At 73.6% G+C, this 461373-nt stretch carries 401 protein-coding genes, 3 tRNA genes, 6 pseudogenes and 2 riboswitches (2 of these 412 cut by a window edge); of the genes and pseudogenes, 143 read left to right on the plus strand and 267 right to left on the minus strand.

All coding sequences use genetic code 11. The features are described 5' to 3' along the window. On the minus strand, window positions 1-14 hold the 5' end (the start) of the coding sequence (locus ACFFHU_RS05970; protein WP_377336534.1) for a serine hydrolase domain-containing protein. Its footprint begins 1135 nt before the window's first position; 14 of the gene's 1149 nt are visible here — the first part of the coding sequence; its start codon is at window positions 12-14; its stop codon lies beyond the left edge, outside the window. 105 nt (window positions 15-119) lie between these two features. On the opposite strand from ACFFHU_RS05970, the gene ACFFHU_RS05975 reads away from it, so the two are divergent. Beyond that, window positions 120-872 carry an alpha/beta fold hydrolase gene (locus ACFFHU_RS05975; RefSeq protein WP_377336536.1) on the plus strand — a complete coding sequence of 251 codons (753 nt, stop codon included), beginning with the start codon at window positions 120-122 and terminating at the stop codon, window positions 870-872. A gap of 96 nt (window positions 873-968) precedes the next feature. On the opposite strand, the gene ACFFHU_RS05980 is transcribed toward ACFFHU_RS05975, so the two are convergent. Next, window positions 969-1208 carry a DUF5522 domain-containing protein gene (locus tag ACFFHU_RS05980; RefSeq protein WP_377336538.1) on the minus strand — a complete coding sequence of 80 codons (240 nt, stop codon included), beginning with the start codon at window positions 1206-1208 and terminating at the stop codon, window positions 969-971. A 103-nt stretch (window positions 1209-1311) separates the two neighbouring features. Here ACFFHU_RS05980 and ACFFHU_RS05985 point away from each other — a divergent pair, with 103 nt between their 5' ends. Then, complete coding sequence (locus ACFFHU_RS05985; RefSeq protein ID WP_377336540.1) at window positions 1312-2310, plus strand: class I SAM-dependent methyltransferase; 999 nt, start codon at window positions 1312-1314, stop codon at window positions 2308-2310. Window positions 2311-2439: 129 nt separating this feature from the next. Here ACFFHU_RS05985 and ACFFHU_RS05990 read toward each other — a convergent pair whose 3' ends face one another. From ACFFHU_RS05990 to ACFFHU_RS06015, 6 genes are all read right to left on the minus strand, one after another. Then, on the minus strand, window positions 2440-3375 hold the full coding sequence (locus tag ACFFHU_RS05990) for a DUF2332 domain-containing protein (protein ID WP_377336542.1): 936 nt from the start codon (window positions 3373-3375) through the stop codon (window positions 2440-2442). 44 nt (window positions 3376-3419) lie between these two features. Further along, window positions 3420-3845, minus strand: coding sequence for a hypothetical protein (locus ACFFHU_RS05995; protein WP_377336544.1), 426 nt, complete (start codon window positions 3843-3845; stop codon window positions 3420-3422). After that, complete coding sequence (locus tag ACFFHU_RS06000) at window positions 3842-4258, minus strand: hypothetical protein (RefSeq protein WP_377336546.1); 417 nt, start codon at window positions 4256-4258, stop codon at window positions 3842-3844. Before ACFFHU_RS06000 ends, ACFFHU_RS05995 begins: the two co-directional genes overlap by 4 nt. Window positions 4259-4422: 164 nt before the next feature. Next, the gene (locus ACFFHU_RS06005; protein ID WP_377336548.1) at window positions 4423-7347 is read right to left on the minus strand and encodes a vitamin B12-dependent ribonucleotide reductase; all 2925 of its coding nucleotides are present in this window, start codon (window positions 7345-7347) and stop codon (window positions 4423-4425) included. A gap of 55 nt (window positions 7348-7402) precedes the next feature. Then, entirely contained in the window at window positions 7403-7936 is a 534-nt protein-coding gene (nrdR, locus tag ACFFHU_RS06010) for a transcriptional regulator NrdR (RefSeq protein ID WP_377337254.1), read from the minus strand. A 282-nt stretch (window positions 7937-8218) separates the two neighbouring features. Next, window positions 8219-8581: a LysM peptidoglycan-binding domain-containing protein gene (locus ACFFHU_RS06015; RefSeq protein ID WP_377336550.1), complete on the minus strand. Its 363-nt coding sequence runs from the start codon at window positions 8579-8581 to the stop codon at window positions 8219-8221. A gap of 261 nt (window positions 8582-8842) precedes the next feature. Here ACFFHU_RS06015 and lexA point away from each other — a divergent pair, with 261 nt between their 5' ends. Then, window positions 8843-9634, plus strand: coding sequence for a transcriptional repressor LexA (gene lexA / locus ACFFHU_RS06020; protein WP_377336552.1), 792 nt, complete (start codon window positions 8843-8845; stop codon window positions 9632-9634). A gap of 182 nt (window positions 9635-9816) precedes the next feature. Here the strand turns inward: lexA and ACFFHU_RS06025 are convergent, their stop codons facing one another. Continuing rightward, window positions 9817-10860: a hypothetical protein gene (locus ACFFHU_RS06025; RefSeq protein ID WP_377336554.1), complete on the minus strand. Its 1044-nt coding sequence runs from the start codon at window positions 10858-10860 to the stop codon at window positions 9817-9819. A 50-nt stretch (window positions 10861-10910) separates the two neighbouring features. After that, window positions 10911-12368, minus strand: a complete 1458-nt coding sequence (gene hflX, locus ACFFHU_RS06030) for a GTPase HflX (protein ID WP_377336556.1) — start codon at window positions 12366-12368, stop codon at window positions 10911-10913. 174 nt (window positions 12369-12542) lie between these two features. On the opposite strand from hflX, the gene ACFFHU_RS06035 reads away from it, so the two are divergent. Further along, window positions 12543-14024 (plus strand): NAD-dependent malic enzyme, encoded by a 1482-nt coding sequence (locus tag ACFFHU_RS06035; RefSeq protein ID WP_377336557.1) that lies wholly within the window; start codon window positions 12543-12545, stop codon window positions 14022-14024. Window positions 14025-14172: 148 nt separating this feature from the next. On the opposite strand, the gene dapF is transcribed toward ACFFHU_RS06035, so the two are convergent. Beyond that, the gene (dapF, locus tag ACFFHU_RS06040) at window positions 14173-15075 is read right to left on the minus strand and encodes a diaminopimelate epimerase (RefSeq protein WP_377336558.1); all 903 of its coding nucleotides are present in this window, start codon (window positions 15073-15075) and stop codon (window positions 14173-14175) included. 105 nt (window positions 15076-15180) lie between these two features. Continuing rightward, a complete protein-coding gene (gene miaA / locus ACFFHU_RS06045) occupies window positions 15181-16083 on the minus strand; it encodes a tRNA (adenosine(37)-N6)-dimethylallyltransferase MiaA (RefSeq protein ID WP_377336559.1) in 903 nt (300 codons plus the stop codon). 234 nt (window positions 16084-16317) lie between these two features. Here miaA and ACFFHU_RS06050 point away from each other — a divergent pair, with 234 nt between their 5' ends. Next, window positions 16318-17526: a DUF349 domain-containing protein gene (locus ACFFHU_RS06050; RefSeq protein ID WP_377336560.1), complete on the plus strand. Its 1209-nt coding sequence runs from the start codon at window positions 16318-16320 to the stop codon at window positions 17524-17526. 157 nt (window positions 17527-17683) lie between these two features. Here the strand turns inward: ACFFHU_RS06050 and ACFFHU_RS06055 are convergent, their stop codons facing one another. After that, window positions 17684-18652: a threonine ammonia-lyase gene (locus ACFFHU_RS06055; protein ID WP_377336561.1), complete on the minus strand. Its 969-nt coding sequence runs from the start codon at window positions 18650-18652 to the stop codon at window positions 17684-17686. Window positions 18653-18736: 84 nt separating this feature from the next. Between ACFFHU_RS06055 and ACFFHU_RS06060 the strand changes: the two genes are divergently transcribed. From ACFFHU_RS06060 to ACFFHU_RS06070, 3 genes are all read left to right on the plus strand, one after another. Further along, window positions 18737-19735 (plus strand): LysR family transcriptional regulator, encoded by a 999-nt coding sequence (locus tag ACFFHU_RS06060; protein ID WP_377336562.1) that lies wholly within the window; start codon window positions 18737-18739, stop codon window positions 19733-19735. A gap of 73 nt (window positions 19736-19808) precedes the next feature. Next, on the plus strand, window positions 19809-21506 hold the full coding sequence (locus tag ACFFHU_RS06065; protein ID WP_377336563.1) for a cellulase family glycosylhydrolase: 1698 nt from the start codon (window positions 19809-19811) through the stop codon (window positions 21504-21506). 323 nt (window positions 21507-21829) lie between these two features. Continuing rightward, on the plus strand, window positions 21830-23239 hold the full coding sequence (locus ACFFHU_RS06070) for a pectate lyase family protein (protein ID WP_377336564.1): 1410 nt from the start codon (window positions 21830-21832) through the stop codon (window positions 23237-23239). Window positions 23240-23294: 55 nt separating this feature from the next. On the opposite strand, the gene miaB is transcribed toward ACFFHU_RS06070, so the two are convergent. After that, window positions 23295-24800 (minus strand): tRNA (N6-isopentenyl adenosine(37)-C2)-methylthiotransferase MiaB, encoded by a 1506-nt coding sequence (gene miaB / locus ACFFHU_RS06075; RefSeq protein ID WP_377336566.1) that lies wholly within the window; start codon window positions 24798-24800, stop codon window positions 23295-23297. 170 nt (window positions 24801-24970) lie between these two features. On the opposite strand from miaB, the gene ACFFHU_RS06080 reads away from it, so the two are divergent. After that, entirely contained in the window at window positions 24971-25219 is a 249-nt protein-coding gene (locus ACFFHU_RS06080) for a DUF2277 family protein (RefSeq protein WP_377336567.1), read from the plus strand. Window positions 25220-25465: 246 nt separating this feature from the next. On the opposite strand, the gene ACFFHU_RS06085 is transcribed toward ACFFHU_RS06080, so the two are convergent. Beyond that, on the minus strand, window positions 25466-25948 hold the full coding sequence (locus tag ACFFHU_RS06085; protein ID WP_377336569.1) for a hypothetical protein: 483 nt from the start codon (window positions 25946-25948) through the stop codon (window positions 25466-25468). A 194-nt stretch (window positions 25949-26142) separates the two neighbouring features. Continuing rightward, entirely contained in the window at window positions 26143-27141 is a 999-nt protein-coding gene (gene selD / locus ACFFHU_RS06090) for a selenide, water dikinase SelD (protein ID WP_377336570.1), read from the minus strand. A gap of 187 nt (window positions 27142-27328) precedes the next feature. On the opposite strand from selD, the gene ACFFHU_RS06095 reads away from it, so the two are divergent. The 4 genes from ACFFHU_RS06095 (at window position 27329) to ACFFHU_RS06110 (ending at window position 30666) form a co-directional block, all read left to right on the plus strand. Then, window positions 27329-28075 (plus strand): amino acid ABC transporter ATP-binding protein, encoded by a 747-nt coding sequence (locus ACFFHU_RS06095; protein ID WP_377336573.1) that lies wholly within the window; start codon window positions 27329-27331, stop codon window positions 28073-28075. 66 nt (window positions 28076-28141) lie between these two features. Continuing rightward, window positions 28142-29074 (plus strand): glutamate ABC transporter substrate-binding protein, encoded by a 933-nt coding sequence (locus ACFFHU_RS06100; protein WP_377336575.1) that lies wholly within the window; start codon window positions 28142-28144, stop codon window positions 29072-29074. A gap of 66 nt (window positions 29075-29140) precedes the next feature. Then, window positions 29141-29797: an amino acid ABC transporter permease gene (locus tag ACFFHU_RS06105; RefSeq protein WP_377336577.1), complete on the plus strand. Its 657-nt coding sequence runs from the start codon at window positions 29141-29143 to the stop codon at window positions 29795-29797. Further along, window positions 29794-30666: an amino acid ABC transporter permease gene (locus tag ACFFHU_RS06110; RefSeq protein WP_377336579.1), complete on the plus strand. Its 873-nt coding sequence runs from the start codon at window positions 29794-29796 to the stop codon at window positions 30664-30666. Before ACFFHU_RS06105 ends, ACFFHU_RS06110 begins: the two co-directional genes overlap by 4 nt. An 88-nt stretch (window positions 30667-30754) precedes the next feature. Here ACFFHU_RS06110 and rny read toward each other — a convergent pair whose 3' ends face one another. From rny to ACFFHU_RS06155, 9 genes are all read right to left on the minus strand, one after another. Beyond that, on the minus strand, window positions 30755-32530 hold the full coding sequence (rny, locus tag ACFFHU_RS06115) for a ribonuclease Y (protein WP_377336581.1): 1776 nt from the start codon (window positions 32528-32530) through the stop codon (window positions 30755-30757). 551 nt (window positions 32531-33081) lie between these two features. Continuing rightward, window positions 33082-33858: a 3-keto-5-aminohexanoate cleavage protein gene (locus tag ACFFHU_RS06120; protein WP_377336583.1), complete on the minus strand. Its 777-nt coding sequence runs from the start codon at window positions 33856-33858 to the stop codon at window positions 33082-33084. Then, on the minus strand, window positions 33859-34590 hold the full coding sequence (locus ACFFHU_RS06125; protein WP_377336585.1) for a regulatory protein RecX: 732 nt from the start codon (window positions 34588-34590) through the stop codon (window positions 33859-33861). A 29-nt stretch (window positions 34591-34619) separates the two neighbouring features. Next, entirely contained in the window at window positions 34620-35666 is a 1047-nt protein-coding gene (recA, locus tag ACFFHU_RS06130; RefSeq protein WP_377336586.1) for a recombinase RecA, read from the minus strand. 184 nt (window positions 35667-35850) lie between these two features. After that, a complete protein-coding gene (locus ACFFHU_RS06135) occupies window positions 35851-36051 on the minus strand; it encodes a DUF3046 domain-containing protein (RefSeq protein WP_377336588.1) in 201 nt (66 codons plus the stop codon). A 98-nt stretch (window positions 36052-36149) separates the two neighbouring features. Further along, window positions 36150-37574, minus strand: a complete 1425-nt coding sequence (locus ACFFHU_RS06140) for an MFS transporter (RefSeq protein ID WP_377336590.1) — start codon at window positions 37572-37574, stop codon at window positions 36150-36152. A 53-nt stretch (window positions 37575-37627) separates the two neighbouring features. Next, window positions 37628-38770 (minus strand): acyl-CoA dehydrogenase family protein, encoded by a 1143-nt coding sequence (locus ACFFHU_RS06145; protein WP_377336591.1) that lies wholly within the window; start codon window positions 38768-38770, stop codon window positions 37628-37630. A 143-nt stretch (window positions 38771-38913) separates the two neighbouring features. Beyond that, complete coding sequence (locus ACFFHU_RS06150; RefSeq protein ID WP_377336592.1) at window positions 38914-39618, minus strand: UdgX family uracil-DNA binding protein; 705 nt, start codon at window positions 39616-39618, stop codon at window positions 38914-38916. Between the two features lie 86 nt (window positions 39619-39704). After that, entirely contained in the window at window positions 39705-41045 is a 1341-nt protein-coding gene (locus ACFFHU_RS06155; RefSeq protein WP_377336594.1) for an aminotransferase class I/II-fold pyridoxal phosphate-dependent enzyme, read from the minus strand. A gap of 39 nt (window positions 41046-41084) precedes the next feature. Here ACFFHU_RS06155 and ACFFHU_RS06160 point away from each other — a divergent pair, with 39 nt between their 5' ends. After that, window positions 41085-42323 (plus strand): bifunctional pyridoxamine 5'-phosphate oxidase family protein/GNAT family N-acetyltransferase, encoded by a 1239-nt coding sequence (locus ACFFHU_RS06160; RefSeq protein WP_377336595.1) that lies wholly within the window; start codon window positions 41085-41087, stop codon window positions 42321-42323. A gap of 135 nt (window positions 42324-42458) precedes the next feature. Beyond that, window positions 42459-42710 carry a ubiquitin family protein gene (locus ACFFHU_RS06165; RefSeq protein ID WP_377336597.1) on the plus strand — a complete coding sequence of 84 codons (252 nt, stop codon included), beginning with the start codon at window positions 42459-42461 and terminating at the stop codon, window positions 42708-42710. A gap of 79 nt (window positions 42711-42789) precedes the next feature. Here the strand turns inward: ACFFHU_RS06165 and ACFFHU_RS06170 are convergent, their stop codons facing one another. Genes ACFFHU_RS06170 through ACFFHU_RS06180 form a run of 3 tightly spaced genes read right to left on the minus strand, consistent with a single transcriptional unit; the run spans window position 42790 to window position 46111 of the window. Further along, window positions 42790-43680 (minus strand): sporulation protein, encoded by an 891-nt coding sequence (locus ACFFHU_RS06170; RefSeq protein ID WP_377336599.1) that lies wholly within the window; start codon window positions 43678-43680, stop codon window positions 42790-42792. 11 nt (window positions 43681-43691) lie between these two features. Further along, the gene (locus ACFFHU_RS06175) at window positions 43692-44756 is read right to left on the minus strand and encodes a hemolysin family protein (protein ID WP_377336601.1); all 1065 of its coding nucleotides are present in this window, start codon (window positions 44754-44756) and stop codon (window positions 43692-43694) included. Then, the gene (locus tag ACFFHU_RS06180; protein ID WP_377336604.1) at window positions 44753-46111 is read right to left on the minus strand and encodes a hemolysin family protein; all 1359 of its coding nucleotides are present in this window, start codon (window positions 46109-46111) and stop codon (window positions 44753-44755) included. The genes ACFFHU_RS06175 and ACFFHU_RS06180 overlap by 4 nt, the downstream gene beginning before the upstream one ends. A gap of 287 nt (window positions 46112-46398) precedes the next feature. Here ACFFHU_RS06180 and ACFFHU_RS06185 point away from each other — a divergent pair, with 287 nt between their 5' ends. Further along, entirely contained in the window at window positions 46399-46839 is a 441-nt protein-coding gene (locus tag ACFFHU_RS06185; protein WP_377336606.1) for a hypothetical protein, read from the plus strand. Window positions 46840-46877: 38 nt separating this feature from the next. Here ACFFHU_RS06185 and mnhG read toward each other — a convergent pair whose 3' ends face one another. From mnhG to ACFFHU_RS06225, 8 genes are all read right to left on the minus strand, one after another. After that, the gene (gene mnhG, locus ACFFHU_RS06190) at window positions 46878-47231 is read right to left on the minus strand and encodes a monovalent cation/H(+) antiporter subunit G (RefSeq protein ID WP_377336607.1); all 354 of its coding nucleotides are present in this window, start codon (window positions 47229-47231) and stop codon (window positions 46878-46880) included. Further along, the gene (locus tag ACFFHU_RS06195) at window positions 47228-47488 is read right to left on the minus strand and encodes an MrpF/PhaF family protein (protein WP_377336609.1); all 261 of its coding nucleotides are present in this window, start codon (window positions 47486-47488) and stop codon (window positions 47228-47230) included. The genes mnhG and ACFFHU_RS06195 overlap by 4 nt, the downstream gene beginning before the upstream one ends. After that, window positions 47485-48066: a Na+/H+ antiporter subunit E gene (locus ACFFHU_RS06200; protein ID WP_377336611.1), complete on the minus strand. Its 582-nt coding sequence runs from the start codon at window positions 48064-48066 to the stop codon at window positions 47485-47487. The genes ACFFHU_RS06195 and ACFFHU_RS06200 overlap by 4 nt, the downstream gene beginning before the upstream one ends. Beyond that, the gene (locus ACFFHU_RS06205; RefSeq protein WP_377336613.1) at window positions 48063-49697 is read right to left on the minus strand and encodes a Na+/H+ antiporter subunit D; all 1635 of its coding nucleotides are present in this window, start codon (window positions 49695-49697) and stop codon (window positions 48063-48065) included. Before ACFFHU_RS06205 ends, ACFFHU_RS06200 begins: the two co-directional genes overlap by 4 nt. Further along, on the minus strand, window positions 49694-50185 hold the full coding sequence (locus ACFFHU_RS06210; protein WP_377336615.1) for a Na(+)/H(+) antiporter subunit C: 492 nt from the start codon (window positions 50183-50185) through the stop codon (window positions 49694-49696). The genes ACFFHU_RS06205 and ACFFHU_RS06210 overlap by 4 nt, the downstream gene beginning before the upstream one ends. Next, window positions 50182-53013: a Na+/H+ antiporter subunit A gene (locus ACFFHU_RS06215; RefSeq protein ID WP_377336617.1), complete on the minus strand. Its 2832-nt coding sequence runs from the start codon at window positions 53011-53013 to the stop codon at window positions 50182-50184. The genes ACFFHU_RS06210 and ACFFHU_RS06215 overlap by 4 nt, the downstream gene beginning before the upstream one ends. A gap of 449 nt (window positions 53014-53462) precedes the next feature. Beyond that, a complete protein-coding gene (locus ACFFHU_RS06220; RefSeq protein ID WP_377336619.1) occupies window positions 53463-53897 on the minus strand; it encodes a hypothetical protein in 435 nt (144 codons plus the stop codon). Between the two features lie 149 nt (window positions 53898-54046). Then, on the minus strand, window positions 54047-54349 hold the full coding sequence (locus ACFFHU_RS06225) for a hypothetical protein (RefSeq protein ID WP_377337255.1): 303 nt from the start codon (window positions 54347-54349) through the stop codon (window positions 54047-54049). A gap of 235 nt (window positions 54350-54584) precedes the next feature. Here ACFFHU_RS06225 and ACFFHU_RS06230 point away from each other — a divergent pair, with 235 nt between their 5' ends. Next, window positions 54585-59165 (plus strand): ATP-dependent helicase, encoded by a 4581-nt coding sequence (locus tag ACFFHU_RS06230; RefSeq protein ID WP_377336621.1) that lies wholly within the window; start codon window positions 54585-54587, stop codon window positions 59163-59165. Window positions 59166-59356: 191 nt separating this feature from the next. Here the strand turns inward: ACFFHU_RS06230 and ACFFHU_RS06235 are convergent, their stop codons facing one another. The 3 genes from ACFFHU_RS06235 to ACFFHU_RS06245 all read right to left on the minus strand — a co-directional run bounded on the left by ACFFHU_RS06235 (window position 59357) and on the right by ACFFHU_RS06245 (window position 62238). Beyond that, window positions 59357-60112 (minus strand): SDR family NAD(P)-dependent oxidoreductase, encoded by a 756-nt coding sequence (locus ACFFHU_RS06235; RefSeq protein WP_377336623.1) that lies wholly within the window; start codon window positions 60110-60112, stop codon window positions 59357-59359. A 176-nt stretch (window positions 60113-60288) separates the two neighbouring features. Beyond that, window positions 60289-61113 (minus strand): SAM-dependent methyltransferase, encoded by an 825-nt coding sequence (locus ACFFHU_RS06240; RefSeq protein ID WP_377336625.1) that lies wholly within the window; start codon window positions 61111-61113, stop codon window positions 60289-60291. Window positions 61114-61302: 189 nt separating this feature from the next. Next, complete coding sequence (locus ACFFHU_RS06245; protein WP_377336627.1) at window positions 61303-62238, minus strand: LLM class F420-dependent oxidoreductase; 936 nt, start codon at window positions 62236-62238, stop codon at window positions 61303-61305. 108 nt (window positions 62239-62346) lie between these two features. Between ACFFHU_RS06245 and ACFFHU_RS06250 the strand changes: the two genes are divergently transcribed. From ACFFHU_RS06250 to ACFFHU_RS06260, 3 genes are all read left to right on the plus strand, one after another. Next, entirely contained in the window at window positions 62347-63213 is an 867-nt protein-coding gene (locus ACFFHU_RS06250; protein ID WP_377336629.1) for an SAM hydrolase/SAM-dependent halogenase family protein, read from the plus strand. 29 nt (window positions 63214-63242) lie between these two features. After that, on the plus strand, window positions 63243-63488 hold the full coding sequence (locus ACFFHU_RS06255; RefSeq protein WP_377336631.1) for a CPCC family cysteine-rich protein: 246 nt from the start codon (window positions 63243-63245) through the stop codon (window positions 63486-63488). Between the two features lie 69 nt (window positions 63489-63557). Beyond that, window positions 63558-64424 carry a DNA-formamidopyrimidine glycosylase family protein gene (locus ACFFHU_RS06260; protein ID WP_377336634.1) on the plus strand — a complete coding sequence of 289 codons (867 nt, stop codon included), beginning with the start codon at window positions 63558-63560 and terminating at the stop codon, window positions 64422-64424. A gap of 502 nt (window positions 64425-64926) precedes the next feature. Here the strand turns inward: ACFFHU_RS06260 and pspM are convergent. From pspM to ACFFHU_RS06295, 7 genes are all read right to left on the minus strand, one after another. Next, window positions 64927-65697 carry a phage shock envelope stress response protein PspM gene (gene pspM, locus ACFFHU_RS06265; RefSeq protein ID WP_377336636.1) on the minus strand — a complete coding sequence of 257 codons (771 nt, stop codon included), beginning with the start codon at window positions 65695-65697 and terminating at the stop codon, window positions 64927-64929. A gap of 22 nt (window positions 65698-65719) precedes the next feature. Continuing rightward, window positions 65720-66586 (minus strand): PspA/IM30 family protein, encoded by an 867-nt coding sequence (locus ACFFHU_RS06270; protein ID WP_377336637.1) that lies wholly within the window; start codon window positions 66584-66586, stop codon window positions 65720-65722. A gap of 237 nt (window positions 66587-66823) precedes the next feature. Further along, the gene (locus ACFFHU_RS06275) at window positions 66824-67363 is read right to left on the minus strand and encodes a helix-turn-helix domain-containing protein (protein ID WP_377336638.1); all 540 of its coding nucleotides are present in this window, start codon (window positions 67361-67363) and stop codon (window positions 66824-66826) included. A 220-nt stretch (window positions 67364-67583) separates the two neighbouring features. Further along, complete coding sequence (locus ACFFHU_RS06280; RefSeq protein ID WP_377336639.1) at window positions 67584-68102, minus strand: CinA family protein; 519 nt, start codon at window positions 68100-68102, stop codon at window positions 67584-67586. A gap of 51 nt (window positions 68103-68153) precedes the next feature. Beyond that, on the minus strand, window positions 68154-68813 hold the full coding sequence (pgsA, locus tag ACFFHU_RS06285) for a CDP-diacylglycerol--glycerol-3-phosphate 3-phosphatidyltransferase (protein ID WP_377336641.1): 660 nt from the start codon (window positions 68811-68813) through the stop codon (window positions 68154-68156). Between the two features lie 23 nt (window positions 68814-68836). Then, window positions 68837-70330 (minus strand): 30S ribosomal protein S12 methylthiotransferase RimO, encoded by a 1494-nt coding sequence (gene rimO, locus ACFFHU_RS06290; protein WP_377336642.1) that lies wholly within the window; start codon window positions 70328-70330, stop codon window positions 68837-68839. A 142-nt stretch (window positions 70331-70472) separates the two neighbouring features. Continuing rightward, window positions 70473-71396, minus strand: coding sequence for an ornithine cyclodeaminase family protein (locus ACFFHU_RS06295; protein WP_377336644.1), 924 nt, complete (start codon window positions 71394-71396; stop codon window positions 70473-70475). Window positions 71397-71481: 85 nt separating this feature from the next. Continuing rightward, window positions 71482-71550, plus strand: a riboswitch (guanidine-III (ykkC-III) riboswitch). A 36-nt stretch (window positions 71551-71586) separates the two neighbouring features. Here ACFFHU_RS06295 and ACFFHU_RS06300 point away from each other — a divergent pair. Continuing rightward, a complete protein-coding gene (locus ACFFHU_RS06300; protein ID WP_377337256.1) occupies window positions 71587-71901 on the plus strand; it encodes a DMT family transporter in 315 nt (104 codons plus the stop codon). 10 nt (window positions 71902-71911) lie between these two features. Here ACFFHU_RS06300 and ACFFHU_RS06305 read toward each other — a convergent pair whose 3' ends face one another. Continuing rightward, window positions 71912-74395: an FtsK/SpoIIIE family DNA translocase gene (locus ACFFHU_RS06305; protein ID WP_377336646.1), complete on the minus strand. Its 2484-nt coding sequence runs from the start codon at window positions 74393-74395 to the stop codon at window positions 71912-71914. Between the two features lie 272 nt (window positions 74396-74667). Between ACFFHU_RS06305 and ACFFHU_RS06310 the strand changes: the two genes are divergently transcribed. Next, a complete protein-coding gene (locus ACFFHU_RS06310; RefSeq protein ID WP_377336648.1) occupies window positions 74668-75774 on the plus strand; it encodes a hypothetical protein in 1107 nt (368 codons plus the stop codon). Between the two features lie 194 nt (window positions 75775-75968). On the opposite strand, the gene ACFFHU_RS06315 is transcribed toward ACFFHU_RS06310, so the two are convergent. The 3 genes from ACFFHU_RS06315 to dapA form a co-directional block, all read right to left on the minus strand. Further along, window positions 75969-77258 carry a S1 family peptidase gene (locus tag ACFFHU_RS06315; RefSeq protein ID WP_377336650.1) on the minus strand — a complete coding sequence of 430 codons (1290 nt, stop codon included), beginning with the start codon at window positions 77256-77258 and terminating at the stop codon, window positions 75969-75971. 200 nt (window positions 77259-77458) lie between these two features. Continuing rightward, window positions 77459-79141 carry a ribonuclease J gene (locus tag ACFFHU_RS06320; protein ID WP_377336652.1) on the minus strand — a complete coding sequence of 561 codons (1683 nt, stop codon included), beginning with the start codon at window positions 79139-79141 and terminating at the stop codon, window positions 77459-77461. 31 nt (window positions 79142-79172) lie between these two features. Then, window positions 79173-80099: a 4-hydroxy-tetrahydrodipicolinate synthase gene (dapA, locus tag ACFFHU_RS06325; RefSeq protein ID WP_377336654.1), complete on the minus strand. Its 927-nt coding sequence runs from the start codon at window positions 80097-80099 to the stop codon at window positions 79173-79175. A gap of 138 nt (window positions 80100-80237) precedes the next feature. Between dapA and ACFFHU_RS06330 the strand changes: the two genes are divergently transcribed. Together ACFFHU_RS06330 and ACFFHU_RS06335 are read left to right on the plus strand one after the other, a co-directional pair. Then, window positions 80238-80765: a hypothetical protein gene (locus tag ACFFHU_RS06330; RefSeq protein ID WP_377336656.1), complete on the plus strand. Its 528-nt coding sequence runs from the start codon at window positions 80238-80240 to the stop codon at window positions 80763-80765. Between the two features lie 133 nt (window positions 80766-80898). Further along, window positions 80899-81699, plus strand: a complete 801-nt coding sequence (locus ACFFHU_RS06335) for a DUF4097 family beta strand repeat-containing protein (RefSeq protein WP_377336658.1) — start codon at window positions 80899-80901, stop codon at window positions 81697-81699. Between the two features lie 371 nt (window positions 81700-82070). On the opposite strand, the gene ACFFHU_RS06340 is transcribed toward ACFFHU_RS06335, so the two are convergent. After that, window positions 82071-82700, minus strand: a complete 630-nt coding sequence (locus ACFFHU_RS06340) for a DUF2752 domain-containing protein (RefSeq protein WP_377337257.1) — start codon at window positions 82698-82700, stop codon at window positions 82071-82073. A 64-nt stretch (window positions 82701-82764) separates the two neighbouring features. Beyond that, window positions 82765-83994, minus strand: a complete 1230-nt coding sequence (locus tag ACFFHU_RS06345) for a winged helix-turn-helix domain-containing protein (protein ID WP_377336660.1) — start codon at window positions 83992-83994, stop codon at window positions 82765-82767. 106 nt (window positions 83995-84100) lie between these two features. Here ACFFHU_RS06345 and ACFFHU_RS06350 point away from each other — a divergent pair, with 106 nt between their 5' ends. Further along, on the plus strand, window positions 84101-84655 hold the full coding sequence (locus ACFFHU_RS06350) for a GNAT family N-acetyltransferase (protein WP_377336662.1): 555 nt from the start codon (window positions 84101-84103) through the stop codon (window positions 84653-84655). On the opposite strand, the gene ACFFHU_RS06355 is transcribed toward ACFFHU_RS06350, so the two are convergent. Continuing rightward, on the minus strand, window positions 84582-85844 hold the full coding sequence (locus tag ACFFHU_RS06355) for a glycosyltransferase 87 family protein (protein WP_377336664.1): 1263 nt from the start codon (window positions 85842-85844) through the stop codon (window positions 84582-84584). The two genes, ACFFHU_RS06350 and ACFFHU_RS06355, sit on opposite strands and share 74 nt — an antisense overlap. A 35-nt stretch (window positions 85845-85879) precedes the next feature. Between ACFFHU_RS06355 and ACFFHU_RS06360 the strand changes: the two genes are divergently transcribed. Both ACFFHU_RS06360 and ACFFHU_RS06365 read left to right on the plus strand, forming a co-directional pair. Next, the gene (locus ACFFHU_RS06360) at window positions 85880-86470 is read left to right on the plus strand and encodes a GNAT family N-acetyltransferase (RefSeq protein WP_377336667.1); all 591 of its coding nucleotides are present in this window, start codon (window positions 85880-85882) and stop codon (window positions 86468-86470) included. 120 nt (window positions 86471-86590) lie between these two features. Beyond that, on the plus strand, window positions 86591-87607 hold the full coding sequence (locus ACFFHU_RS06365) for a sigma-70 family RNA polymerase sigma factor (RefSeq protein ID WP_377336669.1): 1017 nt from the start codon (window positions 86591-86593) through the stop codon (window positions 87605-87607). Window positions 87608-87801: 194 nt separating this feature from the next. Here ACFFHU_RS06365 and ACFFHU_RS06370 read toward each other — a convergent pair whose 3' ends face one another. The 4 genes from ACFFHU_RS06370 to ACFFHU_RS06385 form a co-directional block, all read right to left on the minus strand. Then, complete coding sequence (locus tag ACFFHU_RS06370; protein ID WP_377336671.1) at window positions 87802-88707, minus strand: carbohydrate ABC transporter permease; 906 nt, start codon at window positions 88705-88707, stop codon at window positions 87802-87804. Window position 88708: 1 nt separating this feature from the next. After that, entirely contained in the window at window positions 88709-89860 is a 1152-nt protein-coding gene (locus ACFFHU_RS06375; RefSeq protein ID WP_377336673.1) for a carbohydrate ABC transporter permease, read from the minus strand. Window positions 89861-89944: 84 nt separating this feature from the next. Next, window positions 89945-91198 (minus strand): sugar ABC transporter substrate-binding protein, encoded by a 1254-nt coding sequence (locus tag ACFFHU_RS06380; protein WP_377336675.1) that lies wholly within the window; start codon window positions 91196-91198, stop codon window positions 89945-89947. Between the two features lie 43 nt (window positions 91199-91241). Continuing rightward, window positions 91242-92270 (minus strand): LacI family DNA-binding transcriptional regulator, encoded by a 1029-nt coding sequence (locus tag ACFFHU_RS06385; RefSeq protein WP_377336677.1) that lies wholly within the window; start codon window positions 92268-92270, stop codon window positions 91242-91244. 143 nt (window positions 92271-92413) lie between these two features. Here ACFFHU_RS06385 and ACFFHU_RS06390 point away from each other — a divergent pair, with 143 nt between their 5' ends. Further along, window positions 92414-94762 (plus strand): amylo-alpha-1,6-glucosidase, encoded by a 2349-nt coding sequence (locus tag ACFFHU_RS06390; RefSeq protein ID WP_377336679.1) that lies wholly within the window; start codon window positions 92414-92416, stop codon window positions 94760-94762. 122 nt (window positions 94763-94884) lie between these two features. Here ACFFHU_RS06390 and dapB read toward each other — a convergent pair whose 3' ends face one another. From dapB to rimP, 17 genes and pseudogenes are all read right to left on the minus strand, one after another. Beyond that, window positions 94885-95649, minus strand: a complete 765-nt coding sequence (gene dapB, locus ACFFHU_RS06395) for a 4-hydroxy-tetrahydrodipicolinate reductase (RefSeq protein WP_377336681.1) — start codon at window positions 95647-95649, stop codon at window positions 94885-94887. Between the two features lie 55 nt (window positions 95650-95704). Beyond that, a complete protein-coding gene (locus tag ACFFHU_RS06400; RefSeq protein WP_377336683.1) occupies window positions 95705-97087 on the minus strand; it encodes a M16 family metallopeptidase in 1383 nt (460 codons plus the stop codon). Window positions 97088-97095: 8 nt separating this feature from the next. After that, window positions 97096-99480 (minus strand): polyribonucleotide nucleotidyltransferase, encoded by a 2385-nt coding sequence (locus tag ACFFHU_RS06405; RefSeq protein WP_377336685.1) that lies wholly within the window; start codon window positions 99478-99480, stop codon window positions 97096-97098. 228 nt (window positions 99481-99708) lie between these two features. Further along, the gene (gene rpsO, locus ACFFHU_RS06410; protein ID WP_377336687.1) at window positions 99709-99978 is read right to left on the minus strand and encodes a 30S ribosomal protein S15; all 270 of its coding nucleotides are present in this window, start codon (window positions 99976-99978) and stop codon (window positions 99709-99711) included. 135 nt (window positions 99979-100113) lie between these two features. After that, window positions 100114-101061, minus strand: coding sequence for a bifunctional riboflavin kinase/FAD synthetase (locus ACFFHU_RS06415; protein WP_377336689.1), 948 nt, complete (start codon window positions 101059-101061; stop codon window positions 100114-100116). 28 nt (window positions 101062-101089) lie between these two features. After that, window positions 101090-102223 (minus strand): tRNA pseudouridine(55) synthase TruB, encoded by a 1134-nt coding sequence (truB, locus tag ACFFHU_RS06420; RefSeq protein ID WP_377336691.1) that lies wholly within the window; start codon window positions 102221-102223, stop codon window positions 101090-101092. A 142-nt stretch (window positions 102224-102365) separates the two neighbouring features. Then, entirely contained in the window at window positions 102366-103694 is a 1329-nt protein-coding gene (locus ACFFHU_RS06425) for an MATE family efflux transporter (protein ID WP_377336693.1), read from the minus strand. A gap of 718 nt (window positions 103695-104412) precedes the next feature. Further along, a complete protein-coding gene (locus ACFFHU_RS06430; RefSeq protein ID WP_377336695.1) occupies window positions 104413-104628 on the minus strand; it encodes a DUF6186 family protein in 216 nt (71 codons plus the stop codon). Then, the gene (locus ACFFHU_RS06435) at window positions 104625-105029 is read right to left on the minus strand and encodes a hypothetical protein (RefSeq protein WP_377336696.1); all 405 of its coding nucleotides are present in this window, start codon (window positions 105027-105029) and stop codon (window positions 104625-104627) included. The genes ACFFHU_RS06430 and ACFFHU_RS06435 overlap by 4 nt, the downstream gene beginning before the upstream one ends. A 53-nt stretch (window positions 105030-105082) precedes the next feature. Next, complete coding sequence (locus ACFFHU_RS06440) at window positions 105083-106069, minus strand: DHH family phosphoesterase (RefSeq protein ID WP_377337258.1); 987 nt, start codon at window positions 106067-106069, stop codon at window positions 105083-105085. A 329-nt stretch (window positions 106070-106398) separates the two neighbouring features. Beyond that, window positions 106399-106836 (minus strand): annotated as a pseudogene (gene rbfA / locus ACFFHU_RS06445) (30S ribosome-binding factor RbfA); the annotation flags it as partial. Between the two features lie 146 nt (window positions 106837-106982). Continuing rightward, a complete protein-coding gene (locus ACFFHU_RS06450) occupies window positions 106983-107276 on the minus strand; it encodes a DUF503 domain-containing protein (protein WP_377336698.1) in 294 nt (97 codons plus the stop codon). 72 nt (window positions 107277-107348) lie between these two features. Further along, window positions 107349-108467 carry a TRM11 family SAM-dependent methyltransferase gene (locus ACFFHU_RS06455; RefSeq protein WP_377336700.1) on the minus strand — a complete coding sequence of 373 codons (1119 nt, stop codon included), beginning with the start codon at window positions 108465-108467 and terminating at the stop codon, window positions 107349-107351. A gap of 224 nt (window positions 108468-108691) precedes the next feature. Further along, on the minus strand, window positions 108692-111691 hold the full coding sequence (gene infB / locus ACFFHU_RS06460) for a translation initiation factor IF-2 (RefSeq protein ID WP_377336701.1): 3000 nt from the start codon (window positions 111689-111691) through the stop codon (window positions 108692-108694). A gap of 93 nt (window positions 111692-111784) precedes the next feature. Then, window positions 111785-112117, minus strand: a complete 333-nt coding sequence (locus tag ACFFHU_RS06465; RefSeq protein WP_377336703.1) for a YlxR family protein — start codon at window positions 112115-112117, stop codon at window positions 111785-111787. Between the two features lie 15 nt (window positions 112118-112132). Continuing rightward, window positions 112133-113188: a transcription termination factor NusA gene (gene nusA / locus ACFFHU_RS06470; protein ID WP_377336705.1), complete on the minus strand. Its 1056-nt coding sequence runs from the start codon at window positions 113186-113188 to the stop codon at window positions 112133-112135. Further along, a complete protein-coding gene (gene rimP / locus ACFFHU_RS06475; protein WP_377336707.1) occupies window positions 113185-113937 on the minus strand; it encodes a ribosome maturation factor RimP in 753 nt (250 codons plus the stop codon). The genes nusA and rimP overlap by 4 nt, the downstream gene beginning before the upstream one ends. Window positions 113938-114171: 234 nt before the next feature. Between rimP and ACFFHU_RS06480 the strand changes: the two genes are divergently transcribed. The 4 genes from ACFFHU_RS06480 to ACFFHU_RS06495 all read left to right on the plus strand — a co-directional run bounded on the left by ACFFHU_RS06480 (window position 114172) and on the right by ACFFHU_RS06495 (window position 117456). After that, complete coding sequence (locus ACFFHU_RS06480; RefSeq protein WP_377336709.1) at window positions 114172-114606, plus strand: hypothetical protein; 435 nt, start codon at window positions 114172-114174, stop codon at window positions 114604-114606. A 22-nt stretch (window positions 114607-114628) separates the two neighbouring features. Then, entirely contained in the window at window positions 114629-115051 is a 423-nt protein-coding gene (locus ACFFHU_RS06485) for a ferritin-like domain-containing protein (protein ID WP_377336711.1), read from the plus strand. Between the two features lie 243 nt (window positions 115052-115294). Then, the gene (locus ACFFHU_RS06490; protein ID WP_377336713.1) at window positions 115295-115759 is read left to right on the plus strand and encodes a nitroreductase/quinone reductase family protein; all 465 of its coding nucleotides are present in this window, start codon (window positions 115295-115297) and stop codon (window positions 115757-115759) included. 161 nt (window positions 115760-115920) lie between these two features. Then, window positions 115921-117456, plus strand: a complete 1536-nt coding sequence (locus ACFFHU_RS06495) for an ArnT family glycosyltransferase (RefSeq protein ID WP_377336714.1) — start codon at window positions 115921-115923, stop codon at window positions 117454-117456. Between the two features lie 38 nt (window positions 117457-117494). Here ACFFHU_RS06495 and ACFFHU_RS06500 read toward each other — a convergent pair whose 3' ends face one another. Further along, window positions 117495-118211 carry a VIT1/CCC1 transporter family protein gene (locus ACFFHU_RS06500; RefSeq protein ID WP_377336716.1) on the minus strand — a complete coding sequence of 239 codons (717 nt, stop codon included), beginning with the start codon at window positions 118209-118211 and terminating at the stop codon, window positions 117495-117497. After that, a complete protein-coding gene (gene map, locus ACFFHU_RS06505) occupies window positions 118208-119065 on the minus strand; it encodes a type I methionyl aminopeptidase (protein ID WP_377336717.1) in 858 nt (285 codons plus the stop codon). The genes ACFFHU_RS06500 and map overlap by 4 nt, the downstream gene beginning before the upstream one ends. A 220-nt stretch (window positions 119066-119285) precedes the next feature. Here map and ACFFHU_RS06510 point away from each other — a divergent pair, with 220 nt between their 5' ends. Further along, on the plus strand, window positions 119286-119600 hold the full coding sequence (locus tag ACFFHU_RS06510) for an STAS domain-containing protein (protein WP_377336719.1): 315 nt from the start codon (window positions 119286-119288) through the stop codon (window positions 119598-119600). A 45-nt stretch (window positions 119601-119645) separates the two neighbouring features. Here the strand turns inward: ACFFHU_RS06510 and ACFFHU_RS06515 are convergent, their stop codons facing one another. The 12 genes from ACFFHU_RS06515 to pcaF all read right to left on the minus strand — a co-directional run bounded on the left by ACFFHU_RS06515 (window position 119646) and on the right by pcaF (window position 136279). After that, window positions 119646-123521 carry a SpoIIE family protein phosphatase gene (locus tag ACFFHU_RS06515; RefSeq protein ID WP_377336721.1) on the minus strand — a complete coding sequence of 1292 codons (3876 nt, stop codon included), beginning with the start codon at window positions 123519-123521 and terminating at the stop codon, window positions 119646-119648. An 87-nt stretch (window positions 123522-123608) separates the two neighbouring features. Further along, a complete protein-coding gene (locus ACFFHU_RS06520) occupies window positions 123609-124379 on the minus strand; it encodes a gamma-glutamyl-gamma-aminobutyrate hydrolase family protein (RefSeq protein WP_377336723.1) in 771 nt (256 codons plus the stop codon). Further along, window positions 124376-125179 carry a 3-oxoacyl-ACP reductase gene (locus tag ACFFHU_RS06525; protein ID WP_377336725.1) on the minus strand — a complete coding sequence of 268 codons (804 nt, stop codon included), beginning with the start codon at window positions 125177-125179 and terminating at the stop codon, window positions 124376-124378. Before ACFFHU_RS06525 ends, ACFFHU_RS06520 begins: the two co-directional genes overlap by 4 nt. Continuing rightward, the gene (locus ACFFHU_RS06530; RefSeq protein WP_446686782.1) at window positions 125145-126491 is read right to left on the minus strand and encodes an aldehyde dehydrogenase family protein; all 1347 of its coding nucleotides are present in this window, start codon (window positions 126489-126491) and stop codon (window positions 125145-125147) included. Before ACFFHU_RS06530 ends, ACFFHU_RS06525 begins: the two co-directional genes overlap by 35 nt. Window positions 126492-126599: 108 nt before the next feature. Next, window positions 126600-127976, minus strand: coding sequence for a glutamine synthetase family protein (locus ACFFHU_RS06535; protein WP_377336728.1), 1377 nt, complete (start codon window positions 127974-127976; stop codon window positions 126600-126602). A gap of 102 nt (window positions 127977-128078) precedes the next feature. Beyond that, window positions 128079-129638: an amino acid permease gene (locus ACFFHU_RS06540; protein WP_377336729.1), complete on the minus strand. Its 1560-nt coding sequence runs from the start codon at window positions 129636-129638 to the stop codon at window positions 128079-128081. A gap of 172 nt (window positions 129639-129810) precedes the next feature. After that, entirely contained in the window at window positions 129811-130569 is a 759-nt protein-coding gene (locus ACFFHU_RS06545) for an alpha/beta fold hydrolase (protein ID WP_377336731.1), read from the minus strand. Between the two features lie 42 nt (window positions 130570-130611). Beyond that, window positions 130612-131361: an MBL fold metallo-hydrolase gene (locus ACFFHU_RS06550; RefSeq protein ID WP_377336733.1), complete on the minus strand. Its 750-nt coding sequence runs from the start codon at window positions 131359-131361 to the stop codon at window positions 130612-130614. 4 nt (window positions 131362-131365) lie between these two features. Continuing rightward, window positions 131366-131860, minus strand: a complete 495-nt coding sequence (locus tag ACFFHU_RS06555; RefSeq protein WP_377337259.1) for a DUF456 domain-containing protein — start codon at window positions 131858-131860, stop codon at window positions 131366-131368. A gap of 10 nt (window positions 131861-131870) precedes the next feature. Next, window positions 131871-134042 carry a putative bifunctional diguanylate cyclase/phosphodiesterase gene (locus ACFFHU_RS06560; RefSeq protein ID WP_377336735.1) on the minus strand — a complete coding sequence of 724 codons (2172 nt, stop codon included), beginning with the start codon at window positions 134040-134042 and terminating at the stop codon, window positions 131871-131873. 3 nt (window positions 134043-134045) lie between these two features. After that, window positions 134046-134861, minus strand: coding sequence for an SAM-dependent methyltransferase (locus ACFFHU_RS06565; RefSeq protein WP_377336737.1), 816 nt, complete (start codon window positions 134859-134861; stop codon window positions 134046-134048). Window positions 134862-135073: 212 nt separating this feature from the next. Continuing rightward, window positions 135074-136279: a 3-oxoadipyl-CoA thiolase gene (gene pcaF, locus ACFFHU_RS06570; RefSeq protein WP_377336739.1), complete on the minus strand. Its 1206-nt coding sequence runs from the start codon at window positions 136277-136279 to the stop codon at window positions 135074-135076. Window positions 136280-136456: 177 nt separating this feature from the next. Here pcaF and ACFFHU_RS06575 point away from each other — a divergent pair, with 177 nt between their 5' ends. From ACFFHU_RS06575 to ACFFHU_RS06585, 3 genes are all read left to right on the plus strand, one after another. After that, window positions 136457-137158, plus strand: a complete 702-nt coding sequence (locus ACFFHU_RS06575) for a DUF998 domain-containing protein (RefSeq protein ID WP_377336741.1) — start codon at window positions 136457-136459, stop codon at window positions 137156-137158. 254 nt (window positions 137159-137412) lie between these two features. Next, window positions 137413-138723 (plus strand): dicarboxylate/amino acid:cation symporter, encoded by a 1311-nt coding sequence (locus ACFFHU_RS06580; protein ID WP_377337260.1) that lies wholly within the window; start codon window positions 137413-137415, stop codon window positions 138721-138723. A gap of 106 nt (window positions 138724-138829) precedes the next feature. After that, the gene (locus ACFFHU_RS06585; RefSeq protein ID WP_377336743.1) at window positions 138830-139897 is read left to right on the plus strand and encodes an NADH:flavin oxidoreductase/NADH oxidase; all 1068 of its coding nucleotides are present in this window, start codon (window positions 138830-138832) and stop codon (window positions 139895-139897) included. A gap of 169 nt (window positions 139898-140066) precedes the next feature. Here the strand turns inward: ACFFHU_RS06585 and ACFFHU_RS06590 are convergent, their stop codons facing one another. The 6 genes from ACFFHU_RS06590 to ACFFHU_RS06615 form a co-directional block, all read right to left on the minus strand. Further along, window positions 140067-141278: an alpha/beta hydrolase-fold protein gene (locus ACFFHU_RS06590; RefSeq protein WP_377336745.1), complete on the minus strand. Its 1212-nt coding sequence runs from the start codon at window positions 141276-141278 to the stop codon at window positions 140067-140069. Window positions 141279-141397: 119 nt separating this feature from the next. After that, complete coding sequence (locus tag ACFFHU_RS06595) at window positions 141398-145021, minus strand: ATP-binding cassette domain-containing protein (RefSeq protein WP_377336747.1); 3624 nt, start codon at window positions 145019-145021, stop codon at window positions 141398-141400. Window positions 145022-145181: 160 nt separating this feature from the next. After that, a complete protein-coding gene (locus tag ACFFHU_RS06600; protein WP_377336749.1) occupies window positions 145182-145775 on the minus strand; it encodes a TetR/AcrR family transcriptional regulator in 594 nt (197 codons plus the stop codon). 31 nt (window positions 145776-145806) lie between these two features. Then, complete coding sequence (locus tag ACFFHU_RS06605; RefSeq protein WP_377336751.1) at window positions 145807-147957, minus strand: YhgE/Pip family protein; 2151 nt, start codon at window positions 147955-147957, stop codon at window positions 145807-145809. After that, window positions 147954-148727, minus strand: a complete 774-nt coding sequence (locus ACFFHU_RS06610; RefSeq protein WP_377336753.1) for an ATP-binding cassette domain-containing protein — start codon at window positions 148725-148727, stop codon at window positions 147954-147956. Before ACFFHU_RS06610 ends, ACFFHU_RS06605 begins: the two co-directional genes overlap by 4 nt. 268 nt (window positions 148728-148995) lie before the next feature. After that, complete coding sequence (locus tag ACFFHU_RS06615; protein WP_377336755.1) at window positions 148996-149835, minus strand: GNAT family N-acetyltransferase; 840 nt, start codon at window positions 149833-149835, stop codon at window positions 148996-148998. A gap of 632 nt (window positions 149836-150467) precedes the next feature. Here ACFFHU_RS06615 and ACFFHU_RS06620 point away from each other — a divergent pair. Then, window positions 150468-150977, plus strand: a complete 510-nt coding sequence (locus ACFFHU_RS06620; RefSeq protein ID WP_377337261.1) for a PadR family transcriptional regulator — start codon at window positions 150468-150470, stop codon at window positions 150975-150977. A gap of 73 nt (window positions 150978-151050) precedes the next feature. Here ACFFHU_RS06620 and ispG read toward each other — a convergent pair whose 3' ends face one another. From ispG to ACFFHU_RS06645, 5 genes are all read right to left on the minus strand, one after another. Then, window positions 151051-152223 carry a flavodoxin-dependent (E)-4-hydroxy-3-methylbut-2-enyl-diphosphate synthase gene (gene ispG / locus ACFFHU_RS06625; RefSeq protein WP_377336757.1) on the minus strand — a complete coding sequence of 391 codons (1173 nt, stop codon included), beginning with the start codon at window positions 152221-152223 and terminating at the stop codon, window positions 151051-151053. An 8-nt stretch (window positions 152224-152231) separates the two neighbouring features. Beyond that, window positions 152232-153482: a M50 family metallopeptidase gene (locus ACFFHU_RS06630; RefSeq protein ID WP_377336758.1), complete on the minus strand. Its 1251-nt coding sequence runs from the start codon at window positions 153480-153482 to the stop codon at window positions 152232-152234. Next, the gene (gene dxr, locus ACFFHU_RS06635; protein ID WP_377336760.1) at window positions 153482-154693 is read right to left on the minus strand and encodes a 1-deoxy-D-xylulose-5-phosphate reductoisomerase; all 1212 of its coding nucleotides are present in this window, start codon (window positions 154691-154693) and stop codon (window positions 153482-153484) included. The genes ACFFHU_RS06630 and dxr overlap by 1 nt, the downstream gene beginning before the upstream one ends. A gap of 42 nt (window positions 154694-154735) precedes the next feature. After that, a complete protein-coding gene (locus tag ACFFHU_RS06640) occupies window positions 154736-155428 on the minus strand; it encodes a Uma2 family endonuclease (protein ID WP_377336762.1) in 693 nt (230 codons plus the stop codon). Between the two features lie 146 nt (window positions 155429-155574). Next, window positions 155575-156111, minus strand: coding sequence for a GNAT family N-acetyltransferase (locus ACFFHU_RS06645; protein ID WP_377336764.1), 537 nt, complete (start codon window positions 156109-156111; stop codon window positions 155575-155577). 70 nt (window positions 156112-156181) lie between these two features. Between ACFFHU_RS06645 and ACFFHU_RS06650 the strand changes: the two genes are divergently transcribed. Then, window positions 156182-157096: a YhjD/YihY/BrkB family envelope integrity protein gene (locus ACFFHU_RS06650; RefSeq protein ID WP_377336766.1), complete on the plus strand. Its 915-nt coding sequence runs from the start codon at window positions 156182-156184 to the stop codon at window positions 157094-157096. A gap of 76 nt (window positions 157097-157172) precedes the next feature. Next, window positions 157173-158774 carry a phytoene desaturase family protein gene (locus ACFFHU_RS06655; protein WP_377336768.1) on the plus strand — a complete coding sequence of 534 codons (1602 nt, stop codon included), beginning with the start codon at window positions 157173-157175 and terminating at the stop codon, window positions 158772-158774. A 128-nt stretch (window positions 158775-158902) separates the two neighbouring features. Here the strand turns inward: ACFFHU_RS06655 and ACFFHU_RS06660 are convergent, their stop codons facing one another. Beyond that, entirely contained in the window at window positions 158903-160480 is a 1578-nt protein-coding gene (locus ACFFHU_RS06660) for a Rieske 2Fe-2S domain-containing protein (protein WP_377336770.1), read from the minus strand. A 239-nt stretch (window positions 160481-160719) separates the two neighbouring features. Between ACFFHU_RS06660 and ACFFHU_RS06665 the strand changes: the two genes are divergently transcribed. Then, window positions 160720-160947 carry a DUF2631 domain-containing protein gene (locus tag ACFFHU_RS06665; RefSeq protein ID WP_377336772.1) on the plus strand — a complete coding sequence of 76 codons (228 nt, stop codon included), beginning with the start codon at window positions 160720-160722 and terminating at the stop codon, window positions 160945-160947. A 133-nt stretch (window positions 160948-161080) separates the two neighbouring features. Here the strand turns inward: ACFFHU_RS06665 and ACFFHU_RS06670 are convergent, their stop codons facing one another. The 8 genes from ACFFHU_RS06670 to ACFFHU_RS06705 all read right to left on the minus strand — a co-directional run bounded on the left by ACFFHU_RS06670 (window position 161081) and on the right by ACFFHU_RS06705 (window position 169816). Further along, entirely contained in the window at window positions 161081-162286 is a 1206-nt protein-coding gene (locus ACFFHU_RS06670) for a DivIVA domain-containing protein (protein WP_377336774.1), read from the minus strand. Between the two features lie 55 nt (window positions 162287-162341). Next, window positions 162342-163466 carry a dual-specificity RNA methyltransferase RlmN gene (gene rlmN / locus ACFFHU_RS06675; protein WP_377336776.1) on the minus strand — a complete coding sequence of 375 codons (1125 nt, stop codon included), beginning with the start codon at window positions 163464-163466 and terminating at the stop codon, window positions 162342-162344. Between the two features lie 102 nt (window positions 163467-163568). Beyond that, on the minus strand, window positions 163569-164882 hold the full coding sequence (locus ACFFHU_RS06680) for a phosphatidate cytidylyltransferase (RefSeq protein ID WP_377336778.1): 1314 nt from the start codon (window positions 164880-164882) through the stop codon (window positions 163569-163571). Next, window positions 164882-165439 carry a ribosome recycling factor gene (gene frr, locus ACFFHU_RS06685; protein ID WP_377337262.1) on the minus strand — a complete coding sequence of 186 codons (558 nt, stop codon included), beginning with the start codon at window positions 165437-165439 and terminating at the stop codon, window positions 164882-164884. Before frr ends, ACFFHU_RS06680 begins: the two co-directional genes overlap by 1 nt. 85 nt (window positions 165440-165524) lie before the next feature. Beyond that, entirely contained in the window at window positions 165525-166262 is a 738-nt protein-coding gene (pyrH, locus tag ACFFHU_RS06690; protein ID WP_377337263.1) for a UMP kinase, read from the minus strand. 196 nt (window positions 166263-166458) lie between these two features. Next, window positions 166459-167286 (minus strand): translation elongation factor Ts, encoded by an 828-nt coding sequence (gene tsf / locus ACFFHU_RS06695; RefSeq protein WP_377336780.1) that lies wholly within the window; start codon window positions 167284-167286, stop codon window positions 166459-166461. 104 nt (window positions 167287-167390) lie between these two features. Continuing rightward, window positions 167391-168335: a 30S ribosomal protein S2 gene (gene rpsB / locus ACFFHU_RS06700; protein WP_377336782.1), complete on the minus strand. Its 945-nt coding sequence runs from the start codon at window positions 168333-168335 to the stop codon at window positions 167391-167393. 359 nt (window positions 168336-168694) lie between these two features. Continuing rightward, the gene (locus ACFFHU_RS06705; RefSeq protein ID WP_377336784.1) at window positions 168695-169816 is read right to left on the minus strand and encodes a collagen-like domain-containing protein; all 1122 of its coding nucleotides are present in this window, start codon (window positions 169814-169816) and stop codon (window positions 168695-168697) included. A gap of 174 nt (window positions 169817-169990) precedes the next feature. On the opposite strand from ACFFHU_RS06705, the gene ACFFHU_RS06710 reads away from it, so the two are divergent. From ACFFHU_RS06710 to ACFFHU_RS06730, 5 genes are all read left to right on the plus strand, one after another. Further along, window positions 169991-170350 carry a YraN family protein gene (locus tag ACFFHU_RS06710; protein WP_377336786.1) on the plus strand — a complete coding sequence of 120 codons (360 nt, stop codon included), beginning with the start codon at window positions 169991-169993 and terminating at the stop codon, window positions 170348-170350. Window positions 170351-170444: 94 nt separating this feature from the next. Then, entirely contained in the window at window positions 170445-171965 is a 1521-nt protein-coding gene (locus ACFFHU_RS06715) for a YifB family Mg chelatase-like AAA ATPase (protein WP_377336788.1), read from the plus strand. Further along, a complete protein-coding gene (locus ACFFHU_RS06720; protein WP_377336790.1) occupies window positions 171962-173260 on the plus strand; it encodes a DNA-processing protein DprA in 1299 nt (432 codons plus the stop codon). The genes ACFFHU_RS06715 and ACFFHU_RS06720 overlap by 4 nt, the downstream gene beginning before the upstream one ends. Continuing rightward, entirely contained in the window at window positions 173253-174140 is an 888-nt protein-coding gene (locus ACFFHU_RS06725; protein ID WP_377337264.1) for a tyrosine recombinase XerC, read from the plus strand. The genes ACFFHU_RS06720 and ACFFHU_RS06725 overlap by 8 nt, the downstream gene beginning before the upstream one ends. Before the next feature lie 145 nt (window positions 174141-174285). Then, a complete protein-coding gene (locus ACFFHU_RS06730) occupies window positions 174286-175443 on the plus strand; it encodes an aminotransferase class V-fold PLP-dependent enzyme (RefSeq protein ID WP_377337266.1) in 1158 nt (385 codons plus the stop codon). A gap of 37 nt (window positions 175444-175480) precedes the next feature. On the opposite strand, the gene ACFFHU_RS06735 is transcribed toward ACFFHU_RS06730, so the two are convergent. Beyond that, window positions 175481-176119, minus strand: coding sequence for a murein hydrolase activator EnvC family protein (locus ACFFHU_RS06735; RefSeq protein ID WP_377336792.1), 639 nt, complete (start codon window positions 176117-176119; stop codon window positions 175481-175483). Window positions 176120-176323: 204 nt separating this feature from the next. Here ACFFHU_RS06735 and ACFFHU_RS06740 point away from each other — a divergent pair, with 204 nt between their 5' ends. Beyond that, window positions 176324-176776 carry a molybdopterin-binding protein gene (locus tag ACFFHU_RS06740; protein ID WP_377336794.1) on the plus strand — a complete coding sequence of 151 codons (453 nt, stop codon included), beginning with the start codon at window positions 176324-176326 and terminating at the stop codon, window positions 176774-176776. Window positions 176777-176935: 159 nt separating this feature from the next. Here the strand turns inward: ACFFHU_RS06740 and ACFFHU_RS06745 are convergent, their stop codons facing one another. The 12 genes from ACFFHU_RS06745 to proS form a co-directional block, all read right to left on the minus strand. Continuing rightward, window positions 176936-177259, minus strand: coding sequence for a DUF2469 domain-containing protein (locus ACFFHU_RS06745; protein WP_377336796.1), 324 nt, complete (start codon window positions 177257-177259; stop codon window positions 176936-176938). Next, on the minus strand, window positions 177256-178068 hold the full coding sequence (locus ACFFHU_RS06750; protein WP_377336798.1) for a ribonuclease HII: 813 nt from the start codon (window positions 178066-178068) through the stop codon (window positions 177256-177258). Before ACFFHU_RS06750 ends, ACFFHU_RS06745 begins: the two co-directional genes overlap by 4 nt. Beyond that, window positions 178062-178685: an NUDIX hydrolase gene (locus tag ACFFHU_RS06755; RefSeq protein WP_377336800.1), complete on the minus strand. Its 624-nt coding sequence runs from the start codon at window positions 178683-178685 to the stop codon at window positions 178062-178064. Before ACFFHU_RS06755 ends, ACFFHU_RS06750 begins: the two co-directional genes overlap by 7 nt. A gap of 41 nt (window positions 178686-178726) precedes the next feature. Then, window positions 178727-179377 (minus strand): signal peptidase I, encoded by a 651-nt coding sequence (gene lepB, locus ACFFHU_RS06760; RefSeq protein WP_377336802.1) that lies wholly within the window; start codon window positions 179375-179377, stop codon window positions 178727-178729. Then, a complete protein-coding gene (lepB, locus tag ACFFHU_RS06765) occupies window positions 179374-180327 on the minus strand; it encodes a signal peptidase I (protein WP_377336804.1) in 954 nt (317 codons plus the stop codon). Before lepB (ACFFHU_RS06765) ends, lepB (ACFFHU_RS06760) begins: the two co-directional genes overlap by 4 nt. 251 nt (window positions 180328-180578) lie before the next feature. Continuing rightward, a complete protein-coding gene (rplS, locus tag ACFFHU_RS06770; protein WP_377336806.1) occupies window positions 180579-180935 on the minus strand; it encodes a 50S ribosomal protein L19 in 357 nt (118 codons plus the stop codon). A gap of 120 nt (window positions 180936-181055) precedes the next feature. After that, window positions 181056-181829 carry a tRNA (guanosine(37)-N1)-methyltransferase TrmD gene (trmD, locus tag ACFFHU_RS06775; protein WP_377336808.1) on the minus strand — a complete coding sequence of 258 codons (774 nt, stop codon included), beginning with the start codon at window positions 181827-181829 and terminating at the stop codon, window positions 181056-181058. Window positions 181830-181843: 14 nt separating this feature from the next. Further along, complete coding sequence (gene rimM, locus ACFFHU_RS06780; RefSeq protein ID WP_377337267.1) at window positions 181844-182416, minus strand: ribosome maturation factor RimM; 573 nt, start codon at window positions 182414-182416, stop codon at window positions 181844-181846. A gap of 2 nt (window positions 182417-182418) precedes the next feature. Continuing rightward, window positions 182419-182679 (minus strand): RNA-binding protein, encoded by a 261-nt coding sequence (locus tag ACFFHU_RS06785; RefSeq protein WP_377336810.1) that lies wholly within the window; start codon window positions 182677-182679, stop codon window positions 182419-182421. Next, window positions 182654-183196: a 30S ribosomal protein S16 gene (rpsP, locus tag ACFFHU_RS06790; RefSeq protein WP_377336812.1), complete on the minus strand. Its 543-nt coding sequence runs from the start codon at window positions 183194-183196 to the stop codon at window positions 182654-182656. Before rpsP ends, ACFFHU_RS06785 begins: the two co-directional genes overlap by 26 nt. Window positions 183197-183537: 341 nt before the next feature. Then, on the minus strand, window positions 183538-184185 hold the full coding sequence (locus ACFFHU_RS06795) for a ribonuclease FAU-1 family protein (RefSeq protein WP_377336814.1): 648 nt from the start codon (window positions 184183-184185) through the stop codon (window positions 183538-183540). Window positions 184186-184266: 81 nt separating this feature from the next. Further along, complete coding sequence (proS, locus tag ACFFHU_RS06800) at window positions 184267-185673, minus strand: proline--tRNA ligase (RefSeq protein ID WP_377336816.1); 1407 nt, start codon at window positions 185671-185673, stop codon at window positions 184267-184269. Between the two features lie 116 nt (window positions 185674-185789). On the opposite strand from proS, the gene ACFFHU_RS06805 reads away from it, so the two are divergent. After that, window positions 185790-186383, plus strand: coding sequence for a TetR family transcriptional regulator (locus ACFFHU_RS06805; RefSeq protein WP_377336818.1), 594 nt, complete (start codon window positions 185790-185792; stop codon window positions 186381-186383). A gap of 349 nt (window positions 186384-186732) precedes the next feature. Here the strand turns inward: ACFFHU_RS06805 and ACFFHU_RS06810 are convergent, their stop codons facing one another. The 12 genes from ACFFHU_RS06810 to ftsY form a co-directional block, all read right to left on the minus strand. Then, window positions 186733-187812, minus strand: coding sequence for an amidohydrolase family protein (locus ACFFHU_RS06810; RefSeq protein ID WP_377336820.1), 1080 nt, complete (start codon window positions 187810-187812; stop codon window positions 186733-186735). A gap of 18 nt (window positions 187813-187830) precedes the next feature. After that, the gene (locus ACFFHU_RS06815) at window positions 187831-188418 is read right to left on the minus strand and encodes a Uma2 family endonuclease (protein WP_377336822.1); all 588 of its coding nucleotides are present in this window, start codon (window positions 188416-188418) and stop codon (window positions 187831-187833) included. A gap of 73 nt (window positions 188419-188491) precedes the next feature. After that, complete coding sequence (ffh, locus tag ACFFHU_RS06820; protein WP_377336824.1) at window positions 188492-190051, minus strand: signal recognition particle protein; 1560 nt, start codon at window positions 190049-190051, stop codon at window positions 188492-188494. A gap of 189 nt (window positions 190052-190240) precedes the next feature. After that, entirely contained in the window at window positions 190241-190897 is a 657-nt protein-coding gene (locus ACFFHU_RS06825) for a response regulator transcription factor (RefSeq protein ID WP_377336826.1), read from the minus strand. Continuing rightward, a complete protein-coding gene (locus ACFFHU_RS06830) occupies window positions 190894-192390 on the minus strand; it encodes a sensor histidine kinase (protein WP_377336827.1) in 1497 nt (498 codons plus the stop codon). Before ACFFHU_RS06830 ends, ACFFHU_RS06825 begins: the two co-directional genes overlap by 4 nt. A gap of 4 nt (window positions 192391-192394) precedes the next feature. Then, complete coding sequence (locus ACFFHU_RS06835; RefSeq protein WP_377336828.1) at window positions 192395-192532, minus strand: hypothetical protein; 138 nt, start codon at window positions 192530-192532, stop codon at window positions 192395-192397. A gap of 154 nt (window positions 192533-192686) precedes the next feature. After that, window positions 192687-195146 (minus strand): [protein-PII] uridylyltransferase, encoded by a 2460-nt coding sequence (locus tag ACFFHU_RS06840; RefSeq protein ID WP_377336829.1) that lies wholly within the window; start codon window positions 195144-195146, stop codon window positions 192687-192689. A gap of 38 nt (window positions 195147-195184) precedes the next feature. Continuing rightward, window positions 195185-195523 carry a P-II family nitrogen regulator gene (locus tag ACFFHU_RS06845; protein ID WP_377336830.1) on the minus strand — a complete coding sequence of 113 codons (339 nt, stop codon included), beginning with the start codon at window positions 195521-195523 and terminating at the stop codon, window positions 195185-195187. 27 nt (window positions 195524-195550) lie between these two features. Then, entirely contained in the window at window positions 195551-197038 is a 1488-nt protein-coding gene (locus ACFFHU_RS06850; protein ID WP_377336831.1) for an ammonium transporter, read from the minus strand. 209 nt (window positions 197039-197247) lie between these two features. Further along, window positions 197248-198510 carry an MFS transporter gene (locus ACFFHU_RS06855; RefSeq protein WP_377336832.1) on the minus strand — a complete coding sequence of 421 codons (1263 nt, stop codon included), beginning with the start codon at window positions 198508-198510 and terminating at the stop codon, window positions 197248-197250. Window positions 198511-198560: 50 nt separating this feature from the next. Next, window positions 198561-199349 (minus strand): phosphotransferase, encoded by a 789-nt coding sequence (locus ACFFHU_RS06860; protein ID WP_377336833.1) that lies wholly within the window; start codon window positions 199347-199349, stop codon window positions 198561-198563. 77 nt (window positions 199350-199426) lie between these two features. Further along, window positions 199427-200647 carry a signal recognition particle-docking protein FtsY gene (ftsY, locus tag ACFFHU_RS06865; protein ID WP_377336834.1) on the minus strand — a complete coding sequence of 407 codons (1221 nt, stop codon included), beginning with the start codon at window positions 200645-200647 and terminating at the stop codon, window positions 199427-199429. Between the two features lie 238 nt (window positions 200648-200885). Here ftsY and ACFFHU_RS06870 point away from each other — a divergent pair, with 238 nt between their 5' ends. The 4 genes from ACFFHU_RS06870 to ACFFHU_RS06885 all read left to right on the plus strand — a co-directional run bounded on the left by ACFFHU_RS06870 (window position 200886) and on the right by ACFFHU_RS06885 (window position 204374). Further along, the gene (locus tag ACFFHU_RS06870) at window positions 200886-202688 is read left to right on the plus strand and encodes an alkaline phosphatase D family protein (protein WP_377336835.1); all 1803 of its coding nucleotides are present in this window, start codon (window positions 200886-200888) and stop codon (window positions 202686-202688) included. A gap of 8 nt (window positions 202689-202696) precedes the next feature. Then, complete coding sequence (locus ACFFHU_RS06875) at window positions 202697-203185, plus strand: MarR family winged helix-turn-helix transcriptional regulator (RefSeq protein WP_377336836.1); 489 nt, start codon at window positions 202697-202699, stop codon at window positions 203183-203185. 114 nt (window positions 203186-203299) lie between these two features. Beyond that, a complete protein-coding gene (locus tag ACFFHU_RS06880; RefSeq protein ID WP_377336837.1) occupies window positions 203300-203794 on the plus strand; it encodes a universal stress protein in 495 nt (164 codons plus the stop codon). A 49-nt stretch (window positions 203795-203843) separates the two neighbouring features. Next, window positions 203844-204374, plus strand: a complete 531-nt coding sequence (locus ACFFHU_RS06885; protein WP_377336838.1) for a DinB family protein — start codon at window positions 203844-203846, stop codon at window positions 204372-204374. Between the two features lie 101 nt (window positions 204375-204475). On the opposite strand, the gene ACFFHU_RS06890 is transcribed toward ACFFHU_RS06885, so the two are convergent. The 3 genes from ACFFHU_RS06890 to ACFFHU_RS06900 form a co-directional block, all read right to left on the minus strand. Beyond that, a complete protein-coding gene (locus tag ACFFHU_RS06890; protein WP_377336839.1) occupies window positions 204476-205096 on the minus strand; it encodes an HAD family hydrolase in 621 nt (206 codons plus the stop codon). Window position 205097: 1 nt separating this feature from the next. Next, window positions 205098-208679 (minus strand): chromosome segregation protein SMC, encoded by a 3582-nt coding sequence (gene smc, locus ACFFHU_RS06895; RefSeq protein WP_377336840.1) that lies wholly within the window; start codon window positions 208677-208679, stop codon window positions 205098-205100. Between the two features lie 443 nt (window positions 208680-209122). After that, entirely contained in the window at window positions 209123-209317 is a 195-nt protein-coding gene (locus tag ACFFHU_RS06900) for a hypothetical protein (RefSeq protein WP_377336841.1), read from the minus strand. A 375-nt stretch (window positions 209318-209692) separates the two neighbouring features. Between ACFFHU_RS06900 and ACFFHU_RS06905 the strand changes: the two genes are divergently transcribed. Further along, the gene (locus ACFFHU_RS06905; RefSeq protein ID WP_377336842.1) at window positions 209693-210901 is read left to right on the plus strand and encodes a CAP domain-containing protein; all 1209 of its coding nucleotides are present in this window, start codon (window positions 209693-209695) and stop codon (window positions 210899-210901) included. Between the two features lie 312 nt (window positions 210902-211213). Then, window positions 211214-212377: an endo alpha-1,4 polygalactosaminidase gene (locus ACFFHU_RS06910; protein ID WP_377336843.1), complete on the plus strand. Its 1164-nt coding sequence runs from the start codon at window positions 211214-211216 to the stop codon at window positions 212375-212377. A gap of 404 nt (window positions 212378-212781) precedes the next feature. Here the strand turns inward: ACFFHU_RS06910 and ACFFHU_RS06915 are convergent, their stop codons facing one another. The 9 genes from ACFFHU_RS06915 to rsmD all read right to left on the minus strand — a co-directional run bounded on the left by ACFFHU_RS06915 (window position 212782) and on the right by rsmD (window position 220560). Next, the gene (locus tag ACFFHU_RS06915) at window positions 212782-215019 is read right to left on the minus strand and encodes an MMPL family transporter (RefSeq protein WP_377336844.1); all 2238 of its coding nucleotides are present in this window, start codon (window positions 215017-215019) and stop codon (window positions 212782-212784) included. Window positions 215020-215138: 119 nt separating this feature from the next. Next, the gene (mutM, locus tag ACFFHU_RS06920) at window positions 215139-215996 is read right to left on the minus strand and encodes a bifunctional DNA-formamidopyrimidine glycosylase/DNA-(apurinic or apyrimidinic site) lyase (RefSeq protein WP_377336845.1); all 858 of its coding nucleotides are present in this window, start codon (window positions 215994-215996) and stop codon (window positions 215139-215141) included. After that, window positions 215989-216903, minus strand: a complete 915-nt coding sequence (rnc, locus tag ACFFHU_RS06925) for a ribonuclease III (protein ID WP_377336846.1) — start codon at window positions 216901-216903, stop codon at window positions 215989-215991. Before rnc ends, mutM begins: the two co-directional genes overlap by 8 nt. Then, window positions 216900-217922, minus strand: a complete 1023-nt coding sequence (locus tag ACFFHU_RS06930; RefSeq protein WP_377337268.1) for a phosphate acyltransferase PlsX — start codon at window positions 217920-217922, stop codon at window positions 216900-216902. The genes rnc and ACFFHU_RS06930 overlap by 4 nt, the downstream gene beginning before the upstream one ends. A 59-nt stretch (window positions 217923-217981) precedes the next feature. After that, window positions 217982-218155, minus strand: coding sequence for a 50S ribosomal protein L32 (gene rpmF / locus ACFFHU_RS06935; protein ID WP_377336847.1), 174 nt, complete (start codon window positions 218153-218155; stop codon window positions 217982-217984). Window positions 218156-218159: 4 nt separating this feature from the next. Then, a complete protein-coding gene (locus ACFFHU_RS06940) occupies window positions 218160-218717 on the minus strand; it encodes a YceD family protein (RefSeq protein WP_377336848.1) in 558 nt (185 codons plus the stop codon). A gap of 80 nt (window positions 218718-218797) precedes the next feature. Next, window positions 218798-219295, minus strand: coding sequence for a hypothetical protein (locus tag ACFFHU_RS06945; protein ID WP_377337269.1), 498 nt, complete (start codon window positions 219293-219295; stop codon window positions 218798-218800). Window positions 219296-219517: 222 nt separating this feature from the next. Beyond that, window positions 219518-220000: a pantetheine-phosphate adenylyltransferase gene (gene coaD / locus ACFFHU_RS06950; protein ID WP_377336849.1), complete on the minus strand. Its 483-nt coding sequence runs from the start codon at window positions 219998-220000 to the stop codon at window positions 219518-219520. Beyond that, window positions 219997-220560 carry a 16S rRNA (guanine(966)-N(2))-methyltransferase RsmD gene (rsmD, locus tag ACFFHU_RS06955; RefSeq protein ID WP_377336850.1) on the minus strand — a complete coding sequence of 188 codons (564 nt, stop codon included), beginning with the start codon at window positions 220558-220560 and terminating at the stop codon, window positions 219997-219999. Before rsmD ends, coaD begins: the two co-directional genes overlap by 4 nt. A gap of 319 nt (window positions 220561-220879) precedes the next feature. Between rsmD and ACFFHU_RS06960 the strand changes: the two genes are divergently transcribed. Then, the gene (locus tag ACFFHU_RS06960) at window positions 220880-221968 is read left to right on the plus strand and encodes a cell wall anchor protein (RefSeq protein ID WP_377336851.1); all 1089 of its coding nucleotides are present in this window, start codon (window positions 220880-220882) and stop codon (window positions 221966-221968) included. A 496-nt stretch (window positions 221969-222464) separates the two neighbouring features. Then, window positions 222465-223661 carry a hypothetical protein gene (locus ACFFHU_RS06965; RefSeq protein ID WP_377336852.1) on the plus strand — a complete coding sequence of 399 codons (1197 nt, stop codon included), beginning with the start codon at window positions 222465-222467 and terminating at the stop codon, window positions 223659-223661. Between the two features lie 319 nt (window positions 223662-223980). Here the strand turns inward: ACFFHU_RS06965 and recG are convergent, their stop codons facing one another. Together recG and ACFFHU_RS06975 are read right to left on the minus strand one after the other, a co-directional pair. Further along, window positions 223981-226197 (minus strand): ATP-dependent DNA helicase RecG, encoded by a 2217-nt coding sequence (gene recG, locus ACFFHU_RS06970; protein ID WP_377336853.1) that lies wholly within the window; start codon window positions 226195-226197, stop codon window positions 223981-223983. Between the two features lie 70 nt (window positions 226198-226267). After that, on the minus strand, window positions 226268-228103 hold the full coding sequence (locus ACFFHU_RS06975) for a fatty acid kinase ATP-binding subunit FakA (RefSeq protein ID WP_377336854.1): 1836 nt from the start codon (window positions 228101-228103) through the stop codon (window positions 226268-226270). A 168-nt stretch (window positions 228104-228271) separates the two neighbouring features. Between ACFFHU_RS06975 and rpmB the strand changes: the two genes are divergently transcribed. Next, window positions 228272-228463, plus strand: a complete 192-nt coding sequence (gene rpmB / locus ACFFHU_RS06980) for a 50S ribosomal protein L28 (protein WP_013284551.1) — start codon at window positions 228272-228274, stop codon at window positions 228461-228463. 181 nt (window positions 228464-228644) lie between these two features. Here the strand turns inward: rpmB and ACFFHU_RS06985 are convergent, their stop codons facing one another. Next, entirely contained in the window at window positions 228645-229112 is a 468-nt protein-coding gene (locus ACFFHU_RS06985) for a GNAT family N-acetyltransferase (RefSeq protein WP_377336855.1), read from the minus strand. A 34-nt stretch (window positions 229113-229146) separates the two neighbouring features. Then, the gene (locus ACFFHU_RS06990; protein WP_377336856.1) at window positions 229147-230085 is read right to left on the minus strand and encodes a thiamine-phosphate kinase; all 939 of its coding nucleotides are present in this window, start codon (window positions 230083-230085) and stop codon (window positions 229147-229149) included. A 307-nt stretch (window positions 230086-230392) separates the two neighbouring features. Here ACFFHU_RS06990 and ACFFHU_RS06995 point away from each other — a divergent pair, with 307 nt between their 5' ends. Both ACFFHU_RS06995 and ACFFHU_RS07000 read left to right on the plus strand, forming a co-directional pair. Continuing rightward, on the plus strand, window positions 230393-230626 hold the full coding sequence (locus ACFFHU_RS06995; protein ID WP_377336857.1) for an Lrp/AsnC ligand binding domain-containing protein: 234 nt from the start codon (window positions 230393-230395) through the stop codon (window positions 230624-230626). Continuing rightward, window positions 230627-231226 carry a DUF3515 family protein gene (locus ACFFHU_RS07000; protein WP_377336858.1) on the plus strand — a complete coding sequence of 200 codons (600 nt, stop codon included), beginning with the start codon at window positions 230627-230629 and terminating at the stop codon, window positions 231224-231226. It begins immediately after the preceding gene. 78 nt (window positions 231227-231304) lie between these two features. Here ACFFHU_RS07000 and ACFFHU_RS07005 read toward each other — a convergent pair whose 3' ends face one another. Further along, window positions 231305-232405, minus strand: coding sequence for a D-alanine--D-alanine ligase family protein (locus tag ACFFHU_RS07005; protein ID WP_377336859.1), 1101 nt, complete (start codon window positions 232403-232405; stop codon window positions 231305-231307). Window positions 232406-232700: 295 nt separating this feature from the next. After that, window positions 232701-232931 carry a hypothetical protein gene (locus ACFFHU_RS07010; protein WP_377336860.1) on the minus strand — a complete coding sequence of 77 codons (231 nt, stop codon included), beginning with the start codon at window positions 232929-232931 and terminating at the stop codon, window positions 232701-232703. 294 nt (window positions 232932-233225) lie between these two features. Between ACFFHU_RS07010 and ACFFHU_RS07015 the strand changes: the two genes are divergently transcribed. Both ACFFHU_RS07015 and ACFFHU_RS07020 read left to right on the plus strand, forming a co-directional pair. Further along, on the plus strand, window positions 233226-234071 hold the full coding sequence (locus tag ACFFHU_RS07015) for a helix-turn-helix domain-containing protein (protein WP_377336861.1): 846 nt from the start codon (window positions 233226-233228) through the stop codon (window positions 234069-234071). A 1-nt stretch (window position 234072) separates the two neighbouring features. Next, on the plus strand, window positions 234073-234282 hold the full coding sequence (locus ACFFHU_RS07020) for a DUF397 domain-containing protein (protein ID WP_377336862.1): 210 nt from the start codon (window positions 234073-234075) through the stop codon (window positions 234280-234282). 148 nt (window positions 234283-234430) lie between these two features. Here ACFFHU_RS07020 and ACFFHU_RS07025 read toward each other — a convergent pair whose 3' ends face one another. The 5 genes from ACFFHU_RS07025 to ACFFHU_RS07045 all read right to left on the minus strand — a co-directional run bounded on the left by ACFFHU_RS07025 (window position 234431) and on the right by ACFFHU_RS07045 (window position 239404). Continuing rightward, on the minus strand, window positions 234431-235456 hold the full coding sequence (locus ACFFHU_RS07025) for an ROK family protein (protein WP_377336863.1): 1026 nt from the start codon (window positions 235454-235456) through the stop codon (window positions 234431-234433). 74 nt (window positions 235457-235530) lie between these two features. Beyond that, window positions 235531-236349, minus strand: coding sequence for a putative protein N(5)-glutamine methyltransferase (locus ACFFHU_RS07030; RefSeq protein ID WP_377336864.1), 819 nt, complete (start codon window positions 236347-236349; stop codon window positions 235531-235533). A gap of 6 nt (window positions 236350-236355) precedes the next feature. Then, window positions 236356-237642 (minus strand): cystathionine gamma-lyase, encoded by a 1287-nt coding sequence (locus ACFFHU_RS07035; protein WP_377336865.1) that lies wholly within the window; start codon window positions 237640-237642, stop codon window positions 236356-236358. Continuing rightward, window positions 237639-238637 carry an NAD(P)H-dependent glycerol-3-phosphate dehydrogenase gene (locus tag ACFFHU_RS07040; protein WP_377336866.1) on the minus strand — a complete coding sequence of 333 codons (999 nt, stop codon included), beginning with the start codon at window positions 238635-238637 and terminating at the stop codon, window positions 237639-237641. The genes ACFFHU_RS07035 and ACFFHU_RS07040 overlap by 4 nt, the downstream gene beginning before the upstream one ends. After that, window positions 238634-239404, minus strand: a complete 771-nt coding sequence (locus tag ACFFHU_RS07045; RefSeq protein WP_377336867.1) for a lysophospholipid acyltransferase family protein — start codon at window positions 239402-239404, stop codon at window positions 238634-238636. Before ACFFHU_RS07045 ends, ACFFHU_RS07040 begins: the two co-directional genes overlap by 4 nt. A 241-nt stretch (window positions 239405-239645) precedes the next feature. Between ACFFHU_RS07045 and cofC the strand changes: the two genes are divergently transcribed. The 5 genes and pseudogenes from cofC to ACFFHU_RS07070 form a co-directional block, all read left to right on the plus strand. Further along, window positions 239646-240290, plus strand: a complete 645-nt coding sequence (gene cofC, locus ACFFHU_RS07050) for a 2-phospho-L-lactate guanylyltransferase (protein ID WP_377336868.1) — start codon at window positions 239646-239648, stop codon at window positions 240288-240290. 129 nt (window positions 240291-240419) lie between these two features. Then, on the plus strand, window positions 240420-240617 hold the full coding sequence (locus tag ACFFHU_RS07055; protein ID WP_377336869.1) for a cold-shock protein: 198 nt from the start codon (window positions 240420-240422) through the stop codon (window positions 240615-240617). 219 nt (window positions 240618-240836) lie between these two features. Continuing rightward, window positions 240837-243056 carry an RNA degradosome polyphosphate kinase gene (locus tag ACFFHU_RS07060; RefSeq protein WP_377337270.1) on the plus strand — a complete coding sequence of 740 codons (2220 nt, stop codon included), beginning with the start codon at window positions 240837-240839 and terminating at the stop codon, window positions 243054-243056. Window positions 243057-243074: 18 nt separating this feature from the next. Then, entirely contained in the window at window positions 243075-244601 is a 1527-nt protein-coding gene (locus tag ACFFHU_RS07065) for a CYTH and CHAD domain-containing protein (protein WP_377336870.1), read from the plus strand. Next, window positions 244589-245374: pseudogene (locus ACFFHU_RS07070) on the plus strand (NUDIX domain-containing protein); the annotation flags it as partial. The gene ACFFHU_RS07065 and the pseudogene ACFFHU_RS07070, both read left to right, overlap by 13 nt. A 584-nt stretch (window positions 245375-245958) precedes the next feature. Here ACFFHU_RS07070 and ACFFHU_RS07075 read toward each other — a convergent pair. From ACFFHU_RS07075 to leuC, 3 genes are all read right to left on the minus strand, one after another. Further along, the gene (locus tag ACFFHU_RS07075; RefSeq protein ID WP_377337271.1) at window positions 245959-246519 is read right to left on the minus strand and encodes an HU family DNA-binding protein; all 561 of its coding nucleotides are present in this window, start codon (window positions 246517-246519) and stop codon (window positions 245959-245961) included. A 218-nt stretch (window positions 246520-246737) separates the two neighbouring features. Then, entirely contained in the window at window positions 246738-247325 is a 588-nt protein-coding gene (leuD, locus tag ACFFHU_RS07080; RefSeq protein ID WP_377336871.1) for a 3-isopropylmalate dehydratase small subunit, read from the minus strand. Between the two features lie 14 nt (window positions 247326-247339). Continuing rightward, window positions 247340-248794, minus strand: coding sequence for a 3-isopropylmalate dehydratase large subunit (gene leuC / locus ACFFHU_RS07085; RefSeq protein ID WP_377336872.1), 1455 nt, complete (start codon window positions 248792-248794; stop codon window positions 247340-247342). Between the two features lie 49 nt (window positions 248795-248843). Between leuC and ACFFHU_RS07090 the strand changes: the two genes are divergently transcribed. Then, entirely contained in the window at window positions 248844-249530 is a 687-nt protein-coding gene (locus ACFFHU_RS07090; protein ID WP_377336873.1) for an IclR family transcriptional regulator, read from the plus strand. A 280-nt stretch (window positions 249531-249810) separates the two neighbouring features. On the opposite strand, the gene ACFFHU_RS07095 is transcribed toward ACFFHU_RS07090, so the two are convergent. From ACFFHU_RS07095 to ACFFHU_RS07105, 3 genes are all read right to left on the minus strand, one after another. After that, window positions 249811-249883 (minus strand) — tRNA-Glu (locus ACFFHU_RS07095). An 81-nt stretch (window positions 249884-249964) separates the two neighbouring features. Next, window positions 249965-250039 (minus strand) — tRNA-Gln (locus tag ACFFHU_RS07100). 100 nt (window positions 250040-250139) lie between these two features. Beyond that, entirely contained in the window at window positions 250140-250943 is an 804-nt protein-coding gene (locus ACFFHU_RS07105; protein ID WP_377336874.1) for a fumarylacetoacetate hydrolase family protein, read from the minus strand. 381 nt (window positions 250944-251324) lie between these two features. Between ACFFHU_RS07105 and ACFFHU_RS07110 the strand changes: the two genes are divergently transcribed. The 4 genes from ACFFHU_RS07110 (at window position 251325) to ACFFHU_RS07125 (ending at window position 256297) form a co-directional block, all read left to right on the plus strand. Next, window positions 251325-252497, plus strand: a complete 1173-nt coding sequence (locus ACFFHU_RS07110) for a hypothetical protein (protein ID WP_377336875.1) — start codon at window positions 251325-251327, stop codon at window positions 252495-252497. Window positions 252498-252781: 284 nt separating this feature from the next. Further along, window positions 252782-253648, plus strand: a complete 867-nt coding sequence (locus tag ACFFHU_RS07115; protein ID WP_377337272.1) for a 3-methyladenine DNA glycosylase — start codon at window positions 252782-252784, stop codon at window positions 253646-253648. Window positions 253649-253856: 208 nt separating this feature from the next. Next, on the plus strand, window positions 253857-254231 hold the full coding sequence (locus tag ACFFHU_RS07120; protein WP_377336877.1) for an SCP2 sterol-binding domain-containing protein: 375 nt from the start codon (window positions 253857-253859) through the stop codon (window positions 254229-254231). Further along, window positions 254228-256297, plus strand: a complete 2070-nt coding sequence (locus ACFFHU_RS07125) for an amylo-alpha-1,6-glucosidase (protein WP_377336878.1) — start codon at window positions 254228-254230, stop codon at window positions 256295-256297. Before ACFFHU_RS07120 ends, ACFFHU_RS07125 begins: the two co-directional genes overlap by 4 nt. Window positions 256298-256418: 121 nt before the next feature. Here ACFFHU_RS07125 and malQ read toward each other — a convergent pair whose 3' ends face one another. Then, entirely contained in the window at window positions 256419-258365 is a 1947-nt protein-coding gene (malQ, locus tag ACFFHU_RS07130; protein ID WP_377336879.1) for a 4-alpha-glucanotransferase, read from the minus strand. Window positions 258366-258472: 107 nt separating this feature from the next. Further along, window positions 258473-261157: a helix-turn-helix transcriptional regulator gene (locus ACFFHU_RS07135; protein ID WP_377336881.1), complete on the minus strand. Its 2685-nt coding sequence runs from the start codon at window positions 261155-261157 to the stop codon at window positions 258473-258475. A gap of 79 nt (window positions 261158-261236) precedes the next feature. Between ACFFHU_RS07135 and ACFFHU_RS07140 the strand changes: the two genes are divergently transcribed. The 4 genes from ACFFHU_RS07140 to ACFFHU_RS07155 all read left to right on the plus strand — a co-directional run bounded on the left by ACFFHU_RS07140 (window position 261237) and on the right by ACFFHU_RS07155 (window position 264278). Continuing rightward, window positions 261237-261584, plus strand: coding sequence for a nuclear transport factor 2 family protein (locus tag ACFFHU_RS07140; protein ID WP_377336882.1), 348 nt, complete (start codon window positions 261237-261239; stop codon window positions 261582-261584). A gap of 71 nt (window positions 261585-261655) precedes the next feature. Beyond that, on the plus strand, window positions 261656-263125 hold the full coding sequence (locus ACFFHU_RS07145; RefSeq protein ID WP_377336883.1) for an MFS transporter: 1470 nt from the start codon (window positions 261656-261658) through the stop codon (window positions 263123-263125). 78 nt (window positions 263126-263203) lie between these two features. Then, the gene (locus ACFFHU_RS07150; protein ID WP_377336884.1) at window positions 263204-263932 is read left to right on the plus strand and encodes a hypothetical protein; all 729 of its coding nucleotides are present in this window, start codon (window positions 263204-263206) and stop codon (window positions 263930-263932) included. Window positions 263933-263936: 4 nt separating this feature from the next. After that, window positions 263937-264278 (plus strand): transcriptional regulator, encoded by a 342-nt coding sequence (locus ACFFHU_RS07155; protein WP_377336885.1) that lies wholly within the window; start codon window positions 263937-263939, stop codon window positions 264276-264278. A 67-nt stretch (window positions 264279-264345) separates the two neighbouring features. Here ACFFHU_RS07155 and arfB read toward each other — a convergent pair whose 3' ends face one another. From arfB to ACFFHU_RS07185, 6 genes are all read right to left on the minus strand, one after another. Then, complete coding sequence (gene arfB, locus ACFFHU_RS07160; RefSeq protein ID WP_377336886.1) at window positions 264346-264771, minus strand: alternative ribosome rescue aminoacyl-tRNA hydrolase ArfB; 426 nt, start codon at window positions 264769-264771, stop codon at window positions 264346-264348. A gap of 84 nt (window positions 264772-264855) precedes the next feature. Beyond that, a complete protein-coding gene (locus tag ACFFHU_RS07165) occupies window positions 264856-265569 on the minus strand; it encodes a DUF1345 domain-containing protein (protein WP_377336887.1) in 714 nt (237 codons plus the stop codon). 120 nt (window positions 265570-265689) lie between these two features. Beyond that, window positions 265690-266556 (minus strand): S1C family serine protease, encoded by an 867-nt coding sequence (locus tag ACFFHU_RS07170; RefSeq protein WP_377336888.1) that lies wholly within the window; start codon window positions 266554-266556, stop codon window positions 265690-265692. Window positions 266557-266612: 56 nt separating this feature from the next. After that, a complete protein-coding gene (locus ACFFHU_RS07175) occupies window positions 266613-267572 on the minus strand; it encodes a VWA domain-containing protein (protein WP_377336889.1) in 960 nt (319 codons plus the stop codon). After that, window positions 267569-268732, minus strand: coding sequence for a DUF58 domain-containing protein (locus ACFFHU_RS07180; RefSeq protein WP_377336890.1), 1164 nt, complete (start codon window positions 268730-268732; stop codon window positions 267569-267571). The genes ACFFHU_RS07175 and ACFFHU_RS07180 overlap by 4 nt, the downstream gene beginning before the upstream one ends. Next, window positions 268729-269778 carry an AAA family ATPase gene (locus tag ACFFHU_RS07185; protein ID WP_377336891.1) on the minus strand — a complete coding sequence of 350 codons (1050 nt, stop codon included), beginning with the start codon at window positions 269776-269778 and terminating at the stop codon, window positions 268729-268731. Before ACFFHU_RS07185 ends, ACFFHU_RS07180 begins: the two co-directional genes overlap by 4 nt. 203 nt (window positions 269779-269981) lie before the next feature. On the opposite strand from ACFFHU_RS07185, the gene ACFFHU_RS07190 reads away from it, so the two are divergent. Further along, a complete protein-coding gene (locus ACFFHU_RS07190) occupies window positions 269982-270977 on the plus strand; it encodes an endonuclease/exonuclease/phosphatase family protein (protein WP_377336892.1) in 996 nt (331 codons plus the stop codon). Window positions 270978-271056: 79 nt separating this feature from the next. Here the strand turns inward: ACFFHU_RS07190 and ACFFHU_RS07195 are convergent, their stop codons facing one another. Next, complete coding sequence (locus ACFFHU_RS07195; RefSeq protein WP_377336893.1) at window positions 271057-271599, minus strand: hypothetical protein; 543 nt, start codon at window positions 271597-271599, stop codon at window positions 271057-271059. Window positions 271600-271952: 353 nt separating this feature from the next. Beyond that, window positions 271953-273542: a citramalate synthase gene (cimA, locus tag ACFFHU_RS07200; RefSeq protein WP_377336894.1), complete on the minus strand. Its 1590-nt coding sequence runs from the start codon at window positions 273540-273542 to the stop codon at window positions 271953-271955. Between the two features lie 291 nt (window positions 273543-273833). On the opposite strand from cimA, the gene ACFFHU_RS07205 reads away from it, so the two are divergent. The 3 genes and pseudogenes from ACFFHU_RS07205 (at window position 273834) to ACFFHU_RS07215 (ending at window position 275917) form a co-directional block, all read left to right on the plus strand. Further along, the gene (locus tag ACFFHU_RS07205) at window positions 273834-274289 is read left to right on the plus strand and encodes a PRC-barrel domain-containing protein (protein ID WP_377336895.1); all 456 of its coding nucleotides are present in this window, start codon (window positions 273834-273836) and stop codon (window positions 274287-274289) included. 129 nt (window positions 274290-274418) lie between these two features. Further along, window positions 274419-274877 (plus strand): annotated as a pseudogene (locus tag ACFFHU_RS07210) (PRC-barrel domain-containing protein); the annotation flags it as partial. A gap of 266 nt (window positions 274878-275143) precedes the next feature. After that, window positions 275144-275917, plus strand: a complete 774-nt coding sequence (locus tag ACFFHU_RS07215) for a tyrosine-protein phosphatase (RefSeq protein WP_377336896.1) — start codon at window positions 275144-275146, stop codon at window positions 275915-275917. A gap of 112 nt (window positions 275918-276029) precedes the next feature. Here ACFFHU_RS07215 and ACFFHU_RS07220 read toward each other — a convergent pair whose 3' ends face one another. Then, window positions 276030-277127 (minus strand): branched-chain amino acid aminotransferase, encoded by a 1098-nt coding sequence (locus ACFFHU_RS07220; protein WP_377336897.1) that lies wholly within the window; start codon window positions 277125-277127, stop codon window positions 276030-276032. A gap of 115 nt (window positions 277128-277242) precedes the next feature. Then, entirely contained in the window at window positions 277243-278271 is a 1029-nt protein-coding gene (locus ACFFHU_RS07225; protein ID WP_377337273.1) for a 3-isopropylmalate dehydrogenase, read from the minus strand. A 185-nt stretch (window positions 278272-278456) separates the two neighbouring features. Between ACFFHU_RS07225 and ACFFHU_RS07230 the strand changes: the two genes are divergently transcribed. Next, window positions 278457-279305, plus strand: coding sequence for an FAD:protein FMN transferase (locus ACFFHU_RS07230; RefSeq protein WP_377336898.1), 849 nt, complete (start codon window positions 278457-278459; stop codon window positions 279303-279305). Window positions 279306-279568: 263 nt separating this feature from the next. Here ACFFHU_RS07230 and ACFFHU_RS07235 read toward each other — a convergent pair whose 3' ends face one another. Next, complete coding sequence (locus tag ACFFHU_RS07235) at window positions 279569-280810, minus strand: citrate synthase (RefSeq protein ID WP_377336900.1); 1242 nt, start codon at window positions 280808-280810, stop codon at window positions 279569-279571. 119 nt (window positions 280811-280929) lie between these two features. Here ACFFHU_RS07235 and ACFFHU_RS07240 point away from each other — a divergent pair, with 119 nt between their 5' ends. Further along, complete coding sequence (locus ACFFHU_RS07240) at window positions 280930-282108, plus strand: citrate synthase/methylcitrate synthase (RefSeq protein WP_377336901.1); 1179 nt, start codon at window positions 280930-280932, stop codon at window positions 282106-282108. 422 nt (window positions 282109-282530) lie between these two features. On the opposite strand, the gene serA is transcribed toward ACFFHU_RS07240, so the two are convergent. From serA to ACFFHU_RS07265, 5 genes are all read right to left on the minus strand, one after another. Beyond that, on the minus strand, window positions 282531-284129 hold the full coding sequence (gene serA / locus ACFFHU_RS07245) for a phosphoglycerate dehydrogenase (protein ID WP_377336902.1): 1599 nt from the start codon (window positions 284127-284129) through the stop codon (window positions 282531-282533). A gap of 407 nt (window positions 284130-284536) precedes the next feature. Continuing rightward, window positions 284537-285550 (minus strand): ketol-acid reductoisomerase, encoded by a 1014-nt coding sequence (gene ilvC / locus ACFFHU_RS07250; protein WP_377336903.1) that lies wholly within the window; start codon window positions 285548-285550, stop codon window positions 284537-284539. A gap of 39 nt (window positions 285551-285589) precedes the next feature. Then, on the minus strand, window positions 285590-286105 hold the full coding sequence (ilvN, locus tag ACFFHU_RS07255; protein ID WP_377336904.1) for an acetolactate synthase small subunit: 516 nt from the start codon (window positions 286103-286105) through the stop codon (window positions 285590-285592). 4 nt (window positions 286106-286109) lie between these two features. Next, on the minus strand, window positions 286110-287969 hold the full coding sequence (locus ACFFHU_RS07260) for an acetolactate synthase large subunit (protein ID WP_377336905.1): 1860 nt from the start codon (window positions 287967-287969) through the stop codon (window positions 286110-286112). Between the two features lie 137 nt (window positions 287970-288106). Further along, window positions 288107-290491 (minus strand): putative bifunctional diguanylate cyclase/phosphodiesterase, encoded by a 2385-nt coding sequence (locus ACFFHU_RS07265; protein ID WP_446686781.1) that lies wholly within the window; start codon window positions 290489-290491, stop codon window positions 288107-288109. 190 nt (window positions 290492-290681) lie between these two features. On the opposite strand from ACFFHU_RS07265, the gene ilvD reads away from it, so the two are divergent. Further along, entirely contained in the window at window positions 290682-292550 is a 1869-nt protein-coding gene (gene ilvD, locus ACFFHU_RS07270) for a dihydroxy-acid dehydratase (protein ID WP_377336906.1), read from the plus strand. A gap of 151 nt (window positions 292551-292701) precedes the next feature. Here ilvD and ACFFHU_RS07275 read toward each other — a convergent pair whose 3' ends face one another. Then, window positions 292702-293238 carry a GNAT family N-acetyltransferase gene (locus ACFFHU_RS07275; RefSeq protein ID WP_377336907.1) on the minus strand — a complete coding sequence of 179 codons (537 nt, stop codon included), beginning with the start codon at window positions 293236-293238 and terminating at the stop codon, window positions 292702-292704. A 66-nt stretch (window positions 293239-293304) separates the two neighbouring features. Then, window positions 293305-294222, minus strand: coding sequence for a LysR family transcriptional regulator (locus ACFFHU_RS07280; RefSeq protein WP_377336908.1), 918 nt, complete (start codon window positions 294220-294222; stop codon window positions 293305-293307). A 70-nt stretch (window positions 294223-294292) separates the two neighbouring features. On the opposite strand from ACFFHU_RS07280, the gene ACFFHU_RS07285 reads away from it, so the two are divergent. Beyond that, window positions 294293-295180: a dihydrodipicolinate synthase family protein gene (locus ACFFHU_RS07285; RefSeq protein WP_377336909.1), complete on the plus strand. Its 888-nt coding sequence runs from the start codon at window positions 294293-294295 to the stop codon at window positions 295178-295180. A gap of 45 nt (window positions 295181-295225) precedes the next feature. Here the strand turns inward: ACFFHU_RS07285 and ACFFHU_RS07290 are convergent, their stop codons facing one another. The 4 genes from ACFFHU_RS07290 to ACFFHU_RS07305 all read right to left on the minus strand — a co-directional run bounded on the left by ACFFHU_RS07290 (window position 295226) and on the right by ACFFHU_RS07305 (window position 301168). Next, a complete protein-coding gene (locus tag ACFFHU_RS07290; RefSeq protein WP_377336910.1) occupies window positions 295226-297793 on the minus strand; it encodes a glycoside hydrolase family 2 protein in 2568 nt (855 codons plus the stop codon). Continuing rightward, a complete protein-coding gene (locus tag ACFFHU_RS07295; protein ID WP_377337275.1) occupies window positions 297790-298635 on the minus strand; it encodes a carbohydrate ABC transporter permease in 846 nt (281 codons plus the stop codon). Before ACFFHU_RS07295 ends, ACFFHU_RS07290 begins: the two co-directional genes overlap by 4 nt. Before the next feature lie 74 nt (window positions 298636-298709). Further along, the gene (locus tag ACFFHU_RS07300) at window positions 298710-299738 is read right to left on the minus strand and encodes a carbohydrate ABC transporter permease (RefSeq protein WP_377336911.1); all 1029 of its coding nucleotides are present in this window, start codon (window positions 299736-299738) and stop codon (window positions 298710-298712) included. A gap of 152 nt (window positions 299739-299890) precedes the next feature. Continuing rightward, window positions 299891-301168, minus strand: a complete 1278-nt coding sequence (locus ACFFHU_RS07305; protein ID WP_377336912.1) for an ABC transporter substrate-binding protein — start codon at window positions 301166-301168, stop codon at window positions 299891-299893. Between the two features lie 370 nt (window positions 301169-301538). On the opposite strand from ACFFHU_RS07305, the gene ACFFHU_RS07310 reads away from it, so the two are divergent. From ACFFHU_RS07310 to ACFFHU_RS07320, 3 genes and pseudogenes are all read left to right on the plus strand, one after another. Then, entirely contained in the window at window positions 301539-302558 is a 1020-nt protein-coding gene (locus tag ACFFHU_RS07310; RefSeq protein ID WP_377336913.1) for a LacI family DNA-binding transcriptional regulator, read from the plus strand. A gap of 62 nt (window positions 302559-302620) precedes the next feature. Then, window positions 302621-302705: riboswitch (ZMP/ZTP riboswitch) on the plus strand. Window positions 302706-302835: 130 nt separating this feature from the next. Then, window positions 302836-304104 carry a serine hydroxymethyltransferase gene (gene glyA, locus ACFFHU_RS07315; RefSeq protein WP_377336915.1) on the plus strand — a complete coding sequence of 423 codons (1269 nt, stop codon included), beginning with the start codon at window positions 302836-302838 and terminating at the stop codon, window positions 304102-304104. A gap of 128 nt (window positions 304105-304232) precedes the next feature. Further along, window positions 304233-304604 (plus strand): annotated as a pseudogene (locus tag ACFFHU_RS07320) (PH domain-containing protein); the annotation flags it as partial. Between the two features lie 188 nt (window positions 304605-304792). Here the strand turns inward: ACFFHU_RS07320 and ACFFHU_RS07325 are convergent. Then, window positions 304793-305719 (minus strand): 2-hydroxyacid dehydrogenase, encoded by a 927-nt coding sequence (locus tag ACFFHU_RS07325; RefSeq protein ID WP_377336916.1) that lies wholly within the window; start codon window positions 305717-305719, stop codon window positions 304793-304795. 110 nt (window positions 305720-305829) lie between these two features. Further along, window positions 305830-306384, minus strand: coding sequence for an ATP-binding transcription factor AbmR (gene abmR / locus ACFFHU_RS07330; protein ID WP_377336917.1), 555 nt, complete (start codon window positions 306382-306384; stop codon window positions 305830-305832). 151 nt (window positions 306385-306535) lie between these two features. Here abmR and ACFFHU_RS07335 point away from each other — a divergent pair, with 151 nt between their 5' ends. Both ACFFHU_RS07335 and ACFFHU_RS07340 read left to right on the plus strand, forming a co-directional pair. Next, window positions 306536-307735, plus strand: a complete 1200-nt coding sequence (locus ACFFHU_RS07335) for a PQQ-dependent sugar dehydrogenase (RefSeq protein ID WP_377336918.1) — start codon at window positions 306536-306538, stop codon at window positions 307733-307735. Between the two features lie 183 nt (window positions 307736-307918). Continuing rightward, window positions 307919-309505: a metallophosphoesterase family protein gene (locus ACFFHU_RS07340; protein WP_377337276.1), complete on the plus strand. Its 1587-nt coding sequence runs from the start codon at window positions 307919-307921 to the stop codon at window positions 309503-309505. Window positions 309506-309608: 103 nt separating this feature from the next. On the opposite strand, the gene ACFFHU_RS07345 is transcribed toward ACFFHU_RS07340, so the two are convergent. The 12 genes from ACFFHU_RS07345 to ACFFHU_RS07400 form a co-directional block, all read right to left on the minus strand. Next, complete coding sequence (locus ACFFHU_RS07345; RefSeq protein WP_377336919.1) at window positions 309609-309896, minus strand: hypothetical protein; 288 nt, start codon at window positions 309894-309896, stop codon at window positions 309609-309611. A 189-nt stretch (window positions 309897-310085) separates the two neighbouring features. Then, on the minus strand, window positions 310086-311585 hold the full coding sequence (gene gatB, locus ACFFHU_RS07350) for an Asp-tRNA(Asn)/Glu-tRNA(Gln) amidotransferase subunit GatB (RefSeq protein WP_377336920.1): 1500 nt from the start codon (window positions 311583-311585) through the stop codon (window positions 310086-310088). 13 nt (window positions 311586-311598) lie between these two features. Beyond that, window positions 311599-313092, minus strand: coding sequence for an Asp-tRNA(Asn)/Glu-tRNA(Gln) amidotransferase subunit GatA (gene gatA / locus ACFFHU_RS07355; protein ID WP_377336921.1), 1494 nt, complete (start codon window positions 313090-313092; stop codon window positions 311599-311601). Then, window positions 313089-313394: an Asp-tRNA(Asn)/Glu-tRNA(Gln) amidotransferase subunit GatC gene (gene gatC, locus ACFFHU_RS07360; RefSeq protein ID WP_377336922.1), complete on the minus strand. Its 306-nt coding sequence runs from the start codon at window positions 313392-313394 to the stop codon at window positions 313089-313091. Before gatC ends, gatA begins: the two co-directional genes overlap by 4 nt. 211 nt (window positions 313395-313605) lie before the next feature. Further along, a complete protein-coding gene (locus ACFFHU_RS07365) occupies window positions 313606-315762 on the minus strand; it encodes a putative bifunctional diguanylate cyclase/phosphodiesterase (RefSeq protein ID WP_377336923.1) in 2157 nt (718 codons plus the stop codon). Between the two features lie 182 nt (window positions 315763-315944). After that, on the minus strand, window positions 315945-318074 hold the full coding sequence (gene ligA, locus ACFFHU_RS07370; RefSeq protein WP_377336924.1) for an NAD-dependent DNA ligase LigA: 2130 nt from the start codon (window positions 318072-318074) through the stop codon (window positions 315945-315947). A 257-nt stretch (window positions 318075-318331) separates the two neighbouring features. Beyond that, window positions 318332-318727, minus strand: a complete 396-nt coding sequence (locus tag ACFFHU_RS07375; protein WP_377336925.1) for a VOC family protein — start codon at window positions 318725-318727, stop codon at window positions 318332-318334. A gap of 35 nt (window positions 318728-318762) precedes the next feature. Further along, window positions 318763-319767 (minus strand): uroporphyrinogen decarboxylase/cobalamine-independent methonine synthase family protein, encoded by a 1005-nt coding sequence (locus ACFFHU_RS07380; protein WP_377336926.1) that lies wholly within the window; start codon window positions 319765-319767, stop codon window positions 318763-318765. A 15-nt stretch (window positions 319768-319782) separates the two neighbouring features. Continuing rightward, window positions 319783-320853 carry a tRNA 2-thiouridine(34) synthase MnmA gene (gene mnmA, locus ACFFHU_RS07385; RefSeq protein WP_377336927.1) on the minus strand — a complete coding sequence of 357 codons (1071 nt, stop codon included), beginning with the start codon at window positions 320851-320853 and terminating at the stop codon, window positions 319783-319785. A gap of 57 nt (window positions 320854-320910) precedes the next feature. After that, window positions 320911-322089: a cysteine desulfurase family protein gene (locus ACFFHU_RS07390; RefSeq protein WP_377336928.1), complete on the minus strand. Its 1179-nt coding sequence runs from the start codon at window positions 322087-322089 to the stop codon at window positions 320911-320913. Between the two features lie 167 nt (window positions 322090-322256). Next, window positions 322257-322925 (minus strand): class F sortase, encoded by a 669-nt coding sequence (locus ACFFHU_RS07395; protein WP_377336929.1) that lies wholly within the window; start codon window positions 322923-322925, stop codon window positions 322257-322259. Beyond that, the gene (locus ACFFHU_RS07400) at window positions 322922-323758 is read right to left on the minus strand and encodes a DUF4397 domain-containing protein (protein ID WP_377336930.1); all 837 of its coding nucleotides are present in this window, start codon (window positions 323756-323758) and stop codon (window positions 322922-322924) included. Before ACFFHU_RS07400 ends, ACFFHU_RS07395 begins: the two co-directional genes overlap by 4 nt. 223 nt (window positions 323759-323981) lie before the next feature. On the opposite strand from ACFFHU_RS07400, the gene ACFFHU_RS07405 reads away from it, so the two are divergent. Together ACFFHU_RS07405 and ACFFHU_RS07410 are read left to right on the plus strand one after the other, a co-directional pair. Then, complete coding sequence (locus ACFFHU_RS07405; protein WP_377336932.1) at window positions 323982-324587, plus strand: RNA polymerase sigma factor; 606 nt, start codon at window positions 323982-323984, stop codon at window positions 324585-324587. Further along, complete coding sequence (locus ACFFHU_RS07410; protein WP_377336933.1) at window positions 324541-325509, plus strand: anti-sigma factor domain-containing protein; 969 nt, start codon at window positions 324541-324543, stop codon at window positions 325507-325509. The genes ACFFHU_RS07405 and ACFFHU_RS07410 overlap by 47 nt, the downstream gene beginning before the upstream one ends. Window positions 325510-325736: 227 nt before the next feature. On the opposite strand, the gene ACFFHU_RS07415 is transcribed toward ACFFHU_RS07410, so the two are convergent. From ACFFHU_RS07415 to ACFFHU_RS07430, 4 genes are all read right to left on the minus strand, one after another. Further along, window positions 325737-326696: an electron transfer flavoprotein subunit alpha/FixB family protein gene (locus tag ACFFHU_RS07415; RefSeq protein WP_377336934.1), complete on the minus strand. Its 960-nt coding sequence runs from the start codon at window positions 326694-326696 to the stop codon at window positions 325737-325739. Between the two features lie 12 nt (window positions 326697-326708). Then, the gene (locus ACFFHU_RS07420) at window positions 326709-327488 is read right to left on the minus strand and encodes an electron transfer flavoprotein subunit beta/FixA family protein (protein ID WP_377336935.1); all 780 of its coding nucleotides are present in this window, start codon (window positions 327486-327488) and stop codon (window positions 326709-326711) included. A 340-nt stretch (window positions 327489-327828) separates the two neighbouring features. After that, complete coding sequence (locus tag ACFFHU_RS07425; protein ID WP_377336936.1) at window positions 327829-328209, minus strand: hypothetical protein; 381 nt, start codon at window positions 328207-328209, stop codon at window positions 327829-327831. A gap of 32 nt (window positions 328210-328241) precedes the next feature. After that, window positions 328242-329045 (minus strand): GNAT family N-acetyltransferase, encoded by an 804-nt coding sequence (locus tag ACFFHU_RS07430; protein WP_377336937.1) that lies wholly within the window; start codon window positions 329043-329045, stop codon window positions 328242-328244. Window positions 329046-329087: 42 nt separating this feature from the next. Between ACFFHU_RS07430 and ACFFHU_RS07435 the strand changes: the two genes are divergently transcribed. From ACFFHU_RS07435 to ACFFHU_RS07450, 4 genes are all read left to right on the plus strand, one after another. Continuing rightward, window positions 329088-329480 (plus strand): YidH family protein, encoded by a 393-nt coding sequence (locus tag ACFFHU_RS07435; protein WP_377336938.1) that lies wholly within the window; start codon window positions 329088-329090, stop codon window positions 329478-329480. Between the two features lie 66 nt (window positions 329481-329546). After that, window positions 329547-329975, plus strand: coding sequence for a DUF202 domain-containing protein (locus ACFFHU_RS07440; RefSeq protein ID WP_377336939.1), 429 nt, complete (start codon window positions 329547-329549; stop codon window positions 329973-329975). 4 nt (window positions 329976-329979) lie between these two features. Continuing rightward, window positions 329980-330573 (plus strand): PLD nuclease N-terminal domain-containing protein, encoded by a 594-nt coding sequence (locus tag ACFFHU_RS07445; protein ID WP_377336940.1) that lies wholly within the window; start codon window positions 329980-329982, stop codon window positions 330571-330573. Between the two features lie 117 nt (window positions 330574-330690). Then, complete coding sequence (locus ACFFHU_RS07450; RefSeq protein WP_377336941.1) at window positions 330691-334191, plus strand: AfsR/SARP family transcriptional regulator; 3501 nt, start codon at window positions 330691-330693, stop codon at window positions 334189-334191. Here ACFFHU_RS07450 and ACFFHU_RS07455 read toward each other — a convergent pair. Next, complete coding sequence (locus ACFFHU_RS07455) at window positions 334175-334984, minus strand: ABC transporter permease (protein WP_377336942.1); 810 nt, start codon at window positions 334982-334984, stop codon at window positions 334175-334177. The two genes, ACFFHU_RS07450 and ACFFHU_RS07455, sit on opposite strands and share 17 nt — an antisense overlap. Further along, complete coding sequence (locus ACFFHU_RS07460; RefSeq protein WP_377336943.1) at window positions 334981-336060, minus strand: ATP-binding cassette domain-containing protein; 1080 nt, start codon at window positions 336058-336060, stop codon at window positions 334981-334983. Before ACFFHU_RS07460 ends, ACFFHU_RS07455 begins: the two co-directional genes overlap by 4 nt. Window positions 336061-336273: 213 nt before the next feature. Here ACFFHU_RS07460 and ACFFHU_RS07465 point away from each other — a divergent pair, with 213 nt between their 5' ends. Both ACFFHU_RS07465 and ACFFHU_RS07470 read left to right on the plus strand, forming a co-directional pair. Next, on the plus strand, window positions 336274-338190 hold the full coding sequence (locus ACFFHU_RS07465; RefSeq protein WP_377336944.1) for a hypothetical protein: 1917 nt from the start codon (window positions 336274-336276) through the stop codon (window positions 338188-338190). A gap of 135 nt (window positions 338191-338325) precedes the next feature. Further along, the gene (locus tag ACFFHU_RS07470; RefSeq protein WP_377336945.1) at window positions 338326-340242 is read left to right on the plus strand and encodes a hypothetical protein; all 1917 of its coding nucleotides are present in this window, start codon (window positions 338326-338328) and stop codon (window positions 340240-340242) included. A gap of 105 nt (window positions 340243-340347) precedes the next feature. Here ACFFHU_RS07470 and ACFFHU_RS07475 read toward each other — a convergent pair whose 3' ends face one another. Together ACFFHU_RS07475 and ACFFHU_RS07480 are read right to left on the minus strand one after the other, a co-directional pair. Beyond that, complete coding sequence (locus tag ACFFHU_RS07475; protein WP_377336946.1) at window positions 340348-341970, minus strand: acetolactate synthase; 1623 nt, start codon at window positions 341968-341970, stop codon at window positions 340348-340350. Between the two features lie 153 nt (window positions 341971-342123). Continuing rightward, window positions 342124-342897, minus strand: a complete 774-nt coding sequence (locus ACFFHU_RS07480) for an enoyl-CoA hydratase-related protein (protein ID WP_377336947.1) — start codon at window positions 342895-342897, stop codon at window positions 342124-342126. Between the two features lie 95 nt (window positions 342898-342992). Between ACFFHU_RS07480 and ACFFHU_RS07485 the strand changes: the two genes are divergently transcribed. Further along, window positions 342993-343496: a DUF6232 family protein gene (locus tag ACFFHU_RS07485; RefSeq protein ID WP_377336948.1), complete on the plus strand. Its 504-nt coding sequence runs from the start codon at window positions 342993-342995 to the stop codon at window positions 343494-343496. 22 nt (window positions 343497-343518) lie between these two features. Then, window positions 343519-344001, plus strand: a complete 483-nt coding sequence (locus ACFFHU_RS07490) for a DUF6232 family protein (RefSeq protein WP_377336949.1) — start codon at window positions 343519-343521, stop codon at window positions 343999-344001. A gap of 14 nt (window positions 344002-344015) precedes the next feature. Here ACFFHU_RS07490 and ACFFHU_RS07495 read toward each other — a convergent pair whose 3' ends face one another. Further along, complete coding sequence (locus tag ACFFHU_RS07495; RefSeq protein WP_377336950.1) at window positions 344016-345230, minus strand: AI-2E family transporter; 1215 nt, start codon at window positions 345228-345230, stop codon at window positions 344016-344018. A 184-nt stretch (window positions 345231-345414) separates the two neighbouring features. Here ACFFHU_RS07495 and ACFFHU_RS07500 point away from each other — a divergent pair, with 184 nt between their 5' ends. After that, a complete protein-coding gene (locus ACFFHU_RS07500; RefSeq protein WP_377336951.1) occupies window positions 345415-346248 on the plus strand; it encodes a hypothetical protein in 834 nt (277 codons plus the stop codon). Here ACFFHU_RS07500 and ACFFHU_RS07505 read toward each other — a convergent pair. Next, on the minus strand, window positions 346224-347129 hold the full coding sequence (locus ACFFHU_RS07505; protein ID WP_377336952.1) for a ribokinase: 906 nt from the start codon (window positions 347127-347129) through the stop codon (window positions 346224-346226). The genes ACFFHU_RS07500 and ACFFHU_RS07505 overlap by 25 nt on opposite strands. A gap of 82 nt (window positions 347130-347211) precedes the next feature. Here ACFFHU_RS07505 and ACFFHU_RS07510 point away from each other — a divergent pair, with 82 nt between their 5' ends. Beyond that, the gene (locus ACFFHU_RS07510) at window positions 347212-348192 is read left to right on the plus strand and encodes an LLM class flavin-dependent oxidoreductase (protein ID WP_377336953.1); all 981 of its coding nucleotides are present in this window, start codon (window positions 347212-347214) and stop codon (window positions 348190-348192) included. A 52-nt stretch (window positions 348193-348244) separates the two neighbouring features. Here ACFFHU_RS07510 and ACFFHU_RS07515 read toward each other — a convergent pair whose 3' ends face one another. Beyond that, the gene (locus ACFFHU_RS07515) at window positions 348245-349084 is read right to left on the minus strand and encodes an ABC transporter ATP-binding protein (RefSeq protein WP_377336954.1); all 840 of its coding nucleotides are present in this window, start codon (window positions 349082-349084) and stop codon (window positions 348245-348247) included. 115 nt (window positions 349085-349199) lie between these two features. Between ACFFHU_RS07515 and ACFFHU_RS07520 the strand changes: the two genes are divergently transcribed. The 3 genes from ACFFHU_RS07520 to ACFFHU_RS07530 are packed head-to-tail and all read left to right on the plus strand — an operon-like array spanning window position 349200 to window position 351570. Further along, window positions 349200-350234 (plus strand): ABC transporter ATP-binding protein, encoded by a 1035-nt coding sequence (locus ACFFHU_RS07520; RefSeq protein ID WP_377336955.1) that lies wholly within the window; start codon window positions 349200-349202, stop codon window positions 350232-350234. Continuing rightward, on the plus strand, window positions 350231-351202 hold the full coding sequence (locus tag ACFFHU_RS07525) for an ABC transporter permease (protein ID WP_377336956.1): 972 nt from the start codon (window positions 350231-350233) through the stop codon (window positions 351200-351202). Before ACFFHU_RS07520 ends, ACFFHU_RS07525 begins: the two co-directional genes overlap by 4 nt. After that, window positions 351199-351570 carry a DUF952 domain-containing protein gene (locus tag ACFFHU_RS07530; protein ID WP_377336957.1) on the plus strand — a complete coding sequence of 124 codons (372 nt, stop codon included), beginning with the start codon at window positions 351199-351201 and terminating at the stop codon, window positions 351568-351570. The genes ACFFHU_RS07525 and ACFFHU_RS07530 overlap by 4 nt, the downstream gene beginning before the upstream one ends. Window positions 351571-351599: 29 nt before the next feature. Here ACFFHU_RS07530 and ACFFHU_RS07535 read toward each other — a convergent pair whose 3' ends face one another. Continuing rightward, entirely contained in the window at window positions 351600-352418 is an 819-nt protein-coding gene (locus ACFFHU_RS07535; protein ID WP_377336958.1) for a shikimate 5-dehydrogenase, read from the minus strand. Window positions 352419-352487: 69 nt separating this feature from the next. Next, the gene (locus ACFFHU_RS07540) at window positions 352488-353663 is read right to left on the minus strand and encodes an ROK family transcriptional regulator (RefSeq protein ID WP_377336959.1); all 1176 of its coding nucleotides are present in this window, start codon (window positions 353661-353663) and stop codon (window positions 352488-352490) included. A 176-nt stretch (window positions 353664-353839) separates the two neighbouring features. Between ACFFHU_RS07540 and ACFFHU_RS07545 the strand changes: the two genes are divergently transcribed. After that, window positions 353840-355333 carry a glycoside hydrolase family 3 N-terminal domain-containing protein gene (locus ACFFHU_RS07545; protein ID WP_377337277.1) on the plus strand — a complete coding sequence of 498 codons (1494 nt, stop codon included), beginning with the start codon at window positions 353840-353842 and terminating at the stop codon, window positions 355331-355333. A 455-nt stretch (window positions 355334-355788) separates the two neighbouring features. Here ACFFHU_RS07545 and ACFFHU_RS07550 read toward each other — a convergent pair whose 3' ends face one another. From ACFFHU_RS07550 to ACFFHU_RS07580, 7 genes are read right to left on the minus strand one after another with little or no spacing between them, the layout of a single operon-like run. Continuing rightward, window positions 355789-357294, minus strand: coding sequence for a cation:dicarboxylate symporter family transporter (locus tag ACFFHU_RS07550; protein ID WP_377336960.1), 1506 nt, complete (start codon window positions 357292-357294; stop codon window positions 355789-355791). Window positions 357295-357349: 55 nt separating this feature from the next. Then, window positions 357350-358000 (minus strand): DedA family protein, encoded by a 651-nt coding sequence (locus ACFFHU_RS07555; protein ID WP_377336961.1) that lies wholly within the window; start codon window positions 357998-358000, stop codon window positions 357350-357352. 41 nt (window positions 358001-358041) lie between these two features. Next, window positions 358042-358593, minus strand: a complete 552-nt coding sequence (locus ACFFHU_RS07560) for a hypothetical protein (RefSeq protein ID WP_377336962.1) — start codon at window positions 358591-358593, stop codon at window positions 358042-358044. Beyond that, window positions 358590-359819 (minus strand): molybdopterin-dependent oxidoreductase, encoded by a 1230-nt coding sequence (locus ACFFHU_RS07565; RefSeq protein ID WP_377336963.1) that lies wholly within the window; start codon window positions 359817-359819, stop codon window positions 358590-358592. Before ACFFHU_RS07565 ends, ACFFHU_RS07560 begins: the two co-directional genes overlap by 4 nt. Continuing rightward, entirely contained in the window at window positions 359816-360496 is a 681-nt protein-coding gene (locus ACFFHU_RS07570; RefSeq protein ID WP_377336964.1) for a class I SAM-dependent methyltransferase, read from the minus strand. The genes ACFFHU_RS07565 and ACFFHU_RS07570 overlap by 4 nt, the downstream gene beginning before the upstream one ends. Further along, window positions 360493-361173, minus strand: coding sequence for a TIGR04282 family arsenosugar biosynthesis glycosyltransferase (locus ACFFHU_RS07575; RefSeq protein WP_377336965.1), 681 nt, complete (start codon window positions 361171-361173; stop codon window positions 360493-360495). The genes ACFFHU_RS07570 and ACFFHU_RS07575 overlap by 4 nt, the downstream gene beginning before the upstream one ends. Continuing rightward, the gene (locus ACFFHU_RS07580; RefSeq protein ID WP_377336966.1) at window positions 361170-361826 is read right to left on the minus strand and encodes a glycosyltransferase family 2 protein; all 657 of its coding nucleotides are present in this window, start codon (window positions 361824-361826) and stop codon (window positions 361170-361172) included. The genes ACFFHU_RS07575 and ACFFHU_RS07580 overlap by 4 nt, the downstream gene beginning before the upstream one ends. 146 nt (window positions 361827-361972) lie before the next feature. Here ACFFHU_RS07580 and ACFFHU_RS07585 point away from each other — a divergent pair, with 146 nt between their 5' ends. Beyond that, a complete protein-coding gene (locus ACFFHU_RS07585) occupies window positions 361973-363340 on the plus strand; it encodes a hypothetical protein (protein ID WP_377336967.1) in 1368 nt (455 codons plus the stop codon). Here the strand turns inward: ACFFHU_RS07585 and ACFFHU_RS07590 are convergent. Continuing rightward, a complete protein-coding gene (locus ACFFHU_RS07590; protein WP_377336968.1) occupies window positions 363312-364394 on the minus strand; it encodes an NAD-dependent epimerase/dehydratase family protein in 1083 nt (360 codons plus the stop codon). The genes ACFFHU_RS07585 and ACFFHU_RS07590 overlap by 29 nt on opposite strands. A gap of 113 nt (window positions 364395-364507) precedes the next feature. On the opposite strand from ACFFHU_RS07590, the gene ACFFHU_RS07595 reads away from it, so the two are divergent. Both ACFFHU_RS07595 and ACFFHU_RS07600 read left to right on the plus strand, forming a co-directional pair. Beyond that, on the plus strand, window positions 364508-365326 hold the full coding sequence (locus ACFFHU_RS07595; RefSeq protein WP_377336970.1) for a response regulator transcription factor: 819 nt from the start codon (window positions 364508-364510) through the stop codon (window positions 365324-365326). Further along, window positions 365319-366446 (plus strand): sensor histidine kinase, encoded by a 1128-nt coding sequence (locus ACFFHU_RS07600; protein ID WP_377336972.1) that lies wholly within the window; start codon window positions 365319-365321, stop codon window positions 366444-366446. The genes ACFFHU_RS07595 and ACFFHU_RS07600 overlap by 8 nt, the downstream gene beginning before the upstream one ends. Before the next feature lie 21 nt (window positions 366447-366467). On the opposite strand, the gene ACFFHU_RS07605 is transcribed toward ACFFHU_RS07600, so the two are convergent. Together ACFFHU_RS07605 and ACFFHU_RS07610 are read right to left on the minus strand one after the other, a co-directional pair. Next, on the minus strand, window positions 366468-367778 hold the full coding sequence (locus tag ACFFHU_RS07605) for a sensor histidine kinase (protein WP_377336974.1): 1311 nt from the start codon (window positions 367776-367778) through the stop codon (window positions 366468-366470). Beyond that, window positions 367775-368476, minus strand: a complete 702-nt coding sequence (locus ACFFHU_RS07610; RefSeq protein ID WP_377336976.1) for a response regulator transcription factor — start codon at window positions 368474-368476, stop codon at window positions 367775-367777. Before ACFFHU_RS07610 ends, ACFFHU_RS07605 begins: the two co-directional genes overlap by 4 nt. A 104-nt stretch (window positions 368477-368580) precedes the next feature. Between ACFFHU_RS07610 and ACFFHU_RS07615 the strand changes: the two genes are divergently transcribed. Further along, entirely contained in the window at window positions 368581-369138 is a 558-nt protein-coding gene (locus ACFFHU_RS07615) for a hypothetical protein (RefSeq protein WP_377336977.1), read from the plus strand. Between the two features lie 16 nt (window positions 369139-369154). On the opposite strand, the gene ACFFHU_RS07620 is transcribed toward ACFFHU_RS07615, so the two are convergent. The 5 genes from ACFFHU_RS07620 to ACFFHU_RS07640 form a co-directional block, all read right to left on the minus strand. Next, the gene (locus tag ACFFHU_RS07620) at window positions 369155-369952 is read right to left on the minus strand and encodes an FAD:protein FMN transferase (protein WP_377337278.1); all 798 of its coding nucleotides are present in this window, start codon (window positions 369950-369952) and stop codon (window positions 369155-369157) included. A 39-nt stretch (window positions 369953-369991) separates the two neighbouring features. Further along, a complete protein-coding gene (locus ACFFHU_RS07625) occupies window positions 369992-370567 on the minus strand; it encodes an FMN-binding protein (RefSeq protein WP_377336978.1) in 576 nt (191 codons plus the stop codon). A 19-nt stretch (window positions 370568-370586) separates the two neighbouring features. Next, window positions 370587-372377 (minus strand): ferredoxin reductase family protein, encoded by a 1791-nt coding sequence (locus ACFFHU_RS07630; RefSeq protein ID WP_377336980.1) that lies wholly within the window; start codon window positions 372375-372377, stop codon window positions 370587-370589. Between the two features lie 264 nt (window positions 372378-372641). Beyond that, window positions 372642-373889 (minus strand): MFS transporter, encoded by a 1248-nt coding sequence (locus tag ACFFHU_RS07635; RefSeq protein WP_377336981.1) that lies wholly within the window; start codon window positions 373887-373889, stop codon window positions 372642-372644. Between the two features lie 137 nt (window positions 373890-374026). Further along, the gene (locus ACFFHU_RS07640) at window positions 374027-374920 is read right to left on the minus strand and encodes an alpha/beta fold hydrolase (protein WP_377336982.1); all 894 of its coding nucleotides are present in this window, start codon (window positions 374918-374920) and stop codon (window positions 374027-374029) included. A gap of 262 nt (window positions 374921-375182) precedes the next feature. Between ACFFHU_RS07640 and ACFFHU_RS07645 the strand changes: the two genes are divergently transcribed. Beyond that, window positions 375183-375746: a DUF3558 family protein gene (locus tag ACFFHU_RS07645; RefSeq protein ID WP_377336983.1), complete on the plus strand. Its 564-nt coding sequence runs from the start codon at window positions 375183-375185 to the stop codon at window positions 375744-375746. Between the two features lie 56 nt (window positions 375747-375802). Here ACFFHU_RS07645 and ACFFHU_RS07650 read toward each other — a convergent pair whose 3' ends face one another. Continuing rightward, the gene (locus tag ACFFHU_RS07650; protein WP_377336984.1) at window positions 375803-376783 is read right to left on the minus strand and encodes a helix-turn-helix domain-containing protein; all 981 of its coding nucleotides are present in this window, start codon (window positions 376781-376783) and stop codon (window positions 375803-375805) included. A gap of 67 nt (window positions 376784-376850) precedes the next feature. On the opposite strand from ACFFHU_RS07650, the gene ACFFHU_RS07655 reads away from it, so the two are divergent. Then, window positions 376851-377666 (plus strand): isocitrate lyase/PEP mutase family protein, encoded by an 816-nt coding sequence (locus ACFFHU_RS07655; protein ID WP_377336985.1) that lies wholly within the window; start codon window positions 376851-376853, stop codon window positions 377664-377666. Between the two features lie 70 nt (window positions 377667-377736). Here the strand turns inward: ACFFHU_RS07655 and ACFFHU_RS07660 are convergent, their stop codons facing one another. Further along, on the minus strand, window positions 377737-378855 hold the full coding sequence (locus ACFFHU_RS07660; protein WP_377336986.1) for a peptidoglycan recognition protein family protein: 1119 nt from the start codon (window positions 378853-378855) through the stop codon (window positions 377737-377739). Between the two features lie 187 nt (window positions 378856-379042). Between ACFFHU_RS07660 and ACFFHU_RS07665 the strand changes: the two genes are divergently transcribed. The 8 genes and pseudogenes from ACFFHU_RS07665 to ACFFHU_RS07700 all read left to right on the plus strand — a co-directional run bounded on the left by ACFFHU_RS07665 (window position 379043) and on the right by ACFFHU_RS07700 (window position 387396). Then, window positions 379043-379783 carry a TetR family transcriptional regulator gene (locus tag ACFFHU_RS07665; RefSeq protein ID WP_377336987.1) on the plus strand — a complete coding sequence of 247 codons (741 nt, stop codon included), beginning with the start codon at window positions 379043-379045 and terminating at the stop codon, window positions 379781-379783. Window positions 379784-379828: 45 nt separating this feature from the next. Next, entirely contained in the window at window positions 379829-380743 is a 915-nt protein-coding gene (locus tag ACFFHU_RS07670) for an ABC transporter ATP-binding protein (RefSeq protein ID WP_377336988.1), read from the plus strand. Next, on the plus strand, window positions 380740-382338 hold the full coding sequence (locus ACFFHU_RS07675; RefSeq protein ID WP_377336989.1) for an ABC transporter permease: 1599 nt from the start codon (window positions 380740-380742) through the stop codon (window positions 382336-382338). The genes ACFFHU_RS07670 and ACFFHU_RS07675 overlap by 4 nt, the downstream gene beginning before the upstream one ends. Window positions 382339-382406: 68 nt before the next feature. Continuing rightward, window positions 382407-383141 (plus strand): Clp protease N-terminal domain-containing protein, encoded by a 735-nt coding sequence (locus ACFFHU_RS07680; protein ID WP_377336990.1) that lies wholly within the window; start codon window positions 382407-382409, stop codon window positions 383139-383141. 298 nt (window positions 383142-383439) lie between these two features. Next, a pseudogene (locus ACFFHU_RS07685) lies at window positions 383440-384480 on the plus strand (DUF222 domain-containing protein); the annotation flags it as partial. Between the two features lie 324 nt (window positions 384481-384804). Beyond that, window positions 384805-385233 (plus strand): annotated as a pseudogene (locus ACFFHU_RS07690) (HNH endonuclease signature motif containing protein); the annotation flags it as partial. Window positions 385234-385573: 340 nt separating this feature from the next. After that, complete coding sequence (locus tag ACFFHU_RS07695; protein WP_377336991.1) at window positions 385574-386608, plus strand: ATP-binding cassette domain-containing protein; 1035 nt, start codon at window positions 385574-385576, stop codon at window positions 386606-386608. Then, window positions 386605-387396 carry an ABC transporter permease gene (locus tag ACFFHU_RS07700; RefSeq protein WP_377336992.1) on the plus strand — a complete coding sequence of 264 codons (792 nt, stop codon included), beginning with the start codon at window positions 386605-386607 and terminating at the stop codon, window positions 387394-387396. Before ACFFHU_RS07695 ends, ACFFHU_RS07700 begins: the two co-directional genes overlap by 4 nt. Window positions 387397-387424: 28 nt before the next feature. Here the strand turns inward: ACFFHU_RS07700 and ACFFHU_RS07705 are convergent, their stop codons facing one another. After that, window positions 387425-390664 carry an ATP-binding protein gene (locus tag ACFFHU_RS07705; protein ID WP_377336993.1) on the minus strand — a complete coding sequence of 1080 codons (3240 nt, stop codon included), beginning with the start codon at window positions 390662-390664 and terminating at the stop codon, window positions 387425-387427. A 209-nt stretch (window positions 390665-390873) separates the two neighbouring features. Between ACFFHU_RS07705 and ACFFHU_RS07710 the strand changes: the two genes are divergently transcribed. Together ACFFHU_RS07710 and ACFFHU_RS07715 are read left to right on the plus strand one after the other, a co-directional pair. Beyond that, window positions 390874-392040: an FUSC family protein gene (locus ACFFHU_RS07710; RefSeq protein ID WP_377336994.1), complete on the plus strand. Its 1167-nt coding sequence runs from the start codon at window positions 390874-390876 to the stop codon at window positions 392038-392040. Between the two features lie 71 nt (window positions 392041-392111). After that, entirely contained in the window at window positions 392112-392828 is a 717-nt protein-coding gene (locus ACFFHU_RS07715; RefSeq protein ID WP_377336995.1) for a DUF1275 family protein, read from the plus strand. Here the strand turns inward: ACFFHU_RS07715 and ACFFHU_RS07720 are convergent. The 7 genes from ACFFHU_RS07720 to ACFFHU_RS07750 all read right to left on the minus strand — a co-directional run bounded on the left by ACFFHU_RS07720 (window position 392795) and on the right by ACFFHU_RS07750 (window position 403395). Further along, entirely contained in the window at window positions 392795-393352 is a 558-nt protein-coding gene (locus tag ACFFHU_RS07720) for a DUF1707 SHOCT-like domain-containing protein (RefSeq protein ID WP_377336996.1), read from the minus strand. The two genes, ACFFHU_RS07715 and ACFFHU_RS07720, sit on opposite strands and share 34 nt — an antisense overlap. Window positions 393353-393395: 43 nt before the next feature. Continuing rightward, complete coding sequence (yicI, locus tag ACFFHU_RS07725; RefSeq protein ID WP_377336997.1) at window positions 393396-395813, minus strand: alpha-xylosidase; 2418 nt, start codon at window positions 395811-395813, stop codon at window positions 393396-393398. Window positions 395814-395872: 59 nt separating this feature from the next. Next, a complete protein-coding gene (locus ACFFHU_RS07730; protein ID WP_377336998.1) occupies window positions 395873-396784 on the minus strand; it encodes a carbohydrate ABC transporter permease in 912 nt (303 codons plus the stop codon). Then, window positions 396781-397695, minus strand: a complete 915-nt coding sequence (locus tag ACFFHU_RS07735) for a carbohydrate ABC transporter permease (protein ID WP_377336999.1) — start codon at window positions 397693-397695, stop codon at window positions 396781-396783. The genes ACFFHU_RS07730 and ACFFHU_RS07735 overlap by 4 nt, the downstream gene beginning before the upstream one ends. A gap of 71 nt (window positions 397696-397766) precedes the next feature. Beyond that, window positions 397767-399083 carry an ABC transporter substrate-binding protein gene (locus ACFFHU_RS07740; protein WP_377337000.1) on the minus strand — a complete coding sequence of 439 codons (1317 nt, stop codon included), beginning with the start codon at window positions 399081-399083 and terminating at the stop codon, window positions 397767-397769. A 191-nt stretch (window positions 399084-399274) separates the two neighbouring features. After that, entirely contained in the window at window positions 399275-400279 is a 1005-nt protein-coding gene (locus ACFFHU_RS07745; protein WP_377337001.1) for a LacI family DNA-binding transcriptional regulator, read from the minus strand. Window positions 400280-400413: 134 nt separating this feature from the next. Continuing rightward, window positions 400414-403395 (minus strand): glycoside hydrolase family 3 protein, encoded by a 2982-nt coding sequence (locus ACFFHU_RS07750; protein ID WP_377337002.1) that lies wholly within the window; start codon window positions 403393-403395, stop codon window positions 400414-400416. 369 nt (window positions 403396-403764) lie between these two features. Between ACFFHU_RS07750 and ACFFHU_RS07755 the strand changes: the two genes are divergently transcribed. Beyond that, window positions 403765-404988: a polysaccharide deacetylase family protein gene (locus ACFFHU_RS07755; RefSeq protein ID WP_377337003.1), complete on the plus strand. Its 1224-nt coding sequence runs from the start codon at window positions 403765-403767 to the stop codon at window positions 404986-404988. Between the two features lie 20 nt (window positions 404989-405008). Here the strand turns inward: ACFFHU_RS07755 and ACFFHU_RS07760 are convergent, their stop codons facing one another. Then, the gene (locus ACFFHU_RS07760) at window positions 405009-406511 is read right to left on the minus strand and encodes an MFS transporter (protein WP_377337004.1); all 1503 of its coding nucleotides are present in this window, start codon (window positions 406509-406511) and stop codon (window positions 405009-405011) included. Between the two features lie 124 nt (window positions 406512-406635). On the opposite strand from ACFFHU_RS07760, the gene ACFFHU_RS07765 reads away from it, so the two are divergent. Further along, window positions 406636-407214 (plus strand): TetR/AcrR family transcriptional regulator, encoded by a 579-nt coding sequence (locus ACFFHU_RS07765; protein WP_377337279.1) that lies wholly within the window; start codon window positions 406636-406638, stop codon window positions 407212-407214. 189 nt (window positions 407215-407403) lie between these two features. Beyond that, window positions 407404-408888 carry a DEAD/DEAH box helicase gene (locus ACFFHU_RS07770; RefSeq protein ID WP_377337006.1) on the plus strand — a complete coding sequence of 495 codons (1485 nt, stop codon included), beginning with the start codon at window positions 407404-407406 and terminating at the stop codon, window positions 408886-408888. A 140-nt stretch (window positions 408889-409028) separates the two neighbouring features. On the opposite strand, the gene ACFFHU_RS07775 is transcribed toward ACFFHU_RS07770, so the two are convergent. The 5 genes from ACFFHU_RS07775 to ACFFHU_RS07795 all read right to left on the minus strand — a co-directional run bounded on the left by ACFFHU_RS07775 (window position 409029) and on the right by ACFFHU_RS07795 (window position 414488). Beyond that, a complete protein-coding gene (locus ACFFHU_RS07775; RefSeq protein ID WP_377337280.1) occupies window positions 409029-410312 on the minus strand; it encodes an RNA polymerase sigma factor in 1284 nt (427 codons plus the stop codon). Between the two features lie 85 nt (window positions 410313-410397). Next, complete coding sequence (locus tag ACFFHU_RS07780) at window positions 410398-410790, minus strand: YciI family protein (protein ID WP_377337007.1); 393 nt, start codon at window positions 410788-410790, stop codon at window positions 410398-410400. Between the two features lie 222 nt (window positions 410791-411012). Continuing rightward, window positions 411013-412425, minus strand: a complete 1413-nt coding sequence (locus ACFFHU_RS07785) for a hydrolase (protein ID WP_377337008.1) — start codon at window positions 412423-412425, stop codon at window positions 411013-411015. A 65-nt stretch (window positions 412426-412490) separates the two neighbouring features. Continuing rightward, the gene (locus ACFFHU_RS07790) at window positions 412491-412952 is read right to left on the minus strand and encodes a DUF4395 domain-containing protein (protein WP_377337281.1); all 462 of its coding nucleotides are present in this window, start codon (window positions 412950-412952) and stop codon (window positions 412491-412493) included. 27 nt (window positions 412953-412979) lie between these two features. Further along, window positions 412980-414488, minus strand: a complete 1509-nt coding sequence (locus tag ACFFHU_RS07795) for a carboxylesterase/lipase family protein (protein WP_377337009.1) — start codon at window positions 414486-414488, stop codon at window positions 412980-412982. Between the two features lie 215 nt (window positions 414489-414703). Here ACFFHU_RS07795 and ACFFHU_RS07800 point away from each other — a divergent pair, with 215 nt between their 5' ends. After that, window positions 414704-415393 carry a DUF899 domain-containing protein gene (locus ACFFHU_RS07800; RefSeq protein ID WP_377337010.1) on the plus strand — a complete coding sequence of 230 codons (690 nt, stop codon included), beginning with the start codon at window positions 414704-414706 and terminating at the stop codon, window positions 415391-415393. Window positions 415394-415558: 165 nt separating this feature from the next. After that, window positions 415559-415966, plus strand: a complete 408-nt coding sequence (locus ACFFHU_RS07805) for an SRPBCC family protein (protein WP_377337011.1) — start codon at window positions 415559-415561, stop codon at window positions 415964-415966. A 7-nt stretch (window positions 415967-415973) separates the two neighbouring features. Here ACFFHU_RS07805 and ACFFHU_RS07810 read toward each other — a convergent pair whose 3' ends face one another. Continuing rightward, on the minus strand, window positions 415974-416549 hold the full coding sequence (locus ACFFHU_RS07810) for a TetR/AcrR family transcriptional regulator (protein ID WP_377337012.1): 576 nt from the start codon (window positions 416547-416549) through the stop codon (window positions 415974-415976). Window positions 416550-416715: 166 nt separating this feature from the next. Here ACFFHU_RS07810 and ACFFHU_RS07815 point away from each other — a divergent pair, with 166 nt between their 5' ends. Further along, window positions 416716-417396, plus strand: coding sequence for an NADPH-dependent F420 reductase (locus ACFFHU_RS07815; RefSeq protein WP_377337013.1), 681 nt, complete (start codon window positions 416716-416718; stop codon window positions 417394-417396). 82 nt (window positions 417397-417478) lie between these two features. Here the strand turns inward: ACFFHU_RS07815 and ACFFHU_RS07820 are convergent, their stop codons facing one another. Further along, window positions 417479-419497 carry a glycoside hydrolase 5 family protein gene (locus ACFFHU_RS07820; protein WP_377337014.1) on the minus strand — a complete coding sequence of 673 codons (2019 nt, stop codon included), beginning with the start codon at window positions 419495-419497 and terminating at the stop codon, window positions 417479-417481. Between the two features lie 367 nt (window positions 419498-419864). Between ACFFHU_RS07820 and ACFFHU_RS07825 the strand changes: the two genes are divergently transcribed. The 6 genes from ACFFHU_RS07825 (at window position 419865) to ACFFHU_RS07850 (ending at window position 427746) form a co-directional block, all read left to right on the plus strand. Further along, on the plus strand, window positions 419865-420851 hold the full coding sequence (locus ACFFHU_RS07825) for a hydroxyacid dehydrogenase (protein ID WP_377337015.1): 987 nt from the start codon (window positions 419865-419867) through the stop codon (window positions 420849-420851). Window positions 420852-421606: 755 nt separating this feature from the next. Then, window positions 421607-422896: an extracellular solute-binding protein gene (locus ACFFHU_RS07830; RefSeq protein WP_377337016.1), complete on the plus strand. Its 1290-nt coding sequence runs from the start codon at window positions 421607-421609 to the stop codon at window positions 422894-422896. Window positions 422897-423070: 174 nt separating this feature from the next. Continuing rightward, on the plus strand, window positions 423071-423937 hold the full coding sequence (locus tag ACFFHU_RS07835) for a carbohydrate ABC transporter permease (protein WP_377337017.1): 867 nt from the start codon (window positions 423071-423073) through the stop codon (window positions 423935-423937). Beyond that, complete coding sequence (locus ACFFHU_RS07840) at window positions 423937-424866, plus strand: carbohydrate ABC transporter permease (RefSeq protein WP_377337018.1); 930 nt, start codon at window positions 423937-423939, stop codon at window positions 424864-424866. The genes ACFFHU_RS07835 and ACFFHU_RS07840 overlap by 1 nt, the downstream gene beginning before the upstream one ends. Beyond that, entirely contained in the window at window positions 424863-425702 is an 840-nt protein-coding gene (locus tag ACFFHU_RS07845; protein WP_377337019.1) for a sugar phosphate isomerase/epimerase family protein, read from the plus strand. Before ACFFHU_RS07840 ends, ACFFHU_RS07845 begins: the two co-directional genes overlap by 4 nt. 34 nt (window positions 425703-425736) lie before the next feature. After that, window positions 425737-427746: a DUF2264 domain-containing protein gene (locus ACFFHU_RS07850; RefSeq protein WP_377337020.1), complete on the plus strand. Its 2010-nt coding sequence runs from the start codon at window positions 425737-425739 to the stop codon at window positions 427744-427746. A 137-nt stretch (window positions 427747-427883) separates the two neighbouring features. Here ACFFHU_RS07850 and ACFFHU_RS07855 read toward each other — a convergent pair whose 3' ends face one another. Beyond that, a complete protein-coding gene (locus ACFFHU_RS07855) occupies window positions 427884-428816 on the minus strand; it encodes a LysR family transcriptional regulator (RefSeq protein ID WP_377337021.1) in 933 nt (310 codons plus the stop codon). 81 nt (window positions 428817-428897) lie between these two features. Here ACFFHU_RS07855 and ACFFHU_RS07860 point away from each other — a divergent pair, with 81 nt between their 5' ends. Further along, window positions 428898-429782 (plus strand): SDR family NAD(P)-dependent oxidoreductase, encoded by an 885-nt coding sequence (locus ACFFHU_RS07860; protein ID WP_377337022.1) that lies wholly within the window; start codon window positions 428898-428900, stop codon window positions 429780-429782. A 200-nt stretch (window positions 429783-429982) separates the two neighbouring features. Further along, the gene (locus ACFFHU_RS07865; RefSeq protein WP_377337023.1) at window positions 429983-431662 is read left to right on the plus strand and encodes a Na+/H+ antiporter; all 1680 of its coding nucleotides are present in this window, start codon (window positions 429983-429985) and stop codon (window positions 431660-431662) included. A 55-nt stretch (window positions 431663-431717) separates the two neighbouring features. Here the strand turns inward: ACFFHU_RS07865 and ACFFHU_RS07870 are convergent, their stop codons facing one another. Together ACFFHU_RS07870 and ACFFHU_RS07875 are read right to left on the minus strand one after the other, a co-directional pair. Beyond that, complete coding sequence (locus tag ACFFHU_RS07870; protein ID WP_377337024.1) at window positions 431718-432971, minus strand: MFS transporter; 1254 nt, start codon at window positions 432969-432971, stop codon at window positions 431718-431720. Window positions 432972-433116: 145 nt separating this feature from the next. After that, window positions 433117-434484, minus strand: coding sequence for a hypothetical protein (locus ACFFHU_RS07875; RefSeq protein WP_377337025.1), 1368 nt, complete (start codon window positions 434482-434484; stop codon window positions 433117-433119). A gap of 245 nt (window positions 434485-434729) precedes the next feature. On the opposite strand from ACFFHU_RS07875, the gene ACFFHU_RS07880 reads away from it, so the two are divergent. Beyond that, on the plus strand, window positions 434730-434873 hold the full coding sequence (locus ACFFHU_RS07880; protein WP_377337026.1) for a hypothetical protein: 144 nt from the start codon (window positions 434730-434732) through the stop codon (window positions 434871-434873). Here the strand turns inward: ACFFHU_RS07880 and ACFFHU_RS07885 are convergent. Beyond that, window positions 434870-435433, minus strand: coding sequence for an NUDIX hydrolase (locus ACFFHU_RS07885; RefSeq protein ID WP_377337027.1), 564 nt, complete (start codon window positions 435431-435433; stop codon window positions 434870-434872). The genes ACFFHU_RS07880 and ACFFHU_RS07885 overlap by 4 nt on opposite strands. Before the next feature lie 276 nt (window positions 435434-435709). Between ACFFHU_RS07885 and ACFFHU_RS07890 the strand changes: the two genes are divergently transcribed. Both ACFFHU_RS07890 and ACFFHU_RS07895 read left to right on the plus strand, forming a co-directional pair. Beyond that, window positions 435710-435895: a B-box zinc finger protein gene (locus tag ACFFHU_RS07890; protein ID WP_377337028.1), complete on the plus strand. Its 186-nt coding sequence runs from the start codon at window positions 435710-435712 to the stop codon at window positions 435893-435895. Then, window positions 435892-436134: a hypothetical protein gene (locus ACFFHU_RS07895; RefSeq protein WP_377337029.1), complete on the plus strand. Its 243-nt coding sequence runs from the start codon at window positions 435892-435894 to the stop codon at window positions 436132-436134. Before ACFFHU_RS07890 ends, ACFFHU_RS07895 begins: the two co-directional genes overlap by 4 nt. A gap of 515 nt (window positions 436135-436649) precedes the next feature. Here ACFFHU_RS07895 and ACFFHU_RS07900 read toward each other — a convergent pair. The 10 genes from ACFFHU_RS07900 to ACFFHU_RS07945 form a co-directional block, all read right to left on the minus strand. After that, window positions 436650-437939 carry a nucleotide-binding domain-containing protein gene (locus tag ACFFHU_RS07900; protein WP_377337030.1) on the minus strand — a complete coding sequence of 430 codons (1290 nt, stop codon included), beginning with the start codon at window positions 437937-437939 and terminating at the stop codon, window positions 436650-436652. Continuing rightward, a complete protein-coding gene (locus ACFFHU_RS07905; protein ID WP_377337282.1) occupies window positions 437936-438484 on the minus strand; it encodes an SLATT domain-containing protein in 549 nt (182 codons plus the stop codon). Before ACFFHU_RS07905 ends, ACFFHU_RS07900 begins: the two co-directional genes overlap by 4 nt. 219 nt (window positions 438485-438703) lie before the next feature. Continuing rightward, window positions 438704-439426 carry a M48 family metallopeptidase gene (locus ACFFHU_RS07910; RefSeq protein WP_377337031.1) on the minus strand — a complete coding sequence of 241 codons (723 nt, stop codon included), beginning with the start codon at window positions 439424-439426 and terminating at the stop codon, window positions 438704-438706. Beyond that, the gene (locus tag ACFFHU_RS07915; RefSeq protein ID WP_377337032.1) at window positions 439423-442683 is read right to left on the minus strand and encodes a type I restriction endonuclease subunit R; all 3261 of its coding nucleotides are present in this window, start codon (window positions 442681-442683) and stop codon (window positions 439423-439425) included. Before ACFFHU_RS07915 ends, ACFFHU_RS07910 begins: the two co-directional genes overlap by 4 nt. A gap of 19 nt (window positions 442684-442702) precedes the next feature. Further along, window positions 442703-443917 carry a restriction endonuclease subunit S gene (locus ACFFHU_RS07920; protein ID WP_377337033.1) on the minus strand — a complete coding sequence of 405 codons (1215 nt, stop codon included), beginning with the start codon at window positions 443915-443917 and terminating at the stop codon, window positions 442703-442705. After that, entirely contained in the window at window positions 443910-446291 is a 2382-nt protein-coding gene (locus tag ACFFHU_RS07925; protein WP_377337034.1) for a type I restriction-modification system subunit M, read from the minus strand. The genes ACFFHU_RS07920 and ACFFHU_RS07925 overlap by 8 nt, the downstream gene beginning before the upstream one ends. Before the next feature lie 270 nt (window positions 446292-446561). Beyond that, a complete protein-coding gene (locus tag ACFFHU_RS07930) occupies window positions 446562-448034 on the minus strand; it encodes a tyrosine-type recombinase/integrase (RefSeq protein ID WP_377337035.1) in 1473 nt (490 codons plus the stop codon). After that, window positions 448031-448441, minus strand: coding sequence for a hypothetical protein (locus ACFFHU_RS07935; RefSeq protein ID WP_377337036.1), 411 nt, complete (start codon window positions 448439-448441; stop codon window positions 448031-448033). The genes ACFFHU_RS07930 and ACFFHU_RS07935 overlap by 4 nt, the downstream gene beginning before the upstream one ends. Next, complete coding sequence (locus ACFFHU_RS07940; RefSeq protein WP_377337037.1) at window positions 448416-449201, minus strand: DUF2637 domain-containing protein; 786 nt, start codon at window positions 449199-449201, stop codon at window positions 448416-448418. Before ACFFHU_RS07940 ends, ACFFHU_RS07935 begins: the two co-directional genes overlap by 26 nt. 405 nt (window positions 449202-449606) lie before the next feature. Beyond that, on the minus strand, window positions 449607-450494 hold the full coding sequence (locus tag ACFFHU_RS07945; RefSeq protein ID WP_377337038.1) for a replication-relaxation family protein: 888 nt from the start codon (window positions 450492-450494) through the stop codon (window positions 449607-449609). Between the two features lie 1044 nt (window positions 450495-451538). On the opposite strand from ACFFHU_RS07945, the gene ACFFHU_RS07950 reads away from it, so the two are divergent. Further along, on the plus strand, window positions 451539-452036 hold the full coding sequence (locus tag ACFFHU_RS07950; RefSeq protein WP_377337039.1) for an NUDIX domain-containing protein: 498 nt from the start codon (window positions 451539-451541) through the stop codon (window positions 452034-452036). Window positions 452037-452132: 96 nt separating this feature from the next. On the opposite strand, the gene ACFFHU_RS07955 is transcribed toward ACFFHU_RS07950, so the two are convergent. The 5 genes from ACFFHU_RS07955 to amcA (ACFFHU_RS07975) form a co-directional block, all read right to left on the minus strand. Further along, window positions 452133-452819, minus strand: coding sequence for a pentapeptide repeat-containing protein (locus tag ACFFHU_RS07955; RefSeq protein ID WP_377337040.1), 687 nt, complete (start codon window positions 452817-452819; stop codon window positions 452133-452135). Between the two features lie 72 nt (window positions 452820-452891). Then, window positions 452892-453074, minus strand: coding sequence for a multiple cyclophane-containing RiPP AmcA (gene amcA / locus ACFFHU_RS07960; RefSeq protein WP_377337041.1), 183 nt, complete (start codon window positions 453072-453074; stop codon window positions 452892-452894). Between the two features lie 12 nt (window positions 453075-453086). After that, window positions 453087-454214 carry a cyclophane-forming radical SAM peptide maturase AmcB gene (gene amcB, locus ACFFHU_RS07965; RefSeq protein ID WP_377337042.1) on the minus strand — a complete coding sequence of 376 codons (1128 nt, stop codon included), beginning with the start codon at window positions 454212-454214 and terminating at the stop codon, window positions 453087-453089. Next, window positions 454211-454540 carry a hypothetical protein gene (locus ACFFHU_RS07970; protein WP_377337043.1) on the minus strand — a complete coding sequence of 110 codons (330 nt, stop codon included), beginning with the start codon at window positions 454538-454540 and terminating at the stop codon, window positions 454211-454213. The genes amcB and ACFFHU_RS07970 overlap by 4 nt, the downstream gene beginning before the upstream one ends. Beyond that, on the minus strand, window positions 454537-454701 hold the full coding sequence (gene amcA / locus ACFFHU_RS07975) for a multiple cyclophane-containing RiPP AmcA (protein WP_377337044.1): 165 nt from the start codon (window positions 454699-454701) through the stop codon (window positions 454537-454539). Before amcA (ACFFHU_RS07975) ends, ACFFHU_RS07970 begins: the two co-directional genes overlap by 4 nt. 419 nt (window positions 454702-455120) lie before the next feature. Between amcA (ACFFHU_RS07975) and ACFFHU_RS07980 the strand changes: the two genes are divergently transcribed. From ACFFHU_RS07980 to ACFFHU_RS08000, 5 genes are read left to right on the plus strand one after another with little or no spacing between them, the layout of a single operon-like run. After that, on the plus strand, window positions 455121-456470 hold the full coding sequence (locus ACFFHU_RS07980; RefSeq protein WP_377337045.1) for a hypothetical protein: 1350 nt from the start codon (window positions 455121-455123) through the stop codon (window positions 456468-456470). Further along, on the plus strand, window positions 456467-457039 hold the full coding sequence (locus ACFFHU_RS07985; RefSeq protein WP_377337046.1) for a flavoprotein: 573 nt from the start codon (window positions 456467-456469) through the stop codon (window positions 457037-457039). The genes ACFFHU_RS07980 and ACFFHU_RS07985 overlap by 4 nt, the downstream gene beginning before the upstream one ends. A gap of 56 nt (window positions 457040-457095) precedes the next feature. After that, window positions 457096-457596, plus strand: coding sequence for a P-loop NTPase family protein (locus ACFFHU_RS07990; RefSeq protein WP_377337047.1), 501 nt, complete (start codon window positions 457096-457098; stop codon window positions 457594-457596). Window positions 457597-457651: 55 nt separating this feature from the next. Continuing rightward, the gene (locus tag ACFFHU_RS07995) at window positions 457652-458683 is read left to right on the plus strand and encodes a hypothetical protein (RefSeq protein WP_377337048.1); all 1032 of its coding nucleotides are present in this window, start codon (window positions 457652-457654) and stop codon (window positions 458681-458683) included. A 49-nt stretch (window positions 458684-458732) separates the two neighbouring features. Further along, window positions 458733-459389 carry a hypothetical protein gene (locus ACFFHU_RS08000; RefSeq protein WP_377337049.1) on the plus strand — a complete coding sequence of 219 codons (657 nt, stop codon included), beginning with the start codon at window positions 458733-458735 and terminating at the stop codon, window positions 459387-459389. A 68-nt stretch (window positions 459390-459457) separates the two neighbouring features. On the opposite strand, the gene ACFFHU_RS08005 is transcribed toward ACFFHU_RS08000, so the two are convergent. Both ACFFHU_RS08005 and ACFFHU_RS08010 read right to left on the minus strand, forming a co-directional pair. After that, on the minus strand, window positions 459458-460267 hold the full coding sequence (locus ACFFHU_RS08005; protein WP_377337050.1) for a hypothetical protein: 810 nt from the start codon (window positions 460265-460267) through the stop codon (window positions 459458-459460). A 449-nt stretch (window positions 460268-460716) separates the two neighbouring features. After that, window positions 460717-460792 (minus strand) — tRNA-Lys (locus ACFFHU_RS08010). A gap of 229 nt (window positions 460793-461021) precedes the next feature. On the opposite strand from ACFFHU_RS08010, the gene ACFFHU_RS08015 reads away from it, so the two are divergent. Then, window positions 461022-461373 carry the beginning of a L,D-transpeptidase gene (locus tag ACFFHU_RS08015; protein WP_377337051.1) on the plus strand. Its footprint extends 902 nt past the window's final position, so the window shows 352 of its 1254 coding nt (coding positions 1-352); the start codon lies at window positions 461022-461024; its stop codon lies off the right edge, out of view.

Consider the following 461373-nt stretch of genomic DNA (forward strand, 5'->3'; position numbering starts at 1 on the left):
TGCAGATCCGTCACGTCGTTCCCCCTCCGGTCGTCACAGCTTCTCTGGTACTGACCGACGGTCGGGCCGGGAATCACCGGTCGGTCGGATTGTCGTACGGCCGGGGCACACTTCCGGGCATGGCGACCTTCGCGTTCATCCACGGCGCGGCCGATGTGGGCTGGTACTGGCACCTGGTCGAGGCCGAGCTGCGAGATCGGGGGCACCACACCGTGGCGCCCAACCTGCCCTGCGAGGACGATGCGGCGGGCCTGACCGAGTACGCCGACACCGTGCTCGGGGCCATCGGCGACCGTGCCGATCCGGTGGTGGTCGTGGGCCAGTCCTTCGGCGGCTTCACCGCCCCGCTGGTGGCCGAGCGCCGCCCGGTGGCCGGTCTGGTCCTGGTGGCCGCGATGATCCCCGCGCCGGGCGAGTCCCCGGTGAGCTGGTGGTCCAGCAGCGGCTACCCGTCCGCGTCCGGAGGCGACGGCGCGGATGGGGGCGGCGGCGCGGAGGGCGACGAGGGTGGCGGCGGCGCGGAGGGTGGCGGCGGCGCGCCCGACGGCGGCGACGGCGACGCCTACCAGGCGTTCTACCACGACGTGCCGCGGGAGCTGGCCGACGAGGCGATGCGCCGGAGCCGGGGCCAGTCCGAGGCCCGGATGGGCGAGCCCTGGCCGCTGTCCCGGTGGCCGGACGTGCCCACCCGGTTCGTGCTGGGCACCGAGGACCGCTCGTTCCCGCCCGCGTTCCTGCGCCGGCTGGCCGCCGAGCGGCTGGGCATCGTGCCGGACGAGCTCCGCGCCGGGCACTGCATGGCGCTCAGCCGCCCGCGGGAGCTGGCCGCGCTGCTCCACCGGTACGCCACGGAGTTCACCGCGGCGGGCTGACGACGGCGCGGTGGTGTCGGTGGGCGCGGTCCGGCTGGCCGGTTCCCTGGCGGCCGAGGTCCGCCGGGTCGACGTCTCAGCGGGCCGGCGAGGCGGTCAGGTGAGGTACGGGCAGTGCCGGCAGCCGCGGCCGCAGCAGGTTCCCCGGTCGGCCAGGAAGCCGGCCGTGAGCACGAACAGCCCGGTGGCCGGGTCGAGATAGCCGGCCTCCCCCGCCGCCAGCGCCGCGGCGTGCGCGGCGAGGATGCGCTCCCGGTCCGGGTGGTCGAGCGCCAGCCGCGACGGGTGCGGCTCCGTCAACGGTCGGTCGGCCAGCGGCCGGGCTTCGGGGCGCACCCGGCAAGTCTAGAAAATCGAAGATCGCCTGCGGCTGCGGCCGAAGCTCGGCGCTGCGGAAACTGGCTGGCGCCGCACCGGCCGGTCCGGTGATCCTGGCCGGATGGCCTATCACGGCATCGACGCGGACCCCGATCCGACGACCGTGCGCCGGCTGGTGTTCGTGCCCTTCCTGCCGGACGGCGCCTGCGCGGCCGTGCCCGACGGCGCGGGGCTCTGCTTGCCGGGCGGTGAGGTCCGGCCCGGTCAGCACTGGCTGCTCGACGCCGCGCTTCGGATCCCATTGCTGGTCGCCGGCTACAAGCCGCAGCGGGTCCACCCGTTCGCCGCCGACGGTGACCTGGTGTACGCCTGGCTGGACGGCGACCGCTACACCGGCCCGCGACCGCACAACCCCGTCCCCCTCATCACCGGCGACGCCGCCGGGATCGCCGAACGGCTGTCGTTGGCCGGCCGGCCGGACCAGGCGCTGGCGGTACGGGATGGGCACCGCTCCTTCGCCAGCCAGGACGAGGCCAGCTACTACGCCGACAACCGGCGGCTGCTGGAGCCGGCGTACCTGCGCGGCACCACCCCGCAGGCCGCCTCCGGCTTCGGCGGCGACGCCGCGCTGTGGCGGGCACGGCGCCGGATGCTCGTCGACGGGATCGACCGGGACGGCACCTTCCTGGACGTCGGCTGCGCCAACGGGCTGCTGGCCGAATCGGTCCGGACCTGGGCCGCCGAGCGCGGGCTGCGGATCGAGCCGTACGGGGTGGACCTGGCGCCCGGCCTCGTGGAGCTGGCCCGCAGCCGGCTGCCGCGGTGGGCGGACCGGTTCTGGGTGGGCAACGCCATCGACTGGCGACCGGCGGACGGGCGGCGGTTCACGTTCGTGCACCTGCTGCTCGACCTGGTGCCCGCGTACCGCGCCGCGGATCTGCTCCGGCACGCCCTCGCCGCGCTGGTCGAGCCCGGCGGGCGGCTGCTGACCAGCGCGTACCAGGGGCTCGGCGGGTCGCAGCCGGCCGCGGCCGAGCAGGTACGCCGGCTGGGATTCCCGGTGGTCGGGTCGAGCGCGGCCGTCGACGGCACCGCCTCGACCGCCTGGCTGGACGCCTAATCGGCCGCCAGCAGAGGTCAAGCCCAGCAGGCTAGGCCAAGCGGATCAGTCGCCTCCCGGTGGGCCGCTGGGCCCGGACAAGGGCCGCTGGGCCCGGACAAGGAGTGACGCCCGGTCCGCTGGAGATGCCTATCCGAACCAGGCGATTCCCTGACCGTGGCCGCGGGTCCAGGCGAGCGGCCGGCCGTCCAGGGCGAGCACGTTGTGCAGCCCCGGATCCGGCGGCGCCGGCAGGCCGTCGAAGCCGAGCACGTCCGGCGCCTCGACCGAGATCCACCGCGCGGGCAGCGCGCGTACCAGCTCGACGAAGGCCGCCCGGCGCGGCGCCGGCACCTGGTAGAGGACGCTGTGGTGGAACACCACCAGGGTGGCGTCGGCCGGCGCCCGCGCGGCCAGCGCGGGCAGGTCGTCCACCAGGTCGCCGCGGACCAGCAGCGGCGGGTCGGCCGACGCGACGGCCGCGGCGGCGTGCAGCCGGGCCCGCCGGTGCGCGTGCTCGGGCCAGACCAGCGCGTCCAGCCAGGCCACGTCGGCCGGGTCGGTCGCGTCGAGCGGGTTCAGGTCGAGGCCCGCCCGCCACACGACGTCGGGTACGCGGTCCGGCGGCGTGAGGTTGCTGGCCGCACACTCGAGGACCGGCTCACCGTCCCCGACGGCGTGCTCCCCGTACCGGTAGGCGTACCGGTCGGGATACAGGCACAGCCCGGCGGAGGCTCCCACCTCCAGCAGCGCGAGCGGCTGCGGCAGGCCGGCCAGGGCCGGCAGCAGCACCGCGCACCGCCCGGCCTCGTTGGTCTGGGTCGCCCGCGCACGCAGCTGCGCGGCGATCACCGGCCAGTTCGACACGGCAAAGTCGTGGAACGCCGCCGGGTCGTCCACCGGGCCACCAAGCAGCCGTACGACGCCGAACAGCAGGTTGGGCTGTCGCTTGGCGGCCGGCACCGTGTCCAGCAGGCCGAGCAGCTCGGCGTCCCGGGCCACGGCGGTCGCCAGCCGCTCGTACGTCGGCGACTGGCCCCGGGCCTCCCGCGCGGCGAACTCGGCGTACCACTCGGTGGTCGTCACGCACCGATGATCCCAGCGCGCCACGCCACGCGCCGTCCGGCCGCTCAGCTTTCCTCGGCCCAGTACCGGTTCATTCGCTCGACCGCCTGCTGCTTGGTCATGGCCGCGACCTCCGCGGGGTCGAGACGCACCCGATGGATGAGCAGATGGACAAGCTCGGCGGGAAGGGCCTCCGCCGGTACGACCGGCTCGCCCCGGTCCGGCCTGATCCCGTCCCGAGCGCAGCTCCAGAACTCGCGGTCGGTCACGTCGAGCTGGTCCCGGAGGATGTGGCTCCAGATGCTCGGCCCGTACGTCGTGCGGTCGACCGGGTGGGAGATCCTGGTTCGCAGAACCCGGCCGTCCTTGAGAACCAGCTCGTAGGTGACGTGGTGCGTCCCGGTGCGGCCCCGGCTGTCGCGTATCCGGGCCCAGCCCTCGACCTGGCAGAATCGATCATGAGCCTGCCGGGTCGGCTGCGGCCAGGTCACTGCCGGGCCCCCACCAGCCAGTCGCGCAACTGATCATCGTCGCTCAGGCTCACCAGCTGAACCAGTCCCCAGTTGTTGGCGTGGTTCGGCGCGTCGAGCAGGTGGTCCTGCCAGTCGTCGGCGTACTCGCGCAGGGCCGCGACCATCTCGTCCCTGGCCTCGTCGAAGCTCGCCCCGTCGGCGGCGAGAGGCAGGCCCGGAATGAAGATCGACCAGCCGCCGTTCTCGGCGACGACCTGGGCGTGTGACGGACACACGGCAGCGAGGAAGTGCCGCAGCCGCTCGCGATCGACAAAGGCGGTGGTCCGGCTGTCTCGGCGCACGGTCGCGACATGGCCCCGGTCCGCCGCATCCAGGAGGTCCTTCAGGTGCGCCCGCGCATCCGTATAGCTCTCATAATGGACACCCGACATGGCCTCTCCTCTCGCTCCCTCAGGCTTCCAGGCCGCCCCACGTACGTCAAGTACTTCACGTACTTACCGGCTATCCAGTGGCCCGGAACGAGCCGAGCGGGGCCGCCGACCTGGGTCGACGGCCCCGCTCGGCGGGTCACTTCGGAATTCCAGCGGTGCCTCGCTCAGCTGCAGCCGCTGGTGGAGCCGCAGCCCTCGCAGACGTAGCAGCTGCCGGCCGGGCGCATCTTCGTACCGCAGGTGAAGCAGAGCGGCGCGTCGGCGGCCTTGCCGAGCACGGCCTCCAGCAGCTCGGTGGAGGAACCGACGGCCGGCGCCGGCTTCGCGGCCGCCACCTCGGCGGACCCGGTGGCCGCCACGGCGTCCGACCCGGTCGCCACATCGTCGTCCGGCTTGGTCTCGACCGGCGCGGACTGGGCCATGGCGGCCAGGTCCACCCCGCTCTCGGCGTCGGCCTCGGCCCGCAGCTGGGCGGCGCGCTCCTTGGCGGTGAAGATGCCCAGTTCGGCGCGGGTCTCGTAGGGCAGGAAGTCCAGCGCCAGCCGGCGGAAGATGTAGTCCATCACCGAGGCCGCCATCCGCACGTCCGGGTCGTCGGTCATCCCGGCCGGCTCGAACCGCATGTTGGTGAACTTGCTGACGTACGTCTCCAGCGGCACCCCGTACTGCAGGCCGATCGAGATGGCCACCGAGAAGGCGTCCATCACGCCGGCGAGCGTGGAGCCCTGCTTGGACATCTTGAGGAAGACCTCGCCGAGGCCGTCGTCCGGGTACGACGAGGCGGTGAGGTAGCCCTCGGCGCCGCCCACCGAGAAGGAGACGGTCTCGGACGGCCGCTTCTTCGGCAGCCGCTTGCGGACCGGCCGGTACTCGACGACCTTCTCGACAACCTTCTCCGGCGCGGCCGGCGTCGAACCCGCGGCCGGCGCCGACTCGGACTTCGCCGCGGTCGCCTTGCCGGACTTGGCCACCGACAGCGGCTGGCCGACCTTGCAGTTGTCGCGGTAGATCGCCAGCGCCTTGAGGCCGAGCTTCCAGCCCTCGAAGTAGATCCGCTCGACGTCCGCGACGGTGGCGGCCTCGGGCATGTTGACGGTCTTGGAGATGGCGCCCGAAATGAAGGGCTGGACGGCCGCCATCATCCGCACGTGCCCCATCGGGGCGATGGACCGCTCACCCATGGCGCAGTCGAAGACCGGGTAGTGCTCCGGCTTGAGGCCGGGCGCGTCGATCACGTGGCCGTGTTCGGCGATGTGCTCGACGATGGCCTCGACCTGCTCCTCCGGGTAGCCGAGGCTGCGCAGCGCCCGCGGCACCGTCTGGTTGACGATCTGCATCGAGCCGCCGCCGACCAGCTTCTTGAACTTCACCAGCGCCAGGTCCGGCTCGACCCCGGTGGTGTCGCAGTCCATCATCAGCCCGATGGTGCCGGTCGGCGCGAGCACCGACGCCTGCGAGTTGCGCCAGCCGAACTTCTCGCCGGTCTTGTTGCCCGCCGCCCACTGCCGGCCGGCCTCCCGCACGATGGCCGTGGCCACCGGGCCCGCGGCGTCGATCTGGTCGTTGGCGGCCGCGTGCTTGCGCATGACCCGCTTGTGCGGCTCCGCGTTCCGGGCATATCCCTCGTACGCGCCGACCACGCCGGCCAGCTCGGCGGAACGGCGGTACGCCGTGCCGGTCATCAGCGAGGTGATGGCGGCGGACAGCGACCGGCCCTGCTCCGAGTCGTACGGCATGCCGGAGGCCATCAGCAGGGCGCCGAGGTTGGCGTACCCGATCCCGAGCTGGCGGTAGGCCCGGGTGGTCTCGCCGATCTTCTCGGTCGGGAAGTCGGCGAAGCAGATCGAGATGTCCATGGCCGTGATGACCAGCTCGACCGATCGGACGAACTTTTCCACCTCGAAGCCGCCGTCGGCGCGGAGGAACTTCATCAGGTTGAGCGAGGCGAGGTTGCACGAGGAGTTGTCCAGGTGCAGGTACTCCGAGCACGGGTTGGAGGCGGTGATCCGCCCGGTCTCCGGGCAGGTGTGCCAGTCGTTGATCGTGTCGTCGTACTGCAGGCCGGGGTCGGCGCACTCCCAGGCGGCCTGGGCGATGGTGCCGAACAGCTTCTTGGCGTCGATCGACTCGATCACCGCGCCGTCCAGCCGGCCGCGCAGGTCGAACGTCCCGCCGTTCTCGACCGCCCGCATGAACTCGTCGGAGACCCGGACGGAGTTGTTGGCGTTCTGGTACTGCACGCTGACGATGTCCGAACCGCCGAGGTCCATGTCAAAGCCGGCGTCCCGCAGCGCGCGCACCTTGTGCTCCTCGCGCGCCTTGGTGGTGACGAACTCCTCCACGTCCGGGTGGTCGACGTCCAGGATGACCATCTTGGCGGCCCGCCGGGTGGCGCCGCCGGACTTGATGGTGCCGGCTGACGCGTCGGCGCCGCGCATGAAGCTGACCGGGCCGGACGCGGTGCCGCCGGAGGAGAGCAGCTCCTTGGAGGAGCGGATCCGGGACAGGTTGACCCCGGAACCGGAGCCACCCTTGAAGATCAGACCCTCTTCCTTGTACCAGTCGAGGATCGAGTCCATCGAGTCGTCGACCGACAGGATGAAGCAGGCGCTCACCTGCTGCGGCGAGCTGGTGCCGACGTTGAACCAGACCGGCGAGTTGAAGCTGAACACCTGGTGCAGCAGCATCCAGGTCAGCTCGTGCTCGAAGATCTCGGCGTCTGCCGGGCTGGCGAAGTAGCCGTGCCGCTCCCCCGCCACCCGGTACGTCTTCACCACCCGGTCGATGAGCTGCTTGAGCGACCACTCCCGCTCCGGGGTGCCGACGGCGCCACGGAAGTACTTGGTGGTCACGATGTTGGCGGCGTTGACGCTCCAGGACTCCGGGAACTCCACCCCGCGCTGCTCGAAGTTGATCGAGCCGTCCCGCCAGTTCGTCATGACGACGTCCCGGCGCTCCCAGCTCACCTCGTCGTACGGGTGCACCCCCGCGGTGGTCCACACCCGGTCCACCGTCAGCCCCGTCGCCCGGTCGCTGGTCGCCTTCTCCCGCACCCGACCCTTGCCCGCTGTCACGCTCTCCCCCGGCATCTCTTCCGCCCCCTCATCACACGCCGCCGATGGCGGCGCGTCGGTTTCCCAAATATCAGCTGGTTGTGGCCGGCGACGTGTCGGCCGGCAGCCGCCCGTGATCGTCCGGATCACCCGACTGGTCGTCGGCGGCCAGCCGGGCCCGGGCCGCGGCCCGCAACGTCTCGATCTCGCGCTCGAAATCGGCCAACGAGTCGAACGACCGGTAGACGCTGGCGAACCGCAGATAGGCAACCTCGTCCAGGTCGCGCAGCGGGCCGAGAATCGCCAGACCCACCTCGTGGCTGGGCAGCTCGGCCGCGCCCTTGGCCCGGACCGTCTCCTCCACCCGCTGCGCCAGCAGGGCGATGGCGTCCTCGTCCACCGGACGGCCCTGGCAGGCCTTGCGCACCCCGCCGATGATCTTCGTCCGGCTGAACGGCTCCGTGACGCCGCTGCGCTTCACGACGGCCAGCACCGCCTCCTCGACGGTGGTGAACCGCTTGCCGCACTCCGGGCAGGAGCGCCGGCGGCGGATCAGTTGGCCGTCGTCGGCTTCCCGGGAGTCCACGACCCGGGAGTCGGCGTGCCGGCAGTATGGGCAGCGCATCACCGATCTCCCCTCTGCGCGATGTCGGATGTGTCCGCTTTTCAGGCGCACGACGAGCCCGCGTCGACCCGGGAACGGGCCGGCGCGGCTGGCCTGCATCTGAGAAGCGACTCGACGTCGAACCCAACCTATGGACGACTTACACCCTTGTCACTACTAGATGTTGGGGTCGACGTTATTCCGCAGCGGGGCCGCGGTCAAGTTCGTCGGCATGTTCCGGCGCGTCGTCACGCTGCCGCCTGCGACCGGCGGCGCAGCGTCACGGCAGGGCGTGCGGGGCGGTCATCGCCAGGCCGGCAGCACCAGCTGCTGGCCGGCATAGACGGTGTAGTCGTCCAGCCCGTTGAGCCGGCGTATCTCGGCCACCACGGCGATCGGATCGCGGCCGGGTAGTTGGCGCTCGGCGATGGCCCACAGGGTGTCGCCCTGGCGCACCACGGTGGTGGCCGGCGCGCCGGTGGCCGGGTCGGCGGCGCGGGAGGCCGGCGCGAGCAGCGCCACGAGACCGGCGAGCAGCAGCATGAGCGCGACGGCGAGCACCACCCGCCCCCGCCGGGTCAGCCGCAGCGGCGGCGGCTTCGGCCGACCCGACCCGCGCGTGAACCCCGGCCGGCCCGATGCCCCCGCCTCGACCATGGCGACCATGGCGACCCCCCAAGATCGAACAGTAGTTCGATAGTACGGACGTACGATGGTGTATCAGAACAGGCGTACGGATGTCGAGGGATCGGGGCGCGACACGCCGAGCCGAGGTCGTACAGATGTTTGAAACTGTCCGATCTTCCCGATACCGTCTTCACCAACCACCGGTGATCGCACCGGGTTGAACCCCGCACGAGGGTGAAACCAGGCGCATCCGGGCAGCTGGCAGCACCGCCGCAATACCGTCTACCAGGGAGGACGGACGTGTCGACCGACGAGGGCACCAACCGGCAGAAGCACCCGCAGAAGGGGGTCGCGAGCGCCGCCGGGTCCGCGACCCGTCGTCGAGCCGGCGCCCGCTCCCGGGGCGGTGACCCCGGCCTGCGGGCGGTCACGCCGGTGGTGAGCGCGTTCCCCGAGCCGAGCGCCGTCGACCTCACGGCCCGGCAGCGGCGGATTCTCGAGTTCATCCGCAACTGGGTCGAGCGCTACGGATACCCGCCCAGCGTTCGCGAGATCGGCGAGGCGGTGGGCCTGGTCTCCCCGTCGAGCGTGGCCTACCAGCTCAAGGAGCTGGAACGAAAGGGCTTCCTGCGCCGCGACCCCAACCGTCCGCGCGCGGTCGACGTGCGCCCGCCGAGCGACCTCATGGACGACGAGGCGGCCCGGGCCCAACGACCCAGGCCGGCGTACGTGCCCATGCTCGGCCGGATCGCCGCCGGTGGCCCGATCCTCGCCGAGCAGGCGGTCGAGGACATCTTCCCGCTGCCCCGTGAGCTGGTCGGCGAGGGCGAGGTCTTCATGCTCCAGGTCAAGGGCGACTCGATGATCGACGCGGCCATCTGCGACGGCGACTGGGTGGTGGTGCGCCAGCAGCCGACCGCCGACGCCGGGGAGATCGTGGCCGCCATGCTCGACGGCGAGGCCACGGTGAAGACCTACCGGCGACGCGACGGGCATGTCTGGCTGATGCCGCAGAACCCGGCCTTCGACCCGATCCCCGGCGACGACGCCACCATCATGGGTCGGGTGGTCGCCGTGCTGCGTCGGATCTGACCATCCCCGATCCCGGGCCGCCCACCTCAGCGGCGGCCCGGAGCAGCGGTAATCGGCCCTGACAGCGGTAATCGGCCCTGACCCAGGGCCAGGGTCCAGCCCGGGGCCAGCCGTCCCCGGGGATCAGCGTGCGGGGCTGGCCGCCCTGGACGACGCGCGGGTGTGGTGATCGAGGACCGGGATCAGCGGTAACCGGGCTCATCGCCGTAGCCGCCGGCCGGTGGCGGGCCATACCCGCCCGGTCGGTCGGGGCCACGCCCGCCACCCCGGGGCTCGTCGCGATTGCCCCGGCGCCGGCCGCGCGGCTCGTCGTCGTCCTGTCCCGGGCCGCCGTAGGTTCCCGGCCGTCCTCCGCCGGGACCGTCACCCCGGCCACCGCCGTAGACGTTGCCGTTCATGCCGCCGCCGCGGGGACCACCCTCGTAACCGGCCGGTCCGCCGCCCTGCCGACCACCGGCGGCACCGCCACCCTGCCGACCACCGGCGCCGTCCTGCCGGCCACCGGCCGGTCCGCCTCCGTAGACGTTGCCGTTCACGCCGCCGCGACCACCCGGCCGGGCACCGGAGCCCGGTGGGTACCCCGGGCCGCCGGCCGGCGGTGGCACGGGTCGGCCCGGCGGGGGTGACCCGGGTCGCCCCGCCGGCGGCCGTGGCCGACCGACCGGCGCGCCGCCCGGCGGCACCGGTCCCGGCGCCCCGCCGTAGACGGCGCCGCCGGGGCGACCGCCGCCATAGACTCCGCCCGATCGGGACCCGTGCGCCGGCTCGCCCGCGCCGTACCGGCCGCCCGGACCTCCGGGCCGGAAGCCGGGCTCCGGCGGCGACGCCGGCCGGCCGGCCCCCGCCGCCCAACCGCCGCTGGGACCCTCGGCCGCGCCCCAACCGCCGCTGGGGCCCTCCGCCGCGCCCCACCCGGCGCCCGGGCCCTCGGCCGCCGCGCGGTCGGCGCCGGAACCGAGGTCCGCCTCGTCCGACCGGCGCCGGCGGGACTGGATGATCCCGAACACGCCCGCGAGCACCAGGATCAGCCCGAGCCCGCCAACGGCGGCGATCAGGTACGTGATCTGGTCGAGACTGCTCAACGCGACGACCCGGGGCGCCGACGCCAGCGGGGCGCCGACGCCGCCCAGGGTCGCTCCCGGTCCCGCCTGCGCCGGCCCGGCGAACAGGACGGACCCGCCCAGAACACCCGTGGCAGCCGCGGTCGAGGAGAGGGCACGACGCATCGGACCAGTGTCGCATGCCGCGGCGGCCACCCGAGAGACCCGGGCGCTCCTCACTCGCCGTGCTCGGCCGGATCCGGCGCGCCGGGGACCCTCGTGTACGGCGCCAGCCGTGCGGCGAGGGATTCGGTCACCCGTACGTGCAGCTCGGTGCCCTCGCCGGTGTGCGCCGAGCTGAGCACCTCGCCGTCCCGGTGCACCAGGGCCACGAGGTCGCCCCGGGCGTACGGGAGGACGGCCCGGACCTCGACGGCGGGCCGGGGCAGCCGGGCCTCGATGGCGGCGCGGAGGTCGTCGGTCCCGCGCCCGACCCGCGCCGACACGAGGATGGCCTCCGGCCAGGCCCGCTTCAGCCGCAGCAGCGTCTCCTCGTCGGCCGCGTCGATCTTGTTGACGACCAGCAGCTCGGGCAGCCGGTCGGCGCCGACCTCGGCGAGCACCTCGCGGACGGCCCGCACCTGCTCCTCCGGGTCCGGATGCGCGCCGTCCACCACGTGTACGACCAGGTCGGCGTCGCCGACCTCCTCCAGCGTCGAGCGGAACGCCTCGATGAGCTGGTGCGGCAGGTGCCGGACGAATCCGACGGTGTCGGAGAGCGTGTAGACGCGGCCGTCGGCCGTCCGGGCGCGCCGGGTGGTCGGATCGAGCGTGGCGAACAGCGCGTCCTCGACCAGTACCCCCGCCCCGGTCAGCCGGTTGAGCAGGCTGGACTTGCCGGCGTTGGTGTAGCCGGCGATGGCCACGGCCGGCACCGCGTTCCGCGACCGGCGCGCCCGCTTGGTGTGCCGGACCAGCCGCATGCCCTTGATCTCCCGCCGCAGCCGGGCGATCCGGGTCCGGATCCGGCGTCGGTCGGTCTCGAGCTTGGTCTCACCGGGCCCGCGCAGGCCCACGCCGCCGCCGGCGCCGCCGCCGCGGCCGCTGCCGCCGGTCTGCCGGGACAGCGTCTCGCCCCAGCCGCGCAGCCGGGGCAGCAGGTATTCCAGCTGGGCCAACTCGACCTGGGCCTTGCCTTCCTTGCTCTTCGCGTGCTGAGCGAAGATGTCCAGGATCAGCGCCGTCCGGTCCACGACCTTGACCTTGGTCCGCTGCTCGAGGTTGCGCAGCTGCGAGGGAGACAGCTCGCCGTCGCAGATCACCGTGTCGGCGCCGGTGCTGGTCACCACCGAGCTGAGGTCGTCGACCTTGCCGCGGCCGATGTAGGTGGCCGGATCCGGCCGGTTTCGGCGCTGGATCAATCCCTCCAGGACCTGCGACCCCGCCGTCTCGGCGAGCGCGGCCAACTCGGTGAGGGAGTTCTCGGCATCGGTGACGGTGCCCTCGGCCCAGACGCCGACCAGGACGACCCGCTCCAGCCGGAGTTGCCGGTATTCGACCTCGGTGATATCTGTGAGCTCGGTGGACAGGCCCGCGACGCGACGCAACGCCTGACGGTCTTCCAGTTCCAACTCGCCGGTGGTGGCGTCGAGGTCTTCGTCCGCCGACCGGACGAAGCTCTCCTGTTCTCGCAAGCCGGGTCTCCTGTCGATAAGGGTTGTCCGGGTCAATCGTGACACGCGTACCCGTCACCCGCACCCGCTATACCCGCCGGCGCGTCACCCCAGCGGCGGCCCGGCCGGGCGGAGGCGGGAGAATGCCCCTCGCGGTCGCTGGCGACCGCCGCAGCCAGACAACGGAGGAACCTCGTGGCCATCAGCCGACTGCCGAGCGCCGGATTCTCGATCACCATCCGGGTCAGCGTGACCGCGGACGCCTCGGCCATCGGGCGACTGACCACCTCGGTGGGCTCCTCGGGGGCCATCGTGACGGCGCTGGACGTGGTGGACTCCGACCACACCTCGGTGACCGTCGACCTGACCTGTGACACGGCCGACTCCGGGCACGCCGACCAGGTGGTGGCCGCGCTGCGCGAGCTGGACGGCGTCAACGTACGGAAGGTGTCCGACCGGACGTTCCTGCTGCACCTGGGCGGCAAGATCGAGGTGACCCCCAAGGTGGCCCTGCGCAACCGGGACGAGCTGTCCCGGGCGTACACCCCGGGGGTGGCCCGGGTGTGCCTGGCGATCGCCGAGAATCCCGCCGATGCCCGGCGGCTCACCATCAAGCGCAACGCCGTGGCGGTGGTCACGGACGGCTCCGCCGTGCTGGGCCTGGGCAACATCGGCCCGGCCGCGGCGCTGCCGGTGATGGAGGGCAAGGCCGCGCTGTTCAAGCGGTTCGGTGGGGTGGACGCCTGGCCGGTGGTGCTGGACACGCAGGACACCGAGGAGATCATCTCCATCGTCCGGGCGATCGCTCCCGCGTACGGCGGGATCAACCTGGAGGACATCGCGGCGCCGCGCTGCTTCGAGATCGAGGCCCGGCTGCGCGACCTGCTGGACGTGCCGGTCTTCCACGACGACCAGCACGGCACGGCGATCGTGGTGCTGGCCGCCCTGACCAACGCGCTCCGGGTGGTGAACAAGCGGCTGGCCGACGTGCGGGTGGTGGTGTCCGGCGCCGGCGCCGCCGGCACGGCCATCATGAAGCTGCTGCTCCGCCAGGGTGTCGGCGACATCATCGCGTCCGACCGGTACGGCGCGCTGCACCGCGGCCAGGCCGACCTGAACCCGGCCTGGCAGTGGCTGGCCGACAACACCAACCGGGACAACTACTCCGGCGACCTGGCCGGAGCGCTCCGGGACGCCGACGTGTTCATCGGGGTGAGCGCGCCGAACCTGCTCACCGGGGACGACATCGCCACGATGGCCAAGGACGCCATCGTCTTCGCGCTCGCCAACCCCGACCCGGAGGTGGATCCGCGGGAGGCCCGCAAGCACGCGGCCGTGGTGGCGACCGGACGCTCGGATCAGCCGAACCAGATCAACAACGTGCTGGCCTTCCCGGGCGTGTTCCGCGGCATGCTCGACGCGCACGCCGAGGAGTTCACCGACGAGATGGCGCTGGCGGCGGCCCGGGCGATCGCCGACGTGGTGGGCGAGGAACGGGTCAACCCCACGGTGATCGTGCCCAGCGTCTTCGACTCGCGGGTGGCGCCCGCGGTGGCCGCGGCCGTCCGCACGGCCGCGCAGACGCCCGCGCCGCCGCCCGCGGCCGACCCCGGCCCGGCCGACCTGCCGCAGATCGCCGCCCAAACCAGCGCCAACAACCCCCCACTGCCGCACTGACCGGCCCACCCCGCCCCGCCTCCCCGTCGGTTCCCGGCAATCACGGAGTTGTGGTGGCGACGAAGCGGCCATCACCGGACGGAACCCCCACCCCGACTCCATGATCGACCCGGACGGGCGGGCGGACGGACGGACGGGCGGGGGCGGGTCAGCGCGGCAGGGCGGTGGGGTTCACCTCGCCGGCCGCGACCAGCACCGCGGGGCCGGCCAGCCAGCAGGCCGCCTCCTCGATGGTGACGGTCAGCCTGCCCCCGGGCACGTCCACGGTCACCGTGCCGGTCTCCCGGCCACGCTCGCGGAGCGCCACGGCGGCCACCGCGCACGCGCCGGTGCCGCAGGAGAGGGTCTCGGCGGAGCCGCGCTCGTACACCCGCATCCGCACGTGCGCGTCCGTGGCGGCGGCCCCGACCGGCCCCGCGGCCCCGACCGGTCCGGCGGCCGCGACGGGCTCGGGCGAACCGGACGGGGAGCCCACCGGCTCGACGAACTCGACGTTGACCCCGGCCGGGAAGCGGGCCGCCGCGAAACCCGGCGCGCGGGTCAGGTCCAGGTCGTCCAGCCGTACGTCCGGCGGCACCGGGCAGACCAGGTGCGGGTTGCCCACCTCGACGGCCGTGCCGGCGAAGTCACGGCCACCGACCCGGGCCACGGCGCCCTCGGACAACCGGGGCCGGCGCATCCGGACCGAGATCTCCCCCCGGTCGACCCGGGCCCGGACGAGCCCGGCCCGGGTCGCCACCGGCAGCTCCGGCCCGTCGGTGAGGCCGGTGGCCAGCAGGTACCGGACGAAGACCCGGGCGCCGTTGCCGCACATCTCGGCGACCGAGCCGTCCGCGTTCCAGTAGTCCATGAACCACTCGGCGTCCGGGGCGTACCGCGCCGCGTCCGGGTGCGCCGCCGAGCGGATCACCCGGAGCACCCCGTCGGCGCCCACGCCGAACCGGCGGTCGCAGAGCCCGGCCACCAACGCCGGGGTGAGGGTCAGCCCGCCGTCCGGATCGGGGATGATCACAAAGTCGTTGCCGGTCCCGTGGCCCTTGGTGAACTGCACGATCCCATTGTCCCTCGGCCGCCCGACGGGGCCCGGCCAAGCCCCCACCCAGGCCCGTCCACCACGGCCGGGCCGACCAAAAACGGGCCCGGGCGGGCGATCCGCTCAGGGCAGGGCCGCGAGGGCGGCGCGGACCAGATCCGGACGACCGGCGTCCAACCAGGTGATCCGGTCATCCCGGCGGAACCAGGACCGCTGCCGGCGGACGAACCGGCGGGTGGCCCGCACGGTCTCGGCCCGGGCCTCGTCCAGCGACACCGCGCCGTCCAGGGCCCGGAGCACCTGCTGATAGCCCAGCGCCCGGCCGGCCGTACGCCCCGACCGCAGGCCCTGGCCGGCCAGCCGGTCGACCTCGTCGACCAGGCCCAGCTCCCACATCCGGTCCACCCGCCGGGCGATCCGCTCGTCCAGCAGCGGTGTGTCGAGGTCCACTCCGAGCTGCACCGCCGGATAGTGCGGTCGCGGCTCGGGCAGGACGGACCGGAACGGCCCACCGGTCAACTCGATCACCTCGAGCGCGCGGACGATCCGCCGGCCGTTTCCGGGCAGGATCCCGGCGGCCGCGGACGGATCCGCCGCGCGGAGCCGGTCGTACAACGGCGCCGGGCCGACCACCGCGAGCTCGCGCTCGAGCCGGTCCCGGACCGCCGGATCGGTGCCGGGGAAGTCGAACTCGTCCAGCACGGCCCGGACGTACAGCCCGGACCCGCCGACCAGCAGCGGCGTCCGGCCGCGGGCCAGGACGTCGTCCACCGCCGCCCGGGCGAGCCGCTGGTACGCCGCCACGCTGGCCGGCTCGGTCACGTCCCAGATGTCCAGGACGTGATGCGGTACGCCCATCCGCTCGGCCGGGGTGAGCTTCGCCGTGCCGATGTCCATGCCCCGATAGAGCTGCATGGAGTCGGCGTTCACCACCTCCGCGCCGAGGACCTGGGCGAGCTCGATGCTCAGGCCCGACTTACCGGCGGCGGTGGGACCGACGATGGCGACGACCAGGGACACGTCCATACCGTATCGGTCGGGGCCGGCGGCCCCGGCCGACCCGGGGCGCCGGTCGACGCCGCACCGGTGGGACGTCCGGTGGCGGGGTAGGACACCATATGGTCACGGTCGGCGACAGGCGCTCGACGGGAGCGGGGGCACACCTGTGACAATGCCGGGTGGAAACTTCCGTGCAATAAGACTGCGCTGTGGCGGCGCCCCGCGGTTTCGCGGTGGCTCCGGGAGAACGAGGATGGGCACATGACTGACTGGACTGCCTTCGGACGGGTGGACGCGGACGGCACGGTCTATGTCAAGACGGCCGAGGGCGAACGACAGGTCGGTTCGTGGCAGGCCGGCTCCCCGGAGGAGGGACTCGCCCACTTCGCCCGCCGGTTCGCCGACCTGGTGACCGAGGTGGACCTGACCGAGGCCCGGCTCAACTCGGGCGCGGCCGATCCGGGCCACTCGCTCGCCACGTTCCGCCGGATCCGCGCCTCGCTGCCCGAGGCACACGTGGTGGGCGACATCGACGCGCTGGCTGAGCGGCTGGACAGGCTCGGCGCGCGGGCCGAGGAGAAGGCCGGGGAGGCCCGCGCCGCTCGCGACGCCGCCCGGGCGGAGGCCGTGGCCCGCAAGACCGCGCTGGTGGAGGAGGCCGAGAAGCTGGCCGCCGAGTCCACCGGGTGGAAGACGGCCGGGGATCGGTTCAAGGAGATCCTCGACGAGTGGAAGACCATCCGGGGCGTCGAGAAGAAGGTCGACGGCGAGCTGTGGAAGCGGTTCGCGGCGGCCCGGGACGGCTTCACCCGCCGCCGGGGCGCCCACTTCGCCGGCCTGGACGCGCAGCGCAAGCAGGCCCAGACCATCAAGGAGGACCTGGTCGGCCAGGCCGAGGCGCTGGCCTCCTCGACCGACTGGGGCCCGACCGCCGGCGCGCTGAAGGACCTGATGGCACAGTGGAAGGCCGCGCCGCGTGCCTCGAAGGAGGCCGAGCAGCGGCTCTGGGACAGGTTCCGGGCCGCCCAGGACGCCTTCTTCAGCAACCGCAGCGAGGTCTTCTCGGCCCGCGACACCGAGCAGCGGGACAACCTGGAGCGCAAGCAGGCGCTGCTCGGCGAGGCCGAGGCCCTCGATGTCGAGGCCGACCCGCGGGGCGCGCAGAACCGGCTGCGGGAGATCCAGGGTCAGTGGCACGACATCGGCCGGGTGCCGCGGGAGGCGGCCGCCGGCCTGGACCGCCGGCTGCGCGCGGTGGACGACAAGGTACGCCAGGCCATGGACTCGGCGTGGCGGCGCACCGAGCCGTCGGCCAACCCGTTGCTGGCGCAGATGCGCGACCAGGTGGCCGAGGCGGAGCAGCGGCTGGCCCGGGCCCAGACGGCCGGCGACACCAAGCGGATCCGCGAGGCCGAGCGCGCCCTCGAGTCGAAGCGCCAGTTCCTGAAGTTGGCCGAGCAGGCCAGCTGAGGGCCGCCGCCGGCGCGCCGACCGTTCGGTACGGCGCGCCGGCGACCCCCCGTTGCCGGCGTGGCCCGCGGCGCCGTACGGCAGCGGGTCACCCGGCCGACCGCGTCGAACGCCGAGCCCCGGGCCGGTTCCGCACGGACTCGCCGCCCGGCAAGCCTCAGGCCGGCGTGGCGGGCGCGCCGAGCGCGGCCAGCTCGGCCGGGTTGGCGTTTCCGCCGCTACAGACGATGGCGACGGTCTGGCCGGCCAGCTCGGCGCGCATCGCCAGCAGCGCCGCCAGCGCCGCCGCTCCGGCCCCCTCGGCCAGGGTGTGCGCGTGGCTGGCGAGCAGCCGCTGCGCCGCGCCGATGGCCTCGTCGGAGACGAGCCGGAAGTCGGCCAGCCCGGACCGCATGAGCCGCTGCGGCAACTCGAAGCCCCGCCCGGTGGCCAGACCCTCGGCGGAGGTCCGGTCGGGCCGTCGCAGGCACCGGCCGGCTCGCCACGAGTCGTGCGCGGCCGGCGACGCGCTCGACTGCACGGCGATCACCCGGCAGCCCGGGGCGAGCGCCCGGGCCACCACGACGGCGGCCGCCGCGCCGGTCCCGCTGCCCACCGGCACGATCATGGCGTCCAGGTCCGGCACGGCCTCGAGGATCTCCAGGTACGCGGTGCCCACCCCGGCGATCAGCTCCGGCGTCTCGCCGGGGCTGACCAGCCGCAGTTCCCGGCTCGCGGCGATCCGTTCGGCCTCCTGCTGCGCGCCCGCCAGGTCGGCGCCGTGCAGCAGCACCTCGGCGCCGAGCGCCCGCGCGGCGCGTACCTTCGCGGGGTTGGCGCCGGCGGGCATCACCAGCACGCACGGCGCGTCGAACGCCGCGCTCGCGTACGCCAGCGACTGGGCGTGGTTGCCGGTCGAGTAGGTGACCACGCCACGGGCGCGCTCGGCGTCGGTCATGCCGGCCAGCAGGTGCAGGCCGCCCCGGACCTTGAACGCGCCGACCGGCTGAACGTTCTCGTGCTTGACCTGCACGCTTGCCCCGGTCTCGGCATTGAGCGCCGGATAGCTCCACATGGGTGTCACCGGCAGCCGCGGTGCGAGAGAGCGGCGGGCCTGCATGACGTGATTGATGGTCACGGCTTCCATTCCGCCATGCTGTCCGGTGACCCATGCATCGGTCCAATACCAATATCCGTCGACAATGATAGACGCCATCGATACATTGACCGCATGCTCGATGTCGCCCGGCTGCGGGTGCTGGTCGCGGTGGCCCGGCTCGGCTCGGTCACCGCGGCGGCCCGGGAGCTGCGCTACGCCCAGCCCTCGGTCAGCCACCACCTGTCCCGGCTCGAGGCGGAGACCGGCGTGCCGCTGCTGCAGCGGGTCGGCCGGGGGGTCCGGCTGACGCCGGCCGGCGCGCTGCTCGCCGAGCGGGCCGCGGAGATCCTCGGCCGGCTCGACGCGGTGGAGACCGAGCTGGCCGCGCACGCCGGGCTGCGGGCCGGCCGGGTCCGGCTGGCGGCCTTCCCGTCTGCCCTGGGGACGTTCGTCCCGGACGCGGCCGCGGCGTTCGCGACCGCCCATCCGGACGTCGAGCTGGTGCTCGTCGAGGCCGAGCCGCCGGACGCGGTCCGCGCGTTGCGGGCCGGCGAGGTGGACGTGGCGCTCACCTTCGCCCATTCCGGCACGCCGGCCGAGCCCGACGGCCTGCGCCGGACGCGGCTCCTGGTGGAGCCGCTCTATCTGGTCACCCGGGCCGGCCCGGGCCGGCAGCCGCGGCTGGCCGACCATGCCGGCGACCGCTGGATCGCCGGCTGCGAACGGTGCCGCGAACACCTGGTACGCGCCTGCGCCGCCGCCGGGTTCGTCCCGCGGGTGGCCTTCACCACGGACGACTACGTGGCCGTACAGCGGTTGGTGGCCGCGGGGCTCGGGGTGACCACGCTGCCCGCGCTGGCCCTCGCGGCGCATCGCGATGCCGCGGTCCGCGCCACCCGGCTGCCGGCCGGTGACCGGGTGATCAGCGCGGCGGTCCACGGCTCGCCGCCGGACCCGCCCGCGACCGTGGCGCTGCTGGCCCACCTGGCCAGCGCGGCCGACCGGGTCCGGGAGCTCACCACACCCGTTGACGTGGGCATCGACGGCGATCAGAATGATGTGCGGAGCCAGGGCAGTGGGACAGGTACGCGGTCGGCGGGGATGATGCCACACGGCGCCCCCGCCCGTTGAGCCATCGCGCCCTGACGCGAGCGCCGAGCAGGACTGGTCCGGGCACTCCGACCAGCTCAAGGAGCAACGCGCAATGTCACGTACCCCCCGGTCGGCCCTGCTTGCCGGCCTGCTCTCCGCGGCGCTCGCCGCGGCCGGCGGCGTGGTCGCCGCCGTGCTGGCGCCGGTCGCCGGACCGGCCGTCGCCGCGACCGGCGGCACCGGCACCGGCTACCTGCACACCAACGGCAACAAGATCGTCGACAGCACCGGCGCGACCGTCCGGCTGACCGGGTTGAACTGGTTCGGCATGGAGACGGACAACAAGACCTTCCACGGCCTGTGGTCCAGCAACCCCTGGCGGGGCCAGCTCGACCAGATGGCGCAGCTTGGCTACAACACCATCCGGGTGCCGTTCTCCGACGACGCGCTCAAGCCCGGCGCGCAGGCCACCAGCATCAACGACTACGTGAACCCGGACCTCATCGGGCTCAGCCCGATGCAGATCCTCGACAAGATCGTGGGCTACGCCGGGCAGAAGGGGATGCGGATCATCCTGGACCGGCACCGGCCCACGGCGGCCGGCCAGACGGCCCTCTGGTACACCTCTGCCGTGCCGGAGAGCACCTGGATCGCCGACTGGAAGTCGCTCGCCCAGCACTTCGCCGGCAACACCACGGTGATCGGCGCCGACCTGCACAACGAGCCGCACGCGGAGGGCACCAACCCGGCCGCCACCGGCTCGTGCTGGGGCTGCGGGGACCAGGCCCGGGACTGGCGGCTTGCCGCCGAGCGGGCCGGGAACGCCATCCTGTCGGTGCAGCCGAACTGGCTGATCTTCGTCGAGGGCGTGAGCTGCCCGAGCGGCGGCCTCTCCAACGTCTGGGACAACGACCCCAGCAACGACGAGGACTGCGGCTGGTGGGGCGGCAACCTGTCCAAGGCCGGCCAGTACCCCGTCCGGCTCAACGTGGCCAACCGGCTGGTCTACTCGCCGCACGAGTACGCGATTTCGGTCTACCACCAGACCTGGTTCGACGACCCGTCGTTCCCGGCCAACCTGCCGGGCATCTGGGACAAGTACTGGGGCTACCTCTACAAGCAGAACATCGCGCCGATCATGATGGGTGAGTTCGGCAGCACGTTGCAGGACCCGAAGGACAAGGTGTGGCTGCAGAACCTGCTGGCCTACACCGGCACCGGCGTGAACGGCATGTCCTTCACCTACTGGTCGTGGAACCCCGACTCCGGTGACACCGGCGGCATCCTCAAGGACGACTGGATCACGGTCGACCAGAACAAGCAGTCCATCCTGCAGCCGTACCTGATCCCGCCGGTCGGCGGCGGACCGACCGGGGGTCCCACGGGCGGACCGACGGGCGGCCCCACCGGCGGACCGACCGGCGGACCGACCGGCGGCCCCACCGGCGGACCGACGGGCGGCCCCACCGGCGGACCGACGGGTGGACCGACCGGCGGACCGACCGGCGGCTGCACCGCGAGCTACAAGCAGGTCAACGCGTGGCAGGGCGGGTTCCAGGGCGAGTTGACCGTGCAGAACAGCGGCAGCTCCGCCGTCAACCCGTGGTCCGTCACCTGGACCTGGCCGTCCGGGGTGACCCTGCAAAGCGGCTGGAACGCCACCGTCACCCAGTCCGGCACGACGGTCACGGCGGCGGCGCCCAGCTATGCCCCGTCGCTCGCCGCGGGCGCCTCGGTGACCATCGGCTTCACCGCCAACGGCGCCGCCAGCGCCCCGGCGTCGGTGAAGCTCTCCGGCACCGCCTGCTGATCCGCCGAAGGAAGGGCCCCTTGTTATCGCCTTTTGCATAGCAGGGGGCCCTTCTTAACAGGTACGACGGCGCCGCGGGAGTGCGGGCCGCACGAGCCAGGCGGCGGCTCCACCCGTACGCTTGATTTACAGATCTCGATGGGCGTGCTTCCATCGAGACAGCCACGTGCTGGGCCGGACGCGGGAGCCACCGCACCTCAAGGATGTCCGACCGGCGGGCTCGAGCCGCCAGGACCGGCCGATCCACCGGCGTCGCAGGGCACGACGCAGCCACGGTGGGAGGCCGATCCGCGCCGGGCCGCCGCCCCGCGAAGGGAAGCACCATGCTCGTACGACGGCGTCATCCGGCGCTGCTCGCCAGCGCCACCGTCATCGCCACCACCGTCGCCCTCGCCACCGCCGGCGTGCTGATCGCGGACGCCGCGAACGCGGCCGCCGGCTGCCGGGTCGACTACTCCGTGGGCGGCCAGTGGCAGGGCGGGTTCACCGCCAACGTCACGGTCACCAATCTCGGTGACCCGGTCTCCGCCTGGACGCTGCGCTGGTCGTACGGGGCCGGGCAGCAGGTCAGCTCCGCCTGGAACGCGACCGTGACGCAGAGCGGCAGCCAGGTCACCGCCACCAATCTGGGCTACAACGGCGGCGTCGGCACCAACGGCACGGTGTCGTTCGGCTTCAACGGCAGTTGGACCGCCAGCAACCCGACCCCGACCAACTTCACGCTCAACGGCGTCGCCTGCACCGGGATCGTGCCCAGCACTCCGCCCACCAGCCCGACCACGCCGGGCAACCCCACCGACTATCCGCCGACCCCTTCGCCGACGCCCACCGGCCCGCCCACCGCGGGACCGCCCACCACCGGCCCCACGCCCGGGCCGCAGACGCTGGTCGGTTGGGCCGCCCAGAACGGCGGCACCGTCGGCGGCGGCAGCACCCCGGCCACCACGGTCAGCACCGCCTCGGCGCTGACCACCGCCGTGGGCGCCACGAGCTCGGCGGTGATCCGGGTCTCCGGCGCCATCTCCTGCTCGGGCATGCTGCGCGTCCGATCCAACAAGACCATCATCGGCAACCCTGGCGCGACCATCGTGGGCTGTGGCTTCACCATCAGCGGCGACCGCAACGTCATCATCCGGAACCTGACCTTCCGGGACTGGAGCGACGACGCGATCAACGTGCAGGAGTCGGCCACCAACATCTGGATCGACCACAACACCCTGAGCCACGGGTACGACGGCGCGGTGGACATCAAGCGCGGCTCGGACTTCGTCACGGTGTCCTGGAACCACTTCTTCAACCACGACAAGACCATGCTGCTCGGCCACAGCGACGACAACGGCGCCCAGGACATCGGGCACCTGCGCGTGACCTATCACCACAACTGGTTCGACGGCACGACGCAGCGGCACCCGCGGGTCCGCTTCGGAAACCCGGTGCACGTCTACAACAACTACTACTTCAACAACAGCGGCTACGGCGTCGCGTCGACGATGAGCGCCGGCGTGCTCGTGGAGGGCAACTACTTCGACCACGTGAACGACCCGTACCACCTGGGCGAGGCGGACTCCGGCCCGGGCAGCCTGGTGGCCCGGAACAACTACTTCGTCAGTTCGGGCAGCGGCCAGGCCGGCGGCAGCGTCGCCGGCATCCCGTACCTGTACCCGCTGGACAGCGCGAGCACGGTGAAGGCGGTCGTGACGGCCGGTGCCGGTGCCGGCCGGATCACGCTCTGACCGGTTAGGAAGGGCCCCTTGCTATACAAAAAGCGATAACAAGGGGCCCTTCCTTTCAACTGCCGCAGGCGGTGGTGGGCGCCGGCGCCGCGGGCGGGGCGCCGACGGCCGGCAGCCCGAGCAACACCCCGGGGGTACGCGGGGAGCGGCCGGCCTCGGCCGCGTCACCGGCCCGGGTCCGGCGGTGTGCCATGGGCGCGCCGTCCGCGTTCAGGTGATGCGGTGCCGCGTACGTGATCTCGGTGTGCACGACGTCGCCGGGCCGGATCTGCCCGGCCAGGTCGCCCGTGGCGAAGTGCACCAGGCGGCCGTCCCGGGCCCGCCCGGACATCCGCCCGGTCCGCTCGTCCTTGCGCCCCTCGCCGACCGCCACGAGCACCTCGACGGTCTGCCCCACCAGGTTCCGGTTTTCCGCCCAGGTGATCTCCTCGACGCAGGCCAGCAGCCGTTCGTACCGCTCCTGGACCACCTGCTTGGGCAGCTGGTCCGGCATCGTGGCGGCCGGCGTGCCGGGGCGCTTGGAGTACTGGAACGTGAACGCCGAGGAGAACCGCGCCTCCCGGACCACGTCGAGGGTCCGCAAGAAGTCCGCCTCGGTCTCGCCGGGGAACCCGACGATGATGTCGGTGGTGATGGCCGCGTCCGGCATGGCCGCGCGGACCTTCTCGATGATCCCGAGGTATTTCTCGGCCCGGTACGACCGGCGCATGGCCCGCAGCACGTCGTCGGAGCCGGACTGCAGGGGCATGTGCAGCGAGTGGCAGACGTTCGGCGTCTCGGCCATGGCCGCGATCACGTCGTCGGTGAAGTCCCGCGGGTGCGGGCTGGTGAACCGGACCCGCTCCAGCCCGTCGATGTCGCCGCAGGCCCGCAGCAGGTCGGCGAAGGCGGACCGGTCCCCGCTGCGCCTGCCGTTCGGCTCGCCAGCGTCGCCGAAGGCCACCCCGTACGAGTTGACGTTCTGGCCCAGCAGGGTGACCTCGAGCACGCCTTCGGCCACCAGCGCCCGGACCTCGGCAAGCACGTCCCCGGGGCGGCGGTCCTTCTCCCGCCCCCGCAGCGACGGCACGATGCAGAACGTGCAGGTGTTGTTGCAGCCCACCGAGATCGACACCCACCCGGCGTACGTCGACTCGCGCCGGGCCGGCAGCGTGGAGGGGAAGACGTCCAGCGACTCGAGGATCTCCACCTCGGCCTGGGAGTTGTGCCGGGCTCGCTCCAGCAGCACCGGCAGCGAGCCGATGTTGTGGGTGCCGAACACCACGTCCACCCAGGGCGCGCGCCGGACGATCTCGCCGCGGTCCTTCTGCGCCAGGCAGCCGCCGACGGCGATCTGCATGTCGGGCCGCTTCGCCTTGGTGGGGCGCAGGTGACCGAGGTTGCCGTACAGCCGGTTGTCGGCGTTCTCCCGCACCGCGCAGGTGTTGAAGACCACGATGTCCGAGTCGTCCGCGCTGGTGGCGCGGACGTACCCGGCGTCCTCCAGCAACCCGGAGATCCGCTCGGAGTCATGCACGTTCATCTGGCAGCCGTACGTGACGACGTTGTAGGTCCTTGCCACCGGTGCTCGCGCCCCTTCCGCTTCAACCCTGCCAGCTTACGGCGTGCTGCGCGAAGGGCCGCCGGCCCGGGCGCGCTTCGGCCGGCGCGACCGGCGACCGGCCGGCGGATCCGTTCTGTCACTCGCACGTGTCAGGATCTGCGGAGACGGACGCCGACCCGGGAGAGATCATGTGCCGGAGCATCAAGACCCTGCGTGAGCCGTACGCCGAGCGGGTGACGCCGACGGACATCGAGGCCGCGGCGCTGCAGTACGTGCGAAAGATCAGCGGATTCCGGCGCCCGGCGCCGCACAACGCGGCGGCCTTCGACGCCGCGGTGGCGGCGGTGACCGCCGCGACGGCCGAGCTGCTCGACCAGCTGGTGGTGCGCCGGACCGGCGCCGCGGCGGCGACCGCCCCGGCCGGACCGACGGACTGACCCGAGCCGCCCCGCCGGCCAACTGAGCCGAGCCCGCCCCGGTCGGGCCAACTGAGCCGAGCGGCCCCGGTCGGGCCAACTGAGCCGAACGGCCCCGCCAGCCAACTGGGCCGAGCCGGCCCGCCGGCCAAGCCGGCCGGGCGGCGGTGCCCCGCGGGCACTCAGGCGGGGACGAACGCCGGGCGGCGGCACCCCCGCGGGCGCTCAGGCGGCGAGGAACGCCGGGCCGCGGCGCCCCGCGGGCGCTCAGGCGGCGACGAGCGCCGGGAGGACGGAGTCCGGCGCCCAGCGCGACTGACCGCACTGCGACCAGCCCCGGCAGTCGGGCTCGGCCGTGCTGCACAGCCGCTCGTTGCGCAGCACCTCGCCGTCCTCGGTCTCCTCGACGTCGAGGTGCACCGGCCGCACGGTGCCGTCCGGGCTCACCAGCAGGTGGCGGGTTCCGTCGTACGTGTCGTCGGCCAACAGGCAACGCCGACCGAGCCGGCGGGACAGCGCCGCCACGGCGGTGTGCTCGGCCAGCCCGACCGGCGGGCCGTAACAGTCGATCGACAGGGCGAACTCGCCGGGCCGCCGCCACACGTCGGCCAGGACCGCGCCGACCGGGAGCCGACCGGGATCGTGGGCGCCGAGCGGCACCACCGGGCGGCCGAGCGACTCGGCCAGCGCCTGGTAGACCTCCACCCGGACGAGGTCGTCATCGACCTTCCAGTTCCAGAGTTCGGTCATGCCGTCCCCACCTCTCGTTGGTGCCTGCCGGACCGGCGAGGTCATGAAGCCCGTTCGCCGGTCCCGCCCCCCGCGAACCGGACGGTTCGCCTCCTGACACGATGGTGCGGTCGGACCGGCACGGCCGGGGGCGAAGTTACCGGTCTGTGACCAATTGGGCCTGAATTGTCCGTAGTTGGCGGTTGGGCCGTCACCTATCCGACCGTCACCAACGCCTCGCCGCGCGGGCGCAGCTCGCCGATCACCGTCCCCCCGGGCACCTCGCCCGCGACCAGCAGCCCGCCCGAGGTCTGCGCGTCCGCGAGTAGCAGCCGGTCCTCCTCGGGCGTCGCCCCGAACTCGGTCCATGGCGCGACCCAGGCAAGGTTGCGCCGGCTCCCCCCGCTGACGTATCCGCCCCGCACCGCCGACCGGGCACCGTCCAGATAGGGAACCCGAGCCGGATCCACGGCCGCGGTCAGCCCGCTCGCCCGGGCCAGCTTGGAGAGGTGGCCGAGCAGGCCGAAGCCGGTCACGTCGGTCCCGCACCGGACGCCGGCCGCCACGGCGGCCCGCGCGGCGTCCCGGTTGAGCGTGGTCATCGCCGCCACGGCCTCCGGAAACACCTCCCCGGTGGCCTTGTGCCGCGAGTTGAGCACGCCGACACCCAGCGGCTTGGTCAGCGACAGCGGCAGCCCCGGCCGGCCGGCGTCGAGGGTGATCATCTCCTCCGGCCGGACGATCCCGGTCACCGCGAGCCCGTACTTGGGCGCCTCGTCGTCCACGCTGTGCCCGCCGGCCAGGTGACAGCCGGCCTGCCGGGTCAGCTCGTACCCGCCCCGGAGCACCTCACCGGCGATCTCCAGCGGCAGCACCTCCCGCGGCCAGCAGAGCAGGTTCAGCGCCACCAGCGGCGTTCCGCCCATGGCGTAGACGTCGGAGAGGGCGTTGCAGGCGGCGATCCGACCCCAGTCGTACGGGTCGTCCACCACCGGGGTGAAGAAGTCCACTGTGGCCACCGCCGCCGTACGCTCGTCCAGCCGGACCACGGCCGCGTCGTCGCCGTTCTCCACCCCCACCAGCAGGTCGTCCCGCCCGCCGCCGGCCGGGATGCCCAGGCCGGCCACGACGGCCTCCAGCTCCCCCGGCGGGATCTTGCAGGCGCATCCGCCACCCCGGGCATACTGCGTCAATCGGACCGGTTCCATGGCCATTACCTCCGCACGGATCTGCCGCCGTACCCATCCTGCCCGGCGCCGACGCCGGAGTTTGCAGGTGGTTGGTGTTATTGCTCCGTGACCTCTTTCGGTTGCGCGCTGGTACACGGTCCCGCCTACAGTGACCGTTCATAGGTGAGGCAAACCTGAGCCAGCGCCGGGAACGGCGAGCAAAGGGGACGATGTGACGACGGGCGAGCCGCTCATCGTGCTCGAGGCGGTCAACAAGTGGTTCGGCCCGCTGCACGTGCTGCACGATGTGAACCTCTCGGTCGACCGGGGCGAGGTGGTCGTGGTCATCGGCCCGTCCGGGTCCGGCAAGTCGACCCTGTGCCGCGCCATCAACCGGCTGGAGCCGATCGACTCGGGCACCATCACCTTCGACGGCCAGCCGCTGCCGGCGGAGGGCCGCGCGCTGGCCCGGCTGCGCAGCGAGGTGGGCATGGTGTTCCAGTCGTTCAACCTCTTCGCGCACAAGACGATCCTGGAGAACGTCACGCTGGGCCCGCTGAAGGTACGCCGGGAGAAGCCGGCCGCCGTCCGGGAGCGGGCGCTCGCGCTGCTCGACCGGGTCGGCATCGCCAGCCAGGCGGACAAGTACCCGGCCCAGCTCTCCGGCGGCCAGCAACAGCGAGCTGCCATCGCCCGGGCGCTCGCCATGCAGCCCAAGGCCATGCTCTTCGACGAGCCCACCAGCGCGCTGGACCCGGAGATGGTCGGCGAGGTCCTCGACGTGATGACCTCGCTGGCCCGGGACGGGATGACGATGGTCGTGGTCACCCACGAGATGGGCTTCGCCCGGCACGCCGCCAACCGGGTGATCTTCATGTCGGACGGGCAGCTCGTCGAGGACGCGGCGCCCACCGAGTTCTTCGCCAACCCACGCAGCGAGCGGGCCAAGGACTTCCTTTCCAAGATCTTGACGCACTGACAGCCGGAGTGGACGGCTACCCCGACCATCGGGGTGGTTCCGTGCACGATGACGAAGGAGCACACAATGCGGATGACTCGTGTGGCGGCGGCGGCCCTGATGGCCACCCTCGCCGTTTCGGCGGCCGGCTGCGGCAAGTCGGGCGAACCGGCCCCGTCCGGAGGTAGCGGCTCGAACGCCGCGGCCGGGGACGCCTGTACGTCCTCGGGCGCCACCTTCACCCCGGCCGGCGACGCGAACGTCGCGGGCAGTCCGACCTTCTCCAAGATCAAGAGCGCCGGCAAGGTGACGGTCGGCGTCAAGTTCGACCAGCCCAACCTCGGCTACAAGGACGCCAGCGGCAAGCGGTGCGGCTTCGACATCGAAATCGCGCAGTACATCGCCAGCAAGCTCGGCGTCGACCCGGCAAAGATCGAGTACAAGGAGATCGCGTCGGCCAACCGGGAGACCGCCATCAAGGGCGGCGAGGTCGACTACTACGTCGGGACGTACTCGATCACCGACAAGCGCAAGAACGACATCTCGTTCGCCGGGCCGTACTTCATCGCCGGCCAGGACCTGCTGGTTCGCAAGGACGAGAGCTCGATCACCGGCAAGGACACCCTCAAGGGCAAGAAGGTCTGCTCGGCCACCGGCTCCACCCCGATCCAGCGGGTCCGGGACCAGCAGCTCACCGAGCCGGGCAACATCGTCGAGTTCAAGACCTACTCCGAGTGCGTGTCCCAGTTGCTGGACAAGAAGGTCGACGCGGTGACCACCGACGACGCCATCCTCAAGGGCTACGCCGCGCAGAACCCGGACGAGCTCAAGGTGGTCGGCCAGCCGTTCAGCACCGAGAAGTACGGGATCGGCCTGCCGAAGGACGACAAGGCGCTGCGGGACTACGTCAACAACCAGATCGAGGCGGCCGAGAAGGACGGCACCTGGCAGAAGATCTACGACGGCACGCTGGGCAAGTCCGGCTCGAAGGCCACCCCGCCGCCGCTCGAGCGGTACTGAGGCAGGACGGCGAGGGCCGGGCGGTGATCCCGCCCGGCCCCCCGGGACGTACGCAGGAAGGCAGGCATGGGCGACTTCTTTCGGGTGCTCACCGACAACGGTGACGTGTTTGGCCGCGGCTTCCGTACCACGGTCGAGCTGTTCCTGATCGCGGCGGTGAGCTGCCTGGTGCTCGGCACGCTGCTGGGCGCGATGCGGGTGTCCCCCGTGCCGGCGCTGCGCGCCTTCGGCGCCGCGTACGTCAACGTCGTCCGCAACACGCCGCTGACCCTGGTCTTCGCGTTCCTGGTCTTCGCCGCGCCGAAGCTGAACATCAACATCCCGTACTTCCGCACCGCGATGATCGCGCTGACCGTCTACACGGCCGCGTTCGTCTGCGAGGTGGTGCGGTCCGGGGTCAACACGGTCGCTCCGGGGCAGGCCGAGGCGGCCCGCGCGCTGGGCATGACGTTCACGCAGGTGCTCGGGCAGGTGGTGCTGCCCCAGGCGGTCCGCTCGATGGTGCCGCCGCTGATGAGCGTGCTGATCGCCATGCTGAAGAACACCACCATCGCGGCCGGCTTCTCGGTGGGGGAGGCCGGCGCCATCCCCGCGTACCTGTCCGAGCGGGGTGAGCCGCAGTTCTCGGTGCTGATCTGGATCACGCTCGGCTTCCTGATCCTGATCCTGCCGCTGGTCTATCTGCAGCGGTTCCTCGAGCGGAAGTGGGCCGTGGCGCGATGAACCAATCCTCGGTGCTGTTCGACCTGCCGGGCCCGCGCGCCCGGCGGCGCAACGCGGTGATCGGCGCGCTGACCGTGCTGGTGATCGTCGCCCTGATCGCGTTCGTGATCTACCGCTTCTACGCCACCGGCCAGTTCGAGCCGATTCGCTGGGAGCAGTTCCAGTACACGGCCGTGCAGCGGGAACTGCTGAACGGGCTGCTCGCAACGTTGAGGGCCGCCGGCCTCGGCGCGGTGTTGGCGCTGGCCTTCGGCGCCGTCTTCGCGGCCGCCCGGCTCAGCGACCGGGCGTACGTCCGCGCGCCGGCCACGTTCGTGGTCGAGCTGTTCCGGGCCATCCCGCTGCTGATCCTGATCTTCTTCTTCTACTACGGGCCGCTGCAGTTCGGCAGCCGGCTGCCCGCCCTGTGGGCGCTGGTGTTCGGGCTCACCCTCTACAACGGGTCGGTGCTGGCCGAGATCTTCCGGGCCGGCATCAACGCGATCCCGCGCGGCCAGTCCGAGGGCGCGTACGCGATCGGGCTGGGCAAGAGCCAGGTGCTGCGGCTGATCATGCTGCCGCAGGCGTTCCGGGCCATGCTGCCGGCCATCGTCAGCCAGCTCGTGGTGCTGCTCAAGGACACCGCCCTGGGCTTCGTCATCACCTATCCAGAGCTGCTGTACGCCGGTAGGGCCGTCGGGGGTCGGCTGCCGTTCCGGCTGCCCTATGTGCCGTCGTACCTGGTCGTCGCGGCCATCTACATCGCCATCTGCGGCGCGCTGTCCTTCTTCGCCTGGTGGCTTCAGCGCCGGCTCAACCGGCAGGGACGCAGCAGCGGCGTCGTGCTGCCGGCCCAGGACGCCACCGGGGAGGCCGCGCACGCGGTGTGACCCGCCCGCCGGCCTCCGCCGGCGATCGGCCGGACGCCGGCCTCCGCCGGAGGTCGGCCGGCGCGGCCGGCGCCGGTCCCGGCCGGCGTCAGCGGGCGATCTCGGTCACCCGGGACTCGCGCACGACCGTCACGCGGATCTGCCCCGGGTACGTCAGCTCCTCCTCGATCTGCTTGGCCACGTCCCGGGCCAGCACGGCCGCGGCGATGTCGTCCACGTCCTCCGGCTTCACCATCACCCGGATCTCCCGCCCGGCCTGCATGGCGAAGACCTTCTCCACCCCGGATTTGCCGCCGGCGATCTCCTCGATCCGCTCGAGCCGGTTGACGTACGCCTCGAGGCTCTCCCGCCGCGCCCCCGGCCGCCCTCCGGAGCAGGCGTCGGACGCCTGGGTGAGCACGGCCTCGATGGTCTGCGGCGGCACCTCGTTGTGATGCGCCTCGATCGCGTGCACCACGTCGTCGCTCTCGCCGTACTTGCGGGCCAGGTCGGCCCCGATGATCGCGTGGCTGCCCTCCACCTCGTGGGTGAGCGCCTTGCCGATGTCGTGCAGGAACGCCGCCCGCTTGATCGTGGGTACGTCCAGCCGGAGCTCGGCGGCCATCACACCGGCGATGTGCGCGGTCTCGACGAGGTGCTTGAGCACGTTCTGCCCGTACGAGGTCCGGTAGCGCAACCGGCCGAGCAGGTCGACCAGCTCGTCGTGGATCTCGGTGATCCCCACCTCGACCAGCGCGTCCTCGGCGGACCGCCGGCACAGTCCGGCGACCTCCTGGCGGGCGGTGTCATAGACCTCCTCGATCCGGTGCGGGTGGATCCGACCGTCCAGCACCAGCTTCTCCAGCGTGAGCCGGCCAACCTCCCGGCGTACCGGATCGAAGCAGGACAGCAGCACCGCCTCCGGGGTGTCATCGATGATCAGATTGACCCCGGTGACCGACTCGAACGCGCGGATGTTGCGGCCCTCGCGGCCGATGATCCGGCCCTTCATCTCGTCGCCGGGCAGGTGCAGCACGCTGACCACGCTTTCCGCGGTCTGCTCGCTGGCCACCCGCTGGATCGCGTCCACCACGATGTGCCGGGCCCGGTGCTCGGCGGTGGCCCGGGCGTCACTCTCGATGTCCCGGGCAAGGATCGCGGCCTCCCGCTTGGCCTGCCCCTCGATCGTCTCCACCAGCTCCTGCCGGGCCGCGTCGGCGGTCAACCCGGCGATCCGCTCCAACTCCCGCCGGTGCCGCTCCTCCCCCTCGGCGAGCGCCTCCTCCCGCTGCGCCAGCGCGGCCTCGCGGACGGCGAGGTCGGCGTTGGCCGCGGTGAGCCGGCGCTCCCGCTCGGCCAGCCGCTCCACCTCCTCGGTGTGCAGCCGCTCCCGTTCGTCCATCCGCTGCGCCCGGCGCTCGACCTCGGCCGCCTGCTCGCGGGTGGTGGAGGCCAGCATGGCCACCTCGCGCTCGCCGCTGCGCCGGGCGGCCGCCCGGACCTCCTCGGCGTCGCTCTCCGCCTGCCGGTGCGCGCGTTCCAGGACGTTGTCGGCCTCGGCCCGGGAGGCCTCGAGCACCCGGCGCGCCTCGGCGCGCGCGGCGCTCGCCTCCGCCTTGGCGGCGGCGGCCTCCGCACGGGCGGCGGCCGCCGCCGACTTGGCCACATCGATCGAGGAGGACGCCTCGTCGGCTGCCTCGCGCAGGGCCGCCAGCGACTGCTCCTGCCGGTCCCGCTCGGCCACGAACGCCGGGTCATCCGTCGCCGCGGCCGGCCGCACGGCGCCGAGCCGCCGGATCACCCGGGCACCGAGCACCAGGGCGACCACGACCACCGCAGCCAGCAGCACGATGGCGAGCAGCAGCACCAACTCCAGGCCGCTCATCGCGACGCTCCGCGGGGTCCCGCCCCGACCTGGCCGACCTGCCACCGGGTCATGCCGGCCTCCCCTCCACGACGCGGTACCGGAGGCGTGGGCGTCCGGGCCCGCTCTGCGCTTCGAGACGCCCGACCTGGGCGGGTGCTGCGGATAGGTGCCATCGGACGGCGCGGAGAGGCCGCGCCGCCGGTGGCCGACATCGCTGTCGACGCGCCCCCGGATCGGCCATCCGGGGGTTGGTGATCTGGCCACTGAGCTGGCCGAAACGTTGTCGTACTGTTATGCCATCTATGTTGCGCGCGTTGCCCACGCTGGTCGGACTGTTCTCACCTTTGTATGGCGAGGCTAGGTCGCAAGGGGCCGTTCGGTCAAGGAGTCATGATCGATCAGCCGGACGTCCCCCACCGATTGCCCCCGGCGCGCCAGGTCTTACCCGGGGACTCGCGGTGCACACTCTGAGTGATCCAAGCCAGGACGACCCTGATACCAGCGGCCGGAAGCCGGGGGCGGGGACCCGGCAGCCAGCAGCCGGTAGCCACGGGATGTGCGGCCAGGAGTCAACCGGCGCCGAGCGCCACGGCGGCCGCGACCAGCGCGGCGTTGTCGGGCGCCGGCGAGCCGTCCGGCAGCTCGGTGGTGTCCTCCAGGCCGATCCGGGTGTGCAGGCCGAGCCGTACGGCGAGCCGCAGGACCGGCCACGTTCCGGGACCCTCGGCGTGCAGCAGCACCGCGGGTGCGGCCGGATCCCGGCCGCCCGCTCCGACGCCCAGCGCCGACAACAGCTCCTCGGCCTGCCCCACGGCCGGATCGTCGGGCCGGCGCTCACCGCCGTCCAAGCCCGGCGCCGGCTGCGCCCCGGCGGACCCGTCGGGCAGGCATTCGAGCAGGATGCGGTCCACCGGCACCCGCCAGCGCCGGTACGCGATCACGGCGTCCGGCGTCCACAGGCCCGCCTCCACCCCGACCCCCAGCTCGTGCAGTGCCGCAGCCACCGCCTCGGCGCCCGGCTCGTGCGCGTTGACGGAGGCGAAATCGGGCGGCGTGGTCCAGCCGCGTACGGCGGCCACCCGGGCCGCCGGGTCGGGGGCGATCCAGGCGCCGGTGGTGACCCCCACCGGGGTGCCTGGACACGCCGCGCGGACCGCCGACACCGCCGCCGCCACGTAGGCAGCGTCCAGGGTCTCCGCCTCGTCGTGGCCGCGCGGGTGCAGGTGCACGGCGTCCGCTCCGGCCGCCACGCATCGGGCGGCGTCGGCCGCCAGCTCAGCCGCGGTCACCGGCACGGCGGGGTGGTCGCGCCGGCTACGGCCACCGTTGAGGCAGACCTTCAGCACCTAGCGGCCGTCCCGCTCGCCGTCGCCCAGCTCGGCGTCCGCCAAAGCATCCGGGTCGAGCTGGTCGGCGAACTCCGCCGCCTCGGCGCTCTGTGCGGCCAACGCCTCCTTCACGGCGCCGATCGCGACCCCGGGCGGGTATCCCTTGCGGGCCAGCATTCCCACCAGACGGCGGAATACCGCGTCCGGCTCGCCCCGGGTTGTGCGCAGCTTCCGATCCACCAGCGCCCGTGCCGTCTCGGCCTCGGTCGCCTCATCCAGCTCGCCGAGTGCCTCGGTGGCGACCTCCCGGTCCACCCCGCGCTGGCGCAGCTCGTTGGCGAGGGCTCGGCGCGCCAACCCCCGCCCGGTGTGCCGGCTGCTCACCCAGGCCCGCGCGAAGGCCGCGTCGTCGATCATCCCGACCTCGCCGTACCGGTCGAGGACCGTGGCAGCCACCTCCTCGGAGATCCCCCGCCGGGTCAGCGCGGTGGCCAGCTCGGCGCGGGTACGCGGCCGCACGGCGAGCTGACGCAGGCAGATCTCCCGGGCCAGCTCCGCCTCGTCGCGAGGCGGAGCTGCGGCCTCGGAACGGGGGCCCCCGGCCCCCGCCTCGTCGGCCGCCGCGCCCTCGGTCGACTGGCCGTGGCCGGCCGCCGGGCCGTCGGTCGGCTGACCGCGTCGGGCCCGCAGCGGTCGAGGCGGGGACGCGTCCCAGCCCCGACCGCTGCGGGCCCCCCGTCGTCCGGGCATGGCTCAGCGCGCTCTCGGGTCGGCGGTGCTCAGAAGTCCACCGGCGGAAGCTCGGGTCCACCGGCCGCGTCGCTGGCCCCGGTGCCGACGCCGAGCTTCTCGAGGATCTTCTTCTCGATCTCGGCCGCCACGTCCGGGTTTTCCTTGAGGAACTCCCGGGCCTTCTCCTTGCCCTGGCCGAGCTGGTCACCGTCGTAGGTGTACCAGGCGCCCGACTTGCGGATGATCGCCTGCTCCACGCCCACGTCGATCAGCGAGCCCTCGCGGGAGATGCCCTTGCCGTACATGATGTCGAACTCGGCCTGCTTGAACGGCGCGGCCACCTTGTTCTTCACCACCTTGACCCGGGTCCGGTTACCGACCACGTCGGTGCCGTCCTTCAAGCTCTCGATGCGTCGCACGTCGAGCCGGACCGAGGCGTAGAACTTCAACGCCCGGCCGCCGGTCGTCGTCTCGGGGCTGCCGAACATGACGCCGATCTTTTCCCGGAGCTGGTTGATGAAGATCGCGGTGGTGCCGGTGTTGTTGAGCACACCCGTGATCTTCCGGAGCGCCTGGCTCATCAGGCGCGCCTGGAGGCCGACATGGCTGTCGCCCATCTCGCCCTCGATCTCGGCGCGCGGCACCAGCGCCGCCACCGAGTCGATCACGACAATGTCGAGCGCACCGGACCGGACCAGCATGTCCGCGATCTCCAGCGCCTGCTCACCGGTGTCCGGCTGGGAGACCAGCAGGGCATCGGTGTCCACCCCGAGCGCCCGGGCGTACTCCGGGTCGAGCGCGTGCTCGGCGTCGATGAAGGCCGCGATGCCGCCGGCCCGCTGGGCGTTGGCCACGGCGTGCAACGCCACGGTCGTCTTACCGCTGGACTCCGGGCCGTAGATCTCGACCACGCGCCCCCGAGGCAGGCCGCCCACGCCGAGCGCCACGTCGAGCGCGATGGAGCCGGTCGTAATGACCGCGGTCTGCACGACCGGTCGCTCACCCAGCCGCATCACCGAGCCCTTGCCGAACTGCTTGTCGATCTGAGCGAGAGCCAGGTCGAGTGCCTTCTCCCGGTCAGGTCCTGCCGCCATGGTCGCCACCCCTGCCTTCGCCGGCGTCTTCGTTGCACCTTTAGTCACACGGACACGCTAGGCGCTGGGTACGACAGAAACGACTCCCCCCGGCCGTGTCCTGTGGACAGCGCCTCAGCTGTGGACAATAGCCGAACACCTGTACGAGATCGTGCCCGACACGCGATCCGGTCGAAAAAGCAGCTCACCGTAGCCGCGCGGGCACCCGATCGGGATAGGCCGCGCAGACCGCGCGCCACACCACGACGGTTTCCTCGCCGTCCGCGATGGCCTGCCCCACGGTCCGCCCGTTCAGCTGGGACAGCACCTGGTCGGTTGCGATGCTGGCGGCGTAGCCCGGACCGAACACCTGCTCCATCCGCGTCCAGAAGTCCGTCAGCCGCACGAAACCCCACGTCCCTTCGCTCCACGAACCGCCGGGCACGCCGCCCGAGCGCGGCCGCCGGCTCGGCGCCGGGCACCCGTTCCGGGCCGCCACGGCGGTCACCTCGCTCCGGCGGCTCCCGCCGGCACCGGCCGCAACGCTAGCGCCAGCAGCGGCACGACGGCGACCGCCGCCAGCGCGGTCAGTACGGGGTAACCGGCGAACTGCACCACAAACCCGCTGGCAGCGCCGGCGGACGCGCCGGCGAGGCCCATGATCAGATCGGACAGCCCCTGGGCCGCCGGCCGCAAGTCCACCGGCACCGACTCGGACAGCAGCGTCGACCCCGCGACCATGGTGCCGGACCACCCGAGGCCGAGCAGCGCGAGGCCGACCGCCAGGCGGGGCGTGTGGTGTCCGGCCGTGCCGGCCACGGCACAGGCGGCGAGCAGCACCATCACCGCACCGAGAATGACGGGTCGCCGGCCCGTGCGGTCGGTCAGCCAGCCGATCACCGGGGACAGCGCGTACATCCCGGCGATGTGCAGGCTGAGGACCAGCCCCACCAGTCGCAGCACGTCCGCCTCGGCGTGCGACTCGCCGATGCGTACCGGGGTCATCGTCATCACCGCGACCATCGCGACATGGCCAATGGCGACGGCCGTCACCCCGAGCCGAGCGTCGGGCCGGGACCGCACCGCCCGCAATCCGTCCAGCAGCCCCGCCCGGCGGGCCGGTCCGGGCCCGCCCGCCTCGGCGTCCGCGCCGACCGGCAGCTCGGCGTCCGCGCCGACCGGCAGCTCGGCGTCCGCGCCGACCGGCAGCTGGGCGTCCGCGCCGACCGGCGCCCCGGCCTGCGGGGTACGGGCCACCGCGGCGTCCGGCGCGCCGGTCGGCGCGGCGAACCGACGGGCCGTGAGCAGCGGGTCCGGTCGCAGCAGCACGAACAGCAGCACCGCCGCGAGCACGAAGGCCGCGGCGCTGAACCCGAACGGGCCGGCGTACTCCGGCAGTCCGGCCCGCCGGGTGGTGGCGTCGGCCGCGGCGGCGAAGTTGGGCGCGGCCACCGAGCCCACCGTGGTGGCCCAGACGATCAGGCCGAGTTGGCGGGCCCGGCGTGCCGGGTCGGCCAGGTCGACGGCGGTGTACCGGGCCTGGAGATTGGCCGTGGTGCTGCCGCCGAACAGCAGCATTCCGGCGAAGAGCAGCGGTACCCAGCCACGCACCGCCGCGAGCACCACGAACAGCCCGCCGACCGCGCCGGCCAGGTAGCCGAGCACCAGCCCCGGCCGCCGACCGTACGCCGTCATGACCCGGGTGACGGGCACCGCGAGCAGCGCGCCGCCCACCACGCTCGCCGCCTGGGTCAGCCCGGAGACCGCGGTGCCGGCGATGCTGCGGGCCAGCAGCGCGCCGACGGAGATCCCGATGGTCACGCCGATCCCGCTGATGATCTGGGTGACGAACAGCAGCCGGACGGTACGGCGTTGGATCGCTGGCGCGTCGACGCGGACGCCGGGCGGCGCAGTCAGCTCGGTGGCCAAGGAAGGGACCCTTCTCATCGGTTGTCCGGGCGGGGCCTGGCCAACCTCTCGCGTCACAGGCCCAGGCCGCGACCGATTATCTCCTTCATGATCTCGGTCGTCCCGCCGTAGATGGTTTGCACCCGGCTGTCCAGCCAGGCCTTCGCCACCGGATACTCCAGCATGAAGCCGTACCCGCCGTGCAGCTGGACGCACCGGTCGGCGACCTTGTTCTGCAGCTCGGTGGTCCACCACTTGGCCTTGGCCGCGTCGGTGACGGACAGCCGTCCCGCGGTGAACTCGGCCAGGCAGTGGTTCACGAACGTCCGCGCGATGGTGACCTCGGTGTCCAGCTCCGCCAGCAGGAACCGGTTGTGTTGGAAGGCGCCGATCGGGCGGCCGAACGCCTCCCGGGTGCGCGCGTACTCCAGGGTGGTGGCGAGCAGCCGCTCGGCGGCCGCCACCGCGGCGACGGCGATGCTCAGCCGTTCCCGGGGCAGGTTGCCCATCAGGTGGTAGAAGCCGTGGTTCTCGGTGCCGAGCAGGTTTTCCGCCGGCACCCGGCAGTCGGTGAAGAACAGCTCGGCGGTGTCGTTGGCCTTGAGGCCGACCTTGGCCAGCCGGCGGCCCCGGTCGAACCCGGGGGTGCCCCGCTCGACGGCGATCAGGCTGAGGCCGTGCGCGCCCTGCTCGGCGGCGGTCCTGGCCACCACGATCACGAGGTCGGCCAGCTCGCCGTTGGTGATGAAGGTCTTCTGCCCGTTCAGCAGGTAACCGTCGCCGTCGCGTACCGCGGTGGTGCGGACGCCGGCCAGGTCCGAACCGGCGCCCGGCTCGCTCATCGCGATCGCCGTGATCAGGTCGCCGGAGCAGAACCCGGGCAGCCACCGCTTGCGCTGATCGCCGGTCGTCAGCTCGGTGAGGTACGGCGCCACCACGTCGTTGTGCAGCCCGAAGCCCAGCCCGGAGCAGCCGGCCGCGACGATCTCCTCGACCAGCACGGCGTTGAACCGGAAGTCCCGTTGACCGCCGCCGCCGTACTCCTCAGGCACGTCCGGGCCGAGCAGCCCGGCCCGGCCCGCGGCCCGCCACACGTCGCGGTCGACGATGCCCTCGGCCTCCCACCGCTCGTGCCGCGGCGTCGCCTCGCGGGCCAGGAACTCCCGGCAGAGCGCCCGGAACTCGTCGTGCACCGGCTCGTAGAGATGCTGCTCCATGCGGCCAGTCTGGCACCCGGCGCTCGGGCTGTCCCACCGCGAGCGTTCGTGGCGGCACGGCCGGCGGTCAGCCGCCGGCTGGTCAGGACGCCGGCAGCGCCGCCGTGGTCAGCCGGCGGACTCGGGCCAGCGTGGACGGCGGGTCAGTGCCCGTTCAGTGCCCCGGCCGCCACCTTGAGGTCGGCCACCAGGCCCGCGTACGCCTCGTCCCGGTTGTCGGCGCGCAGCACCGCGGACGGGTGGATGGTGGCGAGCAGTTGGGCCGGCGGAGCGTCCGCACGGTCGCCGCGGGAGTCGACCGGCACCCGGCGGAAGTCGTCCGGGTTCTGCGCGGCGTCCGGCCAGGGCATCAGCGTGCCCCGGGACTGGGTCACCCGGAACGACGGGCCGAGCAGCGCCTTGCCGGCGGTGGCGCCGAGCACGATCACGACCTCGGGCTTCAGCTGCGCGAACTCCGCCACCAGCCAGGGCCGGCAGGCCACGATGTGGGTCCGGTCCGGGCTCTGGTGGATCCGCCGCTTGCCGCGCAGCTCGAACCGGAAGTGCTTCACGGCGTTCGTGATATAGACCGACCTCGGGTCGATCCCCGCGTCGTCCACGGCCTCCCGCAGCAGGTGGCCGGCCGGGCCCACGAACGGCAGGCCCTTCCGGTCCTCCATGTCGCCCGGCTGCTCGCCGACGAACACGGCCCGGGCCCCGGCGTCGCCGCGGCCGAACACGGTCTGGGTGGCCGGCTCGTACAGCTCGCACCCGCGGCATCCGCCGGCGGCGGCCTTGAGCGCCGCCAGGTCGTCGGCGTCGGGCGGGATGAACTGCTGCGCGCCGGGCGCGGTCCGGGTCTCGGCCATGCGCACAGTTCTACCCCGGCGGAGCCGCCGCACGCCTCCGGCCCGCCGGGGAGCGGCGGCCCGATCAGCCCGCGGAGCGCGACGGGTCAGACCGAGTAGCCGGCGTCGACCGCCGGCGCCACTGCCGCGGCCACGGCGTCGGCCAGCGCCGGCACGTCGGGCTCGTCCAGCGGGCTGATCGTGATCCGCACGGCCGGCGGGGCCGCGATCCGGTAGAGCGATCCGGGCGCCACGGCGTAGCCGGCGTCGCGCAGCACGGTGACCGCCCGGGTCTCGTCCGGCACCGGCACCCACACGTTGATCCCGGTGCGGCCGTGCGCCGGGACGCCGCGCGCGGCGAGCGCCGCCACCAGCGCCCCGCGCCGGCGGTCGTAGCTGGCCGCGGCCGAACCGATCAGCTCGCCGGTCGCCGGGTCGGACCAGAGCCGCAGCACCAGCCGTTGCAGCACCGTGGACACCCAGCCGGCGCCCAGCCGCAGCCGGCCGCCGAGCCGGGCCAGCGTGACCTCGTCGCCGGTCACCACCGCGAGCCGCAGGTCCGGACCGTACGGCTTGCTCATCGACCGCACGAAGGCCCAGCGGTCGGCGGCGCGGGCCAGGCTGTGCGGCGGGACCGTGGCCAGCTCGGCCGCGTGGTCGTCCTCGATCAGCAGCACGTCCGGGCGACCGGCCAGGGCCGTCCGGAGCCGCCGGGCGCGACCGGCCGAGACCGCCGCGCCGGTCGGATTGTGCGCCCGGCTGGTTATCACCACGGCCCGGACGCCCAGGTCGAGCGCCGCGCGGAGGCCGTCCTCGGTCGGCCCGTCGTCGTCCACCGGTACGCCGACCGGCCGCAGCCCGAGCGCGGCCACGAGATCGAGCAGGTTGGCCCAGCCGGGGTCCTCCACCGCCACCGCGTCGCCGGGTCGCAGCTGGACGGTGAGCAGCCGTTCGATGGCGTCGAGGGCGCCGCTGGTGAGCACGATCCCGCCCGCCGGGACCCCGTCGGCGGTCAGCCGCCGCCGGGCCGCGGCGGCCAGCTCGGGGAGGACGCCGGCCGCGCCGTAACCCACCGGCGCTCCGCCGGCCGCGGCCACCGCGGCCAGGTGCGGACCGGGGGCGGGCAGCAGCCGGGCGTCCGGATCGCCGACCGACAGGTCGCGCAACCCCGGGGGTACGGGAGCCCGCGCCACCGACCGCGCGCCGATCACGGCCGGGCGGGCGCGGACCCGGGTGCCGTTCCGGCCGGCGGTCTCGACCAGGCCACGCTCGCGCAGCCCCTGATAGGCCTTTGCCACCGTGGCCGGGCTGACCGACAACTCGCCGGCCAGGGAGCGGACCGCCGGGAGCACCGCCCCCGGCGGCAGCGCGCCGGTGCGGATGCCGGTTTCGACGCTCGCAGAAATCGCCCGCGCGCTGCCCCCAGCGATCTGATAACGTACTGCCACAGTTCCAGTATCGTACTAGAACAAAGCGGGGAGTGCCAGATGTACGCGACGACGAGCCGGACCACCGCCACCCGCGACCGCGGCCGGATGGACTACGGCCGGCCCACCGTGCACGCGGTGCTGGACGAGGCATACCACTGCACCCTCGGGTTCGTCGTGGACGGCGAGCCCCGGCTGCTGCCCACGCTGCACGTACGGATCGACGACACGCTCTACCTGCACGGCTCGACCGGGAGCCGGCCGCTGCTCGCCGCCCGCGGGCCGGACGGGCTGCCCGTCTGCGTGGCCGTCACCCACCTGGACGGCCTGGTCCTGGCCCGCTCCCAGTTCCATCACAGCGCCAACTACCGCTCGGTGGTGGCGCACGGCACCGCGCGGCTGGTCACCGACGAGGCCACCAAGCGGCAGGTGCTGGCCGCCCTGGTGGACAAGCTGGGCCGGGGCCGGTCCGCCGACACCCGGCCGCCGACCCGGCGGGAGCTGGCCGAGACGGCCGTGCTGGCGTTGCCGCTGCGCGAGGTGTCGGCCAAGGCCCGCTCGGGCGGCGTGCTGGAGGACGAGGCCGATCTCGACCTGCCGCACTGGGCCGGCGTGCTGCCGCTGCGCACGGTGGCCGGCCCACCGGAGCCGGACGCGGGGGTGACCGTGCCGCTGCCGAGCTACCTCCGGCCGTCCCGGTCGGTCTGGCTGACCGCCGAGCCGATGCAGGGGCAGCACGTCATCCTCGAACCGCTCGAACTCCGGCACGCCGAGGACCTGTTCCACGCGCTCGACGACCCGGACGTCTGGCGATACATCGGCAGCCCGCAGCCGCGGGACGTCGACGGCATGGCCGACTACATCCGGTCCGCCCTGGCCGCCGCCGAGCGTGGCGTCCGGGTGCCCTGGGCGCAGCGCTGCGCGGCCACCGGCGCGGTGGTGGGCACCACGTCCTACCACGAGCCGAGCGAGGCCGACCGGTCGCTGGAGATCGGCTACACCCAGCTTGGCCGTCGATGGTGGCGGACGGGCATCAACACGGAGGCCAAGCTGCTGCTGCTCACCCGCGCGTTCGAGGTGCTGGACGCGATCCGGGTGACCTGGCAGACCAATGTGCACAACGAGCGGTCCCGGCGGGCCATCGAGCGACTCGGCGCGACCCGCGAGGGCACCCTGCGGGCCAACCGGCGCCGGGCGGACGGCACCTGGCGGGACTCCGCGCTCTATTCCATGGTGGCCGACGACTGGCCGGAGGCCCGGGATCGGCTGCGCAGCAGGTTGTTGTCGCCCACGCGGTGAGCCGACCCGATCAGGGATCGGGAAACCGACTAAAACCGCAGGTCAAGCCGGCGCGCATCGAGCTGGTGTGCTCGATAGCCGTCGATCTACAATCACACCACTAAATTGACGGGCAAAGGGAGGCTGACCGTGGCCGTGACCGTCAGGATTCCGCACAACTTCGCCCACCTGGCTCAGGGTAAGGAGTCCATCGGAATCGAGGCGAACACCGTGGACGAGGTCCTGTCCAAGCTCACCACGCTCTTCCCGCCGCTTGCGCGGCTGGTCACCGCCTACCAGCACGGTGACTACACCCTCAGCCTCAACGGCGACACGGTGCACAGCAAGAGCGAAAGACTCTGGGATGGAGACCGGCTGGAATTCCAGAAGCACTACTGGGCCGGTTGAGTCGGCACGTCGGACCGACCCGCCGCAGCGCGCCCGCGATCCGCACCGGCGTCGTCCACCACCGCCGCGACGGCGCCGATCAGCCGGCCGTGGCGCCCGGGTCGCCGCCCTGTTCCTGCGGGTCTGGCCGGCGGCTCACCTGCGGCGACTCGGTCAGGTGTGGATGCGCCCGGAACTGGGACGCGGCCGCGGCGTGCCGATCGATCGCCCGGCGCAGCCAACCGTCCAGCACCTTCGACCAGTCCGTCCGGTCGGCGCCGACGTGGTTCACCCGGAACCGGCTGATGCTCGTATGGCCGCCGCCGGACAGCGCGAGCCGGCGGTCCAGCCAGAGGATCGCCTCCACCCCGTACGCGTCGGTCACGAGCGTCACCTCCAGCTCGTTCATCGGCCCCGCGTACATCGGCGCCGCCCAGTAGCCGATGACCTGATGGAATCCGAAGGCCTGGCGCACACCGGGCAAGCGACCCGCCCGCAGCGCCGCCTGGCGCAGCTCGAACCCGAGCTCGGCGAGCGTGTCGAGGATGCCGGCCTGGGCCGGCAGCGCGTGCACGAACAGCGGCCGCAGCTCGTCCGCGGCCACGGCCGGGCCCAGCGGCGCCCGGACCGGTTCCGAGCCCATCGGCACCTCGGTGCGCAGACCCATCCGCAGGCCCAGCGGCGCCTTGTCTGCCACCACGGTCAGCGGGGTCTCCCAGGGCACGGGCAGCGCGAACGGCACCACCCGGCGCTCCCCCGCCGCCAGCACGAACGGCCCGGCAACGGGGGCCCGGTGGAACTCCACGAGCGACTGTCCCCCGTCGGCGCCCTCGACCCGCACCACCAGGCCGAGGCGTACGCCGTCCACCCGGAGCGCCCCAAGGCTGGCGGTCAGCGTCACCCGCCCGGGCAGCCGGAGGCCGGGCCGGGTGCTCGGATTGGCCAGATCGGTCTGCACCGACAGGCCCGCATCCGCCGCCCAGCCCGGCATCGCCGAACCCCCTACCGCATCCGGCGCCCGCGTGGCACCGGATCCGTCTCGTCGTCGAACTCGCCGATGACCTCCTCCAGCAGGTCCTCCAGCGCCACGAAGCCGATCGGGCGGGCGGCGCCGCGACCGGCGGTGACCATGGCCAGCTGCGCCTGTCGGGCCCGCATGGCGGCCACCGCCTCGGTGACCGTCGCGGTGACCGGCAGGGCGAAGGGCGCGGCCATCAACCGGTCGGCCGTGGTGCGCCGGCCGGCCGTGGTGGCGCGGACCGCCTCCCGCACGTGCACCACCCCGGTCACCCGGCCCTGCCCGTCCATCACCGGCAGCCGGGACCGTCCGCTGTCCCGGGAAACCCGCTCGATCGCCTCGGCGGTGTCCCTCGGTCGGACCACCACCATCCGGTCGAGTGGTTCCATCACGTCGCGCAGGCAGGTCCCCTGCAGCTCCAGCATGCTGGTCAGCATGAGGTGCTGCTCGGCCTCGAGCAGGCCGTGTTCCCGGGACTGCTCGAGCAGCATCCGCAGCTCGCCCGGGCCGTGTACCTGGGCCAGCTGATCCTGGGGCCGCACTCGCAGCACCCGCAGCACGCTGTTGGACAGCCAGTTGAGGGCGGCCAACGCCGGCCGAGCCACCCGGGCGAACGCCCGGAACGGCAGCGCCAGCAGCAGCGCCGACCGTTCCGGATCGGTGATCGCCCACGACTTCGGGGCCATCTCGCCGACGACCAGATGTAGGAAGGTCACCACGGCCAGCGCCACCAGCAGCGCGATCAGGTGGCCGGTGCCGACCGGCAGACCCACCACGTGCAGCAGCGGGGCGAGCAGCCGCTCGATCGCCGGCTCGGCCAGGGCGCCGAGGCCCAGCGTGCACACCGTGATGCCCAGCTGCGCGCCGGCCAGCATCAGCGACAGTTCCCGGTTGCCGTGCAGCGCGGCCCGGGCCGCCCGGCTGCCGGTCGCGGCCGCCTGCTCCAGCCGGTACCGCTTGCTGGCCACCAGGGCGAACTCGGCCGCCACGAAGAAGCCGTTGAGCGCCAGCAACAGCACCGACAGCAACAGCGCCACCGGAATGCTCACGACGCCACCTCGCTGCGCTCGACGGCGCCCGGGCGCACGCGCAGGCGTACCGAATCGGCGACGTGCCGGTCGACGGCCAGCACCTCGACCTGGGCCCGGGGTGGCCGCTCGGGCTCGTCGGGCTCCGGTACGAGGTCGATCTCCAGCCGGTCGCCCACCTCGGGGATCCGGCCCAGCTCCCGCATCACGAGCCCGGACAGCGTGTCGTACTCGGGCGCCTCCGGCAGCTCGATTCCGGTGCTGTCGGCCACCTCGTCGATCCGCCACCTGGCCGGCACCACCCAGGAACCGTCGGGCTGCCGGACCGGCGACCGTTCCGGCGGATCGTCCTCGTCCCGGATCGGCCCGACCAGCTCCTCGGCGATGTCCTCCAGGGAGATCACCCCGGCGAAGCCGCCGTACTCGTCCACCACGCAGGCGAGCTGGCGGTGCCCGGCCCGCATCCGGTCCAGCACGGTGGGTAGCGGCAGGGTCTCGGGCACCAGCAGCGGCGGCACCGCCACCGCCGACACGGGGGTACGGTTCCGGTCCTGCGGCGGCACGCCGAGCACGTCGGCGATGCTCACCACGCCGATCAGATCGTCCAGGTCGCCCCCGTGCACCGGAAACCGGGAGTGCCCGGTGTCCAGCAGCTCGACCAGCCGGCTGACCGGTTCGTCGGCGCGGATGGCCTTGACGTCCACCCGCGGCACCATGGCCTCACCCGCGGTCAGCTCGCGAAAGTCGAGCCCCCGGTCCAGCAGGTCGGACATCTCGGCGTCCAGGTACCCCTCCTCGCGCGACGACGCGATGATCTGCTCGAGGTCCTCTGGGGTGGCCCCGGTGGGAAGCTCCTCCACGGGTTCGATGCCGACCCGACGCAGGAGCCGGGTTGCCGCCCCGTCGAAGAGTCGTACCAGCGGGCCGGCGGCGGTGAGGTAGAGGGTCGTCGACCGGCTCAGCGCCCGGGCCAACGCCTCGGGTCGGGCGATGGCCAGGTTCTTCGGGGCCAGCTCGCCGAGCACCATCTGGACGACGGTGGCGATCACCAGGGCGAGGACGACCGAGGCCGGCAGGCTCACCGTCTCGGGCAGACCGGCCGCCCCCAGCAGGTCGGCGAGGCCCGCGCCCAGGTACGGCTGGGCGGCGTAGCCGACGAGCAGGCCGGTCACCGTGATGCCGAGCTGCGCGCCGGAGAGCATGAAGGAGAGCCGGCCGGTCACGTCCAGCGCCCGCGCCGCGGCCACGTCGCCATCGTCGGCGAGCGTCCGCAGCCGGCCGCGGTCGGCGGCGACGTAGCCGAACTCCTGGGCGACGAAATAGCCCGTCGCCGCGGTCAACAACAGGATGAGCAGGAGGCCGAGCAGGATCAGCACGGGTACGTCAGGGCTCCCCGCGACCGGGCAGTGCTGGTGACGGTCGTGCCGGTCGCCCGTGGGGCGGAATGCCGGGTCCGACCCGGCCGGCTACAGCTGCCCTCCGGGGCAGGAGAGTCGATCATGGGGTCAAGTTTATCCAGCCTGGCTGCGAGTTCGCTGACGGTCAGCGCAAGGGACGGCTGCGACGGATGTGACAGGCCCGGCGGGCCGCCGTCCGTTTCGCCCACCGGTGCCCGGGTAACGGGCCGGTAGACGGACTCGACCTGAGGGGGTTTCCGGTGCGGATGGCAGGTGGAGACGGCCGGTCCGCGGTCCGCGGCGCGGCCCGGGGCGCGATCGGGGCGATGAGCATGTCCGGCCTGCGGCAGGCGACCACCGCCCTCGGCATGATCGGCCGGACGCCGCCGCAGTCGATACTGGAGCGTACGGCGCCCGGGTTGCTCCGGCGAGTGCCACCGGAGCGCCGCCCGGCCCTGCTGGAGGCCGTCCACTGCGCCGTGGGGGCGGCCGGCGGCCTGGCCTTCGGCGCCCTCCCCCGGCGGGTCCGCCGGATGCCGTGGGCCGGTCCGCTCTACGGCGTCCTCTTCTGGGCGGGGTTCCAGGCGCTGCTGGCGCCGGCGCTCGGCATCCACCGGGAGCACCACGGGACCGCGCCGCAACTCGCGGAACTGGCCGACCACATCCTCTACGGCACGGTGGTGGGCGTCGTCCCGGTGGAGGAGTGACCCGGGCGGCCGGCCCGCCGGCGCCGGCGGACCGGCCCCTAGCGTTCACGCGACCCGGCCGGCGGGGCGCCGAGTTCGTCGACCTCCAGCAGGTCCCGGCGCACCTTCCCGGTCCGGTACGCGGCCCGACCGATCATCTGGCCGGCCACCGGCGCCATGACCAGTTGGAACGCGGCCACCACCAGGAGCGTGCCCAGATCCGCCGGATCCCGCAGCCGCAGCCCGACGCCGGTCAGCACCAGCAGCACCCCGAGGGTCTGCGGCTTGGTCACCGCGTGGATCCGGGACAGCACGTCGGGGAAGCGCAGCAGGCCGATGGCGGCCAGCAGGCTGAACGACGCGCCGCCGACCAGGCACGCGGCCGAGAGCACGTCCAGTAGCGCGTGCGTCACGACTCCTCCCCGGCGGAGAACCGGACCACGGCCACCGAGCCGACGAACCCGAGCAGCGAGAGCACCATCAGGATCGGCAGCGTGGTGGCGTGCCGGGTGATCGCGGCCTCGGCGCCCACGGCCACCACGATCAACGACAGCAGCGCCTCGGCCGCCACGATCCGGTCGAGCATGGCCGGCCCGCGGGCCATCCGTACCAGCGTCACGAGCGCGGCCGCGGACAGCAGCAGCACCACCACGATTCCCACCACGGTCACGGCGTTCCTTCCCTTCCTGCGGCCCGTACGGCGGCCCGTTCCGCGCGCGAACCCAGCGCCCGGACCAGCCGGCCCTCCACCTCGGTGATGTGTCGGCGCTGCTTCGCCAGGTCCGCCGGCCCGCGTACGTCGAGGACGTGCACGAACAGCGTTCCGCTGCCGCGGTCGATGTCCACGATCAGCGAGCCGGGCACCAACGACAGCGCCTCGGCGGTCAGCGTGATGTTCAGGTCGGTCGGCACCCGCAGCCGCACCGCCAGGACGGCCGACCGGGGCGGACCACCCCGGCGGAGCGCGAGCAGGCTCAGCCGGAGGCTCGCGGTGACCAGGTCGGCGACGAACCACAGCGCAAAGGAGAGCACGGCCAGTGGCCGGACCCGGCCGCCGAACCGCAGCGGTGGCAGCGGATAGAGCACCAGCACGACCGCGCCGACCAGCGCCCCGCCGATGGTGTTGGCCCAGCTGAACTCGCCCCAGAACAGGCTCCAGATGACGACGAGCCCGACCAGGGCGATCAGCCGCTCCCGCCACCGACCGCGACGGCCGGTCGTGGCGCGCGCGGCAACGTCCGGGGTCACGGCGCACCTGCGGGCAGCACGGCCTCGACGTACGGTGTCCGCTGCCGCAACTCGGCGGCGGCGTCCCCGGCCACCCGGTAGAGCGGCCCGGCGATGACCGTGAAGGCCAGCCCCAGGGCGACCAGCGCGACCGTGGCGCCGAGCATGAGACCGGGCAGGCTCCGCCCCGCCGCATCGGCGCCGACCAACTCCGGCGCCGCGACGGTTGTGCCGCCGCCTCCCGGGCCGGCCGGCTCCGCGCCGCCGCCGGCCCCCGCCGGTACGGCCGGCTCCGCGCCGCCACCGACCCCCGCCGGCACGGCCGGCTCCGCGGTCGGTGCCGGACGCCAGAAGGCGAGGTTCCACACCCGGATCATCGCGTAGAGGGTGAGCAGGCTGGTGAGGCTGCCGGCCGCGACCAGGGCCCAGGGCAGCACGCCGCCCTCGGCCACGCCGGCCTGGAACAGTCCGAGCTTGCCCAGAAAACCGGAGAACGGGGGAACGCCGGCGAGGCTGAGGGCCGGCAGGCCAAGCAGCACGGCCAGTCCCGGCGCCGACCGGGCGAGCCCGCCGAGCCGTTCCAGGTCGGTGCTTCCGGCCCGCCGTTCCACCAGCCCGGCGGCCAGGAACAGGGTGGTCTGCACGGTGATGTGGTGCAGCACGTAGAAGATGGCTCCGGCCAGGCCCGCGGCCGAGGTGAGCGCCACACCGAACAGCAGGTATCCGATGTGGCTGACCAGCGTGAACGACAGCAGGCGCTTGATGTCGGTCTGCACCACCGCGCCCAGGATGCCGACCAGCATGGTCAGCAGCGCCACCATCAGCAGCAGGTCGGCTGCCCGACCGCCGGGAAAGAGCAGCGTCTCGGTCCGGATGATGGCGTACACGCCCACCTTGGTGAGCAGGCCGGCGAAGACCGCGGTGACCGGCGCGGGCGCGCTCGGGTAGCTGTCCGGCAACCAGGCCGACAGCGGGAACACGGCGGCCTTGATGCCGAACGCCAGCAGCAGCATGATCTGCAGCAACAGCCGGAGGTTGTCCGGCAGCGCGTCCAACCGGCCGGCCAGCTGGGCCAGGTTGAGGGTCCCGGTGGCCGAGTACACCAGGGCGATCGCGGACAGGAAGAGCATCGAGGACAGCAGGCTGACCACCACGTACGTGCTGCCGACCCGCAGCCGGGCCTCGGTGCCGCCCAGCATGATCAGCACGTAGCTCGCGGCCAGCAGCACCTCGAAGCCGACGAACAGGTTGAACAGGTCGCCGGCCAGGAAGGCGTTCGCCACCCCGGCCGTGAGCACCAGGTACGTCGGGTGATAGACCGCCACCGGCGCCTCGGCGTCCCCGTCGGCCAGGCCCTGGCCGACGGCGTAGCACAGCACCGCGAGGGTGACGGCCGCCGACACCACCAGCATGAGCGTGGCCAGCCGGTCGGCCACCAGCACGATGCCGACCGGCGCGGGCCAGGCGCCGATCTCGACCACCAGCGTGCCGTGCCGGGCCGTGGTCACCAGCAACGCCATGGCGACCGCCAGCGTGGCGGCCAGGACCAACACGCTGACCAGGCGCTGCAGCCGGGGCCGGCCGGCCAGCACCAGGGTGATTCCGGCGCCGAGCAGCGGCAGCATGACCGGGAGTACGACGAGCTGCCTCATCCGCCGGCACCCCGCTCCCGCGTACCGACGCTGCCGGACGTGCCGGACGACGGCCCGGCCGGCGCCGGCTCCACCTGTTCCGGGTCCGCGGCCGGGGCGTCCGGGCCGGTGTCGGGCGCCGGGGTCTCGTGCCCGCGGGCCAGCTCGACGATCCGCCGGTCCTCGGGATCGTCCTGCACCTCGTCGTCCCCGCGGACCTGCCAGTTCCGGTACGCCACGGCCAGCAGCAGGGCGGTCATCCCGAAGGTGATCACAATGGCGGTCAGCACCATGGCCTGCGGCAGCGGATCGCTCATCCGGTCCGGCTCGGTCACCCCGGCCACCGGTGCCCCACCGGGCCGCCCGCCCAGCAGGATCAGCAGGTTGATCCCGTTCCCGATGAGCACAACGCCGAGCACGATCCGGGTCAGGCTGCGTTCGAGCAGCAGCGTGACCCCCGTTCCGAACAGCACCCCGACGGCCAGTACGAGGACGAGCGCCGGCCTCATCGTTCTCCCTCCGTGCGGGTGGCCAGGGCCCGCTCAGGCCCGCCCCCGGTCTCGATCTGCCGGTCCACCTCGGCGCCGAGGCTGCGCAGGATGTCCAGCACCAGCCCCACCACGATGAGATAGACCCCGATGTCGAAGAACAGCGACGTCACCAGGTGCACGTCGCCGACCAGCGGCAGGTGCGCGTCGAACAAGGTGCTGCGCAGCGCCGCGCCCCCGGCGAACAGCGCCGCCAGGCCGGTGCCGACCGACACCACGAGACCGGCGCCGAGCAGCACGCCGGCATCCAGCGGGGCGGCCTCGTCGAGCTCGTGCCGCCCGCCCGCCAGGTAGCGCACCGCCAGCGCCAGGCCGGCCACCAGCCCGCCGGCGAACCCACCGCCCGGCGCGTTGTGCCCGCTGAACAGCAGGAAGAACGAGAAGAGCACGATCACGTGGAAGGTCAGCCGGGTGACGACCTCGAACACGATCGACCGGCGCCGGTTCACCAGCGTGCTGCCGCCGCGCAGCCAGACCGGTTCCCGGCGCCCGTGCGGTCGCGGCAGGTCGCGCCGGCCGGGCCGCCGCGTACGGGTCGGTCGTACGAAGATCAGGCTGGCCACCCCGGTGGCCACGACGACCAGCACGGAGATCTCGCCCATGGTGTCCCAGGCCCGGATGTCCACCAGGGTGACGTTGACGACGTTGCGGCCGTGCCCGGAATGCACGGCCAGCTCCGCGAAGTCCGCCGAGATCGACACGGCGCTCCGGCCCGCGGCCGCGGCCACGGCCAGGCCGGACATCACCAGCCCGACGCCCACCCCGATGCCCCGGCGCAGGCACCTGCTGCGGCGCAGCGGGCGGGCCGAGAAGGTGGCCGGCAGCCGGCGCAGCACCAGCACGAACACCACGATGGTGACGGTCTCCACCAGGAACTGGGTGAGCGCCAGGTCCGGAGCGCCGTACAGGATGAACAGCAGCGACGTGCCGTACCCGGTGACCCCGGTGAGGACCATGGCCGTGATCCGCCGGCGGGCCCGGACCGCGAGCAGCGCCGCGACCACCAGCACCGCCACGACCAGGGCCTGGGCCGGTCCGTCCCACGCGCGCACCGTGGCCGGCCATGGTCGGCCGACCAGCAGCACGGTCCCGGCGAGCACGACCAGCACCGTGAGGATGGTGCCGAGGTACTGCGGCAGCGAGCCGCGCTGGGTGGCCCCGGTGACCTCCAGGGCGAACCGGTCCAGCAGCTGCGTGGCCCGCGCGTACACCGTGCTGCCCGGCACCGGGGCGCGCAGCCGGTCCAGCACCGGGGCGAGCCGGGCCCGCAGCGCGAACAGCGCACCGCCGACGACCAGCGCCAGGACCGAGAGGCCGAGCGCCGGCGTCCAGCCCGGCCAGAGGGCCAGATGGTACGGCGTCCCGGGAAACCGGTCCGGGTACGCGGCCAACTGCCCGTCCAGCGGGCCGGCCAGCGCCCCGAGCAGCAGGCCTGCCCCGGCCAGCACGGCCGGCGGCGCCAGCAGCACCGGTCCGGGCCGGTGGACCGGGGTGGCCGGCCGACCGGGCCGGGTGCCGAAGGCACCCCAGACGAACCGGGCGCTGTAGGCCGCGGTGAGCGCGGCGCCGGCCAGCACCGCGACCAGCACCGCCGGTCGCGGCAGCAGCGCGTGCACCGCCGCCTCCTTGCCGACGAAGCCGAGCAGCGGCGGCACGCCGGCCATCGAGGCGGCCGCCAGCACGGCGCTCGTGGCCAGCAGCGGCATCCGCCGGCCGAGCCCGCTGAGCCGCTGGATGTCCCGGGTGCCGGTCGCGTGGTCGACCACCCCGGCCACCAGGAACAGCGCCGACTTGAACAGGGCGTGCGCCAGCACCATGACCAGCCCGGCCAGCGCCGCGGCCCGGCTGCCCGTGCCGAGCAGCACGACGAGCAACCCGAGCTGGCTGACCGTCCCGTACGCCAGCAGCAGCTTGAGATCGACCTGGCGCAGCGCCGCCCAGCCACCGGCCAGCATGGTGATCGCGCCGAGCCCGAACAGCACCGGATGCCACCCGGGCGCGCCGGCCAGCACGGGCGCGAGCAGCGCCACCAGGTAGACGCCGGCCTTCACCATGGCGGCGGCGTGCAGGTACGCCGACACCGGGGTGGGCGCGGCCATGGCGGACGGCAACCAGAAGCTGGTGGGGAAGATCGCCGACTTGGCGATGGCGCCGGCCAGGACCAGCAGAACGGCCGCGGTGCGCAGCCCGCCGCCCGGCAGGTCGGCCGGCACGATCTCCGACCACCGGTACGTCCCGGCGCTCTGGCCGAGCACGATGAAGCCGACCAGCATGGCGAGCCCGCCGAGGGTGGTCACCACCAGCGCCTGGGCGGCGGCCCGCCGGGTCGCCCGCTTCCCCGGGTTGTGCCCGATCAGCAGGTAGGACAGCACGCTGGTGAGCTCCCAGCACACGTAGAGCAGCAGCAGGCTGTCGGCCATCACCAGCGCCGTCATGGCACCCGCGAACCCCACGAAGGTGCCGGCGAACCGGCCGAGGTTCGCCTCGTCCGCCGGGAAGTACCGGGCGCAGTACACCAGGACCAGCGCGCCGACGCCGCCGATCACGAGCAGCATCAGCCAGGACAGGGTGCCGACCCGCAGGGCCACGTCCAGGCCGAGCCGCGGGATCCAGCCGTACGTCTCGATCAGCGCGCCGCCGTCGCGGACCGTGCCGGTCTGCGCGGCCGCCCACCCGAGCACCGCGGCCGGCGCCACCGCCAGCACGGCACACGCCGTGCGTCCCCACCGGCGGACCAGGACCGGTGCGGTCAGGGCGGCGGCGAGGTGCAGGATCAGCAGGACGAGCATGCGGGCTCCGTTCGGGCGCGCCCTCATCGGGGCGTCGGCTACGTGGAATCACACGGCAGTCCGCGCGGCGGCGGACGCCAATCGGGAAACCCGAACCTGTCGGCTCCCGTCGATCATGGACGTGGGGCCGGTCAGGCCCGATTGATGGCCCTGGCCAGCCGGCGCACCCGCGTGACCGACCGGATGATCGGCGACGGACCGGCCGCGGGAACGGCCGTGGCGACTGAATGCGCGGTTGACGGACCGGCTGCCCGGGTGAGCCGGGCCGGGGGTGCGTCAGACCGGCGCAGGCCCGGGTGCGTCAGACCGACGCAGACCCGAGTGCGTCAGAACGGCGCAGGCAAGGGGTGGGTCAGGCCGGCGCAGGTCGGCGGCGCGTGGGGCCCGGGCAGGCCGCCGCCTCGTTGGACCGGCGGCGCTTGGGGGCCGGGACGGGCCGGCGGCGGGGGTCAGGCGGGCGGGGCGCGGGGGCTGGCGCCGGAGACCGACCGGGAGGCCGGAATGTGCCCCGCGGACGCTGCGGAACGGGACACCAGGGAATCCGCCGCCACCGCCGGCGAGACCGGCGGTGGGACGACCGCCACATCGCCGGCCCCGGGGTGCGACGGGCCGCGGCCGGGCGCGCGCCAGCGGACCGGCACCGACCAGCCGGCGCCTTGGTCGAGTCGTTGACCCGGACCGGCGTACCGGTCCATGCGGGCCACGTGCGGCGTGGCGGCGATGGCGGGAGTGATGACGGCCACCGACGCGGGCGCCCCGGCGATGGGTCCCGGCGGCGTGGCCACCGACGCCGCGCCGTGTACGGCGGTGCCGGCGAGCACGAGCAGAACGAGCAGCCCGAACACGCGACGGAGGGCCTGCCTCAGCGGCGTGTCGGCGCGCATCGAGCCCCCTCCCGGCGTCGGAGCGGTAACTGTAACCGCCCACTGCGGTCGTTACCGAATCCTCGGGCGGATCTCCCAGCACGTGGGAGGCCCGCCCCGACCCTCGCCTTCCCGCCCCTCGGGTCGACCGGATAGGCGGACGGCCGGGGTCAGCCGGCGCGCCGGACCGGGGGATCCAGCAGGTCGGGCCGGCCCAGCAGCCGGGCGGTCTCCTCGACGAACACGGCCGCGGCCGTCAGCGAGCGGGCCGAAGCGAGCGGCCGGGATCGGGGGCCACGGACGAAGCGATGGACGGCGACCCGGACCCGGGCACGGTCCGCCGCGCTCGCCTCGGCGGTCAGCGTGACCAGCTGGCGCAGGCAGCCGGCCAACCGCTCGGCGAGAGCCAGATCGGACCCGGTCAGCACCGACCCGAGCTCGGCCACGTGATGATCCACCATCCGGATGAGCATGTCGGCGCCGAGCGGTGAGGTGCGCTCGACGACGGTCACCCGGCCTCCTCCGGTCCATACTCTGTGTTACCGAAGAACTTACGGTAAGTGCCGAGAATCCGGCAAGTAGTTAAGGGATAATTAATGCTTTTAGGTCGGTTTCTTTGGCTGAGGGTGAATCCAGGAATCCGGTCCGTAGGACTTCCCGCCGGACGGGCCGAGCAGGATGTCGTACGCACGGGGCAGGATTGAGGACGTGCAGGAGGCGTTGACGGGATTTGGGGTGGCGACCCGGGAGTGGTTCGCCGCCGCCTTCGCCGCGCCCACCGACGCTCAGGTCGGCGCCTGGCGGGCCATCGCGGCCGGCCGCAACGCGCTGGTGGTCGCGCCGACCGGCTCCGGCAAGACGCTCGCGGCGTTCCTCTGGTCGCTGGACCGGCTGGCCCGGGAGCCGGCCCCGGAGGATCGGCTGCGCCGCTGCCGGGTGCTCTACGTGAGTCCGCTCAAGGCCCTCGCGGTCGACGTCGAGCGCAACCTACGCGCGCCGTTGACCGGCATCCGGCAGGCCGCCACCCGGCTGAGCATGCCGCCGCCGGAGATCACCGTCGGGATGCGCACCGGCGACACCCCGGCGGACGAGCGCCGGGCCTTCGCCCGCACCCCGCCGGACATCCTGATCACCACTCCGGAGTCGCTGTTCCTCCTGCTCACCTCCGCCGCGCGCGAGTCGCTGCGCGGGGTCGAGACGGTGATCGTCGACGAGGTGCACGCGGTGGCCGCGACGAAGCGGGGCGCCCACCTCGCCCTCTCGCTGGAGCGGTTGGACGACCTCCTCCCGGCCCCGGCCCAGCGGATCGGGCTGTCCGCCACCGTTCGACCGGTGGCGGAGACGGCCCGTTTTCTCGGCGGTTCCCGGCCGGTCGACGTCGTCCAGCCGCCCACCGCCAAGACGATCGAGGTCAGCGTCCAGGTGCCGGTGGAGGACATGACCCGGCTCGACGAGGCGGCCGAGCCCGTCGACGACGAGCTGGGCGGGCCACGCCGGGCATCCATCTGGCCGGCCGTCGAGGAACGGGTCTATTCGCTGGTCCGGGCCCACCGGTCATCCATCGTCTTCGCCAACTCGCGGCGCGGCGCCGAACGGCTCTGCGCCCGGCTCAACGAGCTGGCGGCGGAGGCCGCCGAGGCCGAGCTGGCCGCCGCGGAGGGCCGGGATGGCGCACCGGCCGGTGCGCCGGCTCGGCCCGGCCGGCCCCCCGCGGAGATCATGGCGCAGTCCGGCGCGGCCGCCGGCGCGCCGCCGGTGATCGCCCGGGCGCACCACGGCAGCGTCTCCCGGGAGGAGCGCAAGCACATCGAGGAGGCGCTCAAGTCGGGCCAGCTTCCGGCCGTGGTCGCCACCTCGAGCCTCGAGCTCGGCATCGACATGGGCGCGGTCGACCTCGTGGTGCAGATCGAGGCGCCGCCCAGCGTCGCGGCCGGTCTGCAACGCGTCGGGCGGGCGGGCCACCAGGTCGGCGCCGTCTCCCGCGGCGTGGTGTTCCCGAAGCACCGTGGCGACCTGCTCTCCTGCGCCGTGGTGGCCGATCGGATGGCGGACGGCGCGATCGAGGAGCTGCACTACCCGCGCAACCCGCTCGACGTGCTGGCCCAGCAGATCGTCGCGATGGTCGCGCTCGACGCCTGGCGGGTCGGCGACCTGGCCACGCTGGTCCGCCGGGCCGCGCCCTTCGCCGAGCTGCCCGAGTCCGCGCTGGTGGCCGTGCTCGACATGCTCTCCGGGCGCTATCCGTCCACCGCCTTCGCCGAGCTCCGTCCGCGGCTGGTCTGGGACCGGGCCGCCGACGTGCTGTCCGGCCGCCCCGGCGCGCAGCGGCTCGCCGTGACCAGCGGCGGCACCATTCCGGACCGCGGCATGTTCGGGGTGTTCCTGGCCGGCGCCGAGCGCGCGGCCCGGGTCGGCGAGCTGGACGAGGAGATGGTCTACGAGTCGCGGGTCGGCGACGTCTTCATGCTGGGCTCCTCGTCGTGGCGGATCGAGGAGATCACCCCGGATCGGGTGCTCGTCTCCCCCGCCCCCGGTCAGGCGGCCCGGATGCCGTTCTGGAAGGGCGACGCCCTGGGCCGACCGGTCGAGCTCGGCCGCGCCATCGGCGCCCGGCTGCGCGGGCTGGCCCGCGCCGACGAGGACGCCGCCCGCGCCGACCTGGCCGAGCGCGGCCTGGACGAGTGGGCCGCCGGCAACCTGGTGAGCTACCTGCGCGAGCAGCGGGAGGCCACCCGGGCGCTGCCCGACGACCGCACCGTGCTGGTCGAACGGTTCCGGGACGAGCTCGGGGACTGGCGTCTGGCCGTGCACTGCCTGCTCGGCGCCCGGGTCAACGGGCCCTGGGCGCTGGCCATCGGGCGCCGGTTGGCCGAGCGGTACGGGGTGGACGCCCAGGTCATGCCGGCGGACGACGGCATCGTGGTGCGACTGCCCGACACCGCCGACGAGCCGCCGGGCGCCGACGTGGTGGCGTTCGACCCGGATGAGATCGTCCAGCTGGTCGAGGAGTCCGTGGGCACCTCGGCGATGTTCGCCAGCCGCTTCCGCGAGTGCGCGGCCCGGGCCCTGCTGCTGCCCCGCCGCGATCCGCGCCGCCGGCAACCGCTGTGGCAGCAGCGCCAGCGCGCCGCGCAGCTGCTCGACGTGGCCCGGGAGTTCGCCGACTTCCCGGTCACCCTGGAGGCGGCCCGGGAGTGCCTGCAGGACGTCTTCGACCTGCCCGGGCTGGCCGGCCTGATGCGCGAGCTGGCCGGCCGGAAGGTGCGGCTGGTCGAGGTGGAGACGTCCCGCCCGTCGCCGTTCGCCCGATCCCTGCTGTTCGGCTACGTGGGCGCCTTCCTGTACGAGGGCGACTCGCCGCTGGCCGAGCGCCGCGCCGCCGCGCTGGCCCTGGACTCGACGCTGCTGGGCGAGCTGCTCGGCCGGGTCGACCTGCGGGAGCTGCTCGATCCGGCCGTGGTGGCCGAGACCGAGCGCCGGCTCCGCTGGCTCACGCAGGAGCGGCGGGCCCGGGACGCCGAGGACGTGGTGGAGCTGTTGCGGCTGCTCGGCGACCTGACCGACGAGGAGCTGGCCGAGCGCGGCGCCCGCCCCGAGTGGCTGACCGAGCTGGAGTCCGCCCGCCGCGTCCTGCGGGTGCGGATCGCCGGCCAGGAACGGTGGATCGGGGTCGAGGACGCGGGCCGGGTCCGGGACGCGCTCGGGGTGGCCCTGCCGGTCGGGGTGGCCGAGGCGTACCTGGCACCGGTCGCCGATCCGCTCGGTGACCTGGTGGCCCGGTACGCGCGCGGCCACGGACCGTTCGCGGCGGCCACCTGCGCGGCCCGGTTCGGCCTCGGGGTGTTCGTGGTCGAGCAGGCGCTCCGCCGCCTCGCGGCGACCGGTCGGGTGGTCTCGGGCGAGTTCCGGCCGGACGGCGCGGGCGCCGAGTGGTGCGACGCGGAGGTGCTGCGGCTGCTGCGTCGCCGGTCGCTGGCGGCGCTGCGCCGGGAGATCGAGCCGGTCCCCCCGCGGGCGCTGGCCGCCTTTCTGCCCCGCTGGCAGCAGATCGGGTCGTCGGCTCGCGGCGTCGACGCGGTGGCCGCGGTCATCGAGCAGCTTCAGGGCGTGGCGGTGCCGGCCTCCGCGCTGGAACGCCTGGTCCTGCCGGCCCGGGTGGCGGACTATTCGCCGGCCTACCTGGACGAGCTGTGCGCGAGCGGCGAGGTGCGGTGGGCCGGCGCCGGCGCGATCAGCGGCGGGGACGGCTGGGTGACCCTCGCGTACGCGGACACCGCCCCGCTGCTGCTGCCGCCCCCGGACGACGCGCTCGCCGTCACCCCCCTGCACGAGGCGGTGCTCGCGGCCCTGGGCGACGGGCAGGCACTGTTCTTCCGGGCCCTGTCCGAGCGGTGCGCGTCAACCGACGACGCCGCGCTGGTGGCCGCGATCTGGGACCTGGTCTGGGCCGGTCGGCTGACCAACGACACCCTCGCGCCGCTGCGTACGGCACTGGGCGGTGGCGGCGCGCACCGGGCCCGGTCCGGCGGTCCCCGCACCCGCTACCGCCGGCCCGGTCGACCCACCCTGCCCGCCCGCAGCGGCCCGCCGACCGCGGCCGGCCGCTGGTCGCTGCTCCCGGAGCGCGACACCGATCCGACCCGCCGCGCCGCCGCCGTGGCGGACGCGCTGCTGGAACGGCACGGGGTGGTGACCCGCGGAGCGGTGGCCGCCGAGGGCGTGTCGGGCGGTTTCGCGGGCGTCTATCCGGTGCTGTCCGCGCTCGAGGAGCGGGGCGCCGCCCGCCGTGGCTACTTTGTGGACGGTCTGGGCGCCGCCCAGTTCGCCGTGCCGGGCGCGGTCGATCGGATCCGCGCCCTCGCCGAGCCGGCCACGCTGGACAGGTCCGGCTCGGCACCCGCGCTGGTGCTTGCCGCGACCGATCCGGCCAGCCCGTACGGCGCGGCGCTGCCCTGGCCCGACCGGGTGGTCGACTCCGGCGACGGCGAAACCGCGCCGGCCGGCGGGCACCGGGCCGGCCGGAAGGCCGGCGCCCTGGTGGTGCTCACCGGGGGCGCCCTCACGCTGTACGTCGAACGCGGCGGGCGCACCGTGCTCTCGTTCACCGACGACCCCGACGCGCTGGCGGCCGCGGCCAAGGCACTGGCCGACGCCGTGCACTCCGGGGCGCTCGGCGCCATCTCGGTGGAACGCGCCGACGGCGGCGCGGTCCGGTCGACGCCGCTGGCCGAGTCCCTCACCGCCGCCGGCTTCCGGGCCACCCCGCGGGGCCTACGGCTACGCGGATAGGCCGGCGAGCCACCCCGGCCGACCGCCGCCACGCGTCGTCCAGGCCAGACGCGCCGACCAGGCCAGACGCGCCGACCAGGCCAGACGCGCCACCCACGGCCGCACCACCCACGGACACGGCCTGGGTCCGCGGGCCGGTCACGGGCCGCCGATCACCGATCGCGGATTGCGGATTGCGGATTGCGGATCGGTCACACCATCACGCTGCCGCCGGCCACGTCCAGGACCGTGCCGGTCACCCAGGACGAGTCGTCGGAGGCGAGGTAGAGCGCCGCCCGGGCGACGTCCTCGGGCGTGCCGAGCCGGCGGATCGGCCGGGACTCGATCAGCGACCGCTGCTGCTCCGCCGAGATCAGCGCGCGGGTTCGCTCGGTGAGGATCGTCTCCGGCGCCACGCAGTTGGCCCGGATGCCGTACGGGCCCACCTGGGCCGCCAGGTCCTGGGTGAACAGCTGGAGCCCGGCCTTCGCGGCCGCGTACGCGATGGGGGCCAGCTCCGACCGCCGCCGGCCGGCGGACGACGAGATGGTGATGATGACTCCGGACCGCCGCGCCTTCATGCCCGGCAGGAACTCCCGGACGGTCAGGAACGGGCCGGTGAGGTTGCCCTCGAGGGCCGCCCGCCACTCCTGCGGGGTGATGTCCTCCACCGGCCTCGGCCGGTGCCCGCCGCCGGCGTTGACCACCAGGATCTCGACCGGTCCCAGCACCTCCTCCGCCTCGGCCCGCATGGCGGCCACCCGGGCCGGGTCGGTGACATCGCCCGTCACGGAGACCGCCCGGCCACCGGCCTCCCCGATCCGGTCCCGCACCGCGGCCGCGGCCGCCGCGTCCCGGCCGTGCACCACCACGCTCGCGCCGGCCGCGGCGAACGTTTCGGCGATCACCGCGCCGATTCCCCGGGAACTCCCGGTCACCAGCGCCACCCTGTCCCGCAGGCTCGACATGGTCCCTCCTCCCCGGCCACCGGTCGGTCCGCCGGCCGCGGATCGATCCTGTCGGCACAACGAGGGCGAGGCGTCCGTCCGGGGACGACGACACCGGTACGCGCCCGGGCGTAGACCGCGCGACGCCGGCCACACCGCCGGCCGGCCGAAATCGGCGCGCCCGGCCGTTGGCCGGGTCAGGGCAGCCGGGCGACCACGCCGAGCACCGACACGTCCACCGGGTCGGGGCGGTCGGCCCCGGCGACCGGGCGCCAGTCGCTCACCGGCACGACCCCCGGCTCGATCAGGTCGAGCCCGGCGAAGAGCGCGGCAAGTTCCGCCCGGCTGCGCGGGAACACGTCCGTCCGGCCCGAGGCCACCAGCATGTCGTACGTGGCGGCATCCTCGGGACGCATGAAGTCCTTGGTGGCATTGCTCGCGGCCGCATAGCTGCCCGGCGGCAGCGCCGAGACGAGCCGGCGCACGATCCGGGCGACCTCGTCGTTGTCCCGGATGAAGTGCAGCACCGCGATCAGCATGAGCGCGACCGGCCGGTCGAGATCGAGCACCCGGCGCAGGTCCGGATGGTGCAGGATCGCCTCCGGCTCCCGCAGGTCCGCCTCGAGATAGGCGGTGGCGCCCTCCGGGGTGCTCGTCATCAACGCCCGGGCGTGCACCCCCACCATCGGATCGTTGTCCACGTACACCACGCGGCTGTCCGGGGCGATGGCCTGGGCCACCTCGTGCGTGTTGTCGGCCGTCGGCAGGCCGGTGCCGATGTCGAGGAACTGCCGGATACCGGCCTGGCCGGTGAGGAACGCGGTGACCCGCTTGAGGAACCGGCGGTTCTCGATCGCCGCCGTCCGTACGCTCGGCCAGGCGGCCGCGATCTGGTCGCCGGAGGCGCGGTCGGCGGCGAAGTTGTCCTTGCCGCCGAGCCAGTAGTTGTACCGGCGGGCGGGGTGCGGCACGGAGGTGTCGATGGCGTGCTGCAGGTGCCGGGAGGTGGATGCTTCGCGCACGCCGGTCGCCCTCTCGTCGGTGGCCCGTTCCCACTCCTGGGCTCCCGAGGGCGTTCCACGGTGGTCCCGGAGGCGGGTTCAGTGTAGAGAGCGACCGGCGGCGCGACGACCCCGTGTGGCCGTGTCGCGACACCGGGTGTCGGCCGTGGTGATGCGGCGGGGTCGGCGGATCGCCCCACCCGACGCGGCTCAGAGCAGCGGCGCCACCTCGGCGGCGATCAGGTCCAGGTGGTCCAGGTCGGACAGGTCCAGCACCTGCAGGAAGAACCGGGACGCGCCGAGCTCGGCGTACGCGCGCAGCTGCTCCGAGACCTGCTCGGGCGTACCGACCACGCCCGCGCCGGACTCGCGCAGCTCGGCCGGGTCCCGACCGATCGCATCGGCCCGGCGGCGCACCTCGGCGTCGTCCCGGCCGCAGACCACGGTGAGCGCGGCGGACAGCGTCAGCGGCCGGTCATCGCCGCGGCCGGCATCGGCGCAGGCCTTCCGGACCGCGGCGTAGCTGCGCCGCACGTCCTCGACCGAGGCGAACGGCACGTTGAACTCGTCCGCGTACCGGGCGGCCAGCCGGGGCGTCCGGGTGGCGCCCTTGCCGCCGATGATCAGCGGCGGGTACGGCCGCTGGACCGGCTTCGGCAGGCCGGGCGAGTCGGCCACCTGGTAGTGCCGGCCGGTGTGCCGGAACGCGCCGCCGGGCTCGGTCCGCCACAGCCCGGTGATCACTTCGAGCTGCTCGGTGAGCCGGTCGAACCGCTCGCCGAGCGGCGGGAACGGGATGCCGTACGCCGAGTGCTCCTCGGCGTACCACCCGGTGCCCAGCCCGAGTTCCACCCGGCCGCCGCTCATGGCGTCCACCTGGGCCACCGAGATAGCCAGCGGGCCGGGCAGCCGGAAGGTGGCCGAGGTGACCAGCGTGCCGAGCCGGATCCGTTCGGTCTGCACCGCGAGCGCGGCCAGGGTCAGCCACGCGTCGGTGGGGCCGGGCAGGCCGTCGCCGCCCATCGTCAGGTAGTGGTCGGACCGGAAGAAGCCGTCGAAGCCGCAGTCCTGGGTGTGCCGGGCGACCCGGAGCAGGTCACCGTAGGAGGCGCCCTGCTGGGGTTCGGTGAAGACACAGAGTCGCATGCGGCCAACTCTGCCAGGCCGCCGCCCGTACCGCCCGGCGACGACGCCCGGGCGCGGCCCCGCGCGACCGGCCGCGCCCGGGCTGCCGGCCCGCGCTACCGTTCGGGCATGGCTGGCTACCCCTGGATCAGCTTCACGACCGACTACGGCCTCTCCGACGGTTTCGTCGCGGCCTGCCACGGGGCGATCGCCCGGCTGGCCCCCGCGGCCCGGGTGATCGACGTGACCCACCTGATCCATCCGGGAGACGTGCGGCACGGCGCCGCGGTGCTCTCCCAGACGGTCGCCCACCTGCCGCCCGCCGTACACCTCGCCGTGGTCGACCCCGGCGTGGGCACGGCCCGCCGGCCGGTCGCGGTGGAGACCGAGGGCGGCCTGCTGGTCGGTCCGGACAACGGCCTGCTGCCGTGGGCGGCCGACGTGCTCGGCGGGGTACGGACGGCGGTCGAGCTGACCAACCGGGACTGGTTCGCGCCCACCGTGTCCCGGACGTTCCACGGGCGGGACATCTTCGCGCCGGTGGCCGCCAGGTTGGCCGCGGGCGATCCGCCGGCCGGCGCCGGCCCGCAGATCGATCCGGACACCCTGGTTCGCCTGCCCGAGCCGCTGGTGACCGCCGGGGACGGCTGGGTGGAGGCCGAGGTGCTGACGGTCGACCGGTTCGGCAACGTCCAGCTCGCGGCCCCGGCCGGGGCGCTCACCGGGCTCGGCCCGCGGCTGCGGGTGGGTGACGTCCCGGCGGTGCTGGGCCACACCTTCGGGTCCGCTCCGGACGGTGGGCTGGTCGTCTACGCCGACTCGGCCGACATGGTCGCCGTGGCGGTCAACGGCGGGCGGGCCGCCGTGGTGCTGGCGGTCGCGCCCGGCGACGTCCTCCGGATCGCCACCACGCACACCGCCACCGCGCACGCCGCCACCGCGGACGCCGCGAGCGCGGCCGGCGACGACGACCCGTCCGGGGTAGCTCTCCCTTGATCCTGATCCGCTGTGACATGCTGGCCGACGTGGGTAAGCACTCCATCGACCTCGATGTCTGTCCCTGCTGCGGCTACCGCACCGGGGACCCCACCTGTCCGGTGTGCCGCTGGACGGACGACGGCCGGGCCGACGCGGACCCCGAGGTCGCGCGGGGCGGCCCCAACGGCCGGTTGAGCCTGGCCGACGCCCGGCTCAACTACCAGATCTTCGGCACGAGCCGGCCGGGCTGGCGCGGCGAGGGCCGGCCACCGGGCCGGGAGGACCTGCCATGACCGTCGGCGCGCGCCGCGGTGGTCGGACGACCATCGGGTACGGCGGGCGCGGCCAGGCGGGATGGGCCGTTGCCCGAGGGTGACACCGTCTGGAACACCGCCCGCGTCCTGCACCGGGCGCTGATCGGCGGGCGGCTGACGGCCAGCGACTTCCGGGTGCCGCAGCTGGCCACCACGGATCTCACCGGCGCGACCGTGCTGAGTTCCGGCAGCCGCGGCAAGCACCTGCTGCTGCGGGTGCGGACGCCCCGGGACGAGCGACTGACCCTGCACTCGCACCTGCGGATGGATGGGGCCTGGCGGGCGTACGCCCCGGGCGAGCGCTGGGCGGCCCGGCCCGCCCACCTCATCCGGGTGGTGCTGCGCACCGCCGAGGCCGTGGCCGTCGGCTACCACCTGCACGAGCTGGCCCTGGTGCCGACGCAGGACGAGGAGCGGTTGGTCGGGCACCTCGGCCCGGACCTGCTGGGTCCCGACTGGGACGCGGCCGAGGCGACCCGCCGGCTCGGCGCCGAACCGGACCGGGAGATCGCCGAGGCCCTGCTCGATCAGCGCAATCTGGCGGGCATCGGCAACCTGTACAAGTGCGAGCTGCTGTTCCTGCGCGGCGTCTGGCCGTGGACCCGGGTCGGCGACGTACCGGACCTGGCCGGGATGGTGGCCCTGGCCCAGCGGCTGCTGGCGGCCAACCGTGGGCGGTGGACCCAGAGCACCACCGGCTCGCTGCGGCGCGGCGAAACGAGCTATGTGTACGGCCGCCGCGCCCAGCCATGCCGCCGGTGCGGCGCCGCGATCGCCAAGCGGGAGCAGGGCGAGCGGGTCACCTACTGGTGCCCGCGCTGCCAGCCGGAGCCGGAAGGGTCCATACGGGACGAACTCGCCTCGGGCGGCGGGCCCACGCCGGGCCGGCCCACCGCGGACGGTGCGGCCGGCTAGGGTCGGCGCGTGCGACTCACCGTGATCGGTTGCGGCGGTTCGCTCCCGCCCCGGCCTCGGCCTGCTCCTGCTACCTGGTCGAGCACGAGGGGTACCACCTCCTGCTGGATCTCGGCGCCGGCGCGTCCGGTCCGCTCCAGCGGTTCGCCCGGCCGGTGACATCGACACCGTGCTGCTGTCCCATGCCCACACCGACCACCCGGCGGACGCCACCCAGCTGTGGCGGCTGCGAGTCGAGTCGGCCTCCCCGCCGCGCTCTGGACCCGCCGCCCGCCGTAAGCCCTCGGCCGCCCGCCGCCCGCCGCCCGCCGCCCGCCGCCGGCCGCCGGCCGGCGATCCCAGGTCGACCGATGCCATGATCAACACAATGTCGGTGATCCAGGGGCATCCCGGTCGCTTCGACCCACCAATGTCACCGATCTTGTGTTGATCATGAGCGGGCGCGGGGGTACCGATCCGTCGGGGCCGGCGAAGGTGCCGGTGGGAAGGGACGGGATCGGGCTCAGTGCGCGGCGCGGGTCCACTCGGCGGCGCCCCGAAACTCGGCGAGCCCGGTGGCCACGCCGTGCAGGAAGTCGCTGGCCTCGGTCAGCCGGGCCACCGAGGGATGATCGCCGACCGGGCTGGCGTCCTCGGCCACGTAACCGGCCGCGGCCGCGACCAGCCGCTCGTACGCCGTCACCCCGCCGTCGAGCTGCGCGAGCAGCCGGGCGTGCGCGGCCGCGAGGGAGGGCCGGGACTCGTCGGGGGCGATCCGGACGGCGCGCTCGATCTCGGCCACCCGGCGGGCCAGGTCCCGCAGCGAGCGTTCGGCGGCGGTCGCCTCCAGCAGCGCCTCGTCGCCGGCCCCGGTGAGCCGGCCGGCGAGCCCGGCCAACGCCTGCGCGGCCCGGTCCAGCCGGGCCCACGGGCCGGCCGCGGCCGACCCGCGCAGCGCCAGCCGGGACCGCTGCCGGCGTACCTCGCCGACGGCCATCCGGCCGGCCGGGAACCGTTCGACGGTGGCGATCAGCCGGGCCTGCGCCTGCTCGGCGGTCTCCGCGGGCGGCATCGGCTGCCGGGTGAGCGCCCGCAGGTCGGCCCAGCGCCAGGCGGCCAGCAACGCCGTGCCGCCGGCCGCGGCCGCCCAGGCCGCGTCCGGCAGGCCCACCCCGTGGTACGGGGTGAGCACCGCGGCCGCGCCGGTGAGGGTGCCGGCCAGCGTGCTCCAGCGCCGGGCACCCCGGCGCAGCCTGCGCACCTGGCGTAGGTATCGACTCCGCTGGTCGGCCACGTGTCCCCCCGTCGGTCCGTCCTCAGCCGGCGGCGCTGGTGTCACCACCAGCGGCCTTGTCCCTGGCCATGCTGGCCCTGATCTCGTCGAGCCGGGCCACCGAGGCGGCGTCGGCGCCGGACTCGGTCTGGCCGATCGCCGGCTTGCCCTGGCCGCCGGCGAGCTGGCCGCCGGTCATGCCGGCCCGGATCTGCTCCAGCCGCGACTCGCCGGCCAGGTCCAGGCTGGACTTCTGGATCTCCAGCATCCGGCCCTCGACCGAGTTGCCGGCCAGCTCGGCCCGGCCCATGGCGGTGGCGTACCGGGACTCGATCTTTTCCCGCACCTCGTCCAGCGAGGGGGTGTTGCCGGGCGCGGCGAGCGAGGACATCGACTCGAGCGAGCGGGCCACGCTCTCCTGCATCTTGGCCTGCTCGAGCTGGCTGAGCAGCTTGGTGCGCTCGGCGAGCTTCTGCTGGAGGATCATGGAGTTGTTCTCGACGGCCTTCCGCGCCTGGGCGGCCGCGTTCAACGCCTGGTCGTGCAGGGTCTTGAGATCCTCGGTCTGCTGCTCGGCCGAGACCAGCTGGGTGGCCAGCGTCTGCGCCGACTGCTCGTACTTCTGCGCCTCGGGTTCGTCGCCGCCGGACCGGGACCGGTCGGCGAGCACCAGCGCCTGCCGGGCCATCCCCTGGAGGCGCTCCACCTCGGCGATGTTCCGCGACAGCCGCATCTCCAGCTGCCGCTGGTTGCCGATCACCGCGGCGGCCTGCTGGACCAGCGCCTGGTGCTGCCGCTGGGCGTCCTCGATGGCCTGCTGGATCTGCACCTTCGGGTCGGCGTACTCATCGATCTTGGCGCCGAACAGCGCCATCATGTAGCGCCAGCCCTTGACGAACGGGTTCGCCATCTCCGCGGTATCCCCTCACACATCAATCGCTCGCCTCGACCACGCCGGCCGGGCCCGACCCTGGGCCGGCCGCCGCACGGCGTGGCCTCCATCGTCGCAGCCGCGCGCCACTCGCGGCAGAGGACCGGCGGTGCGAAGTTGAACCCGCCCGGTATCGGGAGATCAACCCTACGCTCCGCAGCGGTCCCCAGCCAGGCCGGAAGGGCATGCCGGCTGGGATGACGGCGCGGTCGGGCCTCAGCCCACGCAGACGACGTCGCGGTCGCCGCCGCGCTCCCGGCGGGGGGCCCGCAGGGTCGCCTTGAGCGGAAACTCCTGGCCGACCGACAGCGACACCCGGCCATCCGAGGTGACCGTACGCACGGGCGCCTCGGCGGACCGCTCGCGGCCCGGCAGGCGTTCGGCGGCGGCCCGGGCGACCTGCTCGGTGCGGCCAGCACCGGCCGGCGCGGGCGTCTTCTCCAGCGCGTCGACCTTCCGGTCCCGCGCCGGCAGGGCCGCGGGCTCGGGCTGGTGGGCCGGCAGCAGCACCCCGGGCACCTGCTCGGCCAGCGCCAGGGTGTCGCTCACCTCGCCCAGCACCTCGGAGAGGCGGGCGCCGAGGGCGTCACAGATCGCCGCGAGCAGCTCGCTGGACGCCTCCTTCTGGCCGCGCTCGATCTCGGACAGGTAGCCCAGGCTGACGTTGGCCGCGGTGGACACCTCGCGCAGGGTCCGGTGTTGTCCCTGTCGGCGCGCGCGTAGAGCGTCACCAATGACTCGGCGCAGCAGGATCATCGCACCTCCCCGTCCCGTGACACTCCGGTGGCTTCCACCGCTCGGCGGGCGGGCGGTGGACCCGCGCTCCGCGACCGGTGATCGGGAGCTTGCCCGCAACCGTACCCGGTGCGGGCCCGGACGACATCCCGCCCCGCCCGTGGGTACGTCGTCAGCGCCGTTCCGGTTCGACCCGCCCCAGCATGCGTTCCGGCGGGCGAGCGCGGCGCGGTCCGGGCGATCAGTGCCGCGACGGCTCCTCCGCGGCCGCGTGCAGTTCGGTGGTGAGCAGGTGCAGCGCCTCCACCATGGCGGCGTTGCGGATCGCGTGCCGGCCGCCCTCGAGGTCCAACCGCCGAATGGCCGTGCCGCGCGGACCGGCGCAGGCCACGTACACCTCGCCCACCGGGTGGCCGTCCTGCGGCTCCGGGCCGGCCACGCCCGTGGTGGCCAGCGCCCAGTCCGCCCGGCAGCGCCGCCGGCCGCCCTCGGCGAGCGCCACGGCCACGTCGGGATCCACCGGTCCGCGCGCGGCCAGCAGCTCGTCCGGTACGCCCGCCAGCCGCCCCTTGAGGTCGGTGGCGTAGACGATCAGCCCGCCCCGGTATACCGCGCTGACCCCGGCGATCTCCACGATCGTCGTGGCCAGCAGGCCGCCGGTCAGCGACTCGACGGTCGCGAGCGTCTGACCCCGCTCGGCGAGCAGGTGTACGGCGGCCGCGGCCGCGCTCCCTGATCCGTGGTCCGCGCCGGCGCTCATCACCCTCCCTGACTTCAGGCGGTGCCGGGGTCGAGGCGGTACCGGAGTGACTCAGGCCCGGCGAAGCCGGACGGCCCGGACAACGTAGTCCAATCCGGTCGCCACCGTTACGATAACCGCCAGGCCCATGATCCAGCCACCGATGCCGGCCGCCACGCCCGGCACCGGCCACAGGTACCAGACGATCGCGAGGATCTGCAGGGCCGTCTTGACCTTGCCACCCCGGCTCGCGGCGATCACGCCGTAGCGGATGACCCAGAACCGGATGAGGGTCACCCCCAGCTCCCGGGCCAGGATCACCACGGTGACCCACCAGGGCAGCCGGTCGTACCAGGAGAGCAGCACCAGGGCCGCGCCGGTCAGCGCCTTGTCGGCGATGGGGTCGGCGACCTTGCCGAACGAGGTGACCAGGCCGTACCTGCGGGCGATCCAGCCGTCCACCAGGTCGGTGGTGGAGGCCACCGCGAAGGTCACCGTGGCGGCGATCCGCCAGCCCGGATGCACCAGGGCCGAGGAGGCGACGAGCACCACGAACACGGGCACCAGCACGATGCGCAGCGCGGTGAGCGCGTTCGCCGCGTTCGCCACCGGCACCGGGGCCGGCAGGGGGTCGGCGACCGGCTCGGGATCGGCGACCGGCTCGACGTCGGCCGGTCCGGACGCCGGCGGCGCCGCGGCGGCCCAGTCCGTCCGCCCACTCCCCTCGGTCATCCCGATCCCCCCATCTCGGCGCCTCACCCGGCGGCGGACACCAGCTCGACGGGCTCGGCCACCAGGTCCACGCCCTCCGTGCCGGTGACCTTGGCCCGGACGAGGTCGCCGGGACGCAGCGCGGCCAGGTCGGCCGCGCCGTCCGGCGCCACCAGCGTGGTCGACCCGTCCACCTCGGGCGCCTGGTGCGCGGCCCGGCCCTCGACCACGCCGTCGGCCACCGTGTCCACCAGCACCTCGACCTCGGCGCCCAACCGCTCCTCGGCGCGCTGCGAGCACAGCTCGTCGGCCAGCCGGATCAGCCGGTCGTACCGCCGGCGCACCGTCGCGGCCGGCACCTTGCCGGGCAGGCCGGCCGCCTCGGTGCCGTCCTCGTCGCTGTAGTCGAACACGCCGATGGCGTCCAACCGGGCCTCGGTGAGGAACCGGACCAGCTCGTCGACGTCCCGCCGGGTCTCGCCGGGGAAGCCCACGATGAAGTTGCTGCGCGCGCCGGCCTCCGGGGCCAGCCGGCGGGCCGTCCCGAGCAGCTCCAGGAAGCGCTCGGTGGAGCCGAACCGGCGCATCCGGCGCAGCACCGGCTCGCTCGAATGCTGGAACGACAGGTCGAAGTAGGGCGCCACCCCCGGCGTGCCGGCGATGGCCTCCACCAGGCCGGGACGGGTCTCGGCCGGTTGCAGGTAGCTCACCCGGACCCGGGCGATGCCGCGCACCGCTGCCAGCTGCGGGAGCAGCTTCTCCAGCGCCCGCGGATCGCCGAGATCCTTCCCGTAGGAGGTGGAGTTCTCGCTGACCAGCACCAGCTCCCGGACGCCCGTGCCGGCCAGCCACTCGGCCTCGGCCAGCAGCTCGTCCGGGGTACGCGAGACGAAGGCGCCGCGGAAGGCGGGGATGGCGCAGAAGGAGCACCGCCGGTCGCAGCCGCTGGCGAGCTTGAGCGAGGCCACCGGGCCGGCGCCCAGCCGGCGGCGCAGCACCGACCGCAGGTGCGCCGGGGTGTGCTCGTCGGTCACCGGCTCGGCCACCGGGCCGCCGTGGCCGGGCAGCACCACCGCGTTACCGCGGCGCGCCACCGGGGTGATCGGCAGCAGCTCCCGCCGGTCCCGCGGCACATGCGAGTCGACCCGCTCGCCGGCCAGCACCGAGGATAGCCGGGCGGAGATCTCCGGATAGTCGTCGAAGCCGAGCACCGCCTGCGCCTCGGGCATGCTGTCGTGCAGCTCCCGCCCGTACCGCTCGGCCATGCAGCCGGCGGCCACCACCCGGGCGCCCGACTCGGCCGCCGCGAGCAGCGTCTGGATCGACTCCTGCTTGGCCTTTTCCACGAAACCGCAGGTGTTGACCAGCACCACGTCGGCGCCGTCACCGTCGGTGGTCACCTGCCAGCCATCGGCGTCCAGCCGCGCGGCCAGCTCCTCCGAGTCGACCTCGTTACGGGCGCAGCCCAGGGTGAGCAGGGCGACCCGGCGGCCGGCGGCGGGGGCACCGTCTGGGGAAGATGAGCTGGCGGACACCATCCGAGCCTACCGGGCCGGTCCGACGGGCCGCCCACCGTGCCGAGACCCGCGGGCCTCGTCACACCCGGCCCCCCGCCCCCCGCCCGGGGCCCGACCGTGCCCCGGGCCCTGACCGGGCCCCGGGCCCGACCGTGGCCGGGCGTCATCCCACCCGGGCGTTGGCCCGGGCCAGCCGGTCGAGCAGGAAGACCTCGGTGCCGGCCAGCCCGACCGAGCAGAACAGGCTCACCTCGTCGGCCCGGGTGCGGCCGGGCGCCGCGCCGGCCAGCACCGCGCCGAGCGGGACCAGCCGATCCAGGTACGGGGGCGCGGCCGCCAGCATCGGCGGGTCGTACCCGAGCACCTGCGCCGGCGAGTCGGTGGCCAGCACCTCCGCCCGGTCCAGCAGGTCGGCGCCGAACTCGGCCCGGCCGGCCTGCTTGAAGCCCACGGCGTTGACGTGGGCGCCGGGCGCCAGGTCGGTGGCCGCCAGCACCGGGGTGGCGCTGGTGGTGGCGAGCACCACGATGTCGGCGTCCCGGACCGCCGCCGCGGCGCCGTCGACGGCCCGGACCGGCACCCCGAGCTCGGCGCGGACCCGGGCGGCGAACCGGTCCCGGTGCGTCGCCGTACGGCTGAACACCCGCACCTGGCGCAGCGGCCGCACCGCCGCGGCGGCCCAGACCTGGGTCCACGCCTGTCCCCCGGCGCCGATCACGGCCAGGGTGTCCGCATCGGGCCGGGCCAACGCGTCCACGGCCACCCCGCCGATCGCCCCGGTACGCCGGGATCCGATCTCGGCGCCCACGGCGATCGCGCGGATCCGGCCCGTGTCGGACTCGTGCAGCACCACCAACTGCTCGCCGTCGGGCCGCCCGAACGTGTCGTAGCTGCGGTATCCGTACCATTCCGGGTCGAGCCGGCCGGCGGTGAAGACCAGCCGCCCCCCGTCGAGCGGCACGGCGGCCCGCGGCGGGGCCACCAGCCGGCCCTCGTACGCGGCAAGCAGCGCCGCCCGCATCGCGGCCACGGCCTCCGGGGCATCCAGCCCGGCCGCCACGTCGGCATCGGTGAACAGCATCGTCATCCCCGCATCCTGAAACCTCACCCCAACTTCAGGTCAACCCCGACCGTGGTCGGCCCGGACCGGGAGGCCGACTTCGGCTAGCGTGGGCGGCGGCGCACCCACTCCGCCCCGGACGAGGTGCGGGTCGTACCCGGTAATGCGAAGACGACCCGCGGACCGTGACCCGTCGTGGCTGGAAGGTGTGATCGTGATGGCCTGGCTCGTGTTGGTGCTGTCGGGGCTGCTGGAGACGACCTGGGCGATCGCCCTGGACCGCAGCCAGGGCTTCAGCCGGCCGATCCCCTCGGTGATCTTCGCGGTGACCGCGATCGGCAGCGTGGTCGGGTTGGGCTACGCGCTGCGGGAGATCCCGGTCGGCACCGGCTACGCGGTCTGGGTCGGCATCGGCGCCGTGGGCACCGCGGCGGTCGGGATGATCGCGCTCGGCGAGTCGACGAACCTGCCCCGGCTGCTCTGCCTGCTCCTGGTGATCGCCGGCGTGATCGGGCTCAAGATCTTTTCCTGACCGGCGGCGGTCAGGCCGCCCCGCGGACGCCGGACAGCGCGTCCTCCAGCTCGTCCGGCTTGACCAGCACGTCTCGGGCCTTCGACCCCTCGGACGGGCCCACGATGCCGCGGGTCTCCATCAGGTCCATCAGCCGGCCGGCCTTGGCGAACCCGACCCGGAGCTTGCGTTGCAGCATCGAGGTCGAGCCGAACTGCGAGGTGACCACCAGCTCGATCGCCTGGACCAGCAGCTCCAGGTCGTCGCCGATGTCCTCGTCGATCTTCTTCTTGCTCTCCTGGCCGACCGTCAGCACGTCCGGGCGGAACTCCGGCTCGCGCTGGTCCTTGCAGAACTTGACGATCCCCTCGATCTCCTTCTCCGACACCCAGGCGCCCTGGATGCGGGTGGGCTTCGAGGCGCCCATCGGCAGGAACAGGCCGTCGCCCCGGCCGATCAGCTTTTCCGCGCCGGGCTGGTCGAGGATGACCCGCGAGTCGGCCAGCGAGGACGTGGCGAACGCGAGCCGGGACGGCACGTTGGCCTTGATGAGGCCGGTGACCACGTCCACCGACGGCCGCTGGGTGGCCAGCACCAGGTGGATCCCCGCGGCCCGGGCCAGCTGGGTGATCCGGACGACCGAGTCCTCCACGTCCCGCGGCGCCACCATCATGAGGTCCGCGAGTTCGTCGACGATGACCAGCAGGTAGGGGTAGGGCCGGATCTCCCGCTCGCTGCCGGGCGGCGGCTTGATCTCGCCGGCCCGCACCCGCCGGTTGTAGTCGTCGATGTGCCGTACGCCGTTGGCGGCCAGGTCGTCGTACCGCATGTCCATCTCACGGACCACCCAGTCCAGCGACTCGGCCGCCTTCTTGGGGTTCGTGACGATGGGCGTGACCAGGTGCGGGATGCCCTCGTACATGGTCATCTCGACGCGCTTCGGGTCGATCAGCAGCAGCCGAACCTCGTCCGGGGTCGACCGGGCCAGGATGGACACCAGCAGCGAGTTGAGGCAGCTGGACTTGCCGGCGCCGGTGGCGCCGGCGATCAGGATGTGCGGCATCTTGGCCAGGTTGGCCACCACGAAGCCGCCCTCGATGTCCTTGCCGAGCGCCACCACCATCGGGTGGTGGTCGGCGGCCGCGGCCCGGGACCGCAGCACGTCCCCGAGCGCCACGTCCTCGCGGTCGGTGTTCGGGATCTCCACACCCACCGCGCTCTTGCCCGGGATCGGGCTGAGGATCCGGACGTCCGGCGACTTGACCGCGTACGCGATGTTGCGGGAGAGCTGGGTGATCCGCTCCACCTTCACGCCGTGGCCCAGCTCCACCTCGTACCGGGTGACGGTGGGCCCGCGGGTGAAGCCGGTCACCGCGGCGTCGATGTTGAACTGGTCGAACACGCCGGTGAGCGCCGCGATGACCTCGTCGTTGGCCCGGCTGCGGGTCTTTGGCGCGCCGCCCTTGCCGAGCATGTTGGCCGGCGGCAGCTTGTAGTCACCGGAGAGTGCCGTCAGGTCCAGCTGCTCGGCGCGGGTCGGCAGCGGCGAATGGTCGGGCGGCGCAGGCGCCCGGCGCGCCGGCACCCGCGGCCGGCGCGGCAACTCGACCGTCTCCTGCAGCGAGACGGGCTCCGCGTCCGCCACGTCCTCGTCGGACGGATCCTCCTCGTCGACCGACGGGCCGGGCCGGCGTACCGGCCGGCGCTTGCGGGGCGGCGCCTCGGCCGTCCCCGGCCCGACCTCGGCCTCCGGCGCGGCGCCGGTGACCGTCCCGGCGAGCAGGCCCAGCCGCTCGGGGATCTTGTTGATCGGTGTGGCCGTGACCACCAGCAGCCCGAACACCAGCAACAGCACCAGCAGCGGTACGGCGACCCAGGCGGTCACGCCGTGCTCCAGCAGATCGCCGACGCCGGCACCGAGCAGGCCGCCCGCGTAATCGCGCTGGGCGTTGTCGATCGGGTGCTGGGCGATGTGCAGCAGCGCGTCGGTGGCCACGATCAGCGCGGACCAGCCGACCATCCCGCGACCGCGGTGCTCCTCCTCGGGCGGCACCGGATGCCGCAGCAACCGGTAGGCCCCGACCCCCAGCAGCACCGGCAGCACCACGGAGACGGCCCCGATGAACAGCCGGATCGTGTCGGCCAGCCGCGCGCCCAGCGGACCGGCCGCGGAGAACCACACGGCCACCGCGGTCAGGATGGCGAGCCCGAGCAGCAGCAGACCGGCGCCGTCGCGGCGATGCTCCGGGTCCAGCTCGCGGGCGGTGGCGGCCCGCCGGCCGGCCGCGCGAACCCCCCAGCCCACGCCGTGCGCCAGGCCCATCCACACCGCTCCGATGGCGCGTCCCAGGTGGACCGCCGGGGAGGTGCGGGTGGTCCGGCTGGTCCGGCGCGCCGTGGACCGCCCGCGCGCCGGCTGCCGGCCGCGGGCGCTCGTGCCGCGGCCGCGCGAACTGGCACCACGCGTCGACGACGCGCCGCGTCTGCGACTCGTGGATGAGGTGCGGCCGGCCATAGAGTCACAGGGTAGTCGTGCGGTTGGCGCAATCCGCGGTTCTGCGGTCCGTGTCCGACCGCCGATGCATGCTGCATGGAAACGGCGCGAGCGTCGCCGCGCGGGCGACGCGAGCGACACTGCGGCGGCATGCGCGCCACCGCGGCGTGATGTGACCAACACCGCAACGGCACGGCGCGGCGTCGCCGGCACGGCGTCAGCGACGCGGCGGCGGCACGGCGCGGGACGCCGCGGCGGCACGATGGGACCAACGTCTCCAGAAGGGACGCCGCATGCGGGCATCCGGCACGGTCGCGGCGGCCCTGGCGCTGGCACGGGACCTGCCGGACGGCCCGCGCCGGCTGTTTGAGCTGGCCGCGGTGGCCGCCCTGGCCGATGCGGCGCGCGCCCCCGGGCTGGGCCTCGCCGCCCGGCTGGATCTGCTCGAGACGGCGCTCCGGTTGGGCGAGGGGCCACGTACGCCCGCATTGCTGCGCTGGTGCCTGACCACGGTGGAGCGCCGGCCCGGACTGCTGACCGGCGAGGACGACGAGCGGCTGCGCATCGCGCAGGAACAGGCGGTGGCGGCCACGCTCGACACGCCCCGACTCGACCTGGCCGACGCGGCCACTCTGGTGGACGACCTGTCCCGGTGGCTCCGGTCCCGGGGGCGGCCGCCCGGGCGGGCGTACCGGCTGCGGGCCAGGCTCGCCGACCACGTGGGGGACGCCGCGGCCGCGCGGAGCTGGCTGGCGCGGGCCCGCGCCGAGGGCGACGACGGCTGCCCGGCGTGCGTGGCGGTCACCGGGGCGGAGCTGTTGGGCGGCTGGGGCGACTGGTCGGGCGCGCTGCGCGGGCTCGCGCCCGCCCTCGTGGCGGGTTCCCCGTGCACCGCCGCGCCGGAGCGTGGGCTGGCCGCGGCGCTGCTGCCGTACCTGGGCGCCGGTCAGCCGGAGGCGGCGGCCCGGGCGCACGGGCGGGCCTGGCGACGGCATCGCCGGGAGCGTGCGGCGTCCCGGACGGTCGCCACCCACCTGCGGTTTCTGGCACTCACCGGCCGATACCGGCAGGGCTTCGCGGCGCTCGCGGCCCGGCTGCCCGGGCCGGACGAGCCGGGGTCGGAGCTGGCCGTCATGGAGCTGGCCGCGGCGGGCGCGCTGCTCTGCCGGCGGGCCGCCACCGACCCGCTGGCCGAGGTGTCCGTCCCGGAGCGGCTTGCCGAACCGGACCTCGCCGTGCTGGGCGGCCGGCTGCGGGACCGGGCGTACGGGCTGGCCGAGCGCTTCGACGCCCGGAACGGCACCCGGCACCAGTCGGACCGGATGGCCGACTGGCTGGCCGAGGCGCTCCCGGGCCGGCGTCTGGGACCGCCCGCCGCCGGACCGGCTGGGGCCGATTGACCGGATTGTGAAACTCCTGGTGTCGCCTCCGGCATGGCGGCAGGGCCACCGTCACCGATCCGCGCGCCAGCTGGCCTCGTCCATGCCGGGCCGTCGCCAGGGTCGGGAGGGTCCGTGCCGGCCGGTGGCTCATTGCCCGCACCGGCAGGGTGCGGCGCCGGATCCCGGTACGGGCTCCCGGGACGCCCGCCCGATCAGCGCCGCGGCACCTGGTGGCGGACCCGCGAGCTCGGCGCGGCCGGCGCGCCCGGTCCGTCGCCCGCCGCGTCGTCCGGGTTGGCCGAGCCGGCGCCGTTGGCGCTGGCGGCGGTCACCAGCGTGAGCCCGTTCGCCTGCAGGATCTCGGTGATCGGCTGGAAGAACGTCACACCGCCCCGGGTGCAGTCGCCGGATCCGCCCGAGGTGACCCCCTGGGCCTGGTCGCCGGAGATCCAGGAGCCGCCGGAGTCCCCCGCCTCGGCGCAGACGTTGGTCCGGGTGAGCCCGGTGACCGTGCCCTCCGGGTAGTTCACCGTGGCGTTCTTGGCCTGGATCACCCCGCAGCGCACCCCGGTGGTCGAGCCGGACCGGCAGATCGACGCGCCGACCGGCGCCTCGGTGGACCCGTTCACCGGCACCGTGCCGCCGTTGAAGTCGTTGACCACGCCCTGCGGCTGCCAGTCGCCGTTCACCCGGACCACCCCCCAGTCGTCGCCCGGGAACGAGCTGGCCGTGAAGACGCCCTGGCTGACCTGGTTGAAGCCGGTGGTGGTGCTGCCGCGCTGCCCGCAGTGGCCGGCCGTGACGAACCCGCCGGTCACGGCGAACCCGATGGAACACCGGGCCCGACCATCGATGAAGTACGGATCCCCGCCATGCACCGCGAACAGCGGACGGGGCGACTCGGCCGAGGTGACCATCCGGACGGCCGACGGGTCGACGCCGCTCCTGGTCACCAGCCGCTGGGCCGCGCGCTCGCCGCCGGGGCGGACCAGCATGGTGACCGTGTTGCCCGACACGTCGACGTACCAGCCGGTCGCGCCGCTGCCAGCCGCGGTGGGACTCGAGCCGGTGGAGTCGTCCAGCGCCCGGTCCAGGCGCTGCTTGGCCCGGTCCAGGTCGCCGGCGGTGCGGGCCACCACGACCGGATCGGCGCCGGCAGCGCGTACCCGGTCGACCTGCGCCGGATCGGTCACCGCCACGGTGAGCCGGGCGCCGTCCCGGCTCAGCCAGGCGCCGCCCCAGGCGCTCGCCCCGACCGCCGCCTTCAGGGCGCCGGTGGTGGCGGTCGCGACCCGTTCCCGCCGCAGCCGGGCACGGGCCTGGTCCGGCGAGATGGCCAGATCGTGGGAGAGCGCGGCCACGAGTTCGGGCGCCTCGCTCGCGGCCGGTGCGGCCGGACGGCCACCCGGGTGCTCGTCCGCGAGCGCCGGGAGCGTCACCACGCCCAGGGCCAGCAGCCCCGCCGCGGTCACTCCGGACAGGATCACCCGTCTGCGGTCCATCGTCGACTCCCTCCGGTCGCCAGGGGCGTGTCGGGCGGGAGTACGGCGCCCCGACGCCGCCCGGACGGGCCGGAACGGGGTGAGGAAAATCACTGCCGTCGGGTTGAACCACAGGCCATGGGCCGGCCGTACCAGACGCGGGCCGGCCCGGCCGGCGGTTCAGACCTCGACGCGACGAGCGGGGCGCGGTGACGGTCCGCTCAGACCTCGACGACGGTCGGGACGATCATCGGTCGGCGCCGGTACGCGTCGTTGACCCACCGGCCCACCGTGCGGCGCACGATCTGTTGCAGCTGGTGCGGGTCGGCGATGCCGTCGGCGGCGGCCCGGCCGAGCGCCTCGGTGATCAGCGGAATCACCGGGTTGAACGCGGCGGGATCGTCGGAGAAGCCCTTGGCGGAGATGGCCGGCCCGCCCACCACCTTGCCGGTGACGGAGTCGACCACCACGGTGGCGGAGATGAACCCGCCGTCACCGAGGATGCGACGCTCGGTGAGCAGCGACTCGCCCACGTCGCCGACGGCCAGGCCGTCCACGTAGACGTACCGGCTGCGCAGCCGGCCCACCACCGCGGCGCGGCCCTCGACGAGGTCGACCACGTCACCGTCCTCGCACAGCACCACCCGGTCCGCGGCGACGCCGGACTCCACGCCGAGCCGGGCGTGCGCGCGCAGGTGCCGCCACTCGCCGTGCACCGGCATGAGGTTGCTGGGCCGGGTCACGTTGAGCAGGTAGAGCAGCTCGCCGGCGGGGGCGTGGCCGGAGACGTGCACCTTGGCCACGTCCTTGTGGATCACGTTGGCGCCGGCCCGGGAGAGCTGGTTGATCACCCGGTACACCGCGGTCTCGTTGCCGGGCACCAGCGAGCTGGCCAGCACCACGGTGTCGCCCGGGGCGATCGTGATGTGCCGGTGGTCGCCGGTCGACATCCGACCCAGGGCGCTCATCGGCTCGCCCTGCGAACCGGTGGACATCAGCACGATCTGCTCGGGTGGCAGCTCGGTGGCCTCGTCCAGCGACACCACCAGGCCGGGCGGGATCCGCAGCAACCCGAGGTCGCGCGCGATGCCCATGTTGCGCACCATCGAACGGCCGATGAGGGCCACCTTCCGCCCGTGCTCGCCGGCCGAGTCCAGGACCTGCTGCACGCGGTGCACGTGCGAGGCGAACGAGGCCACGATGATCCGGCCGGTGGCCTTCGCGAAGATCGAGTCCAGCACCGGACCGATCTCCCGCTCCGGCGTGACGAAGCCGGGGATCTCGGCGTTTGTCGAGTCGGAGAGCAGCAGGTCGACGCCCTCGCCGCCGAGCCGGGCGAAGCCGGCCAGGTCGGTGATCCGGCCGTCCAGCGGCAGCTGGTCCATCTTGAAGTCGCCGGTGTGCAGCACCAGCCCGGCCGGCGTCCGGATGGCCACGGCCAGCGCGTCCGGGATCGAGTGGTTGACGGCGAAGAACTCCAGCTCGAACGGCCCGAGCCGCTCCCGGGCGCCCTCCCGGACGGTCAGCGTGTACGGCTCGATCCGCCGCTCGGCGAGCTTCGCCTCGACCAGCGCCAGGGTGAACTGCGAGCCCACCAGCGGGATGTCGGGCTTGTGCGCCAGCAGGTAGGGCACGGCGCCGATGTGGTCCTCGTGCCCGTGCGTGAGCACCACGGCCTGCACGTCCTGCAGCCGGTCGAGGATCGGCGAGAAGTCCGGCAGGATCAGATCCACCCCGGGCTGCTCGACGTCGGGGAAGAGCACGCCGCAGTCGACGATCAGCAGCTTGCCGCCGTACTCGAAGACGGTCATGTTTCGCCCGATGGCGCCGAGGCCGCCGAGCGGGGTGATCCGCAGGCCGCCCTCGGGCAGCGGCGGGGGAAATTCTGGTTCGATTCGCGTCATGCTTTTGCTCCGAGGGATGGGGTGGGCACGGTCATGCCGGCAACTCCAGGCCGGCGTCCGCGCAGTCCCGCCGGAGCTGCGCCACCTCGGCCTCGGTCGCGTCCACCAGCGGTGGGCGTACCGGGCCGGCGGGCAGGCCGGCGGCGGCCATGGCGGCCTTGACGAGAATGGTGCCCTGGGTCCGGAAGATCCCGGTGAACAGCGGCAGCAACCGGCGGTGCAGGGCCAGCGCGGCAGCCACGTCGCCCCGCTCGTACGCCTCGATCATCTGCTTGGCGAGCACGCCGGTGAGGTGCGTGGAGGTGCCGACCAGGCCGACCGCGCCGACGGACAGCAGCGGCAGGGTGAGCGCGTCGTCGCCGGAGTAGTACGCGAGGTCGGTGCGGCTGGTCACCCAGGAGGTGGCGGTCAGGTCGCCCTTGGCGTCCTTCACGGCCACCACCCGGTCGTGCTCGGCGGCCCGCACCAGCGTCTCCGTGGCGATCGGCGTGCCGGTCCGGCCCGGGATGTCGTAGAGCATCACCGGCAGGCCGGTCGCGTCGGCCACCGCGGTGAAGTGGCGCAGCAGGCCGGCCTGCGGCGGCTTGTTGTAGTACGGCGTCACGAGCAGCAGCCCGTGCGCGCCGGCCTTCTCGGCCGCGATGGCGAGCTCGATCGTGTGCCGGGTGTCGTTGGTGCCGATCCCCGCGACCACCCGGGCCCGGTCGCCGACCGCGGCCACCGCGGTCCGGACCAGGTGTTCCTTTTCGGCGTCGGTGGTGGTCGGCGACTCGCCCGTGGTGCCGTTGATCACCAGGGCGTCGTTGCCCTGCTCGTCGACCAGGTGCGTCGCAAGCCGGGCCGCACCGTCGAGGTCGAGTTCGCCCTCGCGGGTGAACGGGCTGACCATCGCGGTGAGCAGCCGGCCGAACGGGCGGGACGGGGTCCCGCCGGCCGGGTGAGGGTGGTGCTCGGTCATACCCACAACCTATCGGACCACCGGGCGGCGCCGATGAGGGAAGGTGCGGCTGCCGCACCTTCACCTGTCGTCAGGGTGACGTCATCCACCCCGAAAACTCCTCTTGCTATGACGTCATCATGATGCCATAGTGACGTCATGGAACTGGCACCGTACGTCGAAGCACTCCGGCAGGACCTGGCCGCCGTGGCCGCACCGGCCGGCGCCGACACCGCCCGCGCGGCCGAACTGCTCGCGGGCTCGCTCGACCCGTCCGTCCGGCTGTGCCTGCTCCAGGTGCTCACCGACGCGGCGGCCGAGCTCACCACGAAGCTGGACGGCGCGGCCGTCGAGATCCGGCTTCGCGACCGGATGGCCGACCTGGTGGTTGTCCCGGTCGAGCCGGCCGAACCGGTCGAGCCGGCGCAGCCGGGCCCGGCCGCGCCGGTCACCGAGCCCACCGGTGACGTCACCCGCATCACGCTGCGGCTGGCCGAGTCGCTCAAGGACGGCGTCGAACGCGCCGCCGCGGCCGAGGGCGTCTCGGTGAACGCCTGGCTGGTCCGGGCCGTCAGCACCGCGCTGACCGGACCGCCCATGCCGCCACCGCCGCCCCCGCCGCCCGGCTGGCCCGGCCCGCACCGCGGTCGGGGCTCGCGCCGGGTCACCGGCTTCGCCCAGGCCTGAACCGCCGGGCCGCCGGCCCGATCCGGCGCCCGTCACACCCCCACATCCCATTCCGATCCCGAACACAGACCCGGACCGGGCTCACCGCCCGGCGCCGCGGTCTCCCCTGCGCACCTACCAGTGAGGAGCAGTCATGACCGAGTTTCCGGTCACCGGTCCGATCACCCTGGTCATCGAGGTGGCCTCCGGCGACATCGAGGTCATCGCCGAGGAAGGGTCCACCGCCACCGTCGACATCCAGCCGAGCGACCGCCGGGATGCCTCCCGGGAACTGGCCGAGGCGACCACCACCGAGCTCAACGGCGACACCCTGCGGGTGATCGCGCCCCGGCGTTCCGGGGGGTTCCTCCGCCGCGACGGCTCGCTCCGGGTCCGCGCGATCGTCCCGGTCGACAGCACGGTACGGGTCGACTGCGCCTCCGCCGATGTGGCCCTGCGCGGCGCTCTCGGCGAGGTCCATCTGGACGGCGCCTCCTCGGACCTGCGCATCGAACAGCTGGCCGGGGGGCGGATCAAGACCGCCAGCGGCGACGTCGAGATCGGCCGGGCCACCGGGCAACTCAGCGTCGGCAGCGCCTCCGGCGACGTGGTCATCGAACACGCCGGCGGCGCCACCCGGATCAGCACGGCCAGCGGCGACATCAAGGTCCAGGAGGCCGGCGGTGACGTGCAGGTCAAGACCGCCTCCGGGGACACCCGGATCGACACGGCCCGGCACGGTTCGATCCGGATCGACGCCGCCTCGGGCGACGTCCGCGTCGGCGTGGTGGCCGGCACCGGCGTCTGGCTGGACCTGCACACCATGTCCGGGGACACCCGCAACGAGCTGGCGATGCACGACGGACCGGGCACACCGGCCAACGGCCATCAGCTCGGGCTGCAGGTGCGGACGATGAGCGGCGACATCGACATCCGACGGGTGGAGGTGCGGTGATGGGCGGCTCGAAGCGCTTCTTGACCAACCGGGGCGTGCGGTCGGCGGACGGGTGCCGGGCCGGCGGGCGGACCCGGGGGCGCAACTGCCGGTGCCTGCCGTCCCGCTGCTGCTGCTCGTTGCCACCCGAGCTGGCCTACCTGCCGATCCGACCCTTCCGCTGAGCCGCGACCCCACCGCGCGCCGCGCCGCCCGCCCCGGGCCGGTGCGGCGCGCGGGCATGTGCCGGGTCCGTGCGGTGGCCGTCAGCGCACCTGTGCACCCCGCCCCGGACCGAGCCGAATCGCACGCTGAGTGACGGCTGCGGTCGGCGGGACGTTGGGGGGCGAGGTCGGCCGGCCGACCGGTGCGATTCCCAGCTACCGCGCTGCCTAGACGTACAGCGCGGTGAACGGTGCCCACGGCAGGTTGCGGACCACCGAGAACACCGCCCAGACGATCAGCATCAGCCCGAGGGTGCGCGCCGAGATCCGCAGCTTGGGCAGCCGCCAACCGAAGCTGCGCTCCAGCGCCCAGGTCAGGTAGAGGTAGAGCAGGAACGGCAGCACGAACACCCAGAGCAGGTGGTGCCGGGCCGCCGCCGGCACGTCGCCGTGCAGCAGGTACCACATGGCGCGGGTGCCGCCGCAGCCCGGACAGTCCAGGCCGGTGGTCAGCTTGAGCAGGCAGGTCGGCGCCGCGTCCGGTGGGCTGCTGGTCGGATGGCTCAGCAGCGTGTACGCGGCGGCGGCCCCCATGCAGCCCAGGGCCGCGAGCGGCGCCACCCAGCCCGGGGCGCGCTCGTGCATCCGCAGCACCCAGCGGGTCAGCCGGTCCCGCTCGGCCACCGGCGGGACGGGCGGCCCGGTCCACGGCCCGCCGCCATCCCCGGGGCCGGCCGGCCATTCCGGGACACTCGCCGCGGCCACCGCACCGGACGGCCAGCCCGCGACACCCGCCTCGGCCACCGGGCCGGGGGTGCCGGCCTCCGGTCGGACCTGTGGTCCGCCGTCGTGCGCCATCGCCACCTCGCCTCGTCGATCGGCTGCTCTCACCGTACCCGGGCGATGCCCGGCGGCCGGGTCGTCAGCGTACTCCGGTCAACCCGGCCAGGGCGGCGGTCAGCGGGCCGGCCAGGTCACCGGCCGCCGGCGGCGCCACGGCGCCGAGCCCCAACCAGCCGGCCAGCCGGTGGAGCTCGGCGGCCAGCGCCAGGGCCGTCTCCCCATGGTCCGTCCCGGGCTCGGCCCACGCGGCCGGGACCAGCAGCACCCCGGCGCGGCGATCGGCCTTCAGGTCGACCCGCGCCACGAACCGGTCGCCGTGCAGGAACGGCAGGACGTAGTAGCCGTAGACCCGCTGCGGGGCCGGCACGTAGATCTCGATCCGGTAGGTGAACCCGAACAGCCGCTCGGCGCGGGCGCGTTCCCAAACCAGCGGATCGAACGGGCTGACCAGCGTGCTGGCCCGGATCCAGCGCGGCAGCCGGGCCTCGGCGTGCAGGTATGCCGGTTGCCGCCAGCCGCGTACCCGGACCGGCCGCAGCTCGCCGGCCTCCACCAGCTCGGCCACCGCGGTCCGGGCGCCGGCCACCGGCAGGCGGAAGTAGTCCCGCAGCTCGGGCTCCGCGGCCACCCCCAGGCAGCGCGCCGCGATGGCCACCAGGATCCGGTACGCCTCGGCGTCGCTGGGCGTCGGCGCGGCCAGCACGGCGGCCGGCAGGACCCGCTCGGGCAGGTCGTACCGGCGGGCGAACGAGCTGGTCCGGTCGGCCGCGGTGACCTCGCCGGCCCAGAACAGGTATTCGAGCGCCTGCTTGACCACCGACCAGTTCCAGCCCCAGTTGCCGGTCTCGCGGGGCGCGTCGTGCTCGATCTCGGCGGCCGTCAGCGGGCCCCGGGCCGCGACCTCGTCCCGGACCCAGCGAACCAGCCCGGGTTGCTCGTTGACGATCCGCCGCATCCCGCCCCAGGCGTGCTTCTCGGCGGCGGCCATCCGCCAGCGCAGCGCGGCGTGCAGCTCGACCGGCACCAGCGACGCCTCGTGGCCCCAGTATTCGAAAAGCTCGCGGGGGGCGCGGTAGGCCGCCCGATCCAGCAGGTCGGTGGGATAGGGACCGAGGCGACTGTAGAGCGGGAGGTAGTGGGCGCGCTGCAGGACGTTGACCGAGTCCATCTGGATCAGCCCGGTCCGGCCCAGCACCCGGCGCAGGTGGCGCCGGGTCGGCACGCCGGTCGGCGCGGGGTCGGCGAAGCCCTGGGCCGCCAGCGCCACGCGCCGGGCCTGAGCCACGGAGAGTTCCTCGGATGCCACCATCGCCCACGACGCTAGCGGAGCCGTCCGACACTCCGGCGCGCCGGCTGACCCGCCGCATCGGGGTGGGTGCTGGATCGGCCGCCCGGGGCGGGCTACAACTGAACCGGTGTACACCATCCGGCCGGAAACCCCCGACGACGCCGCGGCCATCGCCGCCGTACACGTCCGCGCCTGGCAGGGGGGTTACCGGGGCCTCATCCCCGACGAGACGCTCGGGCTGCTGAACCCCGCCGCCTGGGCTCAGCGGCGGCGGGACAACGGCACGGCCGACCCGGACCACCCGTTCCGGACCCTGCTGGCCTGCGACGCCGAGGGGACGGCCGGCTTCACCACCTTCGGCCCGTACCGGATCGACCAGGACTCCGACCGGCTCGACCACGCGTACGGTGAGGTGCTGGCGCTCTACGTGGACCCGGCGCGTTGGGGTCGGGGCGTCGGCGCGGCGCTGTTCGCGGCGGCTCGCGCGGGGCTGGCCGAGCGGGGCTGGACCGAACTGCGGCTGTGGGTGCTGGAGGACAACCACCGGGCCCGCGGCTTCTATGAGCGGGCCGGGCTGGTCGCCGACGGCGAGCGGTCGACGTACCAGATCAAACGGTCCGCGGGCCGTCCACCGCTGGGGTTGGTCGAGGTTCGCTACCGCGGCCGGCTGGATCAGGGCTGACCCGGCGCACCGGCAGGCCCACCAGCAGCGCGAGGCTGGCCCAGACGTACGCGTTGCTGCCGACGAAGCCGCCGATCCCGCCCGAGCCGTCCTCCCACAGCCAGACCAGGCGGCTGCAGAGCAGCACGTACAGCACGGCCGCGAAGCCGAGCAGGGCCCGCCGGCGCCGGCCGGTGGCCCGCACCCCGGCGTCGACCAGGAGGATCAGGGCGGGCAGCAGCCACACCAGGTGATGCACCCAGGTCACCGGGCTGACCAGGCAGCCGACCACGCCGGTCAGGGCGAACCCGGCGGCCTCGTTCCCGACCGCCACGGCGGCCCGGGCCCGCCAGGCCCAGACGGCCAGCGCCGCCAGCACCAGCACCAACCAGGCCAGCCGGCTCGGTTGCGCCGGATCGAGCCGGGCCACCAGGCCCTGCAGCGACTGGTTGGAGATGTAGCCCAGCGAACCGACCCGGTCGGTGTTCCATAGGGCCTCGGTCCAGAACACCCGGGAGGCGTCCGGCGCCACCGCCGCGGCCAGCACGGACGCGGCCGCGGCCGTCCCGGCCGCCACCAGCGCCGCCCGGATGCGCCGGGTGACCAGCAGATAGACGATGAACACGCCCGGCGTCAGCTTGATCGCGGTGGCCAGCCCCACGCCGATCCCGGCCCACCGGCGCCAGCGGGCCGGCACGCTCGTCCCGAACGGGGTACGCCCGGCCACCAGCCAGAGCAGGTCCGCCGCCACAAGGAACAGCAGCAGCATGTTGACCTGGCCGAACAGCACGGTCTCCCGCATCGGCTCGAAGGCGGCGGCCAGGCAGGCGGCCACGGCCAGGGTGAACCAGCCGGTCCAGCCGGCGTACCGGGCCAGCGGGCCGACCAGCCACCACAGCACGAGCCCGCTCGCGGCCGCGGTGGCCAGCACGCTCAGCACGATCACGACCGGCCACGGCAGGTACGCCATCGGCGCCATCGTGAACGCCGCGAAGGGCGGATAGGTGAAGCCGTACGTGCTGCTCGGCTTGAGGTAGTCGTAGATGTCGCCGCCGTCGCGTACCCAGTAGCGGATCGCCCCGGCGTAGACCTTGAGGTCGAAGAACCCGTGCCGCACCGCGGCGACCGCGATGAAGACCGCCACTGCGACGGCCAGGATGGCGACGGCGCCGGCCTGGTTCCGGGTACGCCCCAGGGCACCCTGCGCCACCACCCACCACCTCGCCTTGCGTACGCTTCCCAGTCATGGCTACGGGGTACGTCCGGCCGGCGCGACCGTCGGACGCCGATGAAATCGCACGCATCCAGCTCGCGACCTGGCGGGTCGCCTATCGCCGGCTGCTCCCGAAGCACGTGCTCGACGGGATGGACGAGGAGTTCCTGGCCCAGCGATGGCGCACCGCGGTGGCGACGCCGCCGTCGGACCGACACCGCGTGCTGGTCGCCGTCGAACAGGCCGAACAATCGTATCTGGTCGGATTTGTGGCGTCCGGGCCGGCCGATGAGCAGGCGCTGGCCCCCAACGAGCCGGCCGACGCGCTCGGGTCCGACGTGGCGGCCATCACCGACCTGCTGGTCGAGCCGCGCTGGGGCCGGCGCGGCCACGGCAGCCGGCTGCTCGCGGCGGCCGTCGACCTCTGGCGGGGCGACCGGCTGACCGCCGCGGTGGCCTGGGCCTTCGAGGGCGACGCGGCGACCCGCAAGTTCCTCGGCAGCGCCGGCTGGGAGCCGGACGGCGCGGGTCGGGCGCTGGACGTCGACGACATGCTGGTCGACCAACTCCGGTTGCACGTCGCGGTGCCGACCGAGCCGGCCCCGTCACCCGAGCCCGCCTAGGCTCGCGGCTCGCGGTCCGGGACCCCTCGGTTACCGGATGCGACGCGGCCGAAAGTGTCGGCCCCCCGGCGTAGCGTGCGGGCAGGACGACACCTTGAGGGGCGGAAGGACGGTGAGCCCGTGGCCACGCTCGCGACGGAGTCGGCGGCGGACCGGCTCGACCTGCGGTTGGACGGGCATCGGCGCGAGCTGACCGGCTACTGCTACCGGATGCTCGGCTCGCCGTTCGACGCCGAGGACGCGGTCCAGGAGACGATGGTCCGGGCCTGGCGCGGAATGGCCGGCTTCGACGGTCGGTCCAGCCTGCGGACCTGGCTCTACCGGATCGCCACCAACGTCTGCGTCGACCTGGCCCGGGGCCGGGCGCGCCGGGCCCTGCCCATGGACCTCGGCGGTCCCTGCGCGCCGGTCGAGTCGGCGGTGGGCGAGCCGACCCCCGCGGTGGAGTGGATCGAGCCGGCGCCGGATCCGGCCGTGCTGCCGGCCGAGGCCGACCCCGCCGAGCTGGCGGTGGCCCGCGAGTCGGTGCGACTGGCCTTCGTGGCGGCGTTGCAGCACCTGCCCGCGCGGCAGCGCGCCGTGCTGGTGCTCCGGGACGTGCTGCGGTTCAGCGCGGCCGAGGTGGCCGAGCAGCTGGACGCGAGCGTGACCTCGGTGAACAGCGCGTTGCAGCGGGCCCGCGCCACCATGGCCGCCCGGGCCGCCGAGGCCGGGCCGCCGGCCACGCTCGGCGCCGCCGAGGCCCAGCTGCTGGAGCGGTACGTCGAGGCCTTCGAACGGTACGACGTGGACACGCTGGTGGCGCTGCTGCACGCCGACGCCATCCAGAACATGCCGCCGTTCCGGCTGTGGCTGCGCGGCGCGGCGGACATCGGCCGGTTCCTCCGCGGTCCCGGCCGGGAGTGCCGTGGCTCCCGGCTGGTGCCGCTGGCCGCCAACGGTGTGCCCGCGTTCGCTCACTACCGCCGCGACCCGGCCGGTGGCTACCGGGCCTTCTCGATCGGCCTGGTGGAACCGGTCGACGGCCTGATCGCCCGGCTCAACCACTTCGTCCAACCCGCGCTGTTTCCGCTGTTCGGGCTCCCGGAGCGGCTGGAGCGCTGGCCGGAGACCGGCCGCCCGGCGCTGGCCGGCTGACGCCGCGAGCCGGAGCCGACCGACGCCGACCGGCTGACGCCGCGACCCGCCGACCGACGCCGAAGCCGGCCGACGCCACGACCCGCCGACCGACGCCGGGCCAAGCCGCAGCCGACCGACGCCGAAGCCGACCGGCTGTCGGCATGGCCGGCCGGAGCGCCCCGGGGCGCCGGCCGGCCGCGCCGCGGTCCGGATCAGCCCTTGTCGGCGCCCTCGTTGGCGCCACGGATGAAGTACCGCTGGAACACCACGAAGATGATCGCCACCGGGATGGTGGCCAGCATCGCCGCGCCCAGCTTGAGCGGATACTGCGTGCCGGAGCCGAGCGAGCCGCTGACCAGGTCGGCCAGCCCCCGCGGCAGGGTGAACAGGCTGGGATCCTGCACCGCCACGAGCGAGTGCGGCAGCTCGTTCCAGGAGCCCTGGAAGGACAGGATGGTCAGCGTGATCAGCGCCGGCCGGGCCATCGGCAGCACCACCGACCAGAAGGTCCGGAAGATGCCGGCGCCGTCGATCCGGGCCGCCTCCTCCACGCTCACCGGGATCGACTCGAAGAACTGCTTCATGATGAACACCCCGGCCGCGTCGGCCAGCAACGGCACGATGAGCGCGGTGTAGCTGTTGTAGATGCCGAGCTGGTTGAGCACCAGGAACTTCGGGATCAGCAGCACCACGCCCGGCACGGCCATCACGGCCAGCACCGCGCCGAACAGCGCGCCGCGACCGCGGAACCGCAGCCGGGCCAGGGCGTACCCGGCCATCGAGTCGAACAGGATCCGGCCGAGCGTGACCACCACGGTCACCAGCAACGAGTTGAACATCCAGGTCGGGAATTCCGTCCCGTTGAAGATCTTCATGAAGCTGGTCGTGTCGACCGGTTGCGGGATCGGCGACAGCGGGTTGGCCGTGGCGTCCGGCTCCGACTTGAAGGCGTTGCCGATCTGGATCACGAACGGGTAGAGGAACACCAACCCGAAGAAGATCAGGACGGCGTACCCGAGGAAGGTGTTCACCAGACCGCGAGGCTGGTTGCGCCGTCGCGGCGCAGCCCCCGACGGCGCGTCGGTCCGGGTCCGCGGCGGCTCGGTCACCAGGGCCATGTCAGGACCTCCCCACGGCCCGCCGGCGCCACCACGGTCGCCGGCCGGCGTCGTCCCGTTCCCGCAGCAGGTAGCGCTGCAGGAGCGTGAGCACGATGATGATCAGGAAGAGCACGAACGAGATGGCGGCGCCGGAGCCGTACTCGAAGTTCCGGAACGCGGTGCGGTAGGACAGGAACGCCGGGGTGAGGGTGGTCTTGGCCGGACTGCCCTGGCTCATCACGTAGATCTGGTCGAACACCTGCCAGGAGCCGATCAGCCCGAGCGTGAGCACCAGGAACATGGTCGGCTTGATCATCGGCAGCGTGACGTAGCGGAACCGCTGCCAGGTGGTCGCGCCGTCCAGCGTGGACGCCTCGTCCAGCGCCACCGGCACGTTCTGCAGGGCGGCCAGGAACATCAGCATGAAGGTCCCGGACGTGGTCCAGATGACCAGCGCGATGATCGCGCACATGGCCACGCTGGGCCCGGACAGCCAGTCCCACCAGCTCAGCCCGAACGGTCCGCCGTTGGCCAGCGCCGCCGGCGCGTCGTGCAGGCCAAAGACGCCGAGCACGATCTGCAGCACGCCGCGCGGGTCGGCGAACCACTGCGGCCCGCTGATCCCGATCGCCGAGAGCAGCTGGTTGACCGCCCCGGAGCTGCTGAACATGAACAGGAAGACCACGCTGATCGCGACCGAGCTGGTCACCGACGGGAAGTAGAAGGCGGTCCGGAAGAACCCCTTGCCCTTGAGCATCCGGTTGTTGACCACGAGCGCCAGGCCGAGCGCCAGGGCGGTCTGCACCGGCACCACGATGGCCACGTAGTAGATGTTGTTGCGGATGGCGGTCATGAAGTCCCGCCGGGCCAGGCTGTCCTCCAGGAACAGCTTGCTGTAGTTGTGGCCACCCACGAAGGGCACGCCGCTGGTGAACGGGCTGCCCTGCCCGTTCCAGCCGGTGAGGCTCACCCACAGCGCCATGAGGATCGGCAGCAGCAGGAACAACCCCAGGATCACGATCACCGGGGCCACGAACAGCCAGCCGGCGATCTGTTCATTGCTGCGGATCCCGCGGCCGCCACCGCCACCGCCACCGCGAACGCCGCGGCCGCCGGTACCGACGGCGGCAGCCGGCGGGCCGGGTGTGCCGCCCAACGCGTTGATTGCCACGCTCGCCCTCCTTGAAAGGAGGGGCCCCTTCTTATCGCCTTCCGTATAGGAAGGGGCCCCTGTTAACGCCCGAACCGCAGCGGCTCAGCCCTTGAGGGCGGCTTCGGTGTTCTTCTGCACCCGGGACAGCAGCGCCTTGGGGTCGGTGGAGGTGAGCTGCTGGATGCCCGTGTCGAAGTCGGCCAGCACGCTGTCCATCTTCGGCGCGTTCACCGGGCCCTGCGCGTAGTCGGCGCCCTCGACGAACGGCTTGTCGGTCGGGAAGGCCGACGTGTACTGGTCCTTGACCGACTGCCGGGACGGCATCACGCCGAACGCCTTGGCGAACGCCACCTGCTGGTCACCGGCGGTCATCGCCTCGACGAACTTGATCGCCTGGTCCTTGAACTTGCTCTTGGCGGCGATCCCCCAGCACTGCGTGAAGGAGAGCGTGGCCTGGCCCTTCGGGCCCGCCGGCAGCGGGTGCACGGTGTACTTGACGTTCGGGAAGTCGCTCTGCAGGGCGCCCTTGATCCAGTTGCCCTCGATGGTCATGGCGGCCTTGCCCTTGCCGAACGCCTCGCCGGCCCAGCCCGAGTCGAGCTGCTTCGGGTACTTGGCCACGCCGCTGGTGAGCAGCGACTTCACGTACTGGAGGGCCTGCAGGTTCTCCGGGCTGTCCGCGGTGGCGGACTTGCCGTCGGGGCTGACGATCCAGCCGCCGGCCTGCTTCATGAAGGCGCCGACCCGGTCGCGGGTGTCGCCGAGGGCGAGCGGGGTGATGCCCTTCGCCTTGATCTTCTGCCCGACGGAGGTGAGCTGGTCCCAGTTGGTCGGGATGTCCGCGTCGGTCAGCCCGGCCTTCTTCCACAGGTCGGTGTTGACCTCCAGCGCCAGCGTGGAGAAGTCCTTCGGCGCGCAGTACAGCTTGCCGTCGTACGTGAAGGTGGTGCGCAGGCTCTCGTAGAAGTCGCTCGAGTTGCTGATCTTGTCCCCGTACGGCTCCAGCGCGCCCACGCTGGCGTAGTCGGCGAAGCGGGCGGCGTCGACGTAGAACACGTCCGGCGGGGTGCCGCCGGCCAGCGCCTGGCCCAGCTGCTGGGTCAGGTCCTGGGCCGGGGTGACCGTGGCCTGGTTGCCCGACGAGCCGGCCCACTTGGCCGCCGCGTCCTTCACGGCCTTGGTCTCGGCGTCGCCGGACGAGCCGATCAGGATCTGCAGCGAGGCCGGCCCGCTGGACTGCTTGGCGCCGCCGCTCTTGTCGTCGTTGAAGCCATTGCCACAGGCCGCCGCGCCGAGCAGGGTTGCCGCGGTGAGGCCAGCCACGGCTACCCGGCCGAGGGTTCTTCTGGTTCGCATCCGGATTCTCCTGAGGGGTGATTGGGGGGAAATGGTGTAGCGGTCAGGCCGGCTGGCGGATCACCAGGCTCGGCCGGAGGAGGACCTGGCTCGGCGGCTGTCCGGCGGCCCGCGGGCCGCCGGACACGTCGCCGTCCAGTAGTGCGGTGAGCAGTTCGATGCAGCGGGCGGCGGCCTGGCCGAGCGGTTGACTCACGCTGGTCAGGCCGATGGCCTGGGCCACCGGGGTGTCGTCGAAGCCGGTGACGGCCAGGTCGCGGCCGTTCGGCGGGTACGTGCGGGCCGCCTGGAGGGCGCCGATCGCCAGGCTGTCGCTCGCGCACACGAGCGCGGTGGGCGGCTCGGCGAGGGCGAGGAGGTCCCGGGTCACCGCCGCGCCCTCGGTGATCCCGTCGACGGTGCGTCGGTCCAGCTCGTCGGCGTACGGCAGATCGGCCTCGCGCAGCGCCGCCAGCCAGCCGGACCGCCGGTCGTCGCCCACGCCGGAGCCGGCCGGCCAGCCCACGAAGGCGATCCGCCGGTGTCCCGCGCCGATCAGGTGCCGGGTCGCTTGGGCGGCGCCCGCGGCGCCGTCCACGTCGACCCACGGGTGCCGCTCCGGGCTGTCCCAGGGCCGACCGAAGGTCACGAAGGGCACGCCGCGCTCGGCCAGCCAGGCCGTCCGGACGTCACCGTGGTCGGTGCCGGTGAGCACGAACCCGTCCAGGTCGTACGCCCCGAGCAGGTCGTCGTAGGCGGCGATCTCGGCGGCCCGGTCGCCGGCGGTGTAGAGCAGGACCCGGTAGCCGGCGGCCTCGGCGGTCTCGGTGAGGCCGTGCAGGAAGCGGTCCAGCACCGAGCCGTTGATGCCGTCCCGGGTCGGCTCGATCCGCGCGGCCAGCAGCTTGGACCGGCCGGTCCGCATCTGCCGGGCCGCCTGGCTGACCCGGTAACCCAGGGTGGCGATGGCGTCCCGGACCCGTTCCCGGGTCTCCTCCCGGACCAGGTGCGGGCTGTTGAGGACGTTGGAGACGGTCTGCCGGCTGACCTGGGCATGCCGGGCCACTGTGGCGATGGTCACCTTCTCCGGCATTTCCACCTCCTGGCGGGCCTTGAACGATCCAACTGTGCTGCGGCATCATTGGATCGTTCAAGTTTCTGGGATGTTTCGCACTGTGCACTCAGTCACCCCCGTCTGTCAAGGCATCGATCCGCGGATGCCGTTCAGGAGCCACCGTGACCCCTCGCCTGCTCCAACCCCTGCTGCACGACCTGGTGAGCGTGGCCCACGCGCCCACCAGCGCGCTGAGCGACACCGCCGGTCAGATCCGCGCGGGTCGGGGCGTGCAGGGGGTGTTCCACGCGGACGCCCGGGTGCTGTCCCGGGCCGAGCTGCTGGTGGACGGGCGCGAGCCGGAGGTGCTCTGCGCGACCCCGGACGGCCCGCACGGCGCCCGGTACGTCAGCCTGGCCCGCTGGCTGGGCGATCCGGGCGCCGACCCGACCGTACGGATCGACCGGGTACGCCGGATCGGAGCGGGTGAGCTGACCGAGGAGATCCACATCGTCTCCACGGCCGCGAGCCCGGTGCGCGCCGAGGTGAGCCTCGCGGTCGCCGCCGACCTGGCACCGATCGAGGTGGTCAAGTCGGGCGGCTCGCCGGTTCAGCTGACCCCGGCGGCCGGCGCCGACCGGTTCACCTGGGCGGCCGACGGGACCACGGTCACGGTCACCGGCGCCGACGCGCGGGCGGAGGCCGCGGCGGAGGCCGGGCCGAACGGCACCGCCGCCCGGTCGCAGGCCGGGCCGGACGGCACCACCGTCCGGTCGCAGGCCGGGCCGAACGGCACCACCGTCCGGGCGGAGGCCGGGCCGGACGGCACCCCCGTCCGGGCGGAGGCCGGGCCGGACGGCACCACCGTCCGGGCGGAGGCCGGGTCGGACGGGGCCGGCGTGTCGGCGGAGGGCGCCGATCGGCTCTGCTGGTCGGTCGACCTGCCGCCGGGGGGCACCGCCGTGCTGCGCTGGCGGCTGCACGTCGATGACCCGCGGGCCGTCGTACAGGCCCCGGACGGCGAGCCGACCTGGTCCCGGCCCGCGGTCACCGCCGGTGACCACCGGCTGGTCCGGCTGCTCGACCGGTCCCTGGACGACCTGCGGGCGCTGCGGCTGGCCGAGCCGGCGGCGCCGGCGGACGTCTTCCTGGCGGCCGGGGTGCCGTGGTTTCTCACCCTGTTCGGCCGGGACAGCATGTGGGCCGCCCGGATGATGCTCCCGCTCGGCACCGAGCTGGCCGCCGGCACCCTGCGGGTGCTGGCCCGCCGGCAGGGCACCCGGCTGGACCCGCAGTCCGGCGAGGCGCCCGGAAAGATCATGCACGAGCTGCGCCGCCACGAGTTCACCGTCGTGGGCAACGGCCTCCAGCTGCCGGCCGCGTACTACGGGACGGTGGACGCCACCCTGCTCTGGGTGGTGCTGCTGCACGAGGCCTGGCGGTGGGGCATGCCCGCCGACGAGGTGGCGGCCCTGCTGCCCAACCTCGAGGCCGCGCTGGGCTGGCTGGCCGACTACGCCGACGCCGACGGGGACGGCTTCGTGGAGTACGTCGACACCAGCGGGCGCGGCCTGGCCAACCAGGGCTGGAAGGACTCCGGCGACGCCGTCCGGTTCGCCGACGGCAGCCTGGGCCGGCCGCCCATCGCGCTGACCGAGGTGCAGGGGTACGCCCACCAGGCGGCGCTGGCCGGCGCGGCGCTGCTCGACGCGTTCGACCGGCCTGGCGGCCAGCGCTGGCGGGACTACGCCGGCGAGCTGAACCGCCGGTTCCGGGAGCGGTTCTGGGTCGACGGCCCGCTCGGCGCCCATCCGGCGCTCGCGCTGGACGGGGACAAGCGCGCGGTCGACTCGCTCACCAGCAACATCGGCCACCTGCTCGGCACCGGCCTGCTGTCCGCGGCCGAGGAGGCCCAGGTGGCGGCCGTGCTGGCCAGCCCGGAGATGTCGGGCGGGTTCGGGCTGCGCACCATGTCCACCAAGGATGCCGGCTTCAGCCCGCTGTCGTACCACTGCGGGTCGATCTGGGCCCATGACACCGCGATCGTCCTCGCGGGCCTCGCCGCGGGTGGCTTCGCCGAGCCGGCCGGACGGCTCGCCGATGGGCTGCTCGGCGCGGCCGAGGCGTTCGACTACCGGCTGCCCGAGCTGTACGGCGGGGACGACCGGGCGCCGCTGGGCCGGCCGGTCCCGTACCCGGCCGCCTGCTCGCCGCAGGCGTGGTCGGCGGCCGCGGCCGTGGCCGTGCTGTGGGCGGCGCTGGGCTTGGACCCGGACGTGCCGGGCGGCGTCGTCCGGCTGCGCCCGATGGCCGGCCTGCCGCTGGGACCGGTGACCGCGCAGGGCCTGCGGATCGGCGGCGCGGAGGTGACGGTGTCCGTGGACGCCGGCGGCGTCTCGGTCACCGGGCTCCCGGCCGGGCTGCGGGTGTCCACCAGCCCGGTCACGCCGGCCGAGCCCCTCGCGCCACCGGCCGCGCCCACCGTGCCGGCGCAGCGCAGCGGCGAGCCGGAAACCCCCGTCCGGCACTGAGCGTCGGCCTGGCCGAGCGAACGGCGTTAAGAGGGCCCCCTGCCATACCGAAAGCGACAACGGGGGCCCGGCGGACCCGCCGGCGGCGCATGCCGCGCCGGAGCGCCCCCGGCGGGTCCGGCCTACATCTCGGCGAGCAGGGGGTCGAGGCCGACGGTGAGGCCGGGGCGGTTGCGCACCGCGCGCACGGCCAGCAGCACGCCGGGCATGAAAGAGGCCCGGTCGTACGAGTCATGCCGGATGGTGAGCGTCTCGCCGGTCGTACCGAACAGCACCTCCTGGTGCGCGACCAGGCCGGTGGCCCGGACGGCGTGCACGCGTACCCCGTCGATGTCGGCGCCGCGGGCGCCCGCCACCTCGTCCTTGGTGGCGTCCGGCATCGCACCGCGACCGGCGTCCGCGCGGGCCTGCGCGATCAGCCGGGCCGTGTGCGTGGCCGTGCCGCTCGGCGCGTCCAGCTTGCGCGGGTGGTGCTGCTCGATGATCTCGACCGACTCGAAGAACCGGGCCGCCCGCGCGGCGAACTGCATCATGAGCACCGCGCCGACGCCGAAGTTCGGCGCGATGACGACGCCGACATCGGGCTTGTGGGACAGCCAGGTGCGGACCCGGTCCAGCCGCTGCTCGGTGAACCCGCTGGTGCCGACCACCATGTTGATGCCCTGGTCGATGCACCAGTGCAGGTTGTCCAGCACCACATCCGGGGTGGTGAAGTCGACCACGACCTCGGCGCCGGCGTCCGAGGCGTTGAACAACCAGTCGCCCTGGTCGATCATCGCCACCAGCTCAAGGTCCTCGGCCGCGTCCACGGCCCGGCACACCTCGATGCCCATCCGCCCGCGCGCGCCCAGCACGCCGACCCGAATCGGTTCACGCTCGTCAGTCACGGGCCACAACCTATCCCAACCAACGTCCCAGGGCGCGCCGGCTACCGTCCTTGATCTAGCTCGACGAGGACGTCCCGGCCGGGAAGTCGGCCGCGGTGAACGGGCCCACGACGGCCAGCGACATGGGCTGGGCGAGCAGCTCGGCCGCGAGGGCGTTCACCTCGTCGACCGTCACGGCGTCGACCCGGGCCAGCAGGTCGTCCACGGCCAGCAGGTCGCCGTAGAGCAGCTCGCCCTTGGCCAGCCGGCTCATCCGGGAACCGGTGTCCTCCAGGCCGAGCACGTACGAGCCCTTGGTCATGCCCTTGCCCCGGGCCAGTTCGACCGCGGTGATGCCGTGCGCCGCCACCTCGGCCAGCTCGGCTCGGGCCAGGGTGAGCACCTCGTCGACCTTGCCCGGGGCGCACCCGGCGTAGACCGCGAAGAGGCCGGTGTCGGCGTACTGGCTGGCGTACGAGTAGACCGAGTACGCGAGGCCACGCCGCTCCCGGATCTCCTGGAACAGCCGGCTGGACATGCCGCCGCCCAGCACGTTGTTGAGCACCCCGAGCGCGAACCGGCGGTCATCCAGCCGGTCGATGGCGGGGCAGCCCAACACCAGGTGGGCCTGCTCGGTGTCCTTGTGCTCGACCACGGTGCCGCCGGTCCGGACCCGGACCAGCGGCCCGGTGGGCCGGATCGCGCTCGGCTGCGCCGGCCCGCTGTCCAGCGGGGTCCCGGCGATCGCCTGGCGGATCCGCTTCACCACGGCCGAGTGGTCGAGGTTGCCGGCCGCGGCGATCACGATCGCCGGCGGGACGTACCGGCGCCGGTAGAAGCTCTGGATCTGCCGCCGGCTCATCGGGGAGACGGTCTCCTCGGTGCCGGAGATCAACCGGCCCAGCGGGTGATCGCCGTAGAGGGCCTGGATGAACAGGTCGTGCACCTCGTCGCCCGGCTCGTCGTCGTGCATGGCGATCTCTTCGAGGATCACCCCGCGCTCGGTCTCCACGTCGGCCGGGTCAAGCACCGAGTCGGCCACCAGGTCGCACATGACGTCGACCGCCAGCGGCAGGTCGTCATCCAGGACCCGGGCGTAGTAGCAGGTGTATTCCTTCGTGGTGAACGCGTTGGTCTCGCCGCCGACCGCCTCGATCTCGGCGGAGATGTCCAGCGCCGTGCGCTTGTGGGTGCCCTTGAAGAGCAGGTGCTCCAGGAAGTGCGCGGCACCGGCCTGCGGACCGGTCTCGTCCCGGGAGCCGACTGCGACCCAGATGCCGAACGACACGCTGCGCATCGCCGGAATCGCCTCGGTGAGCACCCGGAGCCCGCTGGGCAGGACGGTCCGGCGGACCGTGCCACCCAGCGGATCGGAGGTCAGGGTACGGGTGACGGCCCGGGCCGGCGCCTGCGCGCCGGACCCGGAACCGTTCGAACCGTCCCGCGACGGAGGGGTCATCGGGCGGGTCAGCTGTGCCGGGTACGGCGACGTCGCTCGCCGCCACCCTCGCCGCCGCCCTCGCCGCCGCCGCCCTCGCCACGGTCACCGCGCGGACCACGGTCGCCGCGGTCCCGGTCGCCACGGTCACGCGGACCGCGGTCGCCGCGGTCCCGGCCGCCCGGCCGGTCACCGGCAGCGCCCTCCGCCGGCGCGCCGCCGGCCGGCGCCTCGGCGCCCTCCGGACGCACCTTGTCCAGGTAGATCTTGCCGCGGCCGTCGATGTCCGCGATCTGCACCTCGACCCGGTCGCCGACGTTGAGGAAGTCCTCGACCTTCTCCACCCGCTTGCCGTCGCCCACCTTGGAGATGTGCAGCAGGCCGTCCCGGCCCGGCAGCAGCGAGATGAACGCCCCGAAGGCGGCGGTCTTGACCACCGTGCCGAGGAACTTGTCGCCCACCTTCGGCAGCGTCGGGTTGGCGATCGCGTTGATCCGCTCGACCGCGGCCTGCGCCGACGGCCCGTTGGTGGCGCCGACGTAGATGGTGCCGTCGTCCTCGATCGAGATCTCGGCGCCGGTCTCGTCCTGGATGGCGTTGATGGTCTGACCCTTCGGCCCGATCACCATGCCGATCTTGTCGACCGGAATCTTCACCGTGGTGACCCGCGGCGCGTAGTCCGACATCTCGGCCGGCGACTCGATGGCTCGCTGCATCACGTCGAGGATGGTGTGCCGGGCCTCGTGCGCCTGCTGCAGCGCGGCGGCCAGCACGTCCGACGGAATGCCGTCGAGCTTGGTGTCCAGCTGGAGCGCGGTGACGAAGTCCCGCGTGCCGGCCACCTTGAAGTCCATGTCGCCGAACGCGTCCTCGGCGCCGAGGATGTCGGTGAGGGTGACGTACTGCGTCTTGCCCTCGACCTCGTCGGAGATCAGGCCCATGGCGATGCCGGCCACCGGCGCCTTCAGCGGCACACCGGCCGACAGCAGGCCCAGGGTGGAGGCGCAGACCGAGCCCATCGAGGTCGAGCCGTTCGAGCCCAGCGCCTCGGAGACCTGCCGAATCGCGTACGGGAACTCCTCCCGCGACGGCAGCACCGGGATGAGGGCCCGCTCGGCCAGCGCGCCGTGGCCGATCTCCCGCCGCTTCGGCGAACCGACCCGGCCGGTCTCACCGGTCGAGTACGGCGGGAAGTTGTAGTTGTGCATGTAGCGCTTGGACTTCTCCGGGGAGAGGGTGTCCAGCGCCTGCTCCATGCGCAGCATGTTCAGCGTGGTCACGCCCATGATCTGGGTCTCGCCGCGCTCGAACAGCGCCGAACCGTGCACCCGGGGCAGCACGCCGACCTCGGCCGACAGCGGGCGGATGTCGCGCGGTCCGCGGCCGTCGATCCGGACCTGCTCGCGCAGCACCCGGGCCCGGACCTCGGACTTGTTCAGCGCCCGGAAGGCGGCGCTGATCTCCTTCTCCCGGCCCTCGAACCGGGGCGCCAGCTCCTCGAGCAGCCGGGCCTTGATCCGGTCCAGCGCCTCCTCGCGGTCGGCCTTGCCGGCGATCTTGAGCGCCTCGGCCACCTCGGACCGGCCGCGCTCGGCGACCGCCTCGAAGACGTCGTCCTGGTAGTCCAGGAAGGTCGGGAACTCGGCCACCGGCTTGGCGGCGGCGTCGGCCAGCTCGCTCTGGGCCCGGCACAGCTCGCGGATGGCCGGCTTGGCGGCCTCCAGGCCGCTGGCCACGACCTCCTCGGTCGGCGCAGCGGCGCCGCCGGCGACCAGCTTCACGGTGTGCTCGGTGGCCTCGGCCTCGACCATCATGATCGCGACGTCGCCGTCCGGCAGCGCCCGGCCGGCCACCACCATGTCGAAGGTGGCCCGCCCGAGCTCCTCGTGGGTCGGGAAGGCGACCCACTGGCCGTCGATGTGGGCCATCCGGGTCGCGCCGATCGGGCCGGAGAACGGCAGGCCCGACAGCTTGGTCGACATCGAGGCGGCGTTGATGGCCACCACGTCGTACGGGTGCTGCGGGTCGAGCGCCAGCACGGTCTCGACGACCTGGACCTCGTTGCGCAGGCCCTTCACGAACGAGGGGCGCAGCGGGCGGTCGATCAACCGGCAGGTGAGGATGGCGTCCTCGCTCGGCCGGCCCTCGCGGCGGAAGAACGAGCCGGGGATCCGGCCGGCCGCGTACATCCGCTCCTCGACGTCGACGGTGAGCGGGAAGAAGTCGAACTGCTCCTTGGGCTGCTTGCCCGCGGTGGTCGCGGAGAGCACCACGGTCTCGCCGAGCTGGGCGACGACGGAGCCGGCGGCCTGGCGGGCCAGCCGTCCGGTGGAGAAGGTGATCTCACGGGTGCCGAACGACCCGTTGTCGATCACGGCCTTGCTGTGCTGGGTGCCGAGGCGGTTCTCGGTCATGGGTGTTTCGTACTCCTTCGGTCGTGGGCCTCACGACCTCGCCGGAGCTGCTCAGGCGGCCGGTCTTCGATCGAAGCGCCCGGGGTGGCCGGCGGTTGCCGGCGGCCCGGGGGCCACTACCGAGGACCGGTGCGCTGATCCGGCTCCCCTTGCGGGCGGTCGCGCTGGCCCGTTTTTTCGCCGGGACGGCGCGGGGGGAGCGGCGAGTCCGCCGTTCCCCCCGTCACGTCACCGCCGCAGGCCGAGCCGCTCGATGAGCGACCGGTAGCGGCTGATGTCTTCCTTCTGGAGGTAGTTGAGCAACCGGCGGCGCCGGCCGACCAGCAGCAGCAGACCACGACGGCTGTGGTGGTCGTGCTTGTGCACCTTGAGGTGCTCGGTGAGGTCGGCGATCCGCTTGGTGAGCACGGCCACCTGCACCTCGGGCGAACCGGTGTCACCCTCGGCCGTGGCGTACTCCTGCCGGATCTTGCTCTTGGACTCCTGGTCGAGCGCCATTTTCTCCCTGTTTCCGTGGGTTGATGGTAAACCTCGCACCCGCGGCGTCGTGCAGGCACGCGAGGCCATCCGTCGGTCACCCGACGTCCCTGCCAGGCTACCAGCTTCCGCGCCCGGCGCCCGGCAGGGGCCGCATCAACCCAGCAGGCGCCGGGTCTGCGCCACATCCTCGTCGATCTGCGCGATCAGCGGCTCGACCCCCTGGTAGGCGCGCTGCTCGCGGAGGTGCGCCACGAAATCCAGCGCCAGCTGCTCGCCGTAGAGATCGCCGGTGAAGTCCAGCACGTACGCTTCGACCCGCCGATCCTGGCCGGAAAAGGTGGGGTTTGTCCCGATCGAGACCGCGGCCGGGAGCCGGGTGCGCCCGTCCGACCCGGCCCGCGCCGGGTCCCGGACCAGCCAGGCCGCGTACACGCCGTCGGCCGGGATGGCCGCGTACCGATGGCAGAGCAGGTTGGCGGTCGGAAAGCCGAGCTGCCGGCCGCGCTGGTCGCCCCGGATCACCACGCCGGCCAGCCGGTGCGGCCGGCCGAGCGCCGCGGCCGCCGCCGACACGTCGCCGGCGTCGATGCACGACCGGATGTACGTGGAGGAGAAGACGGTGCCGTCGTCGGTGACCAGCGGGCCGCCCTCGACCGCGAATCCGAACGTCCGGCCGAGGCGCTCCAGCAGCGGCACGTCGCCGGCCGCCCGGTGCCCGAACCGGAAGTTCTCCCCCTCCACCACGACCGCCGTGTGCAGGTGCTCGACCAGGATGTCGTGCACGAACTCCTCGGCGGAGCGCCGGGAGAACTCCGGGGTGAACGGCACCACGCACAGCACGTCGACCCCGAGCTGCTCGATCAGCTCCGCCTTGCGAGCCGGCTCGGTGAGGATGGCCGGATGGGAGCCCGGCCGGACCACCTCGGACGGGTGCGGGTCGAAGGTGACCACCACCGACCGCACGCCCAGGTCGTGCGCCCGCTTGACGGCGTGCCCGATCGTGGCCTGATGCCCCTTGTGCACGCCGTCGAAGACGCCGATGGTGACCACCGACCGACCCCATCCGCGCGGCGCCGCCGCGTATCCCCGCCACCGTTCCATGGCCGTCCTCCCCGTAGCCGTCCGTTGGTCACGCGGGCGCCAGCACGATCTCCGGCCGCGCCCGACCGTCCCGTTCGCTGACGATAGCGATCAGCCGCCCGTCCCCGCCCAGCACGGCGTACGGGCCGGCGATCCCGACCGGGGTCAACGGACCGCCGTGCCCCAGCACCCGCTCCTCGGCCGGCTCGGCCTGCCGGACCGGCAGGAACCGCCGGGCCGCGTCGGCCGGCGCCAGCGCCGCCACCCCACCGGTCAGCTCGGCCCGCTCGGCCAGCGTCTCCAGGGTGGCCGCCTCGGCCAGGGTGAAGCCGCCGACCGCCGTGCGGCGCAGCGCCGTGAGGTGACCACCCACCCCGAGCGCCGCGCCCGCGTCCCGGGCGATGGCCCGGATGTACGTCCCGGACGAGCAGCGTACGTCGATGTCCACGTCCACCACCGCGCCCTCGCCCGCGGTCGCGACCCCGTCCCGGTCCCCCACCGCGGCGCCCCCGGTGACCGCGGCGTCCCCGGTGGCCGCGGTGGCGCCGGTGACCGCCGCGTCGCCGGTGGCCGCGGTGGCGCCGGTGGCCGCGGCGTCGCCGGTGGCCGCGGCGTCCCTGGTGGCCGCGGCGTCGCCGGTGGCCGTGGCGTCCCTGGTGGCTGCGGCGTCGCCGGTGGCCCCGGTGGCGCCGGTGGCCGCGGTGGCGGGCCGGCGGATCGCGAGCACCGCCAGCTCGGCGATGGTGATCCGCCGGGCGGGCAGCTCGACCGACTCGCCCTCGCGGACCCGCTTGTACGCCCGCTGGCCGTTGATCTTGATGGCGCTGACCGCGCTCGGCACCTGGTCGATCTCCCCGGCGAGGTCGGCGAACGCCGCGCGGATCGCCCCGTCGTCGAGCCGGCCCGCCGCCGCGCTGGCCGTCACCTCGCCCTCGGCGTCGTCCGTGACGGTCGACTGGCCCAGCCGGACCGTGGCGGTGTAGCTCTTGTCCGCCCCGAGGAGGTACGTGAGCAGCCGGGTGGCCCGGCCTATCCCGAGCACCAGCACCCCGGTGGCCATCGGGTCCAGCGTCCCGCCGTGGCCCACCCGCCGGGTACGCGCCAGCCGCCGAACCCGGGCCACCACGTCGTGCGATGTCATCCCGGCCGGCTTGTCCACCACGATCAGTCCGTCCACGCTCACGGTGACCAAGCCTGCCAGACCGGACCGGACCCCCCGCGTTCCCCCGCCACCCCTCGGCGATCTTGCACTTTTGGCCCCCTTTATGTGGCTTACCATGCGAAATGCCCGGGCCAATAGTGCAAGATCGCGGGTGGCTCCGGGGTCAGCGGACCGCGCCGGGGACCGCCCAGTGGCCGGAGCGCAGGCGCAGCAGCAGGGCGGCCAGGCGGATCATCACGAACAGCGTGAGGCCCGCCCAGATCCCGCCGAGGCCCAGATCCAGCGCGTACGCCGTCCAGATGGCCGGGAGAAAGCCGCCGAGGGCCGCCACGATGGTGAGGTTGCGCAGGTACCGCACGTCGCCGGCGCCGATCAGCACGCCATCCAGCGCGAAGACCACGCCGGCCAGCGGCTGCATGGCCACGAACCACGGCCAGGCCGCCAAGGTCTGCTCGCGCACCTGCGGGTCGTCGCTGAACCAGCCGGGAACGACGCCCGCGCCGGCGCCGATCAGCAGCGCGAAGACGATCCCGCACAGGCCGCCGGCCACCGCCACCCGGCGGGCCAGCCAGCGAGCCCCGGCCGCGTCGCCCGCGCCGAGCGCCGAACCGACCAGCGCCTGCGCCGCGATGGCCAGGGCGTCCAGCACCAGCGCGGTGAAGAACCAGAGCTGGACCGCGATCTGGTGCGCGCCCACCACCGCGGCGCCGAACCGGGCCGCCACGGTGGTGGCCGAAAGGAAGCTGGCCTGGAATGCCGCCCCGCGCACCAGCAGATCCCGGCTGAGCCCGAGCTGCCGCCGGATCACCTCGGCCCGGGGCCGCAGCGACACCCGCTCGGCCAGCAGGGCGCTGCCGAACAGCAGCCCCGACAGCGTCTGCGCGACCGCGTTGGCCACGGCGGAGCCGACCAGGCCCAGCCCGGCCGGATACACCAGCAGCGGGCAGAGCAGCGCCGAGAGGAGGTTCGGCGCCAGGACGAACCAGAGCGGCCGGCGAGTGTCCTGGACGCCGCGCAACCAGCCGTTGCCGGCCGCCGCGAGCATCAGGCCGGGCGCGCCGAGCGCGGCCACCCGGAGCCAGCCCGCGGTGGCCGCGGCCACCTCGCCGCCGCCGGCCAGGCCCCGGGCGAGGGGCCCGGCGGCGATCTCGAGCAGCCCGGTGACCAGCAGGCCGGCGGTCAGCGCCAGCCACGAGGACTGCACCCCCTCGGCCACCGCCGCCGATCGGTCGCCCGCGCCGTACCGCCGGGCCGCCCGCCCGGTCGTGCCGTACGCGACGACGGTGCCGAGCCAGGCGGCGATGGTGAGGACGCTGCCGCCGACGCCGAGCGCGGCTAGCGGCACCCGGCCGAGGTGCCCGACCACGGCCGTGTCGACGAGGACGTACAGCGGCTCGGCCGCCAGCACCACGAGGGCCGGCAGGGCGAGTTCGGCGATCCGGCGCGCGCCGGGGCGGCTCCGCGACGCGGCGTCGAGGCTGCCTTGGCTCACGGGGACCGATCGTGGCACGAAATCCGTAAGGAACACAAACCCTAGGGATGCTTACCGCACCGGCGGCTGCCGGTCCGCGCCGGGGCGTGTCCGCCGGGTCCGCCGGGGCGCGGCCGCTGGGGCGCGGCCGCCGGGTCCGCCAGGGCGTGTCTGCCGGGTCCGCCGGGGCGTGTCCGCCAGGGCCGCCGGGGCGTGTCCGCCAGGGCCGCCGGGGCGTGTCCGCCGGGTCCGCCGGGGCGCGGCCGCCGGGTCCACCGGCGCGACCGCCGGGGTCCGGCGCGAGCGTCATCGGGCGGGAATGGCGATCCGCCCGGGTCGCCATCGGCGGTCCGGGCGGATCACCCCCGACTCACTGCCGGGTGTCCATCGACGTCTGCAGCGCCTTCCGGGCCTGCTCGCGGGCGTCGTCGTTGGCGGTCTGCGGCTTGGGCTGACTGGCCATGTGGCTGCTCCTTCCAGGGCGCGTCGGGCCGGCACGGCCCGCCGCTGTGGTCTGCTGAACGCCCTCCGGCCGGGCCCGGGATCGCCGGGTGCGCAGACAGAGGCAGCGTGACCCAAGGTCGGTCTGACCCTGGAGGCAAGAAGGTGGCTCATCGGCCACCCCGCGGGACCCGGATCCGCCGGGCCACGCGTCGCGACATCACCCAAGCTATCGTTCAGGTCCACATGGTGCCCACGGTTCTCGGAATGTGGAACGAGGCCCGGCGCAGGCCGCCGATCACCGGGCGAAGAAGTGCCAGCCCACCCACCACCAGAAGCCAAACAGGCCGATCCGCCCCACCGGCACCGAGCCCACCTCGTAACCCATCACGTACGCGCAGGCCTCCCCGAGGGTGGGGATCCGGGAGCCCTCCCGGCGGGCGGCCCACTCCACCGCACCGAACAGCAGCAGCGCCACGGCGAAGCCGGCGACGGCCAGGCATCGGAGAATCATCGGCGGACCAGCCCCCAGAAGGCGCACAACCAGCCGAAATAGCCGGCCGACCGGGCCAGCTCGTGATCGAGAACCGGGTCGGCGAGCCGAGAGAAGGTCGGGAAGTCGTCACCCGCCCCGAGCACGAAGGTGGTGCCCTCGAATACGCCGAAGACCGCCACCGGCAGCAGCCACCAGTAGACGCCCGGACCCACCGGCCGGCCGGGCCGGCGCGGCGCCCGGTGCGACAGGCCGAACCAGATCAACGCTCCGCCGGTGCCGATCGTGTAGAGGTTGGCCTGCACCGAGAACGAGGGAAAGCTCCCACCGACCACGGACAGGACGGCCAGCACCGGCATCGAGACGGCGGGCCGGTCCCAGGCCCGCGGCGCCTCCGTGACCAACTCCGAGGGCTGCTCCATACCCTGATTGTCCCCGCCCGTCACGCTGCGCGGAAAGGGAGATACGCCCGGAGTTATCCCCGAGCTGCCCCGCCACCGGATCCACGCGGCAGTTCGGCGCGGACCGCCGCCAGCACCTCGTCCACCGAGCCGTACCCGGTGAAGCCGGCGGCGAGCCGGTGCCCGCCACCGCCCAGCGCCACCGCCACGGCGCTCACGTCGACCGCGCCCTTGCTGCGCAGTGAGACGGCCCACTCCTCCTCGGCCACCTGCTTGAGCAGGCAGGCCACGTCCGCCTCCGCGGTGCACCGGACCGGGTCGATCAGCGGCTCCAGCACGTACGGTCGCTGCCCGTGCCGCTCCAGGTCGGCGAGCGTGGCGTACGTCCAGGCCAGGCCGAGCCCGCCGGCGGCGGTCGGCTCCAGGCGGATCCGGGACAGCACGTCGGCGTGCAGCCGGATCGCCGCGTACGGGCGGGTGTCGAAGACCCGCCGGGAGATGTCGCCCGGGCGCAGGCCGGTGGCCAGCAGCCGGGCGGCCAGCTCGTGCACCAGCGGCGTCGTGACGTCGAACCGGAACGAGCCGGTGTCGGTGGTGAGCGCGATGTACAGGCACTCGGCGATCCGTGCGTCCAGCGGCACCTCGAGCAGGGCGAGCAGCCGCTCCGCCACCACGGAGGTGGCCGCGGCGGCCGGGTCCACCAGCCGGATGTCGCCGAACCCGGTGTTGGAGGCGTGGTGATCCAGCACCAGCGTCACCGGCCGCGTCACCCGATCCAGCAGGTCGCCCAGCCGGGACTCGCTGGCCGCGTCGAAGCAGACCACGAGGTCGGCCTCGGTCTCGACCCCGTCGGCCGGCACCAGCAGCTCCTCGCCGGGCATCCCGGCCAGCGGCAGCGGCACCTCGAAGCGGCCGGGGAAGGTCGCCGAGATCCGGCTGAGGCCGAGCTTGCGCAGCCCCAGCCCGAAGCCGAGCATGCTGCCGAGGGCGTCGCCGTCCGGATTGACGTGGCAGATCAGCAGCACCCGGGCGGTCGAGGGCAGGCCGCGTACCGCCGCCACGGCCGCAGCCCAGTCGGCCCGGTCGGGGGCGGTCGCCGTACCCGCCGGGAAGCGTTCCCCCGGTCCGGTCCCGCCGGCCCCGGGAAAAGCGGCCGCGGCACGGCCGGGGGCGTCGTCCCCCGGCGGCGACTCCGGCGCGCCGACCGGCGCCGCCGCACCGGTCACGGCCGGTCCCCGCCCCACCGGTCCGCCGTACCGTTCCCGGCCGACCGGTCGGACGGGACCTGTTGCGTCCCGCCGGCCTCGTACGCCTCATCGGCCGCGCGGACCTCATCGGCCTCGTCGTCCTGGATGCCGCCGTGCGCCTCCGCGGGCTGGCCGGCCTCGCCGTCCGACTCGTCGTCGTCATCCGCGTCCACCCGGTACGGCTGGGCGTCGCCGGCGTACCGGGCCCCGGCCGCCCGGCGCTGCACCTCGGCGTCGGCGTTCCGCGCCGCAGCCAGCAGGTCGTCGATGTGCTTGGCCTGGTCCTGCACGTTGTCGAGCACGAAGGCCAGCGTGGGCGAGTGTCGCAGCCCCAGCGCCTTGCCGACCGTGCTGCGCAGCATCCCCTTGGCGCTGTCCAGCGCGGCCGCCGTGGACGCCTGCGCCGCCGCGTCCCCGAGCACGGTATAGAACACCGTCGCCTCCCGCAGGTCCGCGGTGATCCGCGCGTCGGTGATAGTGATCATGCCGAGCCGCGGGTCCTTGATCTGGGTACGCACCACCGAAGCGACCAGCTCACGCACCCGCTCCGCGTGCCGGCGTACCCGGGCCGGATCCGTCATCTCGCACCTCCACGGCCTCCTGCGCGGACCGTCCCGCCGACGGCGGAACCGGCCCGACCAACGTCTGGAAACACTACCCGGGGCGCACCCCGGTCCGCGCGGCCCCGCCTCAGTCCTCCGACCCGTACCGGCGGCGCGGCCCCGCCTCAGTCCTCCGGCCCGTACAGGCGGCGGCGCACCGACAGCAGGTCGACCTCGGGCCGGCCGGCCATCAACCGCTCGCAGGAGTCGAGCACCTCCCGGACGTGGTCGGTCCCGGCCGCCACCACGGCCACCGCCAACTCGGCCCGGCCGTGCAGGTCCAGGGCCCCCACCTCGGCGGCCGACACCTCCAACCGGCGCAGCGCCGCCACGATGGGCCGGACGTAGGAGCGTTTCGCCTTCAGCGAGCGGGAGTCGGCGGGCAGCAGCAAATCGAACAGCGCGGTTCCGGTGTACACGGCGGACCAGCGTACGCGGGACGCGAAGGAAGGGCCCCTTGTTATCGCTTCCGGTATAGGAAGGGCCCCTTGTTAACGCCCCGGGTCGGGCGACGACGCCTGTTCGCGCCGCAGGTTGGGCGGCGACGCCGGTTGAGGCCCCGGGTCGGGCGCCGGCGCGACGGCCACCAGGACGTCCCGCTCGATGCCCTGGTCGACCCGGTGGGACAGCTCGGCGTAGCCCGGGCCGTCCAGCACCCGCAGGCCCGCGCCGGCGAGCACCTCGGCGGCCGCTGACCGCTGCGCCACGTGGGTGTTCCAGGACATCCCGAGCGCACCGCCGGGCCGCAGCAGCCGGGTCCACCCCGGTACGGCGGCGCGGAGCAGCTCGAGCGGGCTGCGGGACAGCCCCTGCGCGCCCCGACTGCCGTGCGCCACGCCGTACGGCGCGTCGGTGACGATCACGTCGGCGCAGGCCGGGCGGAGCAGCTCCGCGAGCCGGGTGGTGTCGGCGTTGAGCACGGTGACCTTCTGGGTGGCGCCGCTCCGGTACGCCTCGGGCGAGGGCGCCAGCACGGCCTCGAAGCGGCGCGCGACGAGCCTGCGTTCCCGGCGTACCGGGACCAGCTCCGCCCGGTGCTTGAGCCGCTTGCGCTTCAACCAGGTGCGCAGGAACGCCGCGTACGCGTCGACGTCCTTGTTGTCGATCTCCACCCCGAGCCCGTCGTGGCCGTACATCAACGCCTGGTTCAGCGTGGTGCCGCGGCCGCACAGCGGGTCGAGCACCACCAGCCCGCCGGCCAGCATGGCCGGGGCGGACGCCGAGGCCAGCAGGGTGATGTTCAACAGCAGCCGGGTGAACTGCTCGTTGGTCTTGCCCGCGTACTTCGGGATCGTGATCAGATCGGAGTCGTAGCGTCCGAGCGGCGCCAGCTCCACCGGCCGCAGCAGCTCGCCGCGGCGTTCGAACAACGCGTACGCGGCGGACAGGTTCGCCAGGTACGCGATGTCCTGCCCGCCCAGTCCCGGTTCCGGCGCCGCGAAGGTCAGGTAGGGCACCCCGCCGATTCGGCGCTCGCCGATGTCGGCCGGCTCGGTGCCGAGCACGCCGGAGCGGGCGAAGACGGCCAGCTCGGCGCGGGCCAGCCGGCCGGACGCGTCGGCGTACACCCGGTTGCTCGACGGGGCCAGCAGCAGCGCGTACTCGATCACCGGCCGATTCTCGCACCGGCCGGGCGGCCCACCGCCGGCCGGCCCACCGTCGGGCGGCCACCCGCCGGGCGGCCACCCGGCGCCCGACGCGGAATGGTTAAGAAGGGGCCCTTCCTATACAAAAAGCGATAACAAGGGGCCCTTCCTTCGGCTCCCGGCGGCGGGGACGCGGAACGGCCGGGACCCCGTGGGGATCCCGGCCGTTCACTTCACCGCACCGCGCGTCAGGCGCGCGGCTTCTCGCGCATCTCGAAGGTCTCGATCGTGTCGCCGACCTGGATGTTGTTGGTGCCGGACAGGGTCAGACCGCACTCGAAGCCCTCGCGGACCTCGGTCGCGTCGTCCTTGAACCGCTTGAGCGAGCTGATCGTGAGGTTGTCCGACACGACCGCCCCGTCCCGGATGAGCCGGGCCTTGGCGTTGCGGCGGATGAGGCCGCTGCGGACGATACAACCTGCGATGTTGCCGATCTTGGAGGACCGGAACACGTCCCGGATCTCCGCCGTGCCCAGCTCGACCTCTTCGTACTCGGGCTTGAGCAGGCCCTTGAGCGCCGCCCCGATCTCCTCGATGGCCTGGTAGATGACCGAGTAGTACCGGATCTCCACGCCCTCGCGGTCGGCGATCTCGCGGACCTTGTTGGCGGCCCGCACGTTGAAGCCGATGATCGTGACCGGCTCGGCCGAGGCGCTCGCGAGCATGACGTTGCTCTCGGTGATCGCACCGACGCCCCGGTCGAGGACCCGCAGCTGAACTTCCTCGGGGATGTCAAGCTTGAACAGCGCGTCCTCCAACGCCTCCACGGAACCGGAGACGTCGCCCTTGAGGATGAGGTTGAGCGAGGTCTTCTCGCCCTCCTTGAGCTGCTCCATGAGCGTCTCGAGGGTGGCCCGGCCGCGGGAGTTGGCGAAGCTCGCCGCCCGCCGCCGCGCCTGCCGCTGCTCGGCGATCTGCCGCACCGTGCGGTCGTCCTCGGCCGCCAGGAACGTGTCCCCGGCGCCCGGCACGGTGGTCAGACCCAGCACCATCACCGGACGGGCCGGACCGGCCTCGACCAGCTGCTGGCCGTTCTCGTCGAGCATCGCGCGGACGCGCCCGTGCGCCCCACCGGCGACGATCGAGTCGCCCGCCCGCAGGGTGCCCTTCTGGACCAGCACGGTCGCCACGGCGCCGCGGCCCTTGTCGAGGTGCGCCTCGATGGCCACGCCCTGCGCCGGCCCGTCGATCGGAGCGGTCAGCTCCAGCGACGCGTCGGCGGTCAGCAGGACGGCCTCGAGCAGCTCCTCGATGCCGATGCCCGGCTTGGCGGCCACGTTCACGAACATGGTGTCGCCGCCGTACTCCTCGGCCACCAGCCCGTACTCGGTCAGCTGCTGGCGGACCTTGTCCGGGTTGGCCTCCGGCTTGTCGACCTTGTTGACCGCCACCACGATCGGCACGTCGGCCGCCTTCGCGTGGTTGAGCGCCTCGATGGTCTGCGGCATGACGCCGTCGTCGGCCGCCACCACCAGGATGACGATGTCGGTCACCTGGGCGCCACGGGCACGCATGGCGGTGAACGCCTCGTGACCCGGGGTGTCGATGAAGGTGATCGCCCGCTCTTCGCCCTCGTGCGGCACCCGGACCTGGTAGGCCCCGATGTGCTGGGTGATGCCGCCGGCCTCGCCGGCCACCACGTCCGCACGCCGGATGGCGTCGAGCAGCTTGGTCTTACCGTGGTCGACGTGACCCATGACGGTCACCACCGGCGGCCGGCTGACCAGGCGCTCCGCGTCCACCGCGGCGTCGAGGTCGATGTTGAACTGCGCGAGCAGCTCGCGGTCCTCGTCCTCGGGGCTGACGATCTGCACGTCGAAGCCGAGGTGCTCACCGAGCAACAGCAGCGTCTCGTCGGAGCACGACTGCGTCGCGGTCACCATCTCGCCCAGGTTGAACATCTCCTGGACCAGCGAGCCCGGGTTGGCGTTGATCTTGTCGGCGAAGTCCGACAGCGAGGCGCCCCGGGACAACCGGACCACCTGACCGCTGCCCCGGGGAGCACCCGAGGACATGGTCGGCGCCGACAGGTTGTCGAACTCCTGTCTGCGCTGCTTCTTGGACTTGCGGCCACGGGTCGGCCGGCCACCCGGACGCCCGAAGGCGCCCGCGGCGCCACCGCCGCGACCGCGACCGCCGCCACCGGGACGACCGGCGCCACCGGCCGGGGCGCCGGGACGGAACCCGCCGCCAGCGCCGCCACCGCCACCGGGACCGCCGCGGTAACCACCGCCACCGCCGCCGCCACCGGGACCGCCGCGGTAACCACCGCCACCGCCGCCGCCACCGCCACCGGGACCACCGCGGAATCCACCGCCGCCGCCACCGGGCCGGCCGGCGCCACCGGGCCGACCGGCGCCACCGGGACCGCCGCCGGGGCGGCCGGGACGCTGGCTCGGCATGGAGGCCGGGCTGGGCCGCGGCGGCATGGAGGCCGGGCTGGGCCGCGGCGGCATGTTGGCCGGGTTCGGCCGGGGGCCGCCCGGCGCCGCCGGGCGCTGACCGCCCGAGCTGATGCCGAACGGGTTGTTGCCACCCCGCGCGGGCGGACGCCCACCGGGGCGACCCTGCCCCTGACCGCCAGCACCCGGACCGGGCCGGTTGGCCGGACCCGGCCGCGGAGCCACGGAACCGGGACCCGGCTTCGGACGCGGCGCGCCGCCGTCGGCCGGAGGCTCCCGGCGGACGGTCTCGCGCTGCTGTTGCTGCTGCTGGCGGGCCGCCTGAGCGGCCTTCTCCTGCTCGGCCTTCAACGCGGCGGCACGCGCCTCCGCGGCCGCCACCTCGATGTCATGGGCACTCGCCGGCTTGGCCACCGGAGCGGCCGGCTGCGGCGGGCCCGGAACGGGCGCCTTGGGGCCGGGACCGGGGCGGGTGGCCGCCGGACTCGGCGCGGTGGGCCGGCGCGGCGGGCCGGGCCGGGCCGCGGGCCGCGGCTCGGCGGGGCCGGGCCGGGGTGCGGCCGGAGCCGGCGCGGCCGCCGGCGCCGCCGGGGCGGCCGGGGCCGGTGCCGACGGGGCCCCGGAGGACGCTACGAAGGCGTTTCGCAGCCGTCGGGCGACGGGCGCCTCGACGGTGCTGGACGCTGATTTGACGAACTCGCCCATCTCCTTGAGCTTGGCGAGAACGGTCTTGCTCTCGACCCCGAGCTCTTTGGCGAGCTCGTGTACGCGGGCCTTGCCTGCCACTGCACTCCTCACTCCGAGGTCGTGCGGGCAGCACCCGCAGCGACCTCACTCGTGCACTTGAAGCCTGGTCATTTCAGGGACTTCATCGTGTGCTCATGTCGGTCTGCCTACCTTGCTTGCGACCCGCGCCCGGTCGGGGTGACCGGACGTCAGGGTTGACGCTTCGATGTGCCTCGCCAGCCCATCGGTGTCGGGAACTCCACCGATCCGCAACGCGCGCCCGAAGGCGCGGCGTCGCTGAGCGAGCGCGAGACAAGCCGGGTCTGGATGCAGATGCGCTCCCCGACCCGGCAGCCGGCGGTCCGGATCGGGTCGGAGGGCGTAACCGCCCTCGTCGCCAACCGCGGTGAACCGCAGCAACTCGTGGACGGACGCACGCTGACGGCAACCCACACAGGTGCGCACCGGCCGCGTACGTCGTACCACTGAGAAAGTTTACCCCTACCCGGCCGAGATCGCTCCGCCCGGTTCCGGTACGTGATCAGCATTGCTCCGTGCGCCGGCCGGTGCGGGCCCCGGAGCGGGGTCCGTATCCGGCCGGATATCGATCCGCCAACCGGTCAATCGGGCAGCAAGCCGGGCGTTCTGCCCCTCCCGCCCGATCGCCAGCGACAGCTGGAAGTCCGGCACGGTCACCCGGGCCGTCCGGGTGGCCGCGTCCACCACCTCGACCCGGAGCGCCTTGGCAGGCGACAGCGCGTTGCCCACGAAGGTGGCCGGATCCTCGGACCAGTCGATGATGTCGATCTTTTCACCGTGCAGCTCGCTCATCACCGCCCGGACCCGCTGGCCCATCGGCCCGATGCAGGCGCCCTTCGGGTTCACGCCCGGCACCGTGGAGCGGACCGCGATCTTCGTCCGGTGCCCGGCCTCGCGGGCGATCGCCGCGATCTCCACGGTGCCATCGGCGATCTCCGGCACCTCCAGGGCGAACAGCTTCTTCACCAGGTTGGGATGGGACCGGGAGAGCGTGATCTGTGGGCCGCGGAAGGTCTTCGCCACGTGCACGACCACGCAGCGCAACCGCTGCCCGTGCTCGTACCGCTCGCCGGGCACCTGCTCGGCCTGCGGCAGCACCGCCTCCAGTTTGCCCAGGTCGACGCTGACGATGCCCTTCTCGCTGCGCGCCTCGTGCGCCTGCACCACGCCGGTGACCAGATCGCCGTCCCGGCCCGCGTACTCGCCGAAGTGCACCTCGTCGGTGGCCTCGCGCAGGCGCTGCAGGATGACCTGCTTGGCCGTCATGGCCGCGATCCGGCCGAAGTCGTGCGGCGTGTCGTCCCACTCCCGGGTCACCGCGCCCTCGGTGTCGACCTCCTGTGCGTACACGGAGGCCGCGCCGGTCTTGCGGTCGATCTCCACCCGGGCGTGCGTCTCGGCGCCCTCGGTGTGCCGGTACGCGGTCAGCAACGCGGTCTCGATTGCCGCGAGGATGGTCTCGAACGGGATCTCCCGCTCGCGCTCCAGCGCGCGCAGCGCCGCGAGGTCGATGTTCACCTCTCCTCGTCCTCCACATCCTCATCGTCGGCCGGATCGTCAAAATCGTCGATGTCGGTGACGTCATCCGGACCGTCCGCGTCGTCGGCCTCGTCGATGGCCTCGTCCCCCGACTCCTCGTCGGGCTCGTCCAGCCGGGTGAACTCCACCTGCACCCGGCCGGGTCCGAGATCCGGATAGCTCCACCGTGCCGATTCCCCGGCGACCTCGAGGGTCACCCCGTCCTCGTCGGCGGTCAGCACCCGCCCCGCGACCTGGCGGTCCCCGGTCACCGGCTCCGCGCCACGCTGCGCGGGCAACCCGCCGGAGCCTCGTGCGGTGACCCGCACCAGGCGTCCGATGTTCCGGCGCCAGTGCCGGGGCAGCGTCAGCGGCCGGTCCACGCCCGGCGAGCTGACCTCCAGCTGATATTCCCCGGCCAGCAGGTCGCCGCCGGTCTCCTCGGCCTCGTCCAGCGCCCGGGACACCCGGCGGGACACCTCGGCCACCGCGTCCAGGCTCACCCCGCCGTCACCGTCGACGATCACCCGTACGACATGCCGGCGACCGGCGCGGGACACCGACAGATCCTCGAGGTCGTAGCCGGCGTCCGTGATCACCGGTTCGACCACCTCGCGCAGCCGCTGCCGCCGCGCCGACTGATCCACCCGGGGGCGGTCCGCCGGCCGGGGCCGCTCACCGCCCTGGGCGCGCGCCCCCGGTCGCGCGCCACCCGACGACCGGCTCGAGGCGCGGCCACGCTGCGTCATCTTCCGCACCCCTTCCGTGCTCGTGAAACCCTCGTCGGGCAGCCAGGCCAGTACGCCACCGGGCCTGGACGCGCCCGGCGGCTGCGCAGAGCGTAACGCGCTGGCCGGCGGACGGCCCCGTCGGCGCACCGACTGATCCCCCGCACGCCGCCGGCATGGTGTTGACTTGGCCGCGTGCGAACCGAGGTGTCAGCGCAGTCGGGGGGATGGTCGCGTCGCCGACTGTTGCGGGGGATGGCGGCGGCAACGGCCGCGGCGGGCACGATCCCGCTGACCGGCTGCGGGATCTTCAACAGCGATCCCGATCCCTCCCCGTCCCCCGATCCGCTCGTACCGCTGGTCGCCGAGGCGCTCGAGCTGGCGGCCCGGCACGACGCCGCGGCCACGGCGTTCCCCCAGCTCGCCGACCGGCTCGCCCCGCTGGCGGCCGCGCATCGCGCGCACGCCGCCGAGCTGGCCAAGGCCACCGGCACGTCGCTCCCGAGCGGTACGCCGTCGGCGCCCCCGCCCGGCGGTGACGCCGACGCCGAACTGGCGGCGCTGCGCGGGGCGGAACAGCACGCCCGGGACAACGCCACGGCCGCGTGCCTGGCCGCGCCGGCGCGGCACGCGGCGTTGGCCGGCTCGGTCGCGGCCGCCCGGGCCACCCACGCCGAGGTGCTGCAATGACCGAGCGCAGCGAGGAGCCGACATGAGCGCGGCCCTGGTCGCCGCGCTCGAGGCGGAGCACGCGGCCATCTACGCGTACGGGCCGATCGGGGTCCGGCTGGCCGGTGGGCAGGCGGCCGCGGCCCGGGCCGCCGAGGCGGCGCACCGGGACCGCCGCGACCGGCTGGTGCTGCTGCTCACCGCGCAGGGCACGCCGGCGCCCGATCGGGCCGCGGCGTACGCGCTGCCGTTCCCGGTGACGGACGCGGCGGCCGCGCTGAAGTTGGCCGTTCAGATCGAGGAGCGGACCGGTGCCGCCTGGCGGGTGGCGCTGCCGGGCCTGACCGGCGACCAGCGGCGGACCGCGCTGGCCGGACTCACCGACTGTGCCGTACGCGCCACCCGGTGGCGCCGGGCCGCGGGCGTCTCGCCGGCCACGGTGCCCTTCCCCGGTCGCCTGAGCTAGCAGCCGACGCGCCGGCCGCGAGCCGCGGCCCGTCCATACCCGGGGCTGTGCGCAACCTCCCGGCGGGGGCGAAACACACGAGAACCATGCCTGAAAGTCATCTTTATGACTGTCAGGCATGGCTTTTGCATGGCACTTGCCTTGGCGGAGGTGACTCCTCGTGACCTTCGACGCCCCTCTGGGCCCGGCGAACCTACGGCCGCGCCGGGGCGCGCCCGGCGGACTCGTCCCTACACTGGCGGCGTGTCGATGCTGCGCAGTCTCGCCCGCCGGTTGGGCCATGAGGCCTGGTTCGCGGCCGCCTTCCGCTGGCTGGTGCCGGCCGACCGCCTGGTCGGCCGGCTCACCGGGGGCCGGGTGGTGGCGCTCGGGCTGGTGCCGTCCCTGCTGCTGACCACCACCGGACGCCGTTCCGGGCAGCCCCGGGAAACGCCGCTGCTGGCGCTCCCCGATGGCGACGCGTTCGTGGTGGCCGGATCCAACTGGGGGCAGCAGCACCAGCCCGCCTGGGCGCTCAACCTGCTGGCCAACCCGGCCGGCACGGTGACCGTGGGCGGGCGGCGCATCCCGGTGCGCGGCCGCCGGGTGACCGGCGCCGAGCGGGACCGGTTGTGGGCCATGCTCGTGGCCGAGTGGCCGGCGTATCAGACGTACGCCCGGCGGGCCGCCGGCCGGGACATCGTGGTGTTCCGGCTCGAGCCGGCCTGAGCCACCGCGCGGACCGCGCCCCACCGCACGGACCGCGCCCCACCGCACGGACCGCGCCCCACCGCACGGACCGCGCCCCACCGCGCCGACCGCGCCCCACCGCGCGGACCGCGGCCGCCGCGGGACGGCGGCGGGTAGACCTGCGCCGATACCCTGAGCCGGTGACCGACATCCCGGCGGCCGTCCGGACCGAATCGGAACCGAGCGCCACGACGGCCGCGCCGCCCGTGGCCTGGCGGTGGCTGACCACTGTGGCCGGCGCCACGGCGCTGTTGCTGCTGGCCTTCGCCGGTCGGTACGGGTACCACCGCGACGAGCTGTACTACCGGGTCGCCGCCCGTCACCTCGCCTGGGGATACGACGATCAGCCGCCGCTGGTGCCGGCGCTGGCAGGGCTGGCCGACCGGCTCGCCGGCGGGTCGGTGGTGGCCCTCCGGCTGCCCACCGCGCTCGTCGTGGGCGTCACCGTGCTGCTCGTCGGCCTGCTCACCCGGGAGATCGGTGGGGACCGCCGGGCCCAGGTGCTGGCCGCGGCCGTCTGGGCCACGGCGCCCGCCGTGATCGTCTCGGGCCACCTGCTCAGCACCACGCCGTTCGACATCGCCTGCTGGACCGCGGTGGCCTGGCTGCTGGCCCGCTGGGTGCGTACCCGGGACGACGTCACGCTGCTGATCCTCGGGCCGGTGGTCGGCGTCGGCCTGCTGGCCAAGTCGCTTCCGGTGCTGTTCCTGGTGGCGCTCGGGCTGTCGATCGTGCTGGTCGGGCCGCGCTCGGTGCTGCGCCGGCCCGCCCTGTGGCTGGGCGCAGCGGTGGCGGCGGCACTGTGGGCGCCGAACCTGTGGTGGCAGGCCACGAACGGCTGGCCGCAGCTGGAGATGGCGTCGGTGATCCGGGCGGACGCGGACTTCGGCGGCCGGCTGGGCCTGCTGCCCAGCCAGCTGCTGATGCTGGGGCCGCCGGTCGCGGCGCTCTGGATCGCCGGCCTGTGGCGGCTGCTGCGCACCCCGGACGCCCGGCCGTACCGCTTCCTCGGCGTCGCGTACCTCGTGGTGCTGGCGCTGATCCTGATCACCGGCGGCCGGGAATACTACCCCGTCGGGGCGTACCCGGCGCTGGTCGGCGCGGGTTCGATGGCGGCCCTGGGGTGGATCGGGCGGGCCACCGGGCGGCGCCGCACGGCCTGGATCGGCGCGGCCGTCGCGGTCAACGGCATCTTCACCGCGGCGCTCGGGCTGCCGATCTACCCCGCCCGGATGCTGCCGGACACGCCCGAGGCGGCCATCAACTACGACGCCGGCGAGACCATCGGCTGGCAGCAGCTGACCCGCACGGTCGCCGGGGTGTACGACTCGATCCCGGCCGACCAGCGGGCCGGCGTGGTGATCATGACCGGCAACTACGGCGAGGCCGGCGCCATCGACCGGTACGGCCCGGCGTACGGGCTGCCCCGGCCGTACAGCGGGCACCTGGCCTTCTGGCGCTGGGGGCCGCCGCCGGACACCGCCACCGGCCCGGTGATCTTCCTCGGCGGTACGGCGGACCAGTTGGGCCCGTTCTTCGGTTCGGTCGGCCTGGCGGCCAGGATCGACAACGGCTACGGCGTGGACAACGACGAGCAGGGCACCCCGGTCTGGCTGTGCCGCGACCCGCGGGCAACCTGGTCGCAGGTCTGGCCGCGGCTGCGCCACCTCAGCTGACGGGCCGGGCGCGGGTCGGGTGGTCCGGAACGGCCGGCTCAGCCGAGCGCCCCGGACACCCCGATCAGCTTGCCCACCAGGTAGGTGACGCCGGTGGCGGCCGCACCCAGCAGCAGCTGGCGGCCGCCGCTGAGCCACCACCTGCGGTTGGTGAACCGGGCCACGATGGCGCCGGCCACGAACAGGCCCAGGCCGCCGACCGCGAGCGCCAGGCCGAGGCTGGTGAACCCCAGCACGTACGTGAGCAGCGGCACGAAGGCGCCGACGGAGAAGCAGAGCAGCGACGAGAAGGCCGCCGTCCACGGGCTGGGCTGGTCGTCCGGGTCCACCCCGAGCTCCTCCCGGACGTGGATCCGCAGCGCCTCCTCCGGGTTGGCCCGCAGCGCGTGCGCGACCTGATCGGCCAGCTCGCGGGGCAGGCCGCGGTTGGCCCAGGCGGTGGCCAGCTCCCGGGCCTCGGCCTCGGGGTGCCGTTCCAGCTCGCGGCGCTCCTTGGCCACCTCGTTGGCCACCTGCTCGTTGGCCGACTTGACGCTGGTGTATTCGCCCAGGCCCATCGAGATGGCCCCGGCCACCAGGCCGGCCGCGCCGGTCAGCACGACGCTGCGCGGCGCGACACCACCGCCGCCCACGCCCGCGATCAGGGCGATGTTGGTCACCAGGCCGTCCATCGCGCCGAAGACGGCGGGCCGCAGCCAGCCGCCCGAGACATCCGCGTGGTGCGCCTCACGGAGCGCCGCCGGGCTGTCGGTCACGGCAGGGTCAGGATCTCGGCGCCGTCGTCGGTGACGACGATGGTGTGCTCGAACTGGGCCGTCCACTTCCGGTCCTTGGTGACCACCGTCCAGCCGTCGTCCCAGACGTCGTACTCGTACGTGCCCAGGCAGATCATCGGCTCGATCGTGAACGTCATACCGGGCTCCATGATGTCGGTCGGCCGGGGGCTGTCGTAGTGCGGGATGTAGAGCCCGCTGTGGAACGTCTCGCCGATGCCGTGCCCGGTGAAGTCCCGCACGACGCCGTAGCCGAACCGGCGGGCGTACGACTCGATCACCCGGCCGATCACGTTGATCTGCCGGCCGGGCCGGACGGCGCGGACGCCCCGCATCATCGCCTCGTGGGTCCGCTCCACCAGCAGGCGGGCCTCCTCGGAGACCTCGCCCACGCAGAACGTGGCGTCGGTGTCGCCGTGCACGCCCCCGATGTACGCGGTGACGTCCACGTTGATGATGTCGCCGTCGGCCAGCACCGTGGAGTCGGGGATGCCGTGGCAGATCACCTCGTTGATGCTCGTGCAGCAGGACTTGGGGAAGCCCTTGTAGCCCAGCGTCGAGGGGTACGCCCCGTGGTCGACGAGGAACTCGTGCACCACCCGGTCGATCTCGTCCGTCGTCACCCCGGGCTTGCAGTGCTCCCCGGCCAGCTGGGTGGCCTGGGCGGCGAGCCGGCTGGCCAGCCGCATCTTCTCGATCGTCTCGGGCGTCTGTACGTGCGACCCTCGCCACGGCCGGGGCTGCTTCCTGCCCACGTACTCCGGGCGGGCGATGGTGGACGGCACGGCTCGCCACGGAGAGAGCGTGCCGGGGGTGAGCGGCGCACGGACGGTCATGCGTTCCAGCCTATCGCCGTGCTCGAGCCGGCCCGCGGGGTCCGGAGGCCGCCCGGCGGGGTCCGCAGTCCGGCTGGCGGGGTCCGCAGGGCGCCCCAGCGAGGTCCGGAGGCCGCCCGGCGAGGTCGGGAGGCCACCCGGCGGGGGTTCCGCGGGCCGATCCGGTCCACCGGCAGGTGGCGTTGTTGCTCCCGTCCCACCGCTGTGCCATCGTGTCAGCGTGGATCAAGCGGATCCGGACTCCTTCTTCGCCACCACCACCGAGGTGGAGGGCGATCATGTGCGTGTGCTCGTTTCCGGGGAGGTCGACATGGCCACCGCGGACGCGATGATCCAGGCCGCCACCAGGGAGGGCGCCCGGCGCATCACCCTGGACCTGCGCTCGGTCTCGTTCTTCGACTCGGCCGCCATCCATGCCGTGGTGCGGCTGGCCGAGGACTTTCCGGACACCCTGACGGTGTTCCCGTCCCGGCAGGTCCGGCGGGTGCTGGACATCTCCGGCCTCGGCGACCAGCCCTGGCTGCGTCCGGACTGACGGCCGGCGACCAGCCCTGGCTGCGTCCGGACTGACGGCCGGCGGTCAGGCCCGCTCGCCGAGCCGACGGCGCAGCGTGACAGTGGTTCCGGCCACACCGCGCTGCACGGTCAGGTCGGCGAGCGCCCCGATCAGCGCGAGCCCCCGGCCCCGGAACCCGGCGGCCCGCTCCGCGCGCCAGTGCCCGCTGTCCCGGATCGTCGCCACGAGCTCGCCGCCCCGCAGGGTGACCTCCACCCGGATGTACGGCTCCCGCGGCTCACGGGGGTGCTCGATGGCGTTCGCGGCCGCCTCCGAGATGGCCACGGACAGGTCGAACCGGTCCGCCTCGGCGAGCCGGTGCGCCACCAGGAAGTCCTCGAGCCGCCGACGCAGCACGGCGAGCTTCGTGGCGTCGGTGGGCAGCCGCAGCGTCAGGCGGTCCGGTTCGGCCGCCTCCAGCGCCAGCATCGCGACGTCGTCCCGGCGGGCGCGCCGGGCCACCGGCTCGGTCAGGGCCGTGATCAGGTCCTCCACGTGGTCCGCGTCGGTGGCGGCCTGCTTGTGCAGCCACTCCATCCCGCGGTCGATGCCCACCTGCCGGTCCTCGATCAGGCCGTCGGTGTAGAGCAGCAACCGGGCGCCGGGCGGCAGGACGGTTTCCCGGGTCGGATAGCTGGTGCCCCGCAGCGCTCCGACGGGCGGCCCCAGCGCGCGGTTGTACAGGCTGGTGACGGCCCCGTCCGGGGCGACCAGCAGCGGCGCCGGGTGGCCGGCGCTGGCGTACCGCAGCTGGCCGTCGCCGGGGTCGAAGAGCAGGCACGCCACGGTGGCGAAGGTCCGGCGGCCGGCGGAGTCGACCAACCGGTTCAGCCGGCTCAGCGCCAGCCCCGGGTCGAAGCCCTCGAGCAGGTACGCCCGCAGCGCATTCCGGAGTTCCCCCATGGCGGCCGCGGCCGGGACCCCCTTGCCCACCACGTCGCCGATCACCAGCGCGAGCAGGCCGCCAGGCACCGTCAGCACGTCGTACCAGTCGCCGCCGACCTCGACGTCGGTGCTGCCCGGGAGGTAACGGCCGGCCAGCACCGCGCCGGGGACCCGGGGCAGCGACTCGGGCAGCAGGCTGTGCTGGAGGGTGGTGGCGATCTGATGCTCGGTCTCGTACAGCCGGGCGTTCTCCAGCCGCACCCCGGTCAGCCGGGCGAGCTGCGCCAGGGCCGCGTCCGCGGCCTTCGGGTCGGCCTCGTCCCCCGGCCAGACCCGCAGCTCGCCGAGCTGCTCCCCGGTCGTGCCGACCAGCGGGACGGTGGTCGAGGGGTCGTCCGGCGACTCGCCGCCGCCGTCGGCCTCGAACCGGACGCCCGGCACGCTGGCCACCACCCGCCCGGCCCGGACCAGTCGCTGGGCGTGCCGGGCCGCGGCCCGCAGCACGTCGTTGGTGGTACGCGCGGTGTTGATGGCCACGGCCGCGTCGGCCAGCGCCCGCATCCGCTGGATGATCTGCCCGCGGAGCTGACCCAGCTCGACGTTGGACCGGACCCGGGCGATCAGCTCCTGGCCGGAGAAGGGCTTCACCAGGTAGTCGTCGGCCCCCGCGGTCAGGCCCCGCACCGCCTCGCCGTCCCCGGCCCGGGCCGAGAGCAGGACGATGGGCACGTGCCGGGTGCCCGGCTCCGCCCGCAGCCGCTGGACCAGCCCGACCCCGTCCAGCCGGGGCATCATCACGTCGGCCAGCACCAGGTCGAACGGCGTGCTGCGCGCCGCCTCGTAGGCCGCGCGCCCGTCCGGCGCGGTCACCACCTCCCAGTACGGCCCGAGCAGGCGGCTCAGGTGATCCCGCAGGTCGGCGTGGTCGTCCACCACCAGGATGCGGCCGCCCCCCGCGGCACGCCGGCCGTCCGGCAGCGGCTCCGGGCTCCGCTGATCGCCGCTCCCCGGCTCATCGACCTCCGGATCACCGATCTCGTCGTCCTCGACGGCCGCGTCGGCGCCCGGGTCGACCCGCTCGGCGGGCAGGTGGTCCCGACCCAGCGGGATCGTGACGGTGAACTCGCTGCCCCGGCCCGGCCGGCTGCGTACGCCGACCGAACCGCCGTGCAGCTCCACCAGCTCGCGCACCAGCGCCAGCCCGATCCCGGTGCCCTCGTGGGACCGTCCCCCGGTCTCGGTGGCCCGGTGGAACCGTTCGAAGATCCGGGTGAGCTCGCTCTCGGCGATCCCGATCCCGGTGTCTGCCACGGTGAGCCGCGCGGCGCCGCCGACGGCGTCGACCCGTACGGTGATCTCGCCCTCCAGCGTGAACTTCAGCGCGTTCGAGAGCAGGTTGAAGACGATCTTCTCCCACATGTCCCGGTCCACGTAGGCCGGCTCGGTCAGCGGCGCGCCGTCCACGACGAGCCGCAACCCGGCCCGCTCGGTGGCGGACCGGAACGTGCTGGCCAGTCGGGCCGTGTAGCCGGCCAGGTCGGTGCGGCGATACCGGGCGACCGTGCGCCCGCTCTCCAGCTGGGCGAAGTCCAGCACCGTGTTGACCAGCTTGAGCAGCCGGCGCGCGTTGCGGTGCATCGCCGTGAGGATCCGCTCGTACTCCGGCGGCAGCGCGGGGTCGCCGAGGGCGCTCTCCAGCGGGCCGAGGATCAGCGTGAGCGGGGTGCGGAACTCATGGCTCACGTTGGCGAAAAAGTTGGTCTTGGCCCGGTCGAGGTCCGCCAGCTCGGCGGCCCGGGCCCGCTCGTGCGCGTACGCCCGCTGACTGGTGAGCGCGGCCGAGAGCTGCCGCGCGGCGAGGCTCAGGAAGGTGCGGTAGTCGTCGTCGCATTTCAGCCGGGCGCTGGTGGCCAGCACCAGCGCCCCGGCCACCTCGGTCCCGGCCGTGATCGGTTCGATCCGCACCTGCGGCGCCGCCTCGGGCGGCGGCGCGGTGAGAAAGTCGGTGGCCGCGGCGGTCGCGGCCGGCCCACCGGCCAGGACGGCCGCCAGCGCGGGCGGCGGGGTGCCGAAGCCGCCCCGGACGGCGGCCGGGTCGACGCCGCTGCTGCCGGCCAGGGTGAGCCGCCCGGTCTCCTCGTCCCGCAGGTAGAGCAGGCTGACCGGCAGGTCCTCCGGGTTGTCGCCGAGCACCCGGGCCGCGGTACGGGCCAGCTCGGCGCCGCCGGTGATCCCGGCGAGCTGCCGACCGAGCTCGGCCAGCGCGCGCAGCCGGCGCTCGCCCAGCACCCGACCGGTGGTCTCGGTGACAATGCAGTAGACGCCGCCGACCGTGCCGTCCGGCAGCCGGATCGGGTCGTACGAGATGTCGAAGTAGACCCGCTCGACGAAGCCGCGCCGGACCAGCAGGAACGGGTGGTCGGTGCCGTGGAACGCCCGGCCGGTCCGGCGTACGCCCGCCAGCAGCGGGCCGAGCACCTCCCAGGTCTCGGCCCAGTGCTCCCGGGCCGGGCCGCCGAGCGCCGCCGGATGCTTGTCGCCGATGGTGGGCCGGTAGGCGTCGTTGTAGATGGCCCGGTAGTCGTCGCCCCAGAACAGCACGATCTGCGCGCTGGACGCGAGCAGCATGCCGACCGCCTCGCGGAGCCCGGCCGGCCACCCGGCGGGTGGGCCGAGCGGCGAGGCCGCCCAGTCGTGGTCGGCGAGCAGCCGGCCCAGCTCGCCCCCCTCGGCCAGCGCGGCCCGCAGACCGGCCGGCACCTCCGGCGGAGGCCGCTGACCGGCCCCGGGCGCCGCTGCCCGGTCGCCGGTTCCGGATGATGGCGACCGGTCTGGCGCGGCGACGGCCGGAGGGCCCTGCTCGGACGGCGACAGCGACTGCCTCGGCTCGGACGGCGGCGGCTGGGCGGGCAGGCTCGGGGGCTCGGCGGGCAGCACGGAGCCGGCCGGCACCGATGGTCCGGTGCCGGCCTCGGTAGCCGGCGAGTCTTCGCCGGCCCCGGAGACCGCGCTCATGCATCCTCCTGCCGCGGGCGGCGCCACCGGTGGTCGGTTACCGACCCCACCCGTCGGGCCACCTTCCTACCCTGACCGGTCCCGGCGCTAACCCGGCAGCGGCAGCGGAATGGCGGGCAGCCCCCGCGCCGCCCGGACGAGCGCGGCGAACGGCCGCACGTCCGCGTCGTGCTCGGGGTGCCACTGCACCCCCAGCAGGAAGCGCCGACCCGGATCCTCGACCGCCTCGATGAGCCCGTCGTCCGCCCAGCCGGTCACCCGCAGGTCGCCCGGGTCGGCAACGCCCTGGTGGTGGTAGCTGTTCACCGCGTCGGAGCCGGCCATCACCCCGGCCGCCAGGCTGCCGGGGGCGAACCGGATGCCGTGCCGGCCGTACACCGCCGGCGCCGGCCGGTGCCGGTGCTGCCCCAGCAGGTCCGGCAGGTGCTGGTGCAACCGCCCGCCCCGGGCCACGGCCAGCAGCTGCATGCCGCGGCACACCCCGAGCACCGGCAGGTCCGCGGCGAGCGCGCCGGCCAGCAGGACCAGCTCGCCCGCGTCCCGCTCCGCCCCCGTGGACGGGGCCGCCGGCTCTCCGGTGTGTGGGCCGGGCGGTTCCCCGGTGTGCGGGCCGGGCGGCTCCCCGTACCGGGTCGGGTCGATGTCCTCGCCGCCGGCCAGGACGAGGCCGTCCAGCGACGCGAGCACGTCGGCGTCCGCGTCGTCGGGCGGCAGCAGCACGGCCCGGCCGCCGGCCGCGGTGACCATGGCCACATAGCCGTACGGCAGCACCGCGGCGGGCAGCCCGGTCCAGACCCGGAAAGAGGCCGCCGTGACGTACGTGGTGATCCCGATCACAGGGCGGCGCGGCGCGGTCATAGCGGGGTGACGTACGCGCCGGTGATGCCGCCATCCACGACGAACTGGGCGGCCGTCATAAACGACGCGTCGTCGCTGGCCAGGAACGCCACGGCCGCGGCGATCTCCTCGGGCTTGCCGAACCGACCCATCGGCACGTGCACCAGCCGGCGGGCCGCCCGTTCGGGGTCGGCCGCGAACAGCTCCAGCAGCAGCGGCGTGGCGATCGGGCCGGGGCAGAGAGCGTTCACCCGGATGCCCTGCCGGGCGAACTGCACGCCGAGTTCCCGGGTCAGCGCCAGCACCCCGCCCTTGCTGGCCGTGTACGCGATCTGCGAGGTGGCCGCGCCCATCAGGGCCACGAACGAGGCGGTGTTGATGATCGACCCGCTGCCCTGCCGAAGCATGTGCGGGATGGCGTACTTGCAGCCCAGGTAGACGCTCGTGGTGTTGACCCGCAGCACCCGCTCCCAGGTGGCCAGGTCGGTCTCCAGGATCGAGCCGTCCTCCGGCGGCGAGATGCCGGCGTTGTTGAACGCCACGTCCAGCCGGCCGTGCCGCTGCACCACCCCGTCGAACAGGTCGCGCACCGCCGCCTCGTCGGCCACGTCGCAGTCGACGTACTCGCCGCCCACCTCGGCGGCGACGGCCCGGCCGGGGCCGGCGGCGATGTCCACGCAGACCACCCTGGCTCCCTCGGCGGCGAACCGCCGCGCGGTGGCCAGGCCGATCCCGCTGCCCGCGCCGGTGACCACGGCCACCCGGTCCTGGAGACGCTGCACGCTGTCACTCCTCCGTCGAGATGAACACGTTCTTGACATCGGTGAAGGCGTGCAGGGCGTCCGGACCCAGCTCGCGGCCCAGTCCGGAGCGCTTCATGCCGCCGAACGGCGTCCAGTACCGCACCGAGGAGTGCGAGTTGACGCTGAGGTTGCCGGAGTCGACGGCCCGGGCCAGCCGCAGCGCCCGGCCCACGTCCCGGGTCCAGATCGAGCCGGACAGGCCGTACGGGGTGTCGTTCGCCAGCGCCACGGCCTCGGCCTCGTCGTCGAAGGGCAGCACCGACACCACCGGACCGAAGATCTCCTCGCGCCAGTGCCGGTCGGCCGTCGAGTCGGCGAGCAGCACGGTCGGGGCGTACCAGAAGCCGGGGCCGTCCGGGCAGGTCCCGGTGTAGGCCACCCGGGCGTCGGCCACGTACGACGCCACCCGGTCCCGCTGGGCCGCGGAGATCAACGGGCCCATCTCGGCCGCCTCGTCCGCCGGGTCGGCCACCCGGAACCCGCGGACCGCCGGCTCCAGCAGTTCGAGAAACCGGTCGTACGCCGAGCGCTGGACGAGAATCCGGGACCGCGCGCAGCAGTCCTGGCCGGCGTTGTCGAAGACCGCCGACGGCGCGCTGGCGGCCGCGGCGGCCAGGTCGGCGTCCGCGAACACGATGTTGGCGCTCTTGCCGCCCAGCTCCAGCGTCACCCGCTTCACCTGGGCCGCGCAGCCGGCCATGATCCGGGCGCCCACCTCGGTGGAGCCGGTGAAGCAGACCTTCCGGACCGCCTCGGAGGTGACGAACCGCTCCCCCACCACGTCGCCGCGGCCCGGCAGCACCGTGAACACCCCGTCCGGCAGGCCGGCCTCGCGGCCCAGCTCGGCCAGCCGCAGCGCGGTGAGCGGGGTCAGCTCGGCCGGCTTGAGCACCACGGTGTTGCCGGCCGCCAGGGCCGGGGCGAACCCCCAGCCGGCGATCGGCATCGGGAAGTTCCACGGGACGATGACGCCGACCACCCCGAGCGGCTCGTGGAAGGTGACGTCGACGCCGCCCGGCACCGGAATCTGCCGGCCGGTCAGCCGCTCGGGCGCGCCCGCGTAGTAGTCGAGCACGTCCCGGACGTTGCCCGCCTCCCAGCGGGCGTTGCCGATGGTGTGCCCCGAGTTACACACCTCAAGGTCGGCCAGCTCGTCGAGGTGGGCGTCCACCACGGCCGCGAACCGCCGCAGCAGCCGCGCCCGGTCCCCCGGCGCCACCGCCCGCCACGCCTCGAAGGCCGCCGCCGCAAGCCCGATCGCCGCATCCGTCGCGGCGAGGTCGGTCGCCGCCACCTCCCCGACCACGTCCCCAGTCGCCGGATTGTGAATCTCCGTCACTCGACCTCCCGCGCGATCTTGCAGTATTGGCCCCGGCAAAGCGCGTAAATCACTACGAATCTGCGGCCCAAAGTGCAAGATCGCGGAGAGCCTGGGTCGTCAGAGGCGTTCGAAGCCACGGAAGAGCTCCCAGTCGGTGACGGCGGCGTCGAAGGCGGCCAGCTCCACCCGGGCCTGGTTGGCGTAGTGCGCGACCACCTCGGCGCCGAACGCGGCTCGGGCGATTTCCGAGGACTCCCAGGCCTCCAGCGCCTCCCGCAGGGTGCCGGGCACCCGGGGCGCGTCCGGATCGTCGTACGCGTTGCCGGCCAGTTCCGGCTCCAGCGGCAGCTCCCGCTCGATGCCGTGCAGCGCCCCCGCGACCAGGCCGGCGATCGCCAGGTACGGGTTGACGTCGGCGCCCGGCACCCGATTCTCCACCCGCATGCCCTGGCCGTGCCCCACCACCCGCAGCGCGCAGGTGCGGTTGTCGACGCCCCAGCGCAGCGCCGTCGGCGCGAACGAGCCCGGCTGGTAGCGCTTGTACGAGTTGATGTTCGGCGCGAACAGCAGGCTGAACTCCCGCATGGTGGCCAGCAGGCCGGCCAGCACGTGCTGACCGGTGTCGGAGAGGTGCGCCGGCCCGTCGCCCAGCATGGCCGAGCGGCCGTCGGCGTCCCGCAGCGAGAAGTGGATGTGGCAGGAGTTGCCCTCGCGCGCGTTCGGCTTGGCCATGAAGGTGATCGACATGCCCTCCTGGGCGGCGATCTCCTTGGCCCCGTTCTTGTAGATCACGTGGTTGTCCGCGCAGGTCACCGCCGCGTCGTAGCGGAAGGCGATCTCGTGCTGGCCCAGGTTGCACTCGCCCTTGGCGCTTTCCGGGGTCAGCCCGGCGCCGGCCATCTCGGTGCGGATGCGGCGCAGCAGCGGCTCCACCCGAGCGGTGCCGAGCAGCGAGTAGTCCACGTTGTATTGATTCGCCGGGTCGAGGTCCCGGTAGCCGCGTCGCCAGGCGTCCTCGTACGAGTCGCGGAAGAGCACGAACTCCAGCTCGGTGCCGGCGTACGCGGTCAGGCCCTGCCCGGCGAGCCGGTCGAGCTGGCCGCGCAGGATCTGCCGCGGCGAGGCCGGGACCGGCCCGCCGCCGTCCGGACCGCCCTCCGGCCAGGCCAGGTCGGCCAGCAGCAGGGCCGTGCCGGGCTGCCACGGGACCCGGCGCAGCGTCGCCAGATCCGGCACCATGCTGAAGTCGCCGTAGCCCCGCTCCCAGCTCGACATCGCGTACCCGTCGACGGTGTTCATGTCGACGTCCACCGCGAGCAGGTAGTTGCAGCCCTCGCTGCCGTGCCCGACCACCTCGTCGAGGAAGAACGGCGCATGGAACCGCTTGCCCTGCAGCCGGCCCTGCATGTCGACCAGCGCCAGCACCACCGTGTCGATCTCACCGGCCGCGACCGCGACCCGGAGCTCTTCCAGCGTCAACGGAGCTTTCGTCATCGCGCGGCCTCCATCACCAAGGTCTACTGGGTCGACCGGATCACCGTCAATGCCCAGCCGGCACCCGCCGGCAAACCCCGTGCCGGCGAGAAGGAAGGCCCTTCAGCCCGCGGTCGACTCCGGCGCCTCGACGGTGCGGCGGGGGCCGGTGAACCAATTCCGGGCCGAGGCGAACCACCAGAGGCCCACCGCCAGCACCATGCCACCCACCGCGATCGGCGCGTAGTTCACCGCCGACCAGCTGAAGTCGGCGTTGCCGGGCACGCCGGCCGGCACGATCGGCAGGATGAAGTAGATCGAGATGATGACGATCTCGATGACCGCGATCCAGCCCAGCGGCCGGGACAGCCGGCCCAGCGTCCACGGTCCGGGCTCGAACCGGTCACCCATCCGCAGCCGCAGCGCGATCGGGATCAGGAACGCGAGGTAGAGGCCGATCACCGCGACCGACACGACGGCGTAGAACGCCACCGGCACCCCGGCCTTGCTCTGGTAGAGGGCCGGCAGGGTGAGCACCAGGCCGGCCACCGACGCGGCCAGGATGGCGCGTACCGGCGTGCCGTTGCGGTTGACCGCCGACCAGTGCCGCCAGCCGGGCACGGCGCGGTCCCGACTGAACGCGTACGTCATCCGGCTCATCGACGTCACGCAGCTCATCCCGCAGAAGAACTGGCCAATCGTGGAGATGATGATCACGGCCTTGTAGAAGAACGGGGTGAGCGCGGTAGCGAAGATGGCGCCCGAGAAGCCGCCCGCCTTGTTGATGGCGTCCACGTTGGTGGCCGCGAACAGGAACGCCAGCAGCAGCACCCAGCCGCCGATGGCCGAATAGAAAATGGACTGCCACAGCCCGCGGGCGGCGGCCTGGGACGCGCCCCGGGTCTCCTCGGACACGTGCGCGCAGGCGTCGAAGCCGGTGATCGTGTACTGGGTGAGCAGGAAGCCCAGCGGCAGCACATAGAACCAGAACGTCGCGTCGCCGGTCCCGCCGCCGAACCCCGAGTGGTTGAACCGCTCGGTGAAGACGAACTGGAAGCTCTGGTGCCGGTCCGGCACGAACGCCAGGATCAGCACCACGGCGGCCGCGCCGGCCACGTGCCACCACACCGAGACGTTCTGGAGCACGTCGATGATCCGGTGCCCGAAGATGTTGATGGCACAGTGCAGCGCCAAAATGATCACGAACAGCAGGAATGCCTGGTGCAGCGTGCCGGCCCAGCCGCCGAAGAGCGCCGAGAGGGTCAGGTTGAGGAAGGTGGCGCAGCCGTAGTCGACCGAGGCGGTCACCGCGACCAGCCCGATCAGGTTGAACCAGCCGGTGAACCAGCCGTGTATGGGCCGCCCCAGCTTGGCCGCCCACCAGTAGATCCCGCCGGCCGTGGGGTACGCCGACACCAGCTCGGCCAGGCAGAAGCCGATGATCAGGATGAACAGCGAGATGAGCGGCCAGCCCCAGGAGATCGCCACCGGGCCGCCGTTGTTCCACGCCTGGCCGAACGTCGTGAAGCAGCCGGCCAGGATCGAGATGATCGAAAACGAGATGGCGAAGTTGGAGAAGCCGCTCCAGGTGCGCCGCAGCTCCTGCTTGTAGCCCAGCTCGGCCAGCCGGCGGCTGTCCTCGTCCTGGCCGTCGTCGTGGATCCGGTCGTCGGTGGTGGTCATGGCGCACCTCCCTGCCCGGGGTGTGCACCTCGCGGCCGGGAGGCGACCGGCCCTGCACACCGGTTCGAGCAGTCTGAACCCGATGATCCACCCAGGTCAATAAGCCGATCCGGCCGTGCCCGTCGGCACGGCGGCCGGCCGTGCTCCGGCGCCGCGCGGACGGTGCGCGGGATCAGCGGTGGCGGGACAGCAGGTTCAGGATGAGCGGGTTGGTGCGGTCCGGATCCTCCAGCGAGGGCAGGTGGCCGGCCCAGGGCAGCCGGACATGCTCGGCGCCCGGGATGGCGCCGGCCAGGAACTCGGCCGTGGACCGGAAGTAGTCCAGGTCCCGGTCGCCGGAGACCACCAGGGTGGGGGCGGTCACGGCGGTCAGGTCGAAGTCCTCGTGCCGCGGCGGTGCCGCCGAGTCGCCCGCCGCGAGCTGCGCCTCGAACGCATGCCGCTGCATTTCCGCCACGAGTTTCCGGGTCTGCGCGGACGCCTCCGGCCCGACGAACGTCGCCACGTTCAGCTCGGTCGCGCCGGCCACGTCGCCGGCCTCCAGCAGCTCGTCCTCCCGCTCGTTGAACGCCCGGATGTCGTCGGTCGGCGGGTGCAGCCGGGACGCCGGGCAGAGCAGGCAGAGCGCCGTCACCCGGTCCGGCCAGCGGGCCGCGAACTCCTGCGCCACCCGGCCGCCGAACGACGATCCGACCACCGCCGCTCGGCCCAACCCGACCGAGTCGAGCAGGTCGCGCACGTCCTCCGCATCGTCGTACGACTCCGTTGCCACGGGAGTCTCCCCGTACCCCCGGAAGTCACACCTGAGCACGTCGTAGCCGGCCGCCGTGAGGACGGGCCACTGCGGATCCCACATCCGCCGATCGGCCACCCCGGAGTGCAGCAGGACCACGGTCGGGCCGCTGCCGGCCCGGTCAAAGGAAAGTGTCATGCGCGGGAGGCTATGGGGTCGCCCCGGCCGACCTCCACCGGATTATCGCAGCTCAATGACCAGGCCCGGCTCGGCCACCGCGATCGGGCCGGGGTAGTGCCGGCGGGCGGCGGCCAGCAGCGCCGCCGGGTCGGTGCCCGGCCAGGCGTGCGCGAGCAGCACCCGCCGCGCCCCGGCCTCGGTCGCGTACGCGCCGACCTCGGCCGCCGTCGACAGGTTGCCCGCGTGCCGCTCCGGCATCTGGTCCGGGTACGTCGCCTCGGCGATCAGCAGGTCCACGTCCCGGGCCAGCTCCACCAGCTCGGGGCAGGGCCCGGTGTCCCCGGTCCAGGCCACCCTGGCGGCGCGGCCGGTGAACCGGGCGCCCGCGTTGGGCAGCCAGTGCGGCAGCGCCCGGGTGGCCACCCGCAGGCCCGCCATGTCCAGCTCGGCGCCGGGTTCGAACTCGTGCAGCCGGTAGGCCGGCTCGATCAGCCCCGGCTCGTCGATTGCGAGCAGCCGGGACAGCGCGCCGGTCGGGGCGTACACCGGAAGGGCCGGACCGGAACGGTCGGTGAGCGCCCGGACGCGCAGCAGGGGATGCAGGTCGGCGCAGTGGTCCGGGTGGCCGTGGCTGACGTACACCGCGTCGACGGCGCCGGCCGGGACCCGGCGCAGCAGCTCCGGCAGGGTGCCGTAGCCGGGGTCGACCAGCACCCGCCGGTCGTCGTGCTCCAGCAGGAACCCGTTGCAGCCCTGCTCGGCGGTCGGGAACCCGCCGAGCCCGCCCAGCACCGTGACCCGCACCGACATCCACTCAGGCCAGGAAGAGGCCGGCCATCCAGGTGGCCGCGATGGCCAGGCCGGCGCAGAGCTCGATCATCACGGCCAGCCCGGCCGCCTTCACCGCGTACTTCGTGGACGGCCAGGCCCGGCCGGCGTCGCCGAGCCGGGCCAGCTCGGACAGGAAGATCCCCAGCACGAAGCCGATGATCAGTCCCACCACCGGGATGACGAAGAAGCCGACGATCCCGAGCAGGGCGCCCGCGAACAGCGACCGGGTGGGCACGCCGCTGCGCTTGAGGTTGCGGCCGGGCAACATGTATTTGATGGCCGTGCCGCCGAGGGCCAGCACCGTGGCCACGGCCAGCACCAGCCAGCGGCCCGGACCGGCGCCGCCGAACAGCGCCCAGATCAGCACCCCGCCCCAGCACAGCGGCAGCGCCGGCAGCCCGGGCAGGACCATCGAGAGCAGTCCCACGACGATGGCCAGCCCGGCCAGCAGCGTCACGAGCCCCGCGGTGTCGGACATGTTCACCCGCTCAGCCTGCCCCATCGGCGCAAGGGCCGCCATTCGCGAGCGCGGCGTCGATCTCCGCGGCCGGCACCGGCGGGCCGAACCACCGGCCCTGCCCGGTGTCGCAGCCGAGCGCCCGCAGCCGGGCCGCCTGCTCGGCGGTTTCCACGGCCTCGGCGGTCACGGTGAGGTCCAGCGCGTGGGCCAGCCGGACGAGGGCGTCCACGATCCGCTCGCCGCGGGCGCCCAGCGCGTCGTCCGCGCCCACGTCCATCAGGAACTCGCCGGCCAGCTTGACCGTGTGGATGGGCAGCCGGCGCAGGTACGCCAGGTTGGAGTAGCCGGTGCCGAAGTCGTCGATCGCGAGCCGGGCGCCGAGCGCGGCGAGCCGGCGCAGCGAGCGCAGCGGCTCCCCCGCGGTGGCCATCACGGCGCTCTCGGTCAGCTCCAGCTGGAGCAGCTCGGCCGGCAGGCCGGCGTCCCGGAGCGCCTCGGCCACCGTGTCCACGATGCCGGCGTCCGCGGCCTGCCGGGCGGCGAGGTTGACGCTCACCACCAGCCGCGCGCCGGGATGCCGGCACAGCCACCCGCTGGCGTCCGCGCAGGCCCGGCGCAGCACCCAGCGGCCCAGCTCGACGATGAGCCCGGTCTGCTCGGCCAGCCCGATGAACCGGTCCGGCCCGAGCCGGCCCAGCTCGGGATGGTCCCACCGGACCAGCGCCTCCACCGCGCAGGTCGGCCCGCCGTGCAGCGGGACGATGGGCTGGTACTCCAGGACGAACTCGCCGCGCTCCAGCGCCACCGGCAGCCGGGTGGCCAGCGCCGACGAGGCCAGGTCCCGGGCGCCGCGCTGCGGGTCGTACACGGCCCACCGGCCCCGCCCCTCGGCCTTGGCCCAGTACAGCGTGGTGTCGGCGGCCTGCATCAGCTCCGAGGAGGTGGTGACGGCGAGCGGGCCGTGCACCACGCCCACGCTGGCCGAGACGGTGATCCGCTGGCCGTCGACCAGGATCGGTTCGCCGATCGCCGCGAGGGCCATCTCGGCCACCGCCACCGCGTCGTCCCGACCGCCGCACTCCTCGACCAGGATGACGAACTCGTCCCCGCCCATCCGGGCCACCAGGTGGCCCTGGCCGGCCACGAAGGAGCCGAGCCGCTGCGCCACCACGACCAGCAACCGGTCCCCGATGCCGTGCCCGAGCGTGTCGTTGACCGACTTGAACCCGTCCAGATCGAGGAAGCACACTCCGACCAGGGCGTCCGGGCCGGCCGTCGCCACCAGGGCGTCGAGCCGCTCGAAGAACAGGGTCCGGTTCGGCAGCCCGGTGAGCGGATCGTGCAGCGCCTGGAAGCGCAGCCGCTGCTGCAGCTCCTGCCGCTCGGTGATGTCCTCGATCATCGCCACCGTGTACCGCGGCCGGCCGTCGTCGTACCGGATGAGCGAGACCGCGAGGTCGGTCCAGAGCGGGCTGCCGTCCCGGCGGTAGTACCGCTTCTCCAGCCGGGCGGTGTCCCGCTTGCCCTCGACCAGCTCGGAGTAGAGGTCCCACATCCCTTCCGCGTCGTCCGGGTGGAAGAGCTCGGCCACGTTGATCCGGCGCAGCTCGTCCACCGAGTAGCCGAGCATGTCGGCGAAGGCCTGGTTGACGTCGACGATCCGCCCGTCGATGTCGGCGATGCCGATCCCGATCGCGGCGCCGGTGAACAGCGCCCGGAACCGGGTCTCGCTGTCCCGCAGGGCCTGCTCCACCTGGTCCCGGGCCACCCAGGCGGACCGGGCGATCCGCTCCTGCTGGGCGAACGTCCGGTCCCGCAGGGCCCGCGCGAAGCCGGCGGCCACCGTGCCCTGCAGCCGGGCGACGCGGTCGCGGTGCGGGACCGAGTTCCGGTACGCCGGCAGCACCTCCGGCAGCAGCTCGGCGGCCAGCGCCCGGATCGACTCCTCGACGATCGCCGGCTCGGTCAGGTGCGCGGCCACGAGCGCCCGGCCGACCTCCTCGCCGACGTCCGGGTCGAACGGCTCGGCCAGCACCGCCAGCGCCAACCGGCGGGTGTGGCCGAGCAGCATGTCCTGGGTCTCGGGTGAGCTCATGGGCACGTACCCGAGGCCGGCCACGGCCCGGGCCCAGCGCTGCGCGTACCGCTGCGCCCCGGGCCGGTCGTACGCCTCGCCCGGCTCCGGCGCCGGCGTCGACACGGCTTACCCCCGGTGGTCGTTCCGCCCGACGCCGCCGAACGCGCCGAACCGCTCCGGATGGTCGTCCACGTCGGACGGCGCGTCGGGCCGCCACAGCGGCATGTGCACGACACCCGGATCGAGCAGGGTGAAGTCGCCGAAGAAGCCGGTTATCTCGGCCCGGGAGCGCAGCGTGATCTCGGTGGCCGTACGCGCCGAGAGCCGCTGGGCGTCCAGCATCTCCTGCGGCTGGTCCTCGTACGTCGAGTGCGAGATCACCAGGTAGCTGCCGGGCGCGGTGGCGGCGCGCAGGGTGGCCAGGATGCCCCCGGGGTCGTCGGAGTCCGGGATGAAGTGCACCACCCCGGCCAGCAGCACCCCAACCGGCCGACCGAAGTCGATCAGGCCGGTGGCCTTGGCCTCGTCCAGGATCCGCTGCGGCTCCCGCAGGTCGCCGTGCAGCACGACGGCCCGGTCATTGTCGGCGAGGATCTCCCGGCTGTGCGCCACGGCCACCGGGTCGATGTCCACGTAGACGACCCGGGCGGCCGGGTTGACCGCCTGCGCCACCTCGTGCACGTTGCCCACCGTCGGTATTCCCGAGCCGATGTCGAGGAACTGGTCGATCCCGGAGTCCACCAGCACCCGCACGGCCCGGCGCAGGAACGCCCGGCCGGCCCGCATGGTGTCGGCCAGGTTCGGGGTCATCCTGGAGATCTGCTCGGCGAGCTGCCGGTCGATCTCGAAGTTGTGCGCGCCACCGAGGAAGTAGTCGTACACCCGTGCCGCGCTGGGCCGGCTGAGGTCGATCTCCACGGGTGGCTCGTCCGGCTGTCGCATCGTCCGCCTCACGTGCTCGACGGCCGGCGCCCGCCGGCCCGATGGGTCACGAGCATACGGCGCACCGGCGTCGCCCGGCAGGGGGTGAGATCGACGAATCGAACCGTTCCAGCCGACCGGTCGCACCGCCCCGCCGGTCGGTCCGCCGGTCGCCCCAGCCGGCCGGGGCCCGCGAGCCGCTCGGCGGCGCCCGGGTCGTCCGGGCCCGCGCGTCAGTCGGCCGATTCGAGCAGCATCGCGATGCCCTGGCCGACGCCGATGCACATGGTGGCCAGCGCCCGGGCCCCGCCCCGGCGGCGCAGCTCCAGGGCCGCGGTCAGGGCCAGCCGGGCGCCGCTGGCGCCCAGCGGGTGGCCGAGCGCGATGGCGCCGCCGCTCGGGTTCACGTGCTCGGCGTCCGTCGGCAGGCCCAGCTCCCGCAGCACGGCCACGGACTGCGCGGCGAACGCCTCGTTCAGCTCGACCACGTCGATCCCGGCCAGCTCCCGGCCGGTGCGCCCGAGCAGCTTGCGGGTGGCCGGCACCGGCCCCATCCCCATGATCCGCGGCGGGACTCCGGCCACGGCCGTACCGACGACCCGGGCCAGCGGCGTCAGGCCGTACCGGGACACCGCCGCCTCGCTGGCCACCAGCAGCGCCACGGCGCCGTCGTTGACCCCAGAGGAGTTGCCGGCGGTGACCGTGCCGCCGGCGCGGAACGGCGTGGGCAGCGCGGCCAGCTTCTCCAGGGAGGTCTCCCGGGGGTGCTCGTCCGCCTCGACGAGCCGGGTGCCGCGCCGGCCCTCGGGCACCTCGATCGGCACGATCTCCTCGGCCAGCCGGCCGTCGGCCTGCGCCTTGGCGGCCCGCTGCTGCGACCGCAGCGCGAACTCGTCCTGGCTCGCCCGGTCGATGCCGTACTCGGCGGCCACGTTCTCGGCCGTCTCCGGCATCGAGTCGATGCCCCAGCCGTCCTTCATCCGCGGGTTGACCAGCCGCCACCCGATCGTCGTGTCGAACACCTCGGGCGTGCGCGACCAGGCCGTGCCGGCCTTGGGCATCACCAGCGGCGCCCGGGTCATGCTCTCCACCCCGCCGGCCACCACCAGGTCGGCCTCGCCGGCCACGATGGCCCGGGCCGCCGACGCGAGCGCGTCCAGGCCGGAGCCGCACAGCCGGTTGACCGTGCTGCCGGGCACGCTCTCCGGCAGGCCGCCGAGCAGGGCCGCCATCCGGGCCACGTTCCGGTTGTCCTCGCCCGCCTGGTTGGCACAGCCCAGGATCACGTCGTCGACGGCCGACCAGTCCACGCTCGGGTGCCGGGCCACCAGTTCGCGGATCACGTGCGCGGCCAGGTCGTCCGGCCGGACGCCGGCCAGCGCGCCGCCGTAGCGGCCGATCGGGGTGCGGACACCGGAGACGAGGTACGCCGTGGTCATCGGCTCAACCCTTCGCGGACGGGCTGCGGTCCTCGCCCGGTCCGGGCTCGGGCACAGCGAGGGGGGTGGCGGGCCGTGCGGTCCGGATCACGGTGGCCCGGCCCGTCGGTCAGGATAGCCGGCACCCACCCCACCACGCCCGGGATAGGTTTGCCGGGTGATCAAGGACCGGTGCGCATGGCTGGCTCCCGCCGGGTGGTCGGGACCGCGGCGCGGCGCCGGGTGATGGGGGCCACGTCACGGCACCGGGTGGCCGGCGCCGCGGCGACGTTCTGCGCCGCGGCGGGCGCGACCGCGGTGATCGTCGCGCTGGTCGCCGGCCCCACCGCCGGGTTCACCGGGTACGTCAGCGAGGCCGGCGTCGCCGACAGCGGGTATGCGGGGACGTACCGGGGTGGCGTGCTGGGCCTCGCGGCCGGGCTGCTGCTGCTGGCCGCGGCCCTGCGGCCGGCCGTGCGGATCGCCGCGGCGCTGCTGGTGGCCGGTGGCGCCGCCACCGCGACCTCGGGGCTGGTGACCTGTAGCGCCGGCTGCCCGCTGCCGCCGTTCGAGCGGACCGACGTGGCCGACCTGGCGCACGGCGGCGCGAGCATCGCGGCGGTCGCGTCGTGCGTCTTCGCCATGGCGGCTGTCACCCTGTACGCGCCGGTCCCGGCGCTGCGCCGGCTGTCCGGCACGGCGACCGCGGTCGCCCTGCCGCTGTCGGCCGCGGTCGGCCTGGCGATGCTGCTGGTCGGGCGGGGCCACGTGGCCGGGGTGCTGGAGCGGCTGCTGCTGGCCGATCTGGTGCTCTGGGCCGCCCTCCTCGGCGCGGCGCTGGCGCTGCGCCCGGCCGATCCGAAGAAGCCGGTCGATCCGGTATTCCCTGCCGACCCGTAAGGAGCATCACGACCAGCGCTCCTTCCAGCCGCCGGGTCGCAGGGCGTATCGTCGTCCAACGATGACCAACATCTGGTTTCTCACCGTGCGCCTGTACGTCGATCTGCGACGTCAGGCCAGTGGCGTCTGTCCGGGTTCGCGCTGACCCCACGCCGTCCGGGTCAATCCCGAGCGGCGACCTCAGACCCGCCCCACGGGCCCCGACCGGCCCGCCACCCGAGAGAAACCGACTGGACGTCGCAATGCCCACCGTTCTGCGCAAAATTCCGTTCTCGGTCCAGATCCTCGCCGGGCTCGTGCTCGGCGTGCTGCTGGGCTTCGTGGCCCGATCCACCGATGCCGCCTGGCTGTCCAGCACCCTGGGCACCGTCGGCAGCCTCTTCATCCAGCTGCTCAAGCTGGCCGTCCCGCCGCTGGTGTTCACCGCGCTCGTGGTCAGCGTGGTGAGCCTGCGCGGCGTCACCAACGCCGCCCGGCTGGCCGCCAAGACCCTGCTCTGGTTCGCCATCACCGCGCTGGTGGCGGTGCTCATCGGGATCGGCCTCGGCCTGCTCATCAACCCCGGTCGGGGCGTGACGCTCGACCTGGCCGGCGCCGCCCCGCCGAAGCACACCGGCTCGTGGACCGACTTCCTCACCGGCATCATCCCGACCAACCCGGTGGGCGCGTTCGTCGATGGCAACGTGCTGCAGATCGTCTTCCTGGCGATCGTGGTGGGCGCCGCGGCACTCGCCGCCGGCGCCGTGGCCGAGCCGTTCGTCAACCTCAACCGGTCCGTTCTGGAGATCGTCCAGAAGGCGCTCTGGTGGGTCATCCGGCTCGCCCCGCTGGGCACGCTCGGCCTGATCGGCCACGCCGTCGACGCGTACGGCTGGAACCTGCTGGCCCCGCTGGCCAAGTTCACCACGGCCGTCTACGTGGGCTGCGCCCTCGTGCTGTTCGTGGTCTACCCGGTCGTGCTGGTCGCCGCCGGCCGGCTCAACCCGCTGCGCTTCTTCGCCGGCGCCTGGCCGGCCATCCAGCTGGCCTTCGTGTCCCGCTCCTCGGTGGGCACCATGCCGGTGACCCAGCGCTCGGTCGAGCGGTTGGGCGTGCCCCGCGAGTACGCCTCGTTCGCCGTGCCGTTCGGCGCCACCACCAAGATGGACGGTTGCGCGGCGGTCTATCCGGCGCTCGCCGCGATCTTCGTGGCCCAGGTCTTCGGCCTGCACCTGCGGCCGGTGGACTACCTGCTGATCGTGTTCGTCTCGGTGGTCGGCTCGGCCGCCACCGCGGGCCTGACCGGCGCGCTGGTGATGCTCACGCTGACCCTGAGCACGCTGGGCCTGCCGCTGGCCGGCGCCGGCCTGCTGCTGGCCATCGACCCGATCCTGGACATGATGCGCACCGCCACCAACGTGGCCGGCCAGGCGCTGGTGCCGACCGTGGTGGCCGCCCGGGAGGGCATCCTGGACCGGACCCGGTACGACTCGATCGGTCGACGCGAGCTGGTCGATCCGGTTCCGGCCGGCGAGCCCGCCCGCGAGGACGACCGCGACCCCGCCCCCGTCCCCGCCCCCGCCTGAGCTGCAAGGAAGGGCCCCCTGTTATCGCTTCCGGTATAGCAGGGGACCCTTCTTGACGCGCCAACGCGCTCGACCCGGACCGCCGCCTATCCCGAGGAAGTACGCCGTGACATCGCTGTTCCAACCGCTCGACCTGCGTAACGTCACCCTCCCCAACCGGGTCGCCATGGCGCCCATGTGCCAGTACAGTGCCGGCCCCGACGGGCTGCCCACCGACTGGCACCGGATCCACCTGGGCGCCCGCGCCGTCGGCGGGGTGGGCCTGGTGCTCACCGAGGCCACGGCCGTGGCGCCGGAGGGTCGGATCAGCCCGCAGGACACCGGGCTGTGGTCGGGCGCCCACGTGGACGCGTGGCGGCCGATCACCCGGTTCGTGGCCGAGCAGGGCGCCGTTCCCGCGGTGCAGCTCGCGCACGCCGGGTTCAAGGCATCGACGTACCGGCCCTGGGCCGACGCTCGGGGCGGCGTCCCGGACGACGACGGCGGCTGGACCCCGGTGGGCCCCGGCGCCGAGCCGTTCGTGCCGTCGTACCGGGTGCCGACCGCGCTCGACGAGGCGGGCATCGCCCGGGTGGTGGCGGGCTTCGCCAACGCGGCGGGCCGGGCGGTGGACGCCGGCTTCGCCGCCGTGGAGATCCACGCGGCGCACGGCTACCTGCTGCACGAGTTCCTGTCCCCGCTGACCAACCACCGCACCGACGCCTACGGCGGAGACCGCGCGGGCCGGATGCGGCTGGCTGTGGAGGTGGCGCACGCGGTACGCGCCGCGGTGGGCCCCGACGTGCCGGTGCTGGCCCGCATCTCCGCCACCGACTGGACCGACGGCGGCTGGACCGTTGACGACAGCGTGGTGCTGGCCAAGGAGCTGGCCGCGGCCGGCGTCGACCTGATCGACTGCTCGTCCGGCGGCGCCGCCGCCCGGGCCGACATCCCGCTCGGCCCGGGCTATCAGGTGCCGCTGGCCGCCCGAGTACGTCGGGACGCCGGTGTTCCCACCGGCGCGGTGGGCCTGATCAGCGAGCCCGAGCAGGCCGAGGAGATCGTCGCGGGCGGCCAGGCCGACCTGGTGCTGCTCGGCCGCGAGCTGCTGCGCGACCCGTACTGGGCCCGGCGCGCGGCGGCCAAGCTCGGCGCCGAGCCCGGCTGGCCCGCCCAGTACCAGCGGGCCTTCTGACCGCTGCCCGGTGCGGGCATTCGCCCGCCGAGCGTGACCGTACCTCGACGGCGTCGTCGCGATCCAGGTCCCGGCGAGCGCCCTCCCGCCTCCCCCCGACCAGGCTCTCGCCCGCTGTCCCGCCCGGCACATCCCGAAGGCGGCAGATCTTGGCGGGGTGCGGCGGGGGCTAGGCCGGCCATGCGAGCAGGGTACGCAGGTGGTCGCCGAACGTCCGACGCCAGTTGATGTAGTCGTGCGCCCCGGAGTATTCGGAGTAGCTCACCTCATAGCCGCGCTCGACCAGCATGTCGCGGAACCGCCGGTTCACCGACAGCTGGTCGAGCTGGCCGTTGCCCGGCTCGATGTCCTCGCGGTCGCCGACATCGAGGCAGAACCGCACCGGCGCCCGGGGCCGCCGGGCGTACTCGCGGGTCAGCCACTCGGGCTCGGTGGTCTCGGTCTTGATGGGCCACCAGAAGCTGCCGGACTGGGCGATGACCGCGCCGAACTCCGACGGCGCCTCCAGCGCCACGTACGCCGCGGCCAGGCCGCCCAGGGACGATCCGGCGATGATCCGCTGACCCGGGTCGTCGGTCACCGGCCACCGGCGCCGGAGCATCGGCAGCAGCTCCCGGGTGACGAAGGCCCGGGTGGCCGGGGCGGGCCGCAGCTCCCGGGACCGCCGGCCGCCGCTCGGGTTGGCCACGAAGACCGCCATGGTCGGCGGGATCTCGCCGGCCGCGATGAGATTGTCCAGGGTGGTCGGGATCCGCAGCACGGTCCGGGACAGATGGCCGTCGAAGACCACCAGCAGGGGCAGCGGCCGGCGCCGGGGGCCGGGGGGCCGGTAGACCGCGAGCCTACGACGCCCGCTGAGGGCCGCGGTGCGGATGCTCGTCCGCAGCAGGGTGCCGCGCGGCACCCCCGGCCGGGGCAGGCTCCACCGCTCCGCCGGCGCCACGGGCAGCTCGACCTGACTGGCCCAGCACGGGCGGTCGGTGGGATCGGCCGGATCGGGCGGAAACAGGAAGGGCGACCGGTTCAGCGGATCCACATGGGACGGACCGGCGCCGGACGCATCCGGCGGAAAGCGCCACCGGTACGCCGGTCCGTGCGCCAGGTAGTAGAGCGTCCGCAGGTTGGTCGGGAGCCGCCGCGAGGCGTACCAGATGTCCGTGCCCTCGATGCGGCGCAGCTCGGCCTCGACCCCCCAGCAGACGCTGGTCTCGGCCGCCTCTCCCCGCCACAAGAAGGTGACCAGGGCCGAGCCGTCCTCGACCTCTTCCACCAGCGGGGTGCCGGCCGCCGCCACCTGGCGCCAGAACCCCGGCGCGGCGTCCGGGATGCCGGCTGCCAGGTCGGCACGCAGCCGTTCAATTGCAGGACTGGTCTCCGTCAACGTCGCCCCACCCCCGCCCCTCTGCCCTCCCAAGCGTCTGCATGGCAGCAAACAACAGATCTTGGAATTTCGCTGCCCCCGGAGGCAGCGAGATTCCAAGATCTCCCCGCCGGGCGGGATCAGCCGGCCAGGTGGCCCCACTCGTCGGCCAGCTCGTCCCAGCGGCCCTGCGCCACGGCCCGGCCGCCGACCAGCACCAGCACCTTGTCCGCCTGGTCGAGCGCCGCCCGCTTGGACGTCGAGCCCACCACCGTGACCCCGTGCGCGCGCAGGGCCCGCCACAGCTCCAGCTCGGTGGTGACGTCCAGCGCCGACGACACGTCGTCGGCCACCAGCAGCTCGGTACGCGGCGCGAGCGCCCGGGCGAGGGCGAGCCGTTGCAGCTGGCCGCCCGACAGCCGGGTCCCCTTGTGCCCGATCAGCAGCCCGAGCCCGCTCCCGGCGGCCGTAAGGTCGTGCTCCAGCTGGGCGGTGGCCACCGCGCCGGCCGCGTCGACCGGGTGGCCCAGCGCGATGTTGTCGGCCACCGTCCCGGACAGCACCCGGGGCACCTGACCGACGTACCCGACCTGGTTGGGCCGCAGGAACAGCTCCGGCTCGGTCACCGGCTCCGAGTTCCAGCGCAGCTCGCCGGTGTGGTGCGCGATGCCGGCCAGCGCCCGCAGCAGCGACGACTTGCCCGACCCGACCGGGCCGACCACCAGCACCAGCTGGCCGCGCTCGACGCTCAGCTGGACGTCCCGGACGGCGATCGTGCCGTCCTCGTGCACCGCCGTGAAGCCGGCCAGGTCCAGCCGGCGCAGCGGGCGCCGCGGCGGCAGCGCGGGCGCCGGAGCGGTGCCGGCGGAGATGTCGACCCCCGGCACGGCCGCCGCGTAGTCGGCCACCCCGGACATCTCCACGGTCCGCCGGGTCCAGACCCGGGCCGAGGGCAGCTGGGAGATCAGCGACGCGGTCGTCCAGGCGAACCACCGGGCGGCGCCGAGGGTGGAAACCACCACCAGGGTGGCGCCGGCGGAGAGCCCGCCGCCGAGGAACAGCGCCCAGGCGCCGATCGGGAGCAGCCCGCTCACCATCGACGGCGTCGAGCGGGCGAGCACCTGCACGGAGATCTCCCGGCGCTGCCGGTCGCTGCGTACCCGGTCCAGCCGGGCCAGGTGCGCCAGCACCGGTCCGGTGGCACCGGCCAGCTTGACCGTCCGCGCCGACGACAGCGAGGACACCAGCGCGGTGGCGAAGGCCGCCCGCGCCTTGACGGTACGCCGCGCCAGCCGTTCCAGCCGCGGCCCGAAGAGCGTCGCGGCCAGCCCGGAGACCAGCATCGTCCCGGCGAAGAACAGCGCCGGGACCAGCGAGCCGGACACCGCCGTCATCGAGACCAGGATGACCACGCAGGCGATCTGGTCGATGACGTTGTCGGCGAGCTGCACCACCCGCTCGGTGTCGCCGCCCTGCGCCACCACCTCGGCGGGGGTGTGCCGGCTGACCCGTCGCGGCCCGGTCTGGCCGTGCACCAGGCGCAGGCTGATCCGCAGCATCTGCCGGACCCACCACTCGGGGAACCACTTGTTGGTGTACCACGGCACCGGCAGGGTGACGACCAGCGCGGCCACGATCCCCACGGCCGGCCACAGCGGGTCGTCCAGGCCGTCGACCAGGTCGGCCCAGAGCCAGGGCAACACCGAGCCGTCCAGCCCGAGCACGGTGACCAGCAGGAAGAACGCCAGCGCGCCGAACCCGTACCGCGGGTCGTTGGCCACCAGCCGGAAGATCTGCCGCATGGTCCGGGCCGGGGGTGCCGGCGGCAGCTCCGGCGGTTCGGCCCGGTCCGGCCCGCCGGCCGCCGGGGCAACATCGGCCCCGCCGGCCGCCGGGGCAACGTCGGCCACCGCCGGGACCACCCCGGCCGCCGCGGCGGGGCCGGCCACCGCCGGGACGGCGCCGGCCACCGCCGTGGGCCGGGAGGCGCCGTCCGGCACGGCCGCCGGGTCGTCGCCAGCGCCGTCGCCGGTCCCGGTGAGCGACCCGGTCCCGGGGCCCGCCGGTCCCGCGCCCACGCCCGCGTACGCGCCGACGTGGCTGGTCGCGAGCAGTTGGGCGAACCGTTCCGACTCGCGCAGCGGTCCCGCCTCCAGCACCGCGCCGTCGGCCAGCACCACCACCTCGTCGCAGCGGCGCACCGAGGAGAGCCGGTGCGCGATGACGATCCCGATCCGGTCGATGAGCAGCCGTTCGGTGGCCCGCTGCACCCGCGCCTCGGTGACCGGGTCCAGCCGGGCGGTGGCCTCGTCGAGGATCACCACCTGCGGGTCGCGGACGAGGATGCGGGCGAACGCCACCAGCTGTTCCTGCCCGGCCGACAGCACATGGCCGCCCTCGCCAAGCCGGGTGGCGAGCCCGTCGGGCAGTTCCGCCACCCAGCCGGTGAGGCCCAGCTCGTCCAGGGCCCGGCCGGCGGCGTCCAGCAGGTCCGGATCGAACAGGGCCACGTTCTCGGCCAGCGTGCCGGCCAGGATCTCGGTCCGTTGCGGCACCACGGCGATCCACCGGCGCAGCCGCTCCAGGTCCAGGTCCAGCAGGTCGGCGCCGGCCAGGAAGACGGTCCCCCGGGGCACGTCGACGGCTCGGGTGAGCACCTTGGCCAGCGTCGACTTGCCCGATCCGGTGCGCCCGATCAGCGCGTACGACCGTCCAGGCACGAAGCGCAGCCGTACGTCCCGGAGCGCCGGGCCGCGTTCGGAGTCGGCACCGGGCCCGCCGTAACCGAAGGTGAGGCCGCGCACCTCGATGTCGCCGGGCTCCGGTTCGGCCCCGCCGCCCGGCTCCTGCCGGGCGGCCTGGAGCAACTGCACCCGCCCCCAGGCGCCGAGCGCGTACTGCAGCTCGGGCACCATCCTGCTGACGTGCTCCACGGTGGCTCCGAACGCGATCACCAGCAGCCAGACCGCGGTGAGCCGGGCCCCGTCGATCCGGCCGGCGGCCAGCGCCCAGGCGCCGCCGAGGACCACGGCCACGATGCCGGCCCGGGTGACCACGGTGGCCACCGTGGTGACCCGGGCGGTCAGGTGCCACACCCGCCGGCCCCGGGAGAGCACCCGGCTGGCCCGCTGCGCGTACAGCCGCAGCACGTACGGCCGGGCCAGGCTGGTCCGCACGTCGTCCTGGCCGTGGATGGACTCCTCCATCACGGCGGCCAGGTCCGACCAGCTCTCCTCCTCGGCCATCCGCAGCGGCCCGATCCGCCGGGTGGGTTCGCGCAGCCCGACCGCCAACACGCCGGTCAGCGCGAACATGGCCAGCCCGGCCGGCCACCAGACGACCAGCGCGATGAGCACCGAGAGCAGGCCCGTGCCGACGAACTGGGCCAGCCGTACGCCGGTGCCGCGCAACTCGGAAGCCACCTGGTAGACGTCCCCGTCGATCCGGTCGAGCAGCTCCCCCACCGGGGTGGTTTCGAGGGTGGGCAGCTCCTGCCCGAGCGCCACCCGGCACAGCCGCCGGCGTACGTCGGCGGACCAGTCGGCGGTGAGCCCGGCCGCGATCAGCCCGACCGCCAGGTCGGACCCGACGGCCGCGACCAGCGCCACGGCCAGCAGCACGAAGAAGGTGCCGGAGCGGTGCACCAGGACCGGGCCGGCCAGCGCCGACGCGGCCGCCTGGCCGGTGGCGCCCAGCAGGATCAGGCACGCCACCAGGGCGGTGCGGCGGGGCGAGGTGGCCCACAGGTCACGGAACAAGAGCATGTGGGTCCCCCCGGAGCGGCTGTGCTGAACCCCCAGCCTGCGACGATGCCCGCCGATCATCAACGCAATTACGCCGCCCGCGGCTGCAAGGAAGGGCCCCTTGTTATCACTTTTTGTATAGGAAGGGCCCCCTGTTAACCGCCCCGGGGGCCGGCGAGCCTCAGGTGTGGGCTGCCCGGCGCACGATGGCGAGCAGCGACTCCTGCACCTCGGCGATCGGCCGGTCGGGCTGGAACACCAGCCAGTCCACCGCCACCACCAGACCGACCCCGAACAGCGCCGAGGATGCCAGCCGTACGTCCAGGTCGGCCGGCAGCTCGCCGCCGTCCACGCCGGCCTGGACGGTCTCGCCGATCACCCCGATCGCCTCGGCCCGCAGCAGGCGCAGCGTCTGCTGCCACTCCCGGTTGGTCCGCCACATCTCTGACAGGAGCAGCTGGGCGAAGGCCCGGTACCGCTGGATGTACTCGAGCTGGGCACGTACCAGGGCCTCCAGCGCTTCCCGGGGCGGCAACCCGGCCACCGCGGCCCGGAAGGCGTCGGTGAGCAGGCCGATGCCGTGCCGCAGCAGCTCCTCGAAGAGCGCCGTCTTGGAGGAGAAGTTGTAGTACACCGTCCCCTTGGCCACCCCGGCCCGGGCCGCGATGTCGTCCACGGTGGTCGCGGAGTAGCCCTGCTCGGCGATGAGCGCGACCGCGGCCTCGAAGAGCCGCTGGCGGGTGTCGACCCGCCGCCGCGACCGTCCGTCCGTCACCCCTGCCTCCTTCACGACCCGGGCCAGTCTGCTACATGCTCAGCTCGGGGTGCAGCTTCGCCGGGCTGAGCCGCCGGGCGCGCCGGGCCGCGACCACGCTGAGCGCCACCGCGCCGGCCGCGAATCCGGCCAGCACCACCGCGCCGAGCACCACCGGCCCGGCCGGGCCGCCGTTGATGGTGTGCCGCAGCGCGTCCACCACGTACGTCATCGGGACCAGCGGATGCACCACCTGGAAGAACCGGGGCGTGGTCTGCACCGGGTACGTGCCGCCGGAGGAGGTGAGCTGCAGCATCAGCAGGGCCAACGCGGCCAGCCGGCCAACCGGCCCGAGCCACGCGCCGAGCATCTGCACCAGGGCGCTGAACGCGGCGGCCGTGAGCAGCAGCAGTCCCAGCGTGGTCACCGGATGCGCCGGGTCGAGGCCGAGCCCCAGGGTGACCACCGCGAACAGCACCACCGCCTGGGCCAGCCCGACGGCCAGCCCGGGCAGCCAGCCGGCGAGGGCCACCCGCCACGCCGGCGCCCCCGACATGACGTGCCGCGGGTTCAGCGGCCGGAGCAGCATGTACGTGATCATCGCGCCGACCCAGAGGGCCAGGGCCAGGAAGTACGGCGCGAAGCCCACCCCGTACGTGGCCGCCGGGTGCCGGGCCGCGCGGTCCAGCGCCACCGGGTCGCCGAGCACGTCCGAGCGGGCCGACGCGTCGTCGTACCCGGGAATCTGCTTGGCGCCCTCGGCGAGCCCGGAGGCCAGCCGGCCCGCGCCGGAGTTCAGGTCGACCAGGCCGGCGGCCAGTTGCCGGCCTCCGCCGGAGAGCTGGTTGAGCCCGCCGTCCAGCTCGCGCGCGCCGGTGGCCAGCCGGTAGAGGCCGGTACGCAGGTCCGCCGCGCCGGTGGCGGCCCGGTGGCTGCCCTGGTTGACCTTGTCGGCCGCCGTGGCCAGCTGGCCGAGCCCGTCGACGAGCTGGTTGAGCTGCGCCTGCTTGGCGCGTACGTCGTCGGCCAGGTGCGGCGCCTCGGCCGCCACCTTCCGGGCGGTGGCCGCCACGGTGACCAGCTGGTCGTGGAACTTCGCGATGTTGGCGTCGCTGAGCGCGGAGCGTACCCGCTGCGCGGAGGTCACCAGGTCGGCGGCCGCGGCCCGGGCGGCCTTCAGGTTGGGGTCGTCGGCCAGCTCGGGATGCGCGGCGACCAGCGCGTCGAGCCGGTCCCGTACCGATTCGGCCTGCCGCACCACGGCGTCGGCCCGGTCCGGCAGGGTGTCCAGGTTGTCGGCGAGGGCCTGCGCGCCGTTCGCGATCAGCGTGGCGGAGTCGGCGATCCGGGTGGCGTTGCGGCGCAGCACCGGTTCCCAGGTGTCGATGGCGCCGTTGACCTGGTCGGCCGCGGTCCGGGTCTGGCTGGCGGCCCGGTCGGCGCCCTGCGCCAGCTGGGCGGTGCCGGCGTCCAGGGCCGCGAGCCCACTGGCGAGCTGGTCGGCGCCGCTCGCGGCGGTGCCGAGGTTGTCGGCCAGCCGCCCGGCGCCGTTCTCGGCGGTGTCGAGACCGCTCGCGATCTTGTCAGCGCCCGCCTCGGACCGGCCGAGACCGTTGTGGAGCTGACCGGCGCCGTCGGCCGCCTCGGTGGTCTGCCGCTTGGCATCGGTGAACCCGATCAGCATCTTGTCGAAGTAGCCACTGGTGGCCTCGGTCCGGGCCGCGGCCTGGATCTCGGTGAACGCCGACCGGGCGAGCAGCCCGGACAGGTAGTTGTTGGCGTCGTCGCTGACCACGCTGAGCTGGCCACGCTGCGCCGGATGGTCCGGGTCGGGGGCGGCGGCCAGCGCGGCCGAGAAGTCGGCCGGAATCCGGAAAATCATCTGGTACCGGCCGTCCCGCAGCCCGGCCTCGGCGTGCGCCTCGTCGGTCTGCCGCCAGTCGAACACCCGCCGGTCGACCAGTTCGCCCGCCAGATCGGTCCCGGCATGCACGGCGGTGCCGTCCGGCGCGGTGGCCGGCCGATCCTCGTCGACCAGGGCCACCGGGATCCGGTCCAGCTTGCCGTACGGGTCCCAGAAGGCGGCCAGGTACAGCGCGCCGTACAGCAGCGGGATGACGGTGAGCACGGCCAGCGCGGCGGCCGGCAGCTTGCCCCGGGTGAACCGGCGCAGCTCGAATCGGGCGAGTCGGAGGACTCTCATGACTGTCCACTCATCTCGTAACGCGTGATGTCTCGGGTGGGGTCGACCTCGCGGGCGGTCACGATGACCGCCGGGCCACGGGCGGCCAGGTCCGCCAGCGCGGCCCACAGCCGGGCCCGCTCGGCGGCGCTGAGCCCGGCGTCGACGTCGTCGGCGAGCACGAGGGCGGGCTCGGCCAGTTCGGCGAGCGCGAGGCCGAGCAGTTGGCGCTGCATCGCCGTGAGGTCCCGGCCGCGTAGCCCAGGGTCGAGACAATCGGCGTACGGCTCGAGTGCCACGACGGCGCGGTCGCGGCGCCGGCCGGACCGGCCCCAGCGCCGGCCGGCGGCGTGATTCCGGCCGGCGGCGTCGTCCCGCCCGGCGGCGTCGTCCCGCCCGGCGGCGTCGTCCCGCCCGGCGGCGTCGTCCCGCCCGGCGGCGTCGTCCCGCCCGGCGGCGTCGTCCCGCCCGGCGGCGCGGTTGCGCCTGAGCCGTGCGGCGTTGCCCGGTCCGAGCAGCAGCCGTTCCTCCAGGTGCTCGGCCACCGAGAGCGCCGGCTCCGGCTCATGGACCCCGGCCACCAGGCCCAGCGCGGCCGGGCCGGTCCGGCGCACCGAGCCCTCCCTGACCCGGAAGCGCCCGGCGAGAGCCAGCAGCAGGGACGTCCGGCCGCTGCCGGTGGGTCCGGTGATCGCCACCAGCTCACCCGGCTGCACGGCGAGGTCGACGTCCCGGAACACCCAGCCGCGACCACCCCGGACGCCCAATCCCTCGGCCCGAACGACCGGCACGGCAACCTCCAAAATTATTGACCTGACTAGTCAGTATAAAAACATGCCCGCAGCAAACCCAGCGAAACCCCTGTGACTCCCGTGACTGCGGTGACGCCCCCGACCACCCGCCACCCACCCGGATCACCCACCCGCCCGCCTCAGCCTGATCATGAAGTTAGCGGGCGGCGTAACCGGTTACTGCCACCGCTAACGTCATGATCAGCACCGAAGGTTGGGCGGGCCAACGCCGGAGGTTGGGCGGGGTCAAACGCCGGAGGTTGGGCGGTTAGAAGAGGACGGTGGCGAAGGTGCCGACCGGGCGGAAGCCGCAGCGGGCGTAGACCCGGCGGGCCGGGACGTTGAAGTCGTTGACGTAGAGGCTCACCGTGGGCGCCACCCGGGACAGCGCATCCCGGACCACGGCCGCCATCGCGGCCGCGGCGATCCCCCGGCCGCGCCAGTGCGGCGCCACCCAGACGCCCTGCACCTGGGCCGTCCGCCGGGTCACCACGGCCAGCTCGGCCTTGAAGACCACCTCACCGTCGACGAATCGCGCGTACGCGCGGCGGGACCGGACCAGCTCGGTCACCCTTCGGCGGTAACCGCGACCACCATCCTCGGTCAGCGGCGAGACCCCGACCTCCTCGGTGTACATGGCCACGGACGCCGGGAAGAGCCGATCCACCTCGCCCGCGCGCACCAACCGCACCTGCGGATCGGGCCGGATCGGCGCCTCCGCCCCGGTGGCCAGCAGCGGCTGGTTCGGGCGTACCTCCCGGGCCGGCCCCCACCGGTCGGCCAGCCGGTCCCACAAGCCGAGTACGGCGTCCGCCTCCCCGACGATCGAGGAGCACATCCGGTCCTCGCCGCCGAGCTGGTCCGCGAACGCGGCCACCGCCGGCGGGCCGGCCAGCACCGGTGTGAGGTGGCCGCCGAGCCAGCACAGCGACTCGACCTGGCGGCGGCCGCCGTACCCGAGGATCCGGCCGTCGGCGCGCCACCAGGACAGCCCGCGGGCGGCCACCCGCTCGGCCACCTGAGCGGCCGCGTAGGGATCCCGGTCGAGGAGCCGCTCCACCGCCGGGCGCTCGGCCTCACCCAGTTGACGTACCGGAACGGTCAGCACGCCTACCAGCGTGCCAGATACCGCGCGGTCGAGCGGCGCGACCGTACCCATCGGGCGCCGACTCCCCCGCCGCCACCGCAGGGCCGGCGCCGCCACGGCCGCGCGACCGGCAGCTACCGGGGCTTGACCGCGCGCCGGCCGGCGGGATGCTGCGGCCGCGAAGCCGGCTCCGCGTCACGAGACACGACGGACTCATGGGCGGTCGCCCTTGTCGCGGTTGCGTTACCGATATATCGTCAATACATCGCCGATAGCTTCTGAGAGGGAGGCGCGAGATGACGTTCCAGCGGGGGCACCGCGGATTCGGCCCGGGCGTTCCGGGCTTCGGGCCGGGCGGTCCGGGCTTCGGCCCGGGCGGTCCGGGCTTCGGCCCGGGCGTTCCGGGCTTCGGGCCGGGCGGTCCGGGCTTCGGCCCGGGCGGTCCGGGCTTCGGCCCGGGCGGGCCGGGCTTCGGGCCGGGCTTCGGGCCGGGCGGATCCGACGACCCCGACTTCGAGCACGCGGCCCAGGCACGCTTCGGCCCAGGCGAACCCGGCTTCGGGCCAGGCTTCGGGCCCGGCGAAGCCGGCTTTCGGCCGGGTGGCCCGGGCGAGCGCCGGTGGCGCGGCTTCGGCTTTCCCGGTTTTCCGGGCATCCCGCCCCGGCACCCGGGCGGCAGCCGGCACGGCGGCGGCTTCGGCGGCGGCCGCGGCCGGGGACGACGGGGCAATGTCCGGACCGCCGTCCTGGCGTTGCTCACCGAACGGCCGATGCACGGGTACGAGATGATCCAGGAGCTGGCGTCCCGGACGGGCGGCGCTTGGCGGCCCAGTCCCGGCTCGGTCTACCCGACCCTGCAGCTGCTCGAGGACGAGGGGTTGATCGAGGCCACGGTCGAGCAGGCTGGCGGCGGCCGCAAGCGGTTCACCCTCACCGAGGCCGGACAGGCCGAGGCGACGCGGGCCGCCGAGGCGCCACCGTGGGCCGAGTTCGCCGAGGGCACCGTGAACAGCTGGCACGAGATCCGGGAGTCCGGCTTCCAGGCCATGAACGCGCTCCGCCAGGTCATGATGACCGGCACCGACGACCAGCGGGAACGGGCCGCCCAAGTCTTGGACGAGACGCGGCGCAAGCTCTACGCCATCCTGGCCGAGTCGGAATAGCGGACGCGAGGTCAGATGCCGAGCGGCCGTCGCCCACGGGGGCGACGGCCGCTCGTTTTGCGGTACGAGTGGCTCAGTGCACGCTGACGGTCGGGCCGGTGACCATGCCCTTGAGCTCCTCGGGCAACTCGGCGCCCATCTCGTCGGCCAGCCGCAGGGCCTCCTCGATGAGCGTCTCCACGATTTGTCCCTCGGGAACGGTCTTGATGACCTGCCCCTTGACGAAGATCTGGCCCTTGCCGTTGCCGGACGCGACGCCGAGGTCGGCCTCGCGCGCCTCCCCCGGACCGTTCACCACGCAGCCCATGACGGCCACCCGGAGCGGCACCGGCAGTCCCTCCAGCCCGGCCGTGACCTCTTCGGCCAGCTTGTACACGTCCACCTGGGCCCGGCCGCAGGAGGGGCAGGAGACGATCTCCAGACCGCGCTCGCGCAGGCCGAGGGACTCCAGGATCGCCGCCCCGACCTTGATCTCCTCCACCGGCGGCGCGGACAGCGAGACCCGGATGGTGTCGCCGATGCCCTCGGCCAGCAGCGCCCCGAAGGCGACCGCCGACTTGATGGTGCCCTGGAACGCCGGACCGGCCTCGGTGACACCGAGGTGCAGCGGGTAGTCGCACTGCTCGGCGAGCTGGCGGTAGGCCCGAATCATCACCACGGGGTCGTTGTGCTTCACCGAGATCTTGATGTCCCGGAAGCCGTGCTCCTCGAACAGCGAGCACTCCCACAACGCCGACTCGACCAGGGCCTCGGCGGTGGCCTTGCCGTACTTGCTCAGCAGCCGCTTGTCCAGCGAGCCGGCGTTGACGCCGATCCGGATGGGCACCCCCGCGTCCCCGGCCGCCTTGGCGATCTCCTTGACCTTGTCGTCGAACTGCCGGATGTTGCCGGGGTTCACCCGTACCGCCGCGCAGCCGGCGTCGATGGCCGCGAAGACGTACTTCGGCTGGAAGTGGATGTCGGCGATCACCGGGATCTGCGACTTCTTGGCGATGGCCGGCAGCGCCTCCACATCGTCCTGCGAGGGCACGGCCACCCGGACGATCTGGCAACCGGACGCGGTGAGCTCGGCGATCTGCTGCAGCGTCGAGTTGACGTCGGCGGTCAGCGTCGTGGTCATCGACTGGACGGAGACCGGGGCGCCGCCGCCGACCGGCACCGGGCCGACCATGATCTGCCGGCTCATCCGCCTCGGGGCGAGCGGCGGCGGCGGCACGGCTGGCATGCCCAGACTGACAGCGGTCACAGTGTTCCTCACCTCGAGAAGAGCGTGATCGGATTGACGATGTCCGCGGTGATGGTCAGCAGCGTGAAGGCGCCGCCGATGAGGATCACCGCGTACGTGAGGGGCATCAGCTTGAGATAGTCGACGCGACCGGGATCGGGCCGGTTGAGTCGAGCGTAGATCCAGGAGCGGACCCGCTCGAACCAGGCGATGGCGATGTGACCGCCGTCCACCGGAAGCAGCGGCAGCAGGTTGAACACGCCGACGAAGAAGTTCAACGAGATGAACAGGAAGACCAGCATCTGCCAGACGCCGTTCTGCAGCGCCTCGCCGCCCAGCCGGCTGGCGCCGACCACGCTGATGGGGGTGTTGGCGTCCCGCTTCTCCCCGCTGATCGCGGAGAACAGCGCCGGCACCTTCTCCGGGATCCGCTGCAACGCCTGGCCGGTGGCCACGGTCATGTCGCCGGTGAACCGCGCGGTGGCGCCGAACGCGTCGACCGGCCCGTACGTGATGGTCCCCGGCGTGCTGACCCGGAGCCCCACGCCCAGCGCGGCGACCGACCCGACCTTGCCCTTGGGGTCGTCCAGCGGCGGCCGCTGGGTCTCGGCCAGGGTCACGTTCGCGGTGCCGGGCTGGCCGTCCCGGACATAGCCGACCGGCACCGAGTTGCCCGGCTTGGCGGCCCGCAGCGCGACCAGCAGTTGGCCGTAGTCGTTGATCGGCCGGCCGGCGAACGACGTGATCCGGTCGCCGTCGTGCAGCTGGCCCTTGGCGGCCGGGCTGGCCGGGTCGGCGGTCGAGCAGGCGCGGTCGGCGTTCTCCGGTACGACGCAGGGCGCCAGCGCGATCACCGCCGGCTCCTGCCGGAACTCGGCGTCGGTGCTCGGGTAGGCCGGGTTGGGCAGGCCCACGAAGACCGCCGCGAACCAGGCGCCGACGATCGCCAGCATGAAGTGGGTGACGGAACCGGAGGCCATGACGATGGTCCGCTTCCACACCGGGAAGCGCCACATCGCCCGCGGCTCGTCGGCCGGGTCGACGTCGTCGTCCTGGGGGGTCATACCGACGATCTTGCAGAAGCCACCGAGCGGGATCCCTTTCACGCCGTACTCGGTCTCGCCACGCCGGAATGACCAGAGCGTTGGTCCGAAGCCGATGAAGTAGCGCGTGACCTTCATCCCGAACGCCTTGGCGGTCAGCATGTGACCGGCCTCGTGCAGGCTCACCGAGATGAGGATCCCCAGGGCGATCACCACCACCCCGAGCAGGTACAGCATCAAGCTCCTTCCACCGAGCCAGAGATGATCTCTTGCGCGCGGGCCCGCGCCCACGACTCGGCGGCGAGCACCTCCTCGACGGTACCCGGTTCGCCGAAATCAGGTGCCGACTCCAGCACCCGTTCCAGGGTGTCGACGATGCCCAGGAAGGGCAGCCGGCCGGCCACGAAGGCCGCCACGCACTCCTCGTTCGCCGCGTTGTAGATGGCCGGGCGGCACCGGCCCGCTTCGCCGGCGGCCTTGGCCAGCGCCACCGCCGGGAACGCCACGTCGTCCAGCGGGGCGAACTCCCAGGTGTGGCTCGCGGTCCAGTCCACCGCCGCGGCCGCGCCCGGGACCCGGTCCGGCCAGCCGAGCGCCACGGCGATGGGCAGCCGCATGTCGGGCGGGCTGGCCTGGGCGATCGTCGAGCCGTCCACGAACTCCACCATCGAGTGGATCACCGAGGTGGGGTGGATCATGACGGTGATGTCGGCGTATGGCACGTCGAACAGCTCGTGCGCCTCGATCACCTCGAGCGCCTTGTTCACCATGGTGGCCGAGTTGATCGTGATTACCTGGCCCATGTTCCAGGTCGGGTGGGCCAGCGCCTGCTCGGGTGTGACGCTTGTCAACTCGTCCCGCCGCCGTCCCCGGAAGGGGCCGCCGCTGGCCGTGACGATCAGCCGGCGCACCTCCGCCCGCCCACCCGAACGCAGGCATTGAGCCAGCGCCGTGTGCTCCGAGTCGACCGGAACGATCTGCCCCGGCCGCGTCACCGCGGCCCGTACCAGGTGGCCGCCGGCCACCAGCGACTCCTTGTTGGCCAACGCGAGCGTACGACCGGCGCGCAGCGCGGCCAGCGTGGGCGCCAGGCCCAGCGAGCCCACCACCCCGTTGAGCACGATGTCGCAGGGCCACTCGGCCAGCTCGGCCATCGCGGACGGGCCGGCGAGGATCTTGGGGATCTTGAAGCCGCCCGTCGGGTAGCCGCGCCGCTGCGCCTCGGCATAGAAGGCCAGCTGCAGATCCTGCGCGACCGAGGCCCGGGCCACCCCCACCGCGTCGACGCCCAACTCGAGCGCCTGCGCGGCGAGCAGCTCGACGTTGCCGCCGCCCGCGCCGAGCGCCACCACCCGGAACCGGTCCGGGTTGCGCCGGACGATGTCGATGGCCTGGGTGCCGATCGAACCGGTCGAGCCGAGCAGCACGATGTCCCGGGGAGCGTTCACCGCGCCATTCTCCCCGATCCCCCTGGGAGCCCGCTGGGCGGCTCAGCTCCCGGCGGTTCCATCCCGCTCCGCCGTTTCCTCGTCGTCGATCAGGTCGGCGGGATCTACGGCGAACTCGAACGGCTCCCGCATCACGAACATCGTGCCCGCGGACGCCGCAGCCACTGGCCGGTAATCTCCCTCAGCCAGCTCGAGCAGCGCCATGGCCGGCACCCGGTTTCGCAGGTCTACCCGGAGGAGGTAGGAGACCTTCGCGTCCGCATACCGCCGCGGTCGGTCGATCACATCCTTGCGGCGGGTGCTCGGTGAAACGATCTCGCCGAGCATGACAACCTCCCCGATTCCCACAGATGATCGCCCTCGACCCGGCTCCCGCAAAACCGCGATATCCGGGATGAAAAGATCGTCTCCCGACACGATGTTGATCTCTGGATAGACCCAGAAGCCAGCTCGACGAGCCGCTCGATGCAACAGATAGGGAAGTTCGCGCTCCACCGTCTGGTGGTCGGTTCCGGCATGTGGTGTCACGATCACGCTTCCGCTCAGGACCTCGACCCGCGGGCCGTTGTTCTCCGGCAACAGCTGGAGGGCGAGGTCTGCGGTCCACGGCTCGTCGTGCCGACCCAGCACGTCGAACGACCGCTCCGGCTCCGCCGCGTTGTCTGGACCCGCGGCGTTGTCCGGACCCGCGGCGTTGTCCGGATCCGACTGTGCATCCGTCACGGGCTGTGCCATCGATTTCACCCCCTGCGTCGGACATCATGCCTACGGTCAGCCTAGCCAGGGAGGGGCCAGCGCCGGGCGTGTCGCAGGCGCGGAGCGTCGGGGCGTTAACAGGGGGCCCCGCCTATACAAAAAGCGATAAGAAGGGGCCCTTTCTTTCACCGGCTGAGGACGAAGGTGTCCAGGTCGGCGCCGCCGTACCAGGTGGTGCGGCGGCCGAGCGGCGTCATGCCGAGCCGGCGGGTGACCGCCACCGACGCGTCGTTGCCGGGCCAGACCACCGCGTAGATCTCGGCCAGCCCGGCCGCGAAGCCGCGCTCGAGCGCACCCCGGGCGGCCTCGGTGGCATACCCGTGCCCCCACGAGTCGGGGTTGAGGTGCCAGCCCACCTCGATGTCCTCGGTGGGCGCGGAGTCCGCGCCGGGCAGCGGGACCAGCAGCACCGTCCCGACGACCAGCCCCGAGTCCCGCAGCGCGGCCGCCCATATCCCGTACGGCGCGCCGAACTCCGCGCTCCGGGAGTTCCACCGGCGGATCAGCCGGACAGCCTGCTCCGGCTCGGCCAGCGGCTCGCCGCCGCCGCCCAGCCACCGGACCACCTCGACCCGGGAGTACGTGTCGAGGACCCGGGCCACATCGTCCGGGTCCTCGGTCCAGGGCCGCACGACCAGCCGCTCGGTCTCGAAGGTCGCCATGGTCGGCGATCCTACGGCCGGGGCGGCGCCGGAACGAGTGCCGACCGGGCAACCGGGGTAGAGCTACCCGGTGACGATCACGTGGCACCGCGTACGCCGGGTTGTGTTCGCCGCGTTCCGACCGGTCCGCGGGCGCGACCTGTCGCTGCACGCGGCCGCCATCACGTTCTACGGCGCGGTCGCCGTCGTGCCGGCCGCGCTGCTGGCGATCTGGCTCACCGGGCTGGCCGCCGGCGCCGACCGGGTCAACCGCCTCACCGGGTACGCGATCCGCACGCTGCCCTCCGACATCGGCGCGGACCATGCCGCGGCTGCCCTCGTACACGCCGGGTTGACCCTGCGGCCCACCTGGGCGCTGGCCTCGCTGCTGCCGGCGTCGCTGTACGGCGAGGGGCTACGCCGGGCGTTCGTCTCGGTGGCCCAGCCTGGGCACCCCGGCAACCTGGTCGGCTGGCGCGGCCGGCTGGCGCTGCTGCCGCTGCTGGCCCCCGCCCCGGCGCTGCTGATGGCGATCCTCATGGGGCTGCCGCTGACCACCCGGCTGGTGCAGCGCGGCGGCCTGGTCACCGCGGTCGGCGTGGTGCTGTCCTTCCTGGCCGTGTGGCTGGTGCTCACCCCGGTGCTGATCTGGGTGTTCCGGGTGGTCGGGCCCGGCCGGCCAGACTGGCTGTCCACCGTCCTGCTCGGCTCGTTCACGGCCGCCAACCTGTCCGGTTTCCTGCACGGGTTCATCCTGTTCTGCTCGCTGCCGCTGCGGCTCGGCGTGCCGTTCGGCGGGTTCACCGCGATCGGCGGCGGGGTGGCCGTGCTGCTCTGGCTCTATCTGTTCCACGTGATCGTGCTGGCCGGCTATTCGGCCACCCTGATGCTCAGCCGCTGGCGCCGCACCCGGACCCCGTCCCCCTCCCCCACGGCCCCCGCCCCCGCCCCCGCCCCCGCCGATCTTGCACCTTTGGCCCCGACAAAACACGCGAAGAACGCATAAGAAGGGCCACCACTGCAAGATCGGCGGGAGCGGGACCCGCGCCGGCGCGCCGGGTCGGGCAGTAGGCTTCCCCGGCATGAGCGCTGAGCTGCCCGGACGGGCCGACGTGGTGATCATCGGGGCCGGCCACAACGGCCTGGTCTCGGCCGTGCTGCTGGCCCGCGCCGGCCTCGACGTGCTGGTGCTGGAGGCCGCCGACGTGCTGGGCGGCGCCGCGCGGACCGAGCGGCCGTTCCCCAAGGTGCCCGAGCTGCGGCACTCCACCGGGTCGTACCTGCTCGGACTGATGCCGCCGGAGCTGCTGGCGACGCTGGACGTGCGCATCCCGGTGCTGCGCCGCGACCCGCACTACTTCCTGCCCACCCCGGGGCCGGTCGGCTCGCCGTACCTGCTGGTGGGCGCCGACCCGGCGGTCAACCGCGAGCGGCTCGCGGAGTTCTTCTCCCCGGCCGACGTGGCGGCCGATGACGCCATGCAGGCGGAGCTGGCGGCGCTGCGCGAAGACCTCGCGCCGGCCTGGCTCGCCGAGCCGCTGGCCGCCGAGGAGACCGCCGAGCGGTACGTCCGGCCGGCGCTCCGGCGGGTCTTCGTCGACCTGGTCCGCGGCTCGGTGGCCGACTACCTGGCCCGGTTCGACTTCGCCTCCGAGCTGCTGGTCTCGATGTACGCGGTGACCGACGGGCTGTCCGGGCTGAACGCCGGGCCGGACGACCCGGGCACCGGGCACAACTTCCTGGTGCACAACATGTGCCGGCTGCCCGGCTCGGGCGGGACCTGGATGATCGCCGAGGGCGGCATGGGCACGGTGTCCGGCACCTTCGCCGCGGCGGCCCGGGCGGCCGGCGCCCGGATCGTGACCGGCGCACCGGTGGCGGCGGTGACCGTGGACGGCGGCGCTGTCAGCGGGGTGACGATGGCCGACGGCCGTTCGGTCTCCGCCACCGCGGTGCTGGGCGCCTGCGACCCGTACCGGCTGATCGACCTGGTGCCCGGCGGCGCGTTGCCGGCGGCGCTCACCGACCGGATGGCCGCGAACCGCCGGACCGGCAGCACCATGAAGGTCAACCTGGCGCTGACCGACCTGCCGCGGTTCTCCTGCCTGCCGGCGGGCACGGCCAGCCCGTTCGGCTCGACCATCCATCTGCTGCCCGGGTCGGCCTCGCTGGTGCCCGGCGCGGCGGACAGCGGCTCGCCGATGGCCGCCCTGCGGGCGATGTGGGCCGACGTCCAGGCGGGCCGGCTGCCGGACGAGCCGACCATCGAGTGGTACCTGCACACCACCGTGGACCCGTCGTTGCAGGACCCGGCCGGGCACCACTCGTCGGCGCTGTTCGTGCAGTCCGTGCCGTACGCGCCGGCCGGCACGGACTGGGCCACCGCGCTGCCCGGCTACGTCGAGAAGCTGCTGGCCATCTGCGAGCGGTACGCGCCGGGCACCGCCGACCTGGTCGCCGACGCCGTCCCGCTGCCGCCGCCCGGCATCGAGGAGCACTTCGGGATCACCGGCGGACACATCCACCACGTCGACAACACGGTCTCGTTCACCGACCGGATGCCGTACGCCACCGGCCTCGACGGTCTGTACGCCGGCAGCGCCGGCTGCCACCCGGCCGGCAGCGTGATCGGCGCGGCCGGCCACAACGCCGCCCGCCGCATCCTCACCGACCTCGGCCGGTGAAAGGAGGGGCCCCTTGTTATCGCTTTTCGTATAGGAAGGGGCCCTTCCTAACGCCTCCGGCCGTGACCGGCGTCAACTGCCGGCGGCGCCGGCCTCAGCCCCGGCGGACGTGGCCGCGGTGGGGCGGGTCAGCCGGCCGGCTCCGCCTCGGGCTGCTGCTCCTTGTGGGCGCGGATCTTGTGGCCGACGCTGGTCAGGCAGCGCCCGCTGGCCAGGTCGAACCGCCAGCCGTGCAGCTGGCAGGTGAGCTGGTCGCCCTCGACGATGCCGAACCGGGTGAGGTCGGCCTTCAGGTGCGGGCAGCGCCGCTGCACCGTCCAGTCGCCCAACTTGATGTCCTCGGCGTCGCTGCTCCGCTCGTGCTCGTCGTACCAGCCCTCGGCGTACTGGAGGCGTTCCTCGGAGAGGCACTTGAAGAACGCGTACACGAACTCGTTGTACTGGCCGATGCGGGCGGCGGAGAACCGGCAGGAGAGGAAGAGCGAGTTCACCCAGTCGACCTCGCCGGTGAACAGCAGGTGCTCGACCAGCACGCGCTCGGTCCGGAACCGGTAGCGCACCTTCTCGTCGGCGTACGGCCGGACCTGCTTGCCCGGGAAGTCCACCACGATCGACTCGACGGACTCCGCGCCGGCGTCGTCGGTGCTCACCAGGTCGAACCGGACCGGGCCACCGACGCCCTTGGCGAGGTAGAGGGACTCCTCGAGCAGCGGCTCGATCCGCCGCTTCATCTCCTTGAGCACGTCCACCTCGGGGTGCCGCCAGCCGGCCCGCTCCGCGGCGATGATCGGCCGCTTGCGCTCGCGCATCTCCTCGAGGTGGGCGAGCTTGTTGGCGAAGAAGTCGTCGACCGGCACCGGGTGGCTGGTCTCGCAGCTGTCCGTGGTCAGCTCGGCCACGCTTCCGGGCAGCAGCACCACGCCGTTCGTGCCGCCCACCTTCGCGTACTCGGCCATGAAGACGGACTGGTCCGGGAAGATGTTCCCCTCGTCGCCGAAGACGTCGTTGAACTGCCAGAGCTCGTCGTCGAGGAAGCAGGGCGGACCGGCGATCGGGAAGACGTGCGAGGCCTTCAGGTCGTCGATGTACCGCCAGGTCCGGTCGAACTGCCGGTCCCGCTTCTGCTTGCCGAACGCCGTCTTGGCCGCCGTCGGCAGCTCGTAGACCATCGGATACCAGATGGCGCCGGAGAACTGGAGCAGGTGCGCGTGCACGTGCCCCAGCTCGGCGAACGTGCCCAGGTCGGTGGGGCGGGCGTCGTTCTGGTTGAGCAGGCGTATCCCGTCGTGCTCCACCCAGAGCGAGGAGTCGCCGATCGGCCCGTCGGTCGGGCTGGTGAGCGCCTGGATCATCACCTTGAGCCCGCCGTCGAGCTCGACCACCTCGTTGGTCTTCGTCTTGATGAAGCTGGTGAAGCCGAGCTCCCGCAGCTCGTCCTCCAGCTCGGAGGTCGGATACTCGGGCAGCAGAACGGTGGCCTTCTTGCTGATGAAGCGCTTGAGGTGGGCCGCGTCGAAGTGGTCCCGGTGCAGGTGCGAGACGTACAGGTAGTCGGTCCGGCCCAGCGACTCCCAGTCGAGCTGTGAATTGTCCGGGAATGGGAACCACGAGGCAAAATATGCCGGGTTGACCCATGGGTCGCACAGAATGCTGCCCGCGGCCGTGTCGATCCGCATGCTGGCGTGGCCCGTACCGGTCAAACGCACCGCGCAGTCCCCTTCGTTCGGCGGTCAAGCTCTCCCGGCAACGCTACCGGAGGGTCCCGCCCGGCCGACCCGCGACGTCGGGGAACCGGCGGACCGGCGCCGCGCTTCCACCGCGCGAGACGGGGTACCGGTACCGGATCCGCCGCCCGCTCCCCACCCGTGCCCGGGGCCGCGCCGGACCGCGGATCCGGACATGCCAGACTGACCACGAGATCCGCGAAGGAAGGGAAGGACCGAAAGTGGCCGGAACCGAGCCGGAGCCCGTCACATCGCCCGACCAGCACAAGCCGGGGCACCGGAAGGCGGGCCGGATCGGCGCCGTCCTCACCGCGGTCGCCATGCTGCTCATGCTGTGCGGCAACCATCGGGGCAACGTCGAGAACATCTGGCTGATCGGCATCGCGGCCACGCTGCTGATCATCGTGATCGGCGACGTCGTCCTGCGCCGCAACGGCCTGCGCTCCTGACCGACCGGGTCCACCGCCGAACGCCGGCCGCGCTCCGCGGACCCGTCACGCCGGCCGCGCTACCGCGGACCCCCACGCCGTACGCGCGAACGGCCCGTCCCGATCGGGACGGGCCGTTTCGTCGTGCCGCCGGTCAGCGCCGGAACAGGATGTCCCGGACCTCCTTGAGCGCGGCGTCCACCTCGGCCTCGAAGTAGCCGCCCGGCACCAGGCCGAACCTCGGCGCGTCCAGGTCGGCCGGGGACACCGGCAGCGGCCCGCGGCCGGCCATGCTCGACAGGATCTCGTCGAACATCCGGTCGACCTGGTCGGGGTCGTACCCGCTGCCGAAGCGACGGACCTGGAACGTCCGCCGGATCTGGTCCACCCGCTGCATGTCGCCACCGGGAGCGCCGGTCGGCGCGCCCGGCGGCCGAAGCCCGGCCGGCGGCCCGGACATCGGCGGACCGGCCGGCGGCGGACCGCCCACCGGCTGGCCGGCGGGGACCGTGGGGGGGCCGCTCGCGCCCGGGTTCCGCAGCGACCGCGGGTCGCGATCGGGCAGCCGGATCTCGGCGGTCATGTCCATCTTTCCGTGCCGGCCCGGCTCGAAGCCGTTGAACCGGTCCTCCGGGTCGTAGCCGTCCGGCACCCGCGGGCCGCCGCCCGGGCCACCGGCGCCGCCGCCCGGCGGCATACCGGGGCCGCCACCGGGGGGCAGCCCGGGGCGCGGCGGCAGAGCCGGCCGGCCCGGTCCGCCGGGGCCGCGCGCCGGGACGCCGGGGGCGGCGGGCGGTCCGTCGTACCCCCGGGCCGGCTCCGCGCCGAAGGTCCCGGTCGGCTCGTCGTACCGGCCGTACGGGTCGCCCGGGCCGGCCTGGCCGGGCATGGCCCGGGGCGGCATCGGGGGCGCCATGGCCGGGCCACGATCGTCCCGGACCGGCGGCCCGAACCGGTCGGGCGGACCCATGCGATCGGGCGGACCCATCCGGTCCGGCGGGCCGAACCGGTCGGGCGGACCCATGCGATCGGGCGGGCCCATCCGGTCCGGCGGACCGAACCGCTCCGGCGGCCCGGCGGGCGCGCCCATCCGATCGGGCCCGCGCCCCGCGCCGCCACGCTCCTCCAGCTCCGCGAGCTGCCGCTCGACCCGGTCGAGGTGCAGGTCCACCTGCCACTCGTCGTAGCCGTTGAAGCGGACCCGGAACACGACGTCGTGGACCTCCTGGGCGGCCACGGGCGCGCCGACCGACTCGCCGGCGAGCGTGGCCTCGACCCGATCGAGGAAGTCGTCCACCTCGTCGACCTTGTAGCCCCGGCGGAGCGCCTTGCGCCGGAAACGTTGACCCTGACTCGCCACTATGTCTCCTGGTCTGTTCGGTCGTCACGCGGCCCGGACACGCCATCGTCAGTGTTCATGCCGGCACCTCCGCCGCGGCCAGCTGCCCGCACGCGCCGTCGATCTCCTGACCGCGGGTGTCCCGTACGGTCGTCGAGACGCCCGCCGCGCGGAGCCGGCGGACGAACTCCCGCTCGACCGGCTTGGGGCTGGCGTCCCAGCGACTGCCGGGCGTCGGGTTGAGCGGGATGAGGTTCACGTGCGCGAGCCGCCCGGCGAGCAGCCGACCCAGCAGGTCCGCCCGCCACGGCTGATCGTTCACGTCCCTGATCATCGCGTACTCGATCGAGATCCGGCGCCCCGTCCGGTCCGCGTAGTTCCAGGCCGCGTCGAGGACCTCGGCCACCTTCCAGCGCTGGTTGACCGGCACCAACTCGTCCCGCAGCTCGTCGTCCGGGGCGTGCAGCGACAGCGCCAGCGTGACCGACAGGTCCTCCTCGGCCAGCCGCCGCATGGCCGGCACCAGGCCCACCGTCGAGACGGTGATGTGCCGCTGCGACAGGCCGAGGCCCTCGGGCGCCGGCGCGCACAGCCGGCGTACCGCGGCCACCACCCGGGCGTAGTTGGCCAGCGGCTCGCCCATGCCCATGAAGACCACGTGCGACAACCGGGCCGGCGCCCCGGCGACCGCGCCGGAGGCGGCGACGCCGGCGAGGTAGACCGCCTGGTCCAGGATCTCCGCGGTGGACAGGTTGCGGGTCAGCCCGGCCTGGCCGGTGGCGCAGAACGGGCAGGCCATGCCGCAACCGGCCTGGCTGGAGATGCAGACGGTCACCCGGTCGGGATAGCCCATCAGCACGCTCTCGACCAGCGAACCGTCGTGCAACCGCCAGAGCGCCTTGCGGGTGGCGCCGTCGTCGCAGGCCAGCTCGCGTACCGGGGTGAGCAGCCGGGGCAGCAGCGCGCCGGCCAGCCGGTCCCGGCTGGCGGCGGGCAGGTCGGTCATCGCGCCGGGGTCACGGACCAGCCGGCCGAAGTAGTGGGTGGAGATCTGCCTGGCCCGGAAGGCCGGCTCGCCCAGCTCGCGGACCAGGTCCTGGCGGCCGGCGAGGTCGAGGTCGGCGAGATGCCGGGGCGGCATCGCCGCCCGGCGCGGGCCGGAGGGGTCGGGACGGGGAGAGAGCACGGGTAGGGTCGTCATGGCCCGTCAAGTCTCGCACGCCGACGCCGGTACGCACCTGACCGAGCGGACCGATCTGGGTGGTTCCGCCGGGTACCGACACACAGGTGATACATATCCCGCTCACCCGGCCGGCTTGAGCACGGAGAGCAGCAGGTAGGCCACCGGCACGGCGAACAGGACCGAGTCGAGCCGGTCCATCAGACCCCCGTGGCCCGGCAGCAGGTTGCTCATGTCCTTGACGCCGAGGTCGCGTTTGATCATCGACTCGCCCAGGTCGCCCAGCACCGCCGCGCCGGAGACGGCCACGCCGAACAGCGCGCCCCACCACGGCGCCACGCCCAGCAGCGTCCACAGCAACACGGCGCTGCCCAGACCGGCCGCCACCACCGAGCCGCCGAATCCCTCCCACGACTTCTTCGGGCTGACCGACGGCGCCATCGGGTGCCGGCCCAGCCACACCCCGGCGGCGTAGCCGCCGGTGTCCGAGAGCACCACCCCGGCGAGCGTCACCAGCACCCGGAAGTGGCCGTCCGGCGGCACCGCGAGCAGCGCCGCGAAGCCGGCGAGGAAGGGCACGTACACGGCCACCAGCACCGCGCCCGTCATGTCCCGCTGGTAGCCGGCCGGCCCGTCGCCCAGCCGCCAGACGAGGACGGCCAGCACCGTGACCAGGAGGCCGAGGCTCAACGCGTCCGGCCCGGCCCACCAGGCGAGCCCGAGCATGGCCACGCCACCGACGATCAGCGGCAGCATCGGCGGGTTGACCCCGCTGCGCTGGATGGCCCGCACCATCTCCCAGATCCCGATCCCGACGGCGATCGCCAGGACGGCCAGGAAGGCGGGCCGGTAGTAGAACAGCGGCACCACGATGGCGGCGCCGAGGCCGAGCCCGACGCCGACGGCGGCCGGCAGGTTCCGGCCGGCCCGGCCGGTCCGGGCCGGCGGCCCCGCGTCCTCGGGTCCGGCGACGACCGGCGGACCGGACGCGCCGCCGGCCGACGTACCGGTGGATGGCGACTGTCCGGTGCGGGCGGCGGACCGGGTCGCCCGGCGGCGGCCGCGGTGCCGGCGCGGTCGCCCGGGGTCGGCGCCCGGATCGGCCGGTACGGGTGGCACCGGCCTCGGCCCGGCGGGCGGCGGCGCGGCCAGCGGCGGCAGGCCGACCGGGTCGGTCAGGCCGGTGAGGCCGGCCGGATCCGCCGGCACCGGGGGGAGACCGACGGGGTCGGTGAGTCCGGCCGGGCCGGCGGGATCGGTCCGGCCGGCCGCGGCGCCGGCCGGTGGACCCGGCCAGGGGTACGGCTCGGGCGCGGCCCCGGGGTGCCGCGCCCGCACCGAGCCGGCGTCCGGGTCCGGCCAGCGACTCCCGGACGGTACGTCCGGGTTGTCCCAGTCGCGGGGCTCGGCGCTGCCGTGCGGATCGAGGTACGACATCAGACCTCGAGCAGCTCGGCTTCCTTGTGCTTGATCAGCTCGTCGACGTTCGTCACGTACCGGTGGGTGAGGTCGTCGAGCTCCTTCTCGGCCCGGCGGCCCTCGTCCTCGCCGGCCTCGCCGTCCTTGACGATGCGGTCCAGCTCCTCCTTGCTGCGGCGCCGGATGTTGCGGATGGCGACCTTGGCCTCCTCACCCTTCTGCCGGGCCACCTTGATCATGTCCCGGCGGCGCTCCTCGGTCATCTGGGGCAGCAGGATGCGCAGCTGGGTGCCCTCGTTGTTGGGGTTGACCCCGAGGTCGGAATCCCGGATCGCCTTCTCCATCGCGTTGATCTGCGACGCGTCGTACGGCTTGATGATCGCCATCCGCGGCTCCGGGACGGCGATGGACGCCAACTGGGGCAGCGGCGTCGGCGATCCGTAGTAGTCGAGGACGATCTTCGAGAACATCGCTGCGGTCGCCCGACCCGTGCGGATGGCCCCGAACTCCTCCTTGGCGTGCTCGACCGCGCGTTCCATCTTCTCCTCGGCCTCGAGGAGCGTGTCGTCGATCACCTGGTCCGTCGCCTCCTTCTGGTGGTGCCTGTCCAAAGAACGCTCCCGCCCGGCGCGGGGGACGTCAACGCCGGACGTCGAGGTTTCACGCGGTGATGAGGGTGCCGATCCGTTCGCCGCCCACCGCGCGAGCGATCGTGTCGGCTCCCGCTGCGCCGAATACCAGCATGGGCAGCTTGTTCTCCTCGCAGAGGCTGAAGGCCGCCGCGTCGGCGACCCGCAGGCCGCGGCGCAGCGCCTCGGAGAAGGTGATCGAGTCGAGCTTGCGGGCGTCCGGGTCGGTGCGCGGGTCGGCCGTGTAGACGCCGTCGACGCCGTTCTTGCTCATCAGCACGACGTCCGCGCGGATCTCCAGGGCTCGCTGGGCGGCCACGGTGTCCGTGGAGAAGTACGGCATGCCGGCGCCGGCGCCGAAGATCACGACACGACCCTTCTCCAGGTGCCGGATGGCGCGCAGCGGGATGTACGGCTCGGCCACCTGGGCCATCGTGATCGCGCTCTGCACGCGCGTCTCGATGCCCTCCTTCTCCAGGAAGTCCTGCAGGGCCAGGCAGTTCATCACCGTGCCGAGCATGCCCATGTAGTCGGCCCGGGCCCGGTCCATGCCGCGCTTCTGCAGCTCCACCCCGCGGAAGAAGTTGCCGCCGCCGACCACCGCGGCCACCTGCACGCCCCGGCGGGCCGCCGTGGCGATCTGCCGGGCGATCGCCTGCACCACGTCCGGGTCCACCCCGACCGCGCCGCCGCCGAACACCTCACCGGACAGTTTGAGCACGACCCGGCGGGACTTTCCGGTTGGCGGCATGGTCGGATCGTCGTCCATCGTCGTACCGCTCGCCGTCTGCGTCATCCGACCCGCCTCTCCGGCGCCGCGCCGCCGCGCCGCCGCATCCGTCCTGCCGCTGCTGACCTTATGTGACGAGGAGGCCGCGGTGCCTGTCGTACACCGGCGGCCTCCTCCTTCGCTCCTGCTGTGCCACGCCCGGGCGCCGCGGACGGCACCCGGGCGGACTGTTCGATCAGGCCTGGCCGACCTCGAACCGGACAAAGCGGGTGACCTCGATGCCGGCTTCGGCAAGCACCTGCTTGACGGTCTTCTTGTTGTCGGCCACCGACGACTGCTCCAGGAGGACGAAGTCCTTGAAGAAGGAGTTGACCCGACCCTCGACGATCTTGGACAGCGCCGCCTCCGGCTTGCCCTCCTCGCGCGCGGTCTGCTCGGCGATGCGCCGCTCCGACTCGACGGTCTCGGCCGGCACCTCGTCCCGGGTGACGAACTTCGGCCGCATGGCGGCGATCTGCATGGCCACGCCGCGGGCGTCCGCGTCGGCCGCCTCGTCGCTCTTGCCCGAGTACTCGATCATGACGCCCACCTGCGGCGGCAGGTCCTGCGCCTTGCGGTGCAGGTAGACCGCCACAGTGCCGCCGAGCTGAGCGAACCGGTTGAGCACCAGCTTCTCGCCGATCTTGGCGGACTGCTCCTGGATGACGTCGGCCACCGGCCGGCCGTCGAGGGTCGAGGCAAGCAGGCCCTCGGCGTCGGTGACGCCGGCCTGGGCGCCGTGCTCGACCAGGCGCTGGGCCAGCGCCACGAAGTCGGCGTTCTTGGCCACGAAATCGGTCTCGCAGTTGAGCTCGAGCAGCGCCTTGCCGGAGTGCGCGACGAGCCCGTTGGCGGCGGTCCGGCCGGCCCGCTTGCCGACGTCCTTCGCGCCCTTGATCCGCAGGATCTCGACGGCCTTGTCGAAGTCGCCCTCGGCCTCGGTGAGCGCCTTCTTGCAGTCCATCATGCCGGCGCCGGTGAGGTCGCGGAGTCGCTTGACGTCCGCGGCGGTGAAGTTGGACATGACTCTCTCTTCGATGGTTGCGGCTTGGCTGGAGTTCGGTCCGGGTCGTCGCCGATCCCGCCGACCCCCGCCGGCGCGTCCGCGGCCGGCGGGGATCGATCAGGTCACTCGGCGGTGGCCGGCGCGGGGGTCTCGGCGGCGGCCTCGGTGGCCGGCGCAGCCTCGGTGGCCGGCGCAGCCTCGGCGGCCGGCGCAGCCTCGGCGGCCGGCGCAGCCTCGGCGGCCGGCGCCGGGGTCTCGGTCCGGCCCTCGGCCTTCGCGGCCTTCTTCTCGTTGTCCTCGATCAGCTCGCGCTCCCACTCGGCCAGCGGCTCGTCGGCCGCCCCGGCGCCCGGCTTGTCGTCGCCACGGGACTTGCCGGAGCGGGCGATGAGCCCGTCGCCGACGGCGCTCGCGATCACCTTGGTGAGCAGCTCGGCGGAGCGGATCGCGTCGTCGTTGCCCGGGATCGGGAAGTCGACCTCGTCCGGGTCGCAGTTGGTGTCCAGCACCGCGATGACCGGGATGCCCAGCTTGCGGGCCTCGTCGACGGCGATGTGCTCCTTCTTGGTGTCCACCACCCAGATCGCGGCCGGCAGCTTCTGCATGTCCCGCAGGCCACCGAGGGTCCGGGTCAGCTTGACCTTCTCGCGGGACAGCTGCAGGGTCTCCTTCTTGGTGTAGCCCTGCGCGGTGCCGGACAGGTCACCCAGCGCCTCCAGCTCCTTCATCCGCTGGAGCCGCTTGTAGACCGTCTGGAAGTTGGTGAGCATGCCGCCCAGCCAGCGGTGGTTCACGTACGGCTGGCCGACCCGGGTCGCCTGGTCGGCGATGGCCTCCTGGGCCTGCTTCTTGGTGCCGACGAAGAGGATGCTGCCGCCCTCGGCCACCGTGTTGCGGACGAAGTCGTACGTCTTCTCGATGTAGTCGAGGGTCTGGCGCAGGTCGATGATGTAGATGCCGTTGCGCTCCGTGAGGATGAAGCGCTTCATCTTCGGGTTCCACCGGCGGGTCTGGTGCCCGAAGTGGACGCCGCTCTCCAGCATCTGGCGCATGGACACGATGGCCATGGTGGTGCTCCTTCAAGATTCCCTGGTTGATCACGCCGGGCCGGCGGCCTGGCGTCCTGGCGCCTGATCGCCGGCCGTCGGGGACCCGATCAAGATCGGGACCAGGGAGGCCGTCGCCGCCCGACGATGTCGGGCGGAGGGCACGCGAGGTCGACCGCCACGGGCGGTCGCCGGTAGCAAGTGTACGCCCCGCCCGGATCCGACCGGCGCAAACCCCGGTCGGTCCAGATCACCCCCACCAACCCGGCTCGTCGTCCATGGGTGTGGTGGGGGGTTCTGTGGTTGAAACGGTCTTATGTTCCTGTTCGCGACTCCATCATTCGCGGATGCGGGGCGGCGTGGGTGGGTCAGTGGGTGGGTCAGTGGGTGGCGAGGGCGGCGGCCACCAGCAGGGTCAGGCCCGTCACCAGGTATCCGGTGGGCGGGCGCAGCCAGGACCGCCCCGCGTCCAGCGTCGCGGAGCCGGTGGAGATGCCGTACACGCCGGCGGCCAACGCCGGCAGGCCGAGCACCAGCAGCAGCCCGGAGACCACCGCCGGAACGCCGACCGGATCGGCCAGCACGCCGTTGAGCAGCACCCGCAGGGCGGCCAGCTCGAACACCCCTGTGAGCGCCGCGAGCAGCACCGCGCGCAGCGGCCGGCGGGACCGGTAGACGCCCTCGGCGGGCGCGCCGCCGTAGACGCCCGTCGTCGGGCTGGCCGGTGTCGCGGCGGGCGGCACGCCAGCGCCCGACGCCGGGTCCGGCGCACCGGCGGAACGCCCCCGGCGAAGCTCCCGGACGTCGATCGACCGGGTAGCAAACGCCGGGTCCCGGTCGTCGCCGATGCCCGGCGGCTGCCCCGGGCCGGCTGCCTGACCGGGTACGTCGAGGCCGACTGCCTGACCGGGTACGTCCGGACCCGGCTGGCCCGGCCGTCCCGGCGCGCCGGCCGGCGGCTCGGGCAGCCCGGCGCGACCGTCGGTGGCCGGTCGATCGTTCCCGGGCTCGGCCGACCGTCCGGGGCTCACCAGCGGGAACTCCGCCACCCGCCCGTAGCCGGCGCGCCCCTGCTCGCCGGCAACGCCGAACTCCCCGGCGCGCCCCTGCTCGCCGGTTCGGCCCTGCTCGCCCAGCCGGCCCTGCTCGCCGGGCGCGCCGAAGCCGCCGTCCGTCGATCCGCCCGGCGAGCCGTCACCGGGCCGGGACAGGCCGAAGCCGCCCGGGCCGGAGTCGTACCGAGCCCGGTCGGCCAGGTCGCCGTACCGGTTCACGTCCGTGCGCTCGTCGTACCGGCGCTCGGGGTAGTCACCGCGATACGCCGCGGGGTACCCGGGCTGCTCGCGGTCGTCCCCCGGCGCCGTGGCGTCGGACCGCTGCCGCGGCAGGTCGCCGTCCGGGGCGTACCGGTCCGGGCCGCCGCTCCGGTAGCCGCCGCCGTATCCGCGATCCTCGTCGTACCAGCCGGGTTCCTGGCCGGGATAGTCACGTTGTCCGTCCACGGTCCCGCACCGTATGCGACCGGCCGGCCTCTGGCCAGCCGAGACGTCCCCGCGGCGCGTCGCGGCATAACACATCGTCGGCAAGATCGTGACGTCGTCCACAGGCGCTCCCGTCATCCACAGGCGTCCGGGTCGGGGCTTCCACCCGCCCGCCCCGGCGGCGACCGTCGAGGCATGACGATGACCAGGTTGGCGATCGGGGCGTACGGCGAGCGGTGTGCCGTGCGGCATCTGGTCGAGGCGGGCCTGCGGGTGGCGGCCCGCAACTGGCGCTGCGACCACGGCGAGGTCGACATCATCGCCTGGGAGGGCGATGTGCTGGCGTTCTGCGAGGTCAAGACCCGTCGCGGCGGCGCCTACGGCTTCCCGGGCGAGGCGGTCGGCCCGGCCAAGGTACGCCGGTTACGCCGGCTCGCCCTGCGGTGGCTGCAGGAGAGCGGGGCGCATCCCCGCGAGATCCGGTTCGACGTGCTGGAGGTGTACGTCGCGCGGACCGGCGGCGCGCTCGTCGAGCACATCCGGTCCGCGTTCTGAGGCCTGGGCTGGCCGTGAGCGAGCGCAGCGAGCGAATCATCAAGATCTGTGCGGTTGAGCCTCGTGGCGGGTCCGAGCGGAGCAAGGAGCCGGCATGAGCTACGCGAAGGTGCTGTGCGTGGGGCTGATCGGGGTGACCGGTCAGCTCGTCGAGGTGGAGGCGGACCTCGCACCGGGGCTGCCCGCCGTGGTGCTGTCCGGGCTGCCCGACACCGCGCTCAACGAGGCCCGCGACCGGGTACGCGCCGCCATCGTCAACTCCGGCCAGCGCTGGCCCAACCGGCGGATCACCGTCAACCTGCTGCCGGCCACCCTGCCCAAGCACGGCTCCGCGTTCGACCTGGCCATCGCGGCCGCCCTGCTGGGCGGGTCGGGCGAGTTGCCGCTGGCGCCGCTCGACGGCGTGGTCGTGCTCGGCGAGCTGGGGCTGGACGGCTCCGTCCGACCCGTCCGCGGCACGCTTCCGATGGTGGCCGCGGCCGCCCGGGCCGGCGTCCGCGGGGTCATCGTCCCCGCGGGCAACGCGGCCGAGGCCGCCGTGGTTCCCGGGGTACGAGTCCGGTCGGTCGACGCGCTGCACCGGCTGGTGGGCTTCATCCGGCACGGTGAGGCGCTGCCGGAGCCGGCAGAGCAGCGCCCCGAGCCGGCCGCGGCCGACCTCGATCTGGCGGACGTGGCCGGTCAGGCCCTCGGCCGGCGGGCCGTCGAGGTGGCGGCGGCCGGCGCCCACCACCTCGCCCTGTTCGGCCCGCCCGGAGCCGGCAAGACCATGCTGGCGGAGCGGTTGCCGTCGATCCTCCCGCCGCTCGACGACGAGGCCGCCCTGGAGGTGACGTCCCTGCACTCCATCGCCGGGGCGCTGCCACCGGGAGCGGGGCTGATCCGCCGGCCGCCCTTCCAGGCGCCGCATCACACCACCACGGTCGCCGCCCTGGTGGGCGGCGGTTCGGGGCTGGCCCGGCCGGGCGCGCTGTCGCTGGCCCACCGAGGTGTCCTGTTCCTGGACGAGGCGCCCGAGCTCGGGCGCGGCGCCCTGGAGGCGCTCCGCCAGCCGCTGGAGAAGGGCCGGGTGGCGCTCCACCGGTCCCGGGGCGGCACGGAATACCCGGCCCGGGTGCAGCTGGTGATCGCCGGCAACCCCTGCCCGTGCGCCAACCCGGCCGGCGACACGCACTGCGAGTGCAGCCCGTTGGCCCGGCGACGCTACCTGGGCCGGCTGTCCGGTCCGCTGCTCGACCGGGTCGACGTCCGGGTGACCCTCAAGCCGCTGACCGCGGCCGAGTTGCTGGACCCGGAGCTGGCCGCCGAGCCGTCCGCGGTGGTCGGGGCCCGGGTGGCCGGGGCGCGGGAGGCCGCCCGGGCCCGCTGGTCGGCGCGCGGCTGGCGGGTCAATGCCGACGTGCCGGGCCCGGAGCTCCGCCGACCGCCATGGCGGCTGCCCGGTCGGGACCTGCGGGACCTGCAGCGGCGGTTGGATTCGGGGTCGCTGTCCGCCCGCGGCTTCGACCGGGTTCTCCGGTTGGCCTGGTCGATCGCCGACCTCGACGGCCGGGACCGACCGGGGCACGAGGACATCCGGGAGGCCATCGGGATGCGCACGGGTGAGCTGGCATGACGCCCGCGGCCCTGGCCCGGATCGCGCTGGGCTGGCTCACCGAGCCGGGCACCTGGTCCGTCTACTGGCAGGTGCGTCGGCACGGCCCGGTAGCCACGCTGGGCCGGCTGCTGGCCGGGGAGATTTCCGACGACAGCCTCCGCGGCACCGTGCGGGCCCGGTTGTCGACCGGGGATCCCCGCGCGGCGGCCGCGGCGGCGGCCGAGCACACGGTACGGCTCGGTGCCCGGCTGGTGACCCCCGACGACCCCGAGTGGCCGCACCGGCTGACCGACCTGGAACGGCTGTGGGGTCGCCCGGCACAACGGCGGGTGGACCGGGAACTGGCTCCGCCGCTGTGCCTCTGGGTACGCGGAGCGTGGCGGCTCGACGAGGTGCTGGACCGATCGGTCGCGGTGGTCGGTTCCCGGGCCGCGACCCCGTACGGGACACATGTCGCCACGGAAATCGCGTTCGGGCTGGCCGAGCGGGACTGGACGGTGGTCTCCGGCGGGGCGTTCGGCATCGACGCGGCGGCGCACCGGGGCGCGCTGACCTCCGGCGGGCCAACGGTGGCCGTGCTGGCCTGCGGGGTGGACCGCCCATATCCGGTGGGCAACACGGGCATGTTCGACCGGATCGCCGACACCGGCCTGCTGATCAGCGAATGGCTGCCCGGAGCGGAGCCCCTGCGCCCGCGCTTCCTCATCCGCAACCGGGTGATCGCCGCCGCCACCGTCGGCACCGTGCTGGTCGAGGCGGCCGCGCGCAGCGGCGCCACCCAGACGCTGCACCGGGCCGTGGCGCTGGGCCGGCCGGCCATGGTGGTGCCCGGGCCGGTCACCTCCGCCATGTCCGTGGGGGCGCACGAGTTCCTGCGGGCAAATCCCGAAAGCCGGCTCGTCACCGGGGTGCCGCACGTTCTCGAGGAGGTGGGTCGGATCGGCGCCGACCTCGCGCCGCCGGCGCGGGGGCCGGAAGAGCCCCGCGACCGGCTGGACGACGAGGCGGCCCTGCTGCTGGAGGCGGTTCCCCCGCGCGGAGCGCTCGACGCCGAGCAGTTGGCTGCCCGTGCGGGCGTCGAGCTGCGAACGGCGCTGCGCAAGGTGCCGCTGCTGGAGGATCTCGGCCTGCTAGTCCGCCGGCCGGAGGGCTATGCGTTGGCACCCCGCCGGCGCGACCGTCCGCATGATCACAGCAAGGACGAAAGTACGGCGCGCCGCCTTGACGCCGACGCCCCGGCAACCGACGGTCGGCAGGGTGACCCGCCCCAGCACCCAGGCCCGGCACGAGGCGCTGCCCCCGCCGATGCGTGACGCCGTGGACGAGTTCGCCCGGCAGCTGTCCGGGGTGGACAACCGGTCCGACCACACGATCCGGGCGTACGTCGCCGACACCGTGTCGCTGCTCGACCACGCCGTCCGGATGGGCTGCGCCGGTCCCGCGGACCTGGACCTGTCGGTGCTGCGAAGCTGGCTGGCCCGGTTGCGCACGACAGGCGCGGCCCGCACCTCGCTGGCCCGCCGGGCGGCGGCCGCACGTACCTTCACGAGTTGGGCCCACCGGGCGGGCCTGCTCGGCTCCGACGTGGGGGCCGCGCTGGCCAGCCCCCGGGCGCACCGGGAGCTGCCCACGGTGCTGCGTTCCGACCAGGCCGGCCGGCTGGTCGAGGCGCCGGGCGGGGAGGAGACGCCGGTGCTGCTGCGCGACCGGCTGATGCTCGAGCTGCTCTACGGGACGGGGGTCCGGGTGAGCGAGCTGTGCGGCCTCGATGTGGCCGACGTGGACCAGGGCCGCCGGGTGGTACGGGTGCTGGGCAAGGGCAACCGGGAACGGTCGGTCCCGTACGGCGTGCCGGCGCAGCGGGCCCTGGACGACTGGCTGGCGGCGGGGCGGCCCGTGCTGGCCCGGCCGGCGAGCGGCGACGCGCTCCTGCTCGGAGCCCGCGGCGGGCGGCTCCAGCCCACGGTCGCGCGCCGGTCCGTCGGCGCGTACGCGGCCGTCGCGGGGCTGCCCCGGACGACGCCGCACGGGCTCCGCCACTCCGCGGCCACACATTTGCTCGAGGGCGGCGCCGACCTGCGCTCGGTGCAGGAGCTGCTCGGACACTCGTCGCTGTCCAGCACCCAGATCTACACCCACGTCTCGGTGGAGCGACTCCGCGCCGCGTACCGGCAGGCCCACCCACGGGCCTGACATCTCCCCCTCGCGCGCCGAGGTGTGCTGTGCAGCGGTCAAGTTGCCGGACCCGGACGGAGGACGACGCCATACCTGGGCGAAGCGGATCTTCGGCCGCTACGATCTGGCGGTGACCACGGCAGCCATCCGGCCCCCCGCGCCGATGCCGGGCGCCCGGTTGCTGTTCTCGCTGGATCCGGCGGTGGCGCACCTCAATCACGGCTCGTTCGGCGCGGTGCCGATCGCCGTGCAGCGCGCTCAGCAGCGGCTCCGGGACGAGATGGAGGCCAATCCGCTCCGCTTTTTCACCCGGGGGCTGTCCGAGCGCATCGCGTACACCCGTCGACACCTGGCCACCTTCCTCGGCGCCGAGCCGGACGGCGCGGCCCTGGTGGGCAACGCCAGCACCGGTACGGCGGTGGTGCTGCAGTCGCTGGGACTCCGCGCCGGGGACGAGGTCCTGCTCACCGACCACGGCTACGGGGCCGTCCGGCTTGCCGTCGAGCGGGAGAGCCGACGTGCCGGGGCGGTGTACCGCACCCTGGCCGTCCCGCTGACCGCCACCGACGACGAGTGGGTGGCCGCGATCCGCTCCGAGCTGCGCCCGGGTCGCACCCGGCTGCTGGTCGTCGACCAGCTCACCTCCCCCACCGCGCGGCTGCTGCCCACCGCCGCGATCAGCGCCGCCGCGCGTTCGATGGACGTGCCGGTCCTGGTGGACGCCGCGCACGCGCCGGGCATGCTGCCCACCGCCGTCCGGGAAGTGGGCGCCGACTTCTGGGTCGGCAACCTGCACAAGTGGGCGTACGCGCCGCGCGGCACGGCGCTGCTCGCCGTGGCTGAACGCTGGCGGAGCCGCATCGAGCCCTTGGTCGTCTCGTGGGAGCAGGACGCGGGCTTTCCGCTCAGCGTCGAATACCAGGCCACCCTCGACTACACGTCCTGGCTCGCCGCGCCGACCGGGCTGTTCACGCTGCGCACGCTCGGGCTGGACGCGGTCCGCGAGCACAACACGGCCCTGGCCGCGTACGGCCAGCAGGTGGTCGGCGCGGCGCTGGGCCTCGAGCCGGCGCAGCTGCCCCCGCCCGGCGGCCCATCGGTGGCCATGCGGATCGTGCCGCTCCGCCGCGGCCTGGCGAGCACTATCGATGATGCCCGGGCGCTGCGCCAACGGATCTCCGACGAGCTGGCCACGGAGGTCGCGGTGAACGCCTGGGGCGGCCGGGGATACCTGCGGCTCAGCGCCCAGGTGTACAACCGCGCCGAGGAGTACGACCGGCTCGCCGAGCGGCTGCCGTCGATGCTCGCCACGCTCGGCTGACCGGACAGGCTGGACCGGCCAGATCCCACCGGGCTCATCAGACCGGCAGCAGCCGCACCCGGCCCAGGGCGAGCAGCGTCAGCGGGTCGAGGTACCCGTCCGCGCGGCGCAGTCCCCAGTGCAGGCACGCCGCCTCTTCGCAACCGGGATGGCCGGCTCGGAGCCGGCCGATCGGTGCCCCGGCCGCCACCTCCGTGCCGGCTCGCACGAGCGGATCCACCGGCTCGTAGGTGGTCCGCAGCCCGTTGCGGTGCCGGACGGTAACCACGGGCCGGCCGGCCACCGCACCCGCGAACGACACCGTGCCGGGCCCGGCCGACCGGACCACGGCGCCCGGCGCCGCCGCCAGGTCCACGCCGCGATGTCCGGGAAGCCAGGGCTGGGGCGGCGGGTCGAACCGCCGTACGACCCGCGCCACGCCGTCGAGCGGCCACCGGAAATCGCCCACCGCGAGCACCCCGGCGGGACCGCGCGGCACCGCCCCTGCCGGGCCGCGGGGCACTACCGGGAAACTCGACGCGGCCGGCCAGGCCCGACCGGTCGCGAACGCCGGCGCGGACGGCGAAGCGACGCCAGACCGGATGACCGGTCCCGGGGCCGGGTACGTGCCGGGCGGGGCGGCGACGACCAGCAGAGCCAGGACGAGAACGGCCGACGGGCCGGAGCGGAAAGCCACACCGGGAGCCTGGCCCGTACCGCCGGCACCGGCAACCGACCTCGGCCGGGGCTGTGGATGACGGAGCCGGCTGTGGAAATCCGCCGGCGAGCCGCCGATCTTGCTATGCCCCGGTCCGGCCCTACGCCGAGGACCGGGCCAACGAACGGTCCCGGACCGACAAGCGGACCCGGACCAACAAGCGGACCCGGACCCCGACCGCGCGTGGAGCGCGGGGTCGAGCAGGACTATCAGCGCGCTCTACCGCTGGCGGCGGCGCTTGAGGAGCCCGGCACGCCGGTCACCCGGATCGAGCCACGTGCGCTGGTACGGCCGCCCGGCTTTCCCGACCTCATGTCCCGGGTCCGGGTGGTCCGCCCCGGACCGTGCACTGTGGACGGGCGGGCCTGGTCGGGCCACGCCCCGGTGACCTCCGTGGAGGTGACCACCGACGCGGGCGCCAGCTGGTCGCCGGCCGAGCTGGATCCGGCGCCGGTCGAGCCGTGGGCCTGGCGTCGCTGGCGGTACGACTGGACGGCCCGGCCGGGGCGCTACCTGCTGGGCGCTCGGGCCACGGACGCCAGCGGCCGCAGCCAACCGCTCGATCAACCGTGGAACCGTGGCGGGTTCGCCAACAACCTGGTGCAGCGGGTCGCCGTGGCGGTGCTGCCCGAGTAGGCCGCCAGCCGTCGGGAGGGTCGCGCCGCGGGGGTCGGACGCTCAGCGGCCGCACCGCCCGGATCGGCTCACCCACGGGCCGCCCGGACCGGCTCACCCACGCCGCCCGGACCGGCCCGCGGAGGCTCGGACCGGCTCAGCTACGCAACCCGGACCGGGTCAGCCGCCGAAGCCGGAGTCGGTGGGCAGGGAGATGTCCGGCTTCTCCAGCTCCTCGACGTTCACGTCCTTGAAGGTCATGACCCGGACATTCTTGACGAAACGGGCGGGACGGTACATGTCCCAGACCCAGGCGTCGTGCATCTCGACCTCGAAGTAGACCTCGCCGTCCGAGTTGCGGACGTGCAGATCGACCTGATTGGCCAGGTAGAAGCGCCGTTCCGTCTCCACCACGTAGGAGAACTGGCGGACGATGTCGCGATACTCCCGGTAGAGCTGCAGCTCCATCTCGGTCTCGTACTTTTCGAGATCTTCCGCGCTCATCCCACTCCGCCTTCCATGGCCACATCTTCCCCCACCGACACCGGCGGCCGGGGTTGGTCGCCCAACGCCACGCCGACGGTACCCCTTGCCGCCGTACCGCGCTCCATCGGCTCGTACGGGTGACCGGGGCGGGGCCGGCGGGACCGCGGCGGACGGCCCGACCGCCCCGACACGGCGGCCACGTTCACGTACGAAAATCGATGCTCGACACACGGACCGTGCCGGTCCAGCGCCGCGCTGTGCTCGACGGTGATATAGCCCTTGTGCTCGGCGAACCCGTAGTCCGGGAAGCGGCCGTCCAGCTCGACCATGATCCGGTCCCGGGTGACCTTGGCCAGCACGCTGGCGGCCGCCACGCAGGCCGCCACCCGGTCACCCTTCCAGACCGCAAGGCCGGGAACCCCCAGTCCGTCGACCCCGAAGCCGTCGGTCAGCACGTAGTCCGGCCTGGTCGTCAGCGCCGCGAGCGAGCGGCGCAGCGCCGCCACGTTGCACACGTGCAACCCGCGGCCGTCGACCTCCTCGGCCGGGACCACCACCACCGCGTACGCCAGGGCGCGCTCCACCACCAGCTCGTAGATCCGCTCCCGGGCGGCGGGCGTGAGCAGCTTCGAGTCGGCGAGCCCGTCGATCTCGCCCCGGCGCCCCTCGGGCAGCATGGCCGCGGCCGCGACCAGCGGTCCGGCGCAGGCGCCCCGGCCCGCCTCGTCGGCGCCCGCGACGTGCCGGAATCCGCGCCGCTGGAGCGCCCGCTCCAAGGCGTACAGGCCGGCCTCCCGCCGGACGACCGTGCGCGGTGGGGTCAGCATCCGTCCCTCCCCGCCACGCGGCCGGCAGCCGCCGCGGACCCCGAGGCCGCGGAGCCGAAGGCTGGCCCGGCCGGCCCGGACCCGGAGGCCGCGGAGCCGGAGGCTGGCCCGGACGGCCCGGACCCGGCGGCCGCCGAGCCGGAGGCTGGCCCGGCCCCGGCGGCAGCGTCGAGCGCCGCCCGGAGCACGCTCACCAGCTCGGCCGGGTAGAACCGCTCCCCGGTGGCGGCCAGCTCGGCCGGCGCCCACCAGCGGTGGGCATCGATGGTGTTCCGCTCGATCTCATCGAAACCGCTGGTGTCCGGCGCCCAGCTGGGCACGCGGACGAGGAAGAACTCCTGCTCCTGCCGGTACCAGCGGCCGTCGAACGGGAACTCCGTCACCTCCCGCCAGACCGGCTCACCCAGCGCGGCCGGCGGCAGCCGCAGCCCGGTCTCCTCGGCCAGTTCCCGGGCCGCGCCCGCGACCGCCGACTCGCCGGGATCGAGACCGCCGCCCGGGGTGAACCAGTAGTGGTGCCCGGGCCGTGCCGGATCCCGGCCGTGCAGCAGCAGGACCCGGCCCGCGTCGTCGACCAGCAACACCCGGCCGGCGCGGCGCTCGAGGTAGGTCGTCACCCGGACAGCGTAGGTCGGGACACCGACGTCGCCCAGCGCGGTCAACTCGTCGGCCCGGGCACCTTGTCGAACGTCGACGGCACCGAGAGCCATTTGGCCCGGCCGAACGGCCAGAACACCGTGAAGGCGCGGCCCACTACGGAATCCTCGCTGATCGTGGCGTCCTGGATGTCGCCCTGGGACTGCTTCCAGTGTTCCAGCGAGTCACCCGACTGCGACCGGTGGTCGCCCATCACCCACAGCCGGCCCGCCGGCACGGTGATGTCGAAGTCCTGGTCGGCGGCCGGGTCGTGCTGCCCCGCGTCGTTGGCGAAGATGTACGGCTCGTCCAGCGGCTGGCCGTTGACCGTGATCCGCCGCTGGGCGTCACAGCAGACGATGTGGTCGCCGCCGACCCCGATCACCCGCTTGATGAAGTCCTCACCCTCCGGCGTGTTCCGCCAGTCGGCCGGTGCGGCGAAGACCAGGACCTCGCCCCGGTGCGGCGAGCGGAAGTCGTAGACGAGCTTGTTGACCAGCACCCGGTCGTTGATGTTGAGCGTGTGCTCCATCGACTGGGACGGGATGTAAAAGGTCTGCAGCACGAAGGCCCGAACCAACACCGCCACGAGTACTGCGACGCCCACCAGGATGGGCAGTTCCTTCCAGAAGGAACTGCGCGGCTTGGGCGTGTCGGTCTGCTCCTCAATCACGGGTGGAGCCTACGTGGTCCGCCTCCGGGGCGTTGCCGGGCACGCGCGGCGAAACCGGTCGCCAGCATGAGGGGAAGGACGATCGGCGCCAATGCCCCCGTTTCGCCGCCCGGACCCGGCGGCAGCGGCCGGTCGGCGGACGCGGCCGGCAGTGGCTGGCCGTCGGGACCCACCGGCAGGGGCCGGCCGGCCGGGGCGGCGGTGGCCGCCGGGTCGGGCACTCCGGCGAACGTCGGCGGCACCGGCAGGGTGGCCCAGCGCGACTGCGGCCAGACGATGATGAACGCCCGGCCGATGACGTTGCTGATCGGCACCGGTCCCTGGCACCGGGCGTCCTGCGAGACCAGCCGGTGGTCACCCATCACCCAGAGCTGCCCGGCCGGCACGGTGACCTCGGCGAAGCGCCGGGAGCGGCACTCGTCGGGATTCGCCGGCAGGTCCAGCGGCGAATCCTGGGAGACGTACGCGGACTCGTCCAGCGCCCGACCGTTGACCGTCACCCGGCCCTTGGCGTCGCAGCAGGCCACCCGGTCCCCCGGCAGCGCGATCACCCGCTTGATGAAGTCCTTCTCCCCCGGCCGGCTCACCCCGACCAGGTCACCGATGGTGCGGCCGAGCCGCCCGACGAAGCCCGGGGTGCTCTGGTCGGCCCCCTCCGGCGCCCAGTTGTCGGTGCCGCGGAACACGACCACCTCGCCGCGCGCCGGATCCCGGACGTCGTACACGATCTTGTTGACCAGCACCCGGTCGCCGATCAGGAGCGTGTCCTCCATCGACCCGGACGGGATGAAGAACGCCTGCAGCAGGAACGTGCGGATCAGCACGGCCAGGCAGAACGCCACCGTGAGCAGCAGCGGGATCTCCTGCCACATGGGCATCTGCCGGCGTACCCGACGAACCTTGCGGCGCCACGGCTCGACTGCGGGCCGGTCCAGCTCCCTGCGTACCACGCGACTCCCCGGTCTGCGATGTTGCCGCCGTGACCGGTCGCGCGGGCAGGCCCGCACGACCCGGCCGGCGACGGAGATCCCGCGGCCGGCGACGGCGTCGCGGCCACGGCCGCGACGCGGCCCGTGCGATCAGCCTAGCGGCCGTTGGCGAAACCGGCATGTAGCAAGATACGACACGACGCCGGGCCGGTCACCGCGAGTGAGCGCGGCGCCGGCCCGGCGTCGGAACGTGCCGGATGGGGTACGGCGGGTCAGCTGGGCTGCTTCTCCCGCTTCTCCTTGATCTTGGCCTTCTTGCCGCGCAGCTCCCGCAGGTAGTAGAGCTTGGCGCGGCGCACGTCACCGCGGGTCACGACCTCGATCCGGTCGATGGCCGGGCTGTTCACCGGGTAGGTCCGCTCGACGCCGACGCCGAAGCTGACCTTGCGGACCGAGAAGGTCTCGCGCAGGCCCGCTCCCTGACGCCGGATGACGACGCCCTGGAAGATCTGGACCCGGGACCGGTTGCCCTCGACGACCCGGGCGTGCACCTTGACGGTGTCACCGGCCCGGAAGTCCGGAAGGTCGGTCCGCTGCGACTGGGCGTCAAGCGCGTCCAGGGTGTTCATCGCTGCATCCTCGTACGGCTCACGGCGCGCCACTGCGGCGCGCGGTCGGGTGATTCTGATCCCGACGGGATCTCGGGATCCTCGCAGTCGGACGCGGCGCGGCCGACTGCGGCAACCCCTCTACTTTGCCATATCCTCGGGCCGCACCTGAAATCCGGCCTCCCGCAGCGCGGCCCGGTCCCGGTCGTCCAGGGCCGCCGGCGGGAGCGTGGCCAGCAGGTCCGGCCGCCGCTCGGCGGTGCGCAGCAGCCCCGTCGACCGCCGCCAGCGCGCGATCCGGCCGTGGTCCCCCGAGCGCAGGATGTCCGGTACGTCCAACCCCCGCCAGCTGGGCGGCTTGGTGTAGACCGGCGCCTCCAGCAGCCCGTTCGCGTGCGACTCCTCGTCCAGCGAGCCGGCGTTGCCGAGCACCCCGGGCAGCAGCCGGGTGACCGCCTCGAGCACCACCAGCACGGCCACCTCCCCGCCGAAAAGGACATAATCCCCCAGCGAGATCTCCGTCACCGGCATCCGGGTGGCGGCATGCTCGATGACCCGCTGGTCGATCCCCTCGTACCGGCCGCAGGCGAACAGCAGGTGCGGCTCGGCGGCCAGCTCGTGCGCCATGGCCTGGGTGAAGCGCGGGCCCGCGGGGCTCGGGACCAGCAGCCGGGGCGGCGGCGCGCCGGGCGGGGCCAGCTCGTCGAGGGCCTCCCCCCACGGCTCGGGCCGCATCACCATCCCGGGTCCGCCGCCGTACGGGGTGTCGTCGACCGTGCGGTGCACGTCGTGCGTCCAGCGCCGCAGGTCGTGCACGGCAAGCTTGAGCAGGCCGGCGGACCGGGCCCGACCGATCAGCGACAGGTCGAGCGGGGCCAGATAGTCCGGGAAGATCGAGACGATGTCGACGCGCATGGGAGTGCGGGGACTCACAGGTCGAACAGCCCGGGCGGGGCGTCCACGACCACCCGCCGGCCGGCCAGGTCGACCTCGGGCACGATGGCCTTGACGAACGGGACCAGCGCGGTACGACCCTCGGGGCGGCGCAGCACGATCAGGTCGCTCGCCGGGGCGTGGTCGATCCCGGCCACCTCGCCGAGCGGTTCGCCGGACGGGTCGACCACGGCCAGCCCGATCAGCTGGTGGTCGTGGAACTCGTCCGGGTCGTCCGGCGGGGCCACCTCGGCGCTCTCCACCTGGAGCAGGACGTCCCGCAGCGCCTCGGCCACGTTGCGGTCCGGCACCCCCGCGAAGGTCACCAGCAGGCGTCCCTGGTGCCAGCGGATGGCCTCGACGGTCAGTTCGGCGGGCACCCGTACCAGGTCGCGGGCGTCCGGATCGAGCGCGGCGCCGGCGACCGCGGCCCGGGCGGCCGCCGCTCCCGAATCGGTGCGCAGCACCGACCCGGGAGCGAAGCGTGCCTCGGGCTCGTCGGTCCGTACCTCGACGGTGACCTCGCCGCGAATGCCGTGCGGCCTGCCGATGCGACCGACGGTCAGCAGCATCAGTACGAATCGACGATGTCGACCCGGACGCCGCGTCCGCCGACCGACCCAATCACCTGGCGCAGCGCCTTCGCGGTACGCCCCGAGCGGCCGATGACCGTCCCGAGGTCCTCGGGGTGCACGCGCACCTCGAGCCGCTTGCCGCGGCGGGAGTCGACCATCCGGACCCGTACGTCATCCGGGTGATCGACGATGCCCTTGACCAGGTGCTCGAGCGCGGGCCGGAGCGCCACGTCAGGCCTGCTCGCCGGAGGTCGCACCGGCCTGCTCCTCGGTCGCGGGAGTGGCGGCCGGGTCGGCCGCCTGCGCCTCGGCGGGCGCTGCCTCGGCCGGCTGCGCCTTGGCGGGCGCGGCGTCGGCCGGCTGCGCCTCGGCGGGCGCGGCCTTGGCGGCCTTGGTGGCCTTCTTGGCCGGCTTCGCGGGGGTCTCGGCGACCCCGGCGGCCGCCTTGGCCTCGGCCTCGTAGGCGGCCTTGCGGTCGGCCCGCTCCGGCGCGACCAGCAGCGGCGGCGGCGCCGGCAGGCCCTTGTACTTCTGCCAGTCGCCGGTCTTCTCGAGGATGCGCTGCACGGCCTCGCTCGGCTGGGCGCCGACGGAGAGCCAGTACTGCACCCGGTCCGACTTGACCTCGATCAGCGACGGCTCCAGCTTGGGCTGGTAGACGCCGACGAACTCGATCGCCCGGCCGTCGCGCTTGGTGCGCGAGTCGGCGACGACAATGCGGTACTGCGGGTTGCGGATCTTACCCATCCGCAGGAGCCGGATCTTTACGGCCACGGTCTGTTCGCTCCTGTTGCGATTCTCACCGGCCCGACAGGGCGGTGGGCGGGTGAGCGTCGACCGGCGCAGTGGGGTTGCGCCGAGAGACAACTCGATGGACGGGCGACACGACCGGGGTAGAGGGCGCCGGTCGCGCACCGGGTACCAGCGACCCATTGTGCCAGACCCGACCGCGGTCCTTCACACCGACGCCGGTACTGCGCCATCCGGATCCGCGCACGTCCACCCTCCCCCGTCGATCATGGAGATGTGGTGGGCGAATCAATCCGCTCTGTCCGTTTTACGGACCACCACAACTCCAAAATCGACGAGTTGGCCGGCGGGAACGGCGATCGGGGTCAGCGGGCCGGGGGGCGGTTCCAGCCGGGGGGCAGGGTGGGCGGCGGGGTCCAGGCCGGGTCGGGCGCGAAGTCGGTCCAGGCGCCGTCGAACGGGAAGTCGCCCGCCTCGATCTGCTTGATCACCCGCTCGCCCTCGGCGCGTACGGCGGCCTCGTCGGCCACCCAGTAGTGCTCCGGAAACGCCAGCCGCTCGACGAACTCGTCCTCGTCCTTCCAGTTCCAGGACCGGTCGGGGCGTACCACGATGTCCAGGTCCTGGTCGACCACGTCGACCCCGGCCACCGGACCGTCGTCCCAGCGCACGCCGGGCTCCTCCAGGTTGACGTACCAGCTGGCGAAGCGGCCGTCATCGTCGAACCACCACCACACCGAGTGCGCGGCGCCGGGGGGCAGGAACATCAGGATCGGCGGCCCCTGCCACCGGCCCGGCGCCAGCACGTACCCGCTGGTGATCCACTCGGAAAACGGCATGGCCCGCATCCCCCGGCCGTCCGCGGCCAGCTCGTGCGCCACCGGGGTGTCCCGGGCCACCCAGAGCAGCAGCCCGCGATCGTCGTCGGCGACCACCCGGGCGGGCCGGACCCAGCCGATCCGCCCGCGCCGCACGTTCCGGTGCATGATCAACCGGCCGGCCTCGAAGCGCATCCGTCGGTCCCTCCCCGTCGGCCCGTTAAAAGGGGGCCCCTCCTATACCGAAAACGATAAGAAGGGGCCCTTCCTTGCAGGTCAGTAGGCGCGGCTGAGGATGGCCAGGAGGTCGGGCTCGTCCTCGTGGTCCGGCACCGAGCCGTCGGACCGGAGCAGGCAGCGGACCGTCACGCCCTTGCCGTTGGCCTCGGCCTCGCCGGCCGCGCCGACGGCCGACCACGGCACCCGGGCCCAGCCGCTGGCCGCCGCCTCGATCGCCTCGCCGAGCGAGCCCACCGACACGGTCCGCGAGTCGCGCAGCGCCAGCGCCTCGTCGTGCAGCGCCTGCTGGTCGGCCTCCAGCGCGGCCAGCACCGTCGAGACCACGTCCGTCACCGCGACGGGGGTCTTGGCCCCACCCGTACGCCGGACCACCGTGGCGTTGCCGGCCGCCAGGTCCCGGGGGCCGACCTCGACGCGTACCGGATAGCCCTTGAGCTCGGCGTCCACGGCCCGGCGGCCGAACGCGGTGTCGGTCCGGTCGTCCAGCCCGACCCGGACGCCCGCGTCGCGCAGCGCGTCCCGCAGCTTGGCCGCGGCCTCCGTGACCCCCTCGCCGTCCTTGACCACCATCACGTACGCCTGCACCGGCGCGATCCGCGGCGGCACCCGCAGCCCGTTGTCGTCGCCGTGCGCCATGATCAGCCCGCCCAGCATCCGGGTGGAGGTGCCCCAGGAGGTGGTCCAGGCGTGCTCGACCCCGCCGGCCGCCGAGGTGTACGTGATGTCGAACGCCTTGGCGAAGTTCTGCCCCAGCTCGTGGCTCGTGCCCAACTGCAGCGCCTTGCCGTCGCCCATCATGCCCTCGAGGGTGTACGTGGCGGTGGCGCCGGCGAACCGCTCCCGGGCGGTCTTGAGACCCACCAGCACCGGGATGCCGAGCACCCCGACCAGGAAGTCCTCGTACACCTCATGCAGGATCTTGCGCGCGTACGCCCGGGCGTCCGCCTCGGAGGCGTGCGCGGTGTGCCCCTCCTGCCAGAGGAACTCGCTGGTCCGCAGGAACACCCGGGGCCGCAGCTCCCAGCGGACCACATTGGCCCACTGGTTGAGCAGCAGCGGCAGGTCGCGGTAGGAGTCCACCCACTTGGCCATGAACTCGCCGATCACGGTCTCGCTGGTGGGCCGGACCACGACCGGCTCCGCGAGCTGCTTGCCGCCGCCGTGGGTGACCACCGCCAGCTCCGGCGAGAAGCCCTCGACGTGCTGCGCCTCGCGCTTGAGATAGCTCTCCGGGATGAACAGCGGGAAGTACGCGTTCTCCGCGCCGGCCGCCTTGATCCGCAGGTCCATCTCGGCCTGCATCCGCTCCCAGATGGCGTAGCCGGCCGGTCGGATCACCATGGTGCCGCGCACCGGACCGTTGTCGGCGAGCTGGGCCTTGGCGATCAGGTCCTGGTACCAGCGGGGAAAATCCTCCGCACGGGGAGTGAGCACGCGTGCCATGAGGGCACATCCTATGCTTCCCCGCATGGCTGCAAGGAAGGGCCCCTTTTTATCGCTTTCCGTATAGGAAGGGCCCCCTCTTAACATCGGGGAGCCACGCATAGACTTCGACCACCATGGGTGAGATCCGGGACGCCGTACGTCAGCGGCTGCGCGACGGGATCGTCGACGCGGCCCGCGCGCAGACCATCGCCGGGGGCTGGGACGGCGTCCGGATGGGCGCGGTGGCCGCGGCGGCCGGGGTGAGCCGGCAGACCGTCTACAACGAGTTCGGCAGCAAGGCCGGGCTGGCCGCGGCGCTGGCCCAGCGGGAGATCGACCGGTTCGTGGCCGAGGTGCGGACCGCCCTGGAGACGCACGGCTCGGACGTCTACGCGGCTGCGTACGCCGCCATCGAGCGCACCCTCACCGAGGCGGCCGGCAACCCGCTGATCAAGGCGATCCTCACCAGCGCCCGGGGCGGTTCCGACGAGCTGCTGCCGTACCTGACCACCCGCTCCGAGCTGGTGCTCGCGGCGGCGTCCGGTGCGCTGCTGGACTGGGCCGGCCGGCACCTGCCGGAGACCGAGCCCGACCGGATGGCGTTCGCGGCCGACTCCATCGTCCGCCTCGTGGTGAGCCACATCGTGCTGCCGCTGGACCCGGTCGACCGAACCGCCGCCCGGCTGGCCACCCTGGCCGCCCGCCTGGTGGCCGACGCCCACCCCTGACCGCCGCCCGCCTGGCCGACCTGGCCCTCCACCTGGTCACCGCCGCCATCCCCCACCCCTGATTCCCCCACCTCCAACCCGCCCCCGCCGGCCTGGTCCGGCCTGGTCCGGCCTGGTCCGGCCTGGTCCGGCCTGGTCCGGCCTGGTCCGGCCTGGTCCGGCCTGGTCCGGCCTGGTCCGGCCTGTCGATCATGGGATTCGCGGCGAGATCCGGCCGAGATCTCGCGGCAAGCCCATGGTCGACACGGTCGGGGACGAAACCAGCGCGTCTGATGCCGCGGCAGCTCGTCAGGGATGCCGGCCGAGGGGTCGAGCGGGGAGCCGGGGCCGGGGTTGGCGGGCCTGACAGTCAGCGGAGGACGCGGCCGCGCAGGATCAGGCGGGTGGGGCGGCGGACCACCGAGAGGTCCCGTCGGGGGTCGCTGTCGTAGGCGACCAGGTCCGCGAGCCCGCCCTCGACCAGCCCCGGGAAGCCCAGCCAGGCGCGGGCCCCCCAGGAGGCGGCGGCCAGCACGTCCAACGGAGACATCCCGGCGCGGTCGTGCAGCAACAGCATCTCCTCGGCGGCGAGCCCGTGGTCGATCCCGCCGCCCGCGTCGGTGCCCAGGTAGATGGGCACGCCGGCCTCGTGGGCCGCGCGCACCACGTCCGGGAACCGGTCGCGCAACGCCAGCATGTGATCCGCGTACGCCGGGAATTTCGCCCGGGCCTGCTCGGCGATCCCGCCGAAGGTGGCAATGTTGATCATCGTGGGCACCAGCGCGGTGCCCCGGCGCGCCATCTCGTCGATGAGGTCGAGGCTCAGCCCCGTACCGTGCTCGACCGAGTCGACCCCGGCCCGCACCATGATGTCCACGGCCGACTCGGAGAACGTGTGCACGGCCGCGCGGACGCCGGCCGCGTGCGCGGCCTTGACGGCCGCGGTCATCGTGTCCGCGTCCCAGGCCGGCGCGAGGTCACCGGCGTCCCGCTCGATCCAGTCGCCGACCAGCTTCACCCAGCCGTTGCCCGCGCGGGCCTGCTCGGCCACGGTGGCGGCCACCTCCGCGGCCGGCACCTCGACCCCGATGTCCCGCAGGTACCGCTTCGGCGGCGCCACGTGCCGGCCGGCGCGGGCCAGCCGGGGCAGGTCCGGCTCGTCCTCCAGCTCCGGGTACGGGTACGGCGAGCCGGCGTCGCGGATGGCCAGCACCCCGGCGTCCCGGTCGATCCGAGCCAGCTCGCGGGCCTGGTCGAGGGAGGTGATCGGCGCGCCGCCGCGGGCGATCCCGATGTGGCAGTGCGCGTCCACCAGCCCGGGCAGCAGGTATCCGCCGTCGAGCACGGTCTCCGCGCCGGGCACCGGTTCGAAGGTCACCCGGTCGCCGACCAGCCAGAGATCCCGTACCTCGTCGTCGGGAAGCAGGACACCGCGCACGTGAAGAGCCATGCGCACAGTCCTACCGGATCACTCCCCGTCGCGCGCGAGCAGGCCGTCCCGCCGCGCGGTGAGCGCCGGCAGGTCGACCGACACCTTCCACGGGCGCTCCGTGCCGAACAGGTCCGCCGTGTGCGTCACCTGGTCGTACTCGCGGTTCGCCCCGAGCGCGTACTCGGTCAGCGTGACCTTCTCGTGCAGCGGGTCGACCACCCAGTAGGTCTGCACCCCGGCGTGCGCGTAGAGCTTCGCCTTGTCGTACATGTCCCGGAAGGTGGAGGTCGGCGAGACCACCTCCACCGCGAGCAGGGCGTCCTTGACCGGCACCGGGGTGCGGTTGGCCTGCTCGCGCCGGATCACCACGACGTCCGGGCGTGGCTCGTTACGCCGGTCGACCGCCACCGACAGATCGATGGTGACGAGCAGTTCCGGGGGGCAGTTCGTCTCAAGCGCGAGCAGGAGACGAACGCAGAGATCCTGATGCAGGGCGGTGGGGGAGAGCAAGATCAACCTTCCATTGATCAACTCATACGGAAGGTCCTCCGGCAGCTCGCCCAGGTCGTCAACCGTCCACTCACGCCATTCGTGCCACTCGGGCAGGACCGGTGCCGCGCTCATGCCATCTCCTTCCATGGGGATCTCCTCACCCTAGGCAATCAGAGCAGCACTCACCGCTGCGACACGCTACCGCTCAGCCGCGCTTGTCGTCCCGCTTGTTGAGCTTGTTGAAGTCGAGGTTGGGCAGCTTGAACCCGGGCGGCAGGCCGCCGCCGGCCAGGTCGTTGGGGTCGAGGCCCGGCGGGAGCTGCGGCATGCCGCCGGGGAAGCCGGCCGGCATCCCGCCGGCCGGACCGACACCGCTGCGCGGCCGCCCGCCACCCTTGGTGCCCTTCCTCTTGTTCTTGGGCGACTTGGTGGCCTTGCGCCGGCCGGCGCCGGGCAGGCCCATCATGCCGCCCATCTGCTTCATCATCTTCTGCGCGTCGGCGAACCGGTTGAGCAGCTGGTTCACGTCCATCACGGTGACGCCCGAGCCGTTCGCGATCCGGGACCGGCGGGAGCCGTTGATGATCTTCGGGTTGCTGCGCTCCCCCGGCGTCATCGAGCGGATGATCGCGGTGACCCGGTCGAAGTGCTTGTCGTCCAGCTCGGCGAGCTGGTCCTTCATCTGCCCCATGCCGGGCATCATGGCCAGCACGTTGGCGATCGGACCCATCCGCCGGACCGCGATGAGCTGATCGAGGAAGTCCTCCAGCGTGAAGGACTCGCCGCCCATCAGCTTGGCGGTCATCTTCTCCTTCTGATCGGCGTCGAAGGCCTGCTCGGCCTGCTCGATCAGGGTGAGGACATCGCCCATGCCGAGGATCCGGCTGGCCATCCGGTCCGGGTGGAAGACGTCGAAGTCCTCCAGCTTCTCGCCCGTGGAGGCGAACAGGATCGGCTGGCCGGTCACCTCGCGGACCGACAGCGCGGCACCACCGCGGGCGTCGCCGTCCAGCTTGGAGAGCACCACGCCGCTGATCCCGACGCCGTCCCGGAACGCCTCGGCGGTGCGTACGGCGTCCTGGCCGACCATCGCGTCGATGACGAAGATGACCTCGTCGGGGTCCACCGCGTCGCGAATGTTGGCGGCCTGCGCCATCATCTCGGCGTCGATGCCCAGCCGGCCGGCGGTGTCGACGATGACAATGTCCCGGGCGGCCCGCCGAGCGTGCTCGATCGAGTCCCGCGCCACCCGCACCGGGTCGCCGACGCCGCTGCCGGGCTCCGGGGCGTACACCTCGACCCCGGCCCGACCACCGAGCACCTGGAGCTGCTGCACGGCGTTGGGTCGCTGGAGGTCGGCGGCCACGAGCAGCGGCTGGTGACCCTGGCCCTTGAGCCACCGGGCCAGCTTGCCGGCCAGCGTGGTCTTACCGGAACCCTGCAGGCCGGCCAGCATGATCACGGTCGGCGGCTGCTTGGCGAACTGGAGCCGGCGGCCCTCGCCGCCGAGCACCCCGACGAGCTCCTCGTGGACGATCTTGATGACCTGCTGCGCCGGGTTGAGGGCCTGGGACACCTCGGCGCCGCGGGCCCGCTCCTTGACCCGGGAGATGAAGCCCTTGACCACGGGCAGGGCGACATCGGCCTCCAGCAACGCCAGGCGGATCTCCCGCGCGGTGGCGTCGATATCGGCGTCGGTGAGCCGGCCCTTGCCACGGAGCTTGGTGAAAATCCCGGACAGGCGGTCACTCAAGGTGTCAAACACGGCTTAGCATCCCGTTTGTCGTAATTTCACCCGAACATCTCGGTCCGGGCGCTCGTCCCCCTCCGCAAGGGTAACGGTCGGTCCGGCGCCCCGCTTCCAGGCCGGCCGCCGGGCCCCGCCGCCCCGCCGGCCGCCGGCCGCCGCCCCGCCGGCCGCCGCCGCGGCGGCCGCCGGCCGGCGGCCGGCGGCTCAGGGCTCGACCAGGCCGGACTGATAGGCGAAGACGACCAGTTGGGCACGGTCGCGGGCGCCGAGCTTGGTCATCGCCCGGCTGACATGGGTACGCGCCGTCGCCGGGCTCACCACCAGCCGGGCGCCGATCTCGTCGTTGCTCAGCCCCTCGCCCACCAGCCCCACGATCTCGCGCTCCCGCTCGGTCAGCATGGCCAGCCGGGGATGCGGCCGGAGCACCCGGGACGGCCGGGTGGCGAACTCCCGCACGACCCGCCGGGTCACCGACGGAGACAGCAGCGCCTCCCCCTCCGCCACCAGCCGGACCGCCCGGAGCAGCTCGGCCGGCCGGGTGTCCTTGATCAGGAACCCGCTGGCGCCGTGCCGCAGCGCGTCGAAGACGTACTCGTCCAGCTCGAAGGTGGTCAGCACGATCACCCGGGTGCCGGCCAGCTGCGGATCGGCGACGATCCGCCGGGTGGCCTCGATGCCGTCGATGCCCGGCATCCGCACGTCCATGAGCACCACGTCCGGCCGCTCGGCCCGGGCCGCCGCCACCGCGGCCAGCCCGTCGGCCGCCTCGCCGGCCAGCGCCATCCCGTCCTCGTTCTCCAGCAGGGTGCGCAGTCCCAACCGGACCAGGTCCTGGTCGTCGGCGATCAGCACCCGGATCATCGCCTGGGCTCCGCCGCCGAGGGCCCGGCCGCGGCCGACCCGCCGGGCCCGGAGGCCGACCCGCCCGTCCCGGACGTCGACCCACCCGTCCCTCGCGTCGACCCACCCGGGCCCGTCGCGCCCGTCCCCGGCGTCGACTCACCCGGGTCCGACGCGCTCGTCCCCGGCTCCGACCCGCCCGTCCCCCGCGTCGACCCACCCGGGTCCGACGCGCCCGTCCCCGGCGTCGACCCATCCGGGTCCGCCACCGACGGTCCGGCCGCCGAGGGCCCCGCCGCCGGCCCACCCGGCACAGTGGCCGGCGGACACGGCGACGCCGTCGGCAGGCCCCCCTCGGCCGGGCGCCCCGGTCGCGGTTCCGCGGGGATCCGGGCGTACACCCGGAAGCCGCCGCCGGCCCGCGGCCCGGCCCGGAACGACCCGCCCAGCGCGGTGACCCGCTCCCGCATGCCGGCGATGCCGTGTCCCGGAACCGTGGCCGCCCTCGCCGGCTCGGCCCGCCCGGTGTCGACCACCTCCACCGTCACCTCCTGCTCGCCGTACCCCACCAGCACCTCGGCGGTCACCCCCGGCCCGGCGTGCCGCAGCACGTTGGTGAGGGACTCCTGCACCACCCGATAGGCCGCCAGGTCCACCGCCGCCGGCAGCTCCCGGTGGGCGCCGTGCACGGTCACCGTCACGGGTACGCCCGCCGCGGACAGTCTCTCCCGCAGCTCCGACAGTTGGCCCAGCCCGGGGGCCGGTCGCCGGTCGTCGCCGCGGCGGACCACCGCGAGCGTCACGCGCAGCTCGTCCAGGGCCTCCCGGCTGGTACGGGCGATCGCCGCGAGTGCCGTCTCGGCCTGCTCGGGCCGCTTCGGCAGCAGGTGCAGGGCGATCTCGGCCTGCATGTTGATGGCGGCCAGCCCGTGGCCCACCACGTCGTGCACCTCCTGGGCGATCCGCAGCCGCTCGTCGTCGGCCTGCCGACGCGCCCGCGCGGCCCGGTCCCGGGCGGTGGCCTCGCGGGTGATCCGCACCGTCACCCCGAGCGCGAACGGCACCACCGTCCACGCCGACGCCGGCAGCACGCCGGCCAGGCCGACCGCGGCCCCCCGGGACCACAGCACGTGCCCGGCCAGCACCAGCGTGGCCAGCGCCGCGGCGCCCGCCGCCCGGCGCACCGGCACCCGCACGGCCACCGTGTAGACGGCAAGCAGGCAGCCGATCAGCACCGGCCCGTACGGGTAGCCGGCCACCAGGTAGCCGGCCGCGGCCGGCACGACGACCGTGAGGGCGCCCAGCGGCCAGCGCCGCCGGACGGCCAGCGGCATGGTGGCCACGGCGATGAGCACCCGCCCGAGCCCGTCGAGCGGGACCGAGCCCGGCTGGTGTTCCCCGGCCAGCGGGGTGGCGAACAGGCTGAACGCGCACAGCGCGAGCGCCAGGGCGGCGTCGGCGACGAGGTCCCGGACCGCCGGCTCCCGCTCCGCCGCGCCGCTCATCCGCCGCATGGCATCACAGGATGTCACGCCGGCGCCGGCACGCCGCCACCGACAGCGCCAACCCCACGAGGTACGTCCCCACCACCACCACCGCGGCCTGCGCGTCGCCGACGGCCCGGACCGGCGGTGGTTCGCGGCTGGCTTCCGTCATGCTCCCCACGATGCCCGCCGGACCCGCCCGTCCGCGTCACCCCCCGGGCGTCATCCCGGGTACGTCCGCTGACGTACCGGGCCGCGCATCGCTGACGGCCAGCGGTTAGGAGGGGGCCCTTCCTATACAGAAGGCGATAACAAGGGGCCCTTCCTTACGCGGCGGCGAGGACGGCGGCCTCGACCCGGTCCCGTTCGGCGGGGACGGACCAGTCCCCCTCCAGATAGAACGCGTCCACCACGTCGGCGCCGAGGGTGCTCACCCGGGCCGCCCGGACGAGCGCGCCGGCCGCGTCGAGGGCCGCGGTCACCCGGTGCAGCAGCCCGGCACCGTCCGCGGCGCGCAGTTCCAGCACGGTGGCGCCGGTGGCGGCGCCGCGGTGCCAGACCACCCGCGGCGCGGCGCCGGGCGGCGGGGCCGGCCGGATCCGCAGCCGGCGGGTCACTGAGTCGTCCCCGTTCAGCACCCGGCGAAGGTCCGCGGCCAGCGCGGCCGGGTCCGGCGGGCTGCCGTAGCGGGCCTGCACCCGGCACTGCACGAGGGCCCGTCCGGCCACCACGCACGCGTCGGCGGTCAGCACCTCGAGCCGGTGCGCCGCCAGGCAGCCGGCGACCGCCGCGAGCAGTCCGCGCCGGTCCGCGGCCGCCACGACCACCCCGTCCCGGCTGATCCGCACCGCCGGCAGCGGGCCGGCCACCAGGGCCGGGTCGGGCTCCGGCGGGGCCGGCAGCCGTCCGGTGTCGAGCGCCGTGCGTACCCGGTCGACCAGCTCGGCCACCAGCCGCGCCTTCCAGTCCGACCAGGCCGCCGGGCCGGTGGCCCGGGCGTCGGCCCGGACCAGCCCGTGCAGCAGTTCCAGCGTGCCGGGGTCGCCGACCGCGTCGACCACCGCGGCGATGGTGACCGGGTCCGACAGGTCGCGCCGGGTGGCCACCTCGGGCAGCAGCAGGTGGTGCCGGACCAGCCGCCGTACCGTGTCCACCTCGGCGGGCGGCAGCCCGATCCGGGCGGCCACCGCGCCGGCCACCGGGGCGCCGGTCTCGCTGTGGTCGCCGCCGGGCAGGCCCTTGCCGACGTCGTGCAGCAGGGCGCCGAGCAGCAGCAGATCCGGCCGCTCCACCTCGCGGGCGTACCGCCCGGCCTCGGCGGCGGTGACCACCAGGTGCCGATCCAGGGTGAACCGGTGCACCGGGTTGTGCTGCGGCAGGCTGCGCATCCGGGGCCACTCCGGCAGCCAACCGTCGACCAGCCCGTACCGGTCGCAGGTTTCCCAGGTGGGCACCAGGCCGTCGCCCGCGCCGAGCAGCCGGAACAGCGCGGACCGGGCGGCTGGAGGCCACGGCGTCGGCAGCGGCGCCGCGTACGCGGCGAGCCATTCGCAGGTGGCCCGGGCGATGGGTAGCCGGTGCGTGGCCGCGGCCGCGGCCACCCGCAGCGCCAGGCTCGGGTCGGGTCGCGGCCCGATGGCGGTACGGGCCAGCACCAGCTCGCCGTCCTGCTCGACCACGTCCGGCGCCACCGGCCGGCGGCTGGGTCCACCGACCCGCGGGGTACGGCCGGCCGCCCGACCGCCGGACGCGGGAGCACCGGAAGCGGGAACGCCGAACGCGGGAACGCCGGAAGCGGGAGCGCCACTGCTGCGCGCGGCCCGCAGCCGGGACGCCGCCCGCCACGCGTCGTCGAGGGCGTGCCGGACCGTCCGGGCGTCCCCGGCCACCCGGCGCAGCAGCACGTCGCCGGGATCGGTGGTGGCGGATCCGTCCGCCGCCACCGCCGTCCCGACACCTGCCCCCGCGTCTCGCGCCGTCCCGTTCGGGTGGGGGTGGCCGGGCGCGGGGTCGCGCTGGCTCTGGCCCAGGCCCAGCAGCTCGGCCACGGCGGCCCGTTCCTGCGCCACCAGCCGGTCCACCCGGCGGCCGGTGGCCAGGTGCAGCGCGTCGCGGGTGTCCAACAGCCGCCGGTGGGCCGCCCGGACGGCCGGCCGCAACCCGTCGGCCATGCCGGCCCGGCCGACGGCCCGCAGCACGCCCACGTCGCGCAGCCCGCCGGCGGCCTCCTTCAGGTCGCCCTCGAGCAGGAATGCCAGCTCGCCGTGGGCCGCCCAGCGCGCCTCGGTCAGCTCGCGCAGCCGGGGCAGGCGGCGCGGCGCGGTGCGCCGCCACAGGTCGGCCGCGGCCGAGATCAGGCCGGCGGACAGCTCCCGGTCACCGGCCAGGTGCCGGGCGTCCAGCAGGCCGAGCGCCACCTTGAGGTCGTCGTGGGCCACCGACAGCGCCTCGGGCACCGTCCGGACCGAGTGGTCCAGGCCATACCGGGCGTCCCAGATCGGGTACCAGAGCGCCGCGGCCAGGTCCGCGATGCCGGCCATCCCGCGGTGCAGCAGCACCAGGTCCAGGTCGCCATAGGGCGCGCACTCCCGCCGGCCCAGCCCGCCGACCGCCAGCAGCGCGACCCCGGTGGCCGGGAACTCGGCCGGCAGCAGGGTGGTCAGCCAATCGTCGAGCGCCGCCGCCCGCTGCGCGCGGGCGGCGGCGCCGACGCTCCCGGCGCCGCCGCCGGTCAAGGAGCGCGCGTCGGCCGAACCAGCCGGGGATGATGCGCTCTCCTCGATCATCGGAAGCGTCCGGGACGTACGTTCACCGGCTTCACGGCCTAGAGCGCGTCCAGGCCGCGCTCGCCGGTGCGGACCCGGACGACGTCCTCGACGGCCGTCACCCAGACCTTCCCGTCACCGATCTTTCCGGTACGGGCGGCGCCCACCACGGCATCGACGATCTTGTCGACGTCCATCTCGTCGGTGAGCACCTCCACCCGGATCTTCGGGAGGAACTCGACGGTGTACTCGGCGCCCCGGTACACCTCCGTGTGCCCCTTCTGCCGGCCGTAGCCCTGCACCTCGCTGACGGTCAGGCCGGCCACGCCCAGGGCGTGCAGCGCCTCCTTGACCGCGTCCAGCTGGTAGGGCTTGATGACCGCGGTCACCAGCTTCATGTCCAAACCCTCCATCGCGCAGAAACGTTAGCCGGGAATCTTCTCGTCCACATCCGTGCTGCTCGCGTCGACCCGCCGCGGGCCGTCCGAGGCGGCCGGCGTACCGGATCGGGACCCGGCGCCGGACGTCGCGGCCGGCGTGCCGGCGCCGGATGTCGCGGCCGGCGTGCCGGCGCCGATGCCGGCCAGCGCGAAGGCCCCGGCGCCGCCGCCACCGCCGCCGGCGTTGGACAGGTCGTAGCCGCTCTCCGCGTGCTCGGCCACGTCGATCCCGTCCACCTCGGCCTCCGCGGAGGCGCGGAACCCGATGGTCTTGGAGATCACCCAGCCGAGCGCGAGGGCCACCCCGAACGACCAGACGGTGACCGAGGCGCTCGCCGCGGCCTGCCGGCCGAGCTGGGTGAGGCCGCCGCCGTAGAACAGGCCGTCGGAGCCGCCGATCACGTCGCGGATGGCCGGGTTGGCCGAGGTGGCCGCGAACAGGCCCAGCCACAGCGAGCCGATCCACCCGCCGACGAAGTGCACGCCCACCACGTCGAGCGAGTCGTCGAAGCCGAGCCGGTACTTCAGCCCGACCGCCACCGCGCAGACCGCGCCGGCCACCAGACCGAGCAGCACCGCCGAGTACGGCGCGATGAAGCCGCAGGCCGGGGTGATCGCGACCAGGCCGGCCACCGCCCCCGAGGAGGCGCCCACCAGGGTCGGCTTGCCGTTGCGGAGCCACTCCACGACGATCCAGCCGAGCAGCGCGGCGGCCGTGGCCACCTGGGTGTTGATGAACGCCAGCCCGGTCACGCTGTCCACGGTCAGCTCGGACCCGGCGTTGAAGCCGAACCAGCCGAACCACAGCAGGCCGGCGCCGAGCGCCACGAACGGCACGTTGTGCGGCTTGAAGCTGTCCCGTGGCCAGCCGATCCGCTTGCCGAGCACGATGGCCAGGGCCAGCGCCGCGGCGCCGGCATTGATGTGCACGGCCGTGCCGCCCGCGAAGTCCAGCGCGTGCAGCTTGCTGAAGATCCAGCCGCCGCCCCAGATCCAGTGCGCCACCGGCACGTAGACGATCGTGAACCAGCCGAACGCGAACAGCAGCCAGCCGCCGAACTTGGCCCGGTCCGAGATCGCGCCGCTGATCAGCGCCACGGTGATGACCGCGAAGGTCAGCTGGAAGGCCAGGAAGACGTACGTGGGGATGCCGATCCCACTCGGGTTGTCGGCCGTGGCGCCCCACAGCTCGGTCGGGAACGTCTTCGTCCCCAGGTATTGCGTGAAGCTTCCGATGATGTTGTTGGCGCCGGTGCCGTCGTTGGTGCCGAACGCCAACGAGAAGCCGTAGATCAGCCACAGCACCGAGATCAGTCCGATGGTGCTGAAGCTCATCAGCATCATGTTCAGAACGCCCTTGGCCCGGTTCAGTCCGCCGTAGAACATCGCCAAGCCGGGCGTCATCAGCAGCACAAGCGCAGTCGACACGAGAAGCCACGCGGTATGGCCGTGGTCGATCGTCGCCTCAGGCACGCTGGCCTCCTATCGGTGAAGGTCTCCTCCCAGGTCGGGGCCGCGTCGCCCGTCCGCCGGTTGCGGGAAGCTTTCCGGTCCCCTGTTTCGGGCTCGGTCTCCGCGATGTTTCGGGGTGGTCACCGATTGTTTCGGGCCTGTGAAGAATCCGGAGGTGTTAAGAAGGGGCCCTTTCTATACCGAAAGCGATAAGAAGGGGCCCTTCCTTCTCAGACCGGGGCCGGGGCGGCCGGGCGCTCCGGCTGCTGGTCGGCGTGGGCGATGCGGGTCAGCTCGCGCCAGAGCGCCACCACGAAGACGGCCGAGCCGACGAAGGCGAACCAGAATGGCGCGGTCACGCCGTAGCGGCTGGCCAGCGTGCCGCCGATGGCGGAGCCGATCACCAGGCCGCCGTACGTGCTGATCGTGTTGATGCTGTTGACCCGGCCCTGCAACGCCGACGGGACGGCCCGCTGCCGGACGGTCATCGAGGTCGTCCCCCAGATGAAGGCGTGGGCGCCGAAGACGAAGAAGATCACCAGGGCCAGCCACGGCACGGTGGTCACGGCCAGCGCCAGATGGGTGAGCGTCTCGATGATCAGTCCGGCCCGCATGATGTTGCCCAGGCTCACCCGCCGGGTCAGCCAGCCGTACAGCGCGGTGCCGACCAGGCCACCCACCGCCGACATCGTGGTGATCAGGCCGAAGCCCACGGCGCCCAGGCCCAGTTGCCGCTGCGCGTAGAGCACCAGCACCGACCAGGCGGCGCCGAAGGTGACGTTGAAGATCAGGATCGTCAGGCACAGCGTACGCACCGCCGGGTGCCGCACCGCGAAGCGGAAGCCCTCGCCGATGTCCCGACGTACCGTCGACGATCCGGCCTCGGCCTCCCGCTGGTGTGCCGGAAGCACGACCCTGGACACCAGCAGCACGCCGGCCGCCGCCAGGACGGCCTCGGTGGCGAACGGCCAGGCACGCCCCGCGGCGAACAGCGCCGCGCCGACCGCGGGGCCGAGGAGCTGGTTCATGGTGATGAACCCGGTCATCACCCGGGCATTGGCGATCGCCAGGTCATCCCGGCGCACCAGCATCGGCGCCAGGGTGGCCGAGGTGTTGTCGGCGAACACCTCGGCGCTGGCCAGGACCCCCAGCGCGAGCAGCGCCACGACCACCGAGTGGCCGCCGGTGAACAGCATGACCGCTACGGCGAGCAGGACCCCCACCCGCAGGCCGTCGGCCACCATCACGATCCGCCGCCGGTCGAGCCGGTCGGAGAGCACGCCCGCCCACAGGCCGAAGACCAGCGGCGGCGCCCAGCGCAGCAGGGCGGCCAGCGAGACCAGGAAGGCGTTGTCGGTCAGCGCGGCCACCAGCAGCGGCCCGGCGGCCAGGGCGATCCCGTCACCCAGGTTCGTCGTCCACGAGGAGGCGAGCAACCAGCGGAAGCTCGTACCCAGCCGGGCCGGCACGACGGCATCCACGACTCTGCTCACGAGGTGCGGAGCCTACGCCGGCCGAGGGCTGGGCGCACCCGATTTAACCGCTACCGCAGCGCCCACTCCAGCAGGTGCCGCTCGTAGTCCAGCAGCCGCAGGTCGCGCATCGGGCGGCGCAGGTGGCCCTTGTGCACGATCCGCACGAACGCCGGGTCGCCGGCCGCGGCCATCCGGCGGATGCCCTCGACGTGGTCCACGATCCGCTTGCGCATCGTCCGGACCAGCCGGTGCCGGTCCCGCGGGATGAGCCCGTACGCGTCGGCGAACAACCGCAGCCGGCGCGGCCGGTCCGGGCGCTTCCAGCCCAGCGTGTACGAGTCCCGGTCGCTGAACAGCGGCACCCAGGTCCAGGCCGCGTACGCCACGTCGTAGATGCGGGCGCCCGGCGAGGCCAGGTCGAAGTCGATCAGCGCGAGCGTGCCGTCCGGCCGCCAGATCACGTTGTGCGGCGCGGCGTCGTGGTGGCAGATCACCTCGGTGTCCGGCGGCGGCGGCCCGAACGACCGCCACACCGCGTTCGGCGGCGGCGCGAAACCGTACTGCGCGTCGTGGAACATCCGCAGCATGGTGGCGACGGTGACCAGCGCCTCGTCGGTCACCCAGTGTGGCTTGAGCGGATATTCCCCGCACTCCCCCTCGAGGTAGGACAGCACCTCGCGGTTGCGGTCGTCCATCCCGAGCGCCCGGGGCGAGCCGGTGAAGCCGACGTACTCCAGGTGTCGCAGCAGCGCGTGCACCGACGGGGTCCACGGCCCGACGTTGCGCCGGACCGTGTCGCCGACCCGGACGACGGTGCTGACGTTCCCGCCGTGCAGCGGGATCTCCTGCGCGGTCACGTACGGCCTCCCGAGGCGAGACGCCCGATCACCCGGATCGCGCCAGGTGCCGGCGCGCTGGTCGCTGGCCACCGAGGTTACGCGCCCGGGGCCAGCGGCTCGGTGCCGAGCAGCGCGTCGACGAACTGGCTCGGCTCGAAGGGCGCCAGATCGTCCGGTCCCTCACCCAGGCCGACCAGCTTGACCGGGATGCCGAGCTTGCGCTGCACCGAGATGACGATGCCGCCCTTGGCCGTGCCGTCCAGCTTGGTGAGCGCCACCCCGGTCACGTCGACCACCTCGGTGAACACCCGCGCCTGCTCGAGCCCGTTCTGCCCGGTGGTGGCGTCCAGTATCAGCAGCGTCTCGTCGATCGGCCCGTGCTTTTCGACCACCCGCTTGACCTTGCCGAGCTCGTCCATCAGGCCGATCTTGTTCTGCAGGCGGCCGGCCGTGTCGATGAGCACCGTGTCCACCCCGGTCTCGATGCCCCGCCGGACGGCGTCGAAGGCCACGCTGGCCGGGTCGGCCCGCTCGGGCCCGCGGACCACCTCGGCCCCCACCCGGGTGGCCCAGGTGGTGAGCTGGTCGGCCGCCGCGGCCCGGAAGGTGTCCGCGGCGCCCAGGACCACGGTACGACCGTCCGCGATCAACACCCGGGCGATCTTGCCGCAGGTGGTGGTCTTGCCGGCGCCGTTCACCCCGACCACCAGCACGACGCCGGGCGTGCCGTCGTGCGGGGTGGCCCGCAGCGAGCGGTCCAGCTCCGGGTCGAGCGCGTTCACCAGCTCGGCCGCGAGCAGGGCGCGCAGCTCGGTGCCGCTCCGGGTGCCGAGCACCCGGGTCCGCTCCCGCAGCCGGTCGACGATCTCCCGGGTGGCCTCCACCCCCACGTCGGCGGTGATGAGGCTGTCCTCGATCTCCTCCCAGGTGTCCTCGTCCAGCCGGTCCCGGGCCAGCAGGCCAAGCAGCCCGCGCCCGAAGACGTTCTGCGACCGGGACAGCCGGTCGCGCAGCCGGATCAGCCGGCCGGCCGTCGGCTCGGGCCGCTCCAGCGGCGGGACCTCGACGGTCTCCGGCGCCGCCACCAGCGGCGGCTCGGTCTCCGGCGGGTAGAGCACCGGGGGTTCCTGGACGATCGTGCCGCTGCGGTCGGCCTCGCCGGCCTCCACCGGCGGGCCGGCCAGGTCCTCCTCGGCCCGGGTGTCGACCTCGGTCTCGGGTAGGGGTGGCCGGCGCCGCAGCTTGGGAGCCACCAGACCGAGCGTGCCGAGCAGCAGCACGCCGAGCAGGACCAGAGCGAGGACGAGGTATTCCATGCCCGGAATCCTGACAGATGGCTGTGGCCCCGGCCCACCGGGCGTAAGGAAGGGCCCCTTGTTATCGCTTCCGGTATAGGAAGGGTCCCCTGTTAACCACTCGGCCGGCATGCCTGATCAGGGTGGTCGGGCGCGGGTAGCCTTGCCAGCCAGCGGTTGTCCGGACCGGCTCTCACCGTCACGGAGGTTCCGAAATGCCGTACGCCCGTCCCCGCCCGTGCCCACGGCGTGCGCCGTCGTGACCCCGGAGCTGTTGGTCGGGCCGCTGCTGCGGCGGGTGGTCGACACCCGGGCCACCATCTGGGTGGAGACCAGCGCCCCGGCGCTGGTCCGGGTCGGTACGCCGGACGGCGCGGCCGGGCAGGCGGAGACGTTCACCGTGCAGGGCCACCATTACGCGATCGTGATCGTCGACGGCCTGGAACCGGACAGCTCCACCCCCTACCAGGTCTTCCTGGATGACGAGCGGGTCTGGCCGGAGCCGGGCTCGGGGCAGCCGCCCAGCATGTTGCGCACCCGCGCGGCCGACGACGCGGCGCAGCCGGTCCGGCTGGTCTTCGGCTCGTGCCGGGAGACCACCCAGCACGCCACCACCCGCCGGCTCCCGCCGGACGCGCTCGACGCGTACGCCCGGCGGCTGATGGCCGGCGGCGAGCCGCCCGACCTGCTGGTGCTGCTCGGCGACCAGGTGTACGCGGACGTGACGTCGCCGCGGATCCGCCGGCTGCTGCGCCGACGCCGGCGGCGTCCCCGCGGCGCCCCGGACGACCAGGTGGTCACGTACGACGAGTACACGAAGCTGTACCTCGAATCGTGGCGTGATCCGGAGATCCGGTGGCTGTTCTCCACCGTGCCGAGCGTGATGATCTTCGACGACCACGAGATCATCGACGACTGGAACACCTCGGCGTCCTGGCGCGCCGACATGCGGGACCAGCCGTGGTGGGCCGAGCGGATCGCCAGCGGGCTCGCCTCGTACTGGGTCTACCAGCACCTGGGCAACCTGCACCCGGACGAGATCGCCACCGACCCGGTGTACGCGGCGGTGCGGGCCGCCGGGGACGGCTCGACGGTGCTGCGTGAGCTCGCCGCCCAGATCGACGCCGAGGCCGACGAGCCGCCCAGCGAGCGTCCCCGGCGGTACCAGTTCAGCTACACCCTCGACATCGGCCGGACCCGGCTGATCATGCTGGACAACCGGTGCAGCCGGGTGCTGAACCCCGGGCAGCGGGCCATGCTGCCGGCCGCCGAGTGGGCGTGGTTCCTGGACCGCGCGCACGGCTCGTACGACCACCTGGTGGTGGGCGCGTCGCTGCCCTGGCTCATGCCGCCGGGCATCCACCACATCGAGGCCTGGAACGAGCGGCTGGCCGAGTCGCCCCGACCCCGCGTGGCGGCCTGGTCGGAGCGGGTGCGGCGGTCGCTCGACCTGGAGCACTGGGCCGCCTTCCGCCGCTCCTTCGAGGCGATGGCCGAGCTGTTCGCCCGGCTGGGCGCCGGCGAACCGGCCACGCGGGGACGGCCGGGCACGCCCGGCGACCGGGTCGGCGCCGGCCCCGCGTACCCGCCGCCGGCCACGATCAGCGTGCTCTCCGGTGACGTGCACCACTCGTACGTGGCCCGGGCGCGGTTCCCGGTCGACATCGACACGCCGGTGCACCAGCTCACCTGCTCGCCCATCCACAACCAGGTGCCCGCGCCGATGCGCCCACTGATGCGGCTGGGCTGGTGGCGGGGGCCCGCGCGGGCGGTCCGGGCGCTCGCCTCGGCCGCCGGGGTGCCGCACCCGCCGGTCCGCTGGCGCCGTACCGCCGGGCCGTACTTCGGCAACGCGGTGACCACCCTCCGGTACGCCGGGGACACCGCCGACGTGTCCATCGAGGGCACCACCAAGGAGGGCGAGCTGCGCCGGGTGGCCGCCGTGCCGCTGCGGGCGCAAGCCCGTACCGTTCCCGCAGAGCCGGACCGGGCGACCCCACCGGCGGTGGCCGCGGTGCCGGGCGGGACGATGGAACCGGACGGGCCGGACATCCGGCAGTAGACCGGCGAATGGGGGAGCTGGTGGAGATGGCCTCGGTGGCTACCGACCGCGGACGGCGGCCCGACGAACCCGGCGCGGAGGTGCTGCGCGCGGTGGAGGACGAGCTCACCCTGCTGCTGCGCCGCACCCGGACGATCTCCTGGGACGTCGCCCGCGAGGTGCAGGCGGATCTCGAGCCGAACGCGTACGGGCTGCTGCTCTGCCTGCGCCGGACCGGTCGGGTCCGGCTGACCGAGCTGGCCGCCCAGCTCGGCCTGAGCAAGGGCACGCTGAGCCGGCAGCTGACCAGCCTGGAACGGCTGGGCCTGGTCCGCCGGGTCCCCGACCCGCAGGACGGCCGGGCGGCCCTGCTGGAGCTGACCAGCGAGGGGCAGCGCCGGTTCGACGGTGCCCGGTCGGCCCGGATGCGCCAGCTGCGACTCGCCCTGGACGGCTGGCCGGCGCGGGACCTCGCCGAGTTCGCCCGCCTGCTGCACCGGTTCAACGAGGCCGGCTGAGCGCGGACCGACCACGCCTTCCGGAATGGCCGCGGTGGCCGTACCGTTGCTTAAGGCAACGAGGTGTCCGATTCCGGATCGACGGCGACCCGGCGTCCAACGGCAGGTGAATGTATGGCTGCGCAGCCGGTCGACCGCGAGGAGTACGGCCCGGTCGCCGAACCGGTGCCGTTCGAGCGGGGCACCGACGGGCCGCGGGTGGTGCTGGTGGGCGTGGACGGCAGCCGCACGTCGCTGCGGGCCGCCGCGTACGCCGCCGGGCTGGCCCGCCGGCAGCGGTCCCGGCTGGTGGTGGTGTTCGTGGCCGCGTCCTCCGGCCTGGGCGCCCTCGCCCTCGGCCCGGTGGCCTCGGCGATCCAGGAGACGCACGAGGAGCTGACCGCCGAGCTGCGCCGGGAGTGCAAACGGGGCGCGGACGAGCTCGGCCTGCCGATCACGTTCCTGTCCCGCCGCGGTGACCCGTACCTGGAAATCCGCGCGGCGGCCGACGAGCTGCGCGCGGACCTCGTGGTGGTCGGCACCAGCGAGCAGGCCGGTCACCGGCTGATCGGCTCCATCGCCAACCGGCTGGTCAAGTGCGGCCGGTGGCCGGTCATCGTGGTGCCCTGACCGCGACCCGGGCAGCGGCCGGCAGACCCCGCCGGGGATCATGTCCGGCATGACGTGGACCGCCCCCGAAGTCACCCGTGTCGATGAGCCGTACGTCGCCGACGAGCGCACCATGCTGGAGGGCTGGCTCGACTACCACCGACAGACCCTGTTGCTCAAGTGCGCCGGGCTGACCGCCGAGCAGCTCAAGACCGCCAGCGCCGAGCCGTCCAGCCTGACCCTGCTCGGCCTGGTCCGGCACATGGCCGAGGTGGAGCGTTGGTGGTTCCGGCGCAAGGTCGCCGCGCTCCCCCTGGACGACATCTACTGCACCGAGGCGAGCCCGGACGGCGACTTCGACGACATCGCGGACGCGGATCCCGAGACCGACTTCGCCACCTTCGACGCCGAGGTGGCGGCGGCCCGGTCGGCGATGGTGGGCCGTCCGCTGACCGACACGTTCCGGCGGAAGAACCGCGACGGCGTCGAGGAGGAGATCAGCGTCCGCTGGGTCTACCTGCACATGATCGAGGAGTACGCCCGGCACAACGGGCACGCCGACCTGCTCCGGGAACGCATCGACGGCGTCACCGGGGACTGAGCGCCCCGGGTACCGGCCGGCTCGGCCCGCCGGCGCGCTGTGGCCCGCGGCGTTAAGAGGGGCCCCTTCCTATACCGAAGACGATAAGAAGGGGCCCTTCCTTACAGCCCCAGGGCGGCGCGCAGGTAGGGCAGGTCGGCCGGGCCGGTCCAGCGGTACGCGGACAGCCCGGCGGCCCGCGCCCCGGCCACCGCCCGGTCCGAGTCGTCCACGAACAGGGTCCGGGCCGGCGCGGCGCCGACCAGCCGGCACGCCTGCGTGAAGTACTCCCGGCTCGGCTTGGCCGCGCCCAGCACCGAGGAGTTGATCACCTCGTCGAACTCGTCGGTGAGGCCCAGCGCGGTCAGGTCGGCGTCCAGCGCGTCGGTGGCGTTGGTGGCCAGCCCCACCCGGACACCGGCGGCGCGGACCGCCCGGACGAAGTCGAGCACCTCCCGATCCACCTCGCCGCGATAGAGCTGCCACTCGGTGACCGCCGCCTTCGCCCGATCCGGGTCACCGGTGGCCACGGCCAGGGCGTCGGTCACCGTGGCCAGCCAGTCGGCGTGGGTCACCTGGCCGGTGACGGCCGGCTGCAGCAGCGCCCAGCGCATGGCGGTCTCCAGCAGGACGCCGGCGGGCAGCTCGTAGCGCCGTTCGACCTCTCCCACGGCGGCGGGATCCCAGCGCCGCAGCACCCCGTCGAAGTCCACCAGCAGTGCCGTCGCGCGCTCGCGCGCCATCTCAGTCCTCCGCGGGGTTGTTGATCCGTTGGCTGATCACCTGCGTGACGCCGCTGCGCATCGTCACGCCGTACAGCGCGTCGGCGATCTCCATGGTCCGCTTCTGGTGGGTGATGATGATCAGCTGACTCTTCTCGCGCAGCTGGGCCATCAGCGTGATCAGGCGGCCCAGGTTCACGTCGTCGAGCGCGGCCTCCACCTCGTCCATGATGTAGAACGGGCTGGGCCGGGCCCGGAAGATGGCCACCAGCATGGCCACCGCGGTCAGCGACCGCTCGCCGCCGGAGAGCAGCGACAGCCGCTTGATCTTCTTGCCGGGCGGCCGGGCCTCCACCTCGACGCCGGTGGCCAGCATGTCCTCCGGGTCGGTGAGCACCAGCCGCCCCTCGCCGCCGGGGAAGAGCACCCCGAAGACCTGCTCGAACTCCCGGGCCGTGTCCGCGTACGCGCTCGCGAACACCTCGAGGATCCGGTCGTCCACGTCCTTGACCACGGTGAGCAGGTCCCGCCGGGTGGCCTTGAGGTCCTCCAGCTGCTCGGAGAGGAACTTGAACCGCTCCTCCAGCGCCGCGAACTCCTCCAGGGCCAGCGGGTTGACCTTGCCGAGCAGGGCCAGCTCCCGCTCCGCCTTGCCGGCCCGCTTCTCCTGCACCGGCCGTTCGAACGGGACCGGCTCGGGCGCCGGCACCCCGTCCCGCTCGGCCGCCGCCACCTCGACCTGAGTGGGCGGCACCAGCTGCTGCGGCCCGTACTCGGCCAGCAGGGTCTCCACGTCCAGCGCGAAGTCCTCGGCCGCCTTGGCCTCCAGCTGCTCGATCCGCATCCGCTGCTCGGCCCGGGCCACCTCGTCCCGGTGCACGGCGCTGGTCAGCCGCTCCAGGTCGGCGCCCAGCCGCTTGGCCGCGCCGCGTACCTCCTGCAGCTCGGCCTCCCGCGCGGACCGCGCCGCGGCCAGCTCGTCCCGGGCCCGCTCGGCGTCGGTGAGCGAGACCGCCAGGTGGGTGAGCGCCTCGCGGGCACCGTTCTCCACCGCCCGCGCGATGGCCGCGCCGCGGGCCCGGGCCGCGCGCCGGGCCGCCGCGCGCTCCCGCGCGGCCCGCTCCGCCGCCGCCTGGCGCAGCAGCGAGTCGGCCCGGCCGGCGATCGCGGCCACCCGCTCTTCGGCGGTACGCACCGCCAGCCGCACCTCGAGCTCGTTCTGCCGGGCCCCCGGCAGGTACGCGGCCAGCTCGTCCCGTTCCTCGGTGGACGGCTCGGCGTCGATCGGCGTGGCCTCTGCGAGCCGGAGCCGCTCCTCCAGCTCGGCCAGGCCGGCCAGGTCCCGCTCGCGGGCCTGCTCGCCCCGGTCCAGCGAGGCGGCCAGCCGCTCGGTCTCGGCGGCGGCCGACCGGGCCGCGGCGCCCAGTTCGGCCAGCCGGCGGGCCGCGGCGTTGCGCTGCCCCTCCGCCTCCCGCCGCACCGCCGCGGCCGCGGCCAACTCTTCCTTGCGCTCGGCCACCTCGGCCCGGGCCTCGCCGAGCTGCTCGTGCAGCTGGGCGATGGTCTCCTCGGCCGCGCTCCGGTGCGCGCGGGCCTCCTCGACGGCCGCCTGCACCTCGATGAAGCTCGGCGCCTTGGCCGAGCCGCCGGCCGCCGCGTACGCGGAGAGCACGTCGCCGTCCGGGGTCACCGCCCGCAGCTCCGGGTGCGCGGCCGCCAGCGCCGCGGCGGCCGCCAGGTCCGGCACGAGTACGACGTCCCGCAGCGCCCGGTGCACGGCCGGGCGGAGCTGGTCGGGGGCCTCCACGAGATCGGGCGCCCAGCGGGCCCCGGCCGGCAGCTCGGGCCGCAACGAGTCCAGCGACCCGACCATGCCGGGCCCGGCGTCGCCGGCCACCAGCAGGCTGGCCCGGCCCGCGTCGGAGATCTTGAGCAGCCGCATGGCCTCGACGGCCTCGTCCACGCCGCTGACCGCCACCGCGTCGGCGAGCCCGCCGAGGGCCGCGGCCAGCGCGGCCTCGTGGCCGGGCGCCACGGTGAGCAGCCCGGCCAGCCCGCCCAGCAGGCCCGGCACCTCCCCGCCGCGGGCCAGCAGCGCGCCCGCCCCGTCCGCCCGGCGCAGGCCCATGGCCAGCGCCTCCTCCCGGGCCTTCCACGCGGCCGCGTCCTTCTCGGCGGCCCGCTCGGCGTCCGACAGCGCGCGGACGTGCGCGGTGGCCCGCTCGTGCGCGGCCTGCGCCTCGGCGTGCCGGGCGTCCAGCTCGGCGTTGTCCCGGTCGGCCTCGGTGGACTCCGCGGCCACCGCGTCCAGCTCCGCCTGCGCCTGCCCGGACCGGGCCTGCGCGTCGGCGTGCGCGGCGCGGAGCCGTTCGATCTCCTCGGCCGCCGAGGAGGTACGGGCGCGGGCCGAGTTGACCTGGCCGGTCAGCCGGGCCAGCCCCTCCCGCCGGTCGGCGATGGCCTTGGCAGCCGTGACCAGTTCCCGTTCCGCCGCGGCGAGCTGGCGTTCCAGCTCCTGCCGCCGCTCCACGGCCTCGGCCAGCCGGACCTGGTCGTCGGTGAGGGCCGCGCGCAGCTCCTCCTCCTGCTCCCGGACCCGCTCGGCCTCGGCCGTCAACTGGGCCGGGTCGCGGCCGGGTCGCTCGTCGTCCGGGGTGGCGCTCATGTGCCGCAGCCGCTCCCGGGCCAGCTGCTCGGTGGACCGGAACCGCTCCTGGAGCGCGGCCAGCTTGTACCAGGTGTCCTGGGCGGCCGCCACCAGCGGCGCGTCCTGCGCCAGCGCGACCTCCAGCTCGGCCAGCCGGCCCTGGACCTCGGCGTGCTCGGCCTCCACCTGTTCCCGACGCTCCCGCAGCGCGGTTTCGTCGGCGATCTCCTTGTCCAGGGTGCTGCGCAGGGTGTGCAGGTCGTCGGCGAGCAGCCGGAGCCGGGCGTCCCGCAGGTTGGCCTGGATGGCCGCGGCCCGCCGGGCCACCTCGGCCTGCCGGCCCAACGGCTTGAGCTGGCGGCGCAGCTCGGCCGTGAGGTCGGTGAGCCGGTTGAGGTTGGTCTGCATGGCCTCGAGCTTGCGGAGCGCCTTTTCCTTGCGCTTGCGGTGCTTGAGTACGCCGGCGGCCTCCTCGATGAACGCCCGGCGATCCTCCGGCTTGGCGTGCAGCACGGCGTCGAGCTGGCCCTGGCCCACGATGACGTGCATCTCGCGGCCGATGCCCGAGTCGGAGAGCAGCTCCTGGATGTCGAGCAGCCGGCAGGAGCTGCCGTTGATCTCGTACTCGCTCTCGCCGGACCGGAACATCCGTCGGGTGATCGAGACCTCGGTGTAGTCGATCGGCAGGGCGCCGTCGGTGTTGTCGATCGTGAGCGTGACCTCGGCGCGGCCCAGCGGCGCCCGGCCGGCGGTGCCGGCAAAGATCACGTCCTCCATTTTGCCGCCGCGCAGCGCCTTGGCGCTGTGCTCGCCGAGCACCCACGCGATGGCGTCGACGACGTTGGACTTGCCCGAGCCGTTCGGCCCCACCACGCAGGTGATGCCCGGTTCGAGCTTCAGCGTCGTCGCCGAGGCGAAGGACTTGAAGCCCCGCACCGTCAGGGTCTTGAGATACACGCCGTCCGATCCTCGTCCGCGGCCACCCCGGGCCGCTCCGCGGTCCCGCCGGACCACCCCCTGGCCAGGGCGTTCCCGCCGGGATCTCCCGGCCGCCGCCCTGCGGCACCGGCACCCCCACGCCCCGGTCCGCTGGCCCTGCCGTTGCCGACCGGGCCACGCCCCCTGTTTCCCGCAGCGTAACCCGCGGGCCTGCCGGCACTGACCCGCGGCTCGCGGATCCACCGGGCGGCAGCTCCGGCCCGCCGGCCTGGCGGGGCCCGCCGGCAGGCTCCCCGTCGCCGGCTTGGCGGGGACGACCGGGGGGCCGGCGACCGACCGCGGTAACCGGGCCAGCCGGCCCGTGGGGTGGGAAACCGGGCAAAGAAATGCGCGCCGCCACTGGGTGGTCGGCGCGCCTGCGATATTCAGTTGTCCGGTGTCAGGACTGCCTGGCGCGAAGCTCAGGTGTACGCCGGCTCGGTGAGCCGGAGCAGGTCACCCGCCTCGGCCTGCGCGGCAGCCAGCCGGTCGTTTTCGGCTCGCAGTCTGGTGACCTCGAACTCCAACGCCTGCACCCTGGCACGCAACCGGGTGACCTCGTCGAGCATGCGCCGGTCGGGCGCCGCACCAACGTGGCCATAAAGGGCCTTCGCCATCTCGTCTCCTTTTATGCGCTGCCGGAAGGCCGGCCAACGCGCGCCACATCGTTCGCGACGAACGCCCGCGGCTCACGCGGGCACGATTGGGCGCGACTGGCGACACCTCTATATTGATGCCGCGATCCCCGCTTCGTCAAGTTATGGGGCGCACGGATCACTCTCATGTCAACCGGTCCGGCCCAACCGGTCGCCGCAAGACTCGGACGAGATCTATGTCCGGACGACTTCCCAGTGTATTCCATCCGTCACCGATCGATGACGTCCCATCTTTACCGCCGCCTTATCTCTTCCTTAGCCAGATTGCTGGTCCGCTGGCCATGCCCGTAGCGTCCGCACCGGCCACAGCGCGACAGGCAACCGAAGGAGTGCAGCGTGGACGGGTGGAACGACCCGATCGACCCCGACCGGGCCCACCGGCGTCCGGCGGGCCAGCCGGACCAGCCGGGGGCGGAGCCGTGGTACGACGCGGTCCACCACTCGTACGACCCGAGCGGCCGGTACCCGTACCGGGAACCGGAGCAGCCGGGATACGACGCCGATCGGTCCTCCGAGCCGGCGGACGACCGGTGGCCCGGGACGTACCCGCAGGGGGACGACCCGTACGGCCGGTCGGACCGGCACGACCCGGACGCCACCGGGCGCACCGCGGTCTACCGAGCGCCCGGTGAGACGGCCGGGTACGCCGCGGCCGGCGGGTACGGCGGGTACGGCGACGGCCGGTACGCCGAGGGTGACCGGGCCGCCGAGACGGACCGGAACGCCGGCTGGGGCGCCCGGGCCGACGCCTGGCAGAGCCTGGCCACCGGGGGCGACCAGGCCGAGGAACCGGCAAAGCGCCGGCTGCCCCGGCCGGCCCTGCTGGCCGGCGCGGCCGCCACCGCCACCCTGGCCGTGATGGTGGGCGTCGGGGCGATGACCCTGCACTCCGGCTCCGATCAGCAGGACCGCACGGTCGCCACCGCGGACGGCGGCGCCGCGCCCGCCACCACGGCCGCCGATGACGGCACCAACCTGGCCGGCGACCCGACGGAGACGCCGGCCGGCGCCGAGCCGAGCAGCGCGGCTCCGTCGCCCCGCGCCAGCCGCGCCCAGGCGCCGGTCCAGCAGCGCAAGGCCGCGCCCAAGCCGCCGGCCAGCCGGGCCACCCGGTCGAGCGGGGGCTCCAACCTCAGCGCCGACAGTTCGGTCTCGGGCCCGGTCACCAGCCAGGAGCAGCAGGTGATCGACCTGGTCAACCAGGAGCGCGCCAAGGCCGGCTGCGGCAGCCTGGCCGCCAACTCGGCGCTGATGAAGGCCGCCCGGCTGCACAGCAAGGACCAGGCCGCGCACAACACGATGTCGCACGACGGCAGCGACGGGAGCCAGTTCTTCGAGCGGATCGCGCGGGCCGGCTACCCAGGGCGCAGCACGGCCGAGAACGTGGCCGTCGGCTACAAGTCGCCGGCCGAGGTGATGGACGGCTGGATGCACAGCGAGCACCACCGGGACAACATCCTGAACTGCTCGTACAAGGACATCGGCGTGGGCGTGGCCCGCGGCAGCAACGGCCAGCTCTACTGGACCCAGGACTTCGGCGGCTGAGCCGACCGACGGGCACCGGCCAATCCTCCCCCCGAGGCCGGTCCCGCAGACGCCGGGCCCGCCACCGCACCCCGCGGCGGCGGGCCCGGCGCCCTCCCCCCGCCCTCTCCCTCCCCGCAGCACCCGTCGATCTTGCACTTTCGGCCCTTCTTTTACGCCGTTTGAGGCTTTTGTCGAGGCCAAAAGTGCAAGATCGCGGGACGATCGGGGGCGGTGGGCGGCGTTCCGGGGCAGGGGCGGGGTCGTTGGTCAGGGGGACGGCGTCGGTGTCGGCCGGCCGCCGCGTCTTGTCCAGCGGCCCGGGGGGTGCCGATGGCACGCCGTACGCTCGCCTCGCTCGCCGTGGTCGCCCTGCTCCCACCGCTGACCGGCTGCGGAGGGCTGGCGGACCCGCCGCGCCCCCGCCCATGGCCCGCCGGCTCGGCACCGAGCTGGCAGTGGCAGTTGAGCGGTGAGCTGGACCCGGGCGTCGACGCTCAGGTGTTCGTGCTCGACCCGTTCACCACCACCCGGGAGCAGACCGGGCCGCTGGCGCCGCACCGGTTCCACGCGCCGTACCGTCGGTTGGTCTGCTACCTCGACGCCGGCCGGTACGGTCCGACCCGGCCCGACGCCGAGCGGTTCCCGCCGGAGCTGCTCGGCGCCCCCGTCTCGCCGGCCGACACCACCGGCGGTCGGGCCGGGACCGACGGACCGCCCAGCAGCGGCGGGCCGACCGGCGGCGACGGCGGCCCCGCGGGAGCGGACGGGCAGCCCGACGGCGTTGGTGCGACCGGGACCGACGGACAGCCCGGCGGCGGCGCGACCGGGGCCGATGGAGAACCCGACGGCGGCCCTACCGTGGCCGATGGAGCACCCAGCGGCGGCCCCACGGGGGCCGATGGACAACCCGGCGGCGGCCCGACCGGAGCGGACGGACAGCCCGGCGGCGACGGCGACCCGACGAGGAGCGGCGGCCCGACGAGGAGCGGCGGACGGCCCGGCGCCGGGCCGGCCACGGCGGAGACCGGCGGTGGCGGCCGCTGGCTCGACATCCGGCGTTGGGACCTGCTCCGGCCGATCCTGGCGGACCGGCTCCGGCTCTGCCTGAGCAAGCGGTTCGACGCGGTGGCGTTCGGCGGGGTGGACGGCTACCGCCGGTCAACCGGCTTCCCGGGCACGGCCGATGACCAGTTGCTCTTCAACCGCCGGCTGGCCGCGCTGGCCCATTCGCTGAGCATGTCCGCCGGGCTGGTCGACGACCTGCCCCAGGTCGCCGACCTGGCCGGCGACTTCGACTTCGCGATCAACTCTGAGTGCGTGCGGTACCGGGAGTGCGACCGGTTGCGGCCGTTCGCCGCGGCCGGCAAGCCGGTGCTGCACGTCGAGTTCGAGGACACCCGGGGCGACATCTGCCGGGACACCGCCCGGCTCGGATTCTCCTCCATCCGCAAGCACCGCACGCTGGACGCCTGGCGTCAGCCCTGCCCGACCTGACCCGTACCGGATCCGCCCCGGTCATCGGCGGTGTCGAGCCCGTGGCCGGCGAGCGCCCCGACCGGATCTTGGAATCCCGCTGCCCCGCGCGGGGCAGCGGGATTCCGAGATCTCGCGGCTGGTCGGCCAGATCCGGCGGCCCGCCGGTCAGCAGCGGTGCCCCGGCGGCCCGGCAGCGGAGACGGGCCGGACGCCCCCACGCCCGGCCCGTCCCGTGTCCGCCACCTCCCCGGCGGACGGCTCCCGCACCCCGGGCGCGACCCCCCGCACCCCCAGGGACGGCCCCCGCACCCCCGGAGGCGACCCCCGCACCCCCGGGGACGGCCCCGCACCCCCGGGGATGGCCCCGCACCCCCGCGGGGCGACTCCCGCTTCGCGGCCGCCGATCTCGGCGGCCGCCGGTCTCAGCCCGCCCCGACCAGCTCCGGCTCGGGCGCCGGCGGGCTGCTCGGCGGGTCGCCCGCGTCCACGGTGGCCGGTCGGCGTTCCCGGAGGAACCGCGGCGCCCACCAGTTCGCGCGGCCGAGCAGCGTCATCAGCGACGGCAGCACCACCGCTCGGATGATCGTGGCGTCCAGCAGGATCGCGGCCGCCAGGCCGATGCCGAGCTGCTTCATGTCGATCGTGCTGAGCGTCGCGAAGATCGAGAAGACCCCCACCATCACGATGGCCGCGCTGCTCACCACGCCCGCCGAGCTGGTGATGCCGTCCGCCACGGCCTCCCGGTTGGGTACGCCCCGGCGGACCGCCTCGCGGATCCGGCTCACCACGAAGACGTGGTAGTCCATCGACAGCCCGAACAGCACCACGAACAGGAACAGCGGCAGCCAGGTGACGATGGCGCCCATCGAGGTGAAGCCGAGCGGCCCCTCCGCCCAGCCGCCCTGGAAGACCAAGACCAGCAGCCCGTACGCGGCCCCCGCCGACAGCAGGTTGAGCACGATCGCGGTCAGCGCCACCACCACCGACCGGAACGTCCAGGTCATCACCAGGAACGTGAGGATCAGCACGAACGCCATCACCACCGGCAGCTTCGCCCGGATGTGCGCGGCGTAGTCCACGCTCACCGCGATGTCGCCGCCGACCGCGTACTCGGCGCCCGGCACCGCGCCGACCGTCCCCGGTACGAGCCGGTCCCGCAGCACGTCCAGGGACCGCTTGGCCTCCCCGGTGCGGCTGGAGTACGGCGTGGCCACGTGCAGCACCGAAACCGTGCGGTCGGCCGAGACGTCGATCTTCGGCCCGCCCTGCTCGGTCGGGGCGAACAGCGGATCCGCCGCCGCCCGCCCGGCCAGGTCGGTGAGCGCCGACCGGACCTGGCCGGCCTCGGCGGCCGGCGCCCGGACCGCCACCTCGTGGCTCGTGCCGTTGCTCGGGTACGCCGCGGTGAGCCGGTCGTACGCCTGCATCACCGGCGTGGTCCGCGGCACGTCCTCCGGGCCGGGGAACTTGAGCTTCATTCCGAGCGCGGGCGCGGCCAGCGCCAGCAGCAGGCCCACCGAGATCACCAGGGTGACCAGCGGAAAGCGCAGCGCCGGGCGGAGCACGGCGGGCCAGAAGCGCGGCGCGGCCGGCCGGCCCGCGGCATCCCGCCGCGTCGCGGTGAGCCGCCAGAGCAGTGGGATCCGGGGCCGGTCGACCCACCGGCCCAACTTGGCCAGCAGCGCCGGCAGCACGGTCAGCGAGCCGGTCACCGCGACGGCCACCACCAGGATCGAGCCCACGGCGAGCGAGGAGAAGACCACGTCGCCGGCGAGGAAGAGCCCGGCCATCGCGATGATCACCGCAAAGCCGGAGACCACCACGGCGTGCCCGGACGTTTCGGCCGCGATCTCCACGGCGTCCAGCCCTGCTCGCCCCTTGGCGCGTTCCTCGCGTTCCCGCCGCACGTAGAACAGCGAGTAGTCCACGCCGACGGCCATGCCGATCAGCAGGATCACGCTGGAGGTGACGTCGGTGGCCGGCACGAGGTGCGAGGCCAACGTCGACAGGCCCATGGCCGCGGCCACCGAGGAGAGCGCGAGCAGCACCGGAACGCCGGCCGCGATCAGCGCGCCGAACGCCACCAGCAGGATGGCCAGCGTCACCGGCAGGCTGAGCAGCTCGGCCCGCTGGAAGTCCTTGCCGAGGGTGTCGTCGAGCGCCTTGTTGATCGACGCCCCGCCGACCTCCTCCACCCGTACCCCTGGGTGGGCGGCCTGGACGGCGGCCGTGGCGTCCAGCAGCGGCTGGACCCGGTCCTTCGCGTGCTCCGATTGACCGGCCATGGTGACCGGGACCAACAACGCGGAGCCGTCCCGGGCCGGCACCGGGGCGGCCACCGAGGCGACGCCCTGGGCGGCCTTCAGCCGGTCGACGGCGTCCGCGGCCGCGGCCAGGGCGGCCCCCCGGTCCAGCGGGCCGCTCCGGGACGTGATGAGCACGTTCTCCACGGCCGGGTCGGCGAACCTGCCGTCCGAGACGATGAGCCCGGCCCGGCCGGCCTCGCCGATCGCCTGGTCCCGGTCGGTGGCCTCGGTCAGGCCGGCGGCGGAGCCGCCCACGAAGCAGACCGCCACGAACACGATCCAGAGGGCTACCGCCCGCCATGGATGCTCGGCGCTCCACCGCGCCAACCGCACGGTCAGTGGTCTCCTGCCCATTCCGGGCCCCCCGTCTCTCAGCCTTCGTACAGAAAGAGGCTAGGAAACCGGGTGGTGGCCGGGCATCGGGGAACGTCCCGCGCTTCTCCCGGAGGCGGCGGACCCCGATCGACCCAGGGTCAACCCCGAGCCGGGATCCGGGGCCGCGGTTGGCAGCGCGGGCAGCTGAACGACGAGCGGTTCATGAACGCCTCCCGCCGGATCGGCGTGCCGCAACGGTGGCAGGGCAGACCCTCCCGGCCGTACGCGGAAAGCGACCGGTCGAAGTAGCCGCTCTCGCCGTTCACGTTGACGTACAGCGCGTCGAAGCTGGTGCCGCCCTGCTTGGTGGCGGCGGCCAGCACGTCCCGGACGTGCCCGAGCAGCCGCAGCGCCGCCGGCCGGGTCAGCGCGTCGGTGGGCCGCGCGCCGTGCAGCCGGGCCCGCCAGAGCGCCTCGTCGGCGTAGATGTTGCCCACCCCGGAGATGAGCGTCTGGTCCAGCAGCGCCCGCTTGACCTCGGTACGCCGCCGGCGCAGCGCGGCCACGAAGTCCGCGTCGGAGAACTCCGGATCCATCGGGTCCCGGGCGATGTGTGCGATCTCGGCGGGCAGCTCGGCGCCGCCCTCGGACACGGTGAGGCCGCCGAACGTGCGCTGGTCGACGAAGCGCAGCTCGGGCCCGCCGTCCGCGAAGACGAACCGGACCCGCAGGTGCGGCTCGTCCGGCGTGCCGGGCGGCTGCATCAGCAGCTGGCCGGACATGCCGAGATGACCGAGTACGGCGTCGCCGCTGTCCAGCGGCAGCCACAGGTATTTGCCGCGCCGGCGGACGTCCAGCACGGTGCGCCCGGCCAGCATGGCCGCGAAGTGGCTGGCGCCCGGCGCGTGCCGGCGGATGGCCCGGGGATGGCGTACCTCGACGGTCTCGATCCGCCGGCCGGTCACCCAGGTGCGCAGGCCCTGCCGGACGGTCTCGACCTCCGGCAGCTCAGGCACCGGGCGCCTCGAACCCGCCCGGTGGCGCGGGCGCGGTGGCGCCGCCGACCGGCGCCGCCGGGGCGACCGGCGCGGTGACCTCGCCGCCGCCGGGCGGCGTGCTGGAGCCGGCGCCGCCGCCGGGCGGCGTGCTGGAGCCGGCGCCGCCCTCGGGCGGCGTGGTCGGCTCGGTGGCCGGGGTGACGGTGGGCTCCGCCACCTGCTCGGAGAGCGTCCGCCAGGCCGCCTCGGCCGCCCGCTGCTCGGCCTCCTTCTTGCTCCGCCCCTCGGCGCCGCCGTACCGGTTGCCGGCCACCACCACCCAGGCCGTGAAGGTCTTCGCGTGATCCGGCCCGGTGTCGTCGATGCGGTATTCCGGTACGCCGAGCCCCAGCGCCGCGGTCAGCTCCTGCAGGCTGGTCTTCCAGTCCAGCGCCGCGCCCCGGCCGGCCGACTCGGCCATCAGCGGGTCGAACAGCCGGTGAATCACCTTGGCCGTCCGCTCCAGACCGTACTGCAGGTAGATCGCCCCGAGCAGCGCCTCCAGGGTGTCGGCCAGGATGCTGGCCTTGTCCCGGCCGCCGGTGGCCTCCTCACCCTTGCCGAGCAGGAGGTAGGAACCGAGGCCGGTCGGGCCGAGCCGGCGGGCCACGTCGGCCAGCGCCCGCATGTTGACCACGCTGGCCCGCAGCTTGGCGAGCTGACCCTCGGGCAGGTCGGGATGGTTGTGGAACAGCGCCGTAGTGATCACGACGCCGAGCACCGAGTCGCCGAGGAACTCCAGCCGCTCGTTGGTGGGCAGCCCGCCGTTCTCGTAGGCGTACGAGCGGTGCGTGAGCGCCCGTTCCAGCAGCTCGGGATCGAGGGTGACCCCGAAGGCCGCCTCGAGATGGCCGACCGGCGCCCGGCGGCGCTTGTTCTGCGTCATGCGGATACCTCGGTGTCGGTGGGAATGTCCCGGATGGGATCGGGGAAGAGCGCGCGCACCCGCCGCACGGCCGAACGCCGGCACAGCAGGGCCGCGAGCGCGATGCCGGAGGCCACGTCGGCGCCCTCGGCGCCACCGTGGCAGACGACCACCGTGCCGCCGACGCCGAGCAGCGCTGCGGCCCGCGGCGCGGCGCCACGCTGCGGCGGCTCACCGGCCAGCGCGTACGCGCCCTCGATGCCCTTGAGCAGTACGTTGCCGGTGAAGCCGTCGGTCACCACGACGTCGGCGCGGGCCCCGGCCGTGGCCTCGAAGCCCTCCACCAGCCCGACGTACCGGGCGTCCACGGCGAGGGACCCGGCGACCAGCGCGGCGTCCACGGCCCGGCGGGTCCGGTCCCCCTTGCCGGTCTCGGTGCCCACCGACAGCAGGCCGATCCGCGGCTGGCGCACGTCGTGCGCCACGCTCGCGTATGCCGCGCCGAGCACGGCGTGCTGCAGCAGCGTCGTCGGCCGCGCCTCCAGGGAGCCGCCCACGTCGAGCAGCACCACCGGGCCGGCCAGCGCGGGCAGCGTGGCGGCGAGGGCAGGCCGGCGTACCCCCGGCCAGCGGCCGAAGCCGAGCACGGCCGCGGTCACGGTGGCCCCGGTGGAGCCGGCGGAGACCACGGCGTCGGCGGCCCCGGCCACCACCGCGCGCACGGCGGCGCCGACCGTCGTGTCGGCCCTGGTGGCCCGCGTCGGGTGATCGGCCATGGCCACCACTTCGCGGACCGGCCGGACCGTCGCCCGGGTCCGGTCCACGGCCGGCAGGGCGCCAACGATCAGGTCGGCCACCTCGGGTGGGCCGACCAGCAGCAGACCGAGGGCGGGATCGGCAGCCAGCGCGCGCAGAGCGCCGTCAACCACGACGGCGGGAGCCCGGTCCCCGCCGAGGAGGTCGACGGCGATCCGCACCGGGCCCGGCTCCGCCGGCGAACCGACCGCGTCCTCGCGGCCGGCGCCGACGGGTTCCGGGATCCCGGGGAATCGCCGGGAGACGCGCGCCCGACCCAGGGTCGGATGCGTCGCGTCCAGCGTCAGACCTCGACGACCTGACGGCCCTTGTAGGTGCCGCAGACGCCGCAGGCGGCGTGCGGCAGCTTCGGGCTCTTGCACTGCGGGCACGCGACGGTGGCGACCGCCGTGGCCTTCCAGTTGGCCCGGCGGGACCGGGTGTTGCTGCGCGACATCCGGCGCTTGGGGACGGCCATGGTCCTACTCCTCTTTCAGGTTCGACAGGCCCGCCCAGCGCGGGTCGAGCTGTTCGTGGCGGTGGTCGGCCGGCAGGTCGTCCCAGTGCACCCCGCATTCGGGGCACAGACCGGGGCAGTCCTCGCGGCACAGCGGGTTGGCCGGCAGCGCGAGCACCAGGGCGTCCCGCACCTCCGGCTCGAGGTCGATCAGGTCGCCCTGCATCCGACCCACCTCGTCCTCCTCGGTCGTGACGTCCGTGGTGCTGTTCTCGTACGCGTAGAGCTGTTGGACGGTCACGGTGACCGAGTCGTTGATCTCGCGCAGGCACCGGCCGCACTCGCCGGCCACCGGGCCGCTGACGGTCCCGGAGACGAGCACCCCCTCGGACACCGACTCGAGCCGCAGATCGAGGCTCAGGTCCGCGCCCTGAGGCACGCTGATCAACTCCAGGCCGAGGTCCGCCGGTGCCGGAACGACCCGCTTATGGGTACGCAACGCACCAGGCCGACGCGGCAGCTCCCTCGTGTCGAGGACCAGCGGCGACCTGGGGTCGAGTTGATTAGGCAGATTCTTGGGCATAATTAAACTCCGGCCTGGTAGGAGGCCGACGAAACAGGTTACCCGAGGTCGCGCCCCGGCGTCGAACCGGGGCGTTCCGCTCAGAACGGCAGCGGGCGTTCGGCCTCGTCGCCGCCGAAGGTGCCGATCTCGCGGAGGGCGTGCATCTTGTCCCGGCCCCGCTCGATCGAGGCCAACGCGCGGGTGAGGAACTGCTCGAAGTTGGCCAGCGCCGTGTCGACGTAGTCGTCGACCTCGTCGCGCAGCCGCTGCGCCTCGGCCCGCGCCTCCGCGATGATCCGGGCGCCCTCGTGCTCGGCCGAGACGGTGATCTCGTTCCGGGACACCAGGCGGGCGTGTTCCGCCTCACCCTCGCTGATGATGCGCTCGGCCTCGCGCTTGCCCGCGTCCATGATCTTGTCCCGCTCCTCGAGCAGCGCGGCGGCCCGGCGAAGATCGGCCGGCAGTTCGGCACGCAGCTCGTCCAGGGCGCCGATCATCTCGCCCCGGTCCACCACGCAGTTGTTGCGGGACATCGGGACGGACCGAGCCGCCTCCACCATGGCGATAAGCTCGTCGATGCGGTCGAGCGGGTCCACCGGTACCTCACTCCTGTCGTTCGTCACCCGAGCGCCGTACGGCTCCCCGGCCATCGGCCGACCCCCATGATGCGACGCGGGGTCGAGATGTCGCTGCACCCATCATGCGGTCCACCGGACCATCATGCGGTGCCGGCCCGGTCGCCGCGTTGATCGACCACCCCCGGCGCGTCGCCGGTGCGGCGTCTATCCGACGGTCTGGCGCGGGCCGGGCCGGACGGCTCAGTGCGGCGGCGGCAGCCGGCGGCGCAGCGCCTCGTTGACCACGTCCGGCACGTGCGCCGAGACGTCCCCACCCCACTTGGCGACCTCCTTGACCAGACTCGAGGAGACGAAGGAGTAGAGCGGGTTGGTGGGCATGAAGAGCGTCTCGACCTCGGCGAGCCCGATGTTCATCTGCGCCATCTTGAGCTCGTAGTCGAAGTCGCTCACCGCCCGCAGCCCGCGGACCAGCACCCCGGCGTCGTGCGCCCGGCAGAAGTCGACCACCAGGCCGCGGAAGGAGTGGATGTGTACGTTGCCGAAGCCCTTGGTGACCTCGGTCAGCAGCTCTATCCGCTCGTCGACCGAGAACAGGCTGCGCTTCGACTCGTTGATGAACACCCCGATGATGACCTCGTCGAACAGCCGGCTCGCCCGGCCGAAGATGTCCAGGTGACCGTTGGTGACCGGGTCGAAGGAGCCGGAGCACACCGCACGCCTCATGATCGGCGACCGTACCAAAGGGTGGTCTCGCCGTACCGGCGGCTGCGCTCGGCGGTGATGCCGTTCACCCAGCTCACCGGCGCGGACCTGGTGGACCGTTCCACCGCCACGAGGCCGTCCGGGGCCAGCCAGCCGCCGGTCACCAGGGCCGAGAGCACCGCCGCGAGCTCGTCGTCGGGCAGCGCGTACGGCGGGTCGGCGAAGACCACGTCGTACGGGTCGCCCTCCGGGCCGGCCGCCAGGGTGGCCGACACCGGAGCTGCCACCAGCCGGACCGCCGGGGCGGCCCGCAACGTGGCGACGTTCTCCCGGATGGTCCGCGCGGCCCGGGCGTCCGACTCCACCAGCAGGACGTGCCCGGCCCCCCGCGAGTACGCCTCCAGGCCGACCGCGCCGGACCCGGCGTACAGGTCGGCGAAGCGGGCGCCGGCCAGCCCGACGGCGGCGTCCAGCGCGCTGAAGAGCGCCTCCCGGACCCGGTCCGAGGTCGGCCGGGTGCGGTCGCCGGGCGGTGCGGCCAACCGCCGCCCGCCCAGGGTGCCGGCCACGATCCGGGTCATCGGTTAACTCCTCCTAAACGCCCGAGCCACGGTACTGGCGTGACTGATGTGACGAAAGTTCGTCTTTGATGACTCTGAGACAGGCCGGCCGGACGCACCGTATATCCAAGATCTCAACTGGGTAACATCATCCTTAGTGACCCCTGAAGACCGCCTCAGGGCAACGGTAACCGCTAAGGTCTGGCGCTGTGCCGGCTGCGGGTTGCCGGCTTACGGCGTTGGGGAGGCGCCGTTGCAGGTCCCGCCGACACCGGCGGTGACCTCCTACGCCGCCCCTTGCGTCGTGCCCTGACGCTTCTTCACCCCTCAGGAGTTCCGCGTGATCCGTCCCAAGCTGTCGCTCCGGCGGCCGCTCGCCGCCGTGGGGGCCGTCGTCGCCGGCCTCGCGGCCGCGATCGCGGTAGCCGCCCCGGCGAGCGCCCACCACAGCGTTGCAACCCCAACGGCTGAATGCCAGAGTGACGGAACCTACAAGGTCACCTGGAAGGTCCAGGATTTTCCGGCGGGTAACTCGACCTCGTACTGGTTCCTCGTCGCCCAGGGCTCTCCGGCCCCCGTGACCGGTCTGGTGACCGACCCGACCAAGGGCTACGCGGTGAGCGAGACCGCGACAGGCACCCAGACCGTGCCGGGCGACGCCAAGGATGCCTCGATCACCATTCAGGTTGCTTGGGACGACCAGGGCCACACGTGGTCCGAGGCGGAACCGAAGACCTACCACGCTCCGCTTGGCGGCGACTGCCAGGCTCAGAAGCCGGAGCCGTCGGCCACCTTCAAGTCGGACTGCACCGGCAAGGTCATGGTGCACCTGACCAACTCGGAAAAGGCCAAGACCGAGGCCGAGCTGACCGTCAAGGCCACGAAGTTCGAGAAGTCCTACACGCTCAAGCCGGGCGAGAGCCAGGACGTCGAGGTGCCGGCCGGCGCCGGCAAGATCACCGTGACCGAGAAGCACGGCGAGGACGCGGTGGCCACGTACACGTGGACCAAGCCGGAAGGCTGCGGCGAGCCGAGCGGCGCCTACCAGTCGACCTGCGACAAGCTGATCTTCGAGGTCACCAACCCGAAGGACGGCACGACCATCGAGGTCACGTTCACCCCGAACAAGGGTGAGGTCAAGAAGCTGACCGTCGCTCCGGGCGAGACGAAGACGGTCGAGTTCGACGCCTTCGAGGGCCTGACGGTCAAGCCGTCGGCCGAGGGCATGGACGACACCGAGCCGATCGCGTGGGAGAAGCCGAAGGACTGCGACAAGCCGGCCCCGTCCCCGAGCGGCACCGGTGGCCCGGCCCTGCCGGTGACCGGCGCTGCCGCCGGTGGCATCGCGGGCGGCGCGGCCGTCCTGCTCGCCCTGGGTGGCGTGCTGTTCTTCGTGGCCCGTCGCCGGCGGATCCGCTTCACCGCCTGAGTCACGAGCCACCTCGGCGGTGAACCGCTGAGCTGAGCGCCGAAGGGCGCGTCGACCCACCGGTCGGCGCGCCCTTCGCCATCCCACCGCCAACCGCCCAACCGCCCAACCGCCCGTCGCCCGTCGCCCGTCGCCCGTCGCCCGTCGAGATCAACTCAACATCGGCGCACTTGGGGGTCCACGCACTGCCAACCCCCCAGGTGCGCCGATCTTGTGTTGACCTTGCGGGTGTGGTGCGAGAACCTGCCGGCCGCGTGCCGATCCGGCGGAGCGAGGCCAACGGCTGGCGTGACGGCTGTTACTGGTGGGACAGAAACGAACTCTGCGTCCAACCCGAGCCCGCCAAACATGACCGTACGTCGATAGAAAATCTCGGCTCGATAACAACAGCCTTAGTGGCTTCTGAAGATCCCGTAAAGCCGCTGACGACCGCTAGGGTCTGGCGCTGTGCCGGCCGCGGGTTGCCGGCCTCTCGTCTTTACCTCCAGGAGCACACGTGATCCGTCCCACGCTGTCGCTGCGACGACCGCTCGCCCTGGCGTCGGCCGTCCTGGTCGGCCTCGGCGCCCTGCTGGCGACCGCGTCGCCCGCGCTCGCCGGAAACTCGTCGCCGTCGCCCACGGCCGCCGGCGCGGACACCGCCTGCGTCAAGGCCGCCGACGCCCGGTACGAGCACACCTTCGACGGGCCGGCGGGCAAGGCCACCATCAAGCTGACCAACGGGCCGTTGTGCGCGGGTGAGACCCAGTACTTCGCGCTGGTGTCGTACGTGGCGCCGTCGGCGAAGTTCAGCACCCCGCAGTACCTGTTCGACAAGTCGATCAAGCGCTTCACCGCCCCCGAGAACGGCGAGCTCGCGGTCGGCGAGCTGTCCTTCGAGGTGCAGGTGCCGAGCTGCTTCACCCAGGTCGACTTCGTCTCCGGCCAGGACCTCATCGACCCGATCACCGACACCGGCGCCCGGTACGGCGACCGCAAGGTGGCCGCGTACAACGGCGGGGCGGGCACCTGCGTCGCCAAGCCGGAGGTGGAGCTCCTGCCCGACTGCCAGGGCAACGTGCAGCTCAAGCTGATCAACCGCCAGGGCAACGCGGCCGCCACCTTCATGGTGACCGGCAGCGAGGGCTACACCGAGACCGTCGAGGTCCCGATGCGCACGGTGAAGACCCTGAACATCGACGCCGCGCACGCCAAGGACATCGTGGCCACGGTCGACCAGAAGGAGGTCTTCCGCGGCGGTTGGACGAAGCCCGACGACTGCCAGGTGCCCGAGGTCGGTGAGCCCGAAACCGGCTACCAGAGCACCTGCACCGAGCTGCTCTTCAAGATCGTCAACCCGGAGAACGGCACGGCCGTCACCGCCACCTTCACGCCGAGCACCGGGGCCGCCAAGACCGTCACGGTGAAGCCGGGTGAGAACACCGTGGTGACGTTCCCGGCCAGCCCCGGCCTCACCGTGAAGGTGACCGGCGACCTGGCCTCGGACGGCTCGATCGCCTGGGAGAAGCCCGCCGACTGCGCCACGCCGGCGCCGGGCGGCGGGGCCGGCGGTCCGGGCGGCGCCGGTGGTCCGGCGCTGCCGGTGACCGGCGCTGCCGCCGGTGGCATCGCGGCCGGCGCGGCCGTTCTGCTCGCCCTGGGTGGCGTGCTGTTCTTCCTGGCCCGTCGCCGACGGATCCGCTTCACCGCCTGAGCCACGAGCCGACTCGGCAGTGAAGCGCCGAGCTGAACACGGAGGGCGCGTCGACCACCACGGTCCTCCATCCTTGTCCGGCCAACCCCACAGGGGGCCCGACGGGATGCCGCCGGCCACCCAACGGGATGCCGCCACAACATCGGCGATCTCGGGGGATCGCGGTGGCGCGGACACCCCTACTTCGCCGATAACGAGTCGATCAAGGGCGAATGGCGCGCGCGGCGGGCCGGGCAGGCGGTAGTGGCACGGCGGGACCGAGCCGGCAAGGCCGGGCCGGCACGGCGGGACCGGGCCAGCCGGGGGAAGTCCGGCGGCGTCAGCCCTTTTCCAGGTATTCGGCGCGCTCCTCGTCGACCAGCGCGGCCACCGAGCCGGCCAGCGCGGGATGCCGGGCCAGCTCCGGATCGTCCTCCAGCAGCGTGATGGCCTCGGCCCGGGCGTCCCGGATCAGCTCGGTGTCCCGCAGCAGCGACAGCAGCCGCAGGTGTGACCGCCGGCCCGACTGGGCGGCGCCGAGCACGTCGCCCTCGCGGCGCTGTTCCAGGTCCAGCTCGGCCAGCCGGAAGCCGTCGGTGGTCGAGGCCACCGCGTCCAGCCGCTCGCGGGCCGGCGTGCCCTCGGCGGCCTCGGTCACCAGCAGGCACAGCCCGGGCGCCGACCCCCGGCCCACCCGGCCGCGCAGCTGGTGCAGCTGGGAGACGCCGAACCGGTCGGCGTCCAGCACGATCATCACGGTGGCGTTGGGCACGTCCACCCCCACCTCGACCACCGTGGTGGCCACCAGCACGTCCAGGTTGCCGGCCGCGAAGGACCGCATCACGCCGTCCTTCTCGTCGGCCGGCAGCCGGCCGTGCAGCACGCCGATCCGCAGCCCGTGCAGCGGGCCCTCGGCCAGCAGCGGGGCCACCTCGGCCACCGCCATGGGTGGCCGGCGGGCCGGCTCGTCGTCCGGCGGCGGCTCGTCGTCCTCAGCAGCGCCGGGCTCGCCGATCCGCGGGCACACCACGTACGCCTGGTGCCCGGCGGCCACCTCCTCGCGCACCCGGCGCCAGGCCCGGTCCAGGAACGCCGGCTTCTCGGCGGCCGGCACCACGTGCGAGGCGATCGGCGAGCGGCCACGGGGCAGCTGGGTGAGCGTCGAGATCTCCAGGTCGCCGTACACGGTCATGGCCACCGTGCGCGGGATCGGCGTGGCGGTCATCACCAGCACGTGCGGTGGTTGCTCGGCCTTGGCCCGCAGCGCGTCCCGCTGCTCGACGCCGAACCGGTGCTGCTCGTCGACCACCACCAGGCCCAGGTCGGCGAAGTCCACCCCCTCGTACAGCAGGGCGTGCGTGCCGATGACGATGCCGGCGCCCCCGGACGCCACCTCGGCGAGCGCCCGCCGCCGGGCCGCGGCCCCCAGCGAGCCCGTCACCAGCGTCACCCGGGTGCCCGCCGCGTCGCCGTCCAGCTCGCCGGCCCGGCCCAGCGGCCCGAGCAGGTCGGTGATGCCTCGGTGGTGCTGCGCCGCCAGCACTTCGGTGGGCGCCAGCAGCGCGGCCTGACCGCCCGCGTCCACCACCTGGAGCATGGCGCGCAGCGCGCAGACGGTCTTGCCGGAGCCGACCTCACCCTGCAGCAGCCGGTGCATGGGATGCGCAATGGCCAGGTCGGCGGCCACCTCCTCCCCCACGTCCCGCTGGCCGGCCGTCAGCTCGTACGGCAGCAGTCCGTCGAACGCGGCGAGCAGGCCGTCGTCGCGGCGCGGCCGGGGCCGGGCGGGCCAGGAGGCCGCGCGGTGCTTGCGCTGCACCAGGGTCAGCTGCACGGCGAACGCCTCGTCCCACTTGAGCCGCCGGCGGGCCCGGTAGAGGTCCTCCTTGGTGGTCGGGCGGTGGATCTCGCGCAGCGCCGTGCCGAGGTCGATGAGGTTGCGGGTGGCGCGGACGGTGGCCGGCAGCGGGTCGGCCGGCGGCGCGAGGGTGTCCAGCACCACCCGCACGCACCGGGCGATCACCCAGGTCGGCACGGCCGCGGCGGCTGGATAGACCGGAATGAGCGCGCCGGCGAACTCCTCGATCTCCTCGGTGGCCGCCGTCTCACCGTCGGCCGCGCCGGCGCCGAGCAGGACGTATTCCGGGCCGTTGAGCTGGCGCTTGCCGCGGAACTCGGTCACCTTGCCGGCGAACAGGCCCCACCGGCCCGGCTTGAGGTCGCGCTCCCGCCAGGCCTGGTTGCCGAAGAAGGTCAGCGTCAGCGTCCCGCCCGAGCCGTCCTCGACGATCACCTCGAGCAGGTTGCCGCGGCGCTGCCGCATCGGGCGTACGGTGGTGCGCCGCACCTGGCCCAGCACGGTGACCTGCTCGCCCACCTCCAGCGACCGGATGTCGGTGTGCTCGCCGCGCTCGTCGTACCGGCGCGGGAAGTGGTAGACCAGGTCGCCGGCGGTCTCCAGGCCGAGGTGGCCGGCCAGGGCCTTGGCGGTCTTGTCGCCGACGAGCTTCTTCAGCGGCGTGTCCAGCGTGGTGGTCGCCGTACCGGTAGCGCTCACGTTCCCCTCCCCGTGGCCCGCGCCGGCCCGTTCCGGCGACCCATGTGACGCCGGCTCATCCCACGCCGGCTCATTCGATGCCGACCAGCAGCGGGTAGTTGGGCTGGCCGCCGTCGTACACCTGGACCTCCACGAACGGCCAACGGCCGGCCAGGTAGGCCCGAAGCTCCTGGTCCAACCCGTCCGGCGCGCCGGCGCCGAACAGCAGGGTCACCAGCTCGCCGCCGCCGCCGAGCATCCGGTCCAGCAGCGCCCGGCAGGTCTGCGTCAGGTCGGCGCCGATGAGGTTGACCTCGCCCTCCACCAGCCCCAGCACGTCGCCGGGGCGGCACCGGCCGGCCACCGTGAGCGCCTCCCGGGAGGCGTGGCAGACCTCGCCGTACCGGCAGGCTCCGGCCGACTCGGCCATCGCGATGACGTCGTCGTCGAAGCGCCGCGCCGGATCGCGAACGGCCAGCGCCGCCAGCGCCTGCACCGGCGAGCGGGTGGGCACCACGCTGACCCGTACGCCGTGCTTGTGCGCCTCCACGGCGGCGGCGTCGGCCACCGAGCGGGCGTTCGGGTCGTTCGGCAGGACCACCACCCGGGGCGCCCCGGTGGACTCGATCGCGGCCAGCAGCTCACCGATCGACGGGTTGCCGCCCACCACCGTTGCGCCCTCGGCCGCGAACAGCCGGGCCAGGCCGTCGCCGGCGGCCACCACCACCGCGGCGCGGTCCCGCCCGGCCGGCAGCTCCGCGCCGGCGAGCCGGGGCGGGCCGTCGCGGTCCGCGCCGGTCAGCCTGGTCACCGAGATCCGGTACGGGCGACCCGCGGCCATTCCCGCCTCGATGGCCGCCCCGATGTCGTCGACGTGCACATGCACGTTCCAGGTGGGATCCCCGTCGGCGCCACCGTCACCGGCCACCGTGAGCGAGTCGCCCAGCTCGCCGAGCACCGCGCGGAGCCGGTCCACCGCGGCCGGGGCGGCCCGGAGGAGATACTGCACCTCGTACTCGTACCCGGATGGGCCCTCCGGCGTGCCCGGACTCGCGGCCTGACCCCGGCCGGCGGACCCGCCGGGCCACGCGGACCCGCCGGCCCGGCCGTCCACGGGGCCGCCGTCCACGGGTCCGCCGGCTCGGCGGTCCACGGACCCGCCGGGCCACGCCGACCCGCCGGGCCGCTCGGGCAGGGACCCTGCGGACCGCCCAGCCGCCGACCCACTCGACCGCCGGGCCACCGACCCGGACCGCGCGGCAGACCCGCCCGGCCGCTCGCCCGCGCTTGCCGGCTCCCGGTTCCCCGTCACGGTCTCGGCGAGGGCGTCCAGCAGCAGGCACAGCCCCCGGCCGCCGGCATCGACCACCCCGGCCCGGGCCAGCGCCGGCAACTGCTCGGGGGTGCGCGCGAGCGCCTCGGCCGCGGCCGCCGCGGCGGCCCGGGCCACCGCCCGCAGATCGTCGCTGTCCGCCCGGTTGGCCGCCGCGGCGGCCGCGGCGGCCACGGTCAGCAGCGTCCCCTCGACCGGCTCGGCGACCGCCGCGTAGGCGGCCGACGTCGCCGCCCGCAACGCGGCCGCAAGGGCCCGCCCGCGCGCCGGGGTGGTCTCGCCGAGCTCCTCGGCGAATGCCCGGAGAATCTGCGAGACGAGCACCCCGGAGTTGCCCCGGGCGCCCAGCAGCGCCCCCCGGGCCATCAGCCGGAGCGCCTGCCCGTGCGACAACCGCCCCCCATCCCGACCGTCGAACTCCGCGATGAGCGCCTGGTGCGCCGAGGTGAGGGTGAGCACGAGATTGGTCCCGGTGTCGCCGTCGGGCACCGGGTAGACGTTAAGCTCGTCGATCTCGCTCTGGTGCCGGCGCAGCGCGGTGAGCCCGCCCGAGCACCACCGGCGTACGGCGGCGGCGTCGAGGGTCTCCAGCACGCGAAAAGCCTACTGGCGACCGCCGACAGCCGCCGCGCGCCGGGCCGGCGGCGGCGCCGGGGCGGAGGCGATTGGCCGGCACGGGTGGGCATCGGGTAACCTGGCCAGGTTGCCCGGGCAGCGCCTGCTGGCGACCTCACGTACGAAATCAGACTTCAGGAGTATCCCGTGGCTAGCGTGTGCGACGTCTGTGGCAAGGGACCGGGCTTCGGCCACAACGTGTCCCACTCGCACCGGCGGACCAACCGCCGCTGGAACCCGAACATCCAGTCGGTGCGGACCCCGGCCGGTGGTGGCACCACCAAGAAGCTTCAGGTGTGCACCTCCTGCATCAAGGCCGGCAAGGTCACCCGCGCCTGACGCCACCGGCGTCACCAGAGCACCGAGCAGCCGCCGGGTCGTCACGACCCGGCGGCTCTTCGCGTCCCCTCCCCCGCTCCCTCTCGGGCGATCTTGCACTTTTGGCCCGGGCATTTGCCACCGAAGATGGCAAATGGGGGGCCGAAACTGCAAGATCGCCGAGGGGGATCGGGGCCAGGGATCAGAGGGGGCGGCCGAAGGAGAGGCAGCCGTGGTAGTCGCGGTAGTAGCCGAAGTTCTCAATCTGCTCATAGCCGCTGGACTCGTACAGCTTGATCGCCTCGGGCTGCTTCTCGCCGCACTCCAGGATGATCCGCTTGCGCCCGCTCTCCCGGGCCGAGCCCTCCACGGCCGCCAACAGTGCCCGGGCCACCCCGCGGCCGCGGGCCGCCCCGACCGTGAACATCCGCTTCAGCTCCGCCTCCTCGCCGGCATCGCCGTGGCTGCGCCAGCCGGCGCAGCCGACCGGCTCGCCGCCGAGGTACGCCACCAGGAAGGCCCCGGTGGGCGGGGTGAAGTCGGCCGCGTCCACCGGGGTGTCGTCGCCATTGCCGCCGTACCGCTGGCCCAGGTCGGCCAGGGCCGCCGTGGTGAGCGCGGTGGCCACCGGGTCGTCGTACCGGACGCTTCTGATCTCGATCCCGCTCACTCCCAAAGCCTACGACCGGCGCGAACGGCGGCGATCAGCGGAAGTGGTCCCAGCCGGGCGGCCCGGCGTACGGCTGCCCGTCCACCGTCACCCCGCTGCCCACACCGACCCGGCCGACCGGCCGCCAGCCGTCGGGCAGCGCGACCCGCGCCGGGAAGGTGGCCGCGAGCGCGTGGTCCTCGCCGCCGGTGAGCATCCAGTCGTACGGGTCGACCCCGAGGGCCTGTGCGGCGTCACTCATCTGCCGGGGCGCCTCGAACGCGTCCCGCCGCAGGTCGATGGCCACGCCGCTGGCCTCGGCCACGTGGCCGAGGTCGGCCAGCAGGCCGTCCGACACGTCGATCATCGCGGTGGCGCCGGCCCGGGCGGCCGCCGGCCCGGCGAGGTAGGGCACCTCCGGCCGCCGGTACGCCCCGACCAGCACCTTCGGGGTGCGGAACCCGCGGGACAGCACGGTCAGGCCGGCGGCCGCGTGCCCGGTCCGTCCCGCCAGCGCCACCACGTCCCCGTGCCGGGCGCCGGACCGGAGCACGGGCGACCCGCCCGCCAGGTCACCCAGCGCGGTCACCGCCACCGTGATCGTGGGACTCGCCGACATGTCCCCGCCGACCACCCCCGCGCCCACCTTGGCGGCCTCCGCGGACAGCCCCTCGGCCAGGCCCTCGGCCCACTCCACCGGCAGGTTCGGCGGCACGCAGAGCGCCACCAGCAGGGCGGTGGGCAGCGCGCCCATGGCCGCGATGTCGGCCAGGTTCGCCGCGGCGGCCCGGTGCCCCACATCGGTGGCGCTGGACCAGTCCCGCCGGAAGTGCCGGCCGTCCACCAGCACGTCGGTGCAGGCCACCACCCGGGCGTCCGGGGCCGCCACCACGGCCGCGTCGTCGCCCGGCCCGAGCAGGCTGGCCCGGCCGGGGTCGAGCCGCGCCGTCACCCGGGCGATCAGCCCGAACTCGCCGATGTCCGCCACGCTCACCGGGACACCTCTGTTCGCGACTGCGGGGCTGGCAAAACCGGCCAGCTCCTCGCGCTCACCCCGGACACCTCTGTTCGCGACTGCGGGGCTGGCAAAACCGGCCAGCTCCTCGCGCTCACCCCGGACACCTCTGTTCGCGACTGCGGGGCTGGCAAAACCGGCCAGCTCCTCGCGCTCACGGCCTGTCCTCCTGCGCTGCCACCCTGCTCCGCACGGTTCCCTCCGAAGCCCACCGGTCACTCTCCGCGCCGGTCAGTACGGTATTTTCTCTCCTCGAGCCGCTCGGCGGCGGGACGGGAGTCGGATCATGGTCCAGGCGTACATCCTCATCCAGACCGAGGTCGGACGGGCGCGTGACGTGGCCGGAGAGATCGGCGGAATCCCCGGGGTCGTCCGGGTGGACGCCGTCACCGGCCCGTACGACGTGGTGGTGCTCACCGAGGCGCACACCGTGGACGAGCTCGGCAAGATGATCGTCAGCAAGGTGCAGCTGGTGCCCGGCATCACCCGGACGCTCACCTGTTCCGTGGTGCGGCTGTAGGTGAGCGCGGAACCACCGGCCGGGAAGCGGCCGGACCGTACCACCCGGGTGGCCGCGCTGTGGGCCACGGCCGTGGCCGTACCCATCGCGCTGCTGGCCGGGATCGCGGCCGTCGCGCTCTGGCCGGACGACGCCCCCCGGCCCGCGGCCTCGGCCTCGGCGGCCCCCCGGCCGCGGCCGCAGTCCACCGCGGTGGTCCCGGTGAATGCGCCGGCGCTGGGCGGGCGGGCCGCCACCCTCTGCCGGGCGCTGACCGCGAAGCTGCCGCCGAAGCTGAACGACCTGGCCCGGCGGCCGGTCACGGCCGGCGCCGAGCAGAACGCCGCGTACGGCGACCCGGCGCTGATCCTCCGCTGCGGGGTGCCGGCGCCGGAGGTGCCGTCGACCGACGACGTCTGGAAGATCAACGGCGTCTGCTGGCACCCCGTGCAGCGTGCCGACGCCACCGAGCTGACCACGGTCGACCGGGAGGTGCCGATCCAGGTCACCGTGCCGCAGGCGTACCCGCAGGCGCTGCAGATGGTGGCGCCGGTCTCCACCCCCGCGGCCGCGGCCGTCCCGGAGCGCGCCGGGAAGCTGCCCTTCGGCTGCACCGGCTGACCGGGCCGGCGGGCGCTCGGCGGGCCGGCGGGACCGGCCCCCGAGCCGGGCCGTAGCGGCGCCCGTCGCGCCGGTGGCTCAGTGCAGGCCGGTGCCGCGGTGCAGGGCGGTACGGATGAGCCGGTTGACCAGCTTGGGATACTCCAGGCCGGCGGCGGCCCACATCCGCGGGAACATCGACGTCGGCGTGAAGCCGGGCATCGTGTTGATTTCGTTGAGATAGACGTCCAGCTCCGGGGTGACGAAGAAGTCGACCCGGGCGAGGCCCGCGCAGTCGAGCGCGGTGAACGTCCGGCACGCGTAGTCCCGGATCTGCGCGGTCACCCGGTCGGGCAGATTCGCCGGGATGTCGTACTCGCAGGAGTCGTCGAGGTATTTGGCCTCGAAGTCGTAGAAGTCGTGGTCGGTGATCACCCGTACCTCGGCCAGCACCGACGCCTCCGGCGCCCCGCCGGTCTCCCCCTCGAGCACGCCGCACTCGATCTCACGGCCCACGATCGCGCCCTCGACCAGGACCTTCGGGTCCACCTCGCGGGCCTTCGCCACCGCGGCGTCCAGGTCGTCCCAGTCGGTCACCCGGCTGATGCCGAAGGACGAGCCGGCCCGCGCCGGCTTCACGAACACCGGCAGCCCGAGCCGGTCCTTGTCGGCGTCGGGCAGCGTCATCCCGGCGCGCAGCACCGCGTACGGACCGGACGGGATGCCCTCGGCCGCGCAGAGCTTCTTGGTGAACTCCTTGTCCATGGCGGCGGCGGAGGCGAAGACGTTGGACCCGACGTACGGGATGCCGGCCATCTCCAGCAGGCCCTGGATGGTGCCGTCCTCGCCGTAGGCGCCGTGCAGCACCGGGAACACCACGTCGACGCTGGACAGGGCGCTCGGACCGGCGGCCGGGTCGAGCACCAGCAGGCCGTTCCCGGTGGGGTCGGCCGGCAGCACCACGGCCGCGCCGGTGCCCGCGGTGATCTCCGGCAGCCGCCGTTCGCTGATCGCCAGCTGGCCCGGATCCCCGCCGGCCAGCACCCATTGACCGGCCCGGGTGATGCCCACCGGCACCACCTCGTACTCGTCCGGGTCGAGCGCGGAGATCACGCTGCCCGCGCTGACGGCCGAGATGCCGTGTTCCGGGCTGCGGCCCCCGAAGACAACGGCGACACGGGTCTTGCCTGGGCTGGTCACTCAGCTCACCTTTCGTTCGCGCGGCACAGGTGACGGACCATACGCCCGTACGCCCGTGGGGCCGGTGCGTTCCGGGTGACCCTACTCCGCGCCCGGCATGGGGGGCCGACCGGCGTTTAACCACCCGGCGGGCCCGCAAACCCGCCGGACGTGGTCGGCCTGGACCGGTCCGCCCGGCCGTGCCGGCCGGTCTTCCCGCCCAGCCGGTCTTGCCGCCCGGCCGGTCTTGCCGCCCAGCCGGTCTTGCCGCCCGGCCGGTCTAGCCCGGCCCGGCCCGTGGCTCCGGGCGGTCGGCTCAGTCGGCCTGCCCGGGACGGCGGCGGCCGACGGCCAGCACCTTCACCCGCTGCCGGCCGGCGCGGACCATGCCGAGGGCCATGAACGCCCCCGCGATGCGCTCGGCCGCCTCCCGGTCGTTGGCGCCCACGACCTGGCGCCGGCGTTCCGGCGCGGACCGCTCGTCCCGGCCGGTCTCGGTGAGCGGCCGGACATCGGTGAGCACGACGAGATACCGGGTGGTCACCATGGTCCACCGGTCCGTTCGCCGGCGGCCGGGCACGGGCCTCCGGGTCGGCTCCAGATCATCGTCGATCCTCCAGGCGGGCGGCGGGCACGGCGACCGGAGACGGGCACACGGCGACCGGGCACGAGGGGGGCCCGGTCGTCGCGCGCCTCATCCCCCATCACCCACCGCCACCGTCCACGCGACCACTGGCAGTGAGGATGCACATACACATTGGCCGATGGGAAAAAATGAATGCAACTCTCACGGCCGTTCTCTCATGCAGGTATTCCCGTTTGTCTATGCCACTATCGGCCCATGGCCCCGAAAACCGCACGTGCCCGCCGCCTCGGCTTCGCGCTCCGCTCGTTCCGCGAGGCGGCCGGCCTCACCCTCGAGGAGGCAGCCGACGAGATAAACAGCACCCGGAGCACCCTTTCCCGGTACGAGAACGCCCAGACGCTGGTCAGCCCGGCCACCGTACGCGCCCTGCTCACCCTGTACGCGGTGGGTGAGGACGAGACGGCGGCCGCCATCCGGCTGGCCCGGGAGGTCCGCATCCCCGGCTGGTGGCAGTCCTATTCGGACGTCCTCGACCGGCGGACGCTGGACTTCATCGCGCTCGAATCCGAGGCGACGGCCATCGCCAACTTCGAGCCCTGCGTCATCCCGGGCCTCCTGCAGACCGCCGACTACATCCGGTCGGTCATGCGCGGGGCGCCCAGCACCCTGTCCGACAGCGCGGTCGAACAGCGGGTGCAGGCCCGGCTCAGCCGTCAGGAACGGCTGACCGAGCCCGAACCGCCGCTGCTGGACGCCATCTTCGACGAGGCCGCGCTGTTGCGGCCGGTCGGCGGCGCCGGCGTACTGGCGGCACAGCTCAACCAGCTGCTCAAGGTCGCCGAGCTGCCCAACGTCACGATGCAGGTGGTACCGCTCTCCGCCGGCTACCACCGCGGCACGGGCGGCTCGCTGCACATCCTCGAGTTCGCCGACCCCACCGACCCGATCCTCGCCTCGGTGGAAACCGTCGCCGGACAGCTCACCCTGGACCGTCCGGCCGACCTACGCACCTGCACCAGGGTCATGGAGAACCTGCGGGCCGTCGCGCTGAGCCCGGATGCCAGCCGGCAACTGATCGCCCGCCTCGCGAAAGGACACTGACGTGCCGAAGACAACTCCGCAGCCGAGGAGATCCGGCTGGCACAAGAGCAGCCACAGCGGCGACAACGGCGCCTGCGTCGAGGTGCGGGTCGCCGCCGCCGAGGTGGGGGTGCGCGACTCCAAGGACGCGGCGGGGCCGGTCCTGCGCTTCCCGGCCGCGTCCTGGGCGGCCTTCGCGGCCGCCCCGCCCGGCGACCCGGCGCCGCGTTAGGCACCGCGCGCCACCCCGGACCCCTCGTGGCCGACCGGCCTGCGGACCGACACCCGGAGGCCGGCGCGACCGGCCTGCGGACCGACACCCGGAGGCCGGCGTCACGCCGGCTCCGCGCCGCTTCCCCGGCGCGGAGCCGGCGCCCGGGTCAGCCGCGGAGTGCGGTCATGGCGGCGATGGCCACGCCGCGGGCGCCAGCGGCGTCCAGGTCCGGTACGAGGTCGAACCGGACCACGGCGGCCTGCTCGGCCCGCAGGGTCGTGTTCCGGCGGACCTCGTCGAGATACCAGCGGCCGAACTCGGGGGTCGCCTCGACCACCCCGCCGCCCAGGAAGTACGCGTGCGGATCGGTGAAGTTGGCCGCGAGCGTGAACAGCCGGCCGAGCGCCGCGGCCTGCTGGCCGAAGATCCGCAGCGCCATCTCGTCGCCGGCCACCCCGTACCCCCGGACCTGCTTGGCCGCCTCGGCGGGCGAGCCGACCGCGGCGAGCGGGTGGTCGGGGTACCGGCTCAGCCAGTACGGCAGGAGGTTGCGGACGATGCCGGTCAGCGAGGCGAAGCTCTCGGCGTCCCCGGCGAACCCGCAGGCACAGATCGGCACCGGCTGGCCGGGCTCGAGCAGCCCGTCCAGCGGCAGGTGGACGTGACCGAGCTCGCCCGCCATCCCGGCGGCGCCCGAGATCACCAGCCCGCGCTCGACCAGCCCGCCGCCCAGCCCGGTGCCCACGATGGCGGAGACGGACGATCGTTCGGCGGCCGCCGACCCGAAGGCGACATGGTGCGCGTAGAGCGCCGCGGCGTTGCCGTCGTTGTGGTACACGACCGGCAGCCCGAGCTTTGCCTGGAGCGCGCCCCGGAAGTCGAACCCGCGCCACTCCGGCTCGGAGAAGTTCGTGGAACCCTTCGACGAGATGACCCCGTCCGCGCTGGCCGGCCCCGGCGAGTCGAGGCCCACCCCGAGCACCGCGTCCCGGCGCACGCCCACGGCGGCCAGCACGGCGTCCATGGCCTCGGCGAGGGCCGCCACGGCGGCCACCGGCCCGTCGTGCACCCGGCTGGGCGTCTCCACCAACCGGTCGGTCAGGAACTGACCGGCGGAATCCAGCACGGTGGCGTTGTTGCTGGTGCCACCGTTGTCGAGGCCGACCACCACCGGTAGCCGCACGCCGCTCATCGCCCCACCTCTCGCCGCCGCGATCCCGCCGGGTTGGCCGGAGATCCGGGTTTGTTTCACACGTGAAACAGACCCTAACGGGCCGACCGGCGGAACGCCCCCCGTGTGGTCGCTTCCCGGCGGCCGAGCAGCACGGTCGTCCCGGACTCCTCGTCGTGTCGCGCCTCGGGCGTCAGGCCGTGCCGGACCAGCGTCCGGGACAGCTCCCCGGCCTGGTCCGGGTTCGTCTCCACCAGCAGGTGCCCGCCCGGCGCCAGCCAGTCCGGCGCGGCCTCGGCGATCCGGCGCAGCAGGTCCAGCCCATCCGGGCCACCGCAGAGCGCGGCGGCCGGCTCGTACAGCCGCGCCTCCGGCGGCAGGTAGCCGATCCGGTCGGCCGGCACGTACGGCGCGTTCGCCAGCAGCAGGTCGACCCGGCCGCGCAGGTCGGCCGGTATCGGCTCGAAGAGATCGCCGGCCAGCACCCGGGCGCCGACCGGCGCGAGATTGCGGCGGGCGCACGCCACCGCGGCCGGGTCGATGTCGGCGGCCACCGACCAGCCCGGGGCAACCCGGTGCGCCACGGCGAGCAGGATCGCGCCGGTGCCGCAGCACAGCTCCAGGATGCCCGGCCGCTCGCCGGCCACGGACACCGCCGCGTCCACCAGCAGGGCGGTCCGCTGCCGCGGTACGAACACCCCCGGCGCCACCGCGACCCGGTGGCCGCAGAACTCGGCCCAGCCGAGGACCTGTTCCAGGGGCTCGCCGGCCAGCCGGCGCCGCAGCAGCGGTTCGAGCGCCGCCGGCGTCGCGGCCGCGCCGAGCAGCAGCTCGGCCTCGTCCTCGGCGAAGACGCACCCGGCCGCGCGCAGCCGCGCGACGAGGGCCGCCCGGTCGGTCGCCGGCGACGCCACGCGGCCTCAGCCCGCCCGTACCGCGTCGAGCGCGGCCGTGAGGTCCGCGAGCAGGTCCGGGGTGTCCTCGATGCCGCAGGAGAGCCGGACGAACCCGGGCGCGGTGTCGTCGCCCCACTGCGCCCGCCGGTCCGCCGTGGTGTGCACGCCGCCGAACGAGGTGGCCGCGAACACCAGCCGGGCGGCCCGGAGGAACGCCGCCACCCGGCCGGCGTCGCCGAGGTCGAAGCCCACCAGGCCGGGCATCCGGCGCAGCTGCGTCACGGCCACCGGGTACGCGGGGTCGGCCGGCAGGCCCGGCCAGCGCACCCCGGTCACCTCGGGCCGGCCGGCCAGCAGGGCGGCCACGGCGGCCGCGTTCGCCGACTGCCGCGCCAGCCGCAGGTCCAGGGTGGCCAGCGAGCGGTGCGCCAGCCACGCCTCGAAGGCGCCGGGGATCGCCCCGGTCACCTTGCGCCAGGCCCGCAGCCGGCCGGCCAGCGCCGCGTCCCGGGTGGCCAGGTAGCCGAGCAGCAGGTCCGAGTGGCCGGTCAGCGCCTTGGTGCCGGACGCCACCACGAGGTCGGCGCCGAGGTTGAGGGGGCGCTGGCCCAGCGGCGTGGCGGCGGTGTTGTCGACCGCCAGCAGCGCGCCGGCGGCCCGCGCCCGGCCGGCCAGCGCCGCGATGTCGCAGACGTCGAGGCCCGGGTTCGCGGGCGTCTCCAGCAGCACGAGCCGGACGCCGGCCAGGTCCGGGTACGGCCCGGCCGTGCGGACGAGCGTGACGTCCACCCCGAGTTCCCGGAGGGTGTCGGTGGCGAACGCCCGCACCGGGAAGTAGCCGTCGGCCGGCAGCACCACCCGGTCACCCGGGCGGAGCAGCGCCAGCAGCACGCCGGTGATCGCGGCCTGGCCGCTGGCGAAGGTGAGGCAGTCGCCGCCCTCCAGCTCGCCGATGGCCGCCTCCAGCAGCCGCAGGCTGGGGTTGTCCGGCCGCCCGTAGGAATCCGGCGCCGCGGCCGGCCCGACCGCCGGATCCAGGTGGTAGGGCGCCGCGAAGACCGGGCCGGGCAGGAACGGCCGTCCGGGCTCGGGGTCCGGCAGACCAGCGTGTACGCACCGGGTGCCGTCGCCGTACCCGCCGGCGCCGTGCGGATCCCCGCCGCCGCCGGGCGCGGTCCCGCCGGACGCAACCCCGCCGGGCGCGGTCCCGCCGGGCGCGGTCCCGCAGGACGCAACCCCGCCGGGCGCGGTCCCGCCGGGCGCGGTCCCGCCGTCGCCGGATGCGGCCGGAGCGCCGCCGGGCTCGCTCATTCCGGCTTCGGCGACCGGGCCATCAACGCGGCCATCGCCACCCGCGGGTAGACGCCCTCGTGGCACACCAGCTCGACCTGCTCGGTGATCGGCATCTCGACGCCGTGGATCCGGGCGAGATCCCGGATCGACAGGCAGCTCTTCACGCCCTCGGCGGTCTGCCGGGTGGCCGCCTGAGCCTGTTCGAGGGTCTCCCCCCGGCCCAGGTGCTCGCCGAAGGTCCGGTTCCGGGCCAGCGGCGACGAGCAGCTGGCCACCAGGTCGCCCATTCCGGCCAGGCCCGCGAAGGTCAGCGGGTCGGCGCCGAGCGCCACCCCCAGCCGGGCCGTCTCGGCCAGTCCCCGGGTGATGAGCATGGCCCGGGTGTTGTGCCCCAGGCCCATGGCGGTGGCCATCCCGTACGCCAGCGCGATGACGTTCTTGACCGCGCCGCCCAGCTCCGCGCCGATCACGTCGTCGTTGGTGTACGGCCGGAAGTACGGCGTGGCGATTGCCCGCTGCACGAACGTGGCCCGGTCGATGTCCGAGCAGGCGACCACGGTGGCCGCCGGCTGTTCGTCGGCGATCTCCGGCGCGAGGTTGGGGCCGGAGACCACGGCGACCCGGTCGGCCGCCACCCCGGCCGTCTCCACGATCACCTCGCTCATCCGCCGGGTGGTGCCCAGCTCGATGCCCTTCATCAGGGACACCAGCGTGGCGTCCGGGTCGAGGAAGCCGGCCCACTTGGCGAGGTTGCCGCGCATGGTCTGGGATGGCACGGCCAGGGCCACCAGGTCGGCGCCGGGAATCGCCTCGGCCGGATCAGTGGTGGCGCTGACCCGTTCCGACAGCCGCAGGCCCGGCAGGTACTCGGGGTTCATGCCGGTGGACCGGATGTTCGCGGCCACCTGTTCCCGCCGGGCCAGGATCCGCACGTCCCGGCCGGCGTCGGCGAGCAGCTTGGCGAAGGCCGTACCCCAGGATCCGGCGCCCAGCACGACGGCGTGCCGGCTCATGATCCGCTCTCCTGCGGACGCGCGTCGGCATCGGCATCGGCGTCGCGCGCCACCCCGCGCGGGGCGGCGCCGGCCTCCCTGGACCACAGCGGCGGCGGGTCCTGGCCGCGCAGCTCGGCCACCAGGTCCCGGATCCGCAGCATGATCTCCTCGGTCATCTGGTCGAGGGTGGCCCGGCTCGGGCTGGCCCCCGCCCACCGGCCCAGGTCCACCGGCGGACCGGCGGTGACCTTCATCCGCAACCCGGGGCGCAGGTCGACCTTCTTCGTCCGGGGATCGAAGATCTGCTCCGGTCCCCACATCGCCACCGGCACGACCGGCGCGCCGGTGGCGAGCGCGAGCCGGGCCGCGCCGGTCTTGCCGCGCATGGGCCAGAGATCCGGTTCCCGGGTGGTGGTCCCCTCCGGGTAGATGATCACGGCGGCGCCGTCGTGGACCGCCGCCACCAGCTCGTCGAGCGAGCGGGCGGCATCCACCGTTCCCCGCTCCACGGGGATCTGCTTCACCCGGCGCAGGATCCAGCCGACCACCGGCACCTTGAAGACGCTGGCCTTGGCCAGGTATTGCGGCCAGCGCCCGGCGTCGTACACGTAGTGCGCCGAGACCAGCGGGTCGGCGTGCGAGATGTGGTTGGGCACGATGATCAACCCGCCGGCGGGCGGCAGGTGCTGCTGGCCAGACCATTCCCGGCGGGTCCACACCACCAGCGGCGGCTTGACCAACAGGACCACGAGACGTCGCCAGAATCCCAGCCTGCGCCGCGCCACCGTGCCTCCTCGGATACCCCACCGCCGGCGCCGTCGGCGACGCCCGCAGCCGAAATCATGCCTGCTCGCCCCGGCGGCGGCCAGCGAGGGGCCATCCCGGGTCGGCGCCGTGGCGCCGGTCCCGGGCCGCCCCGGCGTTAAGAAGGGCCCCTTCCTATGCGAAAAGCGATAACAGGGGGCCCTTCCTTCGCCGGGCCGACGCCGTGCGGAGCGCCACGGGGGCGGCTGGCAGGATTGCCGTGTGAGCGGGTCGATCTGGACGGCGGTGCTGGCGGTCAAGCGCCTGGACGCGGCCAAGAGCCGGCTGCGCGGCGCGCTCGACGAGGTGCCGCACGAGCGCCTGGCGCTGGCTCTGGCCACCGACACCATCGCGGCGGCCGTGGCCTGCCCGGACGTGGCGGACGTGCTGGTCGTCACCGGCGAGGACCGGCTGGCCGAGGCCCTCGAGCCACTGCCCGTGCGGCTGGTCCCCGAGGGCGACGAGGGCGACCTCAACCGGGCCTTCGCGCTGGGCGCCGAGCTGGCCGCCGGGAGGCCGGTGGCCGCGCTCACCGCCGACCTGCCGGCGCTGCGGCCCGTGGAGCTGGCCGCCGCGCTGCGCGCCGCCGCGGCCGAGCCGCCGGAACGGCGCTTCGTGCCGGACACCCCGGGCACCGGCACGGTGCTGCTCGCCGCGCCCGCGGGCGTACCGCTGGCGCCCTGCTTCGGCCCCGGGTCCGCCGCCGCGCACGCGGCGTCCGGGGCGCGCCCGCTGCGCGGCGCCTGGCCCAGCCTGCGCCGGGACGTCGACACGGCGGCCGACCTGGCCGCGGCCGCGGTGCTCGGGCTGGGCCGGCACACGGCGGCGCTGGTGGGCCGGCTGTACGCCGCACCGCTGAACGGCTGACAGACCCCCGGCACACCGGTGGGCCTCCCAGCAGAAAGATCTTGGATCTCGCTGCCCCGCGCGGGGTGGCGAGAATCCAAGATCTCAAGTCGCTCTCCCCGCAGGGGCGACGGGGGTACGGTGCTCGGTATGCAGGGGACGGTGGCGACCTTCGACCCGGCGACGCGGTCGGGCACCCTGCTGCTCGATGACGGCACCCGGCTGGACTTCCCGGCCGCCGCCTTCGACGCCTCCGGGCTCCGGCTGCTCCGGCTGGGTCAACGGGTACGCGTCGAGCAGTCGCCGGACGGCCGGATCGACCGGGTGACGCTGCCGACCTTTCAATGATCAACAGGCGGTTTGTTCATGTTTCGTTAACCCCGATCGGGTGATGATGGTTTGGTGACCCCGCCCGACCGCGCCCCCGCCCCCGACGAGAACCACCGTGCAGACTCCCGGCGAGCGGCCGGCCCGGCCGCCGGCGACCGGGCGGACACGACCGCCCCAGGCGACCGGGCCGACGCCTCCGCCGGGACGCCGATCCCGGACGACGGCACGCCCACCCCGATGCTGAGCAACGGCCGGCCGACCGGTTCCCGCTCGCGCGGCCCCGACGGCCGGTTCCGGCCCACCGGCGGGGCGGCCGGGGATCCGGCGGGTTCGGACGACATCCCGATGCCCGACGACGACCTGCCGCCGGCGCCCGACCCGCTGCCCGAGGATCGCTTCCTCAACCGGGAACTCTCCTGGCTCGATTTCAACGCCCGGGTGCTGGCCCTGGCCGAGGATCCGGGCACCCCGCTGCTGGAACGGGCCAAGTTCCTGGCCATCTTCGCCAGCAACCTGGACGAGTTCTACATGGTCCGGGTGGCCGGGCTGAAGCGCCGGCTGCAGGCCGGGTTGCCGGTGCGCGGCGGCGACCGGCTGCCGCTGCGGACCCAGCTGGAGCTCATCGGCGAGAGGACGGCCGACCTGGTGGCCCGGCACGCCCGGTGCTTCGTCCAGGACGTGCAGCCCAAGCTCGCGGCCGAGGACATCCACCTGCTGCGCTGGAACGACCTGCCGGAGTCCGAGCGCGAGCGGCTGCGGATCTATTTCCGCGAGCACATCTTCCCGGTGCTCACCCCGCTCGCCGTGGACCCGGCGCACCCGTTCCCGTACATCTCCGGGCGGTCGCTCAACCTGGCCGTGGCGGTCCGGGACCCGGACGGCGGGCCCCGGTTCTTCGCCCGGGTCAAGGTGCCGAACAACGTGCCCCGGTTCGTCCGCGTGGAGCAGGAGGCGCCCGGCGTCCACTTCCTGCCGGTGGAGGATCTCATCTCCACCCACCTGGGCCAGCTCTTCTCCGGGATGGTGGTGGACGAGTGCCACCTGTTCCGGGTGACCCGCAACGCCGAGGTCGAGGTCGACGAGGACCGCGACGAGGACCTGCTGCAGGCGCTGGAGCGGGAGCTGGCCCGCCGCCGGTTCGGCCCGCCGGTACGCCTCGAGGTGGACGCCTCGATCTCCGACGAGGTGCTCGAGCTGCTGGTCCGCGAGCTGGACATGGACGCCCACGACGTGCTCCGGGTGCCCGGCCTGCTGGACCTGGCCTCGCTGTGGCAGGTCTACGAGGAGTGCGACCGGCCCGACCTCAAGGACCGCCCGTTCGTGCCGGCCACCCATCCCCGGCTGGTCGAGGGCGAGGTGCCGCGCAGCGTCTTCGCCACCCTGCGCGACGGCGACGTGCTGGTACACCACCCGTACCACTCGTTCTCCACCAGCGTGCAGCGGTTCATCGAGCAGGCCGCGGCCGATCCGAACGTGCTGGCCATCAAGCAGACCCTCTACCGCACCAGCGGCGACTCGCCAATCGTCGACGCGCTGGTCGAGGCGGCCGCCGCCGGCAAGCAGGTGGTGGTGCTGGTGGAGATCAAGGCGCGGTTCGACGAGCAGGCCAACATCGGCTGGGCCCGGATGCTGGAACGGGCCGGCTGCCACGTGGTGTACGGGCTCGTCGGGCTCAAGACGCACTGCAAGACGGCGCTGGTGGTCCGGCAGGAGGGCGGCCAGCTGCGGCGGTACTGCCACATCGGCACGGGCAACTACCACAGCAAGACGGCCCGGCTGTACGAGGACTTCGGCATGCTCACCGCGGATCCGGCCGTCGGCGCCGACCTCACCGACCTGTTCAACGTGCTCACCGGGTACAGCCGGCAGACCGCCTACCGGCGGCTGCTGGTGGCCCCACACGGCATCCGGACCGGCCTGATCGAACGGATCGAACGGGAGATCGAGCACACCCGGCTGGGCAACCGCGGGCTGGTGCAGATCAAGGTGAACGCGCTGGTCGACGAGGAGGTCACCGACGCGCTCTACCGGGCGTCCCGGGCCGGCGTCCAGGTGGACCTGCTGATCCGCGGGATGTGCATGCTGCGGCCCGGCGTACCGGGGCTGTCGGACAACATCCGGGTCCGGTCGATCCTGGGCCGGTTCCTGGAACACTCCCGCGTCTTCCGGTTCGGCAACGGCGGCGCCGGCGAGTTCTGGATCGGCTCGGCCGACCTCATGCACCGCAACCTGGACCGCCGGGTGGAGGCGCTGGTCCAGGTCGCCGATCCGGTGGCCCGGGCCGAGTTGGACTTTGTGATGTCCGCCGCCATGAGCGACGACGTGGAGGCGTTCGAACTGTCCGCCGACGGCAGCTGGCACCGCCGCGTCGGCACGCCGGACCGGCCGCTCATGCACCTGCAGGAGGCGCTGCTGCGCCGGGTCGAGGGCAGCGTGACCCAAGCGGCCACGGCATGACCGGGCTAGGGTCGATCGATGCTTGAGGAGGAACGCAAGTACGAGGTCGACCCGGGCTTCGTGCTGCCGGACCTGATCGCGAGCCTGCCGAAACACAGCCGAGTGCTGGAGCACCCGCCGGCCACGCTCACCGCCACCTACTTCGACACCCCCGATCTCCGGCTGGCCCGGGCCGGCGTCTCGCTGCGGCACCGCCAGGGCGACGAGCGGCCGTGGACGGTCAAGCTGCCCACCGGGACCACCGGGGTACGCCACGAGATCTCCCGGGCCGGCCGCCGGGGCAGCCCGCCGGCCGACTTGGTGGCGCTGGTGACCGCGTACAGCCGGGGCGCCGGACTGGAACCGGCCGCGGTGGTCCGGACCGTGCGGCGGGCGTACGACGTGCTGGACGCCGGCCGGCTGCTGGCGGAGATCGCCGACGACGCGGTGGAGGTGCTGCACGGCAAGCGCGTCACGGCCACGTTCCGGGAGCTGGAGGTCGAACGCAAGAGCGATGACCGGGAGCTGCTGGACCGGCTCGAGCCCGCGCTGGTGGCCGCCGGCGCGCGGGCCGGCAGCTTCGTGCCGAAGCACGTGCGCGCGCTGGGTCCGGCGGCCGCCGGGCCGCCCGATCTGGTGCCGGCCGGCGACCTGCCGGCCAAGCCGACGGCCGGCGACGTGGCCGTGGCCGCCATCCGGCGCGACGTGGCGCGGATCCTGGAGCACGACCCCCTGGTACGCCTCGGCGAGCCGCTGCCGGACGGCGACACCCCGGTGCACCAGATGCGGGTCGGCTGCCGCCGCCTGCGCAGCGATCTGCGGACCTTCGGGCCGCTGCTGGCCGGCGGCTTCGCCGATCCGCTGCGCGACGAGCTCAAGTGGATCGCCGGCGTGCTCGGCGAAGCCCGGGACGCCGAGGTGCAGCGGGAGCGGTTGCGGCTGACCGCCGCCGCCGACCCGGTCAGTCCGCTCGACACCGCCGCCGTAGACCGGCTGGACGCGCTGCTGGCGGCCCGCCAGGAGCGGGCCCTGGCCGCGGTGGCCGAGGCCCTCGGGTCGGCGCGCTACCGGGCGCTGGTCGGGGCGCTCGTGGACGCCACCCGGGAGCCGCGACTCACCGCGGCGGCCGCCAGGAAGGCCGCCGACGTGCTGCCCGGGCTGGTGGCCAAGCCGTGGCGGCGGCTGGCCGGCGGGGGCGGGGACCGGATCGCCCCGCAGCAGCTGGGAGCGCTCGACCCGGACGAGCGGTGGCATGCCGTACGGATCGAGGGCAAGAAGGCCCGGTACGCGCTCGACGCGGTGGCGCCGGTGCTCGGCGGCGGCCCGCGGCGGCTGGCCAAGGCGCTGTCCCGGGTGCAGTCGCTGCTCGGGGAGCACCAGGACGCCCACGTGGCCGCCCAGACCTGGCTCGAGCTGGCCGCGGAGCTTCCGCACGACCATGCGGTCGCCGTCACGGCGGGTCGGCTGTTCGAGCGGGAGCGGGCCGCCATCCGGGCGGCACGGGCGGAGTTTCCCGAGGCGTGGCAACGGGCCGACGAGCAGGGTCGGACGGGTTGGCTGCCGTGACCGCCGTTCGGGCGGCCGGCGGGGTGCTGCACCGGGGCGCCGGCGCCGAGGCCGAGGTGTGCCTGGTGCACCGGCCCCGGTACGACGACTGGTCGCTGCCCAAGGGCAAGCTGGAGCCCGGGGAGCACCCGATGCTCGCGGCCGTCCGCGAGGTGGCCGAGGAGACGGCCGTCGCGGCCGTGCCGCAGGTCCGGCTGCCCGGGACGCGTTACCGCAGCGACGGCCGTCCCAAGGCGGTCGATTACTGGTCGATGCGGGTTGCCGGGTACGGCGAGTTCCGGCCGCACGACGAGGTGGACGAGGTGCGCTGGCTACCCGTGCCGGCCGCCGTCGAGCTGACCAGCTACCCGCACGACCGCCGGGTTCTGCTGGCCTTCGCCGAGCTGCCCCAGGTGTCGTGCGAGCTGGCCGTGGTCCGGCACGCCAGCGCGTACAAGCGGGGCACCTGGACGGCGCCGGACAACGCCCGCCCGCTGGACCCGGACGGGCGTCGGCAGGCCGCCGCGGTGGCGCCGTTGCTCGCGCTGCTGCGCCCGGTACGCCTGCTGTCCGCCCCGGCGCTGCGCTGCGTGCAGACCCTCGACCCGCTCGCCGAGCGGCTCGACCTGTCGATCGAGGTGGACTCGGACCTGGCCGAGCCGAAGCCCGGGCAGGACGCGCAGGAACGGGCCCTGGCCCTGGCGGGCCGGCTGGCCGAGCTGGCCGTCGAGGGGCAGCCGGTCGTGCTGTGCAGCCAGGGCAAGGTGCTGCCGCCCGCGCTCGACCTGCTAACCGCGATCGCGGCAGTCGCCGCGCCGGACGGGGCTATGCCGGACGTCGTTACGCCGGACGGGGTTGCGGCGGACGGCGTTGCGGCGGATGGCGTCGCGCCGGGTGGCGTCGCGCCGGGTCGCGTCGCGCCGGGTCGCGTCGCGCCGGCCGGGGCGGCGCCGGCCGTCGGGCGGGCCCGGCGCCGGGACCATGACACGGCCAAGGGCACCGGATGGCTGCTGGCCTTTTCGGGCGGCCGTCTCGTGGCCGCGGATTCCCTGTCCCCCGCGCCCTGACAAACCCCCCGGCCCACGGTGTCGCCGAAGCGTGCGTGGCGCGGGCGCGGGCGCCTGCACGGCGCGGGCGGCGGGAGCCGCGACGCGGCACGGGCGGCGACACGGCACGGGCACCGGCACCGGCACCGCACGGGCGGCGACACGGCACGGGCACCGGCACCGCACGGGCGGCGCGGCGCCAGGCACGGGCACCGGCACCGCACGGGCACGGGCAACGGGCACCGCACGGGCGCGGGCGGCGACGTGGCGGACAGCGTCGGGGGCGGCCACCAGTGTGGTGACCGCCCCCGAGGCGTCCGCGCCGTCCCCGATCAGCGCCGGGCCGTGGTCTTCTTCGCCGGCGCCTTCTTGGCGGCCGTCTTGGTGGCCTTCGCCGTGGTCTTCTTGGCGGTGGCCTTGGTCGCGGTCTTCTTGGCGGCCGTGGTCGTCTTGGTGGCCGCCTTCGTCGCCGTCTTCTTGGCCGTGGTCTTCTTCGCGGCGGCCGTCCGCGAGGTGCCGGCCTTCGTCGCCTTGGCGGTCGACTTGGCCGGGGCCTTGGTCGCGGTCGTCCGGGCCGGGCCGGTGGACTTCTTGGCCGCCACGGTGCTCTTCGGAGCGCGGCCGCTGGCCACCATCTCCTTGAAGCCCGTGCCCGCCTTGAAGGCGGGAACCGATGTCTTCTTGACCTTGACCGGTTCCCCGGTCCGTGGGTTGCGGGCTGTTCGCGCCCCGCGCTCCCGCTTTTCGAAGCTACCGAAGCCGGTGATTGCCACCTTCTCGCCCTTGGCCACCGACGCCTGAATCTCCGCCAGGACCGCGTCGAGCGCCGCCGTCGCCGTCTTCCGGTCCCCGAGGCGATCCGTGAGCGCCTCGATGAGCTCGGCCTTGTTCACGACTTCCTCCTGATGTGCAACTGGACTCAACGCGAGCCATTCTGCGCGCACCGTATGCCCTGTGACCCGCGGAAACAAACATCTGCTCCAAAAAATCCCTTGTGTCGTAACGGATTCTCGCCACAAGGGCCGCTTCGCGGGGCCGGAAGACGTGATGTGGCACGGGATTCGCCCCGGCCGGGACGGCTCTTTGGGTGCCGCACCCGGCCGTGGCGGCGCTATCCCACCGTCGGCAGGAACGCCGGTCTGGTCCGCTCGAAATCGGTGATCAGCGATTCGTGGCGAAGCGTGAGTCCAATGTCGTCCAGCCCTTCGAGCAGCCGCCACCGGCTGAAATCGTCGAGCGGGAAGGGCCATCGACCCGCACCGGCCCGCACCTCGCGCAAGATCAGATCTACCGTGACGGTCACCGATGGATCGCTTTCCGTCAGGTCCCACAATTGCTCGATGGCGGCCAATTCCAACTCGACCGGCAGCAGGCCCTCCTTGAGAGCGTTGCCCCGGAAGATGTCGCCGAAGCGCGGTGCCAGCACGGCCCGGAATCCCCAGTCGCGCAGCGCCCAGACGGCGTGTTCCCGCGACGATCCGGTGCCGAACTCGGGCCCGGCCACGAGAATCGACGCGTTCGCCCGGGCGGGTTCGTTGAGCACGAATCCGGGATCCTGCCGCCACGCCGCGAACAGCGCGTCCTCGAAACCCGTTCGGGTCACCCGCTTGAGGTAGACGGCGGGGATGATCTGATCCGTATCCACATTGGAACGCCGGAGCGGCACGGCCGTCCCGGTGTGCACGGTGAACTTTTCCATGTCCGTCCCCTCGTCTACAGGTCCGCCGGCGCGGCCAGCCGGCCCAGCACCGCGGTGGCGGCCGCCACCGCCGGCGACACCAGGTGGGTACGGCCGCCGCGGCCCTGCCGGCCCTCGAAGTTGCGGTTGGAGGTGGAGGCGGAGCGCTCCCCCGGCCGCAGCGTGTCCGGGTTCATGCCCAGACACATGGAACAGCCGGCGAACCGCCACTCGGCGCCGGCGTCCGAGAAGATCTTGTCCAGCCCCTCGGCCTCGGCCGCCTCGCGGACCGCGGCCGAACCGGGCACCACGAGCATCCGTACCCCGTCGGCCACCCGGCGTCCCCGGATCACGTCGGCGGCCGCCCGCAGGTCCTCCAGCCGCCCGTTCGTGCAGGAACCGAGGAAGACCACGTCCACCGGCACGGAGCGCAGCGGCGTACCGGGGCGCAGGTCCATGTATTCCAGGGCGCGCCGCGCCGCCGCCCGATCCTGCGGGGAGGACAGCTCTTCCGGGTCCGGGACCGTACCCTGCAGCCCGATGCCCTGACCGGGGTTGGTGCCCCAGGTGACGAACGGGCTGATCCGGCCGGCGTCCAGCAGCACCTCGGCGTCGTACCGGGCGCCGGCGTCGGAGGCCAGGCTCCGCCAGTGGGCGACCGCCTCGTCCCACGCCGCGCCCGTGGGCGCGTGCGGCCGGCCGCGCAGGTAGGCGAAGGTGGTCTCGTCCGGCGCGATCATGCCGGCCTTGGCGCCCCACTCGATGGACATGTTGGCCACCGTCATCCGGCCCTCCATGGAGAGCGCTCGGATCGCCTCGCCGCGGTACTCCACGACGTAGCCCCGGCCGCCGCCCGTGCCGACCTGGGCGATGAGGGCCAGCACGAGGTCCTTGGCGGTGACCCCGGGGGCCAGCTCGCCGGTGACCGTGACGGCCATGGTCTTCGGGCGGTGCTGCGGCAGGGTCTGGGTGGCCAGCACGTGCTCGACCTCGCTGGTGCCGATCCCGAAGGCCAGGGCGCCGAACGCGCCGTGGGTGGAGGTGTGCGAGTCGCCGCAGACGATGGTCATGCCGGGCTGGCTGAGGCCCAGCTGCGGGCCGATGACGTGCACGATGCCCTGCTGGTCGTCGCCGAGCGCGTGCAGCCGGACGCCGAACTCGGCGCAGTTGCGCCGCAGCGTCTCGAGCTGGGTCCGGGACGTGACGTCGGCCACCGTGAGCAGGTCACCCCGCCGGGCCGAGGCGCCGGGTTCGGCGTACCCGGTGGGGGTGTTGTGGTCCTCGGTGGCCACCGTGAGGTCCGGCCGGCGGACCGGGCGACCCGCCGCCCGCAGGCCATCGAAGGCCTGCGGGCTGGTCACCTCGTGCACCAGGTGCAGGTCGATGTAGAGCAGGTCCGGTTCGCCGTCGGCCGCACGCACCACGTGCGCGTCCCACACCTTCTCGGCCAGGGTCCGCGGCATCGACCGCTGATGAGTGTCTCCCACCATCTGGACATCCTAAAGTTTGGGAGGTAAGTTTCGTCTTGTGGGACACAGTATGAGTGGTGTCGGCGTCCTCGACAAGGCGGTCGTCATCCTTGCCGCCTGCGTGGACGGCGCCAGCCTGGCCGAACTCGTCGAACGCACCAAGCTGCCCCGGGCCACCGCGCACCGGCTCGCGCAGGCGCTGGAGATCCACCGGATGCTCGTACGGGACCCGCAGGGCCGGTGGCGCCCCGGGCCGCGCCTGGGCGAGCTGGCCAACGCCGCGCCCGACGTGCTGCTCACCGCGGCCGAGCCGCTGCTCACGGCGCTGCGCGACGCGACCGGCGAAAGCGCCCAGCTCTACCTGCGGCGGGCCGACGAGCGGATCTGCGTGGCCGCCGCCGAGCGGGCCAGTGGACTCCGTGACACCGTGCCGATCGGCTCGGTGCTGCCCATGACGGCCGGGTCCGGCGCCCAGGTGCTGCTGGCCTGGGAGCCGCCGGAGGCGGTGATGCCGCTGCTGCCGCGGTGCAAGTTCACCGGGCGCACCCTCGCCGAGGTGCGGCGGCGCGGCTGGGCGCAGAGCGTGGCCGAGCGCGAGGCCGGGGTGGCGAGCGTCTCCGCCCCGATCCGCGACCGCACCGGCCGGGTGATCGCCTCGATCAGCGTCTCCGGCCCCATCGAGCGGCTCGGCCGCCGCCCCGGCGACCGGCACGCCATGGCCGTCGTCCGCGCCGGCCAACGCCTCAGCGGCCTCTAGCCCCCAACCCCCCACCCCCAACCCCGCCCCCCCGCTCCCGCCCCCGCTCCCCGCCGATCTTGCACTTTTGGCCCGGGAAAAAGGGTTGAAGGGCGCGAAACGGGGGCCCAAAGTGCAAGATCGCGCAATGGAGGCGCGGGGTGCGGGCGGCGTGGGGAGGTTGCTTGGGGCGGGGGGTCGGGGGGGTCGGGGGTTCGGGGGTTTGGCGGACAGAGCCGGCGGGTGGCGGGCACAATGAGAAACGGCCCGCATCACCGGAGTGACGCGGGCCGTGCATCTGTAGCCCCGACCGGATTCGAACCGGCGCTACCGCCTTGAGAGGGCGGCGTCCTAGGCCGCTAGACGACGGGGCCAGGACTTTCCCTTGCTGATCTCGCGATCAACGCCGCTGAACTCTACCAGAGACCAGCGACCGACACCCTCGCGGGCATCGGTGGCTGGGGTACCAGGACTCGAACCTAGACTAACTGAACCAGAATCAGTCGGGCTGCCAATTACCCCATACCCCACCGGCGCTTTGCAGCGCCGGGAATGAACTCTACCGGGTGCGGTGGGGCCAGCCAAATCGACCCCCGGAAACCGCCTCCGACCAGCGGAAAAACCCGCCGGTCAATCCACCGCCACCACGGGGTTGGACAGTTCGCCGATGCCATCGATACGCACGGTCACGGTCTCGCCGTTCTCCAGCGGGCTGACCCCGGCCGGTGTGCCGGTGAGCACCACGTCACCGGGCAGCAGCGTCATGACGTGCGAGATGTACGAAACCAGCCCCGGTACGTCGAAGACCATGTCCCGGGTGCGCCCCAGCTGACGTACCTCCATCTCGTCCGGCGTGGTGCCGACCTCGCAGCGGATCTCCAGGTCGGTGACGTCCAGCCCGGTGGTGATCCACGGTCCGAGCGGGCAGAACGAGTCGAAGCCCTTGGCCCGGGTCCACTGCCCGTCCGAGCGCTGCAGATCGCGCGCGGTCACATCGTTGGCGCAGGTGTAGCCGAAGATCGCGCGCTGCGCCGCGGTCCGGTCGGCGCGGCGCGCGCCCGGCGGGCCGATCACCACCGCGAGTTCCGCCTCGTGCTCGACCTGCTTGGACTGTTGCGGCAGCCGGATGGCGTCCCGCGGCCCGACCACCGAGGTGGACGGCTTGAGGAAGAGCAGCGGCTCCTTGGGCACCTCCGAGCCGTGCTCGGCGGCGTGTTCGGCGTAGTTGCGGCCGACGCACACCACCTTGCTGGGCAGGATCGGCGAGAGCAGCCGTACGTCGGCCAGGGCCCAGCGTTCTCCGCTGAAGCTGATCTGGCCGAACGGGTGGCCCTCGATCTCGGCGACGGTCAACGCGTCCGGACCGGCGCCCGGTTCACCCTCGACCGCGCCGAACGACATTCCCTTGGGATGAGCGAAACGAGCGATACGCACCCGGCCAATCTAGCCGCCCGCCCGCCCGGGTTGCGCCGGGCCGCGACGACAGCGCCCGGCCGCGACGACAGCACCGGGCCGGGATGGCGGTCCATGCTGTGGCAGCAGCAGCAGCAGCGGCGGGCCGGTACGGCACGGGACCGGGCGGCGCCCCTGTGGCGCCGGGTGGCGGCCGGGCGACGCCCCTGTGCGGCCGGGTGGCGGCCGGGCGGCGCCCCTGTGCGGCCGGGTGGCGGCCGGGTGGCGGCCGGGTGGCGCCCCTGTGGCGTCGGGTGGCGGCCGGGCAGGGTAACGCAGGTTACCGGGCGCCCGCGGCGGTTCCGCCGTTGCGGGCCGCCGCATCCGCGGGCCCGCCTAGCGTCGGCCGTGGGAGGAACAAAGATGCGTGCCACTCTGCCTGCCGCGCTGGCCGCGGCCGCCGTCTCCGTGCTCGTCCCGGCGCCCGCGCCGGCCTCGGCCGCGCCACCGGCCGTCGCGCTCGCGGTGGTGCCGGTCGGCCACCAGTTGCCGTCGTACGACATCCAGGTGCGCAACGGCACGGCCACCTCGGTGAGCACCACGATCCGGCAGGAGCTGCCGGCCGGCCTCGCGCCGATCGCCATCAGCCACGGCGGGCACGCCGACGCCGCCGCACGGCCCGGTGGCGGCACCGACCTGAGCTGGCAGATCCGGGTTCCGGCCGGGCGGACCGAGACGGTCAGCGCCACCCTCAGCAGGCCGGCCACCAACGCCGACCTGACCGCGCCGGCCTGCGCGTTCAGCACGGGCAGCGCCGTACCGGACGACTGCGCCACGGCCACCTGGCAGGCCTCGACGGGCATGTTCGGGTCCGCCTCGACGCCCTGGTGGCGGCGGCCCGGCGTACTCGGTCTGTTCGGCGCGGCGGTGCTGCTGCTCGGCGCGGCCCTGCTGGCGGTCCGCTCCCGACGCCGCCGTCGGGCCGCCGACCGGGCCGGAGCCCGCGAGGTGGTCGCGCACAGCGAGCCGAACGTCTATCCCCGGCCGCCGCGGGCGGCCGCGCCCCCGGTGGTACGCCCGCCGCGCCGCCGCCCGCCGCTGTGGGCCACCATGGCCGCGCTGCTGCTGGTGATCGGGCTGATCTCCGGAGCGGCGCTGTGGGTGGCCACCGCACGGGTGAGCGCCATCGAGGGCTCGCGGCAGCCCTCCAGCGGCGCGTGGAGCGGGTCGGCCACGCAGGGCACGGTGGGTACGCCGCTGCACGAGTCGGCCTTCGAGTTCACGGTCTACCAGGTCTCCTGCCCCGCGGGGCGGGGCTGCACGGTCACCGTGGGCGTCCGCAACGCCTCCGACCGGGGGCAGCGGTGGTACGCCCAGATGCAGCGGGCGTACCTGCCGGACGGCAACTGGGTGGACGCCGACGACGCCGCAACCCGGGTCGCCAACCGGAACACCGACCAGTTCGCCGACCCGATCCCGCCCGGGGAGCGCCGGCTGGTGCCGCTGGTGTTCCCGGACACCGGCGGCCAGCGGCCCACCGCGGTCGAGCTGCGCAGCAGCGTGTTCTCGGCCGGCGCCCGCGTCACCCTGAGCTGACCGGCAAGGAAGGGCCCCTTCTTATCGTTTTTTGTATAGGAAGGGCCCCCTGTTACCGGGTCCCTGCCGCCGGGGGCCGGCCGCGGCGGGGCGCCCGCGGACCGCCGTACCCTGGGCTGGTGACCGTGCCCACCGCCCCCGCGCGCGCCGCCGACGCACCCGCCGCGACGGACGGCGCCGGGTCCGGCCGCGCCCGGCCCGACGACGCCGCAATCCGCCGCGCCCGGCCCGATGGCGCCGTGATCCGCGGCATCCCGTCCGATGGCGCCGGGCTCGACGGTCCGGTGCCCGACGGCGCCCGGATCGACGGTCCGCTGCTCGACGGCGCCGCGTGGCGTGCCCGGCAGCGGGCGCACGAGGCCCGGGTGGATGCCTGGCTGGCGCCGCACCTGGCCCGCCGCCGCGCCGGCCGGAAGCACCCGGTCGAGGACTTCCTCTTCACCTACTACTCGCACCGGCCGGCCCAGCTGCGGCGCTGGCATCCGGGCGCCGGCGTGGTGCTGGCCGACGCCGACGTGGCGGACTTCGGCCGCGACTATCGCGCCGGGCCCGCCGGGGTCACCCTGGACACCGCGGCGGTACGGGCGCGGCGCGCCGAATCGATCGCCTGGATCCGCGAGTTGCTGGCCCGGACGGCGGGTCGGCCCGGCCAGTTCGGCTGCTTCGGCATGCACGAGTGGGCCATGGTCTACCGGCAGCGTGCCGAGGAGGTCCGGCACAACGCGTGGCCGCTGCGGCTGCGCCCGGAGCGCATCGCCGGCACGGTGGAGGAGAACCGCGTCCGGTGCAGCCACTTCGACGCGTACCGCTTCTTCACCGCGCCGGCCCGGCCGCTCAACCTGCTCACCCCGACCCGGGAGCGGCAGCCCGAGCTCGAACAGCCCGGCTGCCTGCACGCGAACATGGATCTCTACAAGTGGGCGTACAAGCTCTCCCCCCTGGTGCCCAGCGAGCTGGTGGCGGACTGCTTCGAGCTGGCCCGGGAGATCCGGACCCTGGACATGCGGGCCAGCCCGTACGACCTGGCGGAGCTGGGCTACCCGCCGGTCCGGGTGGAGACGGCCGCCGGAAGGGCCGCGTACGCCGCCGCGCAGCGCGGCTTCGCCGACCGGGCCGCCGCCCTGCGGGCCCGCCTGCTGTCCGCCATCTGAGGGGCGCGCCGGCCGCACCCAGCCGGGCCGGCCGCACCCAGCCGGGCCGGCCGCACCCAGCCCGGGTCGGCCGCGCCCAGCCGGCCCGGGTTGCGGACCGGCCTTGCGGCAGCGGGGGCGGTGGCCGACGTGCAATCCGGCGCGCAGCGGGAATGCGGGCAGCCACCGGGGACCGCCGTGGGACGGCAGGGACGTGGAGGGATGTCGCATGACAGACCGGACGGACGAGTTCTTCGCCGGCCTGGCGCGGCGTCGGCACGAGCCGCTGCTGGCGAAGGTGCACGGCACCATCCGGTTCGAGCTGACCGAGGGCGGCGTCAGCGAGCTCTGGTGGCTGGCCATCGAGGACGGCATGCTGCGGGTGGGTCACGAGGATCGGGACGCCGACATGGTGCTGCGGACCGACCGCGACTTCTTCAATGTCCTCATCGGCGGCTCGGTCCCCCCGCTTTCGGCCTGGCTACGCAACGAGGTGACCGTCGAGGGGAAGTTCCAGTTGCTGGTGATGCTGGAGCGGCTGCTGCCCAGTCGCCCGGGCGCTCGGCATCCCCGTGAGGCCGCGGCGACGGTGGCGAACCGATGACCGAACCGGTCCGGATCCTCGACGGCAACAGCTTCATGATCAGCCGCCCGAACGGCGATGTCGATGCCGACCCCGCGGACCGGTTCGGCCTGTTCTCGTTCGACACCCGGTTCCTGTCCCGCTGGCGGCTGACCGTGAACGGCGAGCCGCTCAACCCCATGTCGGTGGACGCGGGCGACCACTTCCAGTCCCGGTTCTTCCTGGTGCCGGGCGCTCCGACGCACTATGTGGACGCGGACCTGTCGGTGATCCGGGAACGCAGCATCTCCAGCTGGCTGGCGGAACGGCTGATCGTGCTCAACCACGGCCGGGAGCCGGCGGAGCTGGCGCTCCGGGTGGAGGCGGCCAGCGACTTCGCCTCGATGTACGGGATCCTGTTCGGCGAGGCCAAGGGCGGCTCGTACGGGGTCGAGGTCGGGGCCGAAGAGCTGCGGCTGTGTTACGCCCGGGAGCGCTTCCGGCGCGAGACGCTCATCGTGGCCTCGGAACCGGCCGACGTCGACGACTCCGGTCTTACCTTCCGGATCACCGTGCCGGCGCACGGCGAGTGGCGGCTCGACCTGCGGGTCGAGATGCTGGCCCCCGGCCGGCACGGCGGCGACATCCGGCAGAAGCTCCACCGGGCGCACCGGCGCAGCCCCGAGGAAGTCCGGCAGGACCTCGCCGCCTGGCTCGACCGGGTGCCCCGGCTCAACTGCGACTGGGCGCCGCTGCGCGAGACGTACCGGCGCAGCCTCACCGACATGGCGGCGCTGCGCTACCGCCCGCTGACCTTTCCGGACGAGGCGCTGCCGGCCGCCGGCCTCCCCTGGTACATGGTGATCAGCGGCCGGGACAGCCTGATCACCAGCCTCCAGTCGCTGGCCGTGGCGCCGGAGCTGGCCGCCACCACGCTCCGGATGCTCGGCGTGGACCAGGGCAGCAAGCTCGACGACTTCCGGGACGAGGAACCCGGCAAGATCATGCGGGAGTTCCGGTACGGCGAGGCCACCGCGTTCGGTGAGTCGCCGAACTCGCCGTACTTCGGCAGCGCCGACACCACCCCCCTGTACGTCATGCTGATGGACGAGTACGAGCGGTGGACCGGCGACGACAAGCTGGTCCGGGAGTACGAGCCGGAGGCCCGCGCCGCGCTGGCCTGGATCGACGAATACGGCGACGTGCTGGGCAACGGGTACGTGTCGTACCTGCCGCGCAACGAGCGCAGCGGCATCGTCAACCAGGTCTGGAAGGAGTTCCGCGAGGCGATCTGCTACGCCGACGGCCGGATCGCCACCCCGCCGCTGGCCACCTGCGAACTGCAGGGGTACGCGTACGACGCGAAGCGGCGCGGCGCGCGGATGGCGCGGGAGATCTGGGGCGACTCGGCCCTGGCCGACCGGCTGGAGCGGGAGGCCGACGACCTGCGGGACCGGTTCAACCGGGACTTCTGGATCGCGGACCGTGGCTACTACGCGCTGGCGCTGGACCGGGACGGCAACCAGGTGGACGCGCTCGCCTCCAACATGGGACACCTGCTGATGACCGGGATCCTGCCCCCGGACCGGGCGGCCGCGGTGGCCGAGCACCTGATGGCGCCGTCGCTGTACAGCGGGTGGGGGGTGCGGTCGCTGGCCACCACCGCCCGGCGGTACAACCCGCTCGGCTACCACCTGGGCGCGGTCTGGCCGTTCGACAACTCGCTCATCGCCTGGGGGCTGCGCCGGTACGGGTTCGACGCCGAGGCGGCCCGGATCGCCGAGGGGATGCTCCAGGCGGGCATGGCGTTCGGCGGCCGGCTGCCGGAGGCGTTCGGTGGCTACGACCGGGCGCTGACCCGGCAGCCGGTCAACTACCCGAGCGCCTGCAGCCCGCACGCCTGGTCCACCGGCGCCGCATTCCTGCTGCTACGTACGCTGCTCGGCCTGAAGCCGGCCGGCGACGAGCTGCTGTCGGATCCGGCGGTGCCGGCGAGCATCGAGCGGATCGATCTGCTGGACGTCCCGGGCCGGTGGGGGCGATCGGACGCGTTCGCCCGGGGCCGGATCGACCTCACCGCCCGCTGGCCGTCGCCCGGCGCCGGCTGACCCGACGCCGCCGGCGACCAGCCGCGCCCCCGCAGCGCCGCGGCGCCGCGGCGTCGCGGCGTCGCGGCGTCGTTAACAGGGGGCCCTTCCTATACCGGAAACGATAACAAGGGGCCCTTCCTTACCGCCGGGGGCGGGAGCGGGACAGCAGGTCGGCGACGCGGCGGGGGCGGGGATCGGCGCGGATCTGCTCCAGCGTGGCGGGTAGCGGCAGCCTCCAGTTTGGATATTCGTTGATCGTGCCCGGCAGGTTCGGCTGGCGTACCTCGCCGAGCACGTCGTAGAGCGAGGCGGCCACCAGCCGGGTGGGGCTGGCCGCGAGGGCCGCGTGCATGGCCAGCACGATGTCCTCATCGGACGCTTCCTCGGCCGCCAGCAGCCCGGCATCGCGCAGCATGGCCACCAGGTCGCGCCGCTCGTCGGCGGCGCGCGCCCACTCGTCGGCCACGTCGCCGGCCAGCTGGCGCAGCTCGGCCCGGATCCGCACGTGCGCGCCGATCAGGAAGCCGGGGGCGGTGGGCAGGTCGTGCGTGGAGATGGTGGCCAGCGCCGTCCGCGGCCAGCGCCGCGGCGGCAGGAACCCATCGGCGTCCCGGGCGAACCAGAGCACCGTCGAGCCCAGCATGTTGCGGCCCCGCAGCCCGCGGGTGACGGCCGGCTGCACCGTACCGAGGTCCTCGCCGACCACCACGGCGCCGGCGCGGTATGCCTCCAGGGCCAGGATGCCGAGCATGGCGTCCGGGTCGTACCGGACGTAGGTGCCCTCGCCGGGTCCGGCGCCCGGCGGGACCCACCACAGCCGCCACAGCCCGGCCACGTGGTCGACCCGCAGCCCGCCGGCGTGGCTCAGCACCCGGCGCAGCAGATCCCGATAGGCGGCATAGCCGGTGGCCGCGAGCCGGTCCGGCCGCCAGGCGGCCAGCCCCCAGTCCTGGCCGAGCTGGTTGAAGTCGTCCGGCGGCGCGCCGATGTGCACCCCCGCGGCCAGCACGTCGGCCAGCAGCCAGCCGTCGGCGCCGCCGGGGTCCACCCCGACCGCCAGGTCGTGCACGATCCCGACCGGCATCCCGGTCTCCCGGGCGGCCGCGTCGGCGGCCGCCAGCTGTTCCGAGCAGAGCCGCTGCAACCAGGCGTGGAAGGCGACCAGGTCGCGCAGTTCGGCGCGGGCCGCCGCCACGGCCGGGCCGTCCGGCCGGCGCAGCGGTTCCGGCCAGGTCCGCCAGTCGGGGCCGTGCCGCTCGGCCAGCGCGCAGTATGTGGCGAAGGCGGTCAGCTCCTCGTCGGCCGCCAGTTCCACCGGGCCGGCCAGCGGAAACAGCAGCTCCAGCGCCGCGCGCTTGGCCCGCCACACCGCGTCGTAGTCAATCATCTCGGGCTGGTCGGGCCGCAGGGCGTCGATCCGGGCCCGCAGCTGCGCGCCGGCCGCCCGGTACGCCGCCGTGTCGGCCACCCGCAGGTACAGCGGGTTGGCAAACCGGCGGCTCGACGGCGAGTACGGCGACGCCGGCACGGGATGGCTGGTCGACACCGCATGCAGCGGGTTGAGCAGCACCAGCCCGGCGCCCGTCTCGGCGCCCGCCCACCGGGTGAACTCGGCCAGATCGCCGAGGTCGCCCATCCCCCACGAGGACGACGAACGCAGCGAGTACAGCTGGAGCATCCAGCCCCAGGTTGCCGGCGGGGCCGGCAGCCGGCGGGGCACCACCACGAGCGGCACGTCCCGCCCGGCGCAGGCCAGCCGATGCCAGCCGAGCGGCAGGTCCGCCGGCAGCTCGCCGTCCACCGCCCGGCTTCCGCCGTCCTCCAGGGTGATCACGCCGGGTTCCGGCAGCGGCCGGGTGCGGCCGGCGACCAGGATCACGGTGTCCGGCAGGGCATCGCCGGCCGCGGCCGCGCGGGCGGCCGCCAGGGCCGACCGGACCCCGGCCGGGTCGTCGGCCGGCACGCCGAGCAGCTTGAGGACCTCGATCACGATCTCCGGGCGTACCCGCACCCGGCGACCGCGCCAGTCCGTGTACGCCGTGGCCACCCCGTGCGCCGCCGCCAGCGCGATCAGTTCCCGGTCCATCCCACCCCCACCACCCTCGTGCGCTCACCCTGTCACGCGTACGGCCACGCCGCCCGGTTAGGAGGGGACCCCTGCTATACAAAAAGCGATAAGAAGGGGCCCTTCCTTCACAGCGGGAGGGTGGCGAGTTCGGTTCGGCTGGTCACGCCGAGCTTCGGGTACGCCTTGTAGAGGTGGTAGGCCACCGTCTTCGGGCTGAGGAACAGCTGCGCGGCGATGTCCTTGTTGCTCCGTCCCCGGGCGGCCAGCCGGGCGATCTGCAGCTCCTGCGGGGTGAGCGTGGCCACCGCCCGGTCGGCGGGCCGGTCCGGACGGTCCGCCACCGGCACGCCGCTGGCGGCCAGCTCGGCGCGGGCCCGCGCCGCCCACGGTGCCGCGGCCAGCCCGTCGAAAACCGTCAGGGCCCGCTCCAGCAGGGTCCGCGCCTCGGCCTTCCGGCGCGCCCGGCGCAGCCACTCGCCGTACAGCAGCTCGGTCCGGGCCCGCTCGAACGGCCGGGACTCAAGGTCGAGGGCGCGCCGGTAGTCCCGTTCCGCGCCGGTGACCAGGGCCCGGCACCGGTGCCCGAGCGACCGCGCCCACGGCTGGTCGACCCGGTCCGCCCAGCCGGTGAACCCGTCGATCGCCGGCCCCGCCAGCTCCGGCCGGCCGGCCCGGACCGCCGCCTCCGCCAGGTCCGGCACGCTGCGCCGGGCGCACACCAGGTGCGCGTACGGGTTCTCCTGCAGCCCGGCCAGCCGGGTCAGCGCGGCCTCGACCCGCCCGTACCCGAGGTCGAGCAGCCCGAGCGCCCACTCGGTCCAGGGCCGGCCGGCGGCCTCGGTGTCCGGTTCGCCCGCTGCCAGGGCCCGCCCGACCAGGTCCCGGCAGCGCCGCTCGTCGCCGGCCAGGGCCGCGAGCAGCGCGCGGACCGACTGGAGCTGGCTCACCCAGAGCGGCTGGCCGCCGTCCTCGGCCACCCGGACCGCCTCGTCCAGGCTCACCGCGGCGTCCCGGTGCCGGCCGGCGAACAGCTCCGCCTCGGCCTGGAAGAACAGCAGCGTGGGCAGCAGCCCGAGGATGCCGTCGGCCCGGCACCGCGCCACCAGCGCGGCGGCCAGCCGGTACGTCTCGCCGTCCTGGCCGGCCACGAACCCCAGCCCGCAGAGCTGCACCTGATCGGCCGGGTGCGGACCGGCCAGCGCGGCCGTCGGGGCCAGCGCGGCGGGCCGGCCGCGCAGGGCCGCCACCTCGAACGCGGCCACCGGATGGTCGACCGCGGCGAGCCGGTCGAGGATGTCGCCCAGGTACGGCTCGCCGAGGTACCAGGCCGGGTGGAACGCGGCCACCAGCAGCGCCGGCCGCCGGTCGGGATCCAGCTCGGCGCCCCCGGTCAGCAGCTCGTACGCGGTGCGGTGGCCGCCCTGCCAGAACCACGCCTGCCCCTCCACCCCGGCCACCCGGGCCAGGAAGGCGGGCTCGGGCACGAGCTCGGCGGCCAGTTCGGCGAGCCGGACCGCGCCGCCCGGGTCGCCGGCCTGCAGCCCGCTCTCCGCGGCCAGCAGCAGGCGCCGCGCGCGGTCCGGCGGGCGCTCGCTGAGCTGTGCGGCCCGCTCGTAGGCGGAGCTGGCGGCCCGGTAGCCGGCGCGGTCGCGGGCCTGGTCGGCGGTGGCCTCCAGCGCCTCGGCCACCGGCTCGGCCGGCCCGGTGGCCGCGGCCGCCAGGTGCCAGGCCCGCCGGTCGGCCGTCTCCGGGGCGGTCAGCACGCCGGCCAGGGCGCGGTGCGTTCCGAGCCGCTCGGCCAGCGCCGCCGCCCGGTAGACGGCGGCCCGCACCAGCGGATGGCGGAACCGCACCCGCTGGCCGGTGACCTCGACCAGCCGGGCCTCCTCGGCCGCCCGCAGGTCGGCCGGGCCGGCGCCGAGCGCGGCGGCCGCCCCGAGCAGCACGGTCAGGTCGCCGGCCGGCTCGGTGGCCGCGACCAGCAGCACGGTGCGGGTCCGCGGCGGGAGCCGGTCGACCTGCCCGGCGAACGCGGCCAGCAGCCGGTCGGTGAGCGGCAGCGACCCGGCGGCCGGGTCCGGCGCCGCCGATCCGGCCACGCCGGCCGGTTCGCCGGGGGGCAGCACCCGGGGCAGCTCGATCAGCGCCAGCGGGTTGCCCCGCGCCTCGGCCAGCACCCGCAGCCGTACCGCCGGGTCGAGGTCGGCGGGCAGCAGCCCGGCGGCCTCGGCCGGCGCCAGCCCGGCCAGCGCGCACTCGGGCAGCCCGGGCGCCGGAAAGCCGCCGTCCCGGGCCGCGAAGATCATCACGATGCCCTCGGCCCGCAGCCGGCGGGCGGCGAACAGCAGCGCCTCGGCCGAGACGGTGTCCAACCAGTGCGCGTCGTCGACGAGGCAGAGCAGCGGGCCGTCCTCGGCCACCTCGGCCAGCAGCGACAGCACGGCCAGCCCGATCAGCAGCCGGTCCGGGCGGCTGCCGGCGGCCAGCCCGAACGCGGCGGCCAGCGCCTCCCGCTGCGGCCCGGGCAACCGGTCGAGCCGGGTGAGGGCCGGTCGCAGCAGCTGGCTCAGCCCGGCGAACGGCAGGTCCGCCTCCAGCTCGGCGCCGCCGCCGCGCAGCACGGTGAGCGGCGGGCCGGCCGGGTCCGGGTACGGCGGCGACGCGGTGGCCAGCCCCGCGGCCCAGTCCAGCAGGGCCGTCTTGCCGATGCCCGGGTCGCCGCGAAGCACCAGCGCGGCGCTCGTGCCCGCATACGCCTGCCGCACCAGCCCAGTGATCCGGTCCTGTTCCCCGGTGCGGCCGCGCAGCATGGCTCGAACCCTACACAGGTAACGGATTACCTAAGCGATACCGATTCCGCGGCCTCCGCCGCTGCCTAGCGTCCCTGTCATGCAGCTGATCGAGAAGTACCTTGAGTCCTGGAACACCGCCGACCCGGCCCTGCGACGCAAGCTCATCGACGAGGTCTGGGCCGCCGACGGCACGTACACCGACCCGCTGGCCGAGGTGACGGGTCCGGACCAGATCGACGCGCTGGTCGCCGGCGTACGGCAGCAGTTCGGCGGGTTGGAATTCAGCCTGGCCGGCCCGGTCGACGCGCACCACGACCTGGCCCGGTTCACCTGGCACCTCGGCCCCCGCGGCGGCGAGCCGGTGGTGGTCGGCTTCGACGTGGCGGTCATCGCCGACGGCCGGATCCGGCACGTCCTCGGCTTCCTCGACAAGGTTCCGGCCTGATCCACCCCGATGGTCGCGGTGGCGCCGGCGAGGCCGGGCCACCGCGGCCGTACCCGAAGGAGAGTTCCGACGTGACCGTTCGCGAGACCCGTACGGCGCCGGCGGCCGCGCCGGACCCGGCGCCTGCCGCCGGGAGCACGGCCCCTGCCGCCGCGAGCACGGCCCCTGCCGCCGGGAGCACGGCCCCTGCCGCCGGGAGCACCGCGCCGGCCGCGGCGCCGGGCTTCCTGCCGGTGCTGCTGACCGCGATCGTGATGACCTCGATCGACGCGTTCATCGTGAACGTGGCCCTGCCGTCGCTGCACCGGAATCTGGGCGCCGGGCCGGCCGCGCTGCAGTGGGTGGTGGCCGGCTACGTGCTGGCGCTGGGCGCCGGCCTGGTTACCGGCGGCCGGCTGGGTGACCGGTACGGCCGCCGCCGCGTGTTCGGGATCGGGCTCGGCCTGTTCACGGCCGCGTCCGTCCTCTGTGGCCTCGCGCCGACCGCCGGGGTGCTGGTCGGCGCCCGCGTGCTGCAGGGCCTGGCCGCCGCGCTGTTCATGCCACAGGTGTTGGCCATCGTCCGGACCAGCGTGCCGCTCGCCGGCCAGCCCCGGGCGTTCGCCCGGTACGGCCTGAGCATGGGGGTGGGCGCCGTGTTCGGTCAGCTGATCGGCGGCCTGCTCATCCGGGCCGACCTGTTCGGCCTGGACTGGCGGCTGTGCTTCCTGATCAACCTGCCGGTCGGCGCGGCGGCGCTGGCGTACCTGCGGCGGATCCCGGAGTCCCGGCAGCCGACCACCCGGCTCGACCTGGTCGGGGTGGTCCTGCTGGGCGGCGCGCTGGTGGCGCTGGTGCTGCCGCTGATCACCGGCCGGGAGCAGGGCTGGCCGGCGTGGACCTGGCTGAGCCTGGCCGCCGCGCCGGCGCTGCTGGGCGCGTTCGTGGCCACCCAGCGCCGGCGGACGCAGCCGCTGGTGGACCTCGGGCTGTTCCGGGAGCGGGCGTTCAGCACGGGTCTGGTGGCCACCCAGGTGTTCTGGATGGGCCAGGCGTCGTTCTTCGTGATTCTGGCGCTGTACCTCCAGGTGGGGCGCGGGCTCTCGGCGCTGGGCGCGGGCACGGTCTTCACGGCCATCGGGGCCGGCTACCTGGTCACCTCGACGTACGCGGACCGGATCGCGGCCCGGCTCGGCCGGCAGGTGGTCAGCCTGGGCGCGGTGCTCATGGCGCTCGGCCTGCTCGGCATGTGGGCGGCCGCGACCCGGCCCGGGACCGGCTGGCTGGTGCCGGGCCTGGCGGTCGACGGCCTGGGGATGGGCATGGCGCTGGCGCCGCTGACCGGGACCGTGCTGGCCCGGGTGACGCCGCGGCACACCGGCGCGGCGACCGGCGTGCTGTCCACGGTCAACCAGACCGGCAACGCGGTCGGGGTGGCGCTGATCGGGGTGGTCTTCTACCGGACGGCCGACGTGGCGCAGGGGTTCCGGGCCGGCCTGGTGGCGCTGATCGTCCTCGAGCTGAGCCTGGCGCTGCTCATCCAGACCCTCCCCCGCCGGTAAGGAAGGGCCCCTTCTTATCGCCTGCGGTATAGGAGGGGTCCCCGCTTAACACTCTGCATCGCAGAGTACTCTCTAGACATGCAAGAGAGCGGAGGTACGCCGATGGACGGCACCACCACCGATCCGGCCGCCATCGCGGCCGAGGTGCGCCGGATGCGCGAGCGGGTCCGGGCCGACCGGCGGACGGTCACCGCACCGCTGGTCGTGTTCGGCGCCCTGATCGTCGTACACGCCGCCCTCAGCGTGCTGGTCGGCCTGCTGACCGGCGCCGCGGCCCGACACTCGGCGCTGCTGGCGTACTGGCCGCTGGCCGGCGCCGCCGGCCTGGCCGCGCTGTGGGCGCACGCCCGGCGGCTGGCCGCGCGCGAGGGCGTGGGCGGGGGACCGCGCTCGTACCGTCCGGTCACCCTGGGGTACGTGGTGAGCCTGCCGCTGCTCGCCCTCCTGTTCGTCCCCGCGCTGCTGCTCGGGGTGTTCGCGCCGCTGGTCTGGCCGGCCGCGGTCCTCGCGGCCGTCGCGGTCCGGCAGCGCAGTGCCCGGCTCCGGTCGGTGGCAAAATGGCTGGCCGTGGCCGGCGCCGCGCAGGGGCTGCTGGCCCTCGTGGAAGCGGCGCTCGGCGTCGGGGCCGCCTGGGCCGTGCTCGGTCTCGATGCCGGCCTCGGCCTCGGCCTGATGTTCGGCGCGCTCCGCACCACCCGCCGCGGCGCCGTCCACGGGAACGGCACGGCAGCCGTCGACGGGACCGGCTCACCCGGGATGGACGGGTACGGCTCGGCCGGCACGGCCCGTCCGGGCTCGGTGGCGTGACCGGGTGAGCCAGGAAGCCGATCCGCCCCACCCGGCCCTTGGGCTCGACGACGTGGTGCACCAGAAGACCCGGCTGGCGCTGCTCACCGTGCTCGACGAGGCCGGGCGGGCGGACTTTCCCTACCTGCGGCGGCTGCTCAACCTCACCGACGGCAACCTCGGCCGGCACCTGGACATCCTGGCCGGGCAGGGCCTCATCGAGATCACGAAGGGGTACGAGGGACGCCGCCCGCGTACCTGGGCGGCGATCACCCCTGCCGGCGAGCGCGCCCTGGCCGCCGAGATGGCCGCGCTCGCGTCCCTGCTACACCGATTCCAAAACCCCACCCCCCGCCGCCGACCCTAATAGGTTGATCATGGAGTTAGCGGCGTTTTCGATCTCCATGATCAACCCGTGGTCGCCGGGGGTGGGGTCAGGAGTCGTCGGGGCGGCGGAGACGCTTGATCTCGCCGCGGCGCTTCTTGGCGGCGATCCGCCGTTCCTTCGCGCCCTTGGAGGGGCGGGTCGGGCGGCGCGGCGGCGGTGGCGGCTTGATCGCGTCCGCGACCAGCGCCGCCAGCCGCGCCTCGGCGGCCTCGCGGTTGCGCAGTTGAGCCCGGTGCTCCGAGGCCGCGATCGTGAGCACGCCGCCCACCAGCCGGTGACCCAGCCGCTGCCGGGCCCGTGCCTTCAGCTGGTCGGGCAGCGCCGTCGAGGCGTCCAGATCCCAGGAGAGCTCGACGCGCGAGTCGGCCGTGTTGACGCCCTGCCCGCCGGGGCCGCTGGACCGGGAGAACCGCCAGCTCAGCTCGCCGGCCGGGATGGACACCCGGTCGGTCACGCGCAGCTGGTCTGCCATGATCTCAGGTTAGCCGCCGTCGCGCGGCCACACATCCGAGATCTTGGCCGCGGCCACCGGCCCGGTCCCGAGCCCGGTCCCGGCTCAGGTGAGCGCGTTGACGGCCCGCGCCACCACGAGGGCCACGACCAGGAACGAGATGGCGGACTGCAGCATCATGGCCAGCTTCGCCAGCCGGCTCAGCGGCATGGTGTCGGTGGGGCTGAACGCCGTCGAGTTGGTGAAGGCGACGTACAGGTAGTCGGCGAAGACCGGACGCCAGCCCGCCGGCACCAGGTCCGGGCTCGTGGTCATCTGCGGAAAGAGCAGATCCGGGTACGGCTGGCGCGAGTTTGCCCGGGCCGCCGGGCCACCCCGGTCGAGTTCCCAGTACCACAGCGCGAACACGATCACGTTGGTGAGCCAGATGGCGGCCCCGCTGATCAGCACCGATGCGGGTCGCTCCGCGCCCTGGCCGTGCACGAGCAGCAGCACAAGCCGGCCGGCCGACCAGGCCACCGCGAGGCTGGCGACGCCGACCAGGGCCAGTTCGGCCGTACGCAGCCGCCCGGACTCGCGGTTGATCCGGAACGGGTTGCTGAGCAGCAGGCCGGCCAGCAGCACCAGCTCCACGGCCGGCAGCACCCAGCGCGGCTCGAACGCCAGCCGCTGCGGGGTGACCAGTTGCAGCGCCACGGCCACCAGGATCACCAGCGCAACCGGCCAGCGGTGCTCCCCCGGGTGCGGTCGTCGCCAGGCCGGGACCCGGTGCGGGTGCTCGGCGGCGGCCGGCTCGTCCGGCGACGGTACGGGGCTCACCCGTGCATTCTGCCGGTTCGGCCACCCCCGCCGCGCCGGGCCCGCCGGCCCGGCGCCACAGTCGTTAACAGGGGGCCCTTCCTATACAGAAAACGATAATAAGGGGCCCTTCCTTGCGGCTCAGCCGCCCTTGCCGATGATGCCGTCGGCGACCTGCTGGGCCTGGTCGATCGGGATGGCGAAGCCGATCCCGATCGACCCGCTGCCGTCCAGGGTGGCGATCGCGGTGTTCACCCCCACCACCTCGCCGCGGGCGTTCACCAGCGGACCTCCGGAGTTGCCCGGGTTGATCGAGGCGTCGGTCTGCACGGCGGTGTGCCGGCTGTTGCCGAGCCGCACCGGCCGATCGAGCGCGCTCACGATGCCGGCCGTCACGGTGCCGGCCAGGCCGAGCGGCGAGCCCACCGCGAGGACCGGCTCGCCCACCCGGGTGCCGCCGGGCTTGGCCAGCACCAGCGGATTGAGGTGCGCGTCCGGCGACACCTTGAGCACCGCGATGTCGCTGTTGGCGTCGTGCCCGACCACGCTGGCCGGCATCCGCCGCCCGTCGGGGGTCTCCACCACCACGCCCGAGCCGTTGCCCCGGGCCACGATGTGGTCGTTCGTGATGAGGTGCTGGAGGTTGTCGATGGCGAACCCGGAGCCGGTGGCGGTGTTGCCGCCGCCCGCGTCCACCAGCACGGAGACCACGCCGGGCACCACCTTGCCGGCCGCGGTCACCAGGTCGGGCGGCACCGGTCCGGCCGCCGCGGCCGGCGCGGCCGGCTTGCCGCTCTGGCTCGCCACGTAGCCGCCGGCCAGCGCGCCGGTCACCGTCGACAGGGCCACCACGGCCAGCGCGAAGACCATCATCCGGCGCCATCCGCCGAGCCGGCCGAGGGTGGCCAGCCGGGTCCGCTCGACGCCGGGTTCCTGGCCGTACGGGTCGAGGTCCGGCGAGACGAACCACGGGCCGCGGGGTTCGCCGAGGCCGCTCTGCACTGCCATCGCTCACTCCTTGCCGTTGGTCTGGCTGCCTCCGCAGCACCTCGGGTCCGCCCCCCTCAGGGCAGGCGGGAGAACCACGCCATCGATCCGACGGCGCCGCCCGCCGCCAGCAGCAGGCCCAGTCCGATGAATCGGGCCGAGATGTCCTGACGCTTGGTCTGGTAGCCGACGGACCGGCCGATGTCCTCGTACACGGCGCGCAGCTCGGCGCTCGAGCCGGCCTCGTGATAGCCGCCGCCGGTCTGCTCGGCGACCGCCTGCAGCGTCTCGCCGTCCACCGGCACCCGGATGGGCCGGCCGCCCCGGTCCACCGACCCGGTCGGCGTGCCGAACGAGATCGTGTGCACCGGAACGTGCGCCTGGACGGCGTCGGCGGCCGCCTCCTGCGGGTCCTTTCCGGAGGTGTTGGCCCCGTCGGAGAGCAGCACGATCCGGGCCGGCGGCGGGTTGTTGGCCGCCTGCGGATCGAGCTGCTTGATGGCCCCGAGGGCGGCGTCGATGGCCTCGCCGATGGCCGTGCCCTGCACCCCGGTGCTGCCCTCGGCCAGCCGGTGGATGCCGGCGCGCAGGGCCGCCCGGTCGGTGCCGGGCGGCACGACCACGGCGGCGCTGCCGGCGAAGGCCACCAGGCCCACGTTGAACTCCTCGGGCAGCTTGCCGGCGAACTTGACCGCGGCGTCCTTGGCGGCGGTCAGCCGGTCCGGATCGACGTCGTCGGCCAGCATCGAGGTGGAGACGTCCACCGCGATCATCACGGTGGCCCGTTCCCGGGGCACCTGCACGTCGGCGCTCGGCCGGGCGAAGCCCACCACGAGCAACGCGAACATGGCCATGAACAGGCTCGCCGGCACGTGCCGGCGCCAGGCCGGCCGGTGCGGCGCCACCCGGTCCAACAGGCGCAGGTTGGTGAACCGGACGGCGTACCGGCTCCGCCGGCGCTGCATGACGACGTACGCGTAGACCAGCGCGGCGACGCCGAGCAGCAGCCAGAGCCGCTGTGGGGATTCCAGCCTCACGCGCCACCTCCCGGTCCGACCGGCGGGCGCGGCGCCCCGGCCAGCCGGCGGTGCCGGTGTACGTGCCGGACGATGTCGGCGATCCAGTCCCGGTCGGTGCGCAGCTCCAGCCGGGTGGCGCCGGCCCGGCGCAGCGCGGCGCCGACCTGCTCGCGCTGGGCCGCGGCCGCCGCGGCGAACCGTTCCCGCAGCCGGCGGTCCCCGGTGCAGATCTCCCGCCGCGCGCCGGTCTCCGGGTCGGTGAGGGTGACGACGCCGACGTCCGGCAGTTCCAGCTCGCGCGGATCGGTGACGTCCACGGCCAGCACCTCGTGCCGGGCCGCGAGCCGGCGCAGCGGCCGTTCCCAGTCCGGCGTCCCGGCCGCCGAGTCCGGCAGCCCGTCGAGGAAGTCGGAGACGACCACGGCGAGGCCGCGCCGGGTGGCGGCCCGGTGCAGCACGTCGACCGCGGCGGCCAGGCCGGCCGCCGGAACGGCCCCGGCCACACCCGGCGCCGCCCGACCGGCGAGGCCCACCGGTCCCGCTGCACCGCCGGCGAAGCCCGGCGCCGCCGGCCCGGTGGGGCCGGCGCGGCCCACCGGTCCCGCCGCACCGCCGGCGAAGCCCGGCACCGCCGGACCGGTGGGGCCGGCGGGGCCCGCCGCATCGCCCGCCGGCTCGGCCCGCGGGGTGTCGAGCAGCGTACGGAGCAGGCCGAGCAGGTGGTCCCGGCCCGCCCGGGCGGGGAACCGCCGTACGCCGGCGGCGGTGAGCACGTGCCCGCCGAGCCGGTGCCCGACGCCGGCCGTGAGAAAGCCGACGGCCGCCACCGCGGCGGCCGCGAGGTCCCGCTTCTCCAGCTCGGTGGTGCCGAAGTCCATGCTCGGCGAGGCGTCCACCAGGAGCCAGGTTGTCAGCTCGCGGTCGGCGTCGGTCTCCCGGACGTGCGGGACCGTCGTGCGGGCGGTGACCGCCCAGTCCATCCGGCGTACCTCGTCCTCGCCGGGCCGGTACTCGCGGCTGCCGGCCACCTCGCTGCCCGGCCCGGGCAGCAGGCCGAGGTGCTGGCCGTGCAGCAGCCCGTCCAGCCGGCGGGTCACGGTCAGCTCCAGCCGGCGCAGCCGGTCGGCCGGCGCGAGATCCCGCAGCGTCAGCGTCGACGCGCGCTCCGGCGCGTTCACGCCACCGCCAGGCCGGTCGGATTCTCCTGCCGGGCCGGCGCGACCCGGGGCGGCGGCACCGCGTTGATCAGCCGGCGCACCACGGACTCGGCGCTCACCCCGTCGGCCACCGCGTCGAAGGAGAGCACGAGCCGGTGCGCGAGCACGTCCGGGGCGAGGTCCCGGACGTCCTCCGGCAGCACGTAGTCCCGGCCGCGCAGCAGCGCCTGGGCCCGGGCCGCGGCCACCAGGCCGAGGGTGGCGCGCGGGCTGGCGCCGTACGCGAGCAGCGGCGCCACCTCGGGCAGGCCGAACCGGGCCGGCTCCCGGGTGGCCAGCACGAGGCGGACCACGTACTCGGCGAGGGCGTGGTGGACGAAGACCCGGCGCGCCCGGGCCTGCAGCGCCAGCAGGCGCTCCGGATCGAGCACCCGGCGCGGCCGGGGCCGGTCGGCGCTCATCCGGTAGAGGATGGCCAGCTCGTCGGCGTCGGTCGGGTAGCCGACGGTGACCTTCATGAGGAACCGGTCCCGCTGCGCCTCGGGCAGCTGGTAGACGCCCTCCGACTCGATGGGGTTCTGGGTGGCCAGCACCAGGAACGGCGACGGCACCGGATAGCTGCGCCCGCCGATCGACACCTGCCGCTCGGCCATCGCCTCCAGCAGGGCCGACTGCACCTTGGCGGGCGCCCGGTTGATCTCGTCGGCGAGCACCAGGTTGGCCATCACCGGGCCGAGTTCCACGTCGAAGCTCTCCGCGGAGGCGCGGTAGATCCGGGTGCCGACGATGTCGGAGGGGACCAGGTCCGGGGTGAACTGGATCCGCGAGAAGGTGCCGCCGACGGCCGTGGCGAGGCTCTGCGCCGCGAGCGTCTTGGCCACCCCGGGCACGCCCTCGAGCAGGCAGTGGCCGTCGGCCAGCAGCGCCGTGAGCAGCCGTTCGACGAGCCGGTCCTGGCCGACGATGACCCGCTTGACCTCGAACAGCGTCTGCTCCAGGTCGGCGGCGATCGACGCGTTTCCCGGCGGGCTGGGCAGGCTGGCCAAGCTGTCCGACATGTCCGTCACGGTGCAAGCTTCCCCCGGGCCCAGAGATCAAACCCGAGAAACGCTCACATTGCCGCCGCCCGGCGAAGGAAGGGCCCCCTCTTATCGCTTCCGGTATAGGAAGGGCCCCCTGTTAACCGGAGGCGAGCGCGACACCCCCCAGTGTGGCGTGCGGCGCCGATCGCGGTGACGACGTTCGCCGAGCCGGGCACTACCGTCGACGCGTGGTCGACACGGGGACGAACCGGCGGTTCCGATGGTCAGCGGCACGCAGCGGACTCTGCTGGGCGATCGCCGCCGGCTGCGCCGGATGGGCGTTGGTACGCCTGCTGGACGTGGATCGCGGACCGCTCGTGCAGCTGCTGGCCTTCACCCCGTACGCCACGGTCGGCGCCCTGAGCGGCGCGGCGCTGCTGCTCGTGCTCCGGCGCTGGCGGGCCGCCGCGCTGGCCGGCGCCGCCGCGGTGGCGCTGGTGGTCCTGGTGCTGCCCCGCGGCCTGACCGACACCCAGCCGGCCGCCACCACCGGCCGGACCGTCCGGCTGCTCACCGCCAACCTGTGGCTCGGCGGGGCCGATCCGGCCGCGCTGGTCGGGCTGGTCCGCGACAACCGGGTGGACGTGCTCACCGTGCAGGAGTTCACCCCCGCGGTCGCGGCGGCGCTGGACCGGTCGGGCCTGGCCGAACTGCTGCCCTACCGAGAGCTCAACCCCGAGGTCGGCAGCACCGGCTCCGGGCTCTACGCGCGCTTCCCGCTGACCGCCGGTGGCGTCCGGCGCAACGGCGGCGGCTTCGGCTTCAGCCAGGCGTACGGGACCATCGAGGTGCCCGGCGGGCCGCCGGTGACCGTCGAGTCGGCGCATCCGGCCGCGCCGTACGCGCTCTCCCAGGTCGACGACTGGCGGGCCGACCTGGCGGCCGAGCCCGCCGCCACGCCCGACGGGGCGCTGCGGGTCCTGGCCGGCGACTTCAACTCCACCCTCGACCATGCCCCGCTGCGGGCGCTCATCGCCACCGGTTACGCCGACGCGGCCGACCGGGCCGGTGCGGGCTGGCGGGGCACCTGGGGACCCTACGACGGGGATCCCATCCCACCGGTCACCATCGACCACGTGCTGGTGGACCGGCGGATCGCGGTACGGGCCGTCGCGGTGCGCCCGCTCGCCGGCAGCGACCACCGCGCCGTGCTGGCCGACCTGGCTCTGCCCGCGGCCCCCTGACCGGAATCGATCCAGGGCACACGGTCATTGCTCACGCAACGGCCCTGTGCCCTGGATCAGTGGGAAGGTGCGGCAGGCCTCAGCTGTGTACGGCGAGGTGGAAGGCCCGGTCGACCAGGGCGCCGTTCTGGTCGTAGACCGCGATGAACACTCCGTTCGGGATGCCCGTCCGGCCCACCGTGACCGCGGTGCCGGGCGGCGGGATGAACTCCGACCCGGTGAAGCCGGTAGTGGCCACGTACGCCGCGCGGCGCACGTTGTGGTTGAAGATGACCTCGTAGAGGCCGGTGCTGAAGCGCTGCGCCGAGACGGCGTGGAAGCCCCGGACGAGGCTGCCGTTGGACTCGACCACGGCCCACTCGGTCCGGGCGCTGGTCGGCGGGAGGAGCTCGTCCGCCGCGGCCGGCGCGAGCGCCGCCTTGGCCGCGACCGCCTCCGCCTTGCTGACCGGCGGCTGGACGAAGGCCCCTGCGCCGAGCTTGGCCCCGCCGCCGGGCTGGGCGACGCGGGCGGGTCCGGAGTTGCCATTGGGTGCCGCCGCGGCGACACCGCCGCCGAGCAGGGCGACGGCGAGCGCGCCGACCGCCACCATGGTCGCCTTACGACGGAAGATTCTGGCCATGAGGATCTCTTTTCTGCCCAAGCGAGTAGGGGAATTGCCTCGGGCGAGGCGGTCGCGACTAAGCGGGCACCATCCCCTTTCCTGAGCCGCCGCACACGATTTCCCGGCCCGTTGGCGCGCACCACCATTCCGTCGGCCGACTCGTTGCGGAGCCGGCCGACGGGGATCGGCGGACGTGGAGAAACACGTTGCGCACCCGCCCGGAGCAGGCAATTCGAGGCCGAAAAGCCGTGCCGCAACCAGGTCGGAACGTAGCACCGAAAACGGATTACGGTCAATAACGGCGCGCTGCCAGAAAGCCCTTTCGGGTTATCCGGCGCGATGCGAGAAACGAATAGGAATTGTATTGTCGTTCACGTCGCGGCACCGACCCGGGAAAGCCCGTACGTCAGCGCGTCCACCAGCGCGTGCCAGCTGGCCTCCACCACGTTCGGATGCACGCCGACCGTCGTCCAGTCCCGCCCGTCCGCCCCGGCGGTCTCGACCAGCACCCGGGTCACCGCGTCGGTGCCGTGGCTGCCCTCCAGGATCCGCACCTTGTAGTCGGCCAACTCGAAGCCGCGCAGCCCGGGGTAGTGCCGCACCAGGGCGGTGCGCAGCGCCTCGTCGAGGGCGTTCACCGGGCCGTTCCCCTCCGCGGTGGCGATCACCCGCTCACCCCGTACCCGGATCTTCACGGTGGCCTCGGAGACCACCGCGGCGTCCTCGCGGTGCTCGACCAGCACCCGGTACGACTCCAGGGTGAACGGCCGCGGCACGGCCTGGTCGGCCAGCTCGTCCCGGACGAGCAGCTCGAACGACGCGTCGGCCGCCTCGAACGACCAGCCGCCGGCCTCCAGCTCCTTGACCCGCCGGGTGACCCGGCCCAGCGTCTCGGGCCGGTCGGCCAGGTCGAGGCCGAGCTGCCGGGACTTGAGCTCGATGCTCGCCCGGCCGGCCATCTCGGTCACCAGGATCCGCATGTCGTTGCCCACCACGGGCGGGTCGACGTGGTTGTACAGCAACGGGTCCACCTTGATGGCGCTGGCGTGCAGGCCCGCCTTGTGCGCGAACGCGGCCGCGCCCACGTACGGCTGGTGGGTGTCCGGCGCGATGTTGGCGATCTCGGCCACGGCGTGCGCCACGTGCACCATCCGGGCGAGGCCTCCCTCCGGGAGCACCCGCAGGCCGAGCTTGAGTTCGAGGTTGGCGACCACGGTGAACAGGTCGGCGTTGCCCGGGCGCTCGCCGTACCCGTTTGCGGTGCCCTGCACGTGCCGGACGCCGGCCTCCACCGCGGCGATGGTGTTGGCCACCGCGCAGCCCGTGTCGTTCTGGGCGTGCATGCCCAGCCGCTCGGCCGGAACGCCGAGCCGCCCGGTCAGGTCGCCGATGGCCGCGGCCACCCAGGACGGCAGCATGCCTCCGTTGGTGTCGCAGAGCACCACGCGCTCGGCGCCGGCGCCGAGCGCGGCCTCCACCACGGCGGCCGTGTACGCCGGGTCGGAGCGGAAACCGTCGAAGAAGTGCTCGCAGTCCAGAAACACCCGCCGGCCCTCCGCCACCAGGTGGGCCACGGTGTCGGCCACCATGGCCAGGTTCTCCGCCCCGGTGGTCCGCAGGGCCCGCTCGACGTGCCGCAGGTCGGACTTGGCCACCAGGCACACGGCCGGGGTACCGGCGTCGCGCAGGGCCGCCACCTGCGGGTCGTCGGCCGCCGCCAGGCCGGCCCGGCGGGTGGCCCCGAACGCCACCAGCAGAGCGTGCCGCAGGTCGAGTTCGCCCTGTGCCCGGCGGAAGAACTCGGTGTCCTTGGGCACCGCCCCCGGCCAGCCGCCCTCGATGAACCCGACGCCGAGGTCGTCGAGCAGCCGGGCCACGGCCAGCTTGTCGACCACCGAGTAGCTGATCCCCTCGCGCTGTGCCCCGTCGCGCAGCGTGGTGTCGAAGACCTGGAATGTCATGGGAATCCCTCCGGAGCAAACAAAAAGACCCCCCGCTGGTCGCGGGAGGTCTGCGCGCTCGGCCGAGGTGCCGGGCGCGCTAGGTGGTAATCGTCCAGACGACGGGTGTCACGAGCGGTGACTCTGCCATCCTGGCCGCCTGTCGGGAAGGAAAATCCACATCACGGGACGTCCGACCCCCCGGTGTACGCCGACGGCGCCCCGGGTACGTCCCCCCGGGTCATCAATACCTCGACCCCCGGGCGGGCGCCGACGCCCGGTGGTCGCCAGGTCGGACCCCAAGGAGAGCAGATGGACACCCCCGAACCTCGTACTCCCCCGCCGCTGGCCGAGCCCGGGCTGCACGGCGGCCCCGCGCCGTTCCGCGCCTGGAGCTACCGGGACGATGTCCGCCCGACGGACTCCGACCTCGTCGGCTACCGGGTGGAGGCCGCCGACGGACACATCGGCAAGGTCGACCGGGCCAACCACGACGTTGATGACAACTTCCTCGTGGTCGACACCGGACCCTGGATCTTCGGCAAGAAGGTCCTGCTGCCGGCCGGCGTGATCGAGCGGGTGGACCACGAGGAGCGGACGGTCCACGTCGACCGGAGCAAGGACGAGATCAAGGGCGCTCCGGAGTACGACGAGAACACCCACGCCGACCCCGCCTACCGGGACGAGCTGGGCGGGTACTACGGCGACCGGCACACCGCGCCGGGCACCCGGGACGCCTCGCCCGATTCGCCGACCGGGCGGCTCTGAGCCGTTCCACGACGCCCGCGGGCGGGGATTCCCCTGCTCGCGGGCGTCTCGGCCGGTGGCAGGTGTGCCGGAGCGGCGCACCGGGTACATCCGTTGCCATACGGCAATCACCGTCTCAAGGAGGCCGCCATGGACAGGTACGACGCGCAGGGTGCGGACACCCCGCAGCGCGGGGCCGAGAGCATCACCGACCCCTCGCTGAGCGGAAGCCCCACCACCTTCGACGCCTGGCGCTACCGCGACGAGACGTCGGTGACCGGCGCGAACCTGGTCGGCTACAAGGTCGAGGCGTCCGACGGCGGCATCGGCAAGGTGGACAGCGCCAGCCAGGACGTCGACACGAGCTTCCTCGTGGTGGACACCGGCATGTGGATCTTCGGCAAGAAGGTCATGCTCCCCGCCGGCCTGGTCGACCGGGTCGACCACGACGAGCAGAAGGTCTACGTCGACCGGAGCAAGGACCAGATCAAGGCCGCGCCCGAGTACGACGAGACCACCCACACCGACCCGGCGTACCGGGACGAGCTGGGCGGGTACTACGGCGACACGTACACCGCGTCCGGCACCGCCATGCCGCCCGGCGGCGCGCTGATGCCGGGCGCCGGCGCGTCCCCGGCCGGGACCGTGCCGCCGAACGTGGCCGCCCCGCTGGGCAACGAGGACACCGGACGGCTCTGAGCCCCGATCACGACACGCGGCCGGCCGGACTCCCCGGCCGGCCGCGCCGCGTCTGCCGGTCCCGGCGGCGGGCCGACCGGGCCGGGCCGGCGGCCGGCGGGCGATGGGCCGGCGGGCGATGGGCCGGCGAGGGATGGGCCGGCGGGGGATGGGCCGGCGGGGGGTGCCGGCGAGGGATGGGCCGGCGGGCCGGCGGCGGTTACCGTGGCCGGGTGACCACCGATCCCGGGTACGCCGAGCTGACGTTCACCGAATGCTTCAACTTCCGCGACGTTGGCGGGCACCGCGGCCTGGCCGGACGGCCGGTGCGCCGCGGCCGGCTGTACCGCTCCGACTCGCTGCACCGGATCGAGGCCGACCGGGAGACCTTCCTCGGGCTCGGCATCCGCACGGTGGTCGACCTGCGCCGGTCGGCGGAGGTGGACCGGGACGGCCGGGTGCCGGCGTACGACGGGCTGGTCTACCGGCACATCGAGCTGAAGCACCGGGCCTGGGAGGAGATCCCGTACGACGGGCGGACCGAGCTGTCCGACTACCTCGCCACGCGGTACCTCGACATGGCCGAGACCGGCGCGGCCAGCATCGCCACCGCGCTCGGCGTGCTGGCCGACGCCGGCAACGCGCCCGTGGTGGTGCACTGCGTGGCCGGCAAGGACCGCACCGGGATGATCTGCGCGCTCACCCTCGCGTTGCTCGGCGTGGCCGACACCGACATCGCCGCCGACTACGCGCGCAGCACGACCGGCTCGGAGCGGTACACCGCCTGGGTACGGGCGCAGCTGCCCGAGACGGAGACGCCGCCCCTGTCATACTTCGCGTCGCCGGCGGCGGCCATGACGGGCTTCCTGTCCGGGCTGCGCGACCGGCACGGCGACATCGAGGCGTACGCCAGGAGCGCCGGCGTCTCCGCCGACCAACTCGCCGCGCTGCGCGCCCACCTGCTGACCTGACCTCCCGTGGCGCCGCGCGCCGTCCCCGCGATCTTGCACTTTTGGCCCCGACAAAAGGTGCGAATGGCGCAATAAGGGGGCCCAAAGCGCAAGATCGGCGAGTGGGGGCGCGTCAGAGGATGCGGCGCACCCAGCCGAACGGGTCCTCGGCGGCGCCCCGCTGGATGTCGATGAGCTGCTGGCGCAGTTCCATGGTCACCGGGCCCGAGCCGCCGTCGCCGACCGTGAACTCGCCGTCCGGCGTACGGACCAGACCGATCGGCGTGATCACCGCGGCCGTGCCGCAGGCGAAGGCCTCCCGGACCCGGCCGCTGGCCGCGCCGTCCCGCCACTCGTCCACGCTCATCGCCCGCTCGGTCACCGTCCGGCCGGCCCGCTCGGCGAGCGCCCGCACCGACTCCCGGGTGATGCCGGGCAGGATCGTCCCGGTCAGCGGCGGGGTGACCAGGCTGCCGTCGTCGAGCACGAAGAAGACGTTCATCCCGCTCATCTCGTCGACCGTCCGGCGCTCGACCGCGTCCAGGAACACCACGTCGTCGCAGCCGTGCGCGGCCGCCTCGGCCTTCGCGATCAGCGAGCTGGCGTAGTTGCCCCCGCACTTGGCGGCGCCCGTGCCGCCCGGCGCGGCCCGGGTGTAGGTGGGCGAGACCCAGACCGTGAGCGGCTGCACGCCGCGGGCGAAGTATGCCCCGACCGGCGACGCGATCACCACGTACAGGTATTCCTTGGCCGGGCGGACGCCGAGGAAGACCTCGCTGGCGAACATGAACGGCCGCAGATAGAGGCTGCCGCCCTCGGCCGTGGGAATCCAGTCCCGGTCGATCTCGATCAGGTGCCGCAGGGAGTCGAGGAACACCTGCTCGGGCAGGGCCGGCATGGCCATCCGGGCGGCGGACGAGACGAACCGGGCCGCGTTGGCCTCCGGCCGGAACATCGTCACCCCGCCGCCGACGGCGTGGTATGCCTTGAGCCCCTCGAAGATCTCCTGCGCGTAGTGCAGCACGGCGGCCGCCGGGTCCATCGGGATGGGCGCGCGGGCCTCGACCCGGGCGTCGTACCAGCCCTTCTCCTCGGCGTACCGGATGGTCACCATGTGGTCGGTGAAGACCCGGCCGAAGCCGGGATCGACCAGCAGGGCGGCGCGCTCGGCAGCGGCTACCGGCGCCGGATTCGGACGAATCTCGAAGTCGAGCTTGTCACCACCGCTCATCGCGTGACCTCCATGCTGGATCTGGCACCGGCGGAGCCGGGCAGGGGACCGATTCCCTGAAACCTACCCCGAACGCTCGTTCAGGGGGAACCACCGGTCGGTCGACCGGGAGGGATCAGGATACGGCCGCGGCGAGCCGATCACCGACCGCCGCGGTCCGCAGCTCGGCCCCGGGGACGCGCCCGGCCAGCTCGGCCGCCACCGCCCGGGACACCCGCTCGGCCGCCTCGGGATGCCCGAGGTGTTCCAGCAGCAGTCCCGCCGACAGCACCGCGGCCACCGGGTCGGCGACCCCCCGGCCGGCGATGTCCGGGGCCGAGCCGTGCACCGGTTCGAACATCGACGGGTGTCGCCGCTCCGGGTTGATGCAGCCGCTCGCCGCGAGGCCGATGCCGCCGGTGACCGCCGCGGCCAGGTCGGTGAGGATGTCGCCGAACAGGTTGTCGGTGACCACCACGTCGTACCGCTGGGGCTGGGTGACCAGGTACATGGCGGCGGCGTCGAGGTGCTGGTATTCGGTCTCCACGTCCGGGTGCTCGGCCGCGACCTCGGCGAAGGTCCGGCTCCACAGCGACCCGGCGTGGGTGAGCACGTTGCTCTTGTGCACGAGCGTGACCCGGCGCCGGCTCCGCCGCCCGGCCCGGGCGAACGCGTCCCGGATCACCCGCTCGACGCCGTGCCGGGTGTTGAGGCTCTCCTCGGTGGCGATCTCCGCGGGCGTTCCCCGGTGCAGCACCCCGCCGGCGCCCGCGTACAGGCCCTCGGTGCCCTCGCGGACCACGATCAGGTCGATGTCGCCGGCCTTCACGTCCGCGAGCGGCCCCGGGACGCCGGGCCAGAGCCGCGACGGGCGCAGGTTGACGTACTGGTCGAAGGCGAACCGCAGCCGCAGCAGCAGCCCGCGCTCCAGCACCCCGGGCGGCACCGCGGGATCGCCCACCGCGCCCAGCAGGATGGCGTCGTGCCCGGCCAGCTCGGCCAGCACGCTGTCCGGGAGCACCTCGCCGGTGCGGTGGTAGCGCGCCGCGCCCAGGTCGTACTCGGTGGCCTCGACGCCGGGCAGGGCCGCGTCGATCACCTTGCGGGCCTCACCGACCACCTCGGGCCCGATGCCATCGCCGGCCACCACCGCGATCCGCGCCACCGCCACGTCCTGCTCCCGTCCTCGGTACCGTCCTCGGCACGGTAGGCTCCCGTCCCGCTTCTCAGTATGCACGTACCAAATGGCGGGAAGGTGACGGAGCGTACAGAGTTTTCACAGCGCCGATCCATCGGACGGACATGTTGAGCACCTAGCGTGATCCCGGTAGCGCTTAGGGGGGCGAGACGATGATCGGAGATCGCGGCGGCCGGGGTGGATCGACCACCTCGACGCTGGACCGGACGGAACCACCCGACCTGCGGCTGGGGGCCAACCTCGGCGCCCCGCTCCGGCCGGTGGCCGGCACGCCGGCCGACCGCATCGTGGCCCGGCACACCGTGCAGACCTCGACGGCGGAGTTCCGGCTCGTGCTCAACGCGCCCGCTGCGCTGGGCCGGCGCGGGCTGAGTGAGGCGCTTGCCGACGCGGTGGCCGAGCTGCGGGCCATCGACGTCACCTACAGCCCGCTCCGGGCGGACAGCCTGGTCGCCCGGCTGCGCCGGGGCGAGATCTCGGCCGAGGCGTATCCGCCGCTCGCCGACATCGTCGCCCGATGCGCCGCCATGCGGGCCGCCACCGACGGCTGGTTCGACGCCTGGGCCGTGCCCGGCGGCTTCGACCCGGGCGGCCTGCTCATCGGGTGGGCCGTCGACCGGACCGCGGCCCGGTTGCGCGCCGCGGGAGTGTCCGACTACGCCGTGCAGAGCGGCGCCGATCTACTGGTACGCGGCCACGCGCCGCACGGCGGCCCGTGGCGGATCGCGGTGCACGATCCCGCCCGCGATCGTCGGCGCGCACCGCTGATGCTGGAGATGACGGCGGGCGCGGTTGGCACGTCCGGCGTCGGCGGCCGGCGGAACCACGTGTTCGACCCGCACACCGGCGTGGCCGTCAACCACCTGGCGGCCGCCACGGTCGTCGGCCCGGAACTGTCCGTTGCGGACGGTTACGCCACCGCGCTGTTCGCGGCCGGTCCGGCGGGCTACGACTGGTTCCCGACCGCGGACGGCTACCGCGCGCTGTTCGCGGCGGAATGACGCGCATCTTCATGGCGGGGTGACACCCGGTCGCGGCGGCGCAACGACACTCGGTCGGCGCGGCGGCGGACTTCCCCGTTGATCGGCCCTCACGGCCTCGGCAACGATCGTGAGGGCCGATCATCGACGGATGCGCTTCTGGTGCACGCTCGTCGGGGGTGGTGCCGGATCACCCGGTGCGACGCGGCGCTACGCCACCCGAAGACGAGCCCTGCGTCGGGAAGCTCACCGGGTAAACCTTGTCGATACGCTATCGAATCGACTCAACTGCACGCAAGAGTAGGGCGCGGCCCGTCGTAGCTGCCGCGGAAGCGGAACCGCAGCCCCGGCTCCCGATATTCCTCCATGGCATGCGCGATCCAACCGGCGGTCCGGGCGATCGCGAAGATGGCCTCGCCGGCGTCCGGGATCATGTCGCCCACATGCGCGAGGGCGGCCAGCGCGAACTCCACGGTGGGATGCCGCGGCGACCGCTGCCGGACCGCCGCGAGCAGGCCGTCGATGGCGGCCCGCACCTCCGGCTCGCACCCCACGGGCGCGAGCAGCTCGAGCAGTGCGGCGGCGCGTACGTCGCCGGCGGGGTAGAGCGGGTGCGGCCGGTGCACGAAGTCCTCCACGAGGCCGCCGGTGCGCAGCGACTCCGAATAGACCGCCATCGGGTCGCCGGTGGCGATGGCGCCGGCCAGCAGGCGGTACGCCCGACTCGCGGCCGCGCCGTGCAACGGACCCTCGAAGGCGCTCAACCCGGCGGCCACCACGGCGTACGGGTGCGCCCGGGTGGAGGCCGCCACCCGGGCCGCCACGGTGGACGCCGCCAGATCGTGGTCGGCCAGCAGCACGAGGGCGGCGTTGAGGGCGTCGATCGCCGCCGGAGTGGCGGGCCGGGCGGTGAGCCGCGGCCAGAGCCGCGCGGCCAGCCGCCGGTCCGCCGGATCGGGCGGCGCCTGTCGGGGCGGCAACGCGTCGACCATGGTGGCCAGCAGGCCGGCGCCGGTGGCCGCCACGGACTCCGGTTCGGTGTTGAAGCGCAGCGGGTCGGCCGAGGCCGCCACCCCGGCGATCACCCGGAGCCGGTCGGTGCTGCGCACCCCGGACGGCAGCGCGGCCAGGGCCGTCCGGGCCAGCCGTACGGCATCCGCGGGCGCCGCGAACCGCCGTCCCGGGTCCAGCTCCGCCAGCCACAGCCAGTGCGCCACCGTCTCGAAGCTCTGCTCGCGGGCCAGCTCGGTCGCGTCCAGGCCCCGGTAGGCCAGCCGACCGTCGTCGATCAGCGTGAGCGCGGTCCGGATCACCAGCCCGGACGCCCCGGGCCGGCGGCCCCGGGTGGCCCGGCCGGCGAGCCGGTCCACCTCGGCCCGATCGAACCAGCTCCCCCGCCCGCTGCCGTCCCGGGCGCTGTGCAGTACGCCACGGCTCACGTAGGCGTACACGGTCTCGGGCTTGACCCCGAGACGGCGCGCGACCTGCGCGGTCGTGAGTCGGTCCGGGTCGTCCTGGGGCTGCATCCGGTCATCGTCACATTGACTGGTCAACGTTGACAAGCGGCAGTAACGCGAGCGACAGTCGCGTCCATCAGGGCCGTCGGCGTCGCCGGTTCGAGCGGCCGGAGTCAAGGAGGACATTCATGACGCAGCTGGCCACCGGGCCCACCAACGGCCGGAACGATCGGGTCGTCGAGGTGCCGCGCGGGCTCAGCGGCGTGGTCGTCACCGAGACCACGCTCGGCCACGTACGCGGCCGCGAGGGCTTTTACCACTACCGGCAGTACTCGGCCATCGAGCTGGCGACCTCCCGGAGCCTGGAGGACGTCTGGGCCCTGATGATCGATGGCGAGCTGCCGGACGCGGCCGCCGGCGCGGCGTTCGCGGCCGAGATCACCCCGCTGCGCCGGGTCCCCGACCCGCTCCGCCCGTTGCTCGGGCCGATCGCCCGGGCCGGCGGCGGCCCGTTGGAGGGGCTGCGCACGGCGCTGTCGCTGGCCGGGGCCGTCCGCGGGGTGCGGCCGCTGCTGGACATCGACCCGGCCACCCGGCGGGCCGACGCGCTCTACGCCTGCGCCATCACCCCGACCCTGCTCACCGCGCTGCACCGGCTGCGCGCCGGTGAGGAGCCGGTCGAACCCCGCGACGACCTGGGGTACGCGGCGAACTACCTCTACATGCTCACCGGCCGCGAGCCCGACCCGGCGCACGCCCGGGCCATCGAGAGCTATCTGATCTCCACCATCGACCACGGCTTCAACGCGTCCACCTTCACGGCCCGGGTCATCGCGTCGACCGGCGCCGACCTGACGGCCTGCCTGTGCGGAGCACTGGGCGCGCTGTCCGGGCCGCTGCACGGCGGCGCGCCGAGCCGGGCGCTGGACACGCTGGACGCCATCGGGACGCCGGACCGGATCGACGGCTGGATCCGCGACCGGGTGCTGCGCGGCGAGCGCATCATGGGCTTCGGCCATCCCGTCTACCGGACCGAGGACCCGCGCTCGCGCATGCTGAGGGAGATCGCCGAATCACTCGGCGGCGACCTGGTCGACTTCGCCGTGGCGGTGGAGCGCCGGGTGCTGGAACTGCTCGCCGAGCTCAAGCCCGGCCGGGAGTTGCACACGAACGTCGAGTTCTACGCCGGCGTCGTGATGGAGCTCTGCGGGCTGCCCCGGGAGATGTTCACCCCGACCTTCGCGTCCAGCCGGGTGATCGGCTGGTGCGCCAACATCCTCGAGCAGTCGCGGGACAGCAAGATCATCCGCCCGGCCGCCCGCTACGTGGGCCCGGCACCCGCCCAGCCGGTCCCGCCGGCGATCTGATTCCCGGGCGGCGCTGGCTTCCCGGATTCCGGACGCCATCCGCGAGTCCTCGCCCGGCCCACACTGTCCGGTCGAAACGTCCACAAGTCCTGGTCGGGCGGGGCGTGGCGGGCGGCCGGCGATCCGGCGCCCGGGGCGCCAGGGACACCGCCACGTCCCTTTGCTCTGCTGCCTCCCACGCCCCACCTGTCGTCCGATTACCGGACGCCGGCCGGTGCGCGGGGGGCAGCAGAGCAAAGGGAGACGAGCGGTAGGCCCGAAGGCCGCCGGCATGCCCCTCCGACGGCGCGCGGCCGGCCGGCGGACCCGCCGTGACCAGCGACGTCGACAGCACCGCGACGACGAAGCCGGGTGCATCGCCGCAGCGACGCACCCGGCCTGATCGTCCCGAAGAGTGGACCGAGCCGTGAATGAGCGGGCGGCTACTCGTCGCGCAGGTCGACGGCGCTCGCCGCGGCGGCGCCGATCGAGGCGGCCGCCGAGTCGAGCAGCTCGACGCCGACCGCCGAGTCGACCGTGAGCGTCATCAGCGCCTCACCGCCGGCCTCGCGCCGGGCCACCTGCATGGCGGCGATGTTCACCCCGGCCTCGCCGAGGATGGAGCCCACGATCCCGACCACGCCGGGGCGGTCCGCGTACCGGAAGAAGAGCAGGATCCCCTCGGCGCTCAGCTCGAGGTCGAAGCCGTCCACCTCGGTGAGCTTGCCGACGTCCCGGCCGGGTCCGCCGACCACGGTGCCCGACACGGTCACCGTGCGGCCGTCCGGCAGGGCGCCACGCACTGTCACGAGGTTGGGCTGGTCGGCGGTCTCGGCCAGGGCGGAGAGCGCCACCTCGACGCCGCGGTCCGCGGCCAGGTGCGGGGCGTTGACGTAGGTGACCTGCTCCTCGACGACCGAGGTGAACAGGCCCTTGGTAGCGGCCAGCCGGAGCACCGTGACGTCGTTCGTCACGATCTCGCCGCGCACCTCGACGGTGACGCTCGCGGCCACCTGCCCGGCCACCGCCGTGAACACCTTGCCGAGCTTCTCGGCCAGCGGCAGCAGCGGCCGGACGTCCTCGGCCACCACGCCACCGGCCTGCACGTTCACGGCGTCCGGCACGAACTCGCCCTGCAGCGCCAGCTTCACGCTGCGGGCCACCGCGAGGCCGGCCTTGTCCTGCGCCTCGGCCGTGGACGCGCCCAGGTGCGGCGTGGCCACCACGTTGTCGAACTCGAACAGCGGCGAGGCCGTGCAGGGCTCCTTCGCGTACACGTCGATGCCGGCGCCGCCGACCCGGCCCTCGGCGATGGCCTGGGCCAGGGCCTGCTCGTCCACCAGGCCGCCGCGGGCGGCGTTGATGATCCGGACGCCCGGCTTGACGAGGGCCAGCTCCTTCTCGCCGATCAGGCCGACCGTCTCCGGGGTCTTGGGCAGGTGGATCGAGATGAAGTCGCTGTCCCGCAGCAACTCCTCCAGCCCGACCAGCCGGACGCCGAGCTGCGCGGCGCGAGCCGGCTGGATGTACGGGTCGTACGCGATGAGTCGGGTGCCGAAGGCCGCCATCCGCTGCGCGAACAGCACGCCGATCCGACCGAGCCCCACCACGCCGACGGTCTTGCCCTGCACCTCGACGCCGGTGTACCTGGACCGCTTCCACTCCCCGGTCTTCAGCGCGGCGCTGGCGCTGGCCGTGTGCCGGGCCACCGCGAGCAGCAGCGCGACGGCCTGCTCGGCCGCGGACACGATGTTGGAGGTGGGCGCGTTGACCACCATCACCCCGCGGGCCGTGGCGGCCGGGACGTCGACGTTGTCGAGCCCGACCCCGGCCCGCGCCACCACCTTGAGCCGGCTGGCCGCGGCCACCGCCTCGGCGTCGATCTGGGTGGCGCTCCGCACGATGACCGCGTCGGCGGAGGCGAGCGCCGCCAGCAGCGCCGGGCGGTCGGTGCCGTCCACATGCCGCACGTCGAAATCGTGCGCGAGCACGTCGATGGCGGCGGGGGCGAGTTCTTCGGCGATCAGTACGACAGGAGTCATCGGTCCTCGTATGTGTCGTCCGGATGGGTCGGCTGCGCCGAAGGACGCCGCTCTGCGCCCTGCGCTCACCTGTAGACGGTGCGATTGGTGCCGCCCCCGTTGTCGCGGAGCGTGCCCGCGGCGGCCGCGACCCGCACGGCTCCGAGCAGGCCGGCCGGCGCGTCTACCCGAAATCGTAGGCCGCCGGTGGCCCGAGCGGGCCCGGCATCCAGCGTGAGCGCCCTCACAAACCCGACATCACGCCACACCCGCGACCGGATCGGCCGCGGGCGGCGCGGGGTGGCGAGGCGGCCGGTCGACCCGGCCGGCGGCGCCGGGATCCGACCGCGGTGACCGAGTGAACGGTCGCGGTGACGGGGCGACCGGTCGCGCCCGGCGCTCGGGGAGAAGCGCCGGGCGCGACGCGATCAGGCGGTCTCGGTGATCGGCCGGTCCACCCAGCTCATCATCCCGCGCAGCTTGCGCCCGGTCTCCTCGATCGGGTGCGCCGCGCCCTCGGCCCGCCATTTGGTGAAGTTCGGCCGGCCCGCGTCGTCCTCGGCGATCCACTCCCGGGCGAAGTCGCCGGAGCGGATTTCGGCGAGGATCCGCTGCATCTCCTGCTTGACCCGGGCGTCGACCACGCGCGGCCCGCGCGAGTAGTCGCCGTACTCGGCCGTGTCCGAGACGCTGTACCGCATCCGGGCGATGCCGCCCTCGTACATCAGGTCCACGATCAGCTTCAACTCATGCAGGCACTCGAAGTACGCGATCTCCGGGGCGTACCCGGCCTCGGTGAGCACCTCGAACCCGGTCTGCACCAGCGCGGACGCGCCGCCGCAGAGCACCGCCTGCTCGCCGAAGAGGTCGGTCTCGGTCTCCTCGGCGAAGCTGGTCCGGATCACGCCGGCCCGGGTGCCGCCGATGGCCTTGGCGTACGCCAGCGCCAGCGCCAGCGCGTTGCCGCTGGCGTCCTGCTCGACCGCCACCAGGCAGGGCACGCCCTTGCCGTCCACGTACTGGCGGCGGACCAGGTGGCCGGGGCCCTTCGGGGCCACCATGGCCACGTCCACCTCGGCCGGCGGCGTGATGAAGCCGTACCGGATGTTGAAGCCGTGCCCGAAGAACAGCGCCTTGCCGGCGGACAGGTGCGGCGCGATGTGCTCGGCGTAGAGCGTGCGCTGCGCGGTGTCCGGCGCCAGGACCATGATCACGTCGGCCGCGGCGGCCGCCTCGGCCGGCGTACGCACCTCGAGCCCCTGCTCCTCCGCCTTGGCCCGGCTCCGCGAGCCCTCGGGCAGGCCGACCACCACGTCGACGCCCGAGTCCCGCAGCGACAGGGCGTGCGCGTGCCCCTGGCTGCCGTACCCGATGACCGCGACCCGGCGACCCTGGATGACGGCCAGATCGGCGTCGTCGTCGTAGTACACCTCAACGCTCATGACTTCTACCTTTCCTGCGGCGGCCGGGCGGCTCGCCGGTCATGCGGCCCGCAGCGCGGGGCCGGCGGTGATGGACCGGGCGCCCCGGCCGATCGCCACCAGTCCGGACTGGACCATCTCCTTGATGCCGAACGGTTCGAGGTCGCGGAGCAGCGCCTCCAGCTTGTCGGGGGTGCCGGTGGCCTCGATGGTGAGCGTCTCCGGGGAGACGTCCACCACCCGGGCCCGGAACAAATCCACCGTCTCCAGCACCTGCGACCGGGCGGACCGGTCGACCCGCACCTTCACCAGCAGGAGTTCCCGGGCCACCGAGACGGTCGGGTCCAGCTCCACGATCTTGATTACATTGACCAGCTTGTTGAGCTGCTTGGTGACCTGCTCCAGTGGCGAGGTCTCGGCATTGACCACGATCGTGATCCGGGAGACCTGCGGGTTCTCGGTCTCCCCCACGGCCAACGAGTCGATGTTGAAACCGCGCCGGGAGAACAGCCCGGCGACCCGGGCGAGCACGCCCGGCTTGTTCTCCACGAGGACGGAGAGCGTGTGGATGGTCATGTGGTCAGCCCTCGTCCTCGTCGAAGTTCGGGCGCACGTCCCGGGCGAACATGATCTCGTCGTTGCTGGTGCCGGCCGCCACCATCGGCCAGACCATGGCGTCCTTGCCGACCACGAAGTCGACCACCACGGGCGCGTCGTTGATCGCCATGGCCGCCTCGATCGTCTTGTCGACGTCGGCCGCGTTCTCGCAGCGCAGCCCCGTGCAGCCGAGCGCCTCGGCCAGCTTCACGAAGTCGGGGATGCGGTGCTTGTGCGTGCCCAGCTCGGTGTTGGAGTATCGCTCGCCGTAGAACAGCGTCTGCCACTGCCGGACCATGCCGAGGTTGCCGTTGTTGATCACGGCGACCTTGATCGGGATGCCCTCCAGGGCGCAGGTGGCCAGCTCCTGGTTGGTCATCTGGAAGCAACCGTCGCCGTCCACCGCCCACACGACGGCGTCCGGCCGGCCCACCTTCGCGCCCATGGCGGCCGGCACGGCGTAGCCCATGGTGCCGAGGCCGCCGGAGTTCAGCCAGGTCCGGGGCTTCTCGTACGAGATGAACTGGCTGGCCCACATCTGGTGCTGGCCGACGCCGGCCACGTACACCGCGTCCGGGCCGACGATCTCGCCGAGCCGCTTGATCACGTGCTGCGGGGCCAGCGTGCCGTCGGCCGGCTCGTCGTAGCCGAGCGGGTACCGGCGGCGCAGCTCGTCCAGCTGCCCCCACCAGTCGGCACGGTCGGCCGTGCCGGAGCGGTCCTGGCCCAGCGCCGTGACCAGCTCGTCGATCACGTGCCGCACGTCGCCCACGATGGGCACGTCGGCGTGCCGGTTCTTGCCGATCTCGGCCGGGTCGATGTCCGCGTGCACCACGGCGGCGCCCGGGGCGAAAGTGTCCAGCCGGCCGGTCACCCGGTCGTCGAAACGGGCGCCGAGCGCCACGATCAGGTCGGCCTTCTGCAGGGCGTACACGGCGGCCACCGTGCCGTGCATGCCCGGCATGCCCAGGTGCTGCCGGTGCGAGTCCGGGAACGCTCCGCGGGCCATCAGCGTGGTCACCACCGGGATCCCGGTCAGCTCGGCCAGCCGGCGCAGGCCCTCGGTGGCCCGGCCCTTGAGCACCCCGCCGCCGACGTACAGCACGGGCCGGCGGGCCGCGTGCATCAGCCGCGCCGCCTCCCGGATCTGCTTGCCGTGCGGGTGCAGGGTCGGCCGGTAGCCGGGCAGGTCGAGCGTCGGCGGCCAGCGGAAGGTGGTCTGGGCCTGCAGGACGTCCTTGGGGATGTCCACCAGCACCGGTCCCGGCCGGCCGGTGGAGGCCAGGTGGAACGCCTCGGCCAGGGTCTGCGGGATCTCCTCGGCGGTCTGCACCAGGAAGTTGTGCTTGGTGATCGGCAGGGTGATGCCCTGGATGTCGGCCTCCTGGAAGGCGTCAGAGCCGATCGACGGCCGGGCCACCTGGCCGGTGATGGCCACCATGGGCACCGAGTCCATGTACGCGTCGGCGATCGGGGTGACCAGGTTGGTGGCGCCCGGACCGGAGGTGGCGATGCAGACCCCCACCTTGCCGGTGGCCTGGGCGTACCCGGTGGCCGCGTGCCCGGCGCCCTGCTCGTGCCGGACCAGGATGTGCCGCACCTCGGAGTCGTAGAGCGGGTCGTACGCCGGCAGGATCGCCCCGCCGGGGATGCCGAACACGACGTCCACGTCGAGCGCCTCCAGCGACCGGACGAGCGAGCCGGCGCCGGACACCTGGGCCGGCGTGGTGGTGCGTACCGCGGCGGCCGCCGCCACGGTGGCGGGGGAGGCCACGGCCGGCACCGGATGGGCGGTGGTGGCATGGGCCCGTTGGGCGAGAGTCTCGGGAGTTGGTCGCGTCATGGCGGGTCAACCTTCGGGTGCGGGTCGGGGCCGGGCAACAAAAAAGCCCACGTGCTCATGCACGGGGGCCAGCGCACTCTCGCCTGCAAGAGTGCGCTCAGGTAAGTACTCGGATCGACCGGGTCGACGACATGGGGTCAAGCCTGACGCATCTCACGCGCTGAGTCAACAGATCTCACATCTTGGACCGCGGGTGTCGGACCGACGACCCGGGCCGGCCCCCCGGAACGCTGCGGCGGCACCGGCGGCATCGGCACCGGCGGGCCCGCGCCCGGCGGGCCGGCCGCGGCCTCCAACCGGGCCTCCAGGTGCTCGGCCGGCACGCCCCAACCGAACAGCAGGCCCTGCCCGAACCGGCAACCGGCGCCCACCACGGCCGCCAGCTCGCCCGGGGTGGTGACCCCCTCGGCGATGACCTCCAGCCCGAGCCGGTGACCCAGCCGCATCACCAGGTCGACCATGCCGACGGCCGCCACGCTGCGGACCCCGCCGTCCGGCTCCGGGTCGGGATCGGTGACCAGGCTGTGGTCGATCTTCAGGATGTCGATCGGCAGCCGCCGGAGCTGGCCGAGCGACGAGTAGCCGGCGCCGAAGTCGTCCAGCGCGATCCGTACCCCGGTGCGGCGCAGCGCGGCGAGCCGGCGGATGAGCTCGTCGAGGTCGGTGGCCACGGCGTGCTCGGTCACCTCCAGGACCAGCCGTTGGGCCGGCACCCCGTGTTTGCGCAGCGCCTCGGCGACCTGCCGGACGTACTCGGCGGAGTGCAGCTCGCGCGGCGACACGTTGACCGACACCCAGACGTCGTGCCCGTCGGCCAGCCACCGGGAGAGCTGGTGGCAGGCCCGGTGCAGGACCCAGGCGCCCAGCTCGGCGATCATCCCGCACTCCTCGGCCAGCGGGATGAACTCGTCCGGGCCCACCACGCCGAGCCGCGGACTTTCCCAGCGCAGCAGCGCCTCGGCGCCCACCGGCCGGACCGACGGCACCGCCACGACCGGCTGGAACGCCAGCCACAGCTCGTCCCGGCCAATGGCGCCGCGCAACTCGTGCTCCAGCGTGGCGCGCCGGCGCAGCCGGTCGGAGTGGCTGGCGTCGTACCGCTCGATCCGGTTCTTGCCGCGCTGCTTGGCGTACCGCAGCGCAAGGTCGGCATGCCGCAGCAGCGCCTCCACCCCGCCGGCGGCGGGCCGGAGCGCCAGTCCGATGCTGACCGACAGGTGGACCGGCCCCTTCGCCGCCTGGTACGCCTCGCCGAGCACCGCGAGCAGCCGCTCGGCCACCCGTTGCGCCTCCGGCAGGTCGCCGCGGAGCAGCACCGCGAACTCGTCCCCGCCCAGCCGGGCCGCCACGTCGGCGGGCCGGAGGTTCCGCCGGAGCCGCTGCGCCACCTCGACCAGCACCGCGTCGCCGACGTCATGCCCGCGCATGTCGTTCACGACCTTGAAGCCGTCGAGGTCCAGCCCGAGCAGCACGGCCGGGGCCCCGGGTGGCGCCTCGTGCAGCGCTCGCAGCAGGCCGCGCCGGTTGGCCAGCCCGGTGAGCGGGTCGGTGTGCGCCAGCTCCCGGAAGTGCGCCTCGCGCTCGACCAGCCGGTTGGCGTACCCGCGCACTTGCCGCAGCGCCAGCGAGTGCCGGAAGACCAGGGCGAATCCCTCGATGATCCCGGCCGCCAGCGGCAGTGGGCCGAATTCGCCGCCGACGACCTGCTGATAGCAGGCGGCCAGGGCGATCCCGGTCATCGGCAGGATGGCGTACCCGGTACCGCGCAACATCACGTCCGGTCCGGCCTCGTCGACGGCCTCAGCGGTCCGGGCGGCCAGCGCGAGCAGCAGCAGGGCGGTGGGCGCCAGCGCCGCCCCGGCCACCGTGACCGCCGGCCCGGACTGGCAGATGCCGGCGGCCAGCAGCAGCCCGGCCAGGGCCGTGCCGGTGACCCCGGCGCCGGCCAGCACGGACCGGGTCCGCGGCCGGCTGGCGCGCAGGATCACGATGGCGGCCAGCCCGGCGCCGCCGGCCGCGGTCACCGTCGCCACCAGGATCGCCGGGCAGCCCATCGGGGTGGCCGAGCCGAGCAGCCGGGTCGGCCGGCTGAGCAGGACCCAGCCGACGAACCACAGCGCGGCCGCCACGATCACCCCGTCCAGCGCAAGCCGGGTGGCGGCCGCCGGTCCGCGGATCACGCCGGGCAGCCGGAGCAGCCCCGCCCACAGCCCGGCCCCGCCGGCGGCGAAGCCGAGGGCCACCGCGGAGGCCAGCAGCATCCGCTGGTGCCGGTGGTCCGACCAGTCCGCGCCCAGCCCGGCCAGGGTGGCCAGCCCGGCGACAGTGCTGAGGGTGGTGGCGGCCGCGCCCAGGGCCAGGCTCCGGTGCGCGGCGGAGGTCCCCGGGTGGGTGGCCGGCGCCGGGCCGGCGCGGGCCACGGCGGACGGGCGCCCGGCGGAGCGCACGAGCAGCACGGTGGCGGTCGTGGCGACGGAACCGCCTCCGACGGCGATGGTCACCACGACCGGCAGGGGGTGCACACCTCAACTCTGCCGGATCGATGCCAGCCGCGGAAACCGGGCACGCAGGTTGTCCGCGGGTCGTTTCCAACAATTCCCTACGCCGCCCGGCCGGGCCGGGCCGCCGCCCCCGGGCCGAGCCCGTCCCGCGTGGTGGGCGGCCCGGGACCGGGTGGTCCCGCGGCGCCGCCCGCGGTGCCAGACTGGTGCCATGCCTGACCTGCGGTCGAGGACCTCCACCCACGGACGGACGATGGCCGGTGCCCGCGCGCTGTGGCGCGCCACCGGGATGACCGAGGACGACTTCGGCAAGCCCATCGTGGCCATCGCCAACAGCTACACCCAGTTCGTACCGGGGCATGTCCACCTCAAGGACCTCGGCGGGCTGGTGGCCGACGCGGTGGCCGGGGCCGGCGGCGTGGGGCGGGAGTTCAACACCATCGCCGTGGACGACGGCATCGCCATGGGACACGGCGGCATGCTCTATTCGCTGCCCAGCCGCGAGTTGATCGCCGACGCCGTGGAATACATGGTCAACGCGCACTGCGCGGACGCGCTGGTCTGCATCTCCAACTGCGACAAGATCACCCCCGGCATGCTGCTCGCCGCGCTGCGGCTGAACATCCCCACCGTGTTCGTCTCCGGCGGGCCGATGGAGGCCGGCAAGGTGGATGCGCTGACGGTGGTGGACGGGGTGGTCTCGGCGGGCTCCGGCCGCAAGCTCGACCTGATCGACGCGATGATCGCCTCCTCCGACGACGCCGTCACCGAGGGGCAGCTCGGCGAGATCGAACGGTCCGCCTGCCCGACCTGCGGCTCCTGCTCCGGCATGTTCACCGCCAACTCGATGAACTGCCTCACCGAGGCGATCGGCCTGGCGCTGCCGGGCAACGGATCCACGCTGGCCACCCACGCCGCCCGGCGGTCGCTGTTCGTCGAGGCCGGCCGGACCGTCGTGGACCTGGCCCGCCGGTGGTACGACGGGGACGACGCGACCGTGCTGCCCCGGGCGATCGCCTCGCGGGTGGCGTTCGAGAACGCGGTGGCGCTGGACGTCGCCATGGGCGGCTCCACCAACACGGTGCTGCACCTGCTCGCCGCCGCGCGTGAGGCGGAGCTCGACTTCGGCGTCGACGACATCGACGCCATCTCCCGCCGGGTGCCCTGCCTGGCCAAGGTGGCGCCCAACTCGCAGCGCTACCACATGGAGGACGTGCACCGGGCCGGCGGCATCCCGGCCATCCTCGGCGAGCTGGACCGGGCCGGTCTGCTGCGCCGGGACGTCCGCGCGGTGCACGCCGACTCGCTGGACGCCTGGCTCGCCGACTGGGACGTCCGCGGTGGTCGGGCCACACCCACCGCCGCCGACCTCTTCTCGGCCGCGCCCGGCGGGGTACGCACCACCCAGCCGTTCTCCACCACCAACCGGTGGGACACCTTGGACACCGATCCGGCGGAGGGCTGCATCCGGGACCGCGACCACGCGTACAGCGCCGACGGCGGGCTGGCCATCCTGGCCGGCAACCTGGCTCCGGACGGCTGCGTGGTGAAGACCGCCGGCGTGCCCGAGGAGTGCCTGACGTTCCGCGGCCCGGCCCGGGTGTTCGAGTCCCAGGAGGAGGCCGTCGAGGCCATCCTCGGCCGCCGGGTGGTGGCCGGCGACGTCCTGGTGATCCGGTACGAGGGCCCGAAGGGCGGCCCCGGGATGCAGGAGATGCTCTACCCCACCTCGTTCCTCAAGGGACGCGGCCTCGGCCGGTCCTGCGCGCTGCTGACCGACGGCCGGTTCTCCGGCGGCACGTCGGGGCTGTCCATCGGGCACGTCTCCCCCGAGGCGGCCTCCGGCGGCCTCATCGCGCTGGTGGCCGAGGGGGACGAGGTGATCATCGACATCCCCGCCCGGTCCCTCACGCTCAACGTGCCGGACGAGGTGCTCGCCGCCCGCCGGGTGGCCGAGGAGAAGCGCGACCGGCCGTACACCCCGGCCGACCGGGACCGGCCGGTCTCGGCGGCGCTTCGGGCGTACGCCTCGATGGCCACCTCGGCCAGCGACGGCGCCTACCGCCGCGTCCCGGACTGAGGTGAAAGGAAGGGCCCCTTCTTATCGTTTTCGGTAGAGCAGGGGCCCCTTCTTAACGTGCGCCGCCGGCCCCGGAGCGGCCGTCCGCCCGCAGCGGGCGGTCAGGGTCCTGCGGAGGGTCCTGCGGGCGCCGTCAGGGTCCTGCGGGCGGTCAGGCCGGCGGTTCGAGGGTGGCGTAGAGGGCCATGTCCTCGCTGTGCTCGCCGAAGCTGAGCGACCGGCGCAGCACGCCCTCGTAGTCGAAGCCGAGGCGCTCGGCGACCGCCCGGGCCGGCCGGTTGTCCACCATGGTGCGGATCTGCACCCGGCGCAGGCCTCGGTCCGCGAACACGGCCCGGGTCAGCGCGCGTACCGACCGGGTTACCAGGCCCCGGCCCTCGGCGGCCTCGTCCAGCCAATAGCCGACGTCACCGGTCAGGTTGAGCGGGTCGATCCGCATGCCGCAACTGCCGACGATGCCGTCCCGGGCGTCCTCGATGAGGGTGTAGATCTCGGTGCCCTTGCCGAAGTTCTGCAGCCCGGTGGTGATGTAGTCCAGCGAGCTCTGCACCGTCGGTGGCCAGGCCGCCCACGGCTGCCACCGGGCGAGCCGGCGCTGGTTGCGCTCGATCAGCGCGCTGACCGTGGGTGCGTGCTGCGGCTCGGCGAGGACCAACCGGGTCGACTCGTCCACGGTGAGCGAGAACATGCTTCCTCCGCTGATCACGCCGGCTGGCCGGCGCCCTCGGACTGCGATCGTGAAGTCCCGTACACCCTATCCAAGGACCGGAAAACCAAGATCTGCGGTGCTGCGCCGGACCGCCGCGATCCCCGCCGCCACCGCCGGGTGGTCGGCCCCACCCCGGCGGTACGTCAGGGCCGTTCGCCGGCGCAGGGCCAGCGGGACGAGGCGTACCCCGTCCGGCGGGCGTCCGGCGGCGAGCTGCGGCACCAGCGCCACCCCCTGGCCCGCCGCCACCAGCGCGAGCACCGTGCCGAAGTCGTCGGCGTGGTGCCGGATCCGCGGCGCGTACCCGGCGGCCCGGCAGGCGTGCAGCGTCACCGCGTGGCAGAGCGTGCCGGGGGTGCCGGCGATCCAGCCGGCCTCCCGGAACCCGGCCACCGGATCCGGCGGATCCGGGTCGGCGTCCGGCGGACCGTCGGTCGGGACGGCCAGGTGAACGGTCTCGTCCAGCAGGGGCTGCGCCGCCAGGGCCGGATCCGGCTCGGCCGGCACGACGTCGTAGTCGTGCACGAGCGCGAGGTCGAGCCGCCGGTCCCGGACCGCGTCCGGCACGTCGACCGGGTCCAGCTCGGTCAGCTCCAGGTCGAGCCCCGGATGGTCCCGGGCCAGCGCCACGAGCGCGGCCGGCAGCAGCGTCCGGGCCGCGCTCGGAAACGCCCCGATGCGCAGCGTTCCGGACAGCCCCGCCTGGGCGGCGGCCAGGGCCGCATCGGCCCGTTCGAGAGCGGCCAGCACCTCCTCGGCGTGCCGGACCAGGGTGACGGCCGCGGCGGTCAGCGCCACCCGTCGCCCGCTGCGGCCCAGCAGCGGCACTCCGGCCTCCCGTTCCAGGACGCTGAGCTGCTGCGACACCGCCGAGGGTGTGTACGCGCGCGCCTGCGCGACCGCGGCGATCGTGCCAAGCCGGCCCAGGTCGCGCAGCAGGAGCAGGCGACGGACGTCAAGCATCAGCTCAGCTTACGCATCAGGCAAGAAGGCCGAACTGGACCTGGAGCTTCGTGGCGCCGAGGCTGGACCCATGACACCCGATGGGCTGCACGTGCCGCTGGTCACCCCGTTCGACGCCGCCGGATCGGTCGATCCGGACGCGCTCGCCGGCCTCGCCCGGGACGTCCTCACGGCCGGAGCCGCCGGCGTGGTGGCGCTCGGCACCACCGGCGAGCCGTCCGCGCTCACCCGTCCCGAGCGGGACACCGTGTTGGAGACCGTGTCGCGGGTCTGCGCCGAGCGCTCCGCCGGCCTGCTCGTCGGGGCCAACACCGAGGCGGAGCTGCGGGACCTGGCCGGCCGGCCGGCGGTGACCGGCGCGCTCACCCTGGTCCCCCCGTTCCTCCGGCCGGGCGCGGCGGCCACGGTGGCCCACCTCGGCCGGCTGGCCGCGATCAGCCCGGTGCCGATGATCGTCTACCACATCCCGTACCGCACCGGGCAGCCGCTGCCGGTGACCGCGCTGCGGGACCTGGCCGGCACGCCGAACATCGCCGGCATCAAGCTGGCCGTGGGCGGCATCGATGCGGACACCGTGGCGCTGCTGGCCGACGTACCCCCGGATTTCGCGGTGCTGGGCGGCGACGACGTGTTCGTGTCGGCGCTGCTGGCCCTCGGCGGGCATGGCGCGATCCTGGCCTCGGCGCACCTGGCCACGGCCGGGTTCGCCGAGCTGGTCGACGCGTGGCGGGCCGGCGACGCCCGCCACGGGCGGGCCCTGGGCGGCCCGCTCGCGGCGCTGTCGGCGGCGCTGTTCGCCGAGCCCAACCCCGCGGTGGTCAAGGCCGTCCTGCACGCGCAGGGCCGGATCCCGACCCCCGCGGTACGTCCGCCCCTGCTTCCCGCGGCACCGGAAAGCCTGGCCGCGGCCTTGCGCTGCCTGGCGGCCGCCACCCCCGCCTCGGCCGCGAGCGGTTAAGAAGGGGCCCCTGCTATACAAAAAGCGATAAGAAGGGGCCCTTCCTTACCGGATGTCGTTGATGCAGCGCAGGACGGGGCGGGTGACCAGGGCGGCGGGGTCGAGGGTGGCCGATGTGGACACCGTGAAGGTGGCGGTCTCCCCGGGCAGCAGCGTGCGCAGCGCATCGTCCACGGTGGCGCCCGGGTCGAGCCGGTCGGGCAGCAGGGTGAGATCCCGCAGCAGGGTACGGGCGTTCACCCGGACCCGGTAGCCGCCGGTGACCCGGTCCACCTCGGCCGTGTAGTCGGCCACCGGCCACTCCAGGTCGCGGTCCTCGGCAAAGAACCACAGCGCCCGCTCGGCGTCGCCGGCCTCGCCCCGCCGGGCCGCGCCGGCGCTCTCCGCGTCGGCCAGCAGCAGCTCGTTGCGCGGGCGCTCCGGATCCGCCAGGTCCGTGGGCACCGGCAGCGCCACGGCCGAGTACGCGGGCACCCGTGCCGGCAGCGACGCCTTGGCTCGCGGCTCCCCGTCCAGGGTGAGCCGGACCAGGGCCACCTCGGCGGCCCACGGCGTCGCGGTCTCGTTGACCGCCACCACCACCAGCCCACCCTCGTGCGGTTGCACGGTGAGCAGCCGGTCGGCGTACGAGCGGCGCAGCGCATACCACAGCGGCTTGCGCCGGCCGTCCCCGTCCACGGCGGACCACGAGGTCACCGGCCAGCAGTCGTTGAGCTGCCACATGATGGTGCCCATGCACACCGGCCGGTGCGCCCGGAAGTGCTCGATCCCGCACGCCACCGCGCGGGCCTGGACCACCTGGGTGAGATAGTGCCAGTCGTCGAAGTCCCGCGGCGCCGGCAGGTGCGCGTCCAGCCCCCGCTGGAGCTTCCGGTCGCCGTCGATGGCCTTCTGGTGGTGCGCCATCCCGGGCGAGTCGTGCGCCAGCGGCTCGTCCGACAGGGCCCGCCGCAGCGTGGCGTACGCCGGCGGCGCCTGCCAGCCGAACTCGGCCGCGAACCGCGGCACGTACTGGCGGTATTTGGTGTAGTCGTCGTCGTTCCACACGTCCCAGATGTGCATGGTGCCGTGTCCGGGATCGTTGGGGTGCAGGTCCGCGCGGCCGGACCACGGGCTGCCCGGCCAGTACGGCACCGTCGGGTCCAGCTCGGCCACGATGCCCGGCAGCAGGTCCAGGTAGTAGCCCTCGCCCCAGCTGCGGCCGGCCAGGGGCGCCCGCCAGTCCCAGTCGTGGAATCCCCAGATGTTCTCGTTGCAGCCGGTCCACAGCACCAGGCTCGGGTGCCCGGCAAGCCGGGCCACCTGCTCGCGGGCCTCCGCCGCCACCTCCGCCGGGAACGGGCCCTCCTCCGGGTACGCCGCGCAGGCGAAGAGGAAGTCCTGCTGCACCAGCAGGCCGAGCGAGTCGGCGAGGTCGTAGAAGTCGTCCGACTCGTACCGGCCGCCGCCCCAGACCCGCAGCAGGTTCAGGTTGGCCCCGACGGCCTGGTCGAGCCGGCGCGCGTACCGCTCCCGGGTCACCCGGGTCGGGAACGCGTCGTCGGGGATCCAGTTGGCGCCCCGGACGAAGACCGGTCGCCCGTTGACCACGAGGGTGAACGGCGTACCGAGGGCGTCCGGGGTGGTCTCCAGGCTGACCGTGCGGAACCCGATCAGCCGGTCCACCCGGTCCAGCTCGCCGCTGCCGCCGCCGCCGGCGTCGGCGTCAGCGGCGGCGTCGGGGTCGGCGTCTGGGTCGGCGTCAGCGGCGTCGGCGTCGGTGTCGTGCAGGGTGACGGCCAGCGGGTAGCGCGGCTGCCCGCCGTACCCGCGCGGCCACCACAGCTCGGGATCGGCCACCGTGAGGTCGAGCACGGCCGTGCGCTCCCCGGCCGGCACCGTCACGGCGGCCTCGGCCGGGCCGTCCGGCGCGCCGGTGAGGGCCGCGGCCACCCGGACCGGCCCGTCGCCCGCCCGGTCCAGCCGGACGTGTACGGCCACCCGGCCCCGGCCCTCTTCGACGGTGACCAGCGGGCGGACCTCGGCCAGCCGCGCGGTGTCCCAGCAGTGCACCGAGATCGGCTGCCAGATCCCGGCCGTGACCAGGTTCGGTCCCCAGTCCCAGCCGAAGTTGCAGGCCATCTTGCGGATGAAGTTGAACGGCTCCGGGTAGGCGTTCGGCCGGTCGCCGAGGCGGTCGCGCATGGCCTCGGCATAGCGGTAGGCCGAGCCGAAGCGCACTCGCAGCACGTTCCGGCCAGGCCGCAGCGTCGCCCGGACGTCGTACCGCCAGCCCCGGTGCATGTTGGCGGTACGACCCAGCTCGACGTCGTTGAGCAGCACGGTGGCCACGGTGTCCAGCCCGGCGCAGACCAGGTCGACCCGCTCGGTGTCGGCGCCCGCCCAGTCGAAGCTGGTCTCGTACGTCCAGTCGGTGCGCCCGATCCAGGACAGCGCCGTCTCGTTGGCGTCCAGGTAGGGGTCCGGGATCAGACCGGCCGCGAGCAGATCGGTGTGCACGCAGCCCGGCACGGTCGCCGGCACCGCCACCCCGATCAGCTCGGCCGGTACGTCCGGACCGGGCTCCGCGCGCAGCGTCCATCCGTCGTGCAGCGGCCGGACGGACGCCGTCACGCCTTCACCGCGCCTTCCATGATGCCGCGGACGATCTGCCGGCCGCCGATGCCGAGCAGGACCAGCAGCGGCAGGGTGGCCACGAACGCGCCGGCCAGCACCCGGCGGTAGATGACGTAGTTGCCGCTGGCCAGGTCGGAGATGGCCACCATCGAGGTCGGGAAGTCCGAGCCGTTCAGCGTGATCAGCGGCCACTGAAAGTCGTTCCAGGTGGCCACGAAGGTGAGCAGGCCGAGCACGGCCAGCGCCGGGCGGATCGCCGGGATCACGAGACTCCAGTACAGCCGCATCGTGGTGGCGCCGTCCATCCGACCGGACTCGATCAGCTCGTCCGGCACGGCGTTGAGGATGAACTGCCGCATGTAGAACACCCCGAACGCGGTGACCAGGTTGGGCGCGATCACCGCGAGCAGGGTGCCGTTCCAGCCGAGCTTGCCCATCACGATGTACAGGGCCACGATGCCGAGCTGGCTGGGCACGGTGAGGGTGAGCACCACGAACAGCATCAGCGCGTTGCTGCCCCGGAACCGCAGCTTGGCGAAGGCGAAGCCGGCCAGCGAGCAGAAGAACAGCATCGAGAGGGTCACCACGGACGACACGATGAGGCTGTTGATCAGCGAGGCCGCGAAGTAGACGTCCTGCATCGTGAAGACCTCGTGCAGGTTCACGAAGAACTGGTTGCCCGGTACGACGGCCGGCGGCGTCTTCGTGAGCGCCTCGTCGGTGCTGGTGGCGATCACGAACATCCAGTAGATCGGGAACGCCGAGAAGAGCACGATGAGCGCGAGCAGCAGGTACGTCTTGATGCTGCCCGGGGTGTCCTGTGGCGCCCGGCCCAGCAGGGCGGCGCGGCGGCCGCGCGGCGCCGCGGTCGGGGCGGCGGAGTGCCGGGCGGTGTGTGCGGCGGTGCTGGCGGTCACCGTCGTCCTCCTCCGATGCGATTGGTGAGCAGGGCGTTCAGGCCGGTGAGCAGCAGCACGATGACGAACAACGCCATCGCCATGGCGGCCGCGTAGCCGAGGTTGAGGTCCTTCCAGCCGACCTTGTAGATGAGCTGGCCGATGGTCTGCCACTCGCCGTTCGGGCCGCCCGTGGCGCTCTGCGAGTTGAGGTCGAACAGCATCGGCTCGGTGAAGAGCTGCAGGCCGCCGATCGTGGACAGCACCACGGTGAACAGCACCACCGGGCGGATCATCGGGACGGTGATCTGCCAGAGCTGGCGGCTGGGCCCCGCGCCGTCGATGGCCGAGGCCTCGTAGACGTCCCGCGGGATGGACTGCATGGCCGCCAGGTAGAGCAGGGCGTTGTAGCCGATCCACTTCCAGTTGACCATCGTGGCGATGGCGATCCAGGAGTGCAGCTTGTCGGCCCGCCAGTCGATCGGATGGTCGGCGCCGCCGATCCCGACCAACCCCAACACCCAGTTCGCGATGCCGTAGTCGCGGGAGACGATCGTGCTGAACACCATCGTGGAGGCCGTGATGGGGGTGACGTAGGGCAGCAGCACGCCGACCCGCCACCAGGACTGCCCGCGCAGCCTGCGGTTCAGCACCGAGGCCACCACGAGCGCGATGATCAGCTGCGGCACCGTGGAGAGCACGAAGATGCCCAGGGTGTTGTAGAGGGCGTTCCAGAAGTCGGAGTCGCCGAACAGCTTGGTGAAGTTCTCCGTACCGGCCCAACCGGTCTTGGTCGGGTCGTCCAGACGCCAGTTCCGGAACGCGACGATCGCGTTGAAGATCAGCGGGAAGACCCCGAACACCGCGAACAGCAGGAAGAACGGGGCGATCATGACGTACGGCATGTAGCGCATGTCGAAGCGGAGCAGCCGGTTGCGCAGGTTGGACCGCTGCGGCACGGGCGCCCGGCCGACGGCCGGCGGCCCGCCGGGGCGGCCGGCCCGCTGGCCGCCGAACGGGGCCGGCTGGGTGCGGGTGGTGGACATCAGGTCTTCTCCTCGGACGGATGGCCGGGACGGCGGAACCAAGGCGGTGGCGGGCGGACCGGGACCGGACCGCCCCCGTGGCGATCCGGTCCCGGTGCGGCCCCGGCGGGCGCCGTCCCGCGGCCCCGGATCGGGGCCGCGGGACCGCAACCTCAGCTCGACGCCGCCTTCTGCGCCTGCTTGACGGCCTCCGCCCAGGCGGCGTCCGGCTTGAGCGAGCCGTTCTGCACCCGGGTGAGCACGTTCTCCACGGCCACCCGCGTCGGGCCGGCCTTCTTGCCCAGGTACTGCGGCTGCAGGCCCTGCGCCATCTTCGGGAAGATCTGCCCGACCGGGGCGTTGCTGAAGAACGGGTTCTTGAAGTCGGCGATCGCCGGGTCGGTGTAGAGCGCCGGCTGCGAGGGCAGGTTGCCGACCGACTTGAAGATCTCGATCTGCTGCTCCGGCTGGACCAGCCACTCCAGCAGCTTGTACGCCTCGTCGACGTGCTTGCCCTGCTTGGGGATGGTCAGCCAGGAGCCGCCCCAGTTGCCGCCGCCGCCGGGAACGGCCGCGATGTCCCACTTGCCCTTGGTGGACGGCGCGGTGTCCTTGATGTGCCCGAGCATCCAGGCCGGGCAGGCCAGCACGGCGAACTTGTTGCCCAGGAAGCCCTTGTCCCAGTCGGCCTGGAAGCTGGCCAGGTTGGCCGAGAGGCCCGCCTGGACGGCCTTCACGCTGTAGTCGAAGGCGACCTTCGGCCCGCCGTCCATCTGCAGCTGCTCGTTCTGGTCGTAGAAGCCGACCGGCTGCTGGGTGAGGATCGGGTTGAACATGTTCGACGCGGCGTCGATGAACTTCTTGTGGGTCTTGTTGGTGTACTGCTTGCCGACGTCGATGAACTTGTCCCAGTCGGGCCAGAGCGCTGAGACCTGGTCCCGCTCGGTGGGCAGGCCGGCCTCCTTGAACAGGTCGGTCCGGTAGCACATGGCCAGGCCGCCGACGTCGGTGCCGAGGCCGATCTGCGCCTTGCCGTCCGGCGACATCGAGTTCTTCCACTTCCACGGCAGGTACTTGCTCTCGTACGAGCCGGCGCCCTTGTCGAGGAGGTTGACGAACTTGTCGGCCTGCGAGCGGAACTGCACGATGAAGCCCTCGTCGATCGCCGCGATGTCCGGCGCGCCGGAGCCGGCGATCAGCTTCTTCTGCAGGTCCTCGTGCTGGGCGTTGTATTCGCCCGTGTTCAGCTCGATCTTGACGTTGGGGTGCGCGGCCTCGTACTTGGTCTTGAGATCCGTCAGGCCGAAGTCCCCCCAGAACGCGATCTTCAGGGTGACCTGGGAGCTGTCACCGCTGGAGGTCGTGCTTTTGCCACTGCACGCGGCGACCATGGTGGTCGCCACCAGCCCCACCGCGGCCACCCGCAGCCATCTGGGCAAAGACCGTCTCATTTGCCAATCCTCCGAGCACAATGTGGGAACGCTCCCATGATCGAGGAACGTCGACTGAACCGGGTAAGTGAAAGCCACCGTAAGTGGGGTGACAAGGTGTGTCAATAAGCGAGCGATCCCGTAGCCGAGCCGTGACCTACGCCGAAATTTGCCGAAGCGGTTGGCCCGTTTTCATCATCTTTACCGTTACATGGAGCGCTCCCACCCACTTCCAACGTTGTATAGGAATTCCCGCCGCGAGCATCGGGACCACTATGCTTAACCGTGCAAGTAGTGAGCGCCTCCGGCCGGCCCCGCCGACCGGTAAGGTGCCAACCCCCGGGCCATCCTTACCTCGGTCCGGGGAGAACGACCGATCCGAAGGAGCGCGGTGAAGCGGCCCACGATCGCCGACGTGGCCCGGCGGGCCGGGGTGTCCAAGGGGGCCGTCTCGTACGCCCTCAACGGTCAGCCCGGCGTCTCGGCCGCGACCCGGCAACGCATTCTCGCGATCGCCGAGGAGATCGGCTTCAACCCGAACAGCGCCGCCCGGGCGCTCTCCGGGGCCAGCGCCCGGGCCGTCGGGCTCGCGCTGTCCCGGCCGGCCCGGATCCTCGGCATCGAGCCGTTCTTCATGGAGCTCATCAGCGGCGTCGAGGCCGAGCTGTCGTCCCGCGGCTACGCGCTCACCCTGCAGGTGGTGGCCGACCCCGAGGCCGAGGTGGCGGTATATCGGCGCTGGTGGGGCGAGCGCCGGGTGGACGGGGTCTTCGTCTGCGACCTGCGCGCCGACGACCGGCGGGTGCCGATGCTGGAGGAGCTGGACCTGCCGGCCGTGGTCATCGGCGGCCCCGGGCACACCGGCGCGCTGCCGCACGTCTGGTCCGACGACGCCGCGGCCGTGACCGAGACGCTCGAATACCTCATCGCCCTGGGACACCGCCGGATCGCCCGGGTCGGCGGCCTGCCCGGGCTGCTGCACACGGAGCTCCGCACGTCGGCCTTCCAGCGCGTCTGCGAGCGCCCCGAGGTGCGCTGGTCGCTCAGCGTGCCCTCGGACTACAGCGGCGAGGACGGCGCCCGGGTCACCCGCCGGCTGCTCAGCGCCCCCGAACGACCCACCGCGATCATGTACGACAACGACGTGATGGCGATCGCCGGCCTGGCCGTGGCCCAGGAGATGGGTCTGGCCGTGCCCGGCGAACTGTCCATCGTGGCCTGGGACGACTCGCCGCTGTGCCAACTCGTGCACCCGGCCCTCACCGCGCTCAGCCGGGACATTCCGGCGTACGGCGGGCACGCCGCCCGGCACCTGCTGGCGTTGATCCGCGGCGAGCAGGTCGGGGCGTACCAGGACGAGGGCGCGCACCTGACCCCGCGCGGCAGCACCGCTCCGCCGCGCGCCAGCTGAACCGGTCAAGCCCCTTCGCCGGCGCTGCGCTGCCGCTCCCCGGCCCGCTCGACGGGTAGCATCGACGTACTCGCGACTGGCGCCGTGAGGTGGAGAGAACCACCGGGGAGCGACCGGATGCGTGCGTCGCGCGCCTGGGCGTACGCGGAGGCCGACGGGCACCCGCCCGCCGGGGACCGTGGCTACCCGCACTGGCAGGATCCGGTGCGGTGAAGCAGCCGCTCCATTCCGCCGGTCGCGCTGGTGGCGGCCGCCGGACGAAGCCAGGAGGACGCTCGTGCACATACCACCGATTCCCAGCCTGACTGCGGCGGACCCGCAGCTGGCCGGCCTCGTCGAGGCCGAGGCGCAGCGCCAGCACGACAAGCTGCGGATGATCGCGTCGGAGAACTACGTGTCGGCGGCGGTGCTGGAGGCCAGCGGCACCGTGCTGACCAACAAATACTCGGAGGGCTACGCCGGGCGCCGCTACTACGAGGGCCAGCAGCTGATCGACCAGATCGAGACGCTGGCCATCGAGCGGGCCAAGGCGCTCTTCGGGGTGGATCACGCCAACGTCCAGCCATACTCGGGCTCGCCCGCCAACCTCGCGGTCTATCTGGCCTTCCTCTCCCCCGGCGACACCGTGCTGGGCATGTCGCTGCCGATGGGCGGGCACCTCACGCACGGCTGGTCCGTCTCGGCCACCGGCAAGTGGTTCAACTCCGTCCGCTACGGGGTGTCCCGGGAGACCGGGCGGATCGACCTCGACGAGGTCCGCGACGTGGCCCGCCGGGAACGCCCGAAGGTGATCTTCTGCGGCGGCACGGCCGTGCCGCGCACCATCGACTTCGCCGGCTTCGCCGAGATCGCCCGCGAGGTCGGCGCGGTGCTGGTGGCCGACATCGCGCACATCGCCGGTCTGGTGGCGGGCGGCGCGCACCCGTCGCCGGTCGGGCACGCCGACGTCGTCACCACCACCACCCACAAGACCCTGCGGGGCCCGCGCGGCGCGATGATCCTCAGCACCGCCGAGCACGCCTCGGCGATCGACAAGGCCGTGTTCCCGGGCCTGCAGGGCGGCCCGCACAACCACACCACAGCGGGCATCGCGGTGGCGCTGCGCGAGGCATCCGGGCCGGACTTCCGGGCCTACGCGGCGCAGATCGTGGCCAACGCCAAGGCGCTGGCCGCCGCGCTCGTCGAGCGGGGCTACGACCTGGTCTCCGGCGGCACGGACAACCACCTCATCCTCGCCGACCTCACCGGCCAGGGCATCGGCGGCAAGCCGGCGGCGCAGGCGCTGGACCGGGCCGGCATCGAGCTCAACTACAATACCGTGCCGTACGACCCGCGCAAGCCGTTCGACCCGTCCGGAATCCGGCTCGGCACCGCCGCGCTGACCACCCGCGGCCTCACCGAGGAGCAGATGCCGCAGGTGGCGGCCTGGATGGACGAGGCGATCGGCGCGGCCGTCAAGGACGACGAGAGCACGATCGAGCGGATCGCCGGCGAGGTCCGCGACCTGCTCGCCGGCTACCCCATGCCGGGCTACGCCACCGCCTGAGGGTGTAAGGAAGGGCCCCTTCTTATCGCTTTTTGTATAGGAAGGGGCCCTTCTTAACACCCGCGCTCCGGCGGCCCCGGCAGCGGGCCGCCGGCCCGGACCCGGCCGCCGGGTGCGAAAATCGGCGGGTGAGCTCCGCCGACACCGTCCGCTTCCGGCACAGCCAGACGATCTGGCTGGCCGCCCTGATCGCCTTCATCGGCGCGCTGCCGGTGGCGAGCCTGCGCTGGTATCTCGCGCCGATCCTGCTGGTGCCCCTGGCCATCGGGATCTGGGCCTGGCGGTCCGGCACCGACGCCGACCCCGCGGGGCTGCGGTTGCGCGCGCTGGTGGGCCAGCGTCGCATCCCGTGGCCAGACGTGGCCGAGTTCGGCGTCGACGAGCGAGGTCGGGTGACGGTCCGGCTGACCGACGGCGCCTCCGCCGCGCTGCCCGGCGTACGCCGGTCCGACCTGTCGCGCCTGATCGCCGCGAGCGGCCAGCCGCTGGACCCGGCGGCGGCCCCCGGCCCGGCCGCCACCGACACCCCCGCCTCGCCCGACAGCCCCGCCTCGCCCGACACCCCGGCCTCGCCCGACGCCCCGGCCTCGCCCGGCACACCGAGCCCGAGCCCCGGCACAGCGAGCCCGAGCCCCGGCACACCGGGCCCGAGCCCCGGCGCGGCCTCCCGCGGCCCGGGCTCGGCCGGTCAGTAGCCGCCCACCACCTCGTTCTCCAGGGGTTCCCCGGCAAGGAAGCGCCGCAGTTGCGCCCCGACCAGCCGGTACGCCCGGGGCAGCAGGCCGCGTACGGATCCGCCCACGTGTGGGGTGAGCAGCAGGCCGGGCACGTCCCACAGGGGGTGGCCGGCGGGCAGCGGCTCCGGGTCGGTCACGTCCAGCGCGGCCCGCAGCCGACCGGCGCTCAGCTCGGCCACCAGCGCGTCGGTGTCCGCAACCGGGCCGCGGGCCGCGTTCACCAGCAGCGCGCCGTCGTGCATCGACGCCAGGAACTTCCGGTCCACCATGCCGCGCGTCTCGTCGGTGAGCGGCACGATCAGCACCACGATGTCGGCGTGCGGCAGCAGCTCCGGCAGCTCCGCCACGCCGTGCACGCCCTGCTCCGGCCGGGCCGTCCGGGCCACCCGGGTGATCTCCACCTCGAATGGCCGGAGCCGTGCCTCGATGGCCGCGCCGATCGAGCCCGCGCCGACGAGCAGCACCCGCTTGCCGGCGAGCTCGTCCGTCGGCAGGTAGTCGAGGCTCGCCCACTCGTGCCGGGCCTGCGCCCGGGCGAACTCGTCGAACGCGCGCAGGTGGGCCAGGATCGCGGTGAGCACCCACTCCGAGGTGGACGTGTCGTGCACGCCGCGGGCGTCGCACAGGGTCACCCCGGCGGGCAGCCGGCCGGCCCAGGCGTCGGCGCCGGCCGAGAGCAGCTGTACGACGCGCAGGTCGGGCAGCTCCGCGGCGAGCCGTACCGCCGTGCCGGGCGCGAGGAACGGCGGCACCCAGAACTCGACGCCGGCGCGCTCCGCCGGCGGCTGCTGCGGGTCGGCCACAATCTCCACGCGTACGTCCGCGGGCAGCTCGCCGAGCAGCGACCGGCCCTCCTCGTGCGGGATCCAGATCTTCACGCTGGCCGACGATAGCCCTCCGGCGCCGCCGCCGGGCGGCCGGCCGACGCCGAACGGTTAGGAAGGGCCCCTTCCTATACGAAAAGCGATAACAAGGGGCCCTTCCTTCCTCAGGTGGTGGGGCCGCGGCGGCGGAGGTCCTCGACCGTGCCCATGGCGGTGCGCAGCTCACCGAGCCACTCCTGCGCGTGCTGGCCGACCAGCCGGACGCACCAGGCCAACGCCTCCGAGCGGGACCGCGCCACACCCGCGTCGACCAGGGTGTCGAGGACCCGGCGCTCCGGCTGGCGGAGCCGGGTCATCACCGGCGCCGACACGTTGGTGAACAACTCCTCCGTCTCGCCGCAGGCGGCGCCCCAGGCCACCTTCCGGCGGTAGCGGTGCTCGATCTGCCGGGCGATCCCGATCCGCCGGTCCCGGGTCTCCTCCCGGTGCTGGTTGATCCGCCCCGCCTCGGCGGCCGCCCGGTCCGCCGGCGTCGCCTCGGCCGCCAACTCCGGCTCGGGCAGCCGGCCGACAATGATGATCTCTTCGCGGTCCACCACGACCCGCGGTGGACCGTTGAACCAACCGTCCGGGACCGCCCCGGTGATCCAGGCCGCCGCGTCGTCCGCGGGCGGTGGCTCGTTCCGGCCACCCGCGACATCCCATCTCCGGTCTCGCATACCGCACCTCCATCGTACTGATTACATGATTACACCGTTTCACACGTTGCATCAAGGCCGATCTGAGCGGGCGCCGGAGCGGGGCTTCGGCGCCCGGCCGCGTACCGCGGGGAGATCCGCGACGCTGTGCCGGCGCGACTAGGCTGGGCCGGTGAGCCTTCGGACCACGTACCGGCACCGCGCCCGGGCCCGAGCGGCGGTCGCGCTGTGCGCGGCGGCCGTCCTCGCGGCCGGCGGTTGTTCCTTCGGCGAACCGAAGCCGGACCCGGCCGGGGAGCCGCCGCGCTTTCCCACCCCCACGGCCCCGGCCTCGACGCGGGGCGGCGGCACCGATCAGGAGGTGGCCGCCACGGTCCTCGCCACCGGCCTGAACGTGCCGTGGGCCATCGCGTTCCTGCCCGACGGCGGCGCCCTGGTCACCGAGCGGGACTCCGCGAAGATCCTCAAGGTCGGCCCCGAGTCCGGCCCGGACGGCCTCAAGGTCGCTACGGTGCAGACGGTCGAGGGAGTTGCGGCGGGTGGCGAGGGAGGTCTGCTCGGCATCGCCGTCTCACCGGAATACGAAAAGGACAAGGCGGTCTTCGTCTACTACTCCACCGACCGGGACAACCGGATCGCCCGACTCACCCTCGGTGGCCAGCCGACACCCATCCTCACCGGCATCCCGCGCTCCGGCGTCCACAACGGGGGTCGGCTCGCCTTCGGCCCGGACGGCTTCCTGTACGCGACCACCGGCGACGCCACCCAACGCGGCCTCGCGCAGGACCAGAAGAGCCTGGCCGGCAAGATCCTCCGGATCACCCCGGCCGGCAAGCCGGCGCCCGGCAACCCGTTCGCCAACTCGCCGGTGTGGTCGCTCGGGCACCGCAACGTGCAGGGGTTGGCCTGGGACGAGAACAGGCGCCTGTACGCCACCGAGTTCGGTCAGAACACCTGGGACGAGATCAACCGGATCGAGCCGGGGCACAACTATGGCTGGCCCGATGTCGAGGGCGGGGCGCCGGGTTCCGACCAGCCGGGCACCGACGCGAGGTTCAGCTACCCGCTGGTGCAGTGGCACACCGACGAGGCGTCCTGCTCCGGCGCGGCCATCATCGGGCGGCTGCTCGCGGCCGCGTGCCTCAAGGGTGAGCGGCTCTGGCTCATGGAACTGACCGCCGACGGCGGCGTGCTGGGCCAGCCCCGGGCCGTGCTGACCAACCGGTACGGGCGGCTGCGGGCCGCCGTGGCGGCGCCGGACGGTTCGCTCTGGATCTCCACCTCGAACAAGGACGGCCGGGGCCGGCCGAGGGCCGACGACGACCGACTGATCCGGCTGGTGTTCTCCGACGGCGGCGCGGGGCGCAGTTGAGCCCGCGACGCCGGCAGGTTTCCCAAGATCGGTGGGCGGGCAGGTCACCCTCTCGTGGCTGACGAGCGAAGGGACCCGGCGGCACCGCGCGACACGACCGCGGCGCGGCGCGACACCACCGCGGCGCGGCGCGCGGCGACCGCGGCAGCGGTACGGCGTGGCGCGACCGCGGCGGGCGGGGCGCTGACCACGGCGTGGCACGGCGGTCGCCGGGCCGCGACCTCGACCTGGGGTCGGCGGACCCGGATCGCCGCGGCCATCGTGGCGGTGAGCCTGGTCGGCGTGGTGCTCGGCACCCTGCTCGGCGGCCGGGTGGAGACCGACATCGGCCCGTTCCGCGCGCAGCTGGCGCTCAGCCCGTCCGCCAGCGGCGGCACCACGGTCCGCATCCCGCCGCTCGGCGCCCTCGAGTTCGACAGCCACGACGGGCCCACCCGGCTCACCGTGCAGCTCGGCGCCCTCGACCAGCGGCGTACCGAGGCGCTCATCAGCGACCCGGGCAACCTGGACCGGATCAGCAGCCTCGCCGTCCGGGACGTCAGCGAGGGCGCGGCCCGGCTGATCCTGCGGACCATCGGCGCGGCCCTGCTCGGGTCGCTGCTGCTGGCCGCCCTGGTCTTCCGGAACGTACGCCGGGTCGCCTGGTCGGGGGTGCTCTCGCTGGTCATCACCGGCGGCAGCCTCGGGCTGGCCGGGCTGACCCTGCACCCCCGGGCCCTGGAGGAGCCGCGCTACGAGGGCCTGCTGGTCAACGCGCCGGCCATCGTCGGCGATGCGCGGTCGATCGCCACGAACTATGGCAAGTACGCCGACCAGCTGCAACGGCTGGTCGGCAACGTGAGCAAGCTCTACACGACGCTCTCGGCGCTCCCGGTGTACGAGCCGTCCCCCGGCACCACGCGGGTGCTGCACATCTCGGACCTGCACCTCAACCCGTCCGCCTGGCAGGTCATCCGCACGGTGGTCGAGCAGTTCAACATCGACGTGGTCATCGACACCGGGGACATCACCGACTGGGGCAGCGAGCCGGAGGCCTCGTTCGTGAACTCCATCGGCCAGCTGAAGAAGCCGTACGTCTACATCCGCGGCAACCACGACTCCAGCGCCACGGCGGCGGCCGTGGCCAAGCAGCCCAACGCCACGGTCCTCGACCAGTCGCTCACCAAGGTCGCCGGGCTGACCATCGCCGGCGCCGGCGACCCGCGGTTCACCCCCGACAAGGAGACCTCGCCGGCCGGCTCGGGGCTCACCACGCAGGTCGCCGATCAGGTCATCACCACCGGGGAACGGCTGGCCGCCACGATCCGCTCGGCCGCGCCGCAGAAGGTGGACATCGCGCTGGTGCACGACCCGGCCTCCGCCGGTCCGCTCTCCGGGACCGTCCCGCTGGTGCTCTCCGGGCACGTGCACCACCGCGAGGTGCTGCGGCTTCCGCAGGTGGACGGCGAGCAACCGACCCAGCTCTTCGTGGAGGGGTCGACCGGCGGCGCCGGGCTGCGCGGCCTGGAGGGCGAGAAGCCCACCCCGCTGAGCATGTCGGTGCTCTACTTCGATCCGGGGCAGAAGCTCCAGGCGTACGACGACATCACGGTCGGCGGCACCGGCGAGGCGCAGGTGAGCCTCGAACGGCACATCATCACCAACCCGGCGGCGGGCGACCCGAAGGCCTCCGTGACGCCCACCCCGACCCGCGGCCCCACCCCGACGCCCACGGTGAGCCCGTCCAACTCCAGCGCCCCCGGCGCCCCGGTCCCGACCACCACCGGCTGATCCACGGTCCGTAGCCAGCGCGACCCGGCGGGGGCCGCGGGACGACCGTCAGCGTCGCCGCACCGCGGGGCGCGCCGCGGGCACGCGGGCCGCCGGGCGACCGTCAGCGGCCCATCGCCTCCACCGCGTCCTTGGCGGTCCGCAGGTCCGCGCCGGTTGCCTCCCGGTACGCCTTGATCGCCTGGATCTTGTCGCCCCGCGCAAGATGCTCCCGCACCCCGGGCAACTCCGCCCCGGGATCCTCGATTCCGAGGTGATTCATGACGAGATCGAGCCGGCGCTCGATCTCGCCCAGCCGCCACGCGGTGCCGTCCCGCCGACCCGACCCGGCCACCTGCATGAGCAACACCCCGAGAATGGCCAAGCTCACGGCCAAGAACGCGAAATCCATGCCGCTCATCCAAGCAGGTCCCCGCACGCAGCCCGGGACGGCAGCGCCGGGACGGCCCGGACCACCACGGGGGTTTCGCCGCAGCCCGCCCGCGTCGGGATCAAACCTCACCGCCCAGAGCGGGGGGCTTCGGCGAAACCCACCCACCCGACCGGCGAAGCCCCGTCGGACTGGCGCGGCGGGGCCCGCCTAGCCCTCGACGCCGAGGCGCTCCAGCACCATGTCGCGGACCGTCCGGGCGTCGGCCTGACCCCGGGTCGTCTTCATGACGGCGCCGACCAGCGCGCCGGCCGCGGCCACCTTGCCACCGCGTACCTTCGCGGCCACGTCCGGGTTGGCGGCGATGGCCTCGTCCACGGCCGCCGTGAGGGCGCCGGTGTCCGACACCACGCCGAGGCCGCGGTTCGACATGATCTCGGCGGGCGAGCCCTCGCCGGCCACCACGCCCTCGAGCACGGTACGGGCCAGCTTGTCGTTCAGCTTGCCCTCGTCGACCAGCCGCTGCAGCTCGGCCACCTGGGCCGGGGTGGCGCCCACGGCGGCCAGCTCGACACCGGTTTCGTTGGCCCGGCGGGACAGCTCGCCCAGCCACCACTTGCGGGCGCCGGCCGGGGTGGCGCCGGCCGCGATGGTCTGCTCGATCAGCTCGACCGCGCCGGCGTTGACCACCGACTGCATGTCGAGGTCGGAGAGCCCCCACCGCTCCTGCAGCCGCCGGCGGTGCACCCGGGGCAGCTCCGGCAGCGCCGCCTTCAACTCGGCCACCCAGCTCGGGTCCGGGGCCAGCGGCACCAGGTCCGGCTCGGGGAAGTAGCGGTAGTCGGTGGCGGTCTCCTTGGACCGGCCCGGCGTGGTGTCCCCGGTGTCCTCGTGGAAGTGCCGGGTCTCCTGGGTGATCCGGCCGCCCGCATCCAGCACCGACGCCTGGCGCAGCATCTCCGAGCGGACCGCGCGCTCCACCGAGCGCAGCGAGTTGACGTTCTTGGTCTCGGTGCGGGTGCCCCACTCCTCGCCGGGCCGGTTCAGCGACGTGTTCACGTCGCAGCGCAGCGAGCCCTCCTCCATCCGTACGTCGGAGACGCCGAGCGTGCGGATCACGTCCCGCAGCTCGGTGACGTACGCGCGGGCCACCACCGGAGCCAGCGTGCCGGTGCCGGGGATCGGCTTCGTGACGATCTCCACCAGCGGGATGCCGGCCCGGTTGTAGTCGACCAGCGATTCGGTGGCGCCGTGGATCCGGCCGGTGGCGCCGCCCACGTGCAGCGACTTGCCGGTGTCCTCCTCCAGGTGCACCCGCTCGATCTCGATCCGGACGAGTTCCCCGTCCACCTCGACGTCCAGGTAGCCGTCCACGCAGATCGGCTCGTCGTACTGGCTGATCTGGAAGTTCTTCGGCATGTCCGGGTAGAAGTAGTTCTTCCGGGCGAACCGGCACCAGCTGGCGATCGAGCAGTTGAGCGCCAGGCCGATCCGGATGATCGCCTCGATGGCAGCCTTGTTGGCCACCGGCAGCGAGCCGGGCAGGCCCAGGCAGACCGGGCAGACCCGGGTGTTCGGCTCGCCGCCGAAGTCGGTCGGGCAGCCGCAGAACATCTTGGTCCGGGTGCCCAGCTCGACGTGCGTCTCCAGGCCGATCACCGGCTCGTACCGCGCGACCACCTCGTCGTACGCGGGCAGTGTCGTCGTCATGGTTGCTCCTGCCTCACAGCGCCGGTGGGGTGAACGAGCCGACCGCGCTCTCCAGCGCCGCGGCGACCCGGTACATCCGGTCGTCGGCCATCGTCGGTGCCATCACCTGCAGGCCCACCGGCAGCCCCTCGGACAGGCCGCACGGGACCGAGATGGCCGGCCCGCCGTACAGGTTGCTCGGGATGGTGAACAGGTCGGCCAGATACATCTGGTACGGGTCGCTCGTGCGGGAGCCGAACGGGAACGCCACGAACGGGGTGGTGGGCGCGATCAGCGCGTCCACCCGCTCGAACGCGGCCGCGAAGTCCCGGCTGATCAGCGTGCGCACCTTCTGCGCCTGCCCGTAGTACGCCTCGTAGTAGCCGGAGGAGAGCGCGTACGTGCCGAGGATGATCCGGCGCTTGACCTCGGGGCCGAAGCCGGCGTCCCGGGTGAGCGACATGACCTCCTCGAGCGACCGGTTGCCGTCGTCGCCGACCCGCAACCCGAAGCGGACGCCGTCGAACCGGGCCAGGTTCGATGAGCACTCGCTCGGCGAGATGAGGTAGTACGCCGGCAGCGCGTACTCGAAGTGCGGGCAGGACACCTCGACCACCTCGGCGCCCAGCTTGGTGAGCGCGTCCACGGCGTCCCGGAACGCGGCCAGCACGCCCGGCTCGGCGCCCTCGCCGGAGAACTCGCGGACCAGCCCGAGCTTCACCCCGGTCAGGTCGCCCGCCGCGCCCGCGCGGGCCGCGGCCACCACGTCGGGCACCGGCTGCGGGATCGAGGTGGAGTCGCGGGGGTCGTGCCCGCCGATCACCTGGTGCAGGAGCGCCGCGTCCAGCACCGTCCGGGCGCACGGCCCGGGGGTGTCCAGCGACGAGGAGAAGGCCACCAGCCCGTACCGGGAGGTGCCGCCGTACGTCGGCTTGGCGCCGACCGTGCCGGTGACCGCGCCCGGTTGCCGGATCGACCCGCCGGTGTCCGAGCCGATGGCCAGCGGCGCCTCGTACGCGGCCAGCGCGGCCGAGCTGCCGCCGCCGGAGCCGCCCGGGATCCGGGTCAGGTCCCACGGGTTGCGGGTGGGGCCGTAGGCGGAGTATTCGGTCGACGAGCCCATCGCGAACTCGTCCATGTTGGTCTTGCCGAGCATCACCGTGCCGGCGTCACGCAGCCGCTGGACGATCGTGGCGTCGTACGGGGGGCGCCAGCCCTCGAGGATCTTCGAGCCGACGGTGGTCGGCACCCCGCGGGTGGTCAGCACGTCCTTCACCGCCACCGGCACCCCGGCCAGCGGGCCGAGCGGCTCGCCGGCCGACCGGCGCTCGTCCACGGCCCGGGCGGCGCGCTCGGCGCCCTCGGCGTCGACGTGCAGGAAGGCGTGCACCTGGTCGTCGACCGCGCCGATCCGGTCCAGGTGCGCGCGGGTCACCTCGATCGCCGACACCTCGCCGGCGGCCACCAGCCCGGCGATCCCGGCCGCCGACATCCTGGTCAGGTCGGTCTGCTCGCTGCGCTCGCTCATGATGCGGCCTCCTCGTCGAGGATCCGGGGCACCCGGAAGCGCTGCTGGTCGGCGTCCGGCGCGCCCGACAGGACCTCCTCGGGCGTCAGGCACGGCGTCACCACGTCGTCCCGCAACACGTTGGTCAGCGGCACGGAGTGCGAGGTGGGCGGGATGTCGGCGGCGGCGACCTGACCCACCCGGGCCACCGACTGCAGGATCACGTCGAGCTGGCCGGCGAACCTGTCCAGCTCCTCCTCCGTGACGGCGAGCCGCGACAGGCGCGCCAGGTGCGCGACCTCCTCGCGGGAGATGGCGGCCATCCGTATCCCCTTTTCGTGCCTCGACGGTGTACGTCCCCCGGCTCGCGTCCCGGGCCGGAACCGGGCACCGACACAGCCTCGCAGGCGCGCGGTGACCCGAGCGAGTCTATTTGTCACCGCGCGGTCGCCGGTCACCGCCTCCCCGAAAGGCGGCGGTGCCGCGGCGACCGGCGGGCGCGGCGGGTCTTCCGGGCGCCGGGGCTGCGGGAGCTCAGTTGACGTCGGCGCGGCCCTGGTCGACCCGGACGCCGCGGATGGAGGCGGTCGGCCACCGGTGCCGACCGGACCCCGGCTGCACGGGACCCGGTTGCAGGGGCCGGTAGCGGGATAGCCAGGTCGCCAGCTCGGCGGCCGGCATCGGCCGGGCGTAGAACCAGCCCTGGGCGACGTCGCAGCCGGCGGCGTGCAGCAGCCGCCAGGTCCGCTCGTCCTCCACGCCCTCGGCCACCACCCGCAGGCCCAGCGCGCCGGCCAGCTCGATCATCGAGCGGACGATGGCCGCGTCGTCCGCGTCGACCGCCATCCCGAGCACGAACGATCGGTCCACCTTCACCTCGGCCAGCGGCAGCCGGCGCAGGTGCTGCATGGACGAGTAGCCGGTGCCGAAGTCGTCGAGGGCGATGGCCACCCCGATCTTGTCGAGCCGGGAGATGGTGGCCAGCACCCGGCGCGGATCCGCCATCAGGGCGCCCTCGGTGATCTCCAGCTGGAGCTGCGACGGCGGCACGTTGAACCGGGCCAGCCGGTCGGCGATCTGGTCGGCGATCTCCCCGGTGTGCAGGTCCCGGACGCTGACGTTGACCGCGGCCCGCAGCTCGATGCCGGCCGCCGACCACTTGGCGATCTGCTCCACCACGTCGTCGACGACCCGGCGGGTGAGCAGGCGCATCACGGCGCTCTGCTCGGCCACCCGGATCAGCTCCTCGGGGTCCACCATGCCGCGCCGCGGGTGCCGCCAGCGCAGCAGCGCCTCCACCCCCACCACATCGCCGCTGGCGATCGCGATCTGCGGCTGGTAATACATGGTGATCTCGCCGACGTCATCCGCGGCGCCGGCGCTGCCCGGCGCCTCCAGCACCTGGCGCAGGTCGGCGAGCAGGCTGAGCCGCTCGGGCGAGTTGTGGTCGGACTCTGCCGCGTACACCGCCACCGTGTCCCCGCGATGCTTGGCGTCGTACATGGCCACGTCGGCGTGCCGCATCAGGGTCTCGAAGTCCCGACCGTGCTCCGGGTAGAGCGCGATCCCGATCGAGCCGCCCACGTCCAGCGGCAACCCGTCCAAGGCCACCGGCTCGGTGAGCGCCGCGGCCACCCCGTCGGCGATCTCCCGGGCCGCGTCGAGGCCGGCGAGCCGGCCCGACAGGATGGCGAACTCGTCCCCGCCGAGCCGGACCACCAGGTCGCCGGGCCGGACCGACGCGGTCAGCCGCCGGCCCACCTCCACCAGCAGCCGGTCGCCGACGGCATGCCCGAGCGCGTCGTTGACGTGCTTGAAGCGGTCCAGGTCCAGCAGCAACAGGGCCAGCCGGCCGGGCTCCCCCTTGGCCGCGCGCTCGGCGTGCAGGGAGATCTGCTCGGCCACCTCGTCCACCAGCGCCTTGCGGTTGGCCAGGCCGGTGAGCGGATCCAGCCGGGCCTGCCGTTCCTGCTCGCCGGAGAGCCGGGCCATCCGGGAGACCGCATAGAGCGGCACGATGATCAGCGGGATCAGCCCGGCGCTGACCCGGGCCGCGGCCATCAGCACCGGGCCGAGCAGCAGGAGGGAGCTGTTCGACACGGCCTCGAACGCGAACCCCTGCCGGAAGGCGCTCCACCAGCGCACCCCGAAGCGCATCCGCAGGGCGAGCGTGACCAGCCCGTAGCTGACCAGGAACCAGGCGGCGCCGGCCGCCGCCACGGCCAGCACGTCGGCCCAGGACACCGTGAATCCGGCGGCGAATCCACCCGGTACGGCGAGCCGGGCCACCTCGCGGGCCACCGCGAGCGCGCAGGCGTACTGCCCGGCGTTGAAGGCCGCCCGCCACACGGCGTGCCGCATCCGCCAGCTCGACACGGCCACCGCGAGGGTCTGCACCGCGACCGCCGGGCCGAGCCCCCAGCCGAGCAGGATGGCGAAGCTGAAGCAGATCGACGGGAAGACCGCCGGACTGGGTCGCTGGCCGGAGGGGGTGAACGGGTGCGCGTCGCCGGCCACCGCGAGGGCGGCCATCAGCCAGAACGCCGCCGGCAGGGCCGGCACCCGGCCGGGCAGGGCGGCGAGCGGCGCGGCGCAGACCGCCACGGCTACGGCGACCACCGTCCAGACGAAGCCGAAGAAGGTGGTGGCCCGTCCGGGGGGAACGGAGTTCCGCAACGACGCGGCCTCCATGGCACCTCCCGACGCGTGATCTTCCGTGGCGGGCGTCCCGCCGCACGCCGCTTCTCCATGAAACGCCGCCTTCCGGCAGTCTGACGCCCGACAGACGCGAAACGGACGTAGTCGTGACTAAGTTGGAATACACCACAACTCGCCGGATAAGATCCGACACGCCACGGACGGCCCGCCGAGGGTCAGGCCGGTTCGTCGGTACGTGCCACCCGCAGCGCCGCCTCGGTGCCCTCGGTGAGCAGGACGGTGAAACCCTCCTCGTCCAGCACGGGCCGCTTCAGCGAGATCGCCTTGTCGGCCTTGCTGCCCGGGTTCTCCCCCACGACGACGAAGTCGGTCTTCTTGGACACCGAGCCGCTGACCTTGCCGCCCCGGCTCTGCACCGCCTCGGCCGCCTCGTCCCGGGAGTAGCCGGACAGCGTGCCGGTGACCACCACGGTCACCCCGTCCAGGGGCCGAGGTCCCTCGTCCAGCCGCTCCTCCGCCATCCGTACGCCCGCGGCCGCCCACTTTTCCACCACGTCCTGGTGCCAGTCGACGGCGAACCACTCCCGCAGGCTGACCGCGATGGTCGGGCCGACCCCCTCGACCGAGGACAACTCCTCCTCGCCGGCCGCCCTGATCTGGTCGATCGAGCCGAAGTGCCGGGCCAGCGCCTGCGCCGCGGTGGGGCCCACGTGCCGGATGGAGAGCGCCACGAGCACCCGCCACAGCGGCCGGGTCTTCGCCTCGTCGAGGTTGTCCAGCAGCTTCACCGCGTTGGTGCCGAGGCTGCCGTCCTTGTTGACGAAGAACGGCACCCGGGCGAGCTTGTCGGCGTCCAGGAAGAACAGGTCGCCCTCGTCGGTGATGGCCCCCGCCTCGAGCAGCGCGCTGCCGGACTTGTAGCCGAGCACCTCGATGTCGAGCGCGCCCCGGCCGGCCAGGTGGAACAGCCGCTCGCGGAGCTGGGCCGGACAGGTCCGGGCGTTCGGGCAGCGGATGTCGACGTCGCCCTCCTTGGCCGGCGCCAGCGGCGAACCGCAGGCGGGGCACGTGGTCGGCATCCGGAACGCCCGTGCGTCGGCCGGACGCAGGTCGACCACCGGGCCGAGCACCTCGGGAATCACGTCGCCGGCCTTGCGCACCACCACCGTGTCCCCGATCAGCACGCCCTTGCGCTCGACCTCCCGGGCGTTGTGCAGGGTGGCCAGCGCCACGGTCGAACCGGCCACCTTGACCGGCGCGAGCACGGCGAACGGGGTGACCCGCCCGGTGCGCCCGACGTTGACGTCGATGTCGAGCAGCTTGGTGGTCACCTCCTCCGGCGGGTATTTGTAGGCCATGGCCCAGCGCGGCGCCCGGCTGGTCGAGCCGAGCCGGCCCTGGATGGCCACCGGGTCGACCTTGACCACCACCCCGTCGATCTCGTGCTCGACGTCGTGCCGGTGCTCGGCGTAGTAGGCGATGTAGTCCTTGACCCCGTCGAGGTCGGGCACCACCCGCCAGCGGTCGCTGGTGGGCAGTCCCCAGGCCCGGAGCGTGGCGTACGCCGTCGACTGGGCGGTGGGCCGGAAGCCGCGCCGGGCGCCGATGCCGTGCACGACCATCCGCAGCGGCCGGCTCGCGGTGATCCGCGGGTCCTTCTGGCGCAGGCTGCCGGCGGCCGCGTTGCGGGGGTTGGCGAACGGCGCCCTGCCCTGCTCCACCAGGCTGGCGTTGAGATCCGCGAAGCCGGCCACCGGGAAATAGATCTCGCCGCGCACCTCGAGCAGCTCCGGCACGTCGTCACCGGTCAGCCGCTCGGGGACGTCCCGGATGGTGCGCACGTTGGGCGTCACGTCCTCGCCGGTGCGCCCGTCGCCGCGGGTGGCCGCCCGCACCAGCCGACCCCGCTCGTAGGTCAGGTTGATGGCCAGCCCGTCGACCTTCAGCTCGCACAGGTAGCTGAAGCCGCCGCCGGCGTCCCGCTCGACCCGCTCGGCCCAGGCGGCCAGCTCGGTGAGGTCGAAGACGTTGTCCAGCGACATCATCCGCTCGGCGTGCGTGACCGGGGTGAACTGGGTGGAGAAGGTCCCGCCGACCCGCTGGCTGGGCGAGTCGGGCGTGACCAGGGAGGGATATTGCTCCTCCAGCGCCTCGAGTTCGCGCAGCATGGTGTCGAACTCGGCGTCGGTGACGGTCGGCGCGTCCAGCACGTAGTAGCGGTATTGGTGGTCGGTCAGCTCGGCGCTCAGCGTGGCGTGCCGCTCCCGCGCCGCGGGCGGCGGCTCGGCGCCGGCCGCGGCCTCCTGCTCGGCGCTGACCTGCCGCGGGATGGCTTCCTCGGACACCGCTACCTACCTCCTGACCGGGCTGCCTGACCAGCGGCGGAACGCACGGGCGATCGCACCAGGGCACGGTATCCCGCCGGTACGACTTTCCCGCACCCGTCCCGCAGGCTTCCCGCCCGGCGCCGGCACCGGACCGGCCGGCAGCCCCGGACCGGAAGCCGGCACCGGACCGGCCGCCTACGCCGGACCGGAAGCCGGCACCGGACCGGCCGCCGACGCCGGACCGCAAGGCGATGCCGAGCGCCAGACCCCGCGGGTCAGGAGCCGCCGGGCCCGGGCGGGCTGTCCCAGCAGAGGCAGAACGGATGGCCGGCCGGGTCCGCGTACACCCGGAAGCCGTCACCCTGGCCCGGCAGGCGGGTGGCGCCCAGCTTGAGCACCCGCTGCTCGGCCTCGTCGATGTCGCCGACCGTCACATCCAGATGGAACTGCTGCGGCCACTGCGGGTCGGGCCAGCGCGGCGCCCGCAGGTTGAGCGCGCGCTGGAACGCCAGCCGGGGCATCGCGCCCGGCGGGCCGCCCAGCACCACCCAATCGCTCGGCTCGTCGTCCGGGTCGAAGGTCACCGGCAGGCCGAGCAGCTCGGCGTAGAACTCGGCGAGGGCACGCGGATCCGGGCAGTCGATCACCACGGTGCGGAGCTTTCCGATCATCCGGCCATCCTGCCCGCGGGGTCCGACAGGAAAACCTACGTTTCGGCCAACCGGCGAGCGGCGTCCCGGCAGGCGGTCAGCGCCGCGCGGGCGTACTCGGGATCGGCGCCGGCCAGGCCGCAGGCCGGGGTCACCACGACCTGCTCGACCAGCCTGGCCCGGGGGAAGCCGAGCTGGTCCCAGAGCCGGCCTACCCGCTCGGCCACGCTCGCCGAGGTCGGCCGCTGACCGGGCGCGGTCGGAGTGGCCGGCACCGCGCCGGCCAGCAGGCCGAGGCCCGCGTCGATCGCCTCGCCCAGCGGGTCGAGCCGGCGTACCAGGGTCAGGTCCAGCGCCACGGCCGCGGCGCCCGCGGCCCGCACCAGCTCCAGCGGCACGTCCGGGGCGCAGCAGTGCACCGCGACCGGCGCCGCGGCGGCCTCGACGACCCGGCGCAGCGACTCGGTGGCCGGCGCGGTCTCGACCGGGCGGTACGTGCCGAACCCGCTCTCGGTCGGCACCCGGCCGGCCAGCACGGCCGGCATCGACGGCTCGTCCAGTTGCAGCAGCACGGTGGCGCCCGGCAGCCGGCGCCGGACGTCGGCCACGTGCAGCCGTACCCCCTCGGCCAGCGACCCGGTGAGGTCGCGGACCGCGCCGGCGTCGCGGAGCATGCGCGGGCCGGTCGGCAGGTCGATCCCGGCTGCCAGGGTTAGCGGGCCGGCCACCTGGATCTTGAAGGTGCCGGTGAACCCCTCGGCCTGCTCGGTCATCTGGTCGAGGTCCCGTTCCAGCAGGTCCCGGGCCCGTCGCAGATCGCGGCCGGGGCGGGCGGCGACCCGCCAGCGGGCCGCGTACAGCTCGACCGGCAGGTCCACCAGCAGGGCGGCGGTGCGGCCGATCAGGTCGGCGCCGGGGCCGCGGGCCGGTAGCTCGGGCAGGTGCGGCAGGGCCGGCAGCTCGCCCAGGACGATCCGCTGCGCCTCCGCGATGTCGACGCCGGGCAGCGAGCCGACCCCGGTCGCCGCTCCGGCCGGCCACGGCCACGCCTGGGTTTCCACGGATGACAGCCTAGATCAGCTGATGGTGGCCGAGCCGAGCACCACGTCGCCGGCCGGGTCCGGCCGGTAGGCCACGATGGCCTGCCCGGCCGCCACGCCGCGCACCGGCTCGTGCAGCTCGGCGTGCAGGCCGGCGCCGTCGCAGCGGACCGTGGCCGGGACCACCGAGCCGTGCGCCCGCAGCTGCACCCGACACTCGATCGGGCCGGTCGGCGCCGGCGCGCCGGTCCAGACCGGGCGGGTCGCGGACACCGCCGACACGGCCAGCGCCTCGGCCGGACCGACCGTCACGGTGTTGGTCTTCGGCGTGATCGACAGCACGTACCGGGGGCGACCGTCCGGCGCGGGCTCCCGCAGCGCCAGGCCGCGCCGCTGGCCCACCGTGTACGAGTACGCGCCGCCGTGCGCGCCCACCACCGCGCCGGTGCGCGCGTCGACGATGTCGCCGGGCGCCTCGCCGAGCCGCTCCGCCAGGAAGCGCCGGGTGTCGCCGTCGGCGATGAAGCAGATGTCGTGCGAGTCGGGCTTGTCGGCCACCGCCAGCCCCCGCGCGGCCGCCTCGGCGCGCACCTGGGCCTTGGTGGAGTCGCCCAGCGGGAAGATCGACCGGTCGAGCTGCCCGCGGTCGAGCACGGCCAGCACGTAGGACTGGTCCTTGCCGAGGTCGACGCTGCGCCGCAGCAGCCCGTCGGCGCCGAGCCGGGCGTGGTGGCCGGTCACCACGGCGTCGAAGCCGAGCGCCACGGCCCGGTCGAGCACGGCCGCAAACTTGATCTTCTCGTTGCACCGCAGGCAGGGATTGGGGGTACGCCCGGCCGCGTACTCGGCCACGAAGTCGTCCACCACGTCCTCGTGGAACCTGTCCGCGAAATCCCAGACGTAGAACGGGATGCCGAGCACGTCGGCCGCCCGCCGGGCGTCCCGGGAGTCCTCCAGGGTGCAGCAGCCGCGCGCGCCCGTGCGGTAGGTCTGCGGGTTGCGGGCCAGCGCCAGGTGCACCCCGGTCACGTCGTGGCCGGCGTCGACCGCCCGGGCGGCCGCCACCGCCGAATCCACGCCCCCGGACATGGCCGCCAGGACCCGCACGCAAACCCCTCCCTCACCTCGCCCTACGAGCGTAGCCCGCCCCGGAACCGGGCCGGGTTACGGGCGGGTGGCGCGGATCACGCCGGCGCGGCGGGCCCGCTCCACGGCCCCGGGCAGCGCCGCCGCGAGCGCCCGTACCTCGTCCTCGGTCGAGGTGTGCCCCAGCGCGAACCGCAGCGACGAGCGGGCGCGATCGTCGTCGGCGCCCATCGCGAGCAGCACGTGCGACGGCTGGGCCACCCCCGCCGAGCAGGCCGACCCGGTGGAGCAGGCGATGCCCTGGGCATCCAGCAACAGCAGCAGCGCGTCGCCCTCGCAGCCGGGGAAGCTGAAGTGCGCGTTGCCCGGGAGCCGGTCGTCCGGGTCCCCGTTGTAGACCGCGTCCGGCACCGCGGCGCGGACCTGCCGCACCAGGTCGTCGCGCAGGGCGCGCAGCCGGGCCGCGTACTCCTGCTGGCGCTTGACCCCGGTCTCGACCGCGACCGCGAACGCGACCACGCCCGCGGTGTCCAGGGTGCCCGACCGGACGTCCCGCTCCTGGCCGCCACCGTGCAGAAGCGGCGTGCAGGGCACGTCCCGGCCGAGCAGCAGGGCGCCCACCCCGACCGGCCCACCCAGCTTGTGCCCGGTCAGCGTGAGCGCCGCGACCCCGCTCGCGGCGAAGTCCACCGGGATCTGACCGATCGCCTGCACGGCGTCGGTGTGCAGCGGCACGCCGGCGCGGGCGGCCACGGCGGCCAGCTCGGCCACCGGCTGCACGGTGCCCACCTCGTTGTTCGCCCACATGGTGCTCACCACGGCGATCTCGTCCGGGTACGCCGCGCAGAGCCGGTCCAGCTCCGCCGGGTCGAGCCGGCCGGCCGGGTCCACCGGCAGCAGGTCCACCTCGGCGCCCTCGTGGGCGCGCAGCCAGTGCACCGCATCCAGCACCGCGTGGTGCTCCACCGCGCTGACCACCACGCGCCGGCGGGCCGGTTGGGCGTCCCGCCGGGCCCAGTAGATGCCCTTGACGGCCAGGTTGTCGCTCTCCGTGCCGCCGCCCGTGAAGATCACCTCGGACGGCCGGGCGCCGAGCGCGGCCGCCACCCGTTCCCGGGACTCCTCCACCCGGCGGCGGGCGGTCCGGCCGGCGGCGTGCAGCGAGGAGGCGTTACCGACCTCGCGGGCGGTGGCGACGTACGCCTGCAACGCCTCGTCGAGCATCGGCGTGGTCGCCGCGTGATCCAGGTAAGCCATCGCCTGACAGCCTAGCTCCGATCGCCGGACCCGGATCCGGCCCCCGGTCCGTGTTTCGGGCGGACCGGCCCGGCCCCCGCCCCGTCGATCACGCGGTGACTGCCGCGCCCCGCCCGCGAGGCGGGCGGCACCGTCATGGTCGACGCGAGCGGGGGCACGGGTCCGCCTCAGCTGGGGGTGGCGGTGACGACGATGTTGTCCCGGTAGTGCCGGGTCGCCGCGTCGAACGGGCCACCGCAGGTGATCAGGGTCAGCCGCGGCGCACCGTCCCGGGCGAAGTACCGATTCAGCGGGATCTTCGTCTTGGCGTACTCCTCGCGGGCCACCACGGTGTAGTCCCGCTGCCGGCCGTCCGAGCCGGTGACCGTCAGCCGGTCCCCCCTGGTCAGCTCGCGGAGCCGGTAGAACGCCCCCCTGCCCTGCGTGGCGCTGTCGACGTGGCCGGCGATCACCACGGAACCCGCGGTCGCCTCCAGCCCCGGCCCGTAGCGGTACCAGCCGACCCGGTCGACGCTCGGCGGCACCTCGAACTCGCCGGAGCGCTGGTTCACCCCCACCGGGCTGACGGTGGCGGCCAGCCCCAGCTTGCCGATCGCCAGCCGGGTGGGCGGCACGGTCGTGTCCCGCGGCAGGGCGCCGGCGGCCACCGGCACCCCCGACGCCGACGGATCGGATCCCGAGCCGGTGGCCGGGGCCGCTGGACTGGCCAGCCGCTCCGCCTCGCCGGCGCCGACGTTGCCGGCCGGCTGCGCACCGCAGGCCACCAGCCCCGCGACGGTGAGCGCGGCCGCGCCGGCGGCCAGCGCCGCCAGCGCGCCGCGATCGCGTACGGTCATCGCCCGGTGGTCGCCAGCCGCCGGCCGGCCAGCCGAGCGCCGCCACCCACCAGCAGCAGCAGGCCGGCGCCGGCCAGCGCCCAGGCCCAGGTCGGCGTCCCGGTCCCGGCCATGCCGCCGTCGCCGCTGGGCACCCCGCCCGGGGTCGAGTGCAGGCCGCCGATGGTCTGCGCCACGACGGTCAGCGACTTGTCCTTGGCCGAGCCGATCGCGTACACGATGGTGTCGGTGCCCTCGTTGAGCATCAGGTCCTTCGGGCCGATCACCACGTTGTCGGTGCCGGCCAGCACCACGTCGGCGGAGACCTTGCCCATGTCGAGCACGGCCTTGGCCTCCTTGGGGTTGGTGAGGCCCTTGAAGACCGGCTTGCCGCCGGCCCGTACGTCGACGGCCGGAGCGGCCGCGGTGTGCCGGACGATCAGCCGGGCCTTGCCGGGGGCGAGCCGGCCGACGTCGTTGACGAACGGGGTGATCTTCGGCTTACCGGCGGCGTCCAGGTGCGCCACGATGCTGATGTTCGCGCCGCCCGGCACCCTGGCGTTGTCCGCCTTGAGGATGGCCTTGGACACCGGGTCACCCGGCTTGGTCAGCGCGATGTCATAGCTGCCGGCCGGCAGGCTGAGCGGTCCGGCCACGGTGCCCGGCTTGAAGTCGTCGAGCGTCTTCTTGCCGTTGACGTACACGTCGACCGGGGTGTTCGGGATGCCGTGCACCACGGACACCTTGGCCGACGCGGCGAACGCCGGGGTGGCGCCGACGGCGCCGATCCCGACGAACGCCAGGGCCGCCACTGCCGCTCCGGCGGCGACCCGGCGCAGGGACCGAAGATCCATCTCTCCTCCTGACGGTGGTGCCGGTCGGGACCCGACCGGCGTGCAGTCGGGTTACGGCCGCGCCGGCCGGGCCGGATGCGCGGCGCGGATCTTTTTTTTCGGTGCATCCGGGCAGCCCGGCCGGGCCGAATGGTGGAGTGATGGGCGCTTCAGCGGCGGCAGTGGGGCGGCGGTGCGGGTGGCGGCTACAGTCAGGCATGGCCGAGGAAAGGTGGCGTGGCCGGTGACCGAGGCTCCACCGCAATCCGCTCCGCCTCCCGACGACGACCTGCCCCGGCGGTTCCTGGCCGGCGAGGAGTCGGCGCTGCGGGAGCTCTACGACCGGTACGGCCGGGCGGTCCTGCACCTGGCGACCAGCAGCCTGGCCAACCGGGCCGACGCCGAGGACGTCACCCAGGCGACGTTCGTGGCCGCCTGGCTGGCCCGGGAGAGCTTCGACGCCACCCGCGGCTCGCTGCTGGGCTGGTTGTTGGGGATCGGCCGGCGGAAGGTGATCGACCGGCTGCGGGCGGCCTCCCGGGAGGACCGGATCGTGAACGCGGTCGGCCGGCTGCCCGAGCCGGCCGCCACCGGCGGAGATCCGGACCGGGTGGTCGACCGGCTGGTCGTGGCCGACGAGCTCGCGACGCTCCCCGACGAGCAGCGACGGATGCTCGAGCTGGCCTTCTATGACGACCTGACGCACCAACAGATAGCGGCGGTCACCGGTGTTCCGCTGGGCACGGTGAAGAGCCACATCCGCCGGGGAATGGCGAGCCTGCGACGCAGATGGGAGGTGGACGGTGCAGCATCCGGAGCACGAGCGGCTGGTCTTTCTGGCGCTCGGTGAGATCGAGCCGGACGAGGCGGACACCGGACACCTCGCCGCATGCGCGCGGTGCCGGTCCGAATACGAGTCGCTGCGCGAGGTGGCCGGGCTCGGGGCGGAGACCCAGGATCTGGGCCGGCTGCCGGCGCCGCCCGAGCACATCTGGGAGGGCATCCGGCTGGCGGTCGCCGCGGCGGAGGGGCAGTCCACCGGCGCGGCCGTGGCCGGCGAGCGGGCCGGGACGCTCCCCCACGCCGCCGGACCGGCTGCGGTGGAGACGCTCCCCGGAGAAGCCGGATCGGGTGCGGCGGGGACGCTGCCGGGCGACTCCGGACCGGGTGCGGCGGGGACGCTCCCCGGTGGCGCCGGATCGGGCGTACCGGCCGGGGCGCGTCCCGCCGGCCCGCGGGCCGGGGGATCCGGCGTACCGGCGGGGTCGCGCCCGTCCACCGCGCGGCCGGCGCGGTCGGGACCGTCGGCGCCGCGGCGTTCGCGCCGGTGGCCCCGATGGGCCGGCACGGCCGTGACGGCCGCCGCGGCCGTCGCGGTGGGCGTGGTCGGCACCCTGGTCGCGGTTCGCGGCCCCGGCGCGGCCCGACCCACGCCGCAGCCCGCCGTCGTGGCCAGCGCGCAGTTGGCCGCGTACGGCCGGACGCCGCCGGCGGCCAGCGGAACCGCCCTGGTTGGTAAGGATGGCCGGCTGCGGCTGCGGGTGGAGAACCTGCCGGCCGTGCCGGGGTACTACGAGGTCTGGCTGATCGACCCGAAGACGCTGCGGATGTTCTCCATCGGCACGGTGGACGACAACTCGGAGGCGCTCCTGCCGTTGCCCACCAACGTGGACCTGCGGACATACCGGCTGGTGGACGTCTCGGCCGAGGCGTACGACAACAAGCCGGCGCACTCCGGCGACAGCCTGTTGCGCGGCACCCTCAACGGCTGAGCGGTGGGCCCGGCGTCAGCTCCCCGGCCCACCGCTCAGCTCCCCGGCCCACCGCTCAGCTCCCCGCCCCACCGTCCCCGCCCCAGCCGGGCGCGGCCCGACACGGGCCGGCCCGGCGCGGCCCGGCGCGGGGCGGCCCGGCGGCCCGGCGCGGCCCGGGGCGTTAAGAAGGGCCCCTTCCTATGCAAAAAGCGATAAGAAGGGGCCCTTCCTTTCAGTCGACCGAGCTATTTGCGCTTGCGGATCTCGTCGGCGGCCTGGGGGACGATCTTGAACAGGTCGCCCACCACGCCGAAGTCGGCCAGCTCGAAGATCGGCGCCTCGCCGTCCTTGTTGACCGCCACAATGGTCTTCGAGGTCTGCATGCCGGCCCGGTGCTGGATCGCGCCGGAGATGCCCAGCGCCACGTACAGCTGCGGCGACACGGTCTTGCCGGTCTGACCCACCTGGAACTGGTGCGGGTAGAAGCCGGAGTCGACGGCCGCCCGGGACGCGCCGACCGCGCCGCCGAGCAGGTCGGCCAGCTCCTCCACCAGCTTGAAGTTGTCGGCGTTGCCCACGCCCCGGCCGCCGGAGACCACCACGGAGGCCTCGGTCAGCTCCGGGCGGGACCCCTTCTGCTCGGCGACCCGCTCGACCACCTTCGCCAGCTTGTCGGTGTCGGTCACCTGGACGTCGAGCCGCTCCACCGCGGGGGTGGCCGGCGCGGGCGTCGGGTTGATCGAGTTGGGCCGCACGGTGACCAGCGGGAGGCCGCGAGTGACCTTGGACTGCACGATCGTGGAGCCGGCGAACGCCACCTGGGTGGCGGTGCCGTCGGCGGCCAGGCCGACCACGTCGGTGAGGATGCCGTTGTCCAGCTTCACCGCGAGGCGGGCGGCGATCTCCTTGCCCTCCTGGCTGGAGGCCAGCAGCACCGCGGCCGGCTGCACCCGGCGGACCAGGTCGGCCAGCACGGTTGCCTTCGGCGCCACCAGGTAGCCGTCGATCTCCTCGCTCTCGGCGGCGTAGATCTTCTCCGCGCCGTACTCGCCGAGCTTGCCACCGAGCGTCTCGGCCGCCCCCGGTCCGCCGAGCACCACGGCGGCCGGCGTGCCCAGCTCGCGGGCCAGGGTGAGCTGCTCCAGCGTGACCTTCTTGACGCCGAATTCCTTGGTGGCCTCGACCACCACGAGTACCTCAGCCATGTCCTCCACCCCTCAGACGAACTTCTCGGCGGCGAGGAACTCGACCAGCGCGGCCCCGCCGGAGCCCTCGTCGGTCACCTTCTGGCCACCGGAGCGCGGCGGACGCTTGCTGTGCTCGACCACCGTGCTGGTGGCGCCGGCCAGCCCGACCTCGTCGGCCGGAACGCCGAGATCCGCCAGCGACAGCGTCTCCACCGGCTTCTTCTTGGCCGCCATGATCCCCTTGAAGGAGGGGTAGCGGGGCTCGTTGATGGTGTCCCAGACCGAGACGACGGCGGGGGTGCTGGCCGTGACGACCTCGTAGCCCTCCTCCGTCTGCCGCTCGACGGTCAGCGTGCCGCCGTCCACGGTGAGCTTGCGGGCGCCGGTCAGCGCCGCCACGCCCAGCCGCTCGGCCAGCATGTGCGGCAGGACCTGCACCCGGCCGTCGGTCGACTCGGCGCCGCAGATCACCAGGTCGGCGCCCAGCCGGCCGAGCGCCGCGGCGAGCACCTTCGAGGTGGCCGGCGCGCAGGAGCCGTGCAGCGCGTCGTCCAGGATGTGCACGGCCTTGTCCGGACCCATCGACAGCGCCTTGCGGATCGACTCGGTAGCCCGGTCGGGCCCCATGGTCAGCACCGTGACCTCGCCGCCGTTGGCCTCCTTGAGCCGCAACGCCTCCTCGATGGCGTACTCGTCCATCTCGTTGATGACGTTGTTCGCGGATCCGCGGTCGACCGTGTTGTCGTCACTGCGCAGGTTGCGGTCCGCGCCCGAGTCGGGCACCTGCTTGACGAGTACGACGATATTCATCGCGCTTCGACGACCCTCCTGTCGGTGTTGCCCTCGACGCCGCTGCCGGCGCCGCGCCGTCGCCCCCATTCTGGGGCGCGGCCTTCGCTGCGGAAACGCCGGGTCAAAGCCGCCGCGTCGGGCGGCCGGTACGGACCATGTTACCCATTGGTAGCTTGACGCCGGCGGGCCGCCGGCGGTGACCCGGATCACCGCTCGCGGGCGTCCGTCCGGCGGTCGCGACGGACCGGTGGCGCGACGGGCGGGTGGCGCGACCGACCGGTGGGCGCGACCGACCGATGGGCGCCACCGACCGATGGGCGCCACCGATCGGTGGGCGCGACCGATCGGTGGGCGGCGGTCAGCGGTCGGTCGTCACCTGGAGCGCGGCCAGCACCTCGGCCAGCGCCGTCGACTCCGCCTCGCTGGTCCCCGCCGACGCCTCGGCCACCTGGTGCGCGGCCGCCACCACGGTGGCCTGGTAGCGGCTCACCTCGCCGGGCGCCCGCTCGCGCAGCAGCTCGACCGACCGGCGCAGGGCCGGCAGCACCGACTCCTTGACCGCCGCCGGATCCTCCGGCAGCCGCGGCAGCGGGCCGGTGGTCAGGACGTCCCGGATCAGCCCGGAGGAGCCGGCGATCGTGTCGGAGGCCGCGAAGCTCTCCTTGATCATGGCGAACGGTCCCGGATCGGCATTCGACACCAGGAAGACCGCCCCGTACGCGGCGGTCTTCAGGGTCATTCGCTCATCGTCGGTCAGCCCAGCACGCACAGTTACGGAGTGTAGACGTACGGTGTGGTCGTGGTGATCGGTACGAGCCCGAGCCGCTCCAGGATCGGCCGGCTGTCCTCGGACGCGTCGACCTGGAGGAAGTCGTAGCCGCGGGCGGCCGCGAGCCGGGCCCGGTAGGTCACCAGCGCCCGGTAGATGCCCCGCCCACGCCATTGGGCCAGCGTCGAGCCGCCCCAGAGCGAGGCGAACGAGCCGGAAGTCTCGTACCGGAGCCAGCCGGCGCTGACCACCCGACCCGTGCCGGCCTCCTCGGCCAGCACCACCACCAGCCGGTCGGGGGTGACGGTCAGCTCCCGCTCCAGCGCGTCGGCCAGCATGCTCCGGTCGGCGGCCCAGACCTCCGTCTCCAGGTCCGCGATCCGGTCCAGGTCGGCCCGGGCGGACACCTCGCGCAGCCGTACGCCCTCGGGCACCACCGGAAGCGTGGCCGCCAGCGGCGCGACCGGCCCGACCACGACGGTCTCCCGCTCCTCCGGCTCGAAGCCCGCGGCCCGCAGCCGGTCCGGCAGGTCGGCCGGCTGGTCATGGCCGTAGAGCTTCCACTCGACGGGCTCGCCGAGCTCGCGGAAGACGTCCCGCTGCCGCTCGATCAGCTCGCTCAGCGCGTCCCCGGTCAGCCCACCGAGGTCCCGGTAGGACAGAAAGCCGCCCCGGTCCAGGCCGGAGATCCGGACCAGTGGCCCGTCCCGCTCGACTGTCACCCCCGGCGGTACGGGGTCCGGAACGAAGGGCCGCAGCTGGTTGTCGTAGGCCTGCAACAACGTGGTGGGGTCAAGATCCGTCACGGTTACCAGGCTAACCAGCCGGCAAGCGGATAATCAGCCTCCGTGTGGCGGACGATCAGGCAGTGGTTCGACCCGCGCGAGGTGCGCGAGATTGGCAGCACCCCCGACTACCGGTTCTCGCTGGCCAACGAGCGGACGTTCCTGGCCTGGCTGCGCACCGGGCTGGCGCTGATCGCCGGCGGACTCGCCGTGGCGCAGTTCCTGCCCCAACTGCCGGTGCGGCACCTGCGGGAGGCGCTGGCCGTGGGGCTGCTGCTGCTGGGCGCCCTGGTGGCCGTCCGCGCGGTCGATCACTGGGCGCGTACCGAACGGGCCATCCGGCTGGGCGAGGAGCTGCCGGCGTCCCGCTTCCCCGCCGTACTCGCGCTGGTCGTCGGGGTGGGCGCCCTCCTGCTGATGGCGGCCGTGCTGGCCGGCGCGGTGCGCGGCCGGTGACCGGGCCGGGGCCCCGGACGGAGCGGGGCCGGTGACCGCGCCGGGGCCCCGGACGGAGCGGGGCCGGTGACCGCGCCCGCCGGGGCCGGCGGCGCCGGTGGCGGTGGTGGCGGCGGTGGCGGCGGTGGCGGTGGCGGTGGCGGTGGTGATGGTGGCGGTGGCCTGCAGCCCGAACGCACCCGGCTGGCCTGGCGGCGTTCCGCACTGGCGCACGCCGTGGTGGCGCTGCTGCTGCTCCGGCTCGGCCTGCGGCATGGGCCGGCCGGGGCCGGGGTGGCCGCGACCGGCCTGGCCGGCTGGGCCCTCGTGGTGATCGTCACCTACCGGCGGATGACGGGTGGCCGGCGCGGCGCCGACCGAGGCCCGGCACGCCCCGGCGGTGCTCGGGAACGGCCCGTACGTCTCTCGGGTCAACCGGGCGGCGCGGCGCTGCCGGTCACGGCCGCCGTGACGGTCGGCTATGCCCTCCTGGGCGTACTCCTTCTGGTCCGCTAGTCGGATGAGCCATCATTGGGCCATGGTCCGGGTGCTCATGCTGCTCTTCCTGGTCGAGCTGGTGCTGACCGGGCTGGCCTTGATCAGCTGCCTGTCGGTCGAGTCGACGCGCGATGTCCGCGCGCTGCCCCGACCGGCCTGGCTGGTGGTCATCCTGCTGCTACCGATCGCCGGCGCGGTGGCCTGGTTCCTCGCCGGCCGCCCGGCCCCGGCTCGCGGACCGGGTGGCAGCCTTCGCCGGGCGGCGGCGCCCGACGACGACCCGGAGTTCCTGCGTTCGCTCGGCGGGCGGGACGGCCGGGAGCGTGACCTGTTCGACCGGTGGGAGTCGGACCTGACCGGCCCCGGCCGGGATCCGGCCGCCGGCGGCGGACTCCCCGGCGGTTCCGCTCCGGGTGCTCCCTCTCCCGGCGGTTCCTCTCCCGGCGGTTCCTCCACCGGCGGTTCCTCCACCGGCGGTTCGTCCGCCGGTGGCGCCTTCCCCGGCGGCCGCGCCGGCGATGGGCCGCCGGACGCCGCGGACGCCGCGGACGGCGCCGCCGGGCGCCCGCCCGGCAACCACCGCGACGCCGACGACGGCCCGCCGCCCCGCCCGTAACCGGCCCCGCGCCCCCAGGGCACGGCCCCCGGCCACCACTCCGTGATCGACGATGTCGACGGGGCTCGGGCGGGCGGGGCGGCCACGGGGTGGGGTCGGGGCGGCAGAATCGAGGGCGTGCAGATCGCGATGCTCGGCCCGCTGGCGGTGGTGGGCGCCGGCGACGTTCCGGTGCCGCTCACCGGGAACCGGCTGCGCCGGCTGCTGATCCTGCTGGCCCTGGACCCGGGACGGGTGGTCGAGACCTCCCGGCTGGTGGCGGGCCTGTGGCCGGCCGATCCGCCGGCCGGAGCGATCAACGCGCTCCAGGCCCTGGTCTCCCGGCTGCGGCGGGCGCTGCCGGACGTACCGGTCGAGTCGCATCCGAACGGCTACCGGCTGGCCGTTCCGGCCGAGGCCGTCGACGTGGTCCGGTTCGAGCGGCTGGCCGCGGCCGGGCGGCGGGCGCTGCCGGCCGATCCGGCCGCGGCCGACGCCCTGCTGACCGAGGCGCTCGACCTGTGGCGCGGGCCGGCCCTGGCCGAGCTGGCCGATTCGGCCGTGGCCGCCGGGCTGCTGGCCAGGGTCGAGGAGGTACGGCTGGGCGCCATCGAGGACCGGGTGGAGGCGCGGCTCGCGCTCGGCGCGGCGGACACGCTGGTGGCCGAGCTGCGCGCGCTGGTGGCGGCGCACCCGCTGCGGGAGCGGCCCGCGGCCCAGCTGATCCGGGCGCTGCGGGCCGGCGGGCGGACCGCGGAGGCGCTGGCCGCGTACGACTCGATCCGCACCGAGCTCGCCGACCGGCTGGGGGTGGACCCCTCCGCCGAACTGGCGGCGCTGCACCTGGACCTGCTGCGTCCCGCGAGGCTCCCGGCGGACCGGTCCGCTGGGCGGCCCGCGGCGCCAGCTTCGACACCTCCCCCGGGCCAAGCCCCGGCACGGGCCACCGAGCAGCCCGCGGCACGGCTGGCCGAGCAGACCCCGGTAGGCGCCAGCGCGCGGTCCCCCGCCCGACCCGCGGAGCAATCCCCGGCGCGGCCCGCCGAACGGTCGCCGGCGGAACAGTCCGCGGACCGGCCCGCCGAGCGGTCGCCGGCGGAACAGTCCGCGGACCGCTCCCCGGAACAGCCGGTGGGCCGCTTTCCGGGACAGCCCTCGGCGACCGGCAGACCGTCGAACCTGCCGGCCGCGCTGACCAGCTTCGTGGGCCGGGAGCGGGACTGTGACCGGGTGACCGGGCTGGTGGCGGCGTCCCGGCTGACCACCCTGACCGGACCCGGCGGCGCGGGCAAGACCCGGCTGGCGGTCGAGTCCGCGCGCCGGCTGCTGGATCGCTCGCCCGCCGGAGTCTGGCTCGTCGAGCTGGCCGCCGTCACCGACCCGGCCGAGGTGCCGCACACCGTACTGTCCGTCCTCGGTCTGCGCGATCAGGCCATGCTGGCCGGGGGCCGGTCCCGGGTGCCAACGGTCGACCCGGTCGACCCGGTCGCCCGGCTGGCCGCCGGCATCGGGGACCGTCGGATGCTGCTGGTGCTGGACAACTGCGAGCACCTGGTCGACGCGGCCGCCCGGCTGGCCGACCGGCTGCTGGCCGCCTGCCCCCAGCTGCGCGTGCTGGCCACCAGCCGGGAACCGCTCGCCATCACCGGCGAGGCGCTCTGCCCGGTGGACTCGCTCACCCTGCCCCCGGCCGGTGCCACGGCCGAGGAGGCGGCGGGCTACCCCGCCGTACGGCTGCTGGCCGACCGCGCGGCGGCGGTGCGGCCGGACTTCGCAGTGCACGAAGGGACGGTGGCCGACGTGGTGCGGATCTGCCGCGCCCTGGACGGCATGCCGCTGGCCATCGAGCTGGCCGCGGCCCGGCTGCGCTCGATGACCCCGGCCCAGGTGGCCGCTCGGCTGGACGACCGGTTCCGGCTGCTCACCGGCGGCAGCCGGGCGGCGCTGCCCCGGCACCAGGCGCTGCGGGCGGTCGTGGACTGGAGCTGGGAGCTGCTGGACGAGCCGGAGCGGGCGCTGCTGCGCCGGCTGTCGGTGTTCGCCGGCGGCGGCACCGCCGAGTCCGTCGAGCGGGTCTGCGCCGACGCGGCGGTGGGCTCGGCCGCCGGGCTGCCCGCGGTGGAGGTCTTCGACCGGCTCACGGCGCTGGTCGACAAGTCGCTGGTGGTGCTGGTGGCCGGGGCGGCGCCGCGGTACCGGCTGCTGGAGACCATCCGCGAGTACGGCCTGGGCCGGCTGGTCGAGGCCGGCGAGGCGGATCGGGTCCGCCGGGCACACGCGGCCGAGTTCCTGACCCTGGCCGAGGCCGCCGACGCGCGCCTGCGCGGGCCGGAGCAGCTGACCTGGCTCGACCGGTTGTCGGCCGAGCACGACAACGCGATCGCGGCGCTGCGCTGGACCATGGCCAGCGACGACTCCGCGTCGGCGGTGCGCTTCCTCTCGGCGCTCGGCTGGTACTGGTGGCTGCGCGGGCACCGCGCGGAGGGCGCCGGCTACGGCCTGCAGGTCCTCACCGACCCGGTGGTCGGGAAGCGGGTGCCGGGACCGACCTTCGCCCGCGCGTACGTCGTGATGGCCATGATGGTGATGGCCGGCGGGCAGGGCGACCTCGCCGACGCGCGCGACTGGTTGCGCCGGGCGGCCGAGGTGGCCGAGCCGCACCGCCGGGCGGATCCGCTGCTGCGGCTGATCGGCCCGATGGCGGCCGCGTTCGAGTCGTTCTTCAGCCGGCCTGATCTGGCGGCCATGGATTCGCTCTTCACCGACGAAGACCCGTGGGTGGCGGCCACCGCCCGGATGTTCCGGGCGTTCTCCGAGCAGAACCTGGGCCTGCCGGACTCCTCGGCCGAGGCGCACATGCGGGCCGCGGCGGCCGGGTACGCGGCCATCGGCGAGCGGTGGGGCGGCGCGTTCAGCCTGGCCGGGCTGGCCGAGCTGCTGTCCCGGCGCGGCGACCACGCCCGGTCCGCCGAGTGCTACGAACGCGCCCTCGCCATGCTGTTCGAGTTGCGGACGAGCGAGGACATCTCCGAGGTGCAGACCCGGCTGGCCCACGAGCTGTGGCACCTGGGCGAGCACTCCCGGGCCCACGAGCTGCTGGCCGAGGCCGGGGCCGCGGCCGATCGACTGGGCTCGGACGAGTGCCGGGCCGCTGTGGCGTACGAGCGGGGCGAGATCCTGCGGGCCAACCAGGACTGGCCGGCGGCCCGGCAGCACCTGGACCGGGCCGTCGGGCTGCTCGGCGAGAAGGGGGTGGCGCCGCAGTGGCGGGCGATGCTCTCATCCTCCCGCGGCGTGGTGGCCGCGGCCGAGGGCGACTCCGACCTGGCCCGGGAGTGCCACGACCGGGCGCTGCGGCTGGCCGCCGCCGTGCACGACGCGCCGGTGATCGGCACCGTGCTGGTCGGGTACGCCGACCTGGCGCTGCGGACCGGCCGCCCCGAGCAGGCGGCCACGCTGCTCGGGGCGGCGGCCGGGGTGCGCGGCGGACCGGACCGGTCACTGCTGGACGGGCCGCGGATCGAGGCGGCCGTCCGGGCCGCGCTGGACCCGGACGACTTCGCCGCGGCCTACGCCCGAGGGCTGCCAACGACGGCCGAGGACGCCGCCGAGCTGGTCGGGGTCAAACTCGACGGCTGAGCGCCCGCAGGGACAGCGGGACGAAGACCACCATGATGCCCAGCGCCCAGAGCAGGGACTGCCCCACCGGGCCGGCCACCGGGCCGCTGACCAGCAGCCCGCGCACCGCGTCGGCCACGATGGTGACCGGGTTGACGCCCACCCAGGACTGCAGCCAACCCGGCATCTTTTGCGTGGGCACGAAGACGTTGCTGGTGAAGGTCAGCGGGAAGAGGAACATGAAGCCGAAGATCTGCACCTTTTCCGGCTCGCTGGCCAGCAGCCCGACCAGCACCGAGATCCACGACGCGGCCAGGGAGAACGCCAGCAGCAGGGCGAACGCGCCGAGCACGCCGAGCGGTCCGGTGCCCACCCGGAAACCGAGGATCATGCCCATGACCAGTAGCAGCGCCATCGACCACGCCTGCTTCACGGTGTCGGCGAGGATCCGCCCGGCCAGCGGCGACCACCGGGCGATCGGCAGCGAGCGCAGCCGGTCGAAGACCCCCTTGGTGAGGTCGGTGTTCAGCCCGAAACCGGTGGTCATCGTGGCGAACAGCGCGGTCTGCACGATGATGCCGGGCAGCATGAACTTGAGATAGTCGCCCGGCGAGCCCGCGATGGCCGTGCCGAAGACGTACGTGAAGAGCAGCACGAACATGATCGGCTGGACGCTCAGGTCGAGCAGCTCCATCGGGTTGTGCCGGATCTGCACGAGGCTGCGCCAGGCCAGGGTGAGCGTGTGCGCCAGCCCGGTGACCGGGCCGACCCGGCGGGCGGCGGTCGGCGGGGCGGGCAGGGTGGCGGCGGTCATGCCGAGGTCCTTTCCGGCCGCGCGGCGCCGCGGCCAGCCAGCCCGGCCGGGTCGTCTTCGCGGCTGTCGTCGTTGTTGGCGCGGTCGTCGTTGTTGGCGCGGTCGTCGTTGTTGGCGCGGTCGTCGTTGTTGTCGTCGGTCTCGCCCTCGGCCCGGTGCCCGGTCAGGGTGAGGAACACCTCGTCGAGGGTGGCGCCGCGCAGCGCCAGCTCGGCCACCCGGACCTCGGCGGCGTCCAGCCGGGCCACCACGGCCGGCAGCACCCGGTCGTCGTTGACCGGCATGGTCACGGCGCCCTGCCCGACCTCCGGCTCGACCCGGCCGACCTCCGTCATGATCGAGACCAGCACCGGCAGGTCGGTGGGATCGGTCGGCCGCACCAGCAGGGCCTGCCCGCCGGTCTTGGCCTTCAGCTCCTCCGGAGTGCCCTGCGCGATCACCCGGCCGTGGTCGACCACGGCGATCTCGTCGGCCAGCTGATCGGCCTCGTCGAGGTACTGCGTGGTGAGCAGCACGGTCATCCCGTCCCGCACCAGCACGCGGACAAAGTCGTACAGCTCGTTGCGGCTGCGCGGGTCGAGCCCGGTGGTGGGCTCGTCCAGGAACAGCAGCCGGGGCCGGCCGACGAGGCTGGCCGCCAGGTCGAGCCGGCGCCGCATGCCGCCGGAGTAGGTCTTGGCGGCCCGGTCCGCGGCGTCGCTCAGCGAGAAGTCGGCCAGCAGCTCCCGCGCCCGGGCCTTGGCGGCCGCCCGCGGCAGCCCGAGCAGCCGGCCGATCAGCAGCAGGTTCTCCGCGCCGGTCAGCGTCTCGTCGACCGACGCGTACTGCCCGGTCAGGCCGATCAGCCCGCGCACCTGGTGGCCCTGCCGGGCCACGTCGTAGCCGCCCACGGTGGCCCGCCCGCCGTCCGGACGGAGCAGCGTGGCCAGCACCCGGACGGCGGTGGTCTTGCCGGCGCCGTTCGGCCCGAGCAGCCCGAAGACCGAGCCGGACCGGACAGCAAGATCCACGCCGGCCAGCGCGGTGGTGGCGCCGAAGCGCTTGATCAGCCCTTCGGCCCGGATGGCATAACTCATGGTGATCTCCTGTCCCCGTGTGGCATGTCACCAGCCTGCCGGCGGGCTGTGACATTTCGCTGACATCCGCCCTACGGCACTGACAACCCGCTGACGGGCCACCCGGTCGTGGACGGCGCGGCGGGGCCGGGTCCGTCGCCTATGATTGGCCGCTGGCCCACGCCGCGGAGCTTGCCGGCCCGCGCCCGCCATCGCCCCCAGAAGGAGCTCACGATGACGGCATCGGAATCCACCACCGTGCACCAACCGGTGGCCGATCCCGATCACAGCGACGGCGGAGACCGCAGATCGGCGGCCGCGACCGCCGAACCGGACACCACGCCCGCCGGCCGCGGCGGCGCCGGCGACCGGGGCGACGGCAGGGTCGACGGTCCCGGCGAGCGGGAGAGCGACGCACCGGCCCGGCCGGCCGTACGGCATCGGCTGGCCGACGCGGCGGCCGTGCTCGGCTACCTCGCGGCCGCGGTCGCGGTCACCGGCCGGTACTGGCTGGATCCCACCGGCCGGATCTCGGCGATGAACGCCCGGGACGTCACCCTGTTCCGCTGGATGCTCGCGCACTCCGCCCGGGCCGTCACCCACCTGGAGAACCCGCTGCTCAGCTCCCGGCTGAGCCTGCCCGGCGGGATCAACGTGATGGCCAACACGTCGATCCTCGGCCTGGGCATCCCGCTCACCCCGGTCACCCTGGCCTGGGGACCGGCGGCGAGCGTGCTGGTCATCATGGTGCTGGCCCTGGCCGGCACCGCCACGGCCTGGTATTTCGTCCTCACCCGCTACCTGACCGACTCCCGGCCGGCCGCCTTCGTCGGGGCCGCGCTGTGCGGCTTCGCCCCCGGGCTGGTCGAGCAGACCGACGGGCACCTGCACTTCGGAGCGGAGTTCCTGGTGCCGCTGATCCTCGCGGCCGCGCTCCGGCTCGGGTACACCGCCCGGCCCGTCCGGGGTGGCGTCGTCCTCGGGCTGCTGATCGCGTACCAGGTCTTCATCGGCGAGGAGGTGCTGTTCCTGGCGGCGCTGGCCTGCGCGGTCTGGGTGGTGGCCTGGGCGGCGTTCCGCCCGCGGGAGGTGGCCCGCCGGTGGCGTCCGTTCGCCCTCGGGGCCGGCACGGCGCTGCTGGTGGCGCTGGTGCTGATCGCCTACCCGCTGTATGTGCAGTTCACCGGGCCGGGCAGCTACAAGCACGTGCCGGGGATCCAGAACTACGGGGCGGATCTGGCCTCCTTCGTGGCGTACTCGCCGCACAGCCTCGGCGGCGATCCGCACGCGCCGCTGCGCCTGGCGCGCAACTGGACCGAGCTGAACACCTTTTTCGGCTGGCCGCTGCTGCTGGCCACGGCCGTCATCGTCGGGTGGCTGCGTCGGCGCCTCGTGGTCCGGCTGGCCGCCGTGGTGCTGGTGGTGCTCGCGGTGCTGTCGCTCGGTCACGAGCTGCTGATCAACGACCGTCACACCGGCATCGCGCTGCCGTGGGCGCTGGTGATGAACGCCCCGCTGTTCGAATCGGTGGTGACGAGCCGGCTGGGTGTCCTGATCGCCGCGGCCATCGGGGTGATCGTCACGATGGCGCTCACCGAGCTGCACCGCCGCAGCGACCTGGCCCGCCCGCTGCGGGTCGCGCTCGCCGTGCTGCTGGCCGGCACCCTGCTGCCGCTGATTCCCCGCCCCCTGGCGGTCACCCGGGCCACCCCGGTGCCCGCGGCCCTCGCCGACGGGCACTGGCGGAGCTACCTCGGCGAGGACGAGGCGCTGCTGCCCGTGCCGCCGGTGCAGAGCGAGGTGGTCCGGGCCATGAGCTGGTCCGCCGACGAGACGCTGGGGTTCAAGGTCACCCACGGCTACATCCTCGGCCCGGATCCGGTCCGCGGCGACGGCTGGGCGCAGTTCCACACCGACCCGGACGCCACCGACGCCCTGCTGCTCAGCGTGGACAAGACCGGCCAGCCGATCCGGGTCACCGACGCGCAACGGGCGCAGGCCCGGGTCGACCTGGCCACCCGGAACGTCGGGCTGCTGACGCTGGTGGCCACCCGCCCGCACGCCGACGCGCTCAAGGCCACCGTCGACGGCCTGATCGGCCGGCCCGGCGTACGGGTTGGCGGCACCTGGCTGTGGGACGTCAACCCTTAGGCCACCCCGGCCTGGCCCTTTGGCCGATGGGGCGACGGGGGTCAGCCCGGCGAAGGCTGCGCCGCCTATCATTGGCGACCGGCCCACGGCCGCCCCTCGACGGCCCATCGCCCTCTGGAGCACATGATGACGGGAGTGGAATCCACCACCGCGCGCCCCGCGGTGGTTGATCCCGATCGGCCCACCGACGCCACGAACGGTGCCCGGCAGCCCGCCGAGGGCGACGCCCCGGAACCCATCGGGACCGACACCGAGCCGGCCGAACCCGCCGAGGCTGCCACCGCGGACGATGGGGCCGCGGCCGACCGGGACAGCCGGACCGAGACGCGGCGATCGCCGCGGCGCTGGCTGCCGGACGTGGCTGCCGTGCTCGGCTACCTGGCCGCCGCGATGCTGGTGTTCGGCCCGCTGTGGCGCGACCCGAACGGGCGGACGCCCATAACCAACGACACCGACGCCACGCTCTTCCGGTGGATGATGGCGCATTCCGTCCGGGTGCTGACGCATCTGGAGAACCCGCTGCTGAGCGACCGGATGAACCAACCGGACGGGATCAGCGTGATCGCCAACACGTCGGTCCTCGGGCTGGGCATCCCGCTGTCCCCGGTGACGATGCTCTGGGGCCCGGCGGTGTCCGCGCTGGTGCTGATGGTGCTCGCGCTGGCCGGGACCGCCACGGCGTGGTATTTCGTCTTCTCCCGGTGCCTGGCCTTCGCCCGGCCGGCCGCCTTCGCGGGCGCCGCGCTCGCCGGCTTCTGCCCGGGGCTGGTCTCGCACTCCGTGCACCCGAACCTCGCCGTGAACTTCATGCTGCCGCTGATCCTCGCCGCGGTGTTCCGGCTCGGTACGACCGCCCGGCCGCTCCGGGCCGGGCTGGTGTTGGGCCTGATGATCGCGTACCAGGTGTTCATCGGCGAGGAGACGCTGTTCGTCACGGCCCTCATGACCGTGATCTGCCTGGTCGTCTGGGGCGTGCAGCGACCGCGCGAGGTCACCCGTCGGTGGCGGCCGTTCCTGCTCGGCTCGGTGACGGCGGCCCTGGTCGCGCTCGTCCTGGTGGCCTACCCGCTGTACGTCCAGTTCACCGGGCCGGGCAGCTACCAGCGCATCCCCGGGGTGCAGAACTACGGCGCCGACCTGCTGTCCTTCGTGAGCTACTCGCCGCTCTCGCTCGGCGGCGACCCGGACGCCAAGCTGCGGCTGGCCGGCAACTACAGCGAACTGAACACGTTCTACGGCTGGCCCCTGCTGATCGCCGTGCTCGCCGTGGTCGCCTGGCTGTGGCGCGGGCTGTGGGTCCGGATCGGCGCCGTGGCCGCGGTCGTGCTGATCGCCCTGTCCCTGGGGCACGACATCCGGATCGATGGCCGGTACACCGGCGTGGTCGGGCCCTGGCTCCTGCTCTCCAAGGCGCCGCTGTTCGAGTCGATGGTGACCGGGCGGCTCGGCATGCTGGCCGGCGCGGCGCTGGGCCTCATCGTCGCGGCGGGGCTCACCGAACTGCTCCGCGACGGCGCCCGGCGGCCGCTCCGGCTCGGCCTGGCCGCGGTGCTGATCGGCACGATGGTGCCGCTGATCCCCCGGCCGATGCCGACCCTGCCGATGGTCCAGCTGCCGGTCGCGCTGGCCGACGGCCGCTGGCGGCAGTACCTCGGCGACAACGAGGCGGTGCTGCCCGTACCGCCGATGAAGCCCGAGGTGCTCGCCTCGATGTCGTGGGCGGCCGACACCGACCTCGGGTTCAAGGTCAGCCACAGCTACATCCTGGCCCCGGACCCGGTCCGCGGCCATGGCTGGGCGCGGTTCAGCACCATTTCCACCGCCACCGAGGCCATGCTCAATCAGGTCGCCAAGACCGGAAAGCCGGCCCGGGTGACCCCCGCGCAGCGGGCTCAGGCCCGCATCGACCTGCGACACCGGAACGTCGGGCTGCTGACCTTGGAGGCCGGCCGGCCGAACGCCGATGCGCTGCGGTCCACCGTGGACGAGCTGTTGAACCAGCCCGGCCAGCGGGTCGGTGACCTCTGGCTGTGGGACGTCGGCCAGGGCTGAGCGAGCCGCCACCCGTCAGGCGCGCGGGCCGCGGACCCGCCGGGCACCCGGGAGACGCGCGGGCCGCGGACCCGCCGGGTGGCGGGTCCGCGGCCCCCGGGCGGTTCAGGCCAGGTTCGACGAGCGCGGGTACGCGTCGGACGGGTCGGTCAGCACGTTGACCAGGTACGGCACCCCTGCCTCGAACGCCCGGCGCAACGCCGGCCCGAGGTCGGCGGCCCGGGCCACGGTCTCGCCGGCCCCGCCGAGCGCCCGCGCCACCTCGTCGTACCGCAGCCCCGGCTGGAGGTCGGCGGCCACGTCGTAGCCGTACATGGCCCGCATCGGGTGCTTCTCGAGACCCCAGATGCCGTTGTTGCCGACCACGATCACCACCGGCAGCTTGTGCCGGACCAGGGACTCCACGTCCATCAGGGAGAACCCGGCCGCGCCGTCGCCCATGAGCACACAGACCTGCCGGTCCGGGTGGCTGACCCGGGCCCCCATCGCATACCCCAGGCCCGTGCCGAGGCAGCCGTACGGGCCGGGGTCCAGCCAGGTGCCGGGCTGGGCGGGCTCCAGGTAGCGGCCGGCGTACGAGACGAAGTCGCCGCCGTCGCCGATGGTGATGGCGTCCGGGGCGAGGATCCGGCGCAGCTCGCCGTACACCCGGGCCGGTTTGATCGGGTCGGTGTCGGCGGCCATCTCGGCGGCGTCCCGTTCCCGGGCGGCGTCCTCGGCGCTGCGCAGGTCGGCGATCCAGCCCTCGTGATCGGCGCGGGCGCCCGGGTGATCGGCCAGGGCCGAGAGAATCAGCCGCAGGTCACCGGCGGGCGCGGCCGCCGGCTCGACGTGCGTGGCGCGCTGCGACGGCGCGTCCACCACGTGCACCACCCGGGCCTCGCCGAAGTCGCCGAAGCCCAGCCGGAAGTCCAGCGGGGTGCCGACCACCGCCACCACGTCGGCGCCCTTCAGCGCGGTGCGGCGGGCCTTCGCGAAGGCCAGCGGGTGCTCGGGGGGCAGCGCGCCGCGGCCCATCCCGTTGGTGAACACGGGGATCCGCAGCGCCTCGGCCGCCTCGCGCAGCGCCGCCACGGCGCCGCCCGCGTACACGTCGGAGCCGGCGATGATCACCGGGCGCTCGGCGCCGGCGAGCAGGCCGGCCGCCCGCGCCACCTCCTCCGGGTCCGGCTGCACCGGATCCACGGCCACGGCCCCCGGGGCGTCGGCCGCGCCCACCGAGAAGATCACCTCGAGCGGCAGGTCGAGGAATACCGGGCCGCGGTGCGGGCTGAGCGCGGCGGTCAGCGCGGCCGCCACCTCGGCCGGAACCTCGTCGACCGAGCCGACGGTGGCGGCGTGCTTGGTGACCGGCCGCACCAGCGGCAGGTGGTCGATCTCCTGGAGGCTGCCCGCCCCCCAACGGAACGCCGGCGCCCGGCCGCCCAGCACGACCACCGGGGAGGCGTTGAAGAAGGCGCTGGTCAGGCCGGAGATGCCGTTGGTCACCCCGGGGCCCGCGGTGAGGACCGCGAGGCCCGGCCGGCGCTGCAGCTTGGCCACCGCCTCCGCGGCGAACACCGCCGACTGCTCGTGCCGAACGTCGTAGATCGGGAAGCCGGTCCGGTGGGCCGCGTCGTACAGCGGGAAGACGTGCCCCCCGGAGAGGGTGAACATCTCGGTGATCCCGGACGCGCGCAACGCGGCGAGGGCGAGATCGCCGCCGTGTCCCTCGATCTGCTCGGCCATGCCCGCTCCCATCGTCAGCGTGATGGGATGCAGGTTACCGGCCGGTCACCAAGCCCGACCGCCCGCCGGTCCGACTCCTCCTGGACCGGCCTCGGCGTTAACGGGGGCCCCTTCCTATACAGAAAGCGATAAGAAGGGGCCCTTCCTTGCGCCTCAGCGGCCGGTGAAGTTCGGCTTGCGCTTTTCGACGAAGGCGGCCATGCCCTCGCGGCGGTCGTCGGTGGCGAACAGCGCCGCGAAGAGCTGGCTCTCCCAGGCCAGGCCGGAGCCGAGGTCCATCTCCAGGCCGCCGTCGACGGCCTGCTTGGCGGCCCGCAGCGCCTGCGCCGGGCCGGTGAGGAACGGCCGGACCAGCTCCGCGGCCGCGTCGTACACCTGGTCCGCCGGCACGACCCGGTCGGCCAGGCCGATCCGCAGCGCCTCGGCGGCGTCCACCATCCGGCCGGTCATGATGAGGTCCTTGGCCCGGGCCGGGCCGACCAGCCGGGCCAGCCGCTGGGTGCCGCCGGCGCCCGGGATGATGCCGAGCCGGATCTCCGGCTGGCCGAGCTTGGCGTCCTCGGCGACCACCCGCCAGTCGCAGGCCAGGGCCAGCTCGCAGCCGCCGCCCAGGGCGTACCCGGTGATGGCCGCCACCACCGGCTTGGGGATCCGGGCGATCGCCCCGAGCGCGCTGGACAGGTCGGCGGCCCGCTCGGCCATGTCCACGTACGACATGTCGGCCATCTCCTTGATGTCCGCGCCGGCCGCGAACACCTTCTCGCCGCCGTACACGATCACCGCGCGGACGCCGGAGTCGCCGGTCACCGCCGTCGCAGCGGCCCGCAGCTCCTCCTGCACCTGGGTGTTCAGGGCGTTCATCGGCGGGCGCTCCAGCCGGATCGTCCCGATGCCGTCCTTGATCTCCACCCGGACGAAGTCGTCCACGCTGACCTCCCCATCCTCCGCGCCGCCGGCCGACCGGCGGATGCCATCTTCCGCGTGCCCACATTACGGCCCGGCCGGTTGGGTACCCAGGGGGTGTGTCTCGGTTGTCGGCCCAGGAAGCGATCACCTACTACGACGACGGCGCGGTGCTGGTCACCTCGGCGGTGGTCCGGGTCGGCCAGCGCGGCTGCCCGATCGGGGACATCGAGCGGGTGTGGGTGGAACGCGGCGGCCGGTCGTGGCGGGTGCTGGCCGGTCGCGGCGGCCTCGCGCTGGCGCTGCTCGGTACGCTCGCCGCCGCCGTGCTCGCGCTCGTGGTGGCGGTACGCCTCCACGCGTCCGGCACTGTCACGGTGGCGCTGATCGGCGCGGCCTGCCTGCTGGGGCTGGCCGTCCTCGGCCCGCTGCCCGACCTGCTGCTGGACCGCCTGGACCGGTCGTACGCGCACGGATCGGCGCAGCTGCGCCTCTGGGTGCTGCTGCGCGGCCACCCGGTGCCCCTGCTCACCAGCCGGGACGCGCTGCGCTTCGGCCAGATCCACCGGGCGCTGCGGCGCGCCCTGGAACGCTCCGCCCCGCCCGTCCCTGGACGGCATTGACATCCGGCGCTTTGCTGGGAGGGTGACGGTCTACTACCGGGACGACTCGGTGCAGGTCACCTCCTCCTCGATCTGGAGCAACGGCACCACCGTACGGATCGGCGACGTGACGTACGTCTGGCACGCCCGCGGCCGGGCGACGGCCCGGGTGCGCTCCCGGGTGGTGGCCCGCGGCGCCCTGGTCTTCCTGCTGTCCATCCCGCCGCTGGTGGCGATCGTCTGCGTGGTCTCGCTGCTGTACGCCGCGCAGGACCGGCACCGGTGGGGCCTGGTCATCGCCATTCTGGCCATCGGCGCCGCGGCCAGCCTGGCCATGACGCCGTTCCTCGAGGTCCCGCTCGGCTGGCTGGACCGCTCCTACAGCCGCGGCGGCGGCGTGCACGAGCTGTGGGTGCAGGCACACGGCCGGGAGATAATGCTGCTGCGGACCAGCGACGCGCAGCGGTTCGGCCAGATCTACCGGGCCGTGCAGCGCAGCGTCGAGCACCGGGCCGACCCGCTCTGAGGACCCGCCGGCGGTCAGGACCGGTCGAGCCGGGGAAAGACCGTCTCCTGCAGCACGATCCGGATCGACGCCGCGACCGGGATGGCCACCAGCGCCCCGACGATGCCGAGCACGGCCGCGCCGAGCAGCACCGCGACCAGGGTGACGGTGGCCGGCACCTCCACCACCCGGCCCACGATCTTGGGCACCAGCAGGTAGTCCTCGGCGAGCCGGAACACCCCGTAGAAGACGCCGGTGGCCAGCGCCACCGGGAACGAGACGGTCAGCGCCACCAGCGAGACGATGATCCCGCCGACCGTGGAGCCGACCACCGGGATCAGGTCCAGCAGCGCCACGGTGAGCGCCAGCAGCAGCGGGTAGGGCACGCCGAAGGCGAGCAGCCAGGCGAAGGTCCCGATGCCGGCGATGAGCGAGGTGATCAGGTTGCCCAGCACGAAGCCGCCGACCTTGGTGAACACCTCGTCGCCGATGAGGATGGCCCGGGGCCGCCGGCTGTGCGGGAACATCCGGTAGATCAGCCGGCGCACCCGGGGCAGGTCGAACAGGAAATAGATCGTCAGCACCAGCACGGTGAGGGCGCCCGCGGTGGCGCCGAGCACCATCCGGCCGGCCCCGAGCAGCCGGTTCCCCACATCGCCGGCGCCGGCAAGCTGCTGCGCGCGCTGACCCAGGTGGAACCGGGCGTTGAGCCGGCCGACCAGCGAGTGCCGGTCCTGGGCCGCGTGCAGGTACTGCGGGAACTCGTGGATGAGCTGCTGGGTCTGCGCCACCAGCGGCGGGATGGCGGCCGCCAGGAAGCCGGCCCCCACCGCCAGCATGCCGGCGGTCACCACCGCCACCGCCAGGCCGCGGGGCATCCGCCGGCTCAGCGCCCGGACCGGCGGGTCCAGGCCGATCGCCAGGAACAGCGACAGCCCGATCAGCACCAGCACCTCGCGGCCGGCCGACAGCAGCTGGATGGCCCCGTACGTGGTGGCCACGCCGGCCGCGCCGAGGAGACCGATGAGGTACGGCGACCGCCGGTCCAACGGCCGGCCGGGGCGGCCCAGCGGCGCACCGTCGGTGCTGGCCCGGGCCGCCGCGTCCTCTGCCGCGGCCACCGGCTCGGCGCCGTGGTCCAGGCCCGCGCGGGCCATCGCCGCGGTGTCCTCGGCGGCCAGCGCCGAGGCGTCGTCGTCGCGGTCCTCCGCCGCCCGCCGCTCGTCGCCCGCCCCCGCTGCGTTGGCCATCCCCCTCAGCATCCGCCGGCACGGCCCCCCGCGGGGCCGGTTCCGCGCTCTCCCGCCGGCCATCCGGCGGCGAGGCGTCGATCACGGAGGCGTGGTGGGAGAGATGGTCCTTCCTGCGCCTTTCGTCCCCACTGCCGCTCCATGATCAACTCGACCGGTGGCGATGGCGGCGCACAATGGCGGGATGGCACTCCCCCTCCCCGGTCCCGCGGCGCTGGTCGGTTTCACCAGATCCGCCGTCAACCAGGCCGCCGGCCTGCCGGCCCGCGCGTTCGGCATCCTGGACGACATCGAGACGCTGGTCCGGCGGATCAACGCCGTGGTGGACCGGGCCGAGGGCGCCCTGGAGCGCACCGAGAAGGTCCTCGACCGCGCCGAGGTGGCGGTCGGGGACGTCGAGGAGATCAGCACCGCGGCCACCGCGGTGGTGAACCGGGTGACCGAGCTGACGGCCACGGCCGCCGCGCTGGTCGGCGACGTGGACCGGGTGGCGGCCGGCGCGGCCGCCCTGGTCGGCGACGCCGAGCGGGTGACCGCGGCCGCGGCCGGGGTGGTGGGCGAGGCCGAGCGGGTCTCCGCCGCCGCCGGCGCCGTGGTGGGCGAGGCCGAACTGGTGACCGGGCGTGCGGCCGCCACCGTGGTACGCGCCGACGCTGCCGCCAGCACCGCCGCCGAGCTGCTGGCGGCGTACGAGGAGACGCTGCGCAAGGGCGCGCCGATGGCGGAGCGGTTCGTCCGGCAGCTGTCCCCGGAGGAGGTGACCGCGGCCATCGAGCTGGTCGACGAGCTGCCCCGGCTGACCCGGCACGTCACCGCGGACGTGCTGCCGATCCTGGCCACGCTCGACCGGGTCGGCCCGGACATCCACGACCTGCTGGAGGTCACTCGTGACCTGCGGCTCGCGGTGGCCGGCATCCCCGGGCTGAAGATCCTGCGCCGGCGCGGCGAGGAGCGGCTGGCCGACGAGGACCGACCGGACGCCGCCGCCCCCCGTCAGGGAGTGCCGGGCGGGCGGTAGAGCGCGTCGATCTCGGCGCGGTCCGGCATGGCGACCGAGGTGCCGAGCCGGCGCGCGCAGGCCGCGCCGGCCGCGGCCGCCCAGTGCGCCGCGTCGACCGGGTCCCGACCCTCCGCCCAGGCCACCGCGAGGGCGCCGGTGAACGCGTCGCCGGCGCCGGTGGTGTCGATCGGGTCCACCCGTACCGGGGGAATGCGCCGGACCGGCTCGTCGCGCGCGGCGTACCAGGCGCCGTCCGCACCGGCGGTAAGCAGCGCCCGCGGTACGGCGGACAGCAGCGCCGCGGGGTCCTCCCGGCCGTGCCCGCTGATCGCGGCGGCCTCCCGCTCGTTCACCACCAGCAGGTCCACCAGCGCGGTCAGCTCGGCCGGCAGCTCGGTGGCCGGCGCGGCGTTGAGGATCACCCGGACCCCGGCGCCCCGGGCCGCGGTGGCCGCCGCCAGCACCGTCTCCAGCGGGATCTCCAGCTGCGCCACCAGCACGTCCGCGCCCTCGATGATGGCCAGCTCGTCCGGGCTCAGCGCGGTGAACGCCGCGTTCGCGCCGGGCGTCACCACGATCGCGTTCTCCCCCGCGGTGGTCACGGTGATCAACGCGACCCCGGACGTGCCATAGACGACCCGCAACCGGGAGGTGTCCACTCCGGAGGCCCTGAGCCGGGCCGTGAGGGTGACGCCGAACGAGTCCGAGCCGACCGCGCCGAGCAGCGTGGCCGCGCCGCCGGCCCGCGCCGCGGCGGTGGCCTGGTTGGCCCCCTTGCCGCCGGGGAGCATGACGAAGTCGCTGCCCAGCACCGTCTCCCCGGGTCGCGGGAACGCCGGCGCGGTCGCCACGAGATCCATGTTGGCACTGCCGAGCACCGCGATCCGCGCTTGTCGCATGGCCCCTCCCCAACCGTCGTGGGCCCGTCGGCAGTGTACGGGTGGATGCCGAAACGCCCGAACGATGGCAGGCTAGCGACACATGGGACACGTGCCGATCGGAGTCATGTACCGCTGCGACAACCCGCCGGAGAACCTGCCCGCGTACGCCCGGCTGGCCGAGCGGCTGGGCTACGACGAGTTGTGGCTGGTGGAGGACTGCTTCTTCGCCGGCGGCGTGTCCGCCGCCGCGGTGGCGGCGGCGGTCACCGAGCGGTTGACGGTCGGGCTGGGCATCATGCCGGCCGCGTTCCGCAATCCGGCCGTGACCGCCATGGAGATCGCCACGCTGGCCCGGATCTTCCCCGGGCGGATCCACGCCGGTCTCGGGCACGGGGTGGCCGAGTGGGTGCGCCAGGTCGGCGCCGAGCATGAGTCACCGCTCGCCGTGCTCGACGAGACGGTCGGCGCCGTACGCGACCTGCTGGCGGGGCGCACCGTGCAGGTGGCCGGCCGGCACGTCAACCTCGCCGGGGTGGCCCTGGAGTTCCCGCCCGACCCGGCGCCCCCGGTGGCCACCGGGGTCCGCAACGAGCGGTCCCTGCGCCTGTCCGGCCGCACGGCCGACGGCACGGTGCTGGCCGAGGGCGCCAGCCCCGACTACGTGCGCTGGGCCCGCGGCCTGATCGATGAGGGCCGGCGGTCGGCCGGCCGGGAGGACGCGCACCGGCTGACCGTGTACGCCCACCTCGACTTCGACGACGACCCGGGCAGCGCCCGGCGGGAGATCGCCGCCCGGTTGCTCGGCGGCGCCCCGCTACCGGTCGCCGACGCGGAACTCGCCGACGAGGTGGCCGCGCTGGTCGGGGCGTACCCGCAGGTGGCCGGGCTGGCCGCGGCGCTGCCGGCCGGCTATCTGGACCGGTTCGCGGTGGCCGGCGACGCGGCGCGGTGCCAGGCGGCGGTCGAGCGGCTCACGGCGGCCGGCGCCGACGCGGTGATCCTGGTGCCGCCCCGGGACCCGCAGCTCGGGGTGGCCCAGATCACCCAGGCGGCCGACCAGCTGCTGCCGCTGCTGCGCTGAGCGTTAAGAGGGGCCCCTTGCTATACAAAAAACGATAAGAAGGGGCCCTTCCTTACCAGCTGGCCCGGGCGGTGAACCGGTCGCCGGAGCGCTGCACCACCAGCGGCACGCCGAAGGTGGTCGTGAGATTCTCGCTGGTCAGGGTGTCGCCGAGGAGCCCCTGGGCGACCACCTGGCCCTCCCGCAGCAGCAGCGCGTGGCTGAACGCCGGCGGGATCTCCTCGACGTGGTGCGTCACCAGCACCATGGCCGGGGCGTCCGGGTCGGCGGCCAGCTCGGCGAGCCGGGCCACCAGGTCCTCCCGGCCGCCCAGGTCGAGCCCGGCCGCCGGCTCGTCCAGCAGCAGCAGCTCCGGGTCGGTCATCAGGGCCCGCGCGATCTGCACGCGCTTGCGCTCACCCTCGGACAGCGTCCCGTACGGGCGGTCGGCCAGCGAGCCGACGCCGAGCTGATCGAGCAGCGCGACCGCCCGCGTCTCGTCCATCGGCTGGTAGCTCTCCCGCCACCGGCCGACCACCGACCAGGCCGCGGTGACCACGACGTCCCGGACGCGCTCCTGGCCGGGGATCCGCTCGGCCAGCGCCGCCGTGGACAGCCCGATCCGGGTACGCAGTTCCGCGAGGTCGGTCCGGCCGACCCGCTCACCGAGCACGTGCACGACGCCGGCGGTGGGATGCAGCCGGCCGGCGGCCAGGCCGAGCAGGGTGGTCTTGCCGGCGCCGTTCGGACCGAGCACCACCCAGCGCTCGTCCAGCTCCACCCGCCACGTCACGTCCCGGAGGAGGTGATTGCCGGACCGCACCACGCCGACCCCATCGACGTCGATCACCAGGTCGTCGGTCGCGGGCGGGGGCGGCGCCGCGGCGGCGCCGGCGAGCAGGTCACTAGGCACCGGACCATCCAACCACGGGCGTGCCGGTGCCCCCCACCGGTGCCGGCCGCGCCGTAAGGTGAGCAGTTCGTATCCTTGCTCACCCGCCCGCCGCCGTCGTCTCCAGGAGGCGTCCATGAGCCCGGTGATCGACATCGCCGGCCTGCGCAAAACGTTCCGGAGCGTCCGCCGGGGTCACCGGCTGGCCCTCGACGGGCTCGATCTCACCGTCGAGGCGGGCCAGGTGCACGGCTTCCTCGGGCCCAACGGCTCGGGCAAGACCACCACCCTGCGCGCGCTGCTCGGGCTGGTCCGGGCCGACGCGGGCCGGCTGCGGATCCTCGGGGAGCCGGCCCCGGACCGGCTCGGCGCGGTGAGCTCGCGGTTCGGGGCCATCGTGGAGAGTCCGCAGTTCTTCGGCAACTTCACCGGCCGCAAGACGCTGCAGCTGCTCGCCACGGCCGGCGGCGTGCCGCGCGCGCGGGTGGACGAGGTGCTCGAGCGGGTCGGTCTGGACGGCCGGGGCGACGATCGGGTCCGGGCCTACTCGCTGGGCATGCGGCAGCGGCTCGCGGTGGCCTCCGCCCTGCTGAAGCGCCCCGAGCTGCTGATCCTGGACGAGCCGGCGAACGGCCTGGATCCGGCCGGCATCCGCCAGATGCGCGACCTGATGCGCGGGCTGGCCGCCGACGGCGTCACCGTGCTGGTGTCCAGCCACATCCTCGGTGAGATCCAGCAGGTGTGTGACTGGGTGACGATCATCTCCCGGGGCCGGCGGGTGACGTACGGGCCGGTGGCCGAGGTGCTCGCGGGCCACGGCCGGGACGAATACCTGGTACGGGTGGCCGAGCCGACCCGCGCCGTCGAGGTCCTCGGGGCGGCCGGCCTGCCGGTCGAGGCGCGCGGCGACCACCTCGTGGTGGCCGAGGTCCACGATCCCGGTGACCTGACCCGGCTGCTCGGCGAGCAGGGGCTGTGGGTGACCGAGCTGACGCCGTTGACGCCCGACCTGGAGAGCGTCTTCCTCGAGCTGACCGGCGCGCCGGCCACCCCCGACGGTCCGCGCCCGGTGGACGAGGCCGGCCGGCGCGGCGGCGACCGCGACGGCGACGGCGACGGGCTGATCGACCTGGGCGCCGTGTCCTGGGGCGACCCGGCGGTGTCGCGATGATGCTGGCACGCGCCGAACTGGACCGGCTGGCCGCCCGCGGCTTCGTCCGGCTCATGCTGGTGGTGCTGCTCGGGGCGTTCGGGGTCACCCTCGCCACCACGGCGCTCAACTCGCACCGGCCCGGGCAGGGCGAGGTGACGGCGGCCGTCCAGCGGATCGACCAGGCCTTCTACCAGGCACAGCAGCGGTACGCCGAGTGCGTGTGGAACCGGTCGCGCGGCGAGAGCCTGGACTACCCGGTCAACTGCGACGACCTGCTGCCGGCCCGGGACCGGCTCTCCGATCACCTGGCCTCGGTGTTCGTGTTCGCCGAGCAGATCCGGCCGCTGGCGTACTTCCTCGTGGCCTTCCTGGTGCTGTTCGGCTTCCTGGTGGGCGCCTCCTCGGTCGGCGCCGAGCTGGCCACCGGCGGCATGACGAACCTGCTGTTGTGGCGGCCGAACCGCACGGCGGTGCTGGGCGTCAAGCTCGGGACCGTGCTGGGCGCCACGGCGGCGCTGTCGGTGCTGGCCTCGGCGGGCTATCTCGGCGCGTTCTGGCTGGTCGCCCGCACCACGGGCCTGGTCGGCACGCCGACGACCGGCTTCTGGACCGACCTGGCCGGGCTGCTCGGTCGGGGCCTCGGGCTGGTCCTCATCGCCACGGCGCTCGGCTTCGCCATCGCGGCCCTCGGCCGGCACACCGCCGCGGCGCTCGGGGTGGCCGCCGGATACGCCGTGGTCTGGGAGGGCGGCATCCGGGTGGTGATGGAGATCAGCGAGTTCCGCGGTTCCGAATACTGGATGTTCTCCACCTACCTGGTCGCCTGGCTGCGCGGCAAGCTCGTGCTGATCGACAGCGGCCCCTGCGTCGGCTGCCCGCGGCTGCACACCGTGTACGCCACCCAGGCCCTGCTGGTGCTGCTCACGGTGGCCGTGGCTGGCGTGGCGGCCGCCTTCGCCACCTTCCGCCGCCGGGACCTGACATGAGCAGCGAGCGCGGCGGGGAGCCGGTCTACAAGCTGCTGGCCGCCGCCGAGTGGGCGGCGGCCCGGGCGGCCGGCCGGTACGACGGTTCGGCGGTGGACCGCCGCGACGGGTTCGTGCACTTCTCCACCGCGGGCCAGCTGGTGGAGACGGCGGCCCGGCACTTCACCGGGCAGACCAGTCTGGTCCTGCTGGCGGTCGACCCCGACCGGCTCGGCGCGGCGCTCCGCTGGGAGCCGTCGCGCGGCGGCGCGCTCTTCCCGCACCTGTACGGGCCGATGCCGCTGGCCGCGGTGCTCGACGAACGACCCGTACCGGAGGACGTGCCGGTGGCCGACGCGGTGGCCGCGCTGCTCGACCGCCCGCGGTGATCGGGTACGGGACACGTCGCCCGCGGCGATCAGGAGCGGGAATATTCGGCGGCCCGGCCGATCTGCTCGGCGGTGGGGCGTACCCCGGTGTAGAGCGCGAACTGCTCGGCCGCCTGCAACGCGATCACCTCGGCCCCGGTGATCACCCGGCGGCCGGCGGCGCGCGCCCGGCGGATCAGCGGCGTCTCGGCGGGCATGGCCACCACGTCGAAGACGGTGTCGGCCGCGTCCGCCACCTCCCCGGGCACCGGCAGGTCCCTGGCGGCCGGACCGCCGGCCATGCCGACCGGCGTGGCGTTCACCAGCAGGGCCGGCCGGTCCGCGCCGAGGTCGGGCCGCCAGGCGTAGCCGTACCGTTCGGCGAGCGCCCGCCCGGTCCGCTCGTTGCGGGCCACCACCGTGCCGGCGGGGAAGCCGGCGTCGCGCAGCGCCGCCACCACGGCCTTGGCCATCCCGCCGCTGCCGAGCACGGCCACGGCGCCGGAGACCGGGACGCCGTGCTGCTTGAGCAGGGCGCCGACGGCCAGATAGTCGGTGTTGTACGCCCGCAGCCGCCCGTCGGTGTTCACTATGGTGTTGACCGAGTCGATCGCCGCGGCGGACGGATCCAGCTCGTCGACCAGCGGGATGACCGCCTCCTTGTACGGCATCGAGACGCCGCAGCCGCGGATCCCCAGCGCCCGGATCCCGGTGACCGCGCCGGCGAGGTCGTCGGTGGTGCACGCCTTGTAGACGAAGTCGAGGCCGAGCTCGTCGTACAGGTGGTTGTGGAACCGGGTGCCGATGTTGCTCGGCCGGCCGGCCAGCGAGATGCACAGCCGGGTGTCCTTGCTCAGCTGTCGGGTCATGGAAGGAAGGGCCCCTTGTTATCGCCTTTTGTATAGCAAGGGTCCCTTCCTAACACGGACGGGCGCGGGTCAGCCGAGGGTCGACCCGAAGACCTCGTCCCGGACCGCGTCCAGGGCGGTGGCCAGCGCGCCGCGCAGCACCGGCTCGTCGGGCACCGCGGTCACCACGACCCGCGGCGACACCGGGGTGATGGCCGCGACCTCGTGCCGGATCCGGTCCGCCAGCGCGTCCCCGCCGGCCTGCCCGACCTCGCCGGCCAGCACGACCAGCGGCGGGTCCAGCACCACGCAGGTGGCCGCCACCCCGAGCGCGAGCCGGCGGGCCACCTCGTCCAGCACCGGCCCACCGGCCGTGCCGGCCGCCACCGCGGCCCGGATGGCCGCCTCCGCCGACCCGCCCCGGAAGCCGTGCTCGCGGGCCACCGCCCGCAGCGACTCCGCGCCGGCCAGCTGGCCGAACGGCGGCTTCGCCCGCCGGGGATCCCGCGGTACGGGCGCGCCGGGCACCGGCAGGTAACCGATCTCCCCCGCCGCCCCGGTGCTGCCGTGGTGCAGCCGGCCGCCCAGCACGATGGCCAGCCCGACGCCCCCGCCGGCCCAGAGCAGCACGAAGTCGTCCACGTCCCGGGCCGCGCCGGACTGGGCCTCGGCCACGGCCGCGAGGTTCACGTCGTTCTCGAACACCACCGGCGTACGCAGGTCCTCCCGCAACGCCGCCAGCAGGCCGCGGTGCCAGCGCGGCAGGTTGAACGCGAACGTGATGTCGCCGGTGGCCGGGTCCACCAGGCCGGGCGTGCCGAGCACCACCCGGCGCACGGTGGCCAGCTGCGCCTGCGCGCTGCCGGCCGCCTGCACCACCGCGTTGTGCACCACCCCCACCGGGTCGTCGGTGTCCCCGGTGGACTGCTCGACCCGCCCCACGACGGCGCCCGCCAGGTCGGCGCAGACCGCCACCACCCGGTCCGGACCGACGTCCACGCCCACCACGTGCGCGCTGCCGGCCCGGACGGCGTACAGCTGGGCGTTCGGGCCCCGGCCGCCGGCCTGCTCGCCGACCCGGCTCACCAGGCCGCGCTCCTCCAGCCGTTCCACCAGCTGGGACGCGGTGACCTTGGACAGCCCGGTCAGCTCCCCGAGCTGGGCCCGGGTGAGCGGACCGCGGGCGAGCAGCAGCTCGAGCGCGGCCCGGTCGTTGAGGGCGCGCAACAGTCGGGGCGTGCCGGGGAGACGTCGGGCGGCGGTCATGTGCCAGGTCCTCTATTGTCAGGAAACTTTACTACTGATAATCAGGCCGTACGGGGTAGCCGTAGCGTAGTGGCCCGAGGGCCGTCGGGCGCTCGGCCACCCGGCAGGGTTAGCTGGAGAGACGGGCCTTTCCGGTGCGACACTCGGACCGGAGAGGTGTCATGAGGGGAGACACCGTGGGGATCGATCCCGGACTGCGCCGGCTGGCGCTGCGTACGCTGCTGGCGGCCTTCACCGGCACCGAGCCGCCGGCCTGGGCGCTCGACCTGACCGCTGAGGGGCTGGCCGGGTTCACCCTGTTCGGGCGCAACGTCGCCGAACCCGGCCAGCTCGCCCGGTGCACCGCGGCGCTGCGGGCCGCGCGCCCCGACGTGCTCATCGCCATCGATGAGGAGGGCGGGGACGTCACCCGGCTCGCGCACGCGGTCGGCAGCCCCTACCCCGGCAACGCGGCGCTGGGCGCCGTGGACGACGTGGCCGTCACCGAACGGGTCTACCGGGCCATCGGCACGGAGCTGGCCGGCCTCGGCGTCTCGGTGGACTTCGCGCCCACGGTGGACGTCAACACGGCCGACGACAACCCGATCATCGGCACCCGGTCGTTCGGCGCCGACCCCGCCCGGGTGGCCGCGCACGCGGCCGCGGCCGTGGCCGGCCTGCAGTCGACCGGCGTGGTGGCCTGCGCCAAGCACTTCCCGGGCCACGGCGCCACGGTGGCCGACTCGCACCACGAGCTGCCGACCGTGGACGTACCGGCCGAGGTGCTCCGGCGGCGCGACCTGCCGCCGTTCGCGGCCGTGATCGGCGCGGGCGCCCGGGCCATCATGACCGCGCACATCCGGGTGCCGGCGCTGACCGGCGACCTGCCCGCCACCTTCAGCCGGGCCGTCCTGCACGACCTGCTGCGCACCGAGTACGGCTTCGCCGGCGCGGTGGTCACCGACGCCCTGGAGATGAAGGGCGCCTCGGTGGCCGCCGGTGGGATCGCCCCGGCCGCCGTCCGGGCCCTGGCCGCCGGGGCCGACCTGCTGTGCATCGGCTCCGACGTCGACGCCGAGCTGGTGGCCCGGGTGGCCGACGAGATCGCGGCGGCCGTGCGCGACGGGCGGCTGGCCGAGGCCCGGCTGGCGGAGGCGGTCGACCGGGCCGCCGCGCTGGCGGCCTGGACCGGCGCTGCCGGGGCGCAGCCGGCGCCGGGGTTGCCCCGGTCCGTCACCCGGCCGGCGCCCGAGCCGGTCGACGACCACCTCGGGTACGCCACGGCCCGCCGGGCCGTCCGGGTGGAGGGCGTGCTCACCGGCCTGGAGAAGCCGCTGGTGGTGCAGGTCGGCGCCACCTCGACCATGGCCGAGGGACGGGTGCCGTGGGGCCTTGGCCCGCACCTGCCCGGCGCCGAGGTGCACCTGGTGGCGGCGGCCGACGCCGACCCGGCGGCGCTGCGGGAGCTGGCCGGCGACCGGCCGATCGTGCTGGTGGGCCGGCACCTGCACCGGCTCACCGGCGCGCGCGAGCTGGTCGAGAACCTCGCCGCCACGCACCCGGTGACCGTGGTGGAGATGGGTTGGCCGTCGTCCTGGCGGCCGGTCGGGGCGCGCGCGTTCATCACCACGTACGGCGCCAGCTTCGCCAACGGCAGGGCCGCGGCCGAGGCGCTCGGCCTGGCGGGCTGACTCGCGAGTCGATGACCGTACGTAGTGCCTGGTGCCGTCCCCCACCCGCCCCCACCGCCGTCGGCGATCGCGAAGCCGCTGGTGGTGACCCTCGAAAGAGTAATTGGGGCGCGGCTTCTTGAAAGCCGGGCCGCACATACGTAGCGTTACCGGTGCGACGGGGGATCGGGCAGCGGCGCTGCCGATCTCCCCGGACGTACCACCCGTTCCGCACCGCCGACCAGCCGGTCCGTGACCGCGCCGGCCTGACGTCGGCGTGCCCCGTCGTGGCCTGGGGATGGACGCGGACCGTGGACCCGACGGGTCCACGGTCCGCGGGACACCTACCGCCGGAGCGCAGCCGGCGCCGGGGTTTGGCGCAGGCGAGCACCGGCCCGCCAGCCGGCCGCCGGAGCGCAGCCGGAGCCGGGGTTTGGCGCAGGCGAGCACCGGCCCGCCAGCCAGCCGGCCGCCGGTCAGCGCTGGGTGGGCAGATCCGGCGCGGCGGCCGACCGGGCCTGCACGTCGGTGCCGTCCACCGGCCGCCCGGCCGGGTCCACCTCGACATCGCGGCGGGCCGCGTCACCCTCCCCGGCATCGCGGCGGGCGGCGGCGTCCTCCCCGGCCGCCTGGTGCCGGTCGTCGAGCATGGTGCTCTCGTCGAACGGGTCCCGCCCGGCCAGCACCGCGACCGTCCGCTCCCGGTCGATCTGGCCGGTCCAGGTGCCGACCAGCACGGTGGCCACCGCGTTGCCGGCGAAGTTGGTCAACGCCCGGGCCTCGGACATGAACCGGTCGATGCCCACGATGAGCCCGACCCCGTCCACCAGGTCCGGCCGGTGGCTCTGCAGCCCGCCGGCGAGCGTCGCCAGGCCGGCGCCGGTCACCCCGGCCGCGCCCTTGGAGGCCAGGATCATGAACAGCAGCAGCGAGACCTGCTCGCCCACCGACAGCGGCTTGCCCATCGCGTCGGCGATGAACAGCGAGGCCATCGTCAGGTAGATGGCGGTTCCGTCGAGGTTGAAGGAGTACCCGGTGGGGACCGTGATGCCCACGACGGTCCGGTCCACGCCGGCGTGCTGCATCTTGGCGATCAGCCGGGGCAGGGCGGACTCGGACGAGGAGGTGGAGAGGATGAGCAGGAACTCCCGGCCCAAATAGGCGAGCAGCTTGAAGATCGAGATCCGGGCGACGAACCAGAGCAGCGCGCCGAGCACCACGAAGACGAAGATGAGGCAGGTGGCGTAGAAGCCCAGCATCACCTGGAGCAGGCTCTTCAGCGCGTTCACGCCGGTGGCGCCGACCACCGCGGCCATCGCGCCGAAGGCGCCGATCGGGGCCACCCACATGATCATCGCGAGCACCTTGAAGACCACCCGCTGCAGGGCCGCGATCGCGTTGATCACCGGCTCACCGCGCGAGCCGAGGCTCTGCACCGCGAAGCCCACCAGGAGGGCGACCAGCAGCGCCGGCAGCACGTCACCCTCGGTCAACGCGGAGAACAGCGTGCTCGGGATGATGCCCAGCAGGAAGTCGACCGTTCCCTTGGCCTCCCCCGACGCCGCCTTCTGGCCGGCCCCGGCGAGGGCGTCGGTGAGCTGCAGGCCGGCGCCCGGGTGGATGACGTTGCCCACCACCAAACCGATCGCCAGCGCGACGGTCGACATCACCAGGAAGTAGCCGAGCGCGAGCCCGCCCACCTTGCCGACCTGGGCGGCCCGGCGGACCGAGCCGACGCCGAGGACGATCGTGCAGAAGATCACCGGCACGATCATCATCTTGATCAGGTTGACGAAGCCCGTGCCGAGCGGCGCCAGTTTCTTGCCGAAGTCGGGGAAGAGGAAGCCGACCGCGATGCCGAGCAGGACGGCGACGATGACCGCCAGGTAGAGGTACCGGGTGCGATCCCGCCGCCGGGCGGGCGCGACGGTGTCGGCGTCATCCCCCGGTCGGGACGGGCTGGCCTCGGAGGTAGTGGACATGGCCGGTCACCTTACCCCGGTGTAACCGAGGTCACATCTCACCGCGCGGGGGCGGTCACCCGTCCTGAGCCGGGCGGTCGCTCCCGTTCGCCGGCCGGTCGTTCCGCTCCCGCCGGGCGACTCGGACGCGCCAGACCACCAACGCCACCACCAGCACCGCGACGGCCACCGCCGCCGTGGTGCGGCCGAGGTAGTGCTCCACCCGCCGGTACGAGTTGCCGGCCAGGTAGCCGACCAACACCACCCCGGTGCCCCAGACCAGGCCGCCGGCCGCGTTCCAGGCCAGGAACCGCCGGTACGGCATGTGGGCCGCGCCGGCGAGCGCCGGCATCACGGCCCGGAAGAACGCGATGAATCGGCCGAGGAACACGGCCCGGCCGCCCCGCTCCGCCAGCAGCTCCTGGGCCCGGTCCAGCCGCTCGGTGTGCCGGCGCAGCGCGCGGGTGCGGGTCAGCCGCGGACCCAGCCGGCTGCCCACCTCGTACCCGATGCTGTCCCCGATGATCGCGGCGAGCACCACCAGCACGACCACCGTGGTCAGCGAGGTGTGCCCGAGGGCCGCGGTCACGCCGCCGATCAGCGCCGCCGTCTCCCCCGGCACGACGAAGCCGATGAACAGCGCGTCCTCGGCCAGCACCAGCGCGGCGACCGCCGCGTACACGAGGGGACCCGGCAGCGACACCAACCGGTCGACCAGCCCACCCATCCCGCCACCCTACGACCCGGCCCGGCGCCGCGCTCGCGTGATCATGAGGTTGGCCGGCCGTTCCCCGGCGTGTCGCGCCCGCCAGCTTCATGATCGTCCGGAGGGGTGCGCGGCCGGCGGGGGCGGCGGCGGGACAGCAGGGCGGCGGCGGCCACGCCGAGCCAGAGCGCGAGCAGCCAGACCGCCAGGCCGCGCGGGTAATCGCGATCCTGCAGGCCGGGGTTCGGCGGCGCCGCCGCCGGCCGCCAGACCAGCGGCACCGCGATCAGCAACAGCGTGCCGGTCACCACCAGGCCGCCCCGCAGCCAGCGCCGGGCCGCGGGGCCACGCGCCAGCCGGGTCAGGGCGAGCCCGACCAGCCCGACCAGCGGCGCCACCAGGACGTCGTGCAGCACCGGCCCGGCCAGCAGCCACCAGGCGGTCGCACCGAGCTGCGGCCGGAGCAGGAACAGCCCGTACCCGCCGGCCGCCGCGCCGGCCAGCACCAGCACGGTCCGCACGCCCCGCTGCCCGGACCCGCCCACGGATGACCCGGCCGACAGATCGGCCGGCGCCGGCCCGGCCGGATCGGCGCCGGCTGCCGGGTGTGTCATGGCAGCACCTCCAGCCTGGTCACCCACTTGGTCTGGAGCACGCCGGGCCGGCTCGGGGCGATGATCCGGCAGGGGTACCCGTGGTCCGGCGTCAGCGGCGCCCCGGCCAGCCCGAGCGCCAGCAGCGTGCGCGGATCCCGCGCGTGCGCGGCCGGCAGCACGCTGGACGCGTACAGCCCGTCCCCCTCCAGCGAGCGCACCCGCACGGGCCGCCCGGCCGGGGCGCCGGCCGCGGCGAGCAGCGCCCGCACCGGCACCCCGGTCCAGGTGGCGGTGGCGCTCCACCCCTCGACGCAGGCGATCGGCAACCGTTCCGAGCGCTGCGGCAACGCGGCCAGCTCGGCCAGGCTGAACGACCGGGACCCGCCCGGATGCGTCACGGTGAGCCGCCAGTCCGGCGGGACCGCCACGCCGGCCGCCGCGGCGGTCCGGTTGACCGGGACCCCGGCCGGCGGGTCCGCGCCGCGCCAGGCCAGCGGCGAGAGCCAGCGCAGGCCGGGCACCGTGACACCGGCCGTGGCCAGCACCGCGGCCCCGGCGGCCCCCACGGCGGTACGCAGCACCGCGCGCCGTTCGGCCACGAACGCCGGCGCCCCGTACCCGGTCCGCAGGGCCGCCCGGGTGACCGGCAGCTTCACGCCCACGTGCGCGAGCAGCGCGCCGACGGCCAGCCAGGCCACCGCGTAGTGGGCGGCCGGGAAGAAGAACCGCCACGGGTACGACTGGGCCACGTTGAACAGCCCGGTGACCAGCTCGAAGAACACGGCCGCGAGCAGCGCGAGGATGCTCGCCCGCTCGGCCGCGTGCCCGAGCAGCGGGCCAAGCCGGGACGCCGGACCGGCCCCCGCCCCGCCCCGCCCGCGGCCGCGCCACCGGGGCGGCCGGGCGAACAGCCGCGGGTAGACGGCCCACAGCTTTGCCAGCAGCAGCGGCACGGCCGCCACCCCGGAGAGCACGTGCAGCCCCTGGGTCACCCGGTAGAGCTGGACCGGCCGGGTCGGCCAGCCGAAGCCGGCCGGCGGGTGCTGGGCCAGATGGCTCGCCAGCCCGGTGCCGAAGCAGACCGCCACCGCCACGCCCAGCCACAGGCCCAGCCGGGCGGCCACCTGCGGCGCGTGCCCGGGCGCCCGGAAGTCCTCCGGCCGGGGCGCCCGCGGCCGTGGCCAGCGCGGCCGGGCCGGAAGGGGCCGGCGCGGGCGCGGCGCCGGCGTCGACGGGGGCGTCATCGCGATCGCACCAGTTCGACGAACCAGCGTCCCTGCACCGGCAGGACGTTCTGCACGGTCAGCGCGCCGGCCGGGACGTACCGGTGCACCAGATCGGACGCGAGCCCGGCCCAGTGGAACGCGGGCCCGCGCCGGGCCGGGCCGGCACCCCGGCCGTACGCCAGGTGCGCCGGCCCGGCCCAGCCGCCGGCGCCGGGGGCGTCCACCTCCACCAGGGTCGTGCCGCCGGGACGCAGCAGCGCCGCGCAGCGGCGCAGCAGCGCCGCCGGGTCACCGCCGATGCCGATGTTGCCGTCCAGCAGTAGCACGTGCGCCCACCGCCCCTCCCCGGGAAGCTCTTCGAAGACGTCCCGGCACAGCGCGGCGGCGCCGCGCCGGCGGGTCAGCCGCACCGCCACCGGCGAGGTGTCGATGCCGAGCGCCGGCAGCCCGCGCCGGGCCACCGCGGCCACCGCCCGGCCGGGTCCGCAGCCGACGTCCAGGGTGGGACCCGCGCACCGGGCCACCAGCCACCGGACGGCCGGTTCGGCCGGGCCGTGCCAGCGGCGTACCGGCAGCGGGGTCCACCGGCCGTCGGGCCGGATCAGCCAGTACGGCCGCGGCCGGGCATCCGCGCCGAGCACCGCCGCGAAGGTCGGCCCGGTGGCGAGGGCGGGCGCCGGGGCGCTCCCGGTCATGCCGGCGCCGCCGTCCGTGCGGCCCGGTCCACCGCGGCCACCGCCGCGCCGAACCTGCCGGCCGGCGAGCCGGCGGCCACCGTCCGGGCGGCCCGCCAGGTGTCCACATCGGTCAGCTCGGGCAGGTCGCCCACCCGCAGCCCGCGGGCGACGAGCGCGGCCCGGGTCAGCCGCCCGGTGTCCGGAGTGGACATCGGTACGGCGCGCAGCGCCGCGGCGTGCCGAGGATCGGCCAGGCCGAGGGCCCACCAGCCGCCGTCGGTGGCCGGACCGAGCAGCGCCTCCTCGCCCGCCAGCCGGCGTGCCGCCGCGGCCAGCACGGCGGGACCCGCCTGCGGGGTGTCCATCCCGAGCTGCAGCACCGGCCGGCCCGGGGCCAGCGCGGCCGCGTCGGCGTGCGCGTTCGCCAGCCGCTCCGCCAAGCCGGTCCCGCGCTGGGGGAAGAGCCGCCAGCCGGCCAGCGCGGCGCGCAGCTCGGCCGACCGGACCGCCGCGTCCAGCCGGCCGGCAAGGGCCAGCACGGGAAGCGCGCCCGGGGTGGCCCGTACCGCGTCGAGGGTGTCCAGCAGCGCGGCGGCGGCCACCGCCGCGGCCTGACCGGGCGTGGCCGGCGGGCAGAGCCGGGTCTTGACCAGGCCGGGCACCGGCGCCTTCGCCATCACCAGCAGCACGGTCATCGCAGCACCCCCGCCATGTCCCGGGCCGCTCGCAGGGTGCCGCGGACCGAACCGGAGACCTTCGAGCGCGTCCCGGCGGCCCGGCGGGCGTACCCGACGTCCAGCTCCCGGATCCGCCAGCCGGCGCGGCCGGCGCGCAGCAGCAGCTCCAGCGGGTAGCCGAAGGCGCGGTCGGTCACCCCGAGGTCCAGCAGCGCCGTCCGGCGGGCCACCCGGACCGGCCCGATGTCGTGCACCGGTACGCCGCGGCGGCGCAGCAGGGCCGCGATGAGCGCGTTGCCGAGCCTTGCGTGCCAGGGCCAGGCACCGACCGCCACCGGCACCCGGCGACCCACCACCAGATCCGCGGCGCCGGCCAGCACCGGCGCGGCGAGCCCGGGCAACGCCGCCGGGTCGAGCGAGCCGTCCGCGTCCAGCACGCAGACCAGCTCCGCGCCGGCCGCCAGCAAGCCGCGGTGTACGGCCGCGCCGTACCCGCGGCGCGGCTCGGTCACCACGTGCGCGCCGTACCGGCGGGCCACCTCGGCCGAGCCGTCCGTGGAACCGTTGTCCACCACGATCGCCCGGTAGCCGGGCGGCAGCGCCGACAGCACCCCCGGCAGCGCCGCCGCCTCGTCGAGGCAGGGCAGCACCACGTCCAGCGTGATCTCCATGCGGCGACGGTAGGTGCGTTTCCGCCGTCCCGACCCGCCCCGCCCGCTTACGGAACCCTTACGCCACAACGATTCCTTACGAGTCCGTGACGTCCCGCCACGACACCGGCGGAGGGCGGTGAAGCCCGCTACCGTCGGCGGTCACCATGACGCAGCCGCCACAACAGACTCCCCGCCCCTCGCCGTCGGCCGGGCGCGCCGATCTCGTCGTACTCGCCGTCGAGGCCGGCCTGGTGGCCGCGGCGGCCCTGGTGGGCGCGGTGCTCAACCAGCGCGGCGTCCGGCTGCACGCCGACGCCGCGCCGCTGTACGCCAGCTGGCACCCGCACGTCGGCTGGGGCACCCCGGCGGCGCTGCTGGTGGCGGTCGCGGTCGTCCGCTGGGGCCCGCCGCTGGCCCGCCGGCTGGGCTGGCGGCCGCTGCTGGCCGCCGGGTACGCCGCCGCGGTGGCCTGGACCCTCGCGCTCGCGCTGGTCGACGGCTGGTCGACCGGGCTGGCCCGGCGGCTCACCCCGCAGGCCGAGTACCTGTGGGAGGTGAAGCGGGTCACCGACATCCCGGCCATGCTGGCCGGCTTCACCGGGCGGATCCTGGACTTCCAGCCCGACTCGTGGGCCACGCACACCGCCGGCCATCCGCCCGGCGCGCTGCTCGTGTTCGTCTGGCTGGACCGGCTCGGCCTCGGCGGCGGGGCCGCGGCGGCGCTGCTCTGCGTGCTCGTGGGCGGCACGGTGGCGGTGTCCGTGCCGGTGACGCTGCGGGCGCTGGGCGACGAGGCCGCGGCCCGGGCCGTGCTGCCGTTCCTGGTGCTGCTGCCCGGCGCGGTCTGGGTGGGCGCCTCGGCCGACGGCATCTTCGCCGGCGTGGTGGCGGCCGGGCTGGCGCTGCTGGCGCTGCCCGGCCGGTGGGCCGCCGTCCCGGCCGGGCTGCTGCTGGGCTTCGCTCTGTACCTCTCCTATGGCCTCGTGCTCGTGGGCCCGCTCGCCGTCGTGGTGCTCGCGCTCCGCCCGGGCCGGGCGGCCGGGGCGGTCCGGACGGGTCTGCTGGCGGCGGCCGGCGTGCTGGCCGTGGTGCTGGCGTTCACGCTCGCCGGCTTCGACTGGTGGACGGGCTACCGGCTGGTGGCCATCCGCTACGACCAGGGCTGGGCCGCGGACCGCCCGTACGGCTACTGGGTCTGGGCGAACCTGGCCGCGCTGGTGTGCTCGGCCGGGCCGGCCGCGGCGCCCGCGGTGCGCCGCGCCGTCACGCAGCTGCGGGGGGCGCGCGGCGCCACGGCCTGGCTGCGTCGCGGCGGCCCGACGGCCTGGCTGCCGCTGGCGGCGGCGCTCGCCGTGCTGGCCGCGGACGCGTCCGGGTTCTCCAAGGCGGAGGTCGAGCGGATCTGGCTGCCGTTCCTGGTCTGGCTGCTGGTGGCCACCGCCCGGCTGCCGGAGTCGGACCGGCGGCGGTGGCTGGCCGCCCAGGCCGTCACCGCGCTGGCCGTCAACCACCTGCTGCTGACGGTGTCCTGACCCGGGCCGGCGGCCGGAGCGGATCCGTGGCGAAGGCGGCCACCCCGGCCCGGAACGGCACCTCCGCCACGAAGCCCAGCCGCAGCGCGGCGCGGCGCGGATCGGCCACCACGTGCCGGACGTCGGCCGCGCGGGCCCCGCCGACCACCTCGGGCGGCGGACCGGCCATCGCCGCGGCCAGCTCGGTGGCCAACTCCCCCACCGTGTGCTGTTCCCCGGAGCAGACGTTCACCGCCTCGAAGCCGTCCGCCGGGCGATCCGCGCGCAGCGCCAGCAGGTTCGCCCGGGCCACGTCGCGGACGTGTACGAAGTCCCGACGCTGCCGGCCGTCCTCCAGCACCCGGGGCGGCCGGCCGGCCGCGAGCGCCGACCGGAAGATCGAGGCCACCCCCGCGTACGGGGTGTCGCGGGGCATCCGCGGCCCGTACACGTTGTGGTAGCGCAGCGCCCACACCGAGCCGCCGGTCTGCCGGGCCCACGCGGCCGCCAGGTGCTCCTGGGCCAGCTTGGTGGCCGCGTACGTGCTCCGCGGGCGCAGCGGCGCCTCCTCCGGCACCAGCTCGGAACGCAGCGGCGCGGCGCAGCGCGGACAGCCCGGGTCGTACCGGCCGGCCGCGAGGTCCTCCGGGCGGCGCGGGGCGGGCGGCACCAGCCCGTGCGCGGCGCACCGGTATCGCCCCTCGCCGTAGACCACCATCGAGCTGGCCAGCACCAGCCGGCGTACCCCGGCCGCGTGCATGGCGGCCAGCAGCACGGCGGTGCCCAGGTCGTTGTGCCCGGCGTAGCCGGGCGCGTCGGCCGGGTCGAGGCCGTGCCCCACCATGGCGGCCTGGTGGCAGACGGCGTCGACGCCGCGAAGCAGGCCGGCCAGCCGGTCCGGATCCCGTACGTCGCCGACCACCAGCGGATGCCGGGCCGACCAGTCCGGCGGGGCGTCGCCGTGCGCCTCCGGCAGCAGCGCGTCGAGCAGCGTCACGTCGTCCCCGTCCGCGGCGGCCGCGTCGGCGACGTGCGAGCCCACGAATCCGGCCCCGCCGGTGATGAGTATCCGCATCCGCCCCACGCTAGGCGCGGCGCCGGTGGCCGGCGCGTACCGGCGGCAAGCCGTAAGCGACCGGAAAGACTTTGCCCGGCGGCGCCCGGCCGGGCGCTGGCTACGCTGCGAGGATGGTGGCGAACGCGGCGGTGGCCGGGGCGGGGCGGCGGGTGCTGGTGGTCGACGACGACCGGACCGTCAGCGACGTGGTGTGCCGGTACCTCGACCGGGCCGGCTACCGGGTCTCGCACGCGGCCGACGGCGCCGCGGCGCTGGCCGCGGTGGCGCGTACGGCGCCGGATCTGGTCGTCCTGGATCTGATGCTGCCGCTGATCGACGGCCTGGAGGTGTGCCGGCGGCTGCGGGACCGGTCCGCGACGCTGCCGATCGTCATGCTCACGGCCCTCGGCGACGAGGCGGACCGGATCCTCGGGTTGCAGCTCGGCGCCGACGACTACGTGACGAAGCCGTTCTCCCCGCGCGAGCTGGTGCTGCGGGTCGGGTCGGTGCTGCGCCGGGCCGGCGTCGAGACCGGGCCGGCGGCGAGCGGGGCCGGTGTCGACGCCGGCCCGGCGGCCGGCGAGACGGGGCCGGTGGCCGGCGGTGCGGCCGGCCGCACCGGGCCGGTGCCGCCCGACGCGCCGCCGCCGCTGCGCGACGGGGAGCTGGTGGTCGACGCCGGTCGCCGGGTGGCCCGGCTGCGCGGGGCCGGGCTGGCGCTGACCGTGCGCGAGTTCGACCTGCTGGAGTTCCTGCTCCGGCACCCCGGCCGGGCGTTCCGCCGGGCCGAGCTGCTGGACCGGGTGTGGGGCTGGCGGTTCGGCGACCAGTCCACGGTCACCGTGCACGTCCGCCGGCTGCGGGAAAAGATCGAGGACGATCCGGCCGCGCCGCGCCGGATCGTCACGGTGTGGGGCGTCGGCTACCGGTACGAGTACGCCGATGCGTGACATCCTGCTCATCTTCGGGATCGCGCTGCTCGGCGCCGGCGCGGTCGGGGTGGCCGGCGGCGTGCTGCTGCGGCTGCTGCCGGCCCGGTCGATCACCGTGCACCTGGCCGTGCTGCTGGCCACGACCGTGGCGGCCGTGGTGGCCGGCGTCGTGGTGGCGGCCGAGGCGATGTTCCTGTCGCCGCACGATCTGGAGGTCGTGCTGCTCACCGTGACGGCCGCGGCGGCGGTGAGCCTCGGGCTCGGGGTGCTGTCCGGCCGCCGGCTGGCGGCCGCGGCGGTCTGGGCGGACCAGGCCCGCCAGCGGGAGCGGCAGCTCGAGAAGGGCCGGCGCGACCTGGTGGCCTGGGTCTCGCACGACCTGCGCACCCCGCTGGCCGGGCTGCGGGCCATGGCCGAGGCGCTCGAGGACGGCGTGGTCGACGATCCGGCCACGGTGGCCGAATATCACCGCCGGATCCGGGTGCAGACCGACCGGATGTCCCGGCTGGTGGACGACCTGTTCGAGCTGTCCCGGATCAATGCGGGCGCGCTGCGGCTCACCCCGTCCGCCGTACCGCTGCGGGAGCTGGTCTCGGACGCGCTGGCCGGCGCCGCGCCGCTGGCCGCGACCCGGCGGATCCGGCTGGTGGCCGCCGACTCGGGCTGGCCGGTGGTCACCGCGAGCGAGCCGGAGCTGTCCCGGGTGGTGGCCAACCTGCTGCTCAACGCCGTCCGGTACACCCCGGACGACGGCACCGTGCGGGTGGCGGCCGGCCGGGACGGCGGTTCGGTCTGGCTGTCGGTGGCCGACACCTGCGGCGGCATCCCGCCGGACGACCTGCCCCGGGTCTTCGACGTGGCGTTCCGCGGCGAGCGGGCGCGGACCCCCCGCCAGGCCACCGGCCCGGCGTACGACGAGCGGCCGTCGTACGAAGGGGGGCCGGCGTACCGCGGCCCGGTTGGGAACGGATCGACGGCGGCGGCCGCCGCGGGCGATCCGGGGCCGGCCGGCGGCCTCGGTCTGGCCATCGTGCGCGGCCTGGTGGAGGCGCACGGCGGGCGGGTGGACGTGCACAACGTGACCGGCGGTTGCCGGTTCGTCGTCCGCCTCCCGGCCGCCCCCAGCGCCGCCGGCTGAGCCCCGGCGAAGGCCGCCCGCTCAGCGGCCGCGCAGCCAGCCGGCCGGACCGTCCGGCTCCGGCGCGCCGAGGTCGAGCGACACGATCGCGCCGCCACCCGGATTGGGCGCCGTGGACAGGCCGCCACCGGATCCGGCGGCCGTGCGGGCCGCGATGTCCAGGCCCAGCCCGGTAGAGCCGCCGCCGCTGCGGCCGCGCTCCACCGGCAGCCCGTGCGGCATCCCGGGCCCCCGGTCGGCGATCGTCAGCCGCGCCCCGCCGCCCGGGCGCCGGTGCAACCGCACGGCGAACCCGGCGCCCTCCGGGGTGTGCCCGAAGACGTTGTCCAGCAGGGCGTCCACGGCCACGGCCAGGGCATCGGCCGAGACCCGTACCGGGATGGGGCCCGGGGGTAGGTCGACGGCCACCGCCCGTTGTTCCTCGTCGGCGAGCGCCGACCAGAACGCCACCCGGTCGGCCAGCACCCGGACCGCGTCGCAGCGACCGGCGGGGCCCGGGCGGCCGGGCCCGCGCGCGGTCCGGATGATGTCGTCCACCGACCGCTCCAGCGCCGCCACGTCGGCCAACACCCGGTCCCGGTCGACGCCCGCGGGCAGGCCCTCGGCGTCGATCCGCAGCGCGGTCATCGGGGTACGCAGCCGGTGCGAAAGGTCGGCCACCCGTTCCCGCTCCCGGAGCAGCAGCTCGCCGACCCGACCGGCCAGCTGGTTGAGCCCGGTCCCGACGGCCCGTACCTCCGGTGGTCCCTCGGCGTCGGCCCGCTCGTCGAGCTGGCCGGCGGCCATCCGGTGCGACACCGCGGCCACCGCGGCCAGCGGCCGGACGAAACTGCGGGCCAGCTGGTCGGCGACCAGCACGCTGACCACGACCAGACCCGCGCCGAGCAGCCCGAGCACCGTCCAGGCGCCGGCCACGCCCCGGTAGAGCTCCGCGTCCGGTACGACGGTACGGATCACCGCGGTGCCATCGGGCAGCCCGCCCACCGCCACGAGCACCTCCCGGCCGCCCGGCACGTCGTGCGCGACGCTCCGCCCGGCGGCGGCCCGGTCCACCGTCCCGGACCGGCCGGCCGGCGCGCCGACGACCTGCCCGTCCGGCAGGAACACGGTGACCGGGTGCGGGTTGACCGCGTTGACCTGGCTCACCGTGGCCGCCAGCGCCTCCGGGTCGGCCGAGGCCACGACCGGGGCCAGCGCCTGCGTCTCGACGGCGGCCGCGCTGACCGCCCGGTCGGCCGCCGACGAGCGGACCAGCATGGCGAGCGGCACGAGGAACGCCACCACCACGAGCAGGCTGGTGGCGGAGACCAGCAGGATCAGCCGGACCCTCACGACCGGTCGCGCTCCCCCGGCTCGCCGGCGGTCAGCTTGACCCCGACGCCGCGGAGGGTGTGCAGGTAGCGCGGGTTGCGGGCGTCGTCGCCGAGCTTGCGGCGCAGCCAGGACAGGTGCACGTCAACGGTCTTGTCGGCCCCGCCGGTCGGCTGCCGCCAGACGTGCCGGAGCAGCTCCTGCTTGGTCACCACGGTGCCCGCGCGGGTGGCCAGGTAGCCGAGCAGGTCGAACTCGCGCGGCGTGAGCTCCACGGGGCGGCCGTCGAGGGTGACCTGCCGGGTGGTCAGATCGATCCGCAGGCCGCCCAGGGTGATCGGCGCGGCGGTCGGGTCGGTGCCGGCCCGGCGCAGCACCGCCCGGATCCGGGCGTCCAGGTGGGCCGCGCCGAACGGCTTGCACAGGTAGTCGTCGGCGCCGTGATGCAGGGCGCCCACGATGGCCGCCTCGTCGTCCCGGGCCGTGGCCACCACCACCGGTGTGGCGCTGACCGAGCGCAGCATCCGGAGCACCTCGACCCCGTCCACGTCCGGCAGCCCCAGGTCGAGGACGACAAGATCGACGGGGTCGCGGTGCGCCATGGCCAGGCCGGTCATCCCGTCGGCGGCGTGCAGCACCACGTGGCCCAGCTCGGTGAGCGCGCGGATGAGGGCCCGCCGGATCTCCGGGTCGTCCTCCACGAGCAGCAGCCTGGCCACCCGCACACGCTAGCTTCCCGGACGCCGGCCCGGCCACGGTGGCCCCAGGCATATCTAAGCGGCATTTAACCTGCGGTTAGGACGGGATGTGCAATGGTTGGCCGATGTCCGGTCCGCTCCGCCGCACGGCCACGAACGTGGTGGCCTGGCTGATCGGCGCCGTCGTCTCGGTCACGGTGGGTGTGCTCGCGCTCACCCGGGTGGATGACGGTCTTGCCGACGGGGTGCAGCCACTCAGTCCGGACTCGGTGACCCGGGCGCTGCCGGCGCCGGAATCGCCGTCCTCGTCGCCCAGTCCGTCGTCGCGGCGGACCCAGTCGGCCACCCCCGGGGCGCCGCACCCCCGGCGTTCGGCGGCCTCCCCGCACCGCTCGACGGCCGCGCCACCCTCACCACGGTCGACCGAGCGGACCCTCACCGCGCAGGGTGGCTCGATCCTCGTCCGCTGCACCTCGGACCAGGTCTATCTCGCCTCGTGGAGCCCCGCGCCCGGCTACCGGGTGGCGGACGTGTCCCGGGGGCCCGACGAACGCGCGGCGCTGACCTTCGTCGGCGAGCGCCGGGAGCTGCGGATCGTGCTGCGCTGCGTCGACGGCGTACCGCAGGCGAACCTGCGGCTCCGGCCCCCCTCGGGCGACGACCGGCACGACGACCTCCGCTGAGCGCGGCGGCCGGCGGTCAGTCCCGGTCGGGCGCGAGCCCGTCCCCGTCGGGCGCGAGCCCGTTCCCGTCGGGCGCGGTCCAGTCCTCGTCGGGCGCCACCGGCAGCCCGGCCGAGTGGAACCCGGTCAGCTCGTCGGTGATCGCCCCGACCTCGTAGCCGGCGGGCAGCTCGGCCAGCCAGCGCAGCCCGGCCTCGCCCATGGCCAGCCCGGCCGTGGCGTACGCGTCGGCGGTTCCCAGGTCGGGGCCGGTCACCGTGACCGAGCTGAGCCCGGTGGCCGGTACGCCCCGGCGCGGGTCGACCACGTGCCGGCCCCGCTCGTACGTCCCGGAGGTGGCGACGGCCAGGTCGCTGACGGCCAGCACCCAGACCACCTTGTCGGCCTCGACGGGGTGCCGGATGCCGATCCGCCAGGGCTCGCCGGGGCGGGGACCGCCACGGGCCCGGATGTCGCCGCCCGCGTTGATCCAGTGCGCGTAGCTGCCGGCCGCCAGCAACCGGTCCGAGGCGACCTGGACGGACCAGCCCTTGACGTAGCCGGACGGGTCGAACCGGCCGGTGGCGTACGTGTCGAAGTATCCGTCGGTGGCGATCCACAGGTCGGCGCAGGTCTCGATGACGTGCCGCAGCTCCGGTGAGCACTCCTCGATGGTCAGCTCGCCCCGGTGGAACCGGTTGACCTCGCTGTCCTCGCGGTAGGTGCTGAACCGGCGGTCCACCTCGCGCAGCCAGTCGAAGGTCTGCTCGGCGAGCTCGCCCAGCAGCTCGGCGGGCAGCGGGTCACTGATCTGGAGGCTGATCGCCGTACCCATGATCTGCTCGACCCGCCGCAGCCCCCCGTCGGCCACCCGTCAAGCCTTCGCTTTGTCCAGCGCCGACTGCAGGGACGACTTGTACGCGCCGCTGGTCAGGGTCGCACCGCTGACGGTGGAGATGTTGGCGCTGGTCTTCGCCGCCACGGCGCTGGCGTTCAGGGTTGGCACGGCCCGCTCGTTGATCTGCCTGCTGGTGGACCGGTCGGTCGGGTAGGTGGCGCTGGCCTTGGTCACCACCCCACCGGACACGGTGATCGTCACCTGCACCGTACCGTAGTCGTGGGTGAAACCCCGGCCGGTGAACGTGCCGCTGGCCAGGCCGTTTGGCTTCGGGGCCGCGGCGGTGGTCCGGGTGCCGGTCGGCGTCTTGGACCGGCTGGCCGTCGGCTTGCTGGAGTGCTTGCCGGCGGCCGACGCCTTGGCGGACGGTCCACCGCTCGGGGCCGCCCCGGAGGGGTCCGCGGGCGCCCCAGACGGGGTGTCGGCGGCGGCCGCGCCGGCCGTGTCGACGGTGACCTGGGCGTCGGTGCGGGACGGCTGGCCGAGCTTGGCGCCGATCAGCAGCGACGTGCCGATGGTGGTGCCGAGCAGGGCGAAGACAGCGCGACGCACGGAAGGTACCTCCGGGGGGTCAGAATTCGAACGGGTCGAGGTGGATCTGGCGGCGGGGCACCCGCAGCCGGCGCAGGGCCTTGACCGAGGTGTCGATCAGGCCGGTCGGCCCGCACAGGAAGACGTCCCGGTGCCGCACGTCGGAGACCAGCTCCCGCATGCCCTTCGGCGTGAACAGGTAGCGCGGTCCGGCGTCGTCGCGGGAGCCGAGGACGTACCAGACCTGCGCGTCCCGCTCCCGGGCGAGCCAGTCCAGCTCCTCCCGGAACAGCAGCTCCTCCTCGTTGCGGGCCCGGTAGATCACCACCGTCTGCGCCGGCAGCTCCTCCAGCAGCGCGCGGATCGGCGCGATGCCGCTGCCGCCGGCGATGAGCAGCGCCCGGGGCCGGCGCCGGCGTTCGGCCGTGAACACCCCGGACGGACCCTCGGCGAAGATCCGTACGCCCGGGCGCAGCCCGCGCAGCCGCTCGGTGTGGTCGCCGACCACCTTGATGGTGAGCCGCAGGAAGTGCTCGTTGGGCGCGGCCGAGAGCGAGAACGGGTGCGCCTGCCACCAGCAGCCGAGGGTGAGGAAGCGCCACCGGAAGTACTGCCCGGCCCGCGCGTCCAGGTCCTCCAGCCGGCGCCCGGAGATGTACACCGAGATCATGTCCGGGCCCTCGGCGGTCACCCGCTCCACCCGCAGCCGGTGCCGCAGGTTGAACCAGGCGGGCCCGAGGATCCGGCCCCAGACCAGGCAGGCCAGCACGAAGACGTACAGCCCCACCCAGTACCACTTCGCGAACCCGCCGCGGGACAGCTCCTGCCCGGTGGCGAACTGGTGCCCGTAGCCGAGCAGCAGGATGAGGTAGGTGGCCAGGTGCAGGAAGTACCAGAGCTCGTACGGCATCCGCCGGCGGACGCCACGGATGGCCAGCAGGCTGATCCCGACCAGGATGCCGGTGGCCACCGTGGCGCTCACCATGTCCTCGTACGTGGTGATGAGGTTCCAGGTGGCCGGCACCACCGGCTGGAGGGCGAGCTTGGCGTAACCGACGCTGATCAGCCCGACGTGGGCGAGGATCATGACGAGCAGGGCGCCGCCCAGCTCGCGGTGCCAGATGAGCAGCGAGTGCGCGCCGATCCAGCGTTCCAGCCAGCGCGCCCGGCTCATCAGCAGGACCTGGGCGAGCAGCAGGAAGCCGCCCACCAGGCCGGTGAGCCGGCCGCCGGCGATCAGGATGTCGGTCACCGACTTCACCGAGCCGGTCGGCGTGTTCAGCCACCACAGCTCGATGCTGGTGGCCAGCGCGCACCAGAACACGATGTGGAACAGCAGCCGGCCGCTGTGGTCGTACACGTCGGGGGCGTCGATCTCGCGGTGCTGCGCGGCCCGCGGCCGGTAGGCATCCTTGACCCGGTACGACCGCTCGGCGTCGTCCGCCTCCCGGTCGGTGGGCGGCTCCTGCCAGCGGCCGCGCTCCGCGCCGGGCTGCTGCCAGCGGGTCCGCTCGGCGGCCGGCTCCGGCCAGCCCGTCCCCTCGGCCGACTGCCGGTCGTCCCGGGCCGACTGCCGGTCGTCCCGGGCCGACTGCCGGTCGCTCCGGGCCGGCGGTCCCAGCTCGTCCCACCGGGTCCGCCCGGGCTCGGCCCAGCCGCTCGGCGCCGGCGCCTCCCGGCGGAGGCGGTCCGAGCCGCCCCAGCCGCGGCGCTCCCCCGCCGGCTCATCCCAGCCGTACGCGTCGCCTCCCCGCTCCGGGGAGTCGGCGGGAGGACCGGGTTCGACCCGCAGATCGCTCACCCAGTTGTCCAACGGCTCCTTCGTCGCCACGTCCGGATCCACGGCGACAGGTCTACCTGGCCGGCGGGGGTCGAAGCCACCCGAACCGGTCGTCTTTGCCGACACTTAAGGCTGGCTTGGCGGCCGGATAAGCCGTACCGGAGTGGTCGGTCAGCGATGGGTCACCGGGCCGTCACCGGACCGCGGTCCTCGTCGATCGCCCGACCGCTCTGGCCCTGGGCCAGAAGCGCCGGGCCGAGGCACCCTACGGGGCGAGCAGCCGCGGTCCGGTCGGCGCGGGCCGCGGCGCCGCCGTCAGACCGACCGGAGCCGGCGTGCCCGGCCGGTCCCGCCCGTCCGGGCCGCCCTGATCGCCACCGCGGTCAGCCCGGCGGCGACCAGGCCGAGGCCGCCGGCGACCACGAGCACCAGCCGCGGCGACACCGCCCCGAGCGCCGCGCCACCGACCACATAGGACAGCGCCACGGCCAGGCTCACCCCGCCGTACGTCACCGCGAAGACCCGGCCACGCAGGTGCTCCGGAACCGCCCGGGCGACCGCGGCGGGCAGACCGGTGTCGATCATGGCGATGCCGAGCCCCCGCACCGCCTGGCAGGCGAAGGCGACCGGCACGGCCCAGGCCAGCCCGGTGAGCAGGTTGCCGCCGGCACTCACCGCGAACCCGAGAACCACCAGCACCAGCGCCGGTCGGGCGCGGCCACCCACCGCCAGCAGCAGGAACCCGACCAGCAGCCCCAGGCCGACCGCCGCGTACAGCACCGAGACCGCCACATCGCCACCGCGCAACTCGTCCCGGACCAGGAACACCAGGACGACGTCGTCGATCCCGGTACACAGCACGACAGCCCAGAACCCGACGGCGACCGCCCGTACCATCCGGTTGTCGGCGACGTAGCGCAGACCTTCCCGGGCCTCCGCCCAGATGCCGGGCGCCGGACCGACGGACCCGACCCGCCCCAGCCGGGGCAGCCTGCTCAGCAGCACCGCAGACAGCCCGAAGCTGGCGACGTCCAGCCAGAGGATCCCGCGCAGGCCGAGCACCGGAAGCAGGGCCGCCGCCAGCAGCGGCCCGGCCACATCCAGGCCGTTCGTGCCCAGGCCGAGGGCGGCGTTCGCCGGCTCCAGCTGATGATCGGCGACCAGCCGCGGTAGCACGGCCCGGCCGGCCGGGTCGAACACCACCGCGAAGGCCGACTTCGCGACGATCAGCACGAGCAGCAGCGCGAGGTTCGGCAGCAGCAGCGCGACGAGCGCCATCATGACGCCCTGGCCCAGCTCGCACGCCAGCAGGAGCCGCCGCGGCGCGAGCCGGTCGGCGAGCGCGCCGGCCACCGGACTGAGCAGCGTGGGCAGCAGCTCACCGACGAGCATGAGCAGGGCGACCGCCGAACCGGCGCCGGTCCGGTCGGCGACGTAGAGGATCAGCGCCACGGTGCTGAGCGAGCCGCCCAGAAACGACACCGCGCGGGACGCCCAGAGCGTCCGGAAGGCCGGATGGCGGCGGAGCAGCCCGAACGCGTTCTGCGCATCGGCGGCGGTCACGGCGTTATCAGACCAGGCCGGTCAACCGGTATTCGCCGCCGGCGGCCGGCGACGGGCCGCGGTCATCCGGCGCGGACCGGGGTCAGCCGGCGCGGACCGGGGTCAGCCAGCGTGGACCGGGGTCAGCCGGCGGCGGGTCAGAGTCGGCCGGCCGCCAGGCCCAGCAGGTCGTCGAGGATCCTTCCGCCCTGCAGCAGCAGGGACAGGTGCCCCTCGTCGTCGTACAGGTGCGCCCGGGCGGTCCGGATGTGCTCGGCCAGCCACCGGCCGTGCTGCGGCGGCACCGTCCGGTCCTGCGCGCCCTGCCAGACCGCGACCGGTACGGCGATGGCGGACAGGTCGAAGCCCCACGGCCGGACGAACGCGAGGTCGTCGTCCCGCCACCCGGCGACGCCGGTGGAGACGGACCGGCGGAACGACTCGGCGAGCGCGTCGGCGAAGTCGCCCGTCAGCGCGGCCCGGTCCACCTCCGAGGCGAGCCCGCCCAGCGCGGCCGCCACGTCGGCGCCGGTGATCCCGGCCAGCCCCGGCTGGCCGGCCGTGAGGAACGCGGTGAGCGCCTCGGCGCCGTCGCGGGCCGCCGTGAACTCCTCGAGGTTCTCGGGGCCCATCCCGGCGTACCAGTCGAGCCCGTCGGCCTCGAACGGCGCCACCCCGGCCACGGTGGCCGCCGCCACGCAGCGGTCGGGCAGGCCCGCGGCGCAGGCGAGCGCGTGCGGCCCGCCGCCGGACGTGCCGACCGTGACGAACCGGTCGCACCCCAGGTGGTCGAGCACGGCCCGGGTGTCGGCCGCGGCGTCCGCGACGGTCCGGCCGGGCCGCGGCGCCGACCCGGCGTAGCCGGGCCGGGAGTAGAACACCGTCCGTAGCCCGCGCTCCGCGGCCGGCCGGCTCAGCTCCGGTACGTCCGCCGCGGCCGACGGCGTGCCGGAGTGCACCACCAGCACCGGCCCATCGGCCGGCCCGGTCACCAGCACCTCCAGCTCGCGCCCGTCCTCGGCACGGACAGTGGTCGGATCGGTCCCGGACATCGCGTCCCCCCAGATCGCCCTACGCGCGAATACGAGGCCGATGCTACGGCCGCCTGGGCACGACGGCAGCCTCGCCCACCCCGCGCGCCTTCCCGGGCCGACCGCCGGACGTCCCGGCGGAAGGGCTGCGCGGGGACCGGTGATGAAACGCTCGCGGTGGCGGCGGCGCTGGTCAAGTTGGACCCGATTCATCACGAATGGAGCACGTGGACCCATGAGATCAGCAACAGGGCTTCGGCTGGCGGCACCGGCGATCGTCGGGATGGCACTGGCGACCGTGTCCGGCTGCGGCACCGGGGCCGAGGACGCCGACGTCGCCTGGAAGGGCTCGGCCTCCCCCACCGCCAGCACCGGCACGGCGCCGACCGCCAGCGCCAGCACGGCGCCGGCCCGGCCGGCGAAGCTGACCTCGGCCTGCAAGCTCCTTCCGGCCAAAACGGTCAACACCGTGCTCGGCGGCACCGCCGCGACCCGGCTGAGCGCCCACGAGGAGCCGGTGGAGAAAAAGTCCGGCCGGACCCGGATCTCCTGCAGCTACGGACGGGACGGCAACGAGCCGTTCGCGCTGCTCGTGTCGATGCGCCCGGGCCAGGCCGACGAGGCCGAGGCGCAGCTGGACGGCATCGCGGCGAACAGCGGGGTGAAGGCCACCCGGTTGACGGTGCACGACGCCGGCGCGGTGACGTACGCCAAGGAGGGCATGCGCAGCATCGCCGTGGCGGTGCCGTACCAGGACGAGCTGCGACTGGTCATCTTCGCCGCCCCGCAGGTGGTGCCGCAGTCGAAGCTGGTCGACCTGGCGGAGCACGTGGTCAAGCAGGTTTGACCGTCCGAGGCGCGCGGCGGGCCGGCCCGCCGCGCGCCTCAGCGGGCCCGCCCGGCCTAACCGGCGGCCGAAAGCAGCGCGTCGGCGACCGTGGTCCGGGTGTTCATCCGGGACCGCCCCTCCCGGTGCGTGGTGACCAGGCCGGCCGCGCGCAGGATCGTGAGCTGCTGGGAGACCCCGGCCGGCGACATCCCGGTACGCCGGGACAGCTCGGTGACCGACACCGGCGCGGCCAGCTCGGCGAGCAGCCGGGCCCGGCCCGGCCCGAGCACCGCGGTCAGCGCCCCGGAGGCCCCGCCGGGCAGCTCCCAGAGCGTGCCGGCGCCGCGGGCCGGGTAGGCCAGCTGGGGCGGCTCCGCCGCCGCGACGCTCAGCACGCTCGGCCAGACGAAGACGGACGGGATGAGCACGAGCCCGCTGCCGGCCGGCACGTCCGGCGCGGCGCAGTTGCGCTGGTCGACGCAGAGCGCATCGCCCTCCCAGCGCACCCCCTCGTGCAGGTCGTTGAGCAGCCCCGCGGCGCCGCCCCCGGCCAGGGCCCGGGCCCGGGCGAACACCTCGGCCTCGAGCAGGAGCCGGATCCGTGGCCAGTCGGCGGCCAGGGCGATCTGCCAGTAGGCGTTGATCTCCCGTACCAGCCGGCGCAGCCCGGCCGCGGGGTCGGCGGCCAGCCCGGCCAGCTCCGGGGTCGGCGCGCCGCCGTAGAGCGCGAGCTGCTCCCGGACCATCGCGGCCGGCGTGCCGGCCAGCGCGGCCAGCTCGTCGGCCAGCACCGGATCGAGACCGGCGGGCGTCGGGGTGAGGAAGTCGGGCAGGTATCCCGGCGCGGCCGGGATGAGCTGCCAGAGCAGTCCGCCACCGGCGCCGACCAGCCCGGCCGCGGCCAGCGCCGGCCGGACCCGGCGTACCCAGGGCAGGTGGATGGCGTGGTCGCCGGGATTGCGCAGCACCCGGACGCTGGCCACCACCTCCCACAGGCAGGAGGCGGCGAACCGGACCCGCGCCACCGCGCCCGCGGACAGCCCGATGGAGACCACGCGTACCCTCATTTCAGCCGGAGCTGAAACATTACGCCGCCGGCCCGCGCGGACCGACACTGAGCCGGTGAACGATCGAATCGACAGCGCCGAACAGTTCCGCTCCCTGCACCGCCCCGGCTCACCGCTGGTCCTGGTCAACGCCTGGGACGCCGCCAGCGCCGCCGTGGTGGCGGCCGCCGGGGCCGCCGCGGTCGGCACCACCAGCGCCGGCGTGGCGTGGAGCCTGGGCGCCGCGGACGGCAACCGGCTGGACCGCGGTCCGGCCGTCGACCTGGTACGCCGGGTCGCGGCCGCGGTGTCCGTACCGGTCAGCGCCGACATCGAGTCCGGTTTCGGGGCCACCCCCGCCGAGGTCGGCGAGACGGTACGGGCGGTGCTGGCCGCCGGCGCGGTGGGGGTCAACATCGAGGACGGCCTGTCCGACCGCTCGCTGCGGGACGTGGCCGACCAGGTCGCCCGGCTGGCCGCGGCCCGGGCCGCGGCGGACGAGGCCGGGACGCCGCTGTTCCTGAACGCCCGGGTGGACACGCTCCTGTTCCGCGCGGGCGGGGTGCCGGAGACCGTGGAGCGGGCCACCGCGTACCTGGCCGCGGGGGCCGACGGCATCTTCGTGCCGGGCGCCACCGACCCGGACCTGGTCGCCGAGCTGGCACGGGCCATCCCGGCGCCGCTGAACGTGCTGGCCGGGCCCGGCGCGCCCAGCGTGCCCGAGTTGGCGGCCCTGGGCGTGGCCCGGGTGAGCCTCGGCTCGGCGGTGGCCGAGGCGGCGTACGGCCTGGTCCGCCGGGCGGCCATCGAGGCGTACGGCGCCGGGACGTACGACGCGCTGGCCGACGACCCGGTGCCGTACCCCCAGCTGAACGCCCTGCTGGCCGGCTGAGCACCGCGCCGCCCAAGCGTTAGGAAGGGCCCCTTCCTATACAAAAAGCGATAAGAAGGGGCCCTTCCTTTCACCGCCGGAACGACTGGCGGAGGATGCCGCCGACGAGGGCGCACCAGGTCTCGGTGCTCACCTTGCCGTTGGGGGTGAGCCCGTGCAGCCGCTGGATGTCCTGCACGGCCTTCATCGTCGGGTGGTCGTAGGTCCCGGTGTTGGCGACGTCGGCGCACCCCTTGTGGTTGAGGATGTACTGCACGGCCTGCACCGGCAGGCCGGTGGCGTCCTTGTCCAGCTCGGGCGCGAGGGTTTCCCAGGTGGCGTTGGTGAGCGTGGCGTCGACGTCCACCGGCAGCCCCTGGCTGGCCTGCCACGACTGCACGGCCGTCACGGTGGCGGCGTCGAACACGCCGGTGAGCGGCACGGCGTACCCGCGGAAGGCCAGCAGGTATTGCGCCACCCGGACCACCGGGCCGCCGACGAACCGCCAGATGTCCGGCCAGCGCCGGGCCGGAATGTCGCCGATCGCGGTGCCGAGTTCGGCGGCGATCCGCCGGCGCAGGCCGGGGAAGAGCCGGTAGAACGCCACCCCGGGGCAGTCGGTCTCGCGGAAGTCCCAATGCCCGAAGATGTCGGAGGCGTGCAGGCCGTACTGCCGGCAGACCGTGACGCAGAGCCGGACCAGCGAGTCGAGCAGCGCCGCGGGCGGCGTTTCGGTGACGTAGGTGCCCTCGTTCTCGATGCCGATGGCGTTGCCGTTCTCCCCGGGGCAGTGCGCCGCGACCACCTGATGCTCCCCGCCGGCCAGCATCTCCAGGCTGCGGTGCCGGCCCTCCAGCACGTACCCGCCGCGGCTGACCGTGAAGTGTTGCCCGGTGTCGGCCCAGCCGTTGGTGTCCAGGTGCAGGTTCTGGCAGTCCCGGGCCAGCTGCAGGGCGTGCTCCCGGGAGTAGTCGGTCACGTTGGGGAACGCCATGTGATGCAAAATGATCTTGTTGGTGACATTGCCGCTGATCTGGATGGTGCTGGCCGGCGGCCGGGCGCCCCACTGGTCGCAACCGATGATCCAGGACAGGTCCGTCCCGGGGGCGGCCGCCGCCGTGCCGGCGGTGCCCAGCTGGGTGCCGACCACCGCGAGGGTGGCGCCGCCCAGGCCGGCCCGCAGCAGCGTACGTCGATCAAGCTCGGACATCACGTCTTCCTCTCCCAGCCGGGGTGATCGAGCCGGATGAATGAAAATCATCTACGGCTTCGATCGTCAAACCGGAGGATATTGCCGAGTGACACGGAACACCAGACCTTGCCGGCCCGCTATACGAGCGTATAGTCCTCTGTTAGGTCGTATAGGAATTGACGCTGACGTAGAGGCGGTGGGCAGGATGGCGACGGCGCGGCCGGTCGGCGACCCGGGGTTCGAGGACCTGACGGCGCGGGCCCGGATCCGGGACGCGGCGCTGCGACTGTTCGCCGAGCGCGGCATCGAGGCCACCAGCGTGCGGGACATCGCGGCCGCCGCCGGGGTGTCGCCGGGACTGATCCGGCACCACTTCGGCTCCAAGGCCGCGCTCCGGGACGCCTGCGACGCGTACGCGATGGAGCAGGTCGACCGGCTCCGCGCGGACATGTTCGACCGCGGCGGCATCTCCGACCCCACCTTCCTGGGCGCGGTCCAGCCCGCCGCACGGTTGCTGCAGAGCTACCTCACCCGGTCCCTGATGGACGGCTCGGAGACCGCGATCGCGCGGTTCGACGAGATGGTGGACATCGGCGAGCGGTGGATGCTCGACCACGGCATGGGGACGAAGGCGCGCGACCCGCGGGCCATGACCGCGGTGATCGCGCTGATGAAGCTCGGCGTCTTCGTCATGCAGGACCACCTGTCCCGGGTGCTCGACGTGGACATGAACACCACGGCCGGATACATCCGGATGCTCCGCGGCTTCGTGGACATGTCCACCCAGCCGATGCTCACGACCGAGCAGGCCGACCAGCTGCACGCGGCGCTGGACCGGCTGGAGTCCGACGGCGAGCGTCACCGGACGGCCTCGGACACCGTCCAGCACGAGGACCACGGCGCGGAGGGCGCCGGGACAGACGACGGCGCGGAGGGCGCCGCCTGAGACGGCGGCGCCGCCGGCGCCGCGACCTTCACGGGAGGAACCACAATGACCGAGGCGATCAGCATTGATGGCCTGGTCAAGACGTTCGGGCGCACCCGCGCCCTGGACGGCCTCGACCTGACAGTACGGACCGGAGAGGTGCACGGCTTCCTCGGGCCCAACGGCGCCGGCAAGAGCACCACCCTCCGGGTCCTGCTCGGGCTGCTCCGCGCCGACTCCGGCACGGTCCGGCTGCTCGGCGGCGATCCGTGGTCCGACGCCACCGCCCTGCACCGCCGGCTGGCGTACGTCCCGGGCGACGTGACGCTGTGGCCCAATCTCTCCGGCGGCGAGGTGATCGACCTGCTCGGCCGGCTGCGCGGTGGGCTCGACAAGCGGCGCCGGGCGGACCTGCTCGAGCGCTTCGACCTGGATCCGCGGAAGAAGGGCCGGACCTACTCCAAGGGCAACCGGCAGAAGGTGGCGCTGGTGGCCGCGTTCGCCTCCGATGTGGAGCTGCTGCTGCTCGACGAGCCCACCTCGGGCCTGGACCCGCTGATGGAGGACGTGTTCCGGCAGGTCGTCCGCGAGGAGCTGGAGCGCGGTGACCGCACCGTGCTGCTGTCCAGCCACATCCTGTCCGAGGTGGAGGCGCTCTGCGACCGGCTCACCATCATCCGCGAGGGGCGGGCGGTGGAGACCGGCACGCTGGCCGACCTGCGCCACCTCACCCGCACCAACATCCAGGCCGAGCTGGCCGGCCCGGTCGACGGCCTGACCGACCTGCCGGGCGTGCACGACCTGCGGGCCCAGCACGGCCGGATCTCCTTCGATGTCGACACCGAGGCGCTGGACAACGCGCTGCGCCACCTCACCCAGGTGGGCGTGCGCAGCCTGGTGAGCCAGCCGCCGACCCTGGAGGAGCTGTTCCTGCGGCACTACGACCGGGGCGGGGAGCAGCCCAAGGAGGCCGTCCGATGACCGGCACCGGCAGGCTCATCCGGCTGATCCTGCGCCGGGACCGGGTGCTGCTGCCGCTGTGGGTGCTCATCATCGGCGTGCTGCCATCGACGTACGTGGCCTCGTTCCGCACCCTGTTCTCGACCGTCGCGGAGCGGCACCACTACGCCGAGACGAGCGCCAACAGCTCAACCATGGTGGCCCTGTACGGCCAGGTGACCGGGGACAGCCTGGGCGAGCTGGCCACCTGGCGGGCCGGCTTCATGCCGATCATCGTCGCGCTGTTCAGTCTGCTCACGGTCATCCGGCACACCCGCACCGAGGAGGAGGCCGGCCGGCGGGAGCTGATCGGCGCCACGGTGGTGGGTCGGCACGCCGGCCTGGCGGCCGCGCTCATCACCACCTGCGCGGCCAACCTGGTGCTGGCCCTCGTCGTCGCGGGCAGCACGGCCGGCCAGCACGTACCGGCCGGCGGCGCGCTGGCCCTCGGCCTGGAGTTCGCGATCGCCGGCTGGATCTTCGCGGGCGTCGGCGCGGTGGTGGCGCAGCTGACCACCGGCGCGGGCGCGGCCCGCGGCATCGGCATCGTCGTGCTCGGCGTGGCGTTCGTGCTGCGGATGACCGGCGACCTGAGCGGCGCCTCGGGCGGATCGCTGTCCTGGCTGTCCTGGGTCTCGCCGATCGGCCTCGGCATGCGGATCAACCCGTTCGGCGGGAACCGCTGGTGGGTGGTGGCCATCGGCGCGGCCGTGACCGCCGCGCTCTGGGCCGGGGCCGTGGCGCTGTCGGGTCAGCGGGACGTCGGCGCCGGCCTGCTGCCGGACCGGCTCGGCCCGGCCACCGCAGCCGCGGGGCTGGGCACGCCGCTGGGGCTGGCCTGGCGGCTGCACCGCGGCCTGCTGGTCGGCTGGTCGGTCGGCTTCGCCCTGCTGGGACTGGTGTTCGGCAGCCTCACCAACAGCATCCAGGACATGGTCAGCGGCAACGCGGAGCTGGAGCAGGCGTTCGCCCGCCTCGGCGGCACCAGCGGGCTGGTCGACGCGTACCTCGCCTCCACCATGGGCATCCTCGGCCTGATCGCGGCCGGGTACGCGATCCAGGCCACCCTCCGGATGCGTGCCGAGGAGGCCGGCGGGCGCGCCGAGCCGGTCCTCGGCACGGCGGTGAGCCGCCTCGGCTGGGCCGCCAGCCACCTGCTGTTCTCGCTGCTCGGTCCGGCGGTGGTGCTGGCCGTGGCCGGGTTGACGGCCGGGCTCTCGGCCGGCGCCGTCAACCACGACGTGTCCGGGTTGGTGCCCCGGGTGCTCGGCGGCGCGCTCGTGCAGCTGCCCGCCGTCTGGGTGCTGGCGGCCATCGCGGTGGCGCTGTTCGGCTTCGCTCCCCGGCTGGCCCCGGTCACCTGGGGCGCGCTGACCGCCTGCCTGCTGATCAACCTGGTCGGCGGCGTGCTTCAGCTCAACCAGCGGGTGCTGGACGTGTCGCCGTTCACCCACATTCCCAAGCTGCCCGGCGCGCACTGGTCGGTCGTACCGCTGGTGTGGCTGCTCGCGGTGGCCGTGCTGCTGGGCGGCGCCGGCCTGGCCGGACTGCGCCGCCGCGACATCCCGGTCGGCTGATCCGCGATGACCCCGCCGGTCGTCAACTAGAGGTTGACGATCGGCGGGCGTCAACCTAGAGTTGACGCATGACCGAACCAACGCGAACCACCAGCCCGATCCGCCTCGACGACCTGATCGAGGGGATCAAGCGCGCCCGTTCCGACGTACTCGAACAGCTCGCCGACGCGGTCGTCGCGGCCGACCACCTCGGCGAGGTGGCCGACCACCTGATCGGGCACTTCGTCGACCAGGCCCGCCGCTCCGGCGCATCCTGGACCGACATCGGCCGGAGCATGGGGGTGAGCAAGCAGGCCGCGCAGAAGCGCTTCGTCCCGAAGGCGCCCGGTGAGGGCGAGGCGCTGGATCCCAGTCAGGGCTTCAGCCGGTACACCGTCCGGGCCCGCAACGCGGTGATCTCCGCGCACAACATCACCAAGGAAGCCCACAACGCGCAGATCCGGCCCGCGCACCTGGTCCTGGCCCTGCTCGCCGATCCGGATTCGCTGGCCACCAAGGCCATCACCGCCCAGGGCGTCGCCCTGGACGCCGTACGCGAGGCGGCCACCGCGGCGCTGCCACCGGCCGGGGACGACGTGCCCGCGATGATCCCGTTCGACCAGGACAGCAAGAAGGCCCTCGAACTCACCTACCGCGAGGCGCTGCGGCTGGGCCACAACTACATCGGCACCGAGCACATCCTGCTCGCGCTGCTGGAACAGGAGAATGGCGCCGCGGCCGGCGTGCTGTCCGGCGTCGGTCTCAGCAAGGCCGCCTCGGAGGCCGCGATAGCCGAGGCGCTGGCCGGCCTTCAGCAGAAGTAACCGTTGACTCGGCGACAGCCGCCGGCGGCGAGCAGCAGCCGCCGCCGGCGGCGGCGAGTCCCCGCGACACCGCCGTGCCCCGAACCACGCCGGAATGCTCGTCATCTGAGAGTGACCGGCCACTCGCGCTCCGAGGCCGGAACGTGTCGTACGGCCGTGCGAACGTGCCAGAGTGATGGACGAGCTGGTGCGGGTGGATGGGGCGATAACGACCTGCCTCGCCGCGCCGTTGTGGGCGATGCGCGAGGACAGCCTCGTGGCCGCGCTCGATGATGTCCAACGACTGAGCCAGCGGCTGATGGTGTTACGGCTCGCCCTGGTGCGCGAGGTCGATGGCCGAGGGGTGGCCCGTGCCGAGGGCGCCACCTCCACGGCAGTGTGGCTGCGGGACCGGCTCCGGCTGTCCATCAAGGAGGCCCGGCGGCTCGTCGCTGATGCCGCCTGGCTTGATGGCGGCGTCGAAAGTCCGGTGCCCGACGCCGCGGAGCCGGCCGGCGGGGGCCTGATCCTGGCCGCACCGACAACCGGCCCGGACAGCCGCCACGCCGGTCCAGCCGACCAGGCCGTCCCTGCGCGTACGGCCGACCGGTTCGACGGGCTCGGCACGGCGCCCGATCCGACACCTGGTGCCGGCAAGGCGCCCGATCCGACGCCTGGTCCCGGCCCGGCGCCCGATCCGACACCTGATCACGGCACGGCACTCGACCCGGCGCCAGGGCCCGGCACGGCACTCGACGCGGCATCTGGGTTCGGCGGGGTGCCCGAGATCAATGGCGCTCCCGGGCTCAACGCGGCGATCGGCTGCGGTGCCGCGGCCGCGGGTCCGGTGTTGCGGGGAGCCCTCGGCAGCGGGTCACTGAGCCTCGATCAGGCAAGAATCATCGCCAATGCCGTCGAGAGCGTCCGGCGAGAGGCCGGGGCGGACACCGCCGACAAGGCGCTGCACACGCTGTTGGCCGACGCCCGTCAATTCGAGCCGAGGGCGCTCGGCGCGCTCGCCAGCCGGATCCTCTGGCACGTCGCACCGGATGCGGCCGAGGAGGCCGACCGAGCGGCCCTGCGGCGCGCGGACGATGAGGCCCGACGCCGCCGGCATCTGACGTTGTCCACCACCGACGACGGGTGGATGCGGATGCGCGGCGTCCTCGATGCCGAGGCCGGTGCCACGCTGCTGGCCGCCCTCGATCCGCTCACCCGGCCCGCCGGCCCCGGCGACGGGCGGTCCCCCGGGCAACGCCGGCACGACGCGTTGAACGAGATCTGCCGACTCGCGCTGCGCACGGGCGAGTTGCCCGACAACGGTGGCGAGCCGGCTCAGATCGTCGTCACCACCGACTACCGGAGCCTCGCCACGCTGATGATGAGCGGCGAACCGGACAGCACGGCAATGGACGCCGACCGCGGCGCCACCCACGGCAAGGCCGCCGAACGCCGCGGCCGGATCCGCCCGCGCCGCCCACGCGGCGGTCCGATCAGCCCAGCCGTCGGCCGCCCAGCCACCGCCAGCTCAACCACCGACCGGCGTACCCACGGTGGATCGTCTGCCCTGGCCCGGCGAGCCACCTCGGTGCTCGGTCGGGACCCGCTCCGCGCCGGCCGCGCCATCGGCGAGCCGGCGCCGCTCCCCCGGCCGTCGGCGGCCGGAGCTGCCCGACACCCCGGTCTCGGTCCCGGCTCCGTCGACCATGGCCTCCGGCTCACTCCCGAAACCGTCCGCCGGCTGGCGTGCGACGCCGCGATCCTGCCCGCCGTCCTCGGTGGCCGCGGCCAGATCCTGGATTTCGGCCGCCAACGCCGCCTGTTCACCGGGCCGCTCCGCCGGGCGCTCGTCCTGCGCGATCGCGGCTGCGCCTTCCCGGGCTGCGATCGACCACCCCGCTGGGCTGATGCCCACCACATCAGGCATTGGGCGGACGGCGGCGAAACCGCGCTGCACAACGCCGTCCTGCTCTGCCGCCACCACCACGGGGTACTGCACGAGGGCGAATGGGAGATCCGTATGGGGGCCGACGGGCACCCCCTGTTCATCCCGCCAGCCTGGATCGATCCCGAGCAACGCCCGCGGCGCAACCGCTGCCATGACGGCCGCTGAGGGGCGCCGCGCAACGCGCTCAGCCCCGGTCGCCGGCACCGGTCTGCCCGGCTCCACGGCGGCCGCCATGAACGCTTGACCCAACGACCAGCCACCGGGCCACGACCGCACGCCGGCCGGCACCGTCCGCCAGCGGCACGCCGGCCAGCACCGTCCCCCAGCACCGCCGCCCCCAGCAGCCGTATGCCTGGAGCTGCGGCCGGACCGGGCCGGTCTCGCTGGTTCCGTCCGTACGGGGGACGCGAAACCCGGTGATACCGCGGTGAAACCACGGCGATCCGGCCGGCCGGCACGCTCTTCCTGGGCGTGGCCAACGGGGCCACCGGAGAGTCGAGGAACCATGACCAGCGATTCCCCACCGGCCATCAGCGCCACCGGGCTGCGCAAGTCGTACGGCGACCACACCGTGCTGGACGGCATCGACCTGCACGTGCCGGCCGGCACCGTCTTCTCGCTGCTCGGCCCGAACGGCGCCGGCAAGACCACCACCGTGCAGATCCTCTCCACGCTGATCCGCGCCGACGGCGGCCGGGCCACGGTGGCCGGGCACGACCTGGGCCGGGCTCCCCAGGCGGTCCGGGCGGCGATCGGCGTCACCGGCCAGTTCTCGGCGGTCGACAACCTGCTGACCGGTGAGGAGAACCTGCTCCTGATGGCCGACCTGCACCACCTCGACCGGGCCGAGGGCCGGCGGCGGGCGGCCGACCTGCTGGAGAGGTTCGGCCTCACCGACGCGGCGCGCAAGCCCGGCGCCACGTACTCCGGTGGCATGCGCCGCCGGCTCGACCTGGCCATGGGGCTGGTGGGCCGGCCACGGCTGATCTTCCTGGACGAGCCGACCACCGGGCTGGACCCGCGGAGCCGGCGCGAGATGTGGGGGATCATCCGGGATCTGATCGCCGACGGCGTGACGATCTTCCTGACCACCCAGTACCTGGAGGAGGCCGACCAGCTTGCCGACCGGATCGCGCTGCTGGACCACGGCCGGCTGGTGGCCGAGGGTACGCCGGCGGAGCTGAAGCGGCTGGTTCCCGGCGGTCACATCGAGTTGCGGTTCACCGATCCGGCCGAGTTCGATCGGGCGGCCCGGGTCCTCGGCGAGGCCGCCCGGAACGACGAGACGCTCAGCCTGCAGGTGCCCAGCGACGGCGGGGTGGGGGCGCTACGCACGGTGCTCCGGCGGCTCGACGAGACGGACGTACAGGTGGAGGGCCTGTCCGTGCACAACCCGGACCTCGACGACGTGTTCCTCTCGCTGACCGGGCAGACCGAACCCGGCGGCACCGGGCCCGCCCCCCGCGCCGGCACCACCGAACCAAACCCCCACGCCGGCGACGCCGGACCCACCGACCACGCCGAGGAGGCCGTGCGATGACCACGCTGAGCTATGCGGTACGCGACAACGCCACCATGCTGCGCCGCACCCTGAAGCGGATCCTGCGCTATCCGTCGATGACGCTGCTGCTCGTCGGGATGCCAGTCGTCTTCCTGCTGTTGTTCGTGTACGTCTTCGGCGGCACCCTCGGCAACGGCCTCGGCGGCGCCGGCGGTCGCGCCGAGTACGTCCGGTACGTCATTCCCGGCATCCTGCTGATGACCGTGGCGGCGGCCGCCAACGGCACCGCGGTCTCGGTGTCGATGGACATGACCGAGGGGATCGTGGCGCGCTTCCGCACCATGGCCATCGCCCGCGCGTCCGTGCTGACCGGGCACGTCCTCGGCAGCGTCATCCAGTCCATGGCCGGGCTGGCCATCGTGCTGGCGGTGGGCTTCCTCATCGGGTTCCGCGCCACCACCGATCCGGTCCGGTGGTTGGCCGCGGCCGGTCTGCTGGCGCTCGTGTCGGTCGCCTTCGTCTGGCTGTGCGTTGCGCTCGGCCTGGTGGCCAAGACGGTCGAGAGCGCGAGCAACCTGCCGATGCCGCTGACCCTGCTGCCGTTCCTGGGCAGCGGGTTCGTGCCCACCGACTCGATGCCGGTGGGGCTGCGCCAGTTCGCCGAGTACCAGCCGTTCACCCCGATCATCGAAACCCTGCGGGGGCTGCTGACGGGTGGCCCGATCGGCGGCAACGGCGTTGCGGCGCTGGCCTGGTGTGTGGGCATCGCCCTGGTCAGCTACCTGTGGGCCAGGCGGCTCTACAACCGCGACCCCGCGCCGCACTGACGGGGACGGGGACGGGGACGGGGACGGCTCAGGGCCGGTCGCGCAACGCCGCAAGGGCGGCGGCCCGCAGCCGGTCGCCGTCCAGGCCGGCGTACGACGAGACGGCATCGTCGTACGCCGGCCGGTCGGCGCGTTCCGCGGCCTGCCGGGCGGTCTCGGCGGACAGCGTGGGAAAGTTCCGGGGGTACCCGAGACGCTGGGCGAGCGCCACCAGCCGGATCCCGGACCGGATGGCCCGCTCGTCGCCGGTGCTCTCGGCTCGGGCGAGGTCCACGAGGCCCAGCGACACGGTGAACAGCCCGCAGAGGCGCAGTTCCAGCACGTACGGCGGCGGACTCTCCAGCGGGTGGTCGAGCATCGCGGTCAGCTGGTCCGACAGCTCGGTGACGAGCGGGGCCACCAGCTCGGACCGGCCGTGCCGGGCGTGCGCCACCACGGTGGCGGCCTGCGCCTCCACGGCCCACGGGTTCACCGCGCCGGAGATTCCCGGCACGACCTCGTCGTCCCGGTCGCGGATCGCCGCCACGACCCGGCGCCACGATTCGAGCCCGGCCGCCACGTCGCCCTGGGCCAGCAGCAACTCGGCCCGGACGCTCAGCGGGTAGCCGGGGCCGTTGTTGTCGGCCCCCGTCGACTCGGTGCCCGCCAGCCAGCGTTCGGCCTCGGCGAGGTCGCCGAGCCGCACGCTGGCGAGGGCGAGCCACACCCGCAACCCGGTCAGGTCCGCGGTCATCTCCATCCGTTCCAGCGCGGGCAGCGCCGTCAGCAGGCAATCGCGGGCCTCGGCGGCCTCCTCCCGCTGCAGGTGCAGCTCGGCGACCCGGGCATGGCCCAGGGCCCCCAACCAGAGCGAGACGTCCGTGGTCACCAGCCGCGCCATCCGCCGGGCCGCGGCCAGCGCCCGGTCCGGGTCGTACGACGTCTCCCACAGGTAGCTGGCGATGCCATTGGCGACGCCGGCCACCAGCGGTTCGCCGCTGTCGCAGAGCGCGAGCAGCGCGGCCGGGTCGTCCCGGGCCGCGTTCATCACGATGGCCGTGGCGCCGCCCAGGGAGGCCGGGTCGGCCGGGGGCAGCCGGCGCAGCGTGACCATCGCGCGGACCGCCCGCGGTCCGAGGATGCTCATCACGAAGCTGACGCACAGCACCGCCACCTGCCGGGTGGCCTCGACGTGCCGGGGGTCGGGCCGGTAGTGCGACAGCAGCCGGCCGGTGTCGGCGACCAGGTCGTTCAGCCGGGCGTAACTCGACTCGATCGTCCACAGTTCGGCCAGCGGGGCGGCGATGGCCACCATCGCGGCGGCGTCGTCGCGGGCCAGCCCGTACCGGAGCGCCAGCAGCAGATTGTCCTGCTCGGCGCGGACCCGTTCGAGGGCCGGCAGCGGCCCGGGGCCGAGCAGCCGACCCTGGTGCGCGAGGCCGAAGTCGGCGGCCCAGCCGAGGAACGCGTCAATGGTCCGCTCGGTCTCCCCGGCGGCGTCGCGGCGGGCGGCGCTGAACTCGCGTACCGTCTCCAGCATCCGGAACCGGGTGCCGGAGACGGTGTCGACCACCTTGACCAGCGACTGGTCCACGAGGTTTTCCAGCACGGCCAGCACGTCGTCCCGATCGTCGAGGACGTGCCGCGCGGCGTCGGACGAGAAACCGTCCGGAAAGATCGACAACGCGCGCATGGCGGCCTGCCCGGCCGGATCCAGCAGGTTCCAGCTCCAGTCGACCACCGCGCCCAGCGTGCGGTGCCGGTCCGGCGCGTCCCGGGGAGCGCCGCGGAGCACCGCGAACCGGTCGGTCAGCCGCCGGGTCAGTTCCGGGACCGACATGACCCGGGTACGCGCGGCCGCCAGCTCGACGGCCAGCGGCAGCCCGTCGAGGTGCGAGCAGAGTTCCCGCACCGCGTCGTCGGGCAGGTCCACCCCGGTGCGGACGGCCCGGGCCCGCTGGCCGAACAGCTCCACCGCGGTCGGCAGGCCCAGCTCGGGCAGCAGGTAGACGGCCTCGGCGGACAGCCCCAGCGGCGCCCGGCTGGTGGTCAGCACGCGCACCTCGCGAGTCAGCGCCACCAGTGCCCGCACCAGGTCGGCCGCGCCGGCCAGCACGTGCTCGCAGTTGTCCAGCACCAGCAGGGCAGGGCCGGCGCCGAGCATGGCGGCGATGCCGGCGGCCGGATCGGGCCGGTCGCTCCGCCGGCCGACCGCGGTGCGGGCGGTGTCGCCCACGCCGAGCGACGCGGCCACCTCGGCGGCCACGTCGGCGGCGGCCGTGATGCCGGCCAGCGGCACGACGTGCACCACCGGCTGTTCGGCGACCCGACTGGCCGCGTACGCGAGGCGGGTCTTGCCGAGACCACCGGGACCGATGATCGAGACCACCCGGGAGCCGCGCAGCAGATCGACCACGGCTGCGATGTCGTCGGCCCGGCCGAGCAGCGGATTCGGCTCGTGCGGCACGCCGCGCCGGACCGCCGGAGCGGCGGCGTTGAGCAGTTCCCGGTGCGCCGCCCGCAGGGCCTCCCCGGGGTCGGCGCCGAGCCGGTCCCGCAACGCCAGCCGGTACGCCTCGTACCGCTCCAGCGCTGCGGCCGGACCGGCCGTCGCCGCCTCGCTGCGCAGGAGTTCGCGGAGGATCTCCTCGTCCCGCGGATGCCGGCTGGCCAGCTCGGTGAGCGGCCCGACCGCCTCCGCCGCCTGGCCGAGCCGGGACAGCGCCAGCGCCCGGATCCGCGCCAGTTCCCGGTACGTCGCCGCGCGCTCCCGCCGAAGCGCGGACAGCGGATCCACCGCCCCGGACAGCGGCTCCGCCGGTACGTCCGCGCCGACCGGCGGCCCGGCGAAATGCGCGAGGCCGATCTCGGCGTGCCGGAGCGCGCCGGCCGGATCGCCGGCGCGAGCCCGGTCGGTGGCCGAGGCGACGCAAGCCAGCACCGCGGCCGCGTCGACCTGGTCGGCGCGCAGCGTCAGCCGGTAGCCGGTCGGGGTGCGGGCGATCAGGTCGGCGCCGAGCTGGCCGCGGGCCCTGGAGATGAGGATCTGCAGCGCCTTGGCCGGGTTCTCCGGCCGCTCGTCCGGCCACAGCCCGGCCACCAGCCGTCCGGTGCCGCAACCCCGGGACAGGTCGCCGGCGAGCAGCGCGAGCACGCCACCCAGCCGGGCGCCGCTGATCTCCCGACCCCGGTACGCCACGCGCGGCAGCAGGACCAGGTCGGCGCTCGGGGAGCCAGCGTCTGTTCGCGACTGCGGGGCTCGCAAACCCGGCTCACTCCTCGCGCTCACGGTTACCAAGGTTAGTCCTGGGCGGGGCGCCGCTGCCTGGCCAGGCCGGCGCGACGGCCCGCTCGGCGAGTGCCAGGGTGGGCATGCGTTAGGCAGGTCTCACCGGCCTGTCGAGCCCCCGCCAAGCGTTTGCGCTACAGCAATGGATGGGTACCTGCTCCGCCCGTACGGCCCGGCGGGCGGCGCCGGGACAACCTGGAGGTGCGGCGATGCGCGGACGGCTGCGGTCCGCCGCCGGGTGGGTGCGGTCCGCCGCCGGGCGGGTGCGGAGCGGTTGGATCCCGCTGGCCGAGGCCAGCGTGGCCGCCACCGTCGCCTGGCTCGTGGCGGCTCATCTGCTGGGTCACCACGATCCGTTCTTCGCCCCCACCGCGGCGCTGGGCGTGCTGAGCGAGGCGCGCGGCCGGCGGCTGCGGCAGAGCGCCGAGATCGCTCTCGGCGTGGCGACCGGCGTGCTGGTCGCCGGCCTGCTGGTGGAGGCGCTTGGCCCCGGCGCCGGCACCATTTTCCTGGTGCTCGTGCTCACCATCGGCATTCTGCTGGCGATCGGGGCCAGCACCACGCTCATGGTGCAGGCGTCGCTGTCCGCGTTCTACCTGATCACGGTGGCCGGGCCGAACGAGAGCCTGCTGGCGTACCGGTTCGTGGACGCGCTGATCGGCGGCGCGGTGGCGCTCGTGGTCAGCCAGCTCGTGGTCGGACGGGATCCGCTCGCCCCGCTGGTGGCCGAGGCCCGGCAGACCTTCGCCGACCTGGCCGGGCTGCTGAAGGACATCGACGAGGCGTTGCGGGGTTGCGACGAGGCGGCTGCCCGCGCGGTGCTGGCCCGGGCGCGCCGGGTGGACGACTGCGTCGAGCGGTTGCAGTGCGCGGTGCTGGCCGCCGGGGAGACGCTCCGGCTCCGGGTCCGGCGACGCCGGCACCTCGGGCAGGTCCAGGATGTCGGGGAAACCGCGCGGCAGCTCGACTACGCGGCGCGGAACATTCGGGTGCTCGCCCGCGCGGCTGTCACGCTCACCCGGCACCACGAGGAGACCCCGGCCGAGCTGATCGAGGCGATCAGGGCGCTGGGCGTCGCGTCGGCCGCCGCGGGCGACGCGCTGGCCGACGATCTCGCCGGCCGAACCGCCGACCGGCACGTGCGGCGCGCCGACGAGGCGGCCATGGCGGCGGTACGCCTCGGTGCCCGCCTGCTCGACACCGACCCGCCGCTGCCGCTCGTCATGATCATCGGTCAGGTCCGGGCAACCGCCATCGACCTGCTGCGCGGGGTCGGCGAGGACGACATCGAGGTGCTCGACCGGGTGGACGCCGCGCTCGGCCTCACCACCGAGGGACGGGCCCACGGGTCCGCCTGTCCGGCGCCGGCGGCATGAACGGGTGAGGGTGGGGAAGACTGCCCGGCGCTGCCGGCCGGTACGCGGTCGGGGTCACCGCAAGGGGTCGGATGCCGAACGCGGACGCCGGGGACCGCGCCGGTCGCCGAGGGCCACGGCCGACGGCCGTGTCCGGGCTGCTGGTGCTGCTCGCCGCCGCCTCCGGCTGGCTCGACGTGCTGTGCCTGGTCCGGCTGGGCGGATTCTTCGCCAGCATCATCACCGGCAACCTGGTCCAGCTCGGCCGGGCGCTCGCCGGCTGGGACGTCCGCCCGCTGGCCGTCGGTCTGACCGCTGTGGCCGGGTACGCGGCCGGGGTGGCCGGCGGGGCGCTCGCGCTGCGCGGGACGCCACCTGGATGGCAGCTCCGGACCACGGTCGCCATGGCCGCGGAGATGGTCCTGCTCGCCGGCTTCGCGGCCGGCTGGCTGGCCGCCGAGCCGCGTCCAGGCCACCCCGTCGGGCTGGCGCTGCTGGCCGGCGCGGCGGCCGCGAGCGGTACGCAGAGCATGGTGAGCATCGGGTCCGGGCAGCACAACCCCTCCACCACGTACCTGACCGGCTCGCTCACCGCCATCGTCCGGACCCTCGTGCTTGACCCGCACCGGGTCGCCGCCACGGCCGGTGGGCTGAGCCGCCTGCTGGGGTTGTTCGCCGGCGCGGCGCTGGGCGCAGTGGGGCTGCGGCTGGCACCGGACTGGGCGGGGATCCCACCGGCGGTCCTGGTGGCGGTGGCGGTCCTGATCGCGACCGCTCACCACCGCCAGCGCAGGAAGCGGCGCTGGTAGCGCACCCTGAGGCTGGAGGACCGGAGCGTGCCGCGCAGCACGACGTGCAGGCCGCCCGAGTCGGGCACCCTGGCCCTGGCCGAGCTGGCCGTCAGCTCCACGTCGTGCACCTCGGCCGACGCCCCGGGCGGCAGGATCAGCTGCACCGAGCTGCTCTGGACGTCGAGCAGCACCTCGACGGTCGGCGACGTGATGACGGCCTGGGTGAGGTCGAGCCGGACGCTGGACGACCTGGTCTCGATGAGCAACCGGCGCGGCACCACCCACCGACCGGCCCGGCGCAGCGACGAGGCCCGGGAGCGCAGCTGAGCCGACTCCGGCGCGCCGACCGCGGCCGGCAGGTCGGCGGTCCAGGGCTCCAACTCGGCCTGGGTACGCGCGGCCAGCACGCCGTCGACCCGGGTCTCGAACTCGGCCAGCGTGAGCCGCCCCTCGCCGACGGCCTGGTTCAACCGGTCGACCACCCGGTTGCGTTCGTCGTCCGACACGCGCGTCTCGGGCCGTGGCGCCAGCTCTCCGGTCATGGGACAAATCTAGGACCTCGGACCGGTCGGGCGGGAGCCCCGGTCAGCCGGCGAGCCGGAGTTCGCAGCCGGTGGCGCCGGCCGGCAGCTCGACCAGGGCGCCGTCGTCCGTCGCCGCCGCGACGACCGCCGGCGCCGTGCCATCCGCCGGCGCCGTGCCATCCGCCGGCGCCCTGCCATCAGCCGGCGCCGTCCCGTCCACCGGCTCGGGCCGCTCGCCGACCGCCAGCACCCGCCACGGGGCCGGCGCGCCGCGGCGGTCGACCCGGATGGCCCGGCCGGACCGGCCGACCTCGAAGGTGGCCGCGGCCGTGCCGTCCGCGGCCGGCACGGTGACCGTGCGCCGGGCGCCGTCGGCCAGCCCGTACAGCCGCAGCGTGACGCCGTCGGCGTAGTCGTAGTCCGGCCGGTCCGCCCGGGCGCCCACCGCCAGCGCCGCGCCGGGCCGGACCAGCAGCGGCACGCTGTCGAAGCCGTGCGTCTCGCGGACCCACCCGGGCCCGTCGACCGTACGGCCGTCCAGGAACCGGGTCCACCGGCCGGCCGGCACGTAGTACGAGGTGTCCCCGTCGGCGGTGAACACCGGCGCCACCAGCAGATCGTCGCCCAGCAGGTACTGCCGGTCCAGGTGGTCACAGGCCGGGTCGTCCGGGAAGTCGACGGCCATGGCGCGCAGCACCGGCACCCCCTCCCGGTGCGCCCGCACGGCCGCCCCGAAAAGGTACGGCATGAGGCTGTTCTTCAGCCGGGTGAACCGGCGGAGAACCTCGACGGCCTCCTCGTCGAACAGCCACGGCACCCGATAGCTCTGGTTGCCGTGCAACCGGCTGTGCGAGGAGAGCAGCCCGAACGGGATCCAGCGCTTGAAGACCGCCGGGTCGGGCCGGCCCTCGAAGCCGCCGATGTCGTGGCTCCAGAACCCGAACCCGCAGGCCGACAGCGACAGGCCGCCGCGCAGGGTCTCGGCCATCGAGGAGAAGGTGGCGGAGTTGTCGCCGGACCAGTGCACCGGGAACCGCTGGCCGCCGACCGTGGCCGACCGGGCGAAGACCACCGCGTCGTGCTCGCCGCGGTGCTCCCGCAGCACCTCGAAGACGGTCTCGTTGTAGAGCTGGGTGTAGTAGTTGTGCATCCGCTCCGGGTCCGAGCCGTCGAAGTATTCGACGTCCAGCGGGATGCGTTCGCCGAAGTCGGACTTGAAGCAGTCGACGCCCATCTCCAGCAGGGCCCGCAGCTTGCCGGCGTACCAGGACCGGGCGGCCGGGTTGGTGAAGTCGACCAGCGCCATCCCGGCCTGCCAGCGGTCCCACTGCCAGACGTCGCCGTCCGGCCGGCGCAGCAGGTAGCCCCGGGCCGCGCCCTCGGCGAACATGGCGGACCGCTGGGCGATGTAGGGGTTGATCCAGACGCAGGTGCGCAGCCCGCGGGCGGCGAGCCGGGCCAGCATGCCGGGCGGGTCGGGAAAGGTGCGGCTGTCCCAGACGAAGTCGCACCAGTGGAACTCGCGCATCCAGAACGTGTCGAAGTGGAAGACGCTCAGCGGCAGGTCGCGCTCGGCCATGCCGTCCACGAACGAGGTGACGGTCTGCTCGTCGTAGGGCGTGGTGAACGAGGTGGTGAGCCACAGCCCGAAGGACCACGGCGGGGGCAGCGCCGGCCGGCCGGTGAGCGCGGTGTACCGGCGGAGCACGTCCCGCGGGGTGGGGCCATGGATGACCAGGTACGACAGGCTCTGGCCGGCCACGCTGAACTGGGTCCGGGACACCATCTCGGACGCCACCTCGAAGGACACCCGGCCCGGATGGTCGACCAGCACCCCGTAGCCGCGGTTGGTCAGATAGAACGGCACGTTCTTGTACGCCTGCTCGCTGCTGGTGCCGCCGTCATCGTTCCAGATGTCGATGGACTGGCCGTTCTTCACCAGCGGGCCGAACCGCTCGCCGAGCCCGTACACGGCCTCGCCCACGCCGAGGTCGAGCTGCTCGTGCACGTACCGCCGGCCGGCGTCCGGGCCGGACGTCACGGCCACGATGCCCATCCCCTTGCGGCCGCTGCCGGTGAGCACCCGGCCATCGGCCTCGAAGTCCAGCCGCCAGCCGTCGCCGTCGGGTCCGCCGGCGCCGGTGAACCGGGCGGTGAGCGCACCGGACGTGAACGAGGCGCCGTCGTCGGCGGCGGTGGCCTTCACCGGCGTGTCCGGGTCGGTGGCGATGTCGAAGCCCGGCAGCCCGGGCCGTACCCCCAGATGGTGTGCGATGGTGACCCGGATGACGTCCGGCATGGGCGAGGTACACGTCACCGTGAAGATCGGGTTGTCCATGGTGTCGTACCGGCCGCGCACCGGCCGGGCGGCGGCGTACACGGTGAGTGTGCCGGCGTCCGCCGCGGCGTCCACGAGCTGCACCGGGTGCAGCACCGTCAGACCGTCACGCTTGCGCCAGTAGCCGTCGGTGAACCTCATCGACCATCCTTCTGCGGTACGGGTGGGCGCCGGGGCGGACCCACGGGATCGGCGGGTGGCTATTTCAGGGCGCCGGCGGCGATGCCCCGGGTCAGCGTGCGCTGGAAGATGAGGAAGAAGATCACCGCGGGCAGGATGCCGATCAGCGCCGAGGCGCTGGTGGTGGTGGCGTCCATCTGCCGGTCGCCCTGCAGCACGCCGAGGGCCACCGGGACGGTCTGGGTGTCGCTGGAGACCAGGAAGATCAGCGGCAGGAAGAACTCGTTCCAGGTCCAGATGAAGAAGAAGGTGAACAGCACCGCGAGGGTCGGCCGGCTCACCGGCACCACCACCCGGACCAGCGCGCGCCACCGGCCCGCCCCGTCCACGGCCGCGGCGTCGAGCAGCTCGGTCGGGAACTCGAGATAGACCGACGAGAGCAGGTAGGTGCCGAAGGCGCTCTGGATGACGGTGAAGATGATGATGATCGACAGCAGGCTGTCGTACAGGTGCAGGCTCTTGGCCAGGTAGTAGAGCGGGTAGACGAGGACCTCCTGCGGCAACAGGTTGGCCACCAGGAAGAAGACCAGGAACCAGATCCGGCCGCGGATGCGGCCGATGCCCAGGGCGTACGCGTTGAGCACCGACAGCCCGACCCCGCCGACCGCCACGGCCAGGCTGATCACCAGGCTGTTGAGCAGCTTGCGGGTGAAGTCGACCCGGTGCCAGAAGTCGACGATGCCGGACAGGTACAGCGACCTCGGCAGCGCCAGCGGCCCGTTGCCGGCGTAGTCGGCCGGGCTCTTCACGGCGTTCAGCGCCACCACCAGCAGCGGGGCCACCACCAGCAGCGTCAGCACCACGAGCGCGACCAGCACCACGTACCGGGTCGGTCGCCGGCCGGGCCGCCGCCGGGCCGGCGCGGTACGGCGGGGGCGCGGGCCGGTCGGCGCGGGCCGGCCACCGCGCCGGTCGGCCGCCGTGGCCGTCACCGCCGGCCCCCCGCGGCCCGCTGCTCCCGGTCCTGCAACCGGAGGAACAGGATGGCCAGCGCCACGATGAGCACCGTGAGGACCGTCGAGATCGCCGACCCGTAGCCGACGTTGAACTTCTCGAAGAAGTTCTTGTACGCGAAGTACGACGGGACCAGGGTGGCGTTGCTCGGGCCGCCCCGGGTCAGCACGAAGATCTGGCCGAAGATCTTCAACGCGGCGATGGTGGTGGTGACCAGCACGACGTAGAGTTCCGGCCGGATCAGCGGCACGCTGATCCGGCGGAACCGCTCCCACCAGCCGGCGCCGTCCAGCGCGGCCGCCTCGGCCAGCTCCGGATCGACGCGCTGCAGCCCGGCCATGAACATCACCACCGGGTAGCCGAGCTGCACCCAGACCATCACGGCCATCACGCTGGGCAGCGCGTACGCCGGATCGCCCAGCCAGTTCCGGGCCAGCGAACCGAGCCCGGCCGAGTCGAGGATCCGGTTCAGCGCGCCGTAGCTGGGGTGCAGGATCCAGCCCCAGACGATGCCGGTGACCGCCACCGGCAGCACCTGCGGCAGATAGAGCCCGGAGCGCAGCGCGCTGGCCCAGCGGTTGCCGAACACCGGGGCCAGGTAGTCGAAGAGCACCGCCGCGAGGACCAGCCCGAGCAGGGTGGGCAGCACCGCCATGGCCACGATCAGCCCGAGAATGTGCCCGAAGGAGGCCCAGAAGGTGGCGTCGGCGAACAGCCGCCGGTAGTTCGCCAGCCCCACCCACTCCGGAGCACCGATGCCGGTCCACCGGGTGAAGCTGACGTACACGGTCATCACGAGCGGCACCACGATCACCGCGACCGCCGCCACCACCCCGGGGATCAGGAACACCGCGTACCCGCCGCGCCGTGACCCCTGCCCGACTGCCATCCCGCCTCCCGTCGGTCGATCCTGGCCGACAGCCGCGGACCCCGGACGCCCGTTCGGGGTCCGCGGCCGGCTCATTTGCCGATGTCGGCCAGGTTGTCGTTGTACGGCTTGGCGATCTCGTCGAGCATCGCGGTCGGCGACTTCGATCCGTTGATCAGCCCCTGGACGCCACCCACCAGCACGTCGTAGTAGCCCGGCGCCGGCCAGTCCGGATAGAACGCCAGGCCGTCGGCGGAGGAGATCGACGCGAAGTTGTCGATGAGCTCCTTGTTCTTCGGGTCGGAGATCTTGCCGGCGTCGGCCGCCACCGGTACGCCGCCGTTGTTGCCCAGCAGGTCCTGGATTTCCGGCTTCATGGTGATGTCGATGAAGTCGTACGCCAGCTTCTTGGCCTTGGCCTTGGCCGGCACCACCCAGAGGTTCCCGCTGGAGCCCGGGTGCAGCTTGTTGCCCGGGAACAGGAACGTCCCCCACTGGAACTTGTTGATCTCCTTGGCGAACCGGCCGTACCACCAGCTGCCGGAGATCATGATCGGGAATTTGCCCTGCTCGAAGGCCACGCCCATGTCCTCGGCCTTGATGCTCGCCGAGTTCTTGGCGAGGTAGCCCTTGCCGACCCAGTCCGCGAACGTCTGCGCGCCGAAGGTCAGCTCCGGTCCGTGGAAGTCGACCTTGCTCTTGTAGAGCTGGTAGTTGTCGACGAAGCCGCGGTCGGCCTTGGACAGCGCCAACTCGTAGAAGATCTGCTGCGCCGGATATTCGCCGCCGCCGACCGACAGCGGGGTGATGCCGGCCTTGACGAAGGTGTCCATCGCGGACTCGAACTCCGGCAGCGTGGTCGGCACCGCGACCTTGTGCTTGGCGAACAGGTCCTTGTTGTAGTAGACCATCACGTACTCGCCGTAGTTGGGCACGCCGTAGAACTTGCCGCTGCCCATGACGCCGTCCGGGCCGTACCTCGCGGTGGTCTGCAGGCTCGGGCTGAGCTCCTTGTCCCAGCCTCGCTTGCTGACCTGGTCGGACAGGTCGGTCAGCAGGCCCTGCTTGGAGAGCAGGCCGGCGGTGGCGTTGCCCTTGTTGTATTCCATGATGTCCGGCGCGCTGTCCGAGTTGAGGATCATGCCGGCGTTCTGCTGGATCTGTTCGAAGCTCTTCTCCTCGAACTTCACCTCGACGCCCGGGTGGCCGGCCTTGAACTGCTTGATGGCCTCGTTCCAGGCGATGCCCATGGCGCTGTTCGGGCCCTCGTAGTGCCACAGCGTGAGCGTCTTGGCGTCGGCGCCCTCGTCACCGCCACCGCCACCGCCGGCGCTGCCGCACGCGGCGAGCACGAGCGACGCTGCCAGCAGCACCGCGCCCGCGGCCATGCCGGCTCGTGATCTGACCATGCCGTCCTCCCAGCGGGTTCGGGCCCCGATCGGGTACGCGCCAGTCGAAGCGCTTCGACGATCGGTGAATCGAAACGCTTCGACGCACCCCATGGCCAGACGCTAAGGAACGATCCCCCTAGATGTCAACCCGCAAGGAAGGGCCCCTTCTTATCGCTTTCGGTAGAGGAAGGGCCCCCTCTTAACGCTTGTCAGGGCGGGGGCGCGCAGGTGTCCCGTTCGACCAGGGTGGGGGGCAACAGCCGCGGCGCGGCCGGGCCGCGGCCGTCCAGCAGGCCCATCGCCAGCTCGACGGCCAGCGTGCCCACCTCGTGGGCGGGGATGTCCACAGAGGTCAGTCGTACCGGCAGGGCGACCGCCACGTCGCGCGGGCAGACCGCCACCACCGAAACGTCCTCGGGGATCCGCCGGCCCCGGACCCGCAGCTCGTCGAGCAGCGGCAGCAGCGCTTCCTCGTTGTGCACCACCAGCGCCGACACCCCGGACAGCTCCGCGTCGATGCCGGCCAGGCAGGCCCGTACGCCGTCGCCGCCCGGCTCGCATGGCCGGGCCACCGCCCGGACGCCCAACTCGGCGGCAGTGCTCGTGAAGCCGTCGAGGAACCGCTCCGCGTAGCTGGTGCCGCGCTGGTAGACCACCGGCGTCGGGCCCACCAGCGCGATCCGCCGGTGCCCGTGCCCGGCCAGGTGCCGCACGATCTCCCGGCCGGTGGCCGCGAAGTCCAGGTCGACGCAGGCCAGCCCGTCCGGGTCGTCGGGCAGGCCGATCAGCACCGATGGCTGCCGCAGCCGGCGCAGCGCCGGGATCCGTACGTCCCGGCACTCGACGTCCATCACGATCAGCGCGTCGACCATGGTGGCCCCGGCCACCCGCTCCAACCCGGCGGTGCCCTCGTCCTTGGTCAGCAGCAGCACGTCGTGGTTCTGCGCCCGGGCCGCGGTGACCACCGCGGTCACGAACTGCATGATGACCGGCACGTTGACGTCCACCCGCAACGGCACCACCAGGGCCAGCACGCTGGTCCGGCTGCTGGCCAGCGCGCGGGCGCCGGCGTGCGGGTGGTACCGCAGTTCGGCGATGGCCGCCTGGACCCGGGCCCGGGTCTCCGCCGAGATCGGCCGGCGACCGCTGAGCACGTACGAGACGGTGCTGGCCGAGACGCCGGCGGCGCGAGCGACATCACTGATCGTCGCCATCGGCCCCTCCCGTCGACTGGTCGACCGGCGGGGACCGGCCGCCGGTCAGCAGATCCTACTGCCTGTTAAGAAGGGGCCCCTGCTATACAAAATGCGATAAGAAGGGGCCCTTCCTTCCATCCGGGCGGCGGCAGTCAGCGGAGGGTGAAGTCGGCCAGCCGGAGCGGCGCGCCGAACACCAGGTACACGTCGCGCACGCCGGACGCCCGCGCGAGCGACGCGGACACCTCGACGTACCGGTAGTCGTCGCCGGTGCTCGGCACGGCGGCCGTGCCGAGCAGGCGACCGGTCGGGGAGCCGAGCCGGACCTGGACGGTCCCCTCCCCCGCGCCGGCCCTGGCGACCCGGGCGGTGAACGTGCCGGCGCCGCGCAGCAGATCCGACCGCTTGAACGAGATCCACTGCCCGGCCTCGGTGGCCCCGACGGCCGTACCGGCGGCCTTGCTCTGATCGACCAGCCGGACCCCGGCGTACCCGTCGAAGTTCTCCGCGCGGGTCGGCCGGGACAGGTCGCGCGGCGGGATCGTCTCGCCGCGGACCCGGACCGCGGCCCGGGCCCGGATGTCCGCCGAGGACGAGCCGGCCAGCAGGTCGTACGTGGAGTCCTCGACCACCCATCGGCTGCGGGTGACGTCCCAGTGCGCGAGGTCGGCCGCACGCAGCCGCAGCGTCACCGTCCGGGTCTGCCCGGGCGCCAGCTCGACCCGCTGGAACGCCCGCAGCTGCCGGATCGCGGTGGCGTCCCGGGAGGTCCGCTGGTGGCTGTAGAGCTGCACCACCTCGGCGCCGGCCCGCGAGCCCGTGTTGGTCACGTCCACCCGCGCGGTGATCGTGCCGTCGGCCCGGACCGTCCGGTCGGCACGCAGGTTGCCGTAGCGGAACCGGGTGTACGACAGCCCGTGGCCGAACGCGTAGAGCGGGTCGGCGTGGCTGTAGAGGTAGGTCTGCCGCGACGAGATGATGTCGTAGTTCAGCAGGTCCGGCGGCAGCTGGTCGTCGGAGCGGTACCAGGTCTGGGTGAGCTTGCCGGACGGGTTGTGGTCGCCGAAGAGCACATCGGCCACCGCGTGGCCGGTCTCGGCGCCGGCGTGGGTGGTCCAGACGATGGCCGGGACGTGCTGCTGCTCCCAGGTGATGGTGTCCGGGTAGCTGGTCTGCAGCACCAGCACGGTGTGCGGGTTGGCCTTGGTCACCGCCCGCACCAGGGCCTCCTGGCTGGCGCCCAGGGCCATGGTGGTCCGGTCGTGCGCCTCCCGGCCGTTGATGAACGGGTTGCTGCCGACCACCAGCACGGCGGTGTCGGCCGCCTTGGCCGCCGCGACGGCCCGGTCGATGCCGCTGCTGATCACCTCGCGGCTGAAATGCGCCGCGTCGGCCGCGGTGGCCGCGCCGAGCGCGAGCGCTCCGTCGGCCCCGACGGTCACGTACGTGTTGGCGCCGAACCAGCTCTCCTGCGTCTCGTAACCGGCGTAGTGCAGCACGAAGGTGCCGTCGGGCTGCGGCTCGAGCTTGAACTGCTGCTGCACGAACCACCCGTTGGGCTGCTCGTCCCGGGTGATGAAGGGGCCCCAGTTGTAGCCGAGGTAGCGCCCGTTGGCGACGCTGCGCAGGGTGAGCACGCCCTGGCCCCAGTCCACCGCGTCGAACTGCGCGGCCGGAGAGGCGGTCTCGCCGGTGGCGGCGACCTTGTCGGCGTCGGTGGTGCCGGTGGCCGTGACGTACCGGCCGGTGGCGGTGTCCTTGAGCGCGATCCGGTCCGCGCCGTCCACCCCGGTGACGGTGGCCGACGAGCCCAGCCGCTCCCGGATGCCGTCGAGCGCGGTCACCTGGTACGGCAGGTGGCCGGCGTACCAGTCGGAATAGAGCGTGTCGCCCAGCGGGCCGAGCACGGCCACCTTGCGGGTCTTCGCGGGGTTGAGCGGGAGCGCGTCGCGGGAGTTCTTCAGCAGCACCACGGCCTCGTCGGCGGCCTGCCGGTTCAGCCGCTGGTGCGCCGGGCTGTTGATGACGTCGGCGCCGATCGAGCCGTACGGGCCGCCGCCCGGGTCGAACTCGCCGAGCCGGAACCGGATGCTGAGGATCTGCCGGACCCGGGTGTCGATGTCCCGCTCGGTGAGCAGCCCGGCCGCGAGGGCCTGCTTGACGGCCGTGACCGTGGGCTGCCCGTTGGTGTCGTCCACGGTGAAGCTGTTGATGCCGGCCCGGATGGCCGCCGCGTCGGCCTCCGGCTGGGTGGCGTAGAAGGCCTCCGATCCGGTGAGGTTGTTCGGCGCCCAGGCGTCGGTGACGTTCATCAGGGGACGGTCGGTCCAGCTCCGCACCACCGTGTCGAGGCTCGGGTCCACGGTGGCGGGACGGCCGTTGACCAGGTTGTACGACGCCATCACCCCGGTGGCCGCGTCGGCCGCGATGGCCGGTCGGAACGCCTGCCGGTCGTACTCGTTGAGCACCCTTGGCGGCACGTTGGACGAGGTGACGTCCCGGCGTACCTCGTTGTTGTAGGCCAGGTAGTGCTTGAGGGTCGGCGCGGCCTTGAGGTGGTCGGGGTCGTCGCCCTCCATTCCGGACCCGTACGCCGTGGAGATGGCGCCGGTGAGCAGCGGGTCCTCGGAGTAGCCCTCCTCGTTCCGACCCCAGCGCGGGTCGCGGAGCAGGTTCACCACCGGCGCCCACAGGTTGAGCCCCCAGAGCCGCGGGTTCTGCGCGTGGTATCCGCGCGCCTCGTCGCCGACGGCCGAGCCGACCCGGTTGATCAGCGCCGGGTCCCAGGTGCTGGCCAGGCCCACGGCCTGCGGGAACGACGTGCCCTCGGCGTTCACCACCGCGCCGCCGTTGTCGATGTCGGTGGACCAGGCCACCCCGTGCAGCGCCTCGGTGCCGGTCTTGAACAGCCCGATGCCGAGCCGGGGAATGGCCGGCTCGTACTGGTGCAGCAGGGAGACCTTCTCGTCCAGGGTGAGCCGCCGGAGAAGGTCGTCGACCCGCACGGCCGCCGGCAGGCCCGGGTTCCGGAACGGGTACGTCGGCTCGGCGAGCGCCGTGCCGGGAACGGTCGGCAGGATCAGCAGGGCGAGCACCAGGCTGGTGAGCCCGCGCCCGAGGCGCCGGTTCCGCATGCGGTTCTCCTCACGGTTTCGGCGTCCGTCGAAGCGCTTCGACGAGCGGCCCGCCGGAACGACGGCCATGATTTTCGATTGGCCGCCAACTATAGACGTACGGCGATGCGCTGGGCAACACCGCGACGGACGCCGTACCGGATGCCACGGTCCCGGTGCGGCGGTTCGCGGCTCGATCCGAGGGGCGGACCGGCGGTCGCCGGGCCGACCACCGATCGACGCCAGGGGCGGAAGCTCCCGATTGGTGCCGAATGGCGGCAAACCGCCAACCGGAGTGGCGTCGATGCCGCACAGTGACGGCATCAGTGCACGGTTCATCGCGGGGCGGGGCCGGTGGGTATCAGTAGAAGATTCGTGTTGAGTGCGGCCATGGGCGCCGCCGTCGGCTCGCTGGCCGGTTGCGAGGTCGGCCATCGCGCCACGCCGCGGGCGGCCGGACCGAGCGGTACGCCCGCCGCCGGCGCCACGACCGCGACGGCGACCGGATCGCCGCTGCCGGTCGAGCCGGCGGGCCTGATCGGCGACGGCAGCACCCGGGACAGCGGGCCGCAGCCGAACCAGCCGCCGGCGCGCCGGATCGGGCCCGGGGAGGCGCCGCCGCAGTTCGTGGTGCTCTCCTGGGACGGCGCCGGCGAGACGGAGGCCCGGCTGTTCTCCCGGATGCGCGAGGTGGCCGGCCAGCTGCACGGGGCCATGACGTTCTTCCTGTCCGGCATATACGTCCTGCCCGAGTCCAAGCGGATGGCCTACCGGCCGCCCCGGCATCCAGTCGGCGCCTCGGACATCGACTTCCTGTCGGACCGGTCGGTGCACGCCACCATCGAGCAGCTCGGCCTCGCCTGGCCGGAGGGGCACGAGATCGGGACCCACTTCAACGGGCACTTCTGCGGCCCGGACGGCGTGCAGCGGTGGTCGCCGGCCGACTGGGACAGCGAGATCGACCAGGCCATCGGGTTCGTGGCCAACTGGCGCACCAACACCGGGTTCGACGACCTGCCGCCGCTGCCGTTCGACTACACCCGGGAGCTGGTCGGCGGCCGCACCCCGTGCCTGGAGGGGCAGGCCAACCTGCTGCGCGCCAAGCGGGTCCGGAGCTGGCGGTACGACAGCTCCGGCACCGGCACCCAGGTCTGGCCCCGGCGGTTCGACAACGGCCTGTGGGACCTGCCCATGCAGCAGATCCCGTTCCCGGGGCACAACTTCGAGGTCATCTCGATGGACTACAACATGATGTACAACCAGTCGGGAACCCCGGACGGGGACCCGGACCTGCGTCCCACCTGGCGTCGGCAGGTGCGGGACGCCTACCTGGCCGGGTTCCGGCGCGCCTACACCAGCAACCGGGCGCCGTTCGTCATCGGCAACCATCTCGAGCAGTGGAACGGCGGCATCTACCTGGACGCGCTGGTCGAGGCGGCGACCGAGATGGCCCAACATCCGCAGGTCCGGTTCGTGTCCTTCCGCCAGCTGGTCGACTGGCTCGAGGCGCAGGATCCCCGGGTGCTCACCCGGCTCCGGTCGCTGCCCGTGGGGCGGAAGCCGGCGGGTGGCTGGGCCGACTTCCTGACCGGAGCCGCCGCCCCGACCGGTTGAGCCCGATCGGGGCGGCCGGGTCAGCGGCCGGCGGCCACCGGCGTCACCTCCACGGCGGCCAGCTCGGCGGCGGCCAGGTCGGCAACGGCCGGTCCGGCGACCGGTTCCGGCGCGGAAGACGGTCGACGGTGCGCCCCGGCGCGCCGCGGGGACGACGGCACAGTCAGGGCCGCCAGTACGGCGGCCAGGGCGAGGCCGGCGAGCACCACGAAGCCGAGGGTGAAGCCGGCCTCCCGGGGCAGGCCGTTGGCCTGCGGGTGCGCCGTGATCACGCCGCTCACCACGGCCGCGCCCATCGCGCCGCCGATGGTGCGGATGTTGGCGTTCATCCCGGTGGCCGCGCCGGTCTCCCGGGCCGAGACGTTGGCGACGATCAGGTTGGCCATCGACGCGAACGCCAGGCCGATGCCGAGCCCGACCAGGCCGCCGGCCACCCCGATCTGCCACCGGGTGTCGTGCGCCACGACCAGCAGCGCGGAGGCGAGCAGGTTGAAGGCGGCACCGGTGATCAGTTGCGCCCGGGGACCGAACCGGTGCTCCAGCCGGCCGGCGAGCATGCCGGCCACGAACATGGCCACCAGCATCGGCAGCATGAGCAGGCCGGCCTGGCTGACGCTGGCGCCAAAGCCGTACCCGGCCGCGGCCGGGGTCTGGACGAACTGCGGCAGGAAGGCGAAGAGGGAGAACATCGACGCGCCGTAGAGCAGGGCCACCAGGTTGGTGGTCCAGACGCCGGGCAGGCGCATCATCCGCAGGTCGATCAGCGGGGCGGCGGAGCGGATCTCGACCACCAGCCAGCCGGCCAGCAGCAGCACGGCCAGCGCCAACAAGCCCAGCACCCGCCCGGAGGTCCAGCCCCAGGTGGCGGCCTTGCTGACCGGCAACAGCAGCGCGACCAGCCAGCCGGAGAGCAGCAGAGCGGCCCGGGCGTCGATCCGGGCCGGGTTCCGGACCGGGGACTCGGGCACGAACAGCCGGGCGGCCACGGCGGTCACCCCGACCACCACCATGGGGATCCAGAACAGCCACCGGTAGTCCAGCGCGGTGACGATCGGGCCGGCGAGCACCACGCCCAGGCCGCTGCCCACGGCCACGATGGCCGAGATCGTGGCGACCGCCGAGGAGACCCGGGCGGGCGGGAACTCGTCGCGGATGATGCCGAACGAGAGCGGGAAGACCGCCCCGCCGACGCCCTGGACGATCCGGGCCGCGATGAGCAGGCCGATGCTCGGCGCCACGGCGGCCAGCAGGCAACCCAGGGCAAGCGCGGCGAGGGAGACGACCAGCATCCGCTCCTTGCCCACCTTGTCGCCGACCCGGCCGAGGATCGGGGTGAACACGGAGGCGGAGAGCAGGTACGCGGTCAGCACCCAGGTGACGGTGTTCTGGGAGGTGTGCAGGTGGTGCTGGATGGTCGGCAGCACCGGCGTGATGAGCGACTGGAGCAGCGCGAAGGATCCGGCGCCGGCGGCCAGGACCAGGAAGGTGAGGCGGGGCGAGCCGCGCCGGGAGAGCTGTGTCACGGCTGGAACTCCAATGTGCGTTAAGCTATCCGGAGGCAGGTCTCCGGTCATATCCGGAGGAGTGCCTCCGTTAACGTATCGGAGGGATGCCTCCGGTTGCAAGCGAGGCGAGGTGACGTACGTCATGACCGGCCCGGACGGCGCGACCGGCGTCTTCGCGCGGCGGCCCAAGCGGGCCGACGCCCGGCGGAACTACGAGGCCCTGATCGCGGCGGCCCGCGAGGTGTTCGCGGAGGCCGGCGGGGCCGCCTCGCTGGAGGAGGTGGCCCGGCGGGCCGGCGTGGGCATCGGCACCCTGTACCGCAACTTTCCCACCCGCCGCGACCTCTTCGAGGCGCTCTACGTGGAGGAGGTGCGGCAGCTCAGCCGGTCGGCCGCCGACCTGACCAGCCTGCCGCCGTGGGACGCCTTGGTCGGCTGGCTGCGCCGGTTCGTCGGGTACGCGGCCACCAAGCGGGCCCTGGCCGAGGAGCTGGTGCACGACTCCGAGCTGTTCCGCACCTGCCGCACCGAGATCTACGCGGCCGGTGAGCCGCTGATGGCACGCGCGCAGGCGGCCGGGGCGGTACGCTCCGACGCCACCTTCGACGACGTCATCCGGCTGCTCAGCGGCCTCACCATGGCGCAGTTCCCCGAGCCGGAGCAGCGCGACCGGGTGCTCGGGATCGCCCTCGACGGGCTGCGCGTCCCCGCCGTCCGCTGACCGCCCGACCACCCGTCCCATCGCCCCGCCGATCAACGCCCCGGCGCCGATCGGGTAGCCTGGTGGTGCTTTCCTTTTCCTGGCCGGATCAATTCCGCCATCAGAGCCGGCGGCCGTCAGGACCGCCCGCCAGAGCCTCGGGCCACCGGCCGGCGCCGGGCTGCGCTTACTTTTACGTTCGGAGAACTCATGGCGGCACGCCGCCCGCACACATCTTCCTCAGCCGTAACCTTCGCCGAGCTCGGCGTTCCCGACGCCCTCGTCCGGGCGCTGGCCGGTCGCGGCGTCACTTCGCCGTTCCCGATCCAGGCCGCGACCCTGCCGGACGCACTGGCCGGACGGGACGTCCTGGGACGCGGACGCACCGGATCGGGCAAAACGTACGCCTTCGCGCTACCGCTGCTGGCCCGCCTGGCCGCCAGCGGCACCCCGCGCCGCCCCGGCCGGCCCCGCGCGCTGGTGCTCGCGCCGACCCGCGAGCTGGCCACTCAGATCGAGGAGTCGATCGCCCCGCTCGCGGCGGCCCTGTCCCTGCGGACCTTGACCGTCTTCGGCGGCACGGCCCCCGGCCCGCAGATCAAGAACCTGCGCGCCGGCGTGGACATCCTGGTGGCCTGCCCGGGCCGGCTGGCCGACCACATGGAGGGCGGCCACGCGAGCCTCGACGCCGTCGAGATCACCGTGCTCGACGAGGCCGACCACATGGCCGACCTCGGCTTCCTGCCGGTCGTACGCCGGCTGCTCGACCGGACCCCGAAGCGCGGCCAGCGGCTGCTCTTCTCCGCCACCCTCGACGCCGGCGTCGACGTTCTCGTCAAGCGCTACCTGAACAACCCGGTGACGCACAGCGTCGACTCGGTCGCGGCGCCCGTCGAGGTGCCGCACCACATGCTGCAGATCGACGACCGTGACCGGCTCGCGGTCCTCGTCGACCTCGCCTCCGCCCCGGGCCGCACGCTGGTCTTCGCCCGCACCAAGCGACGGGCCAAGACGCTGACCCGCCAGCTCGTCGCGGCCGGCGTGCCGGCCACCGAGCTGCACGGCAACCTGGCGCAGAACGCGCGGACCCGCAACCTGCAGGCGTACGCGACGGGCGACGTGACGACGCTGGTGGCCACCGACATCGCTGCCCGGGGCATCCACGTGGATGACGTGGCGCTGGTCGTGCACGCCGACCCGCCGGCCGAGCACAAGGCCTACCTGCACCGGTCCGGCCGGACCGCCCGGGCCGGCGCCACCGGCACGGTGGTGACCCTGATGACCGACGACCAGGTCGCGGCGGTCCGCAGCCTGGCCCGGCAGGCCGGCATCGCGCCGACGATCACCCGGCTGCGGCCGGGGCACCAGCTGCTCGGCCAGATCGCACCGGGCCCGCGTACCCTCGTCGACCCGCCGGCCCCGGCTCCCGCCGGCGGCGACCGGCCCGCCGGCCGGGACCGGACGGCCGGCGGTGATCGGACCGGCGGTGGCGGCCGGTCGCGGCGCGGCCGCGGCCGGGCCTCGGCCGGCATGCCCGCGACCGAAGCCCGCCAGGTGAGCTCCCGGGAACCGGGTACGGGCCGCGGCGGGCGGGGTCGCACCGCTGCCCCCAGCTCCGCGACGCCGCGAACGTCCGGTGCGGCCGCCTTCTCCGCCGGCAGCCGGGTCGGCACCGGCCGGGGCCGGGCCCGCTGACCCGGGGGCACCCAGACAACCGGCCGGGCGCCCGGACCCGCTGAGCCCGGGCGCCCGGACAACCGCACGGCGGGCCGCGCCGGCGTGCGGCCGGCTGGTCGCACCCACCATCCCGGTCCAGGTGTTCCACGTCGATCCGCTCAACGACCCCGGTCGCATCTGGGAGCGACCGAGCCCGGCGCTCCGGCTGCCGACCGATCCCGCAGCCGGCCGAGCCGCCGGTTGAGGTAGCGCTGCTCCGGCAGGCTCGCGGTCAGCTGGGCGGCCCGCCGGTAGTGCTCGGCGGCGGCGGCGAGCTGACCGTCCAGCTCCAGCAGGTGGGCGCGGACGGCGTACCACCGGTGGTGCCGGCGCATGGTCGGGTCCGCCCGCAGCGGATCGAGCAGCGCGAGCCCGGCGGCCGGGCCGTACGCCATGGCCACCGCGACCGCCTGGTTGAGCGTGACGGTCGGTGCGGGGGCGAGCCGGCGCAACATCGCGTACAGCATGCTGATCTGGCGCCAGTCCGTGGCCGCGTAGGTCGCGGCCTCGGCGTGCACGGCCGCGATGGCCGCCTGGAGCTGGTAGCGGCCCACGTGCCCGCGTGGCAGGGTCCGTTCGAGCAGCGCGACGCCCTCGGCGATCGGCTCGCGGCGCCACCGGGACCGGTCCTGGTCGGCCAGCGGCACCAGGTCACCAACCGCGTCGGTACGGGCCGGCGAGCGGGCGTGGGTGAGCAGCATCAGCGCCAGCGCGCCGGCCACCTCGTCGTGGTCGGGCAGCGCCGCGTGCACCCGGCGGGTGAGCCGGATGGCCTCCTCGGCCAGCTCGACGTCCAGCAGGGCCTCGCCGGAGGTCCGCGCGTAGCCCTCGGTGAACACCAGGTGGCACACGTCGAGCACGGCGGCCACCCGGGCCGGCAGCTCCGCCGGCGACGGCATGGCGAACCGGGCGCCCGCCTCGCGCAGCGCGGCGCGGGCCCGGGTGAGCCGCTGGGTCATCGTGCGGGCCGGCACCAGGTAGCCGGCCGCGATCTGCTCCACCCCCAGGCCGGCCACGGCACGCAGCGTGAGCGCCACCTGGGACGGCCGGCTCAGGGCCGGGTGGCAGCACAGGAAGAACAGCCGGAGGGTGTCGTCGGTGCCCGGCCCGGCGCCGCCGTCCACGGCCGGCGCCGCGCGCGCGTCGTCGGGCCGGCGGGCCGCGTCGAGCGCCTCACGCCGGGTCCGCGCCGAGTCGGCGCGGACCCGGTCGATCAGCCGCCGGGACGCCACCCGGATGAGCCAGGCCCGCGGGTCGTCCGGGATCCCGGCGGCGGCCCACTGGCCGGTGGCCGCCTCCGCCGCGTCCTGCAGGGCGTCCTCACAGTCGCCCAGGTCGCCGTGCCGGCGCAGCAGCGCGCCGAGGACGTGCGGCGCCTCCCGGCGCCACACGTCCGCCAGCATCGTCACCGGTCCGCCGCCGGCGCCGCCCCGGGCCGACACCGGTCGGTCGCCGTCAGTGGTCGGTCGCGTCACTGGTCGGTCGCCGTCACTGGTCGGCGCCGCCCGGCCACATCAGCGGGCGCAGCTCCACCGTCTCGCCCGGGCCGGACATCACCGCGGCAACCTCCTCGGCCCGGGACCGGTCCTCGACGTCGATGAGGAAGAAGCCGGCCAGGTGCTCCTTCGACTCGGAGTACGGGCCGTCGCTGGCCAGCGGCGCGCCGTCCCGCCACCGGTACAGCCGGGCCGCGGCCGGGTCGCCGAGGGCCTCGCCGCCGACCAGTTCGCCGTTGGCCTGCAACTCGGACAGCACCCGCTCGAAGTCGGCGTTCAGCCGCTGGCGTACGTCCGCCGGCAGCTCCTGGTGGGCCGGGAGGAACTCGGAGGTCGGGTGACCCCACGGCTGCGGGTTCGAGTGGATCATGATCACGTACTTCATGGCGAACTCCCTGATCTCGGCCGGCGGTCGATCCGCCGGTCGACGGGAACGTCGGAGCGGACCCCCCGATGTCTACATCCCCGGCCCCGCCCCGGCTCGACCGGCCTCGCTCCTGCCCCGACCCGCCCGGCCCGACCCGACCCGACCCGACCCGACCCGACCCGACGAGATGATCGCCGGGCCAGGACGGGCCGACCGGACCGGTGACGGGCCGGACCGGGATCAGGAGACCGTGAGCGCCGCGTCGTCGAGGACGAACGAGGTCTGCAGCTTGCTGCCCTCGACGCCGGTGAAGGTGAGCGTCACGCTCCGCCCGACGTACCCGGTCAGATCGACGGTCCGGCTGGTGTAGCCGGAGCCGGCGTCGACGTTGGAGTAGCCGGCCACCCTGGTGCCGTTGGCGGTGACCGTGAGCGTGTCGTACGCGGTGCTGGTGGACGTCTCGGCGGTGTCCACGTGCAGCCAGAAGCTCAGCGTCGCCGACGTGCAGGTCGCGGGGATGGAGACGGTCTGCGAGACCGTGTCGGTGTGCGCCGCGCCGTACCCGTCGAGCCACGCCTTCCAGGTGCCGCCGTGCGCGGGTTCGGCGCTGTCGTTGGTGACCACCCCGCTGCTGGCCGACCACGGCGCGGCCGTGCCGGTTTCGAAGCCGGGGTTGCCGAGCAGCTGGGCCGAGGTGCACCCACCGCCGCTACCGCCGCCACCGCCGGCCAGCCACTCGGTGGCGTTGAGCGCCAGCGCCGCGTCGGTGCCGGCCGGGTCGTTCCACCCGTTGTAGAGGGTGTTGCCGGACTGCCCGGTGCCGTCGTCGATCGGCGAGCTGTCGCCCCAGACCGCGACCCGGCCGGCGCCGAACGTGCTGGTGCTGAACTCGGCGCCGGTGTTGCCGCTGTAGCCGGCCCGGTAGACGAGGCCCTTGACGGCGGCGTTGTCCGTCGGGTGCAGCGTCTGCGTGCTGCCGTTGCGGATGATGCTGCCGGTCACGGCGCCGAACGGGCCGTGCAGCACCGGGTTGGCGCCGTCGTTGATCGCGGTGGGGTTCTCGGTGCCGATGTTGTTGACATCCACGCTGAACCCGAACGGGTCGGTGTTGTCGACCCCGTTATTGGTCAGCAGGTCGTTGGCGATCTTCACCGAGTCCCAGCCGTCGTTGTTCCGGTCACTGCCGGTGTGATCGACGACCAGGAAGAGTCCTCCGCCGCCCTGCACGAAGCGCATGATGGCGGTCTTCTCCGCGGAGCTCAGCGACGAGTTCGGCTCGGGCAGCACGAACTCGTCGAAGTTCGCCAGGTCCAGGGCGCCCCCACCGCCGTACGTGATGGTGTTGCCGGCCGGCAACGTCTTGAGGCTGTACCGACCGGTCCGTTGCAGCCCCACCCCCCAGGCTGAGATCGCGCCGGTCCAGGAGGTCTCGGATGTCGGGTTCGGGTTCTGCGCCAGCGGGTCGGGCATGCTGGTGCTGATGATCCAGTCGGCGTTGCCGGCCGTTTCGGCCTTGCTGTTGTCGAACAGGACGCGGTGGACGGTCGCCGCGGCGGCCGGGTGCGGCCCGGGGTCGGCGATCGTCAGCGGTGCGGCGGCCAGCAGCATGCTTGTGAGCAGGATGGCTGGCCGGCGACGGCGGGAGGCATTCATAGGCGGCACTCTATTGGCCGCCGGGTCGCCTGAACAGCGGTCTGAGCCCGAGCCCTCTCGGCTGGTTATCCGGCCCGACCCGAGACCGGCCGGGCCGGCGCGCGACTCCAGATGTCGTTGCACTCGGCGCAGACTTCCTCGGGGATCCAGCCCAGCCGGATGAGGCCCGCGAAGATCGTGCAGCCCACGCAGAAGGCGAACACCGATTCCAGGGTGGCCGCCAGGGCCACCACACCGAGCACGACGTACGCCGCGACGTGCTGGCCGAAGCCCAGCGCCAGCACGGCCGCGGCCCCGGCCAGCACCGCGCCGATCCCCTGGGCGAACCGCTTGGGCGGCCCGGGCACGAGCTTCTCCGGCACCGGCAGCCGCGGCGTGATCACCCGGGTGGCGAGCAGGCCGAGCGGGCTGAGCTTGGGACCCGCGAGCACCCGCGCGAGGAACCCGTACGCGATGACGGCCGTGAGCCACGGTTGATCCAGCACGATCGCCGCGGTGGACAGCACGACCACCCCGCCGGCGACCAGCCGGGCCGACGTCTCTCCGCTACGGCGCTAGGGAGCCAGCAGCGGGAGCGCCGGGAAGGCGTGGTCGCGCCACAGCCGCCGGGAGGCCTCCTCCGGGTACGCGGTAACCGTCGATGGCGTGTCGAACAGCCGGGTGCGGCGGTGCTCGGCATCGTACCCGGGCCACCCCGGGTCGCCGGTCGCGGCGAACGCCGTCCACGCCCGGCGGATGCGTTCGGACAGCTCCTCGGCCGCCGGGGAGGGCGGGTCGCCGATCAGCATGGCGGGCTGCCCGGCGCCCAGGTTGCCGAAGACGAGCGGCACGTCCAGGCCGTGGCAGGCGCCGAGGGCGCCGCCCAGGCCGGGCGCGGGCCAGGTCAGCTCGTACAGGTGGACCCGGCCACCGCCCCGGGCCTGCGCCTCGGCCAGGTGCAGGCTCGGCATCCGGAACAGCCAGTCGGCGTTGACCAGCTCGTACAGCTCCTCGCCGCCGGCGCCCGGGAACGCCGCCCGGTAGCGGCGTGCCCCGTCCGGACCGGGGGCGAGCATCCGCAGCGCGGTGTCGGCCTGCTCCCGGGTGACCCGGCCGAGCACCCCGTCGAGCAGGCTGAACAGCCGGTGCTCGTCCCGGGTGTGCCCGACGAGCAGCCCGACGTCCCGGGCGGCGCCGCCGGCCAGCGCCCGCCACGGGGCGGCCGGCAGCACGTCACCGTCGACCACGGGCGCGAACGGGATCGGCCGGTGCGTGATCTGCCCCCAGCGCTCCCGCCGGCCGGCCATGGCGGCGGAGATCGCCTCACCGACGGCCGGCAACCGGGCCGGGTCCACCGCCGACAGCGCGGCCGCGGTGGGGCGTACCCCCAGCTCGGCGGCGCAGGCGGCCGCGACGTCCGCGGCCAGCTCCGGGGCGAAGAAAGTCCCCGGTACGCTCTGCGCCGCCGCCCGCCGGAAGAGTCCGGCCGCGCGCGGCATGGCCAGCAGCGCGGCCACCGACCCCCCGCCCGCGGACTGGCCGAAGATCGTGACCCGCTCCGGATCGCCGCCGAAGCGGCGGATGTTGTCCCGCACCCATTCCAGGGCCGCCACCTGGTCGAGCAGCCCCCGGTTGGCCGGCGCCCCGTCGAGCTGGCCGAAGCCCTCGATGCCGAGACGGTAGTTGACCGTCACCACCACGGTTCGGCTTCCGGCCAGGCGCCCGCCGTCGTACTCGGGGAGGCCGGAGTGACCCACGACGTAGCCGCCGCCGGGAATCCAGACCAGCACCGGAAGCCCGGCCGCCGGATCCAGCCGCGGGGTCCAGACGTTGACCGTCAACCAGTCGTCGCCGGTGGCGCCGGGGGACGCCCCGAAGCCGGCGGGCTGCGGGGGCGGGGGGCCGTATGCGACGGCCGGGCGCACACCGTCCCAGCCGGGCGCCGGGCGCGGCGCGGCGAACCGGAGCGCACCGACCGGCGGTTCGGCGTACGGAATGCCGCGGAAGACCGTCCGGCCCGCCTCCCGGCGGCCGCGGAGCACGCCCGCGATGGTCCGGACCTCCGGCTCGGATTCCGACGGCATGCTGGACCTCTCCGCTCCCGCCCGGTGGGGCCGGCGGGTTCCGGCCGGGTAGGGCCGGCGGGTGCGCGCCGGCGTTCCGCTCGGCCGAGCATGCGGGTGCGGGCCCACGGCCGGCAAGCCATTTCGGTGTCCGCGCGGCCACACCGATGAGTTCGGCGGCCGCGCAACGTCTACCACCTGAGACGGTTTGCCCAACATGATCATGAGGAGATCCGATGACCGCAGCAGCACTGCCGCCCGTGGTCGACGCCGACACCTGGCAGCGCGAACTGGACGCGCTGCGTGTCCGGGAGAAGGCGGCCACCAGGGAACTGGACGCCATCGCCGCGCAGCGCCGGCGGCTGCCGATGGTCCGGATGCCGGACTACACGCTGGAGGGCGAGCAGGGGCCGGTCCGGCTGGCGGACGTGTTCGAGGGCCGGTCCCAGCTGATCGTCTACAACCACATGTGGTTCCCGGGCGAGGAGTGGCAGTGCCCGGGCTGCACCGGGTTCACCGCGCAGTTCACCCGGTTGGAGATGCTGGACGCCTACGACGCGCGGTTCGTCATCGTCACCCAGGGCCCGATCGACGAGGCGCTCGCGTACAAGCGGCGGGTCGGCAACAAGATGACCTGGTACTCCACCGCCAACAGCCCGTTCGGCGCCGATGTCGGCGCGCCGCCCGGCGGCGGGTTCGCGGTCAACGTGTTCCTGCGGGACGGCGACACCGTCTACCGCACCTGGCACACCACGGGCCGCGGCACCGAGCAGCTCAGCTACTCGGTCGGGCTGATCGACCTGCTGCCGTACGGGCGGCAGGAGGAGTGGCAGGACTCCCCCTCCGGCTGGCCGCAGTCGCCCACCTACAGCCGGTGGACCAGCTCGCAGGAGATCGCCGAGCTCTACGGGCCGGCGGGCGGCTGATCCGCCCCGGGGACAGCAGCCCCAGGAAAAGCCGGCCCCGGGGAAAGCCGCCCTGGGGAAAGCCGGAACGGGGGTCGGGCGCCGGCGGGCGCGGCGGGTCGCCGGCGCCCGGCCGGCGCCGATTCGTTCAAGACGGCGGGCACGGGGGTGGATAGCCTGGCCACCATGGACACGATCGGTCCGATTTCCCGACACCTCAGCACGTACGTGGACCGCCCGGCTCGGCAGGTCTACGACTACGCGTCGGATCCCGCGCACCTGCCCGAATGGGCGTCCGGGTTGGGCAGCTCCATCGAGTTCATCGATGGAGAGTGGGTCGCCGAGGCGCCGATGGGCCGCGTCGTGGTCTCCTTCGCCCCCCGGAACGAGCACGGGGTCCTGGATCACTGGGTGACGCCGCCGTCCGGCGAGACCTTCTACAACCCGATGCGCGTGACCACCCTGGGGTCCGGCTGCGAGGTGGTGTTCAGCCTGCGCCGGTCCCCGGGGATGGACGACGAGGACTTCGAACGCGACGCCAACGCCGTGCTGACCGACCTCCGCACCCTCAAGCGCCGGATGGAACGCGGGTAGCGGCCGGTCAGGCCGGGGCGCAGGCCGCCTGGACGAGCATCCGCGCGGTGGCCTTCGCCGCCGCGGCGGCGGCGGGGTCGGCGTCGAGAACCCCGGCGGCGAGGCCGCCGTCGAGCAGGAGGGTGAGCTGGCGGGCCAACAGGTCGGGCTCGGCCGCCCCGGCCCGCCGGGCGAGGTCGGTCACCCAGGCGCGGACCACGTTCTTGTGTTCGACGGTACGGGAGTGCACGTCGCTGCCGGTGTCGCTCTCGGCGGCCGTGTTGATGAAGGCGCAGCCGTGGTAGCCCTCGCGGCGGGCCGCCGAGGCGAGCGCGTCGAACATGCCCACCAGTTGCTCGCGCGGGTCGTCGCCGGCGGCCCGGGCGGCCGCGCGGAGCTGACCGAACCAGATCTGGTCGACCCTGTCCAGGTACGCCAGCACGAGGTCGTCCTTGCGCGGGAAGTGCTTGTAGAGCGTGGCCTTGGCCACGCCCGACTCGGCGATCACGGTGTCCACCCCGACCCCGCGGGGCCCGTGCGCGTAGAACAGCCGGAACGCGGTGCCGAGGATGCGCTCGCGCGCCGGCTGCGCAGGTTGACTCACGTTCCACACCTTTCGCGCTCGGCCGATTGAGCAAACTATACAGACGTGTCTGTGCAGGTCCCCGACCGCATCTACACACCCAGGCGCCCGTAAGCCATTGCAGTAGACAGACCTGTCTGTTAGCTTGGCTGCCGCAGGCCATCGACACACAGGCAGGGAGCACACCATGAAGATCGCGGTTCTGGGCACCGGAGTGGTCGGGCAGGCCCTGGCCGGGCGGCTCGCCGAGCTGGGCCACGAGGTGACCGTCGGCACCCGCGACGTCGAAGGCACCATGGCGAAGACCTCCCCCGACGGCATGGGCAACCCGCCGTACCCGCAGTGGGCGGCCGGTCAGCCGAAGGTCCGGCTGGCCACCTTCGCCGAGGCCGCGGCCGACGCGGAAGTGCTGGTCAACGCGACCTCCGGCAGCGCGACGCTGCCGGCCGTCCGGGCCGCCAGCGCCGCCGACCTGACCGGCAAGATCCTGATCGACATCGCCAACCCCCTCGACTTCTCCGCGGGCTTCCCGCCGAGCTTGTTCGTCAAGGACACCGACAGCCTGGGCGAACAGCTCCAGGCCGAGTTCCCCGGGCTGCGCGTGGTGAAGACCCTCAACACCCTCACCGCCGAACTGATGGTCCGCCCCCGCGCGGTGGCGGACGGCAACCACACCGTCTTCATGGCCGGCAACGACGCCGGCGCCAAGAAGACGGTGGCCGGCCTCCTGGAGAGCTTCGGTCACACCGACGTGATCGACCTCGGCGACATCACCGGCGCCCGCGGCACGGAGATGCTGCTGCCGCTCTGGCTGCGCCTGATGGGCACGCTCAACACGCCGATGTTCAACATCAAGGTCGTGCGCTGACCCTCCGCCGGTCTCACCGGGAAAGCCGGCGGGCGGGTGCCGCTCGGACACCCCGCCCGCCAGCACGTGGCATCGGATTCGGTCAGTGGGCCTTCGAGTCGCGGTGGGGCTGAGCGGGGTTCGGCGCGGGGGCGGTCGCTCTGGCCGGCTTGTACTCGACCTCCAGCCTGCCGATCACGGCCTGACCACTCGCCTCGACCTTGAAGAACCGGTAGTCCGACCTTCCCCGGTAGGTGTACCGGGTTCGGGTCGGGTTCTCGTAGGTTGTCGCTCGCGTCGGCAGCTTGACATAGGCCTTGCCGTCCACCGAGCCGTACAGCGAAACCTCGCCCGGGGCGTTGTACGCGTAGACCGCGGCGCTGGTGAGCCTTCCGCCCAGCGCGTACGCCACGCTGGTGGCGGCGCCGTCCCCGCTCTTCAGGACCGCCAGGTCCTCCTGCTGTGCCGAGTTTCCGTACGACTTCTGGGTCGTCGCGTTCGGCTCATGGGAAGACGTCTTGGAGAGGTCGAAGAGGTCGTCGACGATCCACTGCCGGTGGACGACGACCGGGCCCGAAACCTTGGACGGCGCCGATGTTCCGCCGCTGTTCTCGGCCACGACCCGGTAGTAGTACCGCCGGCCCGGCAGCGCCCCGGCGTCGTGGAAGAGGCTCGTGTACGTCGGCAGGTTGTCGTAGACCACGCCCACCACCGACCAGGGGCCGCGCTTGGACTCGCTGCGCTGCACCCGGTAGCTCTGGGCGCCGGTCGAACCCTGCCAGGAGATGTGTCCGACGTCGGCGACCGGGAGCAGGCGCGGCGGCTGGGGAGCGGCCAGCGCGGGCGGCGCACCGGCATTCCCCATGATCTTCCAGGCCTTCTCGACCAGGATCTTCTGCAGCGTGATCTCCGTCTGGATCTCCGGCAGGTATCCCGCCGTGCCAGGGAAACCGGGCCAGTTGAGGTCCTCGTACTGCGAACCGCCGTCCGAGTGCTTGTAGAAGCCGCCGTCACGGTTGTGGAAGCGCGTCCCCCACCAGTTGGCGCCGCTGGCCCCGTCCGCGATCAGCTCGTCCAGGAGGGCGGCCAGCCGGGCCGGCGGCGTGTACATGGCGATCTCGCCGACGACCAGGGCGGTCTTCCCCTTGGTCAGCTCTCTGATGATCTTCAGGGTGGGTGTGTCACCGATGTCGCCGGAGGTCGAGGTCCGCAGGGCCGGCGGCAACGACGTGTCGGTGACGGGCCCGGTGAGACCGACGTAGGTGTGGTACGAGAGGACGTCGATGTTCTTGTCGGCGCCGAACTCGTCGTAGTTCTGCACCAGGGCGCCGTTGGAGAACTTGGCGACGTCGTCGGGCTTGTTGCGTCCGTCGATGAACAGCTGCGCCGGCGCGGTCTGCTTCACGAACCGGGCGAGGTCGTGCAGCCAGGTCGCGCGCTCGGGCTGGTTTCCGACGACGATCTCGTTCCCGGACTCCCAGCCCATGATCGCCTTGTCGTCCTTGTACGGGACGCCGGTGAACGAGTTCGTCCGGTTCAGCAGCCGCTCGACCATGCTCTTGAACTGCCGGTTGGCCGTGCTGCCCACCGTGAAGAAGTCGTCACCATAGGTCGTCGTCCCGCCCCGGATGGTGGCCTTGTAGTTCACCAGCGGGATGTAGACGCGTACCCCCTGCTCGTTGCAGATTTGCAGCAACTTGTCGAGCACGCGCATCGCGTCCCGGTTGAGGGTGACGTCATCGGCGCCCAACGGGGCCTTCACCATGTAGTTCGGATCGGCTCCGTTGGTCACGGTGACCACGAAGGTCCGCATGACCTGACCGTGCATCTGCTTGACGGTCGCCACCGCGTCCCGCAGCTCGTACTCGTTCGGCAACCGGACCGGGGAGTTCGCCTCGAACCGGTTGTTGTCGATGATCTGGAGCACGTCGGGCATGTTGGTCGAGACGAAGCGGAATTCCTTCGATCCGTCCGTCAGCTTGTCTCCGGTCCTGGTGATGAAGTGCTGCAGCACGCTCCGGCCGCCCGCCTGGGCGGCCTGCGGGTGGATGAGCGCCGGAACGATTGTCAGCACCATCGTGATCAGATAGACCGCCGCGGTCGCGATCCTCTTCGCTCTCATGTGTCCCCATCTCTTCGTGGTGACGGTCGATCGGGCGCAGGGAGGTGGGTGGTCAGCGGCCGGAAGTCCTCCCCGAACCCCTACCGGGGTTCTCGGACGTCAAGGTTGTGGATGTCTTCGGGGCCGCTTCCGCAGCATGCCACGGCCCGCCGGGACTGGGCAAGCGCTTTCCGAGATTGACGTTGATACGGTCCCGCCGACGTGGAGCCCGATCCGGCCCTCCGACTGAAGAGCCTGCCCAGACGCTGACTCAGCGCGGCTCGCCACCGGCGTCGACGGTCCGACCGCTCGGAAAGGGCTTTCTGTGCTGCCCTTGACACGGCTAGGGTGGGCTTCCGTGACGCCGACCGAGAGGGGACCACAACCCATGCCGCGGAGCACGATCGTGGTCGATATCGCCGACGCGCTGGTCGCCGACCTGTTCGACCCCGACCTTCGCGCCCGGCTCGACGCGCTCGGTACGGTGGTCGACACCGGTGGCACGGCGGACGACGCCCGTCGCTTCAGCGCCGATGTCGCCGTGACGGGATGGGGCTCCCGGGCCTTCCCCGGGACGCTGCCGCCCTCGGCGCGGCTGCGCTTCGTCGTGCACTCCGCCGGCACCATCAGGCAGCTCGTGCCGCACAGTCTCATCGCCGGCGGGTTGGCCGTCAGCCAGGCGACGGCCGGGATGGCTCGGTCCGTCGCGGAGCTCGCGCTGGCCTTCACCCTCGCCCTTCCGCGCGACCTGCAGCGCGTGGCTGCCGTCATGCGCGGTTGCCACGACTGGCACGCCGCCCAGCCGACCGCGCTGGGCAGGGCGGTCTGCGAGAGCACGGTGGGCGTGGTGGGCGCGAGTCGGATCGGCCGCATCTACATCGAGCTCGTGCGGGCGCTCGGCGCGACGGTGCTGGTCTACGACCCGTACCTGTCGGACGCCGACGCCGCGGCGTTGGGGGCGCGGCCCAGCACGCTCGAGGCGCTCATGTCCGCGAGCGACGTGGTCGCCCTGCACGCCCCGGTCACCGCCCAGACCAGGGGCATGATCACCGCGGCGCTCCTCGCGTCGATGCGCGACGGCGCGTGCCTGGTGAACACGGCACGCTCGGCCATCGTGGACATGCCCGCCCTCGAACGGGAGCTGGTCTCCGGGCGTATCCGGGGCGCCCTGGACGTCTTCGACCTCGAGCCGCTGCCGCCCGACTACCCCCTGTTCGGGCTACCGAACGTCATCCTGACGCCGCACCTCGGCGCGGTCACGACCGCCTCCCGACGCCACCAGGGCCTGATTGTCGTCGAGGAGATCGAGCGGTTCCTGGCCGGGCGGCCGTTGCGACACGCCGTTACCGCCGAGTCCTACGGCCGGCTCGCCTGATCCGGCCGCGCCGGCCCCGCGGCCGCCGAGAGTCCAGGCGACGATGACGACCGGCACGAGCCCAAAGCCGACAAGCAACAGGGCCGGCCGGTACGCGGCCGTCACGAGCCACGCCGCGAACAGGATGAACGCCCACAGCGCGCGCAGCGGAACCTCGGTGAGCCGGCCGAGCGCGGCCCTGCCGAGCGCGGCCCTGCCGAGCGCGGCCCTGCCGAGCGCGCCGGCCGGGCCGCGCGCTCCCGCAGCGTACACGTCCAGCAGGCAGAGGTACCAGGCGCACAGGAAGCCGGTGACGAAGGCCAGGGTGCCGACGGCCGGATATCGCACCGCGGTCGGCGCCGCCGACCAGAAGAGGTAGGCGAGCAGCAGCCCGCCGCCGACCACCGGCGCCCCCAGGCCGAACGGCCATGCGCAACGCCACGCGCGGGCAAAGGCGGCCAGGAAGCCGCGCGCCCCGACGCGCCCGCCCGCCCGCAGCACCCCGACCTGCTCCTGGAGCGCCAGCACGGACGGAACGGCCGTGACGAGCGGCAGCGCGAACAGCACACACAGCAGGTGCAGCGCCAGCGCCGTGCCGATGTCGTCGAGCAGGGGGAGCAGACGCCGCATGGCCTCGCCTCCGTCGCGGGTCCCGTGTGCTGTTCATCCATCACGATCCGGATCACATGGTTGCACAACGGCGGCCTCATCACTACGGTCCTCAGGAAAGCGTTTTCCAGCAGATTGCAGTGCTCCTGACAGGAGGTTTCCCACGCATGAAGCGCAAACTTGGCGTGCTCGCGGCCCTGACGGCGGGCGCGCTCGTGCTCACGGGTTGCTCGAGCTCCGGCTCGAACCGCTCCGGCGGTGACACCAACGCCGCCGAGCAGACGGGCACCCTGCGGGTGCTCGTCGCCAACTTCCCGTCCAACGACCAGGGCACCAAGACCTTCGCCGCGATAGTGGACGTCTTCCACAAGACATATCCGAAGGTCAAGGTCGAGTCGGACTTCGCCCCGTACGACGGGATGAACCAGAAGATCTCCACCTCGCTGGCCGGCGGCAGCCCGTACGACGTCATCAGCGCGGGCATCGGTTGGGTACAGCCGATGGCCGATCTGGGCGCCATCCAGAGCCTGACCAAGCTCGGTGTCACCAAGCAGAGCGTCGAGGACTCGACGAACCCCGCCTTCGTGCCGCCGATGCTCTACAAGAACGACGTGTACGCGCTGCCCGTCATCGCGAACCCGCGGGTGCTCGCGTACAGCAAGAGCGCGTTCACCAAGGCGGGCCTCGACCCGACGAAGCCACCGCAGAGCCTCACCGAGCTGCGCGAGTATGCCAAGAAGCTCACCATCCGGGACGCGGGCGGTCGCATCACCCAGACCGGTTTCGACTTCTGGGCGCCGCCGTCCAACTACCGTCAGCAGTTCGTCGCCTTCATGGGCGCGCTCGGCGGGCGCGAGTTCGACGGCGAGACCCCGGTGTTCGACTCGCCGGCCGGCGTCGACGCGCTGACCACCATCCGCGACATGGTCTCGGTCGACAAGTCCTCGACGTACGGCTATCAGAACTCCGCGCAGTCCGCCCTGGTGACGGCGGGCGAGGCGGCGATGGGATTCGCCAGCCCGAACGTGGACTGCTCCAGCGCGGGCATCGGCGACCGGTGCAAGGATCTCGTCTACTTCACCCTCAAGGACAAGCAGGAGGTCCAGTACGTCGGCGGGCGAACCGCCTCGGTGGGCGGCCGGACGAAGCTGCCGCAGGCCGCGCTCGCCCTCGCGAAGGCGTTCACCGATCCCCAGGTGCAGGTCGCGGTCTCGAAGATCGACCGCGGGGTGCCGATCGGCAAGGACGCCGGCGAGAGCGAGTGCGTGAAGTCCAACCCGGCCAGCACGATCGCGTGGAAGGACCTCGACAAGGGTGTCTTCGAGTTCGGCGGCCCCACCTATCTCGACTTCCGGGCCAAGTTCGGTCCCGCGCTGGACCAGGTGATCCTCGGCAAGGCCGAGCCGAAGAAGACGCTCGACGATCTCAAGCAGGTCGCGCTCAGCGGCGGCCGGTGACGCCCGTGGGCCCCGGCCTCCCCCGGGGCCGATGGGCCAACCCGACCATCCCGCCTTCACCCAGCCCAGAAGGGTCAAGATGAGGTGACCACACTCTCCGCCGCAGAAGCGACCAGCGCCCCGGCCGCGCCCGCCTCGCACGCCTTACGACGGTCCGGCCGGCGACGCGGCAGCGTGGATCGCTCCAAGGCGCGGGCCGGCTGGCTACTCCTGGGCCCCGCCCTGCTGCACTCGGTGATCTTCATCGCGATTCCCATCGTGATCGTCGCCGTCCTCAGCCTGACCGATGCGCGCGTGGCCAGCCAGGGCGTCTTCATCGGGCTCGACAACTACACCGAGTTGTTCCACGATGACGTCTTCCGCAAGGCGCTGGTGAACACGCTGCTCTACACCGTGGTCGTCGTGCCGGTGGGGATGGCGATCGCCCTGAGCGTCGCGATCGGGCTCAACCAGCAGCTCCGCGCGCGGGGCCTGTTCCGTACGCTGTTCTACATCCCGGTCGTCACCAGCTCCGTCGCCGTCTCGGCGGTGTGGCTGTGGATCTACAACCCCGCCGCCGGCCTGGCCAACCAGGTGCTCGCGTTCTTCGGCCTCGCCCGCTCCGGCTGGCTGACCGACCCGGACGTGGCGCTGCCCGCACTCATGATCATCGGTGTGTGGCAGGGCCTGGGCAACAAGATGATCGTCTACCTGGCCGCCCTGCAGGGCATCTCCCCGGACCTCGTCGAGGCCGCCCGGCTGGACGGCGCGGGCCGGTGGCAGGTGTTCCGCCACGTCACCTGGCCCGGCCTCGCGCCGGTGCACTTCTTCGTCCTGGTCACCTCGATCACGAGTTCGTTCCAGGTCTTCGATCTGGTCTACGTCACCACCCACGGCGGTCCGGCGGACGCGACCAACGTGCTCACGTTCGACATCTTCACCAACGCCTTCACCCGGCTGCAGATCGGCTATGCGAGCGCGGAGACGGTCGTCATGTTCGGCTTCGTCGCAGTCATGATCTACCTCGGTCGGCTCACCCAGCGCGATCGGAGGGAACTGTGATGGTCACGATCGCCGAGGCGCCGCCCACCCCGACCGTCCCGGCCGCCCGCCGCGGATCCGGAACGACGTCCGCGCGGGCGTCCCGCATCCTCCTGTACGCCGTCCTCTCGGCGGGTGGCTTCCTGATGGTCGTGCCGTTCATCTGGATGCTGTTGACCTCCTTCAAGGAGCTCAGCGAGATCAACACCTTCGCCTGGTTGCCGAGAACCTTCGCCTGGCACAACTACATCGACGCGTTCAACGCCGCGCCCTTCCTGACGTACTTCCGGAACAGCTTCATCGTCGTGGTCGCGCAGACCGTGCCGCTGCTCTTCCTGGCCGGGGCGGCGGGCTACGCGTTGGCGCAGCTGCCCGTCCGCGGGCGGCAGCCGATCCTGACCTACTTCATCCTGCTGCTCGGCGTGCCGTTCCAGGTGCTCATCGTGCCGCTGTTCATGGTGGTGCGCTCGGTCCCGCTGGCCGGCGGCAACGACATCCTCGGGCAGGGCGGCACCGGCTGGATCGACACCTGGTGGGCGCTGATCATCCCGTTCGTCTCCGCCCCGCTGTACGTGTTCCTCGCCCGACAGTTCTTCGTCTCGCTGCCGGCCGAACTCGCCGACGCGGCCCGGGTGGACGGCGTCTCCGAGATCGGCATCTTCTTCCGCATCATGGTCCCGCTCGCCCGCCCGGCCTTCGTGACCATCATCCTGTTCAATGTCGAGTCGGCCTGGAACGGATTCATCTGGCCCCTCGTCGCGACCAGCTCGGAACAGCTGCGACCGCTCCAGTTCGGCCTGGCCACCTTCATCCCCACGTCGTCGGACACCCCGCAGTGGCCGTTCCTGATGGCCATCTCGGCGCTGGCGGCGCTGCCGATGATCATCCTGTTCGTCTTCGGTCAGCGCTACTTCATCGCCGGCCTGGCAAACTCGGGGATCAAGGGATGAGCGACCTGCGCGTTCCCGACCGGCGACCCGCGTTCTCCACCCTCGGCGCCTCGGGCGAACCGCTTGATCAGGTCGTCCACCTCGCCCGCGCCGCCGGCCTCACCGGCGTCGAACTGCGCTGCGCGCCGGACGAGCCGATCCACCCGGGGCTGACCGCCGAGCAGGTGGAATCGGTCGCCCGGACGCTCGACGCGGGCTGGCTCAGCGTCCTCGCGCTCAGCGGCTACGTGCGGCTGTGCGCGCCGGACGACGACTTTCAACTCATCGAGCTGACCCGCCAGCTCACCCTCGCCGCGGCGGTCGGCGCGGCGGGCGTGCGGGTGTTCATGGGCGACGAGGACGGCACCGGTGAGCCGCGCGCGCGGCGCCGCCTGGCCGCGGCGGCGCCTCAGGCCGCCCGGCTGGGGGTACGCATCCTGATCGAGACGCACGACAGCCACGCGGAGAGCCGCCGACTCGCCGGCTTCATCGGCACGCTCGACGCCGACACCGTACGCGCGGTCGGCGTCATCTGGGACACGGCCCACACCTGGCGGCACGGCGAGTCGCCGGCCAGGAGCCTTGACCTGCTCGCGCCGTACCTCGCCCACCTGCAGGTCAAGGACGTCGCCTCGGACAGCGACGCCACCCCCGTACCGCTCGGCTCGGGCCGGTACCCGGTCCGCGAACTGGGGGCCGCGCTGGATGCGGTGCGCTGGCGCGGCTGGGTCTGCCTGGAGTGGGAGCGCAAGTGGCAGCCCGGACTGCCGCCGATCCGGGAGGCGCTCGAACGCTTTCCTGGCTGGGCGGCCGCGGTGCTCGGCGTCGCGGCGACGGGACCCGAGCCCCGCCCATGACGGGAACCACCGGGCACCACGCGAGAGGACTGTGATGACGGCGCTGGAAACGAATGCCCGACTGGGTGGCATCGAGCGGTTCGCGTCCGCGTTCGGGCGCGTAACCGTTCCGCCGGAGGACCGCGCGCTCAGTCCCTACACGGGCCTGACCCGCGCCCACTGGGCGGCGGTGGCCGACGACCTGCTGCTGTCCGTCGCGCGCTACCGGTCGCCGGGCGGGGCGCGGATCGACCTGCCCGGCCGCCCTTCGCAACAGGGCGTCCGCACGGACGGCCTCGAAGGCTTCGCGCGAACCTTCCTGCTGGCGGCGTTCCGGCACGTCGGCGAGGGCGGCAGGGCACCGTACGATCACCTCTCGCCCTACCTCGATGGCCTGGTGGCGGGCACCCGTACGGTCGGCGCGGACGACGACGAGTCCTACCCCGTCATCGGGGACATCGGGCGGCACGGACAGCCGCACGTGGAGGCCGCGTCGATCGCGCTGAGCATGCAGTTGACCCGGGCCGACACCTGGGACCGCCTCGACGCCGGCGCGCAGGATCGCCTGGACGGCTGGCTGCGGCAGGCGATCCACCGCGAGCCGTCGGACAACAACTGGTACCTCTTTCCGCTCACCATCGCGAGCTTCCTCGAGAGTGTGGGCCGGGCGGACGAGCAGACCGGCTACGTGATCGAGCGGGGCCTGAGCCTCATCGACGGGTGGTACCGGGGCGAGGGCTGGTACAGCGACGGCGCCGCCGACGCCTTCGACCACTACATCGGGTGGGCGCTGCACCTCTACCCGCTGCTGCACGCGCGGCATCGCGGCGACCACGCCCTTGAGGAGAAGCTCACGCAGCGCCTGCGCGAGTTCCTCGGCACGTACTCGCACATGTTCGACCGCAACGGCGCCCCGCTGTACCAGGGCCGCTCACTCACGTACCGGACCGCCACCCTGGCCGCCGTGGCGATGGGCGAGGTGTTCGGCGCCACCCCGCTCGAGCACGGCCAGTCCCGGCGGATCATGTCGGCGAACCTTCGTTTCTTCTTCGAGCACGACGCGACCCGCGACGGGGTGCTGACGCTCGGCTGGTTCGGCGAGCACGCGCCCACGTTGCAGCGCTACTCGGGCCCCGGGTCGCCGTACTGGGCGTCCAAGGGCTTCGCCGCCCTCATGCTGCCGGCCGAGCACCCGTTGTGGACGAGCACCGAGGCGGAGCTGCCCGGCGACGTACGGGACCACGCGCACACGATCCGCCCCGTCTCGTGGCTCATCCAGACCACCGCCAGTGACGGCCTGGCGAGGGTGCACAACCATGGCAGTGACCACGTCAAGCTGTTCCGGGAACCCGACGCGGGCGCCCCCGACCCGCTCTACGCCCGGTTCGCCTACTCCACCCGTACCGGTCCCACCGCCCTGCACAATGCCAGCGACAACGACATCCAGGTGCGGTACCGGGACGTGTGGAGCGTCCGGCGCAAGATCCACGCGGTGACGGGCGGCGCGGACTGGGTCGCCTCCTGGCACGCCCCACGGTTCCCGCTGTACGCGCCGTTCGACGCGAGCGACCCCGCGGATGGTGGCCCAGTGCTGCCGTCGGTACGCATCGAGAGCCTGACCGCCGTGCACGGCCGGGTCGAGGTCCGCGCCTTCCGGCTGCGCAACGTGCCCCCGCGGCTGCCGGTGCGGCTGTCCGGCTGGGCGGTGGCCGGCGACGCGCCGGAGGACTTCACGACGCACGTCGACGGCGCCGAGGCGACCATCCACGTGGAGACCCCGGACGGGCGCCTGACCTCGCAGCTACTCGGTGTGCACGGGCTCGGCGAGGCGACCTGTGCCGGCGCGCCGTACGGCACCGCCTTCGGCCGGTGGAGCGTCATGCCGGAGGTCCGCGGCCTGGCGTCCGGTCGGGTGTACGTGGCGCTCGCCTCCCTCACCGCCGATCCGGCGCCGGCGCCCCTGGCCGAGCTCGCGGCGGTCGAGGTCGACGGCAGCGCCGTCGCCATCGACTGGCTCGACGACGGGACCCGGTTGGTCCTTGACCTGCGGCAGATGCCCTGGTGAGGGCCGCCCATCGGGTTGCTCGATACCGCCGTCGGCGGGTCGCGGACATCGGCGCCCAAGTGGGCGACGTCTCGCAGCCGACCGAGCCGGTCGCCAGGTGTCCGGTACGACGGCCTGAGCCGATCGGGACGCGGCCGCTATTCGGCAGCGGACCGATCCGGGTCGGCAGCCCGGCCGTGCCCGGAGCTGCGCCGCAGCGCCTCGGCGACCAGGCGGGCCGCGTCGCCGAGGCGCCCGGGCCGGTAGCCGAGCACCAGACGACGGACCTCCGGCGGCTCGCCACGGACTGCGACGGCGCGAACGTCGGGTGGGAGCAGGGGCAGCGCCACCGGCGGCAGCGTGGTGATGCCCAGGCCGGCGCCCACCAGCCGGAACTTGCTCCACCAGTCGCGGACCACGTAGCGGACGTCGGGTCGCCCGGGTAGGCCGGGCCACACTCCGGGCAGCAGCTCACCGGTGTCCGACCGGCCGGCCACCCAGGTCTGGCCGATCAGCTCGTCCCGCTCCACGGCGGCGCGGGCGGCGAACGGGTGCCCCGCTCCCACGCACAGCAGCAGGTCCCGTTCGGCGAGGACGAGCTGCCCCAGCGCCGGCGTTTCCGTGTCGAGCGGCCGGAACGGTGGCGACTGGGCCAGCACCGCCAGGTCGAGCGTGCCCGCCCGCAGCGACCGGATCAGGGTCGCGCTGCTGCCCTCCCGCAGCGACACCGTCAGCTCCCGGGGCAGGGCGGCCAGCACGGCGGGCAGCAGCGCCGCCGCCGCGGTGGGGAAGGCGCCCAGCCGTACCGGTCCGGCCGTGGTGGCATCGCCCGCCAGGTCCCGGGCCGCGGCGTCCAACTCGTCCAGGATCCGGATCGCCCGGGCCAGCAGCATCGAGCCGGCTGCCGTGAAGGCCACGCCGTCGCGCCGTCGCTCGAACAACGGGCGTCCGGCGGCCGCCTCCAGCGCCGCCACCTGGCGGGACACCGCCGACTGGGTATAGCCCAGCGCGCGGGCGGCCGCCGTGAACGACCCCCGCTCCGACACCTCCCGCAGCACCCGCAAGCCCGCCGGTGCGAAGTCACCTGTCATGCGTCTCCCGCATACCTGTCGTGCCGGATTGTCGATCCTCGCATGCTAGTGGGGCGATCTCCCCGTGGCTAACGTTCGGACGTGACCTCTCCACGTACCGCCCTCGTCACGGGGGCCAACCAGGGCCTCGGCCGCGCGATCGTCGAAGGGCTGGCCGCCGCCCTGGCACCGACCGACCGCGTCCTGCTCGCCGGCCGCCGACCCGACGCCGTGCAGGACGCCGCCACCGAGATCGCCGCCGCCGTACCGCGGGGCGCCGGCGTCGAGCCGTACGTCCTCGACGTCCGCGACCCGGCCGCCATCGAGGCGCTGGCCGCCGACCTCGGCGAGATCGACATCGTCTTCTCCAACGCCACCGCCCGGATGAGCCCGGACGACGACCCCGCCGACCGGGTCGACGCCGTGGCCGAGACGAGCAACCTGGCCACCAGCCGCATCCTGCGCGCCTTCGGCCCCCGCCTGCGGCCGGGCGGCCGGCTCGTCGTGGTGGCGAGCGCGCTCGGCACCCTCGACAAGCTCGACGCCCGCGTGCGGCCCCGGTTCGCCGCCGCCGCCGAGGCCGACCTGGACGCCGTGGATGACCTCGTCGCGCAATGGCGGGCCGCGGTCCACGCCGGGCGGGCCGAGGAGCAGGGCTACGGCGCCTGGCTCAACATCCCGTCCAAGGTCGCACAGGTCGCCGCGGTCCGCGCGTACGCCCGGGAACGGCGCGCGGACGACCTGGCGCGCGGCACGCTCGTCGCGGCGCTGTGCCCCGGCTTGATCGACACCGCGGCGTCCCGGCCGTGGTTCGCGGACATGAGCACGGCACAGACCCCCGCCCAGGCCGCCGCGTGGCCCGTGGAACTGGCGGCCGGCGAGCTGACCGCCAGCGCCCTGGCCGCGTTCCACGGTGAACTCGTGCAGTTCGGCAGGGTGCTTCCGTGGCGTACCGGTATCCCGGTGCCGCACCGCGCGACCACCTGACCGCTGCCGACCGCCCGCCGCAGGGCGTCGGCGACGAGCTGCGGAGCTGATCAGGCGGGTAGACTGGGCCCAGCTGCAGGGTGTGTTGCCCGCCATCGACGGCGTCGACAGGTGTCACCGATCGGGATGCGAACGGCCGGGAGCCGGCAGTCGACCGATGGATCCCGCGCCACGCGACCGCTGCAGGGGGAAGCCACCAGGTGAGCACTCACTCGACGTTGCTGTTCGTGCTCGCCGCCGTGGCCGTCATCGTCGTCGTACGGTGGGTGGCCACCCACACCGGCCTGCCGTCCGCCGCCCTGCTGCCGCTGATCGGCATCGCGTACGCGCTGCTGCCCGGCCCGAACCTTGGCCTGGATCCCGACCTGGTGCTCATGGTGGTGCTGCCGCCGCTGCTCTACAGCGCCGCCCTGGACTCCTCGCTGCTGGACCTGCGCCGGAACCTCCGCATCGTGGTCAGCCTGTCCGTGGTGCTGGTGCTGCTCACCGGGGTGCTGGTCGGTCTCGGCTTCCACCTGTTCGTCGCCGGCGCCACCCTGGCCGCCGGGATCGCGGTCGGCGCCGCCATCGCGCCGCCCGACCCGGTGGCCGCCCTGGCGGTGGGCCGCCGGGTCAACCTGCCGCCGAAGATGATCACGATCATCCAGGGCGAGGGGCTGCTGAACGACGCCACCGCGTTGACCATGCTCAGCGTCGCGGTGGCCGCCGCCGTCGGCGGGAAGTTCTCGTTTCCCGCCGCCGTCGCGCAGTTCGTGCTGGCGGCGGCCGGCGGGGTCGCCGTGGGGGCGGCGGTCGCCTGGGCTAAGCGGTTGGCCCGACCGCTCACCGCGGACCCGTTGCTGTCCAACGCGATCTCCCTGGCCACCCCGTTCCTGGCCTACCTGCTGGGCGAGGCGTTGCACGTCTCCGGGGTGCTCGCCGTGGTGGTCGCCGGGCTGATCGTGGGCCACCAGACGCCCGAGCTGGGCTCCGGGGCGTCCCGGTTGCAGACCGGCGCCGTGTGGCGGCTGGTCGACTTCTTCCTCGAGGGCTTCGTCTTCCTGCTGATCGGCCAGCAGCTGCCCGAGGTCGTGCAGGGCCTGCGCCAGTACGACACGGCCACCATCGTGGTGGCCGTCGCGGTGTCGGTCGGCGTGGTGCTGCTGCTGCGCCCCGCCTGGCTGATGTTGACTCAGTCGCTCCCCCGCTCGCTGCACACCCGCCTCGGCGGCGTATCCGAGCAGGACGACACCGGCGAGCCGGGCAGCGCCCGGCAGGCCGCCCGCGCCGACCGCAACGCCGATCGGCTGACCCCGCGCGAGGTGGTGGCGCTGAGCTGGTCCGGCACCCGCGGCGTCATCAGCCTGGCCGCGATCTTCACCCTGCCGCTGACCACCGACAGCGGAGCGCCCTTCCCCGACCGCGACCTCCTGCTGTTCTGCACCTTCGTGGTGGTCCTGGTGACGCTCGTCGGGCAGGGCCTGACGTTCGCGCCGCTCGTCCGGCGGCTCGGCCTGCGCGCCAACAAGAGCGACCAGGCACGGGTACGCAACGAGGCGCGCTCGGCCGCGGTCGAGGCCGCGCTGGCCCGCCTCGACGCGGTCGCGGCCGACGAGCCGGACAGCGCGCCGGCCGTCGACGCCACCCGTACGCAGCTGCTGGGCCGGTTGAAGCGCTACCGCGGACGGCTCGACCTGATCCAGCAGAGCGGGTCGGCCGACGTGCCCACCTCACCCGAGTACGAGACGGCGCTGCGGGTCCGCCGGGCGGCCATCGACGCGCAGCGCGAGGAGCTGTTGCGCTGGCGCGACGCCGGCCGGCTGCCCGACGAGGAGCTCCGGGTGCTGGAGCGCGAGCTCGACCACGAGGAACTGCTGCTCCCGAAGCGGGCGTCGAGCTGACCAGCACTCCGCGGCTGGCCGCTCAGCGGCGTACCAGAAGGTCCTGACCCTGCCCTCAGCGCGACCCGGCGGGTACGGCCGTGGGGGTCGGCTCGGCCGGCGCCGGCGGCGCCGGGCGGACGCGCCAGGTGGCCGGGACGGCGAGGGTGGCCACGGTGACCAGGACGGCCACCAGCGCGATGCCACCCAGCAGCGGCCCGGTGCCCAGCGCCGTGGCCACCGGGCCGGCGAGTCCGGTGCCGATCGGCACCGCGATGACCGCGCCAAGCATCAGCACCGACGTGGCGCGGGCGATGAGACCGTCGGGCAGTTCGTCCTGCACGGCGGTGCTCTGGAAGACGTTGTAGATCGAGACCTGGAGGCCGCCGAGAACGGCGGCCGGGACGATGAGCCACACCGGCGCCGGCACGGCGAGCGTCACCGCGAGCGGGACGATCAGCAGGAAGCAGCCGACGGCGGCCGCCATGGGCCGCCTCGATCTCCACCGGGAGCTGACGAGACCGCCGAGCAGGGCGCCGACCGTGTAGCCGATGGCCACCGCGGCCCAGGCCGGCGCGCCACCGAGGTGCTCGTTGGCCACGAACGGGCCCAGGACGAGGATCGGGGCGACCACCAGCAGGTTGATCAGGCCGGCGTGGGCCGCCCAGACCCACAGCCAGGTTCGGTCCCGTACCTCGCCGAGGCCGGTCCGGACGCCGGCGATCAGGCCGGCCTTACGGCCCGTCCGCCCGGCCGTGAGGGTACGCGGAAGCCGGGCCAGGACCGCGGCGCTGACCAGGAACGTCACCGCGTCGACGCCGACCGCCCACCCCGGACCGGCCAGCGCGACCAAGGCGCCCGCCGCTCCGACCGCGACGATCGAGGCGGCGCCGCGGGACATGGTGAGCACGGAGTTGGCCTGGCGCAGGCGCGGCCGGTCGACCAGCGACGGGAGCAGGCCCTGCGCGGCCGGGTTGAAGAAGGCGGCGCCCGCGCCGGCGATGAGTTGCAGCGCGACGAGCAGCCACAGCCGGACCACCCCCGTCAGCAGGATCACCGCGGTGGCCGCCTGGACGGCGCACCGGACCGCGTCGGTCACCAGCATGACCGTCCGGCGCGGGTACCGGTCCCCCACTGCCCCGCCGACCAGGGCGAACAGGATGACCGGCAGGCGGCCGCTGAGCACCACCAGGCCCAGCGCCGTTGGCGAGCCGGTCAACCCCAGGACGGCGAACGCCAGCGCGAACGGGGTCAGGCTGTCGCCGAACCCGGACGCGGTGAACCCGATGAGGTAGCGGCGGAAGTCACGGATCCTCAGTACGGCGAACATCGAGCTCCTCGGACGTGGTCCCACCGGGGGCCGGCCGGCGTTCGGTGGGTCCGTCGAAGGATGGGCGCTCAACCAGGTCGAGGGTCAAGCCGGGATCGCGTACCGGCTCGTGCGGGCCGCTCGTACCGGAAGGTCCCGACCCGCCTCAGCCGGCGGGGAACTGGTCCGGGTCCACGTCGCTGGAACTGGCGTTGCCGCCGTTCCCGGCCAGCAGGGAGAGGGTCCATTCCGTGTAGCTGCGAGAGGTGGTGGTGAATTTGTACGTGCTGTCGAACCGCTCGAAGCCGCAGTCCCGGCCGAACGCCTTGAACCGGCTGTCCCAGTCGATGCCGCTGACGAAGTAGACCTGGTAGGTGCCGTCCGGGATCCCGCGTACGGTCGCGGTGCTCTTGCTACGGACATAGATCCGGTCGACGACGGTCTTGCCCCGCACGACGCTGAACACCGTGTCGACCGTGCCATTATTTTCGATCTTCAACCGGCCGAGGCCGCCCTGCGTCCGCTTGAGGTACGACCCGGTGCTCAGCCGCCGGTTGGCGTCCTCGGTCTTCGCGGGGATGAAGGCGCCGACCCGGTACGGGTGCGCCGGGTCGGCGCTGGCCAGCGTCCGGAAGGCGCCCCGGAGGCGCTCCACGGCCGCGTCCCGACTGAGCTGCGCCGTCGCGGCCGGCCCGACACACACCTCCCACGAGTCGGCGACGGATCCGGCCACGGCCAGCGCCGAGCTGAGCTCGAGCAGTCCCCCGAGCAGATCGGCATGGGCGCTGGCCGCGGTCGCCGGTGGGGTGAGATCGGCCAGCGTGGCGCGCTGTTCGGTGATCGTCTTGGAGATGCCGGCGGTCGCCAGGGTGACGGCGTGCGGGTTCTTCGCCGCGGCGAGCGAGCGGAAGGCCGCCGCCATCGCGCTGTCGAAGCCGGTCAGCGTGGCCTGATACTGCTCCGGTGTCACCGGCGCGCCGCTCGTCGTCGACGCCGCCGCGGCCGCCACCGGCGCCGGGTTCTTCCCCTTGCCGTCGGGCAGCAGGGTGAAGATCAACCCTACCGCCGCCAGCACCGCCACGACCGCCACCGCGGCGACGACGAGAACGGCCCGGCGCCGCGCCGGGCTGACCGGGACCGGCGGTCCGTTGCCCGACCATGGGGCCGCGACGCCCGGCGCGCCCATGAACTGCGGCGGCGCGGCCGTGGACGGCTGTTGCGCCGTCATGAAGGGCGACGGCTTCGCCGCGAGCTGCGGTGGCGCGGTTGGGAACGGCGGCGGCGTCGTCGCATATGGCGGCGGCGGCACCGTCGCGTACGGCGGCGGCGTCGTCGCATACGGCGGCGGCGCGGTCCGCACCCGGACCAGGACGTGCGCGTCCAGCGGCGATCCGTCGGCCGCCGCCGGGCCGAGGCCCGGAAGCCGCAGCAGCGCGCCGTCGGCGGTTCCGGCCGGAATCTGTACGGTCGTGCTGCCCGACCAGGGCAGAACGAGCACCTTGGAAACGCCGGCGAGAGCCTCCTGCGGCTCCACCTCAACAGTCAATGGTCCCCCGTGGTCCATTCGTACAGTATGGACGTTTGCCGAGACGCAAGCAGCAGCCGAACGTCGGACCGACGATCCGCTGAGCCGGTGGTTTGGCCCGCCCTCAGCCGGGCCAGTCGATCCGCAGCGGCCCGGATCAGAGCTTGCCTGCTCGTGCGGCAGTAGGCGGTCCGAGGCTTCCCGCGATGGCCGACTGTCCCATCCTGGCGATGATCCCGATATCCCGGACCGTCATGTCTCCTCCGGCGTCCGCCGTTCCGCGGCGTACGCGCCGACGCGGCGACGAGCCGGCCAGCCGTCGGCTCGCGCCGCACGTCGGGCTGCCCGCGGTGCGGGAGTTCGCCGACCGGGTGCAACCGCTGCTGCAGGCTGCCTAGATGCGCCCGTTCGCCTTCGCCAGCAGCACCGCGAGCAGCCCGGCGACCGAACCAGCACCGACGATCTCCCCGGCCTGGATCCGCTGCTCGGCCTCGGTGAGGGGGACCCAGCCGAGTCGTTCTGTCTCGTTGATGTCGGGGGTTCCGCCGGTGGGTTCGGCGTCGCGCGACAGGTAGATGATGTTCTGCTGGTCGATGGTGCCGACCATCGGCTGGAACTCCAGGAGCGGTTCCATCGTTCTCGGCCGCCAGCCGGTCTCCTCCTCCACCTCCCGGGCCGCACACACCACGGGGTCCTCGTCCGGGTCGAGGTAGCCGCCCGGGAGTTCCCACACCCACCGGTCGATGACGAACCGGTGCCGCCGCATCATGAGAACCCGCTCGGCGTCATCGAGGATGATGACCATCGCCGCGGCCGGGATCCGCAGCACGTACTGCTCGAACCGGACCCCGTCAGGCAGCTCGACATCGGCGATGCTCAGCACCGCCCGCCTGGTGTCGTCGACGATCCGCTCGCCGTGGATGGTCCACTCGCTGGGCCGTCGAGCCTCGGCAGTCATGGCCGCACCCTACCGAGATGTCCACCGCTGTTCCCGGGTCGCGTCGCAGTGTCCGCTGACACCGGCTGACGCCGTACCGCTTCAGCCTGACCGCCGCTGGGACCAACCTGGCCACCAAGGGGATGTGGCGGTCGGTGCCGTAGGGGCCAGGCCGCTGAATCCCGAGCGACGGCGGCCAGCAAGCTCCGAGCCGGCCTGCTGGCCGCCGCCGCGCCCGCTCAGCAGAACGAACCTGGGAACCGATGGCGATGTACGCCCGTGCGGAGGTAGCCGACGATGTCTCTCACCATGGCGACCCTGGCGTCCGCTCTCCTCGGCTGGATAGCCGGGATGTGGACGTTCAAGCGCTCGCAACGGTGGTGCCCGACCTGCGGTAACGCGCTCGCCTGCCCGAGCTGCCGGGACGGCCGCCACCGGCAGCCGAAGCGGACCACCAGCCCGAACGGGGGCGCGTTCGCGTGACCAGACCCGAAGTAGTGGTGGGCCAGGTGGTCCACATCCCCGAACCGGACTACCGCTATGGCACCGGGGAGCTGATCCTGCGGGTCAGCATTGTCGGCCCGATCGAGCAACTCGCCGATGGAGCATGGCTGGAGCTGACCGGGATCGAGCTACGCCAGGACGGATCGATCCGCCGGCCACAGCCGCGCCAGGCCCTGGTCCGGCTCAGCGCGCTCCGCAGGGCAACCGGCACCCGATGACCCAGCCGGCAGCGGGCCCAGACGTCAGGCTCGTCGAAAACACGAAAAGGCCCCGACGGGGCAGAGAACTGCCTGGTCAGGGCCTTGATCGTTGGTGCGCCGCCAGGGACTCGAACCCCGAACCCGCGGATTAAGAGTTACGTCGATGCCGTGCTCGTCGGTCCCATATGACGCTGGCAGGCCAGGATTTCCCTGGCGGTTCACGATTGGCGGGGTACCAGATACCACCAGATGCCGCCTGTCCATGGCGCGCGAGCACCCGGCGAGCACCCGCAGGTCCGCCTTTGGGGCGACCATGGACCAGCCGAGCTCTCGGTTAATCGCCGCAAGTTCACCCTGAAAATCAATCCCCTACAACCGCGAGTGGCCCGGCTGACGGGCCCAGGCAGGGACGATGTACCACGTGCCCATGTGGGCGGCCCAGTTCAAGCAAATGCGAGTATGCCGGACCCTCTGCATAGAGCCCGAATCTTCGACCGTCGACCAGTAACGACGGCTATCGCCGCTCTGTAGCGCTATGCCGCATTGATACTGATTGGCACGTCGATGACGTCGCGTGCGACCACGACCCCGTCCTTGACGACGTAGCACTCGACGACGTGCTCCCCACGGAAGCTGGTTCGCTCGTGCCTCACGCCGGGGCGGCTTGACGAGATGATCTGGCCGCGGATGTTGTTCCGGCGCTCGGCCTCGTCCCCTCGGTTCAGCACCTTCCACCTCACCTCATACGGCTCCGGGACGCTGCACTCGATGATCGTGAAGTCGAGACCCTTATTCGCGAGGAGCGGAGTCCGGTCGCGGAGCATCCTCCGCAGCAGGGTCGGTCGCCAACCGTTCTGCGTGACCTCGCAGTCGATCGCCACCGTGTGCCCGATGTCGACGGGGAACAGGTTCTCGATAAACTCCTCCGTGTCGCTGAACGACCGAGCGGACTTGGTGATCTCAAGCGGAACCGCCGTGCCGAACACCTCCCGCCACTTCTTGTTCGCAGATGCCTTACCCTCGTCGGCGATAGCTTCGATGCAGCGGTTGTATGCCTTCTTCGCCTTCGGCTGGAACCGCTTCTTCACCGTCACACGCTGGTTGCTGCCCAGCGCGAGATAGTAGTCCTTGTCAGGCTCCTCGGCAAGGAACCTGAAGAAGTCCCGGACCATAAAGTCGAACCAGAGAGAACCCTTGTCGTCGTACTCGGTGGTGGTCGAGAAGAACCGATGAACCAGCGTGTCGATAAGCAGGCCGCCCATGACCACGCCGTTCGTGTCCTTCCACGCCCGGACCATCCGAGCGAGGTGGCGCATGTTCTTCGACGTGCGATCGTTGCAGTCCTTGGTTGCCGTGATCTCGTGGCGCGGCTTGGTGACCTTCCAGCTCTCGGACTTCGTGTCGGGGTAGTCAAAGGTGCCGTTAGCGTTCTCGAAAGCCGGCTGAACCTCGAACTTGAACTTGTTGCTGGTGAACTGCACCCGCACGACGCACTGGTCGACCCGGATCTCGGTGTTCGGATAACGAGCCTTCAGATCATCCCGGATCCGGTTGAGGATCCTCCGCGGCCCAGTCTCGCTGTCGTAGCTCGAGCGGAGGCCGGCCGGGAGGATGTAGATCATGTCGAGGTCGGACACCCCACGGATCGCCGTGCGTCGCCCGTAAGAGCCCACCATTAGCCGGTTCACGGTGCATCCCTCGACCGACCTGAAGTCCTTGTTTAGCGCCTTGGTGATCTCATCCCGACGCGCGGCGATGGTGGTGCTGGCGTCGCCAACCTTGAGGTTCTCGAGAAGGGCGTCGAATATCTCCGAGACCTTCATGCGGCAGCCTCGCTCTCGCTGAGCCGGAGGGTTTCCGGCAGGAGGAGGTCGATCTCGCCGGACGTGAACGTCAGCTCCTCGTTGTTCTGAAGCCCGTCTTGTGCCTTGCCATATGCCTTGGATGTGGTCCTGGGCGCGTCGGCGTAAGCCGCACGCGTGGTCTCCTGGAGCTTGTCACGGCGCTCACGCGCATCGGACGCCGACGTCGCGCCGGACATCAGGTCGGCGATCAGAGACAGGTACGACTCGCGGACGTCCCACAGGCGCGAGGCGGTGTTGCGGTGCGCTTCGGACTCTTCGCCGAACTTGAAGCTCTTGGTCGCGAGGGTCAGCGTCGTGACGATCAGGGCGATGAACGATGTGACGAGGCTGGCGATTTGCGGGCTCACGAAGTTGCCGAGCAGCGCCGCCAGGAACGTACCGGCGCTGGCCGCCGTGAAGACGACAAGGGCAGCCTGCTGGCTACGATGCTTCCGGAAGCAGAGGTCGGCTTGCTTCTCGTGGGTCTTGTGGCTGTACACCACACGACCGAACGTCTCCCGCACCTGAGCCAACAGGTACTCGTCTCGCTCTGTCTTGACTACGGGGTCTATCGCCATCTCTCCCCGCTCACCAGTGACTAAGAGGTGCACCCCCGGTGGGTTCCTCCCCGGCCGCACGTGCCGCGGAATAGCGATGGTCACTGACTATCGCTGCACTCGGTTAAGTATGGCTGGGACCACCGACACTCCTGGAGCCAGTCTGGAGACCTTCGTCCACGTCGGTCAGCCCATCCACAGGCGGGCACCGGCGCCGAGGAGGTCGGACTTCCGGCGCTCGTAGTCGGGCATTGCCCGTTCCACCGTCGCCCAGAACGCGGGCGTGTGCTGCGGGTGCGCTACGTGCGCGAGCTCGTGCACTAGCACGTAGTCGATCAGCGACGGCGGTAGTTGCAGGGTTGCCCAGTGGATGTTGAGCCGGCCATTGGCGCTCAGAGATCCCCATCGGTAGCCAAGGTCCCGCACGTCCAGCCCGGTCGGGAACAGCCCCATTCGGTCGGTCCACGGACGTAGCCGACCCGGCAACCACTGCCGGCCCCGAGCGCGATACCAGCGGACCAGGTACGCGCTCGGATCTGGGCCGGCCGCCGCCGTTCGGGGTAGAAGCAGCCGGCCGCGTTCCATGCGCACCTCGTCGGTGTCGGTGTCGGTGACGAGCAGGCGGTGGCCGCGGCCCAGGTAGGCGAACCCTTCCCCGCTGACGAACTCCTTAGCTGGTCGGGCGGACAGCAGGAGGTCCTTCTCGGCCAGCTTGCGGTAGACCCACATCCGTTTGGAGTACGCCCATGCGGCCAACGCCTCAGGTGGGCAACCGGTAGGTGCTTGCAGATACAGCGACCCGTCCCGGTCGACAGTGATGCCGACGGTGGCGCGACGCGGCGACTCGCGGACCGCGAAGTGCAGGTCACCAATGAACATTGTGTCGGGTAGTGCTTCGGTCACGCTCACGGCGACGATGCCAGCCGGTGGTGGTTGTGCTTCGCCAGCTCGAGCAGCCGGTCGGCGAGCGGTCGCAGCATGGCGTACTTGAACAGGTCGCTGCCGTCTTCCAGCCGGCTGTCGTCCAGTCGAGCGATGATCGCCCGGCGGAGCTGTTCGCGCTTGTGCGGGTTGTCCCAGAATCCGACCAGGCGTATGTCGTCGCGGATGAGGTGTACGACGTCGATGGTGGCCTGCCGTAGCGGTCCGGCGATCTCGGCGGCGACCGGCCGGCCGTAGTCGGCCAACTCTTGGGCGATGAGGTCGTGGAACGGTGCCTCGATACCCGGCTCGAGTCCGTTGCTGCCCTCGGTTCGCCCCGAGGTCACCACCGGTAGGAAGTTGGCCAGCGCCAGCGCGAGCTGCTCCCACTGGTCCCGCAGCTGACTGATGATCTGCTCCAGATGCTCGGACAGCCGCTGGTAGTGGGCCGGGTCGGTGTCCATGCGCTCGCCGATGTGGTGGCGGATGGCATGCTCCATCTCTGATGCCCTGGCGCGCGGGCTGGTCAGTCCGCTGACCTTCTCCGCGTAGTCGGCCGAGGTGATGGAGATCGGTGGGATCTTCTGGGTAATGCCCAGGGATTGGACGTGCGCGTCAATCAGTGCCCGGACCTTCTCGCCGTAGACCCGAACGTCGAACAGCGTGTGGTCGCGGTAGCGGCGGCGGGCCAGCAGCGCGATCGCGCCGCACGCCTTCGCATCGGCCACATACGGCAGGGCCTTATCCGACGGCAAAACGATCTCCATGCTGCGGTTGAACGCCTTGAGTGCTGCCTCGAACCTGGCCCGCAGCCGCTCCTCGGCCAGCGCCTCCACGCAGGCGTCCTGCGCCGCCACAGTGCTCAAATCGCTGATGCCCGCGAAGAGCTGACGCACCGCGGCGTGAGCGGCGGCCAGCCTCGGTACCTCGTCGTTGAGGCTGGTCAACGCGCCGTCGATGTCGTCGTCTGCATACGCTTCCAGCGCCTGCGCCAGGTGGTGGGCAACGCCGTAGTAGTCCACGATGTAGCCGACGCTCTTGCCCGAGGTGGTGCGGTTGACCCGTGCGATGGCCTGTAGCAGGTCCGCCTCTCGAATCGCCTTATCGAGGTAGAGCACCTGCTCGCGAGGTGCGTCGAAGCCAGTCAGCAGCATGGCGTTGACGATTAGCATCGCCACAGGGCTGGTCTGGTCGGCGGGCACGCCCGGCATGGGCAGCTTCTTCTTCTTGAAGTCGTCGACCACCTGCTCGTACCCGCTGGTCCACTCCAAGATGGGCGACTTGTCATTCTGCCGGCTGGAGACCACCGGTACGAAGTCGAGCTGCGCGACGACGTCCCGATGGGGCCACGCCCGCACCAGCAGGGCCCGCTTGGCGGTCAGCCGATCGACCCGCTCCAGCGCGTCTGCGGTCTTCCACGCCGGATCGAGCGCATCCAGCTCAGCGATCAGGGCGTCTCGGGCAGCCAGGAACGCGGTCCGGTAGCGGACGGTGGCGAGTCGGCTGGTGGCCACCACCTGCGCCTTGAAGCCGTTCGGCAGCACCACCTCGACGTAGTGGCGAAGCATGTTCGCCGCCTTTGCGGCGATGAGCTGCTCGGCCTCGGCGACGTGCCGCTTGGTGGCGTACCGCTTCTTCAGCTCCTCGGTCTGCTCCCGGGTGAGCCCGTAAAGGTCGATGAACTCGTCGATGTCGTCAGCGTCGTTGATCCCGCCGCGGGTGGTACGGCCCTCGTACAGGATTGGCACGGTCGCCCCGTCGGCCTCGGACTGGCGGATGTCGTACCGGTCCAGGTACTCACCGAAGATCGTGTGGGTCTTCTTCTTTGCACCCATGATGATCGGCGTACCGGTGAACCCAACCCTGGCTGCGTTGGGCAGTGCCTTTTGCAACGCCGCATGTAGCGCGTTTGAGTGCGACCGGTGCGCCTCGTCGATTAACACCAGCACCTCGGCGGACTTGTCCAGCTCACCGATGTTCTTCAGTGCAGCGTCGTCCGTCTTCTTCGCCTGGGGGTTGCGGTACTTCTGCACCATCACGAAGATCAGCGCCTTGCCTGGGGTGGCCAGCAGCTCCTTGGCCTTGGCCACCTTGGTCGCCGTACGGACCGTTTCCCCTGTCAGCTCCGCTGTGTCGGCGAGCTGCTTCTGCAGATCCTTACGGTCGGTCACCACTACGACCTTGAACCCGACCAGCGCCGGGTGCGATCGCATGGCCCTAACCAGGAACACCATGGTCAGGCTCTTGCCCGACCCCTGGGTATGCCAGATGATCCCGCCGCGCCTATCGTGCTCACCATCCTGCGCCCGGGTCGGGCCGGTCAGCAGCCGCTCAATCGTCGTCCGGACCGCGCGGTACTGCTGGTACCGCGCCACAACCTTGATCTTGCGTTCCTCCGGCTGCATGACCAGGGTGAAGTGCCGAATCAGGTCCAGCAGCCGCGCCGGATGCAGCATGCCCGCGACCAAGCGCTGCTGTGACGACAACTGGGCGACGCTGAGGCTGCCGGCGACATCTTCCTCGGGGGTGGGCGCAGTCGTCTTCCATTCGGCGTAGTGCTCCGCCAGACCGGTGAACGTGCCGGCCTTCGCTGTCTCGAAGCTGCTCGCCACCACGAACTGGTTAGTGTGAAACAGCAGCTCGCTGCCCTCCGGCTCCACCGAGTTGCGCTGGTTGGCGTATCGGCGAAGCTGTTCAACTGCCTCACCGATCGGGTCCGGCTTGGTCGGTGACTTTGCTTCGACGACGACCAAGGGGATGCCATTGATGAACAACACCGCATCCGGCCATATGGGGGCGCGACCACCGGGTGGATCCACCCGGAACTGGTTAACCACTAGGAAGTCATTGTTGGCGAGTGGGTCAGGGCTTGTCCAGTCGATGAAGTGAACGGTACGGGCTCGGCCACCGTCCCAACCATCAACGCCATCCACGGCAGCGCCGCGGAGTAGCAGTTCAGTCAACTCCTCGTTGATTTCGAGCAGTGATGTCGCTTGGGGACGGGTGAGCTGGGAGATCGCCTGATTGATGCGGCCGTCGTCTAGCCACTCGTTGCCGTCGCCATCGAGGTTGATTCGGCGCACTGCGGCCCGCAACCGCTCAAACAGCAGAACTTCCCGGAAACTGGTCCGACCCGCTACTGAGGCTGGGTCGGACCTGTCCGGCTCAACGTGCTGCCAACCCATGCGAATGAGTTGACGTACCAGCGGCCGCTCGACCCGTTCATACTCCGACCCTGAACCCACGATGCTGCCCCTTCCGCGCCTAGAGGCGGACTCGCCCCGTCGTGAGGTCCTCCACCAAACCCTCCTTCAAGCTCCGTAGCTTCGCTAGCTGAGCTCGTTCAGCAGCGATGGCTGCAGTCGCGGCCTGCCAGGCGCTGCAGATCAGATCTTGCTGTGGCCGCGGCGGAACATCGATGCTGAGTGCTGCGATAATACGTGCGCTCGTGACGTCGCGGCCGCTGCTATTGGTAGTGGCGCGCAACTGTCCTCGAACTCGTGGCGAGTGCGCGAGCGAGAGCTGCAGGAACGTCGGCCTCACGATGTCGGGATCGGCCGATATTCGCAGAAGGTTGGACGACATGATCCAGCCTTCCTGATCCCGCCCAATCACCACAGACCGCCCAACGTCGGCAACTCGGGAAAATACCACATCACCGACGCGCACTCGATATGCCGAAAGCAAGTTTGCCTTCGAGGGCGTAATGTGTAGAAGTTCATCGACGTGGAAGCGACCGACACCGAGGGATCCAATCGTTATAACTGGAACACCCGACTGAACCCAGTCGCGTCCTTTCAAGGAGGATCCGAACGGTCCGATCTTCAGAATCGGCGAATCGCCCCTTCTGAGATTCGCGAGGACAATCGAGTCACTGGCCGACTCGATTGACTGAAAGAACTGCAGCAGGGTCCCGTCGCGAAGTTTCTCCTTCTTATTTATCAGGCGCGCGGTAGATTCAATCGAATCGTCCAGTGACTCTAGGACTTTCACGATTTGACGTTGTTCCGACCTTTTAGGGGCACCAATCGTTAGCGCCCCGAGCTGATCCGTCGGAAGTCGACCAGTGCCATGTCCGGCTTCATCCACCATGGAGAGCACTCGGCTAGCATTGGCTCTCAGGGAATAGGCCAGGAATTTGGAGTCAATGTCTGGGCGGGGGATGATCGCCTTGCAATCCTGCCCGAAGGCGACCTCCCGCTCTGTGACGCCCACTCGGAACTCGCTCTTTAGGCTCATCCCCCGGACAACGAACAGCACGGTGTTCGGAGGGACCATGCGACTCCCTGAACGAGCCCCGAGTGGGGTAATTCTACGATCCGAGTCGGTTATGTGAAAGCTTTTTAAGCTGGCCGCACTAATCCAGGGAATGCTCCCGTTCCAATAAGGGGGAAAAGCCGTATTCGGAGTGCCACCAGAGAGCCAGTGCCCGGAATCGGCAAGGCGGACATGTTGCCAGTCATTAGGATATCTAGACATAGCCTAGCACCCGGAGGTAGGCATCGAGCTGGCTTGCAGCAGTGGTGCGGTTGGCTTCGAGGTTAGTCAGAGAAACAGCATACTTGTCCCACCACGTCTCCAAGGCAAAGGCTATTCGGCGACGATGGCGGGCGGCATAGCCCTCGAGGTGAGTTGTCAGGTCGTCGAGCCAGATACTCATAACGAGGTCTTGCTCTTGCGGGCTGGTCAGCGTGCCGCGGGCCTTGGCAAGGTTCGCAGCAAACTGACCCTGAAGAGCACGCTGACGCTTCTTCACTGCGGTCAGCTCTGCCTTGACGCGTTTGATTTCGGCAGGGCTTGCCGTGTCCTCTATCTCTTCCGGATCTTCATCTTCGTCGATGGAGCCAACAGCTACCTTCGCTTGAGCTTCCAGCGCAGCCCGTTGCAAATCGAGGGCGGCAAGTTCCTCCAGATAGTCCGGCAAGAGTCGCAGTGGGAGCGGGTGGCGGTAAGGGGCGTCGTCACCCAGAGCGGTTTCGATCGTGACAAGCCAGCCATCCACGACCGCACCAAAACCGTGGGTGGCCAACGTGCGCAAGTTGTACTGATGGGCGTCCCACCAACGCACAATCACGCCGACGAGCTGGAACCGGTCGAGCAACCCTACTGGCAGCAGCGCGCTTGTGAAGGAATCGATCAACTCTGCTCGTGCTGCCATCAGCCGCTTGGTGGACGGAAGCTCGATGATCAGCTTGCAGTGCTCTTCCCACCACTCTTGCTTGGCAGCGATGAGTTCGGCTTCGCGTGTGCGGACCCCCATGTGGTCGGTAACTAGCGCCGCGAGGTCCGCTCGGTCTATGCCGGCAGCAAAGTTGAGGTAGGCGTCATCCCGGTCGTCGAATACGGCATCAGTCGTGAATCCATGGGCGGTGAGCAGGCCGGCCTTCGCTGCGACTTCGGCCCTCGGCACGCCGCCGTGGAGGTGGGCGCGTACGTCCTGCGGCTCTGGCGGTGGGGCACTGTCGGCGTACCGCCGAATGTTGAGATTGTCGTCGTTGTCCCGCAGCTCCTCGCGAGTCACCACGCGGGCGTAGCCGGCGATGTCGGTGAACGTCTCGTAGGCGTAGACAATTTTCTCGATGTGCTCGGGAAGCAGGTAGTTCTGGGCGCGGCCTGCGGCGTATTCGTGGTCGGCGTTGATGAACAGCACCCGGCCGGCCCGCTCTGGGGGCTTGGACCCGGGGGCACGCAGCACGAGCACGCAGGCGGGGATGCCGGTGCCGTAGAACAGATTCGGCGGAAGGCCGATGACGGCCTCGATGACATCGTCGTTCAGTAGGTTGGTGCGGATTTCCCGCTCGGCTCCACCACGGAACAGCACGCCGTGCGGCATGACGGTGGCTGCGACGCCGTTGGCCTTGAGTACCGCAACCATATGCTGGACGAACATCAGGTCGGCTTTCTTGCCGCCCTCCGGTGCCCAGCCCCAGCGGAAGCGGTTGCTGTAGCGCATGCCGTCGCTGGAGTAGTTGAGTGAAAACGGTGGGTTGGACAGCACCCGGTCAAACAGGTCGATCTGGCCGCCGTGGGTGTGGCGTGGGTTGGTTAGGGTGTCGTCGTTCTCGATCTTCGCGTCAGGAATGCCGTGCAGCAGCAGATTCATCTTCGAGATTGACCAGACGCTGCCGGAATTTTCTTGCCCGGCTAGCAGCAGGTTGCGCGGGTTGCCGCCGTGCTCTTCCACGTACTCCTTGGCGTGGATCAGCATGCCGCCGGAGCCTGAGCAGGGGTCGTACACGCTCATGCCTTCGGTCGGCTTGACCAGCCGGACCATCATCCGGACCACGGCCCTCGGGGTGTAGAACTCGCCGCCCTTCTTGCCGGCCGAGTCCGCGAACTCCTTGATCAAATACTCGTACGCGGCACCCAGGAGGTCCGGGAACTCGAAGTCCTCGGTGCGTAGCCGGTGCCGGCCGAAGTGTGCGATCAGATCCCGAAGCTTTTTGTCCGAGATGCGCGAGTTGCCGACCTGCCGGTTGAAGTCGATGTGCTGGACGACCCCCTCCAGCGAGTCGGGGTTGGCGTCCTCCAAGGCGGCCAGTGCCTTGTTGATGCCGTCGCCTACGTTGTCGTGAAGCTGGCGAAGGTGGTTCCAGCGAGCGATCTGCGGGACGAAAAACGCCTCCCGGTACGACTCCGGCTGTTCGGCGCGGTGCTCGGCCTCCTGCAGGCCACGGTCGGCGTAGCGTGCGACAACTCGCTCCCGTTCGGCGTCGAACATGTCCGACGCGCGCTTTAGGAACAGCATCCCGAAGATGTACTCCTTGAACTCCGAGGCATCCATCTTGCCCCGCAGGATGTCCGCTGCCGCGAACAGATGCCGCTCTAGCTGGGGCAGGGTCAGCTTCCGCACGTGATCCACTCTCCGTCCGCACGTCCCAAGCTTGACGTGCAGCGCTCAGCTTAGAGCGGGACCAGAGTGCCCATCCGCAACCCGTCAGCCGGCGTGTGGCCAAGCTCGCGGCGGAGGTAGCTGAAGATCATCAGCTAAGCCAGCGCATGGAGTCGATCGTTGTCATCCTGATGTGCGCCACGCTGCCCTCCTCGCAGTAGGGCAGCGGCCAGCGGCTTCGCCGCCGGCTGGCCGGGGGCTGCTGACGACGGTCGAACAGGCGTGTGCGGATTACGCCGGCCTCGTCGCGCCGCGCCGACGTGGGACGACCGATGCGGTTGCTTCGGCGGCGGCGCGGGATAGCTCGGGGAGTACGGCGCCGTAGAACTTGGCGGTGAAGTGGGGGCTGGAGTGGCGAAGCCGGTTGGAGATGATCTTCATCTGCACGCCAGCAGCTAAGCCCATGGTGGCGGCGCCGTGGCGGAGGTCGTGGAGCCGGATGGGTGGTAGCCCGGCTTGGGTGGCGAGGTGGTGGAAGTGGTCAGTGACGTCGGCGGGGTGGAGCCGGCCGCCCGTGGGTGTGGTGAACACGAGCCCGGTGGTGGTCCAGGCAGCGCCAGCGCCGAGGCGTTCGCGGTGTTGCCGGGCGCGGTGGGCGCGCAGCACCGCGACAGTCTCGGTGTCGAGGGCGACAGCTGCTTCGCTGTCGGTGGTTTTGGGGGTGTCGATGGCGGTGGCCCAGCCGTGTTGGACGAGTTGCCAGCGGACGGTGAGGGTGTGGGCGTCGAGGTCGAGGTCGTCCCAGTGCAGGCCGCACGCTTCGCCCCGCCGAAGGCCGGTGAAGGTGACGAGGTGGTAGAGGGCGTAGAGCCGGTCGCCGGCGTCGTGGGTGTGGTCGAGGAATCTGCCGGTGTGTTCGGGGGTCCAGATCATCACCGGGCTGGGCGACTTGCCGGTGTCGCGCCAGGTGCGGATCCGTTGGTCGGTCCAGATGGTGGGCTTGGGTGCTCGGGCCGTCGGTAGCTCGACCATGAGGGCGGGGTTGGTGTCGATGTAGCGGTGGCGGCGCATCGCGTCGTTGAGGGCCTTGCGCAGGGTGGCGTGGATGACGTGCAGGGTCCGGTTGCCGACGATCCGCTGATTCTTCACCTGGTCGCGTTTGGCGGGGTCTCGGCTGGCGCGAAGGGTGGCGATGGTGGTGTTGCGCTCGGCGATGGCGTCGTACATGGCGTCGATGTGTCCGGGCCGGAGCCGGTCGATGCGCAGATACCCGAGGTGCGGGATCAGATACAGCCGGATGTGCCCCTCGTAGGAGCGCAGCGTGCCGGCCTTGATGTTCCGGCGCCCGGCGAGCCAGTCGGTCAGGTACACCTCCATGGTCGGGAGTTCGGTGGGGGTGATGTCCAGGTGCAGCGCCCGCCGCACCTGGTCTGGGCTGGGGACGGGCGCCCCGGCCTTGACGGCGGCCTCGATCAGGTCGCCGGTCTTGACGGTGGCGTGGGGGTCGGTGGGGTCGGGGACGGCGAGCGCGGCCCGGATGCGGTCCAGGACGGTGTCGGTGTCGGCTTGGGTGGGGTAGGGGCCGTGGCGGAGGGTACGGCGGGTGCCGTCGGCGCGGGCGGGGATCTCAATCTGCCAGTGCCAGTGGCCGTGGGTGCGGGACCAGCCGCCGCCGGGCCGGCGTAGCTGGGGGCAGGTGCGTCCCAGTCGCCGGCCCGTGACGCTGTCACGGCAACTACAGCGTTTGAAGGTGGATCCCTTCACTCGTCGTCTCCCGGATGCTCCAGGTGGTGCCGCCAGCGGTGTCGGGTGGAATCCGCTAGCGGCGGGGTCACCGCATCCACGCTCACCTTCCCGCCGGCATCAAGTCCCCTACCGCCGGTCGCGGCGGGGTCGGGTTGGAGAAGGTGAAGGAGGGCGGCGACGGGGACGATGATGCGGCTGCCGGCCCTGATCAGCGGGAGCGGGAACTGGTCGGTGGCGGCGAGCCGGTACGCCTGGGATCTGCTGATGCCGAGCACCGAGGCGGTGGTGGTGAGGGTGGTGGTGACGCCGAGGGCACGGACGCGCTCGACGGTCCACACCTCCTGGGCCGTTGCCGTGGGCGCCGGGGTGGTGCTGTCGGTTGTGGGATGGGTGGTCTGGTCAGCGAGGTTCGTGGGGCTGGTCATGATCGGGGTTCTCCTGGTCGTGAGAGGGATGGCTGTGCGGTGCCGAGGACTCGGCCTTGAGGGTCTTGAGCAGTTCGGAGAGGCGGGTGTTGGACACGGTGTGGCCGCCGGCGCGGAGGGCTTCGGCGAGCGCCGCGCGGGTCAGTGGCTGCCCGTCCGAGGCGATCCGGTCCCGGACCTGCCGCGCCGCCGCCAGCAGCTCGACCGCGTTGCCGGACGGCTGGGCGGACGGTCCGCGGTCCGCTCGCCGGTTCCGGTCCCGTCCGCCACGTCGGCGGCGAGGCTCCGGTGCGCGGACGGTCCGGGTGCCAGGCCGCTCCGCCGCCGGCTCGGCGGACCGCATGGTCTCGTCCGGTCCGCTGTCGGGAACGGTCCGTCCGGCCTCGGCCGACGCCCGGTCCCCGATCGTGCCGGCGGTGGCAGGCGTCGTGGTGCTGGTCCGGCCGAGGGCGACTTTGACCATGACGAGAAACCCGAGCGCGGGTACGGCGGCGGCGACCCAGCCGATGGTCGAGGGTTCGGCCTCGACGACCTGCGCTGCCAGGGACAGGGTGACGGCGCAGGCCAGCACGGCGGCGGGGAACCTTGTCGGAGTATGGGTGCGTTTACGGCGGCGGAGTTCCAGGCCGGAGGCGATGGACATCAGCTCCAGGACGATCGCGTCGGCCCAGGCCAGCCAGCCGGGCTGACCGTGCGCGGCGGCCACGTTGTGCACGTGGGTGAAGCTGGCCGCCCCGGCGGCGCCGCCGATGGCCAACATGATGACGACCTGAACACCGCCCTCGACGCGGCTATCGGACCGACCAGGGTCCGGGTCAGGGGTCGGTGCCGCCGTGGCCCATCACCTCCCCAGTTCGGACCGGGGCAACGGTTGGTCCGCCCGCCGGAGCACGGCGGACCGGGTGGCGGACCGCGCTGTCGTCGGGCAACCGCCAGGACGGGGACCGGACGTCGGTGGCGGACCGCCCGGAGCGGACGCCGCCCGCGGACCGTCCGCCGCCGGCTCCGGACCGTGGCGTGGTTCCGTCGCGGTGGGAGCGGACGGCCGGTGCTGGCGCGGGTCTGTCAGTACCGGCCGGGCCACTGCCGACAGATCCGTGACTGATGTCGGTGGTTGCTGTCGGCTCCGCAGCGGAGGTACCGTCGGCCGTCGTGCCGTGGCCGATCACGCGGCCTCACCCGCCCGGCCGGAGGCGTCCACGACGTACCCGGCCAGGTCGACCAGCCGCAGCCGCTGCCCTCCCCCGCCGGCCACCGCCCACACCGCGTCCGCCGGGACCAGGCCGGCCGTCGCGGCGTGGTCACGGGCGCCGGTGGCGACCGGCACCGATAGCGGCAGGTCGGCCAGGACACGGCGCAGGTTGCGCTCTCGGGCGGCCGAGTGCAGCCAGAACAGCACGGGCCACACGCGTCCGAGCGTGCCGAACAGCTCCCGGTAGCCGGCCACCTTGCCGGCCAGGATCGACAACTGCTCGCCGCCGGTGTCGTACTCCAGGAAGAACGGCACCTCCATACCGCCATCTGCCCACCGGCCGTAGCCGTCCGGACGCACCCGTGGCTGGTACGCGCGCAGCAGCGCCGGATCCTGCGGCTGTATGAACGTTCCGGCGCGCTGGCACACCACCTCCGGCAACCACTCCACCAACGCCGTGCCGGGATGGGTGTGGGCGTGGCCGGCCAGGTCGGTGAAGAACCCGTTCACCCCCAGGCGGTGGGCGAGGCTGCGGGTCGAGGTCCAGCGCCGCCGCTCCACCCGGGCGTGGTCCCGCCGCGGTGGCCGCTCATCCCGGGCCGCGGCGACGACCTCGGCGCCGAGCTGGTCGATGACGTAGTGGTACGGGTACGAGCCGCCGTCGGCCCGCTGCGGCCGGAACCGGGCCACCAGACGCAGCCGGTACAGGGTCCGCAGCCGCCGCTGACAGAAATCCAGCGACGGGAACAGGGCGTGCGCGAGCTGGAACGACGTCAACACGCCGTGGTCGTACAACCAGCCCAGCAGCACCCGGTCCCGACCGGTCAGCTGGGACTGAACCCGAAGGACCGGATCATCCACCGGCCACCACCTCCTTCCTGATGCGGAACACCGGTCCCCGGGGAGAGACCCGAGACCAGTGAGGGTCTGTCGCAGGACAAGCCGACCGTGCTGACAGCCGGCCCGCCTGCGGCGTGAGACGAAACAGGGGGGTCCGTTCCGGGGTCCGGGTGAAGACTGACCTCAACCCGGACGCCAACCCGGACCCCGCAACGGGGATCAAGACGGGATCTGTCACCGCCACCGGCCGAAGGCCGGGGCGTAGAGAGACGAGACGTACGGGACACACGGGAACTCCTTGATCGAAGAAGACGAGGACGGCGACAGTCGCGACGCCGAAGGGATAGGCCGCAGCCACAGGCGGGTGCGGGAGACCGCGACAGAAGGCACTGTGGAGTTGTCAACGAACACGCCGACCGGCGTACCGGTCGACCCGAGCGCGGATCAGGGCAGCAGCGATCGACACGACCACGAGCAGCGAAGCCGCGTCAGGAACGGAAACAGCGAGGGAGAAACGGCGGGCAGGGCGGCATGGCGCCGCCGGGCGGGGTCGCCTGGGACAGAATCCCCACGAGCCGTCAACACCACGACGGCCCGGGTAGGCGTCGGCTCAACCCGCCGGAGCAAGATCCTTCATCGCGAACCCCCTGTCACTCAGACCCGTCGACGGCCCCGCCCAATCCCGAGCCCCGAACGACCGGCGACGCTCCCCAAGGAGCGTCACCAGACCGATCGAACCCGACGGGCGGACCGCCACGCGGTCACGTGCGTACCAGTACGCCTCCGCCGCCGACGCCCTGTCAACCAGCATCGCCAGCAGCCGATCATGACGTTCCCGGACCCAGCCGGACGCGGTAGCACCCGTTAACCCGTACTGGTCGCCAATGGCACGGATTCCCCGCCGAAACAGGCAGAAGAATCTTGACCCATATCTGCGGATGTCTCATTTTCTGAGACGCCGCACCGGCCAGCGATACCAGGAGCGGACCACCAGCCGGCCCGGCATGGCCGTCTTCCTCCGGTAACGAGCCGCTCGCCCGGGGGCCAGCCCGTAGGGTCGTTCGCGTGGCCGAGACACAGACCGAACCCGACCTCGCCTACATCGCCGGCGTGACGCGGGTCCGCGCAGCGGCCGGCGGGATCCTCCGCGACCAGACCGGCCGGGTGCTGGTGGTCCATCCGACCTACAAGGACGTGTGGGAGATCCCCGGCGGGATGGTGGAGCCAGACGAGTCCCCCGCGGACGCCTGCACACGCGAGATCCAGGAAGAACTAGGCCTCTCGGTGGCGACCGGAGCGCTGCTGTGCATCGACTGGGTGCCACCGAAGCCGCCCTGGGACGGCGGACTCATGTTCGTATTCGACGGTGGAGTCCTGACCGCGGACCAGATTGCGATGATCCGGCTGTGCCCGGCGGAGCTGGATCGGTTCGAGTTCGTCGAGCCGGAGCGCCTGAGCGAGGTGTTAATCCCTCGGTTGGCTCGGCGGTTCGCCGCGGCGGTCGACGCGATCGGGCGGGGCGGCGTCTACCTCGAAGATGGTGCCGCGTTCCCGCCCAGGTAGCCGACACGACCGGACCAGGGCCGATGGCCGCCGCCGCGACAAGGCCGTCCGCCCGGTGTCGCGGACACCGCCCCATCGATCCGGCAGCCGACAGCGTCAGTGGTTGCGGTCGGCAGCTGAGTCGGTGCGGACGTCGATGCCCAGGGCGTCGACGGCCATTCGAGTCAGGTCGGGCAGCTGGTCCTCGGTGAGGACGACGCCGCGCAGATCGTCCAGCGGCGCCGCGAGGGCGTGCAGCCGGCTGCCCCGCAGGTCGGCGCCGTCGAGACGGCAGGAGTCCAGTTCCAGGTGGCTCAGGTCGCACGTCCGCAATGCGATCCCGGCCAGGCGGCAGGATGACCAGGTGCCGTGGGCGAGGGTGCAGTCGGTGAAGGCGACCGATCCGGCGGCGCTGACCCGGCTGAGGGTGGCGTAGTCGAACCGGCAGTTGTCAAACAGCACGTCCTTGAGCCGCACGTCGATGAGCCGGGTTCCGGTGAAACGGGAGCCGGTGATCGCGCACCGCTCGATGGTGACACCGGTGAGGGCCGCTCCGGACAGGTCCGTCCGGGAGATCTCGCAGCCGTAGAGGGTACCGCCTTCCCAGGTGATCTCACCTAGGTCCGCGGCGGTGATCTGGCAGCCTCGGATGCTTTGGTCCTCGATTTGTCGACCCCGCCAGGTGACGTCCTGTACGAGCCCGTCGCGGATGTCGTCGTCGGGCAGGTCGGTGACCGGGTCGAGGTCGTCTGGGTCGAGGTCGGGCAGGAGGATCGTCACGTCGCCCGCGGTGGTGGTCCGCATGTCTGTCCAACCTGTCCGGGCGCGGGGTGGGCGTGCCACCCCGCGCGTGGAAGCGACCGCCGGTCGGCGGGGCTACTTCTTCTTGTTCCAGTTGTCCCAGCCGGGGCGGCTGTCGAACTTTCCCTTGTTGCCCCAGGTGGGGCGGTTGTCGAACTTCGCCGCGTCGATCGACGCTACCGCCCGCTCCGGATCGACGCCGAGCAGGGCGAGGCGGTCCGGTGGCGCGTCCAGAAGCGCGGCGAGACTGTCGGTCATGATGGTCCTCCTTCAAGGGGTGAGCTGATCCGCGGCGGCGCGGATCAGGGCTTGCCGGGTGGTGCGGCAGTAGGCGGTCTCTCGGGCGGTGAAGGTGCCGTGTTCGAAGTAGCGGTTACCAGCCTGGGCGCCCCGGCAGAAGTCGTAGAAGGCGCATTGGTCGGCGCAGTCGTCAAGCGCCGCGACGAACTCAGCGACGTACCGCAGCTCCCGAGCGCGGGCGAGCATGCCGCCGATGGGCTCGTAGCGGACGTTGCCGGCGATGAAGTCTGCGTACCGCGGGCTGGTGATGCCGAGCAGCTCCGGTGACAGCAGGACCGTCCGGCCGTCGTGGCCGACCGTGGGGATCGGCTCGTACGGGCCGTGGTCGGCGCGGCCGGCGCGGGTGGCGCCGAGATAGTCCGCCAGCCGATCCAGGTCGCGGATCCGCAGCCGACCGCCGGCGAGCCGGTGCCGGACCAGTCGGCTCCAGAACTGGTACGCGGCCTCCTCCGACACCGCTGTGCGGGCGGCGCCTTCCTGCTCCTCGATGTTGAAGCCCACCGACTCGCAGCCGGGCAGGTCGGTGAAGAACGCGACCAGCTCGTCCGGGTGGTCGATGGTTTCGGGTGTGACGACGCAGATCACCGAGTACTGCAGGCCGGCCTCGGCCAGGGCGCTCATGCCACGGATCGTCCGGGCGGTCGTCGCGTGCCCGGCCCGGTCAAGGCGGTTGAGGTTGAGCGAGTCGGGCCCGTCGATGCTCACACCGATCTCGAACTCGTAGGCGGCGAACAGGTCGCACCACCGCTGGTTGATCAGCGTCGCGTTCGTCTGGATCTCGTGGCGCACCCGTCCAGCCCGCCGGAGTTCCTCGAATGGGGCGAGCAGCTCACGGAAGTGGTCGATCGGTGTGGCGGTGGGCTCGCCGCCGTGCCACACCACGCTCACCGGGTGGACGCTGCGCTGCTGCTCGACCGACCGGGCGCAGGCGGTCGCGACGGGCACCGGCATGAGCCGGCGCGATCGCCGGTCCGGCAGGTAGCAGTAGGTGCAGTCCAGGTTGCAGAAGCTCGTGGGTTGCAGAACCAGGGTATGGAAGCTTCCGGCGATGGCCGGCTGCCCCGTCTTGGCGATGATCCCGATGTCCCGGACGGTCATGTCTCCTCCGGCGTCTGCGGTTCGGCAGTGTACGAGCCGACGCGGCGACGGGCCGGCCAGCCGAGGAACCGGTCGAACAGGTCCCGTACGTCGCCAGTGGTGCTCGGGTGGAGCCGGTGCAGGTCGTCGATGGCCTCGTGGAGCAGGCCGGCCAGATAGATGAGCAGGTTGAGCCGGCTGTCCTGGTAGCAGGTCAACAAGGCGAGCTTGGCCCGCCCGCACGGCCAGGGCTGCCCGCAGGCCCGGCACAGCCACAGCGGACGCAGCGGGAGGTGTTCCGGCGGTACCTTCGGCGTCGCGGCGGCTGATACGCGGTCGCTGGTCATCGACGGTCACTCCCGCGCGACTGCCGCTCGAACACGATCCGCCAGACGTGCGTCAGCAGCGGCGGATCGGCCGGGCGCGGCCGTGTCGACGCCGGATCCCCCGTTGCGCGTATTGGCGTCAGTTCGCCGGTCGCGGCGTACCGCGACATGTACACCGTCATGGTCGGCCTCCGGCCGGCGCTGGCCGCTGTGTGCGGTGGGCTTGCCGGCGTGCCGGCAAGCCCACCGCCGTCGGCCAACGGCTGGGAGCAGACCGCCGGCCACCCGCCCGCGCAGCCCCGATGGCGGTACGCGAACGGGGAGTCACCCGGGCGGTCGACGGAGTGCCCGGCGCGAGCACTTGCCGGTGCGTCGGGTCGCGGTCCGACCGTTCGCCGTGGGGCACGTCCATCTGGCTCTCCCTGAGGTTGCCGCTGGCCGTCGGTGCGCCGCTGCGGAGCGGCGCGCCGGCATGTCCAGGCTGGCTCGGACGGTGGGCGGACGGAATGTCCTGCCGGTGCACCCGCGGTGCACCTGTCGTCACCCGATGTGCCGGTACCATCACGTCCGCCGGGGACTGTTCGTTCCGGAGGGATGTGTGATGGCTACGGTGACGACCTGGACCGGCCGGGACGCGAACGCGCTGCGCAATGCGTTGCGGATGAGCGTCACCGCCTTCGCCGAGCACCTCGGCGCGGCACGGCGGACCGTGGCCAAGTGGAGCAGTCACGGCGACAGGGTGCTTCCCCGCGCGGACATGCAGGCCGCGCTGGACACCGTGCTGGCCCGAGCCACACCCGAGGCGCGGGAACGCTTCGAGGCCTTGCGGGCGGCCGGCACCAGCGGTGCACCGGCCGGCGCCGGGCCAGCCGTCGCCAGCCTGCGTGCGGATACTGGCGATGGCGATGGCGATGGCGGAGACGGCGACTCGGGCTCGGGTGGTGACGTGCGACGGAGAGATCTTCTACGGGGAGCAGCTGCCGGTATCGCGGCCGTGCCCGACGTCGCGCCGTTACTGGCCGCGCTCGTCTCCCCTTCGCGGTCGACCATGTCGGCGCTGCCCGTCCAGCAGCTCGCCCGTGCTGTGGCCACCGCGAAGGCCGACTATCAGGGCTGCCGGTACGAGCGGGTTCTCGGCCGGCTCGTCACGCTGCTGCCGGCCCTCGATCCGACCCGCACCGGAGCCGACGGTGAACAGCGGGCGCGAGTTGAGATCCTGGCGGCGGACCTCTATCACGTTGTCGGCAGCGTCCTGCTCAAGGTGGGCGACACAGGGATGGCGCTGGTGGCGGCGGAGCGAAGCAGCCGAGCCGCAGGCACGAGCCGGGACCCGGTGGCCATCGCCGCCAGCGCCCGGATCATGACCCACGCCCTGATGAGCAACGGCCACGACACCCAGGCGGTAGCCCTTGCCCGCGCCGCAGCCCAGTCGCTCGATAGGGACACCCGTCTCGGGTCGACCGATGCGGTGGCCGTCTACGGCGCCCTGGTCCTGCGCGGGGCGATCGCCGCCGCCCGCGCCGACGACCGGGACACCGCGCAGGCCATGCTCGAGGAGGGCAGCCGCGCCGCCGCCCGGCTCGGCTACGACGGCAACGATCGGTGGACCGGGTTCGGCGCCACCAACGTCCTGCTGCACCGGGTCAACATCGCCCTGACCGTCGGCGACGCCGGAACGGCCATCGCGATCGCCCGGACGGTCCCGCTGGAGAAAGTCCTCCTGGCCGAGCGGAAGGCGTCCCTGTTCGTGGACGTGGCACGCGCCTACACCCAGTGGGGCCGCTACGAGCACGGCCTCAGCGCACTGCACACCGCATACGAGGTTGCACCCGAGGAGGTCCGCTGCCGCCCGGCGGTCCACCGCATCGTCGAAGACCTGGCCCTGCTCGCCAAAGGCTCGGTCCGTGCCGCCGCCGTCGGCTTCGCCCACGACGCCCGGATCCGGCTATGACCGGTCACCTCCAGGTCGTCGTCTGCGGCGCCGGCCCCGCCACGGACGTCCTTCAACTGACCCAGATCGCCGGCACGCGGGGATGGACGGTGGCCATCACCGCAACCCCCAACGCCCAGGACTTCATCGACTCGGCAGCGGTCGAGGCAGCAACCGGCAGCCCCGTCCGGTCCAGCTACCGGCCATCATCCGGCGCCCGCAGGACGCTACCGCCCGCCGACGCCCTGGTCATCGCACCCGCGACCTACAACTCGATCAACAAGATCGCCCTCGGCCTGGCCGACAACTACGCCATGACCTCGATCGCCGAACTCATCGGACGGAAGGTACCCACCGTCATCGTCCCCTTCGTCAACGCCGCCCTCGCCGCACGGGCGCCCTTCCTACGGGCGGTGGCGGCCCTGCGTGACGAGGGGATCCACATCCTGCTCGGCCCGCAGGACGGATGGGAGCCGCACCCACCCGGCAGTGGCAGCGAACGGCAGAAAGCCTTCCCGTGGGCGGCGGCGTTCGGTACGGCAGTCGAGCTTGTCCAGGGAGCAGGATCGACCATGTCCGGCCGCCCCTGACCGTGAGGGAAGCATCTGCCGTGTCACGTCGGGCCCATCCACCTACGCCGAAAGACATGAACCGAATCGCCATCATCGGCTGCGGCGGCAGCGGCAAATCCACCCTCGCCCGGCAGGTCGCCGCAGTCCTCGGCCACCCGCTCACCCACCTCGACGCGATCCACTACGACCAGCAGTGGCAGCCGCTCCCACCAGAACAGTTCGCCGCCGAGCAACAGAAGCTCGTCGCCGGCGACCGATGGATCATCGAGGGCAACTACGCCAGCACCCTGCCCATCCGGCTCGCCGCTGCCGACACGGTGATCTTCCTCGACCTACCCGCTGCGGCGTGCCTATGGGGCATCCTCCAACGCCGGTGGCGCTACCGCGGCGGCCAACATGCCGACGGCGTGTACGACCGGATCACTTGGGGCTTTATCCGCTACGTCCTCGGCTACCGATCAGCGATGCGACCCCGGATCCATGCCCTACTGCAGAAGCACGGGCCCCACGCCCGACTGATCACGCTCACCAGCCGGCAGCAGGTCAACCGGTTCCTTGGGCAGCGACAGAGGTGAGTGACGCGTTCCTGGCGGGTCGGGGTCGGCTTGGGGATGCATAGACTGCCGCGCCATGGGAGAGATCGTTTTTCTGGGCGAGATCAGCTGCCCCTCCGGCGAACTGGTGATCGTCGACGGCGGCACCCTCGGCATGTGGTCCGGACGCCGCTCCCCGGGTGAGCTGGACCCGCGCGGTCTCGGCATTGACGATCCTCAGCTGATAGCAGACATCTCCGGGTCCGTTGACTACGTGGTCGTCGGGCCCGACGCCGGAAACGCCGCAGCGTCGTTCGCCCGACGGCCGACGCCGTACCACTACGACATCCCGGCATCCCGGGCCGCCGAATGGGCGGACCAATTCGCACAGCACTGCCACGCACACGGGTGGAATGCCAGCGTGCAGACCGAGGCAGTGCAGGTACCGCATCGTGAGCGGGCCCACCGGTGCGCGGTTGAACGCCTTGCAGGGTTCCGGGTCTTCGGTCTACCTGCGGTGGCGATTGACGGGCTGCCCACCACCGCCGCTGTCAGAGTCGAGGCTCGGCGCTCGGACGGGCCGTGGCACGGCTGGTCAGAGATGACGGTACGGGTACGCGACACCCCGGTCGCCGCGACGACCGACGTGGGATCGGTCGGTGTGGACGCCGCCCGGTTGGCATTCGCCGACGCTGACGCGCTCACCCACTGGCATCATGATGAACCGCTGGACGGGCTGGCCGACGTCGCGTTCTGGGGAGGAACCGCCGCCGCAACGGCGGCGGCAGAGTTTAGCGCCGACCGACTGACCAAAGCCGGGGACGAGGGCAGCTACGGCTGGACGAACCTACCCATCCGATCCGCGCTCCAGCGTGCGAGGACCATCGAAGTGTGGAAGAACGCCGAACCCAGCCGGCGAATGGCGCTCGACTTCCGCCCACACTCCCACCACTGGCAGGTCATGCAGCAGGTCCGAGCCAGCGACAACGAGACCGGCTCCGTCACCATCGGCGACGCGCAGATCTTGTTCGCGATGACCAGCTGGGGGGACGGAGTGTTCCCTGTACACGCGGACCGCGACGCCGCCGGGGACCTCGTCTCGCTTCGCGTCACTCTGACCGAACAATGAGCACCTCGCAGGCCGGCCGATGACACGCCTGTCCGGCTAGCCTCGCCGGGTGAGTTTCAGTGCCTACGCCCGCCACGTTCGCAACCCGGCGCTGCCCCATCGACGCCGAGTGTCGGCGCTACGGTCCTGCGTGCAGCTGTACAGGCCGATCGGCTTCCATGCGACTCTCAGTTTCCTGCGAGTCGTGGCTGGACCCTTCGAGCGTGACGAGGCGGCACTGCTGCGCGCGCTTGACGCCCTGAGCGCGAGCCGCGCCGGCTGGCATGCCGAGCTCCGCGAGTACGCCGTACAGCGTCGCGCCGCCAAACGCCGCGGGGAGCGAAGCCCTCGCCCAAACGATCCGAACCCCAATCGGGGTCCCGGATGCTGGTACGGAGCGCCGCAACAGGCCGCCGTACACGCCTTGGCGTTCTGGCGCCGCAGGCGCCTGCCTGCCCTGTTGGTCTGGCCCGACCCGATCGCGTCGCAGCTCGATTCCTGTGTCACCGCCTGTCTTGCGGCGGGAGGATCCCTCACGCCCGCTCAACGGCAAGCACTGGCAGGTGCGGTCGGTGCGCTCCGGCGACGCATTCAGGGCAGCCTGTGGCGTGACGACCAGGCCGCCTACTTCCGGACATGGGGTCTGCTGACGGTGGCTAGGCACGCTCAGGTCGCCACCGACGCCGCGCGGGCTTCAGATCATCCGGCTTCCGACCTCAGCGAGTAACGAGCGAAGGTGGCCGTGCCCCGGAGAACTACTCTTCAGCTCACCAAGTACATGCAGCAGCCGCATCGTCAGTCGCCCGCCGGCTGCCATACGGGCAGGTCGATCAACCGGTGACGTATGCTCCCCGTGCTCGGGGTCCGCCACACCTGCTCGTGTGGCCAGTGTCGGTGGAGCAGATCGACGCTGGTGACCGCGACCGGCGCCCGCAGCGGCCGGCTCACCAGATCCGCCAGCAGGTTTGCCTCCCGGGCGTTGTCACGCGCGATGACCAGCACCGCGCCGACCGGCACGACCGGATCCGTGCGCCGGTAGCCAGCCAGAACAGCACCGAGCCCGGCGGTGGACCGCTCGCGTTCAACGATCACCTTGCCGCCTGGCCCGAGGTGGACATGCACGAGGAACCGCAGACACCGGCCGTCTTCCAGCCACACCCCGTACCCGTCAGCACGCAGATGGGCCAGCCCCCGCTCGCGCAGCCATACCGACGTGTCCATCGTCGTCAACCACTGGAACAGCCCACAGCGGCCCGGATCCCGCCGCGACACCTCCAGCAGCGGCAGGAACAGCAGGTAGTGCGCCGCACCCCAGTGCCGCTGGCCCAGATGCAACGGCACCGGCCGTCCCGAGGCGACGAAGTCTCGGTTGAGCAATGCGGTGCCGTCCCCGGTGATCCGGTACCACCAGACGTGCGCCCGGTCCTCCGCCGACCGTCCCCGGCCCACCAGGCCCGAGGAGTACAGCCAGGTGAGATCCCGCTGCGCGGTCAACCGCGGCACTCCCACCACCACCGCGATGTCACTCGTGGTGGACGAGCCGTGCAACGCGAGGAACGACAGAATCCGCCACCGCCGAGGCGTCAACGCAACACCGCCGGTCACCCATCGATGATCCCCCACCCACCGACACCCGGCCATCCTCGGCAACGCCGCGATGGAACTCCCGCACCCTCAAAACGGGGTTTGTGAGACGTTTCCCATGATCACTGTTCACCGAATCAGCCGAAGAGCCGATGACGAATGCCACAGAACCGGCAAACCGCGTTCCGGCAAGATCGGCCCAGCCCGGCACCGAGCCCATCCGGGACCACCGCGAGCCCATCCGGGAAACCACCACGAGTCCATCCGGGAACCACCGACAACCCCATCCAGGCTGCCCAGCCATCCCACACCGGCAACCACCGATCAGCGTCCCGGAGCACCCCGCCACGTCCCACCGGGACCGTCCCGGTCCATCGGCTCCCGAGCACCCACCGAGCGACCACCTACCGCCCGTGTGCACGAAAAAGGCCCCAACAGGCAGAGAACTGCCTGGTCAGGGCCTTGATCGTTGGTGCGCCGCCAGGGACTCGAACCCCGAACCCGCGGATTAAGAGTCCGCTGCTCTGCCAGTTGAGCTAGCGGCGCTCGCTGACAACGGGTGAAACCCTAGCACGCCCCCCGAACCGCCTTCCAATCAGATCCACCCCGGGTCGGTCCGGCCCCGACCAGCGCGGTCCGCACCCATCACCGAGCGACCGGTTTGGGTTATTAGTCGTTTTGGTTCCGTGGTCCCGCTCACCCGAGGCAGCCGGATCGGTGTTCGGTGCGTCTGTGGGGGACGATGGTAGGCGGGATCTGGACTGTGAGGGGATCGATGCGAGTGACCGGGGACCGGAACCGACGAGCCGGGGTGGCGCGGCGCCCGGCGGTGGTCGCGGCGGTGCTGGCCGTCGCGCTGGCGCTCACCGCCGGCTGTTCGAGCAAGAGCGGTGGTGGCGGGGGCTCGGCGTGGAAGCCGGGTGAGCAGGGGCCGAAGGCCGCCGCGACGATCACCACGCCGGCCGCGAACGCCAAGGACGTGCCGGCGGCCACCGAGATCGACTTCACCGCCAAGGATGCCAAGCAGACGGCCGTCGAGCTCAAGGACGCCGATGGCAAGGCCGTCGAGGGGGCGGTCGCTGCCGATGGCAAGAGCTGGCTGCCGGACGCGGCCCTGGAGTACGGCA

This window comes from Plantactinospora siamensis (genome assembly GCF_042434095.1).
Taxonomy (GTDB): domain Bacteria; phylum Actinomycetota; class Actinomycetes; order Mycobacteriales; family Micromonosporaceae; genus KBS50.

Coding starts and splice junctions, on each gene's coding strand:
- map (WP_377336717.1), bottom strand. CDS start 119,065: ATGACCGTCCGTGCGCCGCTCACCCCCGGCACGCTCTCTCCGTGGCGA.
- ACFFHU_RS07695 (WP_377336991.1), top strand. CDS start 385,574: ATGACCAGCGATTCCCCACCGGCCATCAGCGCCACCGGGCTGCGCAAG.
- ACFFHU_RS07400 (WP_377336930.1), bottom strand. CDS start 323,758: ATGGATCTTCGGTCCCTGCGCCGGGTCGCCGCCGGAGCGGCAGTGGCG.
- miaA (WP_377336559.1), bottom strand. CDS start 16,083: ATGGACGTGTCCCTGGTCGTCGCCATCGTCGGTCCCACCGCCGCCGGT.
- ACFFHU_RS06830 (WP_377336827.1), bottom strand. CDS start 192,390: ATGCGGCGGATGAGCGGCGCGGCGGAGCGGGAGCCGGCGGTCCGGGAC.
- ACFFHU_RS07365 (WP_377336923.1), bottom strand. CDS start 315,762: ATGGAGGCCGCGTCGTTGCGGAACTCCGTTCCCCCCGGACGGGCCACC.
- ACFFHU_RS06565 (WP_377336737.1), bottom strand. CDS start 134,861: ATGCGACAGCCGGACGAGCCACCCGTGGAGATCGACCTCAGCCGGCCC.
- ACFFHU_RS06890 (WP_377336839.1), bottom strand. CDS start 205,096: ATGGCGCGCGAGCGCGCGACGGCACTGCTGGTGGACTTCGACGGGGTG.
- ACFFHU_RS06415 (WP_377336689.1), bottom strand. CDS start 101,061: ATGGAACGGTGGCGGGGATACGCGGCGGCGCCGCGCGGATGGGGTCGG.
- ACFFHU_RS07055 (WP_377336869.1), top strand. CDS start 240,420: ATGCAGGGGACGGTGGCGACCTTCGACCCGGCGACGCGGTCGGGCACC.
- ACFFHU_RS07615 (WP_377336977.1), top strand. CDS start 368,581: ATGTCCGGTCCGCTCCGCCGCACGGCCACGAACGTGGTGGCCTGGCTG.
- ACFFHU_RS06305 (WP_377336646.1), bottom strand. CDS start 74,395: ATGGCCGGCCGCACCTCATCCACGAGTCGCAGACGCGGCGCGTCGTCG.
- ACFFHU_RS07880 (WP_377337026.1), top strand. CDS start 434,730: ATGTCTCCTCCGGCGTCCGCCGTTCCGCGGCGTACGCGCCGACGCGGC.
- ACFFHU_RS06940 (WP_377336848.1), bottom strand. CDS start 218,717: ATGCCCAAGAATCTGCCTAATCAACTCGACCCCAGGTCGCCGCTGGTC.
- ACFFHU_RS07850 (WP_377337020.1), top strand. CDS start 425,737: ATGACGGCGCTGGAAACGAATGCCCGACTGGGTGGCATCGAGCGGTTC.
- ACFFHU_RS06630 (WP_377336758.1), bottom strand. CDS start 153,482: ATGCTGTACCTGCTCGGGGTGGTGGTGATCGCCCTGGGGATCCTCATC.
- ACFFHU_RS07640 (WP_377336982.1), bottom strand. CDS start 374,920: ATGTCCGGGACCGATCCGACCACTGTCCGTGCCGAGGACGGGCGCGAG.
- rplS (WP_377336806.1), bottom strand. CDS start 180,935: ATGAACACCCTGGACGCGCTTGACGCCCAGTCGCAGCGGACCGACCTT.
- ACFFHU_RS06235 (WP_377336623.1), bottom strand. CDS start 60,112: ATGTCGAGCCTGCGGGACAGGGTGGCGCTGGTGACCGGGAGTTCCCGG.
- ACFFHU_RS06050 (WP_377336560.1), top strand. CDS start 16,318: ATGACTGACTGGACTGCCTTCGGACGGGTGGACGCGGACGGCACGGTC.
- ACFFHU_RS07460 (WP_377336943.1), bottom strand. CDS start 336,060: ATGAGTTATGCCATCCGGGCCGAAGGGCTGATCAAGCGCTTCGGCGCC.
- ACFFHU_RS07700 (WP_377336992.1), top strand. CDS start 386,605: ATGACCACGCTGAGCTATGCGGTACGCGACAACGCCACCATGCTGCGC.
- ACFFHU_RS06515 (WP_377336721.1), bottom strand. CDS start 123,521: ATGAGCGCGGTCTCCGGGGCCGGCGAAGACTCGCCGGCTACCGAGGCC.
- ACFFHU_RS06840 (WP_377336829.1), bottom strand. CDS start 195,146: ATGATCGAGGAGAGCGCATCATCCCCGGCTGGTTCGGCCGACGCGCGC.
- ACFFHU_RS06160 (WP_377336595.1), top strand. CDS start 41,085: ATGTACGCGACGACGAGCCGGACCACCGCCACCCGCGACCGCGGCCGG.
- ACFFHU_RS07765 (WP_377337279.1), top strand. CDS start 406,636: ATGACCGGCCCGGACGGCGCGACCGGCGTCTTCGCGCGGCGGCCCAAG.
- dapA (WP_377336654.1), bottom strand. CDS start 80,099: ATGACCGAGCACCACCCTCACCCGGCCGGCGGGACCCCGTCCCGCCCG.
- ACFFHU_RS07750 (WP_377337002.1), bottom strand. CDS start 403,395: ATGCGGAACCGGCGCCTCGGGCGCGGGCTCACCAGCCTGGTGCTCGCC.
- ACFFHU_RS07745 (WP_377337001.1), bottom strand. CDS start 400,279: ATGGCGACGATCAGTGATGTCGCTCGCGCCGCCGGCGTCTCGGCCAGC.
- ACFFHU_RS07985 (WP_377337046.1), top strand. CDS start 456,467: ATGACCGGTCACCTCCAGGTCGTCGTCTGCGGCGCCGGCCCCGCCACG.
- ACFFHU_RS06680 (WP_377336778.1), bottom strand. CDS start 164,882: ATGTCGTACCTCGATCCGCACGGCAGCGCCGAGCCCCGCGACTGGGAC.
- ACFFHU_RS06805 (WP_377336818.1), top strand. CDS start 185,790: ATGGGTGAGATCCGGGACGCCGTACGTCAGCGGCTGCGCGACGGGATC.
- ACFFHU_RS07395 (WP_377336929.1), bottom strand. CDS start 322,925: ATGACCGTACGCGATCGCGGCGCGCTGGCGGCGCTGGCCGCCGGCGCG.
- ACFFHU_RS07840 (WP_377337018.1), top strand. CDS start 423,937: ATGGTCACGATCGCCGAGGCGCCGCCCACCCCGACCGTCCCGGCCGCC.
- ACFFHU_RS06845 (WP_377336830.1), bottom strand. CDS start 195,523: ATGAAGCTGGTGACCGCGGTCATCAAGCCCTACCAGCTGGACGCGGTC.
- ACFFHU_RS06250 (WP_377336629.1), top strand. CDS start 62,347: ATGGCTGGCTACCCCTGGATCAGCTTCACGACCGACTACGGCCTCTCC.
- ACFFHU_RS06080 (WP_377336567.1), top strand. CDS start 24,971: ATGTGCCGGAGCATCAAGACCCTGCGTGAGCCGTACGCCGAGCGGGTG.
- arfB (WP_377336886.1), bottom strand. CDS start 264,771: ATGGCAGACCAGCTGCGCGTGACCGACCGGGTGTCCATCCCGGCCGGC.
- ACFFHU_RS07415 (WP_377336934.1), bottom strand. CDS start 326,696: ATGGCTGAGGTACTCGTGGTGGTCGAGGCCACCAAGGAATTCGGCGTC.
- ACFFHU_RS06215 (WP_377336617.1), bottom strand. CDS start 53,013: ATGCTCGTCCTGCTGATCCTGCACCTCGCCGCCGCCCTGACCGCACCG.
- ACFFHU_RS07235 (WP_377336900.1), bottom strand. CDS start 280,810: ATGCAGCCCCAGGACGACCCGGACCGACTCACGACCGCGCAGGTCGCG.
- ACFFHU_RS06335 (WP_377336658.1), top strand. CDS start 80,899: ATGACCGAGTTTCCGGTCACCGGTCCGATCACCCTGGTCATCGAGGTG.
- ACFFHU_RS06145 (WP_377336591.1), bottom strand. CDS start 38,770: ATGGAGCAGCATCTCTACGAGCCGGTGCACGACGAGTTCCGGGCGCTC.
- ACFFHU_RS07560 (WP_377336962.1), bottom strand. CDS start 358,593: ATGACACACCCGGCAGCCGGCGCCGATCCGGCCGGGCCGGCGCCGGCC.
- ACFFHU_RS07445 (WP_377336940.1), top strand. CDS start 329,980: ATGAGCCATCATTGGGCCATGGTCCGGGTGCTCATGCTGCTCTTCCTG.
- ACFFHU_RS07170 (WP_377336888.1), bottom strand. CDS start 266,556: ATGGCAGTGCAGAGCGGCCTCGGCGAACCCCGCGGCCCGTGGTTCGTC.
- ACFFHU_RS06310 (WP_377336648.1), top strand. CDS start 74,668: ATGCGGGCATCCGGCACGGTCGCGGCGGCCCTGGCGCTGGCACGGGAC.
- ACFFHU_RS07205 (WP_377336895.1), top strand. CDS start 273,834: ATGGACACCCCCGAACCTCGTACTCCCCCGCCGCTGGCCGAGCCCGGG.
- ACFFHU_RS07110 (WP_377336875.1), top strand. CDS start 251,325: ATGCGTGCCACTCTGCCTGCCGCGCTGGCCGCGGCCGCCGTCTCCGTG.
- ACFFHU_RS07500 (WP_377336951.1), top strand. CDS start 345,415: ATGGCACTCCCCCTCCCCGGTCCCGCGGCGCTGGTCGGTTTCACCAGA.
- gatC (WP_377336922.1), bottom strand. CDS start 313,394: ATGGCCGCCATCTCCCGCGAGGAGGTCGCGCACCTGGCGCGCCTGTCG.
- ACFFHU_RS06480 (WP_377336709.1), top strand. CDS start 114,172: ATGGCGGCGGCAACGGCCGCGGCGGGCACGATCCCGCTGACCGGCTGC.
- ACFFHU_RS07590 (WP_377336968.1), bottom strand. CDS start 364,394: ATGCGGATACTCATCACCGGCGGGGCCGGATTCGTGGGCTCGCACGTC.
- ACFFHU_RS06750 (WP_377336798.1), bottom strand. CDS start 178,068: ATGCTGACCCCACCGCGCACGGTCGTCCGGCGGGAGGCCGGCCTGTAC.
- ACFFHU_RS07550 (WP_377336960.1), bottom strand. CDS start 357,294: ATGTCCACTACCTCCGAGGCCAGCCCGTCCCGACCGGGGGATGACGCC.
- ACFFHU_RS06405 (WP_377336685.1), bottom strand. CDS start 99,480: ATGACCGAGAACCGCCTCGGCACCCAGCACAGCAAGGCCGTGATCGAC.
- ACFFHU_RS06605 (WP_377336751.1), bottom strand. CDS start 147,957: ATGAGAGTCCTCCGACTCGCCCGATTCGAGCTGCGCCGGTTCACCCGG.
- ACFFHU_RS07845 (WP_377337019.1), top strand. CDS start 424,863: ATGAGCGACCTGCGCGTTCCCGACCGGCGACCCGCGTTCTCCACCCTC.
- ACFFHU_RS06025 (WP_377336554.1), bottom strand. CDS start 10,860: ATGCGTCGTGCCCTCTCCTCGACCGCGGCTGCCACGGGTGTTCTGGGC.
- ACFFHU_RS07300 (WP_377336911.1), bottom strand. CDS start 299,738: ATGTCCACCACCCGCACCCAGCCGGCCCCGTTCGGCGGCCAGCGGGCC.
- ACFFHU_RS06430 (WP_377336695.1), bottom strand. CDS start 104,628: ATGATTCTCCGATGCCTGGCCGTCGCCGGCTTCGCCGTGGCGCTGCTG.
- ACFFHU_RS07660 (WP_377336986.1), bottom strand. CDS start 378,855: ATGTCCGAGCTTGATCGACGTACGCTGCTGCGGGCCGGCCTGGGCGGC.
- ACFFHU_RS06370 (WP_377336671.1), bottom strand. CDS start 88,707: ATGGCCCTGGTGACCGAGCCGCCGCGGACCCGGACCGACGCGCCGTCG.
- rpmF (WP_377336847.1), bottom strand. CDS start 218,155: ATGGCCGTCCCCAAGCGCCGGATGTCGCGCAGCAACACCCGGTCCCGC.
- ACFFHU_RS07970 (WP_377337043.1), bottom strand. CDS start 454,540: ATGACCAGCGACCGCGTATCAGCCGCCGCGACGCCGAAGGTACCGCCG.
- yicI (WP_377336997.1), bottom strand. CDS start 395,813: ATGAGGTTCACCGACGGCTACTGGCGCAAGCGTGACGGTCTGACGGTG.
- ACFFHU_RS06885 (WP_377336838.1), top strand. CDS start 203,844: ATGACGTGGACCGCCCCCGAAGTCACCCGTGTCGATGAGCCGTACGTC.
- rsmD (WP_377336850.1), bottom strand. CDS start 220,560: ATGACCCGGATCGTGGCCGGCACCCTGGGCGGGCGGCGGTTGGCCGCA.
- ACFFHU_RS07815 (WP_377337013.1), top strand. CDS start 416,716: ATGAAGATCGCGGTTCTGGGCACCGGAGTGGTCGGGCAGGCCCTGGCC.
- rimP (WP_377336707.1), bottom strand. CDS start 113,937: ATGACGCAGCGTGGCCGCGCCTCGAGCCGGTCGTCGGGTGGCGCGCGA.
- ACFFHU_RS07150 (WP_377336884.1), top strand. CDS start 263,204: ATGCAAGAGAGCGGAGGTACGCCGATGGACGGCACCACCACCGATCCG.
- ACFFHU_RS06385 (WP_377336677.1), bottom strand. CDS start 92,270: ATGCCGGAGAAGGTGACCATCGCCACAGTGGCCCGGCATGCCCAGGTC.
- ACFFHU_RS06245 (WP_377336627.1), bottom strand. CDS start 62,238: ATGCGACTCTGTGTCTTCACCGAACCCCAGCAGGGCGCCTCCTACGGT.
- ACFFHU_RS06810 (WP_377336820.1), bottom strand. CDS start 187,812: ATGGCTCTTCACGTGCGCGGTGTCCTGCTTCCCGACGACGAGGTACGG.
- ACFFHU_RS07525 (WP_377336956.1), top strand. CDS start 350,231: ATGATGCTGGCACGCGCCGAACTGGACCGGCTGGCCGCCCGCGGCTTC.
- ACFFHU_RS07805 (WP_377337011.1), top strand. CDS start 415,559: ATGGACACGATCGGTCCGATTTCCCGACACCTCAGCACGTACGTGGAC.
- ACFFHU_RS07800 (WP_377337010.1), top strand. CDS start 414,704: ATGACCGCAGCAGCACTGCCGCCCGTGGTCGACGCCGACACCTGGCAG.
- rlmN (WP_377336776.1), bottom strand. CDS start 163,466: ATGACGACCCTACCCGTGCTCTCTCCCCGTCCCGACCCCTCCGGCCCG.
- ACFFHU_RS06150 (WP_377336592.1), bottom strand. CDS start 39,618: ATGGCCGAGACCCGGACCGCGCCCGGCGCGCAGCAGTTCATCCCGCCC.
- ACFFHU_RS07595 (WP_377336970.1), top strand. CDS start 364,508: ATGGTGGCGAACGCGGCGGTGGCCGGGGCGGGGCGGCGGGTGCTGGTG.
- ACFFHU_RS07775 (WP_377337280.1), bottom strand. CDS start 410,312: ATGCTGGCGGACGTGTGGCGCCGGGAGGCGCCGCACGTCCTCGGCGCG.
- ACFFHU_RS07580 (WP_377336966.1), bottom strand. CDS start 361,826: ATGGAGATCACGCTGGACGTGGTGCTGCCCTGCCTCGACGAGGCGGCG.
- ACFFHU_RS06295 (WP_377336644.1), bottom strand. CDS start 71,396: ATGACGATGCTGTTCACCGATGCCGACGTGGCGGCCGGGCTGGATGCC.
- ACFFHU_RS07740 (WP_377337000.1), bottom strand. CDS start 399,083: ATGGTCAGATCACGAGCCGGCATGGCCGCGGGCGCGGTGCTGCTGGCA.
- ACFFHU_RS06915 (WP_377336844.1), bottom strand. CDS start 215,019: ATGGGCAGGAGACCACTGACCGTGCGGTTGGCGCGGTGGAGCGCCGAG.
- ACFFHU_RS06550 (WP_377336733.1), bottom strand. CDS start 131,361: ATGTCGGTGCGGGTCACGGTGCTGGGCGGGCTCGGCGGGTTCCCGACC.
- ACFFHU_RS07520 (WP_377336955.1), top strand. CDS start 349,200: ATGAGCCCGGTGATCGACATCGCCGGCCTGCGCAAAACGTTCCGGAGC.
- ACFFHU_RS07825 (WP_377337015.1), top strand. CDS start 419,865: ATGCCGCGGAGCACGATCGTGGTCGATATCGCCGACGCGCTGGTCGCC.
- ACFFHU_RS06540 (WP_377336729.1), bottom strand. CDS start 129,638: ATGACCACCACCGACGACCGGATCCACGACGACGGCCAGGACGAGGAC.
- ACFFHU_RS07890 (WP_377337028.1), top strand. CDS start 435,710: ATGTCTCTCACCATGGCGACCCTGGCGTCCGCTCTCCTCGGCTGGATA.
- ACFFHU_RS06110 (WP_377336579.1), top strand. CDS start 29,794: ATGAACCAATCCTCGGTGCTGTTCGACCTGCCGGGCCCGCGCGCCCGG.
- ACFFHU_RS06085 (WP_377336569.1), bottom strand. CDS start 25,948: ATGACCGAACTCTGGAACTGGAAGGTCGATGACGACCTCGTCCGGGTG.
- ACFFHU_RS06340 (WP_377337257.1), bottom strand. CDS start 82,700: ATGGCGCACGACGGCGGACCACAGGTCCGACCGGAGGCCGGCACCCCC.
- rny (WP_377336581.1), bottom strand. CDS start 32,530: ATGAGCGGCCTGGAGTTGGTGCTGCTGCTCGCCATCGTGCTGCTGGCT.
- ACFFHU_RS07530 (WP_377336957.1), top strand. CDS start 351,199: ATGAGCAGCGAGCGCGGCGGGGAGCCGGTCTACAAGCTGCTGGCCGCC.
- ACFFHU_RS06640 (WP_377336762.1), bottom strand. CDS start 155,428: ATGGCACAGCCCGTGACGGATGCACAGTCGGATCCGGACAACGCCGCG.
- ACFFHU_RS07090 (WP_377336873.1), top strand. CDS start 248,844: ATGAGTGGTGTCGGCGTCCTCGACAAGGCGGTCGTCATCCTTGCCGCC.
- ACFFHU_RS06545 (WP_377336731.1), bottom strand. CDS start 130,569: ATGACACTTTCCTTTGACCGGGCCGGCAGCGGCCCGACCGTGGTCCTG.
- ACFFHU_RS07780 (WP_377337007.1), bottom strand. CDS start 410,790: ATGAAGTACGTGATCATGATCCACTCGAACCCGCAGCCGTGGGGTCAC.
- ACFFHU_RS07670 (WP_377336988.1), top strand. CDS start 379,829: ATGACCGAGGCGATCAGCATTGATGGCCTGGTCAAGACGTTCGGGCGC.
- ACFFHU_RS06185 (WP_377336606.1), top strand. CDS start 46,399: ATGGCAGGTGGAGACGGCCGGTCCGCGGTCCGCGGCGCGGCCCGGGGC.
- ACFFHU_RS07955 (WP_377337040.1), bottom strand. CDS start 452,819: ATGCGGACCACCACCGCGGGCGACGTGACGATCCTCCTGCCCGACCTC.
- ACFFHU_RS06875 (WP_377336836.1), top strand. CDS start 202,697: ATGGGGGAGCTGGTGGAGATGGCCTCGGTGGCTACCGACCGCGGACGG.
- ACFFHU_RS06275 (WP_377336638.1), bottom strand. CDS start 67,363: ATGATCCTGCTGCGCCGAGTCATTGGTGACGCTCTACGCGCGCGCCGA.
- ACFFHU_RS07600 (WP_377336972.1), top strand. CDS start 365,319: ATGCGTGACATCCTGCTCATCTTCGGGATCGCGCTGCTCGGCGCCGGC.
- ACFFHU_RS06730 (WP_377337266.1), top strand. CDS start 174,286: ATGCCGGGCGCCCGGTTGCTGTTCTCGCTGGATCCGGCGGTGGCGCAC.
- ACFFHU_RS06595 (WP_377336747.1), bottom strand. CDS start 145,021: ATGCTCTTGTTCCGTGACCTGTGGGCCACCTCGCCCCGCCGCACCGCC.
- rpsO (WP_377336687.1), bottom strand. CDS start 99,978: ATGGCGCTCGACCAGGAGTCCAAGAGCAAGATCCGGCAGGAGTACGCC.
- ACFFHU_RS06060 (WP_377336562.1), top strand. CDS start 18,737: ATGCTCGATGTCGCCCGGCTGCGGGTGCTGGTCGCGGTGGCCCGGCTC.
- ACFFHU_RS06815 (WP_377336822.1), bottom strand. CDS start 188,418: ATGAGCGCGGCACCGGTCCTGCCCGAGTGGCACGAATGGCGTGAGTGG.
- ACFFHU_RS07140 (WP_377336882.1), top strand. CDS start 261,237: ATGCAGCTGATCGAGAAGTACCTTGAGTCCTGGAACACCGCCGACCCG.
- ACFFHU_RS06715 (WP_377336788.1), top strand. CDS start 170,445: ATGAGCTACGCGAAGGTGCTGTGCGTGGGGCTGATCGGGGTGACCGGT.
- ACFFHU_RS07585 (WP_377336967.1), top strand. CDS start 361,973: ATGACGCAGCCGCCACAACAGACTCCCCGCCCCTCGCCGTCGGCCGGG.
- ACFFHU_RS07575 (WP_377336965.1), bottom strand. CDS start 361,173: ATGACCGTGCTGCTGGTGATGGCGAAGGCGCCGGTGCCCGGCCTGGTC.
- ACFFHU_RS07025 (WP_377336863.1), bottom strand. CDS start 235,456: ATGAGCGGCGTGCGGCTACCGGTGGTGGTCGGCCTCGACAACGGTGGC.
- ACFFHU_RS07305 (WP_377336912.1), bottom strand. CDS start 301,168: ATGAGACGGTCTTTGCCCAGATGGCTGCGGGTGGCCGCGGTGGGGCTG.
- ACFFHU_RS07535 (WP_377336958.1), bottom strand. CDS start 352,418: ATGACCCGACAGCTGAGCAAGGACACCCGGCTGTGCATCTCGCTGGCC.
- ACFFHU_RS07195 (WP_377336893.1), bottom strand. CDS start 271,599: ATGGCCAGAATCTTCCGTCGTAAGGCGACCATGGTGGCGGTCGGCGCG.
- ACFFHU_RS06645 (WP_377336764.1), bottom strand. CDS start 156,111: ATGGCGACCTTCGAGACCGAGCGGCTGGTCGTGCGGCCCTGGACCGAG.
- ilvN (WP_377336904.1), bottom strand. CDS start 286,105: ATGACCATCCACACGCTCTCCGTCCTCGTGGAGAACAAGCCGGGCGTG.
- ACFFHU_RS07510 (WP_377336953.1), top strand. CDS start 347,212: ATGGGACACGTGCCGATCGGAGTCATGTACCGCTGCGACAACCCGCCG.
- ACFFHU_RS07015 (WP_377336861.1), top strand. CDS start 233,226: ATGGCCCCGAAAACCGCACGTGCCCGCCGCCTCGGCTTCGCGCTCCGC.
- proS (WP_377336816.1), bottom strand. CDS start 185,673: ATGGCACGCGTGCTCACTCCCCGTGCGGAGGATTTTCCCCGCTGGTAC.
- ACFFHU_RS07755 (WP_377337003.1), top strand. CDS start 403,765: ATGGGCGCCGCCGTCGGCTCGCTGGCCGGTTGCGAGGTCGGCCATCGC.
- ACFFHU_RS06575 (WP_377336741.1), top strand. CDS start 136,457: ATGGCTGGCTCCCGCCGGGTGGTCGGGACCGCGGCGCGGCGCCGGGTG.
- ACFFHU_RS07715 (WP_377336995.1), top strand. CDS start 392,112: ATGCCGAACGCGGACGCCGGGGACCGCGCCGGTCGCCGAGGGCCACGG.
- ACFFHU_RS06170 (WP_377336599.1), bottom strand. CDS start 43,680: ATGCCGGGCTGGGCGGCGGATGCGGGCCTGTCGGTGCAGACCGATCTG.
- pyrH (WP_377337263.1), bottom strand. CDS start 166,262: ATGGACGACGATCCGACCATGCCGCCAACCGGAAAGTCCCGCCGGGTC.
- nrdR (WP_377337254.1), bottom strand. CDS start 7,936: ATGCGCTGCCCATACTGCCGGCACGCCGACTCCCGGGTCGTGGACTCC.
- ACFFHU_RS06485 (WP_377336711.1), top strand. CDS start 114,629: ATGAGCGCGGCCCTGGTCGCCGCGCTCGAGGCGGAGCACGCGGCCATC.
- pcaF (WP_377336739.1), bottom strand. CDS start 136,279: ATGACCACGGCGTACCTCGTCTCCGGTGTCCGCACCCCGATCGGCCGC.
- ACFFHU_RS07940 (WP_377337037.1), bottom strand. CDS start 449,201: ATGTTGGCCATCGGCGGCGCCGCCGGGGCGGCCAGCTTCACCCACGTG.
- ACFFHU_RS06330 (WP_377336656.1), top strand. CDS start 80,238: ATGGAACTGGCACCGTACGTCGAAGCACTCCGGCAGGACCTGGCCGCC.
- ACFFHU_RS07795 (WP_377337009.1), bottom strand. CDS start 414,488: ATGCCGTCGGAATCCGAGCCGGAGGTCCGGACCATCGCGGGCGTGCTC.
- ACFFHU_RS06345 (WP_377336660.1), bottom strand. CDS start 83,994: ATGGTGGCATCCGAGGAACTCTCCGTGGCTCAGGCCCGGCGCGTGGCG.
- ACFFHU_RS06105 (WP_377336577.1), top strand. CDS start 29,141: ATGGGCGACTTCTTTCGGGTGCTCACCGACAACGGTGACGTGTTTGGC.
- ACFFHU_RS07220 (WP_377336897.1), bottom strand. CDS start 277,127: ATGAGCGGTGGTGACAAGCTCGACTTCGAGATTCGTCCGAATCCGGCG.
- trmD (WP_377336808.1), bottom strand. CDS start 181,829: ATGCGCGTCGACATCGTCTCGATCTTCCCGGACTATCTGGCCCCGCTC.
- ACFFHU_RS06520 (WP_377336723.1), bottom strand. CDS start 124,379: ATGACCGCGCCGCGCCGCCCTGTGATCGGGATCACCACGTACGTCACG.
- ACFFHU_RS07665 (WP_377336987.1), top strand. CDS start 379,043: ATGGCGACGGCGCGGCCGGTCGGCGACCCGGGGTTCGAGGACCTGACG.
- ACFFHU_RS06535 (WP_377336728.1), bottom strand. CDS start 127,976: ATGACGAAAGCTCCGTTGACGCTGGAAGAGCTCCGGGTCGCGGTCGCG.
- ACFFHU_RS07215 (WP_377336896.1), top strand. CDS start 275,144: ATGGGCCGGCGGGCCGGCGGCGGTTACCGTGGCCGGGTGACCACCGAT.
- ACFFHU_RS07010 (WP_377336860.1), bottom strand. CDS start 232,931: ATGGTGACCACCCGGTATCTCGTCGTGCTCACCGATGTCCGGCCGCTC.
- ACFFHU_RS06725 (WP_377337264.1), top strand. CDS start 173,253: ATGCGTGACGCCGTGGACGAGTTCGCCCGGCAGCTGTCCGGGGTGGAC.
- ACFFHU_RS07820 (WP_377337014.1), bottom strand. CDS start 419,497: ATGAGAGCGAAGAGGATCGCGACCGCGGCGGTCTATCTGATCACGATG.
- ACFFHU_RS07885 (WP_377337027.1), bottom strand. CDS start 435,433: ATGACTGCCGAGGCTCGACGGCCCAGCGAGTGGACCATCCACGGCGAG.
- ACFFHU_RS07280 (WP_377336908.1), bottom strand. CDS start 294,222: ATGCTTGACGTCCGTCGCCTGCTCCTGCTGCGCGACCTGGGCCGGCTT.
- ACFFHU_RS06055 (WP_377336561.1), bottom strand. CDS start 18,652: ATGGAAGCCGTGACCATCAATCACGTCATGCAGGCCCGCCGCTCTCTC.
- ACFFHU_RS07375 (WP_377336925.1), bottom strand. CDS start 318,727: ATGATCGGAAAGCTCCGCACCGTGGTGATCGACTGCCCGGATCCGCGT.
- ACFFHU_RS07505 (WP_377336952.1), bottom strand. CDS start 347,129: ATGCGACAAGCGCGGATCGCGGTGCTCGGCAGTGCCAACATGGATCTC.
- ACFFHU_RS06070 (WP_377336564.1), top strand. CDS start 21,830: ATGCTCGTACGACGGCGTCATCCGGCGCTGCTCGCCAGCGCCACCGTC.
- amcB (WP_377337042.1), bottom strand. CDS start 454,214: ATGACCGTCCGGGACATCGGGATCATCGCCAAGACGGGGCAGCCGGCC.
- ACFFHU_RS05975 (WP_377336536.1), top strand. CDS start 120: ATGGCGACCTTCGCGTTCATCCACGGCGCGGCCGATGTGGGCTGGTAC.
- ACFFHU_RS07785 (WP_377337008.1), bottom strand. CDS start 412,425: ATGAATGCCTCCCGCCGTCGCCGGCCAGCCATCCTGCTCACAAGCATG.
- ACFFHU_RS07900 (WP_377337030.1), bottom strand. CDS start 437,939: ATGAAGGTCTCGGAGATATTCGACGCCCTTCTCGAGAACCTCAAGGTT.
- ACFFHU_RS07420 (WP_377336935.1), bottom strand. CDS start 327,488: ATGAATATCGTCGTACTCGTCAAGCAGGTGCCCGACTCGGGCGCGGAC.
- ACFFHU_RS07995 (WP_377337048.1), top strand. CDS start 457,652: ATGGGAGAGATCGTTTTTCTGGGCGAGATCAGCTGCCCCTCCGGCGAA.
- ACFFHU_RS06280 (WP_377336639.1), bottom strand. CDS start 68,102: ATGAGCGCCGGCGCGGACCACGGATCAGGGAGCGCGGCCGCGGCCGCC.
- ACFFHU_RS06320 (WP_377336652.1), bottom strand. CDS start 79,141: ATGACGCGAATCGAACCAGAATTTCCCCCGCCGCTGCCCGAGGGCGGC.
- ACFFHU_RS06655 (WP_377336768.1), top strand. CDS start 157,173: ATGAGCGCTGAGCTGCCCGGACGGGCCGACGTGGTGATCATCGGGGCC.
- tsf (WP_377336780.1), bottom strand. CDS start 167,286: ATGTCCAACTTCACCGCCGCGGACGTCAAGCGACTCCGCGACCTCACC.
- ACFFHU_RS06300 (WP_377337256.1), top strand. CDS start 71,587: ATGGCCTGGCTCGTGTTGGTGCTGTCGGGGCTGCTGGAGACGACCTGG.
- ACFFHU_RS07465 (WP_377336944.1), top strand. CDS start 336,274: ATGACGGCATCGGAATCCACCACCGTGCACCAACCGGTGGCCGATCCC.
- ACFFHU_RS07990 (WP_377337047.1), top strand. CDS start 457,096: ATGAACCGAATCGCCATCATCGGCTGCGGCGGCAGCGGCAAATCCACC.
- ACFFHU_RS07570 (WP_377336964.1), bottom strand. CDS start 360,496: ATGACCGGGAGCGCCCCGGCGCCCGCCCTCGCCACCGGGCCGACCTTC.
- ACFFHU_RS05985 (WP_377336540.1), top strand. CDS start 1,312: ATGGCCTATCACGGCATCGACGCGGACCCCGATCCGACGACCGTGCGC.
- leuD (WP_377336871.1), bottom strand. CDS start 247,325: ATGGAAAAGTTCACCGTGCACACCGGGACGGCCGTGCCGCTCCGGCGT.
- malQ (WP_377336879.1), bottom strand. CDS start 258,365: ATGGACCGGGAACTGATCGCGCTGGCGGCGGCGCACGGGGTGGCCACG.
- ACFFHU_RS06270 (WP_377336637.1), bottom strand. CDS start 66,586: ATGGCGAACCCGTTCGTCAAGGGCTGGCGCTACATGATGGCGCTGTTC.
- ACFFHU_RS07390 (WP_377336928.1), bottom strand. CDS start 322,089: ATGGCTTACCTGGATCACGCGGCGACCACGCCGATGCTCGACGAGGCG.
- ACFFHU_RS06910 (WP_377336843.1), top strand. CDS start 211,214: ATGGCACGCCGTACGCTCGCCTCGCTCGCCGTGGTCGCCCTGCTCCCA.
- ACFFHU_RS06125 (WP_377336585.1), bottom strand. CDS start 34,590: ATGCCCGGACGACGGGGGGCCCGCAGCGGTCGGGGCTGGGACGCGTCC.
- ACFFHU_RS07230 (WP_377336898.1), top strand. CDS start 278,457: ATGATCGGAGATCGCGGCGGCCGGGGTGGATCGACCACCTCGACGCTG.
- ACFFHU_RS07275 (WP_377336907.1), bottom strand. CDS start 293,238: ATGTTCTCGCTCACCGTGGACGAGTCGACCCGGTTGGTCCTCGCCGAG.
- ACFFHU_RS07935 (WP_377337036.1), bottom strand. CDS start 448,441: ATGACCAGCCCCACGAACCTCGCTGACCAGACCACCCATCCCACAACC.
- coaD (WP_377336849.1), bottom strand. CDS start 220,000: ATGAGGCGTGCGGTGTGCTCCGGCTCCTTCGACCCGGTCACCAACGGT.
- gatB (WP_377336920.1), bottom strand. CDS start 311,585: ATGACGACGACACTGCCCGCGTACGACGAGGTGGTCGCGCGGTACGAG.
- ACFFHU_RS06005 (WP_377336548.1), bottom strand. CDS start 7,347: ATGCCGGGGGAGAGCGTGACAGCGGGCAAGGGTCGGGTGCGGGAGAAG.
- ACFFHU_RS07425 (WP_377336936.1), bottom strand. CDS start 328,209: ATGACCCTGAAGACCGCCGCGTACGGGGCGGTCTTCCTGGTGTCGAAT.
- rpsB (WP_377336782.1), bottom strand. CDS start 168,335: ATGGCCATCGTGTCCATGCGCCAGATGCTGGAGAGCGGCGTCCACTTC.
- amcA (WP_377337041.1), bottom strand. CDS start 453,074: ATGACCGACAGTCTCGCCGCGCTTCTGGACGCGCCACCGGACCGCCTC.
- ACFFHU_RS06745 (WP_377336796.1), bottom strand. CDS start 177,259: ATGAGCGCGGAAGATCTCGAAAAGTACGAGACCGAGATGGAGCTGCAG.
- ACFFHU_RS06400 (WP_377336683.1), bottom strand. CDS start 97,087: ATGACCCCTCCGTCGCGGGACGGTTCGAACGGTTCCGGGTCCGGCGCG.
- selD (WP_377336570.1), bottom strand. CDS start 27,141: ATGGCCATGGAACCGGTCCGATTGACGCAGTATGCCCGGGGTGGCGGA.
- ACFFHU_RS06065 (WP_377336563.1), top strand. CDS start 19,809: ATGTCACGTACCCCCCGGTCGGCCCTGCTTGCCGGCCTGCTCTCCGCG.
- ACFFHU_RS07870 (WP_377337024.1), bottom strand. CDS start 432,971: ATGTTCGCCGTACTGAGGATCCGTGACTTCCGCCGCTACCTCATCGGG.
- ACFFHU_RS06205 (WP_377336613.1), bottom strand. CDS start 49,697: ATGAGGCAGCTCGTCGTACTCCCGGTCATGCTGCCGCTGCTCGGCGCC.
- ACFFHU_RS07675 (WP_377336989.1), top strand. CDS start 380,740: ATGACCGGCACCGGCAGGCTCATCCGGCTGATCCTGCGCCGGGACCGG.
- ACFFHU_RS06825 (WP_377336826.1), bottom strand. CDS start 190,897: ATGATCCGGGTGCTGATCGCCGACGACCAGGACCTGGTCCGGTTGGGA.
- ACFFHU_RS07125 (WP_377336878.1), top strand. CDS start 254,228: ATGACCGAACCGGTCCGGATCCTCGACGGCAACAGCTTCATGATCAGC.
- ftsY (WP_377336834.1), bottom strand. CDS start 200,647: ATGGAATACCTCGTCCTCGCTCTGGTCCTGCTCGGCGTGCTGCTGCTC.
- gatA (WP_377336921.1), bottom strand. CDS start 313,092: ATGAGCGAGCGCAGCGAGCAGACCGACCTGACCAGGATGTCGGCGGCC.
- ACFFHU_RS07455 (WP_377336942.1), bottom strand. CDS start 334,984: ATGACCGCCGCCACCCTGCCCGCCCCGCCGACCGCCGCCCGCCGGGTC.
- ACFFHU_RS06435 (WP_377336696.1), bottom strand. CDS start 105,029: ATGGAGCAGCCCTCGGAGTTGGTCACGGAGGCGCCGCGGGCCTGGGAC.
- ACFFHU_RS07555 (WP_377336961.1), bottom strand. CDS start 358,000: ATGGGTGGGCTGGTCGACCGGTTGGTGTCGCTGCCGGGTCCCCTCGTG.
- ACFFHU_RS07920 (WP_377337033.1), bottom strand. CDS start 443,917: ATGTCTAGATATCCTAATGACTGGCAACATGTCCGCCTTGCCGATTCC.
- serA (WP_377336902.1), bottom strand. CDS start 284,129: ATGACTCCTGTCGTACTGATCGCCGAAGAACTCGCCCCCGCCGCCATC.
- ACFFHU_RS06795 (WP_377336814.1), bottom strand. CDS start 184,185: ATGCGCTTCGAGGCCGGCCGGTTGATCATGCACCGGAACGTGCGGCGC.
- ACFFHU_RS06100 (WP_377336575.1), top strand. CDS start 28,142: ATGCGGATGACTCGTGTGGCGGCGGCGGCCCTGATGGCCACCCTCGCC.
- ACFFHU_RS07830 (WP_377337016.1), top strand. CDS start 421,607: ATGAAGCGCAAACTTGGCGTGCTCGCGGCCCTGACGGCGGGCGCGCTC.
- ACFFHU_RS07120 (WP_377336877.1), top strand. CDS start 253,857: ATGACAGACCGGACGGACGAGTTCTTCGCCGGCCTGGCGCGGCGTCGG.
- leuC (WP_377336872.1), bottom strand. CDS start 248,794: ATGGTGGGAGACACTCATCAGCGGTCGATGCCGCGGACCCTGGCCGAG.
- ACFFHU_RS07065 (WP_377336870.1), top strand. CDS start 243,075: ATGCTTGAGGAGGAACGCAAGTACGAGGTCGACCCGGGCTTCGTGCTG.
- ACFFHU_RS07645 (WP_377336983.1), top strand. CDS start 375,183: ATGGCACTGGCGACCGTGTCCGGCTGCGGCACCGGGGCCGAGGACGCC.
- ACFFHU_RS07720 (WP_377336996.1), bottom strand. CDS start 393,352: ATGACCGGAGAGCTGGCGCCACGGCCCGAGACGCGCGTGTCGGACGAC.
- ilvC (WP_377336903.1), bottom strand. CDS start 285,550: ATGAGCGTTGAGGTGTACTACGACGACGACGCCGATCTGGCCGTCATC.
- ACFFHU_RS06220 (WP_377336619.1), bottom strand. CDS start 53,897: ATGCGCGCCGACACGCCGCTGAGGCAGGCCCTCCGTCGCGTGTTCGGG.
- amcA (WP_377337044.1), bottom strand. CDS start 454,701: ATGACGGTGTACATGTCGCGGTACGCCGCGACCGGCGAACTGACGCCA.
- ACFFHU_RS06880 (WP_377336837.1), top strand. CDS start 203,300: ATGGCTGCGCAGCCGGTCGACCGCGAGGAGTACGGCCCGGTCGCCGAA.
- ACFFHU_RS06315 (WP_377336650.1), bottom strand. CDS start 77,258: ATGGACCGCAGACGGGTGATCCTGTCCGGAGTGACCGCGGCGGGGCTG.
- ACFFHU_RS06710 (WP_377336786.1), top strand. CDS start 169,991: ATGACGATGACCAGGTTGGCGATCGGGGCGTACGGCGAGCGGTGTGCC.
- ACFFHU_RS07855 (WP_377337021.1), bottom strand. CDS start 428,816: ATGACAGGTGACTTCGCACCGGCGGGCTTGCGGGTGCTGCGGGAGGTG.
- pgsA (WP_377336641.1), bottom strand. CDS start 68,813: ATGACCGAGGGGAGTGGGCGGACGGACTGGGCCGCCGCGGCGCCGCCG.
- ACFFHU_RS07345 (WP_377336919.1), bottom strand. CDS start 309,896: ATGGATTTCGCGTTCTTGGCCGTGAGCTTGGCCATTCTCGGGGTGTTG.
- ACFFHU_RS07135 (WP_377336881.1), bottom strand. CDS start 261,157: ATGCTGCGCGGCCGCACCGGGGAACAGGACCGGATCACTGGGCTGGTG.
- ACFFHU_RS07735 (WP_377336999.1), bottom strand. CDS start 397,695: ATGGCAGTCGGGCAGGGGTCACGGCGCGGCGGGTACGCGGTGTTCCTG.
- ACFFHU_RS07770 (WP_377337006.1), top strand. CDS start 407,404: ATGGCGGCACGCCGCCCGCACACATCTTCCTCAGCCGTAACCTTCGCC.
- ilvD (WP_377336906.1), top strand. CDS start 290,682: ATGCCTGACCTGCGGTCGAGGACCTCCACCCACGGACGGACGATGGCC.
- ACFFHU_RS07710 (WP_377336994.1), top strand. CDS start 390,874: ATGCGCGGACGGCTGCGGTCCGCCGCCGGGTGGGTGCGGTCCGCCGCC.
- ACFFHU_RS06000 (WP_377336546.1), bottom strand. CDS start 4,258: ATGTCGGGTGTCCATTATGAGAGCTATACGGATGCGCGGGCGCACCTG.
- ACFFHU_RS06360 (WP_377336667.1), top strand. CDS start 85,880: ATGGCTACGGGGTACGTCCGGCCGGCGCGACCGTCGGACGCCGATGAA.
- ACFFHU_RS06995 (WP_377336857.1), top strand. CDS start 230,393: ATGGTCCAGGCGTACATCCTCATCCAGACCGAGGTCGGACGGGCGCGT.
- ACFFHU_RS07565 (WP_377336963.1), bottom strand. CDS start 359,819: ATGACGCCCCCGTCGACGCCGGCGCCGCGCCCGCGCCGGCCCCTTCCG.
- ACFFHU_RS06525 (WP_377336725.1), bottom strand. CDS start 125,179: ATGTCAAGAACGTGTTCATCTCGACGGAGGAGTGACAGCGTGCAGCGT.
- ACFFHU_RS07240 (WP_377336901.1), top strand. CDS start 280,930: ATGACGCAGCTGGCCACCGGGCCCACCAACGGCCGGAACGATCGGGTC.
- recA (WP_377336586.1), bottom strand. CDS start 35,666: ATGGCGGCAGGACCTGACCGGGAGAAGGCACTCGACCTGGCTCTCGCT.
- ACFFHU_RS07620 (WP_377337278.1), bottom strand. CDS start 369,952: ATGGGTACGGCGATCAGCCTCCAGATCAGTGACCCGCTGCCCGCCGAG.
- rimO (WP_377336642.1), bottom strand. CDS start 70,330: ATGGTGTCCGCCAGCTCATCTTCCCCAGACGGTGCCCCCGCCGCCGGC.
- ACFFHU_RS07035 (WP_377336865.1), bottom strand. CDS start 237,642: ATGAGCGAGCCCGGCGGCGCTCCGGCCGCATCCGGCGACGGCGGGACC.
- abmR (WP_377336917.1), bottom strand. CDS start 306,384: ATGCGAGACCGGAGATGGGATGTCGCGGGTGGCCGGAACGAGCCACCG.
- ACFFHU_RS06380 (WP_377336675.1), bottom strand. CDS start 91,198: ATGCGAACCAGAAGAACCCTCGGCCGGGTAGCCGTGGCTGGCCTCACC.
- cimA (WP_377336894.1), bottom strand. CDS start 273,542: ATGACATTCCAGGTCTTCGACACCACGCTGCGCGACGGGGCACAGCGC.
- ACFFHU_RS07040 (WP_377336866.1), bottom strand. CDS start 238,637: ATGAGCCGGCACGCCGTCGTGCTGGGCGCCGGATCCTGGGGTACGGCC.
- ACFFHU_RS07540 (WP_377336959.1), bottom strand. CDS start 353,663: ATGACCGCCGCCCGACGTCTCCCCGGCACGCCCCGACTGTTGCGCGCC.
- ACFFHU_RS06015 (WP_377336550.1), bottom strand. CDS start 8,581: ATGGTCGCCATGGTCGAGGCGGGGGCATCGGGCCGGCCGGGGTTCACG.
- ACFFHU_RS06835 (WP_377336828.1), bottom strand. CDS start 192,532: ATGACGGAAGCCAGCCGCGAACCACCGCCGGTCCGGGCCGTCGGCGAC.
- ACFFHU_RS06210 (WP_377336615.1), bottom strand. CDS start 50,185: ATGAGGCCGGCGCTCGTCCTCGTACTGGCCGTCGGGGTGCTGTTCGGA.
- ACFFHU_RS07060 (WP_377337270.1), top strand. CDS start 240,837: ATGCTGAGCAACGGCCGGCCGACCGGTTCCCGCTCGCGCGGCCCCGAC.
- ACFFHU_RS07475 (WP_377336946.1), bottom strand. CDS start 341,970: ATGGCCGAGCAGATCGAGGGACACGGCGGCGATCTCGCCCTCGCCGCG.
- ACFFHU_RS07980 (WP_377337045.1), top strand. CDS start 455,121: ATGGCTACGGTGACGACCTGGACCGGCCGGGACGCGAACGCGCTGCGC.
- ACFFHU_RS07260 (WP_377336905.1), bottom strand. CDS start 287,969: ATGACGCGACCAACTCCCGAGACTCTCGCCCAACGGGCCCATGCCACC.
- rnc (WP_377336846.1), bottom strand. CDS start 216,903: ATGACGCAGAACAAGCGCCGCCGGGCGCCGGTCGGCCATCTCGAGGCG.
- ACFFHU_RS06720 (WP_377336790.1), top strand. CDS start 171,962: ATGACGCCCGCGGCCCTGGCCCGGATCGCGCTGGGCTGGCTCACCGAG.
- ACFFHU_RS06900 (WP_377336841.1), bottom strand. CDS start 209,317: ATGGCGAAGGCCCTTTATGGCCACGTTGGTGCGGCGCCCGACCGGCGC.
- ACFFHU_RS06555 (WP_377337259.1), bottom strand. CDS start 131,860: ATGTCCGACACCGCGGGGCTCGTGACGCTGCTGGCCGGGCTGGCCATC.
- ACFFHU_RS07680 (WP_377336990.1), top strand. CDS start 382,407: ATGACCGAACCAACGCGAACCACCAGCCCGATCCGCCTCGACGACCTG.
- ACFFHU_RS07285 (WP_377336909.1), top strand. CDS start 294,293: ATGACACCCGATGGGCTGCACGTGCCGCTGGTCACCCCGTTCGACGCC.
- ACFFHU_RS06225 (WP_377337255.1), bottom strand. CDS start 54,349: ATGCTCATCCGGATGGTGGATCATCACGTGGCCGAGCTCGGGTCGGTG.
- ACFFHU_RS07495 (WP_377336950.1), bottom strand. CDS start 345,230: ATGGCCAACGCAGCGGGGGCGGGCGACGAGCGGCGGGCGGCGGAGGAC.